The 426507-nt window shown below is 33.4% G+C and carries 356 protein-coding genes and 3 pseudogenes (1 of these 359 cut by a window edge); 191 read left to right on the top strand and 168 right to left on the bottom strand.

Annotated elements, in window-relative coordinates; all coding sequences use genetic code 11:
- The 13 genes from BUA98_RS08220 to BUA98_RS08280 all read right to left on the bottom strand — a co-directional run.
- A protein-coding gene (locus BUA98_RS08220; RefSeq protein WP_072971120.1) for an RtcB family protein crosses the window boundary here: on the bottom strand, positions 1 to 794 show its 5' portion. The gene continues 598 nt to the left of window position 1, outside the view; 794 of the gene's 1392 nt are visible here — the first part of the coding sequence; its start codon is at positions 792 to 794; the stop codon falls past the left edge of the window.
- A 542-nt stretch (positions 795 to 1336) separates the two neighbouring features.
- Entirely contained in the window at positions 1337 to 2053 is a 717-nt protein-coding gene (locus tag BUA98_RS08225) for a response regulator transcription factor (RefSeq protein ID WP_026985497.1), read from the bottom strand.
- Between the two features lie 3 nt (positions 2054 to 2056).
- A complete protein-coding gene (locus tag BUA98_RS08230) occupies positions 2057 to 3643 on the bottom strand; it encodes a sensor histidine kinase (protein WP_072971121.1) in 1587 nt (528 codons plus the stop codon).
- A 59-nt stretch (positions 3644 to 3702) separates the two neighbouring features.
- On the bottom strand, positions 3703 to 4299 hold the full coding sequence (gene coaE, locus BUA98_RS08235; protein WP_072971122.1) for a dephospho-CoA kinase: 597 nt from the start codon (positions 4297 to 4299) through the stop codon (positions 3703 to 3705).
- A gap of 1 nt (position 4300) precedes the next feature.
- On the bottom strand, positions 4301 to 5299 hold the full coding sequence (locus BUA98_RS08240) for a glycosyltransferase family 2 protein (protein WP_072971123.1): 999 nt from the start codon (positions 5297 to 5299) through the stop codon (positions 4301 to 4303).
- 124 nt (positions 5300 to 5423) lie between these two features.
- Positions 5424 to 6614 (bottom strand): enoyl-ACP reductase FabV, encoded by a 1191-nt coding sequence (gene fabV / locus BUA98_RS08245; RefSeq protein ID WP_072971124.1) that lies wholly within the window; start codon positions 6612 to 6614, stop codon positions 5424 to 5426.
- Between the two features lie 107 nt (positions 6615 to 6721).
- The gene (recN, locus tag BUA98_RS08250; protein ID WP_072971125.1) at positions 6722 to 8374 is read right to left on the bottom strand and encodes a DNA repair protein RecN; all 1653 of its coding nucleotides are present in this window, start codon (positions 8372 to 8374) and stop codon (positions 6722 to 6724) included.
- Positions 8375 to 8427: 53 nt separating this feature from the next.
- The gene (gene porD, locus BUA98_RS08255) at positions 8428 to 9312 is read right to left on the bottom strand and encodes a type IX secretion system protein PorD (RefSeq protein WP_072971126.1); all 885 of its coding nucleotides are present in this window, start codon (positions 9310 to 9312) and stop codon (positions 8428 to 8430) included.
- A gap of 67 nt (positions 9313 to 9379) precedes the next feature.
- Positions 9380 to 10594, bottom strand: a complete 1215-nt coding sequence (gene coaBC, locus BUA98_RS08260) for a bifunctional phosphopantothenoylcysteine decarboxylase/phosphopantothenate--cysteine ligase CoaBC (protein WP_072971127.1) — start codon at positions 10592 to 10594, stop codon at positions 9380 to 9382.
- A 9-nt stretch (positions 10595 to 10603) separates the two neighbouring features.
- On the bottom strand, positions 10604 to 10921 hold the full coding sequence (locus BUA98_RS08265; RefSeq protein ID WP_007807938.1) for a DNA-directed RNA polymerase subunit omega: 318 nt from the start codon (positions 10919 to 10921) through the stop codon (positions 10604 to 10606).
- 8 nt (positions 10922 to 10929) lie between these two features.
- Positions 10930 to 11724: an outer membrane protein assembly factor BamD gene (locus tag BUA98_RS08270; protein ID WP_072971128.1), complete on the bottom strand. Its 795-nt coding sequence runs from the start codon at positions 11722 to 11724 to the stop codon at positions 10930 to 10932.
- Between the two features lie 130 nt (positions 11725 to 11854).
- Positions 11855 to 12742: a 4-hydroxy-tetrahydrodipicolinate synthase gene (gene dapA / locus BUA98_RS08275; RefSeq protein WP_072971129.1), complete on the bottom strand. Its 888-nt coding sequence runs from the start codon at positions 12740 to 12742 to the stop codon at positions 11855 to 11857.
- A gap of 14 nt (positions 12743 to 12756) precedes the next feature.
- Positions 12757 to 13269 carry a DUF6913 domain-containing protein gene (locus BUA98_RS08280; protein WP_072971130.1) on the bottom strand — a complete coding sequence of 171 codons (513 nt, stop codon included), beginning with the start codon at positions 13267 to 13269 and terminating at the stop codon, positions 12757 to 12759.
- A 46-nt stretch (positions 13270 to 13315) separates the two neighbouring features.
- Here BUA98_RS08280 and BUA98_RS08285 point away from each other — a divergent pair, with 46 nt between their 5' ends.
- Together BUA98_RS08285 and BUA98_RS08290 are read left to right on the top strand one after the other, a co-directional pair.
- Positions 13316 to 14095, top strand: a complete 780-nt coding sequence (locus BUA98_RS08285; protein ID WP_072971131.1) for a 5'-nucleotidase C-terminal domain-containing protein — start codon at positions 13316 to 13318, stop codon at positions 14093 to 14095.
- Positions 14096 to 14148: 53 nt separating this feature from the next.
- Complete coding sequence (locus BUA98_RS08290; protein ID WP_072971132.1) at positions 14149 to 15060, top strand: bifunctional metallophosphatase/5'-nucleotidase; 912 nt, start codon at positions 14149 to 14151, stop codon at positions 15058 to 15060.
- On the opposite strand, the gene BUA98_RS08295 is transcribed toward BUA98_RS08290, so the two are convergent.
- The 10 genes from BUA98_RS08295 to rpsF form a co-directional block, all read right to left on the bottom strand.
- Complete coding sequence (locus BUA98_RS08295) at positions 15046 to 15741, bottom strand: lysoplasmalogenase family protein (RefSeq protein ID WP_072971133.1); 696 nt, start codon at positions 15739 to 15741, stop codon at positions 15046 to 15048. The genes BUA98_RS08290 and BUA98_RS08295 overlap by 15 nt on opposite strands.
- A complete protein-coding gene (gene ligA, locus BUA98_RS08300) occupies positions 15728 to 17734 on the bottom strand; it encodes an NAD-dependent DNA ligase LigA (RefSeq protein ID WP_072971134.1) in 2007 nt (668 codons plus the stop codon). Before ligA ends, BUA98_RS08295 begins: the two co-directional genes overlap by 14 nt.
- A gap of 246 nt (positions 17735 to 17980) precedes the next feature.
- Positions 17981 to 19915, bottom strand: a complete 1935-nt coding sequence (locus BUA98_RS08305; protein ID WP_072971135.1) for an OmpA family protein — start codon at positions 19913 to 19915, stop codon at positions 17981 to 17983.
- 11 nt (positions 19916 to 19926) lie between these two features.
- A complete protein-coding gene (locus BUA98_RS08310) occupies positions 19927 to 20859 on the bottom strand; it encodes a PorP/SprF family type IX secretion system membrane protein (RefSeq protein ID WP_072971136.1) in 933 nt (310 codons plus the stop codon).
- A gap of 46 nt (positions 20860 to 20905) precedes the next feature.
- Positions 20906 to 34702, bottom strand: a complete 13797-nt coding sequence (locus tag BUA98_RS08315) for an Ig-like domain-containing protein (protein ID WP_139256998.1) — start codon at positions 34700 to 34702, stop codon at positions 20906 to 20908.
- Between the two features lie 1242 nt (positions 34703 to 35944).
- Complete coding sequence (locus BUA98_RS08320) at positions 35945 to 36418, bottom strand: DUF6495 family protein (RefSeq protein WP_072971138.1); 474 nt, start codon at positions 36416 to 36418, stop codon at positions 35945 to 35947.
- 110 nt (positions 36419 to 36528) lie between these two features.
- Positions 36529 to 39699: a TonB-dependent receptor gene (locus BUA98_RS08325; protein WP_072971139.1), complete on the bottom strand. Its 3171-nt coding sequence runs from the start codon at positions 39697 to 39699 to the stop codon at positions 36529 to 36531.
- 100 nt (positions 39700 to 39799) lie between these two features.
- Positions 39800 to 40240 (bottom strand): 50S ribosomal protein L9, encoded by a 441-nt coding sequence (gene rplI, locus BUA98_RS08330; RefSeq protein WP_072971140.1) that lies wholly within the window; start codon positions 40238 to 40240, stop codon positions 39800 to 39802.
- A gap of 66 nt (positions 40241 to 40306) precedes the next feature.
- On the bottom strand, positions 40307 to 40603 hold the full coding sequence (rpsR, locus tag BUA98_RS08335; RefSeq protein WP_002987043.1) for a 30S ribosomal protein S18: 297 nt from the start codon (positions 40601 to 40603) through the stop codon (positions 40307 to 40309).
- 5 nt (positions 40604 to 40608) lie between these two features.
- Positions 40609 to 40950, bottom strand: coding sequence for a 30S ribosomal protein S6 (gene rpsF / locus BUA98_RS08340; protein WP_007810575.1), 342 nt, complete (start codon positions 40948 to 40950; stop codon positions 40609 to 40611).
- 177 nt (positions 40951 to 41127) lie between these two features.
- Here rpsF and BUA98_RS08345 point away from each other — a divergent pair, with 177 nt between their 5' ends.
- The gene (locus BUA98_RS08345; protein WP_072971141.1) at positions 41128 to 41826 is read left to right on the top strand and encodes a LytR/AlgR family response regulator transcription factor; all 699 of its coding nucleotides are present in this window, start codon (positions 41128 to 41130) and stop codon (positions 41824 to 41826) included.
- Here BUA98_RS08345 and priA read toward each other — a convergent pair whose 3' ends face one another.
- The 5 genes from priA to nadC all read right to left on the bottom strand — a co-directional run bounded on the left by priA (position 41827) and on the right by nadC (position 47362).
- Positions 41827 to 44277: a replication restart helicase PriA gene (priA, locus tag BUA98_RS08350; RefSeq protein WP_072971142.1), complete on the bottom strand. Its 2451-nt coding sequence runs from the start codon at positions 44275 to 44277 to the stop codon at positions 41827 to 41829.
- 26 nt (positions 44278 to 44303) lie between these two features.
- Positions 44304 to 45050, bottom strand: coding sequence for a subclass B1 metallo-beta-lactamase (bla-B1-FLAV, locus tag BUA98_RS08355; protein WP_072971143.1), 747 nt, complete (start codon positions 45048 to 45050; stop codon positions 44304 to 44306).
- A gap of 7 nt (positions 45051 to 45057) precedes the next feature.
- On the bottom strand, positions 45058 to 45483 hold the full coding sequence (locus BUA98_RS08360; RefSeq protein WP_072971144.1) for a DUF2147 domain-containing protein: 426 nt from the start codon (positions 45481 to 45483) through the stop codon (positions 45058 to 45060).
- 1 nt (position 45484) lies between these two features.
- A complete protein-coding gene (locus tag BUA98_RS08365; protein ID WP_072971145.1) occupies positions 45485 to 46408 on the bottom strand; it encodes a YihY/virulence factor BrkB family protein in 924 nt (307 codons plus the stop codon).
- A gap of 96 nt (positions 46409 to 46504) precedes the next feature.
- Positions 46505 to 47362, bottom strand: a complete 858-nt coding sequence (gene nadC / locus BUA98_RS08370; protein ID WP_072971146.1) for a carboxylating nicotinate-nucleotide diphosphorylase — start codon at positions 47360 to 47362, stop codon at positions 46505 to 46507.
- A gap of 335 nt (positions 47363 to 47697) precedes the next feature.
- Between nadC and BUA98_RS08375 the strand changes: the two genes are divergently transcribed.
- From BUA98_RS08375 to rlmH, 7 genes are all read left to right on the top strand, one after another.
- Positions 47698 to 48798, top strand: a complete 1101-nt coding sequence (locus BUA98_RS08375) for a DNA alkylation repair protein (RefSeq protein ID WP_072971147.1) — start codon at positions 47698 to 47700, stop codon at positions 48796 to 48798.
- 317 nt (positions 48799 to 49115) lie between these two features.
- Positions 49116 to 49997, top strand: a complete 882-nt coding sequence (locus tag BUA98_RS08380; RefSeq protein ID WP_072971148.1) for a pirin family protein — start codon at positions 49116 to 49118, stop codon at positions 49995 to 49997.
- A 3-nt stretch (positions 49998 to 50000) separates the two neighbouring features.
- Complete coding sequence (locus tag BUA98_RS08385; RefSeq protein WP_072971149.1) at positions 50001 to 50396, top strand: OsmC family protein; 396 nt, start codon at positions 50001 to 50003, stop codon at positions 50394 to 50396.
- Positions 50397 to 50402: 6 nt separating this feature from the next.
- Positions 50403 to 50687, top strand: coding sequence for a GNAT family N-acetyltransferase (locus tag BUA98_RS08390; RefSeq protein WP_072971150.1), 285 nt, complete (start codon positions 50403 to 50405; stop codon positions 50685 to 50687).
- A 245-nt stretch (positions 50688 to 50932) separates the two neighbouring features.
- Positions 50933 to 52348 (top strand): amidohydrolase family protein, encoded by a 1416-nt coding sequence (locus BUA98_RS08395; RefSeq protein WP_072971151.1) that lies wholly within the window; start codon positions 50933 to 50935, stop codon positions 52346 to 52348.
- Between the two features lie 166 nt (positions 52349 to 52514).
- Positions 52515 to 52817 carry an antibiotic biosynthesis monooxygenase family protein gene (locus BUA98_RS08400; protein WP_072971152.1) on the top strand — a complete coding sequence of 101 codons (303 nt, stop codon included), beginning with the start codon at positions 52515 to 52517 and terminating at the stop codon, positions 52815 to 52817.
- Between the two features lie 107 nt (positions 52818 to 52924).
- Positions 52925 to 53398 (top strand): 23S rRNA (pseudouridine(1915)-N(3))-methyltransferase RlmH, encoded by a 474-nt coding sequence (gene rlmH / locus BUA98_RS08405; protein WP_026982293.1) that lies wholly within the window; start codon positions 52925 to 52927, stop codon positions 53396 to 53398.
- Positions 53399 to 53438: 40 nt separating this feature from the next.
- On the opposite strand, the gene BUA98_RS08410 is transcribed toward rlmH, so the two are convergent.
- A complete protein-coding gene (locus BUA98_RS08410) occupies positions 53439 to 54089 on the bottom strand; it encodes a hypothetical protein (protein ID WP_072971153.1) in 651 nt (216 codons plus the stop codon).
- A gap of 193 nt (positions 54090 to 54282) precedes the next feature.
- On the bottom strand, positions 54283 to 55107 hold the full coding sequence (gene folP, locus BUA98_RS08415; RefSeq protein WP_072971154.1) for a dihydropteroate synthase: 825 nt from the start codon (positions 55105 to 55107) through the stop codon (positions 54283 to 54285).
- Between the two features lie 227 nt (positions 55108 to 55334).
- Between folP and BUA98_RS08420 the strand changes: the two genes are divergently transcribed.
- The 15 genes from BUA98_RS08420 (at position 55335) to BUA98_RS08495 (ending at position 68251) form a co-directional block, all read left to right on the top strand.
- Positions 55335 to 55877, top strand: coding sequence for a DUF1599 domain-containing protein (locus BUA98_RS08420; RefSeq protein WP_072971155.1), 543 nt, complete (start codon positions 55335 to 55337; stop codon positions 55875 to 55877).
- Between the two features lie 90 nt (positions 55878 to 55967).
- Positions 55968 to 57068, top strand: coding sequence for a BT_3928 family protein (locus BUA98_RS08425; protein WP_072971156.1), 1101 nt, complete (start codon positions 55968 to 55970; stop codon positions 57066 to 57068).
- 382 nt (positions 57069 to 57450) lie between these two features.
- Entirely contained in the window at positions 57451 to 57951 is a 501-nt protein-coding gene (locus BUA98_RS08430; RefSeq protein ID WP_072971157.1) for a TlpA family protein disulfide reductase, read from the top strand.
- Between the two features lie 58 nt (positions 57952 to 58009).
- Positions 58010 to 58762, top strand: a complete 753-nt coding sequence (gene tpiA / locus BUA98_RS08435; RefSeq protein ID WP_072971158.1) for a triose-phosphate isomerase — start codon at positions 58010 to 58012, stop codon at positions 58760 to 58762.
- Between the two features lie 225 nt (positions 58763 to 58987).
- Positions 58988 to 59821 (top strand): 50S ribosomal protein L11 methyltransferase, encoded by an 834-nt coding sequence (gene prmA / locus BUA98_RS08440; protein ID WP_072971159.1) that lies wholly within the window; start codon positions 58988 to 58990, stop codon positions 59819 to 59821.
- Positions 59822 to 59856: 35 nt separating this feature from the next.
- Positions 59857 to 60132, top strand: coding sequence for an ATP-dependent Clp protease adaptor ClpS (locus BUA98_RS08445; protein WP_072971160.1), 276 nt, complete (start codon positions 59857 to 59859; stop codon positions 60130 to 60132).
- A gap of 63 nt (positions 60133 to 60195) precedes the next feature.
- Entirely contained in the window at positions 60196 to 61467 is a 1272-nt protein-coding gene (locus BUA98_RS08450; protein WP_072971161.1) for a sterol desaturase family protein, read from the top strand.
- 9 nt (positions 61468 to 61476) lie between these two features.
- Complete coding sequence (locus BUA98_RS08455) at positions 61477 to 62154, top strand: lysoplasmalogenase (protein ID WP_072971162.1); 678 nt, start codon at positions 61477 to 61479, stop codon at positions 62152 to 62154.
- A gap of 130 nt (positions 62155 to 62284) precedes the next feature.
- The gene (locus tag BUA98_RS08460; RefSeq protein WP_072971163.1) at positions 62285 to 62737 is read left to right on the top strand and encodes a 2-dehydro-3-deoxyphosphooctonate aldolase; all 453 of its coding nucleotides are present in this window, start codon (positions 62285 to 62287) and stop codon (positions 62735 to 62737) included.
- 28 nt (positions 62738 to 62765) lie between these two features.
- Positions 62766 to 63329 (top strand): hypothetical protein, encoded by a 564-nt coding sequence (locus BUA98_RS08465; RefSeq protein ID WP_072971164.1) that lies wholly within the window; start codon positions 62766 to 62768, stop codon positions 63327 to 63329.
- A 92-nt stretch (positions 63330 to 63421) separates the two neighbouring features.
- Entirely contained in the window at positions 63422 to 63763 is a 342-nt protein-coding gene (locus BUA98_RS22345; protein WP_072971165.1) for a hypothetical protein, read from the top strand.
- Positions 63764 to 64550: 787 nt separating this feature from the next.
- Positions 64551 to 65348, top strand: a complete 798-nt coding sequence (locus tag BUA98_RS08480) for an arylamine N-acetyltransferase family protein (protein WP_208857979.1) — start codon at positions 64551 to 64553, stop codon at positions 65346 to 65348.
- A gap of 263 nt (positions 65349 to 65611) precedes the next feature.
- Entirely contained in the window at positions 65612 to 66430 is an 819-nt protein-coding gene (gene kdsA / locus BUA98_RS08485) for a 3-deoxy-8-phosphooctulonate synthase (protein WP_072971167.1), read from the top strand.
- Between the two features lie 18 nt (positions 66431 to 66448).
- Complete coding sequence (locus BUA98_RS08490) at positions 66449 to 67354, top strand: hypothetical protein (RefSeq protein ID WP_072971168.1); 906 nt, start codon at positions 66449 to 66451, stop codon at positions 67352 to 67354.
- A gap of 219 nt (positions 67355 to 67573) precedes the next feature.
- A complete protein-coding gene (locus BUA98_RS08495) occupies positions 67574 to 68251 on the top strand; it encodes a YiiX family permuted papain-like enzyme (RefSeq protein WP_072971169.1) in 678 nt (225 codons plus the stop codon).
- A gap of 116 nt (positions 68252 to 68367) precedes the next feature.
- On the opposite strand, the gene BUA98_RS08500 is transcribed toward BUA98_RS08495, so the two are convergent.
- The 14 genes from BUA98_RS08500 to dnaK form a co-directional block, all read right to left on the bottom strand.
- Positions 68368 to 69756, bottom strand: coding sequence for a M28 family peptidase (locus tag BUA98_RS08500; RefSeq protein ID WP_072971874.1), 1389 nt, complete (start codon positions 69754 to 69756; stop codon positions 68368 to 68370).
- Between the two features lie 85 nt (positions 69757 to 69841).
- On the bottom strand, positions 69842 to 71770 hold the full coding sequence (locus tag BUA98_RS08505) for a discoidin domain-containing protein (RefSeq protein WP_072971170.1): 1929 nt from the start codon (positions 71768 to 71770) through the stop codon (positions 69842 to 69844).
- A 30-nt stretch (positions 71771 to 71800) separates the two neighbouring features.
- On the bottom strand, positions 71801 to 72586 hold the full coding sequence (locus BUA98_RS08510) for a glycerophosphodiester phosphodiesterase family protein (RefSeq protein WP_072971877.1): 786 nt from the start codon (positions 72584 to 72586) through the stop codon (positions 71801 to 71803).
- Positions 72587 to 72679: 93 nt separating this feature from the next.
- Positions 72680 to 74980: a beta-glucosidase BglX gene (gene bglX, locus BUA98_RS08515; protein ID WP_072971880.1), complete on the bottom strand. Its 2301-nt coding sequence runs from the start codon at positions 74978 to 74980 to the stop codon at positions 72680 to 72682.
- A 10-nt stretch (positions 74981 to 74990) separates the two neighbouring features.
- Complete coding sequence (locus tag BUA98_RS08520; RefSeq protein ID WP_072971171.1) at positions 74991 to 75704, bottom strand: carboxylesterase family protein; 714 nt, start codon at positions 75702 to 75704, stop codon at positions 74991 to 74993.
- A gap of 14 nt (positions 75705 to 75718) precedes the next feature.
- A complete protein-coding gene (locus tag BUA98_RS08525; protein WP_072971172.1) occupies positions 75719 to 77107 on the bottom strand; it encodes a glucoamylase family protein in 1389 nt (462 codons plus the stop codon).
- Positions 77108 to 77181: 74 nt separating this feature from the next.
- Positions 77182 to 78081, bottom strand: a complete 900-nt coding sequence (locus BUA98_RS08530; protein ID WP_072971173.1) for a LamG domain-containing protein — start codon at positions 78079 to 78081, stop codon at positions 77182 to 77184.
- 17 nt (positions 78082 to 78098) lie between these two features.
- Complete coding sequence (locus BUA98_RS08535) at positions 78099 to 79553, bottom strand: RagB/SusD family nutrient uptake outer membrane protein (RefSeq protein WP_072971174.1); 1455 nt, start codon at positions 79551 to 79553, stop codon at positions 78099 to 78101.
- A gap of 4 nt (positions 79554 to 79557) precedes the next feature.
- Positions 79558 to 82572 (bottom strand): SusC/RagA family TonB-linked outer membrane protein, encoded by a 3015-nt coding sequence (locus BUA98_RS08540; RefSeq protein ID WP_072971175.1) that lies wholly within the window; start codon positions 82570 to 82572, stop codon positions 79558 to 79560.
- Positions 82573 to 82816: 244 nt separating this feature from the next.
- Positions 82817 to 85561 carry a helix-turn-helix and ligand-binding sensor domain-containing protein gene (locus BUA98_RS08545; protein WP_072971883.1) on the bottom strand — a complete coding sequence of 915 codons (2745 nt, stop codon included), beginning with the start codon at positions 85559 to 85561 and terminating at the stop codon, positions 82817 to 82819.
- Between the two features lie 93 nt (positions 85562 to 85654).
- Positions 85655 to 86839 carry an acetate/propionate family kinase gene (locus BUA98_RS08550; protein ID WP_072971176.1) on the bottom strand — a complete coding sequence of 395 codons (1185 nt, stop codon included), beginning with the start codon at positions 86837 to 86839 and terminating at the stop codon, positions 85655 to 85657.
- Between the two features lie 164 nt (positions 86840 to 87003).
- Positions 87004 to 89097, bottom strand: coding sequence for a phosphate acetyltransferase (gene pta / locus BUA98_RS08555; protein ID WP_072971177.1), 2094 nt, complete (start codon positions 89095 to 89097; stop codon positions 87004 to 87006).
- Between the two features lie 32 nt (positions 89098 to 89129).
- Complete coding sequence (gene corA / locus BUA98_RS08560) at positions 89130 to 90200, bottom strand: magnesium/cobalt transporter CorA (RefSeq protein WP_072971178.1); 1071 nt, start codon at positions 90198 to 90200, stop codon at positions 89130 to 89132.
- A gap of 184 nt (positions 90201 to 90384) precedes the next feature.
- Complete coding sequence (gene dnaK, locus BUA98_RS08565) at positions 90385 to 92268, bottom strand: molecular chaperone DnaK (protein WP_026982239.1); 1884 nt, start codon at positions 92266 to 92268, stop codon at positions 90385 to 90387.
- A 469-nt stretch (positions 92269 to 92737) separates the two neighbouring features.
- Here dnaK and BUA98_RS08575 point away from each other — a divergent pair, with 469 nt between their 5' ends.
- The 5 genes from BUA98_RS08575 to BUA98_RS08595 all read left to right on the top strand — a co-directional run bounded on the left by BUA98_RS08575 (position 92738) and on the right by BUA98_RS08595 (position 96406).
- The gene (locus tag BUA98_RS08575; protein WP_072971180.1) at positions 92738 to 93190 is read left to right on the top strand and encodes a carboxymuconolactone decarboxylase family protein; all 453 of its coding nucleotides are present in this window, start codon (positions 92738 to 92740) and stop codon (positions 93188 to 93190) included.
- A gap of 48 nt (positions 93191 to 93238) precedes the next feature.
- Positions 93239 to 93589, top strand: coding sequence for a YciI family protein (locus BUA98_RS08580; RefSeq protein WP_072971181.1), 351 nt, complete (start codon positions 93239 to 93241; stop codon positions 93587 to 93589).
- 33 nt (positions 93590 to 93622) lie between these two features.
- Positions 93623 to 94852 (top strand): RNA polymerase sigma factor, encoded by a 1230-nt coding sequence (locus tag BUA98_RS08585; RefSeq protein WP_072971182.1) that lies wholly within the window; start codon positions 93623 to 93625, stop codon positions 94850 to 94852.
- A 162-nt stretch (positions 94853 to 95014) separates the two neighbouring features.
- On the top strand, positions 95015 to 95452 hold the full coding sequence (locus BUA98_RS08590) for an acyl-CoA thioesterase (RefSeq protein ID WP_072971183.1): 438 nt from the start codon (positions 95015 to 95017) through the stop codon (positions 95450 to 95452).
- Positions 95453 to 95539: 87 nt separating this feature from the next.
- Entirely contained in the window at positions 95540 to 96406 is an 867-nt protein-coding gene (locus BUA98_RS08595; RefSeq protein WP_072971886.1) for a mechanosensitive ion channel family protein, read from the top strand.
- Positions 96407 to 96465: 59 nt separating this feature from the next.
- Here BUA98_RS08595 and BUA98_RS08600 read toward each other — a convergent pair whose 3' ends face one another.
- Positions 96466 to 97158 carry a hypothetical protein gene (locus BUA98_RS08600; RefSeq protein WP_072971889.1) on the bottom strand — a complete coding sequence of 231 codons (693 nt, stop codon included), beginning with the start codon at positions 97156 to 97158 and terminating at the stop codon, positions 96466 to 96468.
- 265 nt (positions 97159 to 97423) lie between these two features.
- Between BUA98_RS08600 and BUA98_RS08605 the strand changes: the two genes are divergently transcribed.
- From BUA98_RS08605 to BUA98_RS08630, 6 genes are all read left to right on the top strand, one after another.
- On the top strand, positions 97424 to 98416 hold the full coding sequence (locus BUA98_RS08605) for an alpha/beta fold hydrolase (RefSeq protein WP_072971184.1): 993 nt from the start codon (positions 97424 to 97426) through the stop codon (positions 98414 to 98416).
- A 114-nt stretch (positions 98417 to 98530) separates the two neighbouring features.
- Positions 98531 to 98920 (top strand): DUF1398 domain-containing protein, encoded by a 390-nt coding sequence (locus tag BUA98_RS08610; protein ID WP_026982229.1) that lies wholly within the window; start codon positions 98531 to 98533, stop codon positions 98918 to 98920.
- A gap of 19 nt (positions 98921 to 98939) precedes the next feature.
- Positions 98940 to 99764 (top strand): ThuA domain-containing protein, encoded by an 825-nt coding sequence (locus BUA98_RS08615; RefSeq protein WP_072971185.1) that lies wholly within the window; start codon positions 98940 to 98942, stop codon positions 99762 to 99764.
- 11 nt (positions 99765 to 99775) lie between these two features.
- On the top strand, positions 99776 to 100630 hold the full coding sequence (locus BUA98_RS08620) for a sulfurtransferase (RefSeq protein ID WP_072971186.1): 855 nt from the start codon (positions 99776 to 99778) through the stop codon (positions 100628 to 100630).
- An 18-nt stretch (positions 100631 to 100648) separates the two neighbouring features.
- On the top strand, positions 100649 to 101890 hold the full coding sequence (locus tag BUA98_RS08625; RefSeq protein ID WP_072971187.1) for an ATP-binding cassette domain-containing protein: 1242 nt from the start codon (positions 100649 to 100651) through the stop codon (positions 101888 to 101890).
- Positions 101891 to 101899: 9 nt separating this feature from the next.
- Positions 101900 to 102514, top strand: coding sequence for a hypothetical protein (locus tag BUA98_RS08630; RefSeq protein ID WP_072971188.1), 615 nt, complete (start codon positions 101900 to 101902; stop codon positions 102512 to 102514).
- A gap of 72 nt (positions 102515 to 102586) precedes the next feature.
- Here BUA98_RS08630 and BUA98_RS08635 read toward each other — a convergent pair whose 3' ends face one another.
- A complete protein-coding gene (locus BUA98_RS08635) occupies positions 102587 to 103630 on the bottom strand; it encodes an RluA family pseudouridine synthase (RefSeq protein ID WP_072971189.1) in 1044 nt (347 codons plus the stop codon).
- Positions 103620 to 104243, bottom strand: coding sequence for a PASTA domain-containing protein (locus BUA98_RS08640; RefSeq protein WP_072971190.1), 624 nt, complete (start codon positions 104241 to 104243; stop codon positions 103620 to 103622). The genes BUA98_RS08635 and BUA98_RS08640 overlap by 11 nt, the downstream gene beginning before the upstream one ends.
- 270 nt (positions 104244 to 104513) lie before the next feature.
- Between BUA98_RS08640 and BUA98_RS08645 the strand changes: the two genes are divergently transcribed.
- From BUA98_RS08645 to BUA98_RS08665, 5 genes are all read left to right on the top strand, one after another.
- Positions 104514 to 105485, top strand: a complete 972-nt coding sequence (locus tag BUA98_RS08645) for a D-alanine--D-alanine ligase (RefSeq protein ID WP_072971191.1) — start codon at positions 104514 to 104516, stop codon at positions 105483 to 105485.
- Positions 105486 to 105615: 130 nt separating this feature from the next.
- Positions 105616 to 106308, top strand: a complete 693-nt coding sequence (locus BUA98_RS08650; RefSeq protein ID WP_072971192.1) for a DUF421 domain-containing protein — start codon at positions 105616 to 105618, stop codon at positions 106306 to 106308.
- A gap of 99 nt (positions 106309 to 106407) precedes the next feature.
- Entirely contained in the window at positions 106408 to 106866 is a 459-nt protein-coding gene (coaD, locus tag BUA98_RS08655) for a pantetheine-phosphate adenylyltransferase (protein WP_026982220.1), read from the top strand.
- 1 nt (position 106867) lies between these two features.
- Positions 106868 to 107731, top strand: coding sequence for an alpha/beta hydrolase (locus BUA98_RS08660; RefSeq protein WP_159433460.1), 864 nt, complete (start codon positions 106868 to 106870; stop codon positions 107729 to 107731).
- A gap of 88 nt (positions 107732 to 107819) precedes the next feature.
- Positions 107820 to 108398, top strand: coding sequence for a PhnA domain-containing protein (locus BUA98_RS08665; RefSeq protein WP_072971892.1), 579 nt, complete (start codon positions 107820 to 107822; stop codon positions 108396 to 108398).
- Between the two features lie 225 nt (positions 108399 to 108623).
- On the opposite strand, the gene BUA98_RS08670 is transcribed toward BUA98_RS08665, so the two are convergent.
- Both BUA98_RS08670 and BUA98_RS08675 read right to left on the bottom strand, forming a co-directional pair.
- Positions 108624 to 109073 (bottom strand): hypothetical protein, encoded by a 450-nt coding sequence (locus BUA98_RS08670; RefSeq protein ID WP_072971194.1) that lies wholly within the window; start codon positions 109071 to 109073, stop codon positions 108624 to 108626.
- A 346-nt stretch (positions 109074 to 109419) separates the two neighbouring features.
- Entirely contained in the window at positions 109420 to 110769 is a 1350-nt protein-coding gene (locus tag BUA98_RS08675; protein WP_072971195.1) for a DEAD/DEAH box helicase, read from the bottom strand.
- Between the two features lie 309 nt (positions 110770 to 111078).
- Here BUA98_RS08675 and BUA98_RS08680 point away from each other — a divergent pair, with 309 nt between their 5' ends.
- Positions 111079 to 112806, top strand: coding sequence for a M14 family metallopeptidase (locus tag BUA98_RS08680; RefSeq protein ID WP_072971196.1), 1728 nt, complete (start codon positions 111079 to 111081; stop codon positions 112804 to 112806).
- Between the two features lie 668 nt (positions 112807 to 113474).
- Here the strand turns inward: BUA98_RS08680 and BUA98_RS08690 are convergent.
- Entirely contained in the window at positions 113475 to 113705 is a 231-nt protein-coding gene (locus BUA98_RS08690) for a DUF4287 domain-containing protein (protein WP_072971895.1), read from the bottom strand.
- Positions 113706 to 113845: 140 nt separating this feature from the next.
- A complete protein-coding gene (locus BUA98_RS08695; protein ID WP_072971198.1) occupies positions 113846 to 114457 on the bottom strand; it encodes an NUDIX hydrolase in 612 nt (203 codons plus the stop codon).
- A gap of 7 nt (positions 114458 to 114464) precedes the next feature.
- Here BUA98_RS08695 and pyrE point away from each other — a divergent pair, with 7 nt between their 5' ends.
- A complete protein-coding gene (gene pyrE, locus BUA98_RS08700) occupies positions 114465 to 115109 on the top strand; it encodes an orotate phosphoribosyltransferase (RefSeq protein WP_026982211.1) in 645 nt (214 codons plus the stop codon).
- A gap of 132 nt (positions 115110 to 115241) precedes the next feature.
- Positions 115242 to 115634, top strand: a complete 393-nt coding sequence (locus tag BUA98_RS08705) for an orotate phosphoribosyltransferase (RefSeq protein WP_072971199.1) — start codon at positions 115242 to 115244, stop codon at positions 115632 to 115634.
- A gap of 214 nt (positions 115635 to 115848) precedes the next feature.
- Here the strand turns inward: BUA98_RS08705 and BUA98_RS08710 are convergent, their stop codons facing one another.
- Positions 115849 to 116589 (bottom strand): biotin--[acetyl-CoA-carboxylase] ligase, encoded by a 741-nt coding sequence (locus BUA98_RS08710; protein WP_072971200.1) that lies wholly within the window; start codon positions 116587 to 116589, stop codon positions 115849 to 115851.
- 93 nt (positions 116590 to 116682) lie between these two features.
- Between BUA98_RS08710 and rsfS the strand changes: the two genes are divergently transcribed.
- From rsfS to BUA98_RS08745, 7 genes are all read left to right on the top strand, one after another.
- Entirely contained in the window at positions 116683 to 117054 is a 372-nt protein-coding gene (rsfS, locus tag BUA98_RS08715) for a ribosome silencing factor (protein WP_007809313.1), read from the top strand.
- Between the two features lie 15 nt (positions 117055 to 117069).
- On the top strand, positions 117070 to 118995 hold the full coding sequence (gene ftsH / locus BUA98_RS08720) for an ATP-dependent zinc metalloprotease FtsH (protein WP_072971201.1): 1926 nt from the start codon (positions 117070 to 117072) through the stop codon (positions 118993 to 118995).
- A gap of 113 nt (positions 118996 to 119108) precedes the next feature.
- Positions 119109 to 119717: a lactate utilization protein B/C gene (locus tag BUA98_RS08725; RefSeq protein ID WP_072971202.1), complete on the top strand. Its 609-nt coding sequence runs from the start codon at positions 119109 to 119111 to the stop codon at positions 119715 to 119717.
- 1 nt (position 119718) lies between these two features.
- On the top strand, positions 119719 to 120609 hold the full coding sequence (locus BUA98_RS08730; RefSeq protein WP_072971203.1) for a phosphatidate cytidylyltransferase: 891 nt from the start codon (positions 119719 to 119721) through the stop codon (positions 120607 to 120609).
- Positions 120599 to 121252: a phosphatidylserine decarboxylase family protein gene (locus BUA98_RS08735; protein ID WP_072971204.1), complete on the top strand. Its 654-nt coding sequence runs from the start codon at positions 120599 to 120601 to the stop codon at positions 121250 to 121252. The genes BUA98_RS08730 and BUA98_RS08735 overlap by 11 nt, the downstream gene beginning before the upstream one ends.
- The gene (locus BUA98_RS08740; RefSeq protein WP_072971205.1) at positions 121253 to 121522 is read left to right on the top strand and encodes an acyl-CoA-binding protein; all 270 of its coding nucleotides are present in this window, start codon (positions 121253 to 121255) and stop codon (positions 121520 to 121522) included.
- 8 nt (positions 121523 to 121530) lie between these two features.
- The gene (locus tag BUA98_RS08745; protein ID WP_072971206.1) at positions 121531 to 122313 is read left to right on the top strand and encodes a superoxide dismutase; all 783 of its coding nucleotides are present in this window, start codon (positions 121531 to 121533) and stop codon (positions 122311 to 122313) included.
- Between the two features lie 55 nt (positions 122314 to 122368).
- On the opposite strand, the gene BUA98_RS08750 is transcribed toward BUA98_RS08745, so the two are convergent.
- Positions 122369 to 124240 carry an alpha-amylase family glycosyl hydrolase gene (locus tag BUA98_RS08750; protein WP_072971207.1) on the bottom strand — a complete coding sequence of 624 codons (1872 nt, stop codon included), beginning with the start codon at positions 124238 to 124240 and terminating at the stop codon, positions 122369 to 122371.
- A gap of 366 nt (positions 124241 to 124606) precedes the next feature.
- Between BUA98_RS08750 and BUA98_RS08755 the strand changes: the two genes are divergently transcribed.
- The 7 genes from BUA98_RS08755 (at position 124607) to BUA98_RS08785 (ending at position 133715) form a co-directional block, all read left to right on the top strand.
- Positions 124607 to 126292 carry an OstA-like protein gene (locus BUA98_RS08755; protein WP_244279182.1) on the top strand — a complete coding sequence of 562 codons (1686 nt, stop codon included), beginning with the start codon at positions 124607 to 124609 and terminating at the stop codon, positions 126290 to 126292.
- 175 nt (positions 126293 to 126467) lie between these two features.
- Complete coding sequence (locus BUA98_RS08760) at positions 126468 to 127664, top strand: aspartate aminotransferase family protein (protein ID WP_072971209.1); 1197 nt, start codon at positions 126468 to 126470, stop codon at positions 127662 to 127664.
- Positions 127665 to 127876: 212 nt separating this feature from the next.
- Positions 127877 to 129274: a tetratricopeptide repeat protein gene (locus tag BUA98_RS08765; RefSeq protein ID WP_072971210.1), complete on the top strand. Its 1398-nt coding sequence runs from the start codon at positions 127877 to 127879 to the stop codon at positions 129272 to 129274.
- Positions 129274 to 130023: a shikimate dehydrogenase family protein gene (locus BUA98_RS08770; RefSeq protein WP_072971211.1), complete on the top strand. Its 750-nt coding sequence runs from the start codon at positions 129274 to 129276 to the stop codon at positions 130021 to 130023. The genes BUA98_RS08765 and BUA98_RS08770 overlap by 1 nt, the downstream gene beginning before the upstream one ends.
- A 67-nt stretch (positions 130024 to 130090) precedes the next feature.
- Positions 130091 to 130840 carry a lipid A phosphoethanolamine transferase gene (locus tag BUA98_RS08775; RefSeq protein WP_072971212.1) on the top strand — a complete coding sequence of 250 codons (750 nt, stop codon included), beginning with the start codon at positions 130091 to 130093 and terminating at the stop codon, positions 130838 to 130840.
- Positions 130841 to 131133: 293 nt separating this feature from the next.
- Complete coding sequence (locus BUA98_RS08780; RefSeq protein WP_072971213.1) at positions 131134 to 133122, top strand: DUF349 domain-containing protein; 1989 nt, start codon at positions 131134 to 131136, stop codon at positions 133120 to 133122.
- Positions 133123 to 133298: 176 nt separating this feature from the next.
- Positions 133299 to 133715: an OsmC family protein gene (locus tag BUA98_RS08785; RefSeq protein WP_072971214.1), complete on the top strand. Its 417-nt coding sequence runs from the start codon at positions 133299 to 133301 to the stop codon at positions 133713 to 133715.
- A gap of 73 nt (positions 133716 to 133788) precedes the next feature.
- On the opposite strand, the gene BUA98_RS08790 is transcribed toward BUA98_RS08785, so the two are convergent.
- Both BUA98_RS08790 and gyrA read right to left on the bottom strand, forming a co-directional pair.
- On the bottom strand, positions 133789 to 135060 hold the full coding sequence (locus tag BUA98_RS08790; protein ID WP_072971215.1) for a tetratricopeptide repeat protein: 1272 nt from the start codon (positions 135058 to 135060) through the stop codon (positions 133789 to 133791).
- A gap of 44 nt (positions 135061 to 135104) precedes the next feature.
- Positions 135105 to 137747, bottom strand: a complete 2643-nt coding sequence (gyrA, locus tag BUA98_RS08795) for a DNA gyrase subunit A (RefSeq protein ID WP_072971216.1) — start codon at positions 137745 to 137747, stop codon at positions 135105 to 135107.
- A gap of 258 nt (positions 137748 to 138005) precedes the next feature.
- Between gyrA and BUA98_RS08800 the strand changes: the two genes are divergently transcribed.
- From BUA98_RS08800 to BUA98_RS08810, 3 genes are all read left to right on the top strand, one after another.
- Positions 138006 to 140552 carry an ATP-dependent Clp protease ATP-binding subunit gene (locus BUA98_RS08800; RefSeq protein ID WP_072971217.1) on the top strand — a complete coding sequence of 849 codons (2547 nt, stop codon included), beginning with the start codon at positions 138006 to 138008 and terminating at the stop codon, positions 140550 to 140552.
- Positions 140553 to 140692: 140 nt separating this feature from the next.
- On the top strand, positions 140693 to 142066 hold the full coding sequence (rimK, locus tag BUA98_RS08805) for a 30S ribosomal protein S6--L-glutamate ligase (RefSeq protein WP_072971218.1): 1374 nt from the start codon (positions 140693 to 140695) through the stop codon (positions 142064 to 142066).
- A 94-nt stretch (positions 142067 to 142160) separates the two neighbouring features.
- Positions 142161 to 142676 carry a DUF421 domain-containing protein gene (locus BUA98_RS08810; RefSeq protein WP_072971219.1) on the top strand — a complete coding sequence of 172 codons (516 nt, stop codon included), beginning with the start codon at positions 142161 to 142163 and terminating at the stop codon, positions 142674 to 142676.
- 152 nt (positions 142677 to 142828) lie between these two features.
- On the opposite strand, the gene BUA98_RS08815 is transcribed toward BUA98_RS08810, so the two are convergent.
- The 4 genes from BUA98_RS08815 to hutH form a co-directional block, all read right to left on the bottom strand.
- On the bottom strand, positions 142829 to 144220 hold the full coding sequence (locus tag BUA98_RS08815; protein ID WP_072971220.1) for an SMI1/KNR4 family protein: 1392 nt from the start codon (positions 144218 to 144220) through the stop codon (positions 142829 to 142831).
- A 155-nt stretch (positions 144221 to 144375) separates the two neighbouring features.
- Positions 144376 to 145710, bottom strand: coding sequence for an inorganic phosphate transporter (locus tag BUA98_RS08820; RefSeq protein ID WP_072971221.1), 1335 nt, complete (start codon positions 145708 to 145710; stop codon positions 144376 to 144378).
- 32 nt (positions 145711 to 145742) lie between these two features.
- The gene (locus BUA98_RS08825; RefSeq protein WP_026982186.1) at positions 145743 to 146387 is read right to left on the bottom strand and encodes a DUF47 domain-containing protein; all 645 of its coding nucleotides are present in this window, start codon (positions 146385 to 146387) and stop codon (positions 145743 to 145745) included.
- Positions 146388 to 146435: 48 nt separating this feature from the next.
- Positions 146436 to 147950: a histidine ammonia-lyase gene (gene hutH, locus BUA98_RS08830; protein ID WP_072971222.1), complete on the bottom strand. Its 1515-nt coding sequence runs from the start codon at positions 147948 to 147950 to the stop codon at positions 146436 to 146438.
- A 636-nt stretch (positions 147951 to 148586) separates the two neighbouring features.
- On the opposite strand from hutH, the gene thrA reads away from it, so the two are divergent.
- The 6 genes from thrA to BUA98_RS08860 all read left to right on the top strand — a co-directional run bounded on the left by thrA (position 148587) and on the right by BUA98_RS08860 (position 159528).
- Positions 148587 to 151034: a bifunctional aspartate kinase/homoserine dehydrogenase I gene (thrA, locus tag BUA98_RS08835; protein WP_072971223.1), complete on the top strand. Its 2448-nt coding sequence runs from the start codon at positions 148587 to 148589 to the stop codon at positions 151032 to 151034.
- Between the two features lie 74 nt (positions 151035 to 151108).
- Entirely contained in the window at positions 151109 to 152032 is a 924-nt protein-coding gene (locus BUA98_RS08840) for a homoserine kinase (protein WP_072971224.1), read from the top strand.
- Between the two features lie 188 nt (positions 152033 to 152220).
- Positions 152221 to 153510, top strand: a complete 1290-nt coding sequence (gene thrC / locus BUA98_RS08845; protein WP_072971225.1) for a threonine synthase — start codon at positions 152221 to 152223, stop codon at positions 153508 to 153510.
- A gap of 221 nt (positions 153511 to 153731) precedes the next feature.
- Positions 153732 to 155834 (top strand): coiled-coil domain-containing protein, encoded by a 2103-nt coding sequence (locus BUA98_RS08850; protein WP_072971226.1) that lies wholly within the window; start codon positions 153732 to 153734, stop codon positions 155832 to 155834.
- Positions 155835 to 156047: 213 nt separating this feature from the next.
- Complete coding sequence (locus BUA98_RS08855) at positions 156048 to 156989, top strand: hypothetical protein (RefSeq protein ID WP_072971227.1); 942 nt, start codon at positions 156048 to 156050, stop codon at positions 156987 to 156989.
- Positions 156990 to 157008: 19 nt separating this feature from the next.
- Complete coding sequence (locus tag BUA98_RS08860) at positions 157009 to 159528, top strand: FAD-binding oxidoreductase (protein ID WP_072971228.1); 2520 nt, start codon at positions 157009 to 157011, stop codon at positions 159526 to 159528.
- A 12-nt stretch (positions 159529 to 159540) separates the two neighbouring features.
- Here the strand turns inward: BUA98_RS08860 and BUA98_RS08865 are convergent, their stop codons facing one another.
- Positions 159541 to 160617, bottom strand: coding sequence for an endonuclease/exonuclease/phosphatase family protein (locus BUA98_RS08865; RefSeq protein WP_208857980.1), 1077 nt, complete (start codon positions 160615 to 160617; stop codon positions 159541 to 159543).
- A 206-nt stretch (positions 160618 to 160823) separates the two neighbouring features.
- On the opposite strand from BUA98_RS08865, the gene BUA98_RS08870 reads away from it, so the two are divergent.
- Together BUA98_RS08870 and BUA98_RS08875 are read left to right on the top strand one after the other, a co-directional pair.
- Positions 160824 to 161330, top strand: a complete 507-nt coding sequence (locus tag BUA98_RS08870) for a GNAT family N-acetyltransferase (RefSeq protein WP_072971229.1) — start codon at positions 160824 to 160826, stop codon at positions 161328 to 161330.
- Positions 161331 to 161520: 190 nt separating this feature from the next.
- Entirely contained in the window at positions 161521 to 162069 is a 549-nt protein-coding gene (locus BUA98_RS08875; protein WP_072971230.1) for a HutD family protein, read from the top strand.
- Between the two features lie 178 nt (positions 162070 to 162247).
- On the opposite strand, the gene BUA98_RS08880 is transcribed toward BUA98_RS08875, so the two are convergent.
- From BUA98_RS08880 to BUA98_RS08890, 3 genes are all read right to left on the bottom strand, one after another.
- Positions 162248 to 162631 carry a DUF3037 domain-containing protein gene (locus BUA98_RS08880; protein WP_072971231.1) on the bottom strand — a complete coding sequence of 128 codons (384 nt, stop codon included), beginning with the start codon at positions 162629 to 162631 and terminating at the stop codon, positions 162248 to 162250.
- Complete coding sequence (locus BUA98_RS08885) at positions 162621 to 163403, bottom strand: HipA family kinase (protein ID WP_072971232.1); 783 nt, start codon at positions 163401 to 163403, stop codon at positions 162621 to 162623. The genes BUA98_RS08880 and BUA98_RS08885 overlap by 11 nt, the downstream gene beginning before the upstream one ends.
- Before the next feature lie 146 nt (positions 163404 to 163549).
- Positions 163550 to 164398, bottom strand: coding sequence for an NAD(P)H-hydrate dehydratase (locus BUA98_RS08890; RefSeq protein WP_072971233.1), 849 nt, complete (start codon positions 164396 to 164398; stop codon positions 163550 to 163552).
- 346 nt (positions 164399 to 164744) lie between these two features.
- Here BUA98_RS08890 and gcvT point away from each other — a divergent pair, with 346 nt between their 5' ends.
- From gcvT to BUA98_RS08940, 10 genes are all read left to right on the top strand, one after another.
- Positions 164745 to 165827: a glycine cleavage system aminomethyltransferase GcvT gene (gene gcvT / locus BUA98_RS08895; RefSeq protein ID WP_072971234.1), complete on the top strand. Its 1083-nt coding sequence runs from the start codon at positions 164745 to 164747 to the stop codon at positions 165825 to 165827.
- Positions 165828 to 166015: 188 nt separating this feature from the next.
- Entirely contained in the window at positions 166016 to 168037 is a 2022-nt protein-coding gene (locus BUA98_RS08900) for a S41 family peptidase (RefSeq protein WP_244279183.1), read from the top strand.
- Positions 168038 to 168307: 270 nt separating this feature from the next.
- A complete protein-coding gene (locus BUA98_RS08905) occupies positions 168308 to 169021 on the top strand; it encodes a YebC/PmpR family DNA-binding transcriptional regulator (protein WP_007811539.1) in 714 nt (237 codons plus the stop codon).
- Between the two features lie 162 nt (positions 169022 to 169183).
- A complete protein-coding gene (locus BUA98_RS08910) occupies positions 169184 to 169531 on the top strand; it encodes a hypothetical protein (RefSeq protein ID WP_072971236.1) in 348 nt (115 codons plus the stop codon).
- A 4-nt stretch (positions 169532 to 169535) separates the two neighbouring features.
- The gene (locus tag BUA98_RS08915) at positions 169536 to 169946 is read left to right on the top strand and encodes a hypothetical protein (RefSeq protein ID WP_072971237.1); all 411 of its coding nucleotides are present in this window, start codon (positions 169536 to 169538) and stop codon (positions 169944 to 169946) included.
- 165 nt (positions 169947 to 170111) lie between these two features.
- Positions 170112 to 170636 (top strand): hypothetical protein, encoded by a 525-nt coding sequence (locus BUA98_RS08920; protein WP_072971238.1) that lies wholly within the window; start codon positions 170112 to 170114, stop codon positions 170634 to 170636.
- A 15-nt stretch (positions 170637 to 170651) separates the two neighbouring features.
- Complete coding sequence (locus BUA98_RS08925; RefSeq protein WP_072971239.1) at positions 170652 to 170888, top strand: hypothetical protein; 237 nt, start codon at positions 170652 to 170654, stop codon at positions 170886 to 170888.
- A 3-nt stretch (positions 170889 to 170891) separates the two neighbouring features.
- The gene (locus tag BUA98_RS08930) at positions 170892 to 171611 is read left to right on the top strand and encodes a hypothetical protein (protein WP_072971240.1); all 720 of its coding nucleotides are present in this window, start codon (positions 170892 to 170894) and stop codon (positions 171609 to 171611) included.
- Between the two features lie 108 nt (positions 171612 to 171719).
- Entirely contained in the window at positions 171720 to 172007 is a 288-nt protein-coding gene (locus BUA98_RS22170) for a DNA/RNA non-specific endonuclease (protein WP_262987434.1), read from the top strand.
- Positions 172008 to 172015: 8 nt separating this feature from the next.
- Positions 172016 to 172726 carry a hypothetical protein gene (locus tag BUA98_RS08940; protein WP_072971241.1) on the top strand — a complete coding sequence of 237 codons (711 nt, stop codon included), beginning with the start codon at positions 172016 to 172018 and terminating at the stop codon, positions 172724 to 172726.
- Between the two features lie 25 nt (positions 172727 to 172751).
- Here the strand turns inward: BUA98_RS08940 and BUA98_RS08945 are convergent, their stop codons facing one another.
- Positions 172752 to 173657: a LamG domain-containing protein gene (locus BUA98_RS08945; protein ID WP_072971242.1), complete on the bottom strand. Its 906-nt coding sequence runs from the start codon at positions 173655 to 173657 to the stop codon at positions 172752 to 172754.
- 467 nt (positions 173658 to 174124) lie between these two features.
- Between BUA98_RS08945 and BUA98_RS08950 the strand changes: the two genes are divergently transcribed.
- Entirely contained in the window at positions 174125 to 174316 is a 192-nt protein-coding gene (locus BUA98_RS08950) for a hypothetical protein (protein WP_072971243.1), read from the top strand.
- Between the two features lie 113 nt (positions 174317 to 174429).
- Here BUA98_RS08950 and BUA98_RS08955 read toward each other — a convergent pair whose 3' ends face one another.
- From BUA98_RS08955 to BUA98_RS08965, 3 genes are all read right to left on the bottom strand, one after another.
- On the bottom strand, positions 174430 to 175344 hold the full coding sequence (locus BUA98_RS08955) for a LamG domain-containing protein (protein WP_072971244.1): 915 nt from the start codon (positions 175342 to 175344) through the stop codon (positions 174430 to 174432).
- 355 nt (positions 175345 to 175699) lie between these two features.
- Entirely contained in the window at positions 175700 to 176740 is a 1041-nt protein-coding gene (locus BUA98_RS08960; RefSeq protein WP_026982168.1) for a cysteate synthase, read from the bottom strand.
- A gap of 70 nt (positions 176741 to 176810) precedes the next feature.
- The gene (locus BUA98_RS08965; protein ID WP_072971245.1) at positions 176811 to 178946 is read right to left on the bottom strand and encodes a S9 family peptidase; all 2136 of its coding nucleotides are present in this window, start codon (positions 178944 to 178946) and stop codon (positions 176811 to 176813) included.
- 67 nt (positions 178947 to 179013) lie between these two features.
- Between BUA98_RS08965 and BUA98_RS08970 the strand changes: the two genes are divergently transcribed.
- Positions 179014 to 179334 carry a YbaB/EbfC family nucleoid-associated protein gene (locus BUA98_RS08970; protein WP_026982166.1) on the top strand — a complete coding sequence of 107 codons (321 nt, stop codon included), beginning with the start codon at positions 179014 to 179016 and terminating at the stop codon, positions 179332 to 179334.
- An 84-nt stretch (positions 179335 to 179418) separates the two neighbouring features.
- Here the strand turns inward: BUA98_RS08970 and BUA98_RS08975 are convergent, their stop codons facing one another.
- A complete protein-coding gene (locus BUA98_RS08975) occupies positions 179419 to 180438 on the bottom strand; it encodes a threonine aldolase family protein (protein WP_072971246.1) in 1020 nt (339 codons plus the stop codon).
- Positions 180439 to 180589: 151 nt separating this feature from the next.
- On the opposite strand from BUA98_RS08975, the gene prfB reads away from it, so the two are divergent.
- The 8 genes from prfB to hemN all read left to right on the top strand — a co-directional run bounded on the left by prfB (position 180590) and on the right by hemN (position 188435).
- Positions 180590 to 181688 (top strand): peptide chain release factor 2 gene (gene prfB / locus BUA98_RS08980; RefSeq protein WP_139256999.1). Its coding sequence is split into 2 segments (ribosomal slippage): positions 180590 to 180652 and positions 180654 to 181688, totalling 1098 coding nucleotides; the frame shifts between segments, so codons are not numbered across the junction.
- A 77-nt stretch (positions 181689 to 181765) separates the two neighbouring features.
- Entirely contained in the window at positions 181766 to 182212 is a 447-nt protein-coding gene (msrB, locus tag BUA98_RS08985) for a peptide-methionine (R)-S-oxide reductase MsrB (RefSeq protein ID WP_072971247.1), read from the top strand.
- Positions 182213 to 182553: 341 nt separating this feature from the next.
- On the top strand, positions 182554 to 183552 hold the full coding sequence (gene lpxD, locus BUA98_RS08990; protein WP_072971248.1) for a UDP-3-O-(3-hydroxymyristoyl)glucosamine N-acyltransferase: 999 nt from the start codon (positions 182554 to 182556) through the stop codon (positions 183550 to 183552).
- Between the two features lie 166 nt (positions 183553 to 183718).
- A complete protein-coding gene (locus BUA98_RS08995; protein ID WP_072971249.1) occupies positions 183719 to 185347 on the top strand; it encodes an acyl-CoA carboxylase subunit beta in 1629 nt (542 codons plus the stop codon).
- A 124-nt stretch (positions 185348 to 185471) separates the two neighbouring features.
- Entirely contained in the window at positions 185472 to 185894 is a 423-nt protein-coding gene (locus BUA98_RS09000; RefSeq protein WP_072971250.1) for a DoxX family protein, read from the top strand.
- A 122-nt stretch (positions 185895 to 186016) separates the two neighbouring features.
- Positions 186017 to 186364 carry a hypothetical protein gene (locus BUA98_RS09005; RefSeq protein WP_072971251.1) on the top strand — a complete coding sequence of 116 codons (348 nt, stop codon included), beginning with the start codon at positions 186017 to 186019 and terminating at the stop codon, positions 186362 to 186364.
- 109 nt (positions 186365 to 186473) lie between these two features.
- Positions 186474 to 186944, top strand: coding sequence for a hypothetical protein (locus BUA98_RS09010; RefSeq protein ID WP_072971252.1), 471 nt, complete (start codon positions 186474 to 186476; stop codon positions 186942 to 186944).
- Between the two features lie 126 nt (positions 186945 to 187070).
- Positions 187071 to 188435: an oxygen-independent coproporphyrinogen III oxidase gene (gene hemN, locus BUA98_RS09015; protein ID WP_072971253.1), complete on the top strand. Its 1365-nt coding sequence runs from the start codon at positions 187071 to 187073 to the stop codon at positions 188433 to 188435.
- On the opposite strand, the gene BUA98_RS09020 is transcribed toward hemN, so the two are convergent.
- The 8 genes from BUA98_RS09020 to BUA98_RS09055 all read right to left on the bottom strand — a co-directional run bounded on the left by BUA98_RS09020 (position 188432) and on the right by BUA98_RS09055 (position 197051).
- On the bottom strand, positions 188432 to 189133 hold the full coding sequence (locus tag BUA98_RS09020; RefSeq protein ID WP_072971254.1) for a sulfite exporter TauE/SafE family protein: 702 nt from the start codon (positions 189131 to 189133) through the stop codon (positions 188432 to 188434). The two genes, hemN and BUA98_RS09020, sit on opposite strands and share 4 nt — an antisense overlap.
- Positions 189134 to 189139: 6 nt before the next feature.
- Positions 189140 to 189589 carry a FixH family protein gene (locus tag BUA98_RS09025; protein ID WP_072971255.1) on the bottom strand — a complete coding sequence of 150 codons (450 nt, stop codon included), beginning with the start codon at positions 189587 to 189589 and terminating at the stop codon, positions 189140 to 189142.
- A 13-nt stretch (positions 189590 to 189602) separates the two neighbouring features.
- Entirely contained in the window at positions 189603 to 191021 is a 1419-nt protein-coding gene (gene ccoG / locus BUA98_RS09030; protein WP_072971256.1) for a cytochrome c oxidase accessory protein CcoG, read from the bottom strand.
- Between the two features lie 5 nt (positions 191022 to 191026).
- A complete protein-coding gene (locus BUA98_RS09035) occupies positions 191027 to 191965 on the bottom strand; it encodes a cbb3-type cytochrome c oxidase N-terminal domain-containing protein (RefSeq protein WP_072971257.1) in 939 nt (312 codons plus the stop codon).
- A 1-nt stretch (position 191966) separates the two neighbouring features.
- On the bottom strand, positions 191967 to 192161 hold the full coding sequence (locus BUA98_RS09040) for a cytochrome C oxidase subunit IV (RefSeq protein ID WP_072971258.1): 195 nt from the start codon (positions 192159 to 192161) through the stop codon (positions 191967 to 191969).
- Between the two features lie 4 nt (positions 192162 to 192165).
- Positions 192166 to 194355 carry a cytochrome-c oxidase, cbb3-type subunit I gene (gene ccoN / locus BUA98_RS09045; RefSeq protein ID WP_072971259.1) on the bottom strand — a complete coding sequence of 730 codons (2190 nt, stop codon included), beginning with the start codon at positions 194353 to 194355 and terminating at the stop codon, positions 192166 to 192168.
- Positions 194356 to 194357: 2 nt separating this feature from the next.
- On the bottom strand, positions 194358 to 194549 hold the full coding sequence (ccoS, locus tag BUA98_RS09050) for a cbb3-type cytochrome oxidase assembly protein CcoS (RefSeq protein WP_072971260.1): 192 nt from the start codon (positions 194547 to 194549) through the stop codon (positions 194358 to 194360).
- 114 nt (positions 194550 to 194663) lie between these two features.
- Complete coding sequence (locus BUA98_RS09055) at positions 194664 to 197051, bottom strand: heavy metal translocating P-type ATPase (protein WP_072971261.1); 2388 nt, start codon at positions 197049 to 197051, stop codon at positions 194664 to 194666.
- Positions 197052 to 197253: 202 nt separating this feature from the next.
- Between BUA98_RS09055 and BUA98_RS09060 the strand changes: the two genes are divergently transcribed.
- Positions 197254 to 197934: a Crp/Fnr family transcriptional regulator gene (locus BUA98_RS09060; protein WP_072971262.1), complete on the top strand. Its 681-nt coding sequence runs from the start codon at positions 197254 to 197256 to the stop codon at positions 197932 to 197934.
- On the opposite strand, the gene mazG is transcribed toward BUA98_RS09060, so the two are convergent.
- From mazG to def, 3 genes are all read right to left on the bottom strand, one after another.
- Positions 197935 to 198705: a nucleoside triphosphate pyrophosphohydrolase gene (mazG, locus tag BUA98_RS09065; protein WP_072971263.1), complete on the bottom strand. Its 771-nt coding sequence runs from the start codon at positions 198703 to 198705 to the stop codon at positions 197935 to 197937. It abuts the gene before it with no gap.
- A 100-nt stretch (positions 198706 to 198805) separates the two neighbouring features.
- Positions 198806 to 199291, bottom strand: a complete 486-nt coding sequence (locus tag BUA98_RS09070) for a DUF5606 family protein (RefSeq protein WP_072971264.1) — start codon at positions 199289 to 199291, stop codon at positions 198806 to 198808.
- Between the two features lie 67 nt (positions 199292 to 199358).
- Positions 199359 to 199949, bottom strand: a complete 591-nt coding sequence (gene def / locus BUA98_RS09075) for a peptide deformylase (RefSeq protein WP_072971265.1) — start codon at positions 199947 to 199949, stop codon at positions 199359 to 199361.
- A 201-nt stretch (positions 199950 to 200150) separates the two neighbouring features.
- Between def and BUA98_RS09080 the strand changes: the two genes are divergently transcribed.
- Positions 200151 to 202373, top strand: a complete 2223-nt coding sequence (locus BUA98_RS09080) for an FUSC family protein (protein ID WP_072971266.1) — start codon at positions 200151 to 200153, stop codon at positions 202371 to 202373.
- A gap of 39 nt (positions 202374 to 202412) precedes the next feature.
- Here BUA98_RS09080 and BUA98_RS09085 read toward each other — a convergent pair whose 3' ends face one another.
- The 3 genes from BUA98_RS09085 to BUA98_RS09095 form a co-directional block, all read right to left on the bottom strand.
- Positions 202413 to 203912 carry a malate:quinone oxidoreductase gene (locus tag BUA98_RS09085; RefSeq protein WP_072971267.1) on the bottom strand — a complete coding sequence of 500 codons (1500 nt, stop codon included), beginning with the start codon at positions 203910 to 203912 and terminating at the stop codon, positions 202413 to 202415.
- Positions 203913 to 204035: 123 nt separating this feature from the next.
- Positions 204036 to 204452 carry a Holliday junction resolvase RuvX gene (ruvX, locus tag BUA98_RS09090; protein ID WP_072971901.1) on the bottom strand — a complete coding sequence of 139 codons (417 nt, stop codon included), beginning with the start codon at positions 204450 to 204452 and terminating at the stop codon, positions 204036 to 204038.
- 120 nt (positions 204453 to 204572) lie between these two features.
- Entirely contained in the window at positions 204573 to 205199 is a 627-nt protein-coding gene (locus tag BUA98_RS09095; protein WP_072971268.1) for a PAS domain-containing protein, read from the bottom strand.
- Positions 205200 to 205482: 283 nt separating this feature from the next.
- Between BUA98_RS09095 and BUA98_RS09100 the strand changes: the two genes are divergently transcribed.
- From BUA98_RS09100 to BUA98_RS09110, 3 genes are all read left to right on the top strand, one after another.
- On the top strand, positions 205483 to 206298 hold the full coding sequence (locus tag BUA98_RS09100) for a 2,3,4,5-tetrahydropyridine-2,6-dicarboxylate N-succinyltransferase (protein WP_026982140.1): 816 nt from the start codon (positions 205483 to 205485) through the stop codon (positions 206296 to 206298).
- A 105-nt stretch (positions 206299 to 206403) separates the two neighbouring features.
- Positions 206404 to 207480: a glycosyltransferase family 9 protein gene (locus BUA98_RS09105; protein WP_072971269.1), complete on the top strand. Its 1077-nt coding sequence runs from the start codon at positions 206404 to 206406 to the stop codon at positions 207478 to 207480.
- Entirely contained in the window at positions 207477 to 208244 is a 768-nt protein-coding gene (locus BUA98_RS09110; RefSeq protein ID WP_072971270.1) for a glycosyltransferase family 2 protein, read from the top strand. The genes BUA98_RS09105 and BUA98_RS09110 overlap by 4 nt, the downstream gene beginning before the upstream one ends.
- On the opposite strand, the gene BUA98_RS09115 is transcribed toward BUA98_RS09110, so the two are convergent.
- Positions 208241 to 209008, bottom strand: a complete 768-nt coding sequence (locus tag BUA98_RS09115) for a protein kinase family protein (protein WP_072971271.1) — start codon at positions 209006 to 209008, stop codon at positions 208241 to 208243. The genes BUA98_RS09110 and BUA98_RS09115 overlap by 4 nt on opposite strands.
- 79 nt (positions 209009 to 209087) lie before the next feature.
- On the opposite strand from BUA98_RS09115, the gene BUA98_RS09120 reads away from it, so the two are divergent.
- From BUA98_RS09120 to BUA98_RS09130, 3 genes are all read left to right on the top strand, one after another.
- Positions 209088 to 210158 (top strand): glycosyltransferase family 4 protein, encoded by a 1071-nt coding sequence (locus tag BUA98_RS09120; RefSeq protein ID WP_072971272.1) that lies wholly within the window; start codon positions 209088 to 209090, stop codon positions 210156 to 210158.
- 121 nt (positions 210159 to 210279) lie between these two features.
- Positions 210280 to 211245, top strand: a complete 966-nt coding sequence (locus BUA98_RS09125) for a WaaS/CpsH family glycosyltransferase (protein ID WP_139257000.1) — start codon at positions 210280 to 210282, stop codon at positions 211243 to 211245.
- Between the two features lie 372 nt (positions 211246 to 211617).
- A complete protein-coding gene (locus BUA98_RS09130) occupies positions 211618 to 212190 on the top strand; it encodes an L-threonylcarbamoyladenylate synthase (protein ID WP_072971274.1) in 573 nt (190 codons plus the stop codon).
- 10 nt (positions 212191 to 212200) lie between these two features.
- Here the strand turns inward: BUA98_RS09130 and BUA98_RS09135 are convergent, their stop codons facing one another.
- Complete coding sequence (locus BUA98_RS09135; protein ID WP_072971275.1) at positions 212201 to 213331, bottom strand: cysteine desulfurase family protein; 1131 nt, start codon at positions 213329 to 213331, stop codon at positions 212201 to 212203.
- An 87-nt stretch (positions 213332 to 213418) separates the two neighbouring features.
- On the opposite strand from BUA98_RS09135, the gene BUA98_RS09140 reads away from it, so the two are divergent.
- Positions 213419 to 214408 (top strand): hypothetical protein, encoded by a 990-nt coding sequence (locus BUA98_RS09140; RefSeq protein WP_072971276.1) that lies wholly within the window; start codon positions 213419 to 213421, stop codon positions 214406 to 214408.
- Positions 214409 to 214556: 148 nt separating this feature from the next.
- Here the strand turns inward: BUA98_RS09140 and BUA98_RS09145 are convergent, their stop codons facing one another.
- Both BUA98_RS09145 and BUA98_RS09150 read right to left on the bottom strand, forming a co-directional pair.
- Positions 214557 to 215108 (bottom strand): Smr/MutS family protein, encoded by a 552-nt coding sequence (locus tag BUA98_RS09145; protein WP_072971277.1) that lies wholly within the window; start codon positions 215106 to 215108, stop codon positions 214557 to 214559.
- Positions 215098 to 215259: a hypothetical protein gene (locus BUA98_RS09150; protein ID WP_396182122.1), complete on the bottom strand. Its 162-nt coding sequence runs from the start codon at positions 215257 to 215259 to the stop codon at positions 215098 to 215100. The genes BUA98_RS09145 and BUA98_RS09150 overlap by 11 nt, the downstream gene beginning before the upstream one ends.
- A 147-nt stretch (positions 215260 to 215406) precedes the next feature.
- Here BUA98_RS09150 and BUA98_RS09155 point away from each other — a divergent pair, with 147 nt between their 5' ends.
- Positions 215407 to 215682, top strand: a complete 276-nt coding sequence (locus tag BUA98_RS09155) for a DUF2752 domain-containing protein (RefSeq protein ID WP_244279189.1) — start codon at positions 215407 to 215409, stop codon at positions 215680 to 215682.
- A 3-nt stretch (positions 215683 to 215685) separates the two neighbouring features.
- Here BUA98_RS09155 and BUA98_RS09160 read toward each other — a convergent pair whose 3' ends face one another.
- Positions 215686 to 216387, bottom strand: coding sequence for a DUF1003 domain-containing protein (locus BUA98_RS09160; RefSeq protein WP_072971280.1), 702 nt, complete (start codon positions 216385 to 216387; stop codon positions 215686 to 215688).
- A gap of 192 nt (positions 216388 to 216579) precedes the next feature.
- On the opposite strand from BUA98_RS09160, the gene epsC reads away from it, so the two are divergent.
- From epsC to BUA98_RS09185, 5 genes are all read left to right on the top strand, one after another.
- Positions 216580 to 217371: a serine O-acetyltransferase EpsC gene (gene epsC / locus BUA98_RS09165; RefSeq protein WP_072971281.1), complete on the top strand. Its 792-nt coding sequence runs from the start codon at positions 216580 to 216582 to the stop codon at positions 217369 to 217371.
- Between the two features lies 1 nt (position 217372).
- Entirely contained in the window at positions 217373 to 218260 is an 888-nt protein-coding gene (gene cysM, locus BUA98_RS09170) for a cysteine synthase CysM (RefSeq protein WP_072971282.1), read from the top strand.
- A 138-nt stretch (positions 218261 to 218398) separates the two neighbouring features.
- Complete coding sequence (locus tag BUA98_RS09175; RefSeq protein WP_072971283.1) at positions 218399 to 219385, top strand: aldo/keto reductase; 987 nt, start codon at positions 218399 to 218401, stop codon at positions 219383 to 219385.
- A 162-nt stretch (positions 219386 to 219547) separates the two neighbouring features.
- Positions 219548 to 219955: a hypothetical protein gene (locus tag BUA98_RS09180; RefSeq protein WP_072971284.1), complete on the top strand. Its 408-nt coding sequence runs from the start codon at positions 219548 to 219550 to the stop codon at positions 219953 to 219955.
- A 105-nt stretch (positions 219956 to 220060) separates the two neighbouring features.
- Complete coding sequence (locus BUA98_RS09185; RefSeq protein ID WP_072971285.1) at positions 220061 to 220507, top strand: hypothetical protein; 447 nt, start codon at positions 220061 to 220063, stop codon at positions 220505 to 220507.
- Here BUA98_RS09185 and BUA98_RS09190 read toward each other — a convergent pair.
- Positions 220504 to 221379, bottom strand: a complete 876-nt coding sequence (locus tag BUA98_RS09190; RefSeq protein WP_244279184.1) for a sensor histidine kinase — start codon at positions 221377 to 221379, stop codon at positions 220504 to 220506. The genes BUA98_RS09185 and BUA98_RS09190 overlap by 4 nt on opposite strands.
- Before the next feature lie 333 nt (positions 221380 to 221712).
- Here BUA98_RS09190 and rlmD point away from each other — a divergent pair, with 333 nt between their 5' ends.
- Genes rlmD through BUA98_RS09205 form a run of 3 tightly spaced genes read left to right on the top strand, consistent with a single transcriptional unit; the run spans position 221713 to position 224482 of the window.
- Positions 221713 to 223125: a 23S rRNA (uracil(1939)-C(5))-methyltransferase RlmD gene (rlmD, locus tag BUA98_RS09195; protein ID WP_072971287.1), complete on the top strand. Its 1413-nt coding sequence runs from the start codon at positions 221713 to 221715 to the stop codon at positions 223123 to 223125.
- Positions 223126 to 223137: 12 nt separating this feature from the next.
- A complete protein-coding gene (locus tag BUA98_RS09200; RefSeq protein WP_072971288.1) occupies positions 223138 to 223695 on the top strand; it encodes a DUF6452 family protein in 558 nt (185 codons plus the stop codon).
- Positions 223667 to 224482 (top strand): DUF6048 family protein, encoded by an 816-nt coding sequence (locus BUA98_RS09205; RefSeq protein ID WP_072971289.1) that lies wholly within the window; start codon positions 223667 to 223669, stop codon positions 224480 to 224482. Before BUA98_RS09200 ends, BUA98_RS09205 begins: the two co-directional genes overlap by 29 nt.
- A gap of 71 nt (positions 224483 to 224553) precedes the next feature.
- Here the strand turns inward: BUA98_RS09205 and BUA98_RS09210 are convergent, their stop codons facing one another.
- From BUA98_RS09210 to BUA98_RS09220, 3 genes are all read right to left on the bottom strand, one after another.
- On the bottom strand, positions 224554 to 225246 hold the full coding sequence (locus tag BUA98_RS09210; protein ID WP_072971904.1) for an aspartate/glutamate racemase family protein: 693 nt from the start codon (positions 225244 to 225246) through the stop codon (positions 224554 to 224556).
- 13 nt (positions 225247 to 225259) lie between these two features.
- Complete coding sequence (locus BUA98_RS09215; RefSeq protein ID WP_056185923.1) at positions 225260 to 225496, bottom strand: hypothetical protein; 237 nt, start codon at positions 225494 to 225496, stop codon at positions 225260 to 225262.
- Positions 225497 to 225584: 88 nt separating this feature from the next.
- Positions 225585 to 226748, bottom strand: a complete 1164-nt coding sequence (locus BUA98_RS09220; protein ID WP_072971290.1) for a THUMP domain-containing class I SAM-dependent RNA methyltransferase — start codon at positions 226746 to 226748, stop codon at positions 225585 to 225587.
- A 121-nt stretch (positions 226749 to 226869) separates the two neighbouring features.
- On the opposite strand from BUA98_RS09220, the gene BUA98_RS09225 reads away from it, so the two are divergent.
- Together BUA98_RS09225 and BUA98_RS09230 are read left to right on the top strand one after the other, a co-directional pair.
- Positions 226870 to 227634: a class I SAM-dependent methyltransferase gene (locus BUA98_RS09225; protein ID WP_072971291.1), complete on the top strand. Its 765-nt coding sequence runs from the start codon at positions 226870 to 226872 to the stop codon at positions 227632 to 227634.
- A gap of 95 nt (positions 227635 to 227729) precedes the next feature.
- Positions 227730 to 228398, top strand: coding sequence for a ZIP family metal transporter (locus tag BUA98_RS09230; protein WP_072971292.1), 669 nt, complete (start codon positions 227730 to 227732; stop codon positions 228396 to 228398).
- A gap of 214 nt (positions 228399 to 228612) precedes the next feature.
- On the opposite strand, the gene BUA98_RS09235 is transcribed toward BUA98_RS09230, so the two are convergent.
- From BUA98_RS09235 to BUA98_RS09245, 3 genes are all read right to left on the bottom strand, one after another.
- Positions 228613 to 230997, bottom strand: a complete 2385-nt coding sequence (locus tag BUA98_RS09235; protein WP_072971293.1) for a TonB-dependent receptor domain-containing protein — start codon at positions 230995 to 230997, stop codon at positions 228613 to 228615.
- 153 nt (positions 230998 to 231150) lie between these two features.
- Positions 231151 to 232299 (bottom strand): helix-turn-helix domain-containing protein, encoded by a 1149-nt coding sequence (locus tag BUA98_RS09240; RefSeq protein WP_072971296.1) that lies wholly within the window; start codon positions 232297 to 232299, stop codon positions 231151 to 231153.
- Positions 232300 to 232322: 23 nt separating this feature from the next.
- The gene (locus BUA98_RS09245; protein ID WP_072971302.1) at positions 232323 to 233468 is read right to left on the bottom strand and encodes a helix-turn-helix domain-containing protein; all 1146 of its coding nucleotides are present in this window, start codon (positions 233466 to 233468) and stop codon (positions 232323 to 232325) included.
- A gap of 106 nt (positions 233469 to 233574) precedes the next feature.
- On the opposite strand from BUA98_RS09245, the gene murQ reads away from it, so the two are divergent.
- From murQ to BUA98_RS09310, 12 genes are all read left to right on the top strand, one after another.
- Positions 233575 to 234387: an N-acetylmuramic acid 6-phosphate etherase gene (gene murQ, locus BUA98_RS09250; protein WP_072971304.1), complete on the top strand. Its 813-nt coding sequence runs from the start codon at positions 233575 to 233577 to the stop codon at positions 234385 to 234387.
- A 210-nt stretch (positions 234388 to 234597) separates the two neighbouring features.
- A complete protein-coding gene (locus BUA98_RS09255; RefSeq protein WP_017498392.1) occupies positions 234598 to 234819 on the top strand; it encodes a DUF6095 family protein in 222 nt (73 codons plus the stop codon).
- A gap of 27 nt (positions 234820 to 234846) precedes the next feature.
- Positions 234847 to 235077: a hypothetical protein gene (locus BUA98_RS09260; RefSeq protein ID WP_072971306.1), complete on the top strand. Its 231-nt coding sequence runs from the start codon at positions 234847 to 234849 to the stop codon at positions 235075 to 235077.
- Positions 235062 to 235376 carry a type II toxin-antitoxin system RelE/ParE family toxin gene (locus BUA98_RS09265; RefSeq protein ID WP_072971313.1) on the top strand — a complete coding sequence of 105 codons (315 nt, stop codon included), beginning with the start codon at positions 235062 to 235064 and terminating at the stop codon, positions 235374 to 235376. Before BUA98_RS09260 ends, BUA98_RS09265 begins: the two co-directional genes overlap by 16 nt.
- Positions 235364 to 235936: a pentapeptide repeat-containing protein gene (locus tag BUA98_RS09270; protein WP_072971315.1), complete on the top strand. Its 573-nt coding sequence runs from the start codon at positions 235364 to 235366 to the stop codon at positions 235934 to 235936. The genes BUA98_RS09265 and BUA98_RS09270 overlap by 13 nt, the downstream gene beginning before the upstream one ends.
- A 2-nt stretch (positions 235937 to 235938) precedes the next feature.
- Positions 235939 to 236514 carry a DUF1572 family protein gene (locus tag BUA98_RS09275; RefSeq protein WP_072971318.1) on the top strand — a complete coding sequence of 192 codons (576 nt, stop codon included), beginning with the start codon at positions 235939 to 235941 and terminating at the stop codon, positions 236512 to 236514.
- Positions 236515 to 236793: 279 nt separating this feature from the next.
- The gene (locus BUA98_RS09285) at positions 236794 to 237165 is read left to right on the top strand and encodes a DNA topoisomerase IV (protein ID WP_072971907.1); all 372 of its coding nucleotides are present in this window, start codon (positions 236794 to 236796) and stop codon (positions 237163 to 237165) included.
- Between the two features lie 34 nt (positions 237166 to 237199).
- The gene (locus tag BUA98_RS09290; protein WP_072971322.1) at positions 237200 to 237979 is read left to right on the top strand and encodes a TerC family protein; all 780 of its coding nucleotides are present in this window, start codon (positions 237200 to 237202) and stop codon (positions 237977 to 237979) included.
- Positions 237980 to 238127: 148 nt separating this feature from the next.
- Entirely contained in the window at positions 238128 to 240047 is a 1920-nt protein-coding gene (locus BUA98_RS09295; RefSeq protein WP_072971345.1) for a DUF294 nucleotidyltransferase-like domain-containing protein, read from the top strand.
- A 2-nt stretch (positions 240048 to 240049) separates the two neighbouring features.
- Positions 240050 to 240676 (top strand): 3'-5' exonuclease, encoded by a 627-nt coding sequence (locus tag BUA98_RS09300; RefSeq protein WP_072971347.1) that lies wholly within the window; start codon positions 240050 to 240052, stop codon positions 240674 to 240676.
- 175 nt (positions 240677 to 240851) lie between these two features.
- Positions 240852 to 242330, top strand: a complete 1479-nt coding sequence (locus BUA98_RS09305; protein WP_072971349.1) for an alkaline phosphatase PhoX — start codon at positions 240852 to 240854, stop codon at positions 242328 to 242330.
- Between the two features lie 69 nt (positions 242331 to 242399).
- Entirely contained in the window at positions 242400 to 244184 is a 1785-nt protein-coding gene (locus tag BUA98_RS09310; RefSeq protein WP_072971352.1) for a cytochrome-c peroxidase, read from the top strand.
- Between the two features lie 58 nt (positions 244185 to 244242).
- Here BUA98_RS09310 and BUA98_RS09315 read toward each other — a convergent pair whose 3' ends face one another.
- From BUA98_RS09315 to tssD (BUA98_RS09330), 4 genes and pseudogenes are all read right to left on the bottom strand, one after another.
- A complete protein-coding gene (locus tag BUA98_RS09315; RefSeq protein ID WP_072971357.1) occupies positions 244243 to 246075 on the bottom strand; it encodes a type VI secretion system baseplate subunit TssF in 1833 nt (610 codons plus the stop codon).
- Positions 246056 to 246427, bottom strand: a complete 372-nt coding sequence (locus BUA98_RS09320) for a hypothetical protein (RefSeq protein WP_072971360.1) — start codon at positions 246425 to 246427, stop codon at positions 246056 to 246058. The genes BUA98_RS09315 and BUA98_RS09320 overlap by 20 nt, the downstream gene beginning before the upstream one ends.
- Before the next feature lie 13 nt (positions 246428 to 246440).
- On the bottom strand, positions 246441 to 246836 hold the full coding sequence (tssD, locus tag BUA98_RS09325) for a type VI secretion system tube protein TssD (RefSeq protein ID WP_072971363.1): 396 nt from the start codon (positions 246834 to 246836) through the stop codon (positions 246441 to 246443).
- Positions 246837 to 246983: 147 nt separating this feature from the next.
- Positions 246984 to 247229 (bottom strand): annotated as a pseudogene (tssD, locus tag BUA98_RS09330) (type VI secretion system tube protein TssD); the annotation flags it as partial.
- Here tssD (BUA98_RS09330) and BUA98_RS09335 point away from each other — a divergent pair.
- A pseudogene (locus BUA98_RS09335) lies at positions 247227 to 247880 on the top strand (AAA family ATPase); the annotation flags it as partial. The pseudogenes tssD (BUA98_RS09330) and BUA98_RS09335 overlap by 3 nt on opposite strands.
- Positions 247881 to 247949: 69 nt before the next feature.
- Here the strand turns inward: BUA98_RS09335 and BUA98_RS09340 are convergent.
- The 9 genes from BUA98_RS09340 to ychF form a co-directional block, all read right to left on the bottom strand.
- A complete protein-coding gene (locus tag BUA98_RS09340) occupies positions 247950 to 250676 on the bottom strand; it encodes a DNA gyrase/topoisomerase IV subunit A (RefSeq protein WP_072971367.1) in 2727 nt (908 codons plus the stop codon).
- Between the two features lie 48 nt (positions 250677 to 250724).
- Positions 250725 to 251324, bottom strand: a complete 600-nt coding sequence (locus BUA98_RS09345) for a hypothetical protein (RefSeq protein WP_072971370.1) — start codon at positions 251322 to 251324, stop codon at positions 250725 to 250727.
- Between the two features lie 108 nt (positions 251325 to 251432).
- Complete coding sequence (locus tag BUA98_RS09350) at positions 251433 to 253307, bottom strand: DNA topoisomerase IV subunit B (RefSeq protein ID WP_072971373.1); 1875 nt, start codon at positions 253305 to 253307, stop codon at positions 251433 to 251435.
- 158 nt (positions 253308 to 253465) lie between these two features.
- Positions 253466 to 254644: a nicotinate phosphoribosyltransferase gene (gene pncB / locus BUA98_RS09355; RefSeq protein ID WP_072971375.1), complete on the bottom strand. Its 1179-nt coding sequence runs from the start codon at positions 254642 to 254644 to the stop codon at positions 253466 to 253468.
- A gap of 92 nt (positions 254645 to 254736) precedes the next feature.
- Positions 254737 to 255633: a transglutaminase domain-containing protein gene (locus tag BUA98_RS09360; protein WP_244279185.1), complete on the bottom strand. Its 897-nt coding sequence runs from the start codon at positions 255631 to 255633 to the stop codon at positions 254737 to 254739.
- An 88-nt stretch (positions 255634 to 255721) separates the two neighbouring features.
- Positions 255722 to 256246, bottom strand: coding sequence for an NADPH-dependent FMN reductase (locus BUA98_RS09365; RefSeq protein ID WP_072971381.1), 525 nt, complete (start codon positions 256244 to 256246; stop codon positions 255722 to 255724).
- On the bottom strand, positions 256243 to 257202 hold the full coding sequence (locus BUA98_RS09370; protein WP_072971385.1) for a YihY/virulence factor BrkB family protein: 960 nt from the start codon (positions 257200 to 257202) through the stop codon (positions 256243 to 256245). Before BUA98_RS09370 ends, BUA98_RS09365 begins: the two co-directional genes overlap by 4 nt.
- Positions 257203 to 257540: 338 nt before the next feature.
- Positions 257541 to 258218 (bottom strand): TIGR02117 family protein, encoded by a 678-nt coding sequence (locus BUA98_RS09375; RefSeq protein ID WP_072971388.1) that lies wholly within the window; start codon positions 258216 to 258218, stop codon positions 257541 to 257543.
- A 415-nt stretch (positions 258219 to 258633) separates the two neighbouring features.
- Entirely contained in the window at positions 258634 to 259728 is a 1095-nt protein-coding gene (gene ychF, locus BUA98_RS09380) for a redox-regulated ATPase YchF (RefSeq protein ID WP_026982091.1), read from the bottom strand.
- A gap of 318 nt (positions 259729 to 260046) precedes the next feature.
- Between ychF and BUA98_RS09385 the strand changes: the two genes are divergently transcribed.
- Positions 260047 to 262680: a TonB-dependent receptor gene (locus BUA98_RS09385; RefSeq protein ID WP_072971391.1), complete on the top strand. Its 2634-nt coding sequence runs from the start codon at positions 260047 to 260049 to the stop codon at positions 262678 to 262680.
- 213 nt (positions 262681 to 262893) lie between these two features.
- Here the strand turns inward: BUA98_RS09385 and BUA98_RS09390 are convergent, their stop codons facing one another.
- Positions 262894 to 264060 carry a peptidase associated/transthyretin-like domain-containing protein gene (locus BUA98_RS09390; protein ID WP_072971393.1) on the bottom strand — a complete coding sequence of 389 codons (1167 nt, stop codon included), beginning with the start codon at positions 264058 to 264060 and terminating at the stop codon, positions 262894 to 262896.
- A 162-nt stretch (positions 264061 to 264222) separates the two neighbouring features.
- Complete coding sequence (locus BUA98_RS09395; RefSeq protein ID WP_072971397.1) at positions 264223 to 264570, bottom strand: 4Fe-4S dicluster domain-containing protein; 348 nt, start codon at positions 264568 to 264570, stop codon at positions 264223 to 264225.
- A 135-nt stretch (positions 264571 to 264705) separates the two neighbouring features.
- On the opposite strand from BUA98_RS09395, the gene BUA98_RS09400 reads away from it, so the two are divergent.
- The 6 genes from BUA98_RS09400 (at position 264706) to BUA98_RS09425 (ending at position 269747) form a co-directional block, all read left to right on the top strand.
- Positions 264706 to 265779, top strand: coding sequence for an acyl-CoA reductase (locus tag BUA98_RS09400; protein WP_072971400.1), 1074 nt, complete (start codon positions 264706 to 264708; stop codon positions 265777 to 265779).
- A gap of 93 nt (positions 265780 to 265872) precedes the next feature.
- The gene (gene serC / locus BUA98_RS09405; protein WP_072971403.1) at positions 265873 to 266943 is read left to right on the top strand and encodes a 3-phosphoserine/phosphohydroxythreonine transaminase; all 1071 of its coding nucleotides are present in this window, start codon (positions 265873 to 265875) and stop codon (positions 266941 to 266943) included.
- Positions 266944 to 267168: 225 nt separating this feature from the next.
- Positions 267169 to 268119 (top strand): D-2-hydroxyacid dehydrogenase, encoded by a 951-nt coding sequence (locus BUA98_RS09410; RefSeq protein WP_072971406.1) that lies wholly within the window; start codon positions 267169 to 267171, stop codon positions 268117 to 268119.
- Between the two features lie 107 nt (positions 268120 to 268226).
- Complete coding sequence (locus tag BUA98_RS09415) at positions 268227 to 268790, top strand: hypothetical protein (RefSeq protein ID WP_072971409.1); 564 nt, start codon at positions 268227 to 268229, stop codon at positions 268788 to 268790.
- Between the two features lie 180 nt (positions 268791 to 268970).
- A complete protein-coding gene (locus BUA98_RS09420) occupies positions 268971 to 269411 on the top strand; it encodes a DUF6146 family protein (protein ID WP_072971413.1) in 441 nt (146 codons plus the stop codon).
- 33 nt (positions 269412 to 269444) lie between these two features.
- A complete protein-coding gene (locus BUA98_RS09425) occupies positions 269445 to 269747 on the top strand; it encodes a DUF6787 family protein (protein ID WP_072971416.1) in 303 nt (100 codons plus the stop codon).
- Here the strand turns inward: BUA98_RS09425 and BUA98_RS09430 are convergent.
- Complete coding sequence (locus BUA98_RS09430) at positions 269744 to 270043, bottom strand: hypothetical protein (RefSeq protein WP_072971419.1); 300 nt, start codon at positions 270041 to 270043, stop codon at positions 269744 to 269746. The two genes, BUA98_RS09425 and BUA98_RS09430, sit on opposite strands and share 4 nt — an antisense overlap.
- 208 nt (positions 270044 to 270251) lie before the next feature.
- Here BUA98_RS09430 and BUA98_RS09435 point away from each other — a divergent pair, with 208 nt between their 5' ends.
- From BUA98_RS09435 to BUA98_RS09470, 8 genes are all read left to right on the top strand, one after another.
- On the top strand, positions 270252 to 270917 hold the full coding sequence (locus tag BUA98_RS09435) for an ABC transporter ATP-binding protein (protein WP_072971422.1): 666 nt from the start codon (positions 270252 to 270254) through the stop codon (positions 270915 to 270917).
- 140 nt (positions 270918 to 271057) lie between these two features.
- Positions 271058 to 271822: a TIGR02757 family protein gene (locus BUA98_RS09440; protein WP_072971425.1), complete on the top strand. Its 765-nt coding sequence runs from the start codon at positions 271058 to 271060 to the stop codon at positions 271820 to 271822.
- Between the two features lie 72 nt (positions 271823 to 271894).
- Positions 271895 to 272959, top strand: coding sequence for a HEAT repeat domain-containing protein (locus tag BUA98_RS09445; RefSeq protein ID WP_072971429.1), 1065 nt, complete (start codon positions 271895 to 271897; stop codon positions 272957 to 272959).
- Complete coding sequence (locus BUA98_RS09450; protein ID WP_072971432.1) at positions 272956 to 274392, top strand: glycosyltransferase family 2 protein; 1437 nt, start codon at positions 272956 to 272958, stop codon at positions 274390 to 274392. The genes BUA98_RS09445 and BUA98_RS09450 overlap by 4 nt, the downstream gene beginning before the upstream one ends.
- Positions 274393 to 274399: 7 nt before the next feature.
- Positions 274400 to 275665, top strand: coding sequence for a YaiO family outer membrane beta-barrel protein (locus BUA98_RS09455; RefSeq protein WP_086065218.1), 1266 nt, complete (start codon positions 274400 to 274402; stop codon positions 275663 to 275665).
- Positions 275666 to 275733: 68 nt separating this feature from the next.
- Complete coding sequence (locus BUA98_RS09460) at positions 275734 to 277881, top strand: DUF4838 domain-containing protein (protein WP_244279186.1); 2148 nt, start codon at positions 275734 to 275736, stop codon at positions 277879 to 277881.
- Between the two features lie 8 nt (positions 277882 to 277889).
- Positions 277890 to 278258, top strand: a complete 369-nt coding sequence (locus BUA98_RS09465; RefSeq protein ID WP_072971438.1) for a response regulator transcription factor — start codon at positions 277890 to 277892, stop codon at positions 278256 to 278258.
- A gap of 110 nt (positions 278259 to 278368) precedes the next feature.
- Positions 278369 to 279721: a DEAD/DEAH box helicase gene (locus BUA98_RS09470; RefSeq protein ID WP_072971915.1), complete on the top strand. Its 1353-nt coding sequence runs from the start codon at positions 278369 to 278371 to the stop codon at positions 279719 to 279721.
- 120 nt (positions 279722 to 279841) lie between these two features.
- On the opposite strand, the gene BUA98_RS09475 is transcribed toward BUA98_RS09470, so the two are convergent.
- Complete coding sequence (locus BUA98_RS09475) at positions 279842 to 280951, bottom strand: lactonase family protein (protein WP_072971918.1); 1110 nt, start codon at positions 280949 to 280951, stop codon at positions 279842 to 279844.
- Between the two features lie 251 nt (positions 280952 to 281202).
- Here BUA98_RS09475 and BUA98_RS09480 point away from each other — a divergent pair.
- The 5 genes and pseudogenes from BUA98_RS09480 (at position 281203) to BUA98_RS09500 (ending at position 286162) form a co-directional block, all read left to right on the top strand.
- Positions 281203 to 283131, top strand: a pseudogene (locus BUA98_RS09480) (BatA domain-containing protein).
- A 78-nt stretch (positions 283132 to 283209) separates the two neighbouring features.
- The gene (locus BUA98_RS09485) at positions 283210 to 284463 is read left to right on the top strand and encodes a dihydroorotase (RefSeq protein ID WP_072971441.1); all 1254 of its coding nucleotides are present in this window, start codon (positions 283210 to 283212) and stop codon (positions 284461 to 284463) included.
- A 5-nt stretch (positions 284464 to 284468) separates the two neighbouring features.
- Positions 284469 to 284795 carry a hypothetical protein gene (locus tag BUA98_RS09490; protein WP_056186039.1) on the top strand — a complete coding sequence of 109 codons (327 nt, stop codon included), beginning with the start codon at positions 284469 to 284471 and terminating at the stop codon, positions 284793 to 284795.
- Between the two features lie 118 nt (positions 284796 to 284913).
- Entirely contained in the window at positions 284914 to 285558 is a 645-nt protein-coding gene (locus BUA98_RS09495; RefSeq protein ID WP_072971444.1) for an alpha/beta hydrolase, read from the top strand.
- Between the two features lie 34 nt (positions 285559 to 285592).
- Positions 285593 to 286162: a cysteine hydrolase family protein gene (locus BUA98_RS09500; RefSeq protein WP_072971447.1), complete on the top strand. Its 570-nt coding sequence runs from the start codon at positions 285593 to 285595 to the stop codon at positions 286160 to 286162.
- Positions 286163 to 286246: 84 nt separating this feature from the next.
- Here the strand turns inward: BUA98_RS09500 and BUA98_RS09505 are convergent, their stop codons facing one another.
- From BUA98_RS09505 to BUA98_RS09515, 3 genes are read right to left on the bottom strand one after another with little or no spacing between them, the layout of a single operon-like run.
- Complete coding sequence (locus BUA98_RS09505; protein WP_072971450.1) at positions 286247 to 286696, bottom strand: hypothetical protein; 450 nt, start codon at positions 286694 to 286696, stop codon at positions 286247 to 286249.
- Between the two features lie 45 nt (positions 286697 to 286741).
- Positions 286742 to 287245, bottom strand: a complete 504-nt coding sequence (locus tag BUA98_RS09510) for a hypothetical protein (protein ID WP_072971453.1) — start codon at positions 287243 to 287245, stop codon at positions 286742 to 286744.
- Positions 287246 to 287258: 13 nt separating this feature from the next.
- On the bottom strand, positions 287259 to 288023 hold the full coding sequence (locus BUA98_RS09515) for an MBL fold metallo-hydrolase (protein ID WP_072971456.1): 765 nt from the start codon (positions 288021 to 288023) through the stop codon (positions 287259 to 287261).
- A 90-nt stretch (positions 288024 to 288113) separates the two neighbouring features.
- Here BUA98_RS09515 and BUA98_RS09520 point away from each other — a divergent pair, with 90 nt between their 5' ends.
- Positions 288114 to 289580: a nicotinate-nucleotide adenylyltransferase gene (locus BUA98_RS09520; protein ID WP_072971459.1), complete on the top strand. Its 1467-nt coding sequence runs from the start codon at positions 288114 to 288116 to the stop codon at positions 289578 to 289580.
- Between the two features lie 133 nt (positions 289581 to 289713).
- Here BUA98_RS09520 and bcp read toward each other — a convergent pair whose 3' ends face one another.
- On the bottom strand, positions 289714 to 290166 hold the full coding sequence (gene bcp, locus BUA98_RS09525; RefSeq protein ID WP_072971461.1) for a thioredoxin-dependent thiol peroxidase: 453 nt from the start codon (positions 290164 to 290166) through the stop codon (positions 289714 to 289716).
- A 314-nt stretch (positions 290167 to 290480) separates the two neighbouring features.
- Between bcp and BUA98_RS09530 the strand changes: the two genes are divergently transcribed.
- On the top strand, positions 290481 to 291131 hold the full coding sequence (locus tag BUA98_RS09530; RefSeq protein WP_072971464.1) for an endonuclease III domain-containing protein: 651 nt from the start codon (positions 290481 to 290483) through the stop codon (positions 291129 to 291131).
- Positions 291132 to 291150: 19 nt separating this feature from the next.
- Here BUA98_RS09530 and BUA98_RS09535 read toward each other — a convergent pair whose 3' ends face one another.
- The 9 genes from BUA98_RS09535 to BUA98_RS09570 all read right to left on the bottom strand — a co-directional run bounded on the left by BUA98_RS09535 (position 291151) and on the right by BUA98_RS09570 (position 305564).
- Positions 291151 to 292215: a tetratricopeptide repeat protein gene (locus BUA98_RS09535; protein ID WP_072971467.1), complete on the bottom strand. Its 1065-nt coding sequence runs from the start codon at positions 292213 to 292215 to the stop codon at positions 291151 to 291153.
- Between the two features lie 585 nt (positions 292216 to 292800).
- The gene (locus tag BUA98_RS22470) at positions 292801 to 292944 is read right to left on the bottom strand and encodes a hypothetical protein (RefSeq protein WP_167547713.1); all 144 of its coding nucleotides are present in this window, start codon (positions 292942 to 292944) and stop codon (positions 292801 to 292803) included.
- Positions 292945 to 292994: 50 nt separating this feature from the next.
- Complete coding sequence (locus BUA98_RS09540) at positions 292995 to 293579, bottom strand: RNA polymerase sigma factor (RefSeq protein WP_026982058.1); 585 nt, start codon at positions 293577 to 293579, stop codon at positions 292995 to 292997.
- A gap of 311 nt (positions 293580 to 293890) precedes the next feature.
- Positions 293891 to 294649, bottom strand: coding sequence for a glycoside hydrolase family 16 protein (locus BUA98_RS09545; protein ID WP_072971470.1), 759 nt, complete (start codon positions 294647 to 294649; stop codon positions 293891 to 293893).
- A gap of 82 nt (positions 294650 to 294731) precedes the next feature.
- The gene (locus BUA98_RS09550) at positions 294732 to 296393 is read right to left on the bottom strand and encodes a family 16 glycosylhydrolase (RefSeq protein WP_072971473.1); all 1662 of its coding nucleotides are present in this window, start codon (positions 296391 to 296393) and stop codon (positions 294732 to 294734) included.
- 12 nt (positions 296394 to 296405) lie between these two features.
- Positions 296406 to 297959: a PKD domain-containing protein gene (locus tag BUA98_RS09555; protein ID WP_072971477.1), complete on the bottom strand. Its 1554-nt coding sequence runs from the start codon at positions 297957 to 297959 to the stop codon at positions 296406 to 296408.
- A gap of 12 nt (positions 297960 to 297971) precedes the next feature.
- Positions 297972 to 299471, bottom strand: a complete 1500-nt coding sequence (locus BUA98_RS09560; protein WP_072971480.1) for a RagB/SusD family nutrient uptake outer membrane protein — start codon at positions 299469 to 299471, stop codon at positions 297972 to 297974.
- Between the two features lie 11 nt (positions 299472 to 299482).
- Complete coding sequence (locus tag BUA98_RS09565; RefSeq protein ID WP_072971483.1) at positions 299483 to 302521, bottom strand: SusC/RagA family TonB-linked outer membrane protein; 3039 nt, start codon at positions 302519 to 302521, stop codon at positions 299483 to 299485.
- 241 nt (positions 302522 to 302762) lie between these two features.
- Positions 302763 to 305564, bottom strand: a complete 2802-nt coding sequence (locus BUA98_RS09570; protein ID WP_317614827.1) for a triple tyrosine motif-containing protein — start codon at positions 305562 to 305564, stop codon at positions 302763 to 302765.
- 341 nt (positions 305565 to 305905) lie between these two features.
- On the opposite strand from BUA98_RS09570, the gene uvrA reads away from it, so the two are divergent.
- A complete protein-coding gene (gene uvrA / locus BUA98_RS09575; protein WP_072971922.1) occupies positions 305906 to 308701 on the top strand; it encodes an excinuclease ABC subunit UvrA in 2796 nt (931 codons plus the stop codon).
- Positions 308702 to 308790: 89 nt separating this feature from the next.
- Here uvrA and BUA98_RS09580 read toward each other — a convergent pair whose 3' ends face one another.
- The 6 genes from BUA98_RS09580 to BUA98_RS09605 form a co-directional block, all read right to left on the bottom strand.
- On the bottom strand, positions 308791 to 309090 hold the full coding sequence (locus BUA98_RS09580; protein WP_072971489.1) for a hypothetical protein: 300 nt from the start codon (positions 309088 to 309090) through the stop codon (positions 308791 to 308793).
- 245 nt (positions 309091 to 309335) lie between these two features.
- The gene (locus BUA98_RS09585; protein WP_072971492.1) at positions 309336 to 310988 is read right to left on the bottom strand and encodes a mechanosensitive ion channel family protein; all 1653 of its coding nucleotides are present in this window, start codon (positions 310986 to 310988) and stop codon (positions 309336 to 309338) included.
- A 96-nt stretch (positions 310989 to 311084) separates the two neighbouring features.
- Positions 311085 to 312554, bottom strand: coding sequence for an oligosaccharide flippase family protein (locus BUA98_RS09590; protein ID WP_072971495.1), 1470 nt, complete (start codon positions 312552 to 312554; stop codon positions 311085 to 311087).
- A 46-nt stretch (positions 312555 to 312600) separates the two neighbouring features.
- The gene (locus tag BUA98_RS09595) at positions 312601 to 313890 is read right to left on the bottom strand and encodes a glycosyltransferase family 4 protein (protein WP_072971498.1); all 1290 of its coding nucleotides are present in this window, start codon (positions 313888 to 313890) and stop codon (positions 312601 to 312603) included.
- A gap of 64 nt (positions 313891 to 313954) precedes the next feature.
- Positions 313955 to 316411 carry a YfhO family protein gene (locus BUA98_RS09600; protein ID WP_072971502.1) on the bottom strand — a complete coding sequence of 819 codons (2457 nt, stop codon included), beginning with the start codon at positions 316409 to 316411 and terminating at the stop codon, positions 313955 to 313957.
- A gap of 50 nt (positions 316412 to 316461) precedes the next feature.
- Positions 316462 to 316746 (bottom strand): DUF4834 family protein, encoded by a 285-nt coding sequence (locus BUA98_RS09605; RefSeq protein WP_072971505.1) that lies wholly within the window; start codon positions 316744 to 316746, stop codon positions 316462 to 316464.
- A gap of 124 nt (positions 316747 to 316870) precedes the next feature.
- On the opposite strand from BUA98_RS09605, the gene BUA98_RS09610 reads away from it, so the two are divergent.
- Positions 316871 to 317839 (top strand): transporter, encoded by a 969-nt coding sequence (locus BUA98_RS09610; RefSeq protein ID WP_072971508.1) that lies wholly within the window; start codon positions 316871 to 316873, stop codon positions 317837 to 317839.
- A 47-nt stretch (positions 317840 to 317886) separates the two neighbouring features.
- On the top strand, positions 317887 to 319005 hold the full coding sequence (locus tag BUA98_RS09615) for a GTP cyclohydrolase (protein WP_072971511.1): 1119 nt from the start codon (positions 317887 to 317889) through the stop codon (positions 319003 to 319005).
- 86 nt (positions 319006 to 319091) lie between these two features.
- On the opposite strand, the gene BUA98_RS09620 is transcribed toward BUA98_RS09615, so the two are convergent.
- On the bottom strand, positions 319092 to 319571 hold the full coding sequence (locus BUA98_RS09620) for a hypothetical protein (RefSeq protein ID WP_072971514.1): 480 nt from the start codon (positions 319569 to 319571) through the stop codon (positions 319092 to 319094).
- Positions 319572 to 319699: 128 nt separating this feature from the next.
- A complete protein-coding gene (locus tag BUA98_RS09625) occupies positions 319700 to 320962 on the bottom strand; it encodes a cysteate-C-fatty acyltransferase (protein ID WP_072971517.1) in 1263 nt (420 codons plus the stop codon).
- 372 nt (positions 320963 to 321334) lie between these two features.
- Between BUA98_RS09625 and BUA98_RS09630 the strand changes: the two genes are divergently transcribed.
- Together BUA98_RS09630 and BUA98_RS09635 are read left to right on the top strand one after the other, a co-directional pair.
- Entirely contained in the window at positions 321335 to 322117 is a 783-nt protein-coding gene (locus BUA98_RS09630; protein ID WP_072971521.1) for an NYN domain-containing protein, read from the top strand.
- A 24-nt stretch (positions 322118 to 322141) separates the two neighbouring features.
- On the top strand, positions 322142 to 323653 hold the full coding sequence (locus BUA98_RS09635; protein ID WP_072971523.1) for an FMN-binding glutamate synthase family protein: 1512 nt from the start codon (positions 322142 to 322144) through the stop codon (positions 323651 to 323653).
- An 80-nt stretch (positions 323654 to 323733) separates the two neighbouring features.
- Here the strand turns inward: BUA98_RS09635 and BUA98_RS09640 are convergent, their stop codons facing one another.
- The 4 genes from BUA98_RS09640 to BUA98_RS09655 all read right to left on the bottom strand — a co-directional run bounded on the left by BUA98_RS09640 (position 323734) and on the right by BUA98_RS09655 (position 326769).
- A complete protein-coding gene (locus tag BUA98_RS09640) occupies positions 323734 to 324165 on the bottom strand; it encodes a hypothetical protein (RefSeq protein ID WP_072971525.1) in 432 nt (143 codons plus the stop codon).
- Between the two features lie 229 nt (positions 324166 to 324394).
- Positions 324395 to 324799 carry a hypothetical protein gene (locus BUA98_RS09645; protein ID WP_072971528.1) on the bottom strand — a complete coding sequence of 135 codons (405 nt, stop codon included), beginning with the start codon at positions 324797 to 324799 and terminating at the stop codon, positions 324395 to 324397.
- 12 nt (positions 324800 to 324811) lie between these two features.
- A complete protein-coding gene (locus tag BUA98_RS09650; RefSeq protein WP_072971531.1) occupies positions 324812 to 325990 on the bottom strand; it encodes a glycoside hydrolase family 88 protein in 1179 nt (392 codons plus the stop codon).
- Positions 325991 to 326166: 176 nt separating this feature from the next.
- Positions 326167 to 326769, bottom strand: a complete 603-nt coding sequence (locus BUA98_RS09655) for a transposase (RefSeq protein ID WP_072971534.1) — start codon at positions 326767 to 326769, stop codon at positions 326167 to 326169.
- Between the two features lie 170 nt (positions 326770 to 326939).
- Between BUA98_RS09655 and BUA98_RS09660 the strand changes: the two genes are divergently transcribed.
- Positions 326940 to 327326: a ribosomal maturation YjgA family protein gene (locus BUA98_RS09660; RefSeq protein WP_072971536.1), complete on the top strand. Its 387-nt coding sequence runs from the start codon at positions 326940 to 326942 to the stop codon at positions 327324 to 327326.
- Here the strand turns inward: BUA98_RS09660 and BUA98_RS09665 are convergent.
- Positions 327307 to 329085 carry an ABC transporter ATP-binding protein gene (locus BUA98_RS09665; protein WP_072971539.1) on the bottom strand — a complete coding sequence of 593 codons (1779 nt, stop codon included), beginning with the start codon at positions 329083 to 329085 and terminating at the stop codon, positions 327307 to 327309. The two genes, BUA98_RS09660 and BUA98_RS09665, sit on opposite strands and share 20 nt — an antisense overlap.
- Positions 329086 to 329171: 86 nt before the next feature.
- Between BUA98_RS09665 and BUA98_RS09670 the strand changes: the two genes are divergently transcribed.
- The 4 genes from BUA98_RS09670 (at position 329172) to BUA98_RS09685 (ending at position 334361) form a co-directional block, all read left to right on the top strand.
- Positions 329172 to 329750: a non-canonical purine NTP diphosphatase gene (locus BUA98_RS09670; RefSeq protein ID WP_072971542.1), complete on the top strand. Its 579-nt coding sequence runs from the start codon at positions 329172 to 329174 to the stop codon at positions 329748 to 329750.
- A gap of 194 nt (positions 329751 to 329944) precedes the next feature.
- Positions 329945 to 331870 (top strand): DEAD/DEAH box helicase, encoded by a 1926-nt coding sequence (locus tag BUA98_RS09675; protein ID WP_072971546.1) that lies wholly within the window; start codon positions 329945 to 329947, stop codon positions 331868 to 331870.
- 204 nt (positions 331871 to 332074) lie between these two features.
- Positions 332075 to 332848, top strand: a complete 774-nt coding sequence (locus BUA98_RS09680; protein WP_072971549.1) for a carboxypeptidase-like regulatory domain-containing protein — start codon at positions 332075 to 332077, stop codon at positions 332846 to 332848.
- Positions 332849 to 333053: 205 nt separating this feature from the next.
- Positions 333054 to 334361 (top strand): DUF389 domain-containing protein, encoded by a 1308-nt coding sequence (locus BUA98_RS09685; protein WP_086065220.1) that lies wholly within the window; start codon positions 333054 to 333056, stop codon positions 334359 to 334361.
- A 248-nt stretch (positions 334362 to 334609) separates the two neighbouring features.
- Here the strand turns inward: BUA98_RS09685 and BUA98_RS09690 are convergent, their stop codons facing one another.
- On the bottom strand, positions 334610 to 336070 hold the full coding sequence (locus tag BUA98_RS09690) for an aminoacyl-histidine dipeptidase (protein WP_072971552.1): 1461 nt from the start codon (positions 336068 to 336070) through the stop codon (positions 334610 to 334612).
- Between the two features lie 176 nt (positions 336071 to 336246).
- Here BUA98_RS09690 and BUA98_RS09695 point away from each other — a divergent pair, with 176 nt between their 5' ends.
- Genes BUA98_RS09695 through BUA98_RS09705 form a run of 3 tightly spaced genes read left to right on the top strand, consistent with a single transcriptional unit; the run spans position 336247 to position 338486 of the window.
- Positions 336247 to 337308 carry a DUF3810 domain-containing protein gene (locus tag BUA98_RS09695; protein WP_072971555.1) on the top strand — a complete coding sequence of 354 codons (1062 nt, stop codon included), beginning with the start codon at positions 336247 to 336249 and terminating at the stop codon, positions 337306 to 337308.
- A 42-nt stretch (positions 337309 to 337350) separates the two neighbouring features.
- Entirely contained in the window at positions 337351 to 337845 is a 495-nt protein-coding gene (locus BUA98_RS09700) for an RNA polymerase sigma factor (RefSeq protein WP_072971560.1), read from the top strand.
- A gap of 8 nt (positions 337846 to 337853) precedes the next feature.
- The gene (locus BUA98_RS09705; RefSeq protein ID WP_072971563.1) at positions 337854 to 338486 is read left to right on the top strand and encodes a hypothetical protein; all 633 of its coding nucleotides are present in this window, start codon (positions 337854 to 337856) and stop codon (positions 338484 to 338486) included.
- Between the two features lie 107 nt (positions 338487 to 338593).
- Here the strand turns inward: BUA98_RS09705 and BUA98_RS09710 are convergent, their stop codons facing one another.
- On the bottom strand, positions 338594 to 339424 hold the full coding sequence (locus BUA98_RS09710) for a lysophospholipid acyltransferase family protein (protein ID WP_072971566.1): 831 nt from the start codon (positions 339422 to 339424) through the stop codon (positions 338594 to 338596).
- 125 nt (positions 339425 to 339549) lie between these two features.
- Entirely contained in the window at positions 339550 to 340200 is a 651-nt protein-coding gene (locus BUA98_RS09715) for an NUDIX hydrolase (protein WP_072971570.1), read from the bottom strand.
- Between the two features lie 92 nt (positions 340201 to 340292).
- On the opposite strand from BUA98_RS09715, the gene BUA98_RS09720 reads away from it, so the two are divergent.
- A complete protein-coding gene (locus tag BUA98_RS09720; protein WP_072971574.1) occupies positions 340293 to 340724 on the top strand; it encodes a DUF4268 domain-containing protein in 432 nt (143 codons plus the stop codon).
- 92 nt (positions 340725 to 340816) lie between these two features.
- Here BUA98_RS09720 and BUA98_RS09725 read toward each other — a convergent pair whose 3' ends face one another.
- The 5 genes from BUA98_RS09725 to mnmA form a co-directional block, all read right to left on the bottom strand.
- Positions 340817 to 343261 carry a T9SS type A sorting domain-containing protein gene (locus BUA98_RS09725; protein WP_072971577.1) on the bottom strand — a complete coding sequence of 815 codons (2445 nt, stop codon included), beginning with the start codon at positions 343259 to 343261 and terminating at the stop codon, positions 340817 to 340819.
- Between the two features lie 255 nt (positions 343262 to 343516).
- Complete coding sequence (locus BUA98_RS09730; RefSeq protein ID WP_072971580.1) at positions 343517 to 343927, bottom strand: hypothetical protein; 411 nt, start codon at positions 343925 to 343927, stop codon at positions 343517 to 343519.
- A 20-nt stretch (positions 343928 to 343947) separates the two neighbouring features.
- Positions 343948 to 344892, bottom strand: coding sequence for an NAD(P)H-dependent flavin oxidoreductase (locus BUA98_RS09735; RefSeq protein ID WP_072971583.1), 945 nt, complete (start codon positions 344890 to 344892; stop codon positions 343948 to 343950).
- A 12-nt stretch (positions 344893 to 344904) separates the two neighbouring features.
- A complete protein-coding gene (locus tag BUA98_RS09740) occupies positions 344905 to 346509 on the bottom strand; it encodes a S8 family serine peptidase (RefSeq protein WP_072971586.1) in 1605 nt (534 codons plus the stop codon).
- A gap of 44 nt (positions 346510 to 346553) precedes the next feature.
- Positions 346554 to 347741 carry a tRNA 2-thiouridine(34) synthase MnmA gene (mnmA, locus tag BUA98_RS09745; protein WP_072971589.1) on the bottom strand — a complete coding sequence of 396 codons (1188 nt, stop codon included), beginning with the start codon at positions 347739 to 347741 and terminating at the stop codon, positions 346554 to 346556.
- Between the two features lie 143 nt (positions 347742 to 347884).
- On the opposite strand from mnmA, the gene BUA98_RS09750 reads away from it, so the two are divergent.
- Positions 347885 to 349774, top strand: a complete 1890-nt coding sequence (locus BUA98_RS09750; RefSeq protein WP_072971593.1) for a PEP/pyruvate-binding domain-containing protein — start codon at positions 347885 to 347887, stop codon at positions 349772 to 349774.
- Here BUA98_RS09750 and BUA98_RS09755 read toward each other — a convergent pair whose 3' ends face one another.
- Positions 349775 to 350332 carry a DUF4956 domain-containing protein gene (locus BUA98_RS09755; RefSeq protein WP_072971596.1) on the bottom strand — a complete coding sequence of 186 codons (558 nt, stop codon included), beginning with the start codon at positions 350330 to 350332 and terminating at the stop codon, positions 349775 to 349777. It abuts the gene before it with no gap.
- A 129-nt stretch (positions 350333 to 350461) separates the two neighbouring features.
- Positions 350462 to 351166, bottom strand: a complete 705-nt coding sequence (locus BUA98_RS09760) for a toxin-antitoxin system YwqK family antitoxin (protein WP_072971600.1) — start codon at positions 351164 to 351166, stop codon at positions 350462 to 350464.
- A 306-nt stretch (positions 351167 to 351472) separates the two neighbouring features.
- Between BUA98_RS09760 and BUA98_RS09765 the strand changes: the two genes are divergently transcribed.
- Positions 351473 to 352450, top strand: coding sequence for a fasciclin domain-containing protein (locus BUA98_RS09765; RefSeq protein WP_072971602.1), 978 nt, complete (start codon positions 351473 to 351475; stop codon positions 352448 to 352450).
- A 55-nt stretch (positions 352451 to 352505) separates the two neighbouring features.
- Here the strand turns inward: BUA98_RS09765 and yidC are convergent, their stop codons facing one another.
- The 7 genes from yidC to BUA98_RS09800 all read right to left on the bottom strand — a co-directional run bounded on the left by yidC (position 352506) and on the right by BUA98_RS09800 (position 362577).
- Entirely contained in the window at positions 352506 to 354416 is a 1911-nt protein-coding gene (gene yidC / locus BUA98_RS09770; protein WP_072971605.1) for a membrane protein insertase YidC, read from the bottom strand.
- An 82-nt stretch (positions 354417 to 354498) separates the two neighbouring features.
- On the bottom strand, positions 354499 to 356112 hold the full coding sequence (locus BUA98_RS09775) for a CTP synthase (protein WP_072971929.1): 1614 nt from the start codon (positions 356110 to 356112) through the stop codon (positions 354499 to 354501).
- A 518-nt stretch (positions 356113 to 356630) separates the two neighbouring features.
- On the bottom strand, positions 356631 to 356867 hold the full coding sequence (locus tag BUA98_RS09780; protein ID WP_072971608.1) for a DUF3820 family protein: 237 nt from the start codon (positions 356865 to 356867) through the stop codon (positions 356631 to 356633).
- A gap of 217 nt (positions 356868 to 357084) precedes the next feature.
- Positions 357085 to 359013 (bottom strand): glucosamine-6-phosphate deaminase, encoded by a 1929-nt coding sequence (nagB, locus tag BUA98_RS09785; protein WP_072971611.1) that lies wholly within the window; start codon positions 359011 to 359013, stop codon positions 357085 to 357087.
- A 32-nt stretch (positions 359014 to 359045) separates the two neighbouring features.
- Positions 359046 to 360419 carry a sugar MFS transporter gene (locus BUA98_RS09790; RefSeq protein ID WP_072971614.1) on the bottom strand — a complete coding sequence of 458 codons (1374 nt, stop codon included), beginning with the start codon at positions 360417 to 360419 and terminating at the stop codon, positions 359046 to 359048.
- 181 nt (positions 360420 to 360600) lie between these two features.
- On the bottom strand, positions 360601 to 361476 hold the full coding sequence (locus BUA98_RS09795) for a sugar phosphate nucleotidyltransferase (protein ID WP_072971617.1): 876 nt from the start codon (positions 361474 to 361476) through the stop codon (positions 360601 to 360603).
- Positions 361477 to 361485: 9 nt separating this feature from the next.
- A complete protein-coding gene (locus tag BUA98_RS09800; protein ID WP_072971620.1) occupies positions 361486 to 362577 on the bottom strand; it encodes a GHMP family kinase ATP-binding protein in 1092 nt (363 codons plus the stop codon).
- 232 nt (positions 362578 to 362809) lie between these two features.
- Here BUA98_RS09800 and BUA98_RS09805 point away from each other — a divergent pair, with 232 nt between their 5' ends.
- Positions 362810 to 363850 carry a LacI family DNA-binding transcriptional regulator gene (locus tag BUA98_RS09805; RefSeq protein WP_072971623.1) on the top strand — a complete coding sequence of 347 codons (1041 nt, stop codon included), beginning with the start codon at positions 362810 to 362812 and terminating at the stop codon, positions 363848 to 363850.
- A 75-nt stretch (positions 363851 to 363925) separates the two neighbouring features.
- Here the strand turns inward: BUA98_RS09805 and BUA98_RS09810 are convergent, their stop codons facing one another.
- Positions 363926 to 364564 (bottom strand): sugar-binding protein, encoded by a 639-nt coding sequence (locus tag BUA98_RS09810; protein ID WP_072971626.1) that lies wholly within the window; start codon positions 364562 to 364564, stop codon positions 363926 to 363928.
- A gap of 700 nt (positions 364565 to 365264) precedes the next feature.
- On the opposite strand from BUA98_RS09810, the gene BUA98_RS09815 reads away from it, so the two are divergent.
- The 11 genes from BUA98_RS09815 to BUA98_RS09865 all read left to right on the top strand — a co-directional run bounded on the left by BUA98_RS09815 (position 365265) and on the right by BUA98_RS09865 (position 387440).
- Complete coding sequence (locus BUA98_RS09815; RefSeq protein WP_072971629.1) at positions 365265 to 368348, top strand: SusC/RagA family TonB-linked outer membrane protein; 3084 nt, start codon at positions 365265 to 365267, stop codon at positions 368346 to 368348.
- A 37-nt stretch (positions 368349 to 368385) separates the two neighbouring features.
- Positions 368386 to 369897 carry a RagB/SusD family nutrient uptake outer membrane protein gene (locus BUA98_RS09820; RefSeq protein ID WP_072971632.1) on the top strand — a complete coding sequence of 504 codons (1512 nt, stop codon included), beginning with the start codon at positions 368386 to 368388 and terminating at the stop codon, positions 369895 to 369897.
- A gap of 98 nt (positions 369898 to 369995) precedes the next feature.
- On the top strand, positions 369996 to 371405 hold the full coding sequence (locus tag BUA98_RS09825; RefSeq protein WP_072971635.1) for an aryl-sulfate sulfotransferase: 1410 nt from the start codon (positions 369996 to 369998) through the stop codon (positions 371403 to 371405).
- A 23-nt stretch (positions 371406 to 371428) separates the two neighbouring features.
- Entirely contained in the window at positions 371429 to 372418 is a 990-nt protein-coding gene (locus BUA98_RS09830; protein WP_072971637.1) for a c-type cytochrome, read from the top strand.
- Positions 372419 to 372460: 42 nt separating this feature from the next.
- Positions 372461 to 375469, top strand: a complete 3009-nt coding sequence (locus BUA98_RS09835; protein WP_244279187.1) for a glycoside hydrolase domain-containing protein — start codon at positions 372461 to 372463, stop codon at positions 375467 to 375469.
- 184 nt (positions 375470 to 375653) lie between these two features.
- Positions 375654 to 378749, top strand: coding sequence for a DUF5107 domain-containing protein (locus BUA98_RS09840; RefSeq protein ID WP_072971640.1), 3096 nt, complete (start codon positions 375654 to 375656; stop codon positions 378747 to 378749).
- Positions 378750 to 378813: 64 nt separating this feature from the next.
- Positions 378814 to 380370 (top strand): M60 family metallopeptidase, encoded by a 1557-nt coding sequence (locus tag BUA98_RS09845; protein ID WP_072971643.1) that lies wholly within the window; start codon positions 378814 to 378816, stop codon positions 380368 to 380370.
- A 39-nt stretch (positions 380371 to 380409) separates the two neighbouring features.
- Positions 380410 to 382584, top strand: a complete 2175-nt coding sequence (locus BUA98_RS09850) for a M1 family metallopeptidase (protein WP_072971646.1) — start codon at positions 380410 to 380412, stop codon at positions 382582 to 382584.
- A gap of 128 nt (positions 382585 to 382712) precedes the next feature.
- Positions 382713 to 384572, top strand: coding sequence for an alpha-1,3-galactosidase-related protein (locus BUA98_RS09855; protein WP_072971651.1), 1860 nt, complete (start codon positions 382713 to 382715; stop codon positions 384570 to 384572).
- Between the two features lie 160 nt (positions 384573 to 384732).
- Complete coding sequence (locus BUA98_RS09860) at positions 384733 to 386034, top strand: DUF3472 domain-containing protein (RefSeq protein WP_072971654.1); 1302 nt, start codon at positions 384733 to 384735, stop codon at positions 386032 to 386034.
- 26 nt (positions 386035 to 386060) lie between these two features.
- Positions 386061 to 387440: a Gfo/Idh/MocA family protein gene (locus BUA98_RS09865; RefSeq protein WP_099049340.1), complete on the top strand. Its 1380-nt coding sequence runs from the start codon at positions 386061 to 386063 to the stop codon at positions 387438 to 387440.
- A gap of 74 nt (positions 387441 to 387514) precedes the next feature.
- Here the strand turns inward: BUA98_RS09865 and BUA98_RS09870 are convergent, their stop codons facing one another.
- The 5 genes from BUA98_RS09870 to BUA98_RS09890 all read right to left on the bottom strand — a co-directional run bounded on the left by BUA98_RS09870 (position 387515) and on the right by BUA98_RS09890 (position 394464).
- Positions 387515 to 387916, bottom strand: coding sequence for an OsmC family protein (locus BUA98_RS09870; RefSeq protein WP_072971657.1), 402 nt, complete (start codon positions 387914 to 387916; stop codon positions 387515 to 387517).
- Positions 387916 to 389988 (bottom strand): LysM peptidoglycan-binding domain-containing protein, encoded by a 2073-nt coding sequence (locus BUA98_RS09875; protein WP_072971660.1) that lies wholly within the window; start codon positions 389986 to 389988, stop codon positions 387916 to 387918. Before BUA98_RS09875 ends, BUA98_RS09870 begins: the two co-directional genes overlap by 1 nt.
- A gap of 95 nt (positions 389989 to 390083) precedes the next feature.
- Positions 390084 to 392000 (bottom strand): lytic transglycosylase, encoded by a 1917-nt coding sequence (locus tag BUA98_RS09880; RefSeq protein ID WP_072971663.1) that lies wholly within the window; start codon positions 391998 to 392000, stop codon positions 390084 to 390086.
- Positions 392001 to 392061: 61 nt separating this feature from the next.
- The gene (gene guaA / locus BUA98_RS09885) at positions 392062 to 393591 is read right to left on the bottom strand and encodes a glutamine-hydrolyzing GMP synthase (RefSeq protein ID WP_072971666.1); all 1530 of its coding nucleotides are present in this window, start codon (positions 393589 to 393591) and stop codon (positions 392062 to 392064) included.
- A gap of 159 nt (positions 393592 to 393750) precedes the next feature.
- The gene (locus tag BUA98_RS09890) at positions 393751 to 394464 is read right to left on the bottom strand and encodes a hypothetical protein (protein WP_072971670.1); all 714 of its coding nucleotides are present in this window, start codon (positions 394462 to 394464) and stop codon (positions 393751 to 393753) included.
- A 322-nt stretch (positions 394465 to 394786) separates the two neighbouring features.
- On the opposite strand from BUA98_RS09890, the gene BUA98_RS09895 reads away from it, so the two are divergent.
- The 14 genes from BUA98_RS09895 to BUA98_RS09960 all read left to right on the top strand — a co-directional run bounded on the left by BUA98_RS09895 (position 394787) and on the right by BUA98_RS09960 (position 407768).
- Positions 394787 to 395707, top strand: coding sequence for a DnaJ C-terminal domain-containing protein (locus BUA98_RS09895; protein ID WP_072971673.1), 921 nt, complete (start codon positions 394787 to 394789; stop codon positions 395705 to 395707).
- Positions 395700 to 396005 (top strand): chaperone modulator CbpM, encoded by a 306-nt coding sequence (locus tag BUA98_RS09900; protein ID WP_086065223.1) that lies wholly within the window; start codon positions 395700 to 395702, stop codon positions 396003 to 396005. The genes BUA98_RS09895 and BUA98_RS09900 overlap by 8 nt, the downstream gene beginning before the upstream one ends.
- 165 nt (positions 396006 to 396170) lie before the next feature.
- The gene (locus BUA98_RS09905; protein WP_072971679.1) at positions 396171 to 396554 is read left to right on the top strand and encodes a RidA family protein; all 384 of its coding nucleotides are present in this window, start codon (positions 396171 to 396173) and stop codon (positions 396552 to 396554) included.
- 106 nt (positions 396555 to 396660) lie between these two features.
- Positions 396661 to 397905: a voltage-gated chloride channel family protein gene (locus BUA98_RS09910; protein ID WP_072971682.1), complete on the top strand. Its 1245-nt coding sequence runs from the start codon at positions 396661 to 396663 to the stop codon at positions 397903 to 397905.
- A 284-nt stretch (positions 397906 to 398189) separates the two neighbouring features.
- Positions 398190 to 399194, top strand: coding sequence for a DHH family phosphoesterase (locus BUA98_RS09915; RefSeq protein ID WP_072971685.1), 1005 nt, complete (start codon positions 398190 to 398192; stop codon positions 399192 to 399194).
- Between the two features lie 6 nt (positions 399195 to 399200).
- Positions 399201 to 399902, top strand: coding sequence for a gliding motility-associated peptidyl-prolyl isomerase GldI (gene gldI / locus BUA98_RS09920; protein WP_072971688.1), 702 nt, complete (start codon positions 399201 to 399203; stop codon positions 399900 to 399902).
- Between the two features lie 16 nt (positions 399903 to 399918).
- Complete coding sequence (locus BUA98_RS09925; RefSeq protein ID WP_072971690.1) at positions 399919 to 400995, top strand: peptidylprolyl isomerase; 1077 nt, start codon at positions 399919 to 399921, stop codon at positions 400993 to 400995.
- A 40-nt stretch (positions 400996 to 401035) separates the two neighbouring features.
- Positions 401036 to 402175, top strand: a complete 1140-nt coding sequence (locus tag BUA98_RS09930; RefSeq protein WP_072971693.1) for a peptidylprolyl isomerase — start codon at positions 401036 to 401038, stop codon at positions 402173 to 402175.
- Positions 402176 to 402398: 223 nt separating this feature from the next.
- Positions 402399 to 403295 (top strand): EamA family transporter, encoded by an 897-nt coding sequence (locus tag BUA98_RS09935; protein ID WP_072971696.1) that lies wholly within the window; start codon positions 402399 to 402401, stop codon positions 403293 to 403295.
- Positions 403296 to 403382: 87 nt separating this feature from the next.
- Entirely contained in the window at positions 403383 to 403739 is a 357-nt protein-coding gene (locus BUA98_RS09940) for a DoxX family protein (RefSeq protein WP_072971699.1), read from the top strand.
- Positions 403740 to 403763: 24 nt separating this feature from the next.
- Positions 403764 to 404471: an aquaporin Z gene (gene aqpZ, locus BUA98_RS09945; protein WP_072971702.1), complete on the top strand. Its 708-nt coding sequence runs from the start codon at positions 403764 to 403766 to the stop codon at positions 404469 to 404471.
- 110 nt (positions 404472 to 404581) lie between these two features.
- Complete coding sequence (locus tag BUA98_RS09950; RefSeq protein ID WP_072971705.1) at positions 404582 to 405409, top strand: sterol desaturase family protein; 828 nt, start codon at positions 404582 to 404584, stop codon at positions 405407 to 405409.
- 120 nt (positions 405410 to 405529) lie between these two features.
- The gene (locus BUA98_RS09955; RefSeq protein WP_042563191.1) at positions 405530 to 405808 is read left to right on the top strand and encodes a DUF2805 domain-containing protein; all 279 of its coding nucleotides are present in this window, start codon (positions 405530 to 405532) and stop codon (positions 405806 to 405808) included.
- 100 nt (positions 405809 to 405908) lie between these two features.
- The gene (locus BUA98_RS09960; RefSeq protein WP_072971708.1) at positions 405909 to 407768 is read left to right on the top strand and encodes a M61 family metallopeptidase; all 1860 of its coding nucleotides are present in this window, start codon (positions 405909 to 405911) and stop codon (positions 407766 to 407768) included.
- Between the two features lie 102 nt (positions 407769 to 407870).
- On the opposite strand, the gene BUA98_RS09965 is transcribed toward BUA98_RS09960, so the two are convergent.
- Both BUA98_RS09965 and BUA98_RS09970 read right to left on the bottom strand, forming a co-directional pair.
- Positions 407871 to 408314 (bottom strand): hypothetical protein, encoded by a 444-nt coding sequence (locus tag BUA98_RS09965; protein WP_072971711.1) that lies wholly within the window; start codon positions 408312 to 408314, stop codon positions 407871 to 407873.
- Positions 408315 to 408384: 70 nt separating this feature from the next.
- Positions 408385 to 410718, bottom strand: a complete 2334-nt coding sequence (locus tag BUA98_RS09970; protein WP_072971714.1) for a GH92 family glycosyl hydrolase — start codon at positions 410716 to 410718, stop codon at positions 408385 to 408387.
- A gap of 178 nt (positions 410719 to 410896) precedes the next feature.
- On the opposite strand from BUA98_RS09970, the gene BUA98_RS09975 reads away from it, so the two are divergent.
- Positions 410897 to 411520 carry a M949_RS01915 family surface polysaccharide biosynthesis protein gene (locus BUA98_RS09975; protein ID WP_072971716.1) on the top strand — a complete coding sequence of 208 codons (624 nt, stop codon included), beginning with the start codon at positions 410897 to 410899 and terminating at the stop codon, positions 411518 to 411520.
- Positions 411521 to 411534: 14 nt separating this feature from the next.
- Positions 411535 to 411678 (top strand): hypothetical protein, encoded by a 144-nt coding sequence (locus BUA98_RS22635; protein ID WP_396182123.1) that lies wholly within the window; start codon positions 411535 to 411537, stop codon positions 411676 to 411678.
- Positions 411679 to 411728: 50 nt separating this feature from the next.
- Here the strand turns inward: BUA98_RS22635 and BUA98_RS09980 are convergent, their stop codons facing one another.
- Positions 411729 to 412325, bottom strand: a complete 597-nt coding sequence (locus BUA98_RS09980) for a GNAT family N-acetyltransferase (protein WP_072971718.1) — start codon at positions 412323 to 412325, stop codon at positions 411729 to 411731.
- 259 nt (positions 412326 to 412584) lie between these two features.
- On the opposite strand from BUA98_RS09980, the gene BUA98_RS09985 reads away from it, so the two are divergent.
- Positions 412585 to 415434: a M16 family metallopeptidase gene (locus tag BUA98_RS09985; RefSeq protein ID WP_072971721.1), complete on the top strand. Its 2850-nt coding sequence runs from the start codon at positions 412585 to 412587 to the stop codon at positions 415432 to 415434.
- Positions 415435 to 415487: 53 nt separating this feature from the next.
- Here the strand turns inward: BUA98_RS09985 and BUA98_RS09990 are convergent, their stop codons facing one another.
- From BUA98_RS09990 to BUA98_RS10000, 3 genes are all read right to left on the bottom strand, one after another.
- Entirely contained in the window at positions 415488 to 415844 is a 357-nt protein-coding gene (locus BUA98_RS09990; RefSeq protein ID WP_072971723.1) for a hypothetical protein, read from the bottom strand.
- A 199-nt stretch (positions 415845 to 416043) separates the two neighbouring features.
- A complete protein-coding gene (locus BUA98_RS09995) occupies positions 416044 to 417222 on the bottom strand; it encodes an AIR synthase related protein (protein ID WP_072971726.1) in 1179 nt (392 codons plus the stop codon).
- A 166-nt stretch (positions 417223 to 417388) separates the two neighbouring features.
- Entirely contained in the window at positions 417389 to 419578 is a 2190-nt protein-coding gene (locus BUA98_RS10000) for a glutamine synthetase III family protein (RefSeq protein ID WP_072971729.1), read from the bottom strand.
- 427 nt (positions 419579 to 420005) lie between these two features.
- Between BUA98_RS10000 and BUA98_RS10005 the strand changes: the two genes are divergently transcribed.
- Positions 420006 to 421022: a glutamine synthetase beta-grasp domain-containing protein gene (locus BUA98_RS10005; protein ID WP_072971733.1), complete on the top strand. Its 1017-nt coding sequence runs from the start codon at positions 420006 to 420008 to the stop codon at positions 421020 to 421022.
- 147 nt (positions 421023 to 421169) lie between these two features.
- A complete protein-coding gene (locus BUA98_RS10010; protein ID WP_072971737.1) occupies positions 421170 to 422138 on the top strand; it encodes a TerC family protein in 969 nt (322 codons plus the stop codon).
- A gap of 71 nt (positions 422139 to 422209) precedes the next feature.
- Here the strand turns inward: BUA98_RS10010 and BUA98_RS10015 are convergent, their stop codons facing one another.
- On the bottom strand, positions 422210 to 422746 hold the full coding sequence (locus tag BUA98_RS10015; protein ID WP_072971739.1) for a hypothetical protein: 537 nt from the start codon (positions 422744 to 422746) through the stop codon (positions 422210 to 422212).
- Between the two features lie 221 nt (positions 422747 to 422967).
- Positions 422968 to 426507: T9SS type A sorting domain-containing protein (locus BUA98_RS10020; RefSeq protein WP_139257001.1), on the bottom strand; the 3540-nt coding region annotated here is incomplete at its 5' end.

The raw sequence follows: 426507 nt of genomic DNA on the forward strand, positions 1-426507 counted from the left end.
TTAGCAATATTAGCACCTAATCCTCGCGAGCCACTGTGTGACAGAACAGCAAAATACTGACCAACTCCAATCTTCCATTCATTCTCAGGATTCTCAATTTTTGCAATTCCAAATTCCACAAAATGGTTTCCTCCGCCAGAACTTCCCAATTGTTTGTATGCTTTAGGCAAAAGATTCTTTAATAACGGAATATCCTGAAACTCACTTTTGTAAAAAACATCATGATCTACTCTTGAAGCATGAACTTCATTCATTCCAAACTTGGTATTATCTTTTAAAATTGCTTCTAATTGATGTTCTTTTCCTTTGAAATAGGAAGCCGGTAAATCAAAAATCGAAAGACTCATTCTGCATCCGATGTCTACTCCAACTCCGTATGGAATAACAGCATTATCAGTTGCCAAAACTCCTCCAATTGGTAATCCATAACCTGAATGTGCATCTGGCATTAAAGCTCCTGCCACTGAAATTGGTAATTTTAAAGAATCATACAACTGAAATTTAGCTTGTTGATCAATTTCATTTTCACCAAAAATGGTAAAGGGAGCACGAGTTGTTTTCATCTGGTGCATTCTTACCTGAACGGGGTTTATCAAACCTTCTGCTACTTTTCCCCAGGTTCCGTTTCCTTCAAACTTTTCAGGATGAAGCAATACTTCCTTAGCTTCTGTTAGAATGGATTCTTTTTTTTCTCTTTTTCTGTATCTGTTAATTTGCCCTAAGGCGATGTTTATTGAATTGTTTTTCGGAAAGCCTAATTTAATTAGGTCCTTTCCGGATAATTTATTTCCCATAAATTTTTAATTATTCTTATTGTTTTTTTTGCAAACCGATGCTCGTCAAAACTGAAAGTTCAACCAAAACATAAGCGTGCGAAATCTTTTATCCTTTTTGGATAAATAGTAAAATCAGTTATTCGGGAAAATTTGAAGTGTCTAGAATAAAAAAAGCCCGAAACTAAATGTCTTCGGGCTTTTTTATATATCTAAAAATGAATTTCTAGGATTGAAATAAGCCACGAAGAAGCGCTGCACCAAATCCGTTTGGTGTGAAGCTTTGTGATGTTGATGTAAGTACAAACATTTCTCTTCGTTTTATTAGGGTTATTATTTTTTCGTTTGCAAATATTCATAATTGTTTTTCTATTTTCCAAATTTATTTTAAGAAAATTCATCAAAAAATACTTTAAACACTATAAGTCAACAATAAAATACCAGCTATTTAACTGATAATAAGAATTATACAACGACATGTTTTTAAATATTGAAAAAAACAAATGACAAAAAAAAGCTCTGATTTCTCAGAGCTTTACTATTTTATTGTTTGGTGAATCTTGTTATTCAGTTACTTTGCTTTTAACAACTAATCTGAAACCTTCTCCATGAATGTTTAAGATTTCTACATCTTCATCAGCTTTTAAGTATTTTCTAAGTTTAGCGATGTAAACGTCCATACTTCTCGATGTAAAGTAGTTGTCATCTCTCCAGATTTTTGTTAATGCTAATTCTCTTGGCATTAAATCATTTTCATGAAGAATTAACATTTTAAGCAATTCATTCTCTTTTGGAGATAATTTTATCGGCTCGTCATTTTCGAAAGTCAAAAATCTAAGTTTAGAATTTAAGTGGAATTTACCAATATTAAATTCAAATTGAACTTGCTCCGCTTTAGTATCAGCAGATTTTCTTTGAATAATAGCTTTGATTTTCATCAATAAAACTTCTGAATCAAAAGGTTTATTCAAATAATCGTCAGCACCTGCTTTGTATCCTTTTAACACATCCTCTTTCATAGATTTTGCAGTTAAGAAGATAATAGGCACTTCACTATTTTTTTCTCTAATTTCTTTGGCTAAAGTATAACCATCTTTATAAGGCATCATTACATCAAGAATGCATAAATCATACACATCTTTCTTGAATTTTTCGAAACCTTCCATACCGTTTTTAGCTAAAGTAACTTCAAAGTCATTTAACATTAGATAATCTTTAAGAACTGCCCCAAAATTAAGGTCATCTTCTACTAAAAGTATTCTTTTGTTATTATTTTCCATATTTTAATTTATTAATGGTATTTTTATTATAAAGGTGCTACCTTTTCCTTTTTCGCTTTCAACATATACTTGACCATTGTGATCTTCTACTATTCGTTTTACATACGCCAGACCTAAACCGTGCCCTTTAACATTATGTAAATCTCCCGTATGTTCTCTGTAAAATTTCTCAAAAACTCTCTTTTGAGCTATCTTACTCATACCAAGACCATTATCCTTTACTTTTATCAGAATCATATCTTTGATGTTTTCTGTAAAAATTTCGATTTCCGGAACATCCGGAGAATATTTAATGGCATTTTCTAAAATATTTACCAAAACATTGGTAAAATGTACTTCATTTACCAAACATGTTGTTCTTGAAGCATTAAAATGTTTTACAACAGTACCCTGTCTATCCTCAAGAATTAAATTTACATGTTCAATCGCATCATCAATAATATCATGAATTGCAGTTGGTTCTTTTGTAATATCTAATTCTCTTTTTTCTAATTTAGAGATACGTAAAACGTTTTCAACCTGAGCATGCATTCTTTTATTTTCATCCCTTATCATTTGTAGATAACGGAATACTTTCTCTTTATCTTCAATAATTTTAGGATTTCTAATAGCGTCAAGTGCCAAATTTATAGTTGCAATTGGAGTCTTAAACTCATGCGTCATATTATTTATAAAATCCGTTTTAATTTCAGATATATGTTTTTGACGCAACAATTGGTTTAATGCACTTGTGTAAGCAATTATTATAATAAGCGTAAATACAATGGATAATATTGTAATACTCAATAACTCTGATAGCAAAAATTTCTTTTTATTAGGAAACGTGATATATAATTCATATTTACTATTTCCTTCATTATCAGTATATATTGGCACATGATAACTTGCGTCTTTATCATAATGAAATCCATCCGATTTCACTTTTGTCACTAAACCGCTGTTCAAAACACCAAACTCAAATTTGGTTTTTACTTCATATTCTAATAATTCCTTCTTTAAGAGCTTTTGAAGCTTATCTTTTGTTATTCTTCCTTCAATTGGCGTTAAGGAAGCAATATCCTTATATTGAATTTGTTGCTGTACTTTATTTAAAATATCTAAGCTTCCTGATTTTTCGATTTTTAAATCCGGTATAATACTTTGTCCTAAAGGATTATTATCGATACCATTGTTGTTATTATAAACCTCTGTTACACGTTTTGAACTAAAGTTTTTAAATCTTTCACTACTGAATTTCTTATTAAAAAGTGAACCACTTATATCATAATCTTCAGAGGTTAAAGTATTAGAATAAACAATTGTCTTATTTGTTTTGGTATTTCTTTGCACATAAAGAACTTCCAGTAAATCTTCTTTCTTAGGGATTTTACCAGTACTGTCTTTTATACGATTGTATTTGTCATAAAAACTATATTCTTCCTGCTGCTCTAGTTTATCAGCAACATTACCAATTACCTGGGTAACGTGGTATTTAAATTGTTCGTCATTATTTTTGAACGAAGAGTTGAACCAAAATACCTGAACCAGAATTATCCCAATAAGAGACAAACTCATAAGCAAAACAAGTATTCTAAAAAATAATTTATTCATCGAAACAAAATTAATATTTTAACAATATACTAAATAATACATTAACCAAATATTAACATTTAAGACTGATTTTGTTTAATATCTAAAATTTTAAGAATTTTAACAACTTCTTCTTTAGCAATTTTAAGATTTACGTTATTAATAACAAAATTGCTTCTGGAAATTCGATCTTCATCCTTCCATTGCATCTTAATTCTGCTTAAAACTTGCGCCGGGGTGGTATTATCGCGTTTTAAGACTCTTTCAATTCTAATTTCTTCTGGTGCGGTTACTGTTATAATATAATCACATTCTTTATACCTCCCGCTTTCAAATAATATAGCAGCTTCATAAATTATGTAATCGTAATTTTTATGCTGCAATAACCATACCTCAAAATCCTTTTTTACGGCTGGATGTACTATTGCATTTAATTTAGCTAACTTTTCCTTGTCATTAAATACAATCTCGGCTAGTTTTGCTCTGTTTAAGACATCATTTTCAAAAACACTTTCTCCAAATACATCTTTTACTTCTTTTATAACATGATCCAGCTGCATTACTACTCTTGCACCATCATCGGCTATATATACAGGAACTCCCAATTCTGCAAAATAATTAGCAATGGTTGTTTTTCCACTACCAATGCCTCCTGTTAAACCAATAACCTTTGTCATATTATACTTTAAAAAACATACGAGGAAAAGCTTCTTGTGGTTTTTTCTTTAGAAGAATGATTTTTACAAATGATTTTAAAAACCCTGTTCCATACCCATAGAATTGTTTCCAAACTGCAATTAGTGACAAGTATCCTATCTTAATACTTTTATTTTGATAACTTGCTGTAAGAAAAATTACAACGAAATATACGAAATATAATTGTAATAAAATATCAATATTGAAAATTAACAGTAAAAAAGCTAATAATAGCCCTAGTATAAAAACAGTAGGAAAGAAAAAAGTAATCTTATTGTGCTCTGGATACCAACTATTTAATATTGGTCTTGCGATTCCAAATTTATGCACCTGAATAGAGAATTTCTCCCAATCAATTCTGCGTTTGTGATAAACATATGCTTCAGAAAACAATCTAGTTTCAAAACCTAAATTCCATAATCGAATTGACAAATCGGGATCTTCGCCCGGGTGAATATTACCAAATCCTTTTGATGCTTCAAAAGCTTTTTTAGAAATTCCCATATTGAAACTTCTTGGTTGAAACTTATTAATTTTTTCTGAACCACCACGTATTCCGCCAGTTGTCAAAAATGAAGTCATTGCAAAATTGATCGCTTTCTGTATATCAGAAAAACTATCTAATGCTTTATCAGGTCCACCAAAACAATCCACATATCCTTCATTTAATGCTTTACGCACTTCTGTTAAATAATTAGGAGGAATAATACAATCTGAATCAAAGATGATAAAATAATCTCCTCTCGCCTTTTGCATTCCGAAATTTCTCGAATCTCCCGGTCCTGAATTCTCTTTAAAATAATAAGATATATTCAGTTTTCCCTGATAGGTCATTACAACATCTTTACATGGAATCGACGAACCGTCTTCAACAAGAACAATTTCAAAAGGTTCATTATAATCAGATTTTGAGAGACTTTCTAAAAGTTCATCAACTTCATCTGGACGATTATACACGGGTATAATTAAAGAAAAAATCATAATGCGATGTGCGGTATTAAAGTGGCAATTTTTTTAATTTCAAAATTTTAACAAAGATATGTTATATTCATAAAAAAACCACCAACTTTAGGTTGATGGTTTTTTATTTATAGTAAGTAAACTATTATTTGATGCTTTCAATATTTACAACTTCATTTGCTTCAGCTTTATAATCAACTCCTGCAAATTCAAATCCAAATAAGTTTAAGAAATCATTTCTATATCCTGCTAAATCTCCAATAGCTGGCAATGTTTCAGTTGTAGCTTCTTCCCAAAGTTTCGCCACTTTTGCCTGAACATCATCACGCATTTCCCAATCATCAATTCTAATTCTGCCTTTTTCATCAACAGGAACAGGTGATCCAGTATATAATCTATCTTGAAACAAACGTTGAATTTGCTCAATACAACCTTCATGTATTCCCTCTTCTTTCATAATTTTATATAAAAGAGAAATGTACAATGGAATTACCGGAATTGCAGAACTAGCCTGAGTTACCAAAGCTTTATTTACAGAAACATAAGCTTGTCCTCCAATTGATTTTAAACTATCTGTAATAGAGAAGGCTGTAGCCTCTAAATGATCTTTCGCACGCCCGATTGTACCTTTACGATAAACCGCTTCAGTTAGTGATGGCCCGATATAAGAATAAGCAACTGTTGTAGCACCTGGAGCCAATAAATTTTCGTCTTTTAAAGCATCCATCCACATAGCCCAATCTTCACCGCCCATTACAGCAACTGTATTTTCAATATCTTCTTCATTCGCCGGAGCAATAGAAACTTCAGTTACATTCCCAGTATGAAAATCTACCGTCTTATTTGTAAAAGTTTGTCCAATTGGCTTTAAAGTCGAGCGATGTAATACACCTGTGTTAGGGTTTGTTCGTACTGGTGAAGCCAAACTGTAAATAACCAAATCTACCTGACCTAAATCAGCTTTAATTAAATCTAATGTTTGTCTTTTTATTTCGTTTGAAAAAGCATCACCATTAATACTTTTTGCATATAGACCTGCTTTATGAGCTTCAGCTTCAAACGCTGCAGAATTATACCATCCTGGAGAAGCTGTTTTTCCTTCAACTGGTGGCTTTTCAAAAAACACTCCAATTGTAGCTGCATCAGAACCAAAGGCACTTGTAATTCTTGAAGCCAATCCGAAACCGGTTGAAGCACCAATAACTAATACCTTTTTAGCACCAGCAATTGCTCCTTTTGATTTTATATACTCAATTTGATTTTTAACATTTTGCTCGGCTCCTTTTGGGTGGGCTGTCAAGCAAATAAAGCCTCTCATTCTAGGTTCTATAATCATATTTTTATTGTTTATTCGTTCATTCGCTACTCATTAAAGTGAGGTAAATGATTCGCTTATTTACGTTTAGTGAATTAGTTTTAAGATGACAAATATAAAGTATTTCTTTAGTTCAACAAGGCTTTGGCATGATTTAAAGCCGAATCTGAGACAACTGCTCCCGATAACATCTGAGCAATTTCGATAACTCTTTCGTCCTGAGACAGAAGCTTTAATTCAGATTGTGTATCATCATCAACGGTTGACTTAAATACTTTGAAGTGTGAATCACCTTTTGCCGCTATTTGAGGTAAATGCGTAATGGCAAAAATCTGCATATTCCTGCTCATTTCTTTCATGATTTCCCCCATTCTGATGGCAATTTCTCCCGATACTCCTGTATCAATTTCGTCAAAAATTAAAGTTGGTAATTTTGAATATTGAGCTAAAATCGCTTTAACAGCCAACATAATACGTGACATCTCTCCTCCTGAAGCTACTTTCTTCAGTAAACCGAAATCGGTTCCTTTATTTGCTGAGAACAAAAATTGCAATTCGTCTTTTCCATTTTGGAAATAGGTTTCTGATGGCAAAAGCTCAATATTAAAACGAACATTTGGCATCCCTAAAGTTTCTAAAATCGAAATTAATTTACTTGATAAAACCGGAATTGCATTTGCTCTGTTTTGATGAATTAAAGCTGAAAAAGCATCCAATTCTTCTACTTTTTGCGCTATTGAATTGGTCAATAAAGCGATTTCTTCTTCTATATTTCCTAATTCAATAACAGCGTTTTCCAAATTGGTCTGAATTTGAAGTAATTCATCAACAGAAATCACCTGATGTTTTTTCTGCAAATTATAAATCAATTGCAATTTCTGATTTGTAAGCTCCAGTTTTTCAGGATCATTTAATAATTTCTCAGAAACATTCTGCATCTCTCTTGAAACATCATCAAATTCAATTGCTACACTTGCCACCCTTTCAAATAAATTTTGATATTCTACAGAAAATGGAGCTATTTTTTGAAGTGATGCTTTTATTTCATTTAAGTTATGAAAAACACCAAATTGCTCTTCATTTGCAATAACCAAAGACTTATCTATTGCTTCTTTTATAACTTCAACGTTATTTAGTTTTTCAAATTCAGCTTCGAGCTCTTCTTGCTCACCCGCTTTTAATTTAGCAGCAATTAATTCGTTCAGTAAAAAAGTATTGTATTCCTGCTCTTTTCCTGAATCACTTTGCTTTTTCAACAAAGCATTCAATTTTGTTTTATCTGACTTGTACCCTTTCAATAACTCTTGGTACGATGTAATCACATCAAAATTATCTGCAATAGCATCAATTATTTTAAACTGAACTGTTTCATCTGATAACTCCTGAGTTTGCTGTTGCGAATGAATATCAATCAAAAACAAACTCAAATCCTGCAATTCCTGAAGATTTACAGGGCTATCATTGATAAAAGCACGAGATTTTCCTGAAGGCAAAATTTCACGTCTTATAATAGTGTCATCTTCATAATCAAGATCATTTGCTTCAAAAAATTCTTTTAAATTATATTTAGAAATTTCAAACTGTGCCTCTATAATACATTTCTCCTCTTTATTTTTTAAAGAAGTTAAATCGGCTCTTTTTCCCAAAACCAATCCCAAAGCACCCAAAATAATAGATTTTCCGGCACCGGTTTCACCTGTAATTATAGAAAAGCCTTTTGAAAAATCTATTGATAATTTTTCAATCAGAGCATAGTTTTTAATTGACAGTGAAGTAATCATAGGATAAAAATGTAAATTATAAAAGTTTATGAAATAGTAAAATCGAAAATCATTTAATACTTAATTTGCGACCATTTAGTAGAATTAAGAGGCGATACTTTATTCAAGACATCAGACAAATCAGTTACTGTGATACTTGGACCACCTGAAAAGATAGAAACAATCTCATCCGATTTTGCATCAAAAAACACTCGGGTTAAAAAAGCATTTGGTTTAACCGAATTGAATTTCCCAATAAGTAATATTGAAGATTTAATTCTTTCTTTAGCACCTTTTAAATCGTCGCTCATTTTATCCAAACCACTATGATATAAAAAAGTAACCTGACGCAAATCACTATACATTGGCGAAATCATATCTGTTATTAAATAATAACGATTCTGAATTCCATCAGCTTGACTCCAACCCTTATATCCGCCTTGTTGCGCAACATTTGCAATGTTTTGGGCCGTTTCAAGATATTGATTTCCAGCTCCCATTTGAAACGAATCTGCATCCATACCTAAAATTAAATAACTATAAAAAGAAACGACAGATACTAAATTTGACTCGAAAGTGGTAGGATTAAACAACAATGGTTCATATTCTGTGTAACGAAAACTGAAATCCTTGTCGTTAAAATTGAATATAGGGGAAGAGTACGTTGAATTAAAAATTAATCTGGATGATTGTACCTGTATTGTTCCGGAAAACTGATCAGAATTATTTGATGATAACGTGATGTACATTGAACAATTGATACGTTCATTTTGTTTTAACAATGATCCTGTCCAATCTGTTTTGTTTACAAACTCAGACAAGGATGTCTGGAGCGTTTTAAATACCTGCTGATTAGGATTTGGCAGCCTTTCGGTATTAATAGTTACGGTACAATTTAGCTGTTGCGCTTGTGTAAAGCCAAAAATTAAAAATACTAAAAGAGTAACTATTTTTTTCATAGAAAAATACTATTTGCCTTGGCGTAAATATAAAAATACTGATACTTATTATGAGATCTTAAAACAATTATGACTTTGCAAAATGCGAAATCACCTTATTTAAAATATCAATTGCAACTGATTCTTTTGATTTTAATTCCATTGGCTCAATTTTAAAATCCTTATCAATAAAAGTAACTTTATTGGTTTCTTTTTTAAAACCTGCCCCTTCATCCTGTAAGGAATTAAGAACAATCAAATCTAAGTTTTTTTTCTGAATTTTCAGCTTAGCATTTTCAATTTCATTTTCAGTTTCCAAAGCAAATCCAATTAAAAACTGATCTTTTTTAATTACTCCCAATGATGCTAAAATGTCTTTCGTTTTTTCCAGCTCAATCGAGAAATCATCTGCAGCTTTTTTAATTTTCTGAGAAGCAACAACTTTAGGCTTATAATCTGCAACTGCTGCTGCCGCAATAGCAACATCAACCTGATTATAATAAATATGGCATGCGTCGTACATTTCCTGGGCCGAAACCACATTTATAACTTCAACCAAATTATTTTTTGCTTTAAAATGGGTTGGACCCGCAACTAAAATTACTTGCGCACCTAATTTCGCTGCTTCATTAGCAATATCAAAACCCATTTTCCCTGAGGAATGGTTTCCAATAAAACGCACAGGATCTATCGCTTCGTATGTTGGTCCAGCCGTAATAAGTATTTTTTTCCCTTTAAGCGGCAATTTACTTTCTAAATCGGCTTCAAGAAAAGCAATAATATTTTCGGGTTCAGCCATTCTTCCTTCTCCTGACAAACCGCTGGCAAGCTCACCACTTTCTGCAGGAATCATTACATTTCCAAACTGTTTCAAGGCAGCAAAACTAGATAAAGTTGAAGGATGTTTATACATATCCAAATCCATTGCCGGAGCAAAATAGACAGGACATTTAGCCGATAAATAAGTTGCAATAAGAAGATTATTACAGTTTCCTGTAGCCATCTTAGATAAAGTATTAGCCGTTGCCGGAGCAATTAACATTAAATCAGCCCAAAGACCTAATTCAACATGATTGTTCCAAACTGCATCTTCATCATCCTGATTAAAAAAAGTAGAGTGAACAGGATTTTTTGATAACGTAGATAACGTAAGTGGAGTTACAAAATCCTTAGAAGCAGGTGTCATTATCACTTGGACATGTGCACCTGCTTTTATAAAGAGTCGTACTAATGATGCTGTTTTATAGGCTGCAATTCCACCAGAAACTCCCAGTAAAATTTTCTTCCCGTTTAAAACTGACATTATACTATATTATTTGTTTGAACCTCTGTGGTAAGTTTTTCCGTCTAACCATTCCTGAACAGCTAAAGCGTGTGGTTTTGGTAATTTTTCGTAAAATTTAGAAACTTCAATTTGTTCTTTATTTTCAAAAACTTCTTCAAGACTGTCATTATAAGTAGCAAACTCTTCTAATTTCTCAGTTAATTCTTTTTTGATTTCAGAATTAATTTGATTTGCTCTTTTAGCCATAATGGTAATTGCTTCATACACATTTCCTGTTGGCTCTTCAATAACAGTTTTATTATATGTTATTGTATTTACAGGAGCATTCGTCTTTTTTAAATCCATGACTTTATTTATTTAGTAAATTTTTGTAAATCTGTTTCAACTCTGGCATACATTTCGTCTGCCTCTTTTTTATATTTTGTATCGCTTTTGTACTTCAATAAGTTGTTATAGGCAACTTTAGCAACATTTAAACGTTCTTCCATTTTTGATGGAATACTATTTATTGCCAATTTGTATGCCGAATCGTATTTGTAGAACAATGCATCTTCTTTTAAAGGTGTCCCCGGAAAATCAGCGATAAAATTATCAAAAGCTATTAATGCAGATTTGTAATCTGAAATAGTATTATATCCTTTAGCATTTTCGTACGCTTTTTTCTCCAATTTACCATTCAAAATTTTCACTGCCTCGTTAGCCTGAGCAATGTATTCTGAATTTGGGTAATTATCAATAAACGCTTGTAATTTTTCTAAAGCTTTTACTGTATCACTTTGGTCTAAACTATAAACCGGCGCTAATTTTGAATAACTATAAGCTCCTAAAAATGCAGCTTCCTGTACTTTTTCACTACGAGGATAACCTGAAACAAAACTTTCGAACTGATAACCAGCTAAATAATACTGTTTTGTTTTGTAGTAAGATTGTGAAAACATATAAAAAAGCTTTTCAGCCTGAGGTTTACCTCTATATGTTGGTGCTAATTGTTCAAAAAGGCGAATCGCTTTTGAATATTTTCCAGCATCATACATCTTTGTTGCCACATCAAATTTAGCTGCAACATCTTCATTTTTCAAAGCTTTTTGGTAATCACTACAAGAACAAAAAAGGACAACAACAATTAATAGAGATACTATTTTTTTCATTTTCTTACTTTTATTATGATTTCTTAGACAATTATGCCAAAGCAAAATCACACCGAAGTTCCGGTGGCAAATTTAGTTATTAATTTAGCTACTACAAAATATTTTTTGGTATAATAAAATACCGGCAACCTTACTCTAATTTAATGCTGCTTTTAACAAATTTATTTAATCTTTCTGCCAATGAATCATCAACTGCCACCAAAGGCAAACGCACTGTGTTATCAGCAATACCAAGGGCTTGAAACACTTGTTTGATTCCAGCTGGGTTTCCTTGTTCAAAAATCATATCAATACAATCTGATAAAAAGTACTGCGTTTTAAAAGCTTCATTTACTTTTTTATTCAGCCCCAAACGAATCATTTCTGAAAATTCTTTAGGAAATCCCTGTCCAATAACTGAGATTACCCCAGCTCCACCAGCTAAAACAATTGGTAAAGCGATCATGTCATCGCCAGAAATTACAAGAAAATCTTTTGGTGCATTTTTTATTAGTTGCATAGCCTGAGCCATATCGCCGGCAGCTTCTTTTATTGCTACAACATTACTAAAATCATTTGCCAGACGAACTACCGTTGCAGGCAACATATTGCTAGATGTTCTCCCGGGAACATTGTATAAAATTACCGGAATTGGTGAAGCTTCTGCAATAGCTTTAAAATGCTGATAAATTCCCTCCTGCGTTGGTTTATTATAATATGGAGAAACTGAAAGAATAGCCTCAAAAGCAGAGAAATCTCCGGTCTTTAATTCCTCAACAATCTGCATTGTATTATTACCACCAACACCAAGAACTAAAGGCAATCTTCCTTTGTTGGTATCAATTACTGTTTTTACAACTAATTCTTTTTCGGCTTGTGTCAAGGTCGCATTTTCAGCTGTTGTTCCCATAACAACAAGATATTCAACTCCTCCATCAATCGAAAAATTAACGATGCGCTGCAAAGCTTCGATATCAACTGAAAAGTCTTTTTTAAATGGAGTTACAAGCGCAACACCAGTTCCTATTAATGATTGCATATTCTATTTATAATTTATTTTATACTTTTTAAATACTTAAACAATTCGGAAACGAATAGTTTATAATTTTCCATTTCGGTATCAATCATCCATCGATTTAATGTCTTATCGACCGAAGAAAATCCTACCTTAAACTTCGCTTTTGATTTACTTGTTGTCATCATTAAAATCGGTTTTTCGATTTCATAGTAACTAATCAAAAGGTCAAATTCTGAATCAGTAAATTCACTTAGAAATTCTTCAGTAAACTCTCCCTTCCAATTGATGTGTTTTTTACAAAAAGTAGGTCGCGAATATGCTTTTTTCTTTTTTAATTTACCTCTATATGCAACGATTTTTATGTTTTCAAAGACAATCCCTTGTAGGATCAGTTCTTTTACCAGTTCCTTTGAATGACGAAATTCACTTTCATCTATCAACAAACCAATCGTTTGCACATTACTAGTAAACACTTCGTTTTTTACAATATGCAGGTTATTTTTTAATGATTTTTTTACAAAAAATTCCTTTATATAATTTAAAAACATAGTATTTTTACCAATTACAAAATTAATTATTTAAGTCGCATTTAAGATGGTAAAACTAAAAAAGTATAACGGATTTTTAAAACTTTTTGTTATATTCTTAACACTTTTTTTCATATTTTCCTGCAGTCAGAAAAATTATAACCTGACGAAGATAGAAGGAAAACAGCTTCCGGTAACAGAAAAAGCAAATGAAACTCCTGAAATTGAAAATTTCATCAAACCCTATCGTGATCATATTAATAAAGATTTAGACAGTATTTTAGCGTATTGCCCTGAAACTTTAGATAAAAGCACCGGGAAATGGCAAACTACTATTGGGAGTTTAATGGCTGATGTTTGTTTACAAAGAGGAAATTTAGTATTTAAGACACGTGAGAAAAAAGACATCGATTTATGTTTATTGAATCACGGAGGAATCCGTGCTATATTACCAAAAGGAAATGTAACTACAAGAACAGCATATGAAATTATGCCTTTTGAAAACAGTTTGATTGTTCTTGCATTAAGTGGTAATCAAATTCTTGAAATTGCGAGCTATATTATTAAGGAGAAAAAACCTCAACCTCTAGCCGGAATGACTTTTACGATATCAAAAGAAAATACAGCTAAAAACATTCTGATTCAGGGAAAACCTGTCGATGTTAGTAAAACCTATTATGTGGTTACGAATGATTATTTGGCTAATGGTGGAGACAACATGAATTTCTTCTTAAAAGCATCTGCTAAATTTGACCTGAATTACAAAATCAGAAACGTCTTAATTGACTATTTTAAAGAAGTTGATACTATTCCGGTTAAAAACGATGTTCGAATTACAGTCGAATAAAACATTACGAGATCAAAATTAAAATTACTGCGCTTACGCAAAAAAAATATACAATGAAAAGAAGAGAATTTATCGAGAAAACAGCCGCAAGTACTGCCCTATTAAGTTTAGGCTTATCATTAAGCAGTTTTGAAAGTAACGATATTAAACACTTAACTGTTTTGCATACTAATGATGTTCATAGCCATATTGACCCTTTTCCGGCTGATGATCCACGTAATGCAAATAAAGGTGGCGTGTCTCGAAGAGCGGCCCTTATAGAAACAATCCGAAAGGAAAATCCAAATGTACTTTTGTTAGATGCAGGTGATATTTTTCAAGGGACTCCTTATTTTAATTATTATGGAGGCGAACTTGAGTTTAAGTTGATGAGTATGATGAAATACGATGCGTCAACCATAGGAAATCATGATTTCGACAATGGTCTTGATGGTTTGTATGCACAAATGCCTCACGCAACTTTTGAATTTATCAATTCTAACTATGATTTTAAAAATACCGTAATGAACGGACTGGTAAAACCTTATAAAATCTTCAATAAAAACGGAATTAAAGTTGGCGTTTTTGGATTAGGAATTGAGCTTAATGGTTTGGTTGACAAGAAAATGTACAAAGAAACTGTATATAATGATCCGGTGGAAATTGCACAAGATATGACGCAAAAACTAAAAAAGGAAGAAAAATGTGATCTGATTGTTTGTCTTTCCCACTTAGGCTATAATTACAAAAATGACGAATCTAAAATTTGTGATTTGAAATTGGCTGAATTAACACAAGATATTGATTTAATTATTGGTGGACATACGCATACATTTCTTGACAAACCAACTATTGTAAAAAATAAAGCCGGCGAAAATGTATTAGTAAATCAGGTAGGTTGTTACGGAATAAACTTAGGTCGTATCGATTTTTATTTTGATAAAAATAAAGCTCACACCAATCAGGGAAAATCAATCATTGTATAATACTTTTCTTTGCCCTTTTGATCTTTCGAGAAAATATTCAACCATAAAATAGTAGGCCAAAATTTGTGTTATATCACGAATTAAAACGAGAACGACAGAGTGGGAAAAGTATTCATTGAAAATATAGAATATATCTGAAAATATATAACAAACTGCCATTAAGGACATGATTAAGGCAATGTGCGTACCTTTTGTAATATAACGTACAAAACAGAAATAACTCATAATACTAAGAACGATACCATAAAAAGTATAAAGTGCGTTATACTTTTTCATATTATCTGATTGCAGACTTAATACAGAAACGAGTAAATAAACGATAAAGATGACCACTATTGAGACTGGTAAAATGTCTTTCTTACTTAACTTAACTTTCTCGCGCTCTACTATAAAAATTTTCAAGAGAAGCAGATAAACTATCAAAAAACTTAAAACTGCACCAATTTCAGAAACCTCAACATCCATCAAATCAAATACCTGACCTACAAAGCAAAATAGAAATATAAAAGCTTCTGTTTTTCCTACTTTAGATTCGTTGCTGATAAAAAAATAAAAAAATATTGCTGGCAATACTATAGCTTTTGCATAGATTGCCAGAAAATCCTGCTCTGCCCAGTCAAAAATAATGGTCAGCAGCAACGCCATAAAATACAAAATCAACGACGGTTTATTCGCTTTCATTCAGTTTAGTTATAAAATCTTCCTCAGACAATATCGGAATATTTAATTTATTCGCTTTTTCTAATTTAGCAGGTCCCATATTATCTCCCGTGACTACAAAATCAGTTTTTGCAGAAATGGAGCTACCAACTTTTCCTCCATTATCTTCGATTGTTTTCTTTAATTCATCTCTCGAAAACTGAGCAAAAACCCCTGAAACAACAAAAGTTTTTCCGATGAATTTTTCTGTTGCATTGGGATTTATTTTTTCTACTATTTCAAATTGAACTCCATAACTTTTTAGGCGTTCAATTATTTTTTGATTTTCTTCATTTTCAAAAAACTCAATTACACTTCTTGCAATTCGTTCTCCAATTTCATCAACTAAAATTAGTTCCATTAAAGAAGCCTTCCTTAGTGCATCAATGTTTTTATAATGCTTCGCTAGTTTCTTAGCAACCGTTTCACCAACAAAACGAATTCCGAGTGCAAACAAAACACTTTCGAAAGGAATCTCTTTTGATTTCTCAACTCCATTTACCAGGTTTTCAGCTGATTTTTGCGCCATCCTTTCTAAAGGTAAGATATCATCAACCTTTAACTCGTATAAATCAGCATAATTATGAACCAATCCGTTATTGAATAATAATGCAACCGTTTCGCCACCAAGACCTTCAATATCCATTGCTTTTCTTGAAATATAATGTTGAATTCGGCCAATAATCTGGGGAGGACATCCGTAGAAATTCGGACAATAATGGTTTGCTTCACCTTCTGAACGAACCAATTCTGTCTGGCATTCCGGACAATGGGTTATATATTCTGTTTTTACTGAATTTTCAGGACGTTGTTCTAAATCGACAGCAATAATTTTTGGAATAATCTCTCCTCCTTTTTCAACAAAAACAGTATCATTTATTCTTATATCTAATTTCTCAATTTGATCTGCATTGTGCAAGGAAGCTCTTTTTACAATAGTTCCTGCCAATTGTACCGGTTCCAGATTTGCAACCGGAGTAATTGCTCCCGTACGTCCTACCTGATATGAAATTGATTTTAATTTAGTCGAAACCTGTTCTGACTTAAATTTATAGGCAATAGCCCAACGTGGTGATTTTGCAGTATATCCTAATTCTTGCTGATGCTGAATGCTGTTTACTTTAATAACTACTCCATCAGTTTCATACGGTAATTTATGGCGATGAATATCCCAATAATCTATAAAGTCAAAAACTTCATGCATATTACTAACAAGCTTGGCTTCGTTTGGAACCTTAAATCCCCAATTCCTTGCAGATTCCAGTCCTTCAATTTGAGAAGAAAAAGGCAAATTACTACTCGTTACCGAATATAATAAACATTCTAACGGGCGTTTTGCAACCTCAGCACTGTCTTGCAATTTTAAACTTCCTGAAGCTGTATTTCTAGGATTTGAATAAGGCGTTTCTCCAATTTCAATTAATTCCTGATTCATTTTTTCGAAACCTTTTAAAGGCAAAATAATTTCACCACGGATATCGAATTTGTCCGGATAATTTCCTTTTAGTTTTAACGGAATCGATTTTATCGTTTTGATATTATTTGTAACCTCATCTCCCTGAAAACCATCTCCTCTGGTTAATGCCTGAGTTAATTTTCCGTTTTCATAAGTAATACTAATAGAAGCACCGTCATATTTTAACTCGCAGGTGTACTCTAATTTAACATTCCCTAAAACTCTCTGAATTCGGTTTTCCCAATCTAATAAATCTTCTTTGGAATAGGAATTATCCAAAGAATACATGCGATATTGATGAGCAATAGTTTTGAAATTTTTGGTAACAGTTCCACCAACACGTTGTGTAGGCGAATGTTCATCAAAAAATTCTGGATTCTTTTCTTCCAGATCCTGAAGCTGCTTTAATTTAATATCAAAATCATAATCTGAAATTGTGGCATTATCTAACACATAATAATTGTAGTTGTGCTGATTAAGTTCTTCTCGTAAAGCCTGAATTGTTTCTTGAATACTCATAAAATATTAAAATGATGCGGATTGTAATGTTGAATAACTGAATATCAAAATTAGAATTATTTTCGCTGAAAAACATCAAAAAACAAAAGTTTTAAAAAATCAAAAATCAAGTTGCAAAAAGATGCAACTTGATTTTCTTCTTGTCCATTATTCTTAAAAAAGAATTAAACAAAACCAACTTCCAAATGGTTTCTTCGTTTTATACTTTATCACTGATTATCAAATAATTAGATCGTAAATATAAAACTATTTTTGGATAATGATAAAATCAGAACGTCTATTTAACAAATGCTCTTCTTCTGTACATTTTACTCCATTTTTACATTTATTAATCAATCGGCTTTCCCCATAACCAATTGCGCTTTCAATTCTGGATGGATCAATATCCTGTGAAACAATATAGTCTCGGGTTGACTTAGCCCTGTTATCAGAGAGTTTCAGGTTATATGCATCTTTTCCGCGCGAATCGGTATGCGATTCAATTTTGATTCTAATATTTGGAAATTTTTTCATTATAAAAACCACTTTTGTTAGCTCTTCAATTGCAAGTGGAGTGATATCATATTTATCGTAATCAAAGTAAATTGGGTTAACATCTACTTTTTCAACTCCTTTTTTCTTAACCACTAAGTCATCGTAGTTACTCAATTCAAAATTAACATCTTTGATCTCCCCTCCATTTTCGTTCGTAGTTTCTACTGTTTTATCATCGCTGCTATAATTTGGTTTTGCTGCGATCATTTTAACTAATTTTCCACACGGAACTTCAATGGCATATTTCCCTTCATAATTCGTTTTGGTTTCCCCAAGAACATCACTATAAGAATTATAAGCCATTATAGAAACATCAGCAAGTGGTAATTTTGTTTTGCGGTCTATTGCCATACCGGAGATGCTTTGGCTGCAAACAGGTTTTCCTTTGGTAAAGGAATAAATATCATCATCTCCTTTTCCTTCTGCTCTGTTTGAAGATACATAACCATAATTTTCCTGACTGTCAATTATGAAAGCAAAATCATCTTTATTACTATTAACTGGAGGACCTAAGTTTACCGGAATTGAGAAACTACCATCGGCTAAAAGTGAACTTTCGTACACATCCAAATCGCCGTAACCATAATGTCCATCAGAAGAAAAATACAGTTTTCCGTTACGGAAATATGGAAAAAGATCATTACCAATTGTATTAATCTTTGATCCAAGGTTAACAGGAGAACTCATCGTTCCGTCTGCAGCAATTTTTACGTAATATAAATCGGTTTCTCCAATACCTCCCGGCATATCTGATGCAAAGAAAAGCCATTGTCCGTCTTCGCTTAAAGAAGGATGCCCAACAGAATAATCATCACTATCAAAGAAAACCTTTTGAGGATTCTCTAATTTGTTATTTACAATATTGCCTTTGATAATTTGAAAATTATTCGTTTTGGTTTCATCAATAACCAATTTATTCTTTTTAACGATGTTTGTCGAATAATAAATTGTTTTTCCCGTTGAATCAAAAGAAGCGGTTGCTTCATGATACTTGGTCATTACATTTGGAAGGAATACTGTTTCATTAAACAAACTTCCATCGGCAGGATTTCTTTCAGCAGTATACAAATTCAAAAAAGGCTGATTGTTCCAGGTATATAATTTTTCGCTAAACTTCGTTGTATCCCTTGCAGAAGTAAAGACAACCCTATCCTGAAAAAAAGTAGCACCAAAATCAGATTTACTTGTATTAATATCCAGATTTTTAATTGTATAAAGAGATTTCGCTTTAGATAAACTATCCATTTGCTTTTTTTGAGCAACATATTTATTTATTTCGTTCTGATCTCCTTTTTTAGAAAGATATTCTTTTGTCATTTTATCTGCTTCATCATAATCCATAACCCCTTTTAAGGACTGAATATAACGCAGATAGTAGATGTCTGTCAAATTATTACCTTGTACCTCGTATAATTTTTTGTACCATTTTAAAGCATTTCTGGCATCTGAAATAAAATAATACGAGTCGGCGGCATTCTTTAACGTTTGTGCTGTAGGGCTTTTAATACTCTGTAAAATTTCTTCGTAGGCTTTTGAAGCATCTGCGTAAGCATAATTTCTAAACAGAGCATCTGCCTTTTTTAAATTAGTCTGAGCAAAACTAAACGTAAAACTCAAAACTAAACTTAGGATATATAATTTTTTCATAGGTTTTACTTTTAGAAGAAGCGAGGAGATTTGATTTTACTTTCTTTTTTGTTAAACTGATAACGCAAAATAATTTCATGCGACCCATCATTGTACTTATTCAGCTCGCTAACGGTGTAATCAAATGCATATCCGATATAAAAACTTTTAGATATTTGAAAACCTGCCAGAATGCTTATAGAATCGTCTGTTCTATAAGAACCACCTATCACAAATTTTTCAGCAATCATAAAATTCGCCGAAATATCAGCAGTTAATGGTGCTCCACTTACTGCCTTTACTAAAAATGCGGGTTTGAATTTTAAATTTGGATTTAAATCAAAAACGTAGCCTCCCATTAGGTAATAATGCAAACGATCATAGTTTACCGATTCCTGAATATCATCGTAATAATTACTCTGAATAAAACTCGGAACCGAAAGTCCTACATACCATCTGTCAGTATAATAATAAACTCCCGCCCCAACGGCTAATTTTGCCTGATTGTCAATGTTCTGATTTAGCAAAACATCATTTGGATCGTAATATCTCCCTTTTGACCAGTCCACATTTAACATTCTCATACCTGCTTTAAGACCAAATGCTAATCTTTTTTCATATCCAAGAGGAATAGAATAGGCAAAATTTCCATCAATGTATAATTCGTTTGATGGACCAATTTTATCATTAACAATACTTAACCCAAGACCTATTTGCTCATTTCGAAGCGGTGATTGAATAGTGAATGATTGCGTCTCTGGTGCTCCATCAATTCCAATCCATTGTGAGCGATATAAAAGAGCTGCTTCTAAAGTGCCGGTAGACCCAGCATAAGCTGGATTTACCGCCATAGTGTTGTACATATATTGTGTGTACTCCGGATCTTGCTGTGCACTGACGCAAACCGAGATAAAAGAACATATTATGATGAAATACGTTTCTAATGATTTTATATATAGTTTCATAACGATACTTATTTAGTTTAATTAATTAGATGATTAATATAGCTGCTTATCTCATTATAGATAACCATCCTTTTTTAACCGTTCCGTTTCCAATGTCTATCACATAAAAATAAGTACCTGTAGGCAACATATCTCCTCTATTTATAACTCCAGATACATTGGCAGTTCCGTTCCAATCATTTTCATAATGTTGTTTGCTGTATACTAATGCACCATATCTGTTATAAACTTTTAACTCATTGTTTGGATAGGATTCAATACAGTCTATTCTGAAAAGATCATTTGTTCCGTCATTATTTGGAGTAAACTCGTTATAAACGGTCAAACAAACAGGCTCAACAGAAGCTGAAGCAGTATTGTTTGTTGCATCAACATCTAAAGGAGTTGAAATTTCAATAGTTGCAACATTTAAGTAATCACCTGCAGGTAATACTTCAGCTACGATCGTAAGGGTTACGCTTTGACCAGCATTTAGTGTTGGAATTGTCCAAAGTGTTGTTGTTGGATCGTATGTTCCTGAAGTTGTGCTTGTACTAACTAAGTCATAACCGCTAGGCAATAAATCACTTATCACAGTATTTATAAAATTACCTTCCCCAACATTATTCACTGTTACAGTAAAGGTCACCTGCTCTCCAAAATTTGGTTTAGGATTATTAACTGTATTCGTAATTGTTAAATCAGAACATGTAGCTACAACCACATTTAGAGATTTAGTCGTAGTTTCATCACAGTTATTGGTATATGTTACTGTTACAGTACCAGGCCCCACATCAGACCATGAAATAGTTGCAGAACCATCAGCATTACCTCCGCCTGAAGTAATTGTTCCGTTTGTTACTGACCACACATAATTGGATTTTCCATTCGCAATTGAATATGTTACACCTTGGAAAACACAAGGAGTATCATCAGAAGATGCAAGTTGTACTAAAGCATCATCTTCGAAATTGATTGTTACTCCAAGTCTTGTGGCACTAGCACAACCATTTGTTGTGTTATTAAGTGCTGTTGCATAATATGTTCCAGCTGTAAGCTGTGTATTAGCTGCTAAAGGTGTACCTCCAGTTGCTGAAGAATACCAAACTATATCTGTCTCGTTTACCAATATATCAACAAGCGTTGGCAATTTAGACAAACAGAATGTTTGTGTAGTTCTTGGTGTAGTTACTACACGAGGGACATTCACATTTACTACAACTGCTAATCTTACTGGATTTTCACAGCTCACTGTACTTGCGACAGCACCATAATAAGTTCCGGTAACCAAAGCTGTTGTTGCTGGCAACGCAGTTCCGCCAGTTGCTGTACTATACCAAATTACATTTGCTTCATTAACCTGAATATCAGCAACGGTAGATGTGTTTAATGTACAGAAGTTTTGAGTGCCAGAATTTGTAGTTGGTGTCGCGGCAGGGTTTACAATTGTTATAGTTACCTGCAAACGAGTTGCACTTTTACATCCAGTTACAGCATCTGTAATTTCTCCAAAATAGATACCAGACGTTAAAGTTGTCGTTGTTGGAATTGGTGTTCCGCCACTAGCACTGCTGAACCAAACAACATTACTTTCGTTTACCTGAATATTAGCAAACGTTGGAGCAATGTTTATACAAAAACTCTGAGCAACATTATCCGTTGTTGGAGTATTTGAACTTCCAACAGTAACTGTTACTTTTAGTCTTATACTACTTTCACAACCTGTAGTTGCATCTTTTAAAGCTGCATAATAATCTCCATTTACTAAAGCTGTAGTTGAAGCAATTGCTGTTCCACCGGTTAAAGCTGTGTACCAAACAACATTACTTTCGTTAACCTGAATGTCTCCAACAGTTGGATTATTTTCAGAACAGAAAGCTTGAGCAAGAGCTGTTGTCGTTGGTGTAGCCGGATCAGTTACACTGATAGTTACTGATAATCTTGCAGTGCTTTCGCATCCTGTTGCTGGATCTTTGATTACTGCAAAATAAGTTCCGCTTGTAAGTGCATTAGTCGATGGAATAACTGTTCCACCAGTTAATGCTGTATACCAAACTATATTGGCTTCATTCAACTGAACACTTGCAAATGTTGGCGCATCTGCCAAACAGAAGTTTTGAGTTCCAGCCGTTACCAAGGTTGGTGTACCTGGATCGGTAACACTAATCGTTACTGATAATCTTGCAGCGCTTTCACATCCTGTTGTTGGATCTTTGATCACTGCAAAATAAGTTCCACTTGTCAAGGCATTTGTTGATAGAATAACTGTTCCACCTGTTAAAGCTGTGTACCAAACTATATTGGCTTCATTCAACTGAATGCTTGCAAATGTTGGTGCATCTGCCAAACAGAAGTTTTGTGTGCCAGCAGTTACTAAAGTTGGTGTACCCGGGTCAGTTACGTTAATCGTAACTGATAATCTTGCAGCGCTTTCGCATCCTGTTGTTGGATCTTTGATTACTGCAAAATAAACCCCACTAGTCAATGTCGCTGTTGCTGGAATTAAAGTTCCTCCGCTTAATGAATCATACCATACTATATTTGCTTCATTCAACTGAACACTTGCAAATGTTGGTGCATCTATCAAACAGAAGTTTTGAGTTCCTGCCGTTACCAAGGTTGGTGTACCTGGATCGGTAACACTAATCGTTACTGATAATCTTGCAGTACTTTCGCATCCTGTTATTGGATCTTTGATTACTGCAAAATAAGTTCCGCTTGTAAGTGTATTAGTTGATGGAATTACTGTTCCACCTATTAAAGCTGTGTACCAAACTATATTGGCTTCATTCAACTGAACACTTGCAAATGTTGGCGCATCTGCCAAACAGAAGTTTTGAGTTCCTGCTGTTACCAAGGTTGGTGTACCAGGATCGGTAACACTAATCGTTACTGATAATCTTGCAGCGCTTTCGCATCCTGTTATTGGATCTTTGATCACTGCGAAATACGTTCCGCTTGTAAGTGCATTAGTTGATGGAATAACTGTTCCACCTGTTAATGCAGTATACCAAACTATATTGGCTTCATTCAACTGAATGCTTGCAAATGTTGGTGCATCTGCCAAACAGAAGTTTTGTGTGCCAGCAGTTACTAAAGTTGGTGTACCCGGGTCAGTTACGTTAATCGTAACTGATAATCTTGCAGCGCTTTCACATCCTGTTGTTGGATCTTTGATCACTGCGAAATACGTTCCGCTTGTAAGTGCATTAGTTGATGGAATAACTGTTCCACCTGTTAATGCAGTATACCAAACTATATTGGCTTCATTCAACTGAATGCTTGCAAATGTTGGTGCATCTGCCAAACAGAAGTTTTGAGTTCCTGCTGTTACCAAGGTTGGTGTACCAGGATCGGTAACACTAATCGTTACTGATAATCTTACAGCACTTTCACATCCTGTTGCTGGATCTTTGATTACTGCAAAATAAGTTCCGCTTGTAAGCGCATTAGTTGATGGAATTACTGTTCCGCCAGTTAATGCTGTATACCAAACTATATTCGCTTCATTCAACTGAACACTTGCAAATGTTGACGCATCTGCCAGACAGAAGTTTTGAGTTCCAGCCGTTACCAAGGTTGGTGTACCAGGATCGGTAACACTAATCGTTACTGACAATCTTGCAACGCTTTCGCATCCTGTTATTGGATCTTTGATTACTGCAAAATAAGTTCCGCTTGTAAGTGTATTAGTTGATGGAATTACTGTTCCACCTGTTAAAGCTGTGTACCAAACTATATTGGCTTCATTAAACTGAACACTTGCAAATGTTGGTGCATCTGCCACACAGAAGTTTTGTGTGCCAGCAGTTACTAAAGTTGGTGTACCCGGGTCAGTTACGTTAATCGTTACTGATAATCTTGCAGCACTTTCGCATCCTGTTGTTGGATCTTTGATTACCGCAAAATAAGTTCCGCTTGTAAGTGTATTAGTTGATGGAATTACTGTTCCACCTGTTAAAGCTGTGTACCAAACTATATTGGCTTCATTCAACTGAATGCTTGCAAATGTTGGCGCATCTATCAAACAGAAACTTTGAGTTCCAGCCGTTACTAAAGTTGGTGTACCAGGATCGGTAACACTAATCGTTACTGACAATCTTGTAGCGCTTTCGCATCCTGTTGTTGGATCTTTGATTACTGCGAAATAAGTTCCGCTTGTAAGCGCATTAGTTGATGGAATTACTGTTCCGCCAGTTAATGCTGTATACCAAACTATATTGGCTTCATTCAACTGAACACTTGCAAATGTTGGCGCATCTGCCAAACAGAAGTTTTGAGTTCCTGCCGTTACCAAGGTTGGTGTACCCGGGTCAGTTACGTTAATCGTTACTGATAATCTTGCAGCGCTTTCACATCCTGTTATTGGATCTTTGATTACTGCGAAATAAGTTCCGCTTGTAAGTGCATTAGTCGATGGAATTACTGTTCCGCCAGTTAATGCTGTATACCAAACTATATTGGCTTCATTTAACTGAATACTTGCAAATGTTGGTGCATCTATCAAACAGAAGTTTTGAGTTCCTGCTGTTACCAAGGTTGGTGTACCTGGGTCTGCAACATTAATCGTAACTGATAATCTTGCAGCACTTTCGCATCCTGTTGTTGGATCTTTGATTACTGCAAAATAAGTTCCGCTTGTAAGTGCATTAGTTGATGGAATTACTGTTCCGCCAGTTAATGCTGTATACCAAACTATATTGGCTTCATTCAACTGAATACTTGCAAATGTTGGCGCATCTATTAAACAGAAACTTTGAGTTCCTGCTGTTACCAAGGTTGGTGTACCAGGATCGGTAACACTAATCGTTACTGATAATCTTACCGCACTTTCACATCCTGTTGTTGGATCTTTGATTACTACAAAATAAGTTCCGCTTGTAAGCGCATTAGTTGATGGAATTACTGTTCCACCTGTTAAAGCTGTGTACCAAACTATATTGGCTTCATTTAACTGAATACTTGCAAATGTTGGCGCATCTGCCAGACAGAAGTTTTGAGTTCCAGCCGTTACTAAAGTTGGTGTACCAGGATCGGTAACACTAATCGTTACTGACAATCTTGTAGCGCTTTCGCATCCTGTTGTTGGATCTTTGATTACTGCGAAATAAACCCCACTAGTCAATGTCGCTGTTGCTGGAATTAAAGTTCCTCCGCTTAATGAATCATACCATACTATATTTGCTTCATTCAACTGAACACTTGCAAATGTTGGTGCATCTATCAAACAGAAGTTTTGAGTTCCTGCCGTTACCAAGGTTGGTGTACCAGGATCGGTAACATTAATATTAATAGCCAATCTAACAATACTTTCACAAGTAGTTATAGGATCTTTTATTGCTGCGTAATACGTTCCGGATGTTAATACTGTTGTTACTGGAATTAAATTTCCACCAGTTATAGCATCGTACCAAACAATATTGGTAGCCGGGCTAACATTTATACTTGCAAATGTCGGCGCATCTGCTAAACAGAACTCCTGAGTCGTATCTGTAATTACCGGAGTACCAGGATCTGTAACACTAATATTAATAGCCAATCTAACATTACTTTCACAGGTTGTTGTTGGATCTTTTATTGCTGCATAATACGTTCCTGATGTTAATGTTGCTGTTGATGCAATTAGGTTTCCACCAGTTAGAGCATCATACCAAACAATATTTGTGGCCGGGCTAACATCTATACTTGCAAATGTTGGTGCATTAACCACACAGAATTCCTGAGTCGTTCTGTTAATTATTGGAGTTCCAGGATCAGTCACACTGATATTAATAGCCAATCTAACATTACTTTCGCAAGTTGTCGCCGGATCTTTTATGGCTGCGTAATATGTTCCACTTGTCAATACTGTTGTGGATGGAATTACTGTTCCACCTACTAAAGCGGTGTACCAAACGATATTTGCCGCAACTGCCGGACTTACATTAATTGTGCTAAATGTCGGTGCATTTACCAAACAGAATTCCTGATCGGTATCTGCAATTACTGGTGTTCCAGGATCTGTTACACTAATTGAAATAGCCAATCTAACATTGCTTTCGCAAGTTGTTGTTGGATCTTTTATAGCTGCATAATATGTTCCACTTGTCAATACTGTTGTTGATGGAATTAAATTTCCACCTGTTAGAGCATCATACCAAACAATATTTGTCGCCGGGCTAACATTTATACTTGCAAATGTTGGCGCATTTACCAAACAAAATTCCTGAGTAGTATCTGTAATAATTGGCGTACCTGGATCAGTTACACTAATTGTAATAGCTAATCTAACACTACTTTCACAAGTAGTTATCGGATCTTTAATTGCTGCATAATACGTTCCTGATGTTAATGTCGCTGTTGAAGCTATTAAGTTTCCACCATTTAACGCATCATACCAAACAATATTTGTGGCCGGGCTAACATCTATACTTGCAAAAGTTGGAGCATTTACCAGGCAAAATTCCTGAGTAGTATCTGTAATAATTGGTGTACCTGGATCAGTTACTGTTACTGTAACTAATAATCGGACTGAACTTTCGCAACCAGTAATCGGATCTAAAATTCCTGCATAATAAGGACCATTAGCCAAGGCTGTTGTTGTTGCCAATGCAGTTCCTCCACTTGGTATGTTATACCATACTACATTTGCTTCATTTACCTGAAGATTAGCAATTGTTGGATTACTAACCTGACAGAAATCCTGAGTTGAGTCAGTAGTTGTTGGTGTTTCTGGGTCATTAACAGTTACAGTAACGACTTTAAGTTCACCGTTTTTATTCTGACATGTATTATCACTTGAAACCGCTACATAATAAGCCATAGGACTCATAGCTGTCGTTAATCCTGCAGCTGTCAAAACTCCAGTGCCGCTAATTGTATAGCTTACCCCACCTATTACACCAGTAAAGACAGGTTGAGTTTTATTAGCATCTAAATACCAGAAATATACAGGATTTGCTAAAGTACTTGTCGGTGTCAAGGTAGCAACTGTATTGTGGCAAATAGAAGCATTGTCTACTACGATATCAGTTTCAAGTGAACTTGGTAAAATCGTGAATGTAACTAATTTTCTATCTGCTGGCGCAGTTGCACAAAATTGTGTTGAACTAACTCCAACATAATAGGTATACGTTCCTGGGGCTAATCCAATCAATTCTAATTTTGCTGTTGATTCGCTTAGCGCAGTTTGAGTTGTACCATTAAAACTATACCAATGATAGACAGGATTTGTTAGGGCTGGCGTTCCACTTAAAAATGCATCCAATGTGACTGTACCACTTTCACTACAAATGATAGTGTTATTTCCTCCATTTATTGTCACATTTGCTATTGCAGTTGCAGGAGTTGTTGGACCTATTACTACCGTAACTTCTCCTCTTTCTAAAGCAGGACATCCGTAACGAATTGGCTGGATATAATATTTATAAGTACCAGCAGCTAATGTAGCAGGAAGTGTAAACGTTTGACCATTAGCCACTACATTTCCTCCTGTTGGAGAATCATACCAGACATAATTAGCACAAGCTTTTGTGTCAACTGCGAGCTCCAGCTCTTGTCCTGGACAAGCAGTAATATTATTATCGTCGTCACTACCATTAACTTTAGTATTAGTTACACGATCAATAGTATGAACCCTAAGCTGATCTATTAAGGTAGCAGCACCTCCAAATGTAATTACTACCTTGTCATATGGCTGTGTTTGTGGTGAGATAATTGTCATTGCCATCGTATCACCAGAAAGTAGTTTCAAAGTCAATAAACTGCTATTACTTTGTATTGGTCCACCAACAGCTATATTTCCAGAATAAAGCTGAATAGTAAATCCTCCAAGTAAACCAACTGTCAACACTGTTTGTGGTTTTGAAATCGTAATTCGCAAACTATCTCCCACCATTGAAGGTGTTCTAAAAGTTGCAGTTAATTCGGCTGCAGCAAGTACTCCTACTCCCGTAAACATGGTTGCATAAGTAGAAACGTCGCCATCAGCTACATTAAATGGATTAGAAACACCCACTGTAGATGTTAATGCTCCAACTCCTAAATCTCTTACTCCAGAGAAAACATCTTCTATATCACCTTGTCCACAAGCGATTTGTGTTACTTGTTTTTTGTAATAAGCGTCATAGACATTTACATTTTGCGCTACGCTTAAGATAGAGCCAAGTTGTACTCTAATACCATCATAATCCTGAGGACCAGAGCCATTAGAAGGAACAAATGTATATTCAAATGAGTTTTGACCTGGTAATAAATTCAACAATGATCCTGATACGGATTGTAAAACTCCAATGTCAATAGGATTATTAGATCCATCACGTTTAGTACCTACTACAGAAACATTCTGTCCTACTGCAAGGACGCTATTTTCTAAACCTAGTTTTACTGTAACCGGAGTTCCTTTAGGAATAGTTGTTGGCCATTGTAAATTTTGCCAGGTAGTTCCGATTCCTAAAAGGCCTAAACCTGTTGTTATTGTAGAGTAAGTACTCGGATTACCATCAGCACCCAACGTTCCATTTGTTACTACTCCTGTAATAATTGAATCTGATGATTGAGAATTAGCATAGACTCTTTCTAATAATACATCGCAATCTACAGGATCAATAACACTAATAGTTACCGTCTGGCTAGTGGTACAAGATCCATTACTGGCAATTACTGTATAAGTATAAATACCTACAGTACTAAGAACTCCAGTATTATTTGATGGTAAAGGATTCCCCTGAGGATCGTACCAAGTGATTGTTCCATTGGATGTTGCTGCCAAAGCCGCCGAAGATCCTTTTGTAATTACTACAGAACTTGTAACTCCTGTTAATGTTGGTAATGGATTTACCGTCACTGTTACCGGTAATTTAACCGATGGACAATCAACACCCGCTGTTTGAGCCTGAATTGAATAAATTCCGGTAACGGTAATATTCTCTGCAGCTAAATCTGTTATTGGATTATTTGATGGATCAAAGAAAGTATAAGTAGTGTTTCCTGATACATCAAAATTTGTGATAGCATCTTTTAGATTAGCTTTACCACAACGAACAAGTGGAGTTTGAACTGTTAAAGCAGAACCTGTTGGATAATTTACAACCACTTCTTTCAAAGTTCCATTTATATTCTCACAAACACCTCCGTTAAGAACAGAAACATAATAAGTATAAGGAGCATTTGCAGCAATAAGTCCACTAATAGTTAAAGCACCTGTTGTACCATCTTTAACATAAGTTACTCCGCCAACAGTTCCTGATGTAATCTCAACTGTTTTATTTTGATCTGTATAATATTTAAATGTCGCTCCAGCTAAAGCCGATGTTGGAGCCAAAACAATACCTCCCCCACAAGAAGCCGTCAAAGGACTTGCAATTGTAATATTTGCATCCGTTGGAACATCTAATACATTAACCGTAACAGGTTGACGAACACTATTAATACATGTACCACGTGCTGCTTCTAAATAATAAGTTGTGGTAGAAGTTAATGAAAGAGTTGGATTAACAGCCACTATATTTCCACCAGTTGGAGCATCATACCAGGCAAATGTTTCTGTTCCAGTAGAAGATGCAGATAATGTAGCAGTTCCTCCTGAACAAATTGGCGCTGCTGCTCCGGTTATTGTAGCATTTGGAAATCTATAAGAAGCGTCATAAATTCTTAAAGTAGTTAATAAACCAACTAATGCTCCCAATCTGATATCAACTCTATTAAATGCTGCAGTTGCTGGATAACTAACCTTAAATTTATTTCCTGACAAAACCTGTAAATTCAATAGACTATTGTTTACTGCAAGCCTTCCAGGATTTGCAACCCCTCCATTTGAAGTTCCTATACTTACAGATCCTAATAATGCTATATCAGCAAGTCCACCAGGTAATTCTAATATGACATCAATAATGTCTCCCGTCTGACCAGGTGTTGCAAAAGTTAGTTCTTGTTGTATATATGAATTAAGAACCCCCGCAGTAATAGTCAGAGAAGCAAATGTATTTGCATTTCCATCAATAGAATTACCCGTATTACTACCATTACATAAAACACATAATAAGCCAGGGTCAACAGTTACAGCTTCCGTACTTGGCTGTAAACAAGTACTAACTGTACTAATTACTATTACATTAATTGCAGCTCTAGTACTACTAGTACAGTCTGATGAAGATCTCGCTTGTACATAAAACGTTCTATTGGTATTTAGAGTCGGAGTAGTATAAGTGCTAGAATTTGGTTGCAAAAGATTTCCGCCCGTTGGTGCATCATACCAATCATAAGTAATTCCTGAGGTAGTTGCAACTGATAAAGTAACTGTCTGACCAGACTGAATAATTACATTTGAGGAAGTAGGAACAGGCACTGAAGGTCTTGGATTTACATTTACCGGAACCGATGTACGAGTTGGACTTAAACAAGTACCAATTACAGCCTCAACATGATAAGTTATAGAAGCTGATAAAGATGGTGTTGTGTAAGATGTACCTGTAAATAATAAGTTTCCACCAGTGGCAGCATCATACCAATTATAGATAGTGCCGACAACTGGTGATTGTACAACTATTGTCGTTGTTCCTCCACTACATACATTTAAAGGACTAGCAACAACCGTTGCTGGTGCCACAGGATTAGTAACTGTAATAGTAATAGGATTTCTTTCACTATTTATACAACCATTACGAGTAAGTTCGACATAATAAGTTGTGTTGGCTGTTAAGGCAGGAGTTGTATAGTTAGCTGTACTGGACAATAAAGTTCCTGCTGTTGCAGCATCATACCAGCTGATTGTTTCACCTGCATCTAATGATGCTGTCAAAGTAGTTGTTCCGCTACAAATAGTTTTATTTCCTGAAATTACAGGTGCTTTATATCTGTAAGTTGCCTGATAAATGTCTAAACTCGTTAGAGCTGTTACTATTCCACCCAGTCTTATTTCGACACGATTAAAATTGGCTCCGGCAACTATGCTGGCTTTAAAACGATTTCCCGATAGTAATTGTAAAGTAACCAAGGAGTTATTTAGAAAAACCCTATCGCCATTATAAGTACTTCCATTATAAGTTGCCAAACTAACCGCTCCTAATAATGAAAGATCGGCAATTCCACCCGGCAATTCCAATTCAACATCTACAATATCTCCTGCTTTTCCAGGATTATTAAATTGTAAGGTTTGCTGAATCCATCCGTTTAATAAACCTACCGGAAGAGTAAGTCTGGCCGCAGTAGCAATATTTCCATCTACAGAATTGTTTGGTGTTGCTGAAGAACAAAGTAAACACAATCCGTTTTGCGTTGTTTGTTGACTATTGGCTTCTAAACAAGTTCCTAAGGGAGTTGCCAAAACTGTAACTGTAACAGGTACTCTGGTGGCACTTACGCAGCCACCAACAGTATTGCGTGATTCAACATAATAAGTTTTAGTCGCTGTTAAAATAGGAGTTGTAAAAGTATTTGAATCTCCTAATAATTTTGTTCCATCTGTTGGAACATCATACCAGTCCAAAACAACATTTGCCTCAGTAGTTGAAGCATTTAAAGTCGCATTTTGCCCGGATAATATCGATACACTTTGTGTCAGTACCGTTGCTAGTGCAGGAATTGGTGTTGAAGTAACAGTAACCGTAGTTCGGGTTGATGAACTACATGCCCCAATTGATGCTTCTACATAAAAAGTAGTAACACCGGTTGGTACAGTTGGTGTATATGTAGTTCCCGTTGCCAGGGCTACGCCTCCCGTTTGTACATCATACCAGGAATAGGTTGTTCCGGCTACCGGATTTGCAACAGATAACGTAGTCGCCTGCGTTGGTCCTGAAGAACAAATCGTCGTGCCGGTAGTACTGATAGTAGGTAACACAGGGTCGGTAATGGTTATGATAACAGGATTTCTTTCACTATTTACACAGCCATTACGAGTAATTTCAACATAATAAGTTGTGTTGGCTGTTAAGGCAGGAGTCGTGTATGCATCTGTACTGGACAATAAAGTTCCTGCTGTTGCAGCATCATACCAGCTGATTGTTTCACCTGCATCCAATGTTGCTGTCAAAGTGGTGGCAGTTCCACTACAAATAGTTTTATTGCCTGAAATTACAGGTGCTTTATATCTGTAAGTTGCCTGATAAATATCTAAACTCGTTAGAGCTGTTACCACTCCACCTAATCTAATTTCGACACGATCAAAATTGGCTCCGGCAACAACACTTGCTCTAAAGCGATTTCCTGATAGTAATTGCAAAGTAACCAAAGGGTTATTAGTAAAAATTCTATCATTGTTGTATGTTGCTCCATTATAAGTTGCCAAACTAACCGCTCCTAATAATGAAATATCGGTAATTCCACCCGGCAATTCCAATTCAACATCTACAATATCTCCTGCTTTTCCAGGATTATTAAATTGTAAGGTTTGCTGAATCCATCCGTTTAATAAACCTACCGGAAGAGTAAGTCTGGCCGCAGTAGCAATATTTCCATCTACAGAATTATTTGGTGTTGTTGAAGAACAAAGTAAACACAATCCGTTTTGCGTTGTTTGTTGACTATTGGCTTCTAAACAAGTTCCTAAGGGAGTTGCCAAAACTGTTACTGTAACAGGTACTCTGGTGGCACTTACGCAGCCACCAATAGTATTGCGTGATTCAACATAATAAATTTTAGTTGCAGTTAAAGCTGGAGTTATAAAAGTATTTGAATTTTCTAATAATCTCGTTCCTCCTGTTGGAACATCGTACCAGTCCAAAACAACATTTGCTTCAGTAGTTGAAGCATTTAAAGTAGCATTTTGTCCCGATAATATTGATACACTTTGTGTCAGTACCGTTGCTAGTGCAGGAACTGGTGTTGAAGTAACAGGAACAGCAGTTCGTGTTGGTGTTTTACATGCTCCAATTGATGCTTCTACATAAAAAGTAGTAACACCTGTTGGTACAGTTGGTGAATAAGTTGTTCCTGTTGCCAGGGCTATACCGCCAGCTGGCACACTAAACCAGGAATAGGTTGTTCCGACTACCGGGTTTTCGACTGATAATGTAGTCGCCTGAGTTGGTCCTGAAGAACAAAATGTGGTCCCTGTACTGCTAATAATTGGCAATATAGGATCAATAACGTTTATGGTTACCGGTAATCGCTCGTCGCTTTCGCAATCGCCAACTCTTGAAGTACTTACATAATAAGTAGTTGTAGTTGTTAAAGCGGGAGTAGTAAATGTGCCAACGTTTGAAAGTGCCGTGGTTGATGTTGGAGAATCATACCAGGCTAATGTTGTTCCTGCTGCCGCAGTTGCTGAAAGTGCAATAGATTGGCCCGAGCATATTGATTGTGTCTCACCTCCCGTAATAGTAGGCTTTGCAAATTGCAAGCGCACATCATAAATCCTTAAGCTTACCAATACAGATAAAAGTCCTCCAGATTGAATCTGAATCTGATTTGCATCTCCTGGTAGTGTATATCTTATTACTGCAGAATTGGTAGCAGATAATAATTGAAGATTTAATAGCGGATTATTCATCGCTACCGGGCCACCAACATTTGTTGATCCATTTTTTGCCTGAATAGTTGCATTTGCCAACAAATCAACATCTAGCAGTCCATTACCTTCACCAAAATATATAACTATTTGGTCGCCTGCCTTTGCAGTCTGGCTAAAATGTAATGTCTCTTGTGCAAAACACAGCAAACCAAGCGTATTTGTAATCGACGCGTAAGTTGTCATGCTCGAATCGAATGCATTATTGGGATTCGTCACACTCATTCCTACACATAAAACACCACCCGTACTATTTGTCTGGGAATCTGGTCTACAAAAGGTTTGTGCAAAGTTTTTATTACAAAAGAGTAATAAAAAGAGTAAAAATAACAATCTCTTCTTTACAATGAGATCATAAAAAGTAAAAGTTTTTTTCATAATTTGGAAGATTAGAAAATGGACAATAAAATACCTGTTGCGATAAGCACGTATGCTTAGGCAATTTTAAAAAACGTTAATAATCAGCTACTTAAAATGAAATTTAAAATATCAGATGTCTACTATTTTAAACTACATTTCATTAAAAAAATCGCGTATACAGAAGTATACAAAGACCACTTCTTATTCTTTTGAATAAAAAATGTCTCAAAAACTTTGGTGGAATATTGATATGAATCAATTTCCAAATAAACAGAGTGATTTGTTAGGTAGTTAATTTTCAGAAAAGAAAATCTATGTCTATTAGCAGAATTTGGGGAATTCTATTAAATATTGAGAGTATGTGTCAATTCGATAAAATGTTGATTAGACACCTTATCATTATTTAGAAAATTTACAAAATTCTAAAATTTGAAAACATTATTTAATATCAAGGATTATCAATAAAAAAATTACGACAATACCTTTTATATACAAAACCGCAGACTGGGCTTGTTACATAAAAAGCTGACGTAATATTGACTTTTTTGAAAAACGTTTATAATTAGATTGAAATTTGCTTTTTTTTGCACAAGCTTAATTCTATCTGAAAGAATAAAAAATAAGGCTAAAATAATTTGAAGACCTAATGCAAATTTGATAAGTAGAGTAATTGTCAATTCCATAAGCAAATTAATTAAGTTATTTTAAAAAAACCTTTAAGCTCTAATGCAATAAAAAATCTTTACTAATATTTTATTTCATTCAAAAAGGAAAGGAAATTTAGTTCTCATAAAGTGTCTTTGCAAAAACATTTTGTTTAACCTTTCTTTCACTAAAATTAATTAAAATGAAAATATAAAACAAGAATAAAATTCTTATTTTTTAAATTATAAAAAATAGCTATGTGTTAAAATGGGGTGCAAAATAGCAGGAAAAATGGCACTTTTACGGATAAAACAAACGTTAATACATCACAAAAAAAAATTAATATATTTTAACAGAGTGCAATAAAAGAAAGTTTAAACTTACAAAAATAAAAAGTATTCGATTGAAACAGGCTTAAACAAGTAGATTTTAACTTATATAACATTGATTATCAATAAAAAAGATATTTTATTTCATTATTGAGAAAAAAAGCGTAGAAATACGGGGTAAAAAAAATATAAAAGTTTAAACAAAAGTTAAAAAAATAAAAAAAGACAAACAATTTAACAATCATTGTTTGCCTTTCTTAGAGCTTATTTTTGACTTACTTAAATCTTAAGATTCCAAAATAGTATTAATTTGTTTGAACAATTGACCGTCACTTAAAAAAGCACCTTGCTGAATCAATTCAAAAATAGATGCATTTCTGTCTTCAGTAAATACTTTTTTTCCAACTTTCATTTCAATCGTTTCTGTAAACATATTATCACTTAGCCATTGCAAACCATCCTTAGTTAAAAAATCTGTTTCCGGAACCATTGATTTTAATACTATTGACTGAACGTGTGTTTCAAAACATTGAAACAAAAAGATGTGATTTTTTGAAAAATGCTCTAAAAATTCTGCTCTTGATAAAACACCTTCCCAGATCAAATCAGAAAAAACATCTAGTTCCTGTTCAGCAACCTCAGGTTTATTTATTTTAAGAGAATCCCATTCCGCTTTATCAATAGCCTGTGTAGCCAAAAAGCTGGCAAATTCTGCGTGCAATTCATCAAATTGCTCTTTTGTAAGTCTTGCGTATTTCATTTATTTTTTTCTTTAAACATTCTAAAAAGAGCTTTACCATTTTTTGCTGTAAATATTCAAAAAAAAGCCCCCGCAAATGCGAGGGCAAATTTATAACTTTTTTTCCTTTACTAGAAAATGTATCTGATACCAAATTGCATTTGCCATCTTGATGTTAAACTGGCATCATAGCTAAACGTTTTTGTTGGTGCATTATTGAAGGTATAAGTTGGTGTATTTCCTGCAACAGTCACACCAATTGGCTGAACACTGGTTGGAACCTGAACAACTCCCCAATCTGAGTTTATAAAATTTCCGAAATTCAAAATATCAATGCTAAATTGAATTGTATTCTTTTTTTCTGAAGCAGATGAAACTCTAAAATTATAATCTTGTAATAGCTTTAAATCGCATCTTCCTCTCCATGGAGATATTGCCCCATAACGATCTGCATATTGTCCTCTTCTGTCTCTCATATACTTATCCTGAGCTATAAATTTATCAAAAGCGTCAGCCTGACCAGCTCCACTAAAAGTCATCTGGCCAATTTCTGCAGTTGTAGGTATATATATTAAATCATTTACAGATGAACCGTCTCCATTAATATCGCCTCCATAGGTATAATTAAAACGTCCTCCCTGTGCATATTCTAAGAATGTTGAAACTGTGGTTGCCCACTTGTCATGTCCATATTTCCATTTTTTGGTAGCCACTCCAATGAAACGATGATTATCACCGTACTTAGAATTTGACAATACATCATTATTTACATTTCCAAGCGCTGGATTAAAAGCGAAAGCATCTCCTGTAATTTCTGCCTCAATAGAATTCACATCTTTTGATTTCAAATAATTATAAGCAACACTAGCATACAAACCATTTTCGAAAGTTTTTTGCAATTTAACCGTTGCATTGAAAGCGCTTCCCTTATCTGAATTAGTCATGACATAAGCATCATTTGCTCCGTGATCTGCCGCAACATAAATTGCTCTGTTATCTACTCCTGCTAAAGTTCCTGTCGGATCTTTCAATCCCCAGTTTTGAACATGCACTGCATTGATATCTTTATTATAAGACAAGTCTAATGTTACAATATAATTACTTTCAAAACGATGATCGAATCCTAAACTTGTTCTCCAAACTTGTGGCCATTTATAATCCGGATCCATAATTTGCAGGAAACTATCATCAGCACCACTTACCTGATTCCCTAGCCATACGAAAGGAATTCTTCCTGTAAAAATCCCAGAACCTCCTCGAAGCTGAGAAGTTGCATCGCCTTTAACATCCCAGTTGAAACCAATTCTTGGTGACCATAAAATTCTGTCGCTTGGCAGGTCTGTTGATATTAATTTAACTGCCTCACCAGTTTGCGGATCATAATAATCAATACTGTTATCTCTTCCTGCACCTCCATTATCAGTATCTATATATTTCTGAATCAAATCAGCTGTATTAAAATACAAAGGTTTATCAATTCTTAAACCAAGAGACAATTTAAAATCATCATTTAAACTAATATCATCTTGTGCATAAAATGCCAATTGTCCTACGTTCAGCTCTGCCAGTTTCCATCCACCATCTTCTCCAACTTTAAACTGACTTTTTGTATTAAATGTATCTTGCGCATATTGAAGATTTTGAGCAACGATACTTGTTGCATAAGGCTGAGCAGCATCATTTAAGAAATCCTGCGTAGTAAAATAAGGAGTAAAAAAAGTTCCTGCATAACCATTTGGATTTCCAAAATTGTCATATCCTGCTAAATTAAAAGAATTTTTAAACCCAAATTTTTCAAAAGATGTTCCAAAAGTAAATACATGCTTACCAACAGTATAAGTTAAATTATCTGTAATCTGAAATACCTTCTGGTCTAATGTATTATTGATAGAAAAAGGCTCATGGCCTGCAATGATATAATTAGAACCAGCTCCATCCTGAATATTAATTACGGGAGCAGGAACTGAAAATGGCACTCTGTAATCATTAAAATGAGAGTATCCAGCCTGTAGTTTATTCGAAACTTTTTCACTGAATTTAGAATTTAGTTCAACTAAAAAGGAACTTAAATTATTATTGATTTGATAACCAGAATTTCTAAACTGCAAAATTGAAGCATTTGGCCCTCTGAAACCTAAGGCTGTTGGGTGAGCCGGTTTATCTTTTGAAGCATCCAGGAAATTATAAATAACAGCTAATTTATGATTGTCATTAATATTCCAGTCTACTTTAATAATTCCTTTATTAGAATTAGATTCGTGCAAAAATCCTTGATAAGCACCTGTATCATATCCCAAAGTGGCCAATGCATTTGAAACCGCAATTAAATCAGATTCCATAACTCTTGATTCATTAATTCCGGTTACACCATCATTATTGTTTGCAACGAAATTTGATCCTAAATCGCTTCGTTTATCGATTTCAAAATTTCCAAAAATGAATAATTTGTCTTTAATGATTGGCGCCCCTAAACTAAATCCTGCCTGAGTTTGCTCTAATGTTGGTACAAATATTTTTTCCCCTTTTATTTTACTTCCCGTTAAATCTTCATTTCTATAAAAAGCATAAGCTGTACCGTGAAATTCATTTGTCCCTGATTTTGTAACGGCATTTACGGAAGCCCCTGTAAAACCAGAAAGCGTTACATCGTAAGGTGCAGTCGCCACCTGAATTTGCTCAATTGCATCTAATGAAATTGGCTGAGCACCAGTTTGACCTCCCGGAGTTGCTGCATCTAATCCAAATGGATTATTAAAAACAGCTCCATTTAAAGAATAATTGTTATACTGATCATTTCTTCCTCCAAAAGAACCTCCACTTGCCGTTGGCTCTAATCGGGTAAAGTCTTCGGCAGATCTTGAAATGGTTGGCAAAGCCGTCAATTCCCTTCTGCCAATTGTAGTTTCAGCACCCGTTTTACCGCTTTTAAAAACTTTGTCTTTAGAAACAATTTTAACTTCTTCCAATGCCTGACTTGCATCTGCAAGAACCACATCAATATTAAAAGGTTTACCTAAATCAAGATAGATATCATCATATTCCTGATTTTGAAAACCTACAAAACTTACTGTGATTTTGTAAGGACCTCCAATTCTCATGTTTAAAATACTAAACCTTCCATCTTCATTAGAAACGGCTGAATACTTACCTCCTGTTGGAGTATGAATCGCTAAGATCGTAGCACCTGGCAATAGCTCATTGGTGGAGCTTTTTACAATACCTTTAATACTCGATGTTGTCGTTTGCCCAACGGCAGCGGTTAAGGCCAGCAAACATAACAATAATGCAAAGATTTTTTTCATTTTCCTGATTTTGAGTGAGTTATTATTCTCAAAATTAGAAAAAAAAAAACCACTCCTAAGAGTGGTTTTTATATTTTATTAACAAGAAGTTAACAAAATGTTATTTTTCAGCGATAATCTCGTATGGTAAGTCAACGATAACATCTCTGTGTAAACGGATGCTAGCAGAATATTTTCCAGTACGTTTTACGATACCACTAGTGATGAATTTTCTATCAATAGCGTTACCTGATTTCTCTAATGCTTCAGCAATGTCGATGTTTGTGATAGAACCAAAAAGTTTCTCTCCACCAGCTTTTGCAGTAAGTTTAATTTCAAGAGCTTTTAAAGTTTCAGCTAATGCTTTAGCATCAGCAACCACTTTAGCTTCTTTATGTGCTCTTTGTTTTAGGTTTTCAGCTAAAACTTTTTTAGCAGAAGGAGTTGCTAGTGAAGCAAAACCTTGAGGAATTAAAAAGTTACGACCGTAACCAGGCTTTACAGATACTACATCATCTTTAAATCCTAGGTTTTGTACGTCTTGTTTTAAAATAAGTTCCATGTTGTTGTCCTTATATTTTAGAAGTTAGGTTCTGCTTTAACAGAAACCAGCGACTAGAGTTTTTAATTATTTTAATAAATCGGCCACGTATGGCATTAAAGCTAAGTGACGAGCTCTTTTTACAGCTACAGAAACTTTTCTTTGGTATTTTAATGAAGTTCCAGTTAAACGACGAGGAAGAATTTTTCCTTGCTCATTAACGAATTTCAATAAGAAATCAGCATCTTTATAATCGATATATTTGATTCCTGATTTTTTGAAACGACAATACTTTTTAGTTTTGTTAGTTTCAATGTTTAAAGGCGTTAAATATCTGATATCTCCGTCTTTTTTTCCTTTTGCAGATTGCTCTATTGTAGACATAATAATTAAGCTTTAGTAGATTTTAATTTGGCTCTTCTTCTTTCAGCCCATGAAATAGCATGTTTGTCTAAACTTACAGTTAAGAAACGCATAACTCTTTCGTCACGTCTAAATTCAGTTTCAAAAGCAATTAGAACTTCTCCAGCTACTTTGAATTCGAATAAATGGTAAAAACCACTTTTTTTGTTTTGGATTTCGTAAGCCATTTTTTTCAGACCCCAATCCTCTTTCGATACCATTTCAGCTCCTCTACTAGTAAGAAATTCTTCAAATTTCGTTACTGTTTCCTTCACCTGAACCTCAGATAAAACGGGATTTAAAATGAAAACAGTTTCATAATGATTCATAAATACAATATTTATTTGTTAAAATTGGGTGCAAAAGTAACCATTATTTTTATATATACAACACTTTTTTATCTTTATTCGTTGTAATGTAAAAAATAAGGCTTAAGTTTAGTTTTTTTTCTAGAAAAATAATACATTTACTACTGCTATCCTGAATTTATTCTAAATTTAAATGTTATGAAACTAAACTGTGTTGTTGTAGATGATAGTTCTATACAGAGGACAATTATTGCAAAATTAGTTAATAATCACCCAGGTTTGCACTTAATCGGGGACTTTTCTAATGCAATAGAAGCAAAAAGTTGTATCTCTTTAAATAATATCGATCTCATTTTTCTAGATATTGAAATGCCTGTTATCAATGGTTTTGATTTCCTTGACGGACTAAAATCTAAGCCTCAGATTATATTTATTACTTCTAAAGCGGAGTATGCATTAAAAGCTTTCGACTACGATGCTACTGATTACCTTCAGAAGCCGATTGCCGTTGACCGTTTTAATGCTTCTGTAAAAAGAGCAATCGACATGCATCTGCTTAAAAAAGAAGTAAAAGAAGAAGAAGGCGAACATATCTTTATCAAAAGTAATCTGAAAAAACTTAAAATTTTCACGTCGAAAATTAAATGGATTGAAGCTTTTGGAGATTACGTAAGAGTAGTCACAGAAGACGACAGCAACCTGGTTCTTTCGACAATGAAATCTTTTGAAAATGATTTATCAAAAGACAAATTCATTCGCGTCCACAAGTCCTATATTATTAATATAGACAAAGTAGAACGCTTCAATAGTAAATTTGCTGAAATTGGAATTACAAAAATTCCGTTAAGCCGAAACAAAAAAGAAGATTTAGTCAAAGCATTGTCAACATCGTCTTAATTAATAAAAATCGACGTTGGCAATTACTTTTATAGCCCTGTACTGAGCAACAGCTTCAAAACTATTCAACATTTTCTGAATAGTTTTTTTTGTGTTTCCTAAATGCAGGTTTTGCGGAATCTTAATCAAAATCGTTCTGATATATTCATTTCTGATTCTACTAATTGCAGGTTCTTCAGGTCCTAAAACCGGCATAGTTAAATTCTGACTTAAAACCTGGTACAGCCACATCGATCCTTCTTTCAACTTCTCAAAATCCTTGTGCTTCAAAGTCAGTTTTATAATTCTGAAATAAGGTGGGTATTTATAAATTTGCCGATCGTATAATTGCTCCTTATACATACCTATATAATTATGTGTTGTAACCTGCTGGATTGTATTATGATTTGGATTATACGTCTGAATCACCACTTTCCCTTGTTTTTCTGACCTTCCTGCTCTTCCTGCAACCTGTGTCATCATCTGAAAACTGCGTTCAAAAGCTCTAAAATCAGGATGATGCAACATATTATCGGCATTCATAATTCCGACCAAACTTACATTATCAAAATCCAAACCTTTGGCCAGCATTTGAGTTCCGACTAAAATATCAATTTCTCTATTTTTGAAAGAATCAATAATCTTTTCAAAACCAAATTTTCCGCGCGTGGTATCCTGATCCATTCTTCCTGTTTTGGCTTTCGGAAAAAGAGAAACCAATTCCTGCTCAATTTGTTCTGTTCCGAAACCTTTTGTAGTCAGATCAATACTGGAACAACTATGACAATGTGTTGGTTTTGCGATCGAATATCCACAATAGTGGCATCTCAATTGATTTTTATTTTTATGAAAAGTCAAACTCACATCACATTGCTGACAATGCGGAACATGACCACAAGTCATACATTCTATTATAGGAGAATATCCTCTTCTATTTTGAAATAAAATCACTTGTTCGCCTAAAGACAAAGCTTCTGCAATTTCTTCTATTAAAAGATCACTAAAATGGCCCGTCATCCTTTTTCTGAAATGCTTGTCTTTTAAATCAACCAAAAGAACTTCAGGCATTCGAACATTATTATAACGTTCCGTAATCGTAACTAAACCAAATTTTTCAATTTGTGTATTAAAATACGTTTCAATACTTGGAGTTGCTGATCCCAAAAGCACTTTGGCTTGATGAAAATTAGCCAAAACAATTGCCGAATCGCGAGCATGGTATCTCGGCGCAGGATCTGTTTGTTTAAAAGTCTGCTCGTGCTCTTCGTCAACAATCAATAATCCAAGATTATTGAAAGGTAAAAACAAAGCCGACCTCGCTCCTATTACAATTTGAGCTTTATCAGAATTCTCAAGAGTTTGCTTCCAAACTTCTACTCTTTCGTTGTTACTATATTTAGAATGAAAAACAGCAACCTTATCGCCAAAATGATTTCTAAGACGAGAAACCAATTGTGTCGTCAGAGCAATTTCAGGCAATAGATACAAAACCTGTTTCCCTGTTTCTAGATACTCCTCAATTAACTTGATATAGATTTCAGTTTTTCCGCTTGATGTAACACCATGAAGCAGACAAACTTCTTTTTGTAATAAACTATTTTTAATTTCATTGAAAGCCTTTTCCTGTGCTTCACTTAAATGCAATTGTTTTTCAGAAGCTTTTCCATCAAAAGAAACCCGATCGTGTTGTAAGTAATATTCTTCAAAAATCTCCTTTTCAATTAATGTTTTTACAATCGTTGAAGTTGAATTTGAAACCTCAGTCAATTTCTTAACTGTAATCGGTTTCTTTTCTGAAGCACTAAGTTGAAAGTAAGCCAAAACAACTTCTTTTTGCTTATTGGCACTTTTCAATACTTCCAACAATTCAGTCAAACCATTATCTGATTCGTATTTTGAATGCAGTTTTACATATCGAACCAGTTTTGGTTTATAACTTTCTTTTATTTCTTCCTCTAAAACAATGATATCCTTTTCCATTAATTTTTGAAGAACCGGAAGAATATTTTTTTTGTTTAAAATCGAAATAATCTCCTGAATTTTAAGTGAATTTTGATGATGAAGAGCTTCATAAATTAAAAATTCATCATCAGAAAGTTCAGAATCATTTACAAGAACTTCTGGTTTACGGGAAATCATAGTTTCGCTTTCCAATAATAATCCCGTTGGAAAAGCACCACGATATACATCTCCAATACCACACATATAATAATTAGCAATCCAAAGCCAGTGTTTAATCTGAGTTTCGGTAGCAATTGGTCTTTCGTCTAGTATTTGATGAATTTCTTTAGCATCATATAAACTTGGCTCATTCTGATGCATATCAATTACCAAGGCTGTATAAATTTTACTTTTACCAAAAGGCACCGCCACCCGCATTCCTATTTTTATAAAATGGAATTCAGCCTCAGAAACACGATAAGTAAAGGTTTTAGCTAAGGAAAGTGGCAAAATAACTTCGACAAAAAACATGCGATTTTTTTATGAGATTGAAAGAATTATTTTTTGGTCGAAATTTTTCCAGCGTTATATTCCTGAACCAAATGCAAAGTATGTTTTAAAGAGGTAATATCCTTCCAATCGTCGTGACCTGTTATGATATATTGTGGATTCATAAATTTAGATTGTACTTTTTTAATCGATTCTTCCCATTCTTTAACATCGGCATCACCTAAATATCCCAAATCCTTTGCTTCTGCACTCTTGATAAAACAACCTCCGTAAAGCACTTTTTCTTTATCAAACCAAACTACAATATTGTCCGGTGCATGTCCTTTTCCTGGATAATAAACCTGAAAAGTATGTTGGCCAACCGTAAATATAGTATCATTCGGTATTACAAATTCAGCCCTATTTTGATCTTTCTTTTTAAGAATTTTATCCGTTGCTTTTATGGTATACGTCTTAATCTCTTTTTGTCTGTAAAACCCCAGACCTCCTGCACGATCATCATGAGAGTGCGTTGCAAAACACATAATAACATCTTTATTATGTCTTGCCTTAATTGTATCTAATAAAGGCTGAAACTGTGTTTGATCCCAGGGCGCATCAAACAACACAACACCTTTATCTGTAACAAGATATAATGCATTGGCAGAAATCAAAGTTCCTTTGTAATCATGAAATGTCTTATAAACATAAAAGTCACCTGTAAGATGACTTATTTGTAATGGTGAATTCTTAGATTGTCCAAAACTATTGGATAGTATTGCTAAGAATAAAATTATCGAAGCTAATTTTCGCATATTCTTTTTATTTCACTCGTGTCCAGTATTGCGTTCTTCCCATAATAGAAATCCCAACATAACCGCGAAGTTTTAATTTATCTGCTGATTCTAATTCAATATAACATTTGTATTTTTTACCATTTGTAGGATCCAATATTGATCCTCCATTATACTCAGAACCATCTTTTTTAAGTCCGTTAATGATAACCATACCTAAAATTGGTTTGTTTTTTTCTGCACCTTCACATTTAGTACAAACATCCTTTTTATGATTTTCGCGAAGTATCTCTACGACCTTACCGTATATTTTTCCTGATTTTTCATAAACCTCTACTACTGATTTTGCTTCACCAGTTTCATCATCAATCGTTTTCCATTTTCCAATAACGCTTTGTCCTTGCATACTTAATGTCAAGAAAAAAACACCAATTGCTAACATCCAATTTTTCATATTATTTATTTTTTTTTTGTTTTAATTTTCTGATAGAAGCATTCAATTCGAACCCTAAAAGCAGAATCATACAGTTGATCCAAATGTAAAACATTAGAATTAATAATGTCCCAATTGAACCATAAAGTTCGTTATATTTTGAGAATTTTATAACCCAAATCCCAAAAAAGAACGAAGATATAACAATTAAGATCGTTGTAAAAACAGATCCTATGCTAATAAAAGGCACTTTATTATACTGTTTTGTACCATAACGCAATAATATTGAAGATGTTATCAAAATCATTAAAATAACGAACAAATACCGTCCTAAAATAATCAAGGGAATACGATCACTCAATACATCCTGAATGATTGTTTTTTGAATAAATACCTCAAAAACGACAATTGTAGCCACGGTAACAAACAAAATAATTGTCATGATAAGCGAAATAGCCAGTGCTACTAAATATTGACTAAACCATCCGCGTTTATCAAAAACATGTTTCGAAGATTCAAAACCACTTAAGATTCCGTTAATACCATTTGCCATTAAAAAAATCGAAAGCAAAAATCCGGAAGAAAGTAATCCGGAGTGACTATTATTTAAAATATCGCTGATAATTTTGCTAATCGCATCGTATGTATTTGGCGGAACTCCCTGTTGCACAAACTGAAGAAAATCATCCTGAAATCCCTCAATAGGAATAAACGGAATTAAGTTTAAAATAAATAATGCAAAAGGAAACAATGCCATGAAAAAGCTAAAAGAAACCGCACTCGCATGATACGAGAAAGCGCCTTCTAAAATTCCAAGTACATACATTTCAAGCAAATCGTACAACGAAAATCCTTCAAGCCAAGGAAATTTTATACTCTTAAAAAGACGAGCTACAGAACGTACAACCGGGACCTTTTCAATCCGATCTTCAATTTCTTGAGACATATATTTTTAGATTTTTAGACTTCTTAGATTTTTGGATTGTTAGATTAAAACATTCTGTGCCGTGTAAACAATTGACCATTAACAATTAATAATTAATTAAAAAGCTTTCAGGCTCAAATCCATATTATAAATTGAATGCGTCAATGCGCCAGAAGAAATATAATTTACACCACAAAGTCCGTATTCGCGAATAGTTTTTTCATTGATATTTCCAGACGATTCTGTTTGGCATTTTTTACCAATTAAAGCCACTGCTTTTTTAGTATCTTCATAATTGAAATTATCGATCAGGATTCTGTGAACGCCATCACTCAACAAAATTTCACGAATTTCATCTAAATTTCGTGCTTCAACAATGATCTTTAAATCGAGATTATTGGCTTTCAGATACTCTTTTGTTTTCTTTATAGCAAGTGTAATTCCGCCAGCGAAATCAATATGATTATCTTTCAGCATGATCATATCATATAAGGCGTAACGATGATTTTCGCCTCCTCCTATTTTTACTGCCCATTTTTCGGCTACTCTAAAATTTGGCGTTGTTTTGCGTGTATCTAATATTTTAGCCCCCGTTCCTTCTAAAAGCTGCATTAACTGACTGGTTTTGGTAGCAATCGCAGACATACGCTGCATGGTATTCAAAACCACTCTTTCTGACTTTAAAATAGACTGTGAACTTCCTGAAACTTCAAAAACCACATCGCCATATTCTACATTCGTTCCGTCTTCTATGAAAGTCTTTATTTTTAATTTTGGATCTACATATTCAAAAATCATTTTTGCCAATGCAACACCGGCAATAATTCCCTGATCTTTTACCAATAATTTAGCTTGTCCGTGCGCTGTATCAGGAATGCAGGCCAATGAACTATAATCTCCAGGACCTACATCTTCTCGAATTGCATTGCTGATCAATAATTGTAATTCGGTTTGAAATTGTGCTTCGCTAATCATTTTTCTTAAATTTTATAAGATGCTAAAGTAGGACTTATTTTGGGGATTTGAAAGTTTCAATTCCCCTAAAAATGCCGAAACATCAAAATATCTAAAAATATTTGGAAGAAAAGTATTAAAATTCCCTAACACATAGAGACATAGAATTTGATTGTGCGGAAAGGCGTTTCACTCATATAAAAACACATTAGAGACTATGTGTTAAAATCTTGATTTTTTAAAAACTCCTAAAATTGATCCCCTAAATCTATGTTTCTATGTGTTTAATTTTCATTCAAAATCTACATCTTTAATTGAAAACATTAAATATCTTTGAAGTTCATTCAAATAAAATCATGGGATTAATTAAAGATATTTATTCTGTTTCTTTCTACGAGAAATTTGGTCAGGCTGTCGCCGAAGTACATCCAGCTTTCAACAAACAAAAATTTATTGAAGCCATTTACGAAGGCGATTTTTCTCAAAAAGAATGGAAAGACCGCATGAAACATACTACTGTTGTTTTGCATCAATTTATGCCTGAGAATTTTCCGGAAGCCGTTGCTTTAATTGATAGAATTATAAAAAACTTAAAGAGAAATAGTTTTACTGATGGTAATCTGGCTTTCATTTTCTTTGCCGATTATATCGAAAAATATGGTTTGGATGATTTTAAAACTTCGGCGAAAGCCTTTGTTTCTATAACACAATTTATTAGTTGTGAATTTGCTGTTCGTCCTTTTATTTTAAAGTACAAAGAAAAGATGATTGATGAAATGACAAAATGGTCATTGCATGAAAATCATCACGTTCGCAGATTAGCCAGCGAAGGTTCTCGCCCAAGATTACCGTGGGCAATGGCGATTCCATTTTTAAAGAAAGATCCCACTTCAATTTTGCCTATTTTAGAAAATTTAAAAAATGATCCGTCCGAATATGTTCGCCGAAGTGTAGCCAATAATTTAAATGATATTGTAAAAGATAATCCGGAAATAGTTCTTGAAATTGCTCAAAAATGGAAAGGCATCAGCAAGGAAACAGATGCAATTATCAAACACGGCTGTCGTACTTTATTAAAACAAGGTCATCCTGAAATCCTGAGTCATTATGGTTTGGAAAGCACTAATATTGAACTTTCTAATTTTGAAATCAAAACACCAAAAGTCAAAATTGGCGATTATTTACAGTTTCAATTTCACTTGAATAATAAAAATGACGAAGCTAAAACCATTCGTTTAGAATACGCAGTTCATTATAAAAAATCAAAAGGTCATTTGGCGAAAAAAGTATTTAAAATTAGTGAGAAAATCTATCAGCCACATCAATTGACAAAAGTCGAAAGAAATCAATCTTTTAAACTGATTACCACTCGAGTTTTTCATACAGGAATGCATCAATTGTCGATTATAATTAATGGAACAGAAAGTGATGCATTGGAGTTTGAATTAGTTAAATAATTTCAATGCGCTAGTAATACTCCATAGGAGTATCATATTTATAGCGAAGAGAAAACGTGCAAACAAAAAGCTCCAGCGGAGCGATATCTTATCACAATTATTTCGCCCCGCTGGGGCTGGTGCAATCTGGTATCTAAATTTTCTATAAACATTTCGTCTCTCCGAGACTTTTCGTGGATAAATTAAAATTTAATCAACACCATAAAAACAAACTCAACCATTTTCCCTACTTTTATAAATACAAAAGAAATCTTAATCTAAATTAAGTTACAGATCGCGGTTACCACTGTAATTTTGTTTTCAAATCAAATATAACCATGTCAAATATCAGTTTAATTATCGAAGAACGTGCTGCCAATATTGGCAATTTTATGGTAGGCAGATTATTGCCTTTCCGTGAAAAAAGAGCTGTCGGACCATTTGTCTTTATTGATCATATGGGGCCTGCTCATTTAAGTGATCATGAAAATATGGATGTTCCTCCTCATCCGCATATTGGCCTTTCAACCCTAACTTTTTTATTTGAAGGAAGCATTATGCACCGCGATAGTTTAGGAACCGAATTAGAAATAAAACCGGGCGCCGTAAACTGGATGACGGCCGGAAAAGGAATTGTACATTCTGAAAGAACGCCGGAGTATTTGAGACATTCTGACAAAATGCTTCACGGTTTGCAAATTTGGGTTGCGTTGCCAAAAGAATTAGAACAGATGGATCCGAATTTTGCGCACGTTGAAGCAGATGATATTCCGAAATGGGAAGAAGATGGTGTTTCGTATAAACTAATTGCCGGAGAAGCTTTTGGCAAAAAATCGCCAGTTCCGGTTTATAGTCCGCTTTATTTTATTGAAATTAAAAGCAAAGAAGCTAAAAAAATCAATATCGGAAAAGATTTATTCGGAGAAAGTGGATTGTATATTTTGGAAGGAAGCATTAAAAGTGGCGAACATGTTTACGATCCAAAACAAATTTTGATTACCAATGACAGCACTTTATGTGAGTTTGAAATCGCAGAAAACAGTACCGTTTATATTTTTGGAGGACAGCCGTTTCCTGAAGAACATTTTATCTTTTGGAATTTTGTTTCTTCGGATAAAGAATTACTCGAAAAAGCAAAAAAAGACTGGACAGAACAAACTTTCCCAAAAGTCCCTGGCGAAACTGAATTTGTCCCATTACCTGAACCAAGAATCAAATAAAATATGGATACGATCTCAGCAAAAATAGATACACGTTTGTATCGAACAGAAGTAAAATCAGCAAGTGATAACGTCTTAATATCTGATGAACCCCAAGAACTGGGCGGTAAAAATTTAGGTTTAAATCCGACAGAGCTGTTGGCAGCTTCATTAGCTTCATGCACTGTAATTACTTTGAGAATGTACATCAATCGCAAACAATGGAACGTTTCAGAAATAAATGTCAAAATTGATTTTGAAAGAGATTCTGAGCGAAGTGTATCTGTATTCACAAGAAAAATAGAAGTAATTGGTGAAGTTGACGAAACACAAAGACAAAGATTGGAAACCATTGCCAACAGCTGTCCAATTCATAAAACACTAACACATTCAATCGAAATAAAAACCACATTAATATAACTTACCATGGAAATAAATCAAATCAACGATATAAGAAAAGGCTATTTTGAAGCTATAGAAGACGGAAAAGAAGCCGGAAAAATGACCTACACTTGGGCTGGAGATTCAAAATTCATTATCGACCATACTGAAGTTAACGAAGGATTCAACGGAAAAGGTGTCGGTAAAAAACTGGTATTGGCTGCAGTTGATTATGCAAGAAATAACAATTTGAAAATTATTCCGCTTTGTCCTTTTGCAAAAAGTGTTTTTGATAAGACGGAGGAAATTCGTGATGTACTTTTTTCTTAAAGATGCTAAGATGCTAAGATTCTAAGTTGCTAAGGTTCTAAGATTCTTTTAACCGCAAAGCACGCAAAGAATTACGCAAAGTTCGCAAAGTTTTAGGTAAAGCTTTGCGAACTTTGTGTTTATATTCAGTTTTAGTATATAACTAAACCTTTGCGATCTTTGCGGTTAAATCAACACAAAGAGAAAACAAAATTTTCAAATCTCCTCGAAAAGCCTTACATTTGCATGTAATTTAAACTTAGAGTATGACGAGGATAATTACACTTTTCTGTTTTTTTATAGCGCAAATCGGCTTTTCTCAAACGGCTGGCGACTATTTAGAAAAAATCAGAAACAACGAAGCTCTCTTAACAGCTTTTTTTCAACAAATGCCTAAAGGAGGCGATTTACACCATCATTTTTCGGGATCAATCTATGCAGAACCACTTTTGGAAAGAGCTATTGCAGAAGATTTTTATCTGAATTTAGAAACGATGGCAGTCGCTAAAACAAAACCTTCAGGAGGCAATTGGCAAAACTTCTCTTCTCTTAAGAACGAAGGAAAATTATCCTTCTATCAACAACAAGTAATGCAAACCTGGTCGGCTAAGGATTATAATGGTTCTGTTCCTTCTGACGATTTGTTTTTCGACTCTTTTATGAAATTTGAACCTACCATTCAAGGTCATTTTGCAGAAGGAATGCTCGAATTAAAAAAACGTGCCCTTGCAGAAAATGTAAGCTATATAGAAACACAATTATCAACTATTCCGTGCGATATGAATGTTTCTGATTTGACTGATTTCAACGCAAAATTACGTCAGGCTTCTGCTCAAAAAGATGAAAAAGCGGCAACGAAACTTTTAGACGAATTGTACAAAGCGATTCAGCAAAAAGATGCTAAAAAATATGCGACCGATTTCAATACTAATTTCATTGCAAAATTGCACAAAGACCTAAAAATTGACGATGATAAATTTACGATGCGCTATCAAAATTTTGTGCTTCGTTTTATGGATCCGGTTGATTTATTTAAAAACCTGACTATTGCATTTATCTCAGCGAACGATAGTAAATTGGTTGCCGGCGTAAACATTGTTTCTCCAGAGCATGGTGAAAATTCTATGAAAGATTATTGGCTACACATGGTCATGTTTAAATATTGTCACTCTAAATTCCCAGAGGTAAAATATACACTTCATGCTGGCGAATTAACTTTAGGTTTGGTTCAGCCAGAAGATTTAACTTGGCATATTAATGATGCAATTCACATTGCAGGTGCCAACAGAATCGGTCACGGGGTTGATATTGCCTACGAGCAAAACTCGTACGATTTATTACACTACATGGCAAAAAACAATATTCCGATTGAGATTAATTTGGCGAGTAACGAATTCATTTTAAAAGTAAAAGACGGTCGTCATCCGTTTACGCTTTACAAAGAATTTAATGTGCCAATTGTAATCAGTACAGACGATGCGGGAATATTAAGAACCAATATGACTGAACAATATGTTTTATTGGCCAAAAGATATTCTGATGTTTCGTATGCAACTATAAAACAATACGTTTACAATAGTATCAATTATAGTTTTATTCAGGATGCTTCGGTAAAAAAGCAATTATTGAAAGATTTGGATACGAGATTTAAAACTTTTGAAGACAAATTTTCTAAAAATTAAACTTGTCGAAATTTGTGTAAAAATATTTCACGCAGATTTACACAGATTGAAGCTGATTGACGCAGATTTTAAATAAAAATAAAAATCTGCCGAATCTGCTAAATCTGCGAGAGATAATTTTTTCTCGCAGATTTAGCAGATCAAGCAGATAAATTCATTTAATTATATGATTCTAGAAGCCGTTTTCTTATTTATAAAACCGGATTTAGCAAATCAATTCGAGGTTGATTTTGCAAAAGCAAGCCAATATATTTCATCAATTGATGGCTATTTAGGACATCGTCTAGAAAAATGTCTGGAAGTCGAAAATAAATATCTTTTGCTGGTTGATTGGAATACGTTGGAAGATCATACCATAGGTTTTAGAACTTCAGAAGCGTATCTGGAATGGAAAAAGATTCTGCATCATTATTATGAACCATTTCCAATTGTAGAGCATTTTGAAACTGTTTTTGAGAATAAAAAATAGCCGCTAAATTGCCCACAAATTGTACGGATTGAACAGATCCTCACAGATTTTTCTAATTTTAATTTGTGGAAATTCGTGTAATTCGTGGCAAAAAATAAAAATAAAAGATGAATATCAAACTTATCGCCATTGGCAAAACCGACAATAAATCGTTGCAGACTTTAATCGACGATTACACTAAACGTTTGTCGTTTTATATCAAATTTGATTTGGAGATTATTCCGGATATCAAAAACGTGAAGAATTTATCTGAAAGCCAACAGAAAGAAAAAGAAGGCGAATTGATTTTGTCCAAACTTTCTCCGACAGATCAATTGATTTTATTGGATGAAAACGGGAAAAACTTCTCCAGCGTTGGTTTTTCTGAAGAATTGCAAAAGAAAATGAACTCGGGAATTAAAACATTGGTGTTCGTAATTGGTGGCCCATACGGATTTTCAGACACCGTTTACAGTAAAGCGCAGGGAAAAATTTCGCTTTCACTTATGACGTTCTCCCATCAAATGGTTCGTTTATTTTTTATCGAACAATTGTACCGCGGATTTACGATTTTACGAAATGAACCTTATCATCACCAGTAGACTTTTGTTTCAGGTTTTCTTTGTTTCAGGTTTCAAGTTTTTAGTAGATATACTCTTCTTCTTCACTTATAAAAACAAATGGGATCTTTTTATCAATTATAGTTTTTACCAGGATTTTACATTGAATATAATCTTCGTAAAGCATCTTTTTATCGTATGAAAATATAATTTCAGCTTTTGGGTTTATTACTAAGCTATCCAGAAAAGGTTCCAGATTATGTTTAGGAAAATCATAGGTTTTTCTCCCTCTATATTCTATCATCCCATTTTTTCTAAAATACAATTGACTAGTGTTTTTGCTAACAGACTCCATTTTATAATACACTTTCGTGAAAGGCAAAAAGGCTAAATTCTTTCCGATGGAATCTGCATAGGAATAATAATTTTCGGCTTTTTCGTTTTTATGGGCGCTGTCTCCTCGCTTTTTCTCCTGTAATTTCAATACTTCTGGAATTACCAATCTCAAAGGCAAACGCTTGTCAATATTGAAAATCCAGTTGGTTGAGATGATGCTGTTTTTTCTGTTTACTTCTGCGATGGTGTCTTTGCCTTCCGTTTTGAAGAAGATATAAATTGGCGAATGATCCTGAACGTCTTTTACAATTGAAACATTTGCTTTTGGGAGTAAGACATCTTTTTTTTCTTCGCAGGAAAAAAGAAGAAAAGTTAAAATTAAACTGAAGTACTTCATAAATATAGCATTAAAAATTTTAAATTAACGAAAGGCATTTGCCTTAGCAAGTATCAATTAGCCCAAAGTATGTCATTCCGAGGAACGAGGAATCCCCGTAAGTAGCTCGACAAAGATTGGCGAATTCCTACACGGAGTTTCTTGCGGGGATTCCTCGTTCCTCGGAATGACAAATCTGTCGCTTAAGCTCCTCTTATACACTCATTTTCCCAAACAAAGTAACACATTCCACGGCTTCTTTCACATCATGAACACGCAAAATTTTCGTACCTTTTGTCAATGCAATAGTATTCAAAACTGTTGTTCCGTTTAAGGCTTCTTGTGCAGTGTTACCAAGTGTTTTATAAATCATTGATTTTCTTGAAACTCCTGCCAAAACTGGCAATTCTAATAAATTAAAAAGTTCCATTTTTTGCAAAACATCATAATTTTGATCGATTGTTTTCGCGAAACCGAAACCTGGGTCTAAAATTAAATCGTTGATTCCTAAAGCTCTTGCTTTTTTTACTTTTTCAGAAAAATAGAAAAGCATTTCTTTTACAATATCATCGTATTGCGTCAAACTCTGCATGGTTTGCGGATTCCCACGCATGTGCATCATGATGTATGGAACATTGTACTCTGCAATTACATCAAACATTTTATCGTCTAATTCTCCGGCGGCAATATCATTTATAATCGCTGCACCACTTTCTATACTTGCTTTTGCAACTTTCGCTCTAAACGTATCTATCGACAATAAAGCTTGTGGAAAGTGTTTTAAAATCAATTCAATTACGGGAACAATACGTTCAATTTCTTCGGCTTCGGTCACAAATTCAGCGCTTGGTTTGCTTGAATAAGCACCAATATCTATAAATGTCGCACCTTCAGAAAGCATTTTATCTACCTGAGCGATTATCTCTTCTTCGTTTTTATACTTTCCTCCGTCAAAAAAGGAATTTGGCGTCACATTCAAAATTCCCATTACTTTAGGAATTGACAAATCAATAAGTTGGCCTTTGCAGTTAATCGTCATGTGTTGTTATTTTTGTTTCAGGTTTCAAGTTTCAGGTTGACGTAGATTGTGTAAGTTCCAGAACTTGAAACTTGAAACCTGAAACTTGAAACATTAATTTTTTAAAGTTTAAAGTTGCGGCATTAACAATTTGTTTAGAAAAAACTTGAAACAAAGAAAACCTGAAACTTGAAACTCTTGAAAAATTCCTTATTTTTGAAGAAATTTTAGCAAATATACAGCAATAAATGAAGAATACTTCCCTTGAATTTGATAATGTAATTACGGTTTGCCGCACACTATATATCAATAAAATGAAAGATTATGGCAGTGCATGGAGAATTTTAAGACTGCCTTCGCTAACCGATCAAATATTCATAAAAGCCCAAAGAATCAGAAGTTTACAGGAAAACGAAATCCGTAAAGTGGATGAAGATGAAAAAGGAGAATTCATCGGAATTATCAATTATTCGATTATGGCTTTGATTCAGTTAGAATTGGGCGTTGCAGAACAGCCTGATCTTGATGTCGAAAAAGCAACCGAATTATACGATGCTAAAATTAAATTAACCAAAGAGTTAATGGAAGCTAAAAATCACGATTATGGCGAGGCCTGGCGCGATATGCGTGTGAGTTCCTTAACTGATTTGATTCTGCAAAAAATACTTCGCGTAAAACAAATTGAAGATAACAAAGGTAAAACTTTAGTTTCTGAAGGCATCGATGCTAATTATCAGGATATGATAAATTATGCTGTTTTTGCACTTATTCTTGAGCCTATAAATAAATAAAATTCCAAAAAATAAATTCCAAATTCCAATCCTAATCTTTGAAATTTGGTCCCGATAGCTATCGGGAGGAATTTAAACTAAACCTATATTATGAAAAACATTATTACCCAATTTTCCCGAATATTTGTCGGCGTATTATTTATCATTTCAGGATTAATTAAACTAAATGATCCGGTTGGTTTCTCTTATAAACTGGCTGAATATTTTAGCGAGCCGGTTTTTAATATGCCCTTTTTAGAGCCATTCGCCTTAGGATTAGCAATCTTTTTAGTGATTCTGGAAGTTGTTTTAGGTGTAATGTTATTAGTTGGTTATAAAGCAAAACAAACAATTTGGGCTTTATTGCTTTTAATCGTTTTCTTTACCTTCCTTACCTTCTATTCGGCTTATTTTGATGTGGTAAAAGATTGTGGATGTTTTGGAGATGCTTTGCATTTAACGCCTTGGCAATCATTCACTAAAGATGTTGTTTTATTATTCTTTATTTTGATTTTATTCTTCAATCAAAAATTAATAAAACCATTATTTTCAACTCCACAAACCAATTTTGCTGTTTATGTAAGCGTTGTTTTGTGTGCTTTTATGGCAGTTTGGGTTTTGAATCATAATCCAATTAAAGATTTCCGTCCTTACAAAGTAGGAACTAATATTGAAAAAGGAATGGAAATTCCGGAAGGCGCGCCAAAGTCTGTAGTTGAAATGATTTTCATTTACAAAGTAAACGGCGTTGATAAAGAATTTGGTGAAAAAGATTTAGCAAATATTCCGGCTGGAGCTACTTTCGTAGATAGAAAAGACAAAGTGATTACGGAAGGATATGTTCCGCCAATTCACGATTTCACGATGACAAAAGACGATTCTGACTATAAAGCAGAACTTTTAAAAGAACCCAAATTATTACTTTTTGTTACTTACGACCTGGCTTTATCAGAGCCGGCCGGAATGAAAAAATTAGAAACTTTAAACAAAGAAGCAAAAGCTAAAGGCTATAAAGTTGTTGCCATGACAGCTTCTGGAGCTGATGAAATTGCTAAAGCAAAAAAAGAATACGGCTTAAATGTTGATTTTTATTTCTGTGATGCAACAGCTTTAAAAACGATTGAAAGAGCAAATCCAAGTATAGTTGTTTTACACAACGGAACGGTGATTCAGAAAGTTCATTACAATGATATTGGAGATTTGAAATTGTAATTTCCTCTAAATAAAAAATAAAAATCGGTAGGCTATAAATAATTTAGTCTGCCGATTTTTTTATTAAAATCCGACGTTTTTAGTTCCTAAAATCCTTCCAAAAGCAAAAAAATCGTTCCAAATTTTAGTTCATTAAAAAAATGATTCCCCATTTTTTTCATTTTTCAGGCGAACTATTACGATTTCAATCGCGTTTTTCTAACCGAAAATTCAAGTTTTGTTACAAAATAAACGACTCTTCAAATTTTGTTAATCTCCATTTGGCATTCAAATTGTTTGTTTAACTTTGTTCGGAACCTTAATTTATGAAATTGTTCTGATTTGAATTTGCAGATTCAGTTCAGAAAAGACAATTCATACATTTTTAAACTATAATTATAATATGAAACAAATAGCTTTAGTTGTTATTGCATTGATTACTTTTTCATGTTCTCAAGCACAAAAAACCAGTTTCTCTAAAGAAGCTCTGTCTGAAAAATTATTAACTGTTGATGGAGGTCAGACATCTTTCAAAAACATTTTAAAAAAATACAAAGGAAAAACTTTAGTTATTGAAGTTTGGGCATCCTGGTGTGGAGATTGCGTAAAAGCAATGCCAAAAGTAAAAGAACTACAAGCCAACAATCCTGATGTATCTTATCTATTTCTTTCTGCTGATAAAACGGCTGAAAAATGGAAAATAGGAATTGAAAAACATGAAATAAAAGGCGATCATTTTATGATGAACGACGGAATGAAAGGTGTTTTTGGAAAAGCAATTGATTTAGACTGGATTCCGCGATACATTATCATTGATAAAACAGGAAAAATTGTTTTATACCGCGCTATTGAAACTGATTTTGACAAAATCAATGAAACCCTGAAAAGTTTAAAACAAGCCTAAATAGCTTCGCAAATTACCACAAAAAACAAAAATTAAAAGAATAATAAAAACTACCAAAATGAGAAAAAAGATTGTTGCAGGAAACTGGAAAATGCATAAAAACGCAGCACAAACCGAAGAATTATTAAGTGAATTAATTACAAAAATACCTGCACAAACTACTGCACAAGTAATCGTTGCACCAACATTTGTAAACTTACAGGCTGCAGTTGCAAAAGTAAAAAACACAACTATTGGAGTTTCGGCTCAAAACGTTCATCAGGCGGAAGGTGGTGCTTTTACAGGAGAAATTTCTGCTGATATGTTAACTGGTATTGGTGTAAACACAGTAATTCTTGGTCACTCTGAGCGTCGTGCTATTTTTCATGAAACAGATGCTTTAATCGCAAGCAAGGTTGATACCGCTTTGAAACATGAAATGACTGTAATTTTCTGTTTTGGAGAAGAATTAAAAGATCGTCAATCAGGAAATCATTTCAATATTGTTGAGAATCAATTGCGTGACGGATTATTCCATATCGCAAAAGAATCCTGGGCAAATGTTGTTTTAGCTTATGAGCCAGTTTGGGCAATTGGAACTGGAGAAACTGCTTCACCAGAACAAGCTCAGGAAATGCACGAATTCATTAGAGAAGTTGTGCGTAAAGCCTTTGGTGCTGATATCGCTGACGAAGTTTCTATTTTATACGGTGGTTCTGTAAAACCAGACAACGCAAAAGAAATTTTCTCTAAACCAGACGTAGACGGTGGTTTAATTGGAGGAGCTGCTTTAAAAGCTGATGATTTCTTAGCAATTGTAACAGCTATCTAATTTTAGATTTTAGATTTTAGATTTTAGATTTTAGATTTTAGATTTTAGATTTTAGATTTTAGATTTTAGATTTTAGATTTTAGATTTTGATATCTAATTATATATAAAAGCGTTCGCTGTGCGAACGCTTTTTTTGTGGTTTAAATAATTCTTAAATTAATAATGTTCTTTTAGATTTATAAGCAACTTCTACTTTCTATTATTACCTTTGCAAAAAAATTATTTATGTCAAATATATATTTAGGATATCATTTTACAATTGAGCCGAAAGAACCGGGATCAGAAATTTTAATTGCTGAATTAGGCGAAAAAGCGTTTGAAACTTTTACAGAAACGGACAACGGAATTTCTGCTTATGTGAAGAAAGATTTATGGGATGAAAACATACTGGATGACATTTATATTTTACAGTCTGAAGAATTTAAAATCGAATATACCGTTGAAGAAATCGATCAGGTAAACTGGAACGAAGAATGGGAAAAGAACTTTGAACCGATTGATGTAGACGGAAAATGTCATGTTCGTGCTCCATTTCATCCAAAAACAGATGCCGAGTTTGATATCGTAATCGAACCTAAAATGAGTTTTGGAACAGGTCATCACGAAACGACACACATGATGATTCAGCATTTATTAGAAATGGATGTTCAAGGTTTAAAAACTTTAGATATGGGTTGCGGAACTGCGATTTTAGCCATTTTAGCTGAAATGAAAGGCGCTCAGCCAATTGATGCTATTGACATTGACAATTGGTGTTACCTGAATTCTATTGAAAATGCAGAACGTAACAATTGCAAACACATTACTGTTTACGAAGGCGATGCTGCTTTATTGGCCGGCAAAAAATATGATTTTATTATTGCTAACATCAACAGAAATATCTTGTTGAATGATATGCAAAGTTATGTCGACTGTTTAAATAAAGATGGGATCATTTTATTTAGCGGTTTTTACGAAGAAGATATTCCTTTTATTGATGCTTCGTGCACTGAAAAAGGATTGACATATGTTAAAAAATTTCAAAGAAACAACTGGGTTTCATTAAAATACGTAAATTAGTTTTAGTAATTACAACAGTACAAAAACCTAAAAACATGAGTACTAAAGAAAAAGTAAGAGAAAGAGTTCAGGTAAAAGAAGCAGTTGGTTTCAATAACGAAATCATTGTTTATAACGACGATGTAAACACTTTTGATCACGTAATTGACACTTTAATGCGTGTTTGCAGTCACACGGCTGAACAAGCAGAACAATGTTCCTTAATTGTACATTACAATGGAAAATGCACTGTAAAAACAGGGCCAATGGACAAACTAAAACCACTATGCAGTCAACTTCTGGAAGCTGGACTTAGCGCGGAAATTGTTTAATTTCGAATAATTCAAAAAATGTTATAAAATATTCTATATTTGAATATTTTATAACATTTTTTTATGGAAGAATACGGAAAAATATTAATTATTGCCACACCTATTTTTTTAGTTTTAATTATAATTGAAAAAATTTACGGCATCTATAAAAAAGAAGATACTGCGCCCTTAATAGACAGCGTATCGAGTATCAGCTCCGGAATTACTAATTCCGTTAAAGATGTTTTAGGTTTAAGCCTGACTTTTATTTCCTACGAATGGCTGGTTTCTAATATTGCACTTTATCATCTTGAAACCAATGTTCTCTCCTATTTTATTGCCTTTTTTGTTATCGATTTTTACGGATATTGGAGTCATAGATGGGCACATCAAATTAATTTTCTTTGGAACAAACATGCCATTCATCATAGTAGTGAAGAATTTAATTTGGCCTGCGCCTTACGTCAGCCCATTGCGAGTTTAGCTAATCTGTTTACTTTTTTATTGATTCCGGCGGCATTATTAGGCGTTCCGGCTTCTGTAATTGCGATTACTTTGCCTCTCCATTTATTTTTACAATTTTGGTATCATACAAAACACATTAAAAAAATGGGAGTTCTTGAAAACATTCTAGTAACTCCTTCACATCATCGTGTACATCATGCCATAAATCCGGAATATTTAGATAAAAACCATTCGCAAATCTTTATTTTTTGGGATAAACTTTTTGGTACTTTTCAGGCCGAATTAGATGATGTTCCACCGGTTTTCGGAATCACAAGACCAGCTCATACCTGGAATCCGATTAAAATTAATTTTCAGCATCTTGAGCTACTAATTAAAGATGCCTGGCGGGCGGAAAGCTGGAAAGACAAGCTTACCATCTGGTTTAAACCAACCGGCTGGCGTCCTGAAAATTTTGAAGAAAAATATCCAGTACACAAAATTGAAAATGTTTATGATTTTGAAAAATACGGTACACAAAATTCTCAAAAGCTTATTTACTGGTCAGTTGCTCAGGTATTAATAACGCTTTTATTTGTAACGTATTTGTTTGATAATATTGCAAAAATTGGTCTGCCGAACATCTTCATCTATGGCTTTTTTATTCTAATTACTATTTACAGTTATTGTGAATTGATGGATAAAAATAAATATGCCCTTTTTTGGGAAGGATTGCGTTTTATCACAGCCATTGCAATTATAACGTATTATGGGGATTGGTTTGGCTTAAATCAGGTTTTTCCTTTCTCAAATTATATTATATTAGGTTACTTAAGTCTGTCATTCGTGACATACGCTTATTTTATTACAAAAGATTTTAAAACTACCCAAAATCAATTAATAAATTCATAACCCCCAATTATGAGAAATTCCACCATTTTTAAAATTTACGTTGCTTTTAGCATACTCTACCTAATTATTTTACTTGCCGAATATGAAACTTTAGATCTCTTTTTAAAACCTGTTTTAATTCCGTTATTAGCGTTTGGTAATTATTTTTATCGAAGTTTCTCCACTAAAAAGGCACTTTTAGCTGCTTTATTATTTTCATGGATTGGAGACGTAATTTTGCTTTTTGCCGATATCGCTGAAATTTATTTTATACTTGGCCTCGTTTCCTTTCTAACGGCCCATATTATTTATTGCGTCTTGTTTAACAAGCAAATAAAATCCAGAGTTCATAAAAACAAAATTACTTTTGCAATTGGAAGTCTTCTTGTCGCATTCTATCTTATCGGAATGCTTTCTATTTTATTACCTTCTTTGGGCGATTTGAAAATACCGGTTATTATTTATGCGAGCGTAATTTCAATCATGCTTTTATTCGCTTTTAACGGATTTTTAGTTTGGCAAAAACCAGGAAATAAATACATTTTTGTGGGTGCCATTGTTTTTGTAATTTCAGATAGCATTTTGGCGATCAACAAATTCTATGCACCAGTAGAAAGAAGTTCCTTTTTTATTATGCTGACTTATCTTGTGGCACAATATCTGATTGTAGTTGGAATATTAAAACTGAATCCCAAAAAAGCAGAATAGCTTATAATGGCACACGGATCAAACGGATAGGAAAGGTTTTCACCGATTTATTTTTTTAATCTTTTAATCCTTTAATCTGTGGCAAAAACTATTTTACTCTTTACATTTGTAAGACCAATACTCTTAAACCATGAAAAAAATAGCTTTTTTTATCATTTTACTAATTACTGCAACCTCTTGCGTGAGTTCAAAATCGACTTTAAAAAATGTTGATGATAATGCTCCTGATTTGGTTTTAAAAAAAGACAACACTTTTGCCATTACACTTTTTAGCAAAGACAAAAAATACGGCTATGATCCAGATTATCCTGTAAATATTTTTTTCCGAAATACCCGAGACGAAGCTTTGAACGAAACTCGTTTTCTAAACGCTCTTGCCGGTCCAAACGGTGAAAAAATAACTTATAAAAGATTAGAAACCTGCTGTCCTTTTCCAACGAAAAGAAGCGATATGGGTGCTGGTTTTTTAAATGTATACGAATTAACATGGCCAGGGCAAAAGAAACCTATTACCCTTTATTTGAATGTTTACGAAAAAGGAATTTTGATGGTTCCAATGGGATTGAGTTTGAAGAAGGAATAGAAATTACTAAAAACGACAAAAAATAAAAATGAGCATTTTCAATCAAGTATTAGAAAGATCAAAGTTAAATAAAGAATTAATAGGAGTTTGGAAATATCGCGACGATGATAAGTTCTGGTGTGGTTATGTTATTGATTTTAATGAAACTCTTATCAAAATTCAGCATTATACAAGTTTCGGAAAACCTGACGGACAAATCATAGCTCAGATTTCAGCAATTCAAAATGTTGATTTTAATGATGATTATGCAAAGGCTATGCAAGTCGTTATTGATTATTCGAAAGAGTTAGAAAAAGAAGAAAAAATTAATATTGCTATTTCTGATAATGATAATTGGGATTATGAAATTATCAAACAAATGGAAGGCAATTTGGATATTATTACAAGTATTGAAATTAATAACTCTGATTATTTTTCGGGATTTGTTATTGAAGTTTCAGAAAGCGACTTTATTTTAAATTGTGTTGGTAAACTAGGCCAGGATGAGGGACCTGTAGTGTATAAAATTGAAGATGTTACTGGTTTTAGAATAAATGACATTGATAATCGTAAAAGGGCAATGTTGTATAAATGGAGGAAATCTAGCCTTTAAATATCCTTTAAACCAATTTTAAATCAAGAAAATTCGCATTTTGATTAAATGAGAAGAAAAATTAATAGAAACCATTATTAAAAATTAAGTTTATGTTAGGAATACTATCGTTAATCTTAATGCTATTCCCTTTACTTTTTCAGTTTATATATGGAACAAAAGCCATTCGCAAAACAACTTCGATGACATTTGGAAAAGTGTCTTTGACAAGTTTTATTTTACAAATACTATTTTCAACTGCTATTTTTGGCGTTGCTTATTATAATTTTTCGAAATATTTTGATGAACATCCAAACAAGACCAGATGTCTAACACCGATCGCGGGTTTAATATTTCTCCTTGTATTCTTGACTATTGTTTTATTCGTGACAATAGCTGTCCAGTATTTTATAAAAATAGGAAAAGAAAATAATCTGAGATCAAATAAATCGTAATGAACACAAGAATAGCTTTTTTTATTTTTCTAATTCTATCCTTCACAATATTTCCATATTGCATTATTTATCTGCAATCAGATTTTTTATCATCAATAATTCCAGGCTGGAATACAAATATTACTGGAATAAAAATAGTTTCAAACTTAATTAAGTTTCTAATTCTGAGCATTGTTACTTTTTATTATTGGAAGCTTTCTAAAATTAAATTAGAAATAAATTATAAAATATTTTTGATTCACTTACTATTAACCTTTCCTGCAATTATAGCTACAAAGCTTTATTTGTATGATTTTATTAATATGAATTTTAAAGATCTTGAAGGTTTTACATCTCAAATTAAAATAGTTGTTTACATACGTATTTTTACCAATATTCTTTTCTTACTTGGACAAATCCTGTTCTGGATATTTTATGTGAGATTTCTAAAAAATAATTGATTTTTTGCTTTATTTAAAACATTCTTTATAAATTTCAAGTATGAAAAAGATTATAAAAAATAAACAAACGGTAATTGAATCTGTAGCTAAAATGGTTGCTGATAAAAATGCCGTGCGTTTTTTTTGAAAGGTAAGGCTTCCATAGAATCATTAAAAGAAAAAGGAATTAGACTTGCAAATCCCTTATAATTTTATAGAAATAAATTTAAATTATTTTTGATAAAGGCACAATTAGGACGCTCACGCTAGCGCAAGGAGTGCTACCTTAAAATCTCAAAAAAAATAAGTTAAACTCTTCCTTCTACTTATTTAAATGCTTTAATTTTGATTGTATAGAAAAAATTAAAATGGCACCATCAAAAAATCAATATAAAATTGAAGCAGAAAATTTCAATTTACAGCAATACTTAGACAGAATCAAATTTTCAGGAGAAATTGAACTAACTATTGAAGGCATTACAAAACTAATGCGCAGTCAACTATTTAGCGTTCCTTTTGAGAATATTGATGTTCAGGCCGGAAAAGTTATATCATTAAACGGTGATGATATTGTAAATCAAATTGTGAATCTAAATCGAGGCGGTTACTGTTATCAGATCAATGGTTTATTTTCATTGGCTTTGCAGGAAATTGGTATTCCGCATTATTATGTTGCGGCGCGCCCTTTGGTAAATCCCGGACAGAATGCTAAAACACATTTGGGTATCATTGCGACAATTGAGAATGAAGATTATCTGATTGATTTAGGTTTTGGAGGAAACAGTATTAGACAACCTTTGAAACTGAGTGAAATTGGAACTGAGATTCAGCACGATTCTGATACTTTTACATTGGTAAAAACAGAAGATAATGATTATCTACTCCAAATACTGATTGCACAAGAATGGACTAATTTATATTCGTTTGATTTGTCACCACAAAGATGGATCGATTTTAAACCTGCCAATTATTACAATTACTCACATCCTGATTCGGTTTTTACCCAAAAATTAATTGTGGTGCTACAAAATCCGTTGGGCAAAAAAATATTATCTAAAAATTCCTTAAAATCAGTAACAAACGGAATAACTGAACTTCTTTCTTTTGAAGACGAACAATTAGAAAATATATTAGTATCAGAATTCAATTTGAAAGTAGAATCTTAGAACTTTACAATTCAAAACTTCTTGAAAACTCTTAATTCCACTAAACTCCTAGCCCTGATAGAAGTGGAAATCCTTTTTTGAGAAAGCCTATTTTTTATGGTTTTTGCAGAGCGACCGGAGCAAGCTCCTGCAAAGACCAATAAAAAAAGGTTTTGGAGAAAAAGATTGCAACGGATAGCAGGATTAGCTTCTTAAAATAATCTTAAATCCTCATCCGCTATTCATAAATCATAACTACCTTTGCACTGTCAAAAAATCATATTATGAACATACAACATATTCCACAAATTAAGCATACTGATAGTGGTAATTTCTTTTTATTGGCGGGACCTTGCGCTATTGAAGGAGAAGAAATGGCTCTCAGAATTGCTGAAAAATTAGTTGGTATTACCGACAAACTTCAGATTCCTTATGTTTTTAAAGGATCATTTAAAAAAGCCAACCGTTCTAGAATCGATAGTTTTTCTGGAATTGGTGACGAAAAAGCATTAAAAATTTTAAGAAAAGTTTCAGAGACTTTTCACGTTCCAACTGTAACAGATATTCATACCAATGAAGATGCTGATATGGCGGCACAATACGTAGATGTATTACAAATTCCGGCTTTCTTAGTACGCCAGACTGATCTTGTTGTAGCTGCGGCTAACACAGGAAAAGTGGTGAACTTGAAAAAAGGACAATTTATGAGTCCTGAAAGCATGAAACATGCAGTTCAAAAAGTATTAGACTGTCATAATGAAAATGTTATGGTTACAGATCGTGGTACTATGTTTGGTTACCAGGACATGATTGTTGATTTTAGAGGAATTCCTACTATGCAACAATATGCTTCGACGGTTCTTGATGTAACACACTCATTGCAACAGCCAAACCAAACTGCGGGTGTTACGGGCGGAAGACCTGATATGATTGAAACTGTTGCTAAAGCGGGTATTGCTGTAGGTGTTGATGGTATTTTTATCGAAACTCATTTTGACCCTGCTAATGCAAAAAGCGATGGTGCTAATATGCTTCATTTAGACTATTTTGAAGGTTTAATGACTAAATTGGTTGCCATTAGAAAAACAGTTAACTCATTCTAATTTTTTAATACACGTTCATTGAAAACAAATATTTTATTTTTCTTCCTGCTGTGTTTTTCATTAAACACTTTTGCTCAGGAAGAAATCGCAGTAGAAAGATACACAGCGCATAATAAAGGCAAATTTTTCGTTTCCTGGGGTGGTAACAGAGACAGTTATACTGAATCTGATGTAAATTTCAGAGGAAAAGATTACAACTTTACGGTTGCTGATATGAAAGCTCATGATAAACCAAAAGGATACCATATTGATTATGTGAATCCGGCAAACATGACTATCCCACAAACTAATTTTAGAATGGGGTATTTCTTTAACGACCACTATAGCGTTTCTATTGGTTGGGATCACATGAAATATGTGATGACACAAAATCAAATAGCTAATGTTACTGGTACTATTAATTTACCTGTTGATCAGGCCGGATCTTTTTACAACGGAGTTTATAATAATACACCTGTAGATATGTCTCTATATGGAGCTCAGGAAGGTGGTTTTGATCAAGGTACTGTTCAGGGAAACCCTCCTGCATTCTTAATGTACGAACATACAGATGGTTTGAACTATATTAATACTGAGGTTTCCAGACATGACGATATTTCGAAATGGTTTGGTTTACCAAATACAGATAAAGTTCAGATCAACTTAACTGAAGGTTTAGGTGCCGGAGTTTTATATCCTAAAACCAATACTACTCTTCTAGGAAAAGAGCGTCATGACGATTTTCATATTTCTGGTTACGGTTTATCTGCAAAAGCGGGAATCAACTTTACTTTTTTCAAGTACTTCTACTTGCAAGGTGAGTTAAAAGGAGGTTACATTAACATGCAGGATATTAGAACTACAGTAAGCAATGAAGACAAAGCTTCGCAAGACTTTTTCTTCTTTCAAAGAATTATTGCTGTGGGAGGAATTTTTAGAATCTAACATCTCATAAAGTATACTTAAAAATAGTTATCATTTTGGTAACTATTTTTTTTTGTTTTTTATTTGCTAAGCTTTGTATGAGAAAAGAATCTCGCAATCCCGATATTTATCGGGAGCAAAGGCGCAAAGTTTTTTTAGCTTTAGCGATATACATTAAGTTTTACTATTTTGTAAAAAACTTTAATTGATACTTTTATTAAAACAAGTTAATACCATAAGATGAAAAAATCAAAATATCTATTTCCAGTTATTACATTCTTGCTCAGTTTTGGATGTGCTTTATTTGTTGCGATGAAGGTTTTTCCAAATAATCCTTTTTCTGGAAAAAAGTCTGAAAATGCTATTTCGGATAAAATTCATGATGGAGATCTTATCTTTCAGACATCAGAATCAAAACAATGTGAAGCAGTAAGAATTGCTACCAACTCTAAATTCTCGCATTGCGGCATTATTTTCTTCGTCAATGGCGGACAATTTGTTTTAGAAGCGGTACAGCCTGTAAAAATAACACCTCTTGAAGAATGGATCTCTCACGGAAAAGATCATAAATATGTTGTGAAGAGACTAAAAAATACCGATACCGTTTTGAACGAGGAAACTCTTGATAAGATGAAAACGTATGGTAAACAACTTCTGGGGAAGGAATACGATGCTTATTTTGAATGGACGGATAACCGAATTTATTGTTCTGAATTAATCTGGAAGATTTATAAAAATGGAGCCGGAATAGAATTATCAAAATTAAAACAATTGAAGGTTTTTAATTTGACTGATGAAAGAGTTCAGAAAATAATTAAGGAACGATATGGAAACGATATTCCGCTAGAAGAAAAAGTGGTTGCGCCATCTGATCTTGTTGATTCTAACTTACTAAAAACTGTTATTAATACATATTAAAAAACAAAATGTTTTTAGACCAGGGATTTTATGTATAAAACAGATTTTTACAAATAGATTTCATAAAAAAAAGCGATGATTACTCATCGCTTTTTCTTTATAAATTAAATCTTTAATTAATTCGCTGTTGGAAGAACAATTCCTGATTGATCAATTAAATAAATTAATGATGTCATTGTCGCAGCTCCTAATTCTAACTCTCTTTTGTTAATAGCATCAAATTTATCGTTTGCTGCATGGTGATAATCAAAGTAACGTTGTGAATCTGGTTTTAAACCTGCTTTAACGATTGTTTTAGACGTTAAATGACCAATATCTGAACCTGCGTGACCAATTGTAAAACTATGGACTAAATAAGGTTCAAAAAAGTCTTTAAATCCTTGTATTTTCTTGAAGTTGGCATCATCAGCTTGTATTGAAAACCCTCTTGGCGTAAATCCGCCTGAATCACTTTCTACGGCCAAAATATGATTCTCGTTCTTTTGTTTTGAAACTTCTTCATATTTAGCACCACCCTTTCCGCCGTTTTCTTCGTTCATGAATAATACTGCACGAATTGTATTTTTAGGTTTGTAGTTTAAATTTTTAAGAATTCGCACCACTTCCATACTTTGTACTACTCCTGCTCCATCATCATGAGAACCGTCTGCAAGATCCCAGGAATCTAAATGGCCACCAACAACAATAATGTTCTCCGGTGTTACTGTTCCAGTCAATTCTCCAATTACATTATAAGACAATACATCTGGCAAAGTCTCACAAGATTGTTTAAAATAAAACTTTAAAGCTGGATTAACTTTTAAAGATTTACTTAATAATTCAGCTCCATTTGTACTTATTGCAGCAGTTGGAATATATTGCTCTTTTGGCAAATCACCATAACTTTGTGCTCCGGTGTGAGGAAAATCATCTAAACGTAAATTCATTGAACGAACAATAGTTCCTACAGCTCCAAATTTAGCTGCCTCTTTTGCTCCTGCAAACCTTTGATCTACACAAGCACCATATGATGTAAAAGTTTCGATATTTTCTGGGTTCATTGGTCTGTTAAAAAACACAATTTTCCCTTTTACTTTATCTCCTAATATTTTTAATTCATCGATACCCTGTACTTCAACAACTTCAGCAGTAAGCCCTGTTTTTGGCGTTGCAACTGATCCTCCTAAAGCACAAATTGGCACAGCAGTTTTAATTTTATTATCTAAAATAAAAGCCGTTTCTTTTTCGCCACGAACCCAATGAGGTACCATAACTTCCTGAAGGTATACTTTATCAAGTCCTAATGTTTCTAATTGCCTTTTAGTGTATTGTACTGCTTCTTCGGCAGTTGCAGAGCCAGATAAACGAGCTCCGATATCATTAGATAAATACTCTAACCAAGTATAGCATTTTGACTCGGTTAAAGCCTTTTTATAGAATAATTTGATGTTTTTTTCATCATTTGACTGTGCAAAAGATGTCAATCCGTTTAAAACTAAAACAGTTAAAAGAATCGTTTTTTTCATAGGTTTAATTATGTTTTTTGGGTTGTTGCACAAAGGAACAAAATTCTTTAGACCTGCCACAGATTTCATTGCAACTTTTATCAAATTATTTTACCTCAATTAACTTGTTTTGTATGCCAATTCCATTTTCATTAAATGCCTCAATCGTAAAGTAATATTTTGAGCCTTTATCTAAACCTCTAAAGTCATATGAAGCCTCATCATACACCATAATACTGTTGTATAATTTATCAGGACTTATTCCGTAATAAATGTTATAACCAACTGCATCTGGCTGTTTTTTCCAGCTAATCATTGCATTTCGGGAATCTTTTGCATTTCTGGTCACTTTGAAATTAGAAACTGCTTTTGGTTTTACTGCTAATCCATTTCCAAAAACTCTAAAATCTGAAACTGCAAACAATCCCGAAGCATTATGAACATTTACCATTTTGATATAACGTGCTTTAATTGACTTTGATAATTCTACATAATCATGCGGAACGTCTTTTGCATTTTGCGATTTATCAACCACTAATGTCCAGTTTTGAGCATCATCAGACATGAAGATTTTATATTGATAATAAATATCCATAGCCTTGTTGTACTGTGTTGCTTTATGATCAGCATAATTGATTTGAAGTGCATTAATCTCCATTTGTCTGCCTAAATCAAGTTGCATCCATTCATCCGGTGCGTCTGTTTTTGCCGACCAATAGGTTTGAATATTTTCATCGGTTAAATTCTCAGGACCATAACAGAACTTTTCGTATACTTTTTTACCTCCGTTATCCATTCTGTGTGTTTCTACTTCCATGCATTCTTCTGATGAAGAAACGGTTACTGGTTTTTTGTATGAAAGCAGCATCCATCCTGATGAAGCTCCTTTTGTTTGATCGCGCTGACTTGTTGGAAGTACAATTGGGAAATCTCCATAAGAAGTTATCGAATACATTACATCATCTTTATCAAATCCTGCAGGAAACATATCGATACGACGCTCAAAGCGGTCCTTTATGGAGATTTTACAGGTTCCGGTGTTCCAGTAATTTCCGTAATTATCTGCAAAAGTATTTCCGTGACCGGCTCCAATTACAAATCCGCCTGGTTTGTAGGACATTGGATTATGCTTTTGATACGTAAATGGTCCCAAAGGATTATCTCCAACATGAACACCGTTTGCATAGCCTTTGAATTCAGTTGCTGGTGCGCCATATTGCATATAATATTTACCATTGTGTTTGGTCATCCAGGCACCTTCAATAAAATTCCCCCAAGGTGCAGGCTCCATATCATTGTTTGGACCGAAGCGTTCCCAGCCGTGATTTGAAGGATCCAAAATAGCCACTTCTTTTACCTGACCATATGGGCGCTGAATATCTTCTACTTCTGTTGCCTTGTATAATTTTTCATAATCTGCCTGATTTCCTTTTGGAAGCCAGGTATTATAATCCACTTCTACCCCAACTAAAGGTAATTTTCCACTTGAACCGTAATACATATATACTTTTTTATCGTCATCCTGAAAAATTGCAGGATCCCAGGTTGGCAGCATCGCTTTATCAACGTGTCTTAACCATTGTCCTGATTTTGGATCGGCTGTTTTCCAAATTGGATGATCTCTTTTCCAGGTTGAACCCACATAAAATAATGTATCATTTACGACCCATGCCGCTGGCGCACACTGATCATCATCTCCTGGTTTTCTTTGAAAACTACCATAAACAAATTTCCAATCTGACATGTCTTTACTCCAAAAGAATCCAGCCTGATTTGTAGCAAATAAATAATATTCTCCTTTAAAAGTAATTATAACCGGATCCGCGCTTGAACGGCGTGATTCCGGAATTCCGTTATGATTGTGTGTTGTGTAATTGTAACCAATATTAATTGGGTTGCAATAAGTCGTTGCCGGTTTATTCGGATCGAACCATTCCGTTTTTCCCGGAATATTCGTTTTTTGTGCGAAAACATTGTTGTTGAAAATCATCAAAAACAATAGAATAGATAGTGTGAATTGATATACTTTTTTCATAGTTTCATTTTATTTGGAAAGTTTAAAAGATTATTTTTTCTCCTTTATTCTTTCTTTTAATAGTTCAGGTTCATTTGTGGTTATGTAATTGAATTTTTGCTCAATAATCCAATCCATATCAGAAGCTTCATTAACCGTCCAGGCATTTAGAATAACTTTATTATCTTTTGCTTCTTTCACCCATTCCGGATGTTTTTTAAAAACAGAAAAATGATAATCAACACCTGAAATCTTATCTAATTTTACTTCTTTTGGAGATTTATTACCTTCCAAATATTGTAAAACTGTTTTCTGATCCACTTCTCTAATTTGTTTTAAGATTTCGTAATCAAAACTGATATAACAGGTAATTTTATCAGCATGCAGTTTTTTGATTATTTCAACCGTTTTTAAGGCTGTCTTTTTACCTCTTTCCTTACTTAGTTGTGATGGTTTTATTTCGCAGACCAAAAGAGTGTGTTTGTTATTTCTTTTGCCTTCCGTAATATACTCGTGCAGTCTTGGCAACTTCTCTCCATTTGAAAGTTTAAACTTTATTAAATCTGCATAGTTAGTTTCTTCAATAAGCAATTTGTTATAATGCGCATCGTGATTGATTACAAGCGAATCATCAGCTGTTCGCCATACGTCAAATTCAGAACCTGGAAGTTTTAAATCAATTGCATGTCGCAAAGAGGCGATAGAATTTTCAGGAAGATTATTCTTTTTCCATGCCCCACGATGTGCAACAATAGCATTTTTTTCCACTTCACAAGACTGAAAAATAACTGTCAACATGAATAAAAGAGATACTTTAAATTCGTTAGAAATTTTCATTGTTTTAAAATTTATCATTTTTTAAAAAGTTCTTTTTATGAAAAAGCCCTTCGTTAACCAGACGAAGGGCTAATTACTAATCTAACAAACCAACTATTTAGTTAACTCAAAACTAACTTTCTTATCTGCAGCTGAGTTTCCTCCAACGAAAACATCAAACTGTCCAGCTTCTGCTACGAATTGTAAGTCAGAATTATAAAATTTTAAATCTTCAACCGTGATATCAAATGTCACAGTTTGTTTTTCACCTTTTTTAAGTGTTATTTTTTGGAAATTTTTCAATTCTCTAACCGGTCTTGTTACTGAACCTACTAAATCTCTGATGTACAATTGAACAGTTTCTTTTCCGTCATAATTTCCTGTATTGGTAACATCAACAGTAACTTTCAATTTTCCACTTTCATTCATCTTATCTGATGAAATTTTTAGGTTTGAATAGTCAAAGTTGGTATAACTTAAACCAAATCCAAATGGGAATAATGGCTCGTTTCTTTCATCTAAATAATTAGATCTGAATTTTTCGAATTTACCTTCTGTATTTGCCAAAGGTCTTCCTGTGTTTTTGTGTGCATAATAAATTGGCACTTGTCCAACGCTTCTTGGGAAAGTTGTAGTTAATTTTCCAGAAGGATTTACATCTCCAAATAAAACATCAGCAATAGCATAACCAGCTTCAGTCCCGGCAAACCAAGCATTTAAAATAGCAGGAACCGTTTCGTTTTCCTCTTTTAAAACTAACGGACGACCTTCAAATAAAACTAAAACAACTGGTTTTCCTGTTTTTAATAAGGCATTTAACAAGTCTTTTTGAGCTTGTGGAATTTCTAAATTTGTACGACTGCTAGATTCTCCACTCATTTCTGCAGATTCTCCAAGAGCTGCTACAATAACATCAGATTGGCTGGCTACTTTTAAAGCTTCTGCCAATAATTCTTCTTTAGAGCGACCATCGCGGTGTAAAGTTTTACCAAACATTGTCGCGTTAGTTTCAAAAGTTTCATTATAATCTAAATTACTTCCTTTTGCATACAATACTTTTGTAGAAGGTCCTGCCACTTCTTTGATTCCTGCTAATAATGAAATAGCATTTTCCATTTTAGTAGCAACACTCCAGGTTCCTGGCATGTTTTCTTTTGCATCTGCCAATGGCCCGATAAGTGCAATTGTACCAGATTTTTTGAGAGGCAATACCTGATTTTGATTTTTTAACAAAACCAGTGACTGTGCTGCAATCTGACGTGCTTCTTTTCTGCTTGCTGACGTAAAAATCTCTGTTTTAGCTCTTTTTTCATCGCAATATTTGTATGGATCGTGGAATAATCCTAAATCATATTTTGCTTCCAAAATAAGTTTAACAGCATTATCGATTTGCTCGATCGTTACTTTTTTCTCGTCTAACGATTTTTTCAAAGTTGTTAAAAAACCTTCACCAACCATATCCATTTCTACACCGGCATTTAGAGACAAAGCTGAAACCGCTTGTAAATCGCCCATACCATGTTCGATCATTTCGTTGATTCCTGTAAAGTCAGTTACTACGAAACCTTTAAAGCCCCACTGTTTTCTTAAAACATCTGTCATTAACCATTTGTTTCCAGTTGCAGGAATTCCGTCAACTTCGTTAAAAGAAGCCATTACAGTACCTACACCAGCATCAACAGCTGCTTTGTAAGGAGGAAAATAATCATTGAACATTCTGATATGACTCATATCAACTGTGTTATAGTCACGACCTGCTTCTGGTGCTCCGTATAAAGCGAAATGTTTTACACATGCCATAATCGAATTATTTTTAGAAAGATCATGTTGCTGGTATCCGTTTACCATTGCTTTTGCAATCTTGCTTCCTAAGTAAGGATCTTCACCTGAACCTTCAGAAATTCTTCCCCAACGAGGATCACGGGAAATATCTACCATTGGCGAAAATGTCCAGTTGATTCCATCAGCACTTGCTTCCTGAGCCGCAATCTGAGCACTTCTTTCGATCAAATTCATATCCCACGTACAAGATAATCCTAACGGAATTGGGAATGTTGTTTCGTAACCGTGAATGACATCCATACCGAAAATCAATGGAATTTTTAAACGGCTCTTTTCAATGGCAATTTTTTGTACTTCTTTAATTTTTTGAACAGATTTAATATTGAATAAACCACCTACTTTACCTTCAGCAATTTTTTTAGCCACATCAGAACTGTTTGCTTGTCCTGTCGTAATATCTCCAGAAGTTGGTAAATTAAGCTGACCTAATTTTTCGTCTAAAGTCATTTTTGACAAAAGCTCAGCTACAAACTCTGATTTTGGTTTAATTGTTACTGTGTTTTTAGTGTTCTTTTTTTGAGCATAACCCAAAACAGCACATCCTAAAAAAAGTAAGACTAATTTGTTTTTCATTCTAATATATTTATTTATTCGTATTCGTTTTAATTTGTTTAAACATCCAGTTATAAATTTCAGGATTGTCATAAACTCTTGACCAACTGTCGTGGCCTGCATCGTCAAAAATGGTCAATTGAACATCTTTAGCATTGCATTTTTTTAATTCTTTGTAAATCGTTATGGCATAATCAACCTTTACTACATCATCTGCCAATCCATGAAAAATTCTCGTTGGAATATTGGCAATTTTGCAAACACTTTCTAACTCAATCAAATCAACAAACCCCGAAATCGGAACAATTGCTGCAAACTTATCAGGATAGGAAAGCGCCAAATTCCAAGCTGCCCAGCCACCCGAACTTAAACCGGTAACATAAATTCTGGCAGCATCAATTTTATTTTCTCTTTGAACTTTTAGAATCAATTCATTAATAGATTCAATGTCCCAACTCTCGTCTTCTTTACATTGAGGAGCCAAAACGTAAGCATTTAATTGATGGTTTTTTAAATATTTTAAAGGGCCATGAATCTTTACTTTTTCAATGTCAGTTCCTTTTTCTCCGTCACCAGAAATAAAAACTATTAATGGCTTTTTCTCTTCTATATTAGCCGGTTTGTGCAATATATAACCTAATTCATGTTTTACGACTTGGACCGTTTTTATTGATCCTGTAGTTTCGCTTTGTGCAAAGCTCAAAACAGAAAATAGCAGTATCAATAAAGTTATTTTGTATTTCATTTACTCAAAAAGGATTAAAATCCGTATTTACCTGAACTAAAGCCTAGTTTTACTAATCCTTGTTTAGTGTCTGATGCATTCATAAACAGTTTCCATAACAAACCGCTTCTATAGTTCTCAATCATAGGAGCAATTGTTCCTTGATCGATTGCTAAATAACGAGCTGTTACCCAATTATATTGAGGTGAAAAAGCATCGTACGGGCCTGCGATTCCAACATATTTTGCTTTATTGTCATCATACAAATAGTGCAAAAACTTCATAGATTCTACTGGAGTATATGGAAAAGATGACAATGCCGCTGTTGGAGAAATAACGCCGTTATCATTGTTAGGCTGATGAGCAGTGTATCCAGTAGTTCCATCAGGATTACGGGTATAACTTGCAGTTAATCCCCAGCATTTATCTGAATAATCTTTAAATCCTTTTGGATTTGCAACACTATACTGAACCATTATTTTAGCATGATTTTGTGTCAACGCCCAATAATCAGCATATTTATCTTTTAAATTATTTGGATCTAAACCTAAATAAGAATAGTGTGACCAGAACATTGGGCCTACATTTCCTGTGGCTCCGTTATAATTTAAAATAACTGGAATTCCATATTGAGAACCTCCATTTACAATAGCTCCACTTCTCGCCCATGCTTTATGATACGCTTCTGCAGAAATAGGATGCGTTGGTGAAGAAGCTGCCATTACATACGTAATCAGACATTCATTATAGCCTTCTAATTTAAAATTCATTTCCCAGCCATAATTTGGAGACCAGTGCCAGTATAATGCATCTTGTCCCTGAGTATACCAATCCCATTCTACACCTTTCCAAAGTTCGTCAGCTTTCACAGCCAATGCTTTTTCAGCCGCACTTCCATTTTTAAAATATTCTCTGATGGTAATTAAAGCCTGGCAAACGAAAGAAGTTTCTACTAAATCTCCCCCATTATCTTTTGTTCCAAACGGAATTACTTTTCCGTCTCTATTATCCATCCAGTGTGGCCACGCACCGTGAAAACGGTCTGCTTTTTCAAGAAAGGTTAATGCGGTCGTAAGTCTAGAAACAGCTTCAGCTCTTGGCAAAAAACCTCTTTCTACGCCTACAACGATAGTCATTAATCCAAAACCTGAACCTCCGGTAGTAATAATGTTTGATTCAAAATTTGGATCTTCCGTAAGATATCTTTCTCTTGCTAATTTTGAATTAGGATCAGCATAATCCCAAAAATATTTAATTGCATCTTTTTGAACCTGATCCATAGCCTCATTATCGGTTAGAGGTTTTGTTGGGGTCGTTGGATTTGTTGGTAATGGAGTACCGCCGCTTTTTCCTTCATCTGGCGAAGAAGAAGAACAAGAGCAAAAAGCACCAACAAGTAATATGATATATAAACCAATTCTCATTTTTATAAATTTTGTAATATTAATAACTAAAAAAATACACCTGGAATTTACTCCAGGTGTATTTTGAAGAAAATTTATCGTTTGTCTTTCTCTAATTTGTAAAGAGCAACAACTTCATTATCAGTCAAGGCTGCGTCATAAATTCTGAACTCATCCATTGAACCAGTATAATTAAGCATCCATCCATCAGGAGCTCCCCAAGGAGTCCCCAAATGTTGTTGGTAACCTCCAATAATAAATTTAGAAACTTCAGAATTGGCTAATTCACCATAAGGAAGACCTCCGGTTAAAGGATCACTTGCATACCTTTTCGAAATAGATTCAGGCAAAACTATTTTTTGCCCGTCAATATAAAGACTATATGTAGAGCTTGTACCATTATAAGTCCATAATAAATGTTTCCATGATCCAAACATATTAGCCAGAACATTTGTTCCTCCATGTTCAATAAATTGTCCTGCCCAAGGAATACTAGGCATAACATCTTTTTGAACATGATTTTTTAACAACATTGTTGTTGCTGGCCCTGTTCCTTCAATAAGTGTAAAGATATTACCCCAAAAATCTGTTTTTTTAGGAAGCATAAATAACGATTGTGCGCCACCAGTATGCGGATCCGTTTTAATCCACATTGAAATTGTAACGCTTTTTAAATTTACTATCGAGCTAGCAACTGTGTTATATGCAATAAAAGAACTTGCAGATCCTTGATAAGCTTCTCCTTTTATACCGGTACCATATGCTACATTAGTTCCTGATCCATCTGTTATACCATTTTTTGAATCGGCAATATTACCATCAAAACTAAATTTAGATACTAAATGTGCAGCCGCAACATCATCAGAATTATCATAACCACCAATTGACTCGTAAGGAATTGGGCTATTTACTTTATCAATACTATCCTCGCAGCTCACAAACAATGCTGAAGTTAAAGCGAAAGAAAGCAAGAAAATGGATTTATTTTTTTTCATTTTTAATGTCTTTAGAATTAATAACCAGGATTTTGCTGTGATAAACCATCGGCCTGTTTGATGAATGATGCCGGAATAGGAAATAATTCATTTTTACCTTCAGTAAAAGTTTTTCCATCTACAGCAAAAGCTGCTTTGGCTTGACCTGTACGAACTAAATCAAAAAATCTATCGTGTTCAAAAGCCATTTCTACTCTTCTTTCTCTCCAGATTGCATTTCTAATATCTCCCTGTGAAGAATAAGTTGTATTAGCTAAACCTGCTCTATTTCTGATTTGGTTCAACAATGGAATCGCATCTGTAGTTTGTCCTAACTCATTCAAAGCCTCAGCTTTCATTAATAAAACTTCAGCATATCTTAGGTATTTAATATCAACATCTGTTTCCCATGCATCTGTATAAGCTGATGAATAGGCTTTGTAATTGTATCTTTCGTTTTCAACTGTTGTTGGTACTACTCTTCCATCATATAAAGTTGAACCTCTAAAAATAATGGTGGCCGCTTTTCTGACATCTCCAGGTTCGTAAGCATTTACTAGACTTTGAGATGGTGTATTAAAGCCCCAACCCCAACCGCCAGTACCACGAGCACCTTGCGTGTTAGAATAACCTTCAATTCCCTTAGCTGGAACAGCTCCTTGAGCATAAATTTCAAAAATTGATTCAGAATCAAATTTTCCAGTTGCTTTGTACATCGATGCATAATCAGTAACGATAGCGTAACCTGTAACTTTGTTAGCATTATCGATTACTTGTTGCCATTTCTTTTGATACATACTTACTTTTGCTAACAATGCATAAGCAGCACCTTTTGAAGCTCTTGATTTTTCATTAGCTGAATACGCTGTTTTTTCAGGTAATGCAGCGATAGCATCATTTAAATCAGCTTCAATAAATGCGTATACTTCAGCAGATGTTTTACGAGTTAACTGCATAATTCTGTCAGAATCTGAGCCTGGAACCGGTAAATGATCTACAATTGGCACACCACCATAACATTTCACTAATGTAAAATACATAAAAGCTCTTAAAAACTTAGCTTCACCAGCTAATCTGTTTCTTAAACCAGCATCTACTTTATCTAATTTTGGAAGCATGTTTAAAGCCTGATTACATCTGTTTATTCCATCGTAATTCGCAATAAAAGTGCTCTCAGCAGAAGGATTAGAAGCATTATAAGTCAAAGCATCCAATACATCTTTGTCTGTTCCTGTATCACCGGCAGAAGATCCTTTGTCAGCATCATCAGACGTAATACTTGATAAACCAATCCAACCGAAAGAGGTCATGTCCCAATTTAAAAACTTGTTATAAATTGAAGTTACAAACTGAGCAGCCCCAGCTTCATTATTAAATAACTCCACATCGCCTGTCGAAATAGACTCCGTTTGGTCTACATCTAAATAATCGTCTGCACATCCTGTAAAAAAGAATGCTGATAATACAAACGTTGCTATATATATCTTTTTCATAATATTAAAATTTTAAATTAGCACCAATTACAAATGATCTCAATGTTGGATAAGCATCAAGCTCAACACCCTGAGTTCCATAAGGATTTCCATCTCCGTTTAATTCTGGAGAAAATCCTGAGAATTTTTGCGTAATAAATGGGTTAATTGCATTTACATAAATTCTGCATGCGCTTATGAAAGAATTCTCTTGTAAAGGCAATTTATATCCTACTGTGATATTATTAACTCTGAAAAAATCACCTGATTCTAAGTAATAAGTTGAAGCTACCGGTACCTGATTAAAAGGTGCAGGATTTGAAGCTGTTAAATTATTTGGCGTCCAGAAATCAGTAGCGAGTGAATTTTCAATGTTTTCTCCATAAAAACGCTGTGCTTTTTTACCATTGTAAACTTTTGCACCAGACGTACCATATCCATCAACAGAAAAATCAAAGTTTTTGTAATTGAAACCTAAAGAAACCCCATAGTTAGATTTTGGTAAACTTGAACCGACATATTTTTTATCAGCAGTAGCGCTCAATGCATCCTGAGTAACTTTGTCTCCGGCAGCATTGTAATAAAGCATTTTTCCGTTTGCTGCATCAAAACCAGCGTATTCATAGATATAAAAACTTCCTAATGGCTGACCAATTGTTGTATTATCAAGTAATTTTGTATCCTGACCGTTTCCTAAACCTCCACCAATAACAGGAGATAAAACAACATTTTTTAAACCTGTTAGTTCATTTTTGTTGTTTGAAAAGTTACCTCCAATATAATAGCTGAAATTTTCACCAATTTTATCATCCCAACGTAAAGAGATTTCATATCCTTTGTTTGATACTTCTCCAACGTGTGCTGGTGACGCAGTCGTAATTCCAGATGACATATAAGGTTTTGTATTTAAAATTACATTATTTGTATTTTTATCATACACGTCAAAAGTCCCTTTTAATCTGCTGTCTAAAAGTTCAACATCTAAACCTACAGAAGATTCTTCAGTAACCTCCCAAGATAAACTTGGATCAATTTGAGAGTTAATTGTTGTTCCTTCATTCAAAATCGAACCACCTAAGTATGCATTCAAACCAGAAGTATACCCCTGACTATTAAGCGGTACATTTTGATTTCCTAATTTACCCCAGCTTCCTCTTAATTTCAATAAATTGATCATTTTAGCATCAGCCATAAAGTTTTCTTTGGTAATGATCCATCCTGCACCGAATGCTGGAAAGGTTCCCCAACGATAATCTTTACCAAAATTTGAAGATCCGTCACGTCTCACTGTTCCTGTAACTAAATATCTGTCCATTAATTTGTACTGGAAACGACCTAAGTAAGATGCAAGTTTAATTTCATTAAAAACTTCATCCTTGTAGCTTGTTACATTTGTAGCATATTCGACATCTTTTAACGCCCAATAGTTAGAATCCGGATTAACATTTTTTCTTTTTATAGTTAATTTTTGTCTGGCACCTTTTACATATGTTTCAACACCCGCTGTTGCTTCGATATCGTGAATTTCATTAAATACTTTATTATAAGTCAAATAATTAGACAAACTCCAGTTGTAGTATTCTTCTCGTCCTTTTGTTAATAAGTTGATATTAGCATTTGGAAATTCTTTTTCATAGTCACTTGCTTCTTTATTAGGATTAGCAGCTAACCATATATTTTTGGTATCATCAAAATTATATTGATTCCATGTATAATATTCACCATTATATTGAGAGGTAAACTTTAAGGAAGGTATGATTTCGTAATCTAATTTTAAACCACCCTGCAACATCACACTGCGTTGTTGTTCATCATAAAAATCTAATTGAGCAACTGGATTTCCAACATTATTAATTGAATTACCAACTTCGCTTGCAAAACCATTCTCACCAACACGTGCAACACCATACTTACCATCGGCAAAATAAACTGGAACTATAGGAGATTGTTTATATGCATTTGTAAAAGCTCCTAATGGCTTTGGAGCCGATTTAGTAGAGGTTACACTAAAGTTTTGAGTTAACTTAAGTTTCTTTGAAATTTTAAATTCATTATTATTTCTAAAAGTAGTACGGCCATAATCTAAACCGTTTAAAATAGCCTTTTCTTCATAGTTTCCTAAACTGAAAAAGTAATTTATGTTTTCACTAGCTCCTGAAACAGAAACATTGTTTTGAGTATATGATCCTGTTCTTGTTATCTCATCAAACCAATCGGTATTAACAGGCTGATCCTGAGAATATGTAGTAGCTTGTAAAGCTGTATTGGTGTAATAAGCATATTTATTACTACCTGCCATTTTTACTTTCTTAAGTGGTGTTCTTACACCTCCAAAGCTTTCTATCTCAATAGATACTTTTTCTCCTTTACCTTTTTTGGTTGTAATGATAATAACCCCGTTTGCAGCTCTTGTACCGTAAATAGCTAGTGCAGAGGCGTCTTTTAAAATATCATAAGTAACAATATCATTGGTGTTAATATTATTGATGTTTTCAGTTGCCATACCATCTACAATATAGAGTGGAGTTCTACCCCCCAATGCTGTACCTAAACCTCTAATAACTACAGAAGGAGTGCTTCCTGGTAAATCAGAAGAGGTTACCTGCACACCTGCCGCTTTTCCCTGAATAGCCTGAGAAGCATTCAATACCTTAGTTTTTGTAATATCTTCAGCCTTTATAGAAGATATTGCCGTTGTATTGTCAATTTTCTTTCTTGTACCATATCCAATAACAACTACTTCTTTTAAAGCAGTATCTTCTGCTTCTTTTAAGGTTATTGTCATTGGAGCTGTTGTTGCGGGTACAGAAACTGCGGTAAAACCGAGCATTGAGACCTTTAAAACCTCGCCTTCTTTAGCATTAATTGTAAAATTACCATCGAAATCAGCATCAGCAGTAGTTCTGGAGGTCGGAGCGCTAATAACTGCTCCCGGAATTCCCATTCCACTACTATCTACTATTTTTCCTTTAATTGCTTGTCCAGACATATATGCCGGTAATAGCAAAAGTGCTAAAAAGCTAAAAATAAAATTTTTCATACAGTTCGTAATCGTTTAAGTTAGTAGAGCCAAATTAAACAATTACAACGTTGTAGTACATCAAATACCACTACTACATAGCTACATCATTATGTTAAAAACCAATCATACATTACTGAAAACCAATATAATAAATGTTAAATTTATTTCTTTAACATAACGTTATGATGTAGTAATGATGTATTGGAATTATATAAAAAATTATATTCAAAAATGTAAAAAATGTAAAATTTACATGCAAATCTTACACACTTAATAAAAATTTTGACAGGTTTTCTTCCTGCGAGAGATTTAATTTCTTTCTTAAGCGATATCTATGCAATTCTACTCCTCTAAATGATATATTCATCATAGGTGCAATTTCCTTTGAAGAAAGGTTCATTTTCAAGTAAACACACAGTTTAATATCCTTCGGAGTAAGGATTGGATATTTCTTTGAAAGGTTTATTATAAATTCGTTGTGAATCTGATTCAAATTGGTTTCAAAAATCTCCCATTCGTGTTTGTTAACTTCATTAATCTTAATAGCTTTCTTTATTTCACTTTTTAGCTTATTAAAGTCTTTTTCAGAATCAAGAATATTCTGAATGTTTTCGATCATTTCGCTTTGTTTGGCTATTGATAATGATTTTCCGGCAACTTCCGAGGATTTCGTTTGCAATTCAAGTTCCAAAATATGCTTTTGATATTCCTGCATATTTAGTTCATTCTCAGCTTTTAATTCCATTTCAAGAATTTCTCTCTGATGCTTTAATTCTTCTGCCTGCAATCTTAATTTTTGCATATAACGAAGTTTGTTCCATTTGTAGTAGAAAAACAGCACCGCTCCTATTATTAGCAAGTATAAGAGAATCATCCAAAATGAAAAATACCATGGTTTGGCGACACTAAAATCAAAATTGGCAACATTATCATAATTTGCTCCATCGTGTTTGTAAACTTTGACCGTATGGCTTCCACTGCTTAAATTGTTTAGAACAATCAATCCGTTTGAAACCGGAATATATTCCTTGTTATTATCCAATTTATAAAACAAATTCGGTTTGCTTGCTCCGTAAATTCCAGAGATAACATTTATTTGCAATTCCGTATTATATTTAATTTTTGAATCGTTTGGAACTAAATTTTCATCATTAAAGGATTCAATCTTAACGGCTGAATTTTGTTTATTCTCGTATTTTAATTGTAAGGATATAAAACCGTCATCAAGATTTAACAAATAATGGTTGGCATGCTTAAAAATCCTTAAATTATCGTTGATCAATTTTCCCTTGTAATACTTTGCCTGAATAATATTCCATAAAAATTTATTTCCCGTCGCTTTAATATGGTATAGAATTCCATCCTGAAGTACCATAAAATGATCTTCATCAATACTAATTATATCAGAAACATTTTTAAAATTCTGATTAAATAATTCGTTTTCTTCTAACTTGTTGGTTATTGAATTATAAGTGTACCATGAATTATTGATGAGAAATAAAATTTCATTTCTAAACTCAAATATTTTAACCCCAAAATCATTTTTTATCTTGCTTTGTTGTGTGATATTTTCAACTTTTTTAGTTTTAAAATTATCATCATATACTACACGATATAGACCACGATAATTATCTGCTGCCCAAATTTCATTCTTTTTGTTCTGGGCTACATATTTAATTGGTTTAGAAAGATCTTTAATAACTTTCCTTTGACTTAAATCTGAAAGATTATCGTATGCGATAACACCGCTATAAGTAGATTGAAAATAAGTATTATTAATACTGCTTTTCGATAAATTCCAGCCTCCACTAATATTGTTTATTTTAGATAACGAACCATTAGCATAAGAAAATGTACCGTCATTATGGCCTATAATATATTTATTATTAATTTCTGTAATATTCCATGCTTGTCCCTGAGTATTGGGCATCATTGTAAATTTACCCGAATCAAACTCAAAAACACCATGGTTTGTCGCTATTAAATAACCACTGTTAGTTGTGGCGACAGAATAAACCGAACCTAAAATACCTGAATTATCATAAAAGATTGCAATAGGTGAATTGATCTCAACATGAGCAATTCCATTATCTAATCCCAGCCACAAATCATTTTCTTTGTCAAAACCAATACTCAGAATAGAGTTATTCATTAAAACATTTTTTCTGTCAATATTTTTATAAGTATCAGAGTTAAAATCATAAATAAAAACACCTCTGTTTCCGGTACCTACAATAAGTTTATTGTTTTTAGTAAACTTACCCACATTAATGGTAGCGCTTTTTAAAATTTCATTTAATGAATTATTCCAAGGCTTTAAACCCTCTTTTTCTACGGTAAAAATTCCCTTTTTCTGCGTAAAAATGTAAGTCTTGTTTTGATACTTTTCGATAGCATGAACGACACAATTTTTAAGAACATTCCATCCTTTAGGATTTGCAATTCTTGAACCATTCATTTTAAAAGTACCCTTCGCTACAGAGGCAACATACAGGTTTTGATCTACAACAAAGCAATACGAAATTAGAAATGGAAATTTAATTTTCTGAATGTGTATTCCATTATAAATAAAAACATCGTTGAAGGATTGGAAATATAACGAACCATTGAATCTGAAAATTTTCCAGATCTCTTCATTGTCTTTCTCATCAAACAAACGTAAGTTTTTGGTAATTGAAACATAATGCATTTTACCTTCTTTTCGATACCAATAACCAAATTCCTTATAAGAACCAGAATAGATTCTATCTCCTTCAATCAAAATTGAACGAATGATCGTTTTATTGGGCAATGTATATTTCTCCCATTTTACTCCATCATAACGCAGTAAATAATGATTATTGGCAAAATACATAGCATTATCTTTACCCTGGACAACATTCCAAATTTGATTGTCGCCCTGATAATTTGATTTATTATAATTTTCAACGAAAGGAAGTAATTCTTGTGCTTGAATTTGAGAAGCGATGAAAAAGAAGAAAAGTGATTTTAGAAGTATCGATTTCAAAATATTCAGTTTTATAGTCAAAGATACTGACAAATATTTAATAAGTAAAAAAGCCTCTCGAATGAGAAGCTTTTTTATTCTGATTGATATAATCTAATTCTGAAGCAAATGATAAACCTGATTTGCTATTTCATATTCTTCATCTGTTGGAACCACTAAAACTTTAGCTTTTGAGCCTGTTTTATTGATTTCTCTAATCGCTTTAGAACGTATTTGGTTCTTTTCATCATCGATTTCTATTCCGTAATAATCCATATCCGTACAAACTAATTTACGCATATACGAAGAGTTTTCGCCAATGCCAGCCGTAAATACAATAGCATCTAATCCATTTAATGCTGCTGCATAGGCGCCAATAAACTTTTTAATACGATAAGCATTCATTTGCAAAGCCAACTGACATTCTTTATTTCCTTTTTCAGCTTCCGCTTCAATATCACGTAAATCACTGTAGCCAGTAAGTCCGAGCATACCACTTTGCTTTAATAAAACTGCGTTTACTTCATCAGCTGTATAACCAAGATTTTTAATCATATAAAAAATAACCGACTGATCAATATCGCCGGAACGTGTTCCCATAATCAGTCCGTTTGACGGAGAAAACCCCATTGTAGTGTCAATACATTTTCCGTTTTTAACAGCTGCCATACTACAGCCATTTCCTAAATGAATGGTAATGATTTTAGAATTGTTCTCTAAAAAATCGATTGCTTTTTCAGAAACATATTTGTGGCTCGTTCCGTGAAAACCATACACACGCACTTTATTTTCTGTCAAAAGATAATTTGGAATCGCATATTTATAAGCCACTTCTGGCATTGTTTGATGAAATGCAGTATCAAAAACGGCAATTTGCTCAGCCGAGCTAAAGATTTCTTCCGCAACATTAATTCCTTCTAAGTTAGCAGGATTATGGAGAGGAGCCAGTTCAAAAAGCTGCTTGATTTTTGCTTTTACCTTTTCGTCAATTTTTACTGTATCGCTAAAATCACTTCCTCCATGAACGACACGATGTCCAACCGCTGCAATTTCTGAAGTCGATTTTATAACTCCTTTTTCAACATCTAAAAGCATATTAGCCACTTTTTGCAAACCTACTTTATGATTGGGAATAGGCAACATTTCTTCATGAGAATTAGATGCAGTTTTAAAAGTAATATTTGAAGTTTCTAAACCAATTCTGTCAATCATACCGGAACAAATTACTTCGTTTGTTGGCATAACCATTAGTTGATATTTTATTGATGAACTTCCTGAGTTTATGATTAGTATTTTCATTTTTTTTTAGTTGCTAAGGTACTAAGACACTAAGTTTCTGAGTTTTTTTTTTATAAAATGAGCAAAGCATTTCAATTTTTAATTTAAATTGGGCAAGGTTTCAGGTAATAACTTACCTCGCAAAATTTATCATTAATAATTTATAACTAACAATTAATAAGTAATTAAAGTCCTTGCGCCTGAATGGCAGTAATGACAACCGTATTTATAATATCATCGACAGTACAACCGCGACTTAAATCGTTTACTGGCTTGTTTAAACCTTGTAACATTGGTCCTATCGCCAATGCTCCGGTTTCTCTTTGAACGGCTTTATACGTGTTATTTCCTGTATTTAAATCGGGGAAAATTAATACGCTTGCTTGTCCTGCGACTTCAGAATCCGGCATTTTGCTTTTTCCTACGGCGCGATCTACCGCGGCATCGTACTGAATTGGTCCTTCAATTTTTAAATCAGGACGCTTTTGTTTCACTATTTCTGTTGCCGTTCTTACCTTCTCTACTTCATCACCTTTTCCTGAATTACCGGAAGAATAGGAAAGCATAGCTATTTTAGGTTCAATTCCGAAAGCTGAACTTGAATCTGCCGATGAAATAGCGATTTCTGCCAATTGCTCTGCTGTTGGATTTGGATTGATGGCACAATCTCCAAAAACCGAAACCCTGTCTTCTAAACACATAAAAAACACAGAGGAAACTACAGATGAATTAGGTTTCGTTTTGATAAATTGTAATGCTGGTAAAATGGTATGCTGCGTGGTATGCGCAGCACCTGAAACCATTCCGTCAGCGTGGCCTTTATACACCATCATAGTTCCAAAATAAGAAACATCTTCCATTAAATCCCTTGCCATTGTAATACTGACATTTTTTGCTTTTCGGAGCTCATAATAGGTATTTGCATAATCTTCATAAAACTCAGACTCAGCCGGATTAATGATTTTTATTTTTGAAAAATCAAAAGTAATTCCGAGTTCAGCAACTTTACTTTCTATTTGTTTTTTATCGCCAATAATTGAAATATCAACCACATCCATATCTAATAATCTCGACGCAGCAGTAATGATTCTATCATCATTTCCTTCAGGCAAAACAATATGTTTACGGTGTTGTTTGGCTCTTTTGACCATATTGTACTGAAACATTTTCGGTGTCATTCCTTCCGGTACAAAAGTGATCACTCTTTCAGATAAAGCTTCAATTGCTACATATTTTTCAAAAGTGGTAATTGAAGTTTCGATTTTGTGTGTATTATTAGCATAGATTTCAGATCGTATCGAACCTATCTTATTGGTAATATTATAAGTACCTCCGTCGACAGCAATAATTGGGACAATTGCCGAAAGTCCTTCAATAAGTTTTAAGATACTGTCTTCCGGAATAATATTCCCAGTTAAAATAATCCCTGAAATGGTTGGGTAATTAACTGATTCGTTAGCTTGCAAAGCTCCAAGAATAATATCAGAACGATCGCCAGGTGTAATTACCAAGGCATTATCATGCAAATGAACCAGATAATTGTGCAATTGCATTGCCCCTACACTATAATGTCCAATTTCATTATTCAGATAAGCACTTCCAAACAAAACTTTTGCATTAAGCTGATTAACAATTTCCTGCATTGTCGGATTATTCAAACTTGAAATCAATGGAATTGTATTAATCAAAACGTTGGTCGGCAAACTTTTTTGAAGGCCTTTAGTAACTAATTCAATATTTTCAGGCTGGACTTTATTGGCAAAAACAGATAAAACTTCAACCTCTTTTACTTTGAAGGAATCGTAAACCAAATAAAGGCTGTCTACTAATTCTTCTAAAGTTTTCCCAACTCCTGAACCAATAATCATGGTTGGAATTCCGAGATTTTTAGCAATTAGAACATTCAGGTCTAATTCTATTGAAGTTCCTTCTCCTGTAAAGCTAGTTCCTTCAACCAAAACAAAATCAAAACGTTCTTCCAGTTTTTTATATTTCTCAATAATCAAATCAAGAACCTCTCCTATTTTTCCTTTATTTTTTTTCTTGATCAGTTTACTTTTGGTAATAGCATAAGCCTCTTCAAACTTAATATCAAGGTTAAAATAAGACAGCACTGTTTCTATATGATTGTCCTGTTCTCCATCAATAAAATCTTCTATTATAGGTCTGAAATAACCCACTTTAGCCGTTTTACCAATTAAAATGCTCATCAAGCCTAAAGTAATAATAGATTTTCCGCTATTATGGTCGCTGGTAGCTATATATACTGCTTTACTCATAATTTAAAGTTTGAAATAATAATTAATAAACATTAAAACCAACGTCTTTTTTTGAAATAGATAATCAAGGCTATCACCAATAAAAACATGGCTCCCATGACCATAAAATACCCGTTTCTTTCTTTAAGCTCCGGCATATATTCGAAATTCATTCCGTATACCCCAACAATAAAAGTAAGCGGAATAAAAATGGCCGAAATAATCGTTAGTGTCTTCATAATTTCATTCATTTTTCGGCTTTGTTCCGAAAAATAAAAATTAGAAGCACTTTCTAATGAACTCATATCCGAATCAATTTGTTCTAAAAGCTCTAAACTCTTTTGATGCAATCTGATGAAAAAGTTAAACGTTTCTTTTTGAATCAGATCGTTCGTTTCGTCATCTCTTATAGTTTTCAAATAATACAATGAATCACGTAAGGGTATGATAGAACGTTTTAAAAAATTAAAATTATCGCGGTGATTTTCAATCTTCTCCAAAATAACCGGATCAGCACCTTTTTTAGTCAGATCAATTAATTCTTCAATATTCTCTTCCTCGTCTTCAATCGTAATGTAAAAATTTTCCATTACTGCATCTAACAATAAATACAGTAAATAATCTACTTTTTTGGTTCGTACGATTCCAGCATGCGTGCGTAAACGTTCCCGTATGTGAGTGAAGAAATCGCTTCGTTTTTCCTGAAATGAAATCAAAATTCCATCTTTCAAAATAAAACTCAGCTGTTCTACTTTAAGACCATCTGAATATTCAGAAGGCAAAAGCGATTTGATATTAAAAAACAAAACATCTTGTTGTTCTTCTAATTTCGTTCTTTTGGTAGTGTTTAATATATCTGCTAATAAAAAATCATCAAGCTTAAAATGTGTTCCAATCGTCTTAATTAATTCGAGATTATTTAATCCATGAATATTCAGCCAATTATTTTTAGTGTAATCTATGCAGGTATTTAAGGCAAAAACGGTAAATTTTTCATATTCGATAACATCAGCATCGTTATATACAAAAAGCTGCATTTCAGTTTCGTGATCTTTATGAGATCCAGTATACTCTAAACTAGTATGTTGCAGTTTACGTCCTTTTTTGTATTTTATCTTTCTCATTCAAAATGATTTATATAGTAATATTACAAAAAAGATTTCGAACGCGAAATGACAAATGTCATTTTGTGAAGATATATAAATAGTGAAGACCTGTCATTGCTAACTTCCTGAAAGATATCGAAAATTTAAACCATAAAAAAACCGGACTATTCCTAGTCCGGTTTTTATTATTATGAAAGAAGAATTATTTGACTTCTTCGAATTCAACGTCTTCAACATTGTCACCTTGCGATTGCTCTTGTTGTGGAGCTGCTTGTTGACCTTGATCACCTTGAGCATACATAGCTTCAGTTGCAGTTTTCCATGCAGCGTTCACGTTGTCTAATCCTTTTTGGATAGCCTCAAGATCTTGAGATTGGTGAGCAAATCTTAATTCAGTCAAAGCAAACTCGATTGCAGTTTTGTGATCGTCAGCAATCTTATCCCCTAACTCTTTCAATTGAGTTTCAGTTTGAAAGATAGTACTGTCAGCTTCATTTATTTTTTCAGCTCTTTCTCTTGCAATTTTGTCAGATTCAGCGTTAGCTTCAGCATCTTGTTTCATTCTTTCGATTTCTTCAGAAGTTAATCCAGAAGAAGCTTCGATACGAATATCGTGAGATTTACCAGTTCCTTTATCAGTAGCAGTTACTTTGATGATACCATTAGCATCAATATCAAAAGCAACTTCGATTTGAGGAACTCCTCTTGGTGCTGGTGGAATACCGTCTAAGTGGAAACGACCGATAGTTTTATTATCTACAGCCATTGCTCTAGCTCCTTGTAGAACGTGTAGTTCAACAGATGGTTGAGAATCAGAAGCAGTAGAGAAAACTTGAGATTTTTTAGTTGGAATAGTTGTGTTAGCCTCAATTAATATAGTCATAACACCACCCATAGTTTCGATACCTAAAGATAAAGGCGTAACGTCAAGTAACAATACATCTTTTACATCTCCAGATAAAACTCCACCTTGAATAGCTGCTCCAATTGCAACAACTTCATCAGGATTAACTCCTTTAGACGCTTTTTTACCAAAGAATTTTTCAACTTCTTCAACAATTCTTGGGATACGAGTAGAACCTCCAACCAAGATAACTTCGTCAATGTCAGAAACAGATAAACCAGCATTTTTCAACGCTTTAGCAACTGGTGCCATAGAACGTTTTACTAATGAATCAGTTAATTTTTCAAATTGAGCTCTAGTTAATTTTTTAACTAAGTGTTTTGGTCCAGAAGCTGTAGCAGTTACGTAAGGTAAGTTGATTTCAGTTTCTGCAGAAGATGACAATTCAATTTTTGCTTTCTCAGCAGCTTCTTTGATACGTTGCAATGACATTGGGTCAAGACGCAAATCGATACCTTCTTCAGCTTTAAATTCGTCAGCTAACCAGTCAATAATAGTATGGTCAAAATCATCTCCTCCTAAGTGAGTGTCTCCATCAGTAGACAATACTTCGAAAACTCCGTCTCCTAATTCAAGAACAGAGATATCAAAAGTACCTCCACCTAAATCGTAAACAGCAATTTTTTGATCAGTTCCTTTTTTATCTAATCCGTAAGCAAGTGCAGCAGCAGTTGGCTCGTTGATGATACGCATAACTTTAAGACCAGCAATTTCACCAGCTTCTTTAGTAGCTTGACGTTGTGCATCGTTAAAGTAAGCAGGAACAGTAATAACTGCTTCAGTTACAGTTTGACCTAAATAGTCTTCAGCAGTTTTTTTCATTTTTTGAAGTGTCATAGCTGACAATTCCTGAGCAGTATATAAACGACCGTCAATATCCACACGTGGAGTATTGTTGTCACCTTTTACTACTGAATAAGGTACTCTTTTTGCTTCCTCAGTGATTTCAGCAAAAGAATGTCCCATAAAACGTTTGATAGAAGCAATAGTCTTTGTTGGATTAGTTACTGCTTGTCTTTTTGCAGGATCACCTACTTTAATTTCGCCACCTTCAACAAAAGCGATGATAGATGGAGTTGTTCTTTTTCCTTCTGCGTTAGGAATAACAACTGCTTCGTTACCTTCCATTACAGAAACACAAGAGTTCGTCGTACCTAAGTCAATTCCGATTATTTTACCCATTTTTTATATATTTAATTTTGATATACATTTTATAACTCAGGTGGCATAAGTCAATCTTTGTGCCAATATAAAAAACCAAAGTAAATTGTCAGTTTTCATGTCGGCACATTAAAAATCATCTGACAACATGACATTTTTAAAACCTGACAGACGTGGCATATCAGTACTTTACGTGTCATTATCAAGAGCTTTTGTTGTTATTTTAGGAGCTGTTTCCCGCTTTCGGCTATATCTTTTTTAAAGCGAAGAAAAATCGCTTCAAAAAAGGATACCGCCTCTATCGGGGCTAGGGCATTCGTTTTCAAAAGAAGATTTATTCCAATTAAAACCAGAATCTTTTTTAACTAAATAAGCTATTCGAACTAAGACGAAAAAAACAACTAAAAAAAAATAAAATAATTTGTCCAATTCTGAAAGTTCGATTGTTATTCCATTATAACAACATTTATAAATATAAAATTTAAACAAAATGGAAAATCGAATCAACATTCACGAAAAAGGACAAAATGCATTAAAAACCCTTTATCCAATTGGCGGATATTTGAAAAAATCTCCTCTAGAGCAATCCCTTATCGAATTAGTTCTTTTTAGAGTTTCTCAAATCAATCAATGTGCTTATTGTCTTGACATGCATTACAAAGACGCGCGTGACAAAGGCGAAACAGAACAAAGATTATACGGATTAAGTGCCTGGAGAGAAGCAGGATATTACACTAACCGCGAAAGAGCTGCATTTGCCTGGGCAGAAGCTTTAACTAAATGTGAGGTAAACGATTCTGTTTACAACGAAACGGCAAAAGAATTTTCAGAACAAGAATTAATTGATTTAACTTTAGCTATCACAAACATTAATACCTGGAACCGTATTAATCTTGCTTTTCCTAATGAACCCGGAACTTACAAAGTGGGACAATTCGGTTAAGTAAAAACTAAAAGGAAAACTGATTTACAACATCAAAAAAATAATAGTATGAACGAATTTGTATTAATATTTCGCAGAGATTTTAGCACTAAAGAAACCCAGCCTTCACCACAGGAATTGCAGGATTCATTAAAATTATGGCAGGACTGGCTGGGCGGAATTGCGGCGCAGGACAAACTGGCAAAACCTTTGCAGCGTTGGGATAGCGAAGGAAAAATTGTAACTAAAAATAAGAGCGTCATCAATGGCCCTTACGTTGAAATCAAAGAGTCGATTGGCGGATTAATAATGATAAAAGCAGCTGATTACAACGAAGCCGTTGCGATTGCAAACGGATGCCCAATACTAGGTTTAGGCGGCAACGTTGAAATACGCATGGCGGTTACAGCAACCTATTAATTTTTAATTTTATTTCCTGATTGCATTTAAATTATGGAAGAAAGTCAACTTTTACCCAATTTATTCAGAACAGAGTATCGAAAAATAGTTTCGGTACTCTGTTATTTGTTTGGAATCGATAATATCGAAATTGCCGAAGACATTACAAGTGATACTTTCCTTGCCGCAACCGAAACCTGGAGCATAAAAGGTATTCCTGATAACCCGACGGCCTGGCTTTATACTGTGGCTAAAAACAAAACCAAAAATTATCTGAAAAGAAATGCTCTTTTCGAACAAAAACTTTCTGTTGAAATAAAACACACAGCAAATAAATCAGAAGAAATTGAAATTGATTTATCCAACAAAAATATAAACGACAGTCAGCTGGCTATGATTTTTACGGTTTGCAATCCGGTAAATTCAGCTGAAGCACAAATTGCTCTGGCTTTAAATTTATTATGCGGATTCGGAATTCAGGAAATAGCAGATGGCTTTTTAACCAATAAAGAAGTCATTTACAAAAGAATCAATCGCGCCAAAGAAAAGCTCAAAGAAGCTAATATTAAAATTGAACAACCGACCATTTCTGAAATCACTGATCGTCTGGAAACGGTTTTAACGACCTTGTATTTATTATTTTCTGAAGGTTATTATTCGACTTCGCAAAACACAATTCTCCGAAAAGATCTTTGTGCAGAAGCTATGCGATTAACTTTTTTACTAATTGAAAATCCAACAACTAATCTTCCGGCTGCAAACGCCTTACTTTCCCTAATGTGCTTTCATAGTTCAAGATTTGATGCCAGAACAAACGAAAATGGTGAAACGATCTTATATCAAGACCAGGACGAAACATTGTGGAATCAGGAATTAATCGAAAAAGGTCAATATTATCTCGGTCAGGCATCCACCGGAAATACACTTTCAAAATACCATCTTGAAGCCAGCATCGCGTATTGGCATACGCAGAAAGAAGATACTCCTGAAAAATGGCAAAATATCCTGCAACTTTATAATCATTTGCTCTTTTTAGAATATTCGCCTATTGCTGCTTTGAACAGAACTTTTGCTCTAGCCAAAACAAATGGAAAAAAGGAAGCTATTATTGAAGCCGAAAAACTAAATCTTACTCAAAATCCTTTTTATTATTCGTTATTAGGAAATCTTTATACTGATATTGACAATAAAAAAGCCATAGAAAATTTCGAAAAGGCATTTCAAATTACTAATTCTCCGGCGGATAAGGCGACAATAATCAAAAACATCAATTCGATTAAATAACTTCATTTTTCAGAATGTAATTTTATATGCATGCATAATATTTATAGTTTTTTAACCTGTTTTACATTTTTATTCGTAATTTCGATTTTCCAAAAAGGATTGCTATTTTAAAGACTAAGTTCTTTTAAAAACAATCGTAATAAAAATTAAAATACAATAAAAATGGCTTCATTTATTAAAGAAATTTCTTTTCGCTGGTCTGATCTTGACCCTAATTTCCACGTTCGTCATAGTGCTTATTACGATTTTGGCGCACAACATCGTATTGAAATTCTTGAAGAACTTGGTTTAACCTTAAGAGTAATGCAAACCCAGGGTTTTGGTCCGGTTTTATTTAGAGAAGAATGTGTTTTTAGAAAAGAACTAAAACTTTCAGACAAAATATTTATTCATACCAAAACATCAAAAATGAAAGCCGATGCTTCGCGTTGGTCTATCATTCATGAATTTAGAAGAGAAGATGATACACTTTGCGCTACCATTACCGTTGATGGCGCCTGGATGGATACAAAACTTCGTAAATTGGCTTCTCCTACTCCGGAAATCGCTATTGAAGCTTTAAGTATTTTCCCAAAAAGTGATGATTTTATTGGTTTATAAAAACAATCTTCATTTTTCATAACTTTATCAAATCCAAAAAACATTTATTAAATGTGTTTTTTGGATTTTTTTCTTAAATCAAAAATTATGATTGATTACTTAAAAGACTTTAGAATAGGAATTTTCATTGCCATTATTGCGATCACTACAATTATTCTTGGAGCGATAACTGATAAAGTGCTTCGCTATTTTCTGTATCGCAAACAGGCCAATAAAGATTATGATGCGACCGGATTCAAGTTTTTAAAACATTTAATTATAACGGTAATTTATATTCTTGGATTTGCTTTTGCACTAATACAAATTCCGGAGTTTAAAATTATTGGTCATTCGGTTTTGGCCGGTGCCGGAATGATTTCTTTAGTTGCTGGTTTGGCTTCTCAACAAGCTTTAAGTAATATCGTCAGCGGTATTTTTCTTGTCATTTTTAAACCTTTCAGAATCAATGATAAAATCACGATCAATAATTTTGTGGGCACGGTTGAAGATATTAATTTAAGACAAGTCGTTCTTAAAGATGCTGAAAACAACCGAATCATTATTCCGAATGCGGTGATCAGCAATCAGATTATTGTCAACACTAATATGCACGACACAAAATGCTGTAAAATAATAGAAATTGGAATTGGTTATGATTCTGATGTTGAGAAGGCATTAGAAATCATGAAGGACGAAATTGCTAAACATCCTCTTTTTATTGATACCAGAACTGCTGAAACTAAAAAGCAAAAAATGCCATTGGTTGTAGCGCGCGTTGTTGCATTAGCCGATTCAAGTGTAACCTTAAAAGCATGGGCGTGGGCAAAAAATTCGACAGAAGGTTTTGTAATGTATTGCGACTTACTCCAAAGCATTAAAAAACGTTTTGACGAAGCAAACATAGATATTCCGTATCCTCAGCGAGTTGTCACATTAAAGAAAGATAAAACAAGCGCTGAAGAATCCGCAAAATAGGCAAAAAAGAAAAAATCCGCGACAATCCGTTTAATCTGTCAAATCCGTGGCCTGACATTTTACTGAAATTTCAATCCAAAATTCACTTTATCAAAAGTTGTACTGCAGGAAATTGCAAATCGGCCCAAGTTAACGGTTCCAAAGATACCTTCTACCCCATGTCCGGAATAAAATCCACCTGCTGAAAAACGACGAACCTGATATTTCAAAGCAATATCATTTACCCTGCTGCTCAATTGTCCGAAAACAATAACGTTGGGAATAACTTCATAACTTCCAAAAACCTTCGGAACTAGTTTTTTATAGTAATCGAAGCTTTCATCGGTTTCGTAATCGACACTGGTAGAATGCAGATTTTCTAGGTTACCACCAATATAAGTGTTTTCAGAAAAATGCCACGAAACACTAAAACCGGTAAACGTTCCATCATAACCGCTTCTCGATTCCATATAGCCAAGACCAATTGTAGCCCTAAATTTGCCACAAATTTTTCCGATATAACCAATATAGGTTCGGTCAATTTCTGACTTATCGATTCCGGCACCAAAAATAATATCGTCATCACACATATTAAATGCATACTGGAAATAGGCCGAATATTGATCTTCATTGGCCGCGACAACGCTTCGGCCCTTATCGAGATCGATATTTGCAGATATTAATGTAGAGTTTATAACGGCGAAATCAAATGTGTTGATTTCCTGGGCAAATGTGGGGACTGTGAGCAAGAGTAATAGTATTGTTTTTTTCATAATACCAAGTTTAGCTGACAACATTCTTACTCTAATTTACATCTATTTTTCTTGTTAATAAAAGAAGTTCTTCAAATAACCATATTACTCGATTAAGTGTAATATTTTAACAACTAACTTCTTACATGTAGTTAAATTTTAAAAGAAACAGTGTTGTTAAAATCATTTTCTGTCTCACTTTTCTGATAACTTTAAGACTTTAATTTTTGCTTTTCAAAATGGTTAACGGTAATTTTATAGTTCTTAATCCTAAATCAGTCCTAAAATGAAAATTATAAAACTGCTCTTAGTGCTTTTCCCTATTGTTTGTTTTTCTCAGGAAGGAAACATTAAGTCTTTAGACATTAACTTAACCAATTACGAATATCCTTTTCCAGTAAAATTTATAGAACTAAGCAACCAACGCCAATCTTTGAAAATGGCTTATATGGATATAATTCCTGAGAATTATAATAAAAAAAATATTGTACTCCTTCATGGTAAAAACTTCAACGGAGCCAACTGGGAAACTACTATTAAAGCTTTGACTAAAGAAGGTTTTCGTGTCATCGTTCCGGATCAGATTGGTTTTGGAAAATCTTCCAAACCAGATAATTTTCAATATACATTTCAGCAATTGGCTGAGAATACTAAACAATTATTAGCTCATTTGGGAATTGAAAAAACAGCGATTCTAGGACATTCTATGGGCGGGATGCTGGCGACAAGATTCGCATTAATGTATCCTGAAACTACCGAGAAATTAATTCTGGAAAATCCGATTGGTTTAGAAGACTGGAAATTAGTTGTTCCTTACAAACCTGTTGATTGGTGGTATGAATCAGAATTAAAACAAAATTACGAAGCCATCAAAAAGTACCAGATGGCCAATTATTATGATGGAAAATGGAATGCCGATTTCCAAAAATGGGCTGAACTTAGCGCTGGTTGGACTTCAGCCCCCAATTATGATCGCGTTGCCTGGAATTCGGCACTTTTATATGATATGATTTTTACACAGCCTGTCGTATACGAATTCAAAAATATTAAAAGTCCAACGCTTTTAATTATCGGAACAAGAGATAAAACAGCTCTAGGCAAAAACCTGGTTTCTGAAGAAGTCAAAAAAACAATGGGAAACTATGCCGAATTGGGCAAAAAAACTCAAAAAGCAATTCCGAATTCAAAATTAGTCGAAGTACCAAACACAGGGCATTTGCCTCATATTGAATCTTTCGATCAATTTATAAAACCATTAATCGTATTTTTGAAACAATAATTTTTTTTGCTATAAATTTCAAGAATTGACGCGAATTATTGTAGTCCTCAAAAGTAAAAATTAGTGTAAATTAGTGCAATTCGTGGCAAACTTAACCTTAAAAACTGAAAATATATGTTTACAATAGAACAAATTAAAGAAGCACATGCAAAAGTAAAAAGCGGAGCAGATTTCCCCAATTACATACAAGACTTAATCATTCTAGGCGTAAAAGGCTATGATACATTTGTCAATGACGGACATACAGAATATTATGGCGTAAACAATTATACTGTCGCTTCTGATGATAAATATGCTTTAATACCGATTTCAACAACGGTAAATAAAGAACGTTTTATCGAATTTTTAGTAGCGCATCAGGACGGACAGAGTGATTATATGACTTTTTGTAATCAATCCGGGCAATGTGGAATAGCAAAATGGAGAGTTGACATTATCGAAATGACCTGTACTTATTTTGACTTGGCTCAAAACGAAATATTGATCGAAAAGATTCCTGGCTAGTCTTATAAATATAGATAACATGTCCAAAAAATATATTCTGATTGCTCTTTTTTCGATTTGCTTGTTAGGATTTTCTCAGTCTAAAAAAGCAAATTCAAAATTTAAAGTGATTGCTTTTTATACCGCAAAAAATGATCAGGCACATATCAGCTTTGTTCATGAAGCCAATAAATGGTTTCCTAAAATAGCGGAAGAAAATCATTTTGAATATGATTCAACCAGCAATTGGGATAATCTGAATGCCAAATTTTTAGCGCAATACAAAGTAGTTTTATTTTTAGACACAAGGCCAGAAACGTCAGGTCAGCGTGAAGCTTTCCAAAAATATATGAAAAACGGCGGCGGTTTTATCGGATTCCATTTTTCGGCCTTTGCTTTAAACGATTCTTCTTATCCTCAAAACTGGGATTGGTATCATAACACTTTCTTAGGTTCAGGCGAATACGGAAGCAATACGTGGCGACCAACATCGGCAGTTTTAAGAGTTGAAAATAAAGATCCGATAACAAAAGGACTTACTAAAACTTTTTCATCACAACCCAATGAATGGTATCGATGGAGCAATGATTTGACTAAAAACCCAAATATTAAAATACTTGTAGCAATTGACGAAAGCAGTTTCCCGCTAGGAACCGGACCAAAAGCACATGAAATTTGGCATAGCGGCTACTACCCTGTCGTTTGGACAAATATAAAATATAAGATGCTCTATGTAAACATGGGTCATAACGACATAGATTACGAACACGGAACAAACAAAACACTTTCAAATACTTTTGAAAATGAGAATCAAAACAAATTAATTTTGAATGCTTTGCAGTTATTCGGAAATTCAAAAAAATAAATGATTTCAAAATGTCACACAAACTATCTCCAATAATAAATCCTGAAGAATTATTTCAATTACAGGATTCTGCTGACGTAATTTTAATTGATGCCAGAGTCGGAATCAATGCCGAAGAAAACTATACAAACGAGCATTTAAAAGGTGCGCGTTACGTCGATTTGAATCGGGATTTGGCAACTGTTGAAGAAGATCCTGCAAATGGTGGAAGACATCCATTACCCTCTTTAGAAAAGTTTTCAGAAGTACTTTCCAAACTCGGAATTTCTCCAAAAAGTCACGTTATTATTTATGATGATAAAAACGGATCAAATTCAGCATCAAGATTTTGGTGGATGTTAAGAGCAATTGGTCATGAAAAAGTTCAGGTTTTAAATGGAGGTTTGCAGGCAGCGATTAAAACTGGTTTTCCAACAAGTTTAGAAATAGAACATTTTGATGCTACCGAATACAAAGTTTCAGAATGGAAACTGGCTGTCGCTGATATCGAAGAAGTAGAAAAAGCACGAAATAGCAATCAAAATATTGTAATCGATGTTCGGGATAAAAATCGTTTTGATGGTCTCACAGAACCGCTGGATCTAATTGCCGGCCATATTCCGGGTGCAATTAATGTTCCTTTCAGCGAAAATTTAAATGAAGAAGGCTTCTACAAATCCGCTGAAGAATTAAATAAAAAATACAATACCCTTTTAGGTAGTACAAAACCTGAGAATGTAATTGTACATTGCGGTTCAGGAGTAACTGCCTGCCATACCTTATTAGCAATGGATTATGCCGGAATTGAAATTCCGAAACTTTACGTAGGATCCTGGAGCGAATGGTCTAGAAACGATCGCGAAATGTTTACAAAAGAAACAGAATAATTATTTTAAAATACAGAAATGCAGCATTGGGATATCCTTTTATCAAATTTAGTAAATAAAAAAGCCTTTATAGACATATTGCTTTCCGGCGAAGCCAAAGGAGAATTAGCCGTTTTTAACAACCAAAAAGGAATTCTGTTTTCAGACATTGCCATTGAAAAATTTATTGAAAAAGAATATCAATATGATTCGGTAGAAGCTTCTCCGGAATCACACAGACAACTGCGAACTTTTTCATCCGGAGAACGCAAAAAAGAGTTTTTAAAATACTGCATCAACCAAAAGCCTGATTTTATCATTTTTGATAATCCGTTTGATCATTTGGATCAGGCTTCAAGAGTAATCTTAGCTGAATCTTTAAAAAATTTAGCTAACATAATTGCTATTATTCAAATCGTAAATCGTGTTGTTGATGTTCTTCCTTTTGTTCCAAACAAAGCTCAGATTAAAGACAACTCTTTTGAATTACACCCCATTTCAAAAGCCGAAAATCATTTTAAAACTTTAAATACAGCTGCCATTCCAAAAGCGATTGAACCACATTCTTTTTACGAAAGTGTATTAATCAAAATGAAAAATGTTTCCGTAAGTTACGATGATAGAAAAATTCTGGACAATATTTCATGGACAATCAAACAAGGTGAATTCTGGCAGTTAATCGGTCCAAACGGTTCCGGAAAAAGCACTATTTTATCTTTAATTACAGGCGATAATCCAAAAGGTTTTGGCAAGGATTTATATTTATTCGGAAGAAAAAAAGGAACTGGAGAAAGCGTTTGGGACATTAAAAAGCAAATCGGAATCTTCACCACTTCCATGACCGATTTATTTCAAAAAGGACATACGCTGGAAGAAATGATTCTTTCCGGATTTTTCGATTCAATCGGACTTTATATCGAACCAACTACGCATCAAAAACAAATTGTTTCGCAATGGCTTGAAGTAATCGAAATGACACATTTAAGAAAAAAACGTTTCATTGATCTTTCAATTGGCCAACAAAGAGTTGGATTAATTGTTCGTGCCGTTTTAAAACATCCGCCTTTATTAATTTTAGATGAACCTGTAGAAGGATTAGACGACGAAAATGTAGATATGGTTATTCAGCTAATCAATACAATAAAACAAGAAACCAACGTGAGTATTTTATACGTTTCGCACCGAATCGAATCAGGCCTAGCTCCTACTTCTGTTTTTGAATTATTACCAACATCAACAGGATCAATTGGAGAAATAAAATATCATTCGGAATTGAACTAAACCACACAAATGAGAATCAAATCAATAGCTGTATCAGCTGTAGCGTTAATAGCAATTTCATGTTCTACAACAATTTCAACAGCAAATAAAGAATATAAAATTACCAAAGTTTCTAAATTCAAATCAGATTGGGACTTTAATTCAAAAGAATGGTTGCTGCAAAAAGATACCTTAATCGGAATTGGAGGTCCAATGCATTGGGGCGTTATAGAATCTAAAAAACAGCTCCCTAAAAATTATGAAATCGATTTTAAAGTAAACATGATTAAAGAATCTTTATTTGAGGTAATGTTAAACATCGATAAAGAAAAATACATCCGAGCGTATCTGTATCAAATCGATCAAAACATCGTGATTGGACAAGGGGTTTACAGTAAAAACAGCGATGAATATGGTAAACGAGGCGGCCCAACTTTATTCAAAAAACCAATGAAGTTAGAAAATAACAAATGGTACGCGGTCAAAATTAGAGTTGCTAATAATCAACTGTACTTTTCGGTCAATAATGAAACTTTCTTAGAATGTTCCATCGTAAAAAGCAAGCTGAGTCCACAAGGAAAATTAGGTTTCCTAACCAACGGCGAAGCGAAAATAATAGATTTAAAGATTAAAAGTCTCAAATAAAAAAAGCTCCAAAGGAGCTTTTTTTATAACTATTGAGAAATTATCTAATTTTCTAATTGACAAATTATCTAATTAATTTTCCTCGTCTTCAATACTATGCGTCTTTCCATAGTTACGCCATTTCTCAATACAATCCTGAAAATCCTGAGGCAGTTCCGTATCAAAACGCATCATTTCGCCTGTATTAGGATGTACAAAACCAAGTGTTTTCGCATGCAACGCCTGACGTGGCAATGCTTTGAAACAGTTCTCAATAAACTGTTTGTATTTAGTAAACGTAGTTCCTTTCAAAATCAAATGACCTCCGTAACGTTCGTCATTAAACAACGGATGTCCAATATGTTTCATATGCGCACGAATCTGGTGTGTTCTTCCGGTCTCTAATCTACAAGAAATCAAAGTCACATAACCAAAACGCTCCAAAACCTTATAATGTGTAATCGCTGGCTTTCCAATTTCAGGATCAGCAAAAACAGCCATTTGCATGCGGTCTTTTAAATGTCTCGCAAGGTTTCCTTCAATCGTTCCTTCTTCTTCAGTAACATTTCCCCAAACAAGGGCAATATATTCGCGTTCAGAAGTTTTAGCTTCAAATTGTTTTGCCAAATGTGTCATGGCCGCTTCCGTTTTAGCCACAACTAAAAGTCCTGAAGTATCTTTATCAATTCGGTGTACCAATCCCGGGCGTTCACTGCTGTTCATTGGCAAATTATCAAAATGATGTGCCAATGCATTTACCAAAGTTCCAGTGTAATTTCCGTGACCCGGATGTACCACCATTCCAGGTTCTTTGTTGATTAATAACAAAGCATCATCTTCATAAACAATATTCAACGGAAGATCTTCCGGAAGAATATGGTTTTCAAATGGCGGATGCGATAACATAACCGTTACAACATCAAATGGTTTTACTTTATAATTTGATTTTACCGGAATATCATTTACAAAAATGTTTCCTTCAGTAGCGGCGTTCTGAATTTTATTTCTTGTCGCATTCTGAATCAAATTCATTAAATATTTGTCAATACGCAAAAGCGCCTGACCTTTAGGGACTTCAAATCTGAAATGTTCGAATAATTCGTCTTCCAGATCTAAATTTTCAATATTATTGTTCATCTTTTGGGGTTTCTGTCTCAGGCACTGCTAAACTGTCTGTTGCCTGACTATCATCTACATAAGTTGCTTTTCCGTCACCTAAAACCAAGTCGATTTTAGAAGCTTTTAGCACACGGTCTCCTACTTTTAAGTTTCTTCCTTTATAACGCATCTCCAAAACCATATCTTTTCCAAGGTTCGGAATATAAGTTATCGTTCCCGCTTCAAGCCCTAAAGCCTTCAAAGTCGGAACCGCTTCACGATACGTTTTCTCAATTAAATCAGGGATTTTAACTGATGAAAATCCTGAAGAATTAATTTTAATATATATTTTTCTTCCCACTTTTACTTTCGTTCCCGGCAACGGATCTTGCTCAACAACACTGTATTTTGGGAATTCACTTCTATAATCAACACTATCCAAAAGCACGTAATCTAAGTCTAATTCGTCCAATTTTTCTTCGACTTGTTCTTCAGTCAATTTTGCTAAATTCGGAACCGCAATTTCATGTCCGTGATCGGTGGTAAAAGTCAACCAATGCATAAACAAATAACCTAAAACAGCAATAATAGCTAATGCTATTAAAATTTGCACGAAAAAAACCCGGCTTGTTAAATACTGACGTAAACTCATAAATTTATTTTTATTAGTGGCAAAGATAAAGCTATTTCGTTTCAAAAAAAATGATAATTTTGTTTTAGGCAAGAAAGCTTTTAATACTCGTTATTATTAGGAGCTGTTTCCTGCTGTCCGCTGTATCTTTTGCGCCGAACCCCGGCACAAAAGGATGCCGCTCCCATCAGGGCTAGGAGACTCAGTTTCAAAAGAAGATTCCAATTAAACGATTAAACAAATCAACAATAAACAACAATAAACAACAGTAAAACAAATAAACAGTAAAACATGAAAAATATTGCCATTATCATGGGCGGGTATTCAAGTGAATATAAAATTTCTCTTATCTCAGGAAACGTCGTTCATCAATATCTTGACAAAACAAAATACAACGGATTCCGCATTCATATTTTTAAAGAAAAATGGGTTTATGTAGACGAAAACAACGCCGAATTTGCCATTGATAAAAATGATTTTTCTGTAACTGTAAACGATCAAAAAATCACTTTTGACTGTGTTTTCAACGCCATTCACGGAACTCCGGGCGAAGACGGATTAATGCAGGCTTATTTTGAGTTATTAGGAATTCCACAATCTTCTTGCGATTATTATCAATCAGCATTAACTTTCAATAAACGTGATTTATTATCGGTTTTAAAACCATACGGAATCAAAACCGCTATTTCTTATTACCTAAACAAAGGTGACGTAATCAATACAGCGGAAATCGTTAAAAAAGTAGGTTTACCATGTTTCGTAAAACCAAATAAAGCAGGTTCAAGTTTCGGGATTTCAAAAGTAAAATCAGAAGCTGAATTACCAATTGCTATTGAAGTTGCTTATAAAGAAGATAACGAAATCATTATCGAAAGTTTCCTTGACGGAACTGAAGTTTCTGTCGGCGTAATCAATTACAAAGGCGAAATTAAAGTGTTACCGATTACCGAAATTGTTTCTGACAATGATTTCTTCGATTATGAAGCAAAATACGAAGGGAAATCACAGGAAATCACACCTGCAAGAATTTCTGACGAACTAACACAAAAGGTTAGCGAAACTGCTAAACGTGCTTACGAAGTCTTAAAAATGAAAGGTTTCTCAAGAAGCGAATTCATCATCGTAGACAACGAGCCCTACATGCTTGAAATGAACACCATTCCAGGTCTAACAACCGAAAGTTTGATTCCACAACAAGCCAAAGCAGCCGGAATTTCTCTTGAAGATTTATTCACAAATGCAATCGAGCTAGCGCTCGCATAAGTTACTAAGATACTAAGGTTCTGAGATGCAAAGATTTCAGAACCTTTTTTACATAAAACCAATTTATCTGGTTTCCAAAAAAAACTTTGAACCTTTGTCACTCTGAACCTTTGAACCTCAAAAGAAAAAAATGAAAGAAATCTTCGAATGGAATAGATTATTTTACAATGATTTACCGGCAAATTTCGCCTTAGAAGTTGTATTTCGTTCTACTGTCATGTTTATCATTTTATTGCTGACTTTAAAATTAGCAGGAAAACGAGGTGTAAAACAATTATCCATTTTTGAAACTGTAATTATCATTGCATTAGGCTCTGCAGCAGGAGATCCAATGTTTTACGAAGATGTTGGCATTATTCCGGCAGCAATCGTTTTTATGGTAATTATCATTTTATATCGTTCTGTCACCTGGCTGACAGGTAAAAGCAAAAAATTTGAAGAATTTATTGAAGGTAAAACCGAATGTCTTATTCAGGATGGCAAATTTTCTATAGCCAGCTTTAAAAAAGAAAGTCTGGCACAAGATGAATTTTTCTCTGAATTACGCATAAAATCTATCGAGCATTTAGGACAGATTAAACATGCTTTTATAGAAACCAGCGGAGAAATAAGCGTATTTTTCTATGAAGATAAAGAGGTGAAATATGGTTTACCTATTCTACCGGGCTTATTTAACGACAAAAGTAAAAACATATTAAATGAAGGCGTGCACGCCTGCACTTTTTGCGGCCATACCGAAGAACAAAAAAAGGGAACAGCTAAATGTAAAGTTTGCCATAAAGACGAATGGGTTCCGGCTATTAAAACACTTAGAATAACATAAAGCAAATTCCAATAATAAAAAATTCCAAATTCCAATAACAAAATAAAAAAGCCTTTGCGCCTTTGTGCCTTTGCAGCTTTGAACCTAAAAAGAAAAAAAATGCGAAAAGCCATATTTCCAGGATCATTTGACCCTATTACACTTGGTCACGAAGATATTATCAAAAGAGGAATTTCTCTTTTTGACGAAATCGTAATTGCCATTGGTGTCAATGCCGAAAAAAAATATATGTTTTCACTCGAAGAAAGAAAGCAGTTTATTGAAGAAACTTTCAAAGATGAACCAAAAATTTCGGTCATCACTTATGAAGGATTAACCATAGATTTAGCGCATAAGGAAAAAGCGCATTTCATTTTAAGAGGTTTGCGTAATCCCGCCGATTTCGAATTCGAAAAAGCGATCGCCCATACTAACAGACGTCTTTCTAAAATTGAAACGGTATTTTTATTAACTGCTGCAAGAACATCTTATATCAGTTCGAGTATTGTTCGTGATGTATTGCGAAATGGCGGTGAGTATGAAATGCTGGTTCCGGATGCGGTTAGGGTTAAAAAGTAAAATGGCAGATAACAAAATTTGTTTAATTTCTAAGATTATACTTTTAAGTTTGATCTTACTCCCAGTAAAAAGATTAATGGCTCAGAAGAGTTATGACTTTGGGAAAGAAATCCAAAATGCCGACCAATATAATTTCGAAGAAATAAACTTTATTGATTCAGAAGATAATACTAAATTAAGTGGAACTTTAATATTCCCCAAAACGGAATATTCAAAAATTGTCGTTATTGTACCCGGCAGTGGAAACGATACCCGCAATTCGCATTATATTTTAGCCGAAGAATTATTAAAAAATGGAATAGCAGTTTATCGCTTTGATGACAGAGGCGTTGGGAAATCAGGCGGAAAAGCTAATTTTAGTGTTGATCAAATTATAAAAGACCTTTATTATGCTTTAGATAATATTCAAAAAAATGATAGTTTACATAAAAAGCAAATAGGTGTGGCAGGACATAGTCTAGGTGGAATTGCAACGATTGATGCTTATCACGAAGGACTAAAAATAGATTTTTTAATATTGATGGCCACACCAATAGAAAAATTCCATAAATTTAATCAACCCCAATATAGTTCAAAAACTAATCCCGAAGTTAAGGTAAGTACCAAAACACTTTTTCAAAATTTACAGATCCCAATGCTTTTTATTGCAGGTACAAATGATAGTTTTTTCCACTGCGAAAAAACAGCAGCACTAGTAAATGCTTTAAACAATAAAAACATCGAAGTCAAAACTCTAAGCGGATTAAATCACTTTCTGAAAGCTGATACTGATACCTGGAAAAAAACGAAAGAATTTGATACATTATATCAAATAAATAATAAGGCTTTAAATGATATAGTGAACTGGATAACAAACCTTAAATAGACCGTAATTTTATTATAATCTAAAAAACATAAACTTGCAAGCGAAAGCAATTATAAGTAATTTCGCATCTTTAAAACAAACAGAAATAATGAGCATCGAAAGAGAATTGAACAAACGAAGTGGATCTAAATGTGAACTTTGTGGCGCCGAAGAAAATCTAAAAATATATCAGGTATTGCCAACCAAAAAAGGCGGACTTGACGAAAGTATATTAGCTTGTAGTACTTGTATTGACCAAATTGAAAACCCAGACAATGTCGATTTAAATCACTGGAGATGTTTAAACGACAGTATGTGGAATGAGAATGTTGCCGTGCAAGTTGTAGCCTGGAGAATGTTAAGCCGTATGCGCGCTGCAGAATGGCCACAGGAATTGTTAGACATGATGTATTTAGACGAAGATACTTTAGCCTGGGCACAAGCGACCGGAGAAGGCGAAGACGATGAAAATAAACTGGTTCACCGTGACAGTAATGGCGTTATTTTAGAACATGGAGATTCTGTAGTTTTAATCAAAGATCTAAAAGTAAAAGGTTCTAGCATGGTTGCCAAACAAGGAACTGCAGTTAGAAACATCCGTTTAGACCACGAAAATGCTGAATATATCGAAGGAAAAGTAGATGGACAGCAAATTGTGATTATCACACAGTACGTGAAGAAAATATAATCTTTTGAAGATACTAAGGTTCTGAGATGCTAAGATTCTAAGTTTTTTTTTAAACTTGACACTAAAAAAACCTGAAACTTGACCCGAGGCTTTAGCGGAATTGGCGAAGCAAACAAACAAAAAAGGCTATTCAAATTTGAATAGCCTTTTTTTTATAGTTTTAAAATTTCATGACAAAGGTTTAACTTGAAACAAATAAAACCTGAAACCTGAAACTAAAAAAAATTATTTTTGGAATAATTTATTGATTTGATCTTTCACGAATGGCTCAGAAATACTGCTTGTTGCTGAAGAAGCTTCTTTGCTTGAAACCATAAACTGAACTGTAGCTTTCTCAGGAATAACACTTCCTGTATAATGCAACCAGATATAATTGTTTGGCAATTCTAATTTGATATCATATAATGGGCTTGCACCAAAACCATTCATGATAATACTGTAAAGACTTGCGTAATCGTTATTAACGTTTTTAAACGTAAATTTTCTCAAAGACGAACCTTCTTCATCATCGTTTTGAATACTTGTGTAGTATACTGTGTATTCATCTCCGATTTTCTGAATGTAGTTGTTATTTACTTTTCCTAACTTCTCAACCGGAACAGTTTCCAAAACTTTAATTTGTGCGAAAGAGACAGCACTTAACAATAAAACGGCAATCGTAATAATTCTTTTCATAATTAATTTGGGGTTTATTATTTACTAGTACAATAAACGCAGAAATTATGATAAAATAAAGCGTTACCGGTTAATTTATTAACAAAAGATTAAGATTGTTGTTTAAAATTGATCTAGCCTTAGCAAAACAACAAATTAAAATATTAACAATCAATAAATTAACCATCATTCAAGATACTAAAAAACTACGAAAAACAAGTTAAAATCACGCTTTTACAGACCTCAAAAAGGTTTAAAAAAGAAAAAAAATTACTACAAAAACAATTAAAAATGGAGGCTAAGGTTTTTAAAATTATAACGAATTAACTTCAAAAAAATCTCAAACCTGAAACTTGAAACAAAAAAACTATCTTTCTTCTTCTTTCTTCACTACTTTTCTCGCAACTTCAATTTTGAATTTCTTGCCTTTCATTTTTTCATCCTTCACGTTTTTCAGCAAGTCTTTTACTTTATTGTATCGTACTGCTGCAAACGAAATGAAATCTTTTACTTCAATTAAACCCAAATCCCCTTTTTCGAGTTTTCCTTTTTGAGAAAAGAAACCAACAATATCAATCTTATTTAGTTTTGTTTTCTTTCCACCACTAATGTAGATCGTTTGATATTCCGGAGGTTTTGGTAATGTTGTAGTATTCTCGACTTTTAGTACTTCCATACCATAGTCGATATAATCCAGTTTTTTTTCACTTTCGTGAATGATGATATACGCCGTCCCTGAAGCCTGCATACGTGCCGTACGACCGTTACGATGCGTAAATTCGTCTTCTTTTAAAGGCAAATGATAATGAATTACATGTTTCATTTCAGGAATATCTAATCCACGTGCCGCTAAATCGGTTGTGATTAAATAACTCATACTTCCGTTTCTAAACTGAATCAAAGCGCGCTCACGCTCATCCTGATCCATACCGCCGTGATAATAGGTCGCGTAGATTCCTTTTTCGTTCAAAGTATCACTGATACGTTCTGCCGCATCACGGTGATTACAAAATATAATAGCCGATTGTGATTTTAACGAACAAATCAAGTTAAATAAACTTTCTAATTTATCTTTTGCTGGTGAAACCACCATTTTCATGGATAGGTTTGCCTTTTCTTCTTCTTCCGGAATAAAATCTAAAACGGTTGGATTAACCACTCTTGTATATCTTGGAATCTCAATATCTGATGTAGCCGAAACCAAAACACGTTTATTCAGTTTCGTTAATTTTCCAATGATGTATGACATTTGCTCGTGGAAACCCAATTGCAATGATTTGTCAAATTCATCTAAAATTAAAGTCTGAATTTTATCTGTACGGAAAGTATCTCTGTCGATATGATCAGCAATTCTACCCGGAGTTCCAATTAAAACCGCAGGAGGATTGCTTAAATTCTTGATTTCAGTATCGATTGAATGTCCACCGTAACAGATATTCACTTTATATTGTGTTCCCATTTTCTTCCAAACCTGCTCAATTTGCAAACCTAATTCACGCGAAGGCACTAAAATTAAACATTGCACTGAAAGAATTTCAGGCTGTAATAATTCTAAAACCGGAAGTAAAAAAGCTAATGTTTTTCCTGATCCTGTTGGAGAAAGCAGTAAAACATTGTTATCGTTTAAAATTGCGTCTTGAGCAACTTCTTGCATTTCGTTCAGGCTTTCAATTCCTAAATTCGAAAGTATGTTGTTGGAATGGTGTTTTTTATTCATTTTGCAAAAGTAGGTAAAAAAAGTTGTTTCAGGTTTTTCTTGTTTCAGGTTTCAGGTTTTCTAAACTTTGTCTATAATTTTTACCGCAAAGTTTACAAAGGTTTTTTTAATAGATTGTGTTTAGAATGTGTTGACAAACACAAAGTTCGCAAAGCTTTGTGAACTTTGCGTATCCCGATAGCTATCGGGATTGCGTGCTTTGCGGTAAATGTCAAAGTTGCTCTATTCTCATTTCAACTTGAAACTTGAAACAAGAAAAACTTGAAACTAATTTTTTCTATATTTGACTTCTATTAAAAACCCAAATTCATGAAATTTTTTACCATTGTCATTTCACTTTTCACACTGACTACTTTCGCTCAAAACAATAAAAAATACGATACCTTTTTTGAGAAAGGAAACGGAAATCAATCGGCCTCTTATGAGGAAACAATTAAGTACTTTAAACTCTTAGCCAATGATTTTCCGACCATTCAAATGAAAGAAATGGGATTAACAGATTCAGGAGAACCTTTGCATATGGTAACTTTTAATCCGGATAAGGAATTTGATTTTGATAAGATTCAGAAAACTAAAGCAGTTCTTTTTATCAACAACGGTATTCACGCTGGAGAGCCCGACGGAATAGATGCCACTATGCAATTCTACAGAGATTTGGCCATCGGAAAAATGAAAGCGCCCAAAAACACGGTTTTAGTTTGTATTCCGGTTTATAATATTGGCGGTGCTTTAAACCGAAATTCAACTACAAGGGCTAATCAGGACGGACCGGAAGTTTATGGCTTTAGAGGAAATGCCCGAAACTATGATTTGAATCGTGATTTAATGAAATCGGACACTCGAAATACGAAGAGTTTTGTTGCCATTTTTCAAAAAATAAATGCCGATGTTTTTATCGATAATCATGTGAGTAATGGTTCTGATTACCAATACAAACTGACTTATATTATGACACAACATAACAAATTAGGAACTGTTTTAGGCGATTATATGAACGATGTAATGATGCCGGCTTTGGTGAAAGATTTACAGCAAAAGAAAATCGAGACAACGCCTTATGTCGATTCATTTAAAGATACTCCAGACAAAGGTTTTGGGCAGTTTGTCGACAGTCCCAGATATACAACAGGTTATACATCTTTGTTTAACACTATCGGGTTTGTAGTTGAAACACATATGTTAAAAAAATATGCTGAGCGCGTAAAGATGACGTATGAATACATGAAATCGACTATGGATTTTACTGATGCCAATTATCAAAAAATAAAAGAATTGCGTGTCAAAAATCTGGAACAATATCAGCCCAAAAAACCGTATACCTTAAAATGGGAACTGGATAGCACAAAAGCGACCACTTTTTCGTTTTTAGGCTACGAAGCCGGATACAAAAAAAGTGACGCTACAACCGGAAATCGTTTGTATTACGATCGTAGTAAACCGTATAAAAAAGATGTCCCTTATATAAAAGAATTCAAATCACTCAAAGATGTTGTTATTCCGTCTGCTTATATCATTCCGCGTGGTTATTGGAATATTATTGATCTTTTGAAGAACAATAATATTGCGTTTACACAACTTAAAAACGATACCATTATTGAAGTAGAAAGTTATAGAATTGCAGATTTTAAAACGTTCTCAAATGCTTACGAAGGACATTATTTACACTACAATACGAAAGTAACTTCTAAAAATGTGAAAATGGCTTTTGCCAAAGGAGACTATCTTGTTTCAACAAAACAGAAAGGCGTAAAATATTTAGTAGAAGCTTTTGAACCAGAAGGCGTTGATTCTTTCTTTAACTGGAATTTCTTTGATCCTATTCTACAGCAAAAAGAGCATTATTCAGAATATATTTTTGAAGATACGGCTGGAAAGCTGCTAAAGGATAATCCACAACTAAAAGCTGAATTAGAAACAAAAAAACAAAACGATCGCGAATTTGCGAAAAACGCTGAAGCGCAATTAAACTGGATTTATAAGAACTCTGTTTATTATGAAAAGGCTCATATGCAGTATCCTGTTTATCGATTGCTTTAAGTTAATTAACCGCAATCCCGATAGCTATCGGGAGCTAAGATTTTTTTTTGAAATTGCGTGGATTGAAAAGACTCTAAGATCGCAAAGCTGTTCGTTAAAATCTTTGTAAACAAAAAGAGGATTAAAAATGATTAGAAAAATACTAAGCCCAATAATAATTTCAGTAATTCAAATTGTTGTTTTAGCAATTATTCATCAAAGTCTGAATTATTTCTATCCAATACAACATAGATCAGTTGGTTTTGGATTGACCATATTATCCACTCGATATGTTTTTATATTTTCAATTTTTTTATTCAATTTTTATCTGGAATTTTTCAGGAGAAATATTTATTGGATCGGATTTTGTCTTTTAATTCTAACTAGCATTTTACCATTATCAGCATTTAATGAAAGACCTTTTAGAAGCCTGTTCTTAATTCTGCTAACTTTATGTGGATTTTTATCTTCTCTAGCTTTGAATAAATGGAGAATGAAAATTAATATGAAAACTGAAACAAACTTTTGAAAATGAGTTCGCGTGAGGGATAGGAGCTGGCTACCGAAGTAGCGCGGATAGCCCGACAGCATCCTGATAAGTGGGCGTATATACATAAAGTAATTTGCCCACTTATCCGGATGGTGGCACGCCCTAATTATATATACGCTAAAATAATAAATGGAATTAATTACTGACTATTCTCGTCTTTTATACCTTTAAGCAAGGCATAAATTGCCATTGCATGTCCCTGACCTAAGTCAAAATCTTCTTTAAGCCAAGTAACGATATCTCCAGCTTTTACATCGGGTTTGAGTTTTCCGTCTTGTGTGAAGCTTTTTTGTTCTGCCAAAGTCCTGAATTCAGCCGGACCATTACCAGTCTTTTCTTTTATTGTTCTTAAATATCCTTGAAATGACATAACAATATTTATTAGTTGGTTCATCTATATATACGAAAATACAAATAAAAATTTAGATTTACTAACAACTAATATTCTATCTCGAAGCGTTGCAAATAAAGTCTTATCTTGCCTCTTGCTTCTTTCTTCTTGCCTCTAACCTACTCTTCAACAGAAATCTTACTCTCTTCTTCAAAAAGTAATTTAATGTTTTCGTAAGAGTTTTTCAAAGCTTCTTTGATTTGTTCGGGATTTAACCAGGCTACTTTTTCGATTCCTTCTTCGATTTGACCTTGCGGCGTTCCTTCAAAATCAGAAAACATTTCGAACCAATGTGTGATTTTGAGTTTGTATTTTCCGTTTCGTTTAAAAACGTGATAGGTTTTCTGGAGCTTATTTACGATTCGGAGTTTTCCTACGCCGGTTTCCTCTTCGACTTCACGCATGGCAGTGTCCTCTATTTCCTCGCCTTTTTCGATTCCGCCTTTTGGTAAATCCCATTTTCCGTTCCTGAAAATGAATAAAACTTCTCCATTTTTATTGTACACAAAGCCTCCTCCCGCTTTACTAACTGGGATTTTAGCTTTTAATGTCTTCATAATTTCCTTTTCGTCAGGATGATATAGGTAAGCCTTTTGAATTTTATTTTGAAAAATTTTCACTATAAGCTGTTCAATATCAATACTCTCCAACAGGAACAATTGAAAATTAGTCTCTCTTGAGATTTCATTTGTCAAAAAAAGTGGTTTGTCGTTCACAAAAACTTTATACATTTGTATTATGATTTTTAATAAAGATACTGCCGAAAAAACAGCCGAATTGCTTTTGCAAATAAATGCAATTAAATTGAATCCAGAAAATCCTTTTACATGGGCTTCTGGATGGAAATCGCCTATTTATTGTGATAATAGGTTAATTCTTTCATTTCCGATCATCCGAAATTACGTTCGTGATGAATTTGCGAAAAACATTGAAAAACAATTTGGAAAACCAGATGTTATTGCCGGTGTTGCCACTGGAGCTATTGGAATTGGAATTCTTGTTGCTGAAAGCCTTGGATTACCATTTGTATACGTGCGCCCAGAAGCTAAAAAACACGGAAGACAAAACCAGGTTGAAGGTTTTTTACAAAAAGGACAAAATGTAGTTGTCGTTGAAGATTTAATTAGTACCGGAAACAGCAGTTTGATGGCTGTTGAAGCTTTACGCAATGAAGGTGCTAATATTAAAGGGATGGCAGCGATTTTCACCTACGGCTTTGGTGTTGCTGAAGAAAACTTTAAAAGCGCAAATATTGACTTATACACGCTAAGCAACTACGAAAACCTATTGGAACTAGCAGTTCAAAAACAATATATTACCGAAGAGCAGCAATCTACTTTACAAGAATGGAACGCAATTCCATCAACTTGGGGACAGGATTAATTTTACATTTTAGATTGTCGATTTTAGATTAGATCTAGCTTTGCGAACTTTGTGTTTATAATAAATTTACAATATAAAAAAAACCTTTGCACCCTTTGCGGTTAAAAAAAAATAAAAAATAAAAAATAAAATATGAACTTAGAAAGTCCAAAAGTTACTGTTCAGAAATCAGCTCAAGATCTTTTTGATCAATTGACTGATGTTAAGAATTTTGAAAAATTAATGCCGGATAATATCGCTAAATTTGAAGTGATTGGTGAAGATGCTTTTATTTTTGGATTGAAAGGTATGCCGGAAATAAAATTAAAAATGAAAGAAAAAGTTGCGCCAAACAAAATTGTTTTGGGAGCTGCAAGCGATAAACTTCCTTTTACTTTGGTTTCAAACATTGACAGCGTTTCAGATTCATCAAGTGAAGTACAACTTTTATTTGAAGGAGAATTCAACGCCATGATGGCGATGATGATCAAAGGACCAATTAGTAAATTCATTGAAACTTTAGCTAACAATATGACTAAATTGTAATTGTTAATTATAAATTGTTAATTGTTAATTCGCTATTTACATAAAATATAAAGCCTGATTTTACGATCGGGCTTTTTTTTGCCACAAAGGCGCTAAGGCACTAAGTTTTTTTTTAGAATAATCTCGCAAAGACGCCAAGCCGCAAAGTTTAATTACATTTTATCGCATTCGTAGCAAACCTCTGAACCTTTGTTTCTCTGCAGCTTTAAACCTCTCAATAAAGCATTTGAACTTCCTTAATATCAAACTCCGAAACAGAATCGTCTTCCAATAAAATTTGAATTTTTCCCACTGAAGAAACGCCTTGTATTATTCCCATGAAGTTTTGTCCGGACGCATCGGAATTGAGGCTTTTAAATGGCATTGGGATACCTTTTCTGAATAGCGTATTAAAATATTCATTCCAAAAAATAGCCGAATTTGATTCCCAAGACGCAATTTTCTGTTGTATTTTTTCAATAATTAAAGCCGGTAGCAATTCTTTGTTAAAAGGATGTCCGGAAATAACTGCCAAGGAAGAAGCATTTGGTAATTCGTCGAAATTTGTTTGGTTTACATTCAGTCCTAATCCAACTACTGACACGATCCTGCCATCGCTTTTGATGGTATTTTCGATTAGTATGCCACCAATCTTTTTATTGTATGACATAATGTCGTTAGGCCATTTTATACTTAAATCAGGAATATTTAATGATTTTAAAGCCTCAATTACGGATAAGGAAACGATTAAGCTCAAATTAAAAACCTGCTCATTATCATAAAGAAAATCCTTGACCAAGGCACTCATAATTAAGTTTTTACCCGATTCCGACTCCCATTTCGCCCCCATTTGCCCCTTGCCTTTTGTCTGATTTTCAGCTGTTACCACAGTAAAATTATCAAGTTCATCCTGGCTTGATAATGCTTTAAGAAAGTCGTTTGTCGAATCTATGGCATCGAGTTTGATTAGTTTCATTCAAATAATTTAAATAACTTAATTTAATATTTTGTTAAGGTTCAAAAATAATCACAAATTTTGGTAACTTTACAAATTCATATAAAATAATTCATGGCGAAAAAGACTATTAATAATGATGTTCTACTGGCGAACATAATAAAGGGGATTGAAGAAGTAAAAGGAAATGATATTGATATTCTTGACTTAAGAGAAATAGACACGGCTGTTTGTGACTATTTTGTCATTTGCAACGGAAGCTCTAACACTCAAGTTAACGCCATTGTAAACTCAATCCAAAAAACAGTATCTAAAGATTTAAAAGATAAACCGTGGCACGTAGAAGGAACCGATAACGCGGAATGGGTTCTTATGGATTATGTGCACATCGTGGTACATGTTTTCCAAAAACACATACGTGAATACTATAATATCGAAAGCCTTTGGGGTGATGCCAAAATAACTACAATCGAAAACAAATACTAAAGAAAATTTTTTCTAATGGCTAAAGATAATAATCCAAATCCGAGTAAATTTAAAATAAGTCCTTGGTTAATATATACCGCAATACTTTTAGTTTTTTTATTTATAAGTTTTGCAACCGGAGGATCTAACTTAAGCGAACCTGCTCAATTAACTTCTTCTAAATTCAATGTTTTATTAGAAAAAGGTCAAATTGAAAAAGTGATCGTTTATAATAAAGCTGAAGCAGAAGTTTATTTAACTGCCGCTGCTCTTAAAGATGCAGCCAATAAGAAGGTAGCAAAGGACATGTTTGACAGAGTAAACAAAGGTCCACACTATACTTTAGAAATTGGTAACGACCAGATTTTTCAAACTAAATTAGAAAAAGCAGTTGGCGAAGGCAAACTGAAAGATTTTAATTTCTTGCAGAAAAACAATTGGAGTGACATTTTAATCAGTCTACTTCCAATTATCATCATTATTGGTGTATGGATTTTCATTATGCGTAAAATGTCAGGCGGCGCTGGTGGCGGTGGCGGACAAATTTTCAACATTGGAAAATCGAAAGCTAAATTGTTTGACGAGAAAACAGATATCAAAACAACATTTAAAGATGTTGCTGGTTTAGAAGGTGCAAAAGAAGAAATACAAGAAATTGTAGAATTCCTGAAAAACCCTGAAAAATATACAAACCTTGGAGGAAAAATTCCAAAAGGAGCTTTACTTGTAGGACCTCCGGGAACTGGTAAAACTTTATTAGCTAAAGCTGTAGCCGGTGAAGCTCAAGTACCTTTCTTCTCACTATCAGGTTCTGATTTCGTTGAGATGTTCGTTGGGGTTGGTGCTTCACGTGTTCGTGACTTATTCAAACAAGCTAAAGAAAAATCTCCTGCTATCATTTTCATCGACGAGATTGATGCTGTTGGTAGAGCAAGAGGAAAAAGCAATATGTCAGGCGGAAATGACGAAAGAGAAAATACTTTGAACCAATTATTGACAGAAATGGACGGTTTTGGTACAAACTCTAACGTCATCGTTTTGGCTGCAACCAACAGAGCTGATGTTCTTGACAAAGCTTTAATGCGTGCCGGGCGTTTTGACAGACAAATTTTTGTTGACTTACCAGACATTCGCGAAAGAGCTGAAATCTTTAAAGTTCACTTAGCTCCTATCAAAAAAATTGAAGGCCTTGATTTAGACTTTTTAGCAAAACAAACTCCGGGATTCTCTGGTGCTGATATCGCTAACGTTTGTAACGAGGCTGCCTTAATTGCTGCACGTAACAACAAAACTGCAGTAGACAGACAAGATTTCCTTGATGCTGTTGACAGAATCATTGGTGGCCTTGAAAAGAAAAATAAAATTATTACTCCAGAAGAGAAAAGAGCAATTGCAATTCACGAAGCGGGTCACGCCACTGTAAGCTGGATGTTAGAGCATGCTGCACCACTTATTAAAGTAACAATTGTGCCTCGCGGACAAAGTTTAGGAGCTGCATGGTACTTACCAGAGGAAAGACAAATCGTTAGAACAGATCAAATGTTAGACGAAATGTGTGCAACTATGGGCGGAAGAGCTGCTGAAAAAGTAACTTTTGACAGAATTTCGACTGGTGCATTAAGCGATTTAGAAAAAGTTACACGTCAGGCTCGTGCTATGGTTACGATTTACGGTTTGAATGAAAAAATCGGAAACGTTACTTATTATGACTCAAGCGGACAAAGTGAATACAACTTCTCTAAACCGTATTCTGATGAGACTGCAAAAGTTATTGACAAAGAAATTTCAGAATTAATTGAAGGTCAATACCAAAGAGCAATTCAAATCTTAGAAGAAAACAAAGACAAGTTAAATCAGCTTGCTGATATATTAATAGAAAAAGAAGTTATTTTTAAAGATGACTTAGAAACAATTTTCGGAAAACGTACTTTTGACAAAAATCTGGAAGAAGTGGTTTCGTAAATTATTCAGAAATATGTAATATTTTTTAAAATCTTAATTCAAAATAGCCTTTTGAATTAAGATTTTTTTATCTTTGAACGTTTTCAATTAACATGTAAAGTATTTCATATAAAATGAATTTTTTCAAAAAAATATTTGGTTCTAGCGACGCCGCATCTGACGAAGAACATGAAAGCGAATATGGAGGAGGTAATCCAATTCCGAACAGTCATTTATCTATTGACGAGCAATTCATTTTCAATTTCAAGAAAAATGGTGGTAAGTTTTTGTATTGTGAAAACAAACAGGAAGTTGCGGAACAATTTGAAAACATTTTAGAAGAAAATGATTGGTTCGAAAACGAAGTTTTATGTTATGAACCAGGTCTTTTTCATTTACTGGAGGAGAATAAACTCATTTATGTTTCACCAAGAGCTCCTAAATTTTTATTAGCTTCTTGTGAAAACCTTATAGCCGATGAAGGTTCGATTTTGTTTTCATCAAAACAAATCAGACAGGATAAACCAAATGAATTGCCGGCAAATATCGTTATTATAGCCACTACCAGCCAGATCTTACCAATGAAAAGTGACGGATTAAGTGCTATTAAACGAAAATACGAAAGAGACTACCCTACCAATATTACTACAATAAAATATTTCGAAAAAGCAAAAGAGGAAGATTTTACACAATACGGAAGTGTTGCAAAAAATCTTTATTTATTGCTTTTAGAAGACCTTTAAGATGAACGAAACACTCAAGAGAACCATTTCTGGTGCTGTTTATATCGCTTTATTATTAACTGCAATTCTGTTTTCTACTGAAAGCTTTATTATCCTTTTTGGTCTTTTCTTAATAATTACAATTTACGAATTTTGCAATTTAGTTAATCTTAGCAAAGTCTTTTCTATTCTTTTTGGAATCCTGTTATACAGCTCAATTCTGTTAGTAAGTCATTATAACAAAGAGACTACTTCGTATTTAAACACTACATTCAATTCAGACTTAGTTTTAAACACCAATATTCAGCAATTAGATCTTGTCTTACTGGCTGTAACATTGGTGATTGCTATAAAATGTATTTTATTTTTGTTTTATGACAATATTCAAAGCGTAAGTACCTCTTCAAAATATTTGTATTTATTAGGATACATTGTATTACCATTTATATTTATTGTTAAAATTTCTTTTGGCACCAATGATTATAATCCAAAAATCATTCTTGGCTTATTCATCTTAATCTGGACCAATGATACTTTTGCTTATCTGGTTGGAAAATCGATGGGAAAACATAAATTATTTGAACGCGTTTCTCCTAAAAAAACTATTGAAGGTTTTATTGGCGGTGTTGTATTTGCTGCTTTCGCAGGATTTTTAATTTCTAAATTATACATTCAGCCAAAACCTGAGTTTAGCAGTAAATCTATTCTAATCTGGACGATAATCGCTTTAATTGTAAGCATTTTTGGTACCATTGGAGATTTGATTGAATCAAAATTTAAAAGAATTGCCGGTGTAAAAGACAGCGGCTCCATAATGCCAGGTCATGGAGGCATCTTAGATCGACTAGATAGTGTTATATTTGTAGCACCAATTATATTTTTATTTTATCAAATTTTATATTATGTTTCATAAAGAGGGAGGCCCATCCATTTTATTAGGTACTGTTTTTGCAGTTGCTGTACTTTTAATTGCTGACAAATTCATTGATATTAGTTGGTTAAGAATTCTGGTGCAAGTTGCCGGTATAGCAGTATTGATTATTATTTTGCAATTTTTCAGAAACCCAAAAAGAATCGCAATTAGAAACAGCAATCACATTCTTGCTCCGGTAGACGGAAAAGTTGTGGTTATTGAAGAAGTTTATGAAGGTGAATTTTTTAAAGACAAACGTTTACAGGTTTCTATTTTTATGTCACCAATAAATGTACACGTTACGCGTTATGCTATGGACGGAATTATCAAATTCAGTAAATATCATCCGGGTAAGTTTTTGGTTGCATGGCATCCAAAAGCAAGTGAAGAAAATGAAAGAACCACTGTTGTTATTGAAAACGAAACCTTTGGTCAGATACTATACAGACAAATTGCAGGTGCTTTAGCGCGCAGAATTGTAAACTACGCTCAAGAAGGAATGCAGGTCGTTCAGGGTACTGATGCAGGTTTCATAAAATTTGGTTCAAGAGTAGATTTATTTTTACCTTTAGGTACCGAAATTAATGTAGAATTGAATCAAAAAGCAATTGGTGGAAAAACCATTATTGCTACAAAAGCATAAATGACCGAAAAAGATTTAGATACTCGTTTTTCAGAGGCTGTAGAAATTGCTTTAAAAATGACTCAGTCCTCACTGCCACAAGATGTGCAGCTAAGACTGTATGCTTATTATAAACAGGCTACTTTTGGTACGGCAGTATACAACCAATCTGAGAACTTTGATTTACGTGATGCATTTAAAACAAATGCATGGATGCAAATTAGTCATATATCCATTGACGAAGCAAAGGAAAATTACATTGAAATCATAAATTCTCTAACATCAAAATAAATTACATTATGAAGAAAAATTTTATTCGCTTTGGCATTTTAACTTCATTCTTCGTATTATTTTCTTGTAATGATAGCAATAAATTAACCGAAGTTGTTGAAGTTCCTCTACCAACAAAAGAAGAGAAAATAACAATTGGGACGCCTGAAGAAGTGAAAGCCGATCCAGGTTCGTTTGAACTTACGAAATTGACTTTTGCTTATGATGGACTAGCACCTGACATACGTTCTCTAACTTTAGAAACACACTATTCGAAACATTATTTAACTTATACGAATAATTTAAACAAAGAAATTGTTTCGACGGAATTTGAAAACATGCCGATTGAAGATATTCTGAAAAAAATGGATCTTAGTAATGCTAAGCTTCGTCAAAACGCAGGAGGATATTACAATCATACGATGTACTTTAATCTTTTGACACCAAAAGAGCAGACTCCTAAAGACACTTTAGCAGGTTCTATCAATAAAGAATTTGGTTCTTTTAATAACTTAACGAACCAATTTAAAGCGATGGCAACGAAACAATTTGGATCGGGATGGGTTTGGCTGGTTGTTGACAGATATGGAAAACTTCAAGTAACCCTTACAGGAGATCAGGATAATCCATTAATGAAAAATGCCTTGATTCCCGGAACTCCAATTATGGGAATTGATTTATGGGAACATGCTTATTACTTAGATTACCAAAACAGAAAAGGAACTTATATTGATGCTTTTTATAAACATGTTAACTGGGAAAAGGTAAACGAAAATTATAAAGAGGCTTTAAAGAAAGTCAAAAAAGTATAAAACGAAAAAGCTGATACAATGTATCAGCTTTTTTTATGTCTTCTTATATCGAATCTTATTTCAATTCGAATATAAACGATTCAGAAGGTGCAATTTTTACTTTTGCAATTCCTTCTCCATTATTCACTTTTAACTGCACTGCATCCTTTTGATACAACTGATCTGTCAATTGGTATTCTCCATCTTTTAAATTCCATTTTGAAATAATCTCCGAAGGAACTTTTAATTCAAATTCACTTGTTTTTTCAGAAGAGAAATTCACAACAACAACTAGTTTTTGCTTTTCGGACCAACGCACATAAGAATAAAGTGATTCATCATAACCGGCATGGTTCTGACGGTTTACAGATTGAATTTCCTGATAACTTCCCATCAAAGCTGAACTATTAATTGAAAAATTCAGTAATCGTTTGTAAAAGTCACGTAAATTTTTCTCTGAATCAGAAAGTTGTCCTCCGTCAAACTTTCCTTCATTCATCCATTTTTGATGATTTGGCACTCCTATATAATCAAAGATAGAAGTTCTGGAACGCGTTCCAAATCCGGCATTTTCATTTCCAGCCTCTCCTACTTCCTGTCCAAAATAAACCATTGTTGGCGAGGTACTAATTGTAGTTGAAATAACCATTAAAGGTTTACCGCGCTCAGGAGATCCTGCAAATTCAGGACTCGCTAAACGCTGTTCATCATGATTATCCAAAAAATGAAGCATATGATGTTCAATATCTGACATTCCTTTTTGAATATCTGATAAACCGTCTGGTGATGATTTTCCTTTTATGATATCTTTCAGCTTATCGTAAGTTTCTACTTTATCATATAAATAATCCATCTTTCCTAAACGAATATAATTGCGATATTCATTTGGATTGTAAACTTCTGCCAATAAAAAAGCATTTGGATTTTTCATCTTAATAGCCGAATTCATATAACTCCAGAATTCGTATGGAACCATTTCAGCCATGTCATAACGAAAACCGTCAACACCTTTTGCTGTCCAATACAAAGCAATCGATTTAAACTTTTTCCATGAATCAGGCACATCTTTATCCTGCCAAAAAGCAAAATGTTCCTGATATGATTTTTGATCAAATCCAGCCGGAAGTTCTGGAAAGTCTTTTGAACCATCAGGGCGAATTCCGTAATTTACTTTTACCGTTTCGTACCAGTCATTCTGGTCCGGTTTCACTTTTCTGGAACCATTACCTGTCCATTTTGCAGGATTCTCATCAAATACACCATCAACTAAGGGATTCTTTTCACCATTTAACGGGACATCTCCATCAGGGATTTCAAAATGACTTTTCGGTATATAGTAGAAATTATTATCTCTCTTATACTCCACACTTACATCATCATTGGCTCCAAAATCCTTTATCCCTTCCGGATTATTTTTCCCTTCATACTTTCGCGCAATATGATTGGGTACAATATCAATAATAAGCTTCAAACCTGCTTTGTGTGTACGAGCAATTAATGCTTCAAATTCCTGTAATCGATTTGCAGGATTTACAGCTAAATCAGGATTTACATTATAATAATCTTTAACCGCGTAAGGTGACCCTGCACGACCTTTTACCACTTCAGGATCATCATTTGAAATTCCATAAGCGGTATAATCCCTAACCAATGCATGGTGAGGAACGCCGGTGTACCAAATATAAGTTACGCCTAAATCTTTAATTTCATGAAGAGCAGTGTCTGTAAAATCATTGAACTTTCCAACTCCATTTTCTTCAATGGTTCCCCATGGTTTGTTGGTGGTGTTTTTATTTCCAAATAAGCGTGTAAAAACCTGATAGACTACAGTTTTCTTCTCTGTAGCAATTTCTTCCTTAGACGTATTCATTTTCAAATCTTTTGTTTTACATGCCGAAAACAGCACGGTTACAGCCATTCCTGCAACTATATTTTTTTTATTTATCATACTCTTTTTTATAATCTGATCTTTCTGAGTTTTAAAATTAAATCACTTCTTCTAAAAAACCATTTTCTAAATTTAATCTAATTTTTAAAACTCAAAAGAAAGTGATTTTAACTTCTAATCAAAAAACAAAACTACAACGTAATAGTTATCCGATTTGTTGGTAACTTAAAAGATTCAAAGTTACAAAGTTTAAAAAAGACAAAGAGACAAACGTTTTCTAAACTGCTTAACTCAACAAACCCTAAAGCCTTTGAGCCTTTGCCTCTTTGTTCCGAAGCTTCGGGATTGCACTTAAAAAATATAAATTAATCCTAATATCCATAAAGGTTGTATCCTTTTTCATAAATTTGACAAAAATTTAATCAATTGAAGAAATCACTCTTTTTCATATTTTATTGTTTGCTTCTAGTAAGTGTTCAAAGCATTTTTGCGCAGGCACCAAAAAAAATTATTGTAGAAAATGCCGATAACTCTTATGTGGATCAGGAAGCAGTACCTGATGCTCTTTTGTTAGCTGGAAACGTAAAAATAAATCATGATGGCGTCGTCCTAACTTGTAATAAAGCCTATTTTTTTCAGAAAGAAAATTATCTAAAAGCCTTTGGAGACGTACAGTTAGTGCAAGGTGATACTTTATTTTTAAATAGTAAGTATGCTGAATATAACGGGAATATGAAAAAGGCATTTGCTACTGGAAATGCTGTTATGACTTCTCCAGATGCAACCTTAGCAACTGATACCATTAATTTTGACCGCAATGTTCAGGAAGTATTTTACAATACAAAAGGTACAATCGTTAATAAAGACAATACCTTAGTTAGTAAATCAGGCAGATATTATGTAGCTGAGAAAAAATTTCAGTTTTTAACCGAAGTAACACTAACGAATCCTAAATATGTCGTAAAATCAAATCATCTGGATTATTACAGTAATTCAGGACACACCTACTTACTTGGGCCATCAACAATTACGAGTAAAGCCAACTATATTTATACCGAAAAAGGCTTTTATGATACCAAGAAAAACCTCGCGCATTTTCTTAGAAAATCGTATATAAAATATGATGACAGACGTATTGAGGGTGACAGTTTGTATTATAATCGAAATATCGAATTTGCATCAGCAACGCGAAATGTAAAAATTACCGATTCCATAAATCGCGGAATCGTAAAAGGACATTATGCAGAAGTTTACAAACTGAAAGATTCTATGTTTGTAACGAAAAGAGCTGTAGCAGTTAACTTTGTTGAGAACGATTCAGTTTACATTCACGGAAAAAAATTAATGGTTACCGGAAAAGAAGGTGAACGAATCCTGAGAGCTTACAACAATGTTCGTTTTTTTAAAATAGATATGAGCGGAAAATGTGATTCTATACATTCAAACTCCAAAACAGCTTTGACAAAATTAATAGGAAATCCAATCCTATGGAATGGTGACAATCAAATTACGGGCGATGTAATGCATTTAATTGGTGACAATACTACCAAAAAACTGGATTCCTTAAAAGTGCTCAATAATACTTTTCTCGTCTCGCGGGATACACTGGGAACAGGATTTAACCAGGTAAAAGGACTCAATTTATTTGGGAAATTCAGAGATGGAAAGCTCCATGATGTAGATGTCATCAAAAATACCGAAGTAATTTATTATATGCGAAATGAAGCGAATGAGCTCATCGGAATTAATAAAAATGTCAGCAGTAAAATCAATCTTATTTTAGAGAATAATGCGGTTGAAACTATCACATTTTATAATAAAGTAGACGGCGATATATATCCAGAAGCCGATTTACCTGAAAATGCACGAAAATTAAGAGGTTTAGTCTGGCGTGGCGATGAAAGAATTAAATCGAAAGATGATATTTTTACTGCGGAAGAAAATGAAGAAAATGACAAACTAATTCAGGCAGGAAAAGACCAGGAAGCCAAAGATAAAGACGTCCCACTGAAAGTCAGGAAAGAAACGCGTGATTACGACAAAAAGAAACCCGCAGTAAAAACAAATGCAGCTAAAGCGGATACAACGAGAACAGCAAAGGCTAAGAAGTAGTTTTCAGTCTCAGTCACAGTTTTCAGCGTAAAGCTTTGTGACCTTATAAAATGGTATGTCAATTCAAAGCACACAAAACTTTGCTCCCGATAACTATCGGGATTGCGGTTAAAATTTAGTCACAATTTTCAAAACTTAGAATCTTAGTAGCTTAGCAACTTAGAACCTCAAAAAAATGAATCCAGATTTTATAAAATACCAGGCACAAACTTCTCCTTATCCACTCGGAATGGAAGTTTCACACGCTATTGGCTCCTATATTTACGACACAAACGATAAAAAGTACTTAGATTTTGTTGCCGGCGTATCTGCTTGTACGCTTGGACACCAGCATCCGAGAGTGAATCAAGCTATCAAAGATCAGTTGGATAAATATTCGCATGTGATGGTTTATGGTGAATATTCACAAAGCCCAGCCGTTCAGTATTGCAAATTACTAGCTTCGCTCCTACCGGAACCTCTTAATAAAACCTATTTAGTAAACTCCGGAACAGAAGCAATTGAAGGCGCACTTAAATTGGCTAAACGAACAACAGGTCGTAGTCAGCTTATTTCATGCCATAATGCGTATCACGGAAACACAATGGGATCGATGAGTGTTATGGGATTTGAAGAGCGTAAACAAGCTTTTCGTCCTTTACTACCAGATGTCGATTTTATCACTTTCAATAACGAAGAAGATTTACAAAAAATAACAACCCGAACTGCAGCAATTCTTTTAGAAACTATTCAGGGAGGTGCCGGATTTATTCAGCCGGAGAATAACTTTTTACAGAAAGTTCGTAAACGTTGTGATGAAGTTGGAGCCATGATGATCGTAGACGAAATTCAGCCTGGTTTCGGTAGAACCGGAAAACTTTTTGGCTTTCAAAATTACGATGTCATTCCTGATATTGTAGTGATGGGCAAAGGAATGGGAGGCGGAATGCCTGTTGGTGCTTTTACAGCATCTGCTGAAAAAATGGATCTTTTAACAGAAAATCCGAAGCTAGGACACATTACAACTTTCGGTGGTCACCCTGTCATTGCGTCAGCTTGTTTAGCGACTTTGCAGGAATTAACTGAGACTAATTTAATGCAGGAAGCCTTAGAGAAAGAAAAGCTCTTTAGATCACTTTTGGTACATCCTTTGATAAAGGAAGTTAGAGGAAAAGGATTAATGCTTGCTGCGATGACTGAAACAGCTGAAATAACCAATGAGGTTATTTTAAATTGTCAGGATAAAGGATTGATTTTATTCTGGTTGCTGTTTGAAGGATGCGCCATTCGAATTACACCACCATTGACCATTTCTGAAGAAGAAATAAAAGAAGGTTGCGCTATAATTTTAAGCGTTATGGATGACATTATAAAAAAAGAACAAAAAGCTTAGTTTAAAGTGATCTGAATTTGTTATCCGACAAAAATAAAAATTAGAATAATAATCAAAATAATCTTTTATATATCAGAAGATTATGACTAAAAACAGAATCAAAATTCTGTCCATATTGTTAATTAAATTGTTCAAAACAATTAATTTCCTTTCCCCACAACAATAATATGGTTGCCTAAATTTATAACAGGCTAATTTCAAATAAAGACAGTATGCAATTAAGCAACGAAGAAGAAGATTATAACCTATCCCTATCCAAATTTGAGTCAATGTTAAAAACTAACAAAGTACTCTTTTTTGATTCTGAAGAATTCGAAGAAATCATTCTTCATTACTTAGACATAGGTAAGGCTAATTTAGCAAAAAAGGCCTTAAAACTTGCATTAGACCAACATCCAAAATCTACAGGCTTAAAATTAGTACAAGTAGAAATGCTGGTTTATGACGACAAACTTGAAATCGCTGAAAAGCTTTTAAATGAGTTGTATGCAATTGAACCTAACAACGAGGAAATTTACATCCAGAAAGCCAATATTTGTTCTAAAAGAGATCAACACGAAAAAGCGGTAGAATTGCTTAAAATTGCCCTGCAATATACTGACGACTACGCTGACGTGTACAACTTGATTGGAATGGAATATCTTTTTATGGATAACCTTGAGTTAGCAAAAGACAGCTTCATCAAATGTCTTGAAGAGGACTTAGAAGACCAGTCTGCCTTGTATAACGTAGTATATTGTTTTGAATTTTTAGATCAAAATCAGGAAGCTATTCTATACCTAAACGATTACATCAATAAAAACCCATATAGCGAAATCGCCTGGCATCAGCTTGGGCGCTTGCATTACGGGGTTAAAGAATATGAAAATGCGATTCGTGCTTTTGATTATGCAACACTAATCGATGACGAGTTTTTAGGTGCTTTCATGGAAAAAGCAAAAGCTTATGAGCGCTTGAAAAAATACGCTGAAGCAATTGAAAGCTACAACAGAACTATCGAATTGGACGATGCGACTTCATACGCACTATTACGCATTGGAAAATGTTACGAAAAACTTGGAAATGCTGTAAAGGCACTTCAATATTACAACCAAACCGTTCATGAAGATCCTCTTTTAGACAAAGGATGGATTGCCATTACCGATTTTTACGTACGCCAGAAAAATTTTCAAAAAGCATTATTTTTTGTCAATAAGGCTTTAGCAATTGACAATCAAAATCGTTTGTATTGGAAACGTTATGCAACGATCAACAAACAAATGAACTTTTTTGAAGAAGCAGAATTTGGTTATAGAAAAGCGGTAGAATTTGGTGATTATGCTTTGGATACATGGTTATATTGGGTTGATATTTTACAATTTTTAGGTGAATTCGAAAGTGCTATTCAAACCTTATTGCAAGCTTCAGAATACTTTCCTGAGGAAAACGAGATCGAATATCGTTTGGCTGGATTGTATTTCATGATTCAGGATAACACAAAAGCAAAATTCCATTTAAGTAATGGTTTGCGTTTAAACTTTGATAATTATATTTTGATCGAAGATTTATTTCCTGTAGTATGGACAAAAAAAATGGTTAAAAATTATATTGAAAAACATAGAAAACAATAATGATTGATATTTTAAAAAGACGTTTTGGCTTATTAGGGCGTAATATTAGTTACTCATTTTCAAAGGGATATTTTACAGAAAAATTTAGTGATGAAGTTTTTGTCGGTAACAGCTACGAAAATTTCGATATTTCTGAAATCAATCATTTCACCGGATTGCTAAAAAACAACCCGGATTTAAAAGGTTTAAACGTTACTATTCCTTATAAGGAACAAGTAATTCCTTATTTGGATAAACTATCAACAAAAGCAAAATTAATTGGTGCTGTTAACACCATTAAGTTTACCAAAAATGGAAAACTAAAAGGCTATAATACCGACTATTATGGCTTTAAAAAATCATTAAAACCATTATTAGAACCGCATCATAAAAAAGCGCTTATTTTAGGAACAGGTGGTGCTTCAAAAGGGGTTGCATTTGCTCTAGATGAGCTTGATATTCCTTACACTTTTGTATCTAGAGAAGCTAAGGAGAACATCATTGATTATGATCTAATCAATGCGACGACTTTTGACAATTTCCAAATTATAATCAATTGTACTCCAGTGGGAACAAGTCCTAATATTGAGGCTTGCCCTGATTTGCCATACGAGTTTTTTACTGATAAACATATTGCATACGATTTAATTTATAATCCTGCAGAGACACAGTTTATGAAAAATGCTAAAAAATACGGAGCAATTACTAAAAATGGATACGACATGCTTATTTTTCAAGCTGAAAAAGCATGGAAAATATGGAATAAATAAAAAAAATCTTAACAAATAAAATGTTAAAGTAATTTTCGTAACTTAGTCTATTCATTAATAGGTAGTTATGATAAAATTATACTTACTCTGTATTTTTATATTTCTAGGAATTACAACTTCAAAAGCGCAAGGAACCGAAGTTGAAGAAAAAATTCCATTTACTGAACCGCGTTTTCGTTATTATCTGCAAACTTTACTTTTCTTTAACGAATACCTCGATACCGATAATGGTTCTTTTAATACCACACAAGTACGTGGCTTACTTCCAATTGGAAGCAAAGCATGGAATTTAAGATTTGACCTTCCTTTGATATCAGCTAATACTAATGAGCAAAACAAAACCGGGCTTGGAGATGTTGGTATGGGTATTAGTTATATCCCTTTTATGAAAAACAACCAGGGTATTGCTTTACGAACAAGGGTTTATGCTAATTCAGCCGTAGACCCTGCTTTCGGATCCGGAAAATGGGTAGTCATGCCTGCTTTTTTTTATGGCAGATATCTTAATTCCAAAAAAAATCTCTGGATTTCCTCCTTTGAATACCAACAAAGTTTTGCCGGTTCAAGTGAACGCAATGATATCAGTATTGCTGTATTTGAGAGCGTACTATTTCATTTTTTTGGTAAAAACTGGATCGCTGGTGACGTTGCATTACGATATAACAGTACTTTAAGTGGGTACCAAAATAATGCTTACGTAGAATACGGCAGAAGAATAACTCCCACTAATCTGGTATATATTCATCCAAGTGTTGCATTTGGTGGAGATAAAACATATAATTATGGCATAGAAGCGGGTGTTCTGATTTTATTCTAGTTTGCGACTAATTCAAAAAATCTTCATTATTTAAAAGCCCATCAATATTCGGAAAAGACAACTACTCTTTAATAAAAATATAAATTTATAACCGTTTTTCTTAAAACAGTATTTATTTCTAATTTAAATTAACTTTAAAAAATCAATAAAAAAAATCGTATCAGAATCGCAAATTCTTTGAATAAATATGAATTTAATCGTAAAATAGCGTATAAACAAAGGATTTATTTTGTATTTAGAAACACCTTTACTATCTTTCGCACTGTTTAAAATAAAAACCTTATACATTTAAAATGTTAGAAGAAAAGAATGATAACCTGCAGGAAGCAGATGGAAAATCAGGAATCGAAATTAGCGATTCTTTACAAAATGATGCTATTGAAACATTGAGCTCTGAAACAACGCCGGAAAACCAAATTTCGCCTGAAAATGAAATAGAAAATACGGTAGAAGTTGAAGAAACCAATCATCAAACAGCACTTGACGCTATAACAAATTCTAATGCTGAAGAAAGTGAAGATGAGACGCTAAAAGAGCGCCATGATATTCCTATGCAGGATTATGATACTTTTTCATTAGATGCCCTTGTTGATGAATTAAGAAAGCTTGTCAATACAGATAAAGTAATGTCTGTAAAAGATCATATTGAAGAAATTAAAAAATCATTTTTATTACAATACAATCATCTGATTGAGGAGAAAAAAGAGGAATTTAATGCTTCTAAACAAGATCCTAACGAAGAGTTCGAATATCATTCTCCGCTAAAATCTAAATTTGATGAATATTATAATGTCTTCAGAGAAAAAAGGAATGCCCATTTTAAACATTTGCAAACCAATTTAAAATCAAATTTAGAGAATCGACTTGCCATTGTTGAGGAACTAAAAGAACTTATAAATCCTCAGGAAAACATTAAAGACACACTTAAACATTTTAATGATTTAAGAGAAAGATGGAAAAATGCCGGAGCAATCCCAAAAGACAAATACAATCACGTTTGGAATAATTACCATTTTCACGTAGAGAATTTCTATGATTACCTGCATTTAGATCGTGAAGCCAGAGATTTAGATTTCAAATACAATCTTGACCAAAAGCAAAAAATAATTGCTCGTGTAGAAGAATTAGTAAACGAAACTGATATCAGCAAGGCATTTCGTGAATTACAAGATTTACACAGAATCTGGAAAGAAGATATCGGACCCGTTTCTAAAGAGCATCGAGATGCAATATGGAATAAATTTAGCGAGCTAACTAAAAAAATTCACGATAAAAGAGAACTTTTATTCGAAAGCCAAAGAGCAAATGAGCAACAAAATCTTGAAGTTAAAAAAGGTATTATCGCTACAATAGAGGTTTTAGCTACTGAAAAAGTTGGATCTCACGCACAATGGCTGGTACAAATTCAAAAAGTAGAAGCACTTAGAAATGAGTTTTTCTCTGCTGGAAAAGTTCCATCTGACGTAAACGAAGAAACCTGGGCTGCTTTTAAAACTGCTGTTAGAAACTTTAATTCTTTTAAAAATTCATTTTATAAAGACATTAAAAAAGATCAAAACGATAATTTAAACAAAAAAATGGCGCTTGTTGCCAAAGCAAAAGAATTACAAGAAAGTACAGATTTTGGTGCCACAACTCCAATAATGAAGCAAATTCAGGAAGAATGGAAACAAATTGGCCATGTTCCTAAAAAATATTCAGATAAAATCTGGAAAGAATTCAAAGATGCTTGTAATCACTATTTTAACAAATTAAAAGAACACAAATCTGAGGAAAATGGAGACGAAGTAGCAGCTTTTGACAACAAAAAGACATACTTAGATACCTTGAGAGCTTATCAGTTAACAGGAGACCATAAAACAGATTTAGACGCCATTAAATTACATATTGAAACCTGGAAAGGATTTGGAAAAGTACCATTTTCAAGACGTCATATCGAAGGAAAATTCAATAAAATTTTAGATGCACTTTTTGAAAAACTAAGTTTGAGTAAAAAAGAAACGGAGATGATGCGTTTTTCTAACAGAATCGATTCTTTATCTGAAAGTAACGATACACGTAAATTAGATAACGAAAAAATCTTCTTAATGCGAAAGATTGAAGAAGTTCAAAACGAAATATTTCAGTTAGAGAATAATATTCAATTTTTCACGAATACTAAAAACGCAAAAAAGGAAAATTCAATTGTTCTTGAAGTTCGTAAAAACATCGCTATCCACAAGGAAAGCCTTGACGTTTGGAAAGATAAATTAAAACAACTGCGTAATTTAGGTCAGGAATAGATTTAAACCAATCACAAAATATAAGGAGTAATGAAAATTCATTACTCCTTTTTTTATGTCTTTATATTCCTGTGTTTATCTTCAGGTAACAAATTCATAAAACAACAATGCAAAATATTACTTATATTTGATAATCAATATCTTAACAACAAACATTAATCCTAAAATATTATAAAATGAAATTTACAAGAAAAGCAAACGCCAACTGGAAAGGAACCGGTATGGAAGGAAAAGGAACTATTAGTACTCAAAGTACCACTTTAGACAATGCACAATTATCATTTAAAACAAGATTTGCAGATGGTGTAGGTACCAACCCAGAGGAACTTGTTGCTGCAGCGCACTCAGGCTGTTTTACCATGCAATTAAGCTTTTTACTGAATGAAGGGGGATTTACCGCAGATGATTTATCTACAGAAGCTACAGTGACTTTTGAAGACGGAACCATAACATTAATTCATTTAGACCTAAAAGGAAAAGTACCATCAATTTCATCTGAAGAATTTGAAAAAACAGCTGCAAAAGCCAAAGAGATCTGCCCGATATCTAAACTTTTAAATACCACAATTACACTAACAGCAACTTTAGTATAATCATTTAATGATTACGCATAAAAAAAACCATTCGCCGCGGCGAATGGTTTTTTATTATATAAAAGAATAATTCTTAGTTCATTGTAGCTTTTAATGCTTTTGCTTCAGCAGTCATCTCTAAAGCTTTATAAACACCTAATAATGTTTTAGATACATCTTCATTTTTAGGATCTAATTCATTTGCTTTTTTAAGGTAAGGAATAACCCCTTTAAAAACGCCTTCTCTTTGCTTCTTTAAAACTTCATAACGTTTAGTATCTTTATCAGAAGTTCCCAATTTATTCATTTCATCAATAATTGGTTTCTCAGCTTCTAATTTTAATGCAGCAACATTCAAATAGGCATTTGTATAATTTGGATTAATTTCAATTGCTCTCAAATAATATTTCTCAGCATCTGCTTTGTTATTAGCATTAGCACTTATAACTCCTAAATTGAAAACTAAATCTGCATTGTTTGGATCTTTTTGTAAAGCCTCACCAACTAATTTTTTGTAAGTTTCAAAATCTTTAGTTTCAAGATACAAATTAGCCTCGGTAAGAATTAAAGAACCATCTTCAGGATTTGTTTTTCTTGCATCAGCAATTGCTTTCTTAGCATCTTCAATACGTCCCTTTTGAACTAAAATTAAAGCTAAATTTTTGTAAATCTCACCTCTCTTAGAAGGAATAGCTTCTGTTTTAGGCTTTTCGTGAGTTCCTAATTTCACAGCTAAATCTCTTTCACTAGCAGTATTAAAACCGTCTTCATTGCCTGAAACTTTATTTACAGCAGTGTAACTAGTACCTTTACCTGAATAATTCAATTTTTTTAATTCTTCATACATTGGTAAAGCCGCATCATAATCCTGAGCATTTACGGCAGTAGAAGCAGCATAGTATAAATTGATAGTATCTTTTTTATCTAATGCATAAGCATCGTACAATTTTTTCGCACCTTCTGAATTTTTATTTGCTTGAGTATCTGCAATAGCCGAATTAATCAACAAACCTTTAATTTGCGTAATTGAAGCTGCAGCCTGTGTAGAATACTTTTGTTTTCCAGAAGTTTTTTCAATCTCAATTAACTTTTTATAACTTTCAGCTGCAAGAGATAAGTTTTTACTTTCTTCAACTTTTTTGTTCGCTAATTCCAAATAAGCATTTCCTTGTACAGAATAGTATTGTGCTTGTTCAACATCTTTAGCATTAACTATTAAATTTTCCGCATCTTTTAGTATCGTAATTGCTCCTTGAGCATCTCCGCTTTTTAATGCTTTCTCAGCACCTTTAATCTGATCTTTTTGAGCAAAAGTAGCTACTGAAATCAATAATGCTGATGCAAGTATTACATATTTACTTTTCATAATATTCAATTTGTGTATTTAATTTTAATATAAGTGGTTTTTATTTATTCTTCAGATTCTTCTTCTTCAGAATCATCCTCGTCTACTATTTCATCTTCAGAATCGTCATCGTCATCATCTTCTACTGTTCCGTCATCTTCAAGAACCTCTAAATCAGGTTTAACTCTTTCAATAACAGGTCCTACTACATTTCCTTCTTCATCAACAACAACTTCTTCAACATCATCTTTCATAACTTTTGTTACAGCAGCTATAGAATCTTTACCTTTTAGGTTAATTAATCGAACACCTTGAGTTGCGCGACCCATAACACGTAAATCTTCAATTGCCATTCTAATTGTTAATCCAGATTTGTTGATAATCATTAAATCATCAGCATCAGTTACCGCATTAATAGAAATCAGTTTTCCTGTCTTCTCTGTGATATTAAGTGTTTTAACACCTTTACCACCACGGTTTGTGATTCTATAAACATCTTCACCATCTTCGTCAACTAATTTGGTACGTTTTCCGTATCCATTTTCAGTAACAACTAAGATTTGTGAATCATTAATATCATTTTTATCTACAGTAACCATACCAATTACTTCATCAGTCTCATCTTTCAAGGTAATTCCACGAACTCCTGAAGCTGTTCTTCCCATCGGACGTGTTTTGGTTTCTTCAAAACGAACCAATTTACCCGACTTAACTGCTAAGATAATTTGGCTTTCTCCATTTGTTAGTTGCGCTCCCATTAATTCGTCACCTTCCTTAATAGTAATAGCAGCAACACCGTTTACTCTTGGTTTAGAATATTTCTCTAAAGAAGTTTTCTTAACCTGACCTTGTTTGGTTACCATTACAAGATTATGACTGTTGATATAATCTTTATCTTTTAAATCTTGTGTACAAATGAAAGCTTTAACTTTATCATCACTTTCAATGTTCACTAAGTTCTGAATTGCTCTACCTTTTGCGGTTTTACTTCCTTCCGGAATTTCGTAAACACGCATCCAGAAACATTTTCCTTTTTGCGTAAAGAACATCATATACTGGTGATTGGTTGCAACGAACATATGTTCAAGGAAATCCTGATCTCTTGTTCCTGCACTTTTTTGTCCAACTCCTCCTCTATTTTGAGTTTTGTATTCTGTCAAGTTAGTACGTTTGATATAACCTGCATGTGAAATGGTAATAACTACATTCTCATCTGCAATTAAATCTTCGATACTTACATCTCCACCAGAATATTCAATTACAGAACGACGCTCATCTCCGTATTTCTCACGAATTTCTTCAAGCTCTTCCTTAATTAAGTTAGTTCTTAAATTTACATCCGCTAATAATGCTTTCAAATGTTCGATTAATTTCATCAATTCTTCAAACTCAGCTCTTAACTTATCTTGTTCCAGACCTGTTAACTGACGTAAACGCATCTCAACAATAGCACGAGCCTGAATATCTGACAATTTAAATCTTTCGATTAATTTCTCACGAGCTTCTTCAGTGTTTTTAGAACCTCTGATGATAGCAATAACTTCATCAATGTTATCAGAAGCAATAATTAATCCTTCTAAAATATGCGCTCTTTCTTCTGCTTTACGTAATTCAAACTGCGTTCTACGAACCACAACATCATGACGGTGCTCAATAAAATAGTGAATCATATCTTTTAGATTCAACATTTGTGGGCGACCTTTTACAAGTGCAATATTATTTACACTAAAAGATGATTGTAATGATGTGAATTTGTATAAGGTATTCAAAACTACGTTTGGTGTAGCATCACGTTTCAGGATGTAAACGATACGCATACCGTTTCTATCCGATTCGTCACGAATATTTGCAATACCTTCAATTTTTTTATCGTTAACCAAATCAGCCGTACGTTTGATCATTTCGGCTTTGTTAACCTGATATGGAATTTCAGTAACAATGATACATTCTCTTCCGTCCACTTCTTCAAAACCAACTTTGGCACGCATAACGATACGTCCTCTACCAGTTTTAAAAGCTTCACGAACGCCTTCATAACCATATATTACACCACCGGTTGGAAAATCCGGAGCTTTAATATGTGTCATTAATTCGTCTATTTCAATATCATTATTATCAAGATACGCTAAAGTACCGTTGATTACTTCTGTTAAATTGTGTGGCGGCATATTAGTTGCCATACCAACCGCAATACCTGTCGCTCCGTTTACTAATAAAGTTGGAACTCTGGTTGGCATTACTTTTGGTTCATATAAGGTATCGTCAAAGTTCAATTGAAAATCAACTGTTTCTTTTTCGATATCTGCCATAATATCTTCTGAAATTTTGCGCATTCTGGCCTCAGTATAACGCATTGCTGCCGGACTGTCACCATCAACAGAACCAAAGTTACCCTGACCATCTACTAATAAATATCGCATACTCCATTCCTGAGCCATACGTACCATGGCATCATAAACAGAGGTATCTCCGTGTGGGTGATACTTACCCAGAACCTCTCCTACGATTCTCGCAGATTTTTTGTGGGCAGATCTTGATGTTACTCCTAAGTCATACATTCCGTAAAGAACTCTTCGATGCACTGGTTTCAAGCCATCTCTAACATCAGGAAGTGCTCTAGATACGATTACTGACATCGAATAATCGATGTAAGCTGATTTCATTTCATCTTCTATGTTAATAGGAATTAACTTTTCTCCTTCAGACATAAGTTGTTATATTAAATAATTATATTAGTTTCAAAGCGTGCCAAGATACGTTTTTTTCGAATTTTTTCAGCTATTTCCTTACACTTATTTCAATGATTTATTAACAACTTTTTTTCCTCTTTTGGTTAATAAATTAAGCGTTTTTTAACGCTTTTATTGTTATTTTTTTTGTCAATTAGCTGACAGTAGTTCTCGAAGGGTACGGTTTTTGTTTTTCAAACTGTAATTCACTAAATTTACAATACCAATAAATATATTATGGATGATAATTTTTCACCAAGAGTAAAAGATGTTATTACATACAGTAAGGAAGAAGCCCTTCGTTTAGGACACGACTTTATTGGTACTGAACATCTAATGCTGGGCATTTTAAGAGATGGTAACGGGAAAGCTATTCATATACTTAATAACCTAGCAGTCGATTTAGACCATTTACGCAGGAAGGTAGAAATACTGAGTCCAGCCAACCAGAGCGTTGAAGTAAATGCTGAAAAGAAAAATCTTCATCTTACCCGACAGGCAGAAAGAGCCCTGAAGACCACCTTTCTTGAAGCAAAAGTATTTCAAAGTTCGTCGATTAGCACGGCACACTTGCTTTTATGCATCTTACGAAACGAAAACGATCCAACAACCAAGTTATTGAATAAGCTAAAAATAGATTATGACATAGCTAAAGAACAATATTTAAACATGACGCCAAACGAAGAAGAATTCTTAGAAAACTTGCCAAGAAACGAATCGTACAATGACGATTCAGGACAAGATGACAGTCTTAAAGAAAGTAGTTTTAACAATCCGGCCAATAAGTCAAACAAAAAATCTAAGACTCCGGTTTTAGATAATTTTGGGAGAGATTTAACAGAAATGGCTGAGGAAGGAAAACTAGATCCGGTTGTAGGACGCGAGAAAGAAATAGAACGTGTTTCGCAAATCTTAAGCCGTAGAAAAAAGAACAACCCACTACTTATTGGAGAACCTGGAGTTGGTAAATCTGCTATTGCAGAAGGACTTGCTTTGCGTATTATCCAAAAGAAAGTATCTCGTATTCTTTTCCATAAACGTGTGGTAACTCTTGATCTGGCTAGTTTAGTAGCCGGAACAAAATACCGTGGTCAGTTTGAAGAAAGAATGAAAGCCGTTATGAACGAGCTTGAGAAAAATGATGATATCATTCTTTTTATTGATGAAATTCACACTATTGTAGGTGCTGGTGGAGCAACAGGTTCTCTTGATGCTTCAAACATGTTCAAACCCGCTTTAGCAAGAGGCGAAATCCAATGTATTGGCGCTACGACTCTTGATGAGTACAGACAATATATTGAAAAAGATGGTGCTTTAGAAAGACGTTTCCAAAAAGTAATTGTTGAACCAACTTCGGTTGAAGAAACTATTGCAATTTTGAATAATGTAAAAGACAAATACGAAGATCACCATAATGTTACTTACACTCAGGAAGCTATTGAAGCCTGCGTAAAATTAACAAACCGATACATGTCTGAGCGTTTTTTACCAGACAAAGCTATTGATGCCCTTGACGAAGCTGGTTCTCGTGTACACATCACCAATATTGATGTTCCTAAACAAATTCTTGATTTAGAACGTCAGTTAGAAGAAGTGCGTGAAAACAAAAACATGGTAGTTAAAAAACAAAAATATGAAGAGGCTGCCAAACTTCGTGATGATGAAAAACGTATAGAAAAAGATCTGGCTGTTGCACAAGAACAATGGGAAGAAGACTCTAAAAATAACAGAATTGAAGTTACAGAAGATAATGTAGCTGATGTTGTTTCGATGATGACCGGAATTCCTGTAAACAGAATTGCACAAACAGAAAGCAACAAACTGGCTAAATTGCCTGAATTAATTCAGAATAAAGTAATTGGTCAAAATGAAGCTGTATTGAAAATCGCACGTTCTATTCAACGTAACAGAGCTGGACTTAAAGATCCTAACAAACCAATTGGTTCGTTCATTTTCTTAGGTCAGACTGGAGTTGGTAAAACACAATTAGCAAAAGTTTTAGCAAAAGAATTATTCGATTCTGAAGATGCATTAGTTCGTATCGATATGAGCGAGTACATGGAGAAATTTGCTATCTCTCGTTTAGTTGGAGCGCCTCCGGGATACGTTGGTTACGAAGAAGGTGGACAATTGACTGAAAAAGTTCGTAGAAAACCATATTGTGTAGTGCTTCTAGACGAGATCGAAAAAGCGCATCCGGATGTGTTTAATATGATGCTTCAGGTTTTAGATGACGGTTATTTGACAGATAGTTTAGGTCGCAAAATTGACTTTAAAAACACTATTATCATTATGACTTCAAATGTTGGAGCACGTCAGTTAAAAGATTTTGGGCAAGGTGTTGGATTTGGAACTGCTGCAAAAGTGGCTCAGGCTGATGAAAACTCTAAGAGCATTATCGAAAATGCATTGAAAAAAACTTTTGCTCCTGAATTCTTAAACAGAATTGATGACGTAATCGTATTTAATGCTTTAGAAAAAGCTGACATTGATTTGATTATCGAGATCGAGCTTAAAAAACTATATTCTCGTATTGCTGAATTAGGTTATAAACTAAGTCTTACTGATAAAGCAAAAGCATTTATCGCTGAAAAAGGTTTTGACAGACAATTTGGTGCAAGACCGCTTAAAAGAGCGATTCAGAAATATGTTGAAGATTTATTGGCAGAAGAAATCATCACTTCAAAAATTCATTCAGGAGACGAAATCTTAATGGATTTGAAAGATGACTCTCAAGAACTTTCAGTAGAAATACACAAAGCAGAAGAGCCGACTAATCAATAAATTAGTTTAAATTTATAACAAAAATAATATACCCGTTACGTTTTCATAACATAACGGGTATTTTTTTTGGATAATTTACTATCTTTAATAAAAGCAAATAGCTATTTTTGAATTTAAATTAAATAACAATAAAACAACGTATGCTTCAAAATAAAGTCATTTTAGGCAGTGAAGAATGGTGCTCATTTCCAGAACTAGGAATCCCTACAATCAAGGCTCGTGTTGATTCTGGTGCCAAAACTTCTGCAATGCACGCCATCAACATAGCTCCTTTTATAAAAAATGATGCCAATTGGGTAAAATTTGATATTAATCCAATTCAGAATAATATTAAAACCATCATTCATTGTGAAGCTCCGTTGGTTGATAAAAGAATTGTAAAAAGCTCGAGTGGTTTTAGAGAACATCGTTATGTTATTCAAACCAACCTAAAAATTGGCGATGTAAAATGGCCAATAGAGATGACTTTGACCAATCGTGACTCAATGGGTTTCCGTATGCTTTTAGGTCGTGAAGCCATGAGCGGACGTGTCTTAGTAGACCCGGAAGAAAAATATTTGCTAGGACAACCTACAACTGAGGCTTTAAAAGAATTATATCAAAATTCTGAAAAAGCTACTTCTGGTTTAAGAATCGGACTTTTAGCGAGTAATCCTGAATTATATAGCAACAAAAGAATCATGGAAGCCGGCGAAATGCGCGGCCATGAAATGCATTTTTTGAATATCAAAGAATGCTACATGAAACTGGATGCCAAGACTCCTGAGATTCATTACAGAGGTGGAAAAATATTAAATCAATTTGACGCAATTATTCCAAGAATTCGTCCAAGCATTACGTTTTACGGTTGTGCGCTGACACGCCAATTCGAAGCCTTGAAGGTTTTCGTTTTAAATTCGGCTACAGCCATCACACAATCACGTGATAAATTGTATTCATTACAATTGCTTTTAAACAGCGGAATTGATATCCCAACTACTGGTTTTGCTAATTCTCCTTTGGACACAGACAATTTAATTAAAATGGTTGGAGGTTCGCCTTTAATTGTAAAATTATTAGAAGGAACACAAGGAAAAGGTGTTGTTTTAGCAGAAACCAAAAAAGCGGCAGAAAGTGTTATCAACGCGTTCAAAAGTTTAAATGCAAACATTCTAGTTCAGGAATTCATTAAAGAAGCCAACGGAAAAGACATTCGTTGTTTTGTAATTGATGGAAAAGTCGTTGCGGCTATTCAACGTGAAGCTATGCCAGGGGAATTCAGAGCCAACATCCATCTTGGCGGAACAGCATCTGTAATAAAAGTTACTGCTGAGGAGAAAAAGATCGCTATTAAAGCTGCAAAAGCAATGGACTTAAAAGTAGCAGGTGTAGATATTATTCGTTCTTCAAAAGGACCATTATTGCTGGAAGTAAACTCTTCTCCAGGACTTGAAGGAATTGAGGGCGCAACCAACAAAGATATTGCCGGAGAAATGATCAAAGCAATTGAGAAGAATTTCAAAATAATTAGTTAGTTCATTCTAACTTAATGTTCGATATTTATTTTAGCAACTTTGTCAAAGTTTAAAACTTTGACAAAGTTTTTTTTTACCTTTAAAATAAAAAACAATGCTCAACCCCTATTTAGATATTATTTTCAGAAGTCTCGCAGTCTACTTTTTTATGACAATCGCCTTGCGAATCTTCGGAAAAAAAGAACTTTCACAATTAAATACTGCTGATATTATTTTGATTTTACTAATCAGTAATTCAGTTCAAAACGCCATGGTTGGTCCTGACACCAGTCTTTGGGGAGGTTTGGTAGCTGCATTAGCCTTGTTTGTGATTAACTTTATCATTAAGAAATTAACACACAAATACAAACTAGTCAACGATTTACTTTTAGATAAACCCGAAATCCTAATTCATAATGGAACATTAGATTTTAATGCTTTGAGCAAATTAGACATTTCACATGAAGAATTAAAAGAAGCGGCACGTGAACATGGTTTAGAGCATTTGACCGATATAAAGCTCTGTACGCTAGAAATTGACGGTACAATTAGTATCATTTCGAAAGATAAAACCAATTTAAAAGAGACACATTACAAAAGAAAACACAATCATAAGAATTTTAGAAAATAAAACTTCAAAAAATCCCAAAAGGAAAATTCCAAATTCCAAATCTGAAAAGCGTGTTAACATTGGGATTTGGAATTTTAAATTATTGTGATTTACATAAAAAAAAAGACTGGTTTCAATTGAATGCCAGTCTTTTTTTATTTCCAAAACTCATATCATTGCTTACGTTTAACGTTGTTTTGAAAGTGGTTTTCTATGTTAATATCCCTAATCGTTCTGTTAGTCAAACCATAAGCTTTTAATCTGTGGTTAAGATTAGCTAAAATATAGTCTTGCTCTTTGGGGAATTTTTCCGCCAGTAGTTTGTAATACTTCAAAAGTTTCTGATCTTCTACTCCATCGAGAGCTTGCAAAACAGCATGTACAACTCGATTTGAATGATCACTTAAACCTAAAATAAAAGTATCTAAATATTTGCTTTTATTTTTCAACAACCCTAGTGAATAATAAGCACTAACTCTTATCTTTTCATTTATATTTGTAGTAAATGGAATAATAATACTTCCGTAATCCAATTTCATTTCTTTTAATAAATAAGTACAAATTTCAAATGTTTCCTCCTCATTTATTTTTTTAATATTTTCCTTTATAAATTCTAGCCAATCAGAACTTTTATCCTTTGCATACCAAAATACAAATTGAAAAACATCTAATAAACTTTCATTTGCAAAAGCAACTAAATACGGATAAGCACGTTGATAATCAAATTTTGTAAGTATCTGAATTAATAGCCTTTGATTTCCACCTGCACTCAATTTACATTGTTCCTCCAGAACAGTCATCGTTTCAGAATCAAGATTTCGTTTCTTTAAAAAACTTCTTAGGCATTCTAATTTAGTTTGATTTTCATTGGTTGAAAAATACACCTCTAAGATATAAGCTGACGATCCCCCCAGAGTATATCTAAATAAATCAGAATTTCTTGATTTTAAATTTTCAGGTATAATTTCATCGAGCCATCTTTCATACCAGTCCAAAAAATTTGATTCGAAAGCGAAATAGGGCTTTTGCCTGTCAACATCCACATGTACAACTCTTCCTTTAAATTCCCCATTCAAAACAAGTGCATGATAATAACTACATCCCTGACTTCCGATAGGTAATAATCCCGAAAATATTTTTCCTAGCTCTATATCAAATTCTTCATCAGAAATAGTTTCATTTTCTTCGATGTTTTTGTTTAGATTATTCCAAAAATCATCTGACATATTTGGAGAAATTCTACAATCTTTTTTTAAATATTCTTTTGAATTTTCATAGATAAATTCATCTGTATTTTTTCCAAAAGGATAAATTCCATACGAAGGTCCAGCACCTGAATCTGAATAAGAAATTCCGCCATTACCAATATTAAACAAAAATGATTTGTAACCTTTAGGAAGTTCCAACTGATATTCATTTTCAAAATTTAAGATATCTTCTTGTTTTACAGTATTTCCTAAAATATATTTATGACTGTCTGCTCCAAATACTTCTAATTTATTATCGGCATTTTTAGCCATTAACAGCTTACTTTTAATCCTTTCTAACTGCTTCAATTCTTCCATTCTTGTTTTACATTCTTTTGTTAAGTAATAAAATGCAATTATTAAATCTACATTATTTTACTCAAATAAAAAAAGCCGATTTCAAATTGAAATCGGCTTTTTTTATGTCGATAAAATGCGATTAAAACTTCTCACATTTTAAAAAAATCATTTTACTAAGAAATAAATACGCTTAATACAAAGTAAACCAATCCAGCTAAAAGAGCCGAAATAGGAATCGTTAATATCCACGCCCAGATCAAACTTACAGTTACACCCCAACGAACGGCAGATACACGTTTAGTTAATCCAACCCCGATGATAGAACCTGTAATAGTATGCGTTGTACTTACCGGAATTTTTAAGTGTTCTGTAAAGTAAAGCGTCAAAGCACCTGCAGTTTCAGCAGCAACACCTTCAAATGAAGTAACTTTTGTGATTTTAGAACCCATTGTTTTCACAATTTTCCAACCACCACTCAAAGTTCCAGCCGCAATAGCAGAATAACATGCTAATGGAATCCATCCTGGCATTACTCCTTTTATCCCTAAATCATCATTTGGTAAAACAACGTCTAACCAAGATGCCATATGAACTCCGGGATTTGTATTAATATATACCGCTACTGCTGCAGCAATAATACCCATTACTTTTTGAGAATCATTTCCTCCGTGTCCTAAACTGAAAGCCGCAGAAGATAATAATTGCATTTTTTTCAAAGCTGCATCAGCCTGATGTAGATTTAAACTACTGAATATTAAACAAAAAGCACTCACTGTTAGGATAATAAACCCAACTAAACACCATTTAATATTATGTGGATCAAAAGCCACACTCCAAAAATGAGATTCAAAACGAGGCTTTTCAATATCAGCATAAGGAACCATTAGATTACTAACAACCCAAACTGTTGCGATCATTAAAGCAACCGTGAATATTTTAGGTCCTATGATTTTACGAGAAGCATTTAACAACCAAATCGATATTAAATAAGAAGCTAATGCTCCCAATAATGGCGCTAAAACAATGAAAGCAATTATAATAAGAACTCCCGAAGGCATTCCGCCATCTTTTCCTGCTTTGTACCAGCTTACAATTTCGTACCAATAATGTGTAGTTCCATCTTCTCCGGCATAACCTGAAAAACCGTGTACAGCGATCGCATGAGCAACAGCCGCTCCGGCGAAACCACCAATCAAAGTATGTGAAGAACTTGAAGGAATTCCTAGCCACCAAGTCAATAAATTCCAACAAATAGCTGCAATAACACCGGCAAGGATAACAACTAGGTTAATTTCCATAGTGTGCGCTGTTTTTGCAACAGTATCTGCAACACCAAATCCAAAAACCCAATAAGCCAGAAAGTTAAAAAATGCTGCCCAAAGAACGGCCTGAAAAGGCGTTAAAACCTTTGTAGCAACAACAGTCGCTATAGCATTTGCCGCATCATGAAAACCGTTGATGTAATCAAAAATTAAAGCTAATACTATAATAATTATAAGTAGCGTCATAAAATTATAACTTCAGAATGAAATAAATTGAATTAAGAATGTTTTACAGAAATAGATTCCAGTATGTTCGCAACACTCTTACATTTGTCAGTTGCTGATTCTAAAACAGATAACACCTCTTTATATTTAATGATATTTTTAGCGTCTGTTTCGTTTTCAAAAATTTCAAAAACTGCTTTGTTATATACATTATCAGACTTGTTTTCTAGTTTGTTAATTCTAGCACAAGCATCCTTAATAATGTTCATGTTTTTTAGATTGCTCAACTCTTTTACAGCACTGTCAATGTTTTGACAAGCTTCAAGGTTGATTTCTGTCATCTTTCTGATAGATTTTGTAATCTTATCAACCTGATACAATCTCATTCTGCTTGCTGCACCGTGAAGGTAATCAGCAACGTTATCAATAGAAGTAATTAAAGTGTGAATATCCTCTCTATCAAATGGCGTAATGAAGTTTCTGCTCAATTCAAGATTGGTTTGACGTGTAATGTCTTCTCCTCTTTGCTCTAACTCATCAATTTTTTGAAAAAGAACTTCTCTTTCTTTTAACGGAAGGTTTACAGCTTCGTGTAAATTAGAAGCTAATTCAATTAAATTGCTTGAAGCTTCTTCAAAAAGTGGAAAGAATTTTTTGTCTTTCGGCACTAAAAATTGGAAAATACTGTTTATTGACATTTTTATATTTTTGATAGTGCAAAATTACTTCATTAATATTCTGTTATGTTAAGCCAGTGTTAACAAATCGTTTTCAATTTGAAAACTATCCAGAAACGCAACTGTCTTCTCAATATCGTAATGTAAGATTCTGTCTTCCTTAACCAAAGGTACCACTTCTCTATAACTACTTAAGAACATTTCGATGAAATCACTTGATTTTAAAGGCTCTCTGTACGCAATTGCCTGTGAAGCATTCATTAATTCAATCGCTAAAATACGCTCCAAATTATCCATAACACGCAACGCTTTTGTTGCTCCGTTTGCTCCCATACTCACGTGATCTTCCTGACCATTACTTGAAACAATGCTATCAATACTTGACGGAGTTGCCAATTGTTTGTTCTGACTTGCAATACTTGCAGCAGTATACTGTGGAATCATGAATCCTGAATTTAATCCCGGATTATCAACCAAAAATGCTGGAAGATTTCTTAAACCTGAAATCAACTGGTACGTTCTTCTTTCAGAAATACTTCCTAATTCTGCCAAAGCGATTGCCATAAAATCTAAGGCTAAGGCTAAAGGCTGTCCGTGGAAATTTCCTCCAGAGATAATCTGGTCAGATTCAATAAATATATTTGGATTATCTGTAACCGAGTTAATTTCTGTTTTGAATACTTTTCGAACATAATCAATAGCATCTTTTGAAGCTCCGTGAACCTGAGGCATACAACGGAAAGAATACGGATCCTGAACGTGTTTTTTCTCTTGTTCAATAATTTCGCTTCCTTCTAAAAATTCATTAATACGCTGTGCTGTTACAATTTGTCCTTTGTGAGGGCGAATAAAGTGAATCAATTCGTTAAAAGGCTCGCTTCTTCCATCAAAACCTTCCAAAGAAATAGTTCCGATTAAATCTGCCAAATACGAATATTTATAAGCTTTCAATAAAATATGAGCTCCGTAAGCACTCATAAATTGAGTTCCGTTTAACAACGCCAAACCTTCTTTTGATTGTAAAACGATTGGTTCCCAATTAAAATGTTTTAAAACTTCGGCGGAAGCCACTTTCTTTCCTTCAAACAAAACTTCGCCTTCTCCTAATAAAGGCAAAGATAAATGTGCTAGAGGCGCTAAATCTCCAGAAGCTCCAAGTGAACCTTGCGTATATATAATAGGAAGGATATCATTATTATAGAAATCAACCAAACGACTTACCGTTTGCAATTGGATTCCAGAATGTCCGTAGCTCAAAGATTGAATCTTAAGCAATAACATTATTTTTACAATTTCTGCAGGAACCTCTTCACCAGTTCCACAAGCATGAGACTTTACCAGATTTTCCTGAAGCTTAGATAAATTCTCATTTGAGATTTTTACATTACAAAGTGATCCAAAACCAGTATTGATTCCGTAAATAGGTTCTGAATGTGTAGCCATTTTTTTATCTAAATAATCACGGCATTTCTGAATGTTTACTTTTGCTTCTTCAGATAATTCAAGCATTTTCTGATTAACAATAATTTCTTGTAAATCTTCTAAACCTAATGTTTCAGTACTTATATAATGGACTTCTCTCATGTCATTTTTAATTTAAGGCATCAAAATTCAACAAATCAATATTAAAAAGCAACATTTGTTCATAATAATTAAAATTTCAATAAAACAAATTCTACGTATTTAGGTATTTGACAATACTAATCATACAAAATCAGCACTTTAATTTTCTTCACCAAAATCAACCTTCAAAACTTATTCTAAAAAATTATTTTCCTACTTATTTTATAGACTAATGACAGTTTATGCCGAATATTCCGATTAGAAATCAGCTTTTTAAGCTCCTACACTTGCCATAAATACGGGTTTAAATATACGAATCCATCAATTTATGATATTCAATCTTAACAAAATCTCAATATTAAATGAATGAGATTTGAATTATTAAAATATTCGCAAAAAGAAAATAAAGGTTTTTCGCTTTTATAAAAATCTGTACTTTTGAAACATCAAAAATGAAAAGTAACAGCGCAAAATATCAATCTACAATGACAACTCAAACTGGAGTTGCAATTGCTGCTACAACAATTTCTACAACAACTACTACCCCTTAGGGGTATACATTTTACATATAATCCTGGTTATCTATACTTTTTTCATGAAAGAAGAAAGGCATTGGATACATAAAAATATTTGCATAAAAAGAAAAAAATCATCAAAATGAAAGTATTAAAATTTGGCGGAACTTCGGTTGCCAATGCTCAAAATATAAAACTCGTTCTCGAAATTATAAATCAAAAATCTAAACAAGATCAATTAGTTGTCGTTGTTTCTGCATTAAGCAAAGTAACCGATTTATTGCAATTGGCAGCAGCAAAAGCAGCAGCTAACGATGAAAGTTTCAGAGAGATTGTTGCCGAAATCGAGAAAAAACACCTTGACACTCTAAAAGAACTTATTCCGGTAAGCGAACAAAGCAGCTTGTTAAGTCACGTAAAAAGAATCATCAACCATTTAGAAACTTTACTTGATGGATGTTTCTTATTAGGCGAATTATCTCCAAGAACGGCTGACACTATTTTAAGTTTTGGAGAATTGCTTTCGTCTTATATCATTGCGCAGGCATATCAGCAAATCGATAAAAATGTAGTGTATAAAGACAGCCGCGAAATCATCAAAACAAATGCTGACTTTGGAAAAGCTGCTGTAAATTTTGATATTTCAAATCAATTGATTCAGGATTATTTTGCTGAGAATAAAGTGCAAATCAATATTTTACCTGGATTTATTGCCTTGACTCTTGACGGAATCACGACTACTTTAGGCCGTGGCGGTTCTGATTATACTGCGGCCATTATCGCCGGAGCACTTGATGCATCACAATTAGAAATCTGGACAGATGTAAACGGAATGTTTACTGCTAATCCAAAAATTGTAAAACAAGCACGGCCAATTGCGACAATTTCTTACCAGGAAGCGATGGAATTATCGCATTTTGGTGCTAAAGTGTTGTATCCGCCTACAATTCAACCTGTTTTAAGAAAAAATATTCCAATTTTAATCAAAAATACTTTTGAGCCGGAAGCTGAGGGAACTTTAATTTCTGATCAGGTTTCTTCAAATGATACTGTTGTAAAAGGAATTAGCCATATCGATAATATTTCGCTTGTAACATTGGAAGGTCCGGGAATGATTGGAGTTGCGGGTTCATCAAGACGTTTGTTCGAAGTATTGTCTCAGGAAAAAATCAATGTTATTTTCATCACTCAGGCTTCTTCTGAACATTCCATTTGTATCGGAATTTTAAATTCGGATGCAGATAATGCCGAAGCAGCGATCAACAGAGCTTTTGAAGTAGAAATTCTTCAAAACAAAATCGATCCTGCGATTGTAGAAAAAGACCTTTGCATTATTGCTTTGGTTGGAGAAAACATGAAAAACCACCAGGGTTTGAGCGGTAGAATGTTCAGTACTCTTGGAAAAAACAACGTTAACATCCGTGCGATTGCGCAAGGTGCTTCTGAACGTAATATTTCGACTGTAATTAACGAAAGAGACGTTAAGAAAGCGCTGAATACTTTACACGAAAACTTCTTTGAAGAAAACACGAAACAGCTGAATTTATTCGTAATGGGTGTTGGAAATGTGGGCGAAAAATTCATCGAGCAAATTCACAATCAAAGAAAATTTTTAAAAGATAATTTAAAAATAAACGTTCGTGTTATCGCTTTGTCAAACTCAAGAAAAATGCTTTTTGACGAAGATGGAATTTCATTAAAAGACTGGAAATCGACTTTAGACAAAGGCGAACATGCTATTCCAACAGAGTTTATTGCACGTGCCAAAGAACTGAATTTACGTAACAGTATTTTTGTGGACATTACAGCAAACGCAAGTGTTTCTGAGATGTATGAGAAATTCTTAAAAGAGAGTATTGCCGTTGTAACTTGTAACAAAATTGCCTGTTCATCAGCGTATGACAATTATAAAAAACTAAAAAGTTTATCGCGTCAATATAACGCTCCGTTTTTATTTGAAACGAATGTGGGTGCGGGATTACCGATTATCGATACTGTAAAAAACCTAATTGCTTCCGGCGATAAAGTGCATAAAATTCAGGCGGTTTTATCTGGAAGTCTGAACTTCATTTTCAACAATTTTGATAAGAACAATTCTTTTCACGATGTGGTTAAAGAAGCCGGAGTTCAAGGTTTCACTGAGCCAGATCCAAAAATTGACTTAAGCGGTGTTGATGTGGCCCGCAAAATCCTGATTCTTATTCGCGAAAGCGGTTACGAAATGGATATTGACGCCATCGCAAACGAATCATTCCTGCCAGCCGAATGTTTGGATACAACAAACAACGAAGCCTTTTTTGCATCTTTAATCAAACACGCTCCTCATTTTGAGAAAATCTATGAAGAAGCGTTGGCGAAAGATTCAAGATTGAAATACGTAGCACAATTCGAAAACGGAAAAGCAAGCGTTGGCCTGCAATTCATTCCAAAAGATCATCCATTCTACAATTTAGAAGGAAAAGACAATATCGTATTGTTCTACACAGATCGTTACGTAGACCAGCCGTTATTGATCAAAGGCGCCGGAGCCGGAGCTGCGGTTACAGCATCAGGAATTTTTGCGGATGTAATTCGAATAGGGAATATATAATTTAGTTGTTAGTTATTAGTTGATGGTTGATAGGCAATCCATCAACTAATAACTAACAACCAACAACAAAATTTATGACTCAGATTAAACTATTTTGCCCGGCAACTATCGCGAATCTCTCGTGCGGATTTGACGTACTTGGACTTTGCTTAGACAATGCGGGCGATGAAATGATTGTTCGAAAAGTCGATCAAAAAGGCGTTCGTATTACTAAAATTGTCGGTGCCGATTTACCTTTGGAAACCGAGAAAAACGTTTCGGGTGTTGCGGCTTTGGCGATGTTGGAAACTTTAGACGAACTAGATTTTGGTTTTGAAATCGAAATCTACAAAAACATAAAAGCCGGAAGCGGAATTGGAAGCAGTGCTGCAAGTTCTGCCGGAGCGGTTTTCGGGATAAATGAATTATTAGGAAGACCTTATTCCCGTAAAGATTTGGTGCAGTTTGCCATGCAGGGCGAGAAATTAGCCAGCGGAAATGCGCATGCAGACAACGTTGCCCCTGCCCTTTTAGGCGGTTTTACGTTGGTAAGAAGTTATGCACCGCTTGATATTATCCGAATTGATAGTCCGGAAGAATTGTACGCTACGGTAGTTCATCCTCAAATTGAATTGAAAACCTCAGATGCGCGTTCGGTATTGAAACAAAACGTTTCCCTGAAAAGTGCGATTATGCAATGGGGAAATGTGGGCGGACTAATTGCCGGTCTATACACCAAAGATTACGATTTGATCGGAAGATCGCTTCATGATGAAATCGTTGAACCCTTAAGAAGTGTTTTGATTCCCGGATTTGATTTAATCAAACAAACGGCTCTTGAAAACGGCGCTTTAGGTTCCGGAATCTCAGGTTCAGGTCCATCGATTTTTGCTTTAAGCCGAGGAAAAAACACCGCCGACCAAATCGCCAAAGCCATGAGCGATGTTTATGAAAAGATGAATTTGCCTTATGAAATTCACGTTTCGAAAATAAATCCTGATGGGGTTAGGATTTTGTAAAAAGAGTACTTAGTTCTTAGTAATTAGTCCTTAGTTTCGAAAAGCTAAAGATTAAGACTAAAGGACTAGGCACTATTGACAAAGAATTATTTAAAACGAGTAATTAGTTCACAGTAATTAGTCCTTAGTTGAAAAAACTAAAGATTAAGACTAAGGACTAATTACTAATAACTAAGAACTTAACAAAAATGAAATACTATAGTTTAAACCATAATGCACCAGAAGTTTCATTCAAAGAAGCTGTAATACAAGGATTAGCGAGTGATAAGGGATTGTATTTTCCGCAGATCATTACGCCTTTAAATCCTGCATTTTTTAATGTAATCGAGAATTTAAGCCATAACGATATTGCTTTTGATGTGATTCAGCAATTTGTAGGCGATGACATTCCGGAGGACAATTTAAGAGAAATTATTAAAGACACTTTATCTTTTGATTTTCCGGTTGTGGAAGTTGAAAACGGGATTTATTCGTTAGAATTATGGCACGGACCTACAATGGCTTTTAAAGACGTTGGAGCGCGATTTATGTCACGTTGTCTGGCGTATTTTAATAAAGATAAAAAAGACAGTAAAAATACCGTTTTAGTAGCGACTTCCGGAGATACGGGCGGTGCGGTCGCGAGCGGATTTTTGGGTGTTGATGGCGTTGATGTTGTGATTTTATATCCGTCAGGAAAAGTGAGCGACATTCAGGAAAAACAATTGACGACTTTAGGAAAAAACATTAAAGCACTTGAAGTAGATGGCGTTTTTGATGACTGCCAGGATATGGTTAAAAAAGCGTTTTTAGATGAAACTTTAGCGCATAAAAACCTGACTTCGGCGAATTCTATTAATATTGCGCGCTGGTTGCCACAAATGTTCTATTTCTTCTTTGCTTACAAAGCTTTGAAAAGCCAAAACAAACCGTTGATTTTCTCTTGTCCAAGCGGAAATTTTGGAAATATCTGCGCGGGAATTATGGCAAAAAAATTAGGTTTGCCAATTGAACATTTTGTAGCGGCTACCAACGTAAACGATACCGTACCAAGATTCTTAGAAAGCGGAAAATACGAGCCGAAACCTTCTAAAACAACTATTTCTAACGCTATGGATGTTGGAAACCCAAGTAACTTTATTAGAATTCAGGAATTGTACAACAACGATTTAAAAGCTTTCGAAAAAGATTTCTCATCGTACAGTTTTACAGATGAAGAAACGCTTACAGCCCTAAAACAAATTTACAATACCGACGGTTACATCGCAGAACCACACGGCGCTGTGGGTTATTTAGGATTGAAAAAAGAATTGCAAAAACACGATAACGCAATTGGTGTTTTCTTGGAAACCGCACATCCAATTAAATTCTTAGATGTTGTTGAGCCTGCTTTAGGTATTAAACTTCCGATTCCAGAACAAATTGAAAGTGTTATGAATGAGGATAAAGTGAGTGTGAAAATTAAGACTTATGAGGAATTGAAGGCGTTTTTGGGGTAGTTAGCTTACTCTTAATAAATTTCCAATCCACAGATTACAAGAATTTATTTTCTTGAATCTGTGGATTTATTTTTTGATATATTCACAAATTAGCACCAAATAAAAACTAATTATTAAATAATTTGCAAATATTAACAAATTATTGTTAGCAACTTATGTTATTTTTCTAAAGAAAACATAATTTAAAATTTTATGTTTGAATTCTAGAAATAATTTAAGAAATGGTAGAAAATAAAGCAATTACTTACAGTCTTTTAGCACATATTAGAAATTCCGGAGCATTGATGAATGGTCCTGTTGATGTTTTTGTTCCTCTTATTAAAAGAGTTCTGCATAAATTAAATGATAAAGGCATTTTTAAAGGAGAATCATTAATGGAGATACAGTGTGAGGCCCAAAAACTATATTCAATTGATTTCCCCCTTCCAGTCCTAAAAACTATTTGTTCTCAAATTGCAAATGAAATAAATACTAATGACGAGCAAAAATTTATAATAAATAACGATAATTCTTTTCTTCTAAAATCATTTTATTTTGAAGATTTTGAAGACAAAATTCAGGAAATAAAAAGAGAAACGAATAGTCTTGAAAAAATCTTTGCAGATTTTTGTAAAATTCATAATTTGGAAGCCAAGGACAATACTTCAATATTTAATTTTATTGACAAAAATAAGCTTTCAATATCAAGATATTTATCTAACGAAGTTGCCCCAAATGGACATGATTATAGTATCGAAGCGCATTTTGTGGATTTTTTCAAAAAGGTTCCTAAAGTTTTCGATATTGTTAGGAGAATATATTTAGGATCAATAATTTCCAGCTTCCTAGAATATAAAACCGAAAATTTAAAGCTAGAAGTTGAACTTCTTTTTGATACAAACTTTATAATAAGTCTAATAGATCTAAATACACCTGAATCAACAAATACTTGTAGAAAATTGATTGAGGTTGGGAAAAATTTGCATTTTAAATTTACAATTTTAAATGAAACAATTGATGAAATTAGATTTCTGATTCGTAAAAAAGCAGAAACTTTGGATAATTCTTTCTTGTCTAGAAGAATCAATCCCGAAGATATTTACAATGCATGTGAAAGGCGAAACCTAAATTCCAATGACCTCGAAAGAATTGCCGACAATTTAGATGAAACAATAAAATCATTTGGTATCTCAATTAATATTTATACTGAAGCATTAAAGACAAAAGCTAATAAAAGCCAAGAATTTGAAAATTTTAAAAAAATTAGGTCTTCTACCATTAGCGCTTTACATGATACAATAGCAATTCTTTATGTAAAAGAAAAAAGAGCAAAAAAAATTAGAGAATTTGAAAAGGTTAATTGCTGGTTTGTAAACAATTCTACCTCTCATGATATATATGATATTAGGGAAGAACATAAAACTACTTTTGAATATCAAAAAGAAACTATTAAAGTAGATGAATTACTAAACATCCTATGGTTAAGCCAACCAAGAATAAATTCCAGTTTAGATAACGACGATTTAATCGAGATAGGATTATCGTCTATTGTCGCCTACACATTAAATGAATCACTTCCTAAAGCAAATATCATAAGGGACTTAGAAAAAAATATTCAAAAATATAGAGGGCAGGACATTTCTGATAGAGACATTTTAAATATATCAACTAGAATTGCTAAAAAACAATTAAAAAATGTTTCAGATCTTAATAAATTAGCTGAGACAAATACAGCAGAATTTGTCTCAAAACTTAAAGCTCAAGCAGAAATACAACAAAAATTTGAAGACGAAAGAATAGAGAAATTTGATGAGCTATTCAAAAAATTTGAAAACCAAATGACTGGTTTACAAAAAGCTAGATTAAAAACAAATAGTAAAGAAGAACAATTAAAAGAAAAAGAACTTTTGCTTGATCAATCTAAAATAAAATTAGCAGAAGAATCTCAACAAAATAAATTAATAATTGAAAGTTTAAATAATGCTCTTGAAGCAGAAAAAAGCGAAAAACTTAAACTGGAACAACAAATTAAAAACGAAAAAAAAGAAAAATACCTAGACAATGAAGTGAAAAAATGGCAAAGAAAATCATTGATTCAGTGCCTGATATGTTTAGTAATATTCTTTAGTACTATAATTTACGTTTTCAATCTAGCAGATTGGAAAATAGAAAAAGCAAACGTTCTTTTTGATCAATATAAATCAAATTTTATTATTGCTGGAATTTTTTCATTGCTGTCTTTTATTTTCACTTTTTATCTTGCGAAAAATTTTTACGACAAATATTGTAACAATTCAAATATAAAAGCATTTAGAGAATTATTAAAAATACCATCCAATCTCTGAAATAGTTGAGAGAGAAAAAATAAATTTTAAGTTCTTAGCTTTTACCCTTGCTAGCGCGAGCGTCCCGCTCGTGAACGCAAAGATGTACAGATTTCATTGGATCGGGCACGAGCGAGACGCTCGCGCTAGCGAACTAGTAGTTCTATTTTTTCTAATCTTGAAATTAGTTTTTTGTAAGCATAATCATTATGTTTGATACACCAAAAACCAACTATGAAAAGAAGGGACTTCGTTAAAACAACATTACTTTTTGTCACATCGGTACAATTGTTTCCTAACAAATTGCTTGAATCCACTTCATTCCTTAGAAGTAATTTCAAATACATTTATACGAATGCTAAACTTAAAAATCAGTTCTTTTTATTTTTGAAAAACGTATTTAATTTATATCCGGAGGCCGAATTCCATAAATTAATTTATGACAACACAATTTCAAAAAGCACTGATAAAGAGATCTATACCGCTACACAATCGCAGTTAGACGACATTACGCCTATGTTATCGAGCGTCCGTTATCAGCTTCCTGCTTTGATGCATCAAAAAAATGAAATGTCGGTAGAAACGGTTGCTTTGTTGGGAGAAGGCACTTCCTATAATGGTTATTTAGAAATTGGTTCTTCTGGCCGGTATCTGGATTATCTGGAAGAAAGTATTTCCATCAAAGGAAAAAGATATTACGCTGATGGCCGAAAACCAAAATATTCCTTTACCGAAATGGTCGAGCGCGGGCAAATTGCCGTTGGCGCAGACTACATTCCCTTTACCAATTACGAAACCAAATTTGGGGATCATGTTCCACACAATAGTGTTGATTTGGTTACGGTTTATATCGGTTTTCATCATTGTCCGTTAGAATTGCGAACGCAATATATTTCTTCGATCAGAGATACGATGCGCGTGGGCGGAAAATTGATTTTGAGAGATCATAATTGCGATACCGAGGATCAAAAAGTATTAGTGGCATTGGCGCACGATGTCTTCAATTTGGGCGTAAACGAAACCTGGGAATACAATGCCAAAGAGGTTCGAAACTTTTATTCTTTGGACTTTATTTGTGCTTTTGTTGAAAACATCGGATTTAAATTCAATAAAAAAACATTGTATCAAAAAGGCGATCCTACTAAAAATGCTTTAATGGTTTTTATCAAAATCTAATCCCTTTCTATACGTCTTTATGAAGAAAATCTACCGTTTCATTCAATTGCTATTTGTCTGCTTACTCAAAATCATACAATTCCTTTACGCCGGAATCAAAAAGGCGATTCGGTTTATCAATAGAAAAAAGCGCAGGGCAATTCCGTTTTACGGTTTCCTTTTATTCGTTTTATACATTTTCTTATTAATACAATTCTCTGGTGATTCAAAATTCGATACGACGATTGATAATAAAACCCTGAATGATATTACGCAAATCAACCCAATTCAGGTCAATCAAATAATCAAACCCAAGACAGTAAACGAAATTGTTTACGCTATAAAAAATACTACCGGCCCTATTTCTATTGGCGGAGGAAAATACAGTATGGGCGGACAAACGGCCTTCGAAAATAGTTTGCATATCGATATGCGATCTTTCAATAAAATTGTCCGTATTGATACGACTAAAAAGCAGATTACGGTACAAGCCGGAATTCGATGGAGAGATATTCAGACGGTAATTGATCCTTTGAATTTGTCTATCAAAATCATGCAGACGTATTCTAATTTTACGGTTGGCGGTGCGATTTCGGTAAATTGCCACGGAAGATATGTGGGTTATGGCCCGATTATTTCGTCGGTTTTAGAATTGAAAATAATTACGGCAAATGGTGCTATTATCATTGCGAACCGAAAAGTAAATCAGGATGTTTTTTATGCCACAATTGGCGGTTATGGCGGAATTGGCGTTATCGCCGAAGCTACTTTGCAATTGGTTGATAACGAAAAAGTAGAAAGATTCCACGACGTAATGCCTATCGAAGAGTACAAAGCATATTTTGATAAAAACATTAGAAATAATGACAAAGTCGTTTTTCAGAATGGAAATTTATATCCGCCGAAATACGACAAAATAATGAGTATTTCATGGGAGAAAACCACAAGACCCTTAACCGATACCGACCGTTTAATAGATGAAAATGAAAACTATTGGCTGGAATCGAATTTATCCGGAGTGGTTTCCTGGGGAAATTCGGGAAAATGGATTCGCGAATACACCATTGATCCTTTATATTTTATTCCGAAAACGGTTCGATGGCGCAATAAAGAAGCAAGTTATGATGTGAAGGAACTAGAACCTTCTTCTCGTGAAAAATCAACTTATGTATTGCAGGAATATTTTATTCCGGTGGAAAATATAAAAGCATTTATTCCGAAAATGGGTGCCATTTTTCAAAACAATAAAGTGAATGTCATTAATGTTTCGCTGAGACATGCTTTGCCGGATCATGAAAGTTATCTTTCGTGGGCCAACAGAGAGGTTTTTGCTTTTGTAATTTATTATAAACAAGGAACCAATCCCGAAGCAAAAGAGCAAGTAAAGAAATGGACGCTTGAAATGACGGACGCTATTTTAAGCGAAAACGGAACCTGGTACCTTCCCTATCAGCCTCACGCAACTGTTGAACAATTTCAGAAAGGATATCCAAATAGTGGTAAATATTTCGATTTAAAAAATAAATTAGATCCGGACCAGCGCTTTACAAACAAGTTATTGGATAAATATAATCCGTATACAAAAGACAATTTAGCGCATCAAAAAAAGAAAATAAAAGAATACTTCAGAGCAGAAGAACAAACGGTTTTGACGGTTCCTGAATGGTATTTGGTTTACAATCCAAAAGAATATACAGATTATTTGAAAAGTGGCAAAAATTCGTCTGATTTTCCTTTTTATAAATCGATTGATGAATATTGGAAATTGTACGACCGTTCTATAAAACTGACTTCAAAAGCTTATCCTGAAAACAGCGAATATAAAACGATGTTGCAAGTCATCGGCGTAAGCATGACGATGGAATATGGTTTAAAAATCATATATGAAAATACAACAGGACGATTCTTTTCTTTATTTGCAGAAGACAAAATATCCAAACAAGAAGAAATCATAATCGAAGCTCAAAAAGCCTACAGCGACTTTGTGTATCAAACGGCCTGGTATGAATTTGAATTTCTGTCGTGGGTTAAAAAAGTATGGTCAGCTTCTGATAATTCGGATTGCAGTACTTTAAGAAAATGGGAAAGAACGATGTTGTTTACAATGGAATTTTCATTTAAGGCTTTTTATTCCAAACTTATTGAATGGGGCGCAAAATCTAGTTACGAAACGCCATCAAATCTTATTTATTTAATTGTTTCTAATACTGATACTATTACAGAAAGTAAAGACTTAAAAATCATCAAAAAAGGTAATGGCGATAAAATGATTATTACGGTTACAAGATGGGCAATTTTTACGACTGAAATGAAAAAATTGGCCAATCAGGATGTGAAAATTTATGAAATTTCAGGGAATGACGAAATTGCTGTTTCAACTATTATGAAGAAATCACAAGATCTAAATTTGGATGGTGGAAAATTATTGTACCAGTCCAGCATTGTTACGGATGATCACTTGAAAAGGAATGTTTGCTTTATCCCGGTTGAGCAATTATTGCCTTTTATTAAGAAGGCCGAGAGTGAAAATGTTACTATTGAACATGTTTATGATTATTAAATAATTGAATGCTCAATCAGCGATCGAAAAAGTTGCCAAAACGCCCTTATGGTCTGACGGCCATATACCGTTTGGTTTTAAAAACTTATCCTGATCCTGAATTTCCATTCCTTTTCCTCTTACAATACTACCAATTGGCCCAACAATTACTGTATCCTTTAAGGATAGTTTTTTGTTTGGATAAAAATATATAAAATCAATACGGTCTCTTTCATCGGCATCCTTCGCCCATAATAGTTTTGATAACTCTACATCGGTATTATAAGCTGGCCAGGTAAATCCCGGGTTTTTAACCGGATCAGGATATTTTAAACGATAGGCGTCCAAAAAGCCATTGTTGCGAAGCGTCAGACTGTTATGCCATGGTACAATCGTTCCGTTATGATCAAATAAATCTTTTGTTGCTGCAGTCCAGTCTAAATGCGATGGTTCATTAAAATCGCCTCCCAAAAGCACCAGATTTCCCTTTTGACTTTCTGCAAGAGCATCGTTTACAAAGGGAGCAATCTCTTCATCGCGTTGAGAATCTATATTTTGTTTCAGGATTTTTTCAGTATCTAAAATTGGCTGGGGTAATTTTTTCCAATCGACTCCATCGTAACCTCTTGGTAAATAACAAGCATAATGCGTATAATCCAGATGAGCAGAATATATGGCAATACTGGTTTTCTTGTTTAATCTTATCATACATTTGGTTATTGAAGTCGAATTTACCAATGATGTAGACTCGATAGGAAATTTTGACAAAACAACCGCATCACTCTCGAGAACAGAAGAGTAAAACACCATGCCTTTGACTTTAAGTGCCTCCAAAATATGTTGCGTAAAAATTACCCCTTTATAATTTCGTATTTCACTCAACAAAACAATATTCGCTTCCGATTGAAGGATTACATCTACTATTGCATCAAATCCTCCATTTACCGAGGTCCCCTCATGCCATGTATTTAAAGAAAGAACTTTTAACTGCCCGTCAAAACTGATTTGTGTTGCAGACGACATTTGTGTTTGAGTATTAAAACTACTAGCAGAACATATGGTTGCTCCAAAAAACAGTAAAGAAGCAAAGAATACTATTTTATTTTTCATTGAATATATTTAAAATAATAGAAAAGAGTTTTTCTTCTAGTGAATATCGATTTGTTGAATTCAAATATACATTAAATCAAAAACTGAAATTTGCAATTGATTGCAATTTAAAAATTTTTAATTAGATCTACTTAACTGTTCAATATTGTATTTTTGTTCCTTATCAAAAACCGAATGTAATTCAAATTATTAAAGCATCGCATACCATGATTACAAAAGCAACCTTACAAGATATTCCCGCATTAAACATTTTAATCAATTCAGCTTACAGAGGAGAAACATCTAAAAAAGGCTGGACAACGGAAGCCAATTTATTAGAAGGAAAAAGAACGAACGAAGAAGAATTGACTGAGACGATTCTGAATCCGAAGAACACTATTTTGAAATATACTGAGGACGATCAGATTATTGGATCAGTTTTGTTAGTAGAAAAAGAACACCAATTGTATTTAGGAATGTTAACCGTTTCTCCCGAATTGCAAAACAGCGGAATCGGTAAAAAGATGCTGGCTGAAGCCGAAAATCATGCTAAAGCGTTGGGGTTATCCAGTATAATTATGACGGTTATTTCGGTTCGTGAAGAGCTTATTGCGTGGTACAAACGTCACGGTTATGTTGATACAGGCGAAAGAGAAGCTTTTCCTGAAAGCGAAATTCATGTTACGATTTCTGAGACGCCTTTGGAGTTTATTTATTTGGAGAAAAGGATTTAAGTTTTTTGCCACGAAGGCGCTAAGGCACGAAGTTTTTAATCGCGCAAAGGCGGAAAGACGCAAAGTTTTATTATCTCTTACATTTCTTTGCGTCTTTGCGCCTTTGCGCGATTTTAAATTGTGCGCATCTACAGGAAACCTTTGCCTCTTTGTAACTTTGCAACTTTGAACCTTTTTTAAAAAATAAAAAATGAATATACGCCTTTTGTCCAAAAAAGACAGTAAAGCCTCAGTTTGGAGTGGCGGATTAACATATGAATATATGATATATCCGGAAACATCAAGCTATGCAGACAGAGATTTTATTTTCAGAATTAGCAGTGCTACAATAGAGCAAGAACCTTCTGTGTTTACCAAATTTAAGGGCTATTATCGCTATTTGGTTATGCTTGATAACGGCTTAGATATTGAAGTAAACAAAGAAAAAAAAGTATATGAGAAATATGAAATCATGGAATTTAATTCCGATGATGAAGTGACTTCTTATACAAAAGGTATGGATTTTAACTGGATGGTTTCTGAAAAAATAGGCCATCACAATCTGAAAATAACGAATAGTAGCCAGAATTGTAATGCTGAAATACTAATTTTATTTTCTTTAGATATAACAGTTATTAAAATTAATGGGGAATCATATAATCTTAAACCTTATGATCTGTTAGTTATTGAAAATCAAAAAAAGGAAAATATAATGCTTAATTTTTCAAATGAATGCCTATTTGGAATACTGGATTTTTAATAAAAAGTTATACCACAGAGATACACAAAGGTTTTGCACAGAGATTCGCTAAGTTTTTTTAATCTCGCAAAGTCGCAAAGTCGCAAAGCTTTTTTAATTTTCTTTGCGACTTTGCGACTTTGCGAGATTCTATTTTTAAAACCTTTGCTCCTTTGTTCCTTTGCCCCTTTGAACCTTTTTAAAGCACAAGTTCCTCAAACAATCTTTGAATTGTCTTCTCCAAATCCTCACATAGTCCAGAATGAGGTCTTGACGTTTGAATAGCTGAACTTCGAATCGCCGTAAGCCATCTAAAACGCTCTGGAATTTCCATTTGCCCAATTGGCCCACCGTCTTTGTTTCCGGCTGCAATTTTCTTTAGGGCAGTTATGTTACAATGCAATTGTTCTATATCAAAATCATTGGAAAGGGCTTCTATTCTAGCGTCATCAATGTGCGACAATACTTTTATAAATTTGGCTTTTTTGCAAAACAAAATGATTCCGATATTTAGGAATTCTTCGCGCTCCACTCTGGGTACTACACGAATTACGGCATACTCATATAAGTGATTATCTTGCATTTTGAGCTTGATTTACAAAGATTTTTGAATTATTTAATCGCGTTTGCAAGAATTGTAAATATACATTTCGCAAGGCTTCTGGTGTTTCTTCGGTATCTTCCCAAACTAGCCATTCTTCAGGAATTGTATTAACAATTTCTTCTAATTTTTCGTTTGTCAAAAGCGCTTTATATTCGGCATCCACTTCTTTTAAAAGGGAAGCCTGAGGCAGTAAAACGTGGTCTTTTATCAGTGCAAACGGGCTTTTGGCATGTTGTTCCCAATTGTTCCAGGAATGATGAAAATACAAACACGCACCATGATCAATCAGCCATAATTCTTTGTGCCAAATCAACATATTGGTGTTTCTGAATGTTCTGTCTACATTCGTGATATAAGCATCTAGCCAAACGATTTGTGAAGCTAATTTATCGTCTACAGTCGTAACAACAGGATCAAAAGTGATTGAACCCGACAAAAAATGAAGTGCTAAATTTAAACCCTGACTTCCCTGCAGTAAATCCTGAATTTCTTCGTCGCCTTCAGATCTTCCAAAAGCTTCGTCGAGATTGGCAAAAACCAGTTCTGGAAGCTGTAGTTTTAAGGCTTTTGCAATTTGTCCGCCAATTAATTCGGCTATCAAGGCTTTTACACCGTGACCGGCTCCTTTGAATTTTAAGACATATTTAAAATCGTCATCGGCTTCTGCCAAAGCGGGTAAAGAACCGCCTTCGCGCAGTGGTGTGATGTAACGGGTAACATTTACCGTTCTGAGATCGAAGTTGTTTTTCATAGATACAAACTTACTAATTTAGATTGTTAGATCTTTAGACTTCTTAGAATTTTAGATTTTAGAAAAAAGAAACTAGAATAAAGAAAAAAGACTTTTCATGGTGATGAAAATTATCTAATTATCAAATTGACACATTATCTAATTTTCTAATTATCTAATTGCAAAAAAGCTTTTCCTAAATTGGCTATAATATCTGAAGCTATAAAAGATTGATAACCGGTTTCTGGCAAAGCAATATCTGCGGTTAAACCATGTATGAAAACACCCAATTTTGCTGCATCTTTAGGTTCGTAATTTTGTGCCAGAAAACTTGTAATGATTCCGGTTAGAGTGTCGCCACTTCCTGCAGTTGCGAGTGCAGCGTTTCCGGTTGTGTTTTCGTAGATTTCTTGTTTGTTGACAATATAAGTCGGCGCGCCTTTCATCACGATAATCACTTTGTATTTCTCTGAAAAGGCAATTGTTTTTTGAAACTTCTCTGATTCTGAATTCCATTTTCCGATTAAACGCTCGAGCTCTTTTGGATGCGGAGTCAGAATGGTGTTTTCTGGAACCAATTCTAGCCAGGATTGATTTTCTGCTAAAATATTCAATGCATCAGCATCGAGAACTAAAGGTATTTTATTGGTTCTTAAAAATTCAAATAAGGCTTTTTGGGTTGCAAGCTCCTGCCCGATTCCCGGACCAATACCAATTGCTTGTGGAACTATCGGAAAATGAATATTGGTGATAGAATTTGTATTTTCATCGGTGACAACCATAACCTCCGGAATTGAGATTTGCAGAATTTGGTAAGCGCATTTTGGTGTAAACGTGGTTACGAGACCGCAACCTGATTTTAGACAGGCTTTTGAAGCTAAAACGGCAGCTCCTATCTTGCCATAACTTCCGGCAATAATTACAGCGTGGCCTTGAAGTCCTTTATGAGTTAAAGGATTTACTGGTTTGTAAAACTTTAGAATTTCTTCTTTTGTGATTAAAAACGGAGCTTTCATTGAATCGGTTTTATGAATTAAAGTTACATAAATTTTGAAGAAAAAATTCCTTTCTTATTACCTGAGTCCCCTAGCCCAGATTACTTCACTATACTTTTATTTTAATCGGAGTTCAGTGAATTTCATTTGTAGTGGAAAGCCCGGAGTAAAAAAAGCAAAAATTTCTTGTTCTAAAAAAGCGACCAGCGGAAGCTCTTTTTAGAACATTAGAAATTTTGCTTTTTTACGAGGACTTGTAACGGAAAGCTGGAATAGCTACTAAATATTGCGAAATTTATAATTTAGACTATTAATTTCCGATATTTTTTAAATAAATTTGCGACTCACTTTTATAAAACAACACACAATGAAAAATACTGCGCTTACGCACATACATGAGAGTTTGGGAGCGAAAATGCTGCCTTTTGCCGGTTATAACATGCCTATTACCTATGAAGGCGTAAATGCTGAACACGAAACAGTTCGTAATAGTGTGGGCGTTTTTGACGTTTCGCATATGGGAGAATTTTTACTTACCGGACCAAATGCTTTGGCTTTGATTCAGAAAGTGACTTCGAATGATGCTTCGACTTTGACTATCGGAAGAGCGCAATATTCTTGTTTACCAAACAATGACGGCGGAATCGTTGATGATTTGATTGTGTATAAGATGAAAGAGGAAGAGTATTTGCTTGTGGTAAATGCTTCAAATATTGAAAAAGACTGGAATTGGATTTCTTCGCACAATGATTTGGGTGTTGAGATGAAAAACCTTTCTGATGACTATTCTTTATTGGCTATTCAGGGGCCCAAAGCGGTTGAGGCTATGCAGCCTTTATCGTCTATTGATTTAGCTGCGATTACTTATTACCATTTTGAAGTAGCTGATTTTGCTGGTTTTAATGATGTAATTATCTCTGCAACTGGTTATACAGGTTCTGGCGGATTTGAAATTTACTGCAAAAATGCTGATGCTGAAGCGATTTGGAAAAAAGTTTTTGAAGCTGGTGCAGCTTACGGAATTAAACCAATTGGATTGGCTGCACGTGACACGTTACGTTTAGAAATGGGATTCTGTTTGTACGGAAATGATATTAATGATACTACTTCTCCACTTGAAGCTGGATTAGGATGGATTACAAAATTCAATAAAGATTTTACGAATTCTGAAAGTTTGAAAAAACAAAAAGAAGAAGGTGTTACTAAAAAATTAGTTGCTTTTGAAATGCAGGAACGTGCCGTACCAAGACATGATTACGAAATTGTTGATGCTTCTGGTGCTGTAATTGGTATTGTAACTTCTGGAACAATGTCTCCTTCTATGAATAAAGGAATTGGTTTAGGATATGTTACCGTAAGCAATAGTGCTGTTGACAGTGATATTTTTATCAGAATCAGAAAAAATGATGTTGCTGCTAAAGTGGTGAAATTACCTTTTTACAAGAAATAATTTTTAAGACATATTAGTACGAAAATGCATTACTTAAATAGTAATGCATTTTTTTTACGACAAATTTACTATGCATTTCATCGAAAACAAATCGTTTAAATGTAAGATATTTTAGAAAAAATATAACTTTCAATCAAAAAAATAAGCGTAATTTTAAGCTAAACGAAGATCTTCGATTTATGAAAAAAATGCTATTATTTTTTTTGATGACTACAAGCGTTCTATTTAGTCAAAATAGCGCATCCACATGCGAAATTCTATTCAAGATAAATCGACTTATTCAAACTGAACATATCAGGCCAAAACCAGTTGATGATAGCTTATCGATTTTTGTATTTGATAATCTTATCAATGAACTGGATCCTTCGAGAAACATATTTTTTAAGACAGAATACGATGAATTATCCAAAAAATATCGTGTCAGTTTAGACGATATGATTATGGAAGGCGATTGTAATTTTGTAGATGATATATCCGGTAAATACAGAGAAGGATTACTTCGAACTAAAACTGTTTTAGAGAAAATTCAAACCGGGACAATAGATTATACTAAAAAAGACACCATTCGGTTTTATAAAAAATCATTTCCCTTTTATCTCAAAAAAGAAGATTTAGAGAAAGTATGGCTTAAGAAATTGCGCTATCAGATTTTAGATGATATAGCTGAAAGCAGTGATAATCTGGATTCTATTAAAGCGAACTTTAAATCGATTGAACTGGCTTCAAGAACTACTATTTTAACCAATGAAATTTGTCGTTTTAATACACTCTTAGAGACCAATACAAAACTGGAAGAGAAAATATACAACTTCTTTTGTACCTATTTTGATCCGCATACCGCTTATTTTAGTGATGATTCAAAATCGAGTTTCGTAGCTTCTTTATCAAAAGAACATTTGTCGCTTGGAATGACCGTTAATCTGAACGAGAAAAACGAAATTATTATTGATGAAATAGATCCGAATGGTCCGGCATTTAAAACGGGTCAAATAAAAAAAGGCGATCAGATTGTTTCGATCTCCAATCATAAAGACACATTACAAGTCTCTTGTTCGTCTTTAGAGTCTATTTCTACTATGATTTTATCAGAATCTAATAAAAGTATTACGCTTACACTAAAAAGGAATTCTGGCAAAAGTTTCGATGTTTATATCGAAAAACAAGTCATGAAAGATGAAGAAAACTCTGTTTTTAGTTTTATTGTAGGCAAGGAAAGTAAAATTGGCTATATCAAAATTCCTAGTTTTTATGCTGACCTGGATGGAAACAGCCGAAAAGGTTGTGCCGATGATGTCGCCAGAGAGGTGATAAAATTGGATCGTGATAACATAAAAGGCCTTGTGATTGACTTAATTGACAATGGTGGCGGATCTATGGAGGAAGCCATCAAGCTAGCCGGAATGTTTGTTGATTATGGCCCACTTTCGATTGTAATAGACAACAAACAAGGTACATCTGTCATTAATGATCCGTACAGAGGAATGATCTATAAAGGTCCAATTGTAGTTTTGGTTAATAGTAATACCGCATCTGCAAGCGAGTTTTTTTCTTCGATATTACAGGATTACAATCGCGCTTTAATACTGGGCAGCAATACACTTGGTAAAGCGACAATGCAAACCATTCTTTCGCTTGATGAAGAAAAAAATACTGATTTTTTGAAAATCACTATTAATAAATTCTACAGAGTGACAGGAAAAAGTCATCAATATGTAGGAGTTACTCCAGACGTTATAGTGCCGGAATTTTACGAAGGGGTTTATCAAAAGGAAAGTGATTTTCCGACAGCGATTAAAAATGATAGTATAGAGCCTTTTTTAAAATACAAACCTTTTGTCAAACGCCCTTTAATTGACAAGCTTGCCCAAAATAGCACAGCACGTTTGGCAGATAACTATTTTTTTAACGACGTAAAAAAAATCAATTTAAAAATAGATCAACTGGTAAACACTCCAAAATCAGAAATTCCGATGACAATTGATGCTGTTTTTAATCAGAAAAAATTAGTGAATTCACTTTGGAAAGAGATTAACACCTTTAATGATGAAAACAATCCTCTGGACGTTTACAATTCGACTGTCAATCAGTTTTTGCTAGGTGTTTATCCTACAGAAAAAACAATAAACCAATACCAGATCGATAATCTGAAAACAAATCCTTACCTGAATGAAGCGGTGAATATTATTACGGAGTTCAACGCTTCGAAATAGGTTTCAGGTTGTCTCACTTTGAACATAGATTTTGACCGCAAAGTTCGCAAAGTTTTTTTTCGTTGCGTTTGCAGATGTTTCTTAAGTTCGCAAAGCTATTCATAGCGTGCTTTGCGTAAAAGCCTTGCGAACCTTGCAGTTAAATTCGGCATGAATGTCTTTAAAATCATAGTTAAAATTTCATAAGAACATAATTTAAAAAAGAATACGATTGATTTTGGAAAAATAAGGAATAACCGTATTTTTGCATCACAAAACTAAAAATTAGAAATGGGAAGAGCGTTCGAATTTAGAAAAGGAAGAAAAATGAAACGTTGGTCAGCAATGGCCAAAACATTTACCAGAATTGGTAAAGACATCGTTATGGCTGTTAAAGAAGGCGGACCTAACCCTGATGCCAATTCTAGATTAAGAGCTGTAATACAAAATGCGAAAGCGGCCAACATGCCTAAGGACAATGTGGAGCGCGCGATAAAAAATGCAAGTAATAAAGATACTGCCAACTATAAAGAAATTTTGTTTGAAGGATATGCTCCTCACGGAATTGCAATTTTAATTGAAACAGCCTCTGATAACAATAATAGAACTGTAGCAAACATTCGTAGTTATTTCAACAAGTGCAACGGAACTATGGGAACTCAGGGTTCAGTTGAATTTATGTTTGATCATACTTGTAACTTTAGAATTGCAAAAGGTAATCTTGATCCGGAAGAATTAGAATTAGAACTTATTGATTTTGGTGCTGAAGAAGTTTTTGAAGACGAAGACGGAATCTTAATCTACGCTCCTTTTGGAAGCTTTGGAGCTTTGCAAAAAGAATTAGAAAACAGAGGCCTTGAAATTTTATCTTCTGGTTTTGAGCGTATTCCTCAAATCACTAAAGAATTGACAGAAGCACAAATTGCAGATGTTGAAAAACTAATCGAAAAAATTGAAGAAGATGATGACGTAATGAACGTTTATCATACGATGAAAGAAGAATAATATTTTCTTTTTATAATAACAAAAGCCCTGGAATTAGTATTTCAGGGCTTTTTTATTGCATGAATCTTAAATAATTTAAAAAAGACATTCAGATAAACAATTATATTTGTTTTGGAAGGATTTAAAAACTTACTGACTAGAGACTAATAGAATATTTTCAATATGAAAACAATAAACCCTGCAGATTTCCCAATAGAAATGAATACGGAAAATATAAATATTCTTGCAAATATGGCATTAGTAATACCTGTATTGCCTGAATGGAGAAAAATTTCATTAGAAATTTTAACTGATGATGAAAGACTATTGGTAAGTAAAAAAGTAAGTGAGTTAAATTATGAAAAAAGAAAACAAAGACTTAATTCTTTAAGTATTGAAGAATTGGAGAAGGAACAAAAAAGTATTGAAGAAAAGGATCAAAACCAATTTTATCGTAATAGTAATCTTTTACAACAAGAGCTAGATTCTATTAATTTAGAAAACATTAAAAAAAAAATGAAGAAAAAATAGAATCATGAATGAAATTCATCTTATAAAAAAAATACAATTAGGAAAAAATAGTTTTCCCGCTGAAAATTTTTATTCTAAATTAAATTTTAGTTTTTATTGTGGAAATGGAGGAATTAAACATGAGGTAATTTTATCATTTGAGACCTCCGTTTTTCTGAAAGACTTGATCGAAAACGGACAAATAACTATCGAAACCTTAGCAAAACATCAAGTTAGTAAACTTGAAAATCTAAAAAATGATGCAAATCTTTTTTTTTACCGATATCAACTATTACATCCTAAAGAGTGTAACAATACATATCTAATCATTTTTCATATTGACGAGTATAGGGAATATTGGAGCTTTTTTATTTACGGAATATTTGAAATTGAGCCACTTACAAATATTAAAACTTTACATAAAAATAGCTTATAAAAAAATGGCTAATAGATAATTTACAAATAGAATACATTAATCATTTAAGTGTTATATTCGAAATCATACATTACTTAAGCTGGAGTAAGATTAAGATAAATAGGGCGTTGAAATTGAAGACCTAACTTTCTAAATAGAATAAATAATACCTAAAATTCATTGCAAATGAAACTAATTGAAAATTTTTATTGTATCCAGACTGAATTTTTTGGAGATGGTTCTGAAAAAACTATAGAAGGTATAGTTTCTATAAAAACAGAATTCATTAGACCTTCAATTAAATTTCTAAATTTGGATGGAAGTATCATATCTTCTGAAAAAAGGAAGGTTTATCGAAAAAAACTAATAGTAAATCCATTTGTAAATTCAAACGAGTATTTTAATATTAACGAATTATTGTTTTTATCAAAAACCTATGAATTTGAAATTGAAGAACATAAAATACATAAAGGATACTTTTTTAGTGTTTTAAAAATAAACGCATTATATACTACTCCTGGAGAAATTATTTTAATTGAAGACGAAGGAAAAAAATATGTTTTAATTGAATTCAAAAGGTGGAGTTCTGAAAAACAACCTCGTAGTGCCACAGAAGATCAATTAGGAGAAGATATTACTTATGTTGCTTGTATATGGGAAGATCCGCTTTTAACAGACGAGATAATTGCAAAAATTAAAGGTCACAAATAATGAAAAATTTTAATTGTGGATTGTGGCATTTACATTAAAAATACAGCACAAAATGGAGCTGGTGGAGATTGGTACAAAATGGAAACACAATTATCCAATTTTAAGAAAGTCAATCCAAACAGTAAAATAAAAGCAGAAATGAATTTTAAATTCTCCGGAGATTCAAAGCATCCCTATGAAGTTAGTATCGATATTTTTACCGATGGAAATTATAATGAAATTCTAAGTGTGCAAAAAATTAAAAACCCATAAAAAATGAGTATAAATTTAGTTCCAATAGTAGAAGCGATATATAATTACTATAATGAATTTACATATGTAAAATTAATTATACAGTATGAATTTACTGAATCGGGAAGCTACAAATTTTTGATAAGATACGTATCAGATTCAGGAGAGTTAATTCCAACCGAAATAGACTCTGATCCTATTGATGATGAAATAGAAAAAGTTTCAGAATATTTTGAAACAAAAATTAACACTGAAGAAAAATTCAATCGATTTATTATAGAAATAAATAATGATAAAACTTATTCTCAGAAACAATACTGGGATGTCAAAAAAGAAAAGCAAGATTTATTGAATAGCGCAGAAGTTTTTTATCAGTGGGTAAATGAACGTATGATGTCTATGATATTTGAATATGAAAAAGATAATGATATTGTCCCTACTGAATATGATTCAGATGGTGATCTGGAATATTTGAGTTCGTGGGACAGTGGTGTATTTACTTTCCATATTAATGAAAAAAATAATTTAGAGTATAAGGTGGTTCTCACAAAAGACGAAAAAGAAAGAACTCTAGATTTTCCTTTAAAAGATTATTTTATAGAAGGGATTTTAGACCATTATAAAGTAACTAATAATGAACTTTCTGATGAATGGAAACCTTGGAACACCATGATATTAAAATCTCTTCACTATGATATTCCTTATGATAAAAGAGATGAATTTGTGAATTACATTCTAGAATAATTTTTAAGTTTTTAAAAAATAATTTAATAAATGTAAACCTCAAAATTACAAGACAGCTAAATTATCTATTTTAAAATTCAACTATATAACATATACGATCAGATTATTATCTTTGAGTGCACGAGCGGGACGCTCGAGCCAGCAAGGGGTGGCCCAAGTGAACAAATAAATTATTTCTCTCAAAATGCAGTCCAAAATAGAGCTGGTGGAGATTGGTACAAAATGGAAACAGCAGTATCAGATTTTAAAAGAGCAAATCCAAATAGCAAACTAAAAGTAGAAATGGAATTTTATTTCAAAGGAGATTCGAAAAGACCTTATGCAGTTGATGTTAACGTGTATGTTGATGGTAAATACAATAATACACTAAGTAAAGAAAGTATAACTAATCCCTAATTAAAAAAATGGACATAAATTATTTAGTTTCAGAAATAATAAAAAATTACACAGAATTTAATTATGATAAATTAGTTGTGGAGTATATTTTCACTTTACAGGGCAGCTACAATTTTATCGTAACATACAAGAATGGAACTAATTATACAGAGTCCGAGATTTCTAACAAACCAATTAGAGAAACTGTTCGCCAAATGGTTGAAACATATAATCAATTAAAAGATTCTACAAAGAAATTTAATTATGTAAAAATAGAAATTAATAAAGAAGGTAATTACACTGAATTATACAGATGGGATAATCAGAAAGAAAAACAAGATTTACTACATTATGCAGAAGTTTTCTATAGATGGGTAAACGATCGAATGATATCTATGATATTCGAATATGAAAAAGATAATAATCTTGTCCCTACTCAATATGATTCAGACGGTGACTTAGAATATTTAAGTTCTTGGGACAGTGGTAAATTCACTTTCCATATTAATAAAAAAAATAGTTTAGACTACAAAATAGTTCTTACTAAAGATGGAAAAGAAAGAATTTTAGATTTACCATTAAAAGATTATTTTGTAGAGGGAATTTTGGAACATCATAAAGTAACAAACAGTGAACTTTCTGATGAATGGAAACCTTGGAATACTATGACATTAAAATCTTATCATAATGATATTCCTCATGATAAGAGAGATGAATTTGTGAATTACATTCTAGAATAATTTTTTAAAAGTTTAAATAATTGTTTTACTTCTTCACAGCATTATTCGTCACCTTAATCAAATAAGTTCCTTCCGGTAAATCACCAATATTAGACGCATTGGCCCCTGTTATTTGTCTTCCTTGCGAGAAAACCTCAACAGTTTTAGGAATATGTGTGTCATTTATTGGTGCAGAAGCGACAGTTTTTACCGCTGCTGGAGTCTTTGCAATTGGTGTAGTTACTTTTTTAACTATGCCTGAAGTTTGTGAAGTTTCAGCTACTGCTGAAACTGTTGGTTTCGAACTGTTGTAAGATTCCATAACCTGCTCGCCCGTCATGGCAACATTATATATTTTAAGATCATCTAGATCGGCATTGATACTAACCGCAGCATTTAATTGTCCCAATTTAAGGATATAACCTTTAGTTAAGCGTTGAATTCCGTCTACTGATTGTAACAATTCGCCATTGCGGTATATTTTTGAGCTGGTACCATCATAAGTAATGCTATATTGGTACCAAACTTCTTTTTGAAGCGGAACTGAAACAACAATATTACTTGTATCACCCCATCCAACCAAACTTAGATCTGAATTGCCGGCAACAGGAGTTTGTTGCACTAAACCAAAATACTGTGTATTCACTGTACTGCCATACCCTAAAATATAATTGACTGAAGCAATATTATTAAACTTTACCCAAACAGATATTGATCTTGGTTTGTTATCTTGCGGAAGATCCCCTACTACACCTTGTAAAGCCTTATTAGTAAGTCGCTGTGCCCCTTTAGCAACTCCCATTCTGTCATTTACAAAATTCGGTATTCCTAAAAGCGAAATCGTATTATCTTTACTACTTAATGTCCCGTTGAACTTAAACTCCTGAACAGGATTTTGGGCGTTAGTATTAAAAAAGCTTACAAACATTACAGTTAGTAATAGTTTCTTCATATTTATGGATTTTAGGCATTTAGAAAAGTGTATCTCAACAACATACTTCTATATAATAATATAGCTAGTAAAAATTTAATAAATTAAATCAAAACCCTTTTAAATAATCAAAATTGATAGTTAAAAGCCGCTCATTACATTTATTTATACTTTTATATATTTTGTTAAAACTATAAATTTAATTCAATTTAACAAACTTATATCACGTATAAATACGGTATTCTCATTAAAATAAAGAAAATAATATTTTTCAGAGTAACAAAACCCAATATTTGTAAAGACATTTTTACAAAACAATCTTTTTGTTCAAAACTAGTTTACCATTTCCCAAAAAAAATACCCTCCCGAAGAATTTTAAGTTTGAAATTATACATTGTTTATAATGATTTTAAACTAAAACACAGAATTATGAAAGTTCATATTAACTATTATATTTGTGGCTCCTCAAAATAATAATAAAAGAAAATATGAAAACATCAAAATATACAAAAGTTGCCGTAATCATTATGGTTATTCTATTTGTAGTTATTAGCGTAATAAGCTGTAGTGTTCATACACACAGCCATAGTTCAGGCAAAGTTCCACCGGGACAAGCTAAAAAAATGTCTGGAAGTAAAAGCGCAAAAGCTTACGCACCTGGACAACAGAAAAAACACTAATAAAAACAAAAAAGCCTTTTAAAATCCAACTTTAAAAGGCTTTTTCAACTATTCAAAAAATTTAATTCTACTAACACAAAAAAAACTAACTAACTATCTTTATAAACCAAATTTTATTTCGAAGTTATCTTGTTCGCAGGCTTATTTGTAATTTTTAATAAATAAGTCCCTTCAGGCAAATCATTAATACTCATTGTACTGTCGCCAACTATTTTTTGTCCCTGAGAGTATACTTCTATATTTTTAGTCACTCCGTTTATTTCACTGGTTGTAATAATTGAATTTGATGGAGCCGTTTTTGTAGCAACTTTTACCTTTTCAACATTTTTCCCGGCATTTGAAGCTACTATCGGTTCCTTAGCAACAATTAATGGCTTGGAGTTATTATACTGATCTAAAATCTGTTCATCTGTCATTGCGACATTATAAATCTTTAAATCGTCGATATCAGCATTTATACCAACTGTTGTGTTAATTTCGCCCAATCTGAAAATATCTCCTTTTGTAGAGCGCGATATTCCGCTCACTGATTTTAATAATTGTCCGTCGCGATATATTTTAGAAACTGTGCCATCAAAAGTGATACTGTAGTGATACCAGGTATTTTTTACTAAAGGAGTCGAAACAATAACATCATTTGAAGCCCCCCAACCTGCTAAACTTAGATCCGAATTAGAAGAGGCTGTACCTTGTTGCAACAAGCCACAATATTGAGCATTGTATGCAGTTCCGTAACCCCAAATATAATTTGCCGATGCAATATCATTAAGTTTTACCCAAATCGTAACTGTACGTGCCTTATTATCTTGAGGAAGGTCGGCTATAATAGCCTCCATACCTTTATTAACTAAACGCTGAGCACTATTTGCAACTCCATTTCTATCGGCAACAAAGTTGTTTGTTCCCATAAATGAAGTTGTATTTTTAGCATTAACCAAAGTTCCATTAAAATCGAATTCCTGTATTGGATTTTGAGCATTTACACTCAAAAAACTTACAAACATTAATGTTAGTAGTATTTTTTTCATTATAGTAGATTTAGGGTATAAAAAAACATTGTGTCATTTTAATACCTCTAATCTATATTTTTAAGCTTTTAGTCGGAAATTTTCCCGACAAAAAACCTAAATAATCGTTTAAATAACCTAAATCGATCATTTTACGTAGTTAATTACATTTATTTATACTTTTAACAATATTATTAAAATACTAAATTAAATTCATGTAAAACTTTAATTTCTTACGTATAAATACGGTATTCATAAACTTTTAAGACATACTTGACAATACGAAAACCTTTTTTTTCTACAGTACAGCTCTTAAAACAAAAAAACTCCGAATAATTAAATATTCGGAGTTTTATATTATTAAGACTTTTTCTTCTTATTTCACAAATTCAATTTTTTGAACTTCTTCTTCATTAATACTATCAAAAAATCCTTGTTCATTCATCCAGTCATCACTAAAGACTTTACTCATATAACGAGAACCGTGATCAGGGAAAATAGCAATAATATTACTATCTTTTGTAAACTCCCCCTCCTCAGCATATTGCTTGATGGCTTGCATTACAGCTCCAGAAGTATATCCAACAAATAAACCTTCTTTACGAGTGATCTCTCTTGCAGAATGCGCACTTTCTTCGTCGGTTACTTTCATGAATTTATCAATAATATCAAAATCTGTAGCAGACGGAATTAAGTTTTTACCTAACCCTTCAATACGGTAAGGATAAATCTCTTTGTTATCAAATTCTCTTGTTTCGTGGTATTTTTTCAGTACCGATCCAAAAGCATCTACACCTAAGATTCTAATATTTGGATTTTGCTCTTTTAGGAATTTAGCTGTTCCTGAGATTGTTCCTCCAGTTCCGCTACAAGCAACAAGGTGTGTAATTTGTCCCTTTGTCTGTTCCCAAATTTCAGGACCTGTAGTGTTATAATGTGCATCAATATTCAACTGATTAAAGTATTGATTGATGTAAACTGAACCTTTAGTTTCTTCGTGTAAACGTTTGGCAACATTATAGTAAGATCTTTCATCATCAGCTGAAACGTGAGCCGGGCAAACATAAACTTTTGCGCCTAAACTTCTCAACATGTCAATTTTGTCTTTTGATGATTTTGAACTTACTGCCAAAATACAGTTGTAACCTTTAATAATGCTGACCATTGCCAAACTAAAACCAGTATTACCAGATGTAGTTTCGATGATCGTGTCTCCAGGAGAAAGGATTCCTTTTTTCTCGGCTTCTTCAATAATATATAACGCTATTCTATCTTTTGAGGAATGACCCGGATTAAAAGCTTCTACCTTTGCGTAGAAATTTCCTTCTAACTCTTCGGTGATTTTATTTAGTTTAATAAGTGGGGTGTTACCTATTAACTCTAAAACATTATTATAAGCATTTATTTCTTCTTTCATAAAAAAATAGTTAATCGAAGGCATTTTAAAATAACCCCGATAGGTTGCAAATTTAACAAAAAATTTCTAATTAGCTTTTAATTTTTTCTAAATCTAATAAAAAACTAAATTCCTTTGCTAAGTCTTTTAAAGCTTCAAATCTTCCTGAAGCGCCACCATGTCCAGCATCCATATTGGTGTCTAAAAACAAAAAATTATCATTTGTTTTCATAGTTCTCAACTTGGCGACCCATTTTGCAGGCTCCCAATACTGCACTTGTGAATCGTGCAATCCTGTGGAAACATACATATTAGGATATTTTTGTGCTTTTACATTATCATAAGGTGAATAGGATAACATATAATCATAATATTTCTTATTGTTTGGGTTTCCCCATTCATCATATTCTCCGGTTGTCAACGGAATACTATCGTCAAGCATTGTTGTAATAACATCCACAAAAGGTACCTGAGCTATCACTCCATTGTACAATTCCGGCGCTTCATTTACAATAACGCCCATCAAAAGTCCTCCTGCAGATCCTCCTTCTGCATACAAATGTTCAGCAGAAGTAAATTTTTCGTTAATCACAAATTTAGAGCAATCGATGAAATCTGTAAAGGTATTTTTCTTTTTTAACAGTTTTCCGTCTTCATACCATTGTCTTCCCAAATCCTCTCCTCCTCTAATATGAGCGATAGCATAAACAAATCCGCGGTCTAACAGAGAAAGTCGTGTTGAAGAAAAATACGTATCCATAGTTATCCCATAAGAACCATAGGCATAAAGCAATAACGGGTTTTTACCGTTTTTTACTAATCCTTTGCGGTAAATCATCGAAATTGGCACCTTAACACCATCTCTGGCCGTTGCCCAAACTCTCTCTTCGATGTAATTCTCTTTATCAAATTTTCCACCCAAAACCTGTTGTTCCTTTAGAATTTCTTTGGTTTTAGTTTTCATATTAAAATCAATTACAGACGATGGCGTTGCAAGTGATTGGTAACTGTAACGCAAAACATCTGTATCAAAATCAATATTCGTTGTGGTATAAGCATTGTAAGTTTCGCTTCCAAAAGGTAAATAATAATCCAGCTCATCATTCCAAGGCATAATGCGAATATGATTCAATCCGTTTGAACGTTCTTCTACAACTAAATAATTTTTAAAGATTTCAATATCTTCCAGCAAAACATCTTCACGATGCGGAATAAGATCTACCCAATATTTTTTTGCTGTTTTATTTTCAGGCGTTTTCATCAACTTAAAGTTGGTAGCCTTATCTTTATTCGTTAAAATGTAAAAAGAGTCTTCATAGTGAGAAATACTATATTCAAGACCGCGTACACGTGGCTGAAAAACTTCAAACTCTCCATCCGGATTATCTGAATTCAAAATTCTGTATTCAGTCGTTAATGTACTTCCCGAGCCAATTACAATATATTTTCTTGATTTTTCTTTACTGATTGAAACATTAAAAGTGTCATCGGTTTCATTAAAAACCAAAACATCGGTTGCAGAATCACTATTTATTTTATGCTTAAAAACCTTATCAGATCTTAACGTAACTTCATCCTGTTTAACATAAAAAATAGTTTTATTATCGTTTGCCCAAACAGATCCGCCGGTCGCATTTTCTATTTTGTCAGCCAGAATTTCGTTTGTCTCTAAATTTTTAATCTGTATGGTGTAAATTCTTCTACCAACAAGATCAAGTCCAAAACTCGCAAATTTGTTATCTGGGCTAATGCTTAAACCTCCTAATTTAAAGTAAGCATGCCCTTTTGCCATTTCGTTGCAATTGAACATAATTTCTTCTTCTGCAGAAAGGCTTCCTTTTTTTCTTGAAAAAATTGGATAATCCTGTCCCGTTTCAAATCGGGTAATATAGTAGTACCCATTATAAAAATAAGGCACAGATGCATCATCTTCTTTAATCCTGCCCTTCATCTCCTCATACAAAGATTCTTGTAGCTCTTTTGTATGCGAAGTCATATTTTGATAGTAGACATTCTCTTGGTTTAGATAATCAATAACCTCTGAATTTTCTCTGTCATTGAGCCAAAAATAATTATCGATTCGGGTTTCTTTATGTTTTTTTAAGTTTTTTGGAATTACTTTGGCCTGTGGAGCCTTTATATCGTTTTGCATTGATTGAGCATTAATTTTTAAATAAGAAGAGGCAAAAATACTATAAACACAATAGAACGGAATTAATTTTTTCATAAAATATTGTATTGATATAATACAGCAATATACTAATTTTGTCTGAAATAATTTAAAAATCAACAAAATGGATTTAATGGGAATGATGGGTAAACTTAAAGAAACCCAACAAAAAATTGAAGATACAAAAAAGCGTTTGGATACTGTTTTAATTGACGAACAAAGCGCTGACGGATTATTGAAAGTGACATTAACTGCTAATAGAAAAGTTACATCAATCTCTATTGACGACTCTTTATTAGAAGACAAAGAACAATTGGAAGATTACTTAATTGTAACTTTAAATAAAGCTATTGAAAAAGCAACAAACGTAAACGAAAGAGAATTGGATGCCGTTGCCAAAATGGATATGCCAATGATTCCGGGGATGGATAACTTATTTAAGTAGAAAGTTAAATTGTTTCAGGTTTCAAGTTTCAGGTTATTTCGTAACGTAAAACTTGAAACCTGAAACTTGAAACCTGAAACAAAATTAAAATTTTTGAAGCGTTTCAATCACATAAGTATGCATTACTTCTTTATAATCTAAATGCGTTACAATTCGGAGTTTGTTATGTCCAAGTGCACTGATTAAAATATTTTTTTGTTTTAACTTTTCTATTAAAAGCTGATCGCTGTAACCTTCAGCCAATGAAAAAATCAAAATATTAGTTTCTACAGGCTCAATTGCTGCAATCCAGGACTTCGTACTTAAAACCGCTGCAATCTCTTTGGCTCTCCGATGATCTTCAGCCAATCTTTCAATATTATGTGCCAAAGCATATAGTCCTGCTGCTGCTAAATAACCAACCTGACGCATCCCACCACCAAGTATCTTTCTGATTCTCAACGCTCTGCGAATATCAGCTTTACTTCCTAATAATATAGATCCTATTGGAGCACCTAATCCTTTTGACAAACAAACCGAAATAGTATCGAAAATAGCTCCAAATTCTTTTGGGTTTTGTCTTTTAGCAACTAAGGCATTCCAAATTCGCGCACCGTCTAAATGGAATTTCAAATTATTAGCGTCACAAACCTTTTTTATTTCTCTTAAATCTTCTAACTCATAACAAGCTCCACCTCCCTTATTGGTTGTGTTTTCTACACAAACCAAACTAGTTAACGGGCTATGATAAAATTCAGGATCATTAATGGCTGCTGCCACCTGAGTTGCGTTTATCATTCCTCTGTCTCCATCTAACAAACAACAAGAAACACCACTATTAAAGGAAACTCCTCCTCCTTCATAATGATAAACATGTGCATATTTATCAGCAATCAACTGTTCTCCAGGCTGTGTGTGTAATTTAATTGCGGTTTGATTTGCCATAGTTCCAGAAGGAAAAAACAGTCCCGCTTCCATACCAAAAAATTCAGCTACTCTGGCCTCTAATTCGATAACTGTTGGATCTTGTTTGTATACATCATCCCCAACCTGGGCATTGAACATATACTGCAACATTTCGTGGGTAGGCTTTGTTATGGTATCGCTAATTAAATTTATTTCCATATTCTAAAAACTATATCTTATTTTTGTGCAACAAAATTACGTATTACTGTTTGTTAATCTCGGCAAGTTTTAGTAAATTTTAACTAGCAAATTACCATACAACCAAATTAACGTAATATTTATAAAAAACATATAAAACTACTATTAATTTATGACAACTACCGAACAAATAAAAGGTATTGTGGAGCGCCTTGGTGCGTTGAGGAGGTATCTTTGACGTTGATGCCAAACTAATTGAAATTGCCAACGAAGAAGAGAAAACCTTTGCTCCCGACTTTTGGAACAATGCAAAAGAAGCCGAAGTCATTGTAAAAAACCTTCGAAACAAAAAAAAATGGATCGAAGATTATAATAAAGCCATCGAACTTACTGACGAGCTTCAACTTGCTTATGATTTTTATAAGGAAGGAGAACTTTCTGCGGAAGAGTTAGATGAACATTATAAGACAACGCAAGATCATATTGAAAACATCGAGTTTAAAAACATGCTTTCTGACGAAGGTGACAGTTTAAGCGCCGTTGTTCAAATTACTGCCGGAGCCGGTGGAACCGAAAGTTGTGACTGGGCCGGAATGTTAATGCGTATGTACATGATGTGGGGCGAAAGTTATGGTTACAAAATAAAAGAACTAAACTTTCAGGAAGGCGAGGTTGCCGGTATTAAAACCGTAACTTTAGAGTTTGAAGGAGATTATTCTTTTGGTTACTTAAAAGGAGAAAACGGAGTACATCGTTTAGTCCGAATTTCACCTTTTGACAGTAATGCGAAACGCCATACTTCGTTTGTGTCGGTTTATGTTTATCCGCTTGTTGATGATAGTATCGAAATTGACATCAACCCTGCTGATATCGAAATTACAACTTCCCGCTCTAGTGGTGCCGGAGGACAAAACGTAAATAAGGTAGAAACTAAAGTACAATTGGTACACAAACCTACCGGAATTCAGATTCAATGTTCTGAAACACGTTCTCAGCAAGATAACAGACAGCGTGCCATGCAAATGTTACGCTCTCAATTGTATGAAATCGAGTTGAAGAAACAACAAGCGCAACGTGCTGATATCGAAGCCGGAAAAATGAAAATTGAATGGGGTTCGCAAATACGTAATTATGTTATGCAACCTTATAAATTAGTTAAAGATGTTCGTACCGGTTATGAAACCAGCGATGTTGATGGCGTAATGAACGGAAATATTGACCCATTCTTAAAAGCATTTTTAATGATGATGGGACAAAAAGAAGAGGAATAATTAGCAGTATTCAGTCTCAGTTTTTAGTAACAGTGACTAAAACCTGAAACTTGAAACCTGAAACTAAAAGATAAGTTATGATAAAATGGGCAGATGTAATTCATTTTACAAATAAGGGAAATCCGACTCCTGAGAAAAGAGTAGAAAAAACGGAAGACGAATGGAAACAGATCTTAACTCCTGAAGAATATCAGGTAACACGCTTAAGAGGTACTGAAAGATCTTTCAGTTCTGAACTTTGCAGTTTATTTGATCCTGGAATCTACGAATGTAAATGCTGTGGTACTTTACTTTTTGATGCTTCTGAAAAATTCGAATCAGGAACTGGATGGCCTTCCTTTACGCAACCGATCAAAGAAAATGCTGTTGCCTATCATGCTGACAAATCATACGGAATGATTCGTGTTGAAGTTGTTTGTAATGTATGCGATTCACATTTGGGACATATTTTCCCAGATGGACCACAACCAAGCGGATTACGATATTGTATTAATGCCATTTCTTTATCAAAAGTTACAAAATAATAATTTCAAGAAAAGCGATTCCTTTAAAAGAATCGCTTTCTTATTTATGATAAGAAAACAATTAACAAAAAAAGTGTAAGTCGCTACTTATCAATACAATAATAAAATTTATTTTAAGAAATAATGCTTTTTTCAAGCCATTCCAATTGAAAAAGTCAATTATACCACATCCTCAGCAAATTAGAGTACTTTCAATAAATTAATAGCTAAACTGTTAATTTTGTAATATTTAAACTATTATTTTAAAAATATACTAAAAAACTTAAAAATTTTATTAGGTAATTAAATTCTAATTGATTTTATTTGGCAAAAAATAACCCCAAGTCAATTAAATTTATTCAATGAAATCCTATTCAATTCAAGAAATCAATGAAGTTATAAATGGCGTAATATACGGCACTACTTCGCAAAGCGTAACAGCAACAGAGCAATTAGAAAAAGCCACTACTTCAGAAATTTCATTTATAGGAAACAAAAAATATGAAAAATACTGGTCGGCTTCAAATGCATCTATTGCAGTTGTTAACGAAGATATTTCAATAGAACCTGGAGAAAATCGTGCTTTCATTAAAGTAAAAAATGCTGATTTGGCAATGTCTCAAATTTTAGCTCTTTTTGCTCCTCCTACTCCTATTTTCCATAGCAATATTCACAAAACCGCAACGGTCGATGAAACCGCAATTATTGGCGAAGGAGCCAGAATTGGAGCTGGATGCTATATCGGTCCAAAGGTAGAAATAGGTGCTAACGCAACTATTTATCCAAATGTGACTATTTTAGACGAATGCACAATCGGAAAAAATACAATTATTTGGTCAGGAACAGTTGTTCGTGAGCGTTGTCATATAGGAAGTGATTGTATTATCCATCCAAATGCAACTATTGGTGCAGATGGTTTCGGATTTCGTCCTTGCAAAGAAAAAGGTTTAGTGAAAATTCCACAAATTGGAAATGTAATTATTGGAAACGGAGTTGAAATTGGCGCAAACACTTGTGTTGACAGAGGCAAATTCAGTTCTACCATTCTGGGAGACGGATGCAAAATTGACAATTTAGTTCAAATTGGACATAATAGTAAATTAGGTAAATTTTGTATTATGGCCGGAAACAGCGGTCTTGCAGGTTCCGTAACTTTAGGTAATGGTGTTATAATTGGCGGAAGTGCTTCTATAAAAGATCATACTACTATTGGCGATGGGGCTATTGTTGGGGCTGGATCCGGAGTAACCGGAGATGTTTCTGCCGGAAAAACAATGTTGGGTTATCCAGCAGTTGAAGCTCGTGACGCCTTAAAACAATGGGCAATCTTAAAAAGAATGGTTTGCGATTCTAAAAAATAATCAAAAAACATACATTATAAAAAACCAGAAGCTATCTTCTGGTTTTTCTTTTTATAAGTCATTACGAAATCAAAATATTAGTTTTAAAGATAATTTGAATATTAAGTTTATTTTCAATTGATTTTGTAAATTAGCCAACAGTATTTTGTAAAAACATCAATATCTTATGGATTTAAACTTCAATAAAAACGAAGATCACAATAAACTCTTACTTTCTGAATTAAAACAAAAATTTGCCAAAGTCAAATTAGGCGGTGGCGAAAAACGTATTCAAAAACTGCATGCCGAAGGTAAAATGACAGCGCGCGAGCGTATTGATTATTTATTAGACGAAAATTCTAAAAGTATAGAAATAGGCGGTTTCGTTGGCGAAGGAATGTATGCCGAGCATGGTGGATGTCCTTCTGGAGGTGTTGTGATAAAAATAGGTTACATAAGAGGAAAACAATGTATTGTTGTCGCTAATGATGCTACTGTAAAAGCGGGTGCATGGTTCCCTATCACAGGAAAGAAAAACCTGCGTGCACAAGAAATCGCTATGGAAAACAGATTACCAATTATCTATTTAGTAGATAGTGCAGGTGTCTATTTGCCCTTACAAGATGAAATTTTTCCTGACAAAGAACATTTCGGAAGAATCTTTAGAAATAATGCCCAAATGAGTAGCATGGGAATTACGCAAATTGCAGCTGTTATGGGAAGTTGTGTTGCCGGAGGAGCCTATTTACCAATTATGAGCGATGAAGCTTTAATTGTAGATAAAACAGGAAGTATTTTCCTTGCCGGAAGTTATTTGGTAAAAGCGGCAATTGGCGAAACTATAGACAATGAAACTCTAGGCGGAGCCACAACGCATTGCGAAATTTCCGGAGTTACAGATTATAAAGCTAAAGATGATAAAGATGCTCTAGACAAAATAAAAAATATAGTCGATAAAATTGGTGACTTTGATAAAGCTGGCTATAGCCGAATCAAAGCAGAAAAACCTGCTTTAGAACCTAAGGATATTTACGGAATCCTGCCAAAAGCAAGAAACGAACAGTACGATATGATGGAAATCATCAACCGTTTGGTTGATAATTCAGAGTTTGAACCTTATAAAGATGGTTACGGCCAAACCATTATTACAGGATATGCCAGAATTGATGGCTGGGCAGTTGGAATCGTTGCCAATCAAAGAAAAGTAGTAAAAACTAAAAAAGGCGAAATGCAATTTGGTGGTGTTATCTATTCTGACAGTGCCGATAAAGCTACTCGTTTTATTGCAAACTGTAATCAAAAGAAAATTCCTTTAGTTTTTTTACAAGATGTCACAGGATTTATGGTGGGATCAAAATCTGAACATGGCGGAATCATCAAAGATGGTGCTAAAATGGTAAATGCCGTGAGTAATTCTGTAGTACCAAAATTTACTGTTATAGTTGGCAACTCGTATGGTGCAGGAAATTATGCGATGTGCGGAAAAGCTTATGATCCAAGACTAATTTTTGCTTGGCCAAGTGCAGAACTTGCCGTTATGGGAGGAACTCAGGCAGCAAAGGTATTAGCTCAAATTGAAGCATCATCGCTTAAAGCAAAAGGAGAAATCATAGATGAGGACAAGGAAACTGAGCTATTTAACAAAATAAAGGCCCGTTATGATGAACAAACTTCACCTTATTATGCCGCTTCAAGATTATGGACAGATGCCATTATTGATCCACTTGATACGCGTACCTGGATTTCTATTGGTATTGAAGCCGCCAATCACGCCCCAATTAAGAAAGCATTTAATTTAGGCGTTATTCAGGTTTAATTTCATTTCACGAATCCTCAAAATAAGTTAAATAAAAAGTAAAAAACTTATTTCCAGCTACTTAAAAATAATTATATCACTAAAAATTAGTAACTTAGTATATTATTTTAAATCACGTAGTATCATGGAAAATGTAAAAAGTTTGAATAAATGGGCAAATTCGCACACTTATTTACCAGTCGATTTAGTACGTATTGTATTGGGTGTTTTTTTATTTATGAAAGGAGTTTCATTTGTAACCAATGCTCAATATTTACATGATTTAATTTCTCCCATTGATCAATATGGAGGCGGAATGTTTCTTTTGCATTATATCGCTCCAGCCCACATGATTGGAGGAATAATGATTGTTTTTGGGCTACTCACCCGCTGGGCGATTGCTGCCCAATTACCTATCCTTTTTGGTGCGGTCCTTGTAAATTTTATGGGACGTATGCATTCTGAAAGTTTGATCTTAGCAATAGTTATACTATTACTTTGTATCTTCTTCTTATTTTATGGAGGCGGAAAACACTCGGCTGATTATTATTTCAAAATGCAGCAATAATACACATTTTATCCTCAACTTATCTCAATAAATGTTGAGGATAAAATAATAAAGCTGTTTTTAAGAAGTAATTAGCATTTTAAAATTTCTTTAATTGTGTTTTATGAACTAAATTCGCAAACATGAATTGGATTCGTAAAACTGTTATTTTTGTATCACTTTTGATCTTTGCCTTTTTTGCATCGCAAGAAAGCAATGTGGCTATGCAAAAAATCGATATTCAAAAAACGGATACCAATTTTTCTAAAGATTACGCTGATTCGCTGGCTTTTATACAACCACAGGCAAGTTATCAGTTTGCTACAAATATTAAGACAGACCATCCTACTATCATTAAGTGGTTTGATTCTTTACTAGTTGTTATTCCACAACATCAGGTAACTGCGACAACATCAAACTTTACAAATCAATTCTCCACTCAGAGTAAGAAAGTCCTGTTATTACTCTACCCTTTCCATTTTTTCTGGTAGATAAATACATGAAAATTTAGCTAGAAGATTTTATTTCTTCAAAAAGAATCGAACGGTTTTCTTTCTGAAAACAGTTTGCTATTTCATATTATTTATCAAATTCAAAAACATGGAAACAAGTGTAACCATTATTGGTATTGTGATTGCAATCATAGTAGCCATTCCAATATATTTTTCTGCACGAACGAGTGCTGCAAACAAATCAAAAATTTTAAATATTAAAAAGAAATTCAATCCGAATCATCCGGAAGATTTTGATTTAACCGAGTCTCAGAGCAATAAAACGCTGACTATAGACCAAAAGCATAGAAAATTCATTTTAATGAATTTTAATCCAAATCAGCAAGAGTCAACCTTTGTTGATCTAAAATCAGTTTCATCCTGCAAACTAATTTTAACCACTGATGGAAATTCAGATACTATTCTCAAAATTGATTTTGAATTTCAGGAAAGAGAAACTTCTAAAAAAATTACAATTCCATTCTATGATTTTGACGACGATCGCATCAAACAAATTAGCGCGTATCAAGATCATATGTTTGCAAAAAAATGGCTTAAAATCATTCAGGATTCTATTTAGTGTTAGTTATTTAATTCAGGGAAGAGGCTCATTTTGAGTCTCTTTTTTTTATGCCTTCAAGTATGACATTTATCATTTTATATGCAGGTATGAAGAAGTAATTTTGATAATCCAAAATACTTTTTTATGAAAATTTCACTGATTCAGAAGTACAATGTTCCAGGCCCAAGATACACTAGCTATCCAACAGTTCCTTATTGGAATGAAGCCGAATTTTCAGAACAAAAATGGAAAGGATCCTTTCAAAAAGCCTTCTCAGAAAGCAATTCTCAAAACGGAATCAGTTTATATATTCATCTCCCTTTTTGCGAAAGTATGTGTACCTTTTGCGGTTGTAATAAAAGAATAACCAAAAATCATTCTGTCGAAGAAGACTATATCAAAGCTCTTTTAAAAGAATGGAGTTTATACTGCAAATTATTACCTGAAAAGCCTTTTATAAAAGAAATCCATTTAGGTGGCGGAACTCCAACATTTTTTTCAAAAAATAACCTGGAACATCTTATCAATGGCATTTTTACTTTCGCCAATAAAGCAGATAAACATGAATTTAGTTTTGAAGGGCATCCTAACAACACTACCTACGAACAACTTCAAAAGTTATATGATTTAGGCTTTCGCCGAGTAAGTTTTGGCGTTCAGGATTACGCCGAAAAAGTGCAGAAAGCGATTCATAGAATTCAACCTTTTCATAACGTGGCAAAAGTAACTTTTTGGGCTAAAGAAATTGGTTATAGCTCTATCGGTCATGATATAATATTTGGCCTTCCCTTTCAAACTATCGAGGATGTTGTCGATACCGTTGAAAAAACTAATTCTTTAAAACCAGACCGACTAGCCTTTTACAGCTATGCACACGTGCCCTGGATTAAAGGAAATGGACAACGAGGATTTAATGAAGAGAACCTTCCAAAAGATGCTGAAAAAAGAAAGCTATACGAAGTAGGGAAAAAATTACTCTCTAAAAACGGTTATCACGAAATTGGAATGGATCATTTTGCCTTAGAATCTGATAGTTTATACAAAGCATCCGAAAATAAAGGTCTACATAGAAACTTCATGGGGTATAGTGCTTCAAAAACGCAATTGATGATTGGATTAGGAGTTTCTTCTATTAGCGACAGCTGGTATAGTTTTGCACAAAACACTAAGAATTTAGAAGATTATTACCAATTATTGGAGTGGGATAAATTGCCTATTGTAAAGGGTCATATTCTAAATAATGAAGATTTGATTATCCGTAAACACATTCTAAACTTAACTTGTGAATTTGAAACTTCATGGACAAAAGAAAGTCTTTACTTTAACGATCTTGGAAATGTAATTTCTGATTTAAGAGAACTAGAAAAAGACAACTTAATTGTAATTGACGAAAACAAAATTACCATAACTGAAGCCGGAAAACCATTTGTTAGAAATATTTGTATGGCTTTTGATTTACATCTAAAAAGAAAATCACCGGAAACGAATTTGTTTTCAATGACCGTTTAATGGCAACTAGGAGTTCCCTGAACAAACAAACTCATACTAGAAGGAGAAACGTAAGGAATTCCTAAACCTAAGCCTCTAAGGATAAATAAAACTCCAATAATAACGGCAACATACGGAATAGCTTTTTGAATTTTATTTCGAAAGGGTAGTTTTATTAAAGAATGAATGTAAACTACAATGGTCATTAATGGCATAGTTCCTAATCCGAACAATAACATATACAAAATACCAAAACCAGCACTCTGCATAGCGATTGCTCCAAATAAAGCAACGTAAACCATTCCGCACGGCAAAAACCCATTTAATAATCCAATTGTAAAAAGAGATTTATAGCTCTTGTTTTTGAATTGATTTCCTAAACTTGATTTAATTTTTGAAATGATTTTATAAACAGGTTTTGAAAAATTATATCGCGAAAAAACTTTCTCAGGAATCAGTACCATTATTATCATCCCTACACCAATAAAAATGGACATCTTTTGTTGCAGTCCAGCCAGAAAAAAACCTCTTCCTAACAGCCCGAAAATCAATCCTATTGTCGCATAAGCAGTTAATCGACCCAAGTGGTAAGTCACAATTTGAGTGACTTTTTTAGCTTCATTCTGATGGTCTACAGGCAACATCATAGCAATTGGACCGCACATCCCGATACAATGCAAACTACTGATTAAACCTAATATAAATGCAGAATATAACATATGTACTTAATTTACGTAAATAACCTCTTTAGTTAAATACTTTGTTCCGTTATATTGCCACTCCATATTGACATCCCAACGACCTTTGACCAGTTTATCTTTTGGAATTAGCAAAGCTGAATTGGATAACATAATTTGAGTATTGAAATCAAACTTTTTATTTGAAGGACGATATAACAAAATATTTCCTTTTATTTTATCACTCTCAAAATTGGCGGGAAAAGCAACTTTTACCCCTTCCTCACTATACACAATTGAAGGCTTCTGCTGCAAATCATGTGCATTTTGAATGCGTGCCATTTCTTCCTGAAAATGCGAATCGTGTTTGTAATATTCTTCAACGACTAAATCATTGTCATATTTACTATTAGATTGTACCTCGAAAACAAAGTATAATATAAAAGTCATAAATAATGCAAAAGCAATTACAATTCCTGTTCCCCAATTTATTTTCATGGTGGTATTATTTTTAATTAAAACTTCGTGGGCCTAAGAAGTTTGTTGTGGTTGTTTCGAGCAATTCCTTGCCATTGTAAACACCTATTTTAACTTTTGTTTTATCACTTTCCAAAAGCACTTCATTAATTTCTATAAATAAAGTTCCTTGAGAAATACCTTCTTTTTGAATTTTAAAATGTTCTTTTCCAACATTTTTAATTTCACCTTTCTGATCAATCAATTCAAAGTGAATGTCATTATAATCCCTCATTGTTTTGTTTACAATTTTATAAGTATAAACATTACTTATCTTATCACCCTTGTGTTGAAATAATTGACCTGGTAAACGAAGAATGATAGCTTCAACATTGGTTCGTAAAAATAACATTCCAACAAAAACACTTAATAATATGAATAAAACAGCTGTATAACCTTTCATTCTGGCTGTGAATTTGAAAGGTTCTTTCTTGGCTATTTCATCTTCAGAAGCATAACGAATAAGACCTTTAGGCAAACCTACTGTTTCCATTATGGTATCGCATTCGTCAATACAAGCGGTACAATTGGTGCACTCTAATTGCGTTCCGTTTCTAATGTCAATTCCCATTGGACAGACATGAACACATTGATGGCAATCAATACAATCTCCTTTTCCTGTTATGGCTCTGTCTTCTTTTTTATTATACTTGGCACGTCCTTCTTCCTTTTCTCCGCGGACAAAATCGTAAGCGACATTAATAGATTTATTATCTAAAAGTACGCCTTGCAATCTACCATATGGGCAAGCGATTATACAAACCTGTTCCCTAAACCAAACAAAAACAAAATAGAAAACACTGGTAAAAATCAGAAGTGCTATAAAATTACTAGATTGCTTAATTGGTCCCTCTTCGATCATTAAAAATAATGTATCACTACCGACTAAATAAGCTAAAAAGATATTAGCTATACCAAAAGAAATTATAAAAAAGATTGTCCATTTAATAAGTCTTTTTCGGATTTTCTCCGCATTCCATTCCTGGCGTGCTAAACGGGATTGTGCACCACGGTCGCCATCAATCCAATATTCAATTCTGCGGAAAACCATTTCCAAAAAAATAGTCTGGGGACAAATCCAACCGCAAAATATTCGGCCAAAGACAACCGTAAACAAAATCACAAAAACAACACCGACGAGCATCGATATTACAAAAAGATAAAAGTCCTGTGGCCAAAAAGGGAACCCAAAAATATTAAAACGACGTTCCAAAACATTGAACATCATGAATTGGTTACCATTTACTTTTATAAACGGATTTGCAATTAAAATGGCCAATAAAACATAACTGACAATTTTTCGATAATCATAGAATCTACCAGACGGTTTTTTAGGAAAAATAAATTTTCGATTACCACCTTCATCAATAGTTCCAATGGTATCTCTAAAAGCTTCGTCTGGTAAATTTGACATGATTCTTATTTTTTAACTTCTGTACTATCTGTTGTTTTAATTGTGGTATCTTTTTTAGGAGTACTTTCATCCACCCAAATTTCTCCTTCGGGAGCTTTTGGATCTTTAGGGTTACTTCCCTGCAAAGACAAAATGTAACTTGCCACTTTTTGAATTTCCTTTGGTTTCATACCATTAGTTTTCCAGGAAACCATTCCTTTACCATCACGTCCACCATTTGTTATAGTGTGAAAAATTTCTTTAATTCCACCTCCTAAAATCCAATGAGCATCTGTTAAGTTTGGACCAATTTGTCCTCCACCATCAGCTCTGTGACAAGCAGCGCAATTAGTTGTGAAAATTTCTTTACCAGCTTCTAAGCTTTCCTTATCCGTTAATAAAACAACCGTTTTTTCATCCATTAAATCCGGAGCCGTTTTTAGATACTCTTCAACATCAATTTTTGCTTGTGCCATTTCTTTTTTAAGCTCCATTTCCTGATTATCTGCTCCAAAAATTTCGAAGCGTGCAAGATAAACAACACTGAAAATTATAGTGATATAAAATAAATATACCCACCATGGCGGTAAATTGTTATCTAACTCTTTAATTCCGTCATAATCATGATGCAATAACAATTCTCCTTCTTTTTCAATAGGTTGCGTTTTCGTAAGCTTTTGCATTAAGTCTTTAAACCAAGTGCTTTCCTGTAAACTCAGACTATTTTCATAATCCAATTTTGCTTTTTCTTCAGGTGTCAACAATTGATACATGACACGATTAACAGCATTCAAAGTAATTTCGATAGCAATCAAAATAAATAGAAAAACAAACAAAAAAACAGATACCATCGGATACTTTATAAAAGCTGGTTTATCTCCAGAATCTATACAATATTCCATCAAAGCAAAACCAATGAAAAAAAACAATGGTACTCTTACATATGCCGGGAAAAACTTTTTCATCTTATTTATCTTTTGAAATTACACCAAGTCCTTCATTTAAAGGAATTTCACTCATTTCTTTAATTTTATCCTTTTGATAGGAGAATACCCAAAAGCCTAATCCCACAAAAAAGAAAAAGAAAATTAAGAGAGACAGAATCGGGTAAATTTCTATACCCGATATATTCTCCATATTGTGTTTTATCTGTTCAAACATGATTTTATTTTTTAGCCGTTTCTTTTACTTTAATATCTGTTCCAAGTCTTTGTATATAAGCAATAAGAGCAACAATTTCTCTTTCATTCATTGGAACAAACTTCTCCCCTTTCGCAGCTGCCTTGTTCTTACTGTCCTGGTAACTTTTTACAAAATCAGGATCGTTTTCTAAACTCTTCTCAATTAATAAAGCCTGCTTTCTCAATGTTTTTTGAGCATTGGCAACTTCATCTGCCGTATAAGGAACACCAAGTGAAACCATAGCCTGCATTTTCTTTTGGGTCAATGATACATCCATTGCTTGGTTATCGAATAACCATTTATAACCTGGCATAATTGAACCTGCAGAAGTACTTTGTGGATTCCAAAAATGATTAAAATGCCAGTTATCATTGTATTTGCCACCAACTCTTAGTAAATCAGGCCCCGTACGTTTTGATCCCCATAGGAATGGGTGATCATATACAAATTCCCCTGCTTTTGACTGTGGTCCATAACGCTCAACTTCACTCCTAAACGGGCGAACTGATTGAGAATGACATCCTACACAACCTTCTCTAATGTATAAATCACGTCCTTCAAGTTCCAAAGGAGAATAGGGTTTTACACTTGAAATAGTTGGAATATTAGACTTTACCATAATTGTTGGCACAATTTGAATTACACCACCAATTAAAATAGCTACTGTAGCAAGAATAGTTAACTGAATTGGCTTTCTTTCTAACCAGGTATGGAATTTTTCGCCATTAAGTCTATTACTGCTTATCCTCTGTAAAGCTGGAGCTTGAGCTAATTCGTCTTCAATAGTTTGACCTGCTTTGACTGTCATTATAATATTGTAAACCAATGTCAACATTCCAACCAGATATAAAGTCCCTCCTATTGCTCTCATCCAATACAAAGGCATGATCGCTGTCACTGTTTCAAGGAAATTTCCATAAGTTAAGGTTCCATCCGGATTAAATTGTTTCCACATTGAAGCTTGTTGAAAACCTGCCACGTACATTGGTAACGCATATAAAATGATTCCTAAAGTTCCAATCCAGAAGTGAAAATTGGCTAATTTCTTTGAGAATAGAGTACTTTTTGTCATTCGGGGAATCAACCAGTAAATAATACCAAAAGACATAAATCCATTCCAAGCTAATGCTCCCACGTGTACGTGTGCAATAATCCAGTCTGTATAATGCGCTATAGCATTTACATTCTTAAAAGAAAGCATTGGACCTTCAAAAGTCGCCATCCCATAACCGGTAATCGCCACAACAAAGAATTTTAAAACCGGTTCTTCCCTAACTTTATCCCAGGCACCTCTCAATGTTAAAAGTCCGTTTATCATACCTCCCCAGGATGGAGCAATAAGCATTATTGAGAATACAACACCTAAATTCTGAGCCCAGTTTGGCAGAGCTGAATATAATAAGTGGTGAGGACCAGCCCAGATATAAATAAATATCAGAGACCAAAAGTGAATAATAGATAGTCTATAAGAATAGATAGGGCGATTAGCAACTTTAGGAATAAAATAATACATCAATCCTAAAAATGGAGTGGTTAAGAAAAATGCAACTGCATTATGACCGTACCACCATTGTACCAAAGCATCCTGAACACCAGCGTAAACTGAATAACTTTTTAAAGCAGAAACGGGTAATTCAATATTGTTAAAAATATGCAGAACTGCTACCGTAACGAAAGTCGCTAAATAAAACCAAATTGCAACATATAAATGCCTTTCTCGTCTTTTCAACATTGTACCAATCATATTGATACCCATTACTACCCAAATTAAGGCAATGGCAATATCGATTGGCCATTCTAATTCAGCATACTCTTTTGAAGAAGTATATCCTAATGGTAATGTTATTGCTGCAGCCACTATAATTAGTTGCCAACCCCAAAAATGCAAGTTGCTCAGAAAATCACTAAACATTCTGGCCTTCAACAATCGCTGAAGGGAGTAATACAAACCTGCAAAAAAAGCATTACCCACAAAGGCAAAAATAACAGCATTTGTATGTAACGGTCTTAATCGTCCGTAACTCAGCCATGAAATCCCATCAGTCATGTTGGGAAAAAGGTACATAACCGCCAGGGTCAGTCCCACTAACATACCTACTACTCCAAAAAGAATAGTGGCGTAAATGAATTTTTTTACAATTTTGTTGTCGTAATAAAACTGTTCCATTTCCATAATTATACTTGTTTTTCTTCGATTGGTGAATTATTATTCTGAGGGGTAATTTTGGTTTCATCGTCAAAAAGCATTCTGACTGAAGGCGTATAATCATCATCGTACTGTCCAGATTTGACAGCGATAATAAAAGCTATGAAGAAGCCGATTGCTACGAAAATACTAACTGAAATTAATAGATAAATTACACTCATACCTTAAATTTATGTTAACAAAATTAGTAGGTTGCAGGCATTTAAAATATGATAATTATCATAGTCAAAGACTTAAGTTAAATTTAATAAAAATTTATCTACAATTATTTATAATCATTTTAAATTATTATTACTGAAATAGTTAGACATTAAAGTCACAAAACTTACAATAGTGATTGTACTTAGTGGCATAATGATAGCCGCGACCAATGGCAGCAAATTACCAGTTACCGCGAAGGACAAGCCAATCACATTATATAAAAGTGATAAAACAAAACTCATTTTGATGATCAATATAGATTTCTGAGATAATTTTAAAAAATAATCTAATCGCGAAAATTCATTCGCATCTAATATTGCATCACAGGCAGGAGAAAAAACATTGACATTTTCAGAAATAGATATCCCAACATTACTTTGCGCCAATGCACCGGCATCATTTAAACCATCGCCAACCATCATAACATTCTGACCTTTTTCCTGTAAGTTTTTAATAAATTCAAGTTTCTGCTCAGGCTTCTGACTAAAGATGAGCTCAGTACCTTTTGGCAAGATTGCTTCGAGATTACTTCTTTCGCCATCATTATCACCAGAAAGTACTTTTAATTGATATTTTTTACTAAGGGTTAAAAATAACGTTGCAAGGCCATCTCTATATTGGTTTTGAAAATTAAACTGCCCATAATATTCAGTATCAATTTTTATGTGGAGCGCCGTTTTTTCTATTTCACCAGCTTCTAAATCTGAAATACCAATAAATGCTGCTGAACCAATTTGAATCGTTTTATTCTCAATTAAAGCTAAAATTCCTTTTCCTGTTATCTCTTCAAAGTTGTCCACTTTAAGTCGTCTTGAATCTGGTAAAAAGTCATATAACATTCGGCTTAATGGGTGATTGGAAGCACGAAGTACATTTTTTATAAATATATAATTCTCATCGGAAATAGGATTTCCTTCATAAACAATGTTCGATTTTTTATTTGTTGTAATTGTCCCTGTTTTATCAAAAACTATAGTATCAACTTTTGCCAATTGTTCAATAACTAAAGCATTTTTAAGATACATTTTTTGCCTGCCCATAATTCTCAAAATATTCCCGAAAGTAAACGGCGCTGTTAGTGCAAGAGCACATGGACAGGCAACTATTAATACTGCTGTAAAAACATTAAAAGCTGTATTGGCATCAATAAAAATCCAGTAACCAAATCCAGCAAAAGCAATTAATAGTAATATTGGAGTAAAATATCGGCTAATTTTATCGGTAATTGTTTTGTGTTTCTGCTCAACATTTTTTTGAAAAATTTCATTACTCCACAACTGTGTCAAATAACTTTGTGAAACAGAATGCAGTACTTCCATTTCTACCACTTTCCCTATCTGTTTTCCTCCAGCGAATACTTTATCTCCCGATTTTTTAGTTATAGGAACTGCTTCTCCGGTGACAAAACTATAATCAATCTCTGCTTTTTCAGTAATTAGAATACCGTCAACCGGAATCAATTCCTGATTTCTAATCAATAACCTATCCCCTTTTATAACATCATAAATTGCTACACTTTCTTCTGAAGCGTCCGTATTGATTTTAGTAACTGCAATAGGAAAATACGATTTAAAATCTCTTTCGAAGCTTAAGAAACTATAGGTTTTAATTTGAAACATTTTCCCTAGCAACATAAAGAAAACCAAACCTGTTAAGCTATCAAAAAATCCTGATCCATAATTCATTGCAATATCAAAAGTACTTCGGATAAACATTACTATGATTCCTAATGCAATTGGAATATCAATATTCAACATTCGGGATCTAATACTCTTGTAAGCCGAAACATAATAACCACTAGCGGAATACAAAAAACTTGGTAAAGCTAATAGAAAGATTAAAATTCTAAAAAAAGGCTTGTAGTTGTCCAGCCAAAATTCCTTGATTTCAAAATATTCAGGGAATGACAATAACATTATATTTCCAAAACAAAAAAAGGCAACTCCCAATTTATACGTTAAACTTCTGTCTACATTATTTTTGCCTGTTTCGTAGTTCTCTAAACTTATGTAGGGTTCATATCCGATGGAACTTAACAGATATGCGATAGATTTCAGTGAAACCACGTCAGAATTAAAGGTTATTCTAACTCTTTTTTCCGGAAAATTAACTTGTGAAATACTGATACCTTTTTGGATTCTGTTTAAATTTTCCAGAATCCAAATACAAGAACTGCAGTGAATGTGCGGGATATTTAAAGAAACTATGGCAGTATTCTCTTCCTGAAATTCTAAGACTTTTGAAAGAATGGCTTCATTCTCTAAAAAATCATACTTACCCTGAATGTCTTGAGGAGTGGCGCCAGGAGATTTTTCAAAATCATAATAACACGTCAAATCATGAAGACTGAAAATTTCGTAAACCGTTTTACATCCATTACAGCAAAACTTTTTTTCGTCAAAATTGATTTCTTCATTTTTGGCAATGGTCAACCCACAATGAAAACAACCTTGGTCACTCATAATTTGTTTTTTTTAACTTATGCAAAGTTTATAAATTGAAAAAGACTATAAATATGACATTTATCACGTTTTAATAAATTATGATTCTAATTTAAGAAATAAAAAAAGGCAAATAGCACTCGTACATTATTTCTTATATTTTTTATGTAATTATTGTGCCTTAACACGCGAATAATGGTTAATTTTGCTTAAAATTTTTGTCATGAATAAATGTGACCAGTGTATTGTACGCCAACTAACTTCTTTGCAAGCCTTAAATAAAGAAGAAGTTATAAAATTAGCCAATAGCAAAACAACTTATAAAATAAAGAAGGGCGAGGCTATTTTTGAAGAGGGTGACGTAACCAATGGCGTTTTTTGTGTTAAAGATGGCGTTGGCAAACTTTCTAAACTAAGCGCAAACGGAAAAGACCAGATTGTGAAACTGGTTAAATCCGGAGAGCTTTTAGGACAGCGCTCTATGATCAGTAACGAACCTGCCAATTTAACAGCAAAAGCTGTAGCCGATATGGAAGTTTGCTTTATTCCGAAATCTGAGATTATTGGCTTTTTTAATACCAACAATCAATTTTCAATGAAATTGATGCAGACCGTTTGTGAAGATTTGAAAGAATCTGAAAATGATAAGATTGCATTAGTTCAAAAAACAGTAAAACAACGCTTAGCAGAGACTTTACTTTACTTACATGACTTTTTTGGAGAAAACGAAGATAAAACGCTAAAGGTACAATTAACCAGAGAAGAATTAGCCGGAATGATAGGAACTGCAACTGAAAGCTGCATACGTTTATTATCTGACTTTAATAAATTAGGGCTGATTGAATTAACTGGTAAAAAGATTCTACTTAAGGATTTAAAAGCGTTAAAAAAAATAGCGGATTAGTTATAGTTTTTTAGCCTCGTTCCAAAAAACATCCATTTCTGCTAAAGTCATATCTGCTAAAGGTTTTCCTAATTCACCCGCTTTACTTTCTAAGTACTGAAAACGTTTAATGAATTTTTTATTGGTACGTTCTAAAGCATCTTCCGGATTTACATTTAAAAATCGGGCATAATTGATCATGGAGAACAAAACATCTCCAAATTCGGCTTCAATTTTATCCTGATCACCAGCTTTCACTTCTTCTTGTAACTCTTCCAGCTCTTCCTGTACTTTATCCCAAACCTGATGTGGTTCTTCCCAGTCAAAACCAACACCTTTTACTTTATCCTGTATTCTGCTTGCTTTAACCAGTGCAGGCAAACTTCTTGGAACCCCTTCTAAAACTGATTTTTTACCTTCCTTCAGTTTTAATTTCTCCCAATTTTGCTTTACTTCTTCTTCATCTTTAACCACGGTATCGCTATAAATATGAGGATGACGGTGAATCAATTTATCACAGATTTCATTACAAACATCAGCAATATCAAAGTCATTGGTTTCAGAACCGATTTTAGCATAAAAAACAATATGTAGTAATAAATCACCTAATTCTTTCTTGACTTCATTTAGATCATTGTCTAAAATAGCATCTCCTAATTCGTAAGTTTCTTCAATCGTAAGATGCCTTAAAGTTTGCAAAGTTTGTTTTTTATCCCAGGGACACTGCTCACGAAGTTCATCCATGATAATTAATAATCTTTCGAAGGCTTTTAGTTGAAGTTCTCTGCTCATTTTTGAAGTTTTTTTTGGTTGAAACCGAATGATGTAAAAGTAAAAAATCCTGTCAAGAAAACATCTTAACAGGATTAATATATTTGAATGTAAAAAATTACTATTCTTCTTTTTTAGCTTTTGCTTTTTTAGCAGCCGGAGCTTTTTTTGGTTTTTCTTCTGCTACTGGAGCTTCTTCCGCAGTTTCAGCTGGAGCTGGCGCTAAATCAGTAACTAAACCTTTAGCCTGAAGTGTATTGTACCAGTTTAATACTTTTTTAATATCTGAAGGATAAACTCTTTCTTCATCGTATTCCGGCAAAATTTCTTTAAAGTAAGCTATTAATTTTGAATTGTCCTCTTTGTGAGAAATAGCCTGACCTTTATTTTCTTTAACAGCAATATTTTGCATTACTTCTGTTAAAGGTTTTTCGCCTTCATATGTATAAATTGAAATCTCCGACAATAAACTTACATTACTTTTTAAGTTTACAGTGATTTTTTTTCCGTCTGTTAATGATTCTGCCACAAAACCTGTACGAGTTTGTACTTTCAATACATATAAACCTGGTTTACCAGAAATGGCTAAAATTTTATCTAAATTCATGTTTATTAAAATTAGTATTAAGAATTTCTTTTTATATTTTATTACGTTCTAATGTTCTTGAGAACAATTATCTTCCTTTTTTAGCTGCAGCAAATTTCATTCGGTACTCCTGAAAAGTTTTACCTTCAGTAATGTTTTTCAATTTCTTTTGAATCAAACGCTTTTTCAATGAGGATATTTTATCTGTAAACAAAACACCTTCAATATGATCGTACTCGTGTTGAATAACTCTTGCGATCAAACCATCAAAAACCTCTGTTTTCATTACAAAATCTTCTTCGCAATATTCAATTGTAACAGTAGGTTTTCTGTAAACATCTTCACGAACATCAGGAATACTTAGACATCCTTCGTTAAAACTCCACTCTTCACCTTCTTCTTTAACAATTTTAGCATTGATAAAAGTTTTTTTGAAACCTTTTAAATCTTTCTGTTCATCAGACGGTAAATCGTCATCATCACTAAAAGGAGTCGTATCAATAACAAACAAACGAATCGCCATACCTACCTGTGGCGCAGCAAGCCCAACGCCATAAGCATTGTACATCGTTTCATACATGTTTGCTATTGTTTCTTTTAAGTTTGGATAATCAGGCGTAATCGCCTCACCCACTTTTCTTAAAACAGGATCACCATATCCTACAATTGGTAAAATCATTTGTATTAATTTATGTATTATCTACTGAAAAAACCTGAATTTAGTTCTCCTAATTCAGCTGGCAAAAATAGTAAAAAATAGTCAACGAATAATTCTAAACAATATATTAAATCGTATTTTTTGCCTGTCTGTTAAAATCTCAGCTATAATTATGCCAAATTAATTCGTACAATTCTTACCTTTGTTAGTAAACCTCACTATATGTTTGATCGCATCTCGAAATTCACGAACAGTACCTCTTTTTTAAACGCCTCAAAAGTAACCATTGCTTCTGTAGTTCCTGTGCTGATTTTAAACTTTTTAGGTCATTTTGAAATTGGTTTTACAATTGCACTTGGTGCTTTTTATACCTACCCTAGTGATATTCCAAGTTCGTTAAGTCATAAAATAAAAGGTTTAATTGTTGCTTCATTAATTGTTTCAGGTGTCAATTTATTAATCAATCTTGCTTATCCTTATCCCTTTATATTTTATCCCTTTCTCGGATTCTTACTGTTTTTGTGTTCTATGATTTCTGTATATGGGCAACGCGCCACATTGGTATCGTTTTCTGCTTTGTTATCCATTTCTTTATCATTTGGTCATTTACATACAGGTTGGGAAGCTTTTGAATATTCTGGCTTTATTTTTATTGGCGGAATTTTATACTTGATTGTATCGCTTGTATTTCATTTTATACAACCTTATAAATATGTTGAGTTACAAATAGCTGAAGGCATAAAGCTAACTGCAAAATACCTGAAATTGAGAGGTGATTTATGGAATCCTGAAGCCAATCGCCAAACCATTATCGAAAAGCAATTAGCAGTTCAGGTTGAATTGAATTTGATTCATGAAGATTTAAGAAAAATGCTGATTGGCAACCAAAATACATCAGCGGCTACAGCCCAAAACCGAAAAATGTTATTGGTTTTTATTACTTTGGTTGAGATTCAGGAACTCGCTCTATACACATCTTTTGATCATAGCAAACTTCATGAGAAATTTGACAAACATCCTGAAGTACTCCGAACCTATCAAAACGTGGCTTACAAACTGGCTTCAACTTTAAAGAAACTTTCTAAAAACGTACATCATATTGCCGTTTATGTAGATAAGAATGATTTGAAAAATGAGTTGGATGCGCTGGAATTTGCCATTTTTGACTATGAAAAAAAGTTAGGAAAAGACGAAGCTTCAGAAGGCGTTTTGATGTTGACCAATATGCTGAAATATGCTAAAAATCAGGTTGGAAAAATCAAAATTATACAGCGTGCTTTTTCATTGGCAATGCAATCCTTCAAATTGAAAGACAAAGATAAAGAGCTTGAAAAATTCCTTACTCCACAATATTATCCGTTACGTACTTTGATTGAAAATTTAAGTTTTTCTTCTTCTATTTTCAGACATTCTCTGCGTTTGACCATTACCATTTTAATTGGTTTTCTTATTGGAAAAATTCTTCCGTTTCAAAACGTTTATTGGATTTTACTAACCATAGTCGTAATCATGCGCCCTGGATATGGACTTACAAAAGAACGTTCTTATAATAGGATTTTCGGAACTATTTTAGGAGGATTATTCGCTTTCGGAATTGTATCTGTTGTTCAAAACCATGTTGCATTGAGTATTTTCTCGATTGTTTGTATGTTGCTTGGAATCTCGTTTACACAAATCAATTACAAAATCAGCGCGACTTTTGTAACTATGTATGTGGTTTTTATTTACGGAATTTTGACACCAGATGTTGTAGAGGTTATTCAGTTTAGAATTTTAGATTCGCTTGCAGGAGCTATTTTAGCATTTTTAGCCAATCAATTTTTATGGCCGGCCTGGGAATTTATCAATACACCAATACATATTGAAAATGCTGTTCGTGCCAACAGAAATTATCTAAAAGAAATCGCAGATTACTATAATAAAAAAGGAGAAATTCCGACTTCGTATAGGCTTGCACGAAAAAATGCTTTTGTTGAAATTGGCAATTTGATGACTTCTTTTCAGCGAATGATGCAGGAGCCTAAATCGAAACAAAAAACGTTGCCATTAGTCAATAAATTGGTCGTATTAAATCATTCGATACTTTCTGCTTTGGCTTCATTATCAACCTATATTCAATCGCATCAAACAACATCAGCATCAGATTCATTCAACTATATTATAAAAACTATTTTATCAAATTTAGATCAGTCCATATCAATTTTAAAGAATGAGACTGTAATAAAAGATACTTTTTTTGACAAAGAAGATGTTACACTGCAATTTGAAGAGTTAAAACGCAAAAACTTTACCCGTCTGGCCACAGATGAAGATCTGGACAAAGAAACACGTCAGGCTAAAATGCAAGAAGCCCAAATGGTTATTGAACAATTGATCTGGATGAGTAATCTAGCCGAAAAGATTCTAAAAATTACAAAAGACCTAAAAGCAACAAATCCAGATTAATTCATCTGGATTTGTTGCTTTTTATATTAAAACCTGAGCTTAGTTATTTTTTAATTTCAAAACTTCAGAAGTATGTTTTCTAAGTTCTGCCAAAAGCTCTGGTTTATCGTTTAAAGTCTGGCCGTAAGAAGGAATCATATTTTTCATTTTCGCTTCCCATTCTGGTGTTTTAATCTGACTTGTGAAACATCTGCTTATTAAGTCAACCATAATTGAAACAGCAGTTGATGCTCCTGGAGAAGCTCCTAGTAAAACCGCTAAAGTTCCGTCATGTGTATTAATTACTTCTGTTCCAAATTCTAAGACTCCACCTTCTTTTTCATCTTTTTTAATCACCTGAACACGTTGTCCTGCTTTTTCTAATTTCCAGTCTTTAGAACGCGCTGATGGCAAATATTCGCGTAAAGCGGCCATTCTGTCTTTTGGTTTTTGACGAACTTGCTCTATTAAATATTTTGTTAATGGAATATTGTGAAATCCCGCTGATAACATCGGAATTAAATTATTAGCTTTTATCGATAATGGTAAATCTAAATAAGAACCATTTTTTAAGAAACGAGTTGAAAACCCTGCGAATGGTCCAAAAAGCAATGCTTTCTCGCCATCAATTACACGAGTATCAATATGCGGCACAGACATTGGAGGCGCACCAACACTAGCCTTTCCATAAACTTTTGCCTGATGCTTCGCAATAACTTCCGGATTTGTACATTTTAACCATTGTCCGCTAACCGGGAAACCGCCGTAACCATTCCCTTCAGGTACATTTGCTTTTTCCAATAAAGGCAATGAACCTCCACCAGCACCAATAAATACAAATTTTGTATATGCTTTTCTCACTTTACCGGTATCTAAATCTGTGATTTTGATACGCCATGATTTGTCTTCGCGTTGTCTTAACTTTTTAACTTCATGGTTAAAGTATAAAGAGACACCATCCAACTTTTCTAAATAATTGAACATACTTCTGGTTAGGGCCCCGAAATTTACATCGGTACCAATTTCCATATGAGTTGCTGCCAATTTATCACCCTCTTCTCTGCCTTCCATTACAAGCGGCATCCATTTTTTTAATTGCTCAAAATCGGTACTAAATTCCATTTGAGAAAAAATTGGATTGCTTTGCAAAGCTTCAAAACGTTTTTTAAGATATTTTACGTTTTTATCACCCCACACAAAACTCATATGAGGAACACTTTTAATAAAATTATCTGGAGACGGTACTTTGTTTTGCTGTACTAGGTACGACCAAAACTGACGAGAAACCTCGAATGATTCTGCAATACTTATCGCTTTTTTAGGGTCAATACTTCCGTCTGCCTTCTCGGGAGTGTAATTTAATTCACAAAAAGCAGAGTGTCCCGTGCCGGCGTTATTCCAGGCATCTGAGCTTTCAGCTGCAGCGACATCCAGTCTTTCGTAAATTTCAATTTTAATATCAGGTTGTAATTCTTTCAAAATTACTCCAAGAGTGGCACTCATAATTCCAGCTCCAATGAGTACTACTTCACTATTTGAACGTATTGTTTCGTCAGGCATAACAGTATTTTATTTAAAATGCAAAGGTACTTTTTATAATTGCAAAAAAAAACTAATTTTCTATGATAAAAGTTATGTTTTTCTAAAAATTAAAAGGCTATACCGTTGTAGGTTAAAAAAAAATTAAAACCGTTTTGCAGAAAGATAATCCTGAAGCATAATTGTGGCTGAAATTTCATCAATCAAACCTTTATTTTGGCGTTGTTTTTTACTCAAACCACTATCAATCATAGTTTGAAATGCCATTTTTGAAGTAAAACGTTCATCTACGCGAACGACTTTCATATCTGGAAAAATATTGGAAAAATGAGTTACAAAACCTTTAACAATTGAAGCGCTTTCTGATGGTTGTCCGTTCATTTGCTTAGGCTCGCCAATTAAGACAGCTTCTACTTTTTCTTTTGCAAAATAATCTTTCAAGAAATCAATTACAGTGTTTGTAGGGATCGTAGTTAAACCTGAAGCAATAATTTGCATTTCATCGGTGACCGCAATTCCGGTACGCTTTTGTCCGTAGTCTATAGAAAGAATTCTTGGCATTATGTAATTTTTGACAAAGATAACTATTTTAATTTTCCAATTTTCAGTAATAAAAAATCCGTTTCGAAAATTCAAAACGGATTTTTATTCCAAATATTTAAAACCTAAAAAAATCAATAATTATCTATTAAATAAACGTCTTAAAAAACCTCTTTCCGCCTCATCTTCCTCTTGCTCTTCATAATGAGCAAACTTAGATTGGGCTTTTTCATGCTCATAAATTAACTCCTTAATATATTCAACATAAGATCTCTTTTTTTCTTCTAAAAATCCGATCAAATATTTCTCACTAAACTCAACTCCACTTGCGGCTTCAATTTGTAAAAGTTTCTTATATAAAGGTTCTATATGCAATGAAATCACTTCCTGAGGAACAGCTTGTCTTCTTCCAAAATAATTAACAATCACACCATTTTCATCTTTTGCGATTTCAAAATCAGTTATAACCCAATAATACCTACCTGATTTGGCTAAATTCTTCACAATAGCATGAAAGTTTTTACCCTGTTTCAAATTTTCCCAAAGCACTTTAAAAATGACTTTCGGCATATCCGGATGACGAATAATATTATGCGGCTGCCCCATTAATTCGTAATCTTCATAGCCGGAAACATCAACAAATACTTCATTGGCATATTCAATAATACCAAAAGCATTTGTTTTACTCATAATTACTTGCGTTTTGTCCCAAGTAACCTCTTTGTCAATTACTGTAATTCGATTCTGAAGCTGATTTTCCTGATTCATGTTTTACTGCTTATATAGTTTAGTTTGGAATGGTATTTATAATTCCGTTTTGCTTTTGGAATTATACCGCGAAAGTAAAGCGAAGAAAAAACTCAAAATCTGACTTTTGTCATATTCTGATAGTAAAAAAACCTTTAGGGGTAGTCTGAGTATTTTGCATTTGATAAGAATGCTATTTTTATTTATCAAATTAAAAACAAAAAGTTACATATATAACATTTTCAAAAGGTTTTACTTTTCTGCTTTTCCACAAATACGCTATCTTTGCCAAAAATTAAAACTTATGAATTCTTTACAGACTATAATTGAACAAGCTTGGGAAAACAGAGCTTTATTACAAGAAACTACTACAACTGATGCTATTAGAGAAGTTATCGAATTGGTTGATGCAGGAAAATTACGTTGTGCTGAACCAGTTGGTGATAAATGGCAAGTAAACGAATGGGTTAAGAAAGCAGTTGTAATGTATTTCCCAATTCAAAAAATGGAAACATGGGAGTCAGGTATCTTCGAATATCACGACAAAATGTTGCTAAAAAGAGGTTATGCTGAAAAAGGAATTCGTGTAGTACCAAACGCTGTTGCACGTTACGGAGCTTATATTTCAAGCGGTGTTATTTTGATGCCAAGTTATGTAAATATCGGTGCTTATGTAGATGAAGGAACTATGGTAGACACGTGGGCAACTGTTGGAAGCTGTGCTCAAATTGGTAAAAACGTTCACTTAAGTGGTGGAGTTGGAATTGGTGGTGTTTTAGAGCCATTGCAAGCTGCTCCGGTTATCATTGAAGATGGTGCTTTTATCGGTTCTCGTTGTATTGTTGTAGAAGGTGTTCATGTTGGTAAAGAGGCTGTTCTTGGAGCTAACGTTTGTTTGACTGCTTCAACAAAAATAATCGATGTTACTGGTGATGAACCTGTTGAAATGAAAGGTTTTGTTCCTGCTCGTTCAGTTGTAATTCCGGGAAGTTATACAAAAAAATTCGCCGCTGGTGAATTTCAGGTTCCATGTGCCTTGATTATTGGTACTCGTAAACCATCTACAGATTTGAAAACATCATTAAACAATGCGCTTCGTGAATACGATGTTGCTGTATAGATTTTAAAAAATCCAAATTAAAAAATCCAAATTCCAATTTAATGATTGGAATTTGGATTTTTTTTGCTTCAATTTGTAACCAACAAATAAGATTCCGTTTACTATATGAAGATACTTGTAATTCAGCAAAAAATGATTGGCGATGTTTTGATCAGCAGTATTATATGCAATAATTTGCGTACTGCTTATCCTGATGCTCAAATCGATTATTTGGTTTATGCCTCGACAACGCCAGTTTTAGAAGGCAATTCAAGTATTGACAATATTATTCTTTTTGAAGAAAAACATCGAAAGAGCAAAAAGGAATTATTAAATCTGGGTTTTCAAATTCGAAATGAAAAATATGATTTATTAATTGATGCCTATTCAAAACTAGAAAGCTGGATTTTGGTTTTATTAAGCAATGCTAAAAGAAAAATCTCTTATAAAAAACCAGGAAGAACATTCTTGTATACTGATAATGTTTCATTTGAATCTTTTCCTAAAACCAATTTAGGACTAGCAATTGAAAGAAGACTTTCGTTATTAGAACCTTTGAATTTAAAAATAAAACTAGATCCAATTCCGAAATTATTTGTTTCTGAAAAAGAAAACCAGGAGGCTATTGCTCTTTTTGAAAAACATAATGTCCAAAAAGATCGAAAGACCGTTATGATCAGTCTTTTAGGAAGTGAAACATTAAAAACTTACCCTTTAGAATTTATGTCTAAAGTAGTTGATTATGTTGCCGATAATGCTGATGTAAATATTTTATTTAATTATTTCCCCAAACAAATTCAAGAAGCTAAAACCGTTTTTAATGGTTGCAAACCTTCAACTCAGGAAAAAGTTTATTTTGATTTGCTTGGAGGAGATTTGCGTTCTTTTATTGGCCTGGTAAATAAATGCGATTTGATTATTGGAAATGACGGTGGAGCAATCAATATGGCGAAAGCTTTAGACAAACCATCTTTCATCATTTTTTCTCCTTGGATAGAAAAGAAAATCTGGGCTACATTTGAAGATGGGATTCATCATCTTTCTGTACATTTAAAAGATTATCGCCCTGCATTATTTGAGCAAAAAAATGAAAAAATGCTCAAAAAAGAAGCTTTATCTCTATATAGAGAGTTTCAACCTGAATTTTTTAAGGATAAAATCGAATTTTTCCTAAAGCAAAATCTAAGCTCTTCTGCAAAATGATTTTACAGGAAAAACAACTCTTAACGGCATTGGTTATAACCTATAATGAAGAACAAAACATCAAAACTGTTCTTGATCATTTGGCTTTTGCCGATGAAATTATTGTGGTTGATTCTTTTAGTAATGATAAAACTTTTGAAATAGCCTCTGACTTTAAGAATGTAAAAGTAGTTCAGCGTGTTTTTGACAACTTTGCTTCTCAACGCAATTTTGCTTTGAGTTTAGCTTCTAATTCATGGATTCTCTTCGTTGATGCTGACGAAAGATTAACTGTAGAACTTCAAAAGGAAATCAGTTTTATCATCAATCAAAAAAATAGCGCATCGGCTTATTTTGTTCGAAGAAATTTTATGTTTCAAAATAGTAAATTACGTTTTAGTGGTTGGCAGACTGATAAAATAATTCGTCTTTTTAGAAAAGAAAGCGCTATTTACAACCATGAAAAAATCGTTCATGAAAAATTAATTGTAAACGGAAAAATTGGTAAATTAAAAAATAAACTAATTCATTATTCGTATTCTAATTTTGAAGATTACAAACAAAAAATGGTTTTTTACGGGCAATTAAAAGCGCAGGAAGAGTTTTTAAAAAACACAAAACCTAACGCTTTTCATTTCTATATTCGTCCTGTTTATCAATTCTTAAATCAATATTTGCTAAGATTTGGAATTTTAGATGGGAAAAAAGGAATTATTATCTGCTATTTAAATGCTTTAAGTGTCGCCGTTCGTTTTCAGGAATTGAAAAAAATAAGGGCAAACTAAGATTTCCAGAATTTAAGTTTCTTTTTAAGTCTTTTCTTTCTAGCAAATTCTTCCTGAAAATCACTTGTCGCTTTCCACATTATTTCAAAAATTTCACTCTCCGATTTATCTGTGTACAATTTTGCATACTCATTGCTCATTGTCGCAATCATTTCTTTTTGCGGTGTTAAACGACTGAAATTATTCATGCGTTGTTCAAAACTCATGGTGTCATAAAAATTCATTCGGTTTAAATCAACTAAAAAGAAGTTGTATTTATTTTCATCAACTTTTTTAATCAAAGTATTTCCAGGTGAGTGATCTAAGAACTCCACTCCTTTTTCATGTAAATCAAAAGTGAATTTCACAAACTGTCTTAAGATATTATCATGATCTGGATAATCAGGAATTTCTACCAATTCTCTGTAAGTTAATTCGGTCACCAAATGTTCGCTCGCATAATAACTATCTTTTAAACCTACTGGAGTAAAATTTTCAAGAAATGCAATAGGTTGCGGTGTTCCAATGCCTTTTTCAAGTAGAATAGTTGCATATTCAAACGATCGCCTGGCTTTTGATTTTCGGAAATATTTATAGGCAATTTTATTAACGATGTTTGGAATTTTAAACGATTTGATGTTAATCGTCTTTCCGTTTAAATCAAATAGTTTAATTTTATTTCGGTCACCATTGCCAAAAAGAGTTCCTGAGCTATTAAATGTTTTAATTTGATCAAGAATCGATTCTTTACTATTCTCAAAAATGGGATTTACTTTAAAATTCATCAGTTAATTTTATAAACAAACAAAAATACGTATAGAATTTTAGACTTCAAATTATTATTGTATTTTCGTTAAAAAAAACATGTCAGATAAGAAAAGTATTTTTCTGGAAACGCATAATATCAACAACAGAGCGTCCGGTTTAGGAACTTTCAATTATGAATTAATTAAAGGATTGTCGACATTAGAATTTAACGACTTAGAATTAACTTTAAACAGCGCAAAACCAGAGCTTCTTAAACATGAATTCAGTGACAAATTCAAATATCATAAATACAGCAGTCTTTCGCGTCATCCCTTATTTAGAATTCGAAAAAAATATGATTTATGGCATTCTGTAAATCAAAATATAAAAGTTGAACCTTTTTTTAACACTAATTACTTACTTACGGTTCATGATATTCATTTTGTAGAGGAAGTTTCGTCAGACAAAAGTTATAAGCTGCATAAGCTTTTTAAAAAAAAATTAGAAAGATCTACGGCAATTACTTATATCTCAGAGTTTGCCAAGAAAAATACTCATGAACACTTTAATGTTCCTAATGTTCCTGAATATATTATTTATAACGGAAATCCGGTTTCGACCATTTTGAACACCTCAAATTTCGTTTCGGCTGTTCCAGTAGACAAGCCCTTTTTCTATTCAATTGGAGATTTTATCGAAAGAAAAAATTTTGGTTCGATTATCCTTATGATGAAAGAAATTAAAGATTTTAATTTGATCATTTCAGGAAATAACGATAAAAAATATGGTGAAGAAATTAAAAAATTAATTACTGATAATGGCTTAAGCAATCAGGTTTTTTTAACAGGAAGAGTATCTGATGAAGGAAAACAGTTTTACATGAAAAACTGTACTGCATTTCTTTTTCCATCTATTCGTGAGGGTTTCGGACTTCCGCCAATTGAAGCAATGAGTTTTGGTAAACCGATATTTTTATCGGATAAAACTTCACTACCTGAAATTGGAGGTGATGTCTCAAATTACTGGACTAATTTTGACCCTGAATATATGAAAGAAATTCTTTTTAACGGATTAACAAATTTCGAGAATAATAAAACAGAAATTGAAAACCAGTTAAAAAGAAGAGCTACAAGTTTCGATTGGAAAATTGCAGCTGCTGAATATTTAAAAGTGTACAGGGGTATATAGTTTCATCTGTGATACTCTGTATTACTAAAGTTCAAAAAAAACGAATCTAAACTTAAATGTAGACATTTGAATGCATTAGCAGAAAACCTATAAATAATATTATCTCACAATACACTAAGTTATGTACATTACGTTAATAAGTCTCGATAATCTGGGCCTCAATGAATATATTGTGTCAACTCTACAGAAACAGGGGCATACTGTAACTCATATTAATTTTAGAGATTACAAATACAAATATCCTTCTATACTTCATAAAGCCTATAATTTTTTTTTAAAAGCATTTTTAAAGAGAAATCTAAAGCTCGAGCATCATGGAAAGAAAATAATAGAAGAATTACAGAAAAACAATCAAATTCAAGATGTAATCCTAACAATAAAAGGGGATTTTATTGATCCTAAAAGTACTTTAGAATTTAAAAAACATAGTAAAAAAACGATTGCATTTTTTAACGACAATATATATCGTTGTCCTAAAATCGAACGCGTTTTGCATTGCTATGATGAAGTTTATTCATTCGAAAAAGCTGATTGCGAAAAATTTAATTTAAAATTTGCTCCCAACTGGATTTATAATGAAAATGCTGGTTTAAATGATAACACTGCTTTAGAATACGGTGTTTTCAATATTAGCTCAATCGACAAACGACTTTCTACATTAACGCTAATAGCAAACGAATTAAAATCAAAAAAAATAAATTTCAAATTTATTGTTTATGATAAAAAACATAAAGCAAAAGATGGCATTATTACTTATATAAATAAACATATGTCATTATCAGAGGTTAATCATTATACCAACAGATCAAAAGTATTACTTGATATACATAGAACAGGGCAGAATGGTTTGACTTTTAGAGTTTTTGAAAGCCTGGGTTTAGAAAAAAAGCTTATTACAACAAACGCTGAAATCAAAAATTACGACTTCTACAATCCGAATAACATTCTTGTAATAGATGAACAAAATCCTGTTATACCAGTATCCTTTTTCGAGAATGAATACGAGAAAATACCAGATTCAATTTTTGAAAAATATACCTTACAAGGATGGGTCAATAATGTTATTTTTGAAAAATTCGTTTTCTAAAATTTACACAAAAGAGCAGTATTTTTTAATTGAAAAGATGCTGTTCCTGGCTATCTACAAATTCTAAAAAATTCATATTTGAAAAAACTACCAAACTTCTTAAACAAGTAAAAATTGTTTAAGCTATCCATATAGAGATTCAACATGGATTGTCTTTTAGCGTTTTTGAACTTAGAGGTTAGGAAAAAAGTTAATTACAACAAATGCCGATATTATAAATTATGATTTTCATAATCCAAATAATATCTTTGTCTGGGAAAAAGACACATATCAAATACCCGATTATTTCTTAAACACACTCTATCAGCAACTTCCTGAAATTATTTATAAAAAATATAGCCAGGAAAGCTGGGTAAAAATATTATTTGAATTATGAATCAAGACATAAATACTGAAATCCATAACGCTTACGAAGTCATTAAAGAAGGCGGAATTATCCTCTATCCTACTGATACTGTTTGGGGAATTGGTTGTGATGCAACAAATCCGGAGGCTGTTGCCAAAATCTATAAACTAAAGCAACGTGCCGAAACACAAAGCATGATTGTTTTGATGAATGGAGAGAAAATGATGTATAATGTTTTTAAGGACATTCCAGAAGTTGCCTGGCAGATTTTAGATTTATCTGAAAAACCAACTACGTTAATATTAGATGGGCCTAGAAATGTGGCTCCTAATATTATCGCAACAGATAACTCTCTTGGAATTCGTATAGTAAAGGAACCTTTTTGCTTTAAATTATTAGAGCGAATGAAAAAACCTTTAGTTTCAACTTCGGCAAATATTTCAGGACAACCAACTCCAATTGCATTCAAAGATATCAATCCCGAAATTGTGAAGGGAGTTGATTATGTAGTAAATTTATATCATGATAAAGTTGCCGGAAAACCCTCAACAATTATTAAACTAACTAATGATTCGCAGGTGAAAGTGATACGTAAATAATTGATAATTATTAATTATTAATTTCTTTCAAACTCTCAATCAACCAATCAATATCTTCTTTGGTATTATAATGACTAAATGAAATTCGGAGATTTGGTAATTTTAAATCCTTCTCCGAAAGCATTTCTTTCAAAACATGTGAAGGTTTGATACTTCCAGATTGGCATGCGCTTCCCCTTGAAACTGCAATTCCTTTCATATCTAAACTAAACAATAACATCGAAGTTTTTTCTTCAGAAAAAGGTAAAATGATATTGATAATATTGTAAAAATCTTCTTTACTTCCGTTAATTCTAAAATCTGGAAAATGGATTTCAAGTTGCTCAATAAGGTACATTTTTAGATCCGAAATGTATTTTCTTTCTTTATCCAAATTCTCATAAGAAAGAGATAAAGCTTTCGCCATTCCTGCTATTTGATGCACAGCTTCAGTTCCGGCACGCAGGCCTTTTTCTTGTTCTCCACCAAAAAGTAAAGGCTGTAAACCCGAGTTCTTACGAACAAAAGCGAAACCAATTCCTTTTGGGCCATGAAATTTATGTGCACTAGCCACTATAAAATCAACCGTATTTTTTTGCAGATCCATCTCGGCTTTACCAATTGACTGCACAGTATCTGAGTGAAATAAAGTATTATATTGCTTGCAGATTACACCAACCCTATCCAGATCTAAAATAGTTCCGGTTTCATTATTAACATGCATCAAACTAACTATAGTCTTTTTTTCTTCAGACAATAAATTAGATAAATGCGTCAAATCAATGGTACCATCGTGGTTTATTTTTACATAATCAACCTGAATATTATAATCAGCTTGTAAGGCTAAAACCGTGTATAAAACTGCATGATGTTCGATTCTAGAGGTAATAATGCGCTCCACGCCTAAATCTTCAACAGCAGAACGAAGGATCCAGTTATCAGCTTCGGTTCCACCAGAAGTAAAAATAATTTCCTGAGCAGAACAATTTAAATGTTTGGCGATACTTTTTCTGGAAAGCTCTAAAATAGTCTTACCATTTCGTCCAAAACTATGTGTAGAAGACGGATTACCAAAATCTTCCGTCATAACTTTAGTCATTTCCTGAACAACTTCAGGACGCATCGCTGTTGTTGAGGCGTTATCGAGATATACTTTTTTCATTGCTGCAAAGTTAAGAAATATCAATTGTCAAATCTTAAATATCATTTGCCAAATTTTTCACTATTTTTGAGCCAAATAAAATTTACAATGAAAAAATATGCAAGCCTTCTATTATTTGCGCTATTACTAAACGGTTGCGATGATGGTGATTTAAAAGTTGATACGATCGATTTTGATGAAGTCACTTCTACAAGCTGTGATACAACCAATACTTTAGTTTATAAATTAAAATCTCAAGAAGCATTATTATTACAAATGCTTCCTAAATCAATTATAAACGAAGATAAGGACACTATCGTTTACGATATTGATAACACAACCTACCGCGTTTTATACAGAGCTTACAATGGTGAAGTTTCAAGAGAAAATATTTGTGGTACAATACCACCAAAAACACCGAGTGTAACAGAAGAATGGGTAGGAACAGGAGGACAAATTCAAATTATTACAGGAGCAGTTTATAAAACTCCTGCACCACCTGATGGACATACTGAAATCGTTGGCTATAACCATAACATTATTTTTAAAAATATAACTTTTTCTAAACCTTCTGGACCACAAGTTGAAGCAGAATACCCTTTTGGTGATTTTAAAACCGAAATCACACCTGTAATTGTAAGTTTCTTAGAAGCAGACAATGCTAAATATTGTCCTGAATTCAAGAAAGTCTTCAATAATAACACTTCAAATTCATTGGTTATTGAAAACTTTGATGGAACAAACTTAATTAAAAACGAAGATACTCCAACTGGATTCCCTAGAACGAGCTTAATTAATCTGAATGCTACAACAAACAATCTTTATTACAGAACATATAACGGTAACCTTCCATTAGCCGCAAATGAAAATTATTACTGTCTGGAAAAAACACCAACTAGTCCAACTGTACAGAGTACTTGGGTAGGTGTAGCGGGGGTAACAAATGTAAGTGGAATTATCGAAGTTACTACAACAAGTAACCTTAAGGTTTTCAAGCATCAGATTGTACTTAAAAACGCAACACTCAAAAAAGGAAACAATACTTTTAAACTTGCTACTAATTTTATTTTAGGAACAGTTACAACTATTGCACCGTAAATTCAGAATTAGATTCAGCAACAAAGAGCAATCTTAAATTCTTACAAAAACATCCATTTTTCAAAACTGATTTTATTACAAAGTCAGAAAGAAAAATGGATTTTTTTTTATGCTTTTAAAACAGCTATTCTAAACGCAAAAATTACTGCTATTTATTGTTTTGCCTAAAATAAACTTCTGTTGCACCTAAGCCATATTTTTGATAATTGGCATCCTGAAAATCTACTCCATCGTACCGACCCAATAAAAAATCTAATTCTGCTTTTAGAATTCCTTCCCCAACACCGTGAATAAAAACAATTTTTGGAATCCGATTTCTAATCGCAAATTCTATATGTCTTTTTGCTGTTTCTGTTTGCAAAGTAAGGATATCATAATTTGACATTCCGCGTTTATTCGGAACTAATTTTTCGATGTGCAAATCAAATTCGGGTGCCGAAATTTCACGCTTATCTTTCTTTTCTTTCACAAAACTCCTTGCTTTTGGCTCTTCTTTTTCTTTTGAAACAGCATCTAAATCAATTCTTTTAATAGAGTTCATTAAATTACTGGAATCCTGAATTTTAAGCAACTCATTGACAAAAAATGTCATCATAAATCCATCCTCTGTTTCAATCAAAACTTCATTGTTTTTCACTGAAACTACTATTCCGTTTATGGCTTCGTCTAAGACTGAAACCTTATCTCCTTTAGTCAACATCCTGCTCCTCTTTATCTTGATTTTTACTTGGTATTTTTGTACTTAACTGCATCATTCCATACATAAAAACTGCTATTGCAATTACCATTATATAGATATTTTTTTCTTCTGAAACCTGCTCGTATAACGCAACCGAAATCGCAAGAATCATTATTAAAATTTTAAAAGCTTTCATATTTTAGAGTATAAGACTTCAAAAGTATGAAACTTTAAAATAGCAGTTTCAAACTCCTGAATTGTTATCGATATTTTTTTTGTAAAATTGTAAAAAATTAACGCCGTGGTTTTAGAGAAATATATGCTGCCTTGCCTGTTCAAAACACTCTTCGGAATTGAGTGTTTAGGATGTGGTTTTCAGCGCTCCGTATTCTTACTTTTTAAGGGTGAATTTTCAGCCGCTTTTAAGATGTATCCGGCACTCTACTCGACCCTATTATTTTTTGTTTTTTTGTTTTTTTATTTTTTAAATAAATCGCAGACCCGAAAAAAAATGGCCTGGAATATGGCAATCCTAAATCTCGTTTTTATGCTTGGCGGATATTATTACAAACATTTCTATTTGTATTTTTTGTAAGAATTACTTTTTGATCTGATTCAAAATATCATTCATCATTTCGATTTGTACCTTCTGAATTTCGATTAATTCTTGTTGCTGATGCATGATCAAATGATCAATTTTATCATGAATCATTCTGATCTCTAATTCTGATTTAAGATTAATCATATAATCCTTTTTTGCACGGTTACGGTCTTTTTCTTCCTGACGATTTTGACTCATCATAATTACCGGAGCTTGCAACGCTGCAATACAGGATAAAATTAAATTCAGTAAAATAAACGGATATGGATCAAAACCTTTGTTTACCAAAATGTAGACGTTTGAACCAATCCAAACTACAATAAAAGCCAAAAACGAAATGATAAATGTCCAGCTTCCGCCAAAATCAGCTACCTGATCTGCTATTCTTTGACCTAAGTTTCTTGTTTCTTCTTCATCTTCAACAATGCTTACTATCGATTTATCTTCTTTTAAAGATGCAATTACATTTTTTTCCAGATCCGACAACGCACCCATTTCTGCAGATAAATAATTCGAAATGTATTTTTGACGATAAACATTTAACTCCTGAACCCCAATGCAATCGGTATCACAAAATGATGGATGATCTTTAGTAATAAGCCCTAAAACAGGATCATGTATTGATTTTCCATAAATTTTCTCACTCTCTGGGAATTCAAGATTAGAAATAGCACTCTTAAAAGTTGAATTGTTTTTCATTTTTATAAAATTTACTGGCTAATTTAAGCATTTAACTTTTTAGCAATAACATAATTTCTATGTTTCTAAAATTCCTTTAATTATCACAAATCGAATTCTCAGAACAAAATTTCTTTAGGCATTTCGTGCCTTTATTTACAAAAAACACCTTACTTTTAACGTTTCAAATTTATCCATTCAATTTTTAAAATTGTGTCTAGAAATCTCATCATACAAAATATAAAAGCTTTAAAAAGCCATTCCAATATTAACTACGGAATCAAAACTAAAACAGAAGATTTTACCGAAAAACTTTTCTATACCCTTTTTGATTCAAATGCACCCTTAGATCAAAGCATCGACGAACTAGAAATAAGATTTAAAGAAATTGCAGTTTTAGCCTGCAAAAAACCAGAAAACCTGTGTGAATCTATTTGGGATCGTTTTCTGGAAAAACTTCCTGGAGTTTTGGAAAAATTAAATCAGGATGCCGAATATATTTTAGAAAATGATCCTGCCTCAAACAGCATTGATGAAGTGTATTTAGGTTACCCGGGATTTTATGCGATTGCTATTTACAGATTAAGTCACGAACTATACCAGCTTGATTTATTGTTATTTTCAAGATTAATGAGCGAATATGCGCATAGAATTACAGGAACTGACATTCATGCAGGAGCCAAAATTGCTTCGCCATTTTTTATCGATCACGCTACCGGAATTGTAATTGGTGAAACTACCATTATAGAAAAAAATGTAAAAATTTATCAGGGCGTTACACTCGGAGCTTTGAGTGTAAGCAAAGAAATGAAAAATGCAAAACGTCATCCGACCGTAGAAAAAAATGTTTGTATTTATGCTAATGCAACAATTTTGGGTGGAGAAACCACTATTGGAAAAAACAGTATCGTTGGAGGAAATGCCTGGATTACCAAATCGATACCCAATGATTCTATCGTTTTGAACACCACTACAACTGAAGTTAAAATAAAAGAAAAAAAATAAAATGGGTCCACAGAAATTGTTAAACCTAATTGGAAATACTCCATTAATGGAAACGGTCAATTTGGTTAAAAATAAAAACGTAAAGCTTTTACTGAAACTTGAAGGAAATAATCCTGGAGGAAGTGTAAAAGACAGGGCGGCTTACAACATGATTGCATCGGCTCTGGAAAGAGGCGATATTAAAAAAGGCGACAAATTAATTGAAGCTACAAGTGGCAATACCGGAATTGCCCTTGCCATGATTGCTCAATTGTTTCAAATAGAGATTGAATTGGTATTACCGGAAGATTCTACAAAGGAAAGAACTCAAACCATGCGTGCCTATGGCGCTACAGTGATTTTAACGCCCGCTAGCGAAGGAATTATTGGTTCACGTGACTATGCCGACAAAAAAGTCGCAGAAGGCGGCTATTTGATGTTAAATCAGTTTGCGAATGATGACAACTGGAAAGCGCATTATAAAACTACCGGACCAGAAATATGGAATGACACTGAAGGATCTGTAACGCATTTTGTTTCGGCAATGGGAACAACAGGTACAATCATTGGAACTTCAACTTACTTAAAAGAAAAAAATCCGGCGATTCAAATCGTAGGCGCACAACCGAGCGACGGATCTCAAATTCCCGGAATTCGTAAATGGCCAAAGGAATATTTACCGAAAATATTTGATGCCTCAAAAGTGGATACCGTTATAGACGTTAGCGAAGAAGAAGCCAGAGCAATGACCAAAAGATTAGCACTTGAAGAAGGTGTTTTTGCCGGAATGAGCAGCGGAGGCTCTGTTGCCGTGGCGCTAAAAATAGCAGAACAACTGGAATCAGGAGTTATTGTAGCTGTTATCTGTGATCGCGGCGATCGATATCTTTCTTCGGATTTGTTTGACTAAGAAAGGCACAAAGGTTCAAAGCTACAAAGGTTCAGAGTTTTATTAACTTGCCTAAAAAACCTTTGCAGCTTTGAACCTTTTTAGAAAAACCTTTGAACCTTTGCACCTCTGAAACTTTGAACCTCAAAAAGAAAAAACATGAACTACAGAAAACTAGGAAAAACAGACTTTAATATATCCGAAATCTCACTTGGCACCTGGCAGGTGGGTGGAAAATGGGGATCAGCTTTTGATAATAAAACAGCAGACGAACTTTTAAACACCGCAATTGACAATGGTGTAAATTTTATTGATACTGCTGATGTTTATGAAAACGGCTTAAGCGAAACTGCCGTTGGGCGCGTTGTTCGTTCAAGATCAGAACGAATTTATGTAGCTACAAAGTGCGGACGTCAAATTAATCCGCATGTTAATGAAGGTTACCAGCCAAAAGTACTTCAGAAATTTGTTGAAGACAGTTTAAAAAGAATGAATTTAGAAACACTAGATTTAATTCAGTTGCACTGTCCTCCTACTGAAGTTTATTACCGACCTGAAATTTTTGAAATGTTCGATCGTTTAAAAGATCAGGGGAAAATTTTAAATCTTGGTGTGAGTGTTGAAAAAGTTGAAGAAGCATTAAAAGCAATCGAATATTCGAATGTAACGACGGTTCAAATTATTTTTAACTTGTTTCGTCAGCGTCCTTCGCAATTGTTTTTCTCTGAAGCCAGAAAAAAAGACATCGGAATCATTGCGCGAGTTCCTTTGGCAAGCGGACTTTTAACCGGTAAATTTGATTCAAAAACAATTTTCGAACCGCAAGATCATCGCAATTTTAATCGTAATGGCGATGCTTTTGATAAAGGCGAAACTTTTTCAGGTATCGATTATAACCTTGGATTAAAAGCAGTAGAAAAACTAAAAACATTGTTTCCTGATACAACTAATCTTGCTCCTATTGCTTTACAATGGATTTTGAGTTTTGAGGATATTAGTTGTATTATCCCTGGAGCTTCCACAGCAAATCATGTCATGTCAAATTTATCTGTTTATGATTTACCTAAATTGACTCCGGAAAAAATTAAAGCCATGAACGCGATTTATGAAGAATACATTAAACCCTCTGTTCATCATTTATGGTAATCTAAGGTTCTGAGGTTCTAAGACACTAAGACTCTAAGTTTTTTTTTAATTATGATACTTAAATCTAAAAAAGTAAAGTTTTAGAAACTTAACATCCTTTTTAACGCAACCTTTTTCCTGTTAAAGCATCTCATAATAAAACAACTTATAATTTCACTACCAATGAAAAAACTGACTTTTATTATTTGTGCACTTTGTCTCATATTTGTTTCGTGCAGCAATGACGATAGTATTGACAGAGAAAGAGATTATCAAAATTTAGGAAAGATGTTTCGGGAGATACTCTCGCTTTCTAAAATTAATTCAGAACTTTGTGCAGATGCCGATAACTGGGACTATACCGCAATTGGTTCTAAATCTTGTGGAGGATCTGCAGGTTATATTGCTTATTCAAAAAAAATTGACAAAACTGAGTTTCTTGCTAAGGTAAAAACTTATACAGATGCGGAGGCTGCCTTTAACACAAAATGGAATGTAGTCTCAACTTGCGATGTCGTATCACCACCTACCAGCATTGAATGCGTAGAAGGAAAACCAAAACTTTCTTACATAGCTCAATCTGGAAAATAATCATAATTGCCAAAATTCCAAGTCAGAATAATAGACCAATTAAAATCTGACAAAACTTAGTAACTTAGCCCCGAGACTTCGGGGCAGTAACTTAGTGACAAAAAAATGTTGAAAAAATCAAAATTTAAAGAATGGTTTGATCGTTATAAATATGCTGAATTAGCAAGTACAAGTGCCGCGCTTACTGCTTCTCTTTTTAGTAAAATTTATAGTGGATTAACGACAGCCTATATTATTACTTTTTCAGAATATTTGGCTTTTTACAGCGTCATTTTTATTTCTTCTTATAAAAAACTGGTTCAGCAAAATAAAGCGCTGAACAAAGTCACTACTTTCAAGGAAATTGTTTTACTGCTGAAAAATTTGGTTTTAGAATTTGGCTATCCGGCATTTTTAGACTTTTTGGTAATTCGTCCTTTTTGTATGTATTGGATGCCTATTTTATTTGGGAATTATTTTTTCGGAATTATTTTTGGGAAAATAGCTGCCGATTTATGTTTTTACTTTTTTACAATTGTCAATTATGAGATTATCAAAAAGAGAGAAATCTAAATGTCAAATTCAATCTTAAACTCAGCGCCTCTGTTTTTACCTTCACTGGTAGCACTTAAAGTTCCTTTATTTCTTTCAATAATTTTCTTGCACAAATACAAGCCAATTCCTGTCGATGATTCGTTTGCCGTCCCTAAACGACTCATTTTAGTGAATTTTTTAAACAGTTCTTCGATCTGGTTTTTATTAAACCCAATTCCTTTATCTAATACTGTAATTATTAATTTTGAGTCCTCATTATAGATTCTGACCTTGATTTCGCTGTCAAAATAAGAAAACTTAACAGCATTGCTTATTAAATTGACGATTACCTGGATCAGTAAACCTTCATCTATTTTAACGGTAGCCGATACAGTTTCTAAACTTAGACTTAATTTAATATTTTTATCAATTAAGCGTTGTTCGACCTGTTCATTGATAAAAGGCAAAATAGTAGGGAAAACAATTTCTCGTGGCTCCTGATTAAATTTTGCAACCTGATCTTGTTCCTTTAATAACTTTATAAAATTCTCGATATAACGAAATTGCAAGTTGGTCGATTCACAAATTAAATCGGCTAAATGTTTGATTGATTCTGATGGGTTTTCACTAAGAATCAATTTTGCTAATCCTTGCGGATTTCCGGCAAAATTTCTCAAATCATGTGAAAGCATATAAATCAAATCTTGCTTTTCGTTTATAAAACTTTCTGCTTCATATATTGATTCCTGAATATTACACATTAGCAAACCAGCCTCATCAGTGTATTCAGTAGGTAAAACTGAAAGTTTTCTATTATTTCGATAATCATCTAATGATTTTGAAGCTATTGAAATAGGTTTTATCAGTTGATTTAAAATTAAAAGCGTCAAAGCTGTAGCTAATAACGTCATTATCAAAGCAAAAATTAAAATAGAAGTGGGCGAAATATTATGCGAGTAAAATAGCACAAAAAATAAAATTCCGATTAAAGGAATGTGAATACCGATAAAAGCAACAAACAGAAATTTGAATGCATAACTTTTTTTCAGAAAGCTTATTTGTGAAAGATTGTGATACAAATTCATAAAAACATAACAAAACTACTGGTTAAAAATGTAGGATTTAGGGAAAATACTAAAAACAAAGTTAGCTTTTAAACTTAATTAAACTAATAAATTCAACAATTTGATAAAATATTTTAAAATTTAAATTTATAAAAGTTTACAAACCCTTATTTTTGCGCTATGGGAAGAAAAAATACAGACAAAGTTGTCTTTCATCAAATCCAGGTTCTTGATGCTGGAGCAAAAGGTGTATCAGTAGCTAAAGCTCCAGACGGAAAAGTAATATTTATTCCGAATGTAGTACCGGGTGATGTCGTTGACGTACAAACTTTCAAAAAAAGAAAAGCCTATTATGAAGGCAAAGCCGTAAAATTTCATGAATTATCAGAACATCGCATTGAACCAATTTGCGAACATTTTGGAGTTTGTGGAGGATGTAAATGGCAAAATATGAAATACAGCCAACAGTTGTATTACAAACAAAATGAAGTAAAAAACCACTTGCAGCGTATAGGAAAGGTGGAGCTTCCTGAATTCGAAACTATTTTGGGTTCAGAAAAACAATTTTTCTATAGAAATAAAATGGAGTTTTCGTTTTCTAACAGCCGTTGGTTAACCGAAAAAGAAATTGAAAGCACTGAAGATTTAGGAAACCGAAATGCTTTAGGATTTCATATTCCTAAAATGTGGGATAAAATTCTTGACATTCAAAAATGTCATCTACAGGAAGATCCTTCAAATGCCATCAGAAATGAAATCAGAGATTTTGCAAACGAGCATAATTTAGCTTTTTTTAATCCAAGAGAGCAATCAGGTCTACTAAGAACTTTCATGATTCGTACCGCTTCGACTGGTGAAATTATGGTTTTGATTCAGTTTTTCGAAAATGACAAGAAAAATCGCGAATTGATTTTAGATCATCTTTACGAGAAATTTCCGCAAATTACTTCATTGCAATATGTTGTAAACTCAAAACAAAACGATACGATTTACGATCAGGATATTAAACTATATAAAGGTAGAGATTATATTCTGGAAGAAATGGAAGGTTTAAAATTCAGCATCAATGCTAAATCTTTTTACCAAACCAATTCTGATCAGGCTTATGAATTGTACAAAATAACACGTGATTTTGCAGGTCTTACCGGTAATGAAACCGTTTACGATTTATATACAGGAACTGGAACGATTGCCCAATTCGTATCTAAAAAAGCAAAAAAAGTAATTGGTGTAGAAAGTGTTCCTGAAGCCATTTTAGATGCTAAAGCAAACGCAGAACGCAATAATATTACCAATTGCGAGTTTTTTGTTGGAGACATGAAAGTGGTATTCAATGAAAGTTTTATTGCACAACACGGAAAACCGGATGTTATTATTACAGATCCGCCAAGAGATGGTATGCATGCAGCAGTTATTGATCAAATCCTGAAAATTGCTCCTAAAAAAGTAGTATATGTAAGCTGTAACTCGGCTACACAAGCGAGAGACCTTGCTTTAATGGATGAAAAATACAAAGTTACCCGCGTTCGACCAGTTGATATGTTTCCGCAGACGCATCATGTTGAAAATGTTGTACTTTTAGAACTTAGATAACAAAATTTATAAATGAAAAAAATAATTTCTCTTTTATTAGTCTTTACTTTTGGCTTGTCGAGCTGCGAGAAAGATGATATTTGTGATCCAGATACGCCTACTACTCCAAGATTAGTATTTACATTTTATAAAATTAATAGCCCTAGTGAACTTCAAAATGTAACTGATTTAATGGTTATTGGTGAAGATGAGAAGACTGGAATTATTTTTAATGAAACCGCAACGGATACAACAAAATATTTAGCTAACGGAAGTACCATTTCTATTCCTCTAAAAACAAATGTAAATTCTACAACTTATACTTTTATTTTAGATTCTCAGAATGATAATCCTGCTGCGATAAACACTGATGCTATAAAATTCAATTATACGCATCAGGATGTATATGTTTCCCGAGCTTGCGGTTTTAAAACCACATTTACACTAGACCCGCTCTCGACTAGCCCTCCATTTAGCGTTCCTTTTGTTCAAACTGATACAGATGGCAACGGACTTTGGATGCAGGAAGTTTTTGTAATAAATCCTAACATTGAAAACGAAAATGAAACACACATTAAAGTATTTTTTTAGTAGTTGTTTATTGTTTTCAATGGTTTTGGTTCAGGCCCAGGAAACAACAACTACAACAGTAACAAAAGAAGCTGTTCCCGCAAAACCGAAAACCGAAAGTGCCAAACCAGAACTTCAGGAAGCTGCTAAACCAGATAGTATAAAAACAGATCGTTATGGTCTTCGTGTTGGAGTTGATTTATATAAACTAACCCGTGGTTTATATGATAAAGATTATAAAGGAATTGAGATTGTTGGAGACTTTCGTTTAACTAAAAAATACTATATCGCTGCAGAGCTTGGTTTCGAGGATAAGACGACAGACGACGACAGGTTAAATTCTACCGCAACAGGAACTTACATTAAGGGTGGTTTTGATTACAATTTGTACCAAAACTGGCTTGATATGGAGAACTTAATCACAATAGGTTTAAGAGGAGGTTTTAGTACTTTTAGTCAGAACTTAAACAGTTATAAAATCTATAATCCAAATCCATATTGGGGAGAACAGCCTGCAATTATTGCTGATAAAAAATACAACGGACTTACAGCCGGATGGCTTGAAGTTGCTATGGGCGTAAAAGCAAAAGTTTTTAATAATGTGTTTGTAGGTTTTGGCGTTCAACTAAAAATGTTAGTTGCAAATACAAAACCAGATGGTTTTGATAACCTTTATATTCCAGGTTTTAACAGGACTTATGACGGAAGTTTCGGAATTGGTTTTAATTACACTGTTTCTTATTTCATTCCAATTTATAAGAAGAAAACAGTTATTCCTCAAATCAAAAAAGACGCTCCAAAAAAATAGTTTTTACAGATAAATAAAAAAGCCTCAAATTTCTGAATTTGAGGCTTTTTTATTTATAATTTTTCTTCTTCCTACGATAACTGAAATTCAATTGCCGCCTTTGAATGAATTAATGTGGTATCAAAAACCGGTACAGAAAGATCTTCTGGTTTAATTACTAATGGAATCTCAGTACAACCCAAAATTATTCCCTCAGCACCTCTTTCAATTAATTGATTGGCAATTTCTAAGTATCGTTTTTTTGTTTCCGCAGTCACAAGTCCTCTTCCCAGTTCTTCAAAAATCGTAGTGTGAATAAAATCTTTATCATCCTGACTTTCCGGAATTATAGCTTCTATTCCTTTTGCTTTCAATTTATCTGTAAAGAAATCGAGTTCCATTGTAAACTTAGTTCCTAACAAACCAACCTTTTTAATTTCCTGTTTCTCAATTTCAACAGCCGTAGCCGTTGCAATATGAATAAGAGGCAAATCAATTGCTTCTTCCAATCGATCAGCGATAAGATGCATGGTATTGGCGCATAAAACAATCGCTTCTGCCCCGCCCGATTTTAAGAATTGACATCCTTTAAAAAGCATTTCAAAAGTAGAATCCCAATTATTGGTTTCATTGTTCTTTTTTATATCAGAATAATTGAACGAATAAATCAAACATTCAGAGAAGTTCAATCCTCCCATTTTTTCATTTATTCCCTCGTTTATAAGTTTGTAATAATCTGCCGTAGAAACCCAGCTAATACCCCCTATAAGTCCAATTTTCCTCATATAAAATAGTTCGTTATCCAATTTCTCTAATTCCTTTTATAAAAATCCATTTCATGAAAAGTTTCTCGCCATCTTTTGTTTTTACCGCCTGAAATTTAGGTGCAATCAAAGTAGCAACAATAAAAGCCGTCATCGGAATCCAGATTCCTGTTAATTGTGTATAGTTTGCAATTACAAATCTCCCTGCAATAAATAAAATTGCGAAACATCCTAATTGATATAAAAAACCTCTTACTTGTAGTTTAGTCATTTTTTTTCTTTTAAGGTTCAAAGTTACAGAGGTTCAAAGGGACAAAGTTTTTAAACCTCTGCACCTTTGAACCTCTGAGCCTTTGCAACTATTCGTTAACTTGAAATTTCGTTCTCTTGCTTCCTTCGTACATTTCGTATTTTACCAAACGCGCTTCAAGACTTGCGTTAAAAAGCTTGATTTTTCTTGAAGGTTTTAATCCAACAAATTTCAAGGCTTCAAGATTTGCTGTGATAAACCAGGCGTTTGTTCCCGGATAGCTTTTCTTTAAAGTATCTCCGATATTTTTGTAGAATTCTTCCATATGAATATCCAAACGCTCATCGTATGGCGGATTGAAAACCATATGTAACTTTCCTTCAACTGCTTTTTCAGTATCAAAAAAGTTGTCTTCAGAAATCGTAACGTAATCTTCTAAATTCGCGTTTCTGATATTGTCTTTAGCTTTGTTTACAGCACTTGGCGCTTTATCAAAACCTTTTATGGTATAATGAAATTCTTTTGTTTTTTTCATCAAACTGTTTACAATCTGATCAAATAAATCATTATCCCAGTCTTTCCATTTTTCGAAAGCAAATTCTTTTCTGTTGATGTTTGCCGGAATGTTACAAGCAATCATAGCTGCTTCTGCTAAAAATGTTCCAGATCCGCACATCGGGTCTAAAAAGTGACTTTGACCTTCCCAGCCTGACAACAACAGAATTCCTGCTGCTAAAACTTCGTTGATCGGCGCAATATTTGTAGCCGTTCTGTAACCACGTTGGTGCAATGAATTCCCTGAAGTATCCAATGCAACCGAAACCTGATCTTTATCAATATGAACGTTGATTCTTAAGTCTGGAAAAGCTTTATCAATACTCGGACGCTGACCTGTTCTTTCTCTAAACTGATCTACAATTGCATCTTTACATTTCTGAGAAACAAATTCAGAGTGATTAAAATAAGTCGAATGCACTGTCGCATCAATTACAAAAGTTTGGTTGGCATTTAGCAATTTGGACCAGTTTACGCCTGAAATCCCTTTGTATAATGCCTGCTCGTTGTTTGCTCTAAACGAATAAATCGGTTTTAAAACTTTAAGTGCCGTACGCAACGATAAATTGGCTTTGTACATAAAACCTTTATCGCCCTTAAAGCTTACCATTCTCACTCCTTTTTCGACATCCTGAGCACCAAGATCACGTAATTCTTTTTCTAATATTTCTTCGAAACCAAAAAAACATTTGGCAATCATTCTAAAATTTTCTTCCATCTTTATTTTTGTTTAAAAAAACAACTCCAATCGCAAAGGCATATTACCCCTCGCGAAATAGTTATTTTTCGGCAAAAATACACTAAATTTGCGGTACTTTGAATTAATTGAAATAGAATAAATGTCTGAAGCACCAAACTCATCAACACCAAATCAGGAGCGTAACACCGAAAACTGGTTCTCTTCATGGTTTGATACTCCGTATTATCACATTCTTTATAAAGACCGAAATTACCGAGAGGCTCAGATTTTTATGGATAATCTTACGCATTACCTAAATCTTCCTGAAAAGGCAAAAGTATTGGATTTGGCCTGCGGTAAAGGACGCCATTCTATTTATTTAAACCAACTTGGCTTTGATGTTTTAGGCGCCGATTTGTCTGAAAATAGTATTGCCGAAGCCAGCAAAAACAGCAACGAAACCCTGCATTTTAAAGTGCACGATATGCGCGAACCCTTCGAAGAAAAATTCGATGCTATTTTTAATTTGTTTACCAGTTTTGGTTATTTCGAAAGCGATGATGATAATTTGACGACTTTAAAAGCGATCAAAGAAAGTTTATCTGAATATGGTTTTGCTGTGATTGATTTTATGAATGTGGCTCAGGTAATCGAAACATTGGTTCCCGAAGAAGTAAAAACTGTTGACGGAATCGATTTTAAAATCAAAAGATACGTTGAAGACGGACATATTTTTAAAGAAATTGATTTTGAAGATCAAGGACATAAATATCATTTTACCGAAAAAGTAAAAGCTTTAACGTTAAAAGATTTTGAAGAATTAATGGCCGAAGCCGGAATTTTTCTGTTGGATATTTTTGGAGATTATAAACTCAAAAAATTTCATAAAACCGAAAGCGAACGATTAATCATGATTTTTAAATAATTGGTAAATCGTTTAATTGTTTAACCGTTTCATCGATTGAGCAAACAAGAAACAATTATCCGATTAAACAAATCAACGATTACACAAAATAAAAAATGAATTACTTACTACCCTTATTTTCTGTACTTTTAGGTTATGCTGTGGCTTTATTTATAAAACCAAAAAACAAAACCAATCTAAAATTATTGCTTGCTTTTAGCGGTTCATTTTTATTATCATTAACCGTAATGCATTTGTTGCCTGAAGTTTACGAATCTCACAATCACAATATTGGTTTATTCATCATGGTCGGGATTTTATTCCAGATTATCCTTGAATTTTTCTCAAAAGGAGCCGAACATGGACACGTTCATGGACATGCACAAATGTCTCAGATTCCGTGGCTGCTTTTCATCAGTTTGTGTATTCACGCCTTTTTAGAAGGTTTTCCCGTAAGTCATCATCATGGTTTAGCACTCGGTATTGCGATTCATCATTTGCCAATTGCCGTGATTCTAACCACTTTTTTCATCAATGCAAGTTTGAACAAAAAAGCCATTTTTGCGTTCATGCTGACCTTCGCTATTATGACGCCGCTTGGTACAATCGCATCCGAATATTTACCTATTTTAAACAAATATTACACTGAAATCACAGCCGTTGTTATCGGAATCCTATTCCATATTTCATCGACTATTATTTTTGAAAGCAGTGAAGGACATAAATTCAATGTCGCCAAAGTTTCCATGATTGTTCTCGGAATTCTATTGGCATTTGTATTATAATTAGGGCGTGCCCAAATTCACAAAAGGCGCTATTTAACAAACCGCTTATGTGCGCCTTTCGCAAATTCGGTCGGGCTATCCAGGCTACTTCGGTAGCTTCCTCCTATCCCTCACGCAAAAAAACTTCACACGTAAAAAAATACCTAACAGGTTTTTAAAACCTGTTAGGATATTACATAAATTATCTAATTGACTAATTTTCTAATTATCTAATTTAATTAGCTCTCTTCTTCTCGTCTTGATTTCCAAAAGCTCTTTCTTGTACTTTTATTTTATTATTTCCAAAATTATAAACTACCGATAATCGTGCAAATCGGTTGCTTTCATTTTGGCTATAGACTTGCTTTACACCATTTACAATTGAAACATCATCTTTTAAATACGACGTATTAAAAATATCATTTACTAAAAAGGCAATCTGCATGGTTTTGTTTAACAAATCTTGTTTATAACCAATATTCAAACTTGAGGTATATCCTGTTTCATACAAACCGCTTTTATAAGGTGTAGTATAATTAAAATCTATTTGTAATTTACTCGTTTTGCCAAGTGAAAATGTATTGTTGGTCGAAAAATCGACTTCAAGACCATTTACTGGTGTGGCATTAATATCTTTTATGAATTTAATATTTGAGCCTAAAAAATACAAAGAGTTCTCGCTCTCCCACCAATCTGCAAATGTGGCTGAATACGTTTCTCCAATTCCATAATTAAGGCCTTTAAAGTAATTCTCTCTCGATACCACCTGTGTCAATGTTTCTGGATTTGCAGTAAAAATGACGCCATATCCATCTGATACTGAATTCAAATAAATACTGGTTCTTAATATTTTTTTATACGAATGTACAAACTCAAAATTGTCACTAAAAGAAGGTTTTAAAAATGGATTTCCTTCTGAATAACTATTGCTGCTGATATAAACTCGAAATGGATTTAATAATGAAAAACTCGGTCTTTTAATTCTCCTTCCATAGTTTAAACTAAATGTATTGTTTTCGTTTTTCTGATAAGAAGTATAAAAAGTTGGAAATAATTTAAAATAATTATTTACGGTTTCCTGATTTAAAGTTTTTGAAAACCCATTTGTCTGTGTATTTTCTAATCGTAGTCCTGCTTGAAAATTCCATTTTTCATTGATTTTTTTATCTGCACTAATATAAACCGCCTGATTATTTTCGGTGTATTCAAATTGGTTAGATTGATTTGTATCTAATACCGGAGTTCCTGTAATGGTGTTAAAAAAAACCACATCGCTATTGCTTTTTGTAAAACTCATTTTTGCTCCATAAGATAAATTTAACGCCTGAAGCGGATGTTCCATATCAGCCTTGAAACTCAAATTATTAATATCCTGATTCGAAATATTTCGTCCTGACTGATTTATATCCACAAAAGTTCCATCTGATGCATAATTGTTTGCGATAAAATCTCTGTCGAATTTCGAATCATAATCAAAATAATCCACATCAAAAGACAATTTTCGGTTTAGAGAATCCAGTTTTGTAATCAAATGTAGATTATAAGTTTGATTGCCTGTTTCCCTGTCTAAAAAACTCTCATTGACTATATAACTTTCTAATTCATTTTGAGTATTGTACTGATCTATTCTAATATCCGAGTCAAAATCAGGATTGCTTTTATCTTTTAAAAATTGAAAACCAATGCTCGTTTTTTCTGACAAATCATAATCCAAAGCTACTTTTCCAGATAGATTATCTTCATTTAATTTCGTTACTGCCTTCATCTTTGAAGGGCCTTCATCGAAATACATATCAAGACCTTCCTCAATATTTCTATAACCTGTTTTTCCATTTATACTGGCCGAAACTCTAAACTTGTTTTTATTATAAAAGAAATTATTCCTTAAAGCATAAATTCCATATTTATTCTGGTCATATGAAGCTGTGGTTGTGTTTTTCCAGGAATTACGAGCGCCTTTTTTCATAATAATATTGATCAGTCCGCCAGTTCCTTCTGCTTCATATTTTGACGAAGGATTACTTATAATTTCGATATTTTTAATATCACTTGCCGAAATAGATTTCAGGAAATTATTAAGTTCTTCGCCAGTTAATTCAATCATCCTTCCGTCAATCATTACACGAGAAGTCCCCTTTCCCAATATGTTGATAGCATTATTTTGTACTACAACGCCTGGCGCTGTATTTATAGCACTTAAGGCATCTCCGCCAACGTTTGTTACATTATTTTCCAGATTATAAACCAAACGATCTGTTTTTTGCTCAATCGTATTTTTTCCGGATTGAATAACAACTTCTCCTAAATTGGTTACATTTTCCTTTAAAATAATCAAACCCAAATTGATGTCTTTTTCAACGGTAATTTCTTTCTCAAATTCAGAATATCCCGGTGCATTAATTTTCACTTTGTAGAATCCTTTATTTAAAATGACTTCAAAACTTCCGTCTTCTTTAGTTGTTGTTCCATTTATAATTTTACCATCTTGATTTACTATTACAACATCTGTCCACGCTGCTGGTGTTTTTTCGTCTGCAATTTTTCCATTTAATTTTAAGGATGTTTGTGCTAAACAAAAAAGAGGCAATAGTAAAAAAATAAAGAGGTTAACTTTTTTCATAATTTCTAATTTTAACTTGTTCGATTAATTTGAAGCAAAGTTGCCTTAGAAATTTTGAGAAGGCGACCGACAAAAAAAAGTCGAACCAATTTCTATTTAGGAAATCAGTTCGACTTTATTTAGCATGGCGTACGACTTTTTACAAAACCTTTATTATGAAGCGTTTCGGTATGCTGTAGGCGTTAAATTAGTATATTTTTTAAAAGACGTATTAAAAGACGATTTTGAATTAAAACCTACTTCATAGAGAATTTCTAAAACTGTGAGATCCTTTTTTAAAGGATTTTTTAAAATAATCATGGCTTTTTGAATGCGATATTCGTTTACAAAATCAAAAAAATGCTGATCCATATGATGATTAATCAAAATGGATAAATCACGAACCGGAATATCTATTTGATTTGAGAGTTCCTGAATCGTAAGCGACGGGTCAAGGAAAGGTTCTTTCTCGGTCATATATTTCTTCAATGCTAAAATCTGAGCTGTAATTAAATCGTTTTGATGCTCTTTTATTTCAACAGCACTTTCATTTTCCTTAGGAAGAATATCTCTTGTTAATTGTAATTTAGAATCTATACCTCTAAAAAGTTCGGGATGATTCAATGCTTTTAATACAAACCAACAAGTTACTAACAAGGCTAAAAATTGCATGATTACATTTGCCCAAATCCATAGTACTTCAAAATCGGTAAATCTTAAAATATTTTTAGCTATTGATAAGTAATATAAACTAAAAAATACAGTCGATATTTGAAACAACCACTTAAAAATAGAAGTCTTAGGATTAGTATAATTTTCCCGATATATTTCTTTATACTTTTTTAAAACTAAAAATACTCCAATGCTGTACAATATAATTTGTAAAGCCAACATCAACTGCAAAAAGTAAAATTCAGGCATTTGACTACGCTGCTCATAAAACTGCATTTTATCTACATCGTTTAAAAAATAGATTTTGCTTATAAAAACTGCATTTATAAATACAAATGGAATTGCATGAAGCAAATGCTTGGTTCTTAATCGAAAATCAGCAAAACAAACGGAGATTATATACAGATAGAAAACAGGAAGTGTCAAAGCACAAGTAGTCCATCTGAAAAATTCTAAATTAAGATAATCTTTAATGAAAGCTTCACTAATAAAAATTCCAATATCATCAACTACAAAAAATAGTAAATAAGAAGCAAATAGTCTATTTGCTAATTTATTTTGGGTTTTTACAGTGAATAAAAAGAATGCCAGCAATAAAGAAACAAAAACTGACATCCGGCCCATAACACTCAAAAAGCTATCTATATCCATTTATTTTTTTGTTTACTGATTTATTATACTGCATTTCTATAAGCCGTAGGCGTGAGATTTGTATATTTTTTAAAAGAAGTATTGAATGAAGATTTTGAATTAAACCCCACTTCGTATAAAATTTCTAAAACGGTAAGCTGACTTTTAGACTCATCTTTTAAAATATTCATTGCTTTTTGGATTCGATATTCATTTACAAAATCAAAAAAGTGCTGATCCATTTTATGATTAATTAAAACGGATAAATCCCGGACCGGAATATCAATTTGATTGGCCAATTCCTGAATCGTAAGCGATGGATCAAGAAAAGGTTCTTTCTCGGCCATATATTGTTTCAATGTCAAGATTTGAGCATCAACAACTTCATTCTGATGTTCTTTTACTTCAATTGGATTTTCATTGTTTTGCGGAAGAATATCTTTCGTTAGCTTTAATTTAGAATTAATTCCTCTAAAAAGTTCCGGATGATTTAGTGCTTTCATTACAAACCAGCATATTACACACAACGCCATAATTACCATAAAAACATTGCCCCAAAGAAAAGTCTCTCTTGATGCTGTATAACGTAATAAGTTTTTTGAAGCGGTAATACAATGCATCACTACAAAAACACAATTCATCTGAAAAAGCCATTTATAAGTCGAAGTACTGGGATTCGTATAATTTTCGAGATAAATTTTTCGGTATTTCCTCAAAATTAAAAAAACGCTGATAATATAAAACCAATATTGAATTTCAATTAAAATTTGGAAAAAGTAAATTTCAGGCATTTGGCTATAATTAACCAAAAAATGCTCTTTTTCAATACCTGATTTCAAATAAAACCTTGGCATTAAAACTAAATTCATCACAACAAAAGGAAGTGTGTATATCAGATGCTTCCATTTTAATCGAAAGTCAGAATAACACACCGCTAAAACATACAAATAAATCAAAGGCATTTCCAGCAAGCATGTTGTACTTCTCAAAATCTCAAAATCTACATATTCCTCTGGAAAAGAATAAGCTAGAAGTCCACTGAAATCAATTCCTGAAAAAATAATAAAGCAGGCAAATAATCGATTGGCTAATTTATTTTCCGTTTTTACTGTAAGTAAAAAAAATGCCAACAGTAATGAAACAAAAACAGCAATCCTAGCAATGCCATCTAAAAAGCCTAATTTATCCATTCCTTCTTTTGATTATTCAACAAATATAATATTTTAGTTGTTTTAAAAAGGTTTTAAAAATTGCAATAAAAATGAGTATTTTTGGGCTATTCTATAACTACGAAAAATGACCTTTACAAAAACTACAGAACAAGCATCAAAATACGAACATTTAGAAAAAATGTCGGTTCATGAATTGCTTACCAATATCAATAATGAAGACAAAACTGTTCCAAATGCGGTTGAAAAAGCGATTCCACAAATTGAAGCTTTAGTGGCTCAGGTTGTGGCTAAATTAAAACTAGGCGGACGAATCTTTTATATCGGAGCTGGAACTTCTGGCCGTTTGGGCGTTGTTGATGCTTCAGAATGCCCTCCTACTTTTGGTGTTCCTTTTGATTTGGTAAACGGAATCATTGCCGGTGGAGACACTGCAATTCGCCGTGCCGTAGAAAATGCCGAAGACAATGCAACACAAGCCTGGATCGATTTACAAGCAAATAATATTGGTGCAAATGATGTTGTAATTGGTATTGCTGCCTCGGGAACTACACCTTATGTAATTGGTGGTTTAGAAACTTGCAATCAAAATAATATTCTTACAGGATGCATCACTAATAATGCGGGAAGTCCGTTGGCTTTGACAGCGCAATTTCCAATTGAAGTTGTGGTTGGACCAGAATTCGTTACCGGAAGCTCCAGAATGAAAGCCGGAACAGCTCAGAAATTAGTTTTAAACATGATTTCGACTGCAGCGATGATTCAGCTTGGAAAAGTGAAAGGAAATAAAATGGTCGATATGCAGTTGAGTAACATCAAATTGGTCGATCGTGGTGTAAAAATGATCATGGGAGAAATTCCTGTCTCTTATGAAGAGGCTTCGGAATTATTGAAAAAATACGGCAGTGTGAGAAATGCTGTGGATAATTATAACGCTTAAAAAAGTTTTACCGCTGTCAAACGCGGGCTGATTTAACCACAAAGTCCGCAAAGGTTTTTCGCAAAGTTCACTAAGCTTTAACTTAAAAACAAGTTTTTCAAGATCACAAAGTTGTTGTCTGTTAATCTTTGTCAAAGTTTAAAACTTTGACAAAGATTAACCCAGCTTGAAACCTGAAACAAGAAAAACTTGAAACTTGAAACAAAAAAAATGGCAACAAATAAAGAATTATTAGGAAAAGGAATTAAATATTTATCAGGTTCGTTGCCTTTATTATTTATTGGCCCTTCGTTGATTTATAATGCATTTATGAATCAGCATACGAATTGGCATTATTTAGTTTTAGGAATTGGGATTGTCGCTTGTTTAAGTGCGATGTTTTTGATTTTTTACGGATTGAAAATCATTATGAAAGGTTTGTTTAATGACTAATTTGTATCTTTACTAAAATTCACAATTATGGATATTCAAGCAGAAATAAACTGGATTCATCAAGAAATTGATAAAGTAAAAGATCCTTCTTTTGTAGAAAAATTAAAACATCTTCTACAATCAATCAACAATACTACGGCTGATTCAGATGCATCTTACAATTTAGACATTGAAAATGCTTTAGAAAACATCAAAAAAGGAAATTTTTATACTGAAGACGAAGCTAAAGAAATTGCTAAAAAATGGGGAAGAAAATAATTTGGTCAAAAGATGCTTTAGATCAATTAGAAGACATTCATTTTTATATTTTCTTTGAAAGTAAGTCTATTACAATAGCAGATAAAGTAGCTAATACCATTTTTGAAAGCACTGAAATACTAAAAACACAACCAGAAATTTACAAACTTGATAAACAAAAAACTAACAATGATGGAAGTTTTAGAGTTTATAGTGTTTATGATTATAGCATTTCCTATCAAATAAATAATGATTCAATCTACATTCTTCGTGTACGTCACAACGCACGAAAATCCAAAAAACATTCATGGAAGGTATAATTCATATTCAGAAAACATTCGAGAAAGTCAATTATATTGACAAAAAAATAAACAATCGGGAGTTTGAAGATTGTGTTTTTAAGAACTGTGATTTTTCAAACAGCAATTTTGCTTATAATACTTTTTTAGACTGTGAATTTATTGACTGTAATTTGTCGATGACTAGTTTGGCAGGCACGAATTTAAAGAATGTCACTTTTAAAAACTGCAAACTTTTAGGAATTGCCTTTAACGAATGTGATGATTTTCTATTTCAGGTTTATTTTGAAGAAACTGCCTTAGATTATGCTATTTTTTCCAACAAAAAAATGCCGAAAACCAAATTCATAAATTGTTCTGTACGAGAAGTTACTTTTATAGGAACTAATTTAACAAGTTCCGTTTTTGATAATTGCGATTTGGATGGCGCTATTTTTAATGAAACCCAATTGGCAGCCGTTGATTTTAGAACAGCTTACAATTATAAAATTGATCCCGAATTTAATCCGATGCGTAAAGCGCAATTTTCGAATCAGGGAATTGTGGGACTTTTAGATAAGTATGACATTAAAATTGTATAAATATGAAAGCTAGTGAATCGTATTTAGAAAGCGTTAAAAAGCAGTTTTTATACTATAAAATGCTGGGTGAACAAGCTATGGATCAATTAGAACCAAAGCAGCTTTTTGTCCAAATAAATGAAGACACCAATAGTATTGCGACCATCATCAAACATATTTCCGGTAATATGCTTTCTCGCTGGACAGATTTTTTAACTTCTGATGGCGAAAAAGAATGGCGCAATCGTGATGCCGAATTCGAAAATGACTTACAATCTAAAGAAGAAGTTTTGGAAGTTTGGAATAAAGGCTGGGCTTGTTTTCTAGATGCTTTAAATAATCTAAAACCAGAACAGCTTTCGGATATTATTTATATTCGAAATGAAGGGCATACTGTTATTGAAGCGATAAATCGTCAATTGGCACATTATCCTTATCATGTTGGTCAAATTATTTTTTATGCCAAACAATTAAAAAATAGTGATTGGGAAAGTTTATCGATTCCGAAGAATAAATCCGGAAATTACAATGCCGAAAAGTTTGCCAAAGAAAAAGAAATCAAGAATTTTACGGATGATGAATTAAAAAGATTGAAATGATAGAATTTCATGCTTATTTTGGCGGTCTTTGGTGGTGGATTCTGATTCGGTTTTGCAGAACAAAATTAGCTGACGAACAAGCTGATAAAAACCGAAGACGAAATTTATATTTTTTAAGTTTTCTTAATATTATAATCGCCTCAATTATAACAATATTTCTTGTTTACCCGATATTTTTCTAGCCCCGATGGGAGGGAAAATCCTTTTGTGCCGGGGTTCGGCACAAAAGATTTGGAAGGACAGCGGGAAACAGCTCCTAAAAAAACAACTTATTTAAAAATGAAAAAAATTATATTCCTTTTACCGTTAATCACATTATTCTCCTGCTATAACGCGGAACACAATTGCAAAGACTTTAAAAACGGAAAGTTCAAATTTGAGTTTGAAGTAAATGGTGTTAAAAAAACAACCGTCTTTGAACGAAAAGACAATATTGAAATCGAGACTTTTGATGGAAAAACGGATACCTCAACAGTACGCTGGGTAAGTGATTGTGAGTATGTTTTACAGAAAAAACATCCAAAAAACATGGCTGAGGAAAAAGCAATCAGCATGAAGATTTTAACTACTTCTAAAGATTCTTATACTTTTGAATTCGGAATGGTGGGTTCTGAAGAAAAGCAGCGTGGTACAGTTACTAAAATAGACTGATCGTTTATTGAATTAAATAAAATACGTTTTAAAAATGGAAATACTTTTTAATCCTGACGCCTGGATCGCTTTATTGACACTAACTTTTCTTGAAATTGTTTTAGGAATTGACAATATCATTTTTATATCGATTGTAACCGGTAAATTACCTGAAGAAGATCGAAAAAAGGCAACACGAATTGGTTTATTTCTGGCTATGTTTATGCGTATCGGACTTTTAATGGGAATTTCATATTTGATTGCCATGAAAGCCACAATATTCAGTATTCATTGGGGCTGGTTTGAAGGTGATTTTACAGGTCAGGCTTTAATTTTATTCTTAGGAGGTCTGTTCTTAATTTATAAAAGTACCAAAGAAATAAGTGAAAAGGTAGATCACCACGGAGAGGAAGAAAAAACAATTAAAACGGCTGCAAAGAAATCTTTTTCGAATGTGATTGTGCAAATTTTACTTATCGATTTAATTTTTTCTGTCGATTCGATACTAACCGCAGTAGGTATGACCAATGGCGTTCAGGGTGCTTTAACGATCATGATTACGGCAGTTATTATTTCTGTTTTAATTATGATGTTATTTGCAGTTCCTGTTGGGAATTTTGTTAACAAAAACCCGTCAATTCAAATATTAGGACTCTCTTTTTTAATCCTTATTGGATTTATGTTAATAACTGAAAGTATGCATTTGTCAGATGCTACACTTGCCGGTGAACATATTGGTGCAGTTCCAAAAGGTTATTTGTACTTTGCTATTACATTTTCACTTGCAGTTGAGTTTGTTAATATGCGAATTCGAAAAAAACAATCACAAAACTAAAAACAGCAAAGTTACATTCTGCCACAAAGGCACAAAGACACTAAGATTATTAAACTTTGTGGCTTTGTGCCTTTGTCGCTATAAAAAATTAACGTGTTTCTTTTACATTTCTATTTTAAAATAGTATTTTAGAACCTAAATCTCACGCATGAAAAATACCATATCACATAGAGTTGCTGACTTTTTAAAGGACTTCCCTCCTTTTAGCTTTTTACACAAAATGGATTTAGAAAAGCTATCAGAACAAATTTCGATTATCTACAAAGATAAAGATGCTGTGATTTTTGCTGAAAACGAAAAAACACATGATTCTTTTTATGTTGTTCATAAAGGTGCCGTGGCTTTAAAGAAAAACTCCAAAAATACTGTTTTGGACATGTGTGATGAAGGAGATATTTTTGGATTACGCCCGCTTTTGGCGCAGGAAAATTATATTATGGAAGCTGTAGCGCATGAAGAAAGTATTTTATATGCCATTCCGATTGCTGTTTTCAAACCTTATGCACTAGAGAATAGAACAGTTGGTAATTTTCTGATTGAGAGTTATGCTTCAAACACTAAAAACCCTTATTCTGATATCCATAAAGATAAATTATATGGCGATGATTTGGCGCATGACACGATGCAGTCAGACACTAATTCCTTTGATTTAACCCCTATAAAATATTCAAAAAAAATTGTTACTTGTTCGCCATCAACTACCGCGAAAGATGTAGCCAAAATCATGAACAAGAAGAAGGTTGGAGCCATATTAATTGTTGATGAAATGCTTCCGATTGGTATTTTGACTGATAAAGATTTGCGCAATAAAATCGTAACCGGAGAATACTCGATTATGACAACGGCCGAAACCATTATGACGAAACCGGTTATTACTTATCCGAAGAAAATGACCGTTACGGAGGCTCAAATGGCGATGATGAAAAGTAATATTAGTCATTTGTGTTTGACGAAAGACGGCACTATAAATACAAAAGCAGTTGGAATTCTATCCAAACATGATGTAATGGTTGCGTTAGGAAATAATCCTGCAGTTCTGATTAAAGCTTTAAAAAGAGCAAAAAAGATCAAGGAGATTAAACCCATCCGAAACAGAATTATGCAATTGCTTCAGGGATATTTAGATCAAAATATTCCAATGACATTGATTTCTAAAATCATAACCGAATTAAATGAAGCCTGTACGACACGTGTTATTGAAATGTGTATTGAAAAAATGAGCAGTCCCCCACCGGTAAAGTTTGCATGGCTGGCCCTTGGAAGCCAGGGACGAAGTGAGCAAATGCTGCATACCGATCAGGATAATGCAATTGTTTATGAAAATGTTTCTGAAGTTTTTAGAGACGAAACGCGAATATACTTTTTGAAATTTGCCGGCCTTGTCAACAAAGGACTTTTTGAAATTGGTTATGATTATTGCCCGGCTGAAATGATGGCCTCAAACCCAAAATGGTGTATGAGCCTTGATGAATGGAAAAGTCAGGTGCATCATTGGATTACAAATCCGGGGAAAAATGAAGTTTTATTATCATTCATATTTTTTGATTATAGTGTAACTTATGGCGACACGGAGATCGCGAGTCAGCTTTCTGATTCTATTTTTGAAGATGTAAAGGCAAATCCTATTTTTTATGTTCATTTAGTTAGTGGTGCTTTACAAAGTCCGTCACCAACGGGCTTTTTCAGGCAATTCTTAGTAGAGCAAGATGGTGCCAACAAAGACAATTTTGATATTAAAAGAAGAGCTTTAATGCCTTTGACAGATGCCGCACGTGTCTTGATTCTATCTCATTCTGTTAAAGGAATCAGTAACACAGCGGAACGTTTTGAAAAATTGGCCGAACTGGAACCTACTAATAGTGAATTGTATTTATCCTGTTCCTATTCTTTTAAGGCCCTATTGAAATTCAGAACAAAACAAGGGCTCTTACACCATGATTCAGGGCAATTTATCGCCTTAGAATCTTTATCTAAAATGGAAAAAATAAAGCTCAAAAGAACTTTTAAAACCATTAAAGAGCTTCAGGAATTAATAAGCGTAAGATTTAATGTTTCAAACGTAGTATAATTATGAGCTTACTCAATTTTTGGAAAAAAGAAGAAAATTTGTTCGATGAGAACATTTCGATTGAAGAAACTCGTTTTGTAGTTTTAGATACTGAAACGACAGGCTTTGATTATGAAAATGACAGGATCTTATGCATTGGAGCACTTGTTTTACAAAACGGAGTTATTTCGGTTCAAAATAGTCTTGAGGTCTATATTGAGCAAGCTCATTATGATAAATCAACAGCTCAGATTCACGGTATTTTAAAAGCATTTATTTTGAAACGCCCTAGTGAAATAGAGGCTTTACAGCAATTTTTAGCTTTTTTAGGAGATTCTATTATTATCGCTCATCACACTATTTTTGATGTTACCATGATCAACAAGGCTTTAGAGCGAAATGGCTTACCTGAATTGAAAAACCATAGATTAGACACTGCTTTTTTGTATAAAAAAACCTTAATAAAATCTCATTTGTTTGAAAGAAAAGATCATTACACGTTAGACGATCTTGCCGACAAATTTGATATTTCTAAAAAAGACAGACATACCGCTTTGGGAGATGCTTACATAACTGCAATTGCTTTCTTAAAAATTGTAAAAAAACTGAGAGAAAAAAAAGCCGTTAACCTTAATTCATTATTTAAATAATGAAAACTGTTTCTTAAGATTTATTTGTGAGGCTTAAATTTACATTTAGACTACAAAATTTACTTTTTAGTAATACATACCTTATTATTTGTTAGCAATTTTAAAAGATTAGCATAACATGCATTTTGTTTTTGAGAGATAGCTTTGCTCTAATCAAAAAAAACAAAAAACAGTTATGAAACTTAATTTTTTCAAATCAATTGCGTTGTTAGGTATTACAGGTCTTTCTGTAATTAGTTGTCAAAATGATGACAAAGATTCTTCAAAAGATGTTAATGCTGACATTGACTTTACATCACATTCAAAAGTACCTGCTTTTGTTTATCCAATGACGGGATTCGAAAGCCTAAAAATCAGTACCCTTATTACGAGTGCAGATGTATTGCCTGGTTCTCCTTCATTTATTTACGGAGCTCAGCCTGACGGAGCCGGACTTATGAAAGACCCAAGTGGAGAAGGTTATATTTTGATTACCAATCATGAAATTTTACAATCTGTTTCAAGAGTTTATCTTGACAAGACATTCAAACCTGTAAAAGGAGACTATCTTGTTGACGGGATTGGTGGAATGACACGTTTGTGTTCAGCAACTTTGGCAACTCCTGCAGTGCACGGATTTGGTCCACTTTTCTTAACAGCTGGAGAAAGCGGTCAGGAAAGTATGGTACACGGGATTAATCCTTTAGGTTCATCAGCAGATAAAAGCAAAACAGACAGGGTTTTACCAGCACTAGGGAAAGCAAGTATGGAAAATGCGGTTCCGCTTCCAAAAGAAGCATATCCGGGGAAAACTGTTATTCTTATTGGAGAAGATCAATCCTATGCAACTTCACACGCAAGTGCTGGACAATTAATTATGTATATGAGTACGGTTGGAGATTTATCTAATGGAAAATTATACGCTTTAAAAAGAACAGACGGAAATCAAGTAGAAACAACTATGAAATTGAACAACTCATATCCTGTTTCATTTGTTGAAATTCCAGATGCTAAAAATTTAACTGGTGCTGTTATCAATACAACTGTAAACGCTTTAGGAGCAATTCGTTTTTCAAGAGTTGAAGATGTTGATTACAGAAAAGGAAGCGCAAGCAATAATAGAGAAATTTATTTTACCGCTACAGGGCAAGCGAGTTCAAATGCACCTGTTGAAGGTTATACGATGTGGGGACGCGTTTACAGATTAAAAATGGATGCAAATGACCCTCTTAAAGGTACTTTAGAATTAGCTGTAGAAGGTGATAGTACTCCGGGAACAGGAATCATCAATCCAGATAACTTATGTGTGACTGAGAATTACGTTTACATTCAGGAAGATGGTGACAGTTATTATGCTGATGCTAAACATGATTCTTATATCTGGCAATTTAACATCGCTACAAAACAAAATAAGCCATGGTTAAACATGAACCATAAGAGAACGGATACTGCGTGGAATACTTTATACAACCAGACTGGTGAAATGAGATTCGGAAGCTGGGAATTTGGTGCTATGGAAGATATTTCAGATATCATTGGTGTTCCGGATACATTCACGGTTAATATTCACCCACACACCTGGCAAACTGATGCCTTTAAAAATGCTGATGGTTCAGGAACTCAAACTAACAAAGAGGGCGGACAAACTGTAATTATTAGAAATGTACAACGATAATAATTCGGTCAAAATAACATTTAAAACAACCCTTATTTTTCAGTAAGGGTTGTTCTATTATCTACTATTATGAAATTAAAGCACTTTATCTTTCTACTTTTAATGCTTTGTTTTTTCTTTTCATGCCAAAAAAATGAAATTTCAAAAACAACAATTAAACAAGATTTACTGATTGATTTAACCAAACTAAACAATGAAGTCATTCAGTTTGAAAAGCTCGTCAACAACAATTCATCACAAAAAGAAATTTTAGAGCAATTTAAAAAAGCTCGTTTAGCTTATAAAAAAGTCGAATGGGCGATTGAATACTTTATTCCGGAAACAGCCCGCTTTATGAATGGACCAGCATTGGATGAAATGGAGTTAGAAGAGAACAAATCTTTTGAACCCCATGGTTTTCAGGTCATCGAAGAAATAATTTATCCAGCGTATCAAATCGAAAATAAGGAAAATTTAATTAGAGAATTACATATTTTTCAATCGAATATTAAGCAGATCACAACCTCTTTTGAAGTAATAACGATAAGTGATGATTATGTTTTGGATGCAATACAGCAAAATGTTTTCAGGGTTATTTCATTAGGGATTACAGGTTTTGACAGTCCAATTTTACAATCTTCAGTTTTAGAAGCTGGTGAAAGTTTGATTGTGATTCCTCAATCTTTGGAGAAAATCAATTCTAAGAACAAATCATTGTCTGAAATAAAAAAATTGGTACAAAAAGCGCAAACCTACTGTATCGAAAACAATAATTTCAATACCTTTAACAGAGCCCTTTTTATAACCGAATATTTAAATCCGATTTCGAAGAAAATAAAAGCTTTTCAGAAAGAAGAAAATATTAAAAACGTAAAAAAAAGCAGTCCGTTAAAACCAACTATTGAAACTTTGTTTGATAAAGATGCTTTTGACGTAAATGGCTTTGTTCTTTCAGATGATTATAATTTTACTCCTGATAAATCCCTTTTAGGAGAAAAATTATTTTACGACAAAAGTCTCTCTAAAAATAATGACAGAAGCTGTGCGACATGCCATCATCCTGAAAAAGCATTTACAGATGGTTTAAAAACGAATGTTTCCTTAACCGGATCCAATCTGGCAAGAAACACTCCTACCTTAACGTACGCCTCATTGCAGAATGCACAGTTTTGGGATATGCGCCAATTAGATTTAGAAAAACAGAGTGTTGATGTAATTCAGAATAAAGATGAAATGCATGGTTCTATGGAAAATATTCATGCTAAAATCTTACTAGATAAAGATTATATAAAACTATTTAAAAAAGCTTTCCCTAAAATCGCGAAAACAGAAGCCTGGCAAATTCAAAATGCTATTGCTAGTTATGTGCGTTCTCTGAATTCTTTTGATTCCAGATTCGATAATTATATGAGAGGAGAAAAAAATATTTTGAATGATGAGGAAATTGAAGGAATGAATCTCTTTATGGGAAAAGCGAAATGCGCCACTTGTCATTTCACACCAATATTTAATGGAACTGTTCCTCCAAGTTATTCTAAAACCGAACATGAAGTTATAGGAACTCCTAACGAAGCATCAGGAAAAAAAATAAGCCCTGATTTGGGAAGATATTTATACAATAAAATGCCACAATTGGTTGGTGCATTTAAAACACCAACAGTTAGAAACGTAGCTGTAACTGCTCCCTATATGCATAATGGAGTTTTTAAAACGCTAGAAGAAGTAGTTTCATTTTACAATAAAGGAGGTGGACAAGGTTTGGGTTATGAAGTAGAAAATCAAACACTCCCTTTTGATAAATTGAATTTAACTGTGACAGAGGAACAAGCTCTTGTTGCTTTTATGAAAACGTTGACCGATAAAAAATACCAATAAAAACTCAAATAAATTAAATCAAAAATACCAGAATTTAAGTTTTCTGGCATTTTTGATTTTAATCTACAAATATTCGATACGGAAATACATTTGAAGATCTATTTTTAAGGTTTTTCAAAAAGCTGTCACATAAATAATCCCACTCGTTTTTTGACAAATGTCCAATCTCTTCAGTGTTTCTAGTAATAAAGATGTCTACAGTTCGGCTAAAACCAGCTTTTATGGATATTTCTTTCCGAGTTCCCTTTTCTATTTTAATATCTGCGATTGAGCTTTTAAAATGATTAAAGCCAAATGCTTTAATATCAGCAAAAGTCACGATTCTTCCTCTTGTAAGTAATGCATTTCTATACGCTAAAATTCGGTCTTTATTATTCTGTTTGTTTAAACCTCCAACAGTATTTGTCATTAAAGTACATCTCTGACTTATAAAAAATAAATCATCTTTAGATTCTAAAATAGTTCCAGCTTTAATATCATTTCCTTCTTCTGCACAAGTTGACCAATAATTAATGGTAAATGATTTACCAACCGTGTCATCATTCTTGGGCTTTATCATTAAATAAGGATCGTTACTTTTAGAAAAGCTATTCTCTTTAGTCTGCTGGTGAATAGAAGATAACAGTTGATTTATTTGATTCAAAGAGCTATTCATAAAATCTTTTCCTAAACCAGAAAATGCTGAACTTTCATCTTTTAGCAAATCAAGTACATTTTGAAGGAGTTCAGAAGCACTTCTTGAATCAAATCTAGACACTCCTCCTGTTCTCAAAACAGCACTCCCTTCTTCAATAATGTCGTCCTTGAACTCTTTTATTTCATAATGATGATGCAGAAAATCAACTACTGAATCAACATCGAGATAAATATGATTATCTGTATCAAGCGATACGTAGGACAAAAAGCTACCAAAAGTTTTTCCAATAGAATGATGCTTTTTATTAATAACCGGAAAACAGTTTGTAGTAAATGAGATATTATCGATTATTTGAGGAACAAGTGATTCCGGAAAAACCATTTTTATCCAAATAACTTTCTTGTCATTATTTTTAGTTATTTCTTCAAAATGAGTATAGTCAGAACTATATTCGCTAATTTCTTTGTGCTTTAAAAGACCTTTTAATGTATAAAAATTATCAAAATAGAATTCATTTACCTCCTGCATTATTTCACTTAACTGAGTATAATTGCGATTAATAATATTTTCTACATTAAGATTGTTAATTGGTACATTATATCCTTCCTCAACTTGAATCTCGTTATCATCATAAAAACATTTCATTTGTTTAAAGTAGTAATGAAACATTTCTTTTTGATATATATTTTTAATATCAATGTAAAGCATTAAATCTTTTATTTCCTCTACATTGGCTTTAAGCTCGATTCCTAAAATGACTTCCCCGGACGGTAAGATAGAGCTATAATCACGAACAGCATCTTTATAAAAAAGATTTGAAATTTCATATAGATTTCTTTCGTAGGCAACGTACTTAACTTCACAAGACGATAATTTAACTTCTAAAGTTGGAGAAAGAACAACTTCTTTTGTTATCGGAATTAAAGGATTGTAAATATTATGAATTCTTTTATTTACCTTCATTTGATTATACAACGAGACTTTCAGATTATTTTCAATAGGGAAAGCATGTAAAATTCCCCTTGCAGGTGTCGCTCCAGAAGTTACTTCTGGAAACATTATTTCTAAGACTCTTTCGACAACACGTGTTTTAGAATCTTCAAGTTCATGGGCTACTTTTTCCAATTCGTATGATAGTGCATTCAGCATCAAGGACACCACAGGATCGAAGGAATTCTCTATTTCAACATCAGAAAACCCCCATGCCCTGGCTGCTCTTTTTAATACTCTGTCTTTAATTCGTTCTTGCCTCATGATTTAATTTTTTAATTTCTTCATCTTTATTAAAAAAATCACTTTCCTGATTGTATAAATAAATTCTATTTTCGTTTAAGTTTTTTTTGGAAAATTCTCCACAAGAATCAGGTTTCCTAAATAGTTTTTTTGACGCATATCCTTTTCTTTTTAGAAATATTTCAATAGTTGAATTGGATTTTATTTTCATGGCAAAATAGCCTACACTATCCGTTTGAGTAATTTGATCATTTATTGTTACACTAACATTTCTTAGCGGCTTTTCTGTATCATAATCATACACATGCCCCTGAAAATTATTGTTCGAACAACTGCACAACAATAAAATCATTAAAATGAATTTGATTTTCATTTTGGCATAAAATTTAATCTAATTCGATCCAATTGTTAAGGAATTTGGCGTCGCCAAAAGTCAATTCTTTGGTTACTAATTCCATTGTAATTTTCATCGGAACTTCCGTTGTACTTGTAAATTGTTCATCGTAATTTATGCAATATGCTTTTTCAAATTTTAGTTCTTTCATTTTGCTTAGAGCGTCTCTTCTGTAAAAAACAATTTTGCCATCCTTAGCTAAATCCCCACTTAACATCCATGACAAAAAAAGGCTATTTTGGGTCGCTTCAATTATTATTCTAATGATTCCACCTTTTGCATTTCCTGTTGGTTTACTTGCTGTATCAATATCTTGCTTAAAACTGATATTAAATTCAAGAACATTATACTCTTCTCCGTCAATATGTAATTTTGATAAAAAACTCATTTTTTAAATGTATTTGGTTAATTAATTATAAGTAAGTAAACCCACGTGTTTTAGAATAAAAGTCTACTAACAAAAAAGGAAGTCCTTCAGATAGACTTCCTTTAATAGTTTCAAGCTTAATTAAGTTTGATTAAAGTCTTTAGATACTTAAACCCAAGCATTATCAAACTCACCTCCACCCATCGAAATTTTACGAGCCGAAATCATAAAAGTTTCCGTTAACGGATTATCACTGTTATGATCAAAATTCTCCTTGTATTTAACCATGTAAGCCTCAATGAATTTTAATTCTTTTAAAGTAGCATTAGAATCACGCTTGATGAATTTTACAGAACCATCCTTTCTTTCGAAATTATTAGTCATCCATTCAAACAATTCTGTGCTGCCATTGGTGCCCCGCCTGGATACGTCGGGTATGAATCTGGTGGAGTACTAGTAAATAAGATCAGAGAGAAGCCTTACTCGATTGTATTATTCGACGAAATTGAGAAAGCACATGCTTCTGTTTTTGACGTTTTTCTTCAAATTATGGATGAAGGAAAACTGCATGACAGACTGGGAAAAGAAGGAGATTTTTCGAATGCAATTATCCTTTTTACTTCGAATATTGGAGCTGATCATATAGTTAAAACTTACAGTAAAGGTGAGATTCCAACATCAACTTCTTTAATAGAAATCATGGCGAATTATTTCAGACCAGAATTCTTAGGGCGTTTGACGGAAATTGTACCTTTCGCCCCTATCGCTAAGGAGAATGCTCTGAAAATCTTTGAAATTCATCTCAAAAAAGAATTTACAGACTTACTTAGAGACATTAATATAGAAGTTGACATTCCTATGGAAGTCAAACTTTATTTGGCTGAAAATGGCTATAATGCTCAGTACGGAGCAAGACCAATAAAAAGTATCATCAGAAGTCATTTACGAAGACCATTAGCTAAGAAAATCATTTCAGGAGAAGTCAAAGATGGAGACAAAATGATCGTTACAATTGATAATGACACAATAAAGTGGATTAAAAAAGAAATTTTAGCTGAGCATTAAACTAAAAAATAGAACTAAAAAATAGAACTAAAAAAAACGCTAAGAAATTCTCTTAGCGTTTTTCATTTTTTATTCTAAAACTAGTCCAATTTGCCCGTCATCATCTAATTCGGTTTCTACTGAATCATCATCTTCTGCTAATTCCGGTTTCTCTGGAATTTCTTCAACTGGCTCTTCATAAGGAAGCGGATCTAATAAATTAACTTGTTTTAATTTATCTGTAGTTAATTGATTTCCTAAAGCTTTAAAGCCTTTTACGGCTATAAAGTCTTCCACATCGATATGCAAATCTTCTTTCTGAACTCCTTTTACTTTTGCAAAAACCAATTGCGCAACTGGACGATAATCTGTCGACACAATTTCTAATTGTGAATTTGGATGATCTGTGATAAAACTTTCTTCTTTACCTTCATTTTCAACAAGAAAACGTTTTAAGAAATAACGTTCTTTTTCTCCGTCATAATAAATCGCAGAAATTGGTTTTTTAGGTTTCCATTTCTCCAAAACAATCATATCTTCATCAAAGTGCGTCGATAACTCCGGAATAATAACTTTCAGCTTTCCTGTTTGATTAATGATCAAAATTTTATCACTTGGTTTAAATTCTCCAAGCAGTTCTCCTCGAGCATCAACATTCAAACGTTTTACAGTATCGTCAAACCAAACTTTTCTTGGCAATAATGTCGAAATTCCTTTTTCTTTTAATTCGATTTTCTTGATTGGATATTTAGTCACTAAATTTCCTTTTGAAGCACGTCCTTTAATGGCTAACTTGGCAAAATCAATATCGAATTTCAATTTCTTAATCGTTCCCACCTGACGTAATAAAATAGTTATCACTTCCGCTTCTCCATTTGGATTATGCGAAAAATAAACTACTTGCGAACCTGCTGTTTCATTTGTTAAATCGTATGGTTTATCGCGCGTAACACCTGTCACATTGAAACGTTTAATATATGAAGGTCCTGATTTTCCGTCACGGTAAATCATGTTGTAAATCGTACGTTTATCGCTTTTATCGAAAATTGCAACGTGTATAATATCTTTCCCGACAAATGTCTTAGCATCGACTTTAGTAATAATCATTTTACCATCTCGCAAAAACACAATTACATCATCAATATCAGAACAATCTGTAAGATATTCGTCTTTTTTCAAGCTTGTTCCTACGAAACCTTCTTCTCGGTTTACGTAAAGTTTTGTGTTTCTTAAAACTACTTTTGTAGCTTCAACATTATCAAAAACACGAAGTTCGGTCTGGCGTTCGCGACCTTTTCCGTATTTCTCTTTTAACTTTGTAAAATAAGCAATAGCAAAATCGGTTAAATTAGCCAAATTATGCTCAACTTCTTTCATTTCCTCTTCTAACTTAGAGATAAAATCATCAGCTTTATCAGAGTCAAAACGAGTAATACGAATCATTGGAATCTGAGTTAGTCTTTGCAAATCATCGTCATTGATTTCTCTGACGAATGATTTTTTGAAAGGCTCAAAACGATCGTATAAATATTTATAAAGTGATTCTCTATCAGAATACAATTTGAAATCGATGTACATTTCTTCACGAATGAAGATTTTTTCTAAAGTAGAGAAATGCCATTTATTTTTTAATTCTTCTAACTGAATTTCTAATTCTTGTCTAAGTAAATCAACAGTCCTGTGCGTCGAAATTTTCAACATCTCAGAAACCCCGATAAATAACGGTTTATTGTCTTCAATAACACAACCTAAAGGTGCTACAGAAGTTTCGCAAGCCGTAAAAGCAAATAATGCATCAATTGTTTTATCTGGAGAAACTCCCGGGAAAAGATGAATTAAAATCTCTACGTCAGCCGCAGTATTGTCTTCAATTTTCTTGATTTTGATTTTGCCTTTATCATTGGCTTTCAAAATACTGTCAATTAAAGTCGTTGTATTGGTCGAAAACGGTATTTGCGTTATCACCAATGTATTTTTATCTAACTGGGCAATTTTAGCACGCACACGTACACGTCCGCCACGCAATCCGTCATTGTAATTTGACACATCGGCAATACCTTGTGTCATGAAATCAGGATATAATGTAAAAGGTTTTCCTTTTAAAATTTTAATCGAAGCATCAATTAATTCATTGAAGTTATGAGGTAAAACTTTAGTCGAAAGTCCAACCGCAATACCTTCTGCTCCTTGTGCCAAAAGCAATGGGAACTTTACAGGAAGATTGTTGGGTTCTGCACGACGACCGTCATACGAAACACCCCAATCGGTAATTTTTGGAGAATATAAAACCTCCAAAGCAAATTTAGATAAACGTGCTTCAATGTAACGAGAAGCTGCTGCCCCGTCACCTGTTAAAATATTTCCCCAGTTTCCCTGGCAATCAATCAATAAATCTTTTTGACCAATTTGTACCATGGCATCACCAATACTCGCATCTCCGTGTGGGTGATACTGCATGGTGTGACCTACTACATTGGCAACTTTATTATAACGACCATCGTCCAGTTCTTTTAAAGAGTGCATAATACGACGCTGAACTGGTTTAAAACCATCTTCAATCGCCGGAACTGCACGTTCCAGAATTACGTATGAAGCATAATCCAAAAACCAGTCTTTGTACATACCGGTTACTTTCGTGATTACGTCTTCGCCTTCTTCTTCCTGATTTTCGTAAAAATGCTGTCCTTCAAAATGTTTAGCATCTACGTTGACTATTTCTTCAGAATCATCTCCTTCCTGATTTTCGTCAAGCGGATTTTCATCTGAATTATTCTCGTCGTCGTTTGGAATTATGTTATCGTCTTCTTCGTCTTTCATTTTTATATGCTGAATTTATTTCAGTATTTATATGTATAACTTTATTATTTAGTCAACTATTTTCTTCTTTGCTTTTAAGCTATCTAAAAATAATATTTCTTTTTTCTCCAATTCTTCGGTATCAACAAAATATTTGATTCCTTCTTTTTTCAAAAAAACTTTTAAATCATCTTTACAATAATCCCAATTTTCTTTCAAATTATTTGAGCTGCTTGATGTTCCACATGTAAAACAAACTTCTATATGAGCAATTATTTTATTTTTGTTATTATAAAAAAGTATCAAATTTCTGGGCATATAGCATGAAGAATACGGGGCAATATCCCCTTCATTTTTACAATGATTTTTTATTAAATCAAATAATTCTTTGATTTTTGGCTTCTTCAGTAATGTTATTTTCTCATTAATCATTGAAGTATCAAAATCAATTTTATTGTTTCTAATAATTTCTTCTCTATGCCTCAGAGTATCCCAAGATAATCTGTCTGGATAAGAAAATATTTCTACCTTATCAATTTGTTCTAGCTCGAAATCAATATTATCCGAATAATCTATTATTTGGTCAACTTCAACATTTCCCTCAGAATCTTTATTCTTATTACACGAAATTAAACCTAAAATTATGATCAAAAACAGTATTCTTTTCATATAGTTATTCAATTTCTAATTATAAAACAATAAATTTAGTAGATATTATTGACGAAATTCAAAACTTCAAAACCGCAGTCAGTGACTACGGTTTTTATATATTATTTTTTAAATAGCAACATCCTCAACCGCATCCAACTCCACCTTCAAATTCTTTATAATGAACTCTTGTCTATCCGGAGTATTTTTTCCCATATAAAAAGACAAAAGCTGCTCAATTGAAGTATTTTTATCCATCATAATTGGGTCAAGGCGAATCGTTTCTCCAATGAAATTCTTAAACTCATCTGGCGAAATCTCTCCCAAACCTTTAAATCGGGTGATCTCTGGTTTTGGTTTTAGTTTTTCGATCGCGTCTCTTCTTTCTTCTTCAGAATAACAGTAGATGGTCTCTTTTTTATTTCGAACTCTGAAAAGCGGTGTTTGCAAGATATACAAATGCCCTTCTTTGATTAATTCTGGGAAAAATTGAAGAAAAAATGTAATCAACAACAAACGAATGTGCATTCCGTCGACATCGGCATCAGTTGCGATTACAATGTTGTTGTATCTTAATTTCTCCAATCCGTCTTCGATATCTAATGCAGCTTGCAGTAAATTGAATTCTTCATTTTCATAGACGATTTTTTTCGTCATTCCGTAGGAATTCAAAGGCTTACCACGCAAACTGAAAACGGCTTGTGTATTTACGTCACGCGACTTTGTAATCGATCCGGAAGCCGAATCTCCCTCGGTAATAAAAAGGGTACTTTCTAAGTTTCTGGGATTCTTAGTATCTGGAAGATGCGCACGGCAATCTCTTAGTTTTTTATTGTGAAGATTGGCTTTTTTAGCACGATCTGTTGCCAGTTTTCTAATTCCTGATAATTCTTTACGCTCTCTTTCAGCTTGCAAAATTTTGCGCAATAACGCTTCTGCAGTCTGCGGATTTTTATGTAAATAATTATCCAGTTTGTTCTTCACAAAATCATTTACAAAAGTACGAACTGAAACGGCTGGCGTTCCATCATCAGAACCCATATCGGTTGAACCCAGTTTGGTTTTGGTCTGAGACTCAAAAACAGGTTCCATAACTTTAATACTAATCGCACTTACAATCGATTTACGAACGTCTGATGCTTCAAAATTTTTGTTATAAAACTCACGAATGGTTTTTACAAGTGCTTCTCTGTAAGCCGCTAAATGCGTTCCTCCCTGTGTTGTATTCTGACCATTTACAAAAGAGTGATACTCTTCGCTGTATTGTGTTTTACTGTGCGTTAAAGCGATCTCAATATCGTGGTCTTTCAAATGAATAATTGGATATTCTAAATCTTCTTCGCTGATTGTTTCTTCTAATAAATCACGAAGACCATTTTCAGAAATATATTTTTCTCCATTGAAAATAATCGTCAAACCATTGTTTAGGTAACAATAGTTTTTAACCATTTTAATGACATATTCCATACGGAATTTGTAATTTTTGAAAATCGTTTCGTCTGGCGTAAAAGTTACTTTCGTTCCTTTTCGCTTTGTTGTATCAACTACATCTTCTTCTAAAACTAAATTTCCTCCTGAAAATTCAGCTGCTTTTTGTTTATCATCACGAACTGATTCTACACGAAAATAATTGGACAAAGCATTTACCGCTTTTGTTCCGACACCGTTCAAACCAACTGATTTCTGAAAAGCTTTAGAATCGTACTTTCCCCCCGTGTTCATTTTCGAAACTACATCAACAACTTTTCCTAACGGAATTCCACGTCCGTAATCACGAACCGAAACCGTTTTATCCTTGATAGTCACTTCGATAGTTTTTCCCGAGCCCATTACGAACTCATCGATACAGTTGTCTAAAACCTCTTTTAAAAGAATATAAATACCGTCATCCGGCGAAGATCCATCTCCCAATTTCCCGATATACATTCCAGGACGCATACGAATATGCTCCTTCCAATCGAGTGATCGTATATTATCTTCGTTATATTGATTTTGCTCTAGCATAAATGAATTGGATTTTTGGCTAATGTACCATTTCTACACAAAAAATAAAAGCGTATTTTTTTTTTGTTATGAATAATAACAGCTTTTAATCTTATTTAAACTGAATTTAAAAAAATACAAGCTTTAAAAGTAGAAAAAATCAGTTTTAAAACAAAAAATTACGACTTGATTCCGAGTACTTCTTTTGCCAAAGCAATCATTTCGGGCGTTCCCGTATTTTTGTTTTTTTCGTCAGAAAGTTTAACAACACCTTGCCAATGTGTATTATCTGGTTTTGTATCGGTTAATTTAATAACCATATTCATGGAAGGAAGTCCCACATCATTGGTAAAATTGGTTCCGATACCAAAAGACATTTTGATTTTGTCTTTACAGAAATCAGCTATCGTTTTTACTTTCTCAAAATTAAGAGAATCTGAAAAAACAATAATCTTAGATTTTGGATCTATTCCCATTTTTGTATAGTGCATAATTACTTTTTGGGCAAATTCAATCGGATCGCCGCTATCATGTCGCACGCCGTCAAAAAGTTTGGAATATTTTTTATCAAATTGATTGAAGAAAACTTCTGTAGTGTAAGTATCTGTTAAGGCAATTCCGAGGTCACCACCATACACTTGTGTCCAATGTTCCAGGCTCATCAAATTTGCCATTTTAAATCCATACTGTGCGGCATGAAACATAAACCATTCGTGTGCATGCGTGCCTAAAGGTCTTTTATTATTCACCATTGCAAAATGTACATTGCTTGTGCCAATAAAACTTTGCGAACCGTAAGTGTTTAACGTTTCGTTGACCAAAACATGAATATCATAAGAATGACGACGTCTTGTGCCGAATTCTAATATTGACACTCCAAGTTTATTATAATTGTCAATTTTATTTTTTGTCAACTCCTTGACAGCTTCATCATTCAAACGAATTAGGTGATTTGATTTATAAAAAAGTTCAGAAATTAAAGCCATTAAGGGTACTTCCCATAAAACAGTGCGATACCAAAAACCTTCAATTGTAACTTTTATTTCAGACCCTTCTTGAGAAATATGAACTTCAGACGGATCATAACTATATCCTTGCAGAAAATCTAAATAAGTGGGATCGAGATAAGGACAATGATGTGATAAATAATGTTTTTCGTCTTTTGTCAATCGAAGATCTGCCATTGCGTCTACTGATTTTCGGAGCAAATCTGCAAAACCCGCCGGAAAAATATGTTTACCGCGATTAATAAAACCATAACGTACTTTTGCTTTTGGAAAAAGCCTTATTACGGCATGCTGCATCGTAAATTTATAGAAATCATTATCTAAGATTGATTTCAAAAAAGTAGTTTCCATAAGACAAGTTTCTATTTTTCAAATTCCCTAACTGCTAAGATACGGCAATTTGAGAAAAGAATAAAATTGTCATAACAAAGATCCTTGTGTACTTATTTTGAAACTATTTTAAAAGAAGCAATACTATTAGTATCCAGGAAAAATGTGATATAATCGCCTATCGTATTGTCAACTGTAATTTGAAATTCCAAACCTCCTCTTTTTTCTTTTGCATTTACAACTCTGACAGCCTGATTTCTTTTATTTAAATAAAAAAACTGACTAGATTTTGAAATATTTTTTATCTGAAATGTGATTTTTTGACCTCTATTAACTTCTATGATTCCAGATTCAGGAGCAATAATTTTATTATCTCCGGCTATTGTTTTATTATAAATTAAAGGTCCGTTAAGAAAATCTTCTTTACTTATTCTACGGCCTAAATATGAACCCGAATCCGGGAAATGTTTCGCGAAAAAATAATCGGATTCAGTATCGAAATAGGCTGGTTCAAAATCTTTTACCATTCTGCCTTTAGAACTATCATAATAACCCTGCCCCCAGGTAACATCAACCAAACGCCATTTTCCATCAATTAAAACGGTATTCCAGGCATGATTTGAAGTAGTGTTTTTTCGACCAATATCTGCCAGTCTGATTTTGGAATCGCCACGAATAATTTCCGCTTTTATTCCGACTAAGGCTGCTAAATGCTGGTACAAAAGTGTGAACCCTTCGCACACGGCTTTCTGAGATTTGAATGTTTTTTGAAGCATATTATCATTCAATTCTTGTATTTTTCTCTGCTTTTCAGCCTCGTTTCGATAAGAAAAACTTTGCGTTCTTGGAGGATTAAGATAAGCGTTAAAATCATATTTAATATTGAAGGCTATCCAACTGTAAATAGCCCTCGCTTTGTCATAATCTGAATTAAAATCTTTATCGATTCGTTGGGCTAGTTCTTCTGTGGTATCAAAACTTTTTGGATACTTTAAAACAGCCTTATCCACAGCGCTATATTTTTGAGCGTGAGAATATTGGAAAAAAAATACACTCAAAAAAAGGAACAGAAAAAAAATCTTTTTTATTTTCATGGAATTAGAAACATTCTTTAATAAGGTTTCTGAGTTCTTTATCTAACTCAGCATTTGTGATTTTATTTTGATCTAAATCAAAATTGGCATTAAAAGCAGGCAATGAAAAAGTCGCTTTAATATCTGCGCCATATCGTGGCAAAGCATTACGTCCGATTTCTAAAACAGAAGCACCGCCTCTTGAGCCAGGCGAAGTTGCTAATAACAACATTGGCTTTTGCTGAAAAACTTCTTTGGCAATTCGGGAGCACCAATCAAATAGATTTTTAAATGCTACTGAATAGTTATTGTTATTCTCCGCCAGAGAAACTACTAAAATATCTGCACTTCCCAGTTTAGCAAGAAATGCTTTTGCAAAGTCGTGCTGACCTACTTCTTTTTCAAGATCAACGCTAAATAATGGCATAGCAAAATCGTTTAAATCTAAAACTTCAATATCAGCATTTTCGAATAAACTCGCCGCATAAGTGGCTAAATGTTTATTAATTGACTGCGTACTGTTACTTCCTCCAAAGGCTACTATTTTCATGGTTTCTCTTTTTGTAATGTTTCTTCTATTGGTTCTTTTTTTGGTTTGTCGATTTCATAAATCTCTTTTGCAATTTCGACTGAATATTCGTTTGGATAGATTTTTCCTCCGTAAGATTTTGCGTAAACTTTCGTAAATTCTGCTCCAAAATACAGAATTATTGCCGAATAATAGACCCAAACCAAAATAATAATTACAGATCCCGCTGCACCATAAACCGAGGCAACCGTGGAACTCCCTAAATAAAATCCGATGGCAAACTTACCAATCATAAAAAGGATAGCTGTAACTCCTGATCCTATAAAAGCATCCTTCCATCTTATTTTTCCATCAGGCAATGTTCTAAATATAATAGCAAAGAGAGTTGTAATACTCGCAAGCACAATTACTATATTAACCACATAAAATAAATAAACGGTGCTCTCCGGAAAATATACTTTTAAACGCGAACTAAGTAAATCTAAAGTTGTACTTATAAAAAGACTGACCAACATTAAAAATCCAACCGAAGCAATCATCGAGAATGACATTAAGCGATTTTGAATAAATTTCTTAACGCCTTTATCTGGTTTTGCACGCAATCCCCAAATAAAATTTATAGAGCTTTGTATTTCAGCAAAAACTCCAGACGCTCCAATTAATAACATTACGATTCCGAATACAGTTGCAAAAACATTATCGCCTGATAATTGTACGTTTTTTATCGCTTCCTGAATCTGACTCGCCGCGCCGTTACCTACCAAACCATTAATTTGTCCGTACAATTCTCCTGTTACAGCTTCTTCTCCAAAAAAGAAACCACAAATTGTGATGATAATAATTAATAAAGGTGGTAAGGCAAATATGGTATAATAAGCCAATGCCGCACTTAGCTTAATAGCATTATCATCGTTAAATTCTAAAAAGGTATTTTTTAGAAGAAACCAAGACTTGGCAAATATGTTTTTAATTCTCATATGCTCTATTTTTGATATTCCCCAAATTTAAGAATTAGTCAAAAATTTTGAATTGTTGCTTTTTGAGCAAATATTATATTTTTACCATGTTATATATAATCGAACATCATATTATTTATATAGTCCCTACGGGACATTTGTATCTTCTAATTTGTATTTCTACCAACATTTAACTCCTAACGGAGTTATTTAAAATAAACATTATATTCAATACATCGAAATTTTATTTCATTTAATTAAAAATCTCGTAGAGATTAAATATTGGTAGAAAAAAAATAATTCCGTCACTCATATTATTGTCGCGTAGGGACTATATTAAAAAAGTATAAAAAATATCTCTATTGATAATGACAAAAAATCCCCTTATCATAAACCGTCCATAAACTTGCTTTTTGATTGGCAGCTTTCAATGCGCTGTTTGCCCAAGTATTGCAAGTATAAAATAAACTATAACTTCCTTTGGCTTCATAAAAAGCATCTTTTTTTCCATAACTATAACCCTGAATCCATTCTGGATTTGTTGGATTATTGAAACTTTCAGAAATATAAGAGACCAAATTTTGATAGTTTTCTTTTGAAATATAAATTCGTTTACATTTTTCGTTTTCAGCAAGACTTTTATAAAATGAAGTATGCATAGCTGATGAACTTACTCCAAAGATTGCTTTTAACGCCGTGCTTGCTTTAAGATCTGACCATTCCGGTGTATGCAGATAAAAACCTTTGTCGCCCCAACCGAATGCTACTAAGTTTACCAGTGAATCTTTAGACTGTGTCTGCCTGAATTGTATTTCCTTTCTCCAGTCTTTAATTTCATTTGCAACCGGAACTACAATATCCGTATGAACTCCGTTGGAAAGAATGTAAATCGGAATTCCGTCTTTTTCATCAACTTTCGCAATATCTGAATTGACCGTGATTTTCGAGATTAGATACATCGCGATTAAATATAAAACGAGAAAAGTAATCATTCCGAGGATTGTCCAGCCGAGAAATTTGAAGGTTTTTTTTAGCATTTGGTTGGTCGTTTTTGGATTAATAAATTAGGTTATTTTGTTGTAACCAATTTTTGAGCCAAAAAATAAACTTTAAATTTTAAAAGTAGATTGGTATGCGAAAACAGAACGCGGATGATACGGATTCGCTAAAGCGAAAACGCGGATTTACACGGATTTTTTACTCTTTATTTTTTTGTAAAATTTAGATTTATTCGCATTTTTTGTCATTTCGACGAAGGAGAAATCCCCGCGAGAAGCTCGACAAAGATTGGGTTCTCGTTGCGGAGTTACTTGCGGGGATTTCTCCTTCGTCGAAATGACATACTTTGTGCAATGAATTGAAAGAATTAAATTTTAAACATAAAAAAACTGCTGAATTTCTCCAGCAGTTCAAATCTATTCTCTTTATTCTATATTCTATTCTCTAAAAAAATTACACGTTAAAACGGAAGTGCATTACATCACCATCCTTAACAATATATTCTTTTCCTTCCACTTTGAATTTTCCAGCTTCTTTTGCTTTTGCTTCAGAACCGTATTGAACGTAATCTTCGTATGAGATAACTTCTGCACGGATGAAACCTTTTTCGAAATCAGTGTGGATAACTCCGGCAGCCTGAGGCGCTGTTGCTCCGATGTTAATTGTCCAGGCACGAACTTCTTTTACACCAGCTGTAAAATACGTTTGTTGTTTTAATAATTTGTAAGCAGCACGAATTAAAACTGACGCTCCTGGCTCAGTTAATCCCATGTCTTCAAGGAAAACCTGACGCTCTTCGTAACTTTCTAATTCTGTAATATCAGCCTCTGCTCCTACTGAAAGGATAATTACTTCAGCATCTTCGTCTTTAACTAATTCACGAACCTGATCTACATATTTGTTTCCGTTTACTGCTGAATTTTCGTCAACGTTACAAACATATAATACTGGTTTTGCCGTAATTAATTGGAAAGATTCCATTAAAACTTCTTCGTCATTACCTTGAGGAGTAATAGTACGAGCTGATTTCGCTTGTAATAATGCCTCTCTGATTCTGTCTAAAAGTGCTTTTTCAGTTTGCGCTTCTTTATTTCCGGTTTTAGCAGCACGATTTACTTTTTCTAAACGTTTTTCAACCGTTTCTAAATCTTTTAGCTGTAATTCGATATCGATCGTTTCTTTATCACGAATTGGATTTACATTTCCATCAACGTGAACAATATTGTCATTGTCAAAACAACGTAAAACGTGAATGATAGCATTACACTCTCTAATGTTTCCTAAAAACTGGTTTCCAAGACCTTCACCTTTACTTGCACCTTTTACCAAACCTGCGATATCTACTATATCAACTGTTGCCATTTGTACACGCTCTGGTTTTACCAATTCTTCTAATTTATTGATTCTTGGATCCGGAACGTTTACAACACCAATATTAGGTTCGATTGTACAAAACGGAAAGTTCGCACTTTGCGCTTTTGCATTAGATAAACAATTAAATAATGTTGATTTTCCAACATTTGGTAATCCTACAATTCCTGCTTTCATCTGTTGTTTCTGTTTATTTTTTATTTATTCCTGTGTAACTCAGGTTTTTCCCATCAATACTTCTACCTTATTATATAGAAGTCACTTTTAATGGTTTATAACTTTATGTCTTACTTTTTGTTTCTGCCAAAATGATATTTTTTGGCTTTAAAATTTTGCAAATATAAGATTTAATAGCTCGTAAGTGAAGTAAAAATGACGATTAATGTATTTTAAAACATCTTCTTAAAAAAAATTAAACTTTTTATTAAGTTTTTGTTAAAAAATATTACTTTTAGCAAATAACAAACAAAACAATAAACCAAACTTAACCAAACCATGAAAAAGATTGTATTATTATTATTTCTTCTAAATACGGCGTTTATTTTTGCTCAAAAAGAAGTTACAGGAATCGTTAAAGACAAAACTGGCACACCTTTACCAGGGGTTAATATTGTTGAAAAAGGAACAACAAACGGAGTTTCTACTGATTATGAAGGTGGTTTTACTATAAAAGTAAAAGAAGGTGCTACTTTAATTTTTACTTATGTTGGTTATTCAACCGTTGAAAAATCAACTTCAGGTGGTAAAATTGAAGTTACTTTAGACGAAAGTGGCGGACAAGTTTTAAATGATGTTGTCGTTGTGGGTTCAAGAAATACGAAAAGAACGGTTGTAAATTCTGCTGTTCCAATTGATGTTATAAATGTAAAAGATGTTACAACACAAAGTGGAAAATTAGAAATCAACGAACTTTTACAATATGTTGCACCGTCATTCAATGCCAACAAACAATCAGGTTCTGACGGAGCTGACCACGTTGACCCTGCTTCATTAAGAGGTATGGGACCTGATCAGACTTTAGTTTTGATCAACGGAAAAAGAAGACACCAATCTTCTCTAATCAATTTATTCGGAACGCGTGGACGTGGAAATACCGGTACGGATTTGAATGCAATTCCGGCAGCTTCTATTAAAAGAATTGAAATTTTGAGAGATGGTGCTGCAGCACAATACGGTTCTGATGCTATTGCAGGGGTTATTAATATCGTAACTAATGACAATGTAAATGAACTTACCGGTTCTGTAACTTATGGTGTTTTCAATACCAACGCAAAAGGCGATTTCTTACCAGGCACTCCAAATACAAAAGGATTTAGATTAGATCAGGATGGTAACGGAAATTCTTATGGAAAAGATCAGGATTTTGACGGTGGGTCCGTAAAAATAGCAGCCAATTACGGTACATCAATTGGAAGTAAAGGCGGTTATATAAATGTTACCGGTGAGTTTTTAAACAAAAACAAAACACTAAGACCTAGTTATGATTTTAGAAAAGGTTTTGGTGATGCAGAAATTCAAGGTGTGAATTTATTTGCCAATATTGCTATTCCAATTTCTGATAAAACAGAATTTTATGCTTTTGGAGGTAGTAATTTTAGAGATACTGACGCTTATGCTTTTACACGTAATGACGGGGAAAGAGTTGTTGAAGAAATTTACCCAGGCGGTTACACACCAAGAATTACATCAAAAATAAATGACAATTCGATCGCAGCCGGAATTAGAACAGAAACTTCTGGCGGATGGAAGATGGACTTGAGCAATACCTTTGGAAAAAATAAATTTCAATACGATATCAAAGGAACTTTAAATGCTTCTCTAGAAGAAAATTCCCCAACAGAATTTGATGCAGGAGGACATAGTTTATTGCAAAACACAACCAACTTTGACGTTTCAAAAAACTATGCTGATGTGATGAGCGGTTTTAATATTGCTTTTGGAACTGAATTTAGAGTAGAGCAATTTAAAATTTTCGCTGGTGAAGAAGGCTCTTACACTACTTACGACACCAACGGGCAACCAATTACCGACCCAACAACTCAAAGCGCTCCTATAGATCCTATTTCTGGAGAACCAAGACCGGGAAGCTCACAAGGTTTCCCTGGATATAGCCCTGCAAATGAGGTAAACGAAAGCCGTACTAACTTCTCTTTATATACGGATGCCGAATTAGATGTTACCGAAGGTTTTATGGTAAGTGGAGCTGTTCGTTTTGAAAACTACAGTGATTTTGGAAGTACCTTAAACGGAAAATTAGCTTCAAGACTTAAACTAAGCGATCATATTAATATGAGAGGATCTATTAGCACAGGTTTCCGAGCGCCTTCATTAGCTCAGGTTTATTATAATTTACGTTTCACTAACTTCAATGCAAGTGGCGCAACCGAAGTACTTTTAGCTCCAAACGACAGCCCTGTAACAAGAGCTTTTGGAATTGAAAAATTAAACGAAGAAAAAGCCTTAAATGGTTCGTTAGGATTTACAGGAACTTTTGGAGATTTCACAGCAACTGTTGATGGCTATTATATTAAAGTAAAGGATCGTATTGTTCTGACCGGATATTTTGATGCGAGCAGTTTAAATCTTGGTGTTTCTGAAGCTCAATTTTTTGCTAATGGTGTTGACACTAGTACACACGGTTTAGATTTAGTTTTCTCCTGGAAAAAAACATACGATTTTGGAAATATTGGAGCAACTTTAGTTGGAAACATCAATGATATGAAAATTGATGAAGTTAAAAATGGTGATTTAGATGCAGATACATTCTTTGGAAAACGTGAAAAAGCATTTTTATTAGCTTCCGCTCCTGACAGCAAATTTGGTTTAAACCTGACTTACTCAAAAAACAAATTTGACGGAGGTTTAGCTTTTACCCGTTTCAGTAAAGTAGTTTTGGTTGATTATGCTGATGAAGATGATGTATACAACCCAAGATTGGTAACTGATTTAACTTTAGGTTACAGAATTAACAAAAATCTAAAATTAAGTATTGGTAGCAATAACTTATTCAATGTATATCCAACTAAACAAGACGAACAAGGTAATACAGAGGCCGGAGGTTACTGGGATGCTGTCCAAATGGGTTTCAGCGGAGCTTATTATTATGCCAGACTTGGGTTTAATTTCTAATCAAAATTTTAAAACACATAGAAACGTAGATTTTCTCTCTTTTATCGAATTAGTATAGGTAAGAACTTATTTCGCATAGTTCTATTCTATGATTTAAAAGAGAAATGCGTTCTTTAGATCGCCTTCTATTCTTCTATGTGTTTCGAAAAAACTATAAAAACAAAAAATCCTGAGTGTTTAACTCAGGATTTTTTTATTGTTTGCTTTAAAAAATTACAGCTTAAATTCTAATGAAGTTATAATTCCTTTTTCTTCTTCCGTAGCAGTAAATCCAGATATATCCCAGTACTTTGTTAGAATTTTATTCTGTTTATTAAAAAGTGTTTTTTCTTTAAAAACATCACTTTCTTTATAAGTAAAGTTTTGTCTGTTAAAATTGGTAGTGATAAAATTATTCCGAACCTGAATGTTTTTTTTTGCCTGATCTTTTAAAATCAAATCATACGCGATTTCTTCATTTGCACTCAATAAATAATAATCTTCACCATCAATTCTATAAGTTACCTTAACTTGTGATCTGGTTAAATTCTTGGAACCTACTTTTGTTTGTTCTTCAATTTGAGCAAGATTTCCTGGCGCAATAAAAATACTGAATTCTACAATTAACTTTTTAACTGGATCATAAATAATCTCAAAAGTATCCAACGCTTTCTTAGATTTATCCAAAGGCGTAACCGACGTTATATAATACTCTTTATTATTTGGATGCCCTGTTGTCGTGAACTCGTATTCTTTTTTTGTTTTTGAATCAAGAAGAGGATCAAAATATTTTAAATTTGCATAATTCTCCATGATATTATTCAAATTATACCCCATTAAATCGGCGGAAACATCTGTTTCCAACAATCCGTAAGATCTATTTTGTTCTACTAATAAGGTTGTGGTTACTTTCTTTTGGTTTCCTTCAAACTGAAAATTTACCAATCCGTCATTATAATAAGAATATTTATTATCTAGCATAAAAAACTCCCTTACATAGACTTTTAACCTATAAGCGCTAGCTAGTTTTTCCCTTGAATTAGAAACAATTTTTTGAAGATTTTTTTCTGGTTTTTCTTTTGATACAACAATTTCCTCTAGTTTATTGTTGTTATTTTTAAGATAAACTACAAATAAATCTGGTTTTAAAGGTCCCCAACGGAGTGTCACTTTCTCATAATTGGTCTCCGAAACCTGAAGACTGGATGCACCGTTCAATTCAAAAGTTACCTTTCCGTCCTGATTACTTATTAATGTTTGTTTCGTTTTCATGATAAACACGATTGCATTTTCTATAGGCAGTTGTGTTTCAATATCTTTTACGACAATAGAATACTCGACTTTCTGAGCAAAGACAGTAGTGTTAACGAAAATAATTAATAATAGTAGTAATCCTCTCATAGGCAATTGTTAGAATATTATCATCAAATTAACAAAATAAATAATTAAGTAACAGTAAACTACCGCAAAAAAATCAAAAAAAACTTATATTTATAAATAAAAAAAATCCTGAGCATAATACTCAGGATTTTTAAATATCTAAATTTTAATTTAAAATCGTTATTATCCGTGTAAAAATGCTTGTCTGTTCAACAAAGTTTCTTCATCTTCAACATGATTATCATCTGGCACACAACAATCAACAGGACACACAGCTGCGCATTGAGGTTCATCATGAAAACCTTTACACTCCGTACATTTTCCAGGAACAATATAATACACTTCATCAGAAATTGGAGTTTGAGCATCTTCTGCATCCACTTCAGTTCCGTCAGGTAAAATCACTTTCCCTTTAAGACTTGTTCCATCTTTGTATCTCCAGTCATCAGCACCTTCATAAATTGCTGTATTTGGGCACTCTGGTTCACAAGCCCCACAATTGATGCATTCGTCAGTTATAATTATTGCCATTTTTTTCTTAGTTACGAGTTAAAAGTTACAAGTTCAGAAATAATAATACGAAGATTTTATTCTGCTTTGTCTTATAACTTAATATAGCTTATTTTTGTGCAAAATTACAATCAAAACTATTCATAAACAAACATTATGACATTAGAAACAAAAAAAAGTGTTTTTGTTGAATTAGGAAAATTTCTAAAACAATTTTCCGAAAACGATACAAGTCGAAAATCGGATGTTCTGCATAACGATTTATTTTTTGATGATTTCGAAAAGCTGATCAATTTATCACAATCTCATAATGGATGGTACACACCTGAACAAGTGTATTTTGCCATAAAATCATGGGCAGATGCTTTAAACGAAGAAAATCTTGATAAATGGCTGTCTACGTATACTGAAGAATTTTCTCAAAATGATAACACAGAAAAAACAGTCGCACTAATTTTAGCCGGAAATATTCCGCTGGTTGGTTTTCATGATTTTTTATCTGTTTTGATTACCGGAAATAAAGCTTTAATCAAAACTTCTTCAAATGATCAGCATTTATTACCTTTTTTAGCCAAATATCTAATTGCTGTAAATGAAAGTTTACAAGATAAAATCACTTTCGTGGAAGGTAAACTGGAAAATTTTGACACTGTTATCGCTACCGGAAGCAATAATACAGCACGATACTTTGAATACTATTTCAAAGACAAACCGTCGATCATTCGCAAAAATAGAAATTCGGCTGCCGTTTTAAACGGAAAAGAATCTAAAGAAGAATTAGAAGCTTTAGGCGAAGATATTTTTCGTTATTTCGGATTAGGATGTCGTAATGTTTCTAAGATTTTTGTTCCGAAGGGTTATTCTTTTGATACCTTTTTTGAAGCTATTTTCAAATATCAGGATGTTATTCATTATGAAAAATACGCCAATAATTACGACTATAACAAAGCCGTATTTTTAATGAGCAATTTTAAATTATTGGATAATGGCTTTTTGACTATAAAAGAAGATACGAGCTATGCCTCACCTATTTCAAGTGTTTTTTATGAATTTTACGAAAACATTGAAGATTTACAGGCTCGCCTTGAGGCTGATTCTGAACAAATTCAGTGCGTCGTTAGCAACGATTTAATCAAAAATAGCATCCCATTTGGGCAAACGCAAAATCCTCAATTGTGGGATTACGCAGATAACGTAGATACTATAACGTTTTTGTTAACAACAAAGTAAAAATATGTTTAATTATTTCGAATAATTTATCGCTTTTTCAGCTCCTATTGCCGAAATTTGCATCTTTAAAATTTTCGACTATTAACAAGAACCATGAAAAAACACAACTACAGCGCAGGTCCAAGTATTTTACCTCAGGAAGTTTTTGAGAAAGCATCAAAAGCAGTTTTAAACTTTAATGATTCGGGATTATCAATCCTTGAAATTTCGCACCGAAGTAAAGATTTCGTTGCAGTTATGGATGAAGCTCGCTCCCTTGCTTTAGAGTTATTAGGACTTCAGGGAAAAGGATATCAGGCATTATTTTTACAAGGTGGTGCAAGTACCGCATTCTTAATGGCTCCGTACAACTTGATGAAAGAAAACGGAAAAGCAGCTTATTTAGATTCAGGTACATGGGCAACTGCCGCAATAAAAGAAGCTAAGTATTTTGGAGAAACTGTAGTAGTAGCTTCTTCAAAAGATGAAAATTACAACCATATTCCAAAAGGATACGCAATACCAAGTGATGCAGATTATTTTCACTGCACAAGTAACAATACCATATTTGGAACTCAAATGAAAGAATTCCCGGCAACTAACGTACCTGTTGTTTGCGATATGAGTTCTGATATTTTTTCTCGCGATTTAGATTTCTCAAAATTTGATTTAATCTACGCCGGAGCTCAAAAAAATATGGGTCCTGCAGGAACTACTTTGGTAGTAATCAAAGAAGAAATCTTAGAAAAAAACGGAAGAACAATTCCAAGTATGTTAGATTACGCTAAACATATCAAAGCAGAAAGTATGTACAATACACCACCTGTTTTTGCTGTTTATGTTTCGTTATTGACATTACAATGGATCAAAGAAAAAGGTGGGATCGCTGCTGTTGAAAAATTAAACAACGCAAAAGCGGATTTACTTTATACTGAAATTGACAGAAATCCATTATTCAAAGGTGCTGCAGCTGTTGAAGACCGTTCTAAAATGAACGTTACTTTCTTATTAAACAATGCTGATCATACTGCAACGTTTGATGCTTTATGGAAAGAAGCAGGAATTTCAGGATTGCCAGGACACCGTTCTGTTGGTGGTTACAGAGCTTCTATTTACAACGCTATGCCGATCGAAAGTGTTCAGGTTTTAGTTGATGTAATGAAAGCTTTGGAGTCTAAAGTTTAGTTTTCAGTCGCAGTTTTCAATATTATTTGATCGAAAACGTGAATGGAATACGAAACCCCTAGCCCCGATAGCAGTGGAAATCCTTTTATTTTTTTTCTTTAAAAAAATAAAAGATTGTAACGGATAGCGGGATTAGCTCCTAAATCAAAAAAGAAAAAATTATATATATCTTAATCTTCTAATCTTAACGATTAAACGATTAACCAAATAAACACATAAACTAAAATGAAAGTATTAGCGAATGATGGAATTTCTAAAAGTGGAATTCTGGCTTTAGAAAAAGGTGGATTTGAAGTTATAACTACAAAAGTAGCTCAGGAACAAGTAGCTAATTTTGTGAATGAAAACAATGTAGACGTAGTTTTAGTGCGTAGTGCGACTAAAGTGCGTAAAGACATTATTGACGCTTGTCCTGGTCTTAAAATTATTGGACGTGGTGGTGTTGGTATGGATAATATCGATGTTGATTATGCTAAAAGTAAAGGAATCCACGTAATTAATACACCTGCTTCATCATCAGAATCTGTTGCTGAATTAGTGTTTGGACACTTGTTTTCTGGTGTTCGTTTTTTACATGATTCTAACAGAAATATGCCTCTTGAAGGAGATTCAAACTTTGATGGTTTGAAAAAAGCTTACGCAAACGGAACTGAATTAAGAGGAAAAACTCTTGGAATTGTTGGTATCGGACGTATCGGACAAGCTACAGCAAAAATGGCGCTTGGTTTAGGTATGAAAGTTATCGCTGCAGATAGTTTTATTCCTCAAGTTGATGTAAAAGTGGAGTTCTTTGATGGACAATCTATTACTACAACAATCGTTTCTCAATCTTTAGAATCTTTATTCAAAGAAGCTGATTTCATTACATTACACGTTCCTGCTCAGGATGGTTATATCATTGGTGAGAAAGAATTAGCAATTATGAAAGATGGTGTTGGAATCGTAAACTGTGCTCGTGGTGGTGTTATTGATGAAGTTTCTTTAGTAAAAGCTTTAGATTCAGGAAAAGTTGCTTTTGCAGGTTTAGACGTTTTTGAAAGCGAACCAAAACCAGAAATGGCCATTTTAATGCATACTAAAATCTCTTTGACTCCTCATATTGGAGCTGCAACTGGAGAAGCACAAGACAGAATTGGTACTGAACTAGCATCACAAATTATTTCTTTGTTGAGCTAATTAATTATAACTAAATTATTTAGAAGGGATTTATTAACATCGTTTAATAAATCCCTTTCTTTTTTTGATTAAATTTGAGTTTAAATCTAATCTAAATTCTTTAAATCATGTTTGAACAATTAACACAATTAGTACAACAATACGGAGGTGATGCTGTTGTAAACAACACTGCTGTCCCAAATGAGCATAATGAAGCCGTAATTGGTGAGACTAGTAATTCAATATTCGCAGGCTTGCAAAAAATTGCTTCAGAAGGCGGTGCAGAACAATTGGCAGGTTTATTTAACGGAACAGCATCAATCGACAGCTCTAACCCGGTTGTACAGCAATTAACGCAGCAAGTGAGTGGAAATCTTGGTGAAAAATTTGGATTAAGCAGCGAGGCGTCTTCAGGAGTTGCAGCAAGCATGATTCCACAAATTCTAAGCTCCCTGGTAAATAAAGCAAAAGACCCAAATGACAGCAGTTTTAATATTTCTGATATCATTAGTTCAATTTCTGGAAATAGCGGACAGGCATCCAGCATTATGGACACCATTTCAAAATACGGAACTCAATTTGGTTTAGATCAAAATGCTGATGGAAAACTGGATGTAGCTGATGTTATGGTTGTTGCTAAAACTAAAGGTGGTATAGCTGGATTTATTGGGAAAATATTTGGAAGTAAATAAGAAAGAAGGGGCTAAGATACTGAATACTACAGTTCTGAGTTTTCTCAACTTTATAAATATAAAAAGCTGTTTCTAACAGCTTTTTTTTATGTCTTTAAAAAATATCAGCAACTTAGTATCTTAGAACCTTAGTACCTTTTCCAAAATTTATTCGTAAATTTAAGGTTCAAAAAGTAGATCATGAAAAAGATAATTTACATATTGATTATCATTTTTACCATAGTTGCCTGTTCTACGGCTTCAAAAAATAATGCGGTTGTTTCAACTTCTCCTAAATCAAATTCGGGAGTGAATGATACTGTTCGAATTGCAAATGATTCTTTAGAATACGAAGTTATTATTATAGATGTCGGTTTTAATACCTGGCTGGCTTCGCGGGCATATCCAAGAAATTATCATGCTTTGTCTTATCTGGAGCAAAAAAATTATTTGTACGTCACCGAATGGAATAATCGTGTGCTGCAACCACTACGTTATGATCCAAATTTATACGAAATGTCAATCGATTATAGACCTGACATTCATTATGGTTACGAAGTAAATTACTTGATTTACAACTATATGATTTATTTTCAAAATACTTACAAACAAAAGCTTTGGGGGTATGTTCCATCCAGATAATGTTGCTATATTTGTAATCGTTTTAAATAAAGCATGGACAAATTAAAGAAACGTTGGGGTATTACCTCAAATGTACAAGCCATAATAATACTTATCGTTTTTGCCATCACAGGATCGGCATCTGCGTGGCTGTCTAAACCTTTTTGTGTATTGCTGGGCATCACCAAAGAAGATTTTGGTGGTTGGTTTACTTTAATTCGTTTGTTGATTATATTCCCGATTTATCAGGTTTTGCTGGTAGCTATAGGAACTGTCTTCGGCCAATTTCGCTTCTTTTGGAACTTCGAAAAGAAAATGCTTAAAAATATGGGACTCGGATTTCTTTTCAAAGACTAAATTTCATCATTCCTTTTTTGAAAATAATAGGTATAAATCCACGTAAGTGTAAATGATGGAATTATATCTGTAAATGGAATTATCTCTTCGACAAAAGTCAGAATACTAGCCATTTTCCCTACTCTTCCTTTATACATTCTAGTCATGATAAAAGCGGCGATTGGTGCCCAAATCACATCTGAAAATTCACCAATTAATGGAATGCTGAAAGAAATCATACCAATTCCATCCAAAAGCAAACCCAAAAGGAGTTTTCGCATTTTATCTTCTTCCTTTATTACTTGTAAATCTTGCATTTTTTTTCCTTTAGAGATTATTCGAATTTAAAAAGAAATTAACTAACTCATTTATTTCTAATACTTATTTTTTTCTTTAATTACCACTCGTTCAATTTTCAAGCCAATTATATTTTTCAAATTAGAATTTGGAATTTATCCCTAAACTTCAGGATTGGAATTTGATTCTAATCAGAATCTTTGTTTCTTTGTAGAAACAGTTTCAAAAATGATACACGCAAAAAATATACATAAATTCTACGATCAGCTTGAGGTTTTAAAAGGAGTTGATCTGCATATTAAAAAAGGAGAAATTGTTTCTATCGTTGGCGCTTCAGGGGCCGGAAAAACAACCTTATTACAGATTTTAGGAACTTTAGATAAACCGTCAAAATCAGAAAGTGAAACTTCATTAACCATTAATGGAGAAAATATTTTGGGGCTGAATGACAAAACATTATCAAAATTCAGAAATTTAAATTTAGGTTTTATTTTTCAATTTCATCAACTTTTACCCGAATTTACAGCCTTAGAAAATGTTTGTATTCCAGCTTATATTGCGGGTAAAAAACCATCTGAAACAGTGGCAGAAGCCGAAAAACTCCTTACTTTTTTAGGATTATCACACCGTATCAATCATAAACCAAACGAACTTTCGGGTGGAGAACAACAACGTGTCGCTGTAGCGCGAGCTTTAATCAACAAACCAGATGTTATTTTTGCCGATGAGCCTTCTGGTAATTTAGACACCCATTCTGCCGAAAACTTACATCAGTTATTTTTCCAGCTTCGTGATGAATTTGGACAAACCTTTGTCATTGTAACTCATAACGAAGAACTGGCTAATATGGCTGATCGAAAATTAATAATGGTAGACGGACAGATTAGTAATTAGGAGTTTTACTTCGTCAGTCACTATCGCTCGTGTCCTGCTGTCCTTCCAAATCTTTTGTACCGATCACAAAAGGATTTTCTCCCGAGACTTTGGGACCAGTAATGGCTAGGGCATTCAAATAACAAGAACTTTCATTTAAAATGAACCAAAAAGAACTCAAAGAATTCCTCGACGAAAAAGTCATTCAATATAACAATCAGGATTTTATTGAGAGCGATCCTGTGCAAATTCCGCATTTATTTACTCAAAAAGAAGATGTTGAAATTGCCGGTTTTTTAAGCGCTACCATTGCCTGGGGAAATCGTAAAATGATCATCAAGAATTCACATCAAATGATGGAATTAATGGGCAATACACCTTACGATTTTGTTATGTCGCATTCTAATGAAGACTTAGAGCGATTGGAAAACTTCGTACATCGTACTTTCAACGGAAAAGATTTCGGTGGATTTATAAAGGGATTACAGCATATTTATAAAAATCACAATGGTTTAGAAGCGGTATTTGCTAAAAATCAGGATGAAAATAGTTTACAGAAAAGCATTCATGAGTTCAAAAAAATCTTCTTCGAAATTGATCATTTACCGCGAACACAAAAACACATTTCAGATCCATTAAACAATTCGGCAGCAAAAAGAATCAACATGTATTTACGCTGGATGGTCCGTCAGGATACAAAAGGTGTTGATTTAGGTATTTGGAAGACCATTTCTCCAGCCTCGTTATCTTGCCCACTCGATGTTCATTCGGGAAACGTAGCCCGCAAATTAGGCATCCTCTCGCGAAAACAGAATGATGGAAAAGCTTTAGCTGAATTAGATTTTAAGCTTCGTGAAATGGATTCAAAAGATCCGGTAAAATATGATTTTGCCCTTTTTGGACTAGGTGTTTTTGAAGGCTTTTAGTCTGAAAATCAACTCTTAATATTCGGATTTCTCGCTTTTTTTTCGTAATATTACGATATAAAAGCTGCTTATATGGAATATGTTATCCACAACATTAAACATTACTATGTAATTCCGTTTTTTTTAATTTTAGCTTTAGCTCTGGTTATTATTCTATTATTGAATAGAATCTATTATCAATATAATTTACCTTACCGATATCACGTTACACTTGAATCACAGCGATTTTTAACTGAAATCACATTATCAAACCATGATAAAAATACAATTAAACAAAAAATAGCCGAATTTAAATCTCAGATTCCAATTCATAAAACATGGTGCAAAGAGATACTTGTCGAGGATCTTATCAAAATAAAAAATAATCTGAAAGGTAAAACAGCCAAAAACATTCTTATAATTTATAAAGCATTAGATTTAAACCACTATTCTGCCAGTTTAATTCGGGACTTTAGAAAATATAAAAAATACGAAGGAATTCGTCATTTTCAGGCCTTAGGTTATAAACCTGGGGTTTCACTTTTACAAAAATACCTGTTTCATCCCAATAAAGTAATTCGGTCTAATGTTAATGTTGCTTATTTAGCCCTTTCAAAAGGCGATTGGAAAGCTGTTGGCAAAGTTCCTATTAAACGATCTATCATAGCCACTATAAAAGTAATGGATGTTTTGCACAAGGAAAAAATTCCACAGCCAATACATCTCGATCTTTGGATTCAGTCTCAAGATCCGATGGTTTTAAAATTAGCCGTAATGGCCATGGTATTTTATAATTACCGAAATAAATCAGCCGAAATAATAAAATTGCTCTATCATGAAAACAAAGCATTAAAAGTAGATGTAATTACGGCTATTCAGGACCTGTTTTTAGAAGAAGCTGAGGATGATTTATTGTTCTTATTGCATAATGAACCACTTGAAATTCAGCTGGAAATGCTCGAAGCGCTCGGCGTTATAGGTTCTGAAAAAACAATAGCTTTTTTAAAAAGTGAAATTCCTAAGCAACAAATAAAAGATATCAAATTGAAAATGGTTTGCTCCCTAAATAATTTAGATCCTGTAGATTTAGATTTATTAGGAAACGAGGATGCTGACACACAAAAAATGATTAATCACACTAGAAAGTTAGCGTTATGATATATGATTTTTTATCTTATCTGGTTCGCATTTATGATATTTTTGTAGCGACTTTTTCTCTTGGCTATATTCTATTTTATATTTTTCTGGCAATATTATCGTATTGGGCCATTATTAAACATTTAAAAGAATTAAAATATCTGGAAGAAGAAGTTCTCCTCCGCTCTAACCATATCTGGGGCGTTTCGGTTGTAGCGCCAGCCTTTAATGAGGGAGTGAATATTGTGTATAATGTAAAGTCACTTCTTTCCTTAACATATCCAAAATTTGAAATTATCATTGTAAATGATGGAAGCACTGATGACACACTTGAGAAATTAATTACCGAATTTGATTTGGTTAAAATTGATTTTTATTATCAGGAAAAAATTGTGACCCAACCCGTAAGAGGGCACTATAAATCTAAAAACCCTGTATATTCAAAACTGCTGGTTGTCGACAAAGTAAACGGAAAAAGCAAGGCAGATGCCTCTAATGCCGGAATTAATACGTCTCAATATCCGCTATTTTTATGTACTGACGTCGATTGTATTCTAAAAAGTGATACAATCTTAAAATTGGCAAAACCGTTCATGGAAAATGAAACGCGCGTTATCGCAAGTGGTGCAGGAATTCGGATCTCGAATTCCTGTGAAATAAAAGAAGGTTTTTTATTTAAAGTGCACTACCCAAGAGAATGGTACCCGTGTTTTCAGGAATTAGAATATGTTCGTTCTTTTATATTTGGTCGAATGGCATGGAGTCAAATAAACGGGCTTCTGCTTGTTTCTGGAGGATTAGGGATGTTTGATAAAGATATTGTCATAAAAGCCGGAGGTTATTGGCATCAGTCTTTAGGTGAAGATATGGAGTTGATAACCCGAATGAGAAAGTACATGCATGACAATAAAGAAAAATTTTTAATCAAATATATTCCGGAATCACTTTGCTGGACAGAAGTTCCCAGTACAAGAGAGGTATTTTTAAGACAACGAATCCGCTGGGCAAGAGGATTGATACAAACACTATATTTACACCGTAAAATGTTTTTAAATCCAAAATACGGACGAACCGCTTTTCTGGTTTTGCCCTTTTTTTTCACCTTTGAATTTTTAGTTCCTATAGTCGAACTGGTGGGCATCGTAACTTTAATCTTCAGTTTTATATTTCGTACTACTGATTTTCAATACCTTTTAATAATTACGACAATAATTTACCTCTTTTATCTTTCGATAACGATAATATCTATTTTAATTGATGAAGTATTATATAAAAGTTACGCGAATTACAAAGAATTACTAATGTTGATTGGAATGGCAATTATTGAACCTCTTGTATATCATCCCATAAACGTATATGCTTCATTAAAAGGTTATTGGCATTTCTTTTCTCAAAAAGAGCAAAAATGGGGCGTTATGGTTCGAAAAGGTTACGAAAAACCCGTTAAAAAATAATTTGAAGATGAAAAACATTAAAATAACCTATTTAGCCAGACTGTTTTTTTGCTTGTTGTTATTTTCTAATCAAAATACAAAAGCACAAAAAAAAATAGATACTGATAGTCTTTTGACTGTCATTGTTACAGATATGAAAACAAATAATCCTGATTATCAACTAAATATTCAAAGAGCCTTATTAGGAAAGAAACTGGCTCCCGATTATCTTGATTTTCATTTGATACTTGGTCGAAATTACGATTTGACCAAAGTAAAAGACAGCGCCCGATATTATTATAATTATGTTATTGATAAAAATCCAGTTTATGAAGATGCTTTTCATTACTTGATTAATTTAGATATTGAAGAGAAAAAATATGATGAAGGTTTAATTTTAGTAAACAAAGCCATCGAATTATACCCTGTTAATAAAACTTTCAGACTTAAAAGAATTGGAATTTACTCCCTGCAAAATGATACCGCAAACGAAGAAAAATACCTAAAATCGATTCGGGCAAAATTCCCTGATGATCCTGAAATTCAACAGCTATTGTATGAATTATATTCTAAAATAAATTTTGACAGAGTTGGCGCCTACTATAATATCACCACTATTGATCGTGATGGAGTTGGGCCTTGGCATTTTGTAAGTACCGACTATGTAAGGCAGCGTTCCTGGGGAAGTTTGATTGGCCGAGTCAATTATGCCAGAAGATTATCTTCAAGTGCTGTTATGTCAAGCGGTTTACAGTTTGAAGCAGAATCCTACCTTTTCGCTAAAAAAAATAACTATCACTATATTGATCTTGCCTACAGTCAGGATGATGCTTTTCCGGAATGGCGGTTTGGTTATTCTTATTTTCATACCTTTAAAAAAGGTTGGGAAGCCGATTTGGGAGCCCGTTATATCATAATGCAGGATAACAGTGATTTAAAAACACTAAATATTGGTGTTGGAAAATATTTTGGTTCCTACTGGGTTAACCTAAGATCTTACATTCAAAAAGACGGAACTTCATTTACGGCAACTTCCAGATATTATTATAAAACAAAATATGATTATGTTACGCTTATTGCCGGTTACGGAACTTCACCAGACGACAGGACAAGATCTGCAGAATATGAAGCAAGAATGTCTTTACGTTCTTATCGTTTAAGTGCCGGTTTTTTTAAATTGATTAAAAGCCACTATATTATTGGAATTCTAATTACAGATAACGAACAGGAATACACGGCAAATAAATTTCAAACCGAACTCGATTTTGCCTTTTTATTGCAATACAAATTTTAAATATTATGAAAAAAAGGTACTTCATCTATTTAGTTCAACTCTTTTTTTTCTTACTCAGCTACACCACCATGGCACAATCTGAAATCACTTTATCGAACAAAAACAGTATTATTTCAAAGTCTGAAGATGCCCGGAGTCCTGCTATGCTTTTAAAAAAATACCTTGATAAGGCGTTTGCAAAACCTTTTGGTGAAATCTCAGAAAATAGTAACGACGATTCGTCTGCCATAATCTTAGAAATCACAGACCAGGAAAAACTAAAGGCAAATGAGTTTATCATCAAAAGTGATTCAAAATCAATTTATTTAATAGCACAGAATCCAAAATATCTTCGTTATGCCGTTTATACTTTACTTGAAATTTGGGAGTTTAGAAAATTTACTGGGACAGAAACCTATATTCCAAAAGTTGAACAGCTGACATTTTCAAAAAACAGCAAAAAAACCTATCAGCCAGCATTCGACTACAGGGCTCTTTTTTATCCTGACTGCTATGACGAAGATTTTAGAGATTGGCATAAACTTGATTGGCAGGTAGATGATTTTGGTATTTGGGGACACTCGTTTAGTATTCTGGTTCCGCCAAAAGAATATTTCAAAAGTAATCCCAAACTTTTTGCCCTATATGAAGGAAAAAGAAATGGAGAATCTTTGTGTATGACCAATGATACTGTAGTGGATTTGGTTGAGAAAAAAATGACTAAAATTATTGCCGATACACCCAATGCCCAGTTTTATTCAGTAAGTCAAAATGATGATGTGGTGTATTGTGAATGTGCAGAATGCAAAAAATTGAATGACAAATATGGTGGTCCTCAAGGCTCTTTTTATTATTTTTTAAATAAAATTGCCAAACATTTTCCAAAAACAAAAATCACGACACTCGCCTATTTACACACTCTAAAGCCACCAGTAAATTTAAAAATCGAGCCTAATATTTATACTATTTTTTGTCCGATTGAATTAAATCGCGGAAAAGCAATTACAGCTCAAAATTCGGCTTCTTTTGTAAAAACGCTGGAAAACTGGAGTATAACGTCTCCGCATTTATTCCTTTGGGATTATACGGTTCAGTTTTCTAATTATATGTCACCTTTTCCCAATTTTGAACCTTTTCAGAGCAACTATAGACTCTTTAAAAAAAATAAAGTAAAGGGTATATTTGTTCAGGGATATGCTGATATTCCAGGGGATTTTTCAGAGCTAAGGCAATATCTTCTGGCCAAATTACTGTGGGATACTGATATTGATATTAAAGCCGTAACTGCCGATTTTTTGAGAGGTTTCTATGGAAAAGCAGCACCATTTGTTGGAAATTATTTGAATCTTTTAACTGAAAATCAAAATAAAAACAATGCATTTTTAGATATTTATTCAGGTCCTGTACAAGCCAGAAACACTTTTTTAACTCCGGAAGCGATGGATCAATACGATCAATTATTGGAAAAAGCGTCTAACGCAGTTGAAGACGATAAAACACTAAATCTCAGAATTAAAAAATTACGTTTAGCGCTGGAATTTGTCTATTTTGAACAATCCAAATTTTACGGAAAAAACCAACATGGAATGTTTATCGTAAATGATAAAAGCGAAAAAGAAGTAAAAAAAGGTTTAACAGAAAGAGTTCTGAAATTTACAAAGTCCTGCAATGAATTTGGAATTTATGAATTAAGTGAAGGCGGACTTTCACCAGATAACTATTACAAGGAATGGCTGGAAATTTGCAAAAACGCCACAACTCATTTGGGTGAGGATTTAAAAGTAAGCTTCATAACACCACCGTCAGATGATTTTAAGGGAAAAAGAGCTGTCGGTTTAGTTGATGGAAACAAAGGCTATAAAGACTTCAATATCAACTGGATTGGGTGGTATGGAACGGAACCTTCACTTGAAATCGAAACAAAACAACTAGATTTTAATACGTTGAAATTAAATTTTCTGGAAGATCAGAGGCATTGGATTTTTACACCGAAAAAAATATTGATTTATGGTTATGAAAATCAAAAATGGATACTTTTAGAAGAAAAAACTTGTGATAATTTAACTGAAAATGACCAAATTACAACAAAATCATGGGAAATTTTAAGTCAAAAATTTAGTAGCTTTATAAAAATAAAAATAATTATAAAACCCCAAACGGAACTACCTAGCTGGAGGAAACGAAAAAACAAAAAACCTATGCTAATGATGGATGAAATAGAATTATATAAAAAATAAAAGCCAACATGAATAGCAGCGAAAAAAAAATTCTTATTATCGATAATGATGAAATGACTATCGAAATTCTAAAATTTATTTTAAAAAAAGAAGGTTATAAAATAAGCATTGCGAAAGATGGAGTAAATGCCTTAGAACGAATTCCGATTATTATGCCCGATTTGGTCATTACTACTATAATCATTCCGCTTAAATCGGGATTACAAATTATTAGTGAGATCAAACAAAATTTCAAAAATATTAAGGTTATTGCACTTTCTTCACTTGGAGAAGAAGAAAACACCGTCGAAGAAGCTTTTGAATTGGGTGTTGATGATTTTATTGCAAAACCATTTAATCCAAATGAGCTTTTATTACGAATAAAACGATTTTTATAGCAATTTAAAGTCTAATTTTGAGAAATACGAATGCCCCAAACTATCGTAATTTCTAAGAAACATCAATTTTTCAGCTATTTATAGCTATCTTTGCACAAAATTTAATGCAAATGAGCACTTTCGAAAAATTCAATCTTCCAAAATCAGTACAAAAAGCAATCGACGAATTAGGATTTGTTAGGCCTACTCCTATTCAGGAAAAATCTTTCTCTGTGATTATGTCTGGACGAGATATGATGGGAATTGCACAAACCGGTACAGGTAAAACATTTGCTTATTTATTACCTCTTTTAAAATTATACAAATTTACACCAACGAATACGCCTAAAATTGTAATTCTGGTTCCGACACGTGAACTAGTTGTTCAGGTGGTAGATGAAATCGAGAAATTAACCAAATACATGTCGGTTAGTACGCTTGGTATTTTTGGTGGAGTAAACATAAATACGCAGAAAAAAGCGGTATACGAAGGAGTAGACATTTTAGTTGGAACACCTGGTAGAATGATGGATTTGGCTTTGGATGCTGTAGTTCGTTTTGATGAAACTCAAAAATTAGTTATTGATGAGTTTGATGAAATGCTGAATTTAGGTTTCCGTACGCAATTAACGGCGCTTTTGGCGATGATGAAAACCAAACGTCAAAATATTCTTTTCTCTGCAACCATGACTGATGAAGTTGATGCTGTGTTGAATGACTTTTTTGATTTTCCGGAAGAAGTTACTCTTGCCGCTTCAGGAACTCCGCTTGAAAATATTACTCAGATCACTTATAATGTTCCGAACTTCAATACTAAAGTAAACTTACTGAAGCACTTATTAGAAACAAATGAAAGCATGGAACGTGTTTTGGTTTTTGTGAATAATAAAAAGATCTCAGATATGCTTCATACTCGTATTGAAGAAGATTTTGAAGGTCAGTTTGGTGTAATTCACTCTAACAAATCTCAAAATTACCGTTTGAGCACTATGGCTGAATTCCAGGAAGGAAATCTTCGCGGATTGATTACTACTGATATTATGGCGAGAGGTTTGGATATTTCGAATATCTCTCACGTAATAAACTTCGAGCTTCCTGAGTTTCCTGAATTATATATGCACAGAATTGGGCGTACAGGTCGTGCCGATGCTACAGGAACTGCCATTAGTTTTATCACACCACGTGAAGAAGAATTTAAAGTGGAAGTGGAAGTTTTAATGAATCAGGAATTAGAAATAGCTGAGTTCCCTGAAGAAGTTGAAATTTCGGCAAAATTAATTGAACCTGAAAAAGACAAACAGCCCATTAAGTTTTTAATGAAAAAAGTAAAACTGGATGGTGACGGTGCTTTTCATGATAAAGCTAAAAAGAATAAGAAAGTTAACCTTGGAGGACCTTCTAAAACAAAAAAGAAAACACACGGATCTGTCAATCGAAATATGTTGAAAACGAGAGACAAGAAGAGAAAAGATAAGGATAAATAGATTTTTATAGGAGCAAAGGTTCAAAGGAACAAAGCGACAAAGTATAAAAAAAAGGCTCAAAAGTACAGAATTAAAAAACCTATGTACCTTTGAGCCTTTGTAGCTTTGAACCTATTCTAATTATATTTTCGTAAACACCAATCCAACCGGTGAACACAATTCAATTCTTTTTCCTGTGTCAGTAAGTTTTCCCGTAGTTTTATCCCTTTTAAAAATAACAATATTATTAGTGTATTGATGTCCTACTAAAAGATAATTTCCTGTTGGGTCAATTGCAAAATCTCTTGGACCTTTTCCTAAAGTACTTTGCTGTTCAATCAATTCAATTTTTCCGTCTTTAAGAATCTTATAAACAGAAATATTGTTCGCATCTACTCTGTCTGTTACATATAAAAACTTTCCGTCAGGTGAAATTTTAATTGCTGCTGCACCGGTTCCACCTTTAAAATCTTTTGCCAGTATACTTGTTTCAGCAATCTTTTTCAAGCTTCCGCTTTTATCATAGCTAAAAGTTGTCAGAGTGGCATCTAATTCCTGAATTAAATAAACAAATTTACCATCCTTGCTAAATGTTAAATGTCTAGGTCCACTTCCTGGCTTTACATCAACACTCCCTTTCAAAGTAAGCATTTCGGTTTTAGAATTCGGATTGTATTTATAAATAAACACTTTATCCAAACCTAAATCATTAGACAAAACGAATTTTTTATCTGGAGAAAACATCACCATATGTACGTGTGCTTTTTCCTGACGCGCTGCATTAGGTCCTTTTCCTTCATGTTGAATAACCTGCTGCACTGTAGTAATACTTCCATTTGTCTGTTTCTTAAAAACTACAATATTACCTCCAGAATAATTGGCAACAATTACATTTTTATCATCATTTATTAAATGACAAGGATCAGCTCCTAAAGCTTTATTCGTATTTAAAAAAGTAACTTTTCCTGATTTTGCGTTATATCCAAAAGCGCTAACCGCACTTTGATCTCCATTCTCATTTACAGCATATACAAATTTGTTGTCAGCTGAAACTGATAAATAACTCGGACTAATAACACCTTCTGAAGAATTTTTAAATTTAAATTCACCTGAAGCTGCATCGAATTCATAAACATAAATTCCCTTGCTTGGGCATGTATTAGTATACGTCCCTATCAATAAATTAAATTTATTCTGGGCCTGAGTGGTAAAAGCTAACGCTGAAAAAAGCAGCATATATAATCCTTTCATAGTTTTTTGTGGTTTTTTGAATATGCTAAAATACTCAATAATATTGTTAGAAATTACATTTTTTGTTACAAATGAATTATCAAAAGTTACATTTTTCCAATTCAATTTTAATCTATTAAACCATATTCTGAATATAAGTTCATTTTAATTTTTCCTTGCTTATAATCTCTTATATTCCCTATATGGTTTAACTAAAAATTTGTATTTTTGACCAGCATCTACAAAACGTAGTGAAGTAAATCGAAGCCAGAATGCATTTTAAACACCCCGAAATTCTATACTTTCTGTTTTTATTGATTGTTCCAATTTTGGTGCATTTGTTTCAATTACGACGTTTTAAAACTTCTTATTTTACAAACGTCAAATTCTTAAAAGAACTGGCTGTTCAGACGCGTAAAAGTTCTAAAATCAAAAAACGATTATTATTAGCAACACGATTACTATTATTGACTTGTGTGATCGTAGCTTTTGCCCAGCCTTTTTTCGAAGCCAAAGACAGTAAAAATGCATCAAACGAAATGTATATCGTTTTGGATAATTCTTTCAGTATGCAGGCTAAAGGCAAAAAAGGGGAATTATTGAAACGCGCAGTTCAGGAATTACTGGAAAACACACCTGAAAACGCGCAATTTTCATTATTAACCAACACTGAAAACTTCTGGAATACCGATATAAAATCTTCAAAAAGTGCTTTACAGAATTTAAAATACAGTGCCACACCTTTCGAACTTTCTTCGATAATGGCAAAAATAAAAGCGCATAAATCGGCACATAAGAAAGATATTGTTATTATTACGGATGCTGTAGGTTTAGCCGAAAAAGATGTAAAAAACATTGATTCTGAAGAGAAGCCTTATTTTATAGTTCCGGAAGCAGAACAAAAAAACAATGTTGCCATTGATAGCGTTTTCATCAATCAGACTTTAGAAAATTTCTATGAAATCGGAATTAATTTATCAGCTTATGGCGATGATTTTAAACCCATTTCAATGGCCTTGTACAATCAAAATAAACTGATTGCCAAAACCATTATTAATTTCGACAAGAAGAAAAAAGAAATCAATTTTACCATTCCAAAAGAAGCTTTCCATGGATATGTAACTATTGAAGATAATGGCCTGACATACGATAACAAACTATATTTCAGCATTTCAAAAGCTAAAAAAACAAACGTTATCAGCATCGGAGAACCTGAAAAAAGTAATTTCTTGTCACGAATCTATACTTAGGCGGAATTCAATTACCATAATTACTCAATAAGTAGTTTAGACTATAATAGTCTTGAAGAGCAAAATACCATTATTCTAAATGAATTAATTGAAGTTCCACAGGCTTTGCAAACCACTTTGAAAGCATTTGTTTCTAAAGGTGGAAATTTGGTTGTGATTCCTTCTGAAAAAACTGCTGTCTCAAATTTGAATTCTTTTCTTGGAAATTTTGGAAAAGTTCAATTTGGAAATCTTGAACCTAAAAACAAATTAATTACAAAAATCAACTTTGATCATCCTTTGTTTTCAGGTGTTTTTGAGAATAAAATCACGAATTTTCAATATCCTAAGACAAATAGTTCGTTTGCTATTTCAAGTCCGTATCCTGCAGTTTTATCTTATGAAGATCAAAGCGTATTTGTAACGGCAATTCAAAATCCGGTTTCTGGAATTACTGTTTTTTCAGCACCTATAAATTCAGAGAATTCAAACTTTCAGCAATCGCCTCTGATTGTACCTCTTTTTTATAAAATGGGACAGAATAATCAAAAAACGGGTGTAAATGCGTTAACGATCGGCAATAATCAACCTTATTTTGTTGATGTTTTATTGACGAAAGATGCCATTCTGGAAGTAAAAGGAAACGAAGATTCTTTTATCCCTATTCAACAGATATTAAACAATAAAGTAAAATTAACTTTCAACGACTTTCCTGAAACAGCTGGAAATTATACTGTTTTTGACAAAAAAGAATCGATTGAAAACCTGAGTTTCAATTACAAACGAAGCGAAAGCGATTTGAGTCTGGTGAATACCAATGTAGTTTCCGATTTTAAAACTGCCGATACAATTTCGACCATATTTAACACCTTACAAACTGAACGAACTGACAGCCAAATTTGGAAATGGTTTGTTATCTTTGCACTGTTATTTTTAGCATTAGAAATGGCAATTATCAAATTTGTAAAGTAAAGCTTAGGTTTCTTTAGAGCATCTTACTTTTTACAAAAATCATTTTACGATTTAAGTACAAAATAAATTTATCTACATATGAAAATAATCATCAGAAGCGCCAAAATTATCGATTCAAAAAGTCCGTTTCATAACCAGACTGTTGATCTTTTAATTGCAGATGGTTTAATAGAAAAAATAGGAACTTCAATTCTTGATATTGAGGATACAACCGAAGTGAAATTTGATAATTTACATATTTCTCAAGGTTGGTTTGACAGCAGTGTTTCATTTGGAGAACCAGGCTATGAAGACAGAGAAACCATTGCAAACGGCTTAAATGTCGCTGCAAAAAGCGGTTTTACAGGCGTGGCTTTACAACCCAACTCCTTCCCTGTTATCGACAATCAATCACAGGTAAATTTTGTAAAAAACAAAGCAAACGGTTTTGCGACAGAACTTTTTCCAATTGGAGCTTTAACCAAAGCAAGCGAAGGAAAAGATATGGCTGAATTGTTTGATATGAAGAAATCGGGAGCAATCGCTTTTGGAGATTATAATAAAAGTCTTGATAACGCCAATCTGCTAAAAATTGCTTTACAATATGTTCAGGATTTTGATGGTTTAGTAATTGCTTATTCGCAAGATGCTAACATCAAAGGAAATGGAGTTGCCAATGAAGGAATTGTTTCGACAAAACTAGGCTTAAAAGGAATTCCGAATTTAGCTGAAGAATTACAAGTGGCCCGAAACTTATTTTTATTAGAATATTCCGGAGGAAAACTTCATATTCCAACAATTTCTACAGCAAAATCAGTTGAATTAATTAAGGAAGCTAAAGCCAAAGGATTACAAGTTACCTGTAGCGTATCTGTACATCATTTAGTTCTTACTGATGAAAAATTAGAAGGATTTGATACGAGATTTAAAGTGACTCCACCATTGAGAACTGAAGCCGACAGAACGGCTCTTGTAAATGCTGTTTTAGACGGAACAATTGATATGATTACTTCAGATCATAACCCAATTGATATTGAATTCAAGAAAATGGAATTTGATACGGCTAAAAACGGGACAATTGGTTTAGAAAGTGCTTTTGGAGCTTTGTTAACTGTTTTGCCTTTAGAAACTGTAATTGAAAAGCTAACTTTAGGAAAAGCGGTTTTCGGAATCGAAAACAATTCAATTGCTGAAGGTTCTAAAGCTAATTTTACTTTCTTTACGCCTGAAGGAAAATCAACTTTTACGAAAGAAAATATTCTTTCAAAATCTAAAAATTCTGCCTTTTTAGGAACTGAAATTAAAGGTTCAGTTTACGGGATTTTAAATCAAAATAAACTCGTTACAAAATAATTAAAATGAATAATTCAATACAAGAGGGAAAATCAATCGCTATAACCAGTTACATTTTGATCATTGGTGTTTTAATTGCGATGTCGATGAACTCTGAAAATAAAAATAGTTTTGCCTCTTTTCATATCCGTCAGGCTTTAGGATTGTCTTTGACATTTATCTCTTTCGGAGCTATTATAAGTAACTTTGATAGCTTTATGATCACTTTTCCAATGTGGATCTGTATTTCTATTTTATGGACTTATGGAATTTTTAGTGCTATTCAAGGTCAGACAAGACCAATTCCGTTAGTTGGAAATCTTTTTCAAAAATGGTTTAAATCTATAGGATAGATTAAATTCCAATCCCCTGTTTCGGGATAAATTCTAAATTCCAAATCTTTGTGAAAGTTTAAAACCTCCACAAAGTTGAAAATTCAAAATTCACTACTTACAATTCACAATTAAAAAAATGAATCTATCTTTAGAATATAAAATACAAGAACCAAAAGTTATATTAGACAAAAATCCCGTTTTAATTTTATTACACGGATACGGAAGCAACGAAGCCGATTTATTTTCGTTTGCGACTGAACTTCCTGATAATTACTATATCATTTCAGCCAGAGCACCTTATGATTTACAGTACGGAGCTTACGCTTGGTACGCAATCAACTTTGATGCTGATCAGAATAAATTCTCAGATAACGAACAAGCCAAAACTTCACGCGATTTAATTGCTAAATTCATTGATGAATTAGTTGCAAATTATCCGATTGATGCTAACGATGTTACATTGATTGGTTTCAGCCAAGGTTCAATTTTGAGTTATTCTGTTGCACTTTCTTACCCAGAAAAAGTACAGAGAGTTGTGGCTATGAGTGGCTATTTTAACAATGAAATTATCAAAGAAGGCTTCGAGAAAAACGACTTTAAAAATCTAAAAATATTTGCTTCACACGGAACTGTAGATCAGGTTATTCCGGTAGATTGGGCAAGAAAAACACCTGCTGTTTTAGAAAGTTTAAATATTCCAATTACTTATAAAGAATATCCTGTTGGACATGGTGTTGCGCCACAGAATTTCTTTGATTTTAAGAATTGGCTGGCTTCTTAGTTTGCAGTTTACAACAATCTAAATCCTAAAAAAAATGAACATTACAAAACTTGAAAATCCAGCGTTAGTCTTAATCGATATTCAAAAAGGATTTAATGATGTTTCTTATTGGGGTGGCGATCGCAATAATATAAATGCAGAACAAAAAGCTGGTGAACTTCTGGAAATTTGGAGGGCTAAAAAACTACCCATTTTCCATATACAACATTGTTCATCAAATCCAAATTCAATTTTAAACGAAACAAATCCGGGAAATGAATTTCAGGATGTTGTAAAACCGATTGAAGGTGAAACCATCATCAAAAAGAACGTAAACAGCGCCTTTATCGGAACAAATTTAAAAGAACTACTTGATGATGCAAAAATTACAAATCTTGTGATTGTGGGATTAACAACAGATCATTGTGTTTCTACAACTACGAGAATGGCTGGAAATTTTGGTTATTCAACGTATTTAGTTGCTGATGCAACGGCAACTTTTAATAAAAAAGGCATAAGCGGAGAAGATTTTTCTGCAGAAACAATTCATCAAACTGCTTTAGCAAGTTTAAATGAAGAATTTGCTCAGGTTGTCACTTCTGATTTTATAAAAGAAATAGTTTAATAGAAACTCCTATATATAAAAAGGCGAGAAATAGTTCTCGCCTTTTGTATTTTATATTAAGATGGTTTTTAATTTTTAAAATTGCTATTCTCCTGTATAAATAATCTTCTCTCCTTTTTTCAAAACATAACCTTTCCATGGAATTAACTGTAGATCGTCTTTTATCCAGGAATCGCCTTCTGATTTTCTTTCCAGAATAATAGATTCTTTTTGGGTATCTAAGAAAAGTTCTGCTTTATCTCCTTCAAAAATTACGTAGGCAACTGTTGTATAGGTTTTTCCGTCTTCAGCGTGAGATAATTTAGTACTGTTTTCGAAAATTCGGATGCATTCCTTTTTAAGAATGGACCAGGTATAACCTGCAGAAGCTTTACAGCTATGAGAATCTGAATCTCCTCCAACAACAGTCGGAGAGCTAGTATCTTCTTTTGCAGCTTTTGTAGTTTCTTGTGAAGGCTTCTTTTCTTCAGAAACTTTTTTGGCACAAGAAAATGAAAGGCCAATAATAATCGAAAATAAAAATATCTTTTTCATAAATCCTATTTTTTAAAGTGGGGGTAAAAAATAGCATTCTAAACACTATTTTTGATACAACCAACTTTGATTAACCTCAAAAGTAATATTATCATCGTTATCAACAAAATATTTTAACAAGACTTCTCCCCATAATTCTCCATTACTATAATCTGCAATGATCCATCTGTGGTTTAGAATTTTTATTTTATTGATGATAAATTTGTTAGGACCAATTTTATCCTGACCAGTATAAGGATTTCCGTTTGGATTAGCATTTAAATCCAATAATTTTTCGGTTACAACCGGAATCAATTTTTCGTATAAAATTACTTTTCCACCAGAAGCGCTGTTGTCAAAATAATTCTGTGCATTTTCATTGTGTTCTAAAGAAAAATAGTCTGCTTCTGCCAATTTTCCTGACACTAAATTGATACTATCTCTTAGCTTTTTAGTTGTTTTATCATATCTTTCCTGACCAAATTTTACTTCTCTGCTGTAAAACATATAAGTAAAAATATTCATTAGTATCGCAAGGATAAAAAGGTAAAGCATTAAGGATTTTTTCATTTTGTGTATTATATTAAATTGTAATTTCTAAATTATCATAAGCCAGAAAGACGTTTTCAGGAAGTTGTTTTTGTACCTCTTCATGAAATCCCAGAACATGGCTAATATGCGTTAAATACGCTTTTTCGGGCTTGACCAAATTTATAAAATCAAGTGCTTCCTGCAAATTGAAATGTGTATCATGAGGTTCTACACGCAAAGCATTCACAACCAAAACTTTCAGATTTTTCAATTTTTCAATTTCGGCATCTTCGATTGTTTTTACATCGGTTAAATAGGCAAAATCATCAATGCGATAACCAAAAACCTGCAAATCACCATGCATTACGTTTACAGGAATCGCCATTTTATCTCCAACAGCAAACGGTTCGTTATTTACAACTTCGATCGTTTTAACGCTGGGAGCGCCTGGATATTTGTTTACGGTCTCGAAAACATACTCAAAACGACGTTTTAGATTATCAATTACACGTTCGTGTCCGTAAACCGGGATTTCTCCCTGACGGAAATTAAACGGACGAATATCATCTAAACCGGCAGTATGATCTGCATGTTCGTGCGTAAATAAAATAGCATCGAGTTTTCGACAGCCACATGAAAGCATTTGCTGTCTGAAATCAGGGCCGCAATCGATTACATATGAGTGCTCGTCCCATGTAATCCAGATGGATACACGAAGCCTTTTGTCCTTAGCATCAGTGCTTTTACAAACGGGATGATCGACCCCAATAATCGGGATACCTTGAGAAGTACCAGTGCCTAAAAAATATACCTTCAATTGAACTTATTTTTTTTACAAAAATAGGATTATTTCTCTTTCATTAGAAGCCTAATTTGCTAACTTTGTAACAAATCTATTTAAAATAAAATGGGTACAGAAATAAAACTCAAAGGTGACAAGGTCATCGAACAGATTCCTTCTATAAAAGACAAAGCGTTACGCATTAATTTAAACGAGAATATTTACGGAACATTTGCTGAAATTGGTGCTGGACAGGAAACTGTAAGACATTTTTTCAGATCCGGAGGTTCATCGGGAACTATTGCAAAAGCAATGTCTGCCTATGACAAAGATTTTAGTGACGCTGTTTACGGAATTGAAGGCGACGGTCGCTACGTTACTGAAAACCGACTCAAAAAAATGTTAACCTTTGAAGGTGAACTTATTGAAGAGCGTTTAAGTAGAGAAAAACATCCAAACAAACTTTTCTTTAGTTATGCCAATACGGTTGCCACTATTGATTTTGCCAAACAATTTAAAGGTCACGGCTGGGTTGGAATACGATACCAAATTGAACCAGACGAAGCTTATAACGAAATTATTCTTCACATTCGTTTTAAAGAGACTGACGCCCGACTACAACAAGAAACATTAGGGATTTTAGGTGTAAACCTAATTTACGGTGCTTTTTACAAATACAATGATCCAAAACGATTACTTCGTTATTTATACGATCACTTAGACAAAGACCAGCTCGAAATCGATACTATTAACTTCTCAGGACCTCGTTTTGCTGATGTTGATAATCGTTTAATGAGTTTACAATTGGTTAAAAACGGAATGACAGATGCCGTAATGTTTAACCCTGAAGGGAAAAACGTATTGCCTGCCGCTGTATTATACAAGAAAAACCTTTTGGCCTTTAGAGGAAGTTTCCGTCCGGTTACGAATGTAAATCTTGATATGTATCAGAAATCATTAACAATGTTTCTGGAAGAAAACAAGGTTGAGAAAGATAATACTTTAGTTGTTTTTGAAATTACACTTTCTAATTTACGCTCAGACGGTGAAATTGACGAACGTGATTTTATGGATAGAGCAGAATTGCTTTGTTCATTAGGTCAAACTGTAATGATTTCGAACTTCCAGGAATATTACAAAGTTGTTGAGTACTTCTCAAATTATACCAAAGCCAGAATGGGATTAGCAATGGGTGTAAACAACTTAGTGGATATTTTTGATGAGAAATACTACCGTCATTTAAGTGGTGGGATACTGGAAGCTTTCGGAAAATTATTCTACCGCGATATGAAAGTATTCTTATATCCGATGTTGGGAGAAAATGGTGAAATTATTACTTCTGATAACTTAAAAGTACATCCAAGGATGAAAGAATTATATAAATTCTTTAAATTCAACGGAAAAGTAGTTGACATTAAAGATTACGATCCAAACATATTAAATGTATTCTCGAGAGAAGTTTTGAAAATGATCAGCCAGGGAAAAACGGGTTGGGAACCAATGCTTCCTTCCGGAGTTGCCGAAATTATAAAGGAACATCACCTTTTTGGATATCATCCGGAAAAGGAATTAGAGCAAAACACTCAAGAATAAAAAAATCCCCAAAAGAAAAATTTTTCTTTTGGGGATTTTTTTATGTTTCAAGTTTCAGGTTTCAAGTTTCTTTAGTTACACGAAACAACACGGAACTTGAAACAAATAAAACCTGAAACCTGAAACAAAAAATTTATTTCAAAATCTGCGAAGCGTGTTCTTTTGTTTTTACTTTTTCGATTACTTCTTCGATAATTCCTTTTTCGTCGATCACGAAAGTTGTTCTGTTGATTCCGTCATATTCTTTTCCCATGAATTTCTTTGGTCCCCACACTCCAAAGGCATTGATTACTGATTTATCTTCATCAGCCAGTAACGGGAAAGGAAATTCGTATTTGTCTTTGAATTTTAACTGTGCTTTTTGACTGTCGGCGCTCACCCCTAGAAGCTCATAATTATTTGCTTTAAAGCGCTCAAAGTTATCTCTTAGATCACAAGCTTCTGCTGTACAACCTGGCGTACTTGCTTTTGGATAAAAGAAAACTACTAGTTTTTTTCCTGCATAATCTGCCAGTTTATGTGTTTTACCATCCTGATCTACTCCTGAAAAACTTGGCGCTTTATCTCCTGCTTTTAATGTTATCATGTTGTTATTTTAGATTTTAGTTTTTTTTTTTAGAACATAGAATAAAGAGTCAAGAGTGAAGATTTGACTCAATATCTCAATACCTTCTACTTATAAATTATAACTCATAATTTTTAGCCCATAACTTTTGCCCCAGATTGCAGTGAAAACCCCGGAATTGTGAAAGCTTACATTTTTTTGCATTAAGAAAGCGACCGGAGGAAGCTCTTGTTAATGCTTAAAAATGTTGCTTTAACAATGAGGAGTTGAAACGGAAAGCTGGATTAGGCACATCATTAAAATTATACTATTTTTACGAGATTAAAAATACGGAAATGAATAAAGAAGCCCGCGTACAATTTGTTATAAATACGTTAAAAGAACTCTACCCTACTATCCCTATTCCGCTTGATCATAAAGACCCTTATACCTTATTAATTGCAGTTTTGCTATCGGCGCAATGTACCGATGTGCGTGTGAATCAGATTACACCATTGCTTTTTGCGAAGGCCGATAATCCTTATGATATGGTTAAAATGTCGATTGAAGAAATTAAGGAAATCATTCGTCCTTGTGGTTTATCGCCAATGAAATCGAAAGGTATTCATGGTTTATCGCAGATTTTAATTGATAAACATAACGGAGAAGTTCCGCAAAGTTTTGAAGCACTTGAAGAATTACCTGCTGTTGGACATAAAACTGCCAGTGTTGTAATGTCTCAGGCTTTTGGCGTTCCTGCATTTCCGGTAGATACTCATATTCACAGATTGATGTATAGATGGAATCTTTCGAATGGGAAAAACGTGGTTCAGACTGAAAAAGATGCTAAAAGACTTTTTCCAAGAGAAATATGGAATGATTTACATCTTCAGATTATTTGGTACGGGAGAGAATATTCACCTGCACGAGGCTGGAGTTTAGAGAAAGATATTATTACCAGAACGGTTGGTAAAAAATCAATAATAGAAGAAGCTGCTAAAAAATAATTTAGCAGCTTCTTTTTATTTACATGCTTCCTTTTAAGGCATTGTATTCATTTGTCATATCTAATGACCTGTAAATACCTAAAAGTGACTTTGTCGCATCTGTATTTTTTGGTTCTAAAGTAAGGGCTTTTTTAAGAAATGGAATTGCACTACGGGCAATATCATCTTTCTTAGCATTTAATTTATCGTATTTTTGCATCTCTGCCGCCGAAGTTCCTAAAGCCGCTATTTCGTTAGCTAAATCTTTTTTCTCTTCTAGCTTCAAATAAGCCATATTAATATAGGCATCAACATTATTAGGATCAAGCTCTAAAACATAATTATAAATATTTTCTGATTTGGCGTACTCTTTTTTCTCCAGATAAGCATAAGCTAAATTACCATTGATCTCTATTTTTTTAGAAGGAACTGACTCGGTTCTTGGTTTTTCATAAAATCCTTGCTGAATAGCAGACTCTCTGGCTTTTGGCGAAACAAAAACGTCTTCTTCTTTTGTTTTCTTGTTTGTAGCGTAATACAAAACCCCTTTTCCAGAATAATTAATCTTTTTTAGGTGTTCATAATATTTAATGGCTGTGTCAAAATCCTTTGCATTTAAAGAGGAAGATGCTGCATTACAAAGATTTAACGTGTCTTTCTTATCAAACAAATACACTTTATAGCTTTTCTCGGCACTTTCTTTGAATTTACCACTATTAAAATCGGCCATTGCTCCATTAACAAGGCTGGATTTCATTTCTTTTAATGCGGCATTAGCTTTAATAGTAAATTTGAATTTTCCGGATTCATTCTCGTACAAAAATACATCCTGATACGCCTGCGAAGCCAACGTGAAATTATTAGCAGCATCTATATTTTTGACAGCTAAATCTTTTAATACATTTCCTTTTAAAAAATAAAAATCTGATTTAGCTTCATCAGCTGCATTAAGAATGAGATATTCTGTTTTATTTAAAATCGCCAGCGCTTCCTGGCTTTTTCCTTTATCATAAAGAGACTGTGCCTCTTTGATCTGGTCTTGTTGAGCGAATGCTCCAATATTTATCAGTAAAAAAAATGATAATATCTGTAGGTTTTTCTTCATTTGGGTTTGGTTTGGTTGTTAAATGCCTCGGTTTTTTTTGAACACTTTATGCAGAACAAAAGTCTAAGAAGAGTAGTTCAGATAAAATTTATTTTGCAACTGAGAATAGCTGGCAAAACACTCCATTTCATCAATGTTTTTATTTAAAACATTAATACGCTTACAACAAACAAACAAAACAATTCAGTGTAGTTTTTCTTCATAGATTATTGGTTATTGGTTAAACATTTATTATTTGACATCATTGTTAATTATCTAATCATTTAGTTGTTTTAATACGAAAAAGCACCTTACTTACCTAAATTAACGGCATTAAAACCAACTTTTTTAACTAAAATAAAACTAAAAACCGAATAAACAAATAAATTTTAACCTAAATATAACATTTTAACTAAAGCACGAGAAAAATCACACAAAAAGTGGTGTTTTGATATTACAGAAAACAAAAAAGAAATAATAATCTTACTTTCTGTTTACTTAAAAATAAAAAAACTCACTATCTGCATTTATTTGCAAATAGTGAGTTTTTCAAACCAAAAGTTAATTGGTTTTAAAAATAAACATCCGACTAAAATAGTGGGCTGTTTAATTAGCTATAATCTCAAAACTTTTATCTTTAACTTTCACCACTGTTAATGCTTGTGAATAGTTTAGTAAGAAAGAAACAACTTCTTTCTTAGGTTTTAGATTTTTAGAAGCTAATTCCTTCTTAGAGTAAATTTTCGCCATACTATAAATATGTTTATATAAAGTATAACGAGCTAATATTCAAAATAGTATTAGTTGGTTAAAATAATTTGATGTTTATCAATTATTTTTCTCAAATTCATTAATGCATAGCGCATTCTCCCTAGTGCCGTATTGATGCTAACATCCGTAAGTTCAGATATTTCCTTGAAACTCATATCCTGATACATACGCATTACCAACACTTCTTTTTGATCTTCGGGAAGTTCTTCGATTAATCTTTTTAAATCTACTTCGACCTGATCAACGATCATTTTTCCTTCGATAGTGAGAGAATCGTCAGACATTACAGAAAAAATAGAAAACTCTTCTGTTTCTCTGTACATTGGCATTTTTTTAGTTTTACGAAAGTGGTCTACAATTAAGTTGTGAGAAATACGCATAACCCAAGGCAAGAATTTACCTTCTTCATTATATGAATTGCTTTTTAAGGTTTTGATCACCTTAATAAAAGTGTCTTGAAAAATATCGTTTGAAATATCTCTATCAGCAATCTTTGAATATATAAATCCATATATTTTAGACTCGTGCCTTTTAATTAGTATCGAAAGCGCAGTTTCATTGCCTTCGATATAATTTTTTACTAATAGAGCGTCTGGAATATGCAGATCAGCCATAATACTACTTTTTTAGTTTTTATAATTTGGAGTAATTTTTCTAAAAAGTAATTTTATTGTATAGGCGGATCTTTTTTTAGTTTATGTTAATATCGTGACCAAATTTAACAAATAATTATTTTAAAAAGCAAATAAAAGCGAGAATAATTAATAGAAATATAGTAAAAAAAATAAACAAAAGTTAAACTTTATCGATAAAGTGCGTTAAAACATTAGTTTTTACGAATAGCGATGCTATAAAAAAATAGACATAAATAACTTACAATTAAATACTTAAGTTATTTATATCTATGATTTAGAAGTTTTAATTGCTATTGATATACACGTATGTAATCTACATAATACTTTTGCGGTAATACCTTATCATCTACATCAGGGCCTCCAAAATTACCTCCAATTGCTAAATTAACTATGATATAAAAAGGCTTATTAAAAGGCCAGGTATTTTCATTTTTTTCTGTTGGATTAAAAGTATATACTAAAGTACTATCTACAAAAAAATCAATTTTCTCTTTTGTCCATTCAATTGCATACACATGATATCCTTCTTCAATATTAGGGAAAGCTGTTCTTTTAGTATTAATTGTATTTCCATGACTGTCTTGTGTATGCAAAGTGGTGTATACCATGTGAGGATCTCTACCAATGTATTCTAAAATATCTATTTCGCCGGTTTTTGGCCAGTGTACCTCATCAATATTTGCACCAAGCATCCAGAATGCCGGCCACAATCCATGACCAATTGGTAATTTTGCTCTTGCTTCTATTCGTCCGTATAAAAACTCTTTTTTACCTTTAGTGGTAATTTTGGTAGAAGTATATTTATTCCCTTCTTTTCTTGCCTCTATTACTAAATTTCCTTCTTTAAATTCGTGATTTGTTTTGGTATAAATTTGTCTTTCATTATTACCAAAACCACATAGATTTGGACAACCATCACCAATTTCAAAATTCCACTCTTTTTCGTTTAAATTTTTGTCATTGAAATTTTCTTCCCAAACCAGTTTTCTTTTTACTTCTTGTGCGAAACAAAAACTGCTAATTAATAGCAATACCATTATTTTTTTCATAGTCCCATTTTAAAATTACCAAAATTAAGAAGGCCAGCCTAAACTGACCTTCTCATTTCATTATTACTAATTAATCTATAATCTATTGATATACTCTAACGTAATCAATCTCCATAGAAGACTGCGTGAAAGCCGCATCAATATTACCTCCCAAATTACCTCCCATTGCGACATTTAAAATTAAGAAAAAGTCACTATTAAAAGGTAAAGTGCCATCATTAGGAACAGAATGAATTTGAACATCATCTACAAACGTTGTAACCGATGCCGCACTCCAGATTGCTTTATAAACATGAAATTCTGTTGAAACATTCGGAATTGTTTTAGAACCTGTATTTCCTTCTCCTCCTGAATGTCCAGGATAATGAAGCGTGCTCAAAATAACATCCTGATTTTTTCCAACATGTTCCATTATATCAATTTCTCCACAGGCAGGCCAGGGTTTAGTTGCATAATTTTGTCCCAGCATCCAAATTGCCGGCCATGTTCCTACACCAATTGGCAATTTAGCCCTAACCTCAACTTTTCCATAAGTAAAGGCAAATTTAGCATCTGTTTTTAATCTTGCCGAAGAATATTCTGCACCGCCAGAAGCTTCTTTTTTCGCAGTAATTTTTAGATTTCCGCCTTGTACAATTACATTAGTTGCTGCGTTGGTGTAATTCTGCTTTTCATTATTTCCCCAACCATTATCGCCTTTGCCTAAATCATAGTTCCATTTTGTTGCATCGGGAGCTCCGTCTGTATTAAACTCATCTGACCAAACTAGTTCCGTAAAATCTGCTGGTGGAGCCTGAGTTGGTTTGGTAGTTGTAAAAATATGGTACCATGCCAAACTTGAGTTTCCGCCCATAACAGCTCTAACCACCATTCTGTTTTCTGTAATTGATAAGATCTCATAAGAACTTTGACCAATATAATAACCCATAAATCCACCATCAGAGAAGTTTAACATTGTACCTCTTGTTTGTGTTGCATGATCAGGATTTTTGGTTACAACAGATTCAGATGGACTTAATGAAACTGTCTTAACTCCTGATGCATCATAAGCTAAACAGTCATCTCCGTCTCCGCTTCCTCCTGCTACATTTTTGAATGCTGCATTAAAGAAGGTTGCTCCTCCATTATCCAGTTCGAATTTCAATTGTTCTCCGACAAGAGAGAACGTCAATACGTTATCATATAAGCAGCTACTTGTTGGCGATCCTGCTTTTTCAAAAGGTGCAGCTGAATAATAGTTTGAATAATAATTTTTAGTAGCATCTCCATCATTTTGACCTACTCCTAAATGTGCTGGTTCAGAGGCTGACCAATACCATTTTTTAGATGTCCCGGCAGTAAGGAACTGTACAGCTTCGTCATCACTAAAATTACTTAGAACAGCAACATCTACAGTACTATTTGTAGCTATACCTCCTTTTCCTGTTGCAATTACTGTAACCGTATAAGTATTTAGGCCTGTTTTTGTAAAACGCTTAGTAAACACACCGCTTGGAGAATTTTCTGAGGTTCCGTCACTAAATACATATTTATAAGATATCGCATTATCTGCGGTTGCAACCAGCTTTACCAATCCTGAACCATCTCCATCGGGAGCATCGGCAGTTTTTCCGACAACTTCAGCTGTTACTTTAAGATTTGATGGTGCTGACAAATCGCCAAATGCATAATCATCTTTCTGGCAACTTACTGTCAAAAATAGTGACAGTAACGCTATTATATTTATAATTATTTTTTTACTCATGATTTCGTTTTTTTAGTTGGATTGTTTAATGTCATCAAAATAATAGGTCTTTCCTGTGCCGCTAACCCCAAAATCAAAGAATACTACTACTCGCTGAAATTGATTGGCCGTTGTGGCTCCATCGAAATCAAAAGTTAGTTCTTCCCATCCGTTTGCTACTGTTGTAGTTGCATCTACTTCTTTATTAATGGAACTATCGGACATGTTCTCAAACTTCATTTTAACTACTATTCCTGCCTGAGGTGACCATACTTTCATCTTCATTTTTTTGAAAGTTGAAAAATTAAGCGGACTTGCCAATTCGATGAATGATCCTGCCCAGGTTTCAGCTCCGTTTCCTTTTGTTAAAGCTCCTACTTTTGCAGATGTATTTATTCCTGTTTTATCCGGATTATCACCTAATACTGAATTTGCTCCTCCAAAACTGGTAAATACATAAGTCAATACAGAAGATTCAAAAGTTAATGGTAGTTTTACAGTTTCAACACCTGCTGTTAATTCAATATCGTCGAAATAATAATCAGCTCCCGTTCCATTATTTCCAAAATCAAAGAATACTACTAATCTTTGATAATTCTTAGCATTATCTACTGCAGAGAAATCAAAAGTTAACTCTTCCCAACCGTTTGCAATTGTATTAGTTACATCAACTTCCGTATTGATATCAGGATTTGTTAAGTTCTCTAATTTCATCTTAACTACAATTCCCGCTTTGGGCGACCATGCTTTAAGTTTGATTTTTTTCAAAGTTGAAAAATCAATTGGAGCGCCTAATTCTATAAAAGAACCGGCCCAAACTTCTGAACCTGCACTTTTATTTAACTTAGCCACTTTTGCGCTTGGATTTTCTTCGTTTACACTTGGATTATTAGCTACAGCTGTGTTTGCTCCTCCAAAATTATTAAACGCATAATTAAGCGTTGTAGACTCAAAATCAACAGGTAATAAAACCGGATTCGATATTGTAATTGTTTCTTCATAAGTTGTGCTTGCAATACCTCCGCTCAATGCTACCACTTTTACTTTGTACTCTCCAACACTAGCATAAGTATGTTTAATGGTTTCACCTTCCATGAAATCTGTCGGGGTTTCATTTGGAGTTTCACCAAAATATACCTGAAAGAAAGTTTCTAAGTTTGCTTTTGCTGTAACTGAGGCTGACAAATTATCTCCTGTAACATGCGCCAAAGTTACTTGCAAGTTAGTTGGTGCCAAAAATGAAACAGTTACTTTCTGAGTTACTTCCGTTACTTTTCCATTAATTCCCATCGCCTTAATTTTGGCCTGATAAACTCCTTCAGGATATGTATGATTAGCGGTAGCTCCCGGCGCCAGATAGTCTGATTCTGGGCTTCCGTCTCCAAAATTTACTTTGTACTGTGTAACACCTTCTCCTTTAGGCAAAAAAGTGACCTTACCTGAATTATCTTGTGCTATGGTGGTCAAAGCAGATATATTAGATGGTGCACTTATGCCATCTAAATCAATATTGCTGCTTTCATCGCTTGAACAACCGCTGAAAATTGTTAGAACGAAAAGACTTATAATAAAATGTATTTTTTTCATAATAATGTTTTTTTAATATCCAGGGTTTTGTTGCCAATTTCCGTTTGCAAATTGAATTTCTTCAATTGGAAGGGGAAATAACTCATTTTTGTTTGCTGTAAAACCAGGTATTTTCCCAACTGCTTTTCCAGTCCTTACCAAGTCGAAGAAACGATGTCCTTCTCCCAATAGCTCAACTCTTCTTTCTGCCCAAATAAAATCAGTAAGAGCAGCTCCAGAAGCTGATATATCATGATTATTATCTCCAAAAGCACGTCTTCTTACTTCATTCAGGTATGTTCTTGCTTTTCCATCATTACTTCCGCCTCGGTTATACGCTTCTGCAGCCATTAATAAAACATCTGCATAACGTATGGCTCTGTAATTATTTGGATTTGTTAAGTTCAAATCTCCCTGAGCTTCTGAGCTTCTTTTTCTTGGTAAATATTTTCTGTTAAAGTAACCTGTGTCTTCATTCCCTTTTCCAAATGAAACCCCTTTTCCTCCATCATAATTTGTATTTGCTGCTGCCCAGGCCTCAATATCCAGTATGGCAACATCTTTACGCTTGTCTCCGGCTTCAAAAGCATCTGCCGCTTCTTTAGTCGGAACATTGAAACTAAATCCAGAAGAAAAAAGTGGCCCTGAATAATTTCTTATTCCGCTAAAACCTACTGCTACGTTACCTTCACTACATTGTAAACATCCAAAACCTGCTCCTTCAACATCTGTATATTGTACTTCAAAAACAGATTCAGTTCCATTTTCGCCGTCTAATTCAAACATTGCATTATAATCGGCTTGCAGACTGTATTTCCCAGAAGTTATTACGCTGTCAAGAGCTGCAGCCGCCTCTGCAAATTTATTTTGGTATAAATAAGCTTTTCCTAATAATGCCTGAGCAGCGCCTTTAGTAACACGTCCTTTTTGAGATGCCGTTGGAGATAAATTAGCTGCAGCGAAAATTAAATCTGCTTCAATTGAAGCATAAACTTCTTCGACTGATGCACGTGGCACTGTTTTTTCATCTCCAATTTTAAATCTAGCATCTCCTTTCATCGGGATTCCTCCAAACCATTTCACTAACTCAAACTGGTAATATGCTCTCAGAAAACGTGTTTCTGCAAGTAGTTGGGTTTTTCCCTCAAAATCTGTTTTATCCTGAAATTCAAGGATATAATTCGCTCTTTGAACTCCTGCAAACATCCAGTTCCAGATATCTCTTAAATTGCTGTTTGTCTGCGTATGAATCATATCGTCTATTTGCTGAAAACCTATAACGTCTGTTGGGCTTTCTCCTCCTGCTAATGTATTATCAGAAGCAATTTCACCTAATAAAACATTTACATAAGATGACTGAAGCAAATCATACGTGGCAACTAATGCCTGATCGTAATCTGCTTTTGAATTAAAGTAATTTTCAGAATCTATAGAATATTCTACCTTTGGATCTACGAACTCATCTGAACAAGAAATACTTATTGTCGAGAAAAGAGCTAGCGTTATAATGGTTGTAAATAAATATTTTTTCATTTTAATTTAAATTAAAAATTAATGTTTAAACCCAATAAATAGGTTCTCGGAATAGGATAAAATCCGTAGTCAATTCCTCCACCGATTGGAGCTCCATTTGAAGCTCCGGGATCAAAGCCTTTGTATTTGGTAAATGTGTATAAGTTATTTACACCTGTGTAAATTCTTAATTTTGTAATTCCGGCCTTCTGAGAGATGTTTGGACTAAGGGTGTAACCTAATTGAATGTTTTGAATTCTAAAATAAGATGCATCTTCTACATAATAATCTGAAAAAACAGTATTTGCTGTCGCTCCCGTAGTAACTCTTGGTGTAGAATTGCTTGTTCCTTGTCCTGTCCATCTGTCTAATACGTAATCTAAACGATTTGCATCTGATAATGTTCTTTCGTAATTACGAACCATATCATTCCCTACTGAAGCAAATGTATAGAGAGCAAAATCAAGATTTTTGTAATTTAACTGTACATTGAAACCCATTGTAGCATCTGGAATTGGATCTCCTATGTTGGCTTTGTCTTTTGTATCTATTACTCCATCACCATTTGAATCTACATAACGAAGATCTCCAGGAGCTGCATTTGCACCTAATGCCAATTGTGAAGGATGTGCATCAACTTCAGCCTGATTTTGAAAAATTCCATCCGTTTTGTATCCGTAGAAGTAACCTAATGGTTTTCCTACTTCCATGCGTGAAGGTGCAGGCTGCCCTACTCCAAAATTTCCGCCTTCAATAAAACCGGTTCCATTATTTACTTCTAACACTTCATTTTTAAGAAATGTCACATTGTAACCTACACTCATTGAAAATGAATCTGAGAATTTCTCTTTATAATCGATCGAAAATTCAAATCCGGAGTTTCTAACTGACCCTGCATTCAAAGTTGGGGCACTTGCGCCCGGAGCACCTGTACCTGTAATACCTGAAACCGGAATATTAGGAATCAATAAATCATTTCGTGTATCAATAAAATAATCGGCAACAACAAATAGTTTGTCGTTTAGGAATTTCATATCCAAACCAACATCAAATTTTCTGGCTTCTTCCCATTTTAAATCCGGATTTGGTACTTGTCCAGTTGCTATTCCGTTTACCAATGCGCCATCAAAAACATAAGTCGCCTCACCAGTCAAAAGTCCTAAATAGCCATAGTTAGGAATTTGATCATTTCCTAAAGTTCCATAACTCGCTCTTAATTTTAAGAAGCTTATTGCTTTTGATTCTCCAAAGAAACCTTCGTCAGAGATTACCCAACCTCCTGTAAAAGAAGGAAAATACCCTACTTTGTTTCCAGGACCAAATTTGGTCGAAGAATCACGACGTAACATTGCTGACAATAAGTATTTACCTTTATAATCATATTGTACTCTTCCAAAATAAGACAATCTTCTTTGGTCGTACACGTATGAACTATTAGTTAAAGTTTCTGAAATTCCTTTTGTTAAAGAAATATCTGCAAAATCCCAAGAATTATTAGGTACATCAAATCCTGTTGCAAAAAGTCCGTTACCCCATTCTTTAAAAATAGTTGTACCAAGAGTTCCAACAATATTATGATTATCAGCAATTTTTGTATTATAAGTTCCAAAAAGGTCAAATGAATAATTATTATCATTTACAGCACCTTGCGTAACCGAACTTCTTTGTACATCAAAAACTTTTCCGCCATAGCTTATTTGTTTGCCAAAGGTTTTGGATTCGCTGTTTGAAGTATTAAAACCTATAGAACTTGAAAGTACAAACCCTTTAAAGATTTTATAATCCAAACCAAAATTTCCATTCAGTTTTTTATAATTATAATCGTTATAAGTGTTCGCAATTTGTGCTAACGGATTAATAATTTCATTTCCTAATCCTGTAGTATTTGGCACTAAAGTAAAATCGCCGTTTGCATCATAAGGAGTTAAAGTTGCCGGTACGTTCAAAGCATTAAATAAGACAGATCCAAGTCCATTCTCGTTTAATGTATTTCTGGTAAAATAAGTATAAATCACATTGGTTTTCAATTTGAATTTATCACTTAAATCAGCCGTTAAACCTAATCTTGCCGTGTTTCTTAAAAACCCCGATTTGTCGCCTCCAACAATTCCTTCCTGATCTAAATGCGAACCACTTATTGAGTACGCAATTTTTTCTCCACCACCTGAAATTGTCAAATCATTACTGATGATTGGAACTCCATCTTTAAATACTTCATCCTGCCAGTCTGTACCATTCCCTAAACCGCTTACATTTGGGTAAGGAAGCGCTTTTCCGCCATTTGCATAACTTTCATTTAATAAAAGCGCATATTCAGTAGCGTTTAGCATTGGTAATTTTCTAGATGTATACTGAAACCCTGTGTAGCTGTTTAAAGAAACTTTGGTTTTAGTATTCTTTTTTCCCATTTTAGTTGTCACCAAAATAATTCCATTTGCTCCAATCGTTCCGTAAATAGCTGCCTGAGCATCTTTTAAGACCGTAATTGTTTCAATATCATTTGGGTTAAGTAATCCCAAATCTCCCACATAACCATCAATAATAGTTGTAGGTCTGTTTTCGCCATTTGTAGCTATACCGCGAATACGAATATCGAGAGGTGCACCCGGCGCACCTGATTGCGTCGTAACATTCACACCAGACATTGTACCTTGTAATGCCTGCTCAATTCTTGCCGGTTTCAAAATATCAAGCGTCTTACTGTCTACTACAGAAACAGCTCCTGTAACTTCTCTTTTCTTTTGACTACCGTAACCAATAACTACAACTTCTTCAAGAGATTTAGTATCATCGCTCATTTTAACTGTAATTTTTGGACCTGAAACAACAACTTCCTGTGTTCGATAACCAATATAACTTAGAACAATTGTGGTGCCGGTTGAAACACCAGAAAGTTTAAAAGATCCGTCAAAGTCTGTGGTTGTACTTTTTGAAGAATTTTTAACTTTTACATTTACGCCTGGTAATGATAACCCTGCGCCATCTAGTACCGTTCCGTTAACATCAAAAGATTGCGAAAACGCAAAAGATGTAAACAGTAATAGTACGGTTAGTAATAATTTTGATTTCATAATTAGTTAGTTTTTATTGAAAGATAAATTTATCTGATCCTATTAGGAAAACGATAAAATTAACCTCAACAAAAAACATACATCACAAAAAAAATATCACTTAATTATGTATATATCAAAAAAACCCTTGATTTAGCTATAAATTACAAATGTTAATTTCTTTAACAAAAACACCACAAAAGCACAACAAAACGTTAATGTTGAGGTAATGTATAGTTTTTTGAAAGCGATTTTAGACTTCCTATACAGCCAGAATATATTCGACTAAGCCAATTTCATGCTGTAAATCCATTTTTTTACGCAAACGATATCTTTTTATCTCTACACTTCGAACAGAGATATTAAATAAAGGCGCTATTTCCTTAGAAGAAAGATTCAGTCGCAGATAAGCACAAAGTCTAAGGTCATTTGGAGTTAATAAAGGGTGAAGCTGTTTAATTCTTTTCAGAAAATCTTTATCTGCATTATCAAATGCTTCTTTAAAAACATTCCAGGAATCTTCTTCCGTTATATTTTTATTAATTGTACTGATTACAGATTTGATATTTTTATTATCATCCTGACTCGTTTTCTTTAGATCTTCTTTAATAAAAGCAAGAAGTTCATTTTTACTATTTAAACTCATTGTAGAAACTGCCAGTTCGCGATTTTTACTATCGACATCCTGAGAAAGTTGTTCGTTTCTTACTTTCATTAATTGTCGTTCATTTTCTAATTCTTTAATCTCCAGTAAAAGATTATTTTCCTCAATCAATTTCTCTTTTTGTTTATGGTAGTAATTTATATAGGCCTTATTGATAAAATAGGCTAACACTAAAAACAGCAGGAAATAAATAAACCACGCCAGATTAGTCAGGTACCACGGTTTTAAAATGATAAATGTATAGGTGGCGGTATTTTGCAAAATTGTATTTGCATATCGCGCTCTTACTTTGAATGTATATTTTCCGGGTGATAAATTTTTAAAATTTACCGTGGCTTTGGTACTCCACTCGCTCCAGTCATTCTGAAAACCTTCTAATAAGTATTGATATTCTGAATTAATGTATTTATTATACTCCGGAACTGTATAATTTAAAGTAATATTATTTTCATTAGAATGAAAACTTCCCTCATTCTGAATGGCCACATTTTTCAGGATTTCATTTTGCTTGTTAATCGTGATATCGGTTACAAAAACGGTATAATTTTTAAAACTTAAATCGTCAATATTTAAAGTATAATAGCCATCTGTTGTGCCTATTAAATAAGTTGATTTTGAAATTTGGGTAATATTCTCAAAACCTAACATGGAATTGGTCAAGGAAGACGGAATCGGAATGACATTTTGCTTTAACTGATTGCTCAATTTGCTGGCAGAGAAATAATGAATATAGTTCTTAGAAAACAGCCAGATTTTATTTGAATTATCTACAATTAACTTACCTGATGTATATTCGTCCTTTTCAAAAATAGAACTCAGCAAATTATCCTTTTCAAATAATTTAGTATTTGGATTTAGCTTAAAAATCCCACCTTTGTAAGCATAATAAATCTGATTATTAAATTTAGTAAGACTTGCATTTTTTCCTTTAAGAGGAGATTTATAAGTATAAAAACCACGTGTTTTTAATAATGATTTATCTAATTTCAACCTAAAGATTCCTTTGTATTCATGACTTACATAAACATCAAAATTGTTTGTGATTTCAAAGTATCTTGACGAATAATCAAAACCTTCTATCTTGTTTTTAAAAACCCATTGATTGTTTACTTTTTCAAGAACTGAAATTCCATAATAATTCCCCTGAAGCAATTGATTTTTATTATTTGGTACAGATTCAAACTTCCATGTTCCGGAAGCTGAAGATATACTTCTGGCCGAGTCATTTGTAATGATAAAAGTTCCTGAATCATGTCCGCAAAAAAGCGTATTATCATATACAAAAAGTGACCAGACTTGTCCTTTTGTGCCATTTATAAATTTAAACTCCGTATTGTTTTGATTGGGTTTGTAAAACAACCCCTGATTCGTTCCAACATATAGCATACCATTAAAAGTTGCTGAAGCATAAACCGTTCCCAAAACGCCGGAATCATCTGTAAAGCTGTGCACCGGAGAATTAATATTAATACAATTGATTCCGTTATCTAATCCTGCCCATAAATTCTGATCCTTATCTTCAAAAAGTGATAATGCGGTATTATTACTTAACCCTTTTCGCTGTGAAATATGATATTTTAATTTTCCGTTCTTCGATAAAATAAAAATTCCATTTGAAACCGTTCCTAAGGCAAAACTTCCATCCTGAAGAAATTGACTACTATACACGAAACTCGACTTTAATTCAGTATCAACATCGGTAACAAAACGGCTTAAACTATTTCCAACTAATTTATAAATACCATCTAATTGTGTTTGAATCAGTAAACCATCATCTGTCGTGAAAATATTGACAATCGTAAATTTCTTAAGGATTGGATGATCTGAAACTAATTTTGCTTTTCCCCTTTCAATTTCAAAAAGGCCCTGCTTTATCGTCTGAAAATAGATTGCATTTTTTGGAGCAAACGATTTTATAACACCATTTTTAGGCGCAATGATTTTGAATTTACCCGTTTTAGTATCATAAATATAAATTCGGTTTAAGGATTGAAACAAAATCCACTGATCGTACTTCAGGATATTCCAAAACTGCTCGTCGTCTAGTATTTTATTTTTAATGGTGTCACTAAGCGAAGTATATTTTAATTTACCGTTTGTTTGTCTGGTCCAGTAACCAAAATTCATATAACAACCTATATAGATTTTTGTTCCGATGACTTTAACCGAGCGAATAATGGTTTCGTTTGGAGCCGGATACAATTGCCAAGTGGTTCCGTTATATTCCAGAAGCCCATCATTATTGGCAAAATACAAATAGTTTTGGTCATCCTGTGAAATCATCCAACTTTGATTTCCAGCACCATAAACAGAAGAAGAATATTTTACAATTGGCGGAAACTCCTGAGAAAACAGGAAAAAACTCATCAGAAATAATAGTACAGCTAGTTTTGTTTTCAAAATTTGGTCAGAATATTAAATAGTATTAAAGCAGTTCTAAAATAGCTTATTTTGTAATAAAAATGCAAGCTTTTAATGAATAAGATTTTGATATCAAATTTGGTTCTATCCGATTATAAATATAGCCCGCGGTTTCAACCGTGGGAAACGGATTGTGATAATGTCTTTTGGTAAATATATTGCGCTCCCACGGTTGAAACTATGGGCTATGATTTAATAGCAGTTCTACAATTTCGGCTTTTTAATAAACTATACTCCAAGTAAATCTGTTAAGATTTGGAACAATGGCATTAACAAAACTCAATTCAAAATTGATTACTTTTGTAAAAATTGACTTTTTTATGCAAATTGATCTTTCAACACTCGACCCAAAACATAATATTATCATTAAAGGAGCGCAGGTACACAATCTAAAAAATGTAGATGTCGCTATTCCCCGAAATAAACTTGTTGTCATCACTGGCCTTTCAGGATCAGGGAAATCAAGTTTGGCTTTTGATACTTTGTATGCCGAAGGACAACGTCGTTATGTTGAAAGTTTGTCATCGTATGCACGTCAGTTTCTTGGTCGTTTAGACAAACCAAAAGTGGAATACATTAAAGGTATTGCTCCTGCCATTGCAATTGAGCAAAAAGTTAACACTACCAATGCCCGTTCGACGGTTGGTACTTCAACAGAAATCTATGATTATGTAAAACTTTTATTCGCCAGAATTGGTCGTACTTACTCGCCAATTTCCGGACAAGAAGTCAAAAAAAATACGGTTACCGATGTTGTTTCTGATGTAAAAACATTAGAAATAGACAGTAAATGGCTTTTACTTTCTCCTATTCATCTGGAAGAAGGAAGACAGCTCGAAGACAAACTAAAAGTGCTTTTACAACAAGGTTTTGCCCGTATTTTAGTTGACAACGAAATGGTTCGTTTAGATGAATTTACACCCACAGAAATTCATAAATTAGATAATAAAGACATCCTTCTGATTATTGACAGAATTGTTATTAAAGACGAAGAAGAATTCTACAATCGTTTAGCTGATGCCGTGCAAACTGCTTTTTTTGAAGGAAAAGGCATTTGTTATCTTCAAGAATTGAATTCCGATAAAAGATTTACCTATTCAAATAATTTTGAATTGGACGGAATTACTTTCTTAGAACCAAATGTTCACTTATTCAGTTTCAATAACCCCTATGGTGCATGCCCGGTTTGTGAAGGTTATGGAAATATCATTGGTATTGATGCTGATTTGGTAGTTCCAAATACTTCTTTATCTGTTTTTGAAAGCGCCATTTATCCATGGAGAGGTGATAGCATGAGCTGGTACAAAGACGAATTAGTGAAACATGCTTACAAATTTGATTTTCCTATTCATAAACCTTATTTCCAATTAACAGAAGATCAAAAAGATTTGATTTGGAAAGGAAATCAATATTTTCAAGGGCTAAATGATTTCTTTAAAGAATTAGAAGAAAAAAATTATAAGATTCAGAACCGTGTAATGCTATCTCGCTATCGCGGAAAAACAAAATGCCACGCTTGTCGCGGAAAACGTTTACGTGAAGAAGCTTCTTATGTGAAAATTGGCAGTAAAACAGTTTCAGATTTAGTCGATCTTCCAATCAAACATTTGGTTACGTTTTTCAAAAATCTTGAATTAAACAAATATGAACAACAAATTGCTAAACGTTTGATGGTTGAAATCAACAATCGTTTATCATTTTTGACAGAAGTTGGTTTAGATTATCTAACATTAAACAGAAACTCATCAACCCTTTCAGGAGGAGAATCGCAGCGTATTAATTTGGCCACTTCACTCGGAAGCAGTCTGGTTGGTTCAATGTACATTTTAGATGAACCAAGTATTGGTCTACATCCAAAAGATTCTGAACGATTGATTAAAGTTTTGCTTTCGCTTCGTGATTTAGGAAATACTGTTATTGTGGTTGAACACGACGAAGATATCATGAAAGCTGCCGATATGATTATAGATATTGGTCCTGAAGCAGGAACTTTTGGAGGAAATTTAGTAGCTCAGGGAACTTATGATGAGATTTTAAAATCAGAATCTCTTACAGCTAAATATTTAAATGGAGATTTGGAAATTTCAGTTCCTAAGAAAAGACGAAAATTCAAAAATCATATTGATATTATAGGTGCGAGAGAAAACAACCTAAAAAATATTGATGTAACGTTTCCTTTAGACGTTTTAACAGTTGTCACGGGAGTTTCAGGAAGTGGGAAAAGTACCTTAATAAAGAAAATTTTATTTCCTGCTATGCAGAAAAAACTAGAAAATGCCGCTGAAAAAGCGGGTCAGTTTACAGAAATAAAAGGTTCATTTTCTCAAATAAAGCACATTGAATATGTAGATCAAAATCCGATTGGAAGAAGCTCACGATCAAATCCGGTAACTTATATTAAAGCTTACGATGATATTCGTGATTTGTATGCCAAAGAAAAATTATCTAAAATAAGAGGTTATCAGGCAAAACATTTTTCTTTTAATGTTGATGGAGGTCGCTGCGAAACTTGTAAAGGAGAAGGCTCCATAAACGTCGAAATGGTCTTCATGGCTGATGTTTCTTTACCATGTGAAACTTGTGGCGGAAAACGTTTCAAAAAAGAAATCTTAGAAATTAATTTTGACGAGAAAAATATCAACGATATTCTAACCATGACTATTGATGATGCTATAGCATTTTTTGAGAAAAATAAACAAACTAAAATAACACAGAAATTACAACCTTTACAAGATGTTGGTTTAGGTTATGTCCAGTTAGGGCAATCCTCTTCAACATTATCAGGCGGTGAAGCACAACGTATTAAACTGGCTTCTTTTCTTGTAAAAGGAGCAACTAAAGACAAAGCCCTATTTGTATTTGATGAGCCAACAACCGGTTTGCATTTTCATGACATAAAAAAACTTCTAAAGTCATTTGATGCCCTGATCGAAAAAGGGCATTCGATAATTGTAATCGAACATAATCTTGATTTAATAAAATGTGCGGACTGGATTATAGATCTGGGCCCGGAAGGCGGAGAAAACGGAGGGCACTTATTAGCAGTTGGAACACCTGAAGATATTGTAAAAGTGAAAGATTCAGTGACAGGAGTTTATTTAAAAGACAAACTATAATTTATAAAAAATTCCAAATAAAAAAATTCCAAATTCCAATAGCGATTATCCTATTGGAATTTGGAATTTTTACTTTGTGATTTAAATTGTTATGCCACCAAACATCTCTCCTCAAATGGAAAACCATCTTCATCGATAGCTACTAGTATTTTTTTCTCTTTTGATGCTTGTAAAGTAAGGTATAGCCATGCAAATGACCATAATCCTAAGGTTAGGCAAAAAATGGTAAAATTTAAACCATGATTAACAACCTTTCCTCCCTTAGAAAGAACCGCAAAAAGCATTTTATCATTTCTTTCTTCAAGCTTAAATCCTTTATGAACCTTATTTGATATCATTTTTGAAAATACTTGTAAACTTTGTTCCTGACTCAGTTGATTCTTTTTCATAACCCTCCTTTTTTAAAATTAATCTAAATACTTCTTTTTAACTTTAACAATTTTAGTAGGTATTCAATTCAGATAAAAACTTCATACTCCAATTTTTATTGCATTTAATTAGATATTCTGTCCCTAATCAAATAATGCATTGCTAAAAATTCAATATAAAATTAATTTTTATAGATTAAATAACAAAACGAATAACTGTTAAATTTCAAATGTTAACATCACGATATTAATAAATTACCTTTTTCTTAATCCTTCTTTTTAAAGTTGAAAGCAGGAGCTTCATAATCTGATTTTAAATAATTTTCAGGAATAGTTGTAGTATTTCCGTCACGTAGCGCGCTATAATGAGGCGACATAATTTCTATTCCGGCAGCATTAAAAGAGTCCTGAATGTTCTGATGTAATGACGAATAAATCCTTGGCTGTTTCGTAGGTTCTTTCGTATAAACATTTATTTGATAGGACACATAAAAATCATCAAGGCTTGTTTGTAGGACAAAAGGCTCTGGAGTTTTCAAAGTCATCTCTGTCTTTAAAGCAGCATCAATTAGTGCTTTATGTATATCCTTCCATGGCACATCGTAACCAATAGTAACCGTTGTGTGAATTAGCAATCCATTCGTTGCCTGTTTTGTATTGGCTGAAAAGTTAGTTGATGTACTAGATAAAACTGTTGCATTCGGAATCGTAATATCCTCAAACTTAGGCGTTCTGATACGCGTAACCAGTGCCGTTTTTTCGATTACTTCTCCACTTACATCACCAATCTTTATAAAATCACCAATTTTAAACGGACGCATATACGTAATGACCAGACCTGCAACCATATTGGCAATGGCATTCGAAGAGCCTAAAGAAAATAAAACACCAACAAATACGGAAACACCTTTAAAAATAGGAGAATCAGAACCTGGTAAATAGGGAAAAATAATAACCAGCATAAAAGCATACATTAATAATCTAATGATATTAAATGTTGGCATAGCCCAATCATTATAAAATCCGTCAATTTTTATGTTTTCCTTTTTAATCTCATCAAAGAAGAATTTGATAATTTTTATACTATATCTAAAAATGACAATAATAACAATAATCGTAATCAGACTTGGTAAAAAGTGTACAAAGCCCATTATAGCCAATTTTGCAGGAGTCAATATCCAACGTAACAAAGTTGTAGTATAGGCCTCCGTCGCTGGAAATATGCTAAATAAAACTGGTAATGAAAGGTAAACAATAAAAATCAGGGTAATAATCTTAATAGCTCCAAATAAACGCATCAATACAAACTGCTGTTTGTGAGGTGATAAAATATTGATGTTATTATAATTGAATCCCTTAAAATATCTATCGCTCTTTTTTAAGATTCGATATTTTATCCAATTAAAAATTTTACCAACAAAATACAAAACCAAACCAATTATTAAAATCAGTAAAACCGTGTAACCGAGGCGTTTCGGAAGTTGAGAATAATTTTCATTTTGATAAACAACCGCATTCTTTATTAAAGTTAAATTGCGTTTTGCAATAAAAGCAGGAGTTTCATTTTCGACCTTTCCATCAATATCCAGAACAGACATAATTATAAAATCACCTTTATAAGTGATATCCTGAGAAATATCTGAAGGAACAACAACAATAGAATCGCTTTCAAAAAAAGAATCATGATAGAGTTTCCTAATTTTTTCAGTAATAGCATTTGCTCTATTTTCTGCAGAAAAAGAACCTACCTTATTATAAACGTAAAAAAGCGTGTCTTTAAAAGGAACTATTGGATATCCTTTTAACTTTGGATCTGGAATAGTGGTTTGTCCAGTTTTTAAAGTGTCTTTTTGAGCGAAGACTACTGGAGAAAATAAAACAACAAACAATAGTAAAAAACAAAGTAATTTCTTTTTCATAAAATGCCAGAAATAAATTGATTATCCTTTCTAACAAATATAAAAACAAAATAGCTTCGAAATTTAATTACATCCTACTTTCTAAATAAAATCGTACTAAATTCTAATTTTTGCTTTTTTCAATAAATTATTAAGCACCTCATTAATATCGGGAGAGATATTAAATTTATAATTTAGATAAACATATACAATTGTAACCAAAATAGATTTTAATGCAATTCCAACTAAAGGATAAACTGGAAATTCCCAAAAGTAAAAGATCAAAAACAGAAGCGTCGTTATTGCAAGAGAATATAAGTTTTGTTTTGTAAAAGGATATAAATCAAGTTTTTTTACCACAAAAAGTAATTTAGCCAAACTATAACAGGTTATAGACAATAACGTAGCAAATGCAGAACCCATAATACCAAAAATTGGTATAAAAATTACATTTAAAACAAAAGTTAAAACAACCAGTCCTAATCCTAAAAACAATACGGTGCGGTAATATTTTGTATTAAAAATAATAGCATTATTATTCCCTAAAATCAGATCAAAATATTTTGATAAGCCAATCATAAAAACTACAGGAATACCTCCTCTATAGTCTTCAGGAACAATCTCATACAATTGATTGATATTTACAAATATACACAGCATTACAAAACCGCCCACGATTTGAAGGTTTATAGACGTTTTTTTATACAAACTATTAAGTTCGTCATGTTTATTTTCGTGCATTAATTTAGCTGTGATCGGATACACAATTTGATGCATTGCACGACTAGGAACCGAAATAACCAAGGCAATATAGGTCGCAACCGAATAATAGGCAATATTTTCGATTTCCATATATTGATTCAATATCAATTTATCACCATCTAAAAGCAAATTAGCCACACTTCCTGATAAGATAATATAAAAAGTATATTCCATGACACTTTTTACATTAGCAGGTATTGCTATTTGAAAATTAGGCTTTTTAATATAGAAAGCATAAAACATTGTAATCAAAAATGCTACAAAATAAATCGCCGCAGTAAAGTAAACAAACTGGATTAAAGTCATCCACTTAAAATACAAACCGATTAATGCAACAGTAGATACTAAGCGTAAACCAACCTCCTTTATAAAATTCCCAAAAACAGAATGCATATGAACTCTCGCCCACGCATAAAAGATTTCAAAGTAAGCCATGCATAGTCCAACAAATGGAATTAAAAGCATAAACTCTCTAACTACGGGATTTTCCTTAGAAACAAAAGCAGTAATATCATCAAAGAAAAAAATACCGATTATACCTAACGGAATACACATTAAGATTGGAAATAATGCAGTAAAAGACAAAAACTGCTCTCTCTCTTCTTCGGTTTTATACTGTGAATAAAACTTGACGAGGGTATTTTGCATTCCAATGGCAAACAATGGCATGATCACATTTGCGGCAGACAATATATAATTAGTAAGGGCATAATAGGTTGCTCCTAAATAAATTGGGTACAAATAAAGTGTATTAATAGCTCCAATTCCGAAGCCTATATAAGTAATAATTGTATTTTTGAAAGACTGATTTAAAACAATACCCATGTTTTGATTGCTGAATTTAGATTTTAGATTTTAGATTATTGTAATCTTATGATTCATTAATCAATTGTGCCAATTGCCTGGTAAGGTTTTTTCTTGAATATTGCTGTAAACCAACTCCATTGGCCTGTAATTTCCCTTCCAAAAATTGATTATAAAAGTCCAAAATTACACTTTTTAACTTCGCTTTTTCAGAATAATCAAAAAATACTCCTGTATTGGTTTCTTTTATAATATCTGCAAAATCAGAACCTTGTGGACCAATAGCGATTATTGGGCGGTTCGATACCATATATTCAAACAGTTTACCCGGAATAATACTTTTAGTGTCTTCCGAATTAATTTCGATTAGAAGTAAAACCTGGGATTTCTTTTGATGTGCAATTGCTTCATGATGCGAAACATAACCCAGAAGATTTAAATAAGAATTCAAATCAAACTCCTGAATCGAATCAAGAACTTCCTGACTTACTGCTCCAATCAATTTGATTTCTAAATCCGATTTAAAATCAGGGATTTCCTTTAGCAACTCTACCAGACATTCCCATAAAAACTTTGGATTTCTGTCTGATAAAAAAGATCCGATATGAGCTAAAGTAAATTTAGCATCTAAAGTCTGTTTTTCTACATTTTCAATATCGTAACCGTTTGTAATAACCGAAATTGGCTTACTGGTAATAGCCTGAAATTCGGCTTTAGTCGTTTTACTGGTTACAATGATTGTGTCAGCACTATTTAATACTTTATGCTCTAAACTTTTATGTTTTTTAGCAGCATAATTAGACAAACGTAATGCTTTGTGGTATCCTATTGTGGTCCAGGGATCACGGAAATCCGCAAACCATTTTACGTTTAATTTTTCTTGTAACTCCAGTCCAATCAAATGTAAACTATGTGGTGGTCCAGATGTTACGATTGTGTCTATATTATTTTCTTTAATGTATTTCTCCAGGTACGAAACTGAAGGTTTCACCCAAAATACACGAGCATCCGGAATAAAAAGATTACCACGAACCCAAAGAAAAGTTTTATCTAAAAAGGTTTGTTTTTTTTGATGTGGAAAAATTCCGGAACTGATTTTCTTTGTTTTCTTTTTTGAAAAAATAGCAGCTAATTGATATGGCTCCCAGATTTTATTCTTAAGAACAATCACCTTATCAGATATTTCATTAACCAAACCTTCATCAATAATTGGATAGGTTGGATTCTCAGGAACATAAACAATTGGCTGAACATTAAAATCAGGTAAATACTTAACAAATTTCAACCAACGCTGCACACCAGGACCTCCAGCTGGTGGAAAATAATAAGTAATAATTAAAAGTTTTTTTTGTTCCATTAGATTGATTGGTTTCACAGAGACTCACAAAGTTCCTGCAAAGTTTCGCAAAGATTATTTAAATTTACTTTTGAGTATCTCCGTGATTTCTTTGTGAATCTTTGCGGAAGAATTTTTCAAAATAAATTCCACCAATCAAAAGCAATAACATTCCGATAGAACTTACCAATGTAATTGTACCTCCGGTTTTTACAACTTGTGGTTCAAATTTGAATTCAATCGTGTGTTTTCCGCCCGGAACTTCCATGGCTCTTAAAACATAATCTACAGGAAAATGATCTGTCAATTTACCATCAACGTAAGCATTCCATCCATTTTTATAGTACATTTCAGAGAAGACAGCTAAACCTTCTTTTCCATTATCTGATTGATATTTAATGTAGTTTGGTTTATATTCTACAACTTTTATTGTACCGGTTGTATCCCATTGTTTTTTTGCTCTTGCATTTTCAAATTTACTTTCATAATCATGAACATTAAAAACGGCTACCTTTTTAGTATCAAGGTCGTTTAAAGCTTTCATAACATCGTCAGGTTTGTTTACCAGTCTTACCGCACCAACAAACCAGGCATTTCCGTTTGCTTCAGGATTTGCAACTGGAACTTCATTTCCTTCTTTATCTGTTTGAATTACATACTTAACATTTAACATATTAAGCACTTCAATATTTCCTTTTTGAATTTGATAATCCATTAATTGCTGCATTCTTCTTGGGCGTACAGCACTATATCCGCCAATAGTTTTATGAAAATAAGAAGACCTTCCCTGTAACTGCCCTTGTACATCAAAAACACGATAGATTGATTTATCTTCTAAAATTTTAGCGTCAATTGGAGTTTCCTGAAATGGAGCTGCAATTTGCACCGGACTCACAAAATCTTTAGCAGAAACGTATCTTTTATCAACAAAAAACAAATCGAAAATCATTAAGATACCCACAAGAATTAATGTCGTATTCTGAGCTAATTTATTCTTAATGAACAACCATAAAATTCCAAATGTAATCACAATAAAGAATCCTGAACGCAATAAATCTGCAGAATACAAACTCATTCTGTCTTCTTTTAAGGCATCAACAAAAGCAGGGCCATAACTCTGCAAGTAAGCATTGTCACTCATCCCTGTAAAATGGAACATTCCTTTAGCAATAACTAAGATCAATAAAACCCCTAGCCCGAAAACTCCAGTCTGAATCAAAGCTTTTTGCTGTAGTTTTGGTTCATCTTTAGCTTTAAAAAAGGACTGTAATCCCATAACTGCAAGCACAGGAATACATAACTCTAATATAACCTGAATAGAAGATACTGCTCTAAACTTATCGTACATCGGAACGTATTCGATAAAAAAGTTAGTCAGTAATGAGAAATTTTTTCCCCAGGAAAGCATCAACGTAAATAATGCTCCACCAAGAAATACATATTTTATTTTTCTTTCATCAATAAATAAAGCCAGAACCGCCAAAAAGAAAACCACTACACCAATATAGGCTGGCGCAGATACAATTGGCTGATCTCCCCAATAAGTTGGCATTCCCGAAACAAAATCCTGTGCCTGATCTGAAGGAACTCCCTGTTCTATCATAAACGAATACATTCGGCTGTCTGTACCTACATTTTCATGGCTTGACCCTCCGAAGATTCTTGGTGCGATTAAATTTAAACTTTCTGCGATTCCATAACTATATTCTGTAATATAGTCCGTTGTCATTGAAGCAGTTGTTTCATTTTTAGATCCGTCAGGATTAAAAGTCAATTCGCTTTTATCACGAATACTGTACTTTGCATATTCGCTGGTTGCTAATAAATTTCCTGCATTGGCACCAATAGCAAAAATTCCGGCCACAGTTAAGGCACCAATAGCTTTTAAAAGTCCTTTATAATCTTTTTCCTTAATAAAATGAAAAGCAAAATATCCGGAAAGAATTAGCAAGAAGATCAAAAGATAATACGTCATTTGAAAATGGTTCGCATTTACTTCCAACGCGACCGCAAACATGGTGAGCAAGCCTCCCCAAATATATTTTTTCTGAAAAACCAATATAAAACCAGCTATAACTAGTGGCATATAAGCAATTGCGTGCGCCTTTGCATTATGGCCAACTCCCAAAATAATAATTAAATAAGTAGAAAAACCGAACGCAATTGCGCCGATAAATGCTTTAAGCGGATCTGTTTTTAAAACTAATAACAAACCGTAAAAACCTAAGAAGTATAGAAATAGGTAATCTGAAGGGCGAGGTAAAAATCGCAAAACATCATCCAGTTTACCCACAAAATCATTAGGATAATTGGCTCCTAACTGGTAAGTTGGCATTCCCCCAAAAGCAGAGTTTGTCCAATAAGGTTCTGCATTTTCAGCGGCTCTAAAGTCATTTTGCTCTTTTGCCATTCCGGTATATTGTGCAATATCCGACTGGAAAATTTGTTTTCCTTGTAAGACTGGATAAAAATAAATTAACGAAACGAGAATAAAGCCCAATATAACAAGGGCATGCGGATAGAACTTATTTACTATTTTCAATTTAGGTTGGTTTGGGTTAAATGATGAATCCTATTAACTAGGACACAAACTTAATCTATTTCTTCGTAATCAACATAATCGCCAACCTTTTTGGTTTCGCGAGGATTTTTTGCATTAGCAGTGTTGATGATTATCTCATCATTGTTAGTACGTGTTTTTTGCCATGAGTTATCCTGGCTATATTGTTGCTGTCTCTGAAAATTCTCACCTGCTTTTTCAACCGCTTTTTTTACCAATACTGGCAAAAAGATTCTGGCTAAAAATTTGAAAATATAATAAAACGCAATGATCCACATTATCGTTTTAAACAAATTTGTAAAAGATGCTTCTTGCATAATCGTATAATTTTTGCCAAAATTAATAAATCCGTTGTTTAAAATTAAAATATCAATCTTAAATAAATAATAAAATATAGTACATTTGAAATGCGTTATAGTTTTTTAATCAAAAAATACATTTATGTTAAAAATTAAAAACTTATTTATTACAACTCTTTTTTTATCACCACAACTTTTCTTTGCACAATACACAGACGTTATTAATTCAAATCGTCCTGGCGAAACTATGTCTGCTTACGCAGTTGGCAAGTCAGTGATTCAGGGAGAAATTGGTGTTTACGGAATTAAAGAAAAACACGATTTATTAGATTATGATGCAAGCGGTTTCGGAACTGATTTAACAGTGCGTTATGGAGCATTTATGGAAAAACTTGAATTTATTCTCGATCTGCAATATCAAATGGAAAACTTTGACACTCCATACACCAGTTATAAAAAAAACAACTTTAGACAAACCGTTTTAGGAGCTAAATATTTGATTTACGATCCTTATCATAATTACGAAAAAACAGCTAATATTTATAGTTACAAAGCAAATCATTCTTTTAACTGGCACCAACTAATACCTGCGGTTTCAGTATTTGCAGGAGCTAATTTTGTTGGAGCAGATAATCCTTATTCATTTTCACCACAATCAAGCATTTCTCCTAAAGTAGTATTAATTACCCAAAATCTTTTTGGAGACGGAAAATGGGTATTTGTTACTAATTTTATTGCCGATTATATCACAACTGATTATCCAAGTTACGGATATGTATTAACTTTGACGCACGGATTTAACAACAAATGGTCTGGTTTTATTGAAAATCAGGGATATAAAAGTGATTTTTACAGTGATGCAATTCTTCGCGGAGGTGCCGCTTATTTACTAAATTCGAACATGCAGATTGATGCTTCAATAAGTACCAACTTTAAAAACACACCTTCTGTATTATACGGCGGAGTTGGTTTTTCATGGCGTTACGACGGTTGGTATAAGGAAAAGCAAGAGATGACCTTTAAGAAGGATAAAAAAGCTAAAAATAAGGATGCTGAGGAAAATATAGATTATCAGGAAAAAGAAAGAAAGCGTAAAGCTAAATATGAATAAATTACTAACTGAACTTCTCTAAAAAGAGAAAACAATTAAGACTTTTAATGATTACAATTAAAGAAGCCAAAACCAAAAAGGAATTAACAGAATATATTAAGTTTCCGTTTTCATTATATAAAGATAACCCATATTGGGTTCCGCCAATTATTGCTGATGAATTAGAGTCTTTTGACAAAACAAAAAACCCGGCTTTTGATCATGCAGAAGCTTACTTTTATATGGCCTACAAAAACAATGAAGTTGTTGGCCGTATTACTGCAATTATAAATTGGTCTGAAGTTAACAATCAACATAAAAGAAAAGTACGTTTTGGATGGTTTGATGTTATTGATGACATTGAAGTTACAAAAGCTTTATTAGAGAAGGTAAACGAACTCGGCAGAAAACATAATCTGGAACACGTTGAAGGACCGATGGGATTTTCAAACCTGGATAAAGTTGGTGTTCTTACCGAAGGTTATGATCAGGTTGGAACCATGATTACCTGGTATAATCATGCGTATTATGTAACACATTTAGAGCAACTAGGGTTTCAGGTTGAGAAACAATATATCGAAAGTATATTTCCATTTTCGAATGTAAAACCTGAGTTCTTCTTAAAAGCACAGGCGTTGATTAAAAAACGTTATGAGTTAAGAGCATTAAATTTTACTAAGACTAAAGACATTATGCCTCACGTAGACAAAATGTTTGATTTGTTTAATGAGACTTATGCTAATCTTGCTTCATTTGTTGCAATTTCAGATGTGCAGAAAGCATATTTTAAAAAGAAATACATCAGCTTCATCAATCCTGAATACATTAAGTTTGTAGTTGATAAAGACGATAATTTAGTTGCCTTTAGTATTGTTATGCCAAGTTTTACAGAGGCATTGCAAAAAATAAAAGGTAAACTATTTCCATTTGGTTTCTTGCAGTTATTAAAAGCAAAAAAACACAGTAAAGATGTTGTTTTTTATCTGATAGGTGTTCATCCGGATTATCAAAATAAAGGTGTTACCGCTATTATTTTTGATGAATATTACAAAACCTTTTCAGAAAAAGGAATTCAAAACTGTATTAGAACTCCAGAGTTATTAGAGAACAATGCAATTCACTTACTTTGGAAGAACTTTGACCCAAAAATTCACTGTCAGAGAAAAACATATAGAAAAGATCTTTAAGAATTTTGAGTCCTAGTGACCCTTTAAATAAAAAAAATCCATTCCAGCTTAACGGAATGGATTTTTCATTTTACAATTTTTCATTTTTATTGTGGGCAATCTGATTTTGTCAACGTATTTTTTGCATCAAATTTTAATTTCTTTTTATCTTTAAAAGTAACCTTATTATTAGCATCAACTACATCTCCATATCCTTCAATTAGAGTACCGTCTTTTTGTAAAAACACAACCTCTCTTACCGAAGAAACTCCTTCAGACATGAAAGTATAATCTGCAATAAGCGTATCACCTTTCATATTACCGATTATAGTACCTTCATTTTTATCTTTTCCTGTGATGTTATAACTCAATTTTCCGTTTACTTCCTGATGTGAGTTCACATTAAAACTTATCGCTACAATATTACCATTAAGTCTTGAAGTATAACATTGATCTCCTGCAGGTTCTACAATTTCTGCTTCTTTTGGCGGATTTGGTTCTATTTGGGGAGGTGGAAGTGTTGTTTCTTTTTTACAAGAAATAAAAACACTTAAAATAACGATTACTAATGCTGATAATTTTTTCATACTTCTTATTATTTACTGATTTTGAATTATAAAGTTACATCATATAAAAAAAATCCATTCGTATAACGAATGGATTCTTTTACATAATTTCCACTTAAAAGAAATCTATTTTTTTTTGAAACTGCTAATTAAGCGTCTAAATCGACTGTAGTTCTACTAGCAATTTCTTTATACGTTCCATTAACTAATTTCTCACGAATTGCTTCAAAAGCAACTAAAGTTTCATCAATATCTGCTATTGTATGAGAAGTAGTTGGAATCATTCTTAACAAAATAATTCCTTTTGGGATTACCGGATAAATAACGATAGATAAGAAAATACCATAGTTTTCTCTTAAATCATTTACCATTACCATTGCTTCCGGAACGCTTCCTTCCAAATAAACAGGCGTTACACAAGTATTAGTATCTCCAATATTGAAGTTTCTTTCACGTAAACCATTTTGCAATGCATTTACATTTTCCCAAAGTTTATCTTTCAATTCCGGGTGGTTACGTAATAATTCTAAACGCTTCAATGAGCCAATTGTCTGAATCATTGGCAATGCTTTTGCAAACATTTGAGAACGTAAATTATATTTTAAATAATCAATAATATCCTGATCTGCAGCCACAAAAGCTCCAATATTTGCCATAGATTTTGCAAAAGTAGAGAAGTATACATCTATGCCGTCCTGAACTCCCTGCTCCTCACCTGCTCCTGCTCCTGTTTTACCAAGTGTACCAAAACCGTGTGCATCGTCAACTAATAATCTGAAATTATATTTTTCTTTTAAGGCAACAATTTCTTTTAATTTACCTTGTTGTCCTCTCATACCAAAAACACCTTCAGTAATAAAAAGAATTCCTCCACCTGTTTCGGTAGCCATTTTAGTAGCACGTTGCAGGTTTTTCTCGATACTTTCTAAATCATTGTGTTTATAAGTAAAACGTTTACCCATATGTAAACGAACACCATCAATAATACAAGCATGAGAATCTACATCGTAAACAATAATATCATTTTTTGTTACTAAAGCATCAATAATAGATACCATTCCTTGATATCCAAAATTCAATAAATAAGCCGCTGGTTTCATTACAAACTCAGCTAATTCATTTTCTAATTGCTCGTGGTATTTAGTATGTCCTGACATCATACGTGCACCCATTGGATAAGCTGCGCCAAATTGTGTTGCAGCATCAATATCAGCCTGACGAACTTCCGGATGATTAGCAAGCCCTAAATAGTCATTTATACTCCAGTTTAAAATATTTTTCCCACCAAACTGCATTCTTGGACCTAATTCTCCTTCTAATTTAGGAAATACAAAATAACCTTCTGCTTGTGACGCCCATTTTCCTAAAGGACCTTTATTGTTCTGGATTCTTTCGAATAAATCTTTTACCATAATATATTTGAAGTAATAATTTTATTTATCAGCGAGCAAAAATAATGATTATTATTCTAAAATAGAGTTGGGCTATTATTTTTATTAAAAATTTATCTGAATATCAATATTTAAAGGGGAAAGCCAACAATTATACTATAAATTTAATAAGTTTAAACTTAAAATTTTAAGATTAATTTTTAAAATCTATTCTTCTTTTGTAAGTATTAATTGGCGTTTTTTGACATAAAGGTGGTGCATTTTTTACGTTATAATGACTTATTTATAACTAAAATAATTTACAAAATGCAAAAGACTTATTTACCATCAAATTCTTATAAAACCAATTTTAGTTTTTACCTTTGGAAGTATGTAATTTTTTAATATCCAGATATGCCCTTAAGCAACTCCAAAGATTTAAAATTAGCAGTCTTGATAGATGCTGATAATGTACCTTACAGCAATGTAAAAGGTATGATGGAAGAAATAGCAAAATTTGGAACACCAACCACCAAACGTATTTATGCCGATTGGACCAAGCCAAACTCAAATGGCTGGAAAGGTGTTTTGCTGGAACACGCCATTACTCCTATTCAACAATACAGCTATACAATAGGAAAAAACTCTTCTGACTCGGCCTTAATTATCGACGCAATGGATTTGCTTTATTCCGGAAAACTAGACGGATTTTGCATAGTATCCAGCGATAGTGATTTTACGCGTTTAGCGATTCGACTCCGCGAATCTGGTATGAAAGTAATTGGAATTGGAGAAAAGAAAACCCCAAATTCTTTTATAGTCGCCTGTGACAGGTTTATTTATATTGAAGTTTTAGACGGTGCTATTCAAAAGAAAAAACCAAAAACGGCTGTAGCTACAGATGCCAAAAAACCTGTTGAAAAGCCAGCTGAAAAAGCATTGCACAAAATTGACAAACAAACCATTGAACTTATTGAAGCTACAATCGAAGACATTGAAGATGATGATGGCTGGGCCTTTTTAGGAGATGTTGGGAATTTGATCGTAAAGAAAAAACCTGAATTTGATCCTAGAAATTACGGTTTTTCTAAGCTTACGCCTATGCTGAAATCATTGACTGATATTCTTGAAATCGACGAAAGAGAATCAGATAAAAAAGGCATTAAGCACGTTTACGTTCGTTTGAGATTCAATTAATTATTACTTTTTAATATTTATAACATGAGAAAAAAATTCTTTATCTACGGATTCTTATTGTTAATAATTGTTGTTACCATTTATTTTTATACAAAACGTGGTTTTTTACTGGTCATTATTCTTCCAATCTTACTGGTGGTTGGTATTTATAATATTATTCAAAAAAAGCACGCCATTTTAAGAAACTTCCCGGTCTTGGGTTATTTCAGGTATTTATTCGAAATGATAGCACCTGAAATTCAACAATATTTTATTGAAAGATCTACTGACGGAAAACCTTTCTCAAGAAATCAGCGCTCTTTGGTTTATCAAAGAGCAAAAAATATCGATTCAAATTCTCCTTTCGGAACGCAGCTAAATTTAAACCAGGATAATTACGAAGGAATAAAACATTCTATTTTTCCTGCCAAAGTAAACGAAGAATTACCACGTGTTCTGGTTGGCGGAAGAGATTGTAAACAACCTTATTTAGCTTCTTTATTTAATGTTTCTGCAATGAGTTTTGGTTCGCTAAGTGAAAATGCAGTTCGTGCCATAAATATTGGTGCCAAAAAAGGAAATTTCTACCAAAATACCGGAGAGGGTGGTTTAACCGAATATCATTTGGCTGGCGGTGGTGATATTACCTGGCAAATTGGTACAGGATATTTTGGTTGTCGCGCTGCTGATGGAACTTTCAGTCCTGAAAAATTCTCAGAAAAAGCCAATCTTCCGAATGTAAAAATGATTGAAATCAAACTTTCGCAAGGTGCAAAACCTGGTCATGGAGGTGTACTTCCATCTGCAAAAAATACAGTTCAAATTGCTAAAATCAGAGGGGTTGAACCACATACAACCATTCTTTCTCCTCCCGGACATCATGCTTTTTCAGACAGTAAAGGTTTGGTTCATTTTATAAAACAGTTGCGTGAATTATCAAATGGAAAACCTATCGGATTTAAATTATGTATTGGAAATACAGCCGAATTTGAAGCCATTTGTCACGAAATGATTGCAGAAGATATTTATCCTGATTTTATAACCGTTGATGGTGCCGAAGGAGGTACCGGAGCAGCGCCACTTGAATTTGCAGATGGAGTTGGAATGCCTTTTGAACCTGCCCTGATATTTGTAAACAAAACATTAGTTGGATTAAATATTCGTGATAAAATACGCATTATAGGAAGTGGAAAAATCATTTCTGGTTATTCTATTTTACACGCAATCGCTTTAGGTGCTGATATGTGTAATAGTGCCCGTGGATTTATGTTTTCATTAGGCTGTATTCAGGCTTTACGCTGTCATAATAATGAATGTCCAACCGGAGTGGCAACTCAAAATAAAATGCTGATGAAAGGTTTGGTTGTCACCGATAAATCAGAGCGTGTTTACCACTTTCATAAAAATACTTTGCATGCGGCTAATGAACTTTTAGCAGCAGCAGGAAAGAAAAGTTTTGCTGATGTTGATATTAACATCTTCATGCGTGGTGATGAATTTGCCAATTTATCAGACTCGTATTTCCCTGATCAATTAACAAACGTCACCAAACATTAAGAATAAAAAAAGCCTCTTTGTAAATTTCAAAGAGGCTTTCTTATATTTTGGTAATTTATGTTTTTTGACATTTATTTCAATTAAAGCTTTGCAGTTTCTTTACCAGCTGCAGAACCATTTTCTATAACCGCCAATTCTTCCTTATCAACTAATTGCTGCGCAAGAATTATATTATTATAAGATATAAAGTACACATCAAACTTTACTCCTTCTTCGATTAATTCTGGCGAAATTTGGTCATTTTTAACCATTTCTTTCAACAATTCAGGAAAAGTATCTTTATAGGCCAATTTGTTCGCATCAGTACCTTCCAGATTTGTCTCTATTCTAATTTCAATTTTGTTATCATTTAAAAATGCTTTTGCACTTGTACTAACAACATTTCCACCTTTTATAGAAGAAGTAGTATTATAATTACTAACATGTTCCTGTATCTTCTGTTTGGTGTTTTTACAGCTTACAAGCAGTAAAGCAAAGGAAAGAGCAAATGCGATTTGGGTAATTTTTTTCATAATTTTTTGGTTTTATAGTTATTTTTTAACTCAAACATAACAAACTTTTAACACAAAAGCAACATGCATTAAAAAAAACAATAAAACGTAATTATTTAACTACAAATAAATTAATAGTCAGAAATTATTGAATTTACAAAAACCAAAAACGAATTGTTTTTCCAAAAAAAACCTCTTTAAAAACGATTAAAGAGGCTTAGAATATTCTAAAAATGATAATTCGAATTACTTACTTCATCAATAAAGACATTTCTTCCTTATTAATTATTCTTTTCTCCAGAACAGTATTATCATTTGCCAGATAGTAGACATCAAACTGTACTCCTTCTTCAACTAATTCCTTAAAATTCTGATCCTTGTTTATCATTGCCTTCAATAGCTTCGGGAATTCTGTCGAAGCCTTTGTTTTATTAGATTCATTTTGCTCTAAATCCGTTTCAAATCGCAATTCAATTTTGTTGTCATTCATGTAACCTCTGGCAGTTGTCAGTGTCACATTTTCGCTTTTAAAATTGACAGCTGTTTTATTATAGGAAATCACATACTCCTGAAGTTTCTGTTTGGTATTTTTACAGCTTAACACCATCAATACAATCGCAACTACAAATAAAATTCTGCTTATTTTTTTCATCATTTTCTTTTAAATTTATTTTAGTTTCTGAAGCCTTAAAAGAGCTTCTAAATAGTAATAATCAGCATAATTTATAGAGCAGTCAATTTCACTTCCGGCAGGTTTATGACCCGTTGAATGCAACAAAAATGCCGAATTAACATCATGACTCTGATAATTATCGGAAAGTGAAACAATCATCTTTTTAGATTTTGTCAAATATTCGTTTTTCAAAGTTGCATCTTTTGTATAAGAACTCAATTCAATCAGTGCCGATGATACAATGGCCGCTGCCGAAGCATCTCTTGGCTCATTAGGGATTCCTGGTGCATTAAAATCCCAATACGGAATTAAGTCTTCTGTTGTCAATTTATCCAAATAAACTCGCGCTATTTTATGCGCAAAATCTAAAAATTTAGGATCTTTAGTTTCTCTGTAAACCATTGTAAATCCATAAATACCCCACGCCTGACCACGCGCCCACATACTGTCATCGCTATAACCTTGTGCCGTTCTTCCTTTTATTTTTTTACCTGTTTCATAATCATAAATAACAACATGATAAGATGAATTGTCAGGTCTAAAATGATTGGCCATTGTGGTTTCAGCATGTTTTACAGCAATGTTATATAACTTTTTATTTCCACCATTTTTAGAAGCCCAAAAAAGCAGTTCTAAATTCATCATATTATCGATAATCGTATTATGCCCTCCCATTTTATTATGCGGCCACGATTGAATTGTTCCTACTTTTGGATTAAAAAGTGTTGCCAAAGTATCAGCCGTTTTCAGAATAATATCTTTATACTCTTTGTTTTTTGTTAAGCGATAGCCATTTCCAAAACTATTGAAAACCTGAAAACCTAAATCGTGGTCACCAGCCTTACTAACAGATAATGGCGTTAAGAATCGGCTGAATTTATCGGCTTCTTTTTCCCATTTTTTATCGCCGGTTGCCTGATACAAATACCATAATTCTCCAGGCCAAAATCCGCTTGTCCAATCTTTATAATCAACAAATTTCCATTCTTTGCTTCCATTCGGAACCGTTCTTGGAGAAGTTCCGTCATCCGGAATTACTTTTAATGTTTTTGAAGCTTGCTCAGCACAATATTCAAGTTGTTTCTTAACATTAAATGAATCGTTTTTTTGAGAATAGACAGAACCCGTTAAAAGAAACAAGGATAAAATGAATGGTGTAAATCTTGTAATCATGTGGTTATTTTTGTAAAGTTTTTTAGAATTGATAAATTTATAAAATAAAGTATATCTATTCGAATCTTTGTATTTTTGTTTACCTAAATAATTACTAATAACAATATTATCATAAAGATTGGCTTCTTTGCCAAAGTTTTAAACTTTGACAAAGATTTTCTCTCAACGAAAAAAAACTAAAACTTTAAGTCACTTATCTTATCATTGCAAAATATTAAATTTTCTAAATCATAAAACAATTCAACAACTTCATTTCTCATCACATTAGTTTTGAGAGTTGATAAAATAGCAGGATATGAGGAAAATTTATATTTTTTAAAATCTCTTTTTATTTCGATTGGGTTTTGATGAATATAAATTATAACATTTTTTAAATACTGCTCAGAATCAATTTTCTTTCTTTTAAAAGGAGATTCAAATAACGGTCCATGTCGATTATAGACTTTATTATAAGATTGCGTATAAGAGCTTATCAATTTACTAATTTGTTTGCTAGCTAAGTTTTGCAATGAATGCAAACCAGAATTTTTAGGTAATTTACGCTCTTTATTAGCAAAATTCAATAATTCCTGATTGGACTTTATTTTAATTAAAAAATGAAAATGATTTGGCATCAAACAATAGGCATAGACATCACAAACATTTTGTAAATACTTTGCCAGCTTATTCATAAAAAACATATAATTTTCTTCTTCTTCAAAAATTTTATTACCATTAACACCTCTATTATAAATATGATAAAAACAATCCGATTCTAAATTTTGCATTCTAATATCCATCCAACCTTTAATTTTTATCCTCAAAAGTAAAAATTAAAAAGAAAGAATTTTCTTATTTTTAATAGAATTATTAAAAAAAGAATCTTTGTCAAAGTTCAAAACTTTGACAAAGAGGAAGAGCCAAAGATTCGTCGTAATTTTGCTTTCAAGAAGACAAACTAAAATATAATTTGAAAAAATTTAGAAGCCATTACTCCCTCGCTTGCCTCGGAATTATTTGTCTCGGAATACTTTCCAGAAAATTAAGTTTCATACCTTTATGTACGGGCGATTTATTGTATGCCGTTATGATTTACGTGCTTACCAGAGTAATATTAATCAACAACAAAGCAATTCAAATAGTAATTATTTCTTTATTGATTTGTTACGCCATTGAATTTCTACAAATTTATCAGGGCGAATGGATGATCGAACTCAGAAAAACACTTTTTGGAAAATATGTTCTTGGACAAGGTTTTCTTTGGACTGATATTATAGCTTACACTTTTGGAGTTGCAATTGCTTTTTTGGTTGAAAGAATTATTTTAAAACGCTTTACTAATCAAGTGTCTGCGTAATTTTCTCAATATTCAGACTATTTGCCATCGCAGTAAATATTCCATAATAAACTGATTTATTATCATACAGTTCATCATGTGTTCCTTGTTCTATGCACTTTCCTTTTTCCAAAACAATTATGTGCGAAGCATCAATAATTTGAGAAATACTATGTGATATAATAATTACGGTCCTGTCTTTTTTAATAGCATCCAGTGATTTTTTAATTTGTTCTGTTGCAATTGCATCGAGACTGGCCGTTGGTTCATCCAGAAAAATAATTGGCGGATTTTTTAAAAACAATCTTGCAATGGCAATTCGTTGTTGTTGTCCACCTGAAAGTAGATGCGCATCAGAATCATATCCTTTTGGCAATTGCATCACTTGTTCATGAATATATGCCTGTTTGGCTGCATCTATTATTTCAGATTGTGTCGCATCGGGATTTCCGTAGAGAATATTTTCGGCTATAGTTCCTTTGAAAATATGATTCTTTTGTAATACCAGTCCAATATTTTTGCGAAGAAAATCAGTATCATAATCGTTTAGATCAACTCCATCCAAATAAATTTTTCCTGATGAAGGCAGATAAAATTTATCTAATAAATTGATAATCGTACTTTTCCCTGCGCCGCTTAATCCAACTAAAGCACTGGTTTCATTCGGCTTAATTGTAAAATTAATATCTGATAGTGCTTTTGTCCCGTTTGGATAACTGAAATCGACATTTTTAACTTCTATTAGTCCCACAATTTTCTCTGGAATATAATTTCCGCTAGTTTCTTTTTCCTGATCTGATTCTAAAATATCGAAAAATCCTTCGGAATAAATCAACGCATCATTTACTTCATCATAAATTCGATGCAATTGTCTGATGGGCGATGAGACATTATTAAACAACATAATATGGAACATGATCGCGCCAATGGTCATGGTATTATTCAAAACAAAATAAGCTGTCAGAATGATGATGATTACCACTCCTATTTGCTCGATAAAACCTTTGATGCTTTCAAAAATGAAACTCGTTTTTCTGGTCGCCAATTGATTTTCTGTCATTTCAAATTGAATCTTCTGATGACGATCGGCTTCCATTGGTTCGCGTACAAAAGATTTAATCACGGTTATCGATTCGATTAAACTTATGATTCCGTTATTTTTTGTTTCTCGATACGAACGCATTCTTCTTCTAAAGCCACTTAATTTACTGGCCTGCAGTTGACTTACATAAAAATAAATAGGGATAATACACAAGCTTACCAAACCGACATAGAAATTGGCATAAAACATTAAAATCAAAGCAACAAAGGCATTGGCGAATAAAGGCAGAATATCAATAAAAAAATTCTGAACCAATCTCGTCAAACTACTGATTCCTAAATCAATTCTCGTTTGAAGTTTTCCGCTTTCATTTTCATTCGAAGTATAAAACTCCATTCTATAACTCAGAATTTTTTCGACTATAGTTTGCGAAATATCACGGGTTATAAAGATTCGCAGTTTCTCTCCGTAAAACTTTTGTCCAAATTGAACTACTGAATAAATCAATTCTTTGGAAAGTAATACAATACTAATAATACCTAATAAATGAAATCCTTTTGATAATGGTTCGTGGGCAACCATCAAGTTACTAATAGTATCAACCGTATATTTTAAGATTAAAGCATTTACCTGTGCAGCAAAGGAGCCTAAAAATGTAAGCAATAAGGTTGCAATAACCATTTTTCGATAAGGCCTGACAAAAGGCGTTATCTTTTTATATAAGGCGGATATCTCCATTTATTTTATTTTATTTTTAGGCAACTTATCAAATATAAGAATTCTAAATTTGTATTACAATTACTAATACAACTAAACTCGTTATTATGAAACTCGTTTTTGCATCAAACAATCTAAATAAAATAAAAGAAATTCAAAGTATCTTAAATGGATCGATACAATTATTAAGTCTCGAAGAAATTGACTGTTATGAAGAAATTCCGGAAACGGCTGATACTATTGAAGGAAATGCCATTTTGAAAGCCAATTATGTAACTGAAAAATACGGCTTCGATTGTTTTGCAGATGATACTGGTTTGGAAGTTGCATCTTTAAATGGAGAACCTGGCGTTTATTCGGCTAGATATGCGGGAGAACAACGTAATGCCGATGATAATATGAATAAACTTTTGGATGCACTAAAAGACAAATCAGATCGCAGCGCACAGTTCAAGACCGTTATTGCTTTAAACTTAAACGGTGAACAACATTTATTTACCGGACTTGCAAAGGGAGAGATTACTTTTAATAAAGCAGGAAATCACGGTTTTGGATACGATCCTATTTTTCAGCCTGAGAAGTATTCAGAAACATTTGCTGAATTATCTTCAGAAATCAAAAATAAAATTAGTCACCGTGCAAAAGCAACTCAGCAACTAATTGATTTTCTGAACTCCACAAAATAATTGTTTAAAATCCAACATTTTAAAGGGTAAAATTTATATTACTCGACGTAAAATTATTCATTTTCTTATCAAATCGATTTTGCGATAAACATAACTTTTTGATAATCAAATCATAACAAATGCATAATTCTTAAAAATGCATTAGTTTATGTGGAATATTAACAGTAATTTTGCACCCTATTTTAAATACACATATGAATAAATTTGAACAATTAGGATTGAATGAATCGTTACTGAAGGCGATTTTAGATCTAGGATTTGAGAATCCGTCAGAAGTACAGGAGAAAGCGATTCCCCTATTATTGGAAAAAGACACGGATATGGTTGCGTTGGCTCAGACAGGGACAGGGAAAACGGCAGCTTTCGGTTTTCCGCTAATTCAAAAAATTGATGCTGACAACAGGAATACACAAGCATTAGTTTTATCGCCAACACGAGAACTTTGTTTACAGATTACCAACGAACTTAAAAACTACTCAAAATACGAGAAAGGTATTAATGTGGTAGCAGTTTACGGCGGGGCTAGTATTACAGAGCAAGCTAGGGACATTAAAAGAGGAGCACAAATTATTGTAGCTACTCCGGGAAGAATGCAAGACATGATTAACAGAGGTTTAGTAAACATTAAAAATATAGATTACTGTATTTTGGATGAAGCTGATGAGATGTTGAACATGGGATTCTATGAAGACATCGTATCTATTTTATCAGATACTCCAGATCAAAAAAGTACATGGTTGTTCTCTGCAACTATGCCACAAGAGGTTGCCAGAATTGCAAAACAATTCATGAGCGACCCGGTTGAAATTACTGTTGGAGCTAAGAACTCAGGTTCTGCAACAGTTTCTCACGAATTTTACTTAGTAAATGCCCGTGACCGTTACGAAGCTTTAAAACGTTTAGCCGATGCAAATCCAGATATTTTCTCTGTGGTTTTCTGTCGTACTAAAAGAGATACACAAGCTGTAGCTGAAAAATTAATTGAAGATGGATACAGCGCTGCTGCATTGCACGGAGATTTATCTCAGGCGCAACGTGATGGTGTAATGAAATCTTTCCGTGGAAGACAAATTCAGATGCTTGTTGCTACTGACGTTGCTGCGCGTGGTATTGACGTTGATAATATTACTCACGTAGTAAATTACCAACTTCCTGACGAAATTGAAACATACAATCACCGTTCTGGACGTACTGGTAGAGCTGGAAAATTAGGAACTTCTATTGTAATTGTTACAAAAAGTGAGTTGCGTAAAATTTCTTCTATCGAAAGAATCATCAAACAAAAATTCGAAGAAAAAACTATTCCATCTGGAATCGAAATCTGCGAAATTCAGTTATTACACTTAGCAACCAAAATTAAAGATACTGAAGTTGATCACGAAATTGACAACTACTTACCAGCAATCAACAATGTTCTTGAAGGTTTATCTAAAGAGGAGTTGATTAAGAAAATGGTTTCAGTAGAATTTAACCGTTTTATTGCTTACTATAAAAAGAACAGAGATATTTCTACTCAATCTGGAGAAAGACGTGAAAGAAGTGATTCTGAGCCAAGAGAATTCAATAATAATGGAGCTGTTCGTTATTTCGTAAACATCGGTTCAAGAGACAATTTCGATTGGATGACGCTAAAAGATTACTTGAAAGAAACATTAGACTTAGGTCGTGATGACGTTTTCAAAGTAGATGTAAAAGAAGGTTTCTCTTTCTTTAACACTGATCCTGAGCACACTGATAAAGTAATGGAAGTATTAAACAACGTACAATTAGAAGGACGTCGTATTAATGTTGAAATTTCTAAAAATGATGGTGGCGGAAGACGTGACCATAACGGACGTTCTGGTGGCGGAAGAAGCTCTGGTGGTCCAAGACGTGAAGGTTCTGGCGGAGGAAGTTTCGGACCAAGACGTGAAGGTTCTGGTGGTGGAGGTTTCAGAAGCGATAGAAATTCAGCTCCAAGAGAAGGTGGTTTCAGAAGCGACAGAAATTCATCTGCTCCTAAAAGAGAAGGTGGTTTTAGAAGCGCAACTCCAAGAACAGAAGGAGGTTCGGACAGAGCTCCAAGACGTTCTGAAAGTTTTGGTGATTCGCCAAGACCAAGAAGACCAAGAAGAGACTAATAAGTCAATATCTTAAATATAAAATCCCAAATTCCATACATAATTGGAATTTGGGATTTTTTTATATCTCTATCTTTGAGTTCTCTAATTCAAAGACAATTAACAAAGCAACACTACTTGCTTTGTTAATTTTCTTATAATTATATTCCAAGACTGCGAAATATTTAATCCCTATTTACTACTTTTAGTGCTTTAAATCAGGATATGAAATATTTCGCAGTTTTCTTTTTTATACTAGTATCGACCATCAGTTTCGCACAAGAAACTGAAACTACCACTCCTCAGAGAGTTTCTGGTTATATCTACAACGATAATAGTAAACAGCCAATTCCTAATGTAAATATCATTAACACCAACAAAGTGCGTGGTGCACAGTCTGATGCTAAAGGATATTTTGAAATTGATGTGCAGCCAAACGACACACTACATTTCTCTCTTTTAGGATTTCAGTCTCTGCGAATCAGAGTAACTAATGACTGGATAAAAAATAAGATAACAAGGATTCAGCTTACAGAAAAAGCTATTGCTCTTGAAGAAGTTGTAATTGCCCCTTTTAATCTGACAGGATATCTTGAAGTTGACTCTAAATTAATTCCAACCAAAGAAAATTACCGTTATAGTATTTCCGGACTAACACAAGGCTATGAAGCAGGCGAATATGCTCCAAACGCCTTTGGAAAAGTTTTAGGATCGATTTTCAATCCAGCTGATATGCTCTATAATTTCTTTGGAAAAAGCGGCAAAGAACTCAAGAAGTTAAAGGATATGAAAAAAGACGATACTATTCGAAATCTTTTAGAATCGAAGTACGATCGTGAAACACTTGCTGTGCTTTTAGGAATAAGTAAAGATGAAATTCCCGAAATTTTATCACGTTGTAACTATTCTGACTCCTTTATTCAATCTGCAAATGATCTACAAATTCTGGATGCTATTAGCGGTTGTTACGAACAATACAAAGTTTTAAAACGAAATTAGATTTCGTTTTAAATCAAAATATTCGAATCCTTAATTTTTAATTAAGGATTTTTTTATATCTGAAAGAGAAACTTTTACCTTCTTTTTCTAGCCATTTCAAATAGTTTCTCTCACAAATCAAGCATTTAATGCCTTTTTTTGATTAAATTAGACATCCTTACTTCTATCTAAAATTTAATTTCTATATAAAATTTAATTTCAAACCATGACAGACATTACTCAAAAAATTTTAAATTTTATAGATCTTCATAGAGGTGAAGAGAACAAAAAATCTGTTATCGAAAATATATCAGGTACTGTGTCATTTCGAGGTTCTAATATTTGGATTTTAGCTTGTGCGATCATTATTGCTTCAGTAGGACTAAATGTAAATTCAACAGCGGTCATTATTGGAGCTATGTTAATCTCTCCTTTAATGGGGCCAATTGTAGGCGCCGGATTTGGTCTAGGAATGTATGATTTTGAACTTTTAAAAAAATCAATTAAAAACCTGATTATTGCCACTTTGGTAAGTTTAGTTACTTCTACCCTATACTTTTATATTAGCCCGTTTAAAGAAGCACAATCGGAATTATTAGCCAGGACTTCTCCCAATATCTATGACATTTTAATTGCTTTTTTTGGAGGATTAGTGGGTGTGATAGCCGTAACACGGGTAGAAAAAGGAAATCCAATTCCGGGAGTAGCTATTGCAACCGCTTTAATGCCTCCGCTTTGTACCGCTGGTTACGGATTAGCATTAGGTAATTACATGTACTTTTTGGGAGCCATGTATCTGTATACTATTAATTGTGTTTTCATTTGTATTGCAACCTTTTTGATTGTAAAATACCTAAAATACCCAATTGCAAAACAGCTTGATCAAAAACATCAAAAACGAGTAAAATACGTAATCTCAATTTTAATTTTATTCTTAATTACACCAAGTGTCTATTTTGCTTATCAGTTATACAATCAAAAAAGTTATAATTCCAGAGTAGAAGTTTTTCTTCAGGATGAATTTCACAATAAAGATTACCCAATCATTTATAAAAAAATACGATACAATACAGATCCAAAAAAAATTGAGGTAGCTTTTTTAACCAAAAAATTTAATGATACTGAAATTGCAAATCTTAACAAGAAGCTAATTAATTACGACTTACCTAATACAAAACTCATTATTAGACAAGACACCGTTAATTTGAGGAAAGATATTATGAATCAAATTAATAACAATCAAAGTGTGGTCGATCAAAAAGATATTTTAATCAATAGTCTTAGAAATCAATTATCGCAATATAATTTCAACACGAACCAGATTAGCAATGAAGCTAAAATTTTATTCCCTGCAGTAACCTCTCTCAAAATAGGAAATTACACTATTGAGAATGAAACAACTAGATCGAAAGTTATTCCGGTAATTCTTTTCCAGAGCAAAAAAGATCTTGATGAACCAACACAAATAAAAATGAAATTGTGGCTAAAACAAAGACTTGCCAAAGATTCAATTGAAGTATATCAGCAAAACTAACATCATAAACCAAAAATAGAAAGTATATTTACTTGAAAATTAATAAAATAACTTAATCAAAAAAATATGTCAAAGAGTCAAGATGCTAAAAAAACAGCAAAAAAAGAACCGTTAAAAACGGCTAAGGAAAAGAAAGAAGAGAAACGAGAGAAGAAAAATTCTCCGAAGAGAGATTAAAAAAGTAAGCAGTGTTCAGCTTTTTAGTATACAGATTTAATGAATACTAAAAAACTGAACACTGAAAACTACTATTTAACTGGGATATTCGAAAGAATCTCTAATACAAATTTCCAGTATTTTTGAGCAGATGAAATACTTGCTCTTTCGTCAGGCGAATGTGCACCGTGAATTGTTGGTCCAAAAGAAATCATATCCATTTCAGGATAATTTGTTCCTAAAATTCCACATTCTAAACCAGCGTGACAAGCAACCACTTTTGGTTTCTCATTATTTTGCTTTTCGTAGATTCCAACTAAAGTATCTAAAATTTCAGAATTTACATTTGGTGTCCAACCTGGATAAGAACCCGAAAGTTCAACTTCACAACCTACTAATTCAAAAGCAGAACGCAATGAATTCGCTAAATCAAATTTTGAAGTTTCAACAGAGGAACGTGTTAAACATCCCACTAAAATTTCACCGTCTTTTACGATAACACGGGCGATATTATTTGAAGTTTCAACTAAATCAGCCATATCAGCACTCATTCTGTAAACACCGTTTTGAGCAGCATAAATAGCTCTAATGATACCTTCCTGAACTCCTAGATCCATAACTTTTTCTGGTAAATCGCATTTTACGATTTCGATAGATAAGTTTGGTTCAGTCGTTTTATATTCTGCTTTAATATCGTTGATGATTTCCTGCATATCAAAGATGTATGCTTCATCAAACATTTCAGAAATAATCACCTTTGCAACACTTTCTCTTGGGATAGCGTTACGCAAACTTCCTCCGTTAATTTCAGCAACCTGCAAACCGAAGTTTTCAAAAGCGTCAAACAACAAACGATTCATTATTTTATTGGCATTACCCAAACCTTTATGAATATCCATTCCTGAATGACCTCCATTTAAGCCTTTTACCGTAATAATATGACCAACTGATCCTTCCGGCACTTCTTCTTCATGATAGGTTCTTGTAGCCGTTACATCGAGTCCGCCAGCACATCCGATATCAATCTCATCATCTTCTTCAGTATCTAAATTCAATAAAATCTGACCTTGAAGAATTCCTCCTTTAAGATTTAAAGCTCCTGTCATTCCAGTTTCTTCATCAATAGTAAATAAAGCTTCAATTGCAGGATGCGGAATATCTTTACTTTCAAGAATTGCCATAATTGTTGCAACCCCTAATCCGTTATCAGCACCAAGTGTAGTACCACGTGCACGAACCCAGTCACCATCAACATACATATCAATTCCTTGTGTATCGAAATCAAAAACAGTATCAGCATTTTTTTGGTGCACCATATCAAGATGCCCTTGCATTACTATTGCTTTACGGTTCTCCATTCCCGGAGTAGCAGGTTTACGAATAATTACATTTCGAATTTCGTCTTCAAAAGTTTCTAAACCCAGACTATTTCCAAAATTTTTCATAAACTCGATCACACGTTCTTCTTTCTTTGACGGACGCGGAACAGCGTTTAAATCTGCAAATTTATTCCATAGCGCTTTAGGCTCCAGATTTCTTATTTCCTGACTCATTATATTTTGTTTGAAGTTTAACAATTAAGAATGTCAAAGTTACAAAGTTTATATTTTTTTTCGCCACAAATTTCACGAATTAGCACTAATTAACTACTTTAAAATCAAATTCCATAAATACAATCTTTTTTTAGTTCTAATATTGTATTTATATTTACGTATCAAAAATTTGCATTGTGAAATCAAAATACATTCTCCCCTTATTTCTAGTAATTCAAATTATCTTTTTAAAGATTCTGCCTTTTTTTCCGGATTTTATTGAAGGTGCCTATAGCAATAATTTATTTGTTAGAATTTCGCATTTCTCACGAACTCTTTTAGGCAAAATTCCTTTTTCTATTGGTGATCTTATTTATGCACTTCTTATTATATCAATAATAATCTGGTTTTGGCAAATCAGAAAAACATGGAGAACAGACTGGAAGGATCATTTACTAAAAATCTTTGGTAAGATTTCTGTTTTTTATTTTTTATTTCATGTTCTCTGGGCATTCAATTATTATCGCGAACCACTTTTCGAAAAAATGGAGATCAAAAGAGAATATACTGATGCTGAATTATTGGCTTTCACCAAAAAACTAATTTTAAAAACCAATGAAATTCAGTTTCAGATCGCAAAAAATGACAGTTCAAAAGTCGTGTTTCCCTACTCTCAAAAAGAAGCTTTTCATATGAATCTGGATGGTTACGAAAACCTATCAAAAGAACATCCTTATTTCAAATATGAAATTTTAAGTGTGAAAAAATCTCTTTTTAGCCTGCCTTTGACCTACATGGGTTTTGGCGGATATCTCAATCCGTTTACTAATGAAGCTCAGGTAAATGACTTATTACCAATGTACAATTTCCCGGTTACTACTTGTCATGAAATGGCACATCAAATAGGTTTTGCAAGTGAAAGTGAGTGCAATTTTATTGGCGTTTTAGCTTCTGTAAAAAACAAAAATTTATACTTTCAATATTCCGGTTATAGTTTTGCTTTACGCTATTGCTTAGGAATCTGGCAAGTTAAGAACGAGAAAATTTTCGAGCAATTAAAGAAACAAACTAATGTTGGGATTTTAAAAAACTATAAGGAAAGTCATGATTTCTGGAAAAAGTATGACACTTTTATAGACGAAGGTTTTCATGTTTTTTACGATAATTTCTTAAAAACAAACAATCAGAAAGATGGCATGGACAGTTACAGTAAATTTGTAGATTTGATGGTGAATTATTATAAAACCAGAAAATTATAACTCATCTGTAACAAAATAGATTTCAATACTACTAATACTAATATGAGCGAAAATCTAGAACAGTCATTTGTTACGCAATTGAAGGCTAATCAGAATATAATCCACAAGATTTGTAGATTGTATACTGCTGGCGAAGATGCACATAAAGACTTGTTTCAGGAAATTACTATTCAGCTCTGGAAAGCTTATCCGAAATTTAGGGGCGACAGTAAATTTTCGACCTGGACTTATCGTGTGGCTTTAAACACTGCCATAACCCTATATCGAAAAACCAAAAGAACCATATCGACAGTAGAATATGAAAGTCATCAGCATTTTGTAAAAGATGTTGATTACAACTATGAAGAGGAAGAACAGATTAAATTGATGTATAAAGCCGTTTATCAGCTTAATGACATCGAAAAAGCATTAGTTTTTATGTATTTAGAAGACAAAGATTATCAAGAAATAGCGGAGACCTTAGGGATCAGCGAAGTGAATGCGCGCGTGAAAATGAACAGAATTAAAGGGAAACTTAAAAAAATACTAAATCCTTAAAAATTATTATGAAAGAACTGGATTTATTAAAAAAAGACTGGAAAAAGAACTCGGATTCTTTTCAACAAATTTCTGAACAGGAAATCTACAAAATGATTCACAAAAAATCATCTTCAATCGTGAAGTGGATTCTGATAATCAGTATTTTGGAGATTTCATTTTGGACTTTTTCAAACTTATTCCTTAATACTGATGATGCTTTACAAAAAATAAATCATCCGGAAATTGTCAACGCACTTGAATACCTGACTTACCTAAATTATTTAGTTGGATTGATTTTCGTATTTATTTTCTATAAAAACTACACTACAATTTCAACAACAGTTGCAACCAAATCACTGATGAGCGCCATTTTAAGAACGCGCAAAACAGTACAGTATTATGTTTGGTATAATCTGGGAATGATTGTTATAATAGCGATACTAAGTTTCTTTGTGGCTTTTGTATATAATCCTGACATGGCCTTTATAAGAGAAAAATTGGCTGCAAATGGTAAAGCTATGTTTGTAACTTTTGGAATAGCAATTTTAGTTTCCTGCGCCTTTTTTGGGCTCTTCTGGTGTTTTTACCGTTTACTTTACGGAACTCTACTTAGAAGATTATATGCTAATTATAAAGAGTTGAAGAAAATTGATTTTTAAAAAAGGTACAAAGGTTCAGAGAGGCAAAGGTTCAAAGGTTTTCTTTTAAGTCAATAGAAAATAATAACCGCTTATCATTTTATCACACCTAAAAAATATTTAAAAATCTAATTTTCATTTTCTGGTTCCTTATAACTCCATCTTCTCATTTCGTTAAGTTCTTCCTCTGCCTTAATTACTTCGGCTGGAATAACTTTTAAAAATGACGGATGTTGTTCAATAGCATATTCAACTTTTTCTACAATTTCTTCAATAGTATCGTTTTCATAATCAATATCAAGAGGTTCTTTGATTATAAAAGATTGTAGAATCCCTTTTTTCTTCATTCGCAATCCTTTTTTGTCAAATGAGCGACGGAAACCGTCTATAACAATCGGAATTACAATTGGTTTATGCTGTTTTATAATATGCGCTGTTCCTTTACGAACTGGTTTAAATGATTTTGTTGTTCCTTGCGGAAAAGTAATTACCCAACCATCCTCAAGGGCAATTCTAATGTTTTCCGTATCATTTGGGTTAACTTCACGTTTTTCTGTAACATCGACGCCTTTTGCGCGCCATGTCCTTTCTACTGTAATAGCACCAACGTAAGCCAGAATTCTTGGCAACAAACCTGCTTGCATGGTCTCTTTTGCAGCAACATAATAAATATTCATTTTAGGCTGCCACAAATAACCAATGTTCTTAATAGTGTCTTGACGTCCGCTTAAACTTGCGTTAAAGACGTGAAACATTGCTACAACATCAGCAAAATAAGTCTGGTGATTCGAAATAAACAATACATTATTATCTGGAAGTGTTTTAATAATTTCGGATCCTTCAATCTGCAATTCATTAAAACCTCTGTATCTGCGGTGCGTCATAGAGCCCAAGATTCGGATTAACCATTTCTTGATGAATAATATATGTCCAAAAGGATTTCGTTTAAACAATCCCATAAGTGCTTATTGTTTTTTTTTATTAGGTCGCAAACATACAAAAATTATTCTTTTAGCAATACTATTAAGCAATTTCGGAAATAAATTGTTATTATAATGAATATCAAATTATTAATTTTTCGTTTTTACGAATTTTCCTCAAAAGTTATTTTAAGTACTTCTCTTAGTTCACTCAATATCATCGCCGTTGCTCCCCAAACAACATGATTTTGAATATTAAAAGCCGGAACTAAAACATTTGCAGCGTAAGAAGTTGACAATGTGGCTTCAATAATAATTTCATCATTTAAAAAATCGGATAGCGGCAATTCAATAATATCAGCTACTTCTCTGATATCAGGAAAGAATGAAAGTTCTTCTTTGGCAATTCCCAAAAAGGGATGTACTAAAAAATTACTTGGCGGAATATACATCGGGGTAAAATGCTTAACTATTTCAATTTTTTCAGATGAAACACCAACCTCTTCTTCCGTTTCTCTTAACGCTGTTTCTTCAAAATTAATATCTGAAATTTCATATTTACCTCCAGGAAAGGCAATCTGAGAAGAATGGACACCATTATAAGCATTCCGAACAATTAAAACTAAATGTGTTTCATCATTCTTAGGGTAAAACAACATCATGACCGCAGCAATTCTGGGTGTTTTAGTTGTTAAATCAAAATTTTTAAGTTCTTCAATGCGTCCTTTTGGAGCCATCTTTATGTGGGCCAAAGTGGCCGGCAATTCAACTGGAATTAAATTAGGAACATATTGTAAAAAATCTTGAAAATCCATATTCAAAGTTTATTTTTGTATTTTCAAATAAAATATAAATATAGTCCAGAAAACGCGTTTTTACAAGTTTTCCAGAACCAAAGCCCATAAAAATGTACAGTAAAGAAGAATCACAGAAGATAAAAAGAGAATTTTGGGTGGCTTTCGCCGAGAAATACCCACGCAAATGGGTTCTTTATGACACTAAAATAAAGGACTTTTCTTTTAAATTTTTCGTTGATAACAAAAAAGCTCAGGTTTTAATTGATATTGAACACCGAAGTGACGAAAAAAGAACAGCATATTTTGAAAAAATAGAAGCTTTAAAAAATATTCTGGAAGAAGAATTTGTTCAGGATTTGGTTTATGAGAAAAACTACACCTTAGAAAGTGGTAAAACTATCAGCCGCATTTGGGTTGAAAAAACAGGATTAGGCTTTAGCAATCGAAATAATTGGGATGCTATTTTTGATTTCTTTAATGAGAAAATGCATGCTCTTGAAATGTTTTATTTAGAGTATGATGAGTTTATTAAAGATATTTAGAAAAGATACAAAGACTCTGAGATACTGAGGTACTAAAAAACAAAAGGCTCTGAAAATTCAGAGCCTTTTGTTTTTGATCCTAAAATTCTAATTTACTTTTTAACTATCTTTTTAGTTTCAGTTCCTGCATCAGAAAAAACTTTTACAAAATAAATCCCAGAATTGAGTTGGCTCATATCTATTTCTGGACTTTCCGTACTTTTTAAATCAGCTGTATATACCTCCGCTCCATTTACCGAATAAATGGCAATTTTTGTTGGCACAATTGAACGTGAAAAAGACAAAGTTAACTTCTCCTTTACCGGAATGGGATACATCTGTATACTTGAACTTAGCACTTCTGGTGTCGGATTAACTGACAACGTTTTTGCTCCAAGATTAACTTTTACAATTACTGATGATAGACCTTTGGTAACATTATTTGTACCTATGGCAATCATGTAATTAGTTGTGTTATCAGTTGTTTTTGATTTACGATCGGTTGTCGAACCTTCTTCTTGATTTTCCAATGGAATAATATCTGTAATACTATCGATGACTGTAGGCATTTCAAAATCATTTTTAGGTATTCCATCTAAATAGATTGCTGTAATATTTGAATCTCCTTGTGTAACATAAATTACACCATCCATCTCTTCTATTTTTCTGTAATCGTAATATTTCCCTCCACTAATTCCTATTTTTGGTATTTCAAGATTTTCTATAAATTTAAGATCAACTTCTCCATCTTTAGACAATTTAAGGAATTGGTTAGAAGTGCTAATTTCATTATAGTTTAAAAATCTACCTGCAACTATAATCTCACCCGAGTTTAGTGTTTTAATTTTAGCAATTCCAGAGTCAGATTCACCAATTTTAAAACTAGAATCAGGTGTACCATCCATATTAAATCTCATCAATTTACTTTTAGGAACATATCCCGCACCAAAACTTTCAAATTGCGCCTTGCATAATATTTTATCATTTTGAATTTCAAAATTGACTCCAGTAGTCCAATAGTCTGAATTTGTATTTAATTTATATTCCGTTTCTTGTTTACCTTCTGCATTCAACAAATACAAACCCCATTGATCGGTAATCAAAATTTTACCATTCTCTAAAACTCTAAACTGCTCTACACCTAATAACTTAGAATCAGTTTTATAGTCAAAATCTTTTACGATATTTCCACTATTATCTAATTTTATCAATTTGTCTTTAGTGCTAACAAAAATTGTAGTATTATCTATAATTTGAACTTGCTTAATATCTCCAAGATATTTAGGAAAAATAAAAGATTTGTCAACGCCACCATTTTCATCTAATAAACCAATACCGAAAGTTTCTACATCATTAATTTTTACAAAATCTCCTTTAACAACCAACTTTCCATCAAAATTACCACCGGTTTGAAAACTCCCAAACTGGCTAGGTTTTAATTCAGATGAATCAATTGTATTTCCATTTAAATCAGCTATAGATAAACCGTATTTATTCCCTGTGTATTCACAGTTATTATAAAAAAGTGTCTCATTAACTAAATTCAGAGAAAAATTATTGTACCAAAATTCATTGAGTTTAATTGGTGTAAATTGCTTGTTTAATGTTCCGTTATTATTAAGTTTTATGATGTGATAACCTTTCAATACATCATCATTTAAAAAAGTTTCAAGATATATGAAAGAGTCTTTTACTACAAAATCATTCGAATAACCATAATACTGAGACAAAAAAGTTTTATCTAATGTACCATCTAAATTAAGCCTGCACATATTATATGTTGGTAAATCATTAACAACTCTAGTAAAGTTACCGCTAATCAATATTTTACCATCATCTTGCAGCATCATTGAAAATTCATGATCACCAGCTCCAAGACCTACATCAAAAGTAGCATCCAGAGTTCCATCGGAATTCAGTCTAACAAGGCTATTTTTTACTATCCCTTCCATTTCTGTAAATATTCCTGCTACATAAATCGCATTACCAAAAACTTTAACATCGCTTACTTTTTTATTAAAAGAAAGATCATTTCTAAAAGTTGCATCAACACTTAGATCGCTATTATATCTATGAACATACCCGCTAGCAACAGAACCACTAGAAACCAAAACTTTATCATCATTTTGTATCGCAATAGAAGTAATATCTTCTAATCCTGTAATTTTAGCTTTTACTTCACCATTAGAAGTAAGCTGAAAAATTATAGCTTTTTCAAAAGCATTGTTGTAAGGATTATCAACGTGAGCAACAACAATAATATCACCGTTACTTTGTAACTGGACCTTTCTAATTATTAAATCATCGGGGTTGCTAAATAAAAAAGTTTCATCCAGAGAATAATCAGCATTTAATCTGATAAGATTATTTACTTTTTTATCTTTAAAAAATGTAATTTTTCCTCCGAGTAAAATTCTACCGTCAGGAAGTTCTTTTGTTACGGCAATTTGAGCCGCCTTATAAGGTGTTGGCTGAACAAAAGTTTCATCAAAAGTTTGTGCATATGATGATAAAATTCCAAAAAAAGTAAGCAAGAATAAAGAGTAGAATTTCTTCATACGCAATGTAGGTTAATTGTTTTATAGTTAGGACTTTCTTTAAAAAACGATTCAATATCTCATTATTTTTACTAAATAAACAAGAAAATACGAATATTTTTAACAAGTCAAATATAACAATTTTCATTACAAACTCTTAAAATAAGTATTTTCTTTTAAAAAACTTATTGAAGTCTCAGATTAAGTTTTAAAACAATAAACCCGACAAATTTTAAAATTTGTCGGGTTTATTGTTTTATTTTTATATGAATGTTTTTACACACTAGTCATATTATAAACAATAATATGATCATCATAGTTAATGTAAAGCTGTTTGCGGTAATCTTGTTTTTTACGTGTAATAATAGACAACTTACACTCTCGTCCGTCATTATCTTTACACATAAATGAATAAACAACATCGGTGTCATTTTCTTCTCTTTCTATATAATTTAAAATATTAAAAAGCTGAATTTCCTGCGAATAAACTACAATTCTGTGTTTATTAGTGTCTAAAATTACCGAGAGATTCACTAAATCAAGATTTGACCAGTCACCCCATTTTCCTCTTTCATTTTTTTCTAAAACACTAAATCCTGATGTTTTAAATTGATAAGACTGGCTTTGAACCTGTTGCAGACCAAATGCCAAAAAAAGTAATATTATGTAGGTTCGTATAGAATTCATATTGTATTTCTTGGGGAAAATTAAAATTCAAATTTAGCCTTTTCTTTGGCTGCCACATCAAATTCGGTCATCATTTGTTCAATAATTTGTTCGACCGGCAAAATTTCGTGAATGAGTCCGGCAATCTGTCCAATTTCAAGTTCGCCTTCATCAAGATCTCCTTCAAACATTCCTTTTTTAGCTCTTGCTCTTCCTAAAAGCTGAATTAATTCCTCTTTTGAAGGGCAATTTTCATATAGGTTCTGAACATCCTGATAAAACTTATTTTTTACCAATCGAACCGGAGCCAATTCCTTTAAGGTCAATTGGGTACCCCCTTCTTTTACTCTAACTATTGTTTCTTTGAAATTATTGTGTGCAGAAGATTCTATTGAAGCTGCAAAACGACTTCCAACCTGAACGCCGTCCGCGCCTAAAATCATTGTAGCCAGCATTCCTCTACCTGTTGCGATTCCACCAGCAGCAATAATCGGAATCTGAATTTTTTCTTTCACCATCGGAATCAAAGTCAGTGTTGTCGTTTCATCACGACCATTGTGTCCGCCTGCTTCAAAACCCTCTGCAACGATGGCATCTACTCCCGCTTCTTGTGCTTTTAGAGCAAAAAGACTACTACTCACAACATGAACTACCGTAATTCCTTTTTCCTTAAGAAAAGAAGTCCAGGTTTTAGGATTCCCTGCCGAAGTAAAAACGATTTTCACGCCCTCTTCTACCACGATATTTATAATTTCTTCCAGATTTGGATACAACATCGGAATATTAACTCCAAAAGGTTTATCAGTCGCTTTTTTACATTTCTGAATGTGTTCTCTTAAAACTTCAGGATACATTGAACCAGCACCAATTAAACCTAAGCCTCCTGAGTTACTTACTGCAGAAGCGAGTTTATAACCGCTGTTCCAAATCATTCCGCCTTGAATTATTGGATATTTTATATTGAAAAGTTGTGTGATTTTATTCATGCAGGCAGGTTCTTATTGTTTGATTATCTTTCCGGTTTTATGTAAACCTTCGGCCTCAAAAGTATAGAAATAAAGTCCACTATTTAATGCCTCTACAGAAAGAATTGGATTTTGATTTGTAATTTGTTTTTCGATTAATTTTTGCCCCAAAACGGAGTAAATGGATACTAATGCGTCATAATTTTCATTTGAAAAAGAAAAAGAAACGAAAGTTTTAGATGGATTCGGGAATACTGAAAAATCAGAAGAAGCCAGAAAATTTTCAACTCCTAAAGTAGATCCGAAATTTGGAATTCCATATCCATAACTATTATCTGGAGTAGCATATCGATCAGAAATTTCCAAAAGCATTTGCCTAATTTCCTTATTTGTTTTCGTTGGAAAAGCCTGCCATAAACAGGCAATCATTCCCGCCATTACCGGACATGAAAATGAAGTTCCATTAGCAGTTCCAATACTACCTGTAGCACTAGACACAACTGTAGCGGTTCCCTGAGCCATGACATCGGGTTTTATTCGATTATCGAAACTAGGGCCAATAGAACTGAAATTAGATTTTATTTTTGCTGAATCAACAGAACCAACCGTAATAACTGAAACTGCATCCGCTGGCGCTCCAATGTGCGGTTCAGCCGTTCTGCCTTCATTTCCTGCTGAAGCAACAACAATTATTCCTTTACTGAAAGCGACTTCTGCACCACGGGAAATAAAATTAGTACTGCCATTCATATCACTGTAGGTGTGGCTATAATCAACATTATCATATCCAAAATAACCTAATGAAGTGGTTATAATATCAACACCTAAACTATCTGCCTTTTCTGCTGCTTCCACCCAAAGCGATTCTTCAACAGGATTTTCAGAAGCATCATTTTCTGTTATAAATAAGTAATATGAAGCATCAGGAGCTGTGCCAACCAATTCATTTTCTTTATAGCCTCCCATTGTTGAAAGTACTAAAGTTCCATGATCATCACCTGTATAAAAATTGGTGTTTCGATTAACAAAATCATAACCACCTAAAATCTGATTTTTTGCCTGTAAATTTTGAAAAGGCGTTGCTGTATTTACACCTGGAAAACCGGCATCTAAAACCGCAATTATTTTTCCTGAACCTGTATAATTTTGCTTGTGCAAAGCCTGACCGTTAAGCATTTGAATTTGATTTGCAGAATTTCCATAAGCATAATCAATAGACGTTTTAAGCTTATCATTTGTTTGAATTAACTTGGTTTCTGAAACTTTTTTAGAAGTAGTATTTAAAGCCTTATTTGCAAATACAACTTTTTCAACAAATAAAAATGATTTTAGAGCCAAAATATCAGCCTGAGTTCCACGAATATGAAGTGCATTCAGCCATTTTGAATTTGCCATAATGGTAATTCCTGCACTCGCTTTTATTTGACTAAAATAGCTTTTTTCAACTGGAACATCAGTAGCATCTAAAGAGATGTTCTGATTCGTTCTTCGGTCTAAAGAATGCTGGGTTAGCATATCTAAGGGTTTATTCAAAAAGAGCTGTGCGCTTGGTTTATCTTTAAAATAAACCCATGCATCTTCTTGCGAAAACATCGCAGAAAAAACGAACAATAAAACAAACGTGAAATAGTATTTCATAGTTTACTTTTTTAAAGGATAAACCTTTGTAAAAAAGTATAAAGCTAAGAAATTACTCCCGAACCAACTAATTCATCATCGAAATACCAGGCAACAAACTGACCTTCAGTAATGGCAGATTGCGGCTCATCAAAATGAACATACATTCCATCTTCAAACTGAAGCAAAGTCGCTTTTTGTAAAGGCTGACGGTAACGAATTCTTGCCATCACTTCCATTGTTTCACCAGCTTTTAAAGTCAAATCGGTACGAATCCAATGCACTTCAGATTTTTCAATAAATAAAGCTTTTTTGAATAAACCAGGATGATTGCTCGTTAAACCTGTATAAATAGTATTAGTTTCAACATCAGTCGCAATAATAAATAATGGATCAGTTGTTCCACCTACGTTCAAACCTTTTCTTTGTCCAATAGTAAAATAATGAGCGCCTTGATGTTTTCCAACTACTTTTCCCATTGTTGGAAGATAAGCACGTTTCTGAGCTTCTAATTTTAACTCTTCTTCTAATGATAAACCAACTGGTTTTTCAATATTGTAAATTGGATCATTTTTATCAATCTGAACAATTTTACCTTCTTTAGGTTGCAATTTTTGTTGCAAAAACTCAGGCAAACGTACTTTTCCAATAAAACATAAACCTTGTGAATCTTTCTTTTCAGCCGTTACCAAATCCATTTCAGCAGCGATTTCACGCACTTCCGGTTTTGTTAAAGCCCCAATTGGAAACAATGCTTTTGCCAATTGTTCTTGTGACAATTGACATAAAAAATACGACTGATCTTTATTGTTATCGGCACCGGCAATCAATTGATAAACTGGCCTACCATCTACTTCAATTTCATTTTTTTGACAATAATGTCCCGTTGCCACATAATCAGCACCAAGACTTAAGGCGATTTTCATGAAAACATCAAATTTGATTTCGCGGTTACAAAGCACATCAGGATTTGGAGTTCTCCCTTTTTCGTATTCGTTGAACATATAATCAACGATTTTTTCTTTGTACTCTTCGCTTAAATCGACAGTTTGAAACGGTATCCCAAGTTTTTCAGCAACTAACAAAGCGTCATTACTATCCTCTAACCACGGACATTCGTTAGAAATAGTAACCGAGTCATCATGCCAGTTCTTCATAAAAAGGCCAATAACTTCGTATCCTTGTTGTTGCAATAAATAAGCTGCAACACTCGAATCTACTCCACCAGAAAGTCCAACTACTACACGTTTCATTCTAAATCGTTTATATTTTTACAAGGGTGCAAAGGTAAGTCAAATTCTAGATTATTTTGGTAGTTTTGATTAGTTTATATAATCCCGCAGTAGATAAAACCTATCGCATTTTTTAATTACTTTTATTATTCAATAAAAATGTCATGCTAAAATTTGTTTACACTTTTATTTTTCTCTTTGTAATCACTTCTTTGAGTGCCCAAAGTTATAGTGCTACTTTGTCTAATTATGAAGCATATAAAGCTTTTAAAGGAAAGCCATTATCGGATAAATTCTCCAATATCGAATCCGTAAAAATCGTTTATGACCTGAAATCTAAAAAAATGTATTATTTCAATAGTACTTTAATTTTGCATCATTATGACTTTGTAACCAATTATTTAAATTATGATAAAGAAGTAGATGTTTTTAACAAAGAAAATTATAGCGATACCGAAAATGGCAGAAATTATTTATTAGGAAATCTAAATCATATCAAAGGAACTGAAAAATGGATTTTCGAATTAGCAGCTTCAGATCGCATGCCAATTCCATTAATTGAAAACTTTTACAATTTAATTTTAAAATCAAGTTTCATTGGTTCGGATTTAAAATTCTATTTGAATAATCCTGAAAAAACGGAATGGTTTCAACAAAATAAATTCAAAATTCCATGTGTAAAATCAGATTACATTTTTAATGATATCACCTATCAGGAAGTCGTTTCCGGAAATACAGTTGGCATTCTAAAACAATACAAAATAAAGGATTTGGAAAAGGTTCAGCCAAACCGAGATGAAATCATAATTTTGGATGGAACACCAGATATTTTACCCGATGTAAGAGGAATTATTGTGAATGAACTTCAAACACCATTAAGCCATTTAGTTCTCTTAGGCAAAAACAGAAAGATTCCTATTATGGCCTATACTACTGTTTTGAAGGACAATAATATCCAAAAATTAATTACAAAGAAGGTCGAATTAAAAATTGAAATTGATACTTTTCACATCAAAGAAACCACTAAAAAAATAGCACAAAAAAGCATTTCAAAAAAGAAACAATTAATTATTGACAAGAGTGTAACAGATTTGGTCGACTTAAATATAATTCCAAAAAAAGGTGTGAATTATATTGGTTCTAAAGCTCAGAATATGGCGTATTTAATTGCAATTTCAAAAGATATTGCCAAAGATCTTCCTTTTAAAACTCCTGAAAATGCGCACGCCATTCCTTTTTATTTTTATACGGAGCACATTGAGAAAAAGTCAATTTCATCTTTAATTAGGGAGCTTTTAACTAATCAACATAAAGATTCTACAGTATGGATTAATCATCAATTAAAGAAAATTCGCGATGCCATTAAAAAAGAACCTATTGATCCTAATTTAATCAGGAAGCTAAATGAAACCTTTAAAAATGCCGCTTTTAAAAATTTCAGATTCAGATCGTCAACTAATGCTGAAGATTTAGATGATTTTAATGGCGCAGGTCTTTACGATTCTAAAACCGGAATTTTAGGTGACAGTATAAAAACTTTTGAAAAGGCGATTAAACAAGTTTGGGCGAGTGTCTGGAATGAAGGATCCTATACTGAAAGAGAGCTATTTGGTATTGATCAACAAAGTGTTGCAATAGGCGTTTTGGTGCATCGTTCTTTTCCTGATGAAATAGCCAATGGTGTCATCATTACTCAAAATATCTTCAGAAAAAATTTCCCAGGTATTACCGTTAATATTCAAAAAGGAGAAAACTCGGTTGTTAAACCTGCCACAGGGGAAATTTGCGAACAATTCACGGCTTACTATTTACCATCTCAAAATAAAGATGAAGAGTTTAATGTCGATTACACATCAAATTCTAATCTGAACAATAATGAGCCTTTGCTAAGTAGAAAAGAAATGATCAGGCTAAATCTTGTCTGTCAAAAAATTGAAAGCCAGATGAATCGATATTGGAAAAAGAACAGATTAAATCCAGTCGATATTGAATTTAAAATAGTTGGAGAAAATCGTGATTTATATATTAAACAGGTACGGCCTTTTAACGAATGATCAATAGAAAACCTGTAAATCTATTTCGTTCGAAACCGTATTGATCAGGATGATTTTAAACTCGAAATCGTCAACATTAATTTTTTGTTGTACCGATTGACGAATCTTTTTGTGCTCCAATGAAAAATCTCCTTCCAAAGGAATTTTGACATCAACAACATTCAAATATTTAGAAGCTTTTTTATTTACTAAAATTGAAGCAAAAATATAAAATCCGATAATGATAACCTGAAAAAACAATAACACCTCAATTTTTTCATACGGATACATGATATCCAAAATGGAAAGCGTAATAGTTGCAAAGAGAAAAATTATGGCATTTACCGTAAAAGATTGTGTTCTGAATCTTAGAATTGAAAAAATAGCAAATAATCCAAAACCAATTCCGACTCCTATTTCGATTTTTGTAAATAAATAGCAAAGTGAAAAAGTACAAAGACCGACAATTACCATCAGTGGATTTATAGTTTCATTATCTTTTCTGTTAGAGAAAAAATACAAAACCAAAATTGAGAAAAACAATAATAAAAATCTTCCTGTAAGTTCGTTTAAATCCATTTACTCAAAGTATTAGCAAATCAAATTTAGAAAAAAGTTTGCCACGAATTCACGAATTTAAAAATCAATATTTAAATTCGTGAATTCGTGGCAAAAAAAATCTTTTCACTCGAGCAATTTCGAGAACTATTATTCCATTTTAGGCTTCGAATCGGCTTTATAATTGCTTTTTGGATCGCTCATATTTACTTCTTTAGTTAACTTTCCTTTTAAGTAAAACTGCCACATTCCGACTTTCTTACCGTTTAAAAATTTACCTTTAGAAGCCATTACTCCATCAGAATCGTAGAAAACAGCTTCTCCGTTATATTCATTATTTTTATAGGTGCTCTGCTCCAAAAGCAATGCATTTTGACCGTATTTTTTATAAGTTCCTTCTTTTAAACCATTCTTATACGTCATTTCTTCCGCTATTTTAGAGTCAGGATAAAAAACAGATCTCACACCTTCCAGTTTTCCATTTTTATAATTTTCAAGTGTCATAACCACTTTTGAAGCTTTATGGTAATATTTCCACTCTCCTTCACGAGCCTTACCTACTTCTTTACCTTCGCTTACTTTATTTTTATTCTGATCATAAAAAACAGTGTACGAACTTCCGTCATTAGCAGTAAAATCACGAGTAGCTACTACATCCCCTTTTTTAGTATCATCAAAAAACTTAAAAAGCCCGCTTTCTTTTCCGTGACTAAAAGTTCCTTCATAACGCGGACGTTTTGAAAGTTCGTAAGTTCCTTTCCAAACCCCGTCTTTTTTTCCATTAGCATCTAGTTTGTTGAAATCTTGTGAAAAAGCAGCAACGCTTATTAAAAATAAAATCCAAAAATTTCTCATAATTCGTTTTTCTATATAACAGCAAAAATTACTTTTTAGTATTTACAAAAGTAGGATCATTTCAACATTAATTGCCCTTTTTTTAATTAAAATCAAATTTAAATTCTGTTTAACGTTTCTGAAACATAAAAAAATTAAATAAGTACAAAAAAATCAAGCATACAATACAAAATACTAGTAACCAACACATTAAAACTCTTCAACAAAAAAGTTAAATTAATATTAAAAAAAGTAATTGTTTAATCTTTTTTAAAAATTGTTAAACAAAATAAATAACTTAGCAGTAACAAACAAAAAATCAATATTATGAAAACAATCAAAATTAAATTAATTGCTTTATTGGCATTAATTGCTTTCGTCAGTATTTCATGTAACAATGATGATGATGATTCATCTCAACAACCCCAAACGATCGTCTCTATTGCGAAAGCAAATCCTAATCTAACCTCTTTGGTTGCCGCTCTTGAAAAAGCAGATTTGGCAACTACACTGAACACTTCCGGTTCTTATACCGTTTTCGCACCTAATAATACTGCTTTTAGTGCATTTTTAACTGCCAATGGTTATGCCAATTTAAATGCAGTTCCCGTTCCCGCTCTAAAAGAAATATTATTGAATCATGTCTTAATTACGAAAGTAAAATCGACAGAAATTGAAACGGGATATGTAAAGACCCTAGCAAAAGGAAGTGCTTCATCTTCAAATACCTTAAGTATGTATCTTGAAAAAGGCTCTGGTGTCGATATCAATGGTGGAAAAACAAATGGTGGAGCAACAGTCACTACTGCAGATGTTGAAGCATCAAATGGAATTATTCATATAGTTGATGGCGTTATCGGATTACCTACTATTGTTAATCATGCGGTCGCCAATAAAAACTTCACTACCCTTGTTGCTGCTTTAACTTTCAACCCTTCATCTGGTTTTGCAGGAATACTATCAGGAACAGCCAGTTCACCGTTTACCGTTTTTGCTCCCACAAATGCGGCTTTTACAAGTTTCCTAACTGAAACTGGATTTTCCGGACTTGCTGCAATTCCTGCTAATGTTTTAGAGACAACTTTAAAATATCATGTTGTTGCTGGAGCAAATGTACAATCGACCACATTAACAAACGGACAAGTTGTGAGCACATTTGCCGGACAAAATTTTACAATTGGCCTAACTGGAGGAGCAAAAATTACTGATGTCAGCGACAGAGTAAGTAATATTGTTGCTACAGACGTTCAATGTGCAAACGGAATTATCCATGTAATTGATAAAGTTTTATTACCAAATTTTTAAGCACAAAAAAAACCGCTGTTTTAAAATAGCGGTTTTTTTTATCTGTGTCGAAATATTATTTCTTCTTATCTTGCTTTTTTGCAGCCTCTTGTTGTTCCATCACCTCCTGAAGACGTTGTTGAAACTTACTTTGTTTTTTAGGCTCCTTTAATTTGTTCTCCTGAATTTGAGCGTGAATTTTATCTGTATCAACAATATGATTTTTGATCACAAACATAATTCCGATTGTGATTAAGTTTGAAATAAAGTTATATAAACTCAAACCAGCACCATAAGTATTGAAGAAAATTAACATCATTAATGGTGAAACATAAATCATGATTTTCATCATTTTTGCCATATCCGGCATACCTTCTTGTTGAGGAGCTGCCATTTGCTGATCTCCAGATGTCATTTTCATGTAAAAGAAAATCGCAATTGCAGCCAAAATTGGGAACAAACTAATATGACTTCCGTATAATGGAATATTGAATGGCAATTGTACTACAGCATCAAATGATGATAAATCGTCTGCCCAAAGGAAACTTTTTTGTCTTAACTCAAAAGCTGACGGGAAGAACTGGAATGACGCATACATAAACGGAAGCTGAATCAATGCCGGGATACATCCTGCCATTGGGTTAACTCCTGCTTTGTTGTACAACTTCATTGTTTCCTGTTGTTTCTTCATTGGGTCTTTTTTAAATTTTTCTCCCAACTCTGTAATCTCTGGACGCAAGACTTTCATTTTAGCCTGTGACAAGAATGACTTATAGGTAATTGGCGACATAGCCAATTTGATAATGATGGTAAAGATGATAATTGCAATTCCTAATGACAATCCAATAGTAGAGCTCAAGAATCCGAATAATGGAATGAAAATCCATTTATTAATCCATCCAAAAATTCCCCAACCTAATGGAATAATTTTTTCAAAGTTTTTATCGTATGATTTTAAAGTCTTATAATCAGATGGTCCAAAATACCAGCTCATTTTATAGTCAACTTCTCCATTAGAAAAAGCTAAAGGAACTGTTGCTCTAAATTGCTTTACATATATTGTATCGATCGCTTCATCTTTTATTAATGCATCAGATTGCAATTTAGATTTTTCGAATGGTTTATCTGTCGCTAAAATAGCAGTAAAAAAATGTTGTTTAAAAGCGATATAACTCACTTTTTCAGGAGTATCTTCTTTTCCTACACCATCACTTACTGAGCTGTATTTTTCATCCCCATATTCATATTCAAGTTGAGCATATCTTTTTTCAATAGAAACACCTTTCTCATTTCTGTAACTTTTCAAATCCCAAACTAAATCTAATGGCTTAGCAGAATTTAAAACTTTATTCAACCCTTGAGAACGAATATCAAAACCAACTAAATAGTCATTTGCTTTTAAGATGTATTTATATTCTAAAAATTCGTTTGCACCCGCTTTCAAACGCATTGTTAAGATTTGATCCGATCCATTTTTAGTCAACGTTGGTTCAAAATATAAATCTTTAGAGTTTAAAGTTCTGTTATCCGTTGTTTGTAATTGGATATTCAGATTCGAATTATTATCTTTAATTAATTCAATTAACTGTCCAGAATTTTTCTCAAATCTTTTGAATTCTTTCAACTTAGCTTCAACTATATAACCACCTTTATTGGCGATTTTTAGTATCATCTTTTCGTTTTCAATAGTTGTAAAGCCTTCTTTTGCAGAAGGAAGTGTAGCTGAATAAGCAAAACCACCTAAAGTTTGTTGCAATTTTGCCAATTGAACCGTATCACCAGGTGTTGCAGCGGCAACAGGTAAAACAGCTGTTTTAGTTTTATCAGCTTTAGCCTGAGCTTCTTGCTTAGCAACTAATTCTTTCTTGGCTTTTTCAGCAGCAATTTCCTTATCTGAAGGTTGATTTTGGTACATAATCCAAATCAAAATTCCAAATATCAATACAAAACCAATGATTGAATTAAGATCAAATTTTTTTTCTTCCATTATTAATTTAAAAAAGTTATTCGTTAAAGGCTATTAGTAATGAGTTCGTCTCAAACGTTACATCCCTTTAGAATATTAATTATTATTTTTTATGCGCAATAACTGCAGCAGCCACAAAGTTTACGAAAATTGGGTGCGGATTTGCAACCGTACTTTTGTATTCAGGATGGTATTGTACTCCAATGAAAAATGGGTGATTTTCAAGCTCAACAATTTCTACTAAACCAGTATCTGGATTAACACCAGAAGCAATTAAACCAGCTTTCTGTAATTCATCTTTATAAGTATTATTATACTCGTAACGGTGACGGTGACGCTCTGAAATAGTTTTTTGACCGTAGATTTTATGTGCCAATGAGTTTGGTTTAATATCACACTTCCAAGCCCCAAGGCGCATTGTTCCACCTTTGTCTGTAATTGTTTTTTGCTCTTCCATCAAATTCACCACAGGATGTTTTGTTTTTTCATTCATCTCTGTAGAATTCGCTTCAGCGTAACCTAAAATATTTCTTGAATATTCAATAACAGACATTTGCATTCCTAAACAAATTCCGAAAAACGGAATATTGTTTTCTCTTGCGTAACGAACTGCTTCTATTTTTCCTTCAATTCCTCTTTCACCAAAACCAGGAGCAACTAAAACTCCATCAAGAGGTCCTAATTTCTCTGCAACATTATCACTATTAATATGCTCTGAGTGAATAGAAATTACATTTACTTTAGTTTCATTTGAAGCTCCAGCATGAATAAATGCCTCTAAAATTGATTTGTAACAATCCTGCATTTCTACATATTTTCCAATCAAACCGATGTTTACAGTATGTTTTGGATTTTTCAATCTGCGTAAAAAAGTATTCCAGTTTTTTAAATCCGGTGCCGCTTTTTTAGGTAAATCCAATTTTTTCAAGGCAACTACATCTAATCCTTCTTCGAGCATTAAATTTGGAACCTCATATATAGTTGAAGCATCAATAGATTGAATTACGGCTTCTCTTTTTACATTACAGAATAATGCTAATTTATTACGCAATTCATCTGAAAGTTCATGCTCAGTTCTACAAACCAAAATATCAGCTTTAATACCGCTTTCCATCAAAGTTTTTACAGAGTGCTGTGTAGGTTTTGTTTTCAACTCACCTGCAGCAGCCAAATAAGGAACCAAAGTTAAATGAATAACAATTCCGTTATTTTCACCCAATTCCCAAACCAACTGACGAACAGACTCGATATAAGGTAAAGATTCAATATCACCAACAGTTCCACCAATTTCAGTAATAACAATATCATAATCGCCAGATTTACCCAGCAATTGCATTCTGTCTTTGATTTCGTTTGTAATATGAGGAACAACCTGAACTGTCTTTCCTAAAAACTCCCCTCTTCTTTCTTTCTCAATAACCGAAAGATAAACTCTTCCTGTAGTAACGTTATTGGCCTGAGAAGTAGGAACGTTCAAGAAACGCTCGTAGTGACCTAAATCTAAATCGGTTTCAGCACCATCATCTGTTACATAACATTCACCATGTTCGTACGGATTTAGTGTTCCCGGGTCGACATTTATATACGGGTCAAATTTTTGAATAGTTGTACGGTATCCTCTTCCTTGTAACAATTTTGCTAAAGATGCCGCGATAATTCCTTTTCCTAATGAAGAAGTCACACCGCCTGTAACAAAAATATATTTTGTTTGATTCATTCTGTTGTTGTTTGTATTGTAGTTGTGTAAAAAACTTGGCAAAAGTACAAATTTAATTAGATAATTTGTCAATAAGAGAATGAGATAATTTGCAAAATTTTAAACAGAATGATTAATTGCTTTTGTAATCGATAATTTTAAGAATTAATTAGGATTATTTTTGAAGAATGTATTTAAATTGAGACTAATTATTACTATCCAATTTAATAAATAACTGAAGAATATTTTACCTTCTGCCTAAAATTATAAGTTTTACAGGAAAGTTTAAGCAAAAAAAATATTATAATTTTAAAACATCGACTTGTACACATTTATAAATTCAGTCTTGAATTCTGTGGTGCCAATTTGTTTTTAAAAATTATAATATTTTTTATGTGTATTATAATTTCAAAATATTGACTTGTACACATTTACAAATTCAGGCTTGAATTCTGTGGTATCAATTAGTTTTTAAAAATTATAATATTATATCTATCAAACTTAAATAAAAAAAATTAAACTACCAAAGATTTTTCCTACTATTTTATTAGCTTAGGATATTGCTTTTTAATATTACGAATCAATTCTTCTAAACCATTTAATTTTAATTCGTAAATAAGCTGTAATTGCTGCCCTAATTCTCCATTAGGAAAACCTTTATTGTGATACCAAACTACATAATATTCAGGTAAATCAATTAAAAAACGACCTTCGTATTTCCCGAAAGGCATTTTAGTGTGTGCTAATTTTATGAGCAGTTTTTTGTCTTGTTCCATTTTTTTTAAGAAGAAAGAAGCAAGAGAGAAGAATATAGATTTATTCTCTTTCTTGCTTCTTGTTGGTACAAAGCTATGATTATTTCAATACTTTTTATACTTTTTAGAGGATAGATTAAAAAAAAATCGCCACGAATTCACGAATTATTTTAAATATAATTCGTGAATTCGTGGCGAATAAAAACTTAGTGCCTTAGCATCTCAGAACCTTAGCAACTTAGTAATGCCATCTCACAAAAGCTTCCATAGCTGCATAAGTTGCCAAACCTAGTTGTTGGTACAAAGCTGCTGTTTCTGCATTTCTGTCTTCGGCTCTTTGCCAAAACTCTCTTGCATCAGTTCCCTGGAAAACAACCCCGTCTTTTTGAGACTGGTGTTTGAAGATTCCGTGGCGTTTTGCCAAAACCTGATCCGGGCTCATTGGTACCGCCATTTCGACTTCGTCAATTCCCCATTCCTGCCAAGCTCCACGGTATAACCATAACCAACAGTCATCCATAAACGATTTTGTTTTTAAAGCTTTTACCGCTTCAAAAATAGCATCCAGACAGACTTTATGTGTTCCGTGCGGATCAGCTAAATCTCCTGCCGCGTAGATCTGGTGTGGTTTGATTTTTTCAATTAAATCCATTGTCAATTGAATATCCTCTTTCCCAAGTGGTCTTTTCTCGATTGTTCCGGTTTCATAAAATGGCAATTCCATAAAATGAATCTGATCATCTGTCAATCCAACAAAATGACTAGTAGCTCTCGCTTCTCCTTTTCTGATCAATCCTTTGATATAACGCACTTCCGGAATATCAATTTCACTATTCTTTTTATTGGTTAAAAAGGTTGCAGCTTTTTGGTAAATATCATCTGCCTGAGCACTCTTGATTCCGAATTTTTCGTTGTAATCAATCACGAATCTTGCAAAACGTAACGCTTCATCATCCGCTACAGCGATATTTCCTGAAGTTTGATACGCTACATGCACCTCATGTCCCTGCTCCTGCAAACGCATGAACGTTCCTCCCATACTGATAATATCATCATCTGGATGCGGACTGAAAATCAGTACACGTTTTTTAGCCGGTTCTGCTCTTTCCGGACGGTTTGAATCGTCGGCATTTGGTTTCCCGCCTGGCCAGCCTGTGATTGTATTTTGAAGTTTATTAAAAATCTTGATGTTGATGTCGTAAGCCGGACCGGAATCTGCTAATAAATCGCTCATACCGTTTTCAATATAATCAGCATCAGTTAACATTAAAATTGGTTTTTTAAGCTGAAGTGCCAATCCTAAAACCGCTTTTCTAATTAATTTATCTGTCCAGATTACTTTTTCTACCAACCAAGGTTTGTTGATTCTGGTTAGCTTTGAAGAAGCTTCCTTATCTAAAATAAAAACGGCGTTGTTGTGTTCCTGCAAAAATGAAGCAGGCACTCGATTGGTCACTTCATCTTCTACCGATTTTTTTACAATGTTTGATTTTCCTTCTCCCCAAGCCATCAAAATAACTTGTTTTGCTTCCATGATTTTTTTCACTCCAAGCGTTATTGCCGTTCTTGGTGTATTACTTAATCCAAAGAAATCTTTACTTGCCGCAACTCTTGTAATATGATCCAAAGCGACTAAACGCGTTTTAGAGTTTTGAAGCGACCCCGATTCGTTAAAACCGATATGCCCGTTTCCTCCAATTCCTAAAATCTGCAAGTCGATTCCACCTAAAGCTTCTATTTTTGCTTCATAATCGTGGCAATAATCTGCGATTTGTTCTTTTGTTAAAAGTCCGTCGGGAACGTGGGCATTTTCAGGTAAAATATCGACATGATCAAACAGTAATTCTTTCATAAAACGAACATAACTGTTGATGGAGTTTGGTTCCATCGGATAGTATTCATCCAGATTGAAACTAATTACGTTCTTAAAACTCAATCCTTCTTCTTTATGCAAACGAACTAATTCAGCATACAATCCTTTTGGAGAAGAACCAGTTGCAAGACCTAAAATACAAGGCTGATTTTCTTTTTGCTTGGATTGAATTAAAGCCGCAATTTCCTGAGCAACTGCTTTTGAAGCATCAGAAGAATTTTCAAAAACAACCGTGTTGATGTTTTCGAATCGTTTTTCGAATCCTGTTGCTTTGTCGATTTTACTTTTTAACATGATATAGTATTTTTTAATTTCTCGAGTTTATTTTACCATTTTCGGTATTTATGACCTTTAACTGCATAGAAAAGAATCATTATATAAGATGGCAATAACATTAAATAAGCCAACTGATTTCCGCTCCTGGAAACATCTTGCGTTCCGGCGGCTATATTTGATGTATTTATAGTTTCTGTAATTAATCCATATAATAGGGGAAAAATAGCACCGCCAATAATTCCCATAATCAAAATGGCACTTCCAATTTTGGTATATCCTCCTAAATCTTCAAGAGCCATTGGCCAGATTGCCGGCCAGCAAAGTGCATTTGCCAAACCAAGTAATGCTACTAAAAGAATTACAATTGGCAAATTTGGAACTCCAGGCAATTGAATTGTTAATTTAGGTGAAATAATTACAATTGCTAAAACCAAAATGATTCCTAAAATCCCTGAACCTTTTAAAGCCGTTACCTGTGAAAGGTATTTTGGAATCAGCGTTATTCCTAATATATATCCAACAACCATGGCTGACATCGTAAAAGAAGTCAACTTTAAATAAAAGTTTCCTTCGTCTCCGTACACTCCTAATTGTTTCCCGAAGCCTCCAATTGAATCTCCAGCCAAAACTTCTGCAGCCAGATACAACATTAAAGTGATTACTCCCAAGACCAATTGTGGACGCCTGAATGCATTTTTAATTTGTTTGAAAATACTTAAATTTGAAATATTTCCTTCTTCATCCAAATCAATTTCAGGGAGTGGAGAAAGCTTCACTAACAAAGCTAACACCATAATAATCAACCCCATATAAAGATAAGGCCTTTGCAATTGTAATGCAAGAGAATTTAAAGCATTTGATTTTGAAACTGAATCCAGCATCGCAATTTTATCAGCTGTAAACTCCTGCATATTAGACAAGACCAATGCTGTTAATATAATTGGTGCTATAAATCCTGCTAGTTTATTCGCAATTCCTAAAACACTAATTCTTGCTGCAGCACTTTCTCTTGGACCAATTACAACAACATATGGATTTGATGCCGTTTGCAAAATTGCCAAACCAGTTCCCATAACGAAAAGAGCTATTAAAAACAATAAAAAAGTCCGGCTTTCTGCGGCTGGATAGAACATAAAGGCTCCAAATGCAATGATCAGTAACCCTAAAGAGATACCGTTTTTGTAACCCACTTTTTCGATTACCCATGATGACGGAACTGCCATTACAAAATAGGCAATATAAAAGGCAAAAGTTACAAAGTAAGCCTGCGAAGAAGAAAGCTCACAAGCCAATTCAAAAAATGGAATTAAAGGACCGTTTAACCAGGTTACAAATCCGAGAATAAAAAACAATGCGGTCAGGATAACCATCGGAAGAATTGCACTTCTTTTTTCTACTTGTATGATACTTTCAATGTTTGACATAATACTTTTTTGGTTGATTGTTAATAGATTATATTTTATCCATCTAAAATAGCATCAACACTTTTGCGACAATTTCGCAATTAAACGCGTATTATTGCGTTTTTTTTGCAAAGTAACACAAAAATAAGGTAATATACACTACCATTAACTACTTTAAATATCAATATTGTGTTAATATTTGTTAAACATTCCAGTCTAAAACCGGATAATTTTTCTTTAGATATTCTTTTACATCTGCAATATCTTCTTTTGCAGTAAGATCTGGAACATGTTCCGAAAAAGGGATCCCTAAAGTTGTATTTGGATTTGCTTTAACCGAATTCAAAAGCACTGTCGGTAATTCTTTTTCGTCTCTTTCCGTATTTACAGGACAATTTTTAAGATGCGTATACAAAGTACTTCCATTGAATTTGAAGGCATTCATACTCACTCTTATTTTTCCATCAACATCTTTATAATGTTCTAAATCGTCTGCTGTAGGCTTTTCTAAAATATCCAATAATTGATTATTCTGATCTAATTTAGCAATAGCAAAACGAGAAATTCTTTCAGAAGGAAATTCTAAAGCATCACGATCATAACTGATAAAAGCATTAGGACTTTGTGTTTCTCTCAATGCCAATAAGGCTTTCGCCGAATACAAATTATCACTGTTGCAAACCGAATATTCCTGCGTATTTAATTCGGGAAATTGTTCTACAGCCTGAAACAAAGCGTCAGCGGTACCAAAAGGTTTTACTCTTCCTTCAGGAATGTATTGAACTGCAAAAGAAATATTTAAGCCATGAAAATTGTTGTTTTCATTTTGGTTTCCATAAAACTCTTTAAACAACTCACCTTGTTCTCCTATTATAATGTAGATGTTTTTATAACCTGCTTTTTTAGCATTTAATAAAAGATAATCCAGCAAAGGTCTCCCGCTTGCTCCTACCCCAATCAAACCTTTACTTCTTTCATTGGCCTGTGCAATTTCTTCTGCAGATAAATTATCTAAAACGGCTTCTTTTTTCATACGGGAAGACGCTCCGCCCGCAAGAATAACTAAATTGTTGTGCATATTTATTTTTTAAATTTCAATATTTTCAATAATTCTCACACCCGGATCAACGGTAACACCGTATGCTTCTCTGGCTCCGGCTTTCAAAATCGCTTCAATTACGGATGCTTCTTTTTCAGGATCTGAAATTGCGACAATGCTTCCGCCGCCGCCAGAACCTACAATTTTAGCGCCATAGGCACCAGCCCGTAAAGCTGCATTTATCATATCATCAATTCTTGGAACTGTTATTTTTAATAAATCACGCAAAACTTCATGATGCTGATTCATTAATTCCCCAATTCTTTTAAGATCTAAAACTGGTTTTTCGAATTCTTTTAATGCTTCTTTGGTATAATGGTAATTCCTTAAGGCCGCTTCAAAAAATGGAATTAGTCTATCTGGCAAACAATTTCGATAACGATCAATATCACCAATTTCAGAAGTATTTAAATCAAAATCCGGAAAATGAAGTTTTACCATATCAATCGCCATCAAAGCATTTCCTTTCAATTCGCCAATTAACCCAATCGTTTCTTTAGGAACACCTGAAACTCCGGTAATTAAGCCCTTTAAATTGGTTCCAATAATTTTATACGAAAAAGGATCTTTTGTGTTAATATACACAATATTCCCTACTCCAATACTAAAATGATCCATCATCCCGCCTGGTTCTCCGTGTTCTAAAACTTCAGAAGCATATCCCATTTTGGCAATAAATTCAGGAGTTACTTCGTCATCAACTCCAAAGGCTGTAATTAAAAACTGAATCCAGGCCATTAATAAAGCTGACGAACTCGATGTTCCTGAATTAATTGGAATATCTCCTGTAACGGTAATGTCGTACCCAACTTTTGGGATACAACCATGTCTGCGTAAAACACGAAGCGACGATGCAAAATAATCGCGGGGTTCTAATTTTTCAAAAGTTGCATCAATATCGATCACGCGTTTTTCATTAATATCAATCATATTAAGAACAAACGTTTTGGTTTGATTTTCTTCGGCTACCAACTTAATATTTCTATTTATAGCGCAGGCAATAACAGGTAATCCTAAATAATCCTGATGATCTCCAAAGAGACATGTTCTACCCGGGGCTAATGAAGTAATTTTTATCACTTTAACATTTTGTATTAAAACACTGTAATACAAATAATTACAATGCTTTTTGATTATGAATTTATTTTATAATTTCGGTTTTGATTCTACGAAACTATATATTATATTTTTATAAAACAAGAAAAAAAACAAAAATGTGCTCGAACACACTAAAATAATGTTCTCGAGCACACTTATTAATTCTTCGAAAAAATTTTACATTAATTAAAACAAAGTTTCTATATTTGCTTATATGGATAAAAAGTACACAATTAAGGATATTGCAAAAATGGCAGGAGTTTCTAAAGGAACTGTTGATCGTGTTTTGCATAATAGAGGAAAGGTTTCTCCTACTGCACTCGAGAAGATTAATGAAGTTTTAAACGTCATTAATTACGAACCTAACTTAATTGCCCGAAATTTAAAGAATACTAAAGTCTATCGCATTTGTGTTTTAATGCCTGATCCGGAAATTGATCCTTATTGGTATCCTTGCGTTAATGGGATTCAGGATGCTATAACAGAATTTAAAGCTTACAGTGTTATTATTGAAACCTATTTTTTCAATCCTGAAAGTACTAAATCATTTTTGACTACTAACGAAAAAATAATCGAGAAGTCGCCGGATGCTGTTTTGATTGCTCCTTTATTTCATAAAGAAACTATTGAAATTATTAAACAGTACGACGAATTAGAAATTATAGTTAATACTTTTAATAACCAGGTTGAATCGTCATCTATTAAAAGTTTTGTTGGACAGGATTTATACAAAAGCGGTCGTGTTGCTGCCAGTTTAATGAACCTGATTTTAGACCAAGGTCAAATTGCCATTATTCATATTGATGAAAGTGTAAAGAATGCAGTACACATGCAGGAAAAAGAAAAAGGCTTCAGAAATTATTTTGAGGAAAAAAACTTATCTGATTTTTCTTTAACAACATTAAAATTAAAATATTCCAATATTGACACTAAGTTACCTGTCTTTCTGGAAGAACATCCGGATTTAAAGGGTATTTTCATTACGACTTCAAAAGCATATCAAATTGCCTCCTTTTTATCTTCTTTAAAAGATAGAAAAATTGCACTTATAGGTTATGACTTAATTGAGAAAAATGTCAACTTCCTAAATCAGGGATTGGTACATTTTTTAATTCACCAAAATCAAAAGAGACAGGCTTATTTAGGAGTCAGCACTTTAGTAGATCATTTTTTATTCCGAAAAGAAATTCCGGAAACTATTTTACTTCCTATTGACATTATTAATGTGGAGAATGCTTCCTTTTATGTATCATAATAAAATTGCCACAAAGACACAAAGTCGCTAAGTTTGTATTTCTTTGTGACTTCGCGACTTTGTGGCAAATTATAACTATTCCATTAAAATAAATTTACCGAAAGAAGAAGCAATATGAAAATTGGGTTCCGGCGTATTTGGATCCACCCATGAAATCCAGGTAGGTTGATAATTTTGATTTTCATCTTTAGAAAATTTAGCTCTAAAAACTCCTGTTTCAATACAATTGCCCTGAATTAAATTTAACGCCTTTAAAGAAGCCAGACTTATTTTTCCTTCAACAGTAAAAGAATTCTCCTGTTCTGAAGCTTTTACTTTTAAATCCTCTTTGGGCCAATTCCAATTAAAATCAAAATCCTTATTTGGTTTCGCTTCAAAATCCATTATTCGGGCCGCAGTGTCCATTTCAAGACAATAATATGGATTTAAAGAATCATTAGCTCTAAAAAATAGTTCTACTCGATCTGAGTTCCCTATACTGTCTACACTATCATCTTTTCGGTCTATATATATATCTGTATCAAAAACCCGAAAATTAAAATACAAATTATCCCTATCATGGAGGGCACGAAATTCAATTTTTGAAATCGGATCATTTTTCCATGGAGAAGAAAAATCTGTTAAACAATTTGCTTTTCCCCATAAAGCGACATCTATAATTTCTGTATCTATTTTTTGATTTTTATCTACTAAAACAACTTGATATTCTTTCACCGTTTGAGTTTTTAAATTTTGTTAATTTTTTATTTTCTAAAAAAGTAAAATGACAAAAACAAGAGCTCATTTTAAGTCGTTTTTAGAAGTACCAATATAGTCCAAAATTTAAGAATAAAAACGGTTCAGCAAATTTTAAATAAAACTTCCATAAAAACATTTTTTCTGTTAAATAAAACAATAAGAAAAACCTGTTTAATTACTATTTATTTAATGTCGATGTTGCGAAATTCATAACATTTTACAAAAACATCATTTATTATTCATCTAAACAACAAATTCGCATTAAATACACCCAAATAAAGAAGTCCATTTATTTCCAAAGATATTTACAAAAATCACAACTTTTTAAGTCAAAAAAAATGATTAGCACATTTTTATGTGCTCGAGAACATAAATTTTGTGTGTTCGAGCACATTTTTTGTGTTTTTTCTTGTTTTATAAAAATATAATCTATAGTTTCGTCAGACAATAATCTTAAAACGAAGTTAAATCGATAAAATTTTAGGAGATTTTAGGACTTTAAAAAAGTGAAAAAACGAATAAAATAACGCGTTTTGAGATCGAAAAATGAACTGAATATTTGAAAAAAAAATATAAGTCAAACAGAATAACAAAATGAATTTCTGAATCAAAAAAGAAATCCAAAACTTACAATCAAGAAAAAACAATTAAACATTAACCAAAACCAATTTTAAGTATGAAATTATTAACCCAAAAAAAGCCAAGAGATTTTCGGATTAACAATTTATCCGGAAAAGAAATTAAACTAACCGTTCTTTCGTTGTTAGCTTTTACATTTCAAGCTTCAGCTGCTTCAACAATAACTACATCACACAAAAACAATACGGTATTGTATTTTGAAAAAACGGTGAAAGGGACAATTACAGATGAAAATGGTCTCCCTTTACCTGGTGTAAACGTAACAGTAAAAGGCACTAAAACAGGTGTTCAAACAGATGTTGACGGAAGTTTTGCCATTACTGTTCCAGATAATGCAACCAAACTTATTGTGACTTACATAGGTATGGAAGATCAGGAAATTACAATAACTAGTGCTCCATTAAAAATTGTAATGAAAGAAGTAGGCCAAAAATTACAGGAAATAGTAATTGGATACGGAAAAGCAAAGAAAAAAGATCTTACGGGTTCTGTTGCTTCTATTAGTAAAGACAACTTAAATTTAGGCGGTACGGTAACCAATGTTGGTCAGGCTTTACAAGGACGCGCTTCGGGAGTTCAGGTTCAGCAAAACAGCTATGCACCAGGAACTACTCCATCAGTTGTAATTAGAGGAGGTAACTCTATTAATACCTCTAATTCGCCATTATACGTAGTTGATGGTTTTATTACTAGTACTGGAGCATCTATTAGTCCAAATGATATTGAAAATATTCAAATCCTTAAAGATGCTGCATCTACAGCAATTTATGGTGCACGAGGAGGTAATGGAGTTATCCTTATTACAACCAAAAAAGGGAAATCAGGAAAAATGTTGGTTGAGGCCGAAATTTCAGATGGTTTCCAAAATATTATCAAGGAACCTTCATTACTTACTGGACGACAATATGCTGACATTCAAAATGCTATTGCAATTGAAAATAAGATACCGCCACTTTTTCCAGCTAGTTTTCCAGTTGCCAATACCAATTGGTTTGATGCAGCTACGCGCCCGGGAGAAGTATTGAACAGAACTCTTACCTTTAGCGGAAGCGACAAAACTTCTAAATTTTTCCTTTCAGGAAACTACCTGAAACAGACCGGAGCAATTGTAAATACTGATTTTGAGAGATATACAGTTAGAATGGGTGCTGAAAAGAGATTTAATGAGAAATTAAATATGGGAACCAATGTTTACGGTGCTGTAAGCGAAGGAAATAACAGTGACTTCGGTGATAATATTTTATCTCCAATGTTCTCCATTCAAACGGCTCCTCCAGCAATCCCAATTTATAATGCTGATGGTTCTTATTATAAATATCAGGGAAAAGATAATGCTTTAGCTTTATTATTGGAACCAACAAATCACATTATCAATAGAATGGTTAATGGAAACATGTTCCTTGATTATGAAATTATCAAAAACTTAACTTATCATTTTGGGGCTGGTGCAGAATGGCAGGAAAACATTGAAGGAAAATATACTCCAAGTACACTAGTAGCCGGAGCTGCATTAAAAGGTTCAGGATCAGAAGAAAACAAAACTTATTTTAGATGGAGTACAGAACAATATTTGACTTATAAGTTTAATGTCAACGAACATGCTATAACTGCCATGATCGGTACTTCGAATCAAAAAGACACTTACGAAAGGTTAAGAGCTGCAGGAACTGGTTTTTCTAGTGACCTATTAACTTATCACAATCTTCAGGGCGCAGCGGTTTATTCAAAACCGGAAACAGAAAAAACAGAAACTAAATTGACTTCTTATTTTGGAAGGTTAAACTACTCATTTAATGACAAGTATCTGGCAACTTTTACAATACGAAAAGACGGTTCTTCACGTTTTGGACCAAACAACAAATTCGGAATTTTCCCTTCTGGTGCCGTTGCTTGGAAAATGTCTAACGAATCATTCATTCAAAACTTAAATACTTTTTCTGAACTTAAGTTAAGAGCAAGTTATGGTATTACCGGAAGTGATGGTATTGGTGATTATTCCTATATGAGCAGATTAACGTCATGGGGGGTTATCATTGCTCCTGATGATTTTGTTGCAGGTACGGAACCAGCCAATTTAGCAAACCCTAATTTAAAATGGGAAGAGACTGCACAAACCAATTTAGGTTTGGATATGGGATTCTTTAATGACCGATTAAGTGTTACCATTGATGCCTACAAAAAAAGAACTACTGATGCGCTACTAAATGTGCCTGTCGGAGGATGGTGGGGATTTGCTACACAAAGAGTAAATTCGGGAGTAATTGATAACAAAGGGATTGAATTGGGAATTAACACTGTAAATTATAGAAATGATAAATTTACATGGAATACCTCATTGAACCTTGCTTACAACAAACAAGAAATTGTATCACTTGCTGATAATGTTAAAATCATTAGTACAAACACTTCAAATCCGAGTGGTACTGTTTCAGGACAAGAATTTACACGATTAGAGCCAGGAAAAGAAATGGGTGTTTTATATGGATATAAATATGCTGGTGTAATAAAAACCGGAGAAACTTATGCTGCACAACCTGATTCGAAACCAGGAGATCCAAAATTTGAAGATTTGGATGGTAACGGAACAATTACAGCGGCTGACAGAACTTATTTAGGAAATTCTACACCGCATTTTACTGCTGGACTTAATAATGATTTTAGATATGGAAATTTTGATATGAATATCTTTTTCCAAGGTGCTTTTGATTATTCTGTTTATAACATGACTGCTATGGTAGGTGAATCAACAACAAGTACAGATGCTTTAAATCGTTGGGTTGCCGGAACAAACGAAAACACAGATATTCCAAGAGATGGTTACTATAAAAGCAAATATGGCAGCTACGTAAATTCAAAATTTGTTGAAGAAGCATCTTATTTACGTTTAAAAAATATCTCTATTGGATATACGATTCCGGAAAGTGCTTTGAAACAAGCTAAGTTTATAGATAGTATCAGATTATATGCTATTGGTCAAAATTTAGCAACATTTACCAATTATTCTGGAAACGATCCAGAGATTAATGGACACTCAAGTAACAATTTAGGTGGAGGGATTGACTTCAACTCGTTCCCAGCTTCAAGAACTTTTATTCTGGGTATTAAAGTAGCTATTCACTAATCAAAAAAGCTTTTTTGGTAACATTAAATTATTTAAAATGAAAAAATATACACTAATATTACTTTTACTTGCTGCAGGAGTGCAATTTTCTTGCAACCAGGATCTTGATCCTACAGTGTATAGCAATTTGACCAATACCAATGGGTATCAAACAAAGTCAGATGCTATAGCAGCAATCAATTCAATTTACGGACGGTTAAAAGGGCCTTCTGTTGGCGATAACTTTTCTTATTGGGCAACGAGACACTTTGCACTAACAGATATTGCAACAGACTTAGGACATTGTCAATTTGGTGGAGATCCCGGACAATTATCATTAGGTACCTGGAGCTCAACTAACGGACTACTTAGGGAAGACTGGAATGCGATGTATAAATTAATTGCCAACGCAAACAACGCAATTTTCAACATTGCGCCAATGAACGGAATTTCAGGTGCAGAAAAAGCACAGTTCATTGCGGAAGCAAAATTTTTAAGAGCCTCTGCTTATATGGATTTGACTGATGCATGGGGGCCAGTTATTTTGATAACAGAGGCTAATTTAGGGAACCCAGGATATTTAGATCAAACGCCGCCTACATCAGTTGAAGAAATCGATGCTTTTCTTATTAAAGAATTAACAGAAGCAGCAGATGTATTACCTGTCAATTACAAAGCAAATGCTATATATGATAGTAATGATGTTGGCCGTGCGACAAAGGGAGCTTCACTTACCTTATTAATGAAACTTTATATGCGTAGTCATGACTGGCAAAAAGCAGCCGCACTTACGCAAACAATCATGAATCTTAACGAATACAGTCTTTATCCTTCTTACTTAGGATTGTTTAAAGAAAGTAACAAGTGGTGCAGTGAGAATATTTTCTCTTCGTTAAGTGATGCTAATACAAACGGGACAGAATTATTAAACCACTTTGGGCCAGTTAATCATCCTGTAGTTCAAAACAGATGGCAGTACTATACTGTAAACTGGGATTTCTACAATCAATTTGGTGATGAAGATGAAAGAAAACAATGTTTCTTTCCAGAATACGTAGGAATCGATGGTTTATTATATAAACAAGCGCCATCATTGGGAGCTGAACCTCCTGAAGGTGAATTTTACATGCAGGATGTGGCAACAAGAAAATATGCTGATGATGAAACCACAACTTATTATGATGGTCATAGTGTAAACATCTTACGTTATGCCGATGTATTATTATGCAGAGCTGAAGCATTAAACGAAATTAGTGGTCCTACAACAGAAGCGATTGATCTTATCAATCAGGTTAAGGGAAGATCACATGCAAAATTATTGGTTTTAGCAGATCATACTCAGGCGAGCTTAAGAGATGCTATTTTACAGGAAAGAGGCTGGGAATTTTTCTACGAAGGAAAACGCCGTGCTGACTTAATTAGAATGGGCAAATATGATGTTCTTGTAAATGCCTACCATGTAAGAGTTGGTGATGGTGCACCAATAAAAATGCCACAAAATAAATATTATACTTACCCACAAAGTCAGGTGGACCTTAACCCAAAATTAAGCAACGCCGATAGACAATAATAAGAAGTTTAATCAGGAATAGACAGTTAAAATTGTCTGTCTATTCCTGATTTTTATACAAAATAAGTACTTTGCTGTTTCATTAAAGAAGCTTTAAGATGATCAAAAAAACAATAGTAAAAGGGAGTTTTATTTTGGCACTACTTGCATTAGCAAGTTGTTCTAAAAATCAGGCGAGTATCACAAATATCAACATTGGGACACATAGCAACAACGAATTGAAGATTCAAATCGATGTTACTACGAGTGACAAGGTTCAGGTATATGCCGAATATTGGTCTGAGAAAAAAGGAATAAAAAGCAAAATAAGTTCTCCTATTTCCAAAACAGGTCTCGCCCACTCTTTAGTGCTTTGCAATATTACTCCTGAAACCAACTATAATTTTCAATTGGTTACCGTTCAGGGGCAGCAAAAAGACAGTAGTAAAATTTACAATTTTAAGTCCAGAAGTTTACCGGAGTGGTTACAAAATCAATTCAAAGCAAATTGCCCAAAACCGGAACTTTTGCCAGCAAATTTCAAAAAAGGTTTCATGCTTGTAGCCAAAAGAGAAACACCCGGCGTTGCTTATATTGTTGATTACAAAGGAAACTTAAGATGGTACCATACTGTTGAAGGAACCGGATTTAAGGTGGCTCATTTTACAAAAGACCAAACCATTCTTTCAATTCTAGGCACAAATGATGAGCCAACAAGTTACGGAAGTGAGATTCTGGAAATCAATTTGCAAGGTGACACGTTAATGCATATCAAAAAAGGACAAGGCGATTTCAAACAGACTATTCACCATGAAATTATCAAAAAATCGGCTAATGAAATTGTTACTATAACCGTTGATCAAAAAATAATGGATTTAACTTCCATTGGAGGAAAAAAGAACGACACCATAAACGGAGACGGAATTTTGATCATGGACAAAAAAGGAAAACAACTTTGGAAATGGAGCGTTTTTGATGATTTAGATCCGCTAAAAGATAAAGCAATATTAAAAACAAAAAAAGACTGGACGCACGCCAATAGCCTGAACTATGATAAAGATGGAAACTTTCTAATCTCATTCTACAACAACGGTCAAATTTGGAAAGTAGATTCAAAAACCGGAAAAGTAATCTGGAAATTAGGAAAAGATGGCAACATGAAAATGGCTGCAGATACTAATTTCTCTCAGGGACATGCCGCACACATCAACCAAGATGGAAGTTTAATGTTTTTTGATAATGGAGTGGATAAAAAACAATCTTCTGTTTTTGCTTTGAAAGTTGATGAAAAAGGCAAAACGGTAAAACTGGATTTCCATATCAATTTACCAAGAGATATTTACAACGACAGAATGGGAAGCGCTTATATGATTGATAAAGAAACCATTTTAGTTTGCTGTTCAAAAAGACATATAACGGTTTTAACAAATAAAAAAGGAGTTTTACTTTGGGCTTTAGAGTCTGAAATTCCTCCTTATCGCACACAGTTTATTCCCGAAGAAAATATGAAACCATTTCTTCTGAATTAAATAATTGATTAAAAATTTTAGACATGAAAAAAATAATTCTTATTGGTATCTTTTCGGCATTGCCAATCGTTGTTTTCAATTCTTGCAATACCTCAAATTCTCAACCTTTAGCAGAAAAAACTTCTGAAGACGAGGCCTATATTACAATAGACACTTCGAAGATTCCTGACGATCAATTTGGAGAATCTGTTCGTTATGGAAGAGAATTGATGCTAAAAACCGCTTATTATATTGGACCAAATGGTGTCAAAGGAAAATATTTAGGCAATAAAATGAATTGCACCAATTGCCACCAGGACGCAGGTACAAAACCTTATGCTTTCAATTTAATGTCTTCTCATGACAATTATCCACAATACCGCGGACGCGAAAATAAAGTACTTACACTTGCCGAACGTGTAAACAATTGTATTATGCGTCCACACTCTGGAAAACCGCTTCCGCTTGATAGTGACGAAATGGTTGCCTTTTTATCCTATTTTAAATTTATTAGCAAATTTGTTCCTAAAGACGGAGATTTTAAAGGTGCTAAAAACTTAGAAATAGAATTCCCGGACGTAGCCGCAAGTCCTGAAAGAGGAAAAGCGCTGTTTGTTGAAAACTGTGCCCGCTGTCACGGAAATAATGGCGAAGGCGTTTACAATGCTGATAAATCAGGTTATACGTATCCTCCTCTTTGGGGCGATTATGGCTACCAGCCCGGTTCAAGCATGCACCGTGTCATCAAACAGGCACAGTGGTTAAAAAGCAATATGCCGTATGATAAAGTGACTATTGGAAAACCTTATCTAACAGATCAGCAGGCATTGGATATTGCTGCCTTTGTAAATGATGACGCTATACATCCGAGGCCAAATCCAAAAACACTTGATTATCCAAATAAAATGGGCAAACCCATTGATTATTCACATAGTCCTTTTCAGGACAATTTTACCGAAGAACAACACAAATACGGGCCTTACAAACCCATTATTGCTTACTGGAAAAAAAATGGATGGAAAGCAGTTTACTAACTTTTTAATTACGCATACCCTTTTAACCTGAACATCAAAAAAATGAAACTAAACCTAAAAAACAGACCTCTTTTAAGTAAAGTATTGATTATGTGCCTTTGCATTTTCAGTATCTCATTGGCTGCACAACAAATAAAATATTCAGATGGAAATGACAGCTGGAATCCTAATTTGTTAGGAAACCATCGCGTTGTTGTTGAATTTACCGGAAAAGACAATGTTGCCAAAACCACTATTGAATGGCGCAGAAGAGATGAAAACCCGGAGCTTAAAAAAATCATTGTTCAGGATGCGAACGGAAAAGAAGTTCTAAACACAAAAACAGAAAACATCAATAGAGAAAATGGTACAATTTACTTTGAGCCAGTTTCAGGAAAAGGTAAGTATTACGTTTATTATATGCCTTATATAGATGAAGGAGATGCTAATTATCCTAAAGGAGTTTATGCAAAACCGGAAAGTAAAGCTGATGCAGCATGGTTGTCTAAAATCAAAAAGAATTTAAAAGATAATTGCACAGTTAAAGAAATTCAGAGTGTAAATGCTTTCAATAGTTTTTACCCAATGGAAGTCATTGCAACTGCAGCAGAAACCAAAGACATCATTGCAAAAAACAGTGATAATTCCTTTTTAGTTTTTCCGGAAGACAGATTGTATTCTATCCGAATGAAAAATGATTTGCCTCAAAGATGGATTCAAAAAGGAGTTCAAAACAGTTTTGCGGATACTGCTATGAAAGGTGAATATTTAGCTTTTCAATTAGGAGTTTATGCCTTAGAAAATTTAAGCAATGTAAAAGTTCAGTTTTCAGATTTAAAAAATGAAAGTGGTGCTGTAATTTCAGCAAAAAACATCAATTGTATCAATACAGATGGTACTCGTTATGACGCCTCTAATTTTGCTGCTACTGTTTCTGTTTCAAAAGGAAAAGTTCAGGCTATGTGGTGCGGTATTGATGTACCGGAAACTGCTGCCGCAGGAACATACACAGGAAAAGCTACGGTTGTTGCTGACGGAAAATCAAAAGAAATTACACTTCAGATAAAAGTAACAAATGAAGTTACTAAAAATGGCGGAATAGATAGTCCAGAAAAAATGACACGTCTGAAATGGTTAAACTCCACTTTAGCTCAGGAAAATACTGTGATTGCGCCTTATACTCCATTAGAAATAAAAGGTTCTGAAATCTCTTTATTAGGTAGAAAATTAATTTTAGGATCTGATGGTTTCCCTGCTCAAATTCAGACTTTCTTCACACCTGAAATGACTGTTATCGGAACAAAAGCCAATGATATTTTGACTGCTCCAATTGCATTTCATTTTGTAGATGGTGCTGGAAAAGAATCATTACAGTGGAAAAATACAGGACTTAAATTCCTTAAAAAAGAAGCTGGAACTGTAGCATGGGAAAGTGTTTCTACTTCGAAATCGCTTCAAATGGATGTAAATGCTTCTATTGAATTTGATGGTTTTGTACATTATACTGTTAAAATTACGGCTCTTGAAGATGCTACTTTTAATGATATTAATTTTCATTTACCAATGCAGTCTTCATCAGCAAAATATATGATGGGATTAGGTCAAAAAGGTGGGAATCGTCCTGAAAATTTTGATTGGAAATGGGATGTCGCTCATAAAAGCCAGGACGGAGCCTGGATTGGAAATGTAAATTCTGGTTTGCAATTTTCTTTGAGAGATGAAAAATACAGCCGTCCGTTAAACACCAATTTCTATTTACAGAAACCATTATTATTACCAACTTCATGGGGTAATGATAACAAAGGTGGAATCACAATAACACCAAACCAAAAATCAGTTTTGGTAAATGCTTATAGTGGAGCACGTACCGTTAAAAAAGGAGATGTATTATACTATAACTTCAATTTATTAATCACACCTTTCCATGCATTAAACACAGACTTTCAATGGAATACTAAATTCTATCACAAATACAGTCCAATCGATACCATTGCTAAAACTGGTGCTACGGTAATTAATATTCACCACGCAAATGCAATTAATCCATATATCAATTATCCTTTTATTGAATTTAAAAAGATGAAAAGTTATATCGATGAAGCGCACGAAAAAGGATTAAAAGTAAAAATTTACAATACGGTTAGAGAAGTTTCAAACAAAGCTTATGAGACATTTGCTCTAAGAAGTTTAGGCCACGAAATCTACTCTCCAGGAAAAGGCGGTGGATTCTCATGGTTGCAGGAACATGTTGGCGACGATTATATCGCAGCCTGGTTTGTACCTGAAATTAAAGATGCTGCAATCGTAAACAGCGGCATGAACCGTTGGCACAATTATTATGTTGAAGGAATGAATTGGTTAACGCAAAACGTTGGTATCGACGGAATTTATCTTGATGATGTTGCTTTTGACAGAATCACAATGAAACGTATCAAAAGAGTTTTAACTAAAGACGGACATCCTGGAATTATCGATTTACACAGTGCAAATCAGTATAACAAAAGTGACGGATTTAATAACAGCGCCAATTTATACATGGAACACTTTCCGTACATCAATAAATTATGGTTTGGAGAATATTTTGATTACGAAAAAAATCAACCTGACTTTTTCTTAACGGAAGTAAGCGGAATTCCTTTTGGATTGATGGGTGAAATGCTGCAAGATGGAGGAAATCCATGGAGAGGAATGGTTTACGGAATGACAAACAGAATGCCTTGGAGTCATAATGCTGATCCAAGACCAATCTGGAAATTGTGGGATACTTTCGGAATTAAAGGTTCTGAAATGATTGGATACTGGAGTGAAAATTGTCCGGTAAAAACAAACAACGAAAAAGTATTGGCAACTGTTTATAAAAAGAATGGTTCAACCTTAATATCAATTGCAAGCTGGGCAGATACCGATGTAAAAGTAAAATTAAGCATCGACTGGAAAAAACTAGGGATAGATCCTTCAAAAGCTACAATAACAGCTCCAGAAGTTGCGAATTTCCAACCTGCTCAAACTTTTACTACAAAAGACGAATTGCCAGTAAGTAAAGGAAAAGGATGGTTGTTGATTGTTAAATAAGTTTAAAGCTCCAGCGGAGCGTCATATTTATAGCCAAATTATACGTTTGGTAAAAAGCTCCAACGGAGCGACATGTAATAAATGCCACCCCGATGGGGTTCATTTGAAACAAACAATAATTCTATAAATATAACGTCCCGCTGGGACTTCATAAAATACAAAACCACGCTAAATAGCTTTCCATATGACACTTAAACCTTTCTTATCGATTTTACTGTTTGGGAGCCTGTTTGTCACTGCACAAAATAAACCAACCTATAAGGAATATAAAAAAGTCTTTACAACCTATCCTTTTTCAGATCCGGACCCAGTTCCAAAACCAGATACAAAAGTGTATCCTTATTTCCGCTTTGATGGATTTACAGATAAACCAATTCAAAAAGAATGGAAAGTAATTGAGATAGAAAACGATTATATTAAACTGATGATTCTTCCTGAAATTGGAGGAAAAGTTTGGTCGGCTGTTGAAAAATCAACTGGAAAAGATTTTATTTACAATAATCACGTAATCAAATTTAGAGATATTGCCATGCGCGGTCCATGGACAAGCGGTGGTGTTGAAGGAAATTACGGAATTATAGGTCATACTCCTAATTGCGCAACTCCTGTTGATTACAAAATCATAACAAGAGAAGACGGAAGTATCAGCTGCGTAATTGGTGTTTTAGATTTACTGACACGTACTTCATGGAAATTAGACATTAATTTACCAAAAGACAAAGCCTATTTTACGACAAATTCCTTTTGGTTCAACTCAACTGAATTTGAACAGCCTTATTACACCTGGATGAATACTGGAATTAAGGCATCACAAAGTTTACAATTTATCTATCCGGGACAAAGTTACATTGGACACAATGGCGAACATAATGCGTGGCCAATTGACAAGAAAAACGGAAAAGATTTATCCTTTTACAAAAACAATGATTTTGGAGGTTATAAATCGTATCATGTTTTTGGTAAATACAATGATTTCTTTGGAGGATACTACCATGACGAAGATTTCGGAATGGGAAGATATGGTAATCACGATGATAAACCCGGCAAAAAAATATGGATTTGGGGATTATCCCAACAAGGTATGATCTGGGAAAAATTATTAACTGATACTGATGGACAATATGTTGAAGTACAAAGTGGAAGATTGTTCAATCAGGCGAGCGAAGGCAGTAATTTAACCCCTTTCAAGCAACGTTCATTTGCACCTTATCAAACAGATGCCTGGACAGAATATTGGTTTCCGGTAAAACAAACAAAAGGTTTTGTAAAAGCGAATAATTACGGCGCTGTTAATGTTAAAAATGAAAATGGATGGCTGAAAATATATCTTTCTCCTCTTCAAAAACTAAATGAAAAATTAGAAGTTTTTGATAATGGCAAAAAAGTGTATTCTAAAGATGTAGCTTTAAATACGCTGCAATTATTCAAAGATTCGATTCAAGTAGCTGTTGATCCAAACAAATTAAAACTGGTTTTAGGCGGTAATAAACTAGTTTGGAATTCAGCTCCCGAAGATGGAAATCTGGCACGACCATTAGAAGTTCCTAAAGATTTTGATAATAATTCGATTTACGGTTTATATCTACAAGGGAAAAATTATATCAGTTTTAAAGACTACATAAAAGCCGAAGAATTCTTAAATGACTGTCTTAAAAAAGACCCAAACTACGCTCCTGCTCTTTCTGATTTAGCCGGTTTGCAAATCAGAAAATTAGAATACAAAGAAGCAATTATAACTGCGAGCAAAGCACTAGCAATTGACACTTATAATCCTGCGGTAAACTATTACTATGGAATTGCAAATCTTCATTTAGGTAATACAACAGATGCAAAAGATGGTTTTGATATTGCTGCTGCAAGCGTTGAATATCGCAGCCCTGCTTACACCGCTTTGAGTAAAATTTATTTTGCAGAAAACGATCAGACGAAAGCAATTGAATATGCTGAGAAGAGCTTGTTAAACAATCAGAATAATCTGGAAGGTTTACAATTGTTAGCAGTAATCTATCGTCTTCAAAACAAATCTGAAAAAGCACATTCGATCTTAGATAAAATTAATGAAGTCGATCCTTTAAATCATTTTGTTGGCTTTGAAAAATTCCTTTGGAGCAATTCAAATGCTTCAAAATCAGATTTCACTTCATTAATTCAAAATGAAATGCCAGAGCAGACTTATCTTGAATTAGGTATTTGGTATCAGCATCTGGGCCGCACGGACGAAGCTGTAAAAGTTTTTACGGTGGCGGCTCCAAGTGCTGAAATAATATATTGGAAATCATTTTTAGAAAACAAAGCAGTTGATTTGAGCAAAATTCAACCCGGAATTAGTTTCCCTTTCCGTGGCGAAACTGCTGAAATTCTTGAAAAACTGATCAAGACGAATGAGCAATGGCAATTGAAATATCATTTGGCTTTGATCGAATGGAATCGCAACAATATTTCAAAAGCGGCAGCATTGTTTTTACAATGTGGTGCAAAACCGAATGACCCTGCTTTTTATGCTTCTAAAGCTTCATTGTTCAAAGATGATTCTCAATTGGTAATTACTAGCCTTCAACAAGCAATTAAATTAGATGCTCAAAGCTGGAGATATCCTAAATTATTGGCTGAACATTATATCATTCAAAAACAAAATGACAAAGCATTAGCGACTATAGAACCCTTTTACAAACGCCACACCGAAAATTATGTAGTGGGAATGTTATATGGAAAAACGCTTTTATTAAATAAAAAATACGCTGAAGCAGATGCCTTTTTAACGAAACTGAAAATCCTTCCTTTTGAAGGAGCAACAAGCGGAAGGCAATTGTATCATGAAGCTAAAATGATGCAGGCTTTGGCACAAATGAAAAATAAGCAGTATAAAAAAGCACTTCAATTTATTAGCGAAGCAAAATTATGGCCTGAAAATTTAGGTGTTGGAAAACCATATCAGGAAGATATTGATGAAAGACTGGAAAACTGGTTAGATTACCAATGTTATACTAGCCTTGGCGATACTGAAACGGCAAACAAATCTTTAGAAAAAATCGTTGCTTTCAATCCAAAAATTGATAATACAGTTATGAACTTTTTACCGGCTAACCAACTGGTTTCGGCTTGGGCTATCGAAAAAACTGCTTCTTCAAAACAAGCAGAAGAATGGCTTAGAAAGCAGGCAGAATTATATTCGGCAAATAAAATTGTTCAATGGAGTTTGGAAATGTACACCAAAAAACAATCAAACATTTTAAGCGAAGATGAAAAAGATGGCGAAGTCAGAATCATTGAAAAATTATAAAAAACTACTGAGTACATAATCAATTACCGACTAAACTAACTACAGCTAATAAAAACCAACCCGAATGAAACACCTAGTTTTACTTTGCCTTTTATTTTTTCTTTCTAATAGTTATGCTCAAAATTCTATAGACTCTATTTCCGTAAAAGAAGATTTAGCTTTTTTTAAAGATAATTTAGCTACGAAATTAAAAAAGAACATAAATTCTCAACAATTAGATAAGATTAAAAATAAAGAAATTCGTAATGCAGCCATACAAATGCTTAAGGGCGACTATGATTTCAATTATAGATTAGCTACTTACAAAGCTTATTTATCGCCAGCAACCCTAGGAAAAAAGTTATCCATTGGTGATGGGTACAGTAAATATGAAAACATTACAGGTATTTATTTACCTCTGGGTAAACACGTAATTCTGGTAGACAATATCGCAAAAAACAAAACTATCGATTTAGTTATTCCTAATTGGAACAGACAGCCACCTACAGGAATTGCACCCGATCAGGACCCTAATTGGGGAATTGAAAAAAAATCATATCCTTTGAAAAATGGTATAAACATTATAGATGTTAAAGACTTCGATGGTTTGGCTTATATCAATTATTATTCTGAAGAACCTAAAAAGGAAAATGCAATTAAAATTCATTTTATTGATGCCGAAGTAAATGGATTTTTTGATTCAGGAAAACAAAAAAATGAAGATTGGAATAAACTTTTGGACAACACTATTTATCCTATGATAGATGCCAGAGGAAAGTATATTCAAACCATTTATCCTAAAGCAGATTTAAAAAAATATGCTTTCAACAAGGGAGTGGAATTACTAAATTGTTATGACACTTTGATCTATCGCCAGCATCGACTTATGGGATTAATAAAATACAATCGTGTACCAAACAACAGGATATTGGCTCGTGTAAACTACAATTACTATATGTTTAGAGACGAAGATGGAATAGCTTATATGGGCGGTAAATCAGGTTATGCATTAGGAATGGTACTTGATCCTGCAAAAGTAATAGCGGGTGATCCGGCATGGGGATTTAGCCACGAAACCGGTCATGTGCATCAATTGCAACCCTATTTTAATTGGGGAGGACTTTGTGAAGTAAGTAATAATGTTTTCACAATGTATGTTCTCAAATCATTAGGAGTTAAATCTCGTCTTATAGAAGGCAACTACTATGATGCTGCAAGAAAGAAAGTTATCGAGAAAAAAGAAAGTTATTTAAAAGTGGGTGGAAGTTTTGAACCTCTTGTACCTTTTTGGCAACTGCAATTATACTTCGAAAAAGCAGGCAAAAATCCTGATTTCTACCCTGACCTTTTTGAAGCATTTAGAAAACAGGCTCACAATGCTGATAAACTAAAAGTAAAAGCCGATGAAAATCCGGCTGTTTACCAACTCAATTTTATAAAAACAGCATGTGAAGTTAGTAAAGTTGATTTAACCGATTTTTTTGATTCCTATGGATTCTTTTATGTGGGCAATTTCGATGGCGATTGTTACGGAGCCTATCATTACAATATGACCGAAAAAATGGCAATGGATTGTAAAAATGAAATAAAATCGAAAAATTATCCTAAGCCAATTTTAGATATAACAACACTGACTGATTAATTTTCAAATCAAAAATTGAAATTTTTAAAATATACTAAAATGAATAAACAATTTCTAAAATATACCTTTTTAAGTCTTGTTGCCATAATGGGACAAAAAATGGAAGCACAAACTACAGATAAAAAAGCAGATGAATTAACTGCTTACCGCGTTACGGCATTAAAAGTGCATGATTTAGTACACACTAAACTAGATGTTTCGTTTGATTATGGAAAACGTCATTTAAATGGAAAAGAGTGGATTACTTTAAAACCTCATTTCTACGAAACTGATCAGCTTACATTAGATGCTAAAGGAATGGAATTCAAGGAAATTGCGATCATCGACGGCAAAAAAACTATTCCATTAAAATATACTCAGGACAACGAACAGGTTTTTATTACTTTAAACAGAAAATATAAAAGCACTGAAAAATATGTTGTTTACATTGATTACATCGCAAAACCTAATGAACTAAAAACAAAAGGCGGCGAAACTATTACGGATTCTAAAGGATTGTATTTTGTAAATCCTGACGGAAAAGAAGACAAACCGGTACAGATTTGGACACAAGGTGAAACAGAAGCTTCTTCGGCCTGGTTTCCTACTATTGACAAACCAAATCAAAAAACAACTTCTGAAATCGCAATGACGGTGGATTCAAAGTATACAACATTGTCAAACGGAAAATTGACTTCTCAAAAAGACAATAAAAACGGAACCAGAACGGATATCTGGAAAATGGAACAGCCAAATGCACCTTACTTATTTATGATGGCAGTTGGAGATTTTAAAGTATATAAAGACACTTATAATGGTAAAGAAGTGAGCTATTATTTAGAGCCTAAATATGCGCCATACGCCAAACAAATTTTCTGGAAAACGCCAGATATGATGAAATTCTACAGCAAAATGTTAGGTGTAGAATACCCTTGGGCAAAGTATTCTCAGATTGTTGTAACTGATTTTTTTGGAGGTGCAATGGAAAACACTTCTGCAACGGTTCACGGTGGTTACGTGCAAAAAACGGAAAGAGAATTATTAGATGATAATGAAGAAAGTACCGTAGCTCATGAGCTTTTTCATCAATGGTTTGGTGATTATGTAACGGCTGAATCCTGGTCAAATTTAACCATGAATGAATCTTTTGCCACTTTTGGAGAAGTTCTTTGGCACGGACATGATGAAGGACAGGATGCAGAAGACAGATCTAGATATGGAAAATTACAAAATTATCTGAGTTCTCAGAAAAACGGTGACAGCCAGATTTTAGCTCGTTTTCACTATAAAAACAAAGATGATATGTTTGACAATATCAGCTACTCAAAAGGTTCTATCATTTTGTATGCCATCAAAAATCAAATGGGAGATGAAGCATTTTTCAAATCTCTAAACCATTATTTGACAACAAATGCCTATAAATCGGGAGAAACTCACCAACTGCGTCTATCGATGGAAGAAGTGACCGGAAAAGACTGGAGCCCTTATTTTAATCAATGGTATTACCAAGGCGGGAATCCGATTTTGAATGTCGAGTACGGGTATTCTAATGGAAAAGCGACAATTGCAGTAAAACAAGTTCAGGAAAGTACCGTTCAGACCTTTAGTCTTCCATTAAAAGTGGATTATTATGTAAACGGAACGAAAATCAGAAAAGAAATTTTAATCGATCAAAGAGAACAGAATTTCAGTTTTGACATTCCATCGCAACCTACTTTCGTAGATCTTGATCCTGATAAAATCTTAGTTGGGCAAGTAAAGGACAACAAAAAAATAGCTGATTATCTGTATCAATACAAAAATGTTCCAACGTATTACAACCGTATTGAAGCTATAAAATATGCAGCTAAAGATAAAAGCCATGACGCTCAGCTTATCCTTTTAGCAGGATTAAAAGATAAGCAGGATGATTTACGAACGCTTAGCATTAAAGCAATTGATTTAGGAGATAGTCAAATTAAAGAGGAAGCAATTAAGACCTTGCTTGATATTGCTAAAAACGATAAAAAAACAACTTCAAGAACAAATGCAATTATAAAATTAGCCGCTACGGGTGATGTTTCTTATAAAGCATTAATGGAGGAAAGCATCAAAAATCAATCTTACAATGTAATTGCCGGAGGTATAATTGGTCTGACTAAATACGCACCTTCTGAAGGAGAAAAAGCTTTATCATCTTTGGATGATGACACTAAAAAACATGTAACAGGATCGATCAAAAGGCTGAGTAAATAAAAACAGTTCAAAAACTTTTTATGTATTGCCAAACAGAACTAATCAAGTAAAGATCCTGATTTCACGAACAAAGACTTTATTGAAGTACTAAGTGAGAGCTCCTTTTTCCCGATAATATAAAAATACTTATGCAAAAACTTTTTATAACATACATCTTATTTTCAGTTTTGACCTTTTGTGCCGCGCAAGAAAAGGTTAAAAGAATTAATGTAAAGGATTATGGTATTCTTGCTAATACAAAGGAAAATCTGACGGCAAAAGTCAATCAGCTTATTGAAGGAATAGGAAACGAATCAGTACAAATAATTTTTCCGAAAGGACGGTATGACTTCTATCCGGATTCCAAATATTACAGAACCTATTATGAGAGCAATACTTATGATGCCGACAGTCGAAAATTAGCTATACTTATTAAAGACAAAAAAAACATCATCATAGATGCGCAACAATCTGATTTTGTATATCATGGGCACATTCAGCCATTCACATTAGACAATGCAGAAAACATTAGTATAAAGAATGTAAACATCGATTGGGACGTACCTCTAACCTCCGAGAGCGAAGTTATTGAAGCAGATGAAAAACACATTTTAATGAAAATTGATATCGCTCAATCTCCATATAAAATCCATGAAAAAGGATTGACTTTCATAGGCGAAAATGCAAACGAAAACTGGGCTTTATCTGACGGTTCCTGGTTAATTGAATTTGATAAAAATCACATTATTCCAGCAAACACCGGCGATAATGGTTGTGTAAAAGGTGATCTGAAAAATGTAAAATACAGTGAAGTAAAACCCGGATTAGTATTAATGCAGGGCAATTTTACCAAAACTCCAAAGGTTGGAAATTTTCTGATCCTTAGACATGGTAGGCGCGATCATGCCGGAATGTTTTTATTTCATAGTAAAAACACCAAGCTCGAGAATATAAATGTATATCACACCTCCGGATTGGGTATTTTATCTCAATACTGCGAAAATATAGAAATGCGAAATGTAAATATGATTCCCAATCCACATAAAAATCGTTATCTCAGCGGCCACGATGATGGACTGCACTTTATGGGATGCAAGGGCGAAATCATAATCGACAATTGTGATGCACAAGGACTAATGGATGACCCAATTAACATTCATGGCACCTATGTACCTGTAATAGAAAAAGTAGATGACTTTGCTGTAAAATGCAAATTTGGACAAGATATGTCGCACGGATTATTATGGGCGGTTGTTGGAGACAAGGTTGGTTTTATTCAAAAGAAAGAAATGAATACATTTTCCTATGGAACTGTGGCAAGTTTTGAACCTTTAGATGTAGATCATTTCATCATCAGATTCAAAGAAAAAATTCCAGCTAATATAGACGCCAGCTTTGTTTTAGAAAACTTAAGCTGGACTCCAAATGCCACGATTACAAATTGTTTTGTAGGCAGCAACCGAGCGCGAGGTTATTTGATTTCTACACCAGGTAAGGTCATAATTGAAAACAACACATTTGAAACCAGTGGTTCCGCCATCCTTATTGCCGGCGATGCCAATTATTGGTATGAAAGTGGCGCTGTAAAAGATATAACCATTAAGAACAATGAATTTAGATTTCCATGTAATTCATCTAGTTATCAATTCTGTGAAGCTATTATCAGTATTTATCCTGAAATTCCGGAACCAAATGCTTTACACCCTTTTCATAAAAATATAAAAATCGAAAACAACAGCTTTAACCCATCAGATTATCCTATTCTTTATGCTGTATCGGTAGATGGATTAAGTTTTAAAAACAATACAATCACACGCAGTTTTGCTTTCACGCCCTGGCATCCGGGAAAATATAACTTCAGAATTGAGGCTTGCAAAAATGTAGAAATCAGTGGCAATAAAATAGGAGAAAATGTGTTAGGCAAAAATATTCTTCTCAAAGGAATGAAACGAGAAGAATTAAACTTAAAAAACAACGAATTAACCGTTGAAATACCAAAAGCAAACTAAAAATTTTAATCACTAAAAAAAATGATTTTTTAATACTAATAATGGAACTTTAATTCAAAACTCATAATTATTTTTAGAATTGTTTGTTTTTGAAGCCTCTCTAATTTGGTTCATTAGAGAGGTTATTTTTAAAATAAAAAACTTATATATCCATCAAAAAATGAAAAATTTCTATTACTTAATTCTCTCTTTACTAGTGTCATGCTCGTATGCCGAAAATAAAAAGGGAAATACAGATCCTCAGATGAAGATTTCGCTTCCTTTGGCCGGGAATGCTTTTAGCTCCAAACATATTGACGGAAGCAATACTATTACAGATAATGGCATTGAAAACTGGACAGATTCAAAGGAATATTTTACGGCTTATTTTAGAGTTTCAAAAGCAGGAAATTTTCAAATTACTGTAGAGGAATCTGTGGAAGTTTTTGGAAAAGCAGAACTTGAATTTTCAATAAACAAAGAATCAAAAAAAGTAAATTTTACTTCTTCTAAAAAAGCAGTAACGCTCGGAAACTGGAAAATCGATCATGAAGGATATGTAGCCATCAGAATAAAAGGAATCAGTAAAAGCGGGGATCGTTTTCCGTCTATTAACCGCCTTACTATTTCCAGCACAGACTACGATGGAAAAATCTCTTATGTACCAAATGATGAAGGAAATTTTTATCATTGGGGACGTCGCGGTCCTTCAGTACATTTAAACTATCAGGTTCCTGAAAGCACAAATGCAGAATGGTATTATAACGAAGTTACCGTTCCCGTAAACGAGGACAAAATTGGTTCTTATTTTATGGCAAATGGTTTTGGAGAAGGTTACTTCGGAATTCAGGTAAATTCGCCAACTGAAAGAAGGATTTTATTCTCAGTTTGGAGTCCGTTTTCGACAGATGATCCAAAGAGCATTCCAGATTCTCATAAAATTAAAATGCTGAAAAAAGGCGAAAAAGTACACACAGGTGAATTCGGAAATGAAGGTTCAGGTGGTCAAAGTTATTTGAAATACAATTGGAAAGCAGGAACGACTTATAAGTTTTTGCTTCACGGAATTCCACAAAACAACAATAGCACCAATTATACGGCTTACTTTTTTGCTCCGGAATTAAAAAAATGGCTTTTAATTGCTAGTTTTAACCGTCCTCAAACGAATACTTATCTAAAAAGATTCCATTCTTTTTTAGAAAATTTTGTTCCGGAACAAGGTGATTTATCCCGTCGCGTTTTATTTAATAATCAATGGATTTGCGATGAAAAAGGAAATTGGATCGAGGTGAATTCGGCTCGTTTTACTACAGATAATACTGGTGCACAAGGATACCGTATGGATTTTGCCGGAGGACTTGAAAAAGATTCTTTTTATTTAAAAGACGGAGGTTTCTTCAATAATTATACAACACCAAAAACAACATATACCAGACCTTTAAACAATAAAAAACCAGAAATAAATTTTAGTAACTTACCTTAAACAATTGATTAAAAAATAATTAAACCATGAAAACTACTATTTTAAAGTACATTTTGGTCTTTTGTCTTTTCTTCGGATGGACAATTGCATCAGCACAAATGATTAAAACCAAAACTCCTACTCGTCCAAAAGGTCAACAAGATGTTTTGCGTTTGGCAACAGCACCGCTTCCAACAGTTCGTGTGGCTTTCATTGGGCTTGGTATGCGCGGACCTGGAGCTGTCGAAAGAATGACACATATTCCGGGAGTTGAAATCGTTGCACTTTGCGATATGTTAGAAAAAAATACACAATCGGCAAATGAGATTTTAACAAAAGCCGGACTTCCAAAAGCTCAGGAATTTTTTGGGGATGAAAATGCCTGGAGAAAAGTTACGGCTCTTCCAAATGTAGATTTAGTATATGTTGCAACAGATTGGCTACATCATGCACAAATAGGTGTTCAGGCTATGAAAGATGGAAAGCATGTGGCTATTGAAGTTCCTGGTGCTTTGACTATGAAAGAAATTTGGGACTTAATTGATACTTCTGAAAAAACCAGAAAACACTGTATGCAACTTGAAAATTGTGTTTACGATTTCTTCGAGTTAACAACTTTAAATATGGCACAACAAGGTTTATTTGGAGAAATTCTTCATGCTGAAGGATCTTACATTCACGGTTTACAGCCTTTCTGGGGAGAATACTGGAACAACTGGAGAATGGATTACAACATTAAGCATCGCGGTGATGTTTATGCGACTCATGGTATGGGGCCAGCGTGTCAGGCATTAAATATTCACCGTGGTGACAAAATGAATTTCCTGGTTTCTATGGATACAAAAGCGGTTGGAAACCCTGCTTATATCAAAGAAAAATCAGGTAAGGAAATTAAAGATTTCAGAAACGGAGATCATACTATGACTATGATTCGTACCGAAAACGGAAAAACAATTCAAATTCAGCATGATGTAACTTCTCCGCGTCCTTACAGCAGAATGTATCAGGTAAGTGGAACTAAAGGTTTTGCAAACAAATACCCATTAGAAGGTTATGCTTTAGACGGAAAAGAATTAGGTGACGACGTTAAGCCAAATCATGAAAAATTAAGCGCACATTCGTTTGTTCCTGCAGAAGTAAAAAAAGCTTTGATGGAAAAATACAAACATCCAATCGTTAAAAATATAGAAGAACAGGCTAAAAAAGTTGGTGGTCATGGCGGAATGGATTTCGTAATGGATTATCGTTTGATCCACTGTCTTCAAAAAGGGCTTCCATTAGATATGGATGTTTACGATTTAGCAGAATGGTCTTGTTTAGGTCCATTAACCGAAATCTCTCTTGATAAAGGTTCTGCTCCGGTAGAAATTCCAGATTTCACGCGTGGAGGCTGGAACAAATTACAAAAATTAGAATTCTCAGAATAAATATTTTGGTTAGTTAGAACGAGAAAAGGGTACTTTTAGAAGTACCCTTTTCTTATTTTATAAAATTGTAAAAATTACTTCCAGTTAAAAGTAATTCGTTTTTCAATTTCTGAACTTAAACTTAAAAATACCGGACAAGTCATTCCAGCACGTTCCAGAATGGTTCTGCTTTTTGCATCTTCTACACCCTGCATGTCAAAAACAATCTCAATTGCGCCAATTCTTCTTGGTTCAGCGTTCATTATTTTAGTCACTTCAGCAGTCGAACCAATAAAATCAACGTTCAAATCGCGCGCTTTGATTCCCATAATAGTCATCATGCAACTTGCCAAAGCATTGGCAACAGTATCTGTTGGAGAAAAAGCTTCCCCTTTTCCATTATTATCTAGAGGTGCATCTGAAATGATTTCGCTTCCTGATTGCACGTGAATTGATTTTGTTCTTAAATCACCTAAATAGGTTACTTTTGATGTCATTAGTTTGCTACTTTTAAAGTTAAATCTGTGTCGTAATATAAAATGTACACTCCTTTGTTGGCGTGTCCTCCATCTTCTTTTTTGTAATATTGAAATTTATTGTCAACTTGTTCTGTTGTCATTAAATCAGCTGTTTCCTGATATGTTTTTCCTTGTACCAAACGCATCATTGTATCAAAAGTGACATCAAATCCTCTTGTTGCATAGGTATTTGGATTTACCTTATTTTTCAGGCGATATTCTTTTTCAAAAATCAAAACCCCTTGTTCATCACTTTCGCGCGTCACTGACGGATACATTAATTTCAGTTTAATTAAATTTTCAAAACTAATTTCATCCGTATCAAGTGTACTGTTTGGTTCTAAAATCACCAACTGCACTTGACATGATTTTTGGGCATCAAGCAAGGCTTTTATTGTCGTTTTAACCATTGCTGTATTTCCAGTTTCCATTACCACATAGTTCATTCTATTTGGTAATAATAAGCTTTTTAAATTCGCAACATCTAAACCTCCGGTTTCACTTAAAGCAGCAAATACAACTCCTTTTTGATTTTGTTTGATATAACTAATTACTGATTCTTTTTTCTTATCTACGACTGCTACAATATTTCCGTTTTTAGCACGCATATAATCAAAAATAGCATTTCTAACAACGTCGTTTGTTGGTATAGACTGATACAAATTATCGATTGGATTCGCGGTATCTTTTGACAATGGCGAGATCACAGGAACGTTATACAAGCGTAATGAATTAGCTGTCGTTTCAGCATTAGTCTGATAAAATGGTCCAATAACCGCACTCGCATCCTGCAATTTATTTTGAGCAATTAAACTTGAAACATTAGAAGCTGTTTTAGTTTCTCCTGAATCATAAATAGAAACATCAATTGGTAATTTTAAGGTTTTAGCCGAATCAATTGCCATCATAGCACCTGAATAAAAATCAAGTGTCATGTTCAAAAACTTATCATTTTTAATACGAGTAGCACTGCTTGTAGTATCGTTTTGCATTTTAGCTAAATTAAATGGCAATAACAAAACCATTTTTTTACGTTCTGTCTGCCCTCTTTTTTTAGTAAGTTCTACTACCTCAGGATTTGCAGAAACCGTTTCAGATTTTACTTTTTCTAAAACCGAAATACCACCACTACCTGCATTAGCAATTGGTTTCTCATCTGCCTTTTCAACTGGCACTGCTTGTGCAATAATTGGTGTTGGTGCCAAATATCCAGACGGAACTTTTAAAACCATTCCTTCTTTCACTCCTTCAGAAAGTGACGGATTCAATTCAGTCAATTCTTCCTGAGTAATATGAAACGTTCTTCCTAAGCTATAAAAAGTCTCTTTTGGCTTTACCTGATACTCCATATAAGTCGTAACTTTTTTTGGAGCTTCTACAGGCTTGGCAGCATGAGCCACTGGTGCTGAATTTTCTGTTTTAGGAGCGGTTCCTTTTATAGTCAATCGATATCCAACTGGTAAATTAGACACAATTTCCGGATTTCGCTTTTCTAAATCGGCTACGGTAGTATTGTATTGTTTCGCAATCGAAAACTTCGTTTCTTTTGCTACAACATCATGATAGATGTATTTTTCAGGCCCTTTAGTTGTTTTTGTAGCAGCAGAACTAGCTTTTGGAGCAGATCCTTTTCCCGGAATTACTAATTTTTGACCAATCTGAACGCCCGTTTTTTCAAGCCCAGGATTCGCCGCTTTTAAAGCTTCATCAGAAACACCATATTTTTTTTCGATACTGTAAAAAGTCTCTTTTGGCTGAACTTCATGAATTATTTCTTTTGAATTTGCAGCAACTTTTGTGCTAGTTGTTTCTGTTTTATTCGCAGTAACTTTACTAACAGTCGTCGGAATCAATAAAACCGTATTGGGTTTCACTCCATTTCTTGCGTCAGGATTTAACTGATAAATATCGTAAGGCGTGATTTTAAATTTTACGGCAATCTGATTAACAGTTTCCCCGCTAGAAACGGTATATTTTATCACTTTATCCTGCGAAAAGGCAGAAAAAGTAACAAAAAAAACTAGAGATAATAAGGCAAAATAATACTTCATAATATGGCTTAAACAATTTAATTTTTAATTCAAAAACAAGATACTAATTTTGATCAAAGCAAGATTCAGGCCACTTGTTAATTTTTATCCAATTATTATCTAAGGTCAATTTCTGCCTTTGCAATAATAATGTCTTTATATAACTCATCTTCCTCCTTTTTCTTGCATTTATATAAAACTTCTTCCATATTTTGGTATCTGTCTGAATAAACATAATACGAAAGGCTGTTAATATTAAAGAAAAAACTAGCATTAAAATCCCCAGAATCAATAAGTTTCATAATAAACTTATCTCTCGGTAACGCGTCTGTAAATATACCTAAAACTAAGTAATAGCCATTTGAAACTTCTTTAAGATTATCAAAAACTTCCACTTTAATTGTTTTGTCATTTTTAAGCGGATTTTCCTTCAGTTCCCGCTTCATTTCTTCTAAAGAAACTGTTTTTGAAACCTGGTCAGAAGTAGTTTTGCTTTGATTTTTTAATGCTTCATCCTGATATTTTTTCAATTTGATCAAAGCCAGTTTATCATCAAATTGACGGGCTTCTATACTGTAATAATTCGCTTTGCTTATATGTCGTTTTACCTCAATTTTTTTCTGGGTATCCAATGAATCAATTTTGGCAATCAAAAGCTGGTTTTGGGCATCACCTTGCTCCTGCTCAATTTTATAACGCTTTATTTCTTCTAAAGAAAGTCGTTGCTGCAATGAAGTAATATTATTATTTTTTTCGCTTTCGCGGATTTTCTTCTTGTATTCCTGATTTTCTTCGACAGCGATTTTTTCCACTTTATTCATTAAACCTGCATACGCTTTTCTGTTTTCCGCTAATTCCTTTTTTAATTGAGAAGACAATTCACTTGTTTTCCCAATACTTTCATACGATTGTTTCTCTAGTCGTTTCGATTCATCAACATTCAAAACATCCATTCTTTTCAATTCAACTAAATCATTATTCATCGTATTGACTAACGAATCTAATTTGGCCATCAAAATATCCTGCACATTTTTATTGGCTTCTAAAACCAAACGCAATTTTTCAACCGAATTTTCCTTAGAACCATTCATATCATTCAGATTGACTTTCAAATCATTAATCTTAATGATCTTTTGATTCATTTCTTTCTGAACAACAAGCCTGTCTTTTAAATCATCAATCTCAACTGTTTTGGCTTTTGTTTTTTCTACCACAACTTGTTTTTCGGCAAGTGCCAACATCAATTCTTCGCTTTCATTGGTGGGCTTAATCTCTTTTGTATTAATGGCTAATTTATTGCCAACAACCAATCCGTTTACAATTTCAGGGTTTTGAGATTCTAACTGATCAATTGAAATGCCGTATTTTTTGGCAATTGAAAATTTCGTTTCTTTCGCTTCAACAACATGAAAAATGGTTTCCTGATTGATAACACGAACTCTTCCATCCAACGTTTTTCTTTTGTTTGGAATAGCAATCGTCTGACCAATTTGTAATCCGTTTTGAAGCAATTCTTTATTCCCGTTTTCAAGATCCTGAACCGAAACATTGTATTGTCTGGCAATACTAAATAATGATTCTTTAGCAACTACCTGATGGCTTACTTTTGAAGAGGTTGCAACTTCAGTTTTTGGGAGATCTCCAGCGTTTTGTGGAATTACTAATTCCTGACCAATTTGAAGTCCGTTGTCCAAAATTTCAAGATTTGCGTTCTGGATAGCATCAACCGTAACCTTGTATTGTTTCGATATACCGTAAAGCGTTTCTTTTGCAGCAACTATGTGGGTAATTTGTTGCTTTTGATTTTGTTTCTCTGTCGGGTGGACTGGGATTTTAAGAACTTGATTGTCTTGGATTCCGCTTTGTGATTCAGGGTTGAGTTTGTAAATTTCATCAACAGAAACCTTATATTTTTGGGCAATAAAATAAGCGGTCTCCCCTTTTTGAATTTTGTGTTCAATAATTGAATCTTGTGCAATTATTTTGTTAAAAGACAAAATAAAGACAAGAGAAATCGTTAAAAGTTCTCTCATAAATAGTAGGTTTAAAAAATTAAGGCGTTACAAATGTAACGCCTTAATTTGAAAATTAGTACTATTCCCACTCAATTGTTGCAGGTGGTTTTGAACTTATATCGTAAACAACGCGATTCACGCCTTTTACCTTATTTATAATGTCATTTGAGACTTTCATCAAGAAGTCATAAGGTAAATGAACCCAGTCAGCAGTCATACCGTCTGTTGATTCAACCGCTCTAAGCGCTACTACTTTTTCGTAAGTACGTTCATCGCCCATCACACCAACAGAATTTACCGGAAGCAAAATTGCTCCAGCCTGCCAAACTTTATCATATAATCCCCAAGATTTCAATCCGTCAATAAAAACGGCATCAACATCTTGTAAAATCTGTACTTTCTCAGGAGTAATATCTCCTAAAATTCTAATTGATAATCCTGGTCCAGGGAAAGGGTGTCTTCCTAATAATTCAGGATCTATTCCTAAAGTAGCACCAACTCTACGAACTTCGTCTTTAAACAACATTCTAAGTGGTTCTACAATTTTTAATTTCATATAATCTGGCAATCCACCAACATTATGGTGCGATTTAATTGTTGCCGATGGTCCTTTTACAGAAACCGATTCGATAACGTCAGGATAAATAGTTCCTTGCGCCAGCCATTTTACATCTTCGATCAAATGTGATTCATCATCAAAAACTTCGATAAATACACGACCAATAGTTTTACGTTTGGTTTCAGGATCACTAATTCCGGCTAATTCGCCTAAGAAACGATCTCCTGCATCTACTCCTTTTACGTTCAATCCCATTCCTTTGTACTGATCTAATACATTTTGGAATTCGTTTTTACGAAGTAAACCGTTATTTACGAAAATACAGTATAGGTTTTTACCAATTGCCTGGTGTAATAAAACTGCTGCTACAGTTGAATCAACTCCTCCTGATAATCCTAAAACTACTTTATCATTACCTAATTTCTCTTTCAATTCTCCCACCATTTCTTCAACGAAAGCGTTTGGTGTAAAGTTTTGAGGAACTTCAGCAATATCTACTAAAAAGTTTTTCAGCATTTTTGATCCATCAGTAGAATGGAAAACTTCAGGGTGATATTGAATAGCATAAGTTGTTTCACCTTCAATTTTGTAAGCTGCATATTCTACGTCATGCGTGCTTGCTAATTTCACTGCATTTGTTGGTAAAGCTTTGATACTATCACTATGACTCATCCAAACCTGGCTGTTCTCTGAAACTTCGTTAAAGAAAACTTCATTCTCTTTAATATAAGATAAATTAGCTCTACCATATTCTCTGGTGTTCGAAGCTGCTACTTCTCCCCCGCTAAAGTGAGCTAAGTATTGCGCTCCGTAACAAACAGCCAACATTGGAAGCTTGCCTCGAATTTGAGATAAATCAGGATGTGGAGCGTCTTCTGCACGAACAGAAAATGGGCTTCCTCCTAAAATTACTGCTTTATAAGGTGATAAATCACTTGGAAAGTGATTGTAAGGGAAAATTTCGCAGAATATATTTAATTCGCGAACTCTACGCGCAATAAGCTGAGTATATTGCGATCCGAAATCTAAAATAAGTACGTTGTGTTGCATGCGCAAAAATACTTTTTATATTCGAATTTGAAAAATGGAATTTTGATTTTTTTTTCTTTAAAAGGTTCTGAGGTTCTGAGTCGCTAAGGTTCTAAGATTTTAGCTTCAAAAAAGAAAAACTTAGAACCTTAGTATCTTAGCAACTTAGCAACTTTAAAGTCACTCTTTCGTAACAAGAATCGACGCTTTAAATCCTGCGGCAAGATTATCCCAATAATCATTGGTCACAAGGGCTCCTTTATCATCATAAACCTGTATCTCAGCAGTGTTACCACCCAGCGAACCAATATTTAAAGCTTCAAAATCTAATTTATTAAAACCAATTGTGAGATTAATTTTTACTTCTTTAAAATTAGAATCCAGAAATATCTGATCTCTAATAATCGCATCATTTGACGAAACTTTTACCAAATCACCATCAATAGCACCAAAGTCACGGAATTTCACAATAAGATAATTGGATTTAGTTTTAAACTCTCCTAAAGAAATATTTTTCTTCACCAATGTTCCTCTGCCTTCCCTGAGTCCGGCATCTTTTAAAGCTTTATCCAGATCTTTTTCCATTTTAGCTACATAACGGTCGCCCGGATTAGCAAAGTCCGTTTCTGTAGACATGGTAAATTTACTTTTTTGCTCTCCTACCTGAAATTTTGATTTAGTCGTAATAGTATTATTATCATAAACACTTGGCGTTTTTATACTCGGTACCTCTGCTTCCGGGGCAGAAGGATCTAAAGTTTCAGGTTTCGGGATTTTTTTTGGTTTTGCACTAAACTTTGGAGCAGGAATACTCTTGAATTTAGTTCCAAATTCGGTTTGGGCTGATACTGTTACAGCGGTAAAAAATAATATGAAAAATAAAATGTGCTTCATTGAAAAAGTTTTATCGAATCGGCTTTTATAATTTTATAAAATAATAGTATAGCAAAGCAAAAATAGCATAATTTAATTACTGACTTTAACTTTAAGACTTTTATAACAATATATTAGGCTAAATTTTGGAAACAAAAAACTTGCCAAGAATTACTACTCTTTGAAATTAAAGTTCAATTTAAAAAATTCCAAATTCCAAACTAATTCAACTGCTATAAAAAAAATACGTTATTTTTTATTTAAAAAGAATTATATCACTTTGATAATTACGCACTTATTCCTAACTTCAAGACTTTAATTGAATTTTATAAAAACATATAAAATGGATTATATCGACTACTATAAAATATTGGACGTTACAAAATCAGCGACTGAAGCCGAAATCAAAAAAGCATATCGAAAACTGGCTCGTAAATACCACCCTGATTTGAACCCGAATGACAAAGAAGCGGAGAAAAAATTCAAAGAAATCAACGAAGCCAACGAAGTTTTAAGTAATCCAGAAAATCGTAAAAAATATGATAAATACGGAAAAGACTGGAAACATGCTGATGAATTTGAAAAAGCAGGTTACGATCCAAATCAACAACAATATTCGAGACAACAACAGCAAGGCAGCAATCAGGACTTTTCCGGCTTTGGCGGAGATTTTTCAGGAAGTGACTTTTCTGATTTTTTCAATTCGATGTATGGCGGAGGAGGAAGTTCCAGATCACAATCGAAGTACCGTGGACAGGATTTTAATGCCGAATTACAATTGGATTTAGCTTCTGCCTACACTACACAAAAGCAGAGTTTAACTGTAAATGGTAAAAATATCCGAATTACAATTCCGGCCGGTGTTGAAAATGGTCAGATTATAAAAATTCCAGGACATGGCGGACCAGGTGCAAACGGCGGACCAAATGGAGATTTGTATATCACCTTTAATATCGAAAACAATTCAGACTTTAAACGAGAAGGAAACAATTTGTATTCTGATGCAGATCTTGATTTATATACTGCCGTTTTAGGAGGCGAAGTTTTCGTGAATACTTTTGATGGAAAAGTAAAAGTAAAAGTTCCCGCTGAAACCCAAACCGGAACCAAAGTAAAATTAAAAGGAAAGGGATTTCCGGTGTACAAAAAAGAGAATCAGTTTGGCGATTTATATATTACTTATAATATCAAAACACCAACCACATTATCTCAAAAAGAAAAAGAATTATTTGAAGAATTAGCTAAAATAAGAAATCATGAATAGTAAAAACTTAATCCAGATAAAACAATTTTGCGTATACCACGAAATTGAAAATACCTTTATAACGGAGCTGAATAATTATGGTTTAGTAGAAATTATTATTCAGGAGGAAGATGAATATTTACATCAGGAACAATTGCCAGCCATCGAAAAAATGATTCGTATGCATTATGATCTCAAAATAAATCTAGAGGGAATTGATGCTATTTATAATCTGCTTAATAAAATTGAAGTTTTGCAGCAAAACTTAACAGCAACGCAAAACAAACTTCGCCTTTTTGAGCACTACCAAATTGAATAGGGATGCGAAATTTGTTCTTTAAATATCACAAAAAAGAATATTTTACAGATTGATTTCAAATAAATCTGTACTCTTTTCAGTTACATATTTTATAAATTGCAACCGTATTAACTAACCAGAATTGTTTTTAAAAATTGATGAAAATAATTCAAAAAAACAGAAGAAATGAAAAGAGAAAACATCTTGACAGGATCACCATGGGAAGACAAAATGGGATATTGCCGTGCAGTACGAATTGGCAATATTATTGAAGTTTCGGGTACTGTGGCTATTGTTGATGGCGAAAAAGTAAAAGCCGATGATGCTTATGCTCAAACTTATAATATTTTAGAACGTGTTGAAAAAGTACTTGAAGATTTGAATGTTGGAATGAAAGATGTCATTAGAACAAGAATTTTTACTACTAATATTTCGACTTTTGAAGAAGTTGCCAGAGCACACTCCGCTTTCTTTAAAGATGTAAAACCTACAACCGGTTTCTATGAAATCAGTAAACTGGTTGCCACTGAATATCTAGTTGAAATTGAATTTACAGCTGTTGTTCAGTAATTTTTTTCGCCACAAATTCACGAATTAATATTTTAAAAATATCAAAACAGATATTTTTTTCTAAATTCGTGAATTCGTGGCGAAAAATCTGCCCTTACATACATTAATGACTTCTCAAAAACTAAAAGAAATATTCCTAAACACTTTCAAATGGATTTTGATCTGTGTTTTGATAGGTATGTTGTCCGGATCTGCTTCAGCGTTTTTTTTAGTTTCACTGGAATGGGTTACACAATTTAGAGTTCATCACGACTGGATCGTCTGGCTATTGCCGTTCGGCGGATTAATTGTCGGATTCAGTTATTATTATTGGGGAGAATCTGTCGTAAAAGGCAATAATTTATTGCTGGAAGAATACGAAAATCCAAAGAAAGTTATTCCGTTTAAAATGGCTCCTTTAGTCCTTTTAGGAACTTTAATCACTCATTTATTCGGAGGTTCTGCAGGTCGTGAAGGAACTGCTGTACAAATGGGAGGCGCCATCGCAGATCAATTCACCAAACTTTTCAACTTAGATAATTCCGAAAGAAAAATATTGATTATACTCGGAATCAGTGCCGGATTTGCCTCTGTTTTCGGAACTCCTCTGGCGGGTGCCATTTTTGCTTTGGAAGTTTTATACTTCAGCAAAATTAATATCAAAAGTGCTATTTTATCTTTTATTGTTGCTTACGCCGCTTATTTTACTGTGGAATTTTGGCAGATAAAACATACCCATTATAGTATTCCTAATATTCCGGAAATTAGCCTGCACAATATCGTATATACTGCTATCGTTGGTGTTTTATCCGGTTTTGCTGCTTTATTATTCTCCAGAAGCACGCATTTTTGGGGTTCTCTTTTCTCAAAAAACATCAAATACCCTCCATTACGGCCTTTTATTGGCGGAATCTTTTTAGCCATTGCAATTGCAGGTTTCGGCTTTACAAAATTCTCGGGATTAGGCGTTCCAGTTATTGTAGATTCATTCTCACACCAAAATCAATGGTATGATTTTTTACTAAAAATTTTATTTACCGGATTTACTTTAGGTGCCGGTTTTAAAGGGGGAGAAGTGACTCCGTTGTTTTTTGTGGGAGCGACTTTAGGAAGTGCTTTATCAGGCATTATTCCAATGCCAATTGCACTTTTAGCCGGAATAGGATTTGTTGCCGTATTTTCTGGCGCAACTCATACTCCTATCGCCTGCACGATTATGGGAATGGAATTATTTGGAATTCAACCCGGAATTTTCATCGCAATTGCCTGTACAATTGCCTATTTTTCTTCAGGTTCTGTTGGGATTTATAAGTCTCAAATTGTAAAGGGAGCTAAATATAAGTTGTATCATAAGATAAATTCCAATTTTTAAATTGCTACGCCTGTTCGCTAACGCTCGAGTCCAAATTCCAATGGCAATGGCAATTTACAATCTATAATGAAATCCCAAATTTTAAAAATCCCAAATTCCAAAACCTACGAATCAAATTCCTTTGTGAATCTCTGTGAATTCTTAGCGAATCTCTGCGGAACAATAACACCCAATTTCACAATTCAAAACTAATAACTTATAACCAATAACTCACAACTAATAAAAGTGTGTTAATCTCCAAAATGTTTTCAACATTACATTAAAAAAATGTAAATTCGCACACTATGAAAATACAAGATATTCAGGCAATACAATTGTTGCTTGCGACTCCAAAGAAAATTGCAATTATACCGCACAGAGGACCAGATGGCGACGCTATGGGTTCTACTTTAGCACTATACCATTTTTTATTAAAAAACAATCACCAGCCAACGGTTATTGCTCCTAATGATTTTCCTGATTTTTTAGCCTGGCTTCCAGGTTCAGAAACCGTAAAAATATTTGAAAAAGATACTGAAAACTGTACCAAAATATTACAAGAAGCGGAGTTGATTTTTACACTTGACTTTAATGCTTTTCACCGTACAGGCGAAATGGAACATACTTTAGCAAAGTTAACTGCTCCATTTATCATGATTGATCATCATCAAAAACCTGATGATTATGCTGCATACACTTACTCTGATACATCTTTCGGATCAACTTGCGAAATGGTTTATAATTTCATTTCTTTTTTAAACAAAAAAGAAGATTTAGACAAAACCATTGCAACATGTATCTATACTGGAATTTTAACGGATTCCGGATCATTCCGTTTTCCGGGAACTACCGGAAACACGCACAGAATTATTGCCGAATTAATTGATTTAGGTGTTGAAAACACCCAGATTCCAGTATTATTATTTGATAATAGTTCCTACAGTCGTTTACAATTATTAGGACGTGCTTTACAGAATATGAAAGTATTTGAAGAGCATAAAACCTCTTATACTTCCCTTACTCAGGACGAACTTGACTCGTTTAATTATGTAAAAGGTGATACGGAAGGAATTGTAAATTACGGGTTAAGTATAAAAGGTATTGTTTTTACTGCTATTTTTATCGAAAATAAAGACGAGAAAATTATCAAAATTTCTTTCCGTTCACAAGGTGGATTTGATGTAAATCAGTTCGCCAGAGATCATTTTAACGGTGGAGGACATAGCAATGCTGCCGGTGGAAGATCCGATGTTTCGATGGAAGAAACTTTGAGAAAATTTGAAGATTTAGTAACTAAACTAAAAATATAACCTACTATGAACTACATAAAACTAAGCATTTACACGCTCCTTTTTGCTGTTTTATTGGTTAGCTGTAAACAACATGAAGATGCCAGAAGACCTATTTCGAGAGCTTCAGGATCGTTTATGAAAAAATCAGTTGATCGTAACAAGAAATTAATAGCAGACGAAGAGAATGTTATCAAGAAGATCATCAAAAGCAATCCAAAAGTAAAATATTATGCAACCAGAAAAGGCTATTGGCTTTCTTATGATGAAAGAAATCTAAACGAAACGCAAACTCCCAGAAAAGGAGATATTGCTTATTTCAATTTGGAAGTAAAAGACATGAAAGGCAACGTGATTTATTCAGAAGCTGATCTTGGCCCACAAACCTATTACGTAGACAAACAAGAAATTATGATGGGATTACGCGATGGTATCAAACTGATGCGTAAAAACGAAACCGTAACTTTCTTATTTCCATCACATATTGCTTACGGATATCATGGCGACAACAAAAAAATTGGCCCTAATGAATCATTAATCTGTACCGTTACCCTACGTAATTTTGTTCCAGATCCTGCAGCTCCAAAAACGGCAGTTCCAGCGACACAGACTCCAACAGTACAAACTGCAGCTCCAACAACATCTGGACAAACACCAAAACCTGTAGCAGCCAAACCTGCGGCAGTAAAACCAGCAGTTCAAACTAAAAAAGATACAATAAACCCATAAAAACAACATTTTAAAAATGAAAAAAAGTATTTTATTATTACTACTAGCCGTTACCTCATTTTATTCTTGTAAGGACGAGCATAGCAATTTGCCTGATGGTTTGTATGCTGATATTGAAACTAACAAAGGACATATCATTGTTGAATTGGATTATAAAAAAGCGCCAATTACAGTAGCAAATTTTGTAACCTTAGCAGAAGGTAAAAACGAATTTGTAACCAAAGAATATCTTAAAGGAAAACCATTTTATGATGGTTTAAAATTTCACAGAGTAATTGAAGATTTTATGATTCAAACCGGAGATCCTGAAGGAACTGGTTCTGGAGATACCGGATATAAATTTAAAGATGAAATCACTGATTTAAAATTTGATAAAGGCGGAGTTCTGGCAATGGCTAATAACGGGCCTGGAACAAATAGCAGCCAATTTTTTATTACGCACGTTGAAACTCCATGGTTAGATGGGAAACACACTATTTTTGGTCATGTAGTTGAAAAAGGACAAGAAGTAGTAAATCAGGTAAAACAGGACGATAAAATTGTTACAGTAACGATCATCAGAAATGGCGAAGCAGCTAAAAAGTTTGATGCTGTAAAAGTATTTCATGATTATTTTTCAGAAATAGCAAAAGAACAAAGTAAATATGCAGGAGTTCAAAAAGAAAAAGTGGAAGCTCTTGCTGTATTAAAAGCAAAAGCTACGAAAACGAATACTGGATTAGAATACGTAATTACTGAAAAAGGAACAGGAAAAAAACCTGCAACCGGAACTCAGGTTTACATTCACTATTCAGGTTTCTTAGAAAACGGAACCCTTTTTGATTCAAGTGTAGAAGAAGTATCTAAAACTTTTGGAAAATTTGATGCTGCAAGAGCTGAAGCAAAAGAATATCAGCCAATTCCTTTTACAGCAGGAAGTAAATCAGGTTTGATCCCTGGGTTTATTGAAGGAATTGAACAACTTTCATTTGGAGATAAGGCAGTTATTTTTATTCCATCTCATTTGGCTTATGGAGCAACTGGAGCCGGAGGTGTAATTCCACCAAATGCTAATATTGTTTTCGAAATTCAATTGTTAGAAAAACCACAATAATATATTTTAAAACTTATCATAGACTTAAATTCGGAATACAATGAAATTTAAATTTCTATTTTTATTTTGCCTTGCAATAGTAAACATTCAGGCTCAGACAACAAAAAAGCCTGTAACAAAACCTGCAGCAAAACCTCAAACAACAACAAAAGTAGCACCGAAAGCAGATCCAAATGATGGAATTTTTGCTACGATTTCTACAACAAAAGGAGATATTGTAGTTTCTTTAGAATATGTGAAAGCTCCGGTTACGGTTGCTAACTTTATCTCTTTAGCAGAAGGTAAAAATCCTAATTTAAAAGTGGAAAAATTAAAAGGAAAACCATTTTATGATGGATTAAAATTCCACAGAGTTATCAATGATTTCATGATTCAGGGTGGAGATCCTGATGGAAATGGTTCTGGAGGCCCTGGATATTCGTTTAAAGATGAATTTAGAGAAGAATTAAAATTTGATAAAGGTGGTATTTTAGCGATGGCTAATTCTGGCCCTGCTACTAACGGAAGCCAGTTTTTTATCACACATAAAGAAACACCGTGGTTAAACGGTAAACATACTATTTTTGGACATGTAGTTTCTGGAATGGACAATGTAAATAAAATTGTTCAGGATGATATTATGACGAAAATTACGATTACACGCAAAGGTGCCGCTGCAAAAAAATTCGATGCCGTTAAGATTTTAGCTGATGATGTCAAAAAAGAAGAAGCTAAAAAACTAGAAGGACAAAAAGTGATCAAAGATAAAGCAGCTTATTTTGCAGCAACAAAAGCAAAAGCGACTACAACAGCATCTGGTTTAAAATATTTGATAACACAAAAAGGAACTGGTGTAAAAGGTGCTGATGGATCAACAATTTACTTTCATTATGCCGGTTATTTTGAAGATGGAAATCTTTTTGACAGCAGTATGTCAGGTGTAGCAAAAGCGTACGGTAAATATGATGCCAGCAGAGATGCACAAGGCGGCTATAAAGCTTTTCCTTTCACAGTTGGTAAAAAAGACGGAATGATTCCAGGATTCATTGAAGCTTTAGCTATGATGACTGATGGAGACAAAGCAATTTTCTTCCTGCCATCAAATTTAGCTTATGGTGAAAAAGGTGCCGGAGGTGTAATTCCACCAAACGCTACTTTAATTTTTGAAATAGAAACTTATCAAAATCAACCTGTGAAGTAATTCATTCTGATTATTTTAAGTAAAAATACAAAGCCATCAAATCACAGAATTTGATGGCTTTTTTATTTCAAATCTTTTTTTAATATTCTGATAAATCTTCAATTTAAGAGAGAAATAAGCCTCCAAAACAATAGCAATAATACTGTTTACAATCATTTTCTGCCAAATCTTAAACAAAATAGCTTACCTTTGCCGGCTTAAATTTTTTAAAAAACAAATTCAGATGTCACAAAACAATGTATTAAAAGGAGTGTTTTTAGTTGCTTTAGGAGCTACAACTTACGGAATGTTAGCCACTTTTGTAAAAATGGCCTATTCTGAAGGATATACAACTGCCGAGGTAACAACTTCTCAATTTGTCTTGGGGATTATTGGAATTCTGTTAATTAATGCATTCCAAAAAATAAAAAATAAGGGTACTGCTGTAAAAGCTACTCCAAAGAATATTTTTAGCTTAATGCTCGCTGGGACTTCTTTAGGAATGACAAGCTTGTTTTATTATTTGGCTGTAAAATATATTCCAGTTTCTATTGGAATCGTTTTATTGATGCAAACGGTTTGGATGGGCGTTTTACTAGAGATGATTTTAGAAAAAAAACTACCTTCTAAACAAAAAGTAATTGCTGTTTTTATTGTCCTTATTGGAACTGTTTTGGCTACTAACATCATCAATAATGATATAAAATTAGATTGGAGAGGACTGGCCTGGGGAGTAATGGCTGCGGCCTCTTTCACCACAACTATGTTTACCGCAAATCGTGTTGCTACTGAAATTTCATCAGCGCAACGTAGTTTATATATGCTTTTAGGAGGTGCGATAATTGTGTTTTCATTTGCATTTGTTACTCAGGTAACACCATTCAACCTTGAGATTTTTATGAAATGGGGAATTGTACTGTCTTTATTTGGTACTATCATTCCTCCTATGCTTATGAATGCAGGTTTTCCGTTAACAGGAATTGGTTTAGGAAGTATTGTTTCCGCTTTAGAATTACCTGTTTCGGTTATGATGGCTTATGTCCTTTTAAACGAAAAAGTGATCCTTTCTCAATGGGTTGGAATTGTTTTAATTATCCTGGCTATTATTATAATGAATGTAAATTTTAAACGTAAAAATTAGTTCCTTTTATATGATCTTAAAAAAAAGCCTCTTGTAATGTTATAATTGTTAATTTTTTTATAAATTCGTGATAAACAATACGATATCATGAATCTACCCTGGCATTTATATTTAATGGCTTTTCTGTATATACTTGCTGGAATTAATCATTTTAGAAGTCCCGGAATGTATCTCCGAATCATTCCGCCCGCATTTAAAAATCCCAAATTAATAAATACTTTAAGTGGAGCTGCCGAAATACTTTTAGGTACTCTCCTATTGTTTCCTTTTTCAAAAAGATTTGCTGCATGGGGAATTATAGCATTATTGATTGCTATATTTCCTGCTAACCTATTCATGTTTCAAGATAAAAAAGCTGGTTTCGGCTTGCCAAAATGGATTTTATTTGTACGTTTGCCCTTACAAATTGTTTTGATTTATTGGGCTTACCAATATACATTCTAACATTAACCATTAAATTATTTTACTATGAAAAAATTATTTGCAGAATTTTTCGGAACCTATTGGCTGGTATTTGGAGGTTGCGGAAGCGCCATTTTTGCTGCTGGAATTCCCGAATTAGGAATTGGATTTGCAGGTGTAGCCTTAGCTTTTGGTTTAACTGTATTAACAATGGCTTATGCTGTTGGGCATATATCGGGCGGGCATTTTAATCCTGCTGTATCTTTTGGTTTATGGGCTGGTGGAAGATTTCCTGCCAAAGATTTAATTCCATACATCATCGCACAATGTGTAGGTGCAGTTGCGGCAGCAGGAACTTTGTACACTATTGCATCAGGAAAAGCCGGTTTTGCCATTGATAATACTAAAGCCGGAGCATTTGCATCTAATGGTTTTGGTGCATTTTCTCCAGATGGATACTCACTATCATCAGCTTTTATTGCTGAGTTTGTATTAACCTTGTTCTTCTTATTAATCATTTTAGGAGCAACCGATAAGTTTGCAAACGGAAGATTCGCCGGTATTGCGATCGGATTAGGTTTAACTTTAATTCACTTAATAAGCATTCCAATTACCAATACCTCTGTAAATCCTGCAAGATCATTATCACAAGCTGTTTTTGTTGGTGGAGAACCACTATCTCAGGTTTGGTTGTTTTGGGTTGCACCAATTTTAGGAGCAATTGTGGCTGGTTTTATTTATAAGTCCTTGCTTCAGAATCACGACGCAGCGTAATTTTTTACTCAATTATAAAATTTTAAGAGAAAATCAAATATATTTATATTTGATTTTCTCTTTTTTTATTGCTTTATTTTGATGAATAACCTCCTTTAAAATGCATTGCCATGAATGATATCATTGCTTATTTCAGTACAATTCCATCTTCGCACCGAAGCCTGATTCTGGTTGGGGGAATCACTATTTTTTGGTTAATTGAGAATACATTCCCCTTATTTCAGATGCAATACCGAAAATGGCATCATGCGGGAATCAACTTTTTCCTCACACTTACTACCATTATTGTCAATTTTGTTTTAGCCTTTATTTTGATTAAAACTGCTAGTTGGACTACAGAGAATCATTTCGGAATTCTTCAATGGCTGCCTGAAATTCCAATTTGGTTGTACACTATTATCGGGCTGCTTCTTTTAGATTTAATTGGCGCTTATCTGGCACACCTTGTTCAGCATAAAATAAAATTTCTGTGGCGTTTTCACCTTATCCATCATACTGATACCTGGATCGACACTACAACGGCTAACAGACATCATCCGGGTGAAAGCATAATCCGTTTTTTATTTACCACTGCAGGTGTTTTAATTGTGGGAAGTCCGATGTGGATGGTTTTTCTATATCAATCTTTATCCGTTGTCGCTTCTCAGTTTAATCATGCCAATATTTCATTACCAACTAAATTAGATATTTTTCTGAGCTACTTCATCGTATCTCCCAATATGCACAAAGTTCATCATCATTATGTTTTGCCTTATACCGATAGTAATTATGGTAACATTTTTTCCGTTTGGGATCGGCTTTTTGGCACTTTTACCACTCTGCCCAAAGAAAAATTAATTTATGGAGTTGATACTCATATGGCGCCCGAAGAGCATAACAAATTGAAAAATTTATTGCAAATTCCGTTTCAAAAATCAAGATCAATAAAAAACAGTTAAAATCATTAAAAAAAACATCCCTGATCGAACCAACTAATTATTTTTTTTATTAATATTGATACTTAAATTGAAAATCAATCTATTAATCATTAACCCCTATTTTGAATTAATTTTCACGTGATGAAAAAGAGTAACCGCAAAGAGTTGAGCTGGGAACAAACGGAAAAACTTGTTTCGCTAGCCTTGGAAGAAAGAAATCCATTTGAAATTATTAAGAAAGAATTTGGATTGGCAGAAAAAGAAGTTTTGGAAATCATGAAAAAGAAAATGCCGCTTGAAAAATTTGAAATGTGGAAAAAGAAGGCTATTGCAAATAAACCAAAACCGAAACCAGTTAAAATAGATGATTTTGATGAGGATTTGGATGGCAAATATTATATAAAAAACAAACTCGACTAGTATAAAACTCCTGTAATTCAGGAGTTTTTTTTATTTTTATATAAGTATTGTAACAATTTTCAATTTTATCAGTCAAATACACATAACTAAACGCGAACAAATGAAAAAAATAATTTACACCTTAGCTCTTGCTGTAACACTATGGAGCTGTAAAACTGGTAGTACATCGGGCGCTGCAAAAAGCAACACTGTAGATGTAAACATCAATCTTGTCGATGTAAAAGACGACAAAGTTTTGGTAACCGTTACTCCTCCTGCAATTAAAACAGACGAAATTATCTACAGTATTCCAAAAACAGTTCCTGGAACTTATTCTACTGATAATTACGGAAAATATTCAGATGGTTTTAAAGCTTTTGATGCTAAAGGAAATGAATTAACGGTAAAAAGAATTGACGATAATTCATGGTCTATATCGAATGCAAAAACATTAAAAAAGATTACTTATTTAGTTGGAGATACTTTTGATACTGAAAAAGGAACGGGATTTGGTAATGACGACGTTTTTTCGCCAGCAGGAACTAATATTAATGCAGGAGTTAACTTCATGGTTAACACACACGGTTTTGTAGGTTATTTTAAAGATAAACTAGATGTACCTTACAATGTTACCATAACACACCCTGAAACATTATGGGGAGCAACTTCAATGACTGATGAAGATGCTAGCAAAACAAGTGATGTTTTTAAAACTCCTCGTTATGCCGTTTTGGTAGAAAATCCAATTATGTACTCTAAGCCAGATTACACTACTTTCAACGTTAATGGAATGGATATTTTGATTGCTGTTTATTCTCCAACAGGAAAATTTACTGCAGAAAGCATTACTCCGGAAATGAAAACGATGATGACGGCTCAGAAAACCTTTTTAGGAAAAGTAAATGCTACTAAAAAATACACCGTTTTATTGTATTTATCAAGCATGGCTAAAGATGACGCACATGGTTTTGGAGCTTTAGAGCACCCAACTGCAACTACAGTTGTTTTACCTGAATCTATGCCAAAAGAAAAATTAGTAGAATCGATGAAAGATGTTGTTTCTCATGAATTTTTCCATATTGTGACTCCACTTACCATCCACTCAAAAGAAATTCAGTATTTTGACTATAATGCACCTCAAATGTCCGAACATTTATGGATGTACGAAGGTGTAACGGAATATTTTGCGAATCTTTTTCAAATCAATCAGGGTTTAATTAATGAAGCTGAATTTTACACTCGTATTGCTGACAAAATTGAACAGGCAAAACGCTTAAATGATACAATGTCGTTTACTGTAATGAGTAAAAATGTTTTAGAGCAACCTTATAAAGATCAATACTTAAATGTATACCAAAAAGGCGCTTTAATTGGTATGTGTATTGATATTATCATTAGAGAAAAAAGCAACGGAGAAAGAGGAATCCTTGATTTAATGCATAAATTAGCTAATGAATATGGTGTTGAAAAACCATTTAATGACAATGAACTTTTTGCAAAAATTACCCAATTGACTTATCCTGAAGTTGGTGAATTCTTAACTAAATATGTGGCTGGAACTACTCCAATTCCTTATGATTTTTATTTAGCAAAAGTAGGCGTAACAAAAGCAACTGAGAAAAAACCAGGATCAATTTTCATTAAAGGGCAAACTCCTTATATTGGTGTTGACAAAGCAACGAAAGCGATCAGTGTACGTGCAGATATTGACCTGAACGTATTCTTTACTAATTTAAATCTTAAAGGTGGTGATGGAATTGTTTCTATTAACGATAAAGCTTACAACTTAGATAACATTTATGATCTAATTGGAGAAAGTGAAAACTGGAAAGAAAACGATCCAATCACAGTTAAAATAAAACGTGCTGGTGTGGAACAGACTATCAAAGGAACTGTGAAATTACCATACGAAGAAACAGAAACTTTTAAAGCAACAGATGCTTCTAAAGAGAAACTTAAAAATGCATGGTTGAAAGGATAATTGTTCTTTTAAAACATAAAAAAACCGACAAGTGATTGTCGGTTTTTTTATTCTCATTTTTTGTCATTTCGACGAAGGAGACTCGAAATGACAATATTGTATTTATTTCTTTACCGGAAATTTCCAGTCAAATTCGTCTTTGTCATTAATGATCGCACCAACTTCGAATTTTACAACTTCATCAAATTCCGTTTGAAGAATAAACCAATTGTCTTCATTGAAATAGTTTTCGAAAGTATCAAAAGTTTCCTGAGTGTATTTTGTGATTCCTTTTGTTGCTAAATCTTTCTTTACATCGGCAATTTTTCTTCCGATAATCTTAAATCCAAAAACTTCTAAATCATTGCTTGATGCTACTAAATATCCTAACTTAAGTTCTTCTTCTTCATAAAATGTTAATCTGATTTTATGCGCATTATAAACGAAAATCACATTATCATCTTCGTCTTTATAGTTTTTATCAGGTTTGCCAAAAACAGCTGTAACATCATTTTGCTTCATTCCGAAAAGCAATTTATCAATTCCTGATTTTAGATTTATTTTCATAATTCGTGTCTTTTATTTGAGATGCAAATTTCGTGAAGTTTTTTCAAAATCTGTCACGTTTGTCTTTTTATTAATTTTGATAATTCTTCTTGTTCGGTTTACTACTCATATAAAACGTAATTTTTCCACCATTCATCACATCTCCATGTTTTAGAAAAGGTTTCGATAATTCTTTTCCGTTTAAAAGTACTTTGCTCACAAATACATTTTTATTCGACTGATTTACTGTTTCAACTTCAAATGTTTTTCCGTTTTCTAAATTGAAAACAGCATTTTTAACCAACGGACTTCCTAATGCATATTCGTCAGAACCAGGTGCTACCGGATAAAATCCTAAACTGCTGAAAATATACCAGGCACTCATTTGCCCAAAATCATCATTTCCTCCTAAACCATCAGCACCATTTCGATACATTTTTTTCAGGATCATTCTTATTTTGTCCTGTGCTTTCCATGGTGAATTTGTCCAATTGTACAAGTAAACAACGTGATGAGAGGGTTCGTTTCCATGAACGTAATTTCCAATAATTCCTTCTCTGGTAATATCTTCTGTATTTTCAAAATATTTGTCTGGTAAATGCATATTAAACAATGAATCTAAACGAACATTGAATTTATCATTTCCGCCCATCATTTTAATCATTTCAGCAGGATCTTGCGGTACGTACAAACTGTAATTCCACGAATTTCCTTCAATGAAACCTTGCCCGTGCGTGTCTAGCGGATCAAATTCTTTTTTGAAAGTTCCGTCATTTAATTTAGGACGCATGAAACCTGTTTTGGTATCGTAGACGTTTTTATAATTTTTAGATCTTTCGATAAACTCATTATAAATTTCAGTTTTTCCTAATTTCTTTGCGGCCTGAGCAATCGCCCAGTCATCATAAGCATATTCTAAAGTTTTTGAAACCGAAGAACCATTTTTGTCTTCTGGAACATAACCCATTTTCATATAATATTCCAATCCATCATAATAAGGTACTTTTGCTGTATTTACACAAGCTTGAAGTGCTTTTTCAGGATCAAAATTGGTATTACCCTTTACAATGGCATCAGCCACTACAGAAACCGAATGATAGCCAATCATACACCAGTTTTCATTTGCATAATGCGACCAGATCGGCAGCATTTTATGTACACTTTGGTTAGAATGTGCCAGCATGGAACTTACCATATCTGAGTTTCTTGTTGGCTGAACAATATTAAAAAACGGATGCAACGCCCTGTAAGTATCCCATAAAGAATAACTGGTGTAATTTTTAAAATTTTCGGCCTTGTGAACGTTCATATCCAAACCTTTGTAATTTCCATCTAAATCCATGTATTCCGTTGGACCTAAAAAGGCGTGGTACATTGCGGTATAAAAATTTACATAATCTTCTTTTTGAATGGCTTCAATCTGAATTTTATTCAGTTCATTATTCCAAACTTCCTGGCTTTGTTTTTTTACTTTTTCAAAATCCCAACCCGGAACTTCTTTCTTCATATTTTCTAACGCTCCCGCAGAACTCACAGGCGACAAAGCCATTTTGATTTTGATTTTCTCTCCTTCTTCAGTATTAAAATCAAAAAACAATTTTAGGTTTTGACCTGCCATTTCCGGGAAATTTTTGGTTTGATCAAATCTTCCCCAAAAACCCCTATAAACACTTTTGTCCTGCGGTGCTTGTCCGTAACTCTTAATTGGTTTACTAAAAGACATGGCAAAATAAACAGTTCTTGTTCTTGCCCAACCGTTTGTTTGACGATATCCGGTAATCAAAGTATCATTTTCTATACGAACAAATGTCCAAACGTTCTTTTTATCGTAATTATAAATTCCGGAAGTTAAGTCCAGAATAATATGCGCTTCATCTGACTTTGGAAAAGTATATTGATGCATTCCTACACGTGTTGTTGCTGTCAATTCTGCTTTAATTTTATAATCTTCTAAAAGAACACTGTAATAAGCCGGTTCCGCTTTTTCGGTTGTATGAGAAAATGAAGAACGATATCCTGATTGCGGTTTTGAAGCCACTCCCGGATTCAATTGTAGCTTACCTGTTGTTGGCATAATTAAAAAATCACCTAAATCCGAATGTCCTGTTCCGCTGAAATGAGTATGACTGAAACCAACGATGGTTTTGTCTTCATATTGATATCCTGCACAATACTTGTAAACATCACCGTTATATTTCCCATTTATGCCATAAGCAATCGTATCAGTCTCAGGACTTAATTGTACACTTCCAAATGGCACTGTTGCACCTGGATAAGTATGCCCCATCTTAGCAGTACCAATCATGGGGTCTACATACTGAATCAAATTTCGTTTTTCACTCCCTTTTTTCTGTGCATTACTGGTGTAACTAATCAATAAAAAGGACAATCCAAAAAGAATCTTTTTAAAATTTTTGCTAATCATCAGGTATTTTTTTTAATCATTATTTTTTAGACAAAACAATATCAGACATTTACTAAAACGTTTTATCAATACTTTTAGGTTAGAAAAATACAATAAAATATGCTTTAAAAAAATATAAAATTCTTTAAGCTAAAAAGGTTTTAAATATCTTTGATTCACTAAAAATGTAATACCATTCATGAAAAATTATATTTTCACACTGCTTCTTCTTTCTACTACATTTATTTACGCCCAAAAAGTAGAAAGTTACAGACTCACAAAAGAACAAATTGTAGAACGAGAACTGGACGGCGTTTCAGATTTTCCAATATACAAAGCGTTTGAGTACAGTGATAAAGGTGGTGTCTACGAATTGCTTTTATGTGAGAATCAAAAAACAATTAGTAAAAAAGATACTTTAAATACTAAAATTCAAGCCATTTGTACCATCAATGATCATGGAGGTTTTCTGGAAAAATGGCAAATAAACGATCTGCTTGAAATCACAGAACCAAAAGAAACCAACATCTGGTTTTGGACGAAATATTGCAGTACTAAAGATCTTGATGGAGATGGTTATATTGAACCCATTATTATTTATGGAACAAGAAATGAAAATGATGAAATAAGCCGCGTTAAAATTATCACTGTTTATAAAAACAAAAAATATGTGATTCGTGCGGTTGAATGTGATTTAGACTATTGCAGAAGTTTTAAAAAAGATGCCAACTGGAATTTATTACCACAAAAAATAAAAACTTATGTAGATAATCTAGTCGAGAAAATAAGAAAAGATCAGGGGTTATTATTGAAAGATGGGTAGATGATTCAATGTCAATGACACTATCAATGACAATATCAATATCAATATCAATATTAATGTCAATATTAATGTCAAATTCAATGTCAAATTCAATGTCAATATCAATGTCAATATCAATGGGAATGGGAATGTCAAATTCAATTTACTTTACGGCCTAAACTGGACTGAAGTCCAGCCCTACAATATTTTTAGAGCCTACGGCTCTTTTTTAGAGCTTGCGCTTTAGATTTTCTTTTACCTCTTCAAACCATTCCTCTTTTAGAATACTCAAAACTATCGAATCACGACGAACCTCACTGTTTGCAGTCGGCATATGGCTTCTTAAAACGCCTTCGACTTTGCAGCCGATGCTTTTCATAGCGGCAATACTTCGCTCATTATTATTATCGGCGCGGAATTCTACACGTTCCATTCCTAAGGTTTCAAAAGCAAATTGAAGTAGTAAAAATTTACAATGTTTATTAAGACCGGTACCTCTAAAAGCAGAACCGTACCAGGTGTAGCCTAATTGTAAGGTTTTATATTGAAGCTGAATATCATAAAAACGTGTTGAACCAGCATATTTTTGAGATTTTTTATCAAAAACAATGAATGGAAATTCTTTTTTTTCTTCTCTTGCTTTTATAGCCGATTGGATATAATTAATCAGGTTTTCTTTTCCGTCTGCTCCTACTAAAGAATATTTCCAGGTTTCTGGTTCGTTGATGGAGATTTCTAATAGATTTTCGATGTCGGTGAGTTCTAGCGGGCGAAGTAACACCATTTCGTCTTCGAGTTCTACATTTTGAGGAAAATTCAAATTCATGTCTACCTAATTTTGGATGATTACAAAGAAACGAAGTTCTTTTAAACATTGACCATCCAAGCCTCCAAAAATTATCTTACAGAAATTAAAAATCAACTTTTACAACAAACCGCATTTGCACCGATTTCGGTCAAAAATTAACCAAATTTAACTTATTAACATTCAATAATTTATTCTTTTATTTCATTAATTTCGTTATCAAATTCATTAGCCAATTATTTAAAATAAAAAACCAAGTTTTAACTACAAAAGCCAAACCATGAAATCAAACCAATTTTTAATACTTCTCGTTGTTTTTTTTACTGGATTTTCTTCTTATTCTCAAAATCAGAATAAAACAAGCCAGTCGAAGGAATTTAAGGTAGAATTTGAACAGTTTACATTAGATAACGGGCTAAATGTAATTTTTCATATTGATCGCTCTGATCCGGTTGTTGCTGTCGCTTTAACGTGTCATGTAGGGTCTGCGAGAGAAACTAAAGGCCGTACTGGATTTGCCCATTTATTTGAACATTTACTTTTTCTCGAATCAGAAAACTTAGGAAAAGGAGGACTTGATAAAATGAGTGCACGAATTGGTGGCTCTGGTGCGAATGGTTCAACAAGTAGAGATCGTACGAATTATTATCAAACGGTACCTAAAGATGCTTTGGAAAAAATGATTTGGGCTGAAGCCGATAAACTGGGTTATTTCATTAACACTGTAACAGATCCTGTTCTTTCCAAAGAAAAACAAGTGGTTAAAAATGAAAAAAGACAGAGTTACGATAATAGGCCATATGGAAATACCTTTGCCGTAATTGATAAAAATTTATATCCTGCTTCACATCCGTATAGCTGGGAAGTTATTGGTTCTTTGGAAGATTTACAAAATGCGACACTAGATGACGTAAAAAATTTCTACAATCGCTGGTATGTGCCTAATAATGTAACGTTAACCATTGCTGGTGATTTTGATACAAATCAAGCAAAAAAATGGGTAGAAAAATACTTTAGCGAAATAAAGCGTGGCGTAGATATTCCGAATATGGAGAAGCAGCCTGTAACGCTTACAGCATCTAAAAAACTTTATTATGAAGATAATTTTGCCCGTTTACCGCAATTAACGATCAACTGGCCATCTGTTTATAAATATCACCCTGATAGTTATGCATTAGAAGTTTTGGCCAATTACCTTTCAAGGGGTAAAAAAGCACCTCTATACAAAACACTTGTAGAAGACAAAAAATTGACTGATGATGTCGATATGTCTCAATATAATTCTGAAATAGCGGGACAGTATCTTGTTCAGGTTACCGCTTTTGATAAAACAAACTTAAACGAAGTAGAGAAAGGAATAAACGAAGCATTTAAAAATTTTGAGACCGAAGGGATTTCACAACAGGATTTAAATAGAATTAAAGCCACACAGGAAACTGTATTTTACAATGAGTTAGCAAGTGTTCTGGGGAAAGGATTTCAATTGGCACAATATAAGATTTATGCGGGAACGCCAGATTATATTAATCAGGATATAAAAAATATTCTTGCAGTAACTTCTGAAGATGTTATGCGAGTTTATAATAAATATATAAAAGGAAAACATTTTGTAGCTACGAGCTTCGTACCAAAAGGTCAGGCCAATTTAGTTTTGGAAGGTTCTGAGTTAGCTGTGCTTGAGGAAGAAAAAATAATTAACGGTAAAGAAGATACTTTTGATGCCAGTATTGCAGCTACGTATAAAAAAACACCTTCAGCTTTTGACAGAAGCGTAGAGCCTCCCTATGGAGATAGCCCTAATGTAAAATTGCCTGTGGTCTGGAAAAAGAAATTATCATCTGGTATAAACGTTTTGGGAATTGAAAACCATGAAGTACCTCTTGTTCAGTTTCAATTACAAATTAAGGGCGGAATGCTTTTAGAAACTGCAAATAAAATAGGCGTTTCTAATATGATGGCAGAATTGATGACAAAAGGAACAAAAAACAAAACACCTGAACAATTAGAAAATGCAATCGAAAGTCTTGGCGCAGTAATTAAAGCTTATGCAACTGATGAAGCTGTTTTTATTAAGGGAAATACACTGGCAAAGAACTATAATGAAACAATGAAACTGGTTCAGGAAATAATACTTCAACCACGCTGGGACGCAAAAGAATTCGATTTGATCAAACAAAGTACTTTAAGTAAAATTCTACAGCAAAAAGCAAGTCCAAACGATATTGCAGACAATGAGTTCAAAAAAATAATTCACGGCGAAGCATCTATCCTGTCCAATAATAATATTGGAACAGAGAATTCTGTAAAGAATACTACTATTGAAGATTTGAAAAACTATTATACGAAGAATATTTCTCCCTCCGTTTCTAATTTTCAAATTGTTGGTGCCATTTCAGAATCAGATGTGAATAATTCTTTAAATTCTTTAAATGAAGAATGGAAGTCAAAAGACATTACTATTCCTAAAATACAAAACACCAAAGGTACTGTCAAATCAAAAATTTATTTTTATGACGTTCCTGATGCAAAACAATCTGTTATTCGAATAGGATATCTTGCTCTTGCCGCTACTGACAAAGATTTTTATCCTGCCAAAGTTATGAATTACCGTTTGGGAGGAGGTGGTTTTGCCTCTGAACTGACACAACAATTAAGAGAAGGAAAAGGATATACGTATGGTATTTCATCTATGTTTGAAGGTTCGAACAACAAAGGTTCATTTAGTATCGAAAGCGGTGTACGATCTAATATAACCTATGAATCAATTAGTTTAATAAAAGAAATAACAGAGCAGTACGGCAAAAAATTCAGTAAGAGCGATCTTGATGTCACTAAAGACTTTTTAGTTAAAAGTAATGCAAGGGCATTTGAAACTTTGTCGGCTAAACTGAATATGCTTTATGAGATCGGCAATTATAACTTTCCAAATGACTATGCTAAACAGCGTGAAAATATTGTAAAAGGCATGACAATTGAGGAGATTCAAAAACTCGCTAATAAATATTTAAACGTAAATGAAATGATTTATGTAATAGCAGGCGATGCAAAAACGCAGCTGCCAAAATTAGAACAAGTTGGTTTTGGAGCACCAGTTCTTTTAAATCCATCAACAGAAATGGCAAAAAATTAGAATCGCATATAAATAAAAACTGTCCCTAAAATTGGGACAGTTTTTTATAATAATTATTCACTCATTTCGTCATAACGTTCCGGCACTTGCGGATCGTATAATGGGCATTTAAACTCTTCCATCAAAGCCACTAACTTATTCATGGTTTTACCTTCGGTACCGTAGCAGTCAATTTTGATGCTTTGTGGAGTTGAAATAACCTGGAAAGCACCTTTTCCTTTCGTGTTTTGCCAGCTGTTTTCATCTACTTTTTCCCATTCTGAGAATACAGAAGCGATTCGGTTAAAAATTACCTCGACAGGAAGTGTTTCTAATCCTTCAACTTCTTCTTTTTCAAGAAGTGCTTCGTAAACTTCGTGATGATTTAAATAAATCTCATCTAAATATCTCCAAAAAAGTAGCTCGTACATAACTCTGGTGTTTTTAGCCCCGATAGCAGTGAAAATCCTTTTGTGTCCGTCCCGATAGCTATCGGGAGGCACAAAAGATTGTAACGGATAGCGGGATTAGCTCCTAAAAAAACTAATTATTAATAAAAAAGGTCCTGTTGAAACTCCAGTATAAAAAACCTTTGCAACTCAGAACCTCTGAACCTTTGTAACTTAAAAATTAATATTCGAATGTTCCGTATTCGCTGCTAATTGTCAATTTCTTAATATCAGCCGCTTCTACTCTACCAACGATTTGTGCATCGACATTGAATGATTTTGAAATCGCAATAATATCCTGAGCAATATTTTCAGGAACATAGATTTCCATACGGTGACCGCAATTGAAAACCTGATACATTTCTTTCCAGTCTGTTTTTGATTGTTCCTGAATTAATTTGAACAATGGTGGAACCGGGAATAAATTATCTTTTATAATGTGTAAATTTTGAACGAAATGAAGAATTTTAGTCTGCGCTCCTCCACTACAATGTACCATTCCGTGAATATCGTTTGGCGTATAAGTATCTAAAATTTTCTTGATAATTGGTGCATAAGTTCTTGTTGGAGAAAGTACCAACTGACCAGCGTTTATTGGACTATTCTCCACTTCATCTGTTAGATTTACCTGACCCGAGTAAATTAATTCTTCCGGAACAAGAGCATCGTAACTTTCAGGGTATTTTTTAGCCAAATATTTTCCGAATACATCATGACGTGCCGATGTTAATCCGTTACTTCCCATTCCGCCATTATAACCTTTTTCGTAAGTTGCCTGACCAAAAGAAGCCAAACCAACAATTACATCACCCGCTTTAATATTGGCATTATCCACAACATCGCTGCGTTTCATACGAGCTGTTACAGTAGAATCTACAATAATAGTACGAACTACATCTCCAACATCGGCAGTTTCTCCACCAGTTGAATGGATGGTTACACCGAAAGATTTTAATTCATTGATTAATTCTTCGGTTCCGTTGATAATAGCCGAAATAACTTCAGCAGGAATTAAGTTTTTGTTTCTTCCGATAGTAGAAGAAAGCAAGATATTATCTGTTGCTCCAACACATAATAGATCATCAATGTTCATGATTAAAGCATCCTGAGCAATTCCTTTCCAAACAGAAATATCACCAGTTTCTTTCCAGTACATATATGCCAAAGACGATTTTGTACCAGCTCCATCAGCATGCATAATTAAGCAATGTTCTGAATCCTGAGTTAAGTAATCAGGAACAATTTTGCAGAATGCCTGAGGGAATAAACCTTTATCTATATTTTTTATTGCGTTGTGTACGTCTTCTTTTGATGCTGAAACACCTCTTTGTGCGTACCTTTTGCTAGAATCTGAACTCATGAAAATTAGTTTGTGTTGATGTGGTGCAAAGATAATCCCTTTTTTTAATTCTTTTATTGATTCGGATGTTTGATTGATAAAAAAATCACGAAGTTATCTTCGTATCTTAATCTAAAAAACAAAACCCACCTGTTTAAGATGGGTTTTAGTCTAATTATTTTATTAATTACTTTGTAAACAGTAATTCTCTGTATTTAGTAAGTGTCCAGCTTTCGTCGTCAACCAATAACTCTAACTTATCGCAGTGATTACGAATATCTTCAAAATAAGGTTTTACATTATTACAGTACACTTCTGCCATTTTTTGGGCATCTGTCAATTGATTCGCTTTCTTTCTTTCGTTCGTCATGGCCAATACTTTAGAATTGATTCCTTCAATATGACCTGAAATTTCTTTAATTAAAACAATTTGCTCTTTTGCAATAGTTTCGAATTCTTTTCCGAAGATTTCTTTTAAACCTTTTACATTCTCAATTAATGTATTTTGGTAACGAATCGCTGTTGGAATAACATGATTTCTGGAAATATCCCCTAAAACTCTTCCTTCAATCTGGATTTTTTTAGTGTATTCTTCCAATTCAATTTCGTAGCGGGCTTCTGCTTCAACATGATTTAAGATTCCTAATTCATCAAATAAATCAAGTGCTTGCTTAGAAACTTTTGCTTTAATAGCTTCGGGAGTAGTTTTAAAATTACTTAAACCTCTTTTAGCTGCTTCTTTTTCCCAGGCATCAGAATATCCGTCGCCTTCAAAAAGTATTTTCTTAGATTGTTTTATGTATTCTCTCAAAACATTAAAGATGGCGTCATCTTTTTTCATGTCTTTAGAGTCGATCAAATTATCAACTTCTATTTTGAAATCTTTCAATTGTTTCGCTACAATTGCATTTAGCGTTGTCATTGCATTCGAGCAGTTTGCATTTGAACCAACGGCTCTAAACTCAAACTTATTTCCTGTAAAGGCAAAAGGCGATGTTCTGTTTCTGTCTGTATTATCTAAAAGAACATCCGGAATTTTACCCACAACATTCAGTTTTAAATCGGTTTTTTCCTCAGGAGATAATTTACCGGTTGTTACACTTTCTAATTCAGATAAAACTTTTGTTAATTGCGCTCCAATAAAAACAGAGATGATTGCCGGCGGTGCTTCGTTTGCTCCTAACCTGTGATCATTACTAGCTGTTGCGATAGAAGCTCTTAACAAAGTTTCGTAATCGTTAACTGCTTTAATCGTATTGATAAAGAAAGTCAAAAACTGCAAATTACTCATTGGAGTCTTACTCGGACTCAATAAATTAACTCCGGTATCGGTTGCCAACGACCAGTTGTTGTGTTTTCCTGAACCGTTTACACCTTTAAAAGGTTTTTCGTGGAATAACACTTTAAAATCATGACGCTCCGCCACTCTTTGCATCACATCCATTAATAAAGAGTTGTGATCAACCGCTAAATTTGTTTCTTCAAAAATAGGTGCCAACTCAAATTGATTTGGTGCTACCTCATTATGACGCGTTTTTACCGGAATTCCTAGCAACATACATTCCTGCTCTAAATCTCTCATATAAGTTAAGGCACGAGTGGGAATAGAACCAAAATAATGATCATCTAATTGCTGTCCTTTTGCAGAAGTATGTCCTAATAAGGTTCTTCCTGTCATCATTAAATCAGGACGTGAATTAGCCAATGCTTTATCAATCAGGAAATATTCCTGTTCCCAACCTAAAGTTGCCGTTACCTTTTTTACATTTTTATCAAAATAGCGACACACCTCTGTTGCTGCTTCATCCATCGCAGATAAGGCTCTTAACAACGGAATTTTATTATCTAAAGCTTCACCGGTATACGCTATGAAAACAGTTGGAATACATAAAGTTGTACCATATATAAAGGCTGGAGAAGTTGGATCCCAGGCAGTATAACCTCTGGCTTCAAAAGTATTTCTGATTCCGCCATTCGGGAAACTTGATGCATCAGGTTCTTGTTGAACCAATTGAGCTCCGCCAAATTTTTCTACAGGATCGCTTCCGTCATAAGATGTTTCAAAAAAAGCATCATGTTTTTCTGCCGTTGTTCCTGTAAGTGGCTGAAACCAGTGTGTATAATGTGTTACGCCTTTGGCCAAAGCCCATTCTTTCATTCCCATGGCGATATAATCTGCCAGTTTTCTGTCTATTTTAGTTCCGTGCTGAATTGCATCCCTAACTCCCTTCAAAGCATCTGAAGTTAAATATTGCTTCATTGCTTTCTCATTAAATACATTTGAACCAAAAATGTTAGATTTTCTATCAATTTCTTCAAAATGTACTGGCTTTCTTGTCGAAGCTTCTTTTAAAGCTTGGAAACGTAATGTTGACATGTATATAAGTTTAAAGATTCGTAATAAATTTCACTAAAAAAAGAGGAACAAATATAAGCAATAAAAGAGGCTATTTGAAAGATATATTTTGGAAATTTATGTGGTAATATTTCAATAGAAGGCCCTTTTTTCAAAGAATAATTAATTCAATTTAAAGAAATGTAACAAAATACACCGGTATTATTCATTAAATAAACATTTTTTCATAATTCCTTAACCCAGAAATTCAAAAAACTCCCGTAATTATTACGAATTTATTTTTTTATAGTGTTAAAAATTGCTTTTTTAAAAATATACCCCTGCCAAAATTGCGCTTCTCTAAAAAATTATACTCCGTAAAACAAAATAGCCCCCTAATTTTTAGGACTAAAAAAATAAATCTATATTTGACCCAGCGAAAAAAAACAAAAAAATAAATTATATTATTATGGCTAAAATTAAGTTAGAGTACATTTGGTTAGATGGATATGAACCAACTCAAAATCTTAGAAGTAAAACTAAAGTTGAAGAACACGAAAATTTCAAAGGAACATTAGAAGAACTTGGAAATTGGTCATTTGATGGTTCATCAACAAAACAAGCAGAAGGTGGTTCATCAGACTGTCTTTTAGTTCCTGTTGCAATTTACCCAGATCCAACACGTATTAACGGATATTTAGTTATGTCTGAAGTTATGTACGCAGACGGAACACCACATCCTTCTAACGGAAGAGCTACAATTGATGATGATAATGAAGATTTTTGGTTTGGTTTCGAACAAGAATACTTCATCATGGATACTAAAACTTTATTGCCATTAGGTTTCCCTGTTGGAGGATATCCTGCTCCACAAGGTATGTACTACTGTTCTGTTGGTGGAAAAAACACTCACGGAAGAAAATTAGTAGAAGAACATGCTGACTTATGTATCGCTGCCGGAATTAACTTTGAAGGTATTAACCAAGAGGTTGCTTGTGGACAATGGGAATTCCAATTATTCGCTAAAGGTGCTAAAAAAGCCGGAGACGAAATTTGGGTTGCTCGTTACTTATTAGATCGTTTGACTGAGAAATATGGTTACTATATTGAATATCACCCAAAACCATTAGGAGATACAGACTGGAATGGTTCAGGTATGCATGCTAACTTCTCTAACGAGGTGTTAAGAACATGTGGAGATCAAGCAACTTACGAAAGAATTTGCGAGGCTTTCCGTCCTGTTACTGCTGAGCACATCGCTGTTTACGGAGCTTACAACGACCAACGTTTAACTGGTAAACACGAAACTGCATCTATCCACGATTTCTCTTATGGAGTTTCAGACAGAGGATGTTCTATCAGAATTCCTTTAATGACTGTTCAAAAAGGATGGAAAGGTTGGTTAGAAGACAGAAGACCAGCTTCAAACGGAGACCCATACAAAATTGCTGCAAGAATTATCAAAACTGTAAAATCAGCACTATAATTCAAAGCTCAAGTTATACTAAAAAGTGCCATCTTAATTGATGGCATTTTTTTTTATTTTATATTAATTTGAAGGAAACTTTTTCAAATAATTAATTTTTAAGTTAAACTTCAAAACCTATCTTTGTAAATCATTTAAAATTATCTCATAATGGTTTGGATTTTCTTTTTATTAGCCGTAATTATTATTCTTGCTTTAGATTTGGGCGTTTTTAACAAAACACCTCATATAATCAGCACTAAAGAAGCAAGCAAATGGACGTTGATTTGGGTAACACTGTCATTTGCCTTTTCAGGAGTTATTTACTGGCTTTATACTACAGATTATATTGCCAATCCAGATGGTCTTAAGCCTGCGGTCGCTTCTATGAAGTTTATTACAGGTTATTTAATTGAATTATCATTGAGCGTTGATAATATTTTTGTGATTGCAATTATTTTTGCTTCGTTTAAGATTCCACAAAAATACCAACACCGTGTTTTATTCTGGGGAATTTTAGGAGCGATTGTTTTCCGAGGATTAATGATCTTCTTCGGAGTAATGCTGATCAATAAATTTACCTGGACTACTTACTTATTTGGTGCATTCTTAATTTTTACTGCGCTAAAAATGTTGTTTTCTGGTGAAGATGAAGATTTTCATCCAAAAGATTCTTTCGTATATAAAACATTAGGAAAAATTATTCCGATTACATCCGAAACAGATGGGGAGAAATTTTTCATCCCGACAAAAACAGCAAAAAGAGCTGCAACTCCATTGTTCGTTGCCTTAATTGTTATTGAAGTAATGGATGTTTTATTTGCTGTTGATAGTGTTCCTGCAATTCTGGCTATTACTTCTGACCCGTTTTTAGTGTTCAGTTCTAATATTTTTGCAATTCTGGGTTTACGTTCTATGTACTTTTTCTTGGCTAATATGCTGGCGAAATTCAGTTATTTAGAATATAGTCTTGTTGCCATTTTAGCTTTTGTTGGATTAAAAATGATTCTACACGATTTCATCCATATTCCGGAATGGGCTTCTTTAGGATTTATTGCACTATCGCTTTTAGTGGGAATTATAGTTTCTCTTAAATTTGGTAAAGAAAAAGACCTAACCGATTTAGATCTGGATTAATTTTTCCGGAAACATATATTCATAAAAAAAGGAGATCATATGATCTCCTTTTTTTATGAATATAAATCAACTTATAATTTAATTGATTTTATTTTTGTATCGTCAATATTATACTTTTCAATAACTGCGTTATAATCAGAAAAATCAGATTTATTAGCAGATTTATTAGTACCGGTTAAGTATCCTGGAATAATCACAATTCTAAATATTTGATTTGTTCTGAAAGAACTTTCAACACTAGCTAGATCATTTCCATCCATATAAATACTAACATCATTTTTCGTAAAATTAAAATTGTAACCAAAATTAAATCTTCCATCTGCAAAATAGTAAAGTTCAGGAGTCATTTTCCAAACATCCTGGCCATTATCTACTCCTGCTAATCTATACAAAACAACCATATCCGAATCAAAAATGGCAGGATTTAGAGGAATTATAGGATTATAATCGTTAGCAGCGGTAAAATTAACACCACTAACTTCGTAAACTTCAGCAATTAACCCATCTTCTCCAGGAAGTCCAGGAACTCCCGGAGGTCCTTCTGGTCCTTCACAACTAGAGAATGCTATAAGTCCAACAACCGCAAAAAGGGTAAGTATCTTTTTCATAATATTTGTTTTTTTTTAAGTTTTATATATAAAGGTACTTCCAAAAACCAAACCAAAAAATAAAATTCATGAATTTTTTCTTAAATTCATAACCGTTTTTTCCATTTCGCGCCATCTTTAAAAGCACAATAACCTAACAATCAAAGTACAATCCCTACCGTAAACCTCAAAAAAAAGCATCCGATTTTAACGGATGCTTTTAAATAAAATTTTATAAATCATTAATTACCATCGGAAATAATTTTTTTAGAACTACTGCCTTTACTTGTGGTAATTTTAAGAATATAAACCTGGAATTTACCTACATAGAAATCTATATTAAAGGTGTATTCTTTACCTGAGTAAGAGTCTGTATCTGTTTTTGAAGATAACAATACTCCAGATGTATTAAACAATTCAATTCTAACATCACTTGCATAATCAAAGTTATAACGAATTGTGATGTAGTTTTTAAATGGCATCGGATAAGCATCAAAATCTGCTTTTTTACCTCCTTTGCTAGTCTCTTCAACTACAGTCGTTTCTGGTGTAATTGGTTGTAAAACTATAGTTTCTTCAGTAGCTACACAGGCAAGAGGTTGCATGTTGTATCCCATTGAAATTCTACATTTATCAAATGCATTATTGATCAGATCTACTAAACTAGCAATATCAGAAAGAGAAAGTCCATAAGTATCTCCGCCTCCAAGTGCCTGATTGGCTAAATTGAACAGATCACCAACAGTTTTACCTCCACCTAATTTACTAACTACATTACCCGGAATAGTGTAATATTTATACTCATTACTTACCGTTCCGTCAGGATTACAAGTACGAACTTTTGGATCTTTAGATCCACAACCACCAACAGGTTCCGCTATTGCCAGTATACCAGCCTGCAATTTGAAATTACCTAGCTCACTATCAATACCTAAATTAAGTCCTAAAGTTATAGTCTGAGCTAATAAGGTATTATTGATAGTTCCTTTTTTAAGATAGGATGGTGGCAACGCACTTATTTGAGGATTTCCATTTAGTAAAACTTTACTTGCTCCACCTCCTGGTAAAACTGCAATCACAGCATCGATATCAACTGGATTGTTAGACACTAAAACGGATTTTCCTTCTATACCAATTCGCATTGTTCCTCCTGGATAAGTACTTAATGATTTCGCAATAAGCTCTTTGGTAGTGTAAGAAACTCCTCCGGCACATGCCATACCTCCTACATTTCCATAATATCCCTGAGTATACGTACAAATTGGAGTTGTACATGGCGTAATCAAGAATGTTGAAGTTTTTACAACTCTTTCACATCTGTTAGAAACAATGTACTCAATAACTAACGGTACTCCTATTTGAGGTTTTACAAACTGAGATAAATCTGTGGCATCAACATTTCCAAGACATCCTCCGGTAAATTTGAAACCTGAGATCCACGCAGCAAATGCAGCATCCACGTCTTCACCACAAACCACTGTTTTATCAGCAGGACGTTCAACGCTTAACAAATCACTTTTAAGAATTGTAAAATCTCTGGTAATTGTTTTACTATAACATTTATCAGTGATCATAAAACTTACCGTTACTGTACCACCTTCGCATAAAGTTGGTAAAATTGGATCTCCAACAAAACTACCTTTTGGATCACAACCACCTGTTACTCCAAAACCTGCTTTAAAGGCTTCAAAAGCAGTAACCAAAGCAGCCTGATCAGCATAATTACAAGCTGATCCACTGAATGTGTCAGGGGCTACTGGAAGAACAACTTGCGCTGGAGCAGTAAGAATAAAGTCTTTGGTGATCGTGGTAGTATAACATTTGTCGGTTATTTTGTAACTAACACTTACTGTACCGCCTGTACATAAAGTTGGTGCCATAGGGTTTCCTATAAATTCACCTTTGGCATCACAACCGCCGCTTACTCCAAAACCTGATTTGAAAGTTTCAAATGCAGCATCCAAAGCAGCCTGGTCAGCATAAGCACAAGCTGATGCGTTTACAGGATCTGGTGATTGTGGAACTACAGCTGCAGGAGCGGTAATAATAAAGTCTTTGGTGATTGTTTCACTATAACATTTGTCGGTTATTTTGTAACTAACACTAACCGTTCCGCCTGTACATAAAGTTGGTGCCATAGGATTTCCTATAAATTCCCCTTTGGCATCACAGCCTCCGCTTACTCCAAAACCTGATTTGAAAGTAGCAAATGCAGCATCCAAAGCAGCCTGATCCGCATAAGCACAAGCCGATGCATTTACAGGATCTGGTGATTGTGGAACTACAGCTGCAGGAGCAGTAATAATAAAGTCTTTAGTGATTGTTTCACTATAACATTTGTCGGTTATTTTGTAACTAACACTAACCGTTCCGCCTGTACATAAAGTTGGTGCCACTGGGTTTCCTATAAATTCCCCTTTGGCATCACAGCCTCCGCTTACTCCAAAACCTGATTTGAAAGTAGCAAATGCAGCATCCAAAGCAGCCTGATCCGCATAAGCACAAGCCGATGCATTTACAGGATCTGGTGATTGTGGAACTACAGCTGCAGGAGCAGTAATAATAAAGTCTTTAGTGATTGTTTCACTATAACATTTGTCGGTTATTTTGTAACTAACACTAACCGTTCCGCCTGTACATAAAGTTGGTGCCACAGGATTTCCTATGAATTCCCCTTTGGCATCACAACCTCCGCTTACTCCAAAACCTGATTTGAAAGTTTCAAATGCAGCATCCAAAGCAGCCTGATCCGCATAAGCACAAGCAGATGCGTTTACAGGATCTGGTGATTGCGGAACTACAGCTGCAGGAGCAGTTATGATAAAGTCTTTGGTGATTGTTTCACTATAACATTTGTCGGTTATTTTGTAACTAACACTAACCGTTCCGCCTGTACATAAAGTTGGTGCCATAGGGTTTCCTATAAATTCCCCTTTAGCATCACAACCGCCGCTTACTCCAAAGCCTGATTTGAAAGTTTCAAATGCAGCATCCAAAGCAGCCTGGTCAGCATAAGCGCAAGCCGATGCGTTTACAGGATCTGGTGATTGCGGAACTACAGCTGCAGGAGCAGTTATGATAAAGTCTTTGGTGATTGTTTCACTATAACATTTGTCGGTTATTTTGTAACTAACACTAACCGTTCCGCCTGTACATAAAGTTGGTGCCACAGGATTTCCTATAAACTCCCCTTTGGCATCACAGCCTCCGCTTACTCCAAAACCTGATTTGAAAGTAGCAAATGCAGCATCCAAAGCAGCCTGATCCGCATAAGCACAAGCCGATGCATTTACAGGATCTGGTGATTGTGGAACTACAGCTGCAGGAGCAGTAATAATAAAGTCTTTGGTGATTGTTTCACTATAACATTTGTCGGTTATTTTGTAACTAACACTAACCGTTCCGCCTGTACACAAAGTTGGTGCCATAGGGTTTCCTATGAATTCCCCTTTGGCATCACAACCGCCGCTTACTCCAAAACCTAATTTGAAAGTCGCAAATGCAGCATCCAAAGCAGCCTGGTCAGCATAAGCACAAGCCGATGCGTTTACAGGATCTGGTGATTGCGGAACTACAGCTGCAGGAGCAGTTATGATAAAGTCTTTGGTGATTGTTTCACTATAACATTTGTCGGTTATTTTGTAACTAACACTAACCGTTCCGCCTGTACATAAAGTTGGTGCCATAGGGTTTCCTATAAATTCACCTTTGGCATCACAACCGCCGCTTACTCCAAAACCTGATTTGAAAGTTTCAAATGCAGCATCCAAAGCAGCCTGGTC

It is taken from the genome of Flavobacterium saccharophilum (genome assembly GCF_900142735.1).
Classification (GTDB): Bacteria; Bacteroidota; Bacteroidia; order Flavobacteriales; family Flavobacteriaceae; genus Flavobacterium; species Flavobacterium saccharophilum.

Bases quoted from the DNA above. Each gene is read 5' to 3' on its own strand.
- BUA98_RS08605 (WP_072971184.1), top strand. From the start codon at position 97,424: ATGAAAATTATAAAACTGCTCTTAGTGCTTTTCCCTATTGTTTGTTTT.
- BUA98_RS09975 (WP_072971716.1), top strand. From the start codon at position 410,897: ATGAAAAATTATATTTTCACACTGCTTCTTCTTTCTACTACATTTATT.
- BUA98_RS09450 (WP_072971432.1), top strand. From the start codon at position 272,956: ATGATATATGATTTTTTATCTTATCTGGTTCGCATTTATGATATTTTT.
- BUA98_RS09820 (WP_072971632.1), top strand. From the start codon at position 368,386: ATGAAAAAATATACACTAATATTACTTTTACTTGCTGCAGGAGTGCAA.
- BUA98_RS08735 (WP_072971204.1), top strand. From the start codon at position 120,599: ATGTTTCATAAAGAGGGAGGCCCATCCATTTTATTAGGTACTGTTTTT.
- BUA98_RS09965 (WP_072971711.1), bottom strand. From the start codon at position 408,314: ATGAAAATAAATCTAAAATCAGGAATTGATAAATTGCTTTTCGGAATG.
- BUA98_RS09275 (WP_072971318.1), top strand. From the start codon at position 235,939: ATGAAAGCTAGTGAATCGTATTTAGAAAGCGTTAAAAAGCAGTTTTTA.
- coaD (WP_026982220.1), top strand. From the start codon at position 106,408: ATGCGAAAAGCCATATTTCCAGGATCATTTGACCCTATTACACTTGGT.
- BUA98_RS09385 (WP_072971391.1), top strand. From the start codon at position 260,047: ATGAAAAAGATTGTATTATTATTATTTCTTCTAAATACGGCGTTTATT.
- msrB (WP_072971247.1), top strand. From the start codon at position 181,766: ATGATAAAATGGGCAGATGTAATTCATTTTACAAATAAGGGAAATCCG.
- ruvX (WP_072971901.1), bottom strand. From the start codon at position 204,452: ATGCCAAGAATTCTTTCTATAGACTACGGACAAAAGCGTACCGGAATT.
- BUA98_RS08995 (WP_072971249.1), top strand. From the start codon at position 183,719: ATGGATTTAAACTTCAATAAAAACGAAGATCACAATAAACTCTTACTT.
- BUA98_RS08265 (WP_007807938.1), bottom strand. From the start codon at position 10,921: ATGGATTTAAAAAAGACGAATGCTCCTGTAAATACAATAACATATAAT.
- BUA98_RS09835 (WP_244279187.1), top strand. From the start codon at position 372,461: ATGAAACTAAACCTAAAAAACAGACCTCTTTTAAGTAAAGTATTGATT.
- BUA98_RS09420 (WP_072971413.1), top strand. From the start codon at position 268,971: ATGAAAAAGATAATTTACATATTGATTATCATTTTTACCATAGTTGCC.
- fabV (WP_072971124.1), bottom strand. From the start codon at position 6,614: ATGATTATAGAACCTAGAATGAGAGGCTTTATTTGCTTGACAGCCCAC.
- tpiA (WP_072971158.1), top strand. From the start codon at position 58,010: ATGAGAAAAAAGATTGTTGCAGGAAACTGGAAAATGCATAAAAACGCA.
- priA (WP_072971142.1), bottom strand. From the start codon at position 44,277: ATGTTTTTTGTCGAAGTTATTTTGCCACTTTCCTTAGCTAAAACCTTT.
- BUA98_RS09010 (WP_072971252.1), top strand. From the start codon at position 186,474: ATGGAAACAAGTGTAACCATTATTGGTATTGTGATTGCAATCATAGTA.
- BUA98_RS08820 (WP_072971221.1), bottom strand. From the start codon at position 145,710: ATGACGCTACTTATAATTATTATAGTATTAGCTTTAATTTTTGATTAC.
- BUA98_RS08525 (WP_072971172.1), bottom strand. From the start codon at position 77,107: ATGAGAATTGGTTTATATATCATATTACTTGTTGGTGCTTTTTGCTCT.
- BUA98_RS08230 (WP_072971121.1), bottom strand. From the start codon at position 3,643: ATGAATAAATTATTTTTTAGAATACTTGTTTTGCTTATGAGTTTGTCT.
- corA (WP_072971178.1), bottom strand. From the start codon at position 90,200: ATGAGAAAGATAAAATACAAAAAAGGACGTAAACTGCAACATACTAGT.
- BUA98_RS09240 (WP_072971296.1), bottom strand. From the start codon at position 232,299: ATGGATATAGATAGCTTTTTGAGTGTTATGGGCCGGATGTCAGTTTTT.
- BUA98_RS10015 (WP_072971739.1), bottom strand. From the start codon at position 422,746: ATGAAAAAGATACTTACCCTTTTTGCGGTTGTTGGACTTATAGCATTC.
- BUA98_RS09635 (WP_072971523.1), top strand. From the start codon at position 322,142: ATGAGAAAAAAATTCTTTATCTACGGATTCTTATTGTTAATAATTGTT.
- BUA98_RS09295 (WP_072971345.1), top strand. From the start codon at position 238,128: ATGAAAAATACCATATCACATAGAGTTGCTGACTTTTTAAAGGACTTC.
- BUA98_RS09960 (WP_072971708.1), top strand. From the start codon at position 405,909: ATGAAAAAAATAATTTACACCTTAGCTCTTGCTGTAACACTATGGAGC.
- BUA98_RS09650 (WP_072971531.1), bottom strand. From the start codon at position 325,990: ATGATTACAAGATTTACACCATTCATTTTATCCTTGTTTCTTTTAACG.
- BUA98_RS08640 (WP_072971190.1), bottom strand. From the start codon at position 104,243: ATGAGTTTACGTCAGTATTTAACAAGCCGGGTTTTTTTCGTGCAAATT.
- BUA98_RS09115 (WP_072971271.1), bottom strand. From the start codon at position 209,008: ATGAATTTTAAAGTAAATCCCATTTTTGAGAATAGTAAAGAATCGATT.
- BUA98_RS08905 (WP_007811539.1), top strand. From the start codon at position 168,308: ATGGGAAGAGCGTTCGAATTTAGAAAAGGAAGAAAAATGAAACGTTGG.
- BUA98_RS09630 (WP_072971521.1), top strand. From the start codon at position 321,335: ATGCCCTTAAGCAACTCCAAAGATTTAAAATTAGCAGTCTTGATAGAT.
- BUA98_RS09155 (WP_244279189.1), top strand. From the start codon at position 215,407: ATGCTGCCTTGCCTGTTCAAAACACTCTTCGGAATTGAGTGTTTAGGA.
- BUA98_RS09825 (WP_072971635.1), top strand. From the start codon at position 369,996: ATGATCAAAAAAACAATAGTAAAAGGGAGTTTTATTTTGGCACTACTT.
- BUA98_RS08575 (WP_072971180.1), top strand. From the start codon at position 92,738: ATGGAAAATCGAATCAACATTCACGAAAAAGGACAAAATGCATTAAAA.
- BUA98_RS08900 (WP_244279183.1), top strand. From the start codon at position 166,016: ATGCTATTATTTTTTTTGATGACTACAAGCGTTCTATTTAGTCAAAAT.
- BUA98_RS09675 (WP_072971546.1), top strand. From the start codon at position 329,945: ATGAATAAATTTGAACAATTAGGATTGAATGAATCGTTACTGAAGGCG.
- pyrE (WP_026982211.1), top strand. From the start codon at position 114,465: ATGATTTTTAATAAAGATACTGCCGAAAAAACAGCCGAATTGCTTTTG.
- BUA98_RS09955 (WP_042563191.1), top strand. From the start codon at position 405,530: ATGAAAAAGAGTAACCGCAAAGAGTTGAGCTGGGAACAAACGGAAAAA.
- BUA98_RS09520 (WP_072971459.1), top strand. From the start codon at position 288,114: ATGGGTACAGAAATAAAACTCAAAGGTGACAAGGTCATCGAACAGATT.
- BUA98_RS09750 (WP_072971593.1), top strand. From the start codon at position 347,885: ATGCTAAAATTTGTTTACACTTTTATTTTTCTCTTTGTAATCACTTCT.
- BUA98_RS08730 (WP_072971203.1), top strand. From the start codon at position 119,719: ATGAACGAAACACTCAAGAGAACCATTTCTGGTGCTGTTTATATCGCT.
- BUA98_RS09245 (WP_072971302.1), bottom strand. From the start codon at position 233,468: ATGGATAAATTAGGCTTTTTAGATGGCATTGCTAGGATTGCTGTTTTT.
- BUA98_RS09980 (WP_072971718.1), bottom strand. From the start codon at position 412,325: ATGAATTTGAATTTTCCTCAAAATGTAGAACTCGAAGACGAAATGGTG.
- BUA98_RS09350 (WP_072971373.1), bottom strand. From the start codon at position 253,307: ATGCTAGAGCAAAATCAATATAACGAAGATAATATACGATCACTCGAT.
- BUA98_RS08710 (WP_072971200.1), bottom strand. From the start codon at position 116,589: ATGAAACTAATCAAACTCGATGCCATAGATTCGACAAACGACTTTCTT.
- BUA98_RS08580 (WP_072971181.1), top strand. From the start codon at position 93,239: ATGAACGAATTTGTATTAATATTTCGCAGAGATTTTAGCACTAAAGAA.
- BUA98_RS08375 (WP_072971147.1), top strand. From the start codon at position 47,698: ATGGGATTAATTAAAGATATTTATTCTGTTTCTTTCTACGAGAAATTT.
- BUA98_RS09740 (WP_072971586.1), bottom strand. From the start codon at position 346,509: ATGAAATACTATTTCACGTTTGTTTTATTGTTCGTTTTTTCTGCGATG.
- aqpZ (WP_072971702.1), top strand. From the start codon at position 403,764: ATGAAAAAATTATTTGCAGAATTTTTCGGAACCTATTGGCTGGTATTT.
- BUA98_RS09150 (WP_396182122.1), bottom strand. From the start codon at position 215,259: ATGATTCTTGCGATTTCGGTTGCGTTATACGAGCAGGTTTCAGAAGAA.
- BUA98_RS09175 (WP_072971283.1), top strand. From the start codon at position 218,399: ATGAACTACAGAAAACTAGGAAAAACAGACTTTAATATATCCGAAATC.
- BUA98_RS08535 (WP_072971174.1), bottom strand. From the start codon at position 79,553: ATGAAAAAGATATATATAGCAACGTTTGTATTATCAGCATTCTTTTTT.
- BUA98_RS09805 (WP_072971623.1), top strand. From the start codon at position 362,810: ATGGATAAAAAGTACACAATTAAGGATATTGCAAAAATGGCAGGAGTT.
- BUA98_RS09160 (WP_072971280.1), bottom strand. From the start codon at position 216,387: ATGAAAAACAATTCAACTTTTAAGAGTGCTATTTCTAATCTTGAATTC.
- BUA98_RS09535 (WP_072971467.1), bottom strand. From the start codon at position 292,215: ATGAAGAAAAACCTACAGATATTATCATTTTTTTTACTGATAAATATT.
- BUA98_RS08550 (WP_072971176.1), bottom strand. From the start codon at position 86,839: ATGAAAATACTAATCATAAACTCAGGAAGTTCATCAATAAAATATCAA.
- BUA98_RS08385 (WP_072971149.1), top strand. From the start codon at position 50,001: ATGGATACGATCTCAGCAAAAATAGATACACGTTTGTATCGAACAGAA.
- BUA98_RS08620 (WP_072971186.1), top strand. From the start codon at position 99,776: ATGTCACACAAACTATCTCCAATAATAAATCCTGAAGAATTATTTCAA.
- BUA98_RS09435 (WP_072971422.1), top strand. From the start codon at position 270,252: ATGATACACGCAAAAAATATACATAAATTCTACGATCAGCTTGAGGTT.
- BUA98_RS08725 (WP_072971202.1), top strand. From the start codon at position 119,109: ATGAATTTTTTCAAAAAAATATTTGGTTCTAGCGACGCCGCATCTGAC.
- yidC (WP_072971605.1), bottom strand. From the start codon at position 354,416: ATGGAAGAAAAAAAATTTGATCTTAATTCAATCATTGGTTTTGTATTG.
- BUA98_RS08665 (WP_072971892.1), top strand. From the start codon at position 107,820: ATGAGCATCGAAAGAGAATTGAACAAACGAAGTGGATCTAAATGTGAA.
- BUA98_RS08970 (WP_026982166.1), top strand. From the start codon at position 179,014: ATGGATTTAATGGGAATGATGGGTAAACTTAAAGAAACCCAACAAAAA.
- BUA98_RS08450 (WP_072971161.1), top strand. From the start codon at position 60,196: ATGGAAGAATACGGAAAAATATTAATTATTGCCACACCTATTTTTTTA.
- BUA98_RS08635 (WP_072971189.1), bottom strand. From the start codon at position 103,630: ATGAACAATAATATTGAAAATTTAGATCTGGAAGACGAATTATTCGAA.
- BUA98_RS09610 (WP_072971508.1), top strand. From the start codon at position 316,871: ATGTTAAAAATTAAAAACTTATTTATTACAACTCTTTTTTTATCACCA.
- BUA98_RS09200 (WP_072971288.1), top strand. From the start codon at position 223,138: ATGAAAAAAATAATTTCTCTTTTATTAGTCTTTACTTTTGGCTTGTCG.
- BUA98_RS08815 (WP_072971220.1), bottom strand. From the start codon at position 144,220: ATGGAAGAATTGAAGCAGTTAGAAAGGATTAAAAGTAAGCTGTTAATG.
- BUA98_RS08495 (WP_072971169.1), top strand. From the start codon at position 67,574: ATGAAAAAATCAAAATATCTATTTCCAGTTATTACATTCTTGCTCAGT.
- BUA98_RS09210 (WP_072971904.1), bottom strand. From the start codon at position 225,246: ATGAGGAAAATTGGACTTATAGGGGGTATTAGCTGGGTTTCTACGGCA.
- BUA98_RS08885 (WP_072971232.1), bottom strand. From the start codon at position 163,403: ATGAAAAACAACTTCGATCTCAGAACGGTAAATGTTACCCGTTACATC.
- BUA98_RS09780 (WP_072971608.1), bottom strand. From the start codon at position 356,867: ATGGAACAAGACAAAAAACTGCTCATAAAATTAGCACACACTAAAATG.
- BUA98_RS09365 (WP_072971381.1), bottom strand. From the start codon at position 256,246: ATGAAAATAGTAGCCTTTGGAGGAAGTAACAGTACGCAGTCAATTAAT.
- BUA98_RS09285 (WP_072971907.1), top strand. From the start codon at position 236,794: ATGAAAAAAATTATATTCCTTTTACCGTTAATCACATTATTCTCCTGC.
- BUA98_RS09225 (WP_072971291.1), top strand. From the start codon at position 226,870: ATGTCTGAAGCACCAAACTCATCAACACCAAATCAGGAGCGTAACACC.
- dnaK (WP_026982239.1), bottom strand. From the start codon at position 92,268: ATGGGTAAAATAATCGGAATTGACTTAGGTACGACGAACTCTTGTGTT.
- guaA (WP_072971666.1), bottom strand. From the start codon at position 393,591: ATGCAACACAACGTACTTATTTTAGATTTCGGATCGCAATATACTCAG.
- BUA98_RS08410 (WP_072971153.1), bottom strand. From the start codon at position 54,089: ATGAAGTACTTCAGTTTAATTTTAACTTTTCTTCTTTTTTCCTGCGAA.
- BUA98_RS08750 (WP_072971207.1), bottom strand. From the start codon at position 124,240: ATGATAAATAAAAAAAATATAGTTGCAGGAATGGCTGTAACCGTGCTG.
- BUA98_RS09560 (WP_072971480.1), bottom strand. From the start codon at position 299,471: ATGAAAAAATATTTATTTACAACCATTATAACGCTAGCTCTTTTCTCG.
- BUA98_RS09605 (WP_072971505.1), bottom strand. From the start codon at position 316,746: ATGCAAGAAGCATCTTTTACAAATTTGTTTAAAACGATAATGTGGATC.
- BUA98_RS08430 (WP_072971157.1), top strand. From the start codon at position 57,451: ATGAAACAAATAGCTTTAGTTGTTATTGCATTGATTACTTTTTCATGT.
- BUA98_RS09870 (WP_072971657.1), bottom strand. From the start codon at position 387,916: ATGACATCAAAAGTAACCTATTTAGGTGATTTAAGAACAAAATCAATT.
- BUA98_RS08455 (WP_072971162.1), top strand. From the start codon at position 61,477: ATGAGAAATTCCACCATTTTTAAAATTTACGTTGCTTTTAGCATACTC.
- BUA98_RS09970 (WP_072971714.1), bottom strand. From the start codon at position 410,718: ATGATTAGCAAAAATTTTAAAAAGATTCTTTTTGGATTGTCCTTTTTA.
- BUA98_RS08540 (WP_072971175.1), bottom strand. From the start codon at position 82,572: ATGAAAAATTTTATTTTTAGCTTTTTAGCACTTTTGCTATTACCGGCA.
- BUA98_RS22345 (WP_072971165.1), top strand. From the start codon at position 63,422: ATGTTAGGAATACTATCGTTAATCTTAATGCTATTCCCTTTACTTTTT.
- BUA98_RS09860 (WP_072971654.1), top strand. From the start codon at position 384,733: ATGAAAAATTTCTATTACTTAATTCTCTCTTTACTAGTGTCATGCTCG.
- BUA98_RS08290 (WP_072971132.1), top strand. From the start codon at position 14,149: ATGAAAAGAAGAGAATTTATCGAGAAAACAGCCGCAAGTACTGCCCTA.
- BUA98_RS09105 (WP_072971269.1), top strand. From the start codon at position 206,404: ATGAAGATACTTGTAATTCAGCAAAAAATGATTGGCGATGTTTTGATC.
- BUA98_RS09020 (WP_072971254.1), bottom strand. From the start codon at position 189,133: ATGTTATATTCTGCATTTATATTAGGTTTAATCAGTAGTTTGCATTGT.
- BUA98_RS08645 (WP_072971191.1), top strand. From the start codon at position 104,514: ATGAAAAATATTGCCATTATCATGGGCGGGTATTCAAGTGAATATAAA.
- BUA98_RS08225 (WP_026985497.1), bottom strand. From the start codon at position 2,053: ATGGAAAATAATAACAAAAGAATACTTTTAGTAGAAGATGACCTTAAT.
- BUA98_RS08915 (WP_072971237.1), top strand. From the start codon at position 169,536: ATGAATGAAATTCATCTTATAAAAAAAATACAATTAGGAAAAAATAGT.
- BUA98_RS09320 (WP_072971360.1), bottom strand. From the start codon at position 246,427: ATGAAAATCAAATTCATTTTAATGATTTTATTGTTGTGCAGTTGTTCG.
- rplI (WP_072971140.1), bottom strand. From the start codon at position 40,240: ATGGAACTTATTTTAAAACAAGACGTACAAAACCTAGGATTTAAAGAT.
- BUA98_RS09460 (WP_244279186.1), top strand. From the start codon at position 275,734: ATGGCACAATCTGAAATCACTTTATCGAACAAAAACAGTATTATTTCA.
- BUA98_RS09495 (WP_072971444.1), top strand. From the start codon at position 284,914: ATGAATCTATCTTTAGAATATAAAATACAAGAACCAAAAGTTATATTA.
- mnmA (WP_072971589.1), bottom strand. From the start codon at position 347,741: ATGAAACGTGTAGTAGTTGGACTTTCTGGTGGAGTAGATTCGAGTGTT.
- BUA98_RS08940 (WP_072971241.1), top strand. From the start codon at position 172,016: ATGGACATAAATTATTTAGTTTCAGAAATAATAAAAAATTACACAGAA.
- BUA98_RS08285 (WP_072971131.1), top strand. From the start codon at position 13,316: ATGGTAAAACTAAAAAAGTATAACGGATTTTTAAAACTTTTTGTTATA.
- BUA98_RS08785 (WP_072971214.1), top strand. From the start codon at position 133,299: ATGAAATTTACAAGAAAAGCAAACGCCAACTGGAAAGGAACCGGTATG.
- BUA98_RS08595 (WP_072971886.1), top strand. From the start codon at position 95,540: ATGATTGATTACTTAAAAGACTTTAGAATAGGAATTTTCATTGCCATT.
- BUA98_RS09530 (WP_072971464.1), top strand. From the start codon at position 290,481: ATGAATAAAGAAGCCCGCGTACAATTTGTTATAAATACGTTAAAAGAA.
- BUA98_RS09590 (WP_072971495.1), bottom strand. From the start codon at position 312,554: ATGGGTATTGTTTTAAATCAGTCTTTCAAAAATACAATTATTACTTAT.
- BUA98_RS09080 (WP_072971266.1), top strand. From the start codon at position 200,151: ATGTTTGATCGCATCTCGAAATTCACGAACAGTACCTCTTTTTTAAAC.
- uvrA (WP_072971922.1), top strand. From the start codon at position 305,906: ATGCAAATTGATCTTTCAACACTCGACCCAAAACATAATATTATCATT.
- BUA98_RS09120 (WP_072971272.1), top strand. From the start codon at position 209,088: ATGTCAGATAAGAAAAGTATTTTTCTGGAAACGCATAATATCAACAAC.
- BUA98_RS08505 (WP_072971170.1), bottom strand. From the start codon at position 71,770: ATGAAAAAAGTATATCAATTCACACTATCTATTCTATTGTTTTTGATG.
- ligA (WP_072971134.1), bottom strand. From the start codon at position 17,734: ATGAGTATTCAAGAAACAATTCAGGCTTTACGAGAAGAACTTAATCAG.
- BUA98_RS09095 (WP_072971268.1), bottom strand. From the start codon at position 205,199: ATGAATCAGGAAAATCAGCTTCAGAATCGAATTACAGTAATTGACAAA.
- BUA98_RS09595 (WP_072971498.1), bottom strand. From the start codon at position 313,890: ATGGAACAAAAAAAACTTTTAATTATTACTTATTATTTTCCACCAGCT.
- BUA98_RS08270 (WP_072971128.1), bottom strand. From the start codon at position 11,724: ATGAAAAAAATAGTATCTCTATTAATTGTTGTTGTCCTTTTTTGTTCT.
- BUA98_RS08955 (WP_072971244.1), bottom strand. From the start codon at position 175,344: ATGAAAAAAATACTACTAACATTAATGTTTGTAAGTTTTTTGAGTGTA.
- BUA98_RS09415 (WP_072971409.1), top strand. From the start codon at position 268,227: ATGTTTGAACAATTAACACAATTAGTACAACAATACGGAGGTGATGCT.
- BUA98_RS09510 (WP_072971453.1), bottom strand. From the start codon at position 287,245: ATGAAAAAATCCTTAATGCTTTACCTTTTTATCCTTGCGATACTAATG.
- gyrA (WP_072971216.1), bottom strand. From the start codon at position 137,747: ATGTCTGAAGGAGAAAAGTTAATTCCTATTAACATAGAAGATGAAATG.
- tssD (WP_072971363.1), bottom strand. From the start codon at position 246,836: ATGAGTTTTTTATCAAAATTACATATTGACGGAGAAGAGTATAATGTT.
- BUA98_RS09005 (WP_072971251.1), top strand. From the start codon at position 186,017: ATGAATTGGATTCGTAAAACTGTTATTTTTGTATCACTTTTGATCTTT.
- BUA98_RS08360 (WP_072971144.1), bottom strand. From the start codon at position 45,483: ATGAAAAATTGGATGTTAGCAATTGGTGTTTTTTTCTTGACATTAAGT.
- BUA98_RS09705 (WP_072971563.1), top strand. From the start codon at position 337,854: ATGAAAGAACTGGATTTATTAAAAAAAGACTGGAAAAAGAACTCGGAT.
- BUA98_RS09985 (WP_072971721.1), top strand. From the start codon at position 412,585: ATGAAATCAAACCAATTTTTAATACTTCTCGTTGTTTTTTTTACTGGA.
- BUA98_RS08380 (WP_072971148.1), top strand. From the start codon at position 49,116: ATGTCAAATATCAGTTTAATTATCGAAGAACGTGCTGCCAATATTGGC.
- BUA98_RS09100 (WP_026982140.1), top strand. From the start codon at position 205,483: ATGAATTCTTTACAGACTATAATTGAACAAGCTTGGGAAAACAGAGCT.
- BUA98_RS08630 (WP_072971188.1), top strand. From the start codon at position 101,900: ATGAGAATCAAATCAATAGCTGTATCAGCTGTAGCGTTAATAGCAATT.
- BUA98_RS09915 (WP_072971685.1), top strand. From the start codon at position 398,190: ATGAAAATACAAGATATTCAGGCAATACAATTGTTGCTTGCGACTCCA.
- BUA98_RS08240 (WP_072971123.1), bottom strand. From the start codon at position 5,299: ATGATTTTTTCTTTAATTATACCCGTGTATAATCGTCCAGATGAAGTT.
- BUA98_RS09110 (WP_072971270.1), top strand. From the start codon at position 207,477: ATGATTTTACAGGAAAAACAACTCTTAACGGCATTGGTTATAACCTAT.
- BUA98_RS09845 (WP_072971643.1), top strand. From the start codon at position 378,814: ATGAAACACCTAGTTTTACTTTGCCTTTTATTTTTTCTTTCTAATAGT.
- BUA98_RS09735 (WP_072971583.1), bottom strand. From the start codon at position 344,892: ATGAATAAAATCACACAACTTTTCAATATAAAATATCCAATAATTCAA.
- ccoS (WP_072971260.1), bottom strand. From the start codon at position 194,549: ATGAGTGTAATTTATCTATTAATTTCAGTTAGTATTTTCGTAGCAATC.
- BUA98_RS09640 (WP_072971525.1), bottom strand. From the start codon at position 324,165: ATGAAAAAAATTACCCAAATCGCATTTGCTCTTTCCTTTGCTTTACTG.
- BUA98_RS08390 (WP_072971150.1), top strand. From the start codon at position 50,403: ATGGAAATAAATCAAATCAACGATATAAGAAAAGGCTATTTTGAAGCT.
- BUA98_RS08305 (WP_072971135.1), bottom strand. From the start codon at position 19,915: ATGAAAAAATTATATATCCTAAGTTTAGTTTTGAGTTTTACGTTTAGT.
- BUA98_RS09035 (WP_072971257.1), bottom strand. From the start codon at position 191,965: ATGAAAAAGTTTTTCCCGGCATATGTAAGAGTACCATTGTTTTTTTTC.
- BUA98_RS09505 (WP_072971450.1), bottom strand. From the start codon at position 286,696: ATGAAAAAGATATTTTTATTTTCGATTATTATTGGCCTTTCATTTTCT.
- BUA98_RS08670 (WP_072971194.1), bottom strand. From the start codon at position 109,073: ATGAAAAGAATTATTACGATTGCCGTTTTATTGTTAAGTGCTGTCTCT.
- BUA98_RS09190 (WP_244279184.1), bottom strand. From the start codon at position 221,379: ATGACGTTATTAGCTACAGCTTTGACGCTTTTAATTTTAAATCAACTG.
- BUA98_RS09760 (WP_072971600.1), bottom strand. From the start codon at position 351,166: ATGAGAAATTTTTGGATTTTATTTTTAATAAGCGTTGCTGCTTTTTCA.
- BUA98_RS09850 (WP_072971646.1), top strand. From the start codon at position 380,410: ATGAATAAACAATTTCTAAAATATACCTTTTTAAGTCTTGTTGCCATA.
- BUA98_RS09680 (WP_072971549.1), top strand. From the start codon at position 332,075: ATGAAATATTTCGCAGTTTTCTTTTTTATACTAGTATCGACCATCAGT.
- BUA98_RS08280 (WP_072971130.1), bottom strand. From the start codon at position 13,269: ATGTTTTTAAATTATATAAAGGAATTTTTTGTAAAAAAATCATTAAAA.
- rpsR (WP_002987043.1), bottom strand. From the start codon at position 40,603: ATGTCTACAATAGAGCAATCTGCAAAAGGAAAAAAAGACGGAGATATC.
- BUA98_RS09205 (WP_072971289.1), top strand. From the start codon at position 223,667: ATGAAACACACATTAAAGTATTTTTTTAGTAGTTGTTTATTGTTTTCA.
- BUA98_RS08780 (WP_072971213.1), top strand. From the start codon at position 131,134: ATGTTAGAAGAAAAGAATGATAACCTGCAGGAAGCAGATGGAAAATCA.
- BUA98_RS08625 (WP_072971187.1), top strand. From the start codon at position 100,649: ATGCAGCATTGGGATATCCTTTTATCAAATTTAGTAAATAAAAAAGCC.
- BUA98_RS09755 (WP_072971596.1), bottom strand. From the start codon at position 350,332: ATGGATTTAAACGAACTTACAGGAAGATTTTTATTATTGTTTTTCTCA.
- BUA98_RS09620 (WP_072971514.1), bottom strand. From the start codon at position 319,571: ATGAAAAAATTATCAGCATTAGTAATCGTTATTTTAAGTGTTTTTATT.
- BUA98_RS08855 (WP_072971227.1), top strand. From the start codon at position 156,048: ATGAAAAGAAGGGACTTCGTTAAAACAACATTACTTTTTGTCACATCG.
- BUA98_RS08825 (WP_026982186.1), bottom strand. From the start codon at position 146,387: ATGTCAATAAACAGTATTTTCCAATTTTTAGTGCCGAAAGACAAAAAA.
- ftsH (WP_072971201.1), top strand. From the start codon at position 117,070: ATGGCTAAAGATAATAATCCAAATCCGAGTAAATTTAAAATAAGTCCT.
- BUA98_RS08910 (WP_072971236.1), top strand. From the start codon at position 169,184: ATGAAAACAATAAACCCTGCAGATTTCCCAATAGAAATGAATACGGAA.
- BUA98_RS08770 (WP_072971211.1), top strand. From the start codon at position 129,274: ATGATTGATATTTTAAAAAGACGTTTTGGCTTATTAGGGCGTAATATT.
- BUA98_RS08890 (WP_072971233.1), bottom strand. From the start codon at position 164,398: ATGAAAGCTCCGTTTTTAATCACAAAAGAAGAAATTCTAAAGTTTTAC.
- BUA98_RS08945 (WP_072971242.1), bottom strand. From the start codon at position 173,657: ATGAAGAAACTATTACTAACTGTAATGTTTGTAAGCTTTTTTAATACT.
- BUA98_RS09130 (WP_072971274.1), top strand. From the start codon at position 211,618: ATGAATCAAGACATAAATACTGAAATCCATAACGCTTACGAAGTCATT.
- BUA98_RS09890 (WP_072971670.1), bottom strand. From the start codon at position 394,464: ATGAAGCACATTTTATTTTTCATATTATTTTTTACCGCTGTAACAGTA.
- thrC (WP_072971225.1), top strand. From the start codon at position 152,221: ATGAAATACTATAGTTTAAACCATAATGCACCAGAAGTTTCATTCAAA.
- BUA98_RS08600 (WP_072971889.1), bottom strand. From the start codon at position 97,158: ATGAAAAAAACAATACTATTACTCTTGCTCACAGTCCCCACATTTGCC.
- BUA98_RS09265 (WP_072971313.1), top strand. From the start codon at position 235,062: ATGGGGAAGAAAATAATTTGGTCAAAAGATGCTTTAGATCAATTAGAA.
- BUA98_RS08420 (WP_072971155.1), top strand. From the start codon at position 55,335: ATGAAGAATACTTCCCTTGAATTTGATAATGTAATTACGGTTTGCCGC.
- BUA98_RS09410 (WP_072971406.1), top strand. From the start codon at position 267,169: ATGAAAGTATTAGCGAATGATGGAATTTCTAAAAGTGGAATTCTGGCT.
- BUA98_RS09990 (WP_072971723.1), bottom strand. From the start codon at position 415,844: ATGTACGAGCTACTTTTTTGGAGATATTTAGATGAGATTTATTTAAAT.
- BUA98_RS09465 (WP_072971438.1), top strand. From the start codon at position 277,890: ATGAATAGCAGCGAAAAAAAAATTCTTATTATCGATAATGATGAAATG.
- BUA98_RS09230 (WP_072971292.1), top strand. From the start codon at position 227,730: ATGAATTACTTACTACCCTTATTTTCTGTACTTTTAGGTTATGCTGTG.
- BUA98_RS09905 (WP_072971679.1), top strand. From the start codon at position 396,171: ATGAAAAGAGAAAACATCTTGACAGGATCACCATGGGAAGACAAAATG.
- BUA98_RS09145 (WP_072971277.1), bottom strand. From the start codon at position 215,108: ATGTTGACTAAAGGAGATAAGGTTTCAGTCTTAGACGAAGCCATAAAC.
- BUA98_RS08445 (WP_072971160.1), top strand. From the start codon at position 59,857: ATGAGTACTAAAGAAAAAGTAAGAGAAAGAGTTCAGGTAAAAGAAGCA.
- BUA98_RS22635 (WP_396182123.1), top strand. From the start codon at position 411,535: ATGACACTATCAATGACAATATCAATATCAATATCAATATTAATGTCA.
- BUA98_RS09720 (WP_072971574.1), top strand. From the start codon at position 340,293: ATGTACAGTAAAGAAGAATCACAGAAGATAAAAAGAGAATTTTGGGTG.
- BUA98_RS09565 (WP_072971483.1), bottom strand. From the start codon at position 302,521: ATGAAATCAAAATTATTACTAACCGTACTATTACTGTTTACATCTTTT.
- BUA98_RS09700 (WP_072971560.1), top strand. From the start codon at position 337,351: ATGAGCGAAAATCTAGAACAGTCATTTGTTACGCAATTGAAGGCTAAT.
- BUA98_RS09645 (WP_072971528.1), bottom strand. From the start codon at position 324,799: ATGATGAAAAAAATAAGCAGAATTTTATTTGTAGTTGCGATTGTATTG.
- BUA98_RS09725 (WP_072971577.1), bottom strand. From the start codon at position 343,261: ATGAAGAAATTCTACTCTTTATTCTTGCTTACTTTTTTTGGAATTTTA.
- BUA98_RS09615 (WP_072971511.1), top strand. From the start codon at position 317,887: ATGATTACAATTAAAGAAGCCAAAACCAAAAAGGAATTAACAGAATAT.
- BUA98_RS09715 (WP_072971570.1), bottom strand. From the start codon at position 340,200: ATGGATTTTCAAGATTTTTTACAATATGTTCCTAATTTAATTCCAGTT.
- BUA98_RS09670 (WP_072971542.1), top strand. From the start codon at position 329,172: ATGAAACTCGTTTTTGCATCAAACAATCTAAATAAAATAAAAGAAATT.
- BUA98_RS09185 (WP_072971285.1), top strand. From the start codon at position 220,061: ATGTTGAAAAAATCAAAATTTAAAGAATGGTTTGATCGTTATAAATAT.
- BUA98_RS09310 (WP_072971352.1), top strand. From the start codon at position 242,400: ATGAAATTAAAGCACTTTATCTTTCTACTTTTAATGCTTTGTTTTTTC.
- BUA98_RS09425 (WP_072971416.1), top strand. From the start codon at position 269,445: ATGGACAAATTAAAGAAACGTTGGGGTATTACCTCAAATGTACAAGCC.
- BUA98_RS09580 (WP_072971489.1), bottom strand. From the start codon at position 309,090: ATGAAAAAGAATCAACTGAGTCAGGAACAAAGTTTACAAGTATTTTCA.
- rsfS (WP_007809313.1), top strand. From the start codon at position 116,683: ATGGCGAAAAAGACTATTAATAATGATGTTCTACTGGCGAACATAATA.
- BUA98_RS09490 (WP_056186039.1), top strand. From the start codon at position 284,469: ATGAATAATTCAATACAAGAGGGAAAATCAATCGCTATAACCAGTTAC.
- BUA98_RS08760 (WP_072971209.1), top strand. From the start codon at position 126,468: ATGAATCCAGATTTTATAAAATACCAGGCACAAACTTCTCCTTATCCA.
- BUA98_RS08520 (WP_072971171.1), bottom strand. From the start codon at position 75,704: ATGAAATACAAAATAACTTTATTGATACTGCTATTTTCTGTTTTGAGC.
- hemN (WP_072971253.1), top strand. From the start codon at position 187,071: ATGAAAATTTCACTGATTCAGAAGTACAATGTTCCAGGCCCAAGATAC.
- BUA98_RS09055 (WP_072971261.1), bottom strand. From the start codon at position 197,051: ATGAGTGACCAAGGTTGTTTTCATTGTGGGTTGACCATTGCCAAAAAT.
- BUA98_RS09935 (WP_072971696.1), top strand. From the start codon at position 402,399: ATGTCACAAAACAATGTATTAAAAGGAGTGTTTTTAGTTGCTTTAGGA.
- BUA98_RS08870 (WP_072971229.1), top strand. From the start codon at position 160,824: ATGATTACAAAAGCAACCTTACAAGATATTCCCGCATTAAACATTTTA.
- BUA98_RS09370 (WP_072971385.1), bottom strand. From the start codon at position 257,202: ATGAGAATTAAAAACATATTTGCCAAGTCTTGGTTTCTTCTAAAAAAT.
- BUA98_RS08460 (WP_072971163.1), top strand. From the start codon at position 62,285: ATGAAAAAAATAGCTTTTTTTATCATTTTACTAATTACTGCAACCTCT.
- BUA98_RS09795 (WP_072971617.1), bottom strand. From the start codon at position 361,476: ATGCACAACAATTTAGTTATTCTTGCGGGCGGAGCGTCTTCCCGTATG.
- BUA98_RS09995 (WP_072971726.1), bottom strand. From the start codon at position 417,222: ATGAGTTCAGATTCTAGCAAAAGGTACGCACAAAGAGGTGTTTCAGCA.
- BUA98_RS08400 (WP_072971152.1), top strand. From the start codon at position 52,515: ATGATTCTAGAAGCCGTTTTCTTATTTATAAAACCGGATTTAGCAAAT.
- BUA98_RS09690 (WP_072971552.1), bottom strand. From the start codon at position 336,070: ATGAGTCAGGAAATAAGAAATCTGGAGCCTAAAGCGCTATGGAATAAA.
- BUA98_RS09025 (WP_072971255.1), bottom strand. From the start codon at position 189,589: ATGAAAATAAATTGGGGAACAGGAATTGTAATTGCTTTTGCATTATTT.
- dapA (WP_072971129.1), bottom strand. From the start codon at position 12,742: ATGCAATCATTAATAGGAACTGGTGTTGCGCTTGTAACTCCATTTAAA.
- BUA98_RS09470 (WP_072971915.1), top strand. From the start codon at position 278,369: ATGAGCACTTTCGAAAAATTCAATCTTCCAAAATCAGTACAAAAAGCA.
- BUA98_RS08975 (WP_072971246.1), bottom strand. From the start codon at position 180,438: ATGGAAATAAATTTAATTAGCGATACCATAACAAAGCCTACCCACGAA.
- BUA98_RS09430 (WP_072971419.1), bottom strand. From the start codon at position 270,043: ATGCAAGATTTACAAGTAATAAAGGAAGAAGATAAAATGCGAAAACTC.
- BUA98_RS09440 (WP_072971425.1), top strand. From the start codon at position 271,058: ATGAACCAAAAAGAACTCAAAGAATTCCTCGACGAAAAAGTCATTCAA.
- BUA98_RS09665 (WP_072971539.1), bottom strand. From the start codon at position 329,085: ATGGAGATATCCGCCTTATATAAAAAGATAACGCCTTTTGTCAGGCCT.
- prmA (WP_072971159.1), top strand. From the start codon at position 58,988: ATGTCAAATATATATTTAGGATATCATTTTACAATTGAGCCGAAAGAA.
- BUA98_RS08680 (WP_072971196.1), top strand. From the start codon at position 111,079: ATGAAATTTTTTACCATTGTCATTTCACTTTTCACACTGACTACTTTC.
- BUA98_RS08745 (WP_072971206.1), top strand. From the start codon at position 121,531: ATGAAGAAAAATTTTATTCGCTTTGGCATTTTAACTTCATTCTTCGTA.
- recN (WP_072971125.1), bottom strand. From the start codon at position 8,374: ATGATTACTTCACTGTCAATTAAAAACTATGCTCTGATTGAAAAATTA.
- BUA98_RS09395 (WP_072971397.1), bottom strand. From the start codon at position 264,570: ATGGCAATAATTATAACTGACGAATGCATCAATTGTGGGGCTTGTGAA.
- BUA98_RS09345 (WP_072971370.1), bottom strand. From the start codon at position 251,324: ATGAAAAGAATACTGTTTTTGATCATAATTTTAGGTTTAATTTCGTGT.
- thrA (WP_072971223.1), top strand. From the start codon at position 148,587: ATGAAAGTATTAAAATTTGGCGGAACTTCGGTTGCCAATGCTCAAAAT.
- BUA98_RS08740 (WP_072971205.1), top strand. From the start codon at position 121,253: ATGACCGAAAAAGATTTAGATACTCGTTTTTCAGAGGCTGTAGAAATT.
- BUA98_RS08705 (WP_072971199.1), top strand. From the start codon at position 115,242: ATGAACTTAGAAAGTCCAAAAGTTACTGTTCAGAAATCAGCTCAAGAT.
- BUA98_RS09180 (WP_072971284.1), top strand. From the start codon at position 219,548: ATGAAAAAACTGACTTTTATTATTTGTGCACTTTGTCTCATATTTGTT.
- BUA98_RS09235 (WP_072971293.1), bottom strand. From the start codon at position 230,997: ATGAAAAAAGTTAACCTCTTTATTTTTTTACTATTGCCTCTTTTTTGT.
- BUA98_RS08345 (WP_072971141.1), top strand. From the start codon at position 41,128: ATGAAACTAAACTGTGTTGTTGTAGATGATAGTTCTATACAGAGGACA.
- rlmH (WP_026982293.1), top strand. From the start codon at position 52,925: ATGAATATCAAACTTATCGCCATTGGCAAAACCGACAATAAATCGTTG.
- rimK (WP_072971218.1), top strand. From the start codon at position 140,693: ATGCTTCAAAATAAAGTCATTTTAGGCAGTGAAGAATGGTGCTCATTT.
- BUA98_RS08590 (WP_072971183.1), top strand. From the start codon at position 95,015: ATGGCTTCATTTATTAAAGAAATTTCTTTTCGCTGGTCTGATCTTGAC.
- BUA98_RS08675 (WP_072971195.1), bottom strand. From the start codon at position 110,769: ATGAATAAAAAACACCATTCCAACAACATACTTTCGAATTTAGGAATT.
- BUA98_RS08365 (WP_072971145.1), bottom strand. From the start codon at position 46,408: ATGTCTCAAGAAATTGAAGATCGGATTGAAAAGGTCCCGGTTGTACGT.
- BUA98_RS08810 (WP_072971219.1), top strand. From the start codon at position 142,161: ATGCTCAACCCCTATTTAGATATTATTTTCAGAAGTCTCGCAGTCTAC.
- BUA98_RS08800 (WP_072971217.1), top strand. From the start codon at position 138,006: ATGGATGATAATTTTTCACCAAGAGTAAAAGATGTTATTACATACAGT.
- BUA98_RS09305 (WP_072971349.1), top strand. From the start codon at position 240,852: ATGAAACTTAATTTTTTCAAATCAATTGCGTTGTTAGGTATTACAGGT.
- BUA98_RS09135 (WP_072971275.1), bottom strand. From the start codon at position 213,331: ATGAAAAAAGTATATCTCGATAACGCCTCAACAACAGCGATGCGTCCT.
- BUA98_RS09895 (WP_072971673.1), top strand. From the start codon at position 394,787: ATGGATTATATCGACTACTATAAAATATTGGACGTTACAAAATCAGCG.
- BUA98_RS08860 (WP_072971228.1), top strand. From the start codon at position 157,009: ATGAAGAAAATCTACCGTTTCATTCAATTGCTATTTGTCTGCTTACTC.
- BUA98_RS09270 (WP_072971315.1), top strand. From the start codon at position 235,364: ATGGAAGGTATAATTCATATTCAGAAAACATTCGAGAAAGTCAATTAT.
- BUA98_RS08530 (WP_072971173.1), bottom strand. From the start codon at position 78,081: ATGAAAAAAAATAAATCCATTTTCTTGCTTTCTTTCGCTTTAACTTCA.
- folP (WP_072971154.1), bottom strand. From the start codon at position 55,107: ATGACGATTAACTGCAAAGGCCAACTTATTGATTTGTCAATTCCTAAA.
- BUA98_RS09545 (WP_072971470.1), bottom strand. From the start codon at position 294,649: ATGAAAAAAATAATGGTATTGCTATTAATTAGCAGTTTTTGTTTCGCA.
- BUA98_RS10000 (WP_072971729.1), bottom strand. From the start codon at position 419,578: ATGTCAACATTACGTTTCCAAGCTTTAAAAGAAGCTTCGACAAGAAAG.
- BUA98_RS08295 (WP_072971133.1), bottom strand. From the start codon at position 15,741: ATGAAAGCGAATAAACCGTCGTTGATTTTGTATTTTATGGCGTTGCTG.
- BUA98_RS09220 (WP_072971290.1), bottom strand. From the start codon at position 226,748: ATGGAAGAAAATTTTAGAATGATTGCCAAATGTTTTTTTGGTTTCGAA.
- BUA98_RS09910 (WP_072971682.1), top strand. From the start codon at position 396,661: ATGACTTCTCAAAAACTAAAAGAAATATTCCTAAACACTTTCAAATGG.
- BUA98_RS09290 (WP_072971322.1), top strand. From the start codon at position 237,200: ATGGAAATACTTTTTAATCCTGACGCCTGGATCGCTTTATTGACACTA.
- BUA98_RS09485 (WP_072971441.1), top strand. From the start codon at position 283,210: ATGAAAATAATCATCAGAAGCGCCAAAATTATCGATTCAAAAAGTCCG.
- serC (WP_072971403.1), top strand. From the start codon at position 265,873: ATGAAAAAACACAACTACAGCGCAGGTCCAAGTATTTTACCTCAGGAA.
- BUA98_RS10005 (WP_072971733.1), top strand. From the start codon at position 420,006: ATGGCTAAAATTAAGTTAGAGTACATTTGGTTAGATGGATATGAACCA.
- BUA98_RS09865 (WP_099049340.1), top strand. From the start codon at position 386,061: ATGAAAACTACTATTTTAAAGTACATTTTGGTCTTTTGTCTTTTCTTC.
- BUA98_RS09315 (WP_072971357.1), bottom strand. From the start codon at position 246,075: ATGAGGCAAGAACGAATTAAAGACAGAGTATTAAAAAGAGCAGCCAGG.
- BUA98_RS09085 (WP_072971267.1), bottom strand. From the start codon at position 203,912: ATGCCTGACGAAACAATACGTTCAAATAGTGAAGTAGTACTCATTGGA.
- BUA98_RS09375 (WP_072971388.1), bottom strand. From the start codon at position 258,218: ATGCTAAAAAAAACCTTCAAATTTCTCGGCTGGACAATCCTCGGAATG.
- BUA98_RS09475 (WP_072971918.1), bottom strand. From the start codon at position 280,951: ATGAAAGGATTATATATGCTGCTTTTTTCAGCGTTAGCTTTTACCACT.
- BUA98_RS09840 (WP_072971640.1), top strand. From the start codon at position 375,654: ATGACACTTAAACCTTTCTTATCGATTTTACTGTTTGGGAGCCTGTTT.
- BUA98_RS09400 (WP_072971400.1), top strand. From the start codon at position 264,706: ATGACATTAGAAACAAAAAAAAGTGTTTTTGTTGAATTAGGAAAATTT.
- BUA98_RS08320 (WP_072971138.1), bottom strand. From the start codon at position 36,418: ATGAAATACGCAAGACTTACAAAAGAGCAATTTGATGAATTGCACGCA.
- BUA98_RS08310 (WP_072971136.1), bottom strand. From the start codon at position 20,859: ATGAAACTATATATAAAATCATTAGAAACGTATTTCATCATAATATGT.
- bglX (WP_072971880.1), bottom strand. From the start codon at position 74,980: ATGAAAAACAAATTAGTCTTACTTTTTTTAGGATGTGCTGTTTTGGGT.
- BUA98_RS09790 (WP_072971614.1), bottom strand. From the start codon at position 360,419: ATGTCAAACATTGAAAGTATCATACAAGTAGAAAAAAGAAGTGCAATT.
- BUA98_RS09765 (WP_072971602.1), top strand. From the start codon at position 351,473: ATGAAAACAATCAAAATTAAATTAATTGCTTTATTGGCATTAATTGCT.
- BUA98_RS09555 (WP_072971477.1), bottom strand. From the start codon at position 297,959: ATGAAAAAAATACATTTTATTATAAGTCTTTTCGTTCTAACAATTTTC.
- BUA98_RS22470 (WP_167547713.1), bottom strand. From the start codon at position 292,944: ATGGCGAAAATTTACTCTAAGAAGGAATTAGCTTCTAAAAATCTAAAA.
- BUA98_RS09830 (WP_072971637.1), top strand. From the start codon at position 371,429: ATGAAAAAAATAATTCTTATTGGTATCTTTTCGGCATTGCCAATCGTT.
- BUA98_RS08790 (WP_072971215.1), bottom strand. From the start codon at position 135,060: ATGAAAAGTAAATATGTAATACTTGCATCAGCATTATTGATTTCAGTA.
- BUA98_RS09730 (WP_072971580.1), bottom strand. From the start codon at position 343,927: ATGAATTCTATACGAACCTACATAATATTACTTTTTTTGGCATTTGGT.
- BUA98_RS08425 (WP_072971156.1), top strand. From the start codon at position 55,968: ATGAAAAACATTATTACCCAATTTTCCCGAATATTTGTCGGCGTATTA.
- BUA98_RS09040 (WP_072971258.1), bottom strand. From the start codon at position 192,161: ATGTTTGAACAGATAAAACACAATATGGAGAATATATCGGGTATAGAA.
- coaE (WP_072971122.1), bottom strand. From the start codon at position 4,299: ATGACAAAGGTTATTGGTTTAACAGGAGGCATTGGTAGTGGAAAAACA.
- BUA98_RS09070 (WP_072971264.1), bottom strand. From the start codon at position 199,291: ATGAATTTAGATAAAATTTTAGCCATTTCTGGTAAACCAGGTTTATAT.
- BUA98_RS09925 (WP_072971690.1), top strand. From the start codon at position 399,919: ATGAAAAAAAGTATTTTATTATTACTACTAGCCGTTACCTCATTTTAT.
- BUA98_RS09585 (WP_072971492.1), bottom strand. From the start codon at position 310,988: ATGAAAAAGAAATTACTTTGTTTTTTACTATTGTTTGTTGTTTTATTT.
- BUA98_RS09060 (WP_072971262.1), top strand. From the start codon at position 197,254: ATGAATAAATGTGACCAGTGTATTGTACGCCAACTAACTTCTTTGCAA.
- BUA98_RS08510 (WP_072971877.1), bottom strand. From the start codon at position 72,586: ATGAAAATTTCTAACGAATTTAAAGTATCTCTTTTATTCATGTTGACA.
- BUA98_RS08480 (WP_208857979.1), top strand. From the start codon at position 64,551: ATGGCACCATCAAAAAATCAATATAAAATTGAAGCAGAAAATTTCAAT.
- gcvT (WP_072971234.1), top strand. From the start codon at position 164,745: ATGAAAAATACTGCGCTTACGCACATACATGAGAGTTTGGGAGCGAAA.
- porD (WP_072971126.1), bottom strand. From the start codon at position 9,312: ATGAAAAAAATAGTTACTCTTTTAGTATTTTTAATTTTTGGCTTTACA.
- ychF (WP_026982091.1), bottom strand. From the start codon at position 259,728: ATGAAAGCAGGAATTGTAGGATTACCAAATGTTGGAAAATCAACATTA.
- BUA98_RS09390 (WP_072971393.1), bottom strand. From the start codon at position 264,060: ATGAGAGGATTACTACTATTATTAATTATTTTCGTTAACACTACTGTC.
- rpsF (WP_007810575.1), bottom strand. From the start codon at position 40,950: ATGAATCATTATGAAACTGTTTTCATTTTAAATCCCGTTTTATCTGAG.
- murQ (WP_072971304.1), top strand. From the start codon at position 233,575: ATGACCTTTACAAAAACTACAGAACAAGCATCAAAATACGAACATTTA.
- kdsA (WP_072971167.1), top strand. From the start codon at position 65,612: ATGAACATACAACATATTCCACAAATTAAGCATACTGATAGTGGTAAT.
- pncB (WP_072971375.1), bottom strand. From the start codon at position 254,644: ATGGAAACTACTTTTTTGAAATCAATCTTAGATAATGATTTCTATAAA.
- BUA98_RS09455 (WP_086065218.1), top strand. From the start codon at position 274,400: ATGAAAAACATTAAAATAACCTATTTAGCCAGACTGTTTTTTTGCTTG.
- BUA98_RS08920 (WP_072971238.1), top strand. From the start codon at position 170,112: ATGAAACTAATTGAAAATTTTTATTGTATCCAGACTGAATTTTTTGGA.
- BUA98_RS09950 (WP_072971705.1), top strand. From the start codon at position 404,582: ATGAATGATATCATTGCTTATTTCAGTACAATTCCATCTTCGCACCGA.
- BUA98_RS09685 (WP_086065220.1), top strand. From the start codon at position 333,054: ATGACAGACATTACTCAAAAAATTTTAAATTTTATAGATCTTCATAGA.
- BUA98_RS09900 (WP_086065223.1), top strand. From the start codon at position 395,700: ATGAATAGTAAAAACTTAATCCAGATAAAACAATTTTGCGTATACCAC.
- BUA98_RS09255 (WP_017498392.1), top strand. From the start codon at position 234,598: ATGGCAACAAATAAAGAATTATTAGGAAAAGGAATTAAATATTTATCA.
- BUA98_RS08850 (WP_072971226.1), top strand. From the start codon at position 153,732: ATGGTAGAAAATAAAGCAATTACTTACAGTCTTTTAGCACATATTAGA.
- cysM (WP_072971282.1), top strand. From the start codon at position 217,373: ATGGGTCCACAGAAATTGTTAAACCTAATTGGAAATACTCCATTAATG.
- BUA98_RS09710 (WP_072971566.1), bottom strand. From the start codon at position 339,424: ATGGGATTGTTTAAACGAAATCCTTTTGGACATATATTATTCATCAAG.
- BUA98_RS08965 (WP_072971245.1), bottom strand. From the start codon at position 178,946: ATGAAAAAATTAATTCCGTTCTATTGTGTTTATAGTATTTTTGCCTCT.
- bla-B1-FLAV (WP_072971143.1), bottom strand. From the start codon at position 45,050: ATGCGAAAATTAGCTTCGATAATTTTATTCTTAGCAATACTATCCAAT.
- BUA98_RS09875 (WP_072971660.1), bottom strand. From the start codon at position 389,988: ATGAAGTATTATTTTGCCTTATTATCTCTAGTTTTTTTTGTTACTTTT.
- BUA98_RS08930 (WP_072971240.1), top strand. From the start codon at position 170,892: ATGAGTATAAATTTAGTTCCAATAGTAGAAGCGATATATAATTACTAT.
- BUA98_RS09125 (WP_139257000.1), top strand. From the start codon at position 210,280: ATGTACATTACGTTAATAAGTCTCGATAATCTGGGCCTCAATGAATAT.
- BUA98_RS08775 (WP_072971212.1), top strand. From the start codon at position 130,091: ATGATAAAATTATACTTACTCTGTATTTTTATATTTCTAGGAATTACA.
- BUA98_RS08960 (WP_026982168.1), bottom strand. From the start codon at position 176,740: ATGAAAGAAGAAATAAATGCTTATAATAATGTTTTAGAGTTAATAGGT.
- BUA98_RS08615 (WP_072971185.1), top strand. From the start codon at position 98,940: ATGTCCAAAAAATATATTCTGATTGCTCTTTTTTCGATTTGCTTGTTA.
- BUA98_RS09625 (WP_072971517.1), bottom strand. From the start codon at position 320,962: ATGGTAAAAGATTTATTCGAAAGAATCCAGAACAATAAAGGTCCTTTA.
- gldI (WP_072971688.1), top strand. From the start codon at position 399,201: ATGAACTACATAAAACTAAGCATTTACACGCTCCTTTTTGCTGTTTTA.
- BUA98_RS08585 (WP_072971182.1), top strand. From the start codon at position 93,623: ATGGAAGAAAGTCAACTTTTACCCAATTTATTCAGAACAGAGTATCGA.
- lpxD (WP_072971248.1), top strand. From the start codon at position 182,554: ATGAAATCCTATTCAATTCAAGAAATCAATGAAGTTATAAATGGCGTA.
- BUA98_RS09775 (WP_072971929.1), bottom strand. From the start codon at position 356,112: ATGAATCAAACAAAATATATTTTTGTTACAGGCGGTGTGACTTCTTCA.
- nadC (WP_072971146.1), bottom strand. From the start codon at position 47,362: ATGATTAGCGAAGCACAATTTCAAACCGAATTACAATTATTGATCAGC.
- BUA98_RS09215 (WP_056185923.1), bottom strand. From the start codon at position 225,496: ATGACTAAACTACAAGTAAGAGGTTTTTTATATCAATTAGGATGTTTC.
- BUA98_RS08880 (WP_072971231.1), bottom strand. From the start codon at position 162,631: ATGCAAGATAATCACTTATATGAGTATGCCGTAATTCGTGTAGTACCC.
- BUA98_RS08610 (WP_026982229.1), top strand. From the start codon at position 98,531: ATGTTTACAATAGAACAAATTAAAGAAGCACATGCAAAAGTAAAAAGC.
- BUA98_RS08695 (WP_072971198.1), bottom strand. From the start codon at position 114,457: ATGTATAAAGTTTTTGTGAACGACAAACCACTTTTTTTGACAAATGAA.
- BUA98_RS08315 (WP_139256998.1), bottom strand. From the start codon at position 34,702: ATGAAAAAAACTTTTACTTTTTATGATCTCATTGTAAAGAAGAGATTG.
- BUA98_RS08650 (WP_072971192.1), top strand. From the start codon at position 105,616: ATGAAAGAAATCTTCGAATGGAATAGATTATTTTACAATGATTTACCG.
- coaBC (WP_072971127.1), bottom strand. From the start codon at position 10,594: ATGTCAGTTTTAAACGGGAAGAAAATTTTACTGGGAGTTTCTGGTGGA.
- BUA98_RS09550 (WP_072971473.1), bottom strand. From the start codon at position 296,393: ATGAGTAAAAAAATAATTATAAATATAATAGCGTTACTGTCACTATTT.
- BUA98_RS08950 (WP_072971243.1), top strand. From the start codon at position 174,125: ATGAAAACATCAAAATATACAAAAGTTGCCGTAATCATTATGGTTATT.
- BUA98_RS08325 (WP_072971139.1), bottom strand. From the start codon at position 39,699: ATGAAAAAAATCTTTGCATTATTGTTATGTTTGCTGGCCTTAACCGCT.
- BUA98_RS09000 (WP_072971250.1), top strand. From the start codon at position 185,472: ATGGAAAATGTAAAAAGTTTGAATAAATGGGCAAATTCGCACACTTAT.
- bcp (WP_072971461.1), bottom strand. From the start codon at position 290,166: ATGATAACATTAAAAGCAGGAGATAAAGCGCCAAGTTTTTCAGGAGTA.
- BUA98_RS09140 (WP_072971276.1), top strand. From the start codon at position 213,419: ATGAAAAAATATGCAAGCCTTCTATTATTTGCGCTATTACTAAACGGT.
- BUA98_RS08765 (WP_072971210.1), top strand. From the start codon at position 127,877: ATGCAATTAAGCAACGAAGAAGAAGATTATAACCTATCCCTATCCAAA.
- BUA98_RS08690 (WP_072971895.1), bottom strand. From the start codon at position 113,705: ATGTCATTTCAAGGATATTTAAGAACAATAAAAGAAAAGACTGGTAAT.
- BUA98_RS09540 (WP_026982058.1), bottom strand. From the start codon at position 293,579: ATGGCTGATCTGCATATTCCAGACGCTCTATTAGTAAAAAATTATATC.
- BUA98_RS09300 (WP_072971347.1), top strand. From the start codon at position 240,050: ATGAGCTTACTCAATTTTTGGAAAAAAGAAGAAAATTTGTTCGATGAG.
- rlmD (WP_072971287.1), top strand. From the start codon at position 221,713: ATGGGAAGAAAAAATACAGACAAAGTTGTCTTTCATCAAATCCAGGTT.
- def (WP_072971265.1), bottom strand. From the start codon at position 199,949: ATGATTTTACCAATTGTAGGATATGGTGATCCTGTTTTAAGAAAAGTG.
- ccoG (WP_072971256.1), bottom strand. From the start codon at position 191,021: ATGTCAAATTTACCAGACGAAGCTTTTAGAGATACCATTGGAACTATT.
- BUA98_RS08875 (WP_072971230.1), top strand. From the start codon at position 161,521: ATGAATATACGCCTTTTGTCCAAAAAAGACAGTAAAGCCTCAGTTTGG.
- BUA98_RS08465 (WP_072971164.1), top strand. From the start codon at position 62,766: ATGAGCATTTTCAATCAAGTATTAGAAAGATCAAAGTTAAATAAAGAA.
- BUA98_RS09815 (WP_072971629.1), top strand. From the start codon at position 365,265: ATGAAATTATTAACCCAAAAAAAGCCAAGAGATTTTCGGATTAACAAT.
- BUA98_RS08840 (WP_072971224.1), top strand. From the start codon at position 151,109: ATGACTCAGATTAAACTATTTTGCCCGGCAACTATCGCGAATCTCTCG.
- pta (WP_072971177.1), bottom strand. From the start codon at position 89,097: ATGAGTAAAGCAGTATATATAGCTACCAGCGACCATAATAGCGGAAAA.
- BUA98_RS08395 (WP_072971151.1), top strand. From the start codon at position 50,933: ATGACGAGGATAATTACACTTTTCTGTTTTTTTATAGCGCAAATCGGC.
- nagB (WP_072971611.1), bottom strand. From the start codon at position 359,013: ATGTTAAAAAGTAAAATCGACAAAGCAACAGGATTCGAAAAACGATTC.
- BUA98_RS09340 (WP_072971367.1), bottom strand. From the start codon at position 250,676: ATGAAAGACGAAGAAGACGATAACATAATTCCAAACGACGACGAGAAT.
- BUA98_RS09500 (WP_072971447.1), top strand. From the start codon at position 285,593: ATGAACATTACAAAACTTGAAAATCCAGCGTTAGTCTTAATCGATATT.
- BUA98_RS08500 (WP_072971874.1), bottom strand. From the start codon at position 69,756: ATGAAAAAAACGATTCTTTTAACTGTTTTAGTTTTAAACGGATTGACA.
- ccoN (WP_072971259.1), bottom strand. From the start codon at position 194,355: ATGGAAATGGAACAGTTTTATTACGACAACAAAATTGTAAAAAAATTC.
- BUA98_RS09260 (WP_072971306.1), top strand. From the start codon at position 234,847: ATGGATATTCAAGCAGAAATAAACTGGATTCATCAAGAAATTGATAAA.
- mazG (WP_072971263.1), bottom strand. From the start codon at position 198,705: ATGAGCAGAGAACTTCAACTAAAAGCCTTCGAAAGATTATTAATTATC.
- hutH (WP_072971222.1), bottom strand. From the start codon at position 147,950: ATGAGAGAAGTCCATTATATAAGTACTGAAACATTAGGTTTAGAAGAT.
- BUA98_RS09930 (WP_072971693.1), top strand. From the start codon at position 401,036: ATGAAATTTAAATTTCTATTTTTATTTTGCCTTGCAATAGTAAACATT.
- BUA98_RS09655 (WP_072971534.1), bottom strand. From the start codon at position 326,769: ATGGATATTAGAATGCAAAATTTAGAATCGGATTGTTTTTATCATATT.
- BUA98_RS08865 (WP_208857980.1), bottom strand. From the start codon at position 160,617: ATGAAAAATAAAATAGTATTCTTTGCTTCTTTACTGTTTTTTGGAGCA.
- BUA98_RS09940 (WP_072971699.1), top strand. From the start codon at position 403,383: ATGAATCTACCCTGGCATTTATATTTAATGGCTTTTCTGTATATACTT.
- BUA98_RS09445 (WP_072971429.1), top strand. From the start codon at position 271,895: ATGGAATATGTTATCCACAACATTAAACATTACTATGTAATTCCGTTT.
- BUA98_RS09880 (WP_072971663.1), bottom strand. From the start codon at position 392,000: ATGAGAGAACTTTTAACGATTTCTCTTGTCTTTATTTTGTCTTTTAAC.
- BUA98_RS09855 (WP_072971651.1), top strand. From the start codon at position 382,713: ATGCAAAAACTTTTTATAACATACATCTTATTTTCAGTTTTGACCTTT.
- BUA98_RS08660 (WP_159433460.1), top strand. From the start codon at position 106,868: ATGGCAGATAACAAAATTTGTTTAATTTCTAAGATTATACTTTTAAGT.